This is a genomic window from Aminobacter sp. P9b, assembly GCF_045345995.1.
Classification (GTDB): Bacteria; Pseudomonadota; Alphaproteobacteria; order Rhizobiales; family Rhizobiaceae; genus Aminobacter; species Aminobacter niigataensis.
On sequence record NZ_CP150082.1, the window covers coordinates 3401049 to 3856661 of the forward strand.

Consider the following 455613-nt stretch of genomic DNA (forward strand, 5'->3'; position numbering starts at 1 on the left):
CCGGGATGGATGCCGATGGCGGCGTAGACGACGTCGGCGACGGCCAGCGACGCCTTGAGCACGTCGAGGTGGCCGTTAGTGAGCGGGTCGAACGACCCGGCATAGATGGCGATGCGATCAGTCATGCGCTGCTTCTAGAACATCGGCGCCAAAGGTGGAAGCGCACTTTGGCGGCACCCGGTACCTTCGGCCAATGGTTTACGAGATGAATGCACGATGAACGGCAATCTCAGGACCGGTTCAAGCGGATGTGAATAAACCCTGTGTATATCAGATGAAACCAAATGCCGGTTCGTCCGTTGTTTCAAGCAGGAGAACAGCGCCATGATGATCTACATGCTCGCCGCGGCCATGACTCTGGCCATGCTTGTTGCCACTGCCTTCAGCCTCCATCACGAGGCGCATCGCGTCCGCACCAAGGTGCAGACGGCCCGCGTCCAGCTTCCCGGCTGGCGTAATCCGCGCGTCCCGCGCTGAACAGTTTCTGCCCCTCCAGGCAAAAGCGGCGCTTCGGCGCCGCTTTCTTCTCTTTAATTTTTCCCTCTACCCCTTTGATTTGACACGCCCTTCAGCGCATCTGAAGGTAGGTCAGCCTTCCTCGCTCACAGCAGCATCGCCGTTTGGCGCCTCGTCACCATCTTCGTCGCCCGACGGCTCGGAAATGCGCTCCACCGAAACCACCTTCTCGCCTTCGGCTGTATTGAAGATGGTCACGCCCTTGGTGGCGCGGCTGGCGAAGCGGATGCCATCGACCGGCACGCGGATCACCTGCCCGCCATCGGAGACCAGCATGATCTGGTCGTCGTTGCCGACCGGGAACGTCGCCACCAGCTTGCCGATCTCGGCCGTCTTCGACACGTCGGTGGCGCGTATGCCCTTGCCGCCGCGATTGGTCAGGCGGAAGTCGTAGGACGACGAGCGCTTGCCGTAGCCGTAGTCGGTCACTGTCAGCACGAACTGCTCGTGCTGGCCTAGGAACTGGTAGCGGTCTTCGGAGATGTCGGCTTCCTCGCCGATCTCCTCGTTGGTCAGCGCGATGTCCTCGTCTTCGCCCGCTGCAATACCAGCTGCCAGCCTCCGTTCGGCGACAGAACGCTTGAGATACGCGGCACGCTCGGCCGGGCTCGCCTCGACATGTTCGATGATCGCCATCGAGATGACGCGGTCGCCATCGGCCATGCTGATGCCGCGCACGCCTACCGAATTGCGGCTCTGGAACACGCGCACGTCGTCGACGCGGAAGCGGATGCACTGGCCGGAATCGGCGGTCAGAAGCACGTCGTCATTGTCGGTGCAGGTCTCGACGCCGAGGATCTCGTCGCCTTCTTCCTCCAGCTTCATGGCGATCTTGCCGTTGCGGTTGACCTGGACGAAATCGCTGAGCTTGTTGCGGCGCACAGTGCCGCGTGTCGTCGCGAACATCACGTCGAGTTCGCCCCAGCTCGTCTCGTCCTCGGGCAGCGGCATGATGGTGGTGATGCGTTCGCCCTGTTCGAGCGGCAGCATGTTGATAAGTGCCTTGCCGCGCGACTGTGGATTGCCGATAGGCAGGCGCCAGACCTTTTCCTTGTAGACGATGCCACGCGACGAGAAGAACAGCACCGGCGTGTGCGTGTTGGCCACGAACAGGCGGGTGACGAAATCCTCGTTCTTGGTCGACATGCCCGAGCGGCCCTTGCCGCCACGGCGCTGCGCCCGGTAGAGCGAAAGCGGCACGCGCTTGATGTAGCCGGAATGGCTGACGGTAACGACCATGTCCTCGCGCGGGATCAGGTCCTCGTCTTCCATGTCGGCGCCGGCGTCGGTGATCTCGGTCCGGCGCGGCACCCCAAATTCGTCGCGCACCGCCAGCAGCTCGTCCTTGACGATCTGCTGGATACGCGCCCGCGACGACAGGATGTCGAGGTAATCGGTGATCTCGGCGCCGATCTTGTTGAGTTCGTCGGCGATTTCGTCGCGGCCAAGTGCCGTCAGGCGCTGCAGGCGCAGTTCGAGGATGGCGCGCGCCTGTTCTTCCGACAGGTTGTAGGTGCCGTCGTCGTTGATGCGGTGGCGCGGATCGTCGATCAGCTGGATCAGCGACTCGACGTCGGCTGCCGGCCAGCGGCGCGTCATCAACTGCTCGCGCGCGGTCTGCGGGTCGGGCGCGGTGCGGATGAGCTTGATGACTTCGTCGATATTGGCAACGGCGATCGCCAGGCCGACCAAGACGTGCGCACGGTCGCGCACCTTCCTGAGCAGGAACTTGGTGCGCCGGCTGATCACATCTTCGCGGAAGGCGACGAACGCCTTCAGCATGTCGAGCAGCGTCAGCACTTCCGGCTTGCCGCCGTTGAGCGCCACCATGTTGGCGCCGAACGACGTCTGCAGCGGGGTGAAGCGATAGAGCTGGTTGAGGATCACCTCGGCATTGGCGTCGCGCTTGAGCTCGATGACGACGCGATAGCCCTGGCGGTCGGACTCGTCGCGGATATCGGAGATGCCCTCGATGCGTTTGTCGCGCACCAGTTCGGCCATCTTCTCGATCATCGTCGCCTTGTTCACCTGGAAGGGAACTTCGGTGATGATGATCGACTCGCGATCGCCCGCCCGCTGCTCGATATTGACTTTGCCGCGCATGATGACCGAGCCGCGCCCGGTCGAATAGGCATTGTAGATGCCCGAGCGGCCGAGGATCAGGCCGCCGGTCGGGAAATCGGGACCCGGGATGATCTCCATCAGGTCAGGCAGGTCGATGCCAGGGTTTTCCATGACGGCAATGGTGCCGTTGCAGATTTCGACCAGGTTGTGCGGCGGAATGTTGGTCGCCATGCCGACGGCGATGCCGCCGGCGCCATTGACCAGAAGTGCCGGAAAGCGCGCCGGCAGCACGCGCGGCTCGCGGCCCGACGCGTCGTAGGTGTCCTGGAAATCGACGGTATCCTTGTCGATGTCCTCGAGCAGTTCGTGTGCGACCTTGGTCAGGCGCGCTTCGGTGTAGCGCATCGCTGCGGGCGGGTCGCCGTCGATCGAGCCGAAATTGCCCTGACCGTCGATAAGCGGAACGCTCATCGACCAGTCCTGCGCCATGCGCACCAGGGCGTCATAGATCGAGGCGTCGCCGTGCGGGTGATATTTACCCATCACGTCGGCGACGGGGCGCGCCGACTTCACATATTTGCGGTTCCAGTGATAGCCGCTCTCATGCGAGGCGTAGAGAATGCGGCGATGCACCGGCTTCATGCCGTCGCGCACGTCGGGCAGCGCGCGGCTCACGATCACGCTCATCGCGTAGTCGAGATAGGAGCGCTGCATCTCCTCGATGATGGAAATCGGCTCGATGCCGGAGGGACCGTCAGGTCCGCGCGGTGATTTCTGGTCGGTCAACTCTGATCACGCATGTTGGGAATCATTTGCTCCTTATATAGGAACGGCCTGCAATTGACCAATTTTGGCCGCGCTTTTCCAACGCTGATTTTACACTAGAAATCAAAAGGATAGGCACTGCGACCTGATCCGCGACAGTCTGTCCGGCAGCTCTGTTGGGCTTTGCCCGCGCACAGCGCTGCAATCATGCGCAAGGGCTCTGGCATTGCCGGCCGCCTCGGGTTAGCCTGAGTCCGCCGGGGGAGACATCGGATGCCGTTTTTCGACAGTGTTTTCAATGCCTTCGTCACCATTCTCGTGACCATCGACCCGCCCGGCCTGGCACCCCTGTTCCTGGCAGTCACCCGCGGCATGAACCGCGAGCAGCGCCTCCAGGTTTCGATGCGTGCCAGCATCATCGCCTTCATCGTGCTGGCCGTCTTTGCCATCGCGGGCGCTGCCATCCTGACGGTCTTCGGCATCACGCTGCCGGCCTTCCGCGTCGCCGGCGGCTTCCTGCTGTTCTTCATCGCCTTCGAGATGGTTTTCGAGAAACGGCAGGACCGCAAGGAGAAGATCTCCGATGTCGCCATCACCCGCGACCACATCCACAACATCGCCGCCTTCCCGCTCGCCATCCCACTGATCGCCGGCCCCGGCGCCATCTCGGCCACGGTTCTGTTGTCGGGTTCGTTCCAGGGTTGGGCCGGCCAGCTCGCGCTGGTGCTGATCATCCTGGCCTGCCTGGCGCTGACCTATCTGGTGTTCATCCTCGCCGAACGCATCGACCAGTTTCTCGGCCAGACCGGCCGCTCGATCCTCACCCGCCTGCTCGGCGTAATCCTCGCCGCACTCGCCGTCCAGTTCGTCGCTGACGGCATCAAGGCATTGATCGCGATGTGAATTGCGCTCCCGCGCGGTGACGAGACCAGCCTACTGCTTGAAGCAGTGATTGCGATGCCAATGCAAGAAATGTCGGTGCGGCTGCTCGGAGCAGCGCTGTGGAACGATCGCACGCCCAGTGCGATTGACAATTCCCCTTATGCCATCGGGATCATTTGCATGCCGAGAAATCAGGATATCGAGATCATCCGACAAGCCGATTAGGCCCCTGTCGAACATCCAGTGAGCCGTACCTGAAAGGGCGATGCCATTGCTCACAACGTCAGGTCCGCTTGCCTCTACAGGCCGGATGTGAGCGGCTTCCACCTCCGCACGTCCGCCGCCGTTGATGAGCTTCAGTCCAGTCACCGCGCAGCGCTCGTCATAGGCGCGCAGGACGATCTTTCGGAAGACGCGGTCGCGCACGATCCTTGACGTCAGGTGCTGGACCCGCTCTCGGCTCTCCTCGAAAACGAACGGCGTCTGCTCTTCGGACAAGCCTGTACCAGGAAATGCCGGATCGACCCTCGGAAGTAGAGGCTCCGCTTGATCCAACCCGAGCGCGACGATCCGGCTGAAATCGCTGGGCGAAAGCGGTCGCACTGCCGCCTGGGCGCGGCCGGAGATGCGCCCGTCATTGTTGAGAACACCCCTTTCGACCAATCCCGCGGTGCCGCTGAACGGAACGGGCGTCGCGAAATCGAGGTAACTTCCCGGCTCGATCAGAGCGAGAAACATGCCCTGCGCACCGGGGTCTGGAATAACCTGCTGCACCTTGGCGACCGCGAAGTATCCTCGCGTGCCCGGAACCTTGCGAGGTTCATAGTAGATGATCCAATCGCCGATGCACGCTTGGACCCTGCGCAGGTATTGCGGCGGAAACTGATACCGCTCAGCTGGACTGTCGTCGTAGATCGAATCCGACCTGTGAATAAAGACCCCGAATCCCATTTGCGTTTACTAACGCGAACCTGAAAGATTCGCGAGGCTGCAAGATCCCGTGCGAAAGTTCTTTGCGCGCGCGATTGATGCTACAACTGCTGGTAACGAAAGTCGGATTGCCGCAGAGTCGTCCGTTCACGTCAGGTCAATCAATCCAGCCCCTTCGCCTTCTTCCACCTGCGCAGGCGGCCTCGCGCATTGGCGTAGGGCGAAGACGTGTTGAACTGGATCATCCGGCCCAGCGTGTATTTCTCGTACCATGGCGCACAATAGAGCTCGCCATCGTCCAGACTTTCCACCAGCGCGACAATCCGTGCCTTGGCTTCGCCAAGACGCTGCAGCAGTTCGGGAAAGGCAAGCGATCGATAGTCGCCATAGAACTTCTGCGCCAGGCGGCCGAGTTCGCTCCACTTGAAGCCGGTTTCCGGAAAGTCGACAGCCGCCCCGGCAGTACGGCCCGCATGCCATTTAAGCACCAGTTCGTTCCAGCCTACGAGGTAGGAGACCAAGTCGCGGACACTCATCAGAGTTCCCTTGGCATGCCCATCGAGGCTGGCTTCATCGGCCAGATGTTCCGGTATGGTCGCCAAATCACGCGCCAGCCTGTCATAGCTGGCATTGATGGCCTCGAGCAGTTCAGCCTTGTTCTGCGGGATTGCCATGGTCCGAGGCAGCGTGCGGGCTTAGGACTTTGAAATCCATCACCCACCCGCGCCTACCTGGATCAGAACGGGATTTCGTCGTCGAGGTCGCGCGAGCCGCCACCGCCCATTCCGCCGCCACCCTGGCCGCCGCTACGGCCACCACCGCCGCCGCCTGAACCGCCACGTCCGCCGCCATAGCTGTCGGTCGGGCTCGACTGGCCGAAATCGGATCCGCGTCCACCGCCGCCGCCGCCATAGCCGCCACCCTGCCCGCCGCCATAGCCGACCTGGCCGCCGCCATAACCTGCGTCACCGCCCTGGCCGCGCGCGTCGAGCATCTGCAGCTCGCCGCGGAATTTCTGCAGCACGATTTCGGTGGTGTAGCGCTCGATGCCGTCCTTCTCCCACTTGCGGGTCTGGAGCTGGCCTTCGATGTAAACCTTCATGCCCTTCTTCAGGTACTGCTCGGCGACCTTGGCGAGGTTGTCATTGAAGATGACGACCTGGTGCCACTCGGTCTTTTCCTTGCGCTCGCCCGAGTTCTTGTCGCGCCAGCTTTCCGAGGTCGCGATGCGCAGGTTGACGACCGGCTCGCCCGAATTGAGTCGGCGGATTTCAGGGTCCGCCCCCAGATTGCCGACCAGAATGACCTTGTTGACGCTACCTGCCATGACACCGCTCCGCGCTCGTCCGAAACCGAATTCCAAGAAAATATGAGGGCTCACACTAGCCCATTGCACCATCTGCCCGCGCCCCCTGCAGGCTGAAATCCTTGTGCAGTCCACAAGTCATTTTTGTTCTTATTTTGTTCTAAGGCTTTTGGCGGGTGTTGGCAAGGCCTTTGGGAAAGCGGACTCGCCGCCTTCGATGTCGCGATCGCCTGCCCGACGCACACGCCTGGCCAGCCGGCAAGCTTGCGAGTTGCTGGAGCTATCTCGGAGCCAACACCCGGCTGCCGCGTGCCAGATATTCTGAGGCCCAGGCCAGAAGGCAGAAGACAACCAGTGTGGAAAGGGAGCCAAGAACAACGTCGGAAAGGAAATGGCGCCCAAATGCGACGCGCAGCATGCCGGCCGTGACGATGATGAGCCCCATCGGCAGGATCAGCACGCGCCTCACCTGCCTTGAGCACAGGGGCAAGAGACAGGCGAGCCAGGCAATGGCCGCCGCCTCCCCCGAAACGAAAGAACAGTTGTGCTGGCAGGCATCCGACCATTCCGCTGCCGCCACAAAAGGTTGCTCGCCGCCAAACAACGATGTGCTCTGCGGCCGTGCCCGCCCGATGTATTCCTTCAGGAAGGCGTTCACCAGCAGGCCCGGCCCCACCGCGAGCGCAGCAAGCGCCACCGCGGATGCGCGAACCCGCTCGTGATGCCATCTGCGGCCGGCAACAAGATCACGCGAGAGAATGGCCGCAACCACCAGGGCAGCGACGATTGGCAAAGCCATGAAAACGCTCCGCAGCGACTTGTAGCCATTCATGTCCGCCGCGGGAAATTGTCCGCAGATACGGGTGGCATCCCCCGTCGCGCAATTGGTCGCGGCAAAGAACAGCGATGACACGGCCTTGTCGATTTGTGGCAAACGGTTGAAGAAAAATGCCAGGGCGACCCACAGGACCACCAGGCCGACGGCGAATGCCGGGTCGCTCCAGACTCCAAAACGACCCAACCTCCGACTGCTAAATGCAGGTGTTGACTGAAAAGCAGTCATTTCGCAGCTGGCGAAAAGCGAATTCTATTCATCGAAATTCCCCCCAAGTCGGAATCGACCCCGACAAAATCGTCGGTGACAGCGAATTGGGAGGGCGACAACAACGAGATGACCAATCACCACGCCGGTCGGATGAACGGTCGAGTTTTATGTTTCAACAACTTTGGCGAAGTGTTATTGAAAGCTATTTTATATATTTGAATTTTCCATGGACACATTACCGATGCTTGAATGCGGACATTGCGCCCTGTTGCCCAAAGCAACGCTAGACCGACCGAGGCTCCTGCTGCGCGTCTTGCCCTAGGACGCGGTTGGACATGCCGGGACGGAGACCGTTCGAAGCAATCGATTGCTGCTCATCGGAACCTGCATTGGATTGGGCCTATCAGGCGTCGAAACGGCTTCTGGCCAACCCGGTCGACGAGGCCATTTCGATGCTGTTTGCGGACATCGGCAAGGCAGCCGATGTCGACCGCGTGTTCATGCTGGAATACGACCTGCACCACCTGCGTTTTCGCAATGCGTATGAATGGTGCCGCTGCGGCATCCAATCCTTCCTCAAGGAATTGCAGGATACGCCGGTCACCCTGATCGCCTGGTTGCATCAATCCCTGGTCAAGGGTGAGGCTCTGATGATCCATGATGTGGACAACCTGCCGCGCGTCGCCCGTTCGCTTCAGATCGAAATGCTCCGGCAAAACGACAAGAGCGTCTTGTGCGTTCCGGTCTTGCATGACGGCAGCCTGCGCGCCTGCCTCGGATTCGACATGACCAGGCACAAGCGTCGCTGGCGCCTCGAGGAGGCCAACGAACTCTCCAGGTGTGCAGCGCTGATCGCTACGGCCCGCTATGGCTGTGCAGTACCCGGACAGCCCCTCGCCGACGCTGCCGCCACGCCCACGCCTCTGATCTTTCTGTTGCGGAAAAGCGGTGCGCGCGGCATTGGCCTGGACGAAATTCTGGGGCTGCGCTCCGCCCAGAACTACACCGAGGTCTGGCTTGTCGATGGATCGGTGGTGCTCGACCAGCGTCCGCTCAAGATCTGGGCCGGCCTGGTGCCGAAGGCAGGATTCATGCGCATCCACCGCACCGCCATCGTCAATCTGCAACACGTCGTCGAACTCGACCGACCACCCAGCGGCGTCAGATGGGATGTTCGATTGCGGACACTGTCCAAGCCATGGTCGGTTTCCCGCGCCTATCAGCAGGAATTGCGCCAAAGACTCGGCATCTGACGATTGCGAGCGGCTTCGGTACGGGCGGGTACTTCCCACGGCAGCGCCGCCTCGCTCAACCGCCTGCCCACGTCATGGTCGCTGGCCGGCTTTCCGCTGGTGATATGTCAGCGCCGCGCGCAGGCAGAATGCGAGAGCCGCTTCCGGAACGGCCGCCTCGGCCGGCACGATGACGGCCCTGTTGCCTTCGAATTCCAGCTCGCCGCCGAGATGCGAACAGAAGGTCTCCAGAAGTGTGGTATTGCAGTTGAAGAACACCGCGCATTTGTCGGGAAAAGACCTTGGCGCGCCCAGCCTCACGGTCGAGCCGCTGCCGCTGGCCTCGGTCAGATAGGCCGGCTCGCCCCATTTGAGCGTTTCGGTCAGCGGCCCGACGCCTTCGCTTTCCGCCGCGACCTCGAAGATCAGGCTGCGGATATCGAGCAGCCGCGCCCGCACCGCCTCCGGATGGCGCGACAGCGCCTCCATGATTGTCCTCGGCACGGGCGGTGGCGCCATGTTGCTGCTTCAGCTCCGTTCGTCTTGCGATGGCGCGCCGGCAAGCGCCAGCTCCACTGCCGCGTCGGCGTGGAGCCTGACCACGTCATAGCCGGGCATCGGATAATCCTCCATGGCCACCAGCAACGGCAGTTCCGTGCAGGCGACCACGATTGCGTCGGCTCCGCGCGCCTCCAGCCCATTGGCCAGTTGCAACAACACCGCCCTGGACTCCGGCTTCACGATGCCGAGCGTCAGCTCATCGATGATGATGCGATGCAAGGCTGTTCGCTCCTCTTCCGGCGGAACCAGCACTTCGATGCCGAATTGCCGTTGCAGCCGCTCGGCCAGGAAGCCCAGCTCCATCGTGTAGCGCGTGCCCAGCAGCCCGACCCGCTGGTGTCCGGCAGCCTGCAGCGACTTGCCGGTCGGATCGGCGATGTGCAGCAGTGGGACCTTGATCGCCTCGGCAACCTTGTCGGCGACGTAGTGCGCCGTCACCGCGGTCATCATGGCGAAAGCCGCACCGCCGGCCTCGAGATGCCGCGCAGCCTTGGTGATCACTTCGGCGACATGCTCCCACTCGCCCTTGGCGGCAAGATCGTTCAGTTCATCGAAATCGAGCGTGAACATCAGCGAGCGCGCATTGTGATGCCCGCCCAGCCGGCGATGCGCCGCCTCGTTGATGAGCCGATAATAGAGCGCGCTGGATTCCCAGCTCATGCCCCCGAGCAAGCCGATGAGTTGCGTCTGGCGAACGGTCATAGCCCTCCCCGATGGCGCGAGCGATGCACTCTAGTTCAGCACTGAGGAAACTAGCAACGCACCAACAAGCGTCAATCACCGTGAGAATTGCACCACCAACACCTGCCATGCTTCGACTACTTCCGGAATTTTGTAGTGGAAGAGCCACAGCGGACGTTCATGCGCTCTCATCTGCGCTTAGACTATCCGCCAGCTTCGTCAGCAATTCGAAGCGAGGAGGCAGCGATGGTAGACAATAAGACGCGGCTCGAACAGTCCGACCTGGGAATGGACCCGCCGTCGGAGCGCGCTGAGGGCTTTATGTCAGCGGGGTTGCCACCTCACCCAACCGATCTCAGCGAAATGGCATTCGCCTATTTCAGAGAAGCTACACTCGACAAAAGGAAGCCAAACGACACTTTTAGATACTTTGAGGCAGTGCTCGATGCCTACACCCGCGCCAAACTGACCGACGCCTATTCGAAGTTTCGGATAGATATGACCGCTGCGGAAAGAAGGAAAAGTAGCCTGCTCTCGGGTTTTCGTTCTATCCAGACGAACCTGGAATACTGGCACGGCAAGGCGGCAGATCTGGTAACCACGATCGAAGATCCGGTCGCCGCGCTAGAGGGTTTGAAGGCGTCCTTCGACGAAAACCAGAAGCTCCAAAATGCCCGTCAACTGTGGGGCGATAGTGCGCGAAGGGCGCGTAAGGCATACGCGATATCCTGGATTGCGCTTGCTTTGCTGCTGGTCATTGTCCCAGCCGTTGTCGTCTGGAAGGCAGACGCGGTGTTTACCTTCTTCCGGTCGGTCGGAGACACGGTCTTGGCCGATCTGTCACCGGGCGCTTCCGAAACGGCCACGTTGATCTCAGCTATCAGCCGGCTTGTGCTCGTGACGCTTCCGGTGGCGCTCTACATCTGGCTTATCCGCATCGTGGTTCGCTTCAACATGCGCTCGCTGCTGTTGATGGATGACGCCATGCAACGCAACACCATGCTCGAAACCTATCTTCATCTGGTCGAGCAAGACGCCGCCGTCAAGGCAGATCGACCTCTCATCCTGGAGGCCCTGTTCAGGCGTACACCAGGTCATGGGCCCGAGGCTATCGAGCCGCCCAATCTGACAGACATCATCAAGTTGAATGTGCCAACGACCAGAAGCTGACGTTTTGAACGCCAAAAATATGGCCCCGCCGCTCCCAGGAGCGCACGGGGCCTTTTGTCGGGTTATACCCTTGACTGCCGGGAGTGGTTTACCGGCTTTGCTCTCTCGGATTCATAGTGGCTCTCGGCCACAGATCCGACCATGGTCTCAAATTGTAGGGGATCAGTAGGTCACGGTTTGCAGGGCTTTCCTAACAGAAATGCCGGCACCTCTGCCTGCTGCGGTTCCGTCTCGCTAGCGGAACCTTAAGGGACTGTCCGGTGGAGTCATGCCTAGCTCCTACGTCAGTTGCGCCAATTGTACGCCTGCTGCTCAACTCGCGTGTCTGCGGCGTCTCGCAGACCGACCGTAGCATGGTGAGGAGCCCTCAAGAGAGGCTCGGCTTCAGGCGACGTCAGGAGTTTGCATCCCTGATTCCGCTACGTCAACCACAACGTTGTTAGAGGCGAAAAATGTGATCGAAGCCCGGCTCTCGCCCTGCCGGGCTCCTGCCATAACGTTGTCAGGAGCCCGTTCGGCCTTTGTTCTTTTCTCTTGCCCCTTCCCGCCAAAGGCGCTTAAACGCAGTGCGGGGTGTATTGCGCTGCCTCTCGACCGGGCGGCGAAAATACCTACATGAGGGAATGGTCGGGCAAACCCGCCACTCCGAGCAATTCCAGATTTGAGGCGGCGGCGCGGCAATGGCCGATCACAAGTACATTTCCATTCGCGGTGCGCGCGAGCACAATCTCAAGAACGTCGATCTCGACCTGCCGCGCGACCGGCTGATCGTGATGACCGGTCTGTCTGGCTCGGGCAAGTCGTCGCTCGCCTTCGACACCATCTATGCCGAAGGCCAGCGCCGTTATGTCGAGAGCCTGTCGGCCTATGCCCGCCAGTTCCTCGAGATGATGCAGAAGCCCGACGTCGACCAGATCGACGGCCTGTCGCCGGCGATCTCGATCGAGCAGAAGACGACCTCGCGCAATCCGCGCTCGACGGTCGGCACCGTCACCGAAATCTACGACTACATGCGCCTGCTGTTCGCGCGCGTCGGCGTGCCCTATTCGCCGGCGACCGGCCTGCCGATCGAGAGCCAGACGGTTTCGCAGATGGTCGACCGCGTGCTTGCGGTCGACGAAGGCACGCGCCTGTTCATCCTTGCGCCCATCGTCCGGGGCCGCAAGGGCGAGTACAAGAAGGAACTCGCCGAGCTTCAGAAGAAGGGCTTCCAGCGCGTCAAGATCGATGGCGCCTTCTACGAGATCGGCGAAGCACCGGTGCTCGACAAGAAGTACAAGCACGACATCGACGTCGTCGTCGACCGCATCGTCGTCCGCCCGGATCTTGCCACGCGGCTGGCCGACTCGATGGAAACCGCGCTCAAGCTGGCCGAAGGCCTGGCCGTCGCCGAATTCGCCGACAAGCCGCTCGACGCCAGCCAGACAGGCGCGGACTCGGTCAACAAGTCTGCCAACGAAACCCACGAGCGCATTCTTTTCTCCGAGAAATTCGCCTGTCCGGTGTCGGGTTTCACCATTCCCGAGATCGAGCCCCGGCTGTTCTCCTTCAACAACCCGTTCGGTGCCTGCCCGGCCTGCGACGGCCTCGGCAACCAGCGCGCCATCGATCCCCTGCTGATCGTGCCGGAAGACCATGTCTCGCTGCGCGAGGGTGCAGTTGCGCCCTGGGCCAAGTCGACCTCGCCCTATTACACCCAGACTCTGGAAGCGCTCGGCAAGGTCTACGGCTTCAAGATCGGCGACCGCTGGCGCGACCTTTCGCCCGAGGCGCAGGAAGCCATCCTGCACGGTACCGGCACGAAGGAAATCACCTTCAACTATGACGACGGCCTGCGCTCCTACAAGACGACCAAGACCTTCGAAGGCGTCATCCCCAATCTCCAGCGCCGCTGGAAAGAGACGGAATCCGCCTGGATGCGCGAAGAGATCGAGCGCTTCATGTCGGCGACGCCCTGCCCGACCTGCGCCGGCTATCGCCTCAAGCCGGAATCGCTCGCCGTCAAGATCGCCGGCAAGCACATAGGCGAGGTCACCGAGCAGTCGATCCGCAAGGCCAATGCCTGGTTCGAGGCCCTGCCCGGCGCGCTCAATGACAAGCAGAACGAGATCGCCGTCCGCATCCTCAAGGAAATCCGCGAGCGCCTGCGCTTCCTCAACGACGTTGGCCTCGAATATCTGACCCTGTCGCGCAATTCCGGCACGCTGTCGGGCGGCGAAAGCCAGCGTATCCGGCTGGCGTCCCAGATCGGCTCGGGCCTGACCGGCGTGCTCTACGTGCTCGACGAGCCGTCGATCGGTCTGCACCAGCGCGACAATGCCCGCCTGCTCGACACGCTGCGCCACCTCAGGGACATCGGCAACACCGTCATCGTCGTCGAGCATGACGAGGACGCCATCCTGACCGCCGACTATGTCGTCGACATCGGCCCGGCCGCCGGCATCCATGGCGGCAACATCATCGCCGAGGGCACGCCGCAGCAGGTCATGGCCAACCCCAACTCGATCACCGGCAAATACCTGTCGGGCGAGCTCGAGATCGCCACGCCGGCCCAGCGTCGCGAGCTGAAGAAGAACCGCCGCATCAAGGTCGTGGGCGCGCGCGGCAACAATCTGAAGGACGTCACCGCCGAAATCCCATTGGGCACCTTCACCGCCGTCACCGGCGTGTCGGGCGGCGGCAAGTCGACCTTCCTGATCGAGACTTTGTTCAAGGCGGCCTCGCGCCGCATCATGGGCTCGCGCGAGCACCCGGCCGAGCACGACCGCATCGAGGGCCTCGAATTCCTCGACAAGGTCATCGACATCGACCAGTCGCCCATCGGCCGCACGCCGCGGTCGAACCCGGCCACCTACACCGGTGCGTTCACCCCGATCCGCGACTGGTTCGCCGGCCTGCCCGAGGCCAAGGCACGCGGCTACCAGCCCGGGCGCTTCTCCTTCAACGTCAAGGGCGGCCGCTGCGAGGCCTGCCAGGGCGACGGCGTCATCAAGATCGAGATGCACTTCCTGCCCGACGTCTACGTCACCTGCGACGTCTGCCACGGCAAGCGCTACAACCGCGAAACTCTCGACGTGCTGTTCAAGGGCAAGTCGATCGCCGACGTGCTCGACATGACGGTCGAGGAAGGCGTCGAGTTCTTCGCCGCCGTTCCCGTGGTGCGCGACAAGCTGATGACGCTCAACCAGGTCGGCCTCGGCTACATCCATATCGGCCAGCAGGCCAACACGCTGTCCGGCGGCGAGGCCCAGCGCATCAAGCTCGCCAAGGAACTGTCGCGCAAGGCCACCGGCAAGACGCTCTACATCCTCGACGAGCCGACCACCGGCCTGCATTTCCACGACGTCGCCAAGCTGCTCGAGGTGCTGCACGAACTGGTCGACCAGGGCAACACCGTCGTCGTCATCGAGCACAATCTCGAGGTCATCAAGACCGCCGACTGGGTGCTCGACCTCGGCCCCGAAGGCGGCGACGGCGGCGGCGAACTGGTCGCTTCCGGCCGCCCCGAGGACATCGTCGCGGTGCCGCGCAGCTACACCGGCCAGTTCCTCAAGGAGCTGCTCGAGCGCCGGCCGGGCGGCAAGCGAGAGGCAGCCGAATAGGCTGCCTCATTTCTCCGCATCTTGCGGCATATGCCTGCGGATACGATGCCTGGTCGCATGCTCAGCCGGCTTCACGATCTGCAACGCCCAATGTCAGCATGCTTCCCGCGGGTTTCGTTCGCGTCTTTGCCGCTCCTGCCCGTTCGGCTAGAAATGACCCGCACTGACGCATCGCATTTGAAGGGGTCTGTCGATGAGTGGAAAAATCCGTGCCGGCATGGGCGGCTGGACGTTCGAGCCCTGGGAAGGCACCTTCTACCCCGACAAGCTGTCCAAGGCGAAACAGCTTCAGTTCGCCACCGCCCAGGTGCCGACCATCGAGGTCAACGGCACCTATTATTCCAGCTTCAAGGAGCCGACATTCCTCAAATGGGCGAACGAAGCACCCGACGGTTTCGTCTATGCGCTCAAGGGCAACCGCTTCGTCACCAACCGCCGCGTGCTCGGCGAGGCCGGCGAGTCGATGATGCGCTTCCTCGGCTCGGGTGTGGCTGCGCTTGACGACAAGCTCGGGCCGATCCTGTGGCAGTTCGCGCCGACCAAGAAGTTCGATGCCGACGACTTCGAGGCCTTCCTCAAGCTTTTGCCGGAAAAGCAGGATGGCGTGAAACTGCGCCACGCGGTCGAGGTGCGGCACGATTCCTTTGTCGTCCCCGAGTTCGCCGCCCTGGCCAGGAAGCATGATGTCGCCATCGTCTATGCCGACCATGCCAAATATCCGGCGATTGCCGACGTCACCGGCGATTTCGTCTATGCGAGGCTGCAGACCGGCAGTGACGACAACCATGACTGCTACACGCCCAAGGCCCTGGATGAATGGGCCGCGCGCGCCAAGATCTGGGCCGATGGTGGCATGCCGGCCGATCTGCCGCGCGCCGACCCCTCCACCGACGCACCAGCCAAGCCACGCGACGTGTTCGTCTACTTCATCACCGAAGGCAAGGTCCGCGCTCCCTTCGGCGCCATGGCGCTGATGAAGCGGCTGGGTGGCGGCTGATGGCGGGCGAACGGATCCCTTGCGCCCTCAGGGCGTGAAAAGGTTTTGCACGCTTCGCGTTCTTCTGAACGGCAATCGCCACGCAAAGGTCTCCTCAGTCGCGATCCTTCCACCCCCTCTGGCCTGCCGGCCATCTCCCCACAAGGAGGGAGATTGGTCGCGTCGCCGGCGGCGCTCGTCCTGCAACATCGCAAGGATAAGCCTTGCGATGTTGGCGATTCAGCTACGGCGCGGATGACGGCGTGATCTCCCCCCGGGCGGGGGAGATGGCCGGCAGGCCAGAGGGGGGCGCGAAGGATCGCTACGCGGTAGATTTGCTTAGTAGGGCCACAACCGAGCTCACTTGTCAGGAACTCTGTCACCATCCCGCGTGGATAGCCGCGCCTGTTTTTCCACGCCCTCCCAAACCTCCCGTATCCTCATCCTCGCGATCTTCCACGGGACTCCGGTGCGCACCGGGCAACGGGGGGAAGCGCCGGTGCCGGGCTGGCAGGAGGTCGGATCTCTTGCTGGGTGATGAGCCCCCAAGTCCGGGCCTTGCGGCGGCTGGCGGTGAAAGCCGAGGCGACTGAGCGGGGCAAGAACACCGGGCGGGGCGCGAATGTCGCGCCACATAATTACAATCGGAAGGCTCGGCCTCGCGCCCCGCTTCCCGAACTACCTCCCGGCAACGGGAGCGCTCTTTGACAATGGCCAGGCGCGAAAGCGAGCGTGGCGGTGAACAAGCTTGCCACCCGTGCGCCGACGTCGTCATACCGGCCGAGCGCAGCGAGAGCCGGGACGACGCGCGCGACCTGCCTTCTCCCCTTGCGGGAGAAGGTGTCGCCGAAGGCGACGGATGAGTGTGGTGTTGGAAGAAACGAGAGGTTACAGAAGAAGGCTCTGGTTGCTAAGCAATCTGAAACGTCCCGATCCGTCCTGCACCCCTCATCCGCCCTCCCGAGCCTATCGAGGGGCGGGGCACTTTTCCCGCAAGGGAGAAGGCAAGGCGCCGCTCACACACTCAACCCAGCCACCACCTCGCGCAGCGCCAGCGGCAGGTCCTCGGCAATCAGCCCCGGCCCGAACCGCCGCGCCGCCTCGGCATGCATCCAGACGGCAGCGCAGGCCGCCTCGAACGCCGGCATGGCTTGCGCCACCAGTGCTGCGACGATGCCGGACAGCACGTCACCCGAACCGGCCGTCGCCAGAAGCGGCGTGCCGTTGCTGTTGATCGCCGCCCGTCCGTCGGGCGAGGCGATCACCGTGTCGGGACCCTTGTAGACGATGACGGCATTTGCCTTGGCGGCAGCAGCCCGCGCGCGCTCGAGCTTGGACAATGACGGGTCGCCGGCGATGTCGGGAAACAGCCGGCCGAACTCGCCATGATGCGGCGTCAGCACCAGAGCCGGCGCCATCGGTCGGTTGGCGGCCTCGAAGAAGGCGGCCCGCTGGTGCGAAAGCGATGTGATGCCATCGGCATCAAGCACCAGCGCACCAAAGCGGCCGGAAGCGTGCGACATCAGCCCCAGCGCGAAGCGCCCCACCTCGGGCTCCGGGCTCAGGCCCGGACCGTAGACCAGGACAGCCGGCTTGCGGGCGTCGAGGAAGGCGATCGCGTCTTCGAGGCTATCCGAACGCCTGAGGATGATCGAGGTGAGATGCGCCGCATTGGCCGCCAGCGCAGCCCCCGGCGACAGGACCGTCACAGCGCCCGCCCCTGCCCGCGCCGCCGCCATCGCCGACAGGCGTGCCGCGCCGGTGGCCGCCACCCCGCCCGAAAAGACGCCGACATGGCCGCGGCTGTATTTGTGGGCGTCGTTGGCCAGCGAGGGAAAGAGCGGGCGCCACCATGCCGGATCGTTTTCGAGGCATCGCGTGCCTGTGGCAACGACAGTCGCATCGGAAATGCCGATGTCGGCGACGACGACTTCGCCGCAATGCGCCCGGCCGGGAAACAGCAGGTGCCCTGGCTTCTTGCGGGCGAAAGTCACTGTCATCGCCGCCTTGAAGGCGCCGCCCAACACCTCGCCCGTTGCGCCCGACACGCCCGACGGCAGGTCGACTGCCACGACGGGAACACCGGCCTCGCAAGTCCGCTCGACCGCCGCCAGCACATCGTCGCCAAGCGGCTTGGAAAGCCCGGCGCCATAAAGCGCATCGACCACCAGGGATCCCGGTTCCGGTGCGAATGCCGACAACGGCTCCACCGCCACCGGGCACTCCGCCGCCGCGAGCGCGGCATCGCTGCCGGCGCGCGGGGCTCCTGTCGCAAAAAGCCTGACAGCGACGCCGCTTTCCACCAGCAGGCGCGCCACGACATAACCGTCGCCGCCATTGTTGCCCGGTCCGCACAGCACATGGACGGGATGTGCCGACGCAAACCGCAACAGGACCAGATCGGCGACAGCGCCGCCTGCCCGCCGCATCAACCCGATGCCGTCGACCGGCCCCGCGCCGATTGTCAGCCTGTCGGCCTCGGTCATTTCGTCGGGTGTCAGCAGTTCAAACGCCATGGCGGTATCCGCAAAGTTCCAGCACCGTCCTTGAGAGTTAGCACGCCGCCACCCTTGACCGAAACAAAGATGCACCTGGCCACATCAGGTGCAAATTATGAGCACCATGCCGATTTTTTGTGCATAGATTTGCGGTGGAGGACGCTGAAATTTTGGGCGATCTTCGTGCGGCAGGTCCAAACCGGCACCGGAACCAGCGTTCTGCGGCTGCCATCCAGGCAAAGTGGTCAAACTTGTCGCAGCCACTAGACTTGGCACGCTTCGTGCTTGAGATAGGCGCGAGTGGGTGCATCACCCTGACTTACGGCAGTGGAGGCCAGTATTCGCATGAAAAAGATCGAAGCGATCATCAAGCCGTTCAAGCTCGACGAAGTGAAGGAGGCGCTCCAGGAGGCCGGCCTGCAAGGCATCACGGTCACCGAGGCCAAGGGTTTCGGCCGCCAGAAGGGCCACACCGAGCTCTACCGCGGCGCGGAATATGTCGTCGACTTCCTGCCCAAGGTGAAGATCGAGGTCGTGCTCGGCGACGAATCCGTCGAGGCCGCCATCGAGGCGATCCGCAAGGCGGCCCAGACCGGACGCATCGGCGACGGCAAGATCTTTGTCTCCAATATCGAGGAAGTCGTCCGCATCCGCACCGGCGAGACCGGCGTCGACGCCATCTGACCCTTCGAAATTTCTTCTCGTCCTAACGTCATCAGACAGGGAACCATCACATGACGACAGCCAAAGACATCATGAAGCAGATCAAGGACAACGACGTTAAGTTCGTTGACCTGCGCTTCACCGACCCCAAGGGCAAGCTCCACCACGTCACCATGGACATCGCCGAGGTCGAGGAAGACATGTTCGCCGACGGCGTCATGTTCGACGGCTCCTCCATCGCCGGCTGGAAGGCCATCAACGAATCCGACATGGTGCTGATGCCCGACATGGACACGGTCCACATGGACCCGTTCTTCGCCCAGTCGACCATGGTCATCCTCTGCGACATTCTCGACCCGGTTTCGGGCGAGGCCTACAACCGCGACCCGCGCGGCATTGCCAAGAAGGCCGAGGCTTACCTCAAGGCCGAAGGCATCGGCGACACCGTCTATGTCGGCCCGGAAGCCGAATTCTTCGTCTTCGACGACGTCAAGTACAAGGCCGATCCCTACAACACCGGATTCAAGCTCGATTCGACCGAACTGCCGTCCAACGATGACACCGACTATGAGACCGGCAACCTCGGCCACCGTCCGCGCGTCAAGGGCGGCTATTTCCCGGTCCCGCCGATCGACAGCTGCCAGGACATGCGCTCCGAGATGCTGACCGTGCTGTCCGAGATGGGCGTGCGAGTTGAAAAGCACCACCACGAGGTGGCTGCCGCCCAGCACGAGCTCGGCATCAAGTTCGACACGCTGGTCCGCAACGCCGACAAGATGCTGATCTACAAGTATGTCGTGCACCAGGTCGCCAACGCCTACGGCAAGACGGCCACCTTCATGCCGAAGCCGATCTTCGGCGACAACGGCTCGGGCATGCACGTCCACCTGTCGATCTGGAAGGGTGGCAAGCCGACCTTCGCGGGCAACGAATATGCAGGCCTGTCGGAAAACTGCCTCTATTTCATCGGCGGCGTCATCAAGCACGCCAAGGCGATCAATGCCTTCACCAATCCGCTGACCAACTCCTACAAGCGCCTGGTCCCGGGCTATGAGGCCCCGGTCCTGCTCGCCTACTCCGCGCGCAACCGCTCGGCTTCCTGCCGCATCCCGTTCGGCAACTCGCCGAAGTCCAAGCGCGTCGAGGTCCGCTTCCCCGATCCGGGCGCGAACCCCTACCTCTGCTTCGCGGCGCTGCTGATGGCCGGCCTCGACGGCATCAAGAACAAGATCCACCCCGGCCAGCCGATGGACAAGGATCTCTATGACCTGCCGGCGAAGGAACTCAAGAAGATCCCGACCGTCTGCGGCAGCCTGCGCGAAGCGCTCCAGAGCCTCGACAAGGACCGCGGCTTCCTCAAGGCCGGCGGCGTCTTCGACGACGACCAGATCGACAGCTTCATCGAGCTGAAGATGGCCGAGGTCATGCGCTTCGAAATGACCCCGCACCCGGTCGAGTACGACATGTACTACTCGGTCTAAGACCCGAAAAACAAAGAAAAAAGCCCCGGAGCGATCCGGGGCTTTTTTTGTTTGGCGGCGTAGCAATCTGGCGATTGCCCGACCGCTGTGGAGGATGCGCGGCCAAACGATGCGTCAGATGCTTTTGGCGCCCATCTGTTCGGCGATGTAGTCGGCCTGGCGGATGGCCAGCGACACGATGGTGAGCGTCGGGTTCTCCGCCGCACCGGTGGTAAACTGGCTGCCGTCGGACACGAACAGGTTCTTGATGTCGTGGGTCTGGCCCCATTTGTTGACCACGCCGTCGGATGCCTTTTCGCTCATGCGGTTGGTGCCGAGATTGTGCGTCGACGGATAGGGCGGCGTCGGGAACGAGCGGGTGGCCCCGACGGCATCGTACATCGCCATGCCCTGCTTGTACGCGTGGTTGCGCATGGCGACATCGTTGGGATGGTCGGTGAACCAGACATCGGGTATCGGCATGCCGTACTTGTCCTTCAGCTCGCCGTGCAGCTTTACCGCGTTCTGCTCCTGCGGCATGTCCTCACCGACGATCCACATGCCCGCCATCTTGTCGTAGTGGTCGAGCGCGGTGGTGAACGAACGGCCCCAGCCGCCGGGATCGAGGAATGCCGCCATGAACGGCAGTCCAAGCGCCAGCGTCTCAAGCTCGTAGCCGCCGACGAAACCGCGTGACGGATCGTGCTTGGCTTCGTCCCGGACGATGCCGGCCATGGTGGTGCCGCGCCAGAAGTGCACCGGCTTGTCGAAGATCGCGTAGACCGACCCGGTGGTATGGCGCATGTAGTTCTTGCCCACCTGCCCCGACGAATTGGCCAGCCCATCCGGGAACTTCGACGAGGCGGAGTTCAACAGCAACCGCGGGCTTTCGATGGAATTGCCGGCGACGCAGACGATCCGCGCCTTCTGGCTCTGCATCTTTCCGTCCTTGTCGGCGTAGACGACGCTGGTCACCTTGCCGCTGTCGTCATGCTCGATCTTGAGCACGTGGCTGCTGGGCCTGACCTCCAGCTTGCCGGTCGCCTCGCCCTTGGGGATTTCAGTGTAGAGGGTCGACCATTTGGCACCCCATTTGCAGCCCTGGAAGCAGAAGCCGGTCTGCTGGCAGCCCATGCGGCCGTCGCGATCCGCCGAATTGATCGCCATGTTGCCGGTGTGGCATTCCTTGTAGCCGAGCTTGTCGGCACCGGCCTTGAACACCTTGAAATTGTTGTTGCCGGGCAGGCCCTCAATGTCGTTGGTGCGGGTCACACCCATCTTGTCCTCGGCCTTGGCGTAATACGGCTCGAGGTCTGCGAGCGTGATCGGCCAGTCGAGCAGGTTCGCCCCTTCGACCTTGCCGTAGTTGGTCAACGTCTTGAACTCATGCTCCTGGATGCGCAGAGATGCGCCGGCCCAGTGCGTGGTCGTTCCGCCGACCGCCTTGACGATCCAGGCAGGCAGATTGGGAAAGTCCTTGTGGACCCGCCAGCCGCCGCCGGTCGTGCGGTTGTCGAGCCAGGCAAGCTGGCCAAACGAGTCCCACTCGTCGTTGACGAAGTCCTCATATTCGATGCGCGGGCCGGCTTCGAGAATGACGACGTCGATGCCCTTCTGGGCGAGTTCGTTGCCGAGCGTGCCGCCACCGGCTCCGGAGCCGATGATGACGACGACGCTATCGTCGTTGAGACCGTAAGGTGCAGGCATGTTTTCCTCCCGGGGAATGCTGAAAAGGCTGGATTCGCGACAGGGGCCCGATCAGAGCCACTCGATGTCGTCGAAGCCGCGCGCGATGTATCCGCCCTTGGAGTAGGACTCGCCCTCGTAACCGAAGATCGGCCACACCTCCTTCTGGTTGTAGAGGCCGACGACAAGCCCGCCGCGGATCGCCTGGAAAAATGGCGTGTCCTCGATCTGCCGGAGGATGGCCACTCGCTCGTCCTCCCAGCCAAGGCCGGTATATCCGCCCGCACCCGATTTCTGGTCGAGATCGGCAATGCCCTTCTCGATGAGGTCCTTGTGCGCCGCATCCTTGCCCGCCTGCTCGTCGTGGCTCTTGATTGCGATGGCGTAGAACTTGTCCGGCACCTGATCGTGCGGATAGACGTCGCGAGCCATCTGGATCAGCGTTGCCAGCGTTTCCGGCTTCAATGCCGTGCTCTCGAGCCCCCATGCTTCGCCCGCGCTGAGCACGGCTGAGCCGCTGATGATAAGCAGCGCGCCAGCAGCACTACCGCGCTTGAGCAGTTCGCGCCGCGACAGGCCGGACTTGCCTTGATAGATCGTCACCATGATTTTCCTCCCTTGCTTGCTATGCGCCGACGGCGCTTGGCTGGTGCGGCGCTCTCCCTCGCCGCGTATGCTTCACTTGAACCGGCCTCCCCGCTGCAAAACCTCGATCTTGTAGCCGTCGGGGTCTTCGATGAAGAAGAAGCGGGCGAGCGGCTTGCCGCCCGGCGCGAAGTCGACGATGTCCTTGGGGGTCAGACCGGCCGCAACGAACCGCCGGTGCGTGGCTTCCAGGTCGTCCACCGACACGGCCAAATGACCGTAACCGTCGCCCAAGACGTAGGGCTCGGTCCGGCCCCTGTTGACGGTCAGCTCGACCTCGAATTCGGTTTCCGGGTTGCTGAGATAGATCAGGGTGAACGTCTCGAAATCGAGCCGGTCGGCAATTTCGAGGCCGAAGGCCGTGCGATAGAACGATACCGAACGCGTCTCATCGAGCACGCGCACCATGGAATGTATTGCCTTCGCCATTCGTCCTCCTGGCAGTTAGAAGCAGGAGGATTATGAAATCCGCGCAGCCCCAAGTGGTGGCAGCCCGTTACCACGCGTGCTGGAGCATAGTTTGCTACGCAGGGGCGAAAGCATGGTTGCGATGACGTGCCGTTGGGCCGATGATGGCATCCGACAGCCAGCGCCGGTGCCGCACGCCGGGGCAAGCCATCGGGAGGATTGATATGTGCAGGGTATTTGCCGGACAGGATCCGAAGGGCTATCACCAGATCAACCGGTCGATCCGGATCGCCGGCCATTCGACCAGCATCCAGCTTGAAGCCACTTTCTGGGACCTTCTCGACGAAATCGCGTCCTCGCAGGGACTGACGACGCCGAAATTCATCTCGAAGCTCTATGACGAGGCGATCGAGATCAACGGAGCGATCCCGAACTTCGCATCCATGCTGCGCACCACATGCGCGCTCTATCTGCGCGGCCACAAGCCCGGCGCCGACGAGATCGAGGCCCTGAAGCGCTACGCTGCATAGACCGACACCCAGCCGCTTGGCTGACCTGATCACGAAAAGAAAAACCCCGGGCTGAAACCCGGGGTTTTTCTTTTCGACGCTGCCTAATGTTTAAGCAGCAGCCTTGGTCTCTACGCTGGTCGGCACCGAGCTGATGGTCTTCAGGATCTGCGAGGCGATCTGGTAGGGGTCGCCCTGCGAGTTCGGACGGCGGTCTTCGAGATAGCCGCGATAGCCGTCACGGACAAAGCTGTGCGGCACGCGCACCGAAGCGCCGCGGTCGGCAACACCCCAGGTGAACACGTCGATCGACGCCGTCTCGTGCTTGCCGGTCAGGCGCAGGTGGTTGTCCGGGCCATAGACAGCGATGTGATCTTCGCGGGCTTCGCCGAACGCATCCATCAGCGCCTCGAAATAGGCCTTGCCGCCGACTTCGCGCAGGTGGGCGGTCGAGAAGTTTGCGTGCATGCCCGAGCCGTTCCAGTCGGTATCGCCCAGCGGCTTGCAGTGATACTCGATGTCGATGCCGTATTTTTCGGTCAGGCGCTGCAGCAGGTAGCGAGCGAGCCACATCTCGTCGGCCGCCTTCTTCGAGCCCTTGCCGAAGATCTGGAATTCCCACTGGCCCTTGGCCACCTCGGCGTTGATGCCTTCGTGGTTGATGCCGGCGTCAAGGCAAAGGTCGAGATGCTCTTCGACGATCTGGCGGGCGATATCGCCGACGGCCTGGTAGCCGACGCCGGTGTAGTACGGGCCCTGCGGTGCTGGGAAGCCTGTTTCGGGGAAACCGAGTGGACGACCGTTCTTGTAGAAGAAATATTCCTGCTCGAAGCCGAACCAGGCACCATCGTCGTCGAGGACCGTCGCACGGGTGTTCGACGGATGCGGCGTGACGCCATCCGGCATCATGACTTCGCACATGACGAGCGCGCCGTTCTTGCGGGCCGGATCGGGATAGACGGCGACCGGCTTGAGCACGCAGTCGGAGCTCTTGCCTTCGGCCTGCTTGGTCGAGCTGCCGTCGAAACCCCAGAGCGGAAGCTGCTCGAGCTTCGGGAACTCCGCGAATTCCTTGACCTGGGTCTTGCCACGGAGATTGGCCGCCGGCGTGTAACCATCCAGCCAGATGTACTCAAGCTTGTACTTCGTCATGCTATCCTCTCGGTGTCGTGCCTGCCAGCCATTGGCGGCCAGCGTGTCGCAAGAGAAGAAGCAAGCCTCGTGCCAACTCGAAAAAAGCAGGATCCGCGCTGGTGCCGAAGGTCGAGGAAAAAGCCGATGCTCAAAAAACAGGCAAACTAGGGCAGCAACGCTGACATTCTGCCCAAGACTCGGGCGCAACCCGCCCGGTTGTGCAAGACGGGGTCAGCCGGCCTTCAGAGCCTCAAGCAGCGCCACCGCCGAAACCATGTCGCGCTTGCGATTGGCGCGGCGGGCAATGGCCTCGGAATCCTGGCCCCAATGCTCGACCTGCCAGTCTTCGTCGACATGGGCGGCGGCCCATGCCGCCTCGACGTCCAGTTCGCCGGTTTCGACAGCCAGCGCCAGGAGCGCCGAACCGGTCAGCGTGGTCATCAGATGGAGTGCCGCCAGCCGCATCGGCTCGGCGCGCTGCGACAGGTGGACGCCAAGGGCGGCAATGGCCGCGCGCGGCTGCTCGACATGCATGACGCCCTCGGCCAGAACGAAATGCGCACTGAGCGACGCACGCGCCCAGTCCAGCACCGGATCCCACGCCTCGGACTGGCGCTCGACCAGTTTTTCCGGGCTGTCGGCGCGGTAGCAAAGCAGATCCGACGACGAAAAGCGCAGGATGTCCTCGAGCACGGCCTGCGGGTCGGTAACAACACCGTCGATCGCCGTGTTGACCAGGCGCAGCACCGGCATGGTGAATGGGTTTATGCTCTCGACCTGGGCAGCAAATTCGTCGGCGACCAGTTGCGCGGCTGCCTCCGTCGGCAATGCAAGCAGCGCCCTGCCCGGCGTGCGCACCGGCTTGCCGTCGAGCTGGACGGCATAACCACCGTCGACGGCGGCAACCGAAGTCGTTTCGTAGAACCGCTTGGGCAGTTGCCGGCGCATCGTGCTTTGCGCGCGGCGGATCGGATCGGGATCGGACAGCAAGTCGCCGGTTTCAAGGTCGCTCAGGATGTCACGCATGAGTTCTTCCTATCAGTCGCAAAGGGCAATCAGTCGATGAGGGCGAGCAAATCGCCGGGCTTGGCCAGCACAGTCTCGGCACCGGTCGCCAGCAAGCCTTCGCGGTCATGGTAGCCCCAGGACACACCTATCGCGCGTGCACCGGCACTTCTGGCCATCTGCATGTCATAAATGGCGTCGCCAACCACGAAAGTCGAGGCCGGATCGATGCCGGTTTCGGCGCAGCACTCCAGCACCATGGCGGGATGCGGCTTGGAGGGGCAGTCGTCGGCGGTGCGGATGGTAACGAAATGGCGCCCTAAACCATAGGTTTCCAGCACACGCTGCACGCCGCGGCGCGACTTGCCGGTGACCATGCCGATCAGCACGTCGTCGCGCCTGGCGAGCACGTCGATCAGTTCGGCGATGCCGTCATAGAGCGGCTCATGGAAAGTCGAGGGCGCGCGCGAGGCGGTGAAATGCGCCTTGTAGCGCTCGGCCAGACGGCCGCACTCGGCATCGAGCGGACGGTCTAGCAACCTCGCAATGGCAAGATCGAGCGTCAGGCCGATGATGCCCTTGGTAGCTTCCAGCGGCGGCGCCGCAAGGCCGGCCTCGCGAAACGTCGCAACCATCGTGGCTTGGATGAGGTCGGCGCTGTCGACCAGCGTGCCGTCGCAATCGAACAGCACCAGCTTCAACGCGCCCGCAGCGCTGTCGCGCGACGAGGCTGCCGTCACGCCGGCTCCCCGCTTTCATCATCGAAACCGATGAGGTTCCAGCTCTGGCGCATATGCGGCGGCATCGGCGCGGTGACGTCGATCACGCCATGGTCTGGGTGCGGAATGACGATGCGGCGCGCATGCAGATGCAGCTTGTTCTGCAGGCCGCCGGGAAATTCCCAGTTGGTGTCGTGTTCGAAATATTTCGGATCGCCGATGATCGGGCAGCCGATAAAGGCAGCGTGCACGCGCAGCTGGTGCGTGCGGCCGGTATAGGGCTCCATCTCCAGCCAGGTCATGGTCTGGGCGGCCTGCTCCAGCACGCGGTAGTAGGAAACCGCATGATCGGCACCCTTTTCGCCATGCTTGGCGACGCGCATGCGGTCGCCGTCGGGCGTCTGTTCCTTGATCAGCCAGGTCGAGATCTTGTCTTCGCGCTTGGGCGGTGCGCCCTTGACCAGGGCCCAGTAGGTCTTCTTGGTTTCGCGGGCACGGAAAGCCTCGGCGAGCTTCATCGCCGCCAGGCGCGTGCGCGCCACGACCAGCACGCCCGAGGTGTCGCGGTCGAGCCGGTGCACCAGGCGCGGCTTTTCGCCCTTCTTGTTGCGCCAGGCCTCGAGCATGTCGTCGAGATGGCGCACGATGCCCGAACCGCCCTGAACGGCGAGACCGGCCGGCTTGTTGAAGACGAAGACCTTGGAGTCTTCGTAGATCAGCATCTTGGCCAGCACGTCGCCATCGTCCTGATCGCGCATGGTGCGGGCGGTCAGTGGGCCGTCGTTCTTCTTGTCGACCTCGAGCGGCGGGATGCGGATCACCTGGCCCGGCTCGACGCGCGTGTCGGCCTTGACGCGGCCGCCATCGACCCGGATCTGGCCCGAGCGCAGCAGTTTCTGCAGGTGGCCGAAGCCGAGCCCCGGATAGTGGGACTTGAACCAGCGGTCGAGCCTCATGCCCGTTTCGCCGGCTTCCACCGTGATCTGTTCAACGCCTGCCATTGTTCAATTGTCCTTTTCGAAGCGGCCCAATAGCATCAGCCGATGCTTCTTGCGAGCCACATTCCCAGGAACAGGGCCAGGATGGCGCATATGACGCTGGCAAAGGCATAGCCGAAGGCCGGCAAAGTCGATCCGCGCTCCCACAAGGTGGCAAAATCCAGCGAGAACGCCGAAAAGGTGGTGAAGCCGCCCAAAATACCCGTGGCAACGAACAAGCGCAGTTCGTTCGATGTCCCGGTGCGGCGGGCGAGCCAGCCGATGAACAGGCCCATGGCAAACGAACCCACAATGTTGATCGCCAACGTGCCCCAGGGAAAATTCGACCCCGCCAGCCTGAGTGCTACGAGATTGGCCAGATGGCGAAGCGATGCGCCGATGGCGCCGCCGACTGCAACGAGCGATAGATGAAGCATGGGCATGTCCTGCCTGCGTCCGGATTTCTGGTCATTAGCACAGCTCCCGAGCGCCACAGGCACGATGGCCGCCGGCGCAAAGGATTAGGCTGTGGACAAGGCCGGCGTGCTGCACGCCATTGTTGGGATAAGGAAAGGCGGGCTATAGCATCGCGCCATGCAACCTTCCAAAGATATCTCCCGCCTGATCGAGATCATGGCTGCCCTGCGCGAGCCCGAAACCGGCTGTCCCTGGGACATCGAGCAGAACTTCGCGACCATTGCGCCCTACACGATCGAGGAAGCCTACGAGGTCGCCGACGCGATCTCGCGCAATGACATCGACCATCTGCGCGAGGAACTCGGCGATCTGCTCCTGCAGGTCGTCTATCACGCCCAGATGGCCGAGGAAGCGGGCGAGTTTGCCTTCGGCGACGTGGTCGAAGCCATTACCACCAAGATGATCCGCAGGCATCCGCATGTCTTCGGCGACGCCAAGGCGCGCGAGGCGCGTTCGGCGAAGGGCATGTGGGAGAAGATCAAGGCCGAAGAGAAGGCCGAGCGGCGCGCGGCGCGCATCGCCCGCGGGCTTGACCCTGAAGATCACGGCCACGGCTTTCTCGACGGAGTGCCGGTGGCGCTGCCAGCACTTACCCGTGCGCTCAAACTGCAGGAGAAGGCGGCGCGCGTCGGCTTCGACTGGGGCGAGGCAGCACCCATCCTCGACAAGATGGAAGAAGAGATCGGCGAGTTGCGCGAGGCCATGGCCAACGGCGATCAGGCGGCGGTCAAGGACGAGTTCGGCGACATGCTGTTTGCGCTGGTCAATCTCGGCCGCCACCTGCAGCTCGATTCCGAGGCTGCGTTGTCAGGAACCAACGACAAGTTCCGCAAGCGGTTCCACTACGTCGAAAAGTCGCTCAACGATGCTGGCCACAGCCTGGAGGCGGCAACGCTCGACGAGATGGAAGCCTTGTGGCAACAGGCAAAGAGCGCGAAATAACGCGCCCTAGCCTTTGTTTTTGCGTAGTATTCTCGCCGCGATCTCGTCGCGCGCCGAAGCGGTTGCCTTGAGCGTCATCGACACGCTGCCATCGTCATTGTCGGTGCGCGAAACCACGTCGCCATTGCGATAGAGCCAATCGATCTGGCCAAGCTGGCTGGGTTCCAGCGTGACGTCGATCGATTCGAGCTCGCCCGAGACGCGCTGCTCGATCAAGCCGGCAAGTGCAAGGATGCCCTCGCCGGTGATTGCCGAGATCGCGATCGGCGGCAGCTTGCGGCCATCGGAGCCGTCGGAAAGCAGGCGCTCGCGATTGCCCTCGTCGAGCTGGTCGATCTTGTTCCAGACTTCGACCACCCGGTCGGTATCCGCCGCATCGACGCCAAGATCGGCAAGGATGCGTTCGACATCCTCGGCCTGGGCCGCGGTATCCGGATCGGAAATATCCCTGAGATGAATGACGAGGTCGGCTTCGACCACTTCTTCCAGCGTCGCCCGGAAGGCGGCGATCAGGTGCGTCGGCAGGTCGGAGATGAAACCGACGGTGTCGGACAGGATGATCGGCGTGCCGTGCGGCAGCCGCACCCGGCGCAACGTCGGATCAAGCGTGGCAAACAGCATGTCCTCGGCCAGCACGCTGGCGCCAGTCAGCCGGTTGAACAGCGTCGACTTGCCGGCGTTGGTGTAGCCGACGATGGCGACGACCGGAAACGGCACCTTGCGGCGCTTGGCGCGGTGCAGGTCACGTGTGCGGACCACCGTCTCCAGCTCGCGCTTGAGCTTGATGATCTTTTCCTGGAGCGCGCGCCTGTCGGATTCGATCTGCGTTTCACCCGGACCGCCGAGGAAGCCCGCACCGCCGCGCTGGCGCTCGAGGTGGGTCCAGCTGCGAACCAGCCTGCCCTTCTGGTAGTTGAGATGGGCAAGCTCGACCTGCAGCGTGCCTTCCTTGGTGCGCGCCCGGCGCCCGAAGATTTCGAGGATCAGCCCGGTGCGGTCGAGCACCTTGGCGTTCATCTCTTTTTCGAGGTTGCGCTGTTGCACCGGCGTCAGCGGATGGTCGACGATGACCAGTTCCGCGCCGCGCTCCTTCACGATCTCAGCGAACTCCTCGACCTTACCGGTGCCCAGCAGAGTTGCCGGGCGCGGGTCGTTGAGCGTGACGATCGCGGTATGAACGGGTTCGAGATCGATGGCCCGGGCGAGCCCCACGGCTTCGTCGTGGCGGGCGTCGGCCGAACGCTGCAGCCGCGGACGTGCGCTGTCGTCGTCACTCTTGGGCTGGCGCGTCAGCACCGGCACGATGACGACCGCGCGCGTGGGGGCTTTGTCGCCCCCTATCGATTCGGGTCCATTGCTGGCACCGGCCTTGGCGCCGGCGTTCCTTTCGCGTGCCAATCAGCCGCCCTGGCTTTCCTCGCCATCGAACATCTGAACCGGCTGGCTCGGCATGATCGTGGAGATGGCATGCTTGTAGACGAGCTGGGAATGCCCGTCACGGCGCAACAAAACACAGAAATTGTCGAAGGAAGTAACGACTCCGGTCAATTTCACGCCGTTAATAAGGAAAATGGTGAGTGGGTTTTTGCTCTTGCGAACTGAATTCAGGAAAAGGTCCTGAAGATTCTGCGATCGTTCCGCCATTGTTTTTTTCTTTCGCCGATCCCTGTCTGCTGCCAATGCGCCAAATTACCGGGCTCATGTCAAGCGAGCAAACACCCCTTGCCACATCGCGCGGCAAGCTGAACGAGATGAATTTAACCATTTACGCCCAAGCGGTTATCAGGCTTGGATTTTTTCCGCAACGTCAAAAAAGGCTTCGCGCAGGGAAAGCGCCACCGATCCGGGGTGTCCATTGGCGACGGGCTGGCCGTCGATGGCGACAATCGGCATGACGAGTGTGGTCGCAGCCGTGATGAACGCTTCGCGCGCTGCCTTGGCTTCCTCGACGGTAAAACCGCGTTCCTCGACCGTCAGCCCGAGCTTCTCGGCGACCTTGAACAGCGTGGCCCGGGTGATGCCGCGCAGGATGCCGTGGTCGGCCGGGCGCGTGACCAGCACACCGTCCCTGGTGACGATCCAGGCGTTGGTGGCTGCTCCTTCCTTGACCGTGCCGTCCGGATCGACGAACCATGCCTCCTGGGCGCCGGCTTCCTTGGCCTGCTGGCGCGCCAGGACATTGGGCAGAAGACCGACAGTCTTGATGTCGACGCGCTCCCAGCGGTTTTCCGGCACGGTGATGACCTTGAGCCCTGCCCCGGCCTTCTTGGCCGCCGCCACGGGGTCGGTGCGCTTGGCGGTCACCACCAGTGCGGGACGCGTGCCGTTTGCCGGAAAGACGTGATCACGCGGCGCCACGCCGCGCGTCACCTGGAGGTAGACCATGCCATTGTGGACGCGGTTGCGGCGGATGACCTCACGCATGACATGCACGAGCACGGCGCGGTTGAGCGGCCAGTCGATCCTGAGTTCAGACAGCGAGCGGCCGAGCCGGTCGAGGTGGCCTACGCTGTCGACGATGAAGCCGCGCGCCACCTCGCAAACCTCGTAGACGCCGTCGGCGAACTGGTAGCCGCGGTCCTCGATATGCACGGAGGCATCTGAATGGGCGACGTAGCGGCCGTTGACGTAAGCGATGCGCGGCATGGTTTTCGTGACCCTCGGAATTTTACGGAGTTCTAGTCGATCTGCGACGGGCGGCAACGGTCAATTGGCTGGACCAGGTCAGAAGAATTCGAGACTGACCCGGAACATCTGCTCGACCTGCTTGACCGCCTTGTCGAGCGCGAAAATGACGACGCGGTCCTTGGGCTTTATCTGCACCGAACCGCTCGGCTTGACGATCTTGCCGTCGCGATAGATCGCGCCGATGCGCATGCCATCGGGCAATTCGAGGTCGCGCAGCAACGTACCGACCAGCGGCGACGTTTCCAGCGCCTCGGCTTCGATGATTTCGGCGGCTCCCCGCTGGATCGAGTGGACCTGGCGGATGCGCCCGCGCCGGACGTGCTGGAGCACGCGCGAGATGGTCACCGCACTCGGATTGACATGCGCGTCGATGCCGAGCGGCTTGGTGAGATCGTGATAGGCCGGGTTGTTGATGAGGGCGAGATTGCCCTTGCAGCCGAGCCGCTTGGCCATGACGGAGGACAGGATGTTGACCTGGTCGTTGTTGGTCAGCGCCACCATCAGGTCGGCATCCTGGATGTCGGCTTCCATCAGCAGCTTCTGGTCGAGAGCGCTGCCATTGAGCACCACGGTCCGGCGCAATTCGTCCGCGACCTTGACCGCCCTGTCCCGGTTCGCTTCGATGATCTTGATCTTGGTGCGGCTCTGGCGCTTCTCGATGGTGCGGGCGACATAGAGGCCGATATTGCCGCCGCCGGCGATGACGATGCGCGTTGCCTCCTGCTCGTCATGTCCGAACAGGCCGAGCGTTCGGCGCACCTGTTCCTTGGTCGTCACGACATAGGCGAGATCGCCGGCCACCAGCTGATCGGCCGAATGCGGGATGAACAGGCGGTCGTTGCGGCTGACGCCAACCACCGTCGAGGGCAGGTCGGGGAACAGTTCGCTGAGCTGGGCCAGCGGCGTGTTGATGACCGGGCAGTCCTCCAGGCACTCGATCGCCACCATGATGATGTGGTTGTCGGCAAAGCGGACGACGTCGGTCGCGCCCGGCAGCGTAATGCGCCGCAGCACCATCTCGCCGACTTCGAGCTCGGGCGAGATGATCACGTCGATCGGCAGATGCTCGCGCGAAAACAGGTCCTGATAGTGCGGCTGGAGATAGGCTTGCGACCGAATGCGCGCGACCTTCATGGGCACGTTGAACAGCGCGTGCGCCACTTCGCAGGCAACGATGTTGACCTCGTCGAAGAGGGTCACGGCGATGATCATGTCGGCGTTCTGCGCGCCGGCAGCCTCCAGCACTTCCGGATGCGATCCGTGGCCGACGAAGCCACGCACGTCGAGCTGGTCGCGGACCGAATGGATCAGCTCAGGCGCCGTATCGATGATCGAGACGTCGTTCTTTTCCGCCGCTAGCCGTTCGGCGATGCCGTAACCGACCTGCCCGGCCCCGCAGATGATTACGCGCATGCGGGATCTCTATCCTGACTGCCAGCCACAGCTTACACGCCCAGCGACTTGAGTTTGCGGTGCAGCGCGGAGCGCTCCATGCCTATGAACTCGGCCGTCTTGGAGATGTTGCCGCCGAAGCGATTGATCTGTGCAATGAGATATTCCTTTTCGAACATCTCGCGCGCTTCGCGCAGCGGCAGCGCCATGATGTGCTGATCGGACTGGTTCGGCGCGCGCGGCATGACGTCGCCGATCTCCGATGGCAGAAGGTCGGCCGTGATCGGCGCTTCGGGATTGTCGCTGCGGGCAAGGATCAGCAGGCGTTCGACGTTGTTGCGCAACTGGCGCACGTTGCCGGGCCAATTGTGGGCCTGGAGCACGGCAAGCGCGTCGTCACCGATGCGTCGCGGCTTGATGCCGGCCTGCTTGGCCATCTGCTTCATGAAATTGTCGACGAGATAGGGAATGTCCTCCCGACGCTCGGCAAGCCCCGGCACCATGACCGGCACGACCGCCAGGCGGTGGTAGAGATCCTCGCGGAACCGGCCTTCGGCGATCATCGCCTCCAGGTTCTGCGCGGTCGACGAAATGATGCGTACGTCGACCTTGACGCGCTTGGTGCCGCCCACGCGCTCGAACTGCTGGTCGACCAGCACGCGCAGGATCTTGTTCTGGGTCTCGCGCGGCATGTCGGCGATTTCGTCGAGATAGAGGATACCCTGATGGGCCTCCTCGAGGGCGCCGACCTTGCGTTCGCCGCCGTTCGATTCGGTGCCGAACAGCTCGATCTCCATGCGTTCGGGCGTGATCGTGGCGGCATTCAGCGTGACGAACGGGCCGGTCTTGCGCGCGGAGAGCGCATGGATGGCCCGCGCGGCCATCTCCTTGCCCGAGCCGGACGGACCGATGATCATGACGCGGCTGTTGGTCGGCGCAACCCGGTCGATGGTCTGGCGCAACTGGCTCATCGCCGAGGACATGCCAATCAGGTCATGGGTCTCGCCGCTGCGCATCTTGAGGTCGGAGACCTCGCGCTTGAGCTTCGAGGTTTCGAGCGCGCGCTCGGCGATCAGGATCAGCCGGTCGGCCTTGAACGGCTTTTCGATGAAATCATAGGCGCCACGACGGATCGCCGAAACAGCAGTTTCGATGTTGCCGTGGCCCGAGATCATCACCACGGGCAGGTTGGGATGCAGGGTCTTGATCGCGTCGAGCAGGGCCAGCCCGTCGAGCCGCGAACCCTGGAGCCAGATGTCGAGGAAAACCAGGCGCGGCGCACGATCCGCTATGGCGGCAAGCGCGCTGTCGGCGTCGAACGCCGTGCGGGTTTCGTGACCTTCGTCGCTCAGGATGCCCGCGACCAGTTCACGGATGTCTTCCTCATCGTCAACGATAAGAATATCAGACGCCATTTCCGACCTTCTCGATTTCTTGGGCCTGCGCTGCCTCGTCGGCACTCTTGGGTGCCGCGGCCTCTTCGGCCGCCGCAGGCAGGACCATGCTGATCATCGCGCCGCGCCCGCCATGGAAATCGGCTGGAGCGTCGTGGAGTTCCAATCTTCCGCCGTGGTCCTCGACAATCTTCTTGACGATAGCGAGGCCAAGGCCCGTGCCCTTCTCGCGCGTCGTCATATAGGGCTCGAGCAGTCGCTGGCGATGCTCGCGCGGCAGGCCCTTGCCATTGTCGATGACATCGATCCGGATCGAATTGCCGTCTCGCCGTGCCCGGATCTTGATGACACCGGGCTCGCCGGTCTGGCGTTCCGCCGCCTCGATGGCCTCCGCGGCGTTCTTGATGACATTGCCAAACGCCTGGGCCATCAGGCGGCTGTCAAAGGTGCCCTTGAGCGGGCCCGGGGTGATTTCACGCTCGAAGGCGATGTCGGCACGGCTGACCTCGACCAGGAACGACGCCTCGCGCAGCGGTTCGCGAATGTCGATCACCTTCATTTCCGGCTTGGGCATGCGTGCGAATGCCGAGAACTCGTCGACCATGCGGCCGATATCGCCAACCTGGCGGATGATCGTTTCCGTGCACTGGTCGAAGACCTCGCGGTCCTCGGTGATGACCTTGCCGTAGCGGCGGCGGATGCGTTCGGCCGAAAGCTGGATCGGTGTCAGCGGATTCTTGATCTCGTGGGCGATGCGCCGGGCCACATCAGCCCAGGCCGACGTGCGCTGGGCGGTAACGAGGTCGGTGATGTCGTCGATGGTCACCACATACGACGTGTCATCGGCGTCCATCGCCTCCTTGTCGCCCTCCTCCACCGTCACCTGAACGTTGAAGGTGCGCTCGGCGCCGGCACGGTAGAACGTCACCTGCTCGCGATAGACCGCCCGTCCCGACTTGCGCCCGATCTCGAAGACGCGGCCGACATGCGGCAACAGGATCGACAGGTTCTGGCCGAGCGAATCCGCAGCGGAGATCGCCAGCATCGACTCCGCCGACGGATTGACGATGGTGATGCTGCCATAGGGATCGACGCCGATGACGCCGGCAGTGACGCCGGCAAGCACCGCCTCCGAAAAGCGGCGGCGTTCGTCGATGACGTCCTTGGCGGTCAGGATCTCGTTGCGCTGCGACTTGAGTTCGAGCAGCATGTTGTTGAACGTGCCGCTCAATGCGCCGACATCGCCGTCGGACAGCCGCACCGGCACCGACACATCGAGATTGCCGGTGGCAACCTCGTCGGCAGCGCCGATGAGCTGCCGGATCGGCCGCACCAGCCGGTCGGCGACGGCAATGCCGGTCCAGATCGCCGACAGCACGACAATGAGCGTCAAGCCGAGATAGAGCAGCGCGAAGGCGATCTGCGTCGTGCGCCGGCTCGCGCCGAGATCGCGGTACTCTTCGGTGTTTGCGGTGACGATCTGGCGCGCCTTGATCACCTCGGGATCGACCAGGCGGATGGTGTAGAGATAGAGCCCTTCGATCTCGCGCAACTTGATGATGGCGCCGACGATGTTGCGCGTCTTCGGCTCGATCAGCACCGGCTTGCCGTCGGCCGCAGCCTGCACTGCCGTGGCCGGAGGTTCGGGCATGGCAAAGTCGGCGCCGGTCTTTGCGCTCATCACGAAAGAACCGTCGGGTCTGATCAGCGCGGCATGTGCGAGCGCACGCAATTGCGCCTGCCGGCCCATGAAATCGAGGAAGCCGCTGCGGTCGAGGCCATAGAGCGAGCGCGCATTGTCGAGGTCGTTGGCCATCGACAGGGTGGTGCCCTGCAGGTTGCGTGCGTTCTCCTGGACATAGGCTTCGGCGATCGACAGCGACGAATTGACGATGGTCTTCGTCCTGATCTCGAACCAGCGATCGAGCCCGATATCCAGCGTGATCGACGCGACGATCGCAACCAGCAATGCCGGCAGTGCCGCCACCAGTGCAAACATGGTGACGATGCGCACATGCAACCGCGAGGCCGCCTTGCCGCGTCGGCGCGCCATGATGATGCGCTGCACCTCGATCAAGATCAGGCCGACGAGGATCAGGATGAAAACGGCGTTGATGCCGATAAGGGTCAGCGTCGTCGTCGAATCCGGCGTGATCGGCGTGACGCCGACCAGAATGGCGAAGGAGACGGCGGCCGTGACCAGCGCCGCAGCGATCGCCACCACGCCCGGGAGCGCAAGAAGGCGTCTGCCGTCCTGCGTCCCCTTTGCGGGTCGGCTTGCTTCTGTTGCTGGTGTTGCCCGGTTCGCCATGCTGCCGTGTAGAGCCATTGAATGCGTCGCATCTATGCAACGCATTGTGGCGATTATGCAACATTTTGTCCGCAAGCGAAAATGTTTCGGCAGGCTTTCGACAGCTAAGCGTTTTGCCTTCGCCTGGTCAGCCTGGACGCGCCGACTTGTAGACGTTGACGCCGAGCTCGCGGATCTTCTTGCGCAACGTATTGCGGTTCAGGCCCAGCAATTCGGCGGCCTTGATCTGATTTCCGCGCGTTGCCGTCATCGACGCCAGGACCAGCGGATATTCGACCTCCGCCAAAATGCGCTGGTAGAGACCGGGCGGCGGCAGGTCGTCGGCGAACATGGCAAAATAGCGCTGCAGGAAATGCTCGACCGCCTGCCCGACCGACAGGTCGTCGGGGATGAGATTGCCGCCGGGAACCACCGGCTGCTCGCCGGTCTTCAGTTCCGATTCGATGATCTCGGCCGAAATCTCGTCTTGTGGATAGAGCGCGGCCAGCCGGCGCACCAGGTTTTCGAGTTCGCGCACATTGCCCGGCCAGGAGTATCGCTTCATCAGCTCGACGCCGCCGGCGGAGATGCGCTTGGCCTGCAGCCCCTCGCTCACGCCCTGCTTGAAGAAATGCCGGACAAGATCTGGAATATCCTCGGATCTTTCGCGTAGCGCCGGCAGTCGAAGCGGCACCACATTGAGGCGGTAGAACAGGTCTTCGCGGAACAGGCCCTGGTTGATCAGTGACCTGAGATCCTTGTTGGTGGCGGCGACGATGCGCACGTCGGTCTTGATCGGCGTGCGCCCGCCGACAGTGGTGTATTCGCCCTGCTGGAGCACGCGCAGCAGCCTTGTCTGCGCCTCCATCGGCATGTCGCCGATCTCATCGAGGAACAGCGTGCCGCCCTCGGCCTGCTCGAAGCGGCCGGTCGAGCGGTTCTGCGCGCCGGTGAAGGCACCCTTTTCGTGCCCGAATAGTTCGGACTCGATCAGGTCGCGGGGAATCGCGGCCATATTGATGGCGACGAAGGGTCCGTTGCGACGGCGGCCATATTCATGGAGCGCACGCGCCACCAGCTCCTTGCCGGTACCCGATTCGCCCGAGATCATGACGGTAAGGTCCGTCTGCATCATGCGCGCCAGCATGCGGTAGATGTCCTGCATCGCCGCTGAGCGGCCGACCAGCGGCATCGAATCGGGCTGGTCGTCATGGCGCTGCTCGATCTTTGGTCGCCGAGGCTCGGCCAGCGCCCGGTTGACGATGCTGAGCAGTTCGGTGAGGTCGAAGGGCTTGGGCAGGTATTCGTAGGCGCCGGTCTCGGAGGCGCGGATTGCCGTCATGAAGGTGTTCTGGGCGCTCATGACGATGACCGGCAGCTCCGGCCGCGCCTTCTTGATGCGCGGCAGCATGTCGAAGGCGTTCTCGTCGGGCATGACGACGTCGGTGATGACCAGGTCGCCCTCGCCGGCCGCCACCCAGCGCCACAGCGTCGCGGCATTGGAGGTGACGCGCACCTCATGCCCCATGCGCGACAGCGCCTGGTTGAGCACGGTGCGGATGGCCGCATCGTCGTCGGCGACGAGAATGTTTCCGCGCACGCTCATCGATGGTCTCCTTCGCTGACGTCGGTCGAATGCCCCGGCAGTTCCTTCCAGGCAGGCATCAGGATGCGGAAGGTGGTGCCACGCGGCGTCGAATCGCATTCGATCACCCCGCCATGGTCGCCGACGATCTTGGCGACCAATGCCAGGCCGAGCCCCGAACCGTTCGGCTTGGTGGTGATGAACGGGTCGAACAGGATCGGCAGGATGTCTTCGGACACGCCCATTCCGTTGTCGTGGACGCAGAATTCCAGTGGCAGCGAGACCCGGTCCTGGGTGCCGGGGATCGACATGCGGATGCCGGGCCGGAAGGCGGTCGACAGCGTGATTTCGCCGCGCGGGTGATGGCCGATCGCCTCGGCGGCGTTCTTGACCAGGTTGAGGAAGATCTGGACCAGTTGGTCGCGATTGGCATAGACCGGAGGCAATGATGGATCATAATCCTCCAGTATCTTGATACCATTGGCAAAACCGTTCTTGGCGATCGCCTTCACATGATCGAGTACGACATGGATATTGACCGGATAGCGGTCGATGGGTCGCTCGTCTGAGAACACCTCCATGCGGTCGACAAGCTTGACGATCCGGTCGGTTTCGTCGGTGATCAGCCGCGTCAGCGAGCGGTCCTCGTCGGAGGCAGACAGTTCCAGAAGCTGGGCTGCGCCCCTGATGCCGGAAAGCGGGTTCTTGATCTCGTGGGCGAGCATGGCGGCAAGCCCAGTGACCGAGCGCGCCGCGCCACGATGCGTCATCTGGCGGTCGATCTTGTCGGCCATCGAGCGTTCCTGGAACATCACCACGACCGATCCCGGCAGTTCCGACACCGGGGCAACGTAGAGGTCGACCATCTTCTCGACGCCAAGACGCGGCGAGGACACATCGACGCGGTATTCGTTGACCGGCGTGAGACGCTCGCGCACCTGCTCGACCAGGGTCAGGATCGGGCTGCCGAAAGGAACGAAGCGCGAAAGATCGCTGCGCGCCAGCACGGTGGCGCTGGAGCGGAAAAAATCCTCGGCGTCGGCATTGGCGAAGGTGATGAAGTTGTCGGGCCCGATCATGATGACCGGGCGCCGGATCGTATTGAGGACGATCTGCGCGGCATCCGCCGGATCTGCTGCCGGTGCCGGGTTGAACTTCATGCCGCATTCCTTTCGGGTTCGCCAAACGACGTGAGCGCTTCGCGCAGCGACGAAATCACCTGGGCAGGATCAAATGAGGTGAGCACGCCACGGCGCAATTCGTCAGGCACCTCAGCGGCGTGACGGTCGAGATACCAGCCAAGATGCTTGCGCGCCTGGCGCAGGCCGCTCTCGGTGCCGTAAAGCGCCAGCATGTCCTCGTAATGGGCAACCGCGTAGTCGGCCAACGCCGCCGCCGAACTCGGCACGCCGGCAGCACTTGCGCCGCTCGCCGCGGCTGCGATCATGCCCGCCGTCCAGGGCGCGCCGTAGTGCGAGCGCCCGGCCATGACGGCATCGGCACCGGATTGTTCCAGAATCTCGGCTGCGTCCTCTGGCGTAGCCACGTCGCCATTGGCGACGACAGGGATGCTCACCGCCTGCTTGACGCGGGCAATCGCCTGCCAGTCGGCCTTGCCCTTGTAGAACTGGCAGCGCGTGCGGCCGTGAACGGTGACCATGCTGACGCCGGCCTGCTCAGCCCGGCGCGCCAGTTCCGGCGCGTTGAGTACGTCGTCGTCCCAACCCAGCCGCATCTTCAGCGTCACCGGCACATCAACTGCCTCGACGACCGCGTCGATCAGGGTCAGCGCGAAGTCGAGGTCGCGCATCAGCGCCGAACCGGCGTAACCGCCGGTCACCTTCTTGGCCGGGCAACCCATATTGATATCGATTACATCGGCGCCTTCGCCGACGGCGATGCGGGCGGCTTCGGCCATGTGAGCGGCTTCGCGGCCGGCCAGTTGCACCATGTGCACCGGCAGGCCCGAATGGCGGATGCGAAAGCCGCTGGAACCGCGCCCCTTGGCGAGTTCGCCGCTGGCGACCATCTCGGAAACCACCAGGCCAGCGCCATGGGCATAGGCGCGCGTGCGGAATGCCTCGTCGGTGACGCCAGACATCGGCGCGAGAAACACCCGATTGCGGATCGTGACGCCACCGACCGAAAGCGGCTCGCCGAGTTTTGAAAGCTTATTCATGCACAAAAACAAAGCACCATTCGCCTCTGCACAATGAGTAGCCATGATCGCTTCATTGTGCAACTGCGAAATGACAGGGGAATGCGGCGCTTTCTGGATTCTTCTGGCCTTCGGCAGACCTCGCGGCTAAGCCTCTGCGCATGAGTGCAGAAGCCCCCTCCAACCATCCCAATTCGAAGGTCGCGGTCGTCATCGTGGCGGCCGGGCGCGGCGAACGCGCCGGCCAGGCCGAAGGCCCCAAGCAGTATCGCAGGATCGGCGGCAAGGCCGTCATCTGGCACACGCTGAAGGCGTTCCTCGACCACCCAAGCATCGGCCCGGTGACGGTAGCGATCCATGCCGACGACGCCGAGCTTTTCGCGGCCGCAGCGGACGAGTTCGCCGACCGTGTCACGGCAGTCATCGGCGGCGCCACGCGGCAGGATTCGACGCGGCTTGCCCTGCTCGCCTTGCAGGATGCGAAGCCGGCCGCTGTGCTCATCCATGACGGCGTTCGACCCTTCATCGGCGCCGATGTGATCGACCGCACGATTGGAGGCATCGACGACGAGCACGGCTCGCTGCCGTCGCTGCCGGTCTCCGATACGCTTAAGAGAGAGGCATCCGACAGCACGGTGGCTGAGACCGTGCCGCGCGGGGGCCTGCATGCGGCGCAGACGCCGCAGGGTTTCCCGTTCGAGCCGATCTTCGCCGCGCACCAGCGCGCCTTCGAAGCCGGGCGCAGCGACTTCACCGACGATTCGGCGATCGCAGAATGGGCCGGCATCCCGGTCCGGCTTGTGCTCGGCTCGCCCGACAACATCAAACTGACCTGGGCAAAGGACATAGTCATGGCCGACCAGCGCCTTTCCGGCCACTCGCCAAGCTTTCCCGACGTGCGCACCGGCAACGGCTACGACGTGCATTCCTTCGAGGCCGGCGACCATGTCTGGCTGTGCGGTGTGAAAATCCCGCATTCGAAGAAGCTGAACGGCCATTCCGACGCCGATGTCGGCCTGCACGCGCTGACCGACGCGCTGTTGGCCACTTGCGGCGCCGGCGACATCGGCACGCATTTCCCACCATCGGACCCGCAATGGAAGGGCGCCGCATCGCGCCAGTTTGTCGAGCATGCCGCAAAAATCGTGCGCGCGCGCGGCGGGCGCATCGCCAATGCCGACATCACCCTGATCTGCGAGGCCCCGCGCGTCGGCCCGCATCGCGAGGCGATGACGGCGGAACTGGCCGACATGCTACGCATCTCGCCGGAGCGTGTCTCGATCAAGGCCACCACCAACGAGAAGCTGGGTTTCGTCGGCCGCGAGGAAGGCATCGCCGCCATCGCAACCGCAAGCGTGGTCTATCCCGGGGAACTGCCGGAATGAGCGACATCGGCGCCCTCGCCTCGGCCTTGCTCGAAGCCTGCGAGGCACATGGCACGATGATAGCCACCGCCGAAAGCTGCACCGGCGGCATGATCATCGCGGCTCTCACCGACATCGCCGGCTCGTCGGCGGTCGTCGACCGCGGCTTCATCACCTATTCCAACGAAGCCAAGATGGAGATGCTCGGCGTCTCCGAAGCGACACTCAAGGCGCATGGCGCAGTCTCCCACGAAACGGCGCTTGAAATGGCCGCTGGCGCCCTTGCCCATTCGCGTGCCGGCCTTGCACTAGCGGTGACCGGTGTTGCCGGCCCCGGCGGCGGCTCGGCTGAAAAACCCGTCGGGCTGGTCTGGTTCGGCGTCGCCAGGAATGGCATGCCAGTAGAGGCAGAGTTCCGCCTGTTCGAGGACAAGGGCCGCGACTTCATCCGCCGTGAGACGGTGAGGACGGCGCTGGGACTTGGGCTCCGCGCCGTCGATCAGGCCGGGTTCGCCGGCCCGTAGATCGCGTCCGCCCGCTTTTCGAACGCTTCGGCGAACATGCGAAAGGCGCGGTCGAACATCGTGCCCATCAGCGCACCCAGGATGCGGCTCTTGAACTCATAGTCGATGAAGAACTCGACATCCGAACCGCCGCCAACTGCTGCCACGAATTTCCACTCGTTGGTCAGGTAGCGGAACGGCCCGTCGAGGTATTTGACGTCGATGGTGTTCTCCGCGGGCGTGAGCAGGACCTGCGTGGTGAATGTCTCGCGGATCGCCTTGTAGCCCACGGTCATGTCGGCCACGAGGATTTCGCGACCGTCGCGCTCGCGCCGCGAGCGCACGTTCAGCGCTTCGCACAGCGGCAGGAATTCCGGGTATTTTTCCACGTCGGCCACGAGCGCGTACATCTCTTCCGGCGAGTGGCTGACCCGGCGCGTGGTTTCGAACTTCGGCATGTTGGCCTAGGGCGCGCGTCAGGCCGACTTGGCGAGACGCGCTTCGCGGGCCGCGCGCAGCTTGGCGAAATCGTCGCCGGCGTGGTGCGACGAGCGCGTCAGCGGGCTTGACGCGACGAGCAGGAAGCCCTTCGACTTGCCGACGGTGGCGTAGGACTCGAACTCGTCCGGCGTCACGAACTTCTTGACCGGGTGATGCTTCTTCGTCGGCTGCAGGTACTGGCCGATGGTCATGAAGTCGACATTGGCCGTCCGCAAGTCGTCCATCAACTGAAGCACCTCGTGGCGCTCCTCGCCGAGGCCGACCATTATGCCCGACTTGGTGAAGATGCTGGGATCAAGCTCCTTGACCCGCTGCAACAACCGGATCGAGTGGAAGTAACGCGCACCGGGACGCACGGTCAGGTAGTTCGACGGCACAGTTTCGAGATTGTGGTTGAAGACGTCGGGACGGGCAGCGACGACGATCTCGAGTGCGCCTTCCTTGCGCAGGAAGTCGGGCGTCAGGATTTCGATGGTCGTCAACGGCGTCAGCCGGCGGATGGCATGGATGACGTCGGCAAAATGCTGGGCGCCGCCGTCGGCAAGATCGTCACGGTCGACCGAGGTGATGACGACGTGGGTCAGGCCCATCTGGGCGACAGCCTTGGCAACGCTTTCCGGCTCGTTCGGATCGACGGCGGTCGGGATGCCCGTCGCGACATTACAGAAGGCGCAGGCGCGCGTGCAGATCTCGCCCAGGATCATGAAGGTGGCGTGCTTCTTTTCCCAGCACTCGCCAATATTGGGGCAGCCGGCCTCTTCGCAGACGGTGACCAGCTTGTGCGACTTCACGATGTCGCGCGTTTCCTGGTAGCCACGCGAAACCGGCGCCTTGACGCGGATCCAGTCCGGCTTGCGCAGAACCTCCTGGTCGGGCCGATGGGCCTTTTCGGGGTGCCGTGCGCGCGGACGGTCGTTGAGATCGAGAACAGTGACCATCAGTTCATCCTATCAAGGCTGCCGCGCCTGCGAGCGGCCGAAAATCCAGAGCAAGATCAGGGCGCCTGCGATGGCGACGATGAGGTTGCCCAGGAACCCGTAATAATTGATGCCGAGCAACCCCGCCAGAGTGCCGCCGACAAAGGAACCGGCGATGCCGACGAGGATATTCGTCAGGAAGCCGTGGTCGCGGTTCATCGTCCGCTCGGCTACGTAGCCGGCAAGGAAACCGACGAGCAGCATGCCGAAGAAGCCGACACCGGGCATGCCGAGAATTCCGTAGCTCTGCTCCATCGCTCCTCTCCGGCCAACCATTGGCTTTCAGCTGATATAGTGGCATCTGGCGCGCCGCAACAGGCGCGCCGACGCACACACGTCATGCGTTGAGCGCACGCCCATAGGCATCAAGCACACTTTCCTTCATGGTCTCCGAGATCGTCGGATGCGGGAAGATGGTGTGCATCAGCTCTTCCTCGGTGGTTTCGAGGTTCATGGCGACGACAAAACCCTGGATCAGCTCGGTGACCTCGGCGCCGACAAGATGCGCGCCAAGCAACTGGCCGGTCTTCTTGTCGAAGATGGTCTTGACCATGCCCTGGTCTTCGCCCAGCGCAATGGCCTTGCCGTTGGCGACGAAGGGGAAGCGGCCGACGCGGATGTCCTTGCCTTCGGCCTTGGCCTTGGCTTCGGTCAGGCCGACGGAGGCGACCTGCGGGTTGCAGTAGGTGCAGCCCGGGATCTTCAGCTTGTCCATCGGGTGGACGTTGGGCAGGCCGGCTATCTTTTCGACGCAGATGACCGCCTCGTGCTCGGCCTTGTGCGCCAGCATGGGCGGACCGGCGACATCGCCGATGGCGTAGATGCCCGGCACGTTGGTCTTGCCGTAGCCGTCGATGACGATGCAGCCACGATCGGTCTTCACGCCAAGCGCTTCCAGGCCGATGTTTTCGATGTTGCCCTGGACGCCGACGGCCGAGATCATGCGATCTGCGGTGATCTTTTCGACCTTGCCGTCCTTCATCTCGACATGGGCGGTGATCGAGTTGGCGCTCTTCTCGACCTTGGTCACCTTGGCCTCGAGATGGATCTTCATGCCCTGCTTGTCGAACTGCTTCTTGGCGAAGGCCGAGATTTCGGCATCCTCGACCGGCATGACGGCCGGCATCACCTCGACGACGGTCACCTCGACGCCCATCGTGCGGTAGAACGAGGCGAACTCGATGCCGATCGCGCCCGAGCCCATGACCAGCAGCGACTTCGGCATTTCCGGCGGCACCATCGCCTCGAAATAGGTCCAGATCAGCTTGCCGTCCGGCTCGATGCCGGGCAGCGCGCGCGGCCTGGCACCGGTGGCGACGATGATGTGCTTGGCGTTGTAGGTGCCCTCGCCAAGCGTGTTCTTGGGCAGCGGTGCCTGCGGCTCCATCGGCTTCTTCGACGACTTGGAAACGACGATCTGGCCGGGCTTGGTGAGCTTTGCCTCGCCCCAGATGACGTCGACCTTGTTCTTCTTCATCAGGAAGCCGACGCCGCCATTCATGCGCTGGGCAATGCCGCGCGAACGATCGACAATGGCCTTCAGGTCCGGCGAGATCGAGCCTTCGAGCTTGAGCCCGTAGTTCTTGGCATGTTCGGCGAGGTGCAGCACCTCGGCCGAGCGCAGCAGCGCCTTGGTCGGGATACAGCCCCAGTTGGAGCAGATGCCGGCCAGGTGCTCGCGCTCGACGACGGCCGTCTTGAGACCGAGCTGGGCCGCACGGATCGCCGCGATGTAGCCGCCGGGACCGGAGCCGATGATGATGACGTCGTAATTCTCAGCCATGAGTGTGCCTCTTGTTCAGGTCGCGCTGCGCGTGAGCAGCACCCAGTCGTGTTTCTTGCCGTTGTCGTCGAGCGGTATGGACGGAAGCCGCGTCACTTCCTCAAATCCGCTGGATTTGTAGAGGCCGAGCGCCACGTCGTTGTCGCCTTCGGTGATCAGGCTGACCGCATGCCCCGCAGCACGTGCGAGCTCGTGGTCGACCAGTCTGCGGCCGATGCCGCGCCCTCGATGGTGCCGGTACACACCGACGCTGTCGATGAACCAGTTGCCGATGGCCTGCTTCTGGAGGCCGAGGATCGGCTCAAAAACCGGATGCGGCGCCACTTCGTCGGCGAATGACGGGTCAACCAAGTGGCCGATCACCAAGCCTGCAATCTCGCCTTCCACTTCGGCCAGGCTCGCATCTTTCCAGCCGGCGCGCTCGTTATCGCGGCGCATCTGGTTGCGCCCGTGTTCGAGCGCCGTCTGCGTTGCGCCCTCGAGCACCGCGCCGTACCAGAGCCACGAGGCCAAGCCATGCGACGACAAATCGACAAGGATCGCCATCTCGGCGGCATCGCGCCGTTCGGCCCTGCGGATGGTGACAGCGCCGGCCAAATCAGAGCTCCAGCATCACGCGCACGACGGGCGCGAGTGCGTGGCCGATCTTTCGCGTGTTCTCGGCATCGAGATGGACGCCGTCGAGCGGCGTGGTCAGCGCAACCGATCCGGCGTCGAAGAAGCCGCAGCCAGCCTCGTCGGCCAGTGCCGCGTAAAGGGGCGCAAGCTGTTGGGACGCCTTGTCGCCACCGGCGAACATGTCCTTGAACTCGGCATTGTCGGTGCGGCTGACGGCCGGCGGCGAAACCAGCAGGATGTTTGGTACAGGATAGTCCATGCCGTGGTCGTAGCCCCTGACGATCGACACCAGCCGCGCCATGCCCTGCTTGGCAGCCAGTGGATTGCCGTGGATCCACGGCTTCATGTCATTGGCGCCGAGCATGATGACGACGAGATCGAGCGGCGCATGCGTGCCGAGGATGGTCGGCAAGGTGCGCGCGCCGTTACGGTCGGTGCCGGCGAGATGATCGTCGAATGCGGTGGTGCGGCCGTTCAGCCCTTCGGCGATGACGTGTACGCCTTCGCCCAGTTCAGCCTGCAGCACGCTCGGCCAGCGGTCTTCGAACGCATGGCGGCCGGGACCGGCCGCGTCGTAGCCCCAGGTCAGCGAGTCGCCGTAGCAAAGCACAGTCTTCATGATCGGAGTCCTCGAATCCCCTCCCTTTTAGGGAGGGGAACTTGGGGAACTACACCAGCATGCCCATCGGGTTTTCGATGAAGCGCTTGAAGGCCGAGAGCAGCTCGGCACCGAGCGCACCATCGACGGCACGATGATCGGTCGACAGCGTCACCGACATCACGTTGGCGATCTTGATCTCGCCGTTCTTGACCACGGCCCGCTCCTCGCCCGCGCCGACAGCCAGGATGGTGGCGTGCGGCGGGTTGATGACGGCGGCAAAGTCCTTGATGCCGAACATGCCGAGATTGGACACGGCACTGGAGCCGCCCTGATATTCCTCGGGCTTGAGCTTGCGGTTGCGCGCCCGGCCAGCCATGTCCTTCATCTCGTTGGAGATGACCGACAGCGTCTTGATATCGGCCTTCCGGATGATCGGGGTAATCAGACCGCCCGGGATCGACACGGCGACGCCGACATCGGCGTGCTTGTGCTTAACCATGGCCTGGTCCGTCCACGACACATTGGCATCGGGCACGGCCGTCAGCGCCAAGGCCATCGCCTTGATGATCATGTCATTGACCGACAGCTTGTAGGCCGGCACATCCCCCTTGTCGGTCTTGCGCACCGGCGCCGCCGCGTTGAGCTGGGCCCGCAGGGCCAGCAGCGCATCGATTTCGCAGTCGAGCGTCAGGTAGAAATGCGGGATCGTGCTCTTGGCCTCGACAAGGCGGCGCGCGATGGTCTTGCGCATGTTGTCGTGAGGGATGAGCTCGTAGCTGCCTTCTTCGAACAGCTTGAGCACCTGGTCGTCCGACATGCCCTTGGCAGCGGGGGCCGCAGCCGGAGCGCCGGCAGGAGCCTTCGCTGCAGGTGCCGCCTTGGCACCGCCGCCGGCGATCGCCGCCTCGACGTCGGCCTTGACGACACGGCCATGGGGGCCGGTGCCGGTAACGGCCGAAAGGTCAATGCCGGAATCCTTGGCAATGCGGCGGGCGAGCGGCGATGCGATGGTGCGGCCGTCGCTGGAGACGGCGGCGCCGTTGGTTGCAGCCGGTGCAGCGGCGACCGGGGCCGCTGCGGGAGCGGCCGGAGCCGGCGCCGCGGCTGGAGCAGCCTCGGCTTTCGGTGCCTCGGCCTTGGAGGCCGCGGCAGGCGCGCCATTGCTGCCCTTGGCCGCAGCACCGACATCCTCGCCTTCAGCAGCGAGAATGGCGATCAGCGAATTGACCTTGACGCCTTCGGTGCCGGCAGGGACGACGAGCTTGGCAACGGTGCCTTCATCGACGGCTTCGACTTCCATCGTCGCCTTGTCGGTTTCGATCTCGGCGATCACGTCGCCCGGGGCAACCTTGTCGCCTTCCTTGACCAGCCACTTGGCCAGATTGCCCTCTTCCATCGTCGGCGAAAGGGCAGGCATGGTGATATTGATCGGCATGATGACCTCCCGCCCGTGTCAGCGATACGTGACTGCTTTGACCGCCTCGATCACTTCGCCGACATTCGGCAGAGCGAGCTTTTCGAGATTGGCGGCGTAGGGCATCGGCACATCCTTGCCGGCGATGGTGATGACGGGCGCATCGAGATGGTCGAAGGCGCGCTGCGACACCTGGTTGGCAATATGATCGCCGACCGAGGACTGCGGGAAGCCTTCCTCCACAACCACCAGGCGATTGGTCTTCTTGACCGACGCGATGATGGTGTCGAAGTCGAGCGGACGGATGGTCCGGAGATCGATGATCTCGACGTCGATGCCCATGGCAGCGAGTTCCGCCTCGGCCTTGATCGCATAGGTCATGCCGATGCCGAAGGAGACGATGGTGACGTCCTTGCCCGGCTTGTGGATCCGCGCCTTGCCGATCGGCAGGACGAAATCGTCGAGCTTCGGCACGTCGAAATGATGGCCGTAGAGGATTTCGTTCTCGAGAAAGATGACCGGATTGGGGTCGCGGATCGCAGCCTTGAGCAGGCCCTTGGCGTCGGCTGCCGAGTACGGCATCACCACCTTGAGGCCCGGAATGTGGCTGTACCACGCCGCATAGCACTGCGAGTGCTGGGCAGCGACGCGGGCGGCCGCACCGCTGGGTCCGCGGAAGACGATCGGCGCGCCCATCTGGCCACCGGACATGTAGAGCGTCTTGGCGGCCGAGTTGACGATCTGGTCGATCGCCTGCATGGCGAAGTTGAAAGTCATGAATTCGACGATCGGCTTGAGGCCGGCCATCGCCGCACCGACGCCAACGCCGGCAAAACCATGCTCGGTGATCGGGGTGTCAACGACGCGGCGCGGGCCGAATTCCTGCAGCAGGCCTTGCGTGATCTTGTAGGCGCCCTGGTACTCGGCAACCTCCTCGCCCATGACGAAGACGTCGCCGTCGCGGCGCATCTCTTCGGCCATGGCGTCGCGCAGCGCCTCGCGGACGGTCATCGAGACCATCTCGGTGCCGGCCGGAATGTCCGGATCGGCAGCAACTTCCGTCTTCGGGGCGGCGGCGACGGGTGCGGCGGCAGCCGGAGCAGCGGCGGGTGCTGCGGCGGCAGCAGGTGCCTCAACCTTGGCAGGAGCTGCCCCCTTGCCGATGTCGGCAGCGCTTTCGCCGTCCTGCAGCAGCACGGCGATCGGCGTGTTGACCTTGACGCCTTCGGTGCCGGCAGCGATCAGCTGCTTGCCCAGAACGCCTTCGTCGACGGCTTCGACTTCCATCGTCGCCTTGTCGGTTTCGATTTCGGCGATGACGTCGCCGGCGACAACCTTGTCGCCTTCGTTCTTCAACCACTTGGACAGATTGCCCTCTTCCATCGTCGGCGAGAGCGCAGGCATGAGAATTTCGATCGGCATGTTCGCGCCCTCCCTTAGATCAAGATGTCGGTCCAGAGCTCGGCAACATCCGGCTCGGGATCGGTCTGAGCAAAGTCTGCGGCGTCAGCCACAATGTCGCGAACATCCTTGTCGACCGCCTTGAGGTCGTCCTCGCTCGCCCACTTCTTGGCGATCAGGCGCGCCTTGACCTGTTCGATCGGGTCATGCTCGGAGCGCATCTTCTGCACTTCGTCCTTGGAGCGGTACTTCGCCGGATCGGACATCGAGTGACCGCGATAACGGTAGGTCTGCATCTCGAGGATGATCGGGCCGTTGCCCGAGCGGCACCATTCGGTGGCCAGGTCGCCGGCTGCCTTGACGGCGCGCACGTCCATGCCGTCGACCTGGATACCGGGGATCTTGAACGACAGGCCGCGCTGCGAAAAATCGGTTTCCGCCGAAGCGCGCGACACCGCGGTGCCCATGGCGTAGCGATTGTTTTCGATGACGTAGATCACCGGCAGCTTCCACAGCGAGGCCATGTTGAAGCTCTCGTAGACCTGGCCCTGGTTGGCAGCGCCGTCACCGAAATAGGTCACCGAGACATTCGGGTTCTCGCGGTAGCGATTGGCGAAGGCCAACCCGGTGCCAAGCGACACCTGGGCGCCGACGATGCCGTGGCCGCCGTAGAAATGCTTTTCCTTGGAGAACATGTGCATCGAGCCGCCCTTGCCTTTCGACAAGCCGCCCCGGCGCCCGGTCAATTCGGCCATGACGCCGCGTGCCGAAAGCCCCATCGCCAGCATGTGGCCGTGATCGCGGTAGGCGGTGATCATCTGGTCGCCTTCGATTAGCGACATCTGCAGGCCGGTGACGACCGCTTCCTGGCCGATATAGAGGTGGCAGAAGCCGCCGATGAAGCCCATGCCATAGAGCTGGCCGGCCTTTTCCTCGAAGCGGCGGATGAGCAGCATCTCGCGATAGGCGTTGAGATCCTGGTCCTTGGTAAACTCAACCGGTTTGGGCGTTACCGGTGCTGATGGGGATTTTGAATCGGATTTGGCTTTGGCAGGCGCTTTTTTGGCGGCGGTGGCCATGCATCACTCCCTAGTGGCGTCTCTTTGCGGACATTGAGGAGATCATGCATTGTCTCTCCTCTCCATGACTAAAACGCTAGCATGGGGAGTGACGCTGCGCCATGCGGAAAAATGCATAGCAGGCATGCGGTTAAGCGTCGAAAAACGTTGAATTTCTTCTTGATTAACCGAGACTCAGTTAATCGTCTGCGCGGATGGGCGCATGATGGTCAGCTCGTCTGCATGGGACATATTGAGCGCGTTGCGCGCCTGCTCGTCAAGCATGTCCTTCTCCAGCGAGCCGTCATGCAGCATCTGCACGCGGCGCTCGACATCCATCCGCTGCGCCCGGACCGTGTCGAGCCGAGCCTGGAGCTCGACGGCCTGGGCCTCGAGCCGGTACTTGGAATAGATGCCGAACTCGCCGTGATAGGCGTGAAAGCCGAAATAGGACAGGAACATCACCGCCAGCGCCGGAACGATCAGGCGCCCGGATTTTGTCTGCTTGTGCTGGCGTGTCCACATGGTCCGAACCTCTCTCAGGTTCTTGTCGCTCGATTGTGCTTAATGGACGGTTACAGTCGGCGGTCGGAGCTTCGTCAAAACAAAAAAGGCGGGAAACATCCCGCCTTTTCCAGTTCGTCAATGGTGTAGCGATCAGCCGCGCAGGATGGACCTGCCGGCGAAGCGCGCCTGCGTGCCGAGTTCTTCCTCGATGCGGATCAGCTGGTTGTACTTGGCGGTACGGTCCGAACGGGCCAGCGAGCCGGTCTTGATCTGGCCGCAGTTGGTGGCGACCGCGAGGTCGGCAATGGTCGAATCCTCGGTCTCGCCCGAACGGTGCGACATGACGGCGGTGTAGGCTGCCTTGTGCGCGGTCTCGACGGCGTCGAGCGTCTCGGTCAGCGATCCGATCTGGTTGACCTTGACCAGGATCGAGTTGGCGACGCCCATCTTGATGCCGTCGCGCAGGCGCGCCGAGTTGGTGACGAACAGATCGTCGCCTACCAGTTGCACCTTGTCGCCGCACAGTTCGGTCAGGTACTTCCAGCCTTCCCAGTCGTCTTCCGACATGCCGTCCTCGATCGAGATGATCGGATAGTCGGCGGCGAGCTTGGCAAGGTACTTGGCCTGCGCCTTGGGATCGCGAGTCTTCTTCTCGCCTTCATAGACGTAGTTGCCGCCCTTGAAGAACTCGGTAGCAGCGCAGTCGAGCGCCAGCGCCACGTCTTCGCCCGGCTTGAAGCCGGCCTTTTCGATCGAGGCCATGACGAAGTCGAGGGCCGCCTGGGCGCTCTTGAGATTCGGTGCGAAACCGCCCTCGTCGCCGACATTGGTGTTGTGGCCGGCGTCCTTCAGGCCCTTCTTCAGGGTGTGGAAGATTTCCGAACCCCAGCGCACGGCGTCGCGCAGCGAAGGCGCGCCGATCGGCATGATCATGAATTCCTGGAAGTCGATCGGATTGTCGGCATGCGCGCCGCCGTTGATGATGTTCATCATCGGCACCGGCAGGACGCGGGCGTTCGGGCCGCCGACGTAGCGGTAGAGCGGCAGGCCGGACGCCTCGGCAGCGGCCTTGGCGACGGCGAGCGACACACCGAGGATGGCGTTGGCGCCGAGGCGGCTCTTGTTGGGCGTACCGTCCAGCTCGATCATCGTCTGGTCGATATGGATCTGGTTCTCGGCTTCCATGCCGCCGATCGCCTCGAACAGCTCGCCATTGACGGCTTCGACGGCGCGCTCGACGCCCTTGCCGAGATAGCGCGGACCGCCGTCGCGGAGTTCCATCGCCTCGTGGGCGCCGGTCGACGCACCGGACGGAACGGCCGCACGGCCCATCGAGCCGTCTTCGAGAACCACATCCACCTCGACGGTGGGATTGCCGCGGCTGTCGAGAATCTCGCGGCCGACGATATCGATGATTGCTGTCATGTGAGGCATCCCCGGGAGCTGATCGCAAAGAAGGATCGGTTGGATTTCCGGGCCCGTCTTAGCCAAAGCTCCGGAAAACGCAATCGCGCTCGGCCAAATATCACGCTGCGTCAGGCCCCTGATTCACTTTCGGCAAAGCGCTGTCATGATAATTCATCCCATCGGGCAGGCATCGTCCAAACTTTCGGGTAAACTATCCCCGCGCGGGGCGAAACAGAGGGAGTTTCGCCATGTCCGAGTTAAGTGGTATCCTGAGTTTGTTCTTCATCGCCGCAGCATTCCTGACCTCATGCGACAGTCAACCGCCCCCTCAGGGCACGTCGCAGGTGCGGATCATTCCGACGGCAAGGTAGATTACGGCACAACGAAAAAGCCCCGCTCATGCGGGGCTTTTTTTGTGCTGCGGATCAGTGCCAATACGGCTCGACGCGATAGTGCTCGAACGAGGCATCCCGCACGGCACGGCCATCGTCCTCGGTCAGCTCGTTGACCGAGTAGGACGGAGCGCCCTTCAATTGCTCCTTCGAGAACGGAACGACATAGCCGCCACGGCTCTTGTCGTAGTCCAGCGTGGACCATGGGATGGCGTGATAGCGCTCGCCGATGCCGAGAAAGCCTCCGAAGCCGATGACGGCAAACATGATGCCGTTGGACGTCTTGTCGAGCATGACATCCTCGATCGAGCCGATGCTCTCGCCGGCGGTGTTGTAGACATTGGTGCCGATGACCCGCGACGCGGGAATGGCTTCGGTGTGACCAGTGACAGTCGTCATGATCCTGCTCCTCGTTGGTTGGTGGATGCAGGACTAACGGTCCCCCGGTGCGGAGGTTCCAAACTTTCCGCGGCTGCTGCTGATCCCATTCAGTCGGTGAGAATGAAAGTCACCTTCATGTTGACCCGGTATGCGGTAATCTTGCCGTTCTCGACGACGATCTTCTGGTCCTGGATCCAGGCGCCTTCGACATTCTTCAGTGTCATCGACGCGCGGGCGATGCCTTGTTCGATCGCATCCTGAAAGCTCTTGGTCGACGATGAAGTGATTTCCGTAACGCGGGCAACAGACATGGGATTCCTCCGGCCGATACGCTCAGTCACGGAGGAAAGCCTACGCCGGGCGGAAGCCCGGCTCAAGCAGGAGTTGTGTCAGCCCTTGGCGACCCGGTCGAAGGCCATCAGCCTTTCGAGCAGAGCCGGCATGTCCTTGAACGGCACCATGTTGGGGCCGTCCGACGAGATCGAGTTGTCGGGGTCTTCATGCGTTTCGATGAACACGCCGGCAACACCGACGGCGACGGCCGCACGCGCCAGGGTCTCGACGAAACGGCGCTCGCCGCCGGAGGTTGCGCCCTGCCCGCCCGGCTGCTGCACCGAATGGGTGGCATCGAAGATCACGGGGGCGCCGATGTCGGCCATGATCGGCAACGCACGCATGTCGGAGACGAGCGTGTTGTAGCCGAAGGAAGCACCGCGCTCGGTGACAAGCACGTTGGCGTTGCCCGAACCGGTCACCTTGGCGACGACGTTCTTCATGTCCCAGGGCGCCAGGAACTGGCCCTTCTTGACGTTGACCACCTTGCCGGTCTTGGCGGCAGCGATCAGAAGATCGGTCTGGCGGCTGAGGAAGGCCGGGATCTGCAGCACATCGACCACCTCGCCGACGATGGCGCACTGCTCTTCGGTGTGCACGTCCGTGAGAACGGAAACGTCGAGCTCCTTGCGCAGGTCGGCGAAGACCGGCAGTGCCGCGTCGAGCCCGGCACCGCGGGTGCTCGACAGCGAGCTGCGGTTGGCCTTGTCGAAGCTCGACTTGTAGACGAAGCCGATGCCGAGCTTCTGCGTCAGTTCCTTGAGCTTGCCGGCCATGTCGAAGGCGTGCTGGCGCGATTCGAACTGGCACGGGCCGGCAATCAACGACAGCGGCGCGTCGTTGGCGAACAGGGTCTTGCCGACCGTCACATTTGCATTCGGCTTGGTCATGACTTTTCCTCGAAAATGAAGGCGGCACCCTGCCCCGGCGCTGGCGGAATCACCAGCCGTTGCCCGCTTAGATCGTGCGCGATGCCGTTTCGCGCAAGAAGCGCTCTTGCCACAGCGAGATCGTCGACGGCAAACACCATCGCGTCGAGGCGAAGCCCACTGGAACCGGCCATCGCGCGGACGGCAAGTCGCGCATTGGCGAGCGGGATATCGGAGACGGCGTCGACACTGCTGCGCGCCACTGTCGCCAACAACTCAGCCGCCACAGCCTGCTCCGCGACGCTTGCCTCGACGGCAAGCACCCGGCGTGCGCCGTTTGCATGCGCCTGGAGAGCCGAGCGGTCGACATCGGGCGCATTCACGCGCTCGCAGGTGAAGAAGAATGCATCCCCTTGCGAGCCTGGTTCGGCGGCAAAGGCAAGCCGGAACGACGCCACGTCGGATTGGCCTGAAGCATCGACGAAGGGGCGCGAAAAATCGAGCCTGGGGCCGGCCGACACGCCAGCGGCAACGAACTCGGAATGGTCGGCATCGGCATCGTTTGTGCCGAATACGACTGCCGAAAAGCCTTCGTCGCCATGTGCGTTGCGGAACGCGCTGTCGCGACCGACAAAGACGTTGCCTGCGGCGACCGCCTCGCCGGCGGCTGCGCTATCGCCGATCGCCAGCGGCTCCAAGAACGTACCGTCACCGAGATAGACGCAACAATTGACCGTGCCGAAGGGATGGATGCCGACGGGCGAAACGGTGAAACCGAGGGCCGTCAGCCTCTGCCGCGCGATGGCGAGATCGGCGGTCGGCAGCACGACATGGTCGAGCGGACGCGGGCTGTCGGAAGGGCTTTTGGTCATCGCTGCGCTGTGCCTGAATTCCGCCAAAGGCGCAAGACTGCGCCTAGGCCACCTACGATGCCATGTCGCCGAGGCGCCGCACGGTGTTCCAGTTGCGCGAGGTCCCTATGCCGCCGGCCCGCTTGGGCGTCAGCGCGCCGAGCAGCCGCGACGAACCGGCGCTGCGGGAAAAATAGATCCAGATATCGCCGTCGACCGACGTGAGCTTTTCATCGGCAGCGACATAAGGGAGGAGCCTTTCGATGACGTCAGGTGTCACCGGCTCACGCATCACGCGCACGCCGACCTGATCGGGTTCGCGTTCGGACTCCTCGGGAAACGGATTGGCGGCGACCAGCTTAAGCCAGGCAGCAGCATCGCGGACGATGATGTCGACATGCTTGCCGAATTTTTGGGCGAAGGCTGCTTCGAGTTCACGCTCCAGCGTGGCAACCGGCTTGCCTTCGGCTTCGAAGACAAGATTTCCGGTCGCGACCAGCGTGCGTGGATTGGCAAGGCCGAGATCGACTGCCATGTCGCGCAGGTCGGACATGACGACGCGGCGGCCAGGGCCTAGGACGATGCTGTAGAGAAGCGCGACATAGATGGTCATGCGCACCCACTGCGCAGGGAGAAAATGCGCGCCGGCGCGTTCACGGCGGCGCGCATGGCTATCAGACGAGCCGGCTCTGTTCGACTGCGGCTTCGATGAAGCTCGCAAACAGCGGATGCGGCTCCAGCGGACGGCTCTTCAGTTCCGGATGGTACTGGACGCCGATGAACCAGGGATGGTCGGGGTATTCGACTGTCTCGGGCAGCACGCCGTCCGGTGACATGCCGGCGAAGACCAGGCCACACTCTTCGAGGCGGTCCTTGTAGTCGATGTTGACCTCGTAGCGGTGGCGATGGCGTTCGGAGATGTCGGTATCGCCGTAGATCTCGGCGATTTTCGATCCCTCGGACAGTCGCGCCTCGAACGCGCCGAGGCGCATCGTGCCGCCAAGGTCGCCTGCGGCCTTGCGCTTCTCAAGCATGTTACCCTTGAGCCACTCGGTCATCAGGCCGACGACCGGCTCCTTGGTGGCGCCGAACTCGGTCGACGAGGCATTCTCGATGCCAGCGAGCGAACGGGCCGCCTCGATGCAAGCCATCTGCATGCCGAAGCAGATGCCGAAATACGGCACCTTGCGCTCGCGGGCGAACTTGGCAGCGAGGATCTTACCTTCCGAGCCACGTTCGCCGAAGCCGCCGGGCACCAGGATGCCGTGGACCTTCTCCAGGAACGGTACCGGGTCTTCCTTCTCGAAGACCTCGCTCTCGATCCAGTCGAGCTTGACCTTGACGTTGTTGGCGAGGCCGCCATGCGACAGCGCCTCGATCAGCGACTTATAGGCATCCTTGAGGCCGGTATACTTGCCGACCACGGCGATGGTGACCTCGCCTTCCGGATTGTGGATCAGCTGCGAGACGTTCTGCCAGGCGTCGAGGCGCGGCTTGGGCGCCGGATCGATGCCGAAGGCCGCCAGAACTTCCGAATCCAGGCCTTCCTTATGGTAGGCCAGCGGCACGTCGTAGATGTGGCCGACGTCGAGCGCCTGGATGACTGCCGATTCGCGCACGTTGCAGAACAGCGACAGCTTGCGGCGCTCTTCCTTGGGGATGTCGCGGTCCGCGCGGACCAGCAGGATATCCGGCGCAATGCCGATCGAACGCAGTTCCTTGACCGAATGCTGGGTCGGCTTGGTCTTGAGTTCACCGGCCGTCGGAATGTAGGGCATCAGCGTCAGGTGAACATAGACCGCGTTGTTGCGCGGCAGGTCGTTGCCGAGTTGGCGGATCGCCTCGAGGAACGGCATCGCCTCGATGTCGCCGACCGTGCCGCCGATCTCGCAGAGCACGAAGTCGTACTCGTCATTTCCGTCGAGGATGAAGTTCTTGATCTCGTCGGTAACGTGGGGAATGACCTGCACGGTTGCGCCGAGATAGTCGCCGCGCCGCTCGCGTTCGATGATGTTCTTGTAGATGCGGCCGGTGGTGATGTTGTCGCTCTGGTTCGCCGAACGTCCGGTGAACCGTTCGTAGTGACCAAGATCGAGGTCGGTTTCCGCACCGTCGTCGGTCACGAACACCTCACCATGCTGGTAAGGCGACATCGTTCCGGGATCGACGTTGAGGTACGGATCGAGTTTGCGGATGCGCACGCGATATCCGCGTGCCTGCAGAAGAGCCCCGAGGGCCGCTGCGGCTATGCCTTTTCCAAGGGAAGAGACCACGCCGCCGGTAATGAAAACATATCGCGCCATGGGATTCATCGCTTAACGCGGCCAAATCGATTCCGCCAGAGAAAAATCCGCCGCGTCGGACTTTTCCCTATCTGGCTGTTCAGTCTTGCTGCCGGGTAGGCCACGCAAACAAAAAGGCCGGCGGTCAGGCCGGCCCGGGTATCAGCGTCTGAAGACGCCTTACATGACGATGACTTCAGAGCCCATCTTCACGCGATTGTAGAGGTCCATGACATGGTCGTTGACCATGCGGAAGCAACCGTTCGAAGAATTCGTGCCGATCGTCTGCGGCTGGTTGGTACCATGGATACGGATATGGGTATCCTTCTTGCCCTGGTAAAGGTAGATGGCGCGCGCGCCGAGCGGATTCTCCGGCCCGCCGTTCATGCCGTCCTTATACTGGCCGTACTTCTTGGGCTCGCGCTCCTGCATATCCTTGGTCGGAATCCAGCGCGGCCATTCCTGCTTGTCGCCGATGGTGGCCTTGCCCTTGAATTCCAGGCCCTCGCGGCCGACCGCAATCGCGTAGCGGCGCGCGGTCGAGGATGATTCGATCAGGTAGAGGTAGCGAGCGCCGGTATCGACCACGATCTGGCCACGCTCATAACCCGCGAACGACACTTCCTGCGGCTCGAAATCGGACTTCACCTTGAACTGCTTCTTGGCCTGCTTGGATTGCAGCACGGCGTCGAGCGCGCGCGTCTGCGGCAACATCGACTGCTGAGGGGCGCTGCCGCCGAAGATGCCGGCAAGAAGACCAGTCTGGCGCGGACGATCCTTGCTTTCGCTGCGCAACTCACCGTTGTTGCCGGTGGCGGCGATTTCCATCACGTCGGGCGCCAACGGCTCGATCGGCTTGGTGACCTCAAGCGGCTGGAGATTGCGCTTCGGCGCGGGCGCTGCTGCCGCAACCTGGGTCGTCGCCTTCTCGGCCTTCTTGAGGCGAGCGACTTCACGTGCGTTCTCGGCCTTTTCCTTGGCCGCCGCCCGCATCGCCATCTTCTTGGCTTCGAGCATCTTCAGGCGCGCGACTTCCCGGTCGGCCTTGATCTTGGCCTCGAGGTCCTTGATCCGGACCAGGTCCTCGTCGGTCGGCTTCTTCTTTTTCTTCAATAGCTTAAGCTCGGTGGCATCGCTCTTGGCGGCGACCGCGATCACGTCGCTCGTTGCCCCTGGCTGCGGCGGCGCAGCCGTGCCGGCCGAAGTGGCGGCAAAGGCGGTCGAGCTCATGAGAGAGGCGCAAATTCCAGCAAGTAGGATGCGGCGGAGCTGCATGGCGAAGGATCCCGAACGTTCACAGCAAATTTTCGCGCGGCAACGCGCAGTGCCCCAAGGCGCCCCCGCCGATATGCCGCAGCCCAAGCTATAATCGATTAGCCGGAGACGCCTCAAGTGAGGCGCCCCCGGCTAGATGTACGAATTCAGGTGATCATTGCTGCATTTGCCGCAACTGTGTTCAAACAACAACAGGTTGCGGCAAGCAGGCCAGATTTAGTTCGGAACCTGGGGTGTAGCCGGCGCCGCGGCACCGCCCGCAGCGGGCTGCTCGGTGGTGCCCGAAGCTGCCGGTGCAGCCGGCGCTGCCGGTTGCTCGGTGGCCGGTGCCGCAGGAGCGGTCGTGCCCGACGCCGGTGCAGCCGGTGCCGGGGCGGAGGAGCCGCCGAGCTGGTCGAGAATGCCCTGGCCGCTGCCGCTCGGAGCGCCATTCTGGGTGGCCGGAGCGCGGTCGAGAATATCGATCGGCTTCTCCTCGTAGCGTGCGATGATCGACAGCGTCAGCGACGTGACGAAAAACACCGTCGCCAGGATGGCCGTGGCCCGGGTCAGGGCGTTGGCAGCACCACGCGCCGTCATGAAGCCCGAACCGCCGCCGATGCCGAGGCCGCCACCTTCCGAGCGCTGCAGGAGCACAACGCCGACAAGGGCGAGCACGACCATCAGGTGAATGACGATAACGACGGTTTCCATTGCGCTTCCTGGGATTCTTCTGACGGGGACTGGCCGCGCGCCGAAGCGCCCGACATTCCGGAGGCGGCTCAATACAATGCTTTCTAGGCATTTCCAAGCCCGCCGGCCGAATATGGGGTGACACGTTGCCTTTGCAACGGCCACCCGAGGCTAATCAGAGCTTGCGGTACGCCTCGGCGATGCCGAGGAAGTCTGCCGCCTTGAGGCTGGCGCCGCCCACCAGCGCGCCATCGACATTGGCAACCGCGAGGAGTTCGCCGGCATTGGACGGCTTGACCGAGCCGCCATAAAGAATGCGCATCTTGCCGGCCGATTCACCGAGCTTGTCGGCGAGCCGAACGCGGATATGCGCATGGGCTTCGGCGACATCGGCAACGGTCGGCGTCAGGCCGGTACCGATAGCCCAGACGGGTTCATAGGCAATGACGGTATTGGCCGGCGTGGCCGTGCCCGGCACCGAACCCTCGATTTGGCGCGACAATACTGAAAGCGTGGCGCCTGCTTCACGTTCGGCATGTGTCTCGCCGATGCAGATGACGGCCACGAGCCCTGCCCGCCATGCCGCATCCGCCTTGGCGTGGACAACCGCATCGGTTTCGCCGTGATCGGTGCGCCGTTCCGAATGGCCGACGATGACGTGACTGGCGCCGGCGTCCTTCAACATCTCGGCCGAGACGTCGCCGGTATGAGCGCCGCTTTCCTTGGCGTGGCAATCCTGCCCGCCGGCTTTGACCGGCGTGCGGTGAAGGATTTCGGCAGCCCGCGACAAAAGCGTGGCCGGCACGCACAAAAGCGCTTCGGTCTCGGCATCGAGGCCACTCATGAAGCCGCCGGCGATGCTGCGCAATTCGTTGAGCGAGGCGCTGGTGCCGTTCATTTTCCAGTTGCCTGCAACGAGTGGGCGAATTCCTGGCGTCATGTGCTTTTCCTCGAAATCGATGTTCGCTCGGGCAACCTCACTACCAAAAACAAGCCACAAAGCAATCGACACTGGCGGCGAAGGGCGCTATTGCGCTTCGTTCATGCAGGCGCATGTGAAAATGCGCGTATACAGGATCTGATACATGCTCGACACGATGCGAAGTGCTGCGGGAACCTGGGTAGCTAAGCTTCTGCTTCTGCTGCTCGTCGTGAGCTTCGCCGCGTGGGGCATTTCCGGCTCGATGCTCGGTGGCGTCGGCGGCGACAAGGTCGTCACCGCTGGAGGAACCTCCGTCTCCGGGGTCGAGTACCGCCTCGCCTATGACCGCCAGGTCAACGTCATGTCGCAGCAGTTCGGTCAGCGCCTGACCCGTGAGCAGGCCACTGCCCTTGGCATCGACAACCAGGTCGCGTCTCAACTCGTGGCCGGCGCAGTGCTCGACGAACAGGCGCGCAAGCTCGGCCTCGGCCTGTCCAAGGATAGCCTTGCCCAGCTGACCTGGGACGATCCTGCCTTCCAGAATGCCAGCGGGCAGTTCGACCGCCAGTCTTTCGAATACATCCTGCGCCAGATCGGCATGCGTCCCGAAGACTATCTGAAGAACCGTGCCCAAGTGGCTGTCCGCCAGCAGATCGTCGAGGCAATTTCCGACGGCATGAAGGCGCCCGACACCTTCCTGCGTGCCGTCGCGCTCTACCGCGGCGAAGATCGCACGGTCGACTACCTGCCGCTGCCGAAATCGCTCGTCGAGCCGATCGCAGCACCTGCCGACGACGTCCTCAAGGCATGGTTCGAGGAAAACAAGAAGAACTACGCAGCACCCGAATTCCGCAAGCTGAGCTACGTCAAGCTCGAGCCAGAGGATATCATGGATCTCGGCTCGATCACTGACGAGCAGGTGCGCCAGGACTACGACAGGAACAAGTCTCATTTCACCACCGCCGAAACGCGCAAGATCGACCAGCTGGTGTTCCCCAGCGCCGACGCCGCCAAGGCTGCGTCGGACGCGATCAAGGCCGGCACCGCGTTCGACAAGATCGTCGCCGACCAGGGCAAGACGGCTGCCGACGTCGCTCTCGGCACGCTGACCAAGGACACAGTTGCCGACAAGTCCGTTGCCGAGGCCGCCTTCGCGCTCCAGGCAAACCAGGTCAGCGAAGTGGTCCAGGGCTCGTTCGGACCGGTGCTGGTCCGCGTCAGCGAGATCTCGCCTGAGGCGGTGAAGACGTTCGACGAGGTCAAGGATCAGATTCGCAAGGATCTCGCCCTTGCCGAAGCCAACCGCATCCTGCTCGACGTGCACGATTCCTATGAGGACGCCCGCGCCGGCGGCGAATCGATGCGCGCCACTGCCGACAAGCTGAAGCTGAAGGTGGTGACGGTCGATGCCATCGACCGCGCAGGCCAGTTGCCCGACGGCACAGTCGTCAACACGCTTCCGGACTCGCGCAACCTGATCCAGGCGACCTTCGAGGCAGAGGCCGGCATCGAGAACCCGCCGCTCAACATCGGCACCAATGGTTTCATTTTCTACGAAGTGGACGGCATCACGCCGGCTCGCGACCGCACCCTCGACGAAGTCCGGGAAAAGGTCGTCGCGGACTGGACCGCCGCCGAAGCGACCAAGCGCCTCAGGGACAAGGCGACGGAACTTGAAAAGCGCCTCAAGGATGGCGCGGCAATGGACGTGATCGCGGGCGAACTCAAACTCGAGAAGCAGACCAAGCGTGGTCTCAAGCGCGAAGCCGACGACGCCGATTTCGGCCGCGAGGGAGCTGCTGCCATGTTTGCCATGGGCGAAGGTGGCACTGGCATCATCTCGGCGCCTGCCGGCGATGCACAGATCCTGTTCAAGGTCGTCGAGGTGTTCGAGCCCGCCGGTGCCGACGCAAGCGCCGTGCCTGAAGACGCCCAGAAAACCTTCGCGTCGGGCATGTCCGACGATCTGCTCGACCAGTTGGTGGCGCAGCTCCAGGGCGAATACAAGGCCACCATCGACCAGGCTGCGATCGCCCGCGCGATCGCTGTGACGCCACAATGAGCGCACTCAAGCCTCACATCGCCAAGGTCGCCGCTGGCACCCCTCTCACCTTCGAGGAAGCGCGCGAGGCCTTCGACATCATCATGTCGGGCGAAGCGACGCCGGGGCAGATCGGCGGCTTCCTGATGGCGCTGCGCGTGCGCGGCGAAACGGTCAGCGAAATCTCCGGCGCCGTCGCCACCATGCGCGACAAGATGCTTCGCGTCGAAGCGCCGGCTGACGCCATCGACATCGTCGGCACTGGCGGCGATGGCTCGCACAGCGTCAACATCTCGACCGCCTCGGCCTTCGTCATCGCCGGCGCCGGCGTTCCCGTTGCCAAGCACGGCAACCGCGGCCTGTCTTCGCTGACAGGTGCCGCTGACGTTCTGACCGCACTCGGCGTCAACATCGACCTAGCGCCCGAAGCGATCGGCCGCTGCATCCATGAGGCCGGCGTCGGCTTCATGTTCGCGCCGGCGCACCATCCGGCGATGAAGCATGTCGGCGCGACACGCGTCGAACTCGGCACCCGCACCATCTTCAATCTTCTCGGGCCCCTCTCCAATCCGGCCGGCGTCAACCGCCAGCTGGTCGGCGTGTTCTCGCCCGAATGGGTCGAGCCGGTCGCCGAAACGCTGAAGGAACTCGGCGCCCAGCACGTCTGGGTCGTCCATGGCGACGGCTATGACGAGATCACCACGACCGGCGAAACCCGTGTCGCAGCACTCGCCAATGGCGCCATCAGCACTTTCACGCTGACCCCCGAACAGGTCGGCCTGGCGCGCCATACGCGCGAAGAGCTGCGCGGCGGCGATTCCACCTACAACGCAACGGCTTTGCGCGGCGTGCTCGAAGGCACTGCCGGCGCGTATCGCGACACGGTGCTGATGAATGCCGGTGCCGGACTGGTTGTCGCCGACAAGGTGGCCAGCATCGGTGAAGGCGTGAAGCTCGCGGCGGATGCAATCGACAGCGGTCGCGCCCTGGCCGTGCTGCAGCGCCTCGTCGGCGTCTCGAACGGATAAAGACATGGCCGATATCCTGCGCCGCATCGAAGCCTACAAGCGCGACGAGATCGTCGCCGCCAAGGCATTGCTGCCGCTCGCCGAGGTCAAGGCCAGGGCGCGCGACGTTGCCAAGCCGCGTGGCTTTATGGCGGCACTCGAAGCAAAACGCCGCGACAACCGCTTCGCTCTCATCGCCGAGATCAAGAAGGCCAGCCCGTCCAAGGGGCTGATCCGCGCCGATTTCGACCCGCCGTCATTGGCCCAGGCCTATGCCGAAGGCGGCGCCGCCTGCCTGTCTGTGCTAACCGACACGCCATCCTTCCAGGGCGCGCCGGAATTCCTGATGACTGCACGCGAGGCCTGTGTCCTGCCTGCCTTGCGCAAGGACTTCATGTTCGAGCCCTATCAGGTCTACGAAGCACGCGCCTGGGGTGCCGACGCCATCCTCATCATCATGGCAAGCCTGTCTGACGACGACGCCCGCCGGCTCGAAGATACGGCCTTCGAACTCGGCATGGACGCTCTGATCGAGGTTCACGACGAACCAGAGACGGAGCGAGCCCTGAAGCTTCAGTCGCGCCTGCTCGGCATCAACAATCGCAATTTGCGCACCTTCGAGCTCAACCTCGAAACATCCGAACGGCTGGCACCGATGGTACCGGCGGATCGGCTGCTTGTCGGCGAAAGCGGCATCTTCACGCATGAGGACTGCCTGCGCCTGGAGAGATCGGGCATTGGCAGCTTCCTTGTTGGCGAGAGCCTGATGCGGCAGGCCGACGTGGCGGCCGCCACGCGCGCACTGCTCGAAGGCGCGCCTCAGGCCGCGAGCGCCTGACATGGCGGCTACCCTCACCCATATCGGCGCCACCGGCGAAGCCAACATGGTCGACGTCGGCGACAAGTCCGAGACGACACGGACCGCGATCGCCGAAGGTACTGTGGCGATGCGTCCCGAAACGCTCGCGCTGATCCTCTCCGGCAATGCCAAGAAAGGCGATGTGCTGGGCACTGCGCGCATCGCCGGCATCATGGCGGCCAAGCGCACGCATGAACTCATCCCACTCTGCCACCCGCTCCTCCTGACCAAGGTTTCGGTCGAGATCGAGCCGGACGAGGCCCTGCCCGGCCTTCGCATCACGGCACTTGCCCGCGTCACTGGCAAGACCGGCGTCGAGATGGAGGCGCTGACGGCTGCTTCCGTGGCTTGCCTGACCATCTACGACATGGCCAAGGCTGCCGATCGCGGCATGGTAATTTCCGGCATACGCCTGGTCGAGAAGACCGGCGGCAAGTCGGGCGACTACAAGGCAGGCGCATAGATATGGCGCTGCTGCCGGTCTCCGAGGCGCTGGAACGCCTTCTCGACGGCGCTGAACCCGGCGGTTCGGAAACGGTGAGCCTCAGGGAGGCGTCGGGACGTGTCCTTGCCGCTCCCTTGCATGCCCTGCGCACGCAGCCGCCCTTCGCTGCCTCGGCGATGGATGGATATGCCGTTCGCGCCGATGACATCGCATCGTTGCCGGCACGATTGTCCGTCATCGGCGAAGCTCCGGCAGGCAAACAATTCACCGGAACGCTGTCGCATGGCCATGCTGTGCGCATCTTCACCGGCGCTCCCGTGCCCGAAGGCGCCGACACGGTCGTCATCCAGGAAAATGTGCGCGACCTCGGCAATGGCGAAATCGAGGTGGTGGAGCCGACCACGCCCGGCCGCAACATCCGCGCCAAAGGCCTGGACTTCCGGCAGGGCGACCTGATCCTCGACACCGGCCGCGTGCTTGATCCTGCTGCTCTGTCGCTCGTTGCTGCCGCCAATCATCCCGAGGTGGAGGTGGCCAAGGCGCCGCTGGTTGCCATCATCGCCACCGGCGACGAACTTTTGCCGCCCGGCAGCAACCCCGGTCCCGGCCAGATCATCGCCTCCAACGCCTATGGCGTCGCAGCTATCGCCGAATCAGTCGGCGCGCGCGTGCTCGACCTGGGCATCGCGCCTGACCGAACGGAAGCGATCTCGACACGTGTCCAAAAGGCGCTGGACGCCAAGGCGGACGTCATCGTCACGCTTGGCGGCGCCTCGGTCGGCGACCACGATCTGGTCCATGGCGTGCTGACCGGGCTCGGCATGGATCTCGATTTCTGGAAGATCGCCATGCGCCCGGGCAAGCCGCTGATGTTCGGTCGGCTCGGCAAGACCCGCTGCATCGGCCTGCCCGGAAATCCTGTCGCCAGCCTGATCTGCGCGCACATCTTCCTGAAACCCCTGCTGGCGAAGCTAGGAGGCCGGCCTTATTCAGCCGACATCCGAAATGGCATTCTCGACACGGCGATGGCCGCCAACGAGCTGCGCCAGGATTACGTCCGCGCCGTTGCGCGCGAAACGGCAGACGGCCTCGTGGTGACGCCATACACCGTCCAGGATTCGTCGATGCTTCGCACGCTGGCCGATGCCAACTGCGCGGTCATGCGCGAACCCTTCGCACCGGCCGCCGAAATTGGCAGTCCCTGCCGCGTGCTGATGCTGCGCTGAACAATTTCCAGCGATTTTGGACGCGACCGCGAAGGCTGCTCAAGCGTGCCGACGCGCGGAGAAAATCGCCGGGCTTGCGGCGTGCCGCAGGACCGCTTGCAAGGCTTGCTGACGTGCGCGACTGGCTGAGTCTATCCCGGCGCGTCCTGAACGCGCCGGGATAGAAAACACTCTATTTGGCCTTCTCGATCTTGGTGACGGTCAGACGGCCGTTGACCCGATCAGCCTCGAACTTCACGCTGTCCCCCACTTTGATTTCCTTGATGACAGCGGGATCGGCCAGTGCAAACACCATGGTCATCGCGTCCATGTCGAGGTTTGTGATCGGGCCGTGCTTGAGGGTGATCTTGTTCTGGGTCCCGTCGATCTTGGTGATCGTCCCGTTGACCGGCACGGTTTGTGCGAACGCTCCATTGGTTGCGAATGCAACCAGGGCCACGGCAAGCAGTCTCTTCACGACATAATCCCTTTCCAAAGCTGTTACTTCACGATGATCTTGCCGGTCATCCCGGCTTCCCGATGACCTGGGATCAGGCACGAGAAATCGAACTCTCCGGCTTCCGAGAAGCTCCAGAGGACTTCGCCGGTCTTCTTGGGCGCCAGGCGCTTTGCGTTAGGATCCTCATGTTCCATGTCCGGATTCCTGCGCATCTGCTCGCCGTGCTTGAGGTTTTCCTCAAGCGTGCCGATGACGAGCTCGTGGTCGATTTCCCCGTTGTTGCGGAGAACGAACTTGATCTGTTCGCCCTTGCGGACTTGCACCAGGTCTGGGAGGAACAGCATCTTGCCATCCGTCTCGCGCATGGTCACCTGAACGACTCGAGCCGGCTTTCTGGGATCGCCAGGCTCGCCATAGGCGCGTTTCTCGCTGGAGTGACCGGGATCGGCAAAGGACGGTGCCGACAGCATCAGCACTCCGAGCGCAGCGATGCATATTCGAAGACTCATTTATTTCTCCATTGGTGATTGACGTTGCGCGGCTTCGAGCCGGGCTTGACGACGACGAGGTTTGCGTTCTGCGATGTTTCGAGCAGATCGGCCGGAGCGCGCTCGGCCTTCTGGGCTTCGCCGGTCCACTCGAACGATACGGTTCCTTCGGGATGCTGGAACCAGCCCGGATCCTTGTAGTCTCCGGCGGCGAGGCCCTCGCGAACCTTCACCACCGAGAACATTCCGCCCATCTCGATGGAGCCGAATTGTCCCCAGCCCGTCATCATCGGCAGCGTGTTTTCGGGGAGCGGCATCTCCATCGCCCCCATGTCGGCCATCCCAGCCGTGCCCATTGGCATGTAGTCGGGGACCAACTGCCTGATTTTTTTGGCCGCCTCTTTCTTGTCCACGCCGATGAACGTCTTGATGTCATGGCCCATGGCATTCATCGTGTGGTGCGACTTGTGGCAATGGAATGCCCAGTCGCCGGGATTGTCAGCGACGAAGTCAAAGGCCCGCATCTGCCCGACCGCGCAGTCGATCGTTACCTCAGGCCAGGCTGCGTTCTCCGGTACCCATCCGCCATCCGTGCACGAAACCTTGAAGTCGTAGCCATGCATATGGATCGGATGGTTGGTCATGGTCAGGTTGCCGAAGCGGATGCGGACCTTGTCCCCTTTTGCGACCACCAGGGGGTCGATGCCGGGAAAGACGCGGCTGTTCCAGGTCCACATGTTGAAGTTGGTCATTTCCGCGACACGCGGCACATAAGCGCCCGGCTCGATATCGTAGGCCGCCATCAGGAAAACGAAGTCGCGATCGACGCGGCGGAAGGCGGGATCCTTTGGATGCACCACAAAGAAGCCCATCATGCCCATCGCCATTTGCAGCATTTCGTCCGAATGCGGGTGGTACATGAAGGTCCCGCTCTTCTGGAGCAGGAACTCGTAGACGAAGGTCTTGCCGACCGGGATGTGTGGCTGCGTTAGCCCGCCCACGCCATCCATGCCCGATGGCAGCAGCTGTCCGTGCCAGTGAATGGTAGTGTGCTCAGGTAGCTTGTTGGTGACGAAGATGCGGACTTTGTCGCCTTCGACCGCTTCAATCGTCGGACCAGGCGACTGGCCGTTGTAGCCCCACAAATGGCTCACCATGCCTGGGGCAAGCTCACGCACGACCGGTTCAGCGACGAGATGGAACTCCTTCCAATCGCCGTTCATGCGCCAAGGTAGTGTCCAACCATTGAGGGTAACGACAGGATTGTAGTCAGGTCCAGTGGCCGGGACCAGCGGCGGTTGCATCACCGCCTCTTTCATGGTTGCCGCCTCTGGGATCGACGCTGCCTGGGTACGCCCCGATACGACACTGGCGCCGATCAGGGCCATTGTGCCGGACGCTCCGAGGAAATTGCGACGTGAAAAGGTCATGCTCTTGGCTCCTCGATCAATCACCGGCACCAGCGCCCGCCGCAGCCACAGTCGTTCCGCCGCCGGAGCCTCCGCCGATGATGGCGCTTTTGAAGTCGACGCTCGCAATGAAGACATCGCGCTTGGCCGAGATCGCGTTGATGTTGCTTTCGATGCTTTCCTGGAATGTCGTCAGCAGTTCGAAGACATCGATCAGCATGCCGTTGTACTGGAGCAGCGACTCCTCGTTCACCGTCTTGCGGAGCGGCAGGATCTGGGTCCTGTACTGATTGGAAATGTCATAGGATGCGCGGTAGGCCAGCTGCGCCGTTCGCGCCTCGGAACGGATGTTCACCGCCTGCTGGGCGAAGCGATTGACCGCCTGCATGTATGTCTCTGTCGAGCGGCGGCGGGTTGTCTCGCCGAGATCGAAGATCGGTATCTCGAGCGCAAGCTCCAGGGCCTGGCCGCTGACGGTTTCCTTGGTCACGATCCCGCTGTCTTTGGTGCGGGCAAAGTCCGAAAAGCCTGCCAATTCGAAGGCAGAGACATAGCGGGTAGCCCCGTCGAGTTTGAGCGAGCGGGCGAGTGCGTCGAGCTCCAGCCGGGCCGCGATCAGATCGACCCGCTTGCGGATCGCTTCAGCTTCGACTTTTTCGGTGGCCTCGATGCGAGGCAGGGCTTTCGGCAATTGAGCCGGGATCTTGTAGCTTAGATCAGGTCCCCATACGCCCATCTCACGGGTCAGTTCCTCGCGCGCGGTCGCCGCTTGCAGTCTGGCGGCGGCCAGCCGATTGGAAACCTCGGCATAAAAAGCGCTGGCCCTCGCCTGGTCGAGCTTGGTGGCCGCGCCCGTTTCCCCAAGACTGCGTGTAAGGTCTGCGGCAGCGTCTGCAGAGCCGCGAGCTTGCTCGAGGAAGCCGACGTGCTGCTTTGCCGCCACAGCCTCGTAATAGGCTTTGCGCGTGTCGGCTGCGAGCTTGAACGTCGCCGCCATGGCGCGATATCGGGCGGCCTGGAATTCGCGCTCGGCCGCATCGCGCCGCGCGGGCAGGGTCAGCAGCGAAAGAATGCTTGCCGCAACACGCCGCTCGATCTGCAGATCGCCTTCGGCAAGTGTCTGACCAACCGACACCACCGGGTTGGGCAGCAGGCTTGCCTCTACGAACGACGCCTCGGAAATGCCCAGCGCGTTGTATTCGGCCTGCAGGCCCCGATTGTTGTAGAGCGCCAGTTGGACGGCGCTGTCGGCCGTAAGAGGCTTGGACAATATGGCCTTCACATCCTTGGCGGCCTTGGCAGCATCAGCCTTCGAAGCGATCTTGACCGTCTTCGCACCAAGCGCCGAAGAGACCTCTGTCGACACCGGCGCCATGCCTGCGTCTGGAGTGAACGTGGCGCAACCGGCAAGCGAAAGCGCGATGACGCTGACCGAAGCCAGGCGTCGGAAGGAAGAAGCGCAACCGAGGGCGCTGCCGGGCAATGACATGAACGGCATCACTGCACCTCAGGCTTTGGCGCGACACGCTCGTTGATCTCGGCCCACGGCCTGGGTTTTACCGGAACATAATTCGCCGAACCGGCAAAAACCGACATGTAACGCGCCGACCCCAGCGGTGCATCGGCATCTGCTGGCGCGTATCCCGGCTCGATGTCGGGATACGCAGAACAGGCGGAAAGGAAGGCGGCCGCAGCCGCTAAGGCCAAGAATTTCATCAGGTTCCTCGAGACTAGGTCCAGGGGCAGCAAGCGGAAGGCGATTCACCGTCGACCGCGGCAGGAGGTTCAATTTAGCCAGATATTGTTTTGAGCCTTAAAGTATATGCTGCAACCACCAACAATACTTACTTCTAGAAGCATCGATAATATATACTCTTTGTCCAAAACTCTATTGACATAGCTAAGCGTATTCGCAAAAGGCCTCAACAATTAAATTTATACATTTTTGTAATGTTTATTTACAAAGACGCGCTTTGCACACGGACATGAATTCTAATGTCCATTTGACTTTCGCCAGCGTAATGCGTCGCCGAATGAGGATCGCGCATGACGGGCGGCGGCGCATCCGGCCACCGCACCAAAAGGGCAACGCTTGTAGCCATGCTTGCAGGCAGCAGGCCTGCCTGGGCTACGGCGAACGCCAGATCAGGCGCACCCAAAGCTGCGACGCAGGCTGAATGCCTTTGGCGTCGGAAGAATCACAAAAATGTAAGTCCTCAGAAAACAGGCTGCCAAGATGGGCAGATATCCCTGTTCCATCGAGTGGTTCCACTGAGTCTGGCTCCATTCGTTGGAATAGAAAGGAAAACAAATGAAAACAACACTTGGCTACGCTCTGGTTATCCTTGCAGCAATGTCCTCCTCCAGCTTTGCCAACAGTGGATTTACGCAGGAAAGGTCCACGTTGGACCGGCTTCTCCAGGGTCACGGGACGCCGGGAGAAGCTGCAACGTCTGTGTCGAACCCGGATATTTCCTATCGGGTTCGCGAGGACGGCAAGCTGGTAAAGACCAACAGCCGCTACGGAACCGCCGAAGTTGTCCGGCCGAACTGGTGGTTCGGGATGACGACCCGCGAGCGCGAGAGCCGTGGTCTATACTAAGCGGGCCCTGCTGCCAGAATTGCATCTGATGCTCCCTCACCGCCCTGCGGTGAGGGAGCACACGTTTCCCCTCACCCTCACGAAGCCATCACCAAGTCGTTATGGCCAAGCTCCGAATCGACAAATGAAAGTCACGAAACCAACACAGTAGGGCGTGAAGCACGACGTCGCTACGACATCCGATTTGCACCAAAATCACTATAAAAACAAAAATAATTATAGAAGTATATTTCATCAAAGACACTGGATTATCATTATTGTTTCAACACAGTTAGAAAACAATTTTCCACTTTCTGTCGATTGGAATGAGCCGTTAGTGAGAAAACCACAATGGCTACATGGAAGAAGAAAAATGAGGATACTTCTTGTTGAAGATGATGACCGTACAAGCAAATATATATCAAATGGACTGATATCATCTGGACATACCGCAGATGTTCTCAATGATGGGCGCGATGCGTTGTCACTCGGTGTACGCGAAGTTTATGACGTGGCGATCGTCGATCGTATGCTACCTGGCCTAGACGGCCTGTCCCTCGTCCGTGGACTGCGCGCAGCCGGCACAAAGACGCCGATCATCTTTCTGACGTCCATGAGCGGTGTCGACGACCGGGTTGAAGGTCTGGACGCGGGGGCAGACGACTATCTGGCAAAGCCTTTTGCCTTTTCGGAACTCCTCGCCCGGGTCAATGCACTGGGACGACGGCCGCCGATCACCCAGGAGAAGTCCAAGCTCAAGGTAGCCGATCTCGATCTCGATCTCTTTCGCAGGCTGGCAAAGCGAGGCGAGACGACGATCGAACTCCTGCCGAGGGAGTTCGCGCTGCTTGAACTGCTGATGCGCAATGAGGGACGTGTGCTCACCAAGACAATGTTGCTCGAGCGCATATGGAACTTCAATTTCGATCCGCTGAGCACGGTCGTGGAAACTCACATCAGCCGCCTGCGGGCGAAAATCGACAAACCATTCGAAGTACAGCTCCTGCACACGATCCGAAACACCGGATACAGCATGCATGGCCCGCGCTAGTATAACGCGGAGCACTTCAATCCGCATAGCAGCACTGTACATAACAATATTTTTGCTCTCACTGATCGGAGCAAACATTACTTCATACAATATGATCTCGGCCTATCTCTACGAACGGCTCGACTCGAGCGTCCGGGAGCGTTTCCAAGAAATATCGATGGCCTATGAAGCCAGAGGCCTTTCCGGCGCCACGGCGATGATCGCCAGCCATGGCTTGACGCTTACTGCAGAACACAGTGTCTACACGCTCCTGTCGAAAGACGGCGATGTGCTCGCTGGAAACGCGGGCTTTGCCGACGTCCCGTTGGGCTTGTCTACGCGGACGCCGACCTATCACAACGAGTCACTCGCAAACTACCGGCTGTTTCGCGAAGAACTGGGCGACGGCTACAATCTTGTCGCCGGCTTGAGCTACGACGACACCTACCGGCTGAGAAAGATCGCTCTCTTCAGCTTTGGCTGCGCAACAGCGATAGTCCTTGCCCTGGGCCTGGGAAGCGGCGCAGTGCTTGCATTTCGAACGCGTCGTCGCATTGCTGCTTTGTCAGACACGATGAAGGCCTTCGGAGCGGGAGAACTCACAACGCGTCTGCCGGTCTCCCCGCAAAATGACGACATCGACACACTGGCACGCGAGATCAACTCCACGCTGGTGCAATTGGAGTCGAGCATTGCTGCGATGAAGCAGGTTACGACCGACATCGCGCACGATCTAAAGACCCCGATTGGTCGGCTGCTGCTTTTGCTTGAAGCCGCTTTGGATAGCCCCGATCAGGCGTCGGCCGAGACGCATATTGCAACGGCAATGGACGAAGTCACGCAGATTGCCAATACCTTCGAGGCTCTCCTTCGAATTTCGCATATTTCATCCGGTGCGCGGACATCGAGGTTCGTCAGCCTGGATCCATACGAGATCATAAAGGACATATACGAAATCTATCAGCCAATAGCCGAGGATGCCGGGCGCTCCATGAATCTGGAGCCTGAAGATCGAGCCAGCAGGTTTGCAATCAGCGCCGATCGCGATCTACTGAGGCAGATGTGCGTCAACCTGGTGGTAAATGCCATTAGGCACACCCATGAAGGAGCCTCGATACGGCTCGGCGTCAGCTATGGCCACCGCTCCTGCTCCATCCTGATTGCGGACACCGGTCCGGGAATTCCAGCGGAAGAGCGACACAAGGTGTTCAAGCGCTTCTATCGGCTCGAGAAAAGCAGAACGACCGAGGGAACCGGCTTGGGTCTCAGCCTCGTGAAGGCGATATCCGATTTCCACGACGCCTCGATTTCGCTGGCCGACAACGCGCCTGGCCTCGTGGTCGAGATAAAATTCTCGCAAGCATAATACAGAAGAAAAATCTCCGCCCGTGGAGGTCAGTCACACGGGCGGATAATTATTCACGCTGTTTGAACGAGCAGCAGGTATCTGCCTGAACAAAGAGATATTGCAATACTAATTTTGAGCAGACCTGTTCCTAACTTTACAAAATTGTATTGTCGCAGGATAACCGTCCAAACAACTGAGCTTGGCATCGCAACGGCATTGCATTCGAATCGAACCTTTCAGATTCGCCACGGGCCTTGACGGTCCGACACCGGTTTCAGTCTGCTCTTTTGACAGTCGCATCGAAACAAGAACCAGGTTCCTTGGGCTTTCCCACCGGAGAATTGCGACAAAACTGCAACACATGAATGACGTCAAAACAACGGGATGTATTTCTTACAGATATTTAAAGTTGGCATCGGCTCGACGTAAAGCAGGTGCCTTCCTGATCATTTCGGTCGCTTGCATGCGACTTGCCAACAGAATTGAGAGGACGAAATGATTAGATCTTTGCTGCTTGCCACCGTCGCGGTCCCGACTCTATTGCAAGGCCAGGCATATGCTGCCGACGCTGTCGCTGTGGCAGACCCGGAACAGGCCGAATATGTGCGCGTTTGCGATGTCTATGGTCCGGGCTTCTTCTACTTGCCCGGCACCGAGACCTGCCTGCGTGTCTCGGGCTATGTCCGTTATGACATCGGTGTCGGCGAGCTTCTCGGTTCCGATGTCGATGGCGATGGAAACGGCGACACCTACTACAAGCGCGCGCGTGCTGCTCTGCAGACCGACGCCCGTTCGCAGACCGAGTTCGGCACTCTGCGGGCCTATATGCAGGTCAACTTCGACTACGACAGGGGCGGCGCAATCTGGAATTACGAAGATATTTCCGGAACTGGCAGTGCCATGTACATCAACCATGCCTATCTCGAGCTTGGCGGCTTCAGGGCAGGCATGACGGATTCGGTTTTCTCGACGTTCACCGACTACGCTGGAGACGTCATCAACGATTGGTTGCTGGGCTTCGGTCCTTTCCGCACCCAGCAGATTTCCTACACCTATACCGGCCCACTCGGGTTCGCCGCCACGATCGCTCTCGAAACGGGGTCCGGAACGAACGCTGTCGAAGATTACGTCCCGAACGTCGTCGCCGGCGGCTCGTTCACCCAGGGCTGGGGCAAGGTCGCCACGGTTGCCGCCTATGACAGCCGCAACGATGTGTGGGCAGGCAAGGCGCGGGTCGACGTCGATGTGACGGACACCATTTCGCTGTTTGGCATGGTCGGCTACAAGTCGGAGGCAGACACCCGCAACTACTACGGCAACTGGGGCGGTTCCTGGGCCGTCTGGGGCGGCGGTTCGGCCAAATTTGGCGAAAAGACACGCTTCAACGCACAACTCGCCTACGACGACGACAGCAATCTCGTGGCGGTCGCCAATGTGGCCTACACTCTGGTTGAGAACTTCGTCGTCACTCCCGAACTCGTCTATGCGGACAATCTGGACGATGCCGGCGACGGCTCTGTGAGCGGGTTCCTGCGCCTCCAGGCCTCATTCTAAACAGAAGACGGGGAGCAACTGCTCCCCGTCTTCGACAAGCAATTCTGGCGGGCGTCGTCGCGGCGCCCTGACCGCCCTCCGAGCCCAAAGGCCGTTCCAGCAATACGGAAAATTCAGCCTGCACGCTACGCAGGGCTTCGCCGCCGGCGTCGGCCCCTTCAGGAAATATAAACAGTTGCAGAACACAACTGGAACAGATAGCGTTTGTTCCGGGTTTGTTTTTCTTTTGATTCCTCAGGGGTGGCCATGCTGACGCGCAAACAACACGAGCTTCTGCTGTTCATTCACGAGCGGCTGAAGGAAGCAGGCATCCCGCCATCCTTCGACGAAATGAAGGAGGCGTTGGACCTCGCCTCCAAATCCGGCATCCATCGGCTGATCACGGCGCTCGAGGAGCGTGGTTTCATCCGCCGCCTGCCCAACCGGGCACGTGCGCTTGAAGTGCTGCGCCTGCCCGATTCGATCGCGCCCGGCCTCAACGCGGCACGAAAGTTCTCGCCGAGCGTCATCGAGGGCAGCCTTGGCCGTAAACCGGAGCCATCGCGATCGTTCTCGCACGGCAATGACGACGACGTCGGCGCGGCGGTCACCATACCGGTCATGGGGCGCATCGCCGCCGGTGTGCCGATCGACGCGATCCAGCACAAGACTCATTCGATTTCGGTGCCGCCGGATATGATCATGGGCGGCGAGCATTATGCGCTCGAGGTCAAGGGCGATTCGATGATCGAGGCCGGCATCTTCGACGGCGACACGGTCGTCATCCGCAGTTCCAATACCGCCAATCCCGGCGAGATCATCGTCGCATTGGTCGATGACGAGGAAGCAACCCTCAAGCGCTTCCGCCGCAAGGGCGCCTCGATCGCCCTGGAAGCCGCCAATCCGGCCTATGAAACCCGTATCTTCGGGCCTGACCGGGTCAAGGTGCAGGGTAAGCTCGTCGGGCTGATCCGCCGCTACTGATCCTTGCATGCATGTCGGGAGCGCATTGCGCGCGACCTACTGAGCTGGCGTTGCCGGCTCCGGTGCGCCCTGACGTTTACTTTCCCGCCGATAGGGCGGCAGTCCCCTCGCCTCGCGGGAGAATTCTCGTTGCGCATGCCAGGGCCGGTATGGCGTGGCCACAGCGTGGCGGATGTCGACCTGCTGAGGAACGCCTCCCCCGCCAGGCGTCAGGAATATCGCCGCACTTCCCAAGCGTGCCAATTCACGGCTGGTGAGAACGATCGCAGCTGAGTGCGTACACACGTTGACTGCAGTGGCGTCGTTGACGACAAGAAGGTCAGCGGTGGCACAGGCGCGCCTGGCGGCTACCGCGCTTTCTGCATGAGCAACCTGCACGCCCGAGGGGTGCTCGACGAGACACAAGCCGTCGGCGCAGGAAAAGGCAGTGCCACTGCCGGAAGGGCTTGCGACGCCTGGGCTGGTCGCATTGTTCCGCTTGCTCTGGTTCGCCGGCCCCAGGCGCGTGGGGCCGACCACGTCCTCGGTCACCAAGGCACGTTTCCAATTGTCGATTGTGAACTGGTTTGGCCGAGCACGATTGACTGCAAGCCTGCCTGCACCAACCGGTACGCCCATCAGGCGCGCGTCCTCCGAGACCAGCACGTCCGGCGCTTCCGCATTCATCAATGCCAGCAGGGCGAGAGCCGCAAGCGGCAGAGCGGCAACGCGCAGCCAGGTCGTGGCCATCGATGCGATGATCAGCGCCACCGTGACAAGGACGACCGAATGCGTCGACACCAGCCCGACCGCGTCGACAGGCGAGTGCTCGGAAAACCATTTGGCCAGCGCGATCATGGCCGTCAGGCCGGCACCCATCGTATCGAGGAAGATGCCATCGAGGCGGAACGGCATGAAGAGGCCGGCAAGCACGGCAAACGGCATGACCAGTACCGAGACGATCGGCATCACTGCCAGATTGGCGACAAGACTGAGCGGCGAGACGCGCTGGAAATGCCAGGCGCCGAAGACAGCAGTGGCAAGACCTGCGATCACCGAGGTCGCGGCAAGCCCGACCGCCATCGTAGCCAACCAGCGCCACAGCTTTGAGGGCATCGACCGCTGGATGGCCGGTTGAGCTTGCTGCTCACGCCGATCGGACCACCAGGCATAGGCGCCGACAAGTGCTGCAGTCGCGGCAAACGACATCTGGAAGCTCGGGCCGACCACCTCGTGCGGCGAGATGACGATGACCACGATGGCCGAGATCGCCAGATTGCGCATGGTCAAGGAGGCCCTGTCGAACAGCACCGCCGTCAGCATCACAGCCAGCATGATGAAGCTGCGTTGCGCTGCGACCTCCGCCCCGGAAACGAACAGATAGCCCGCTGTCGCGGCCAAGGCGGCGCTTGCCGCGTATTTCTTCACCGGACGATGCGAGGAGAAGGCTGGAAAGGCGGCGAAGCCCAGCCGCATCAGCAACATCACCGTGCCGGCGACCATCGCCATGTGCAGGCCCGAGATCGAAATGATGTGGTAGAGGCCGGTGCGCCGCAGCGCCTCGTTGACGTCTTCCGGGATGCCGCCACGCACGCCGACGACCAGCGCCGCAGCAATTTCCCCTTCAGCACCACCGATGCGATCGCGAATGCGCTGGGCGATGCGGTCGCGCGCGTTTTCCACCCAGGCTGATGCCTGGCCCACGGCCGATGGCGGCTTAGCAGCAGCGGCAAGCTCCGGACCCTTCATGAAAAAGCCGCTGGCGCCGATGCCATCGAAATAGCTTTCGAAGGAGAAGTCGTAGCTTCCCGGGCGCACCGGGCCTGACGGCGGCATCAGCCTGGCGTAGCCTGTCACTTGCGAACCGGCCCTCACGCCTTCGGGGACCTTGCGGGCGATGAGCCGCACGCGATCCGGCGCATAGCGCAACACCGGCCGTTCGGTCGCCAGGATATCGAGGGTCAGGCGCAGACGGCCGTTGTCGAGGGTATCTATCTCGACTACCCGCCCTGTGATGCCGGCCGATATCGCCGCGCCGAGCATCTTGGTTGCCATCCGTTCCGTTTCAATCTTGGCAATGGCCATGCCGAGCAGGCAGATGGCCGCAGCAGCAAGCGCGTAATAAGCCAGCCTGTTCGTACGCGTCAGAAATGCGAGCACAGCCAATAGCGCGAAGGCTGCGGCCAGCGGTACAAGGGGCGGTTCGGCACGAAAGCTGAAATAGGCAAGCGCCCCGATCGCCAGAAAGACCGGCACGAGCAGGAATGCGGCGCCACGATCGAGTTCGGTTTCGATAGCCACGCGAGTGGCTCGCATGGACGAGCGGAGAGCGGCACCTTGGTCCGACCATGGCGACGACCGGGGAAAATAGTGCCGTGGCGCCCGCGGCGAGGCGTCGCCCGGGGCATCAACCTCAAGCGCGCTCGGCCGTGCCCATGCCACGGCGGGCGCAACGGGGCCGCCCAGCAACGCGCGCTCGCTGGTCTCGACCACCGGAATGTTACCGGATTCCCCCTCCCGCACGCGGTCGCCCATCGGGCCTGCCTCTTGCGCCCCAGACCTTCTATGCTACATCAACGCCACCGAAACGCCATGCGCCGCCGGTCTTCGGCCAAGCGCGCTATGCCTCCCTTGGAAATCGCCATGTCCGTCGTCACCCGCTTCGCCCCCTCGCCCACCGGCTACCTGCACATCGGTGGTGCGCGCACGGCTCTCTTCAACTGGCTCTATGCCCGCCACACCGGCGGCACCATGCTGCTGCGCATCGAGGACACCGACCGCGAGCGCTCGACCGATGCTGCCACCGCGGCAATTCTCGAGGGCCTCACCTGGCTCGGCCTGACCTGGGAGGGCGAGCCGACCTCGCAATTCGAGCGCGCGCCGCGCCACCGCGAGGTCGCCGAGGAGCTCGTCCGCATGGGCAAGGCTTATTACTGCTACGCTTCGCAGGACGAGCTGACCGAAATGCGCGAGAAGGCCCGCGCCGAAGGCCGTCCGCCGCGCTACGATGGGCGCTGGCGCGACCGCGATCCGGCGGAAGCCCCGGCAGGCGTGAAGCCGGTGATCCGCATCAAGGCGCCGACAGAGGGCGAGACGCTGGTGCGTGACCGCGTGCAGGGCGACGTGCGCTTTCCCAACAAGGATCTCGACGATTTCATCATCCTGCGCTCGGATGGCGTGCCGACCTACATGCATGCCGTCGTCGTCGACGACCATGACATGGGCGTCACCCACATCATCCGCGGCGACGACCACCTGACCAACGCCGCGCGCCAGACGATCATCTATGTCGCCATGGGCTGGGATGTGCCTGTCATGGCCCACATCCCGCTGATCCATGGTGCCGACGGCGCAAAGCTGTCCAAGCGCCATGGCGCGCTTGGTGTCGATGCCTATCGCGCCATGGGCTACCTGCCCGAGGCATTGCTCAACTATCTCGCCCGCCTCGGCTGGAGCCATGGCGACGACGAGGTGATGAGCATCGAGGACATGATCCGCTGGTTCGAGATCGAGGACGTCAACAAGGGTGCGGCGCGCTTCGACTTCGCCAAGCTCGAGGCGCTGAACGGCGTCCACATGCGCCAGATGGACGACAGGAAGCTGTTCGACATCTTTGTGGCGACCTTGCCCTACCTGCCCGGCGGCGATGCGATCCTCGCCAGGCTCGACGACAAGCGCAAGGCGCAGCTGCTGGCCGCCATGCCCGGTCTCAAGGAGCGCGCCAAGACGCTGATCGAGCTTGCGGATGGCGCAGGCTTCCTGGTTGCCGAGCGTCCCTTGCCTCTCGACGACAAGGCGGCAGCGCTTCTGGCCGGTCCGGCCAAGGATGTGCTCAAGGGCGCGCACGCGGCGCTGGCCGGCGTCAACGAGGACTGGAACGCCGCTTCGGCGGAGGCAGCGATCCGCGAATTTGCCGGGCGCGAGAACGTCAAGTTGGGAGCCGTCGCACAGCCCTTGCGTGCAGCCCTGACGGGCAAAAGCACGTCTCCCGGCGTGTTCGATGTGTTGGCCGTCCTGGGGCGCGACGAAAGTCTAGCCCGCATTTCCGATCAAATCGATTAGGTCAGCAGTGCTTTCCTAGTTTTGCATTGAAATGAGGCTATTGCGGTGCAACATTGCGGCAACAGGTCAATTTGAAAGCAGCGGGGAAGCTGGGGGCTCGGACATTCCGGGCCTAACGGGTTGCCTTGTTATGAAGATTGCGCCGCCCAGGGCGGCAACTCAGCACTAAGGAGTATGCGATGACTGATTCGACCGCCAAACTGGAGTTCCGCGGCCAGACCCACGAGTTCAAGGTGCGCGCCGGAACGGTCGGACCAGATGTGATCGACATCGCATCGCTCTACGCCACCACCGGCGCTTTCACCTACGACCCCGGCTTCACCTCGACGGCGAGCTGCGAGTCGGAGATCACCTTCATCGATGGCGATGCCGGCATCCTGCTGCACCGCGGCTATCCGATCGACCAGTTGGCCGAGCACGGCGACTTCCTCGAGGTCTGCTACCTCCTGCTCTATGGCGAACTGCCGACCAAGTCCCAGAAGGACGACTTCGACCATCGCGTCACGCGCCACACCATGGTGCATGAGCAGATGTCGCGCTTCTTCACCGGTTTCCGCCGCGACGCGCACCCGATGGCTGTCATGTGCGGCGTGGTCGGCGCCCTGTCGGCCTTCTATCACGACTCGACCGATATCTCGGATCCGCACCAGCGCATGGTCGCTTCGATCCGCCTGATCGCCAAGATGCCGACGATCGCGGCGATGGCCTACAAGTATCATATCGGCCAGCCCTTCGTTTACCCCAAGAACGAGCTGAACTTCGCGGCCAACTTCCTGCACATGTGCTTTGCCGTGCCGTGCGAGGAGTACAAGGTCAATCCGGTGCTCGCCCGCGCCATGGAGCGCATCTTCATCCTCCATGCCGACCACGAGCAGAACGCCTCGACCTCGACCGTGCGCCTCGCCGGTTCCTCGGGCGCCAACCCGTTCGCCTGCATCGCCGCCGGCATTGCCTGCCTGTGGGGTCCGGCCCATGGCGGCGCCAATGAAGCGGCGCTCAACATGCTGAGCGAAATCGGCCATGTCGACCGCATTCCGGAGTTCGTCGCCCGCGCCAAGGACAAGAACGATCCGTTCCGCCTGATGGGCTTCGGCCACCGCGTCTACAAGAACTACGATCCCCGCGCCAAGATCATGCAGAAGACCACGCATGAAGTGCTCGGCGAGCTCGGCATCAAGGACGATCCGATGCTGGACGTCGCAATGGAGCTCGAGCGCATCGCGCTAACCGACGAATACTTCATCGAAAAGAAGCTCTACCCGAACATCGACTTCTACTCGGGCATCACGCTGAAGGCGCTGGGCTTCCCCACGACCATGTTCACAGTGCTGTTCGCGCTCGCCCGCACCGTCGGCTGGATCGCACAGTGGAAGGAAATGATCGAGGATCCGCGCCAGAAGATCGGCCGTCCGCGCCAGCTCTACACCGGTGCTGCCGAGCGCGACTATCTGCCGATCGCCAAGCGCTAAGCGCCAAGCGAAACGAATTGAACAACGCCCGCCAAGCTCTTGCCTGACGGGCGTTTTTTTCATTTATAGATGTGCTTGAGGACGGCTTCGGCGGCAAGTTCGCCGGAGGGGCGATCGGTCGTCATGCGCCGGAGGATCTCGGCAAAGCCTTCCTTCTGCCAGCGCCTGATGCCGCTGTCGGCGAACAGGCCCTCGATGTGACGCGCCATCCATTGCGGGCGCACATACTGGTTGTAGGCTTCGAACACCACCGGCCTGTCGGCGATCAGGTTGGGCAGCGACGCGCTCCAGACGGTGATCAGCCTCTGCACCACGCGCATGAAGGTGTCGAGCTTGTAGTTCGACATCATCGGTACGCCGGCGAGCGCAAGCTCCAGCGACACCGTTCCCGACGCTATCAGCGCCGCATCGGCCTCGCCGAAGGCCTGCCATTTGCGCTGTGGGTCGAGGATGATCTCGGGTTTTTCCGGCCAGTCGGAGACGGCGTCTTCGACCAGGCTGGCTACATGTGGAACTGTCGGCAGCAGCAGGCGCATGCGGTGACCGCGTGCGCGCAGGATCGAAACGGTCTCGCCAAACGGGCCGATCAGGCCGCGCACCTCGCTGCGGCGCGAGCCCGGCAGCAGCAGAAGCGTCTTTTCGCGGTCGGGCGAAAGAGCGCCCTTGCCTTCCTGCATGGCGGCTGCGACCGCAATACCGGGATCGCTGACCAGTCGGTGGCCGACGAAAGTGCCGTGCGGGCCGCCCAGCCTCGCAAGCTCGGCGGGTTCGAAGGGCAGGATGCAAAGCACTTCATCGACATGCGGTTTCATCGCCTTGGCCCGACCCGGCCGCCACGCCCACACGCTCGGGCAGATGTAATGGACGATCGGAATCCCAGGCGCGAGCGCGCGAACCTTCCTGGCCACGCGCAGCGAAAAATCCGGGCTGTCGATAGTGATGAGGCAATCCGGCTTTTCGGCAGCTACGAGGCGCGCCGTCTGGCCGATCCGCCGCATCAGGCGCGGCAGGTCGCGGACGATCGCCGTCAGTCCCATCAGCGCGATCTCGCTGGCATCGAACAGCGGCGAAAGCCCCAGTTGCTGCAAATGCCGGCCGCCGGTGCCGACCAGCCTGACCTCGCGGCCGGTCAGTCGCTGCAGGGCTCGCACCAGGTCGGCGCCCAGGAGGTCGCCCGACTCTTCGCCGGCGACGATGGCGATCTTGAGCAGCGGCTGAGTCATTTGTTGCCCCTCTCACTCGTCAGGCCAACAACGAAGAGGCCGAGCCGATCGGCACGTTCCACGACCTCACCGACATCAAGCACGAAGGAGCGTCCAGCTTCGACACCAATTCCGGCCAGGCCCGCAGCGTGTGCCGCATCCACCGTTGCGGGACCGATGGTCGGCAGGTCGGCGCGCATTTCCTGGCCGGGCTTGGCACATTTGACCAGGACGCCGCGCTTGCGGCCGGAGATACGACCGTTGTTGCGCAGGTCACGGACACGTTCGAGCAGAAGATCGGTTCCCTCGATGCCTTCAAGGGCGATGGCCCGTCCGCCTATGGCGACGGCGGCCTGGCCGATGTCGAGCGCCCCGATGGCGCCTGCGGCCTCCAAGCCTGCGCGGAGGTCGGCCCAATCGCCGTCCTTGGGCGCAAGCCCGCCGATCCTGCCTTCTATGGCAAGCAAGTCCGGCACGACCTGATGCGCACCCACGACCTTGATGCCGTTGTCCTCGATCAGGTCGACCAATATGCGAAGCAAGCCGTCGTCGCCGCGTGCAAAACCGGCCAGCGCCCGCGGCAGGATGCGAAGAAGCGAAACGCTCGGGCGGATGGCGCGCCAGGCCGGACGGCGGCTGATGCCACCGGCGAGCACGAGATGGGTGATGCGCTCGCGCTTGAGCAGCGGCACAAGTGCTGCGAACTGCTCGATCGCCAGCACCTTGCCGTCATAGCTCCACAGGCTGGTGCCGGGATCGGTCTCGCCTTCGATCAGTACGATGAATGGCGCGTGTCCCGTCTCGGCCAGGCTGTCGGCCACATTGACGGGAAGGCGGCCGCTGCCGGCAACGACAGCGACCCGGTCGGCCGCGGAAAGGACTATCTTCTTTCCGCCCTCAGCTTTCGTCATCGGCGGCGTCGTCGGAGACGGCGGTTCGGAGCGGCGGCACCGTGAAATGGCGCTTGCCCCGTGCCTGGATGAAATCGAGCATGTCGCGCACGATGGCCGAGCCCTGGAATTCGCGTTCGACAGCCGGAATGTTCTCGGCCACTGCGCGTGCGGGGTCGAAGATCATCTTGTAGGCCTTGCGCAGCGCAAAGATTTCGGCGCGCGGCAGGCCTGAGCGCTTCATGCCGATGACGTTGAGCCCGCGCAGCCGGGCGCGATTGCCCATCACCATGCCATAGGGAATGATGTCGCCGTCGATGATGGCAGCACCGCCAGCGAAGGCATGATGGCCGATACGCGTCATCTGGTGGACCGCGCACAACCCGCCAAGCGTCACGTTGTTGCCGACCTCGACATGGCCGCCAAGCGTCGCGACATTGGCCATGGTGACATTGTCACCGACGATGCAGTCATGAGCGATGTGCGCATAGGCGAGAAACAGCCCGTTATCGCCGACAGTGGTGGCGCCACGGCTGGTGTCGGTGCCAAGATGCATGGTCACGCCTTCGCGGATCGTGCAGTTCTTGCCGACGACCAGCGTCGTGCGGCCACCCTTGTGCTTGTTGTTCTGCGGTGCTGCGCCGAGCGTCGCCTGCGGGAAGACCTTGCAGCCTTCACCAAGGGTGGTTGCGCCCATAATGGCAACGTGGCTGATCAGTTCAACGCGATCGCCGATGACGGCGTCGGCGCTGACATGGCAGAACGGCCCGATGCGGACGCCCGCGCCCAGCTTTGCGCCAGTTTCGACGACGGCGGCGGGATGGATGAAAGTTTCGGTCTGCATGAAAGGTCTTGCTATTCCTTCGGCACCATCATCGCAGCCACCTCGGCCTCGGCCACGGTGACGCCATCGACCTGCGCATCGCAGGCGAACTTGAGGATATTGCCGCGCTTCTTGATCTTCTTGACGTGAATTCTGAGCTGGTCGCCAGGCACGACCGGCTTGCGGAACTTGGCCGCATCGACAGTCATCAGGTAGACCAGCGACGGGCTTTCGTCGACCACCAGGCGCAGGCAGATCGCGCCGGCGGTCTGCGCCATCGCTTCGATGATCAGCACGCCCGGCATCACCGGCTGGCCGGGGAAATGGCCCTGGAAATGCGGCTCGTTGAAAGTGACGTTCTTGATGCCAACAGCTGAATCGTCGCCGTCGATGTCGACGATACGGTCGATCAGCAGGAACGGATAGCGATGTGGCAAAAGCTTGAACAGGCCGAGAATGTCGACGGATTCGAGCGTCTTGGTCGTCTGGTCAGTCATTGCCCCCACCGTCCTTCTTTGTCTTGGCCATCTTCTTGAGCCATGCGAACTCGCGCATCGCATCCTTCATCGGCTTGGCCGGAAAACCGGCCCAGATCTCGCCTGCAGGCACGTCATGCATGAAGCCGCTGCGCGCCGCCAGCCTGGCCCCTGCGCCGACCGTCAGATGGTCTGCAAGCCCGACGCCGCCGCCCATCATGACATTGTCGCCAACGGTGACCGAGCCCGAAATACCCGTTAGACCGGCGATGACGCAATTGCGGCCAATGCGCACGTTGTGGGCGATCTGGACGAGATTGTCGATCTTGGTGTTTTCGCCGATGATCGTATCGGCCATGGCGCCGCGGTCGACCGTCGAGTTGGCGCCGATCTCGACATTGTCCTGGATGATGACCCGGCCGATTTGCGGAATGCGTTCCGGTCCGCGCGCGCCACCCGCGAAACCAAAACCGTCCTGGCCGATACGGGCGCCGGCATGGATGATGACTCCGTTGCCGATCAGCGCATACTGGATTGAACTATGCGGGCCGATGTAGCAATCGCGCCCCACCTGTGAGGAACGGCCGATCACGGCATTGGCCGCGACGACCGTGCCGGCGCCGACACCTGCCTTGGGTCCGATGACCGCACCGGCCTCGATGATCGCGCCCGTCTCGACATGGGCGGTGGGATCGATATGCGCAAAGGGCGAAATGCCTGCTTCACCGGTCGCACCGACCGGGCGCTCGGCGTCAGGATAAAGCAGTCGGCCGATGCGTGCGAAAGCCTGCTGCGGACGTGGCGTCACCAGGACGGCAATACCATCGGGCACAAGGCCGACAACATCAGGCGTGCAAAGCACGGCTGCCGCATGAAGCGTCGGCAACGACGCGCCGTTGCGCTTGCCATCGACGAACACCAAGGCACCTTCGCCGCCAGCAGAAGCAGACGCGATGGTTGAAATCTCAATGTGGGAATGGCCGGGATCGGCGAGCACGGCCCCGGTAAGCCCGGCCACCTCGCCAACCGAATAGCGGCGCGACGGCACAAAAAATACCGGATCCGTCATGAAATGCTGTTCCAGCTAGGCCGGGGCCTTCCGGGCCATGATGGCCCGGAAGCGTCGTTCCGCCAAATTAGAAGCGGGTCGAGATGCCGAAGTTGAATTCCTGCGTGTCGTCCGTGTCTTCCTTCTGGACCGGCACCGCATAGTCGATGCGAAGCGGACCGAAGGGCGACGCCCAGAGCAGGCCGATGCCCACCGAAGCGCGCCACTGCATGTCGGTCGAGACCAGGTTCGCCACGTTGTCGACCTTGCTGCCGTAAAGCGTAGCCGCATCGGCAAACACCGCGCCACGCAGACCAAAGCTCTCCGGCACGACCGGGATCGGGAACTGGGCTTCTGCCGACGCATTGAAATACGTCGTACCGCCGAGGTGATCGTCAGTGGCGTCGTCAAACGGACCAATGCCGTTGTACTTGAAGCCGCGGATCATGCGGTCGTTGTTCTTGAAGTGGTCGAACACACGCAGGCCATCGTCGCCGAAGCCCTGGATGTGACCGCCACCCGCCGAAACGAGACCGACGATGTCGAGTTCTTCGGACAGCGTCTGGTAGTAGCTGCCGCGACCGGTGAACTTGACGAACTTGGCGTCGCCACCGAGGCCTGCCACCTCGGTCGTGAAGTTGGCGTAGATACCACCATGCGGGTTCTTCATGTCGTCGATGGTGTTGTACACCAGCGTACCGCTGACCGACGACTTGATCCACGGGCTGTCTGCGACACCGTCGACAATAGCCTGCGAGACATTGCAGGTGCCGTCCGGGAGGCCATCACCATTGGTATCGCATTCGTCCGACAGCTCGTACTTCTCCTGCGAGAGGTTGTACGCCAACTGCGTCGAGATGTTGTCCGTGATCGGCAGGCCGAAGCGGATGGTGCCGCCCGTGACGTCGCTGTTGTATTCGTCGTAGTCGCGCGTCTGGCGGAACACGTCGAAACCGGCAGCGATACGGCGACCGAGGAAGTACGGCTCGGTGAACGAGAAGCTGTAGTCACGCGAATTCTTGCCGCCACCAGCGGAGAACTTGATGAACTGGCCACGACCGAGGAAGTTGCGCTCGGTGATCGAGCCTTCCACCGACGGGCCGGCATTGTCGCCACCGGTCGAATAGCCGGCGCCGATCGAGAACTCACCGGTCGACTTCTCGACCAGGTCGACAACCAGCACGACCTGGTCGGGCTGCGAACCGGGAGCGGTGGAGACTTCGACGCGCTCGAAGAAGTTCAGCGCCTCGAGGCGCTTCTTCGCGCGCTGGATAAGCACCTGGTTGAAGGCATCGCCTTCGCTGACGTCGAATTCGCGACGGATCACGAAGTCGCGGGTGCGCTCGTTGCCGCGGATCTCGATGCGCTCGACATAAGCCTTGGCGCCCTGATCGACCGTGTAGACGACCGAGATCGTGCGGTTTTCGAAGTTGCGGTCACCGCGCGGCGTCACCTTGGCGAAGGCATAGCCCTTGCCGGCAACGTTTTCGGTGATCCCGATGATCGAATCTTCGACGTCCTTGGCGTTGTAGGTGTCGCCCTTGCGCGTCTCGACCAGCGACTGCAGCGTCGCGCCGTCGATCTCGGGGATCGTGCTCTCGACCGTGACGTCGCCGAACGTATAGCGCTGGCCTTCGTCGACGGTGATCGTGATGGTGTACTGGTTGGTCGCTTCGTCAAGCTCGCCAAAGGCGGAAACGACCTGGAAGTCGGCGTAGCCGTGATTGAAGTAGAAGCGGCGCAGCGCCTCTTCGTCGGCGCGGAGACGATCCTCGTCATAGATATCGTCACGCAGCATGAACGACAGGAACGACGAGCGCTTGGTCGAGATCACATCCGCAAGGCGGCGGTCGCCATAGGCGTCGTTGCCAACGAAATTGACCGCGGCGATCTTGGTGCGGCCGCCTTCGTTGATCTCGAACACCACGTTCACGCGGTTTTCGCCAAGGTCCATGACATTGGTGCCAACGGTGACATCGTCACGGCCGACGCGCTTGTAGGCTTCCTTGATCGCCTGGGCGTCAGCTTCGAGCGCTGCCTGCGAGAACGCACCACGCGGCTTGAGCTGAACGGCACCGCCGAGTGCCGCGTCCTTGAGCTTCTTGTTGCCCTGGAACAGCACGTTGTTGACGACCTGGTATTCGGAAACCTGAACCACCAGGGTCGAACCGACCTGGTTGATACGGACATCGGAGAACAGGCCACTGCCGAACAGCGCCTTCACGGCCTCGTCGATATCGGCATTCGAAAACGACTTGCCCGGCTTAATGGAAATGTAGTTGCGAACGGTGTCCGCATCGACGCGCTGGTTGCCGCGCACCTCGACCCGGCTGACCACCGCCGCCTCTGCGGCGGACACGGCAACAAACTGGACCGCCACTGCGCCAGGAATGGCCAGTGCGGCGGACAGAGCCACCGCGGACGCGGCGCTCGCAAACTTCAATGCTGCCTTCATCGGGCTATATAACCTTTTTCTCGAAGTCCCCACGGCGAGAAAACCGGACGTCGCGGTAAATTTCCCATACCGTAATAACCGGATTTTCCCTACACGCAAGGCTTCTAGTTAATTTGTATTTACTTACCCTGCGAGCGTGACTTTCGCGTCACTCATATCGCCCCGGATGGTAAACGCTCCCTCAACGGGCCCCCTGCCCGTTCCGAATTTCTTAATGATTTCAGCAGCCAAACAGGTCGTTCCAGAAAACGAAACCCATGAAGGCAAGAACCAGAATCATCCCCACACGATAGACCGCCTCCATTGCCCGTTCCGAAACGGGACGGCGGATCACTGCCTCGACGGCATAGAACGCGAGATGGCCGCCGTCCAGCGGAGGAATCGGCAATAAGTTAAGAAAGCCGATGCCGACCGACAACAACGCCACCAGTTGAACCAGCCACATGAAGCCCAACTGGGCTGCCTTGCCTGCCATGTCGGCAATCTTGACCGGTCCGCCAAGCTGACACTTGTCTTCGCGGCCGACCACGAATCGCTTCAGGAACTGGCCGGTTCGCTGGATGATGTGGCCCGTCTCGGAAACCGCCTGAACGAAGGCTCCGCCCGGGCTGTAACTGATCAGCCGCGGCTGGCCCAGTTCCTCGTTGTTGACCACCCCGATGACGGCCACCTTGACCGAATTGCCGAGCGCATCCTTCTGCTCCATCATCTCCGGCGTGGCCGTAAGCGCGATCTCCTTGCCGTCGCGCATCATAACGAAGGCAATCGCATCGCCGCCCCGGCCTGAGACCAGCCGCTGGACGTCGGAGAAGGTTTCCACCGGCTTGCCATCGACGCTGACGAATCGGTCGCCCGGCAGGATGCCGGCGTTGGCGGCCGGGCTTGCCGCCCTCACTTCCGCCACGGTCGGCTCCATGACGTAGCGGCCATAGGCCGAAAACAGCACGGTAAAGACCGCGATCGTGAGAAGGAAATTGAACAGAGGACCTGCAACGACAGTTGCAGCGCGCTTCCAGACCGGCTGGGTGTGGAAGGCTATCTTATGCTCCGCCGGGCTGAGATTGTCGTCCTCGGCGCCTGCCGGCTTGCTGGTGACGCTCATGTCGCCGACAAACTTGACATAGCCGCCCAGCGGTATCGCACAGAGCTTCCAGCGCGTGCCGCGACGGTCGTTGAAGCCGAGCAGCTCCGGCCCAAAACCGATCGAGAAGGCCTTCACGCCGATGCCGCACCAGCGGCCGACGAGGTAGTGGCCCATCTCGTGTACGAATACGACGATGGTCAGCACGAACAGGAACGGCACGATGGTGCCGATCAAAAGGCCGTCCGTGCTCAGGAAGGCGGGAAGATACTCGTTCAAATCAAGTCCTCAACCAGTACCATCGAGCCCCATCTGGGCCAACTTGCCTTGCCCGACGCTTGCGCCGCGCTGCAGTGGCTCAGGCTGGAAACAGCCCCTGCGCCGGATGATCGGCCGAACCGGACATCCAGCCGATGACGTATAGGGCAAATGCCGCCGCGACAAGCCCGTCCACCCGGTCCATCACGCCGCCATGACCGGGAATCAGCGAGCCCGAGTCCTTGTAGCCATGCCGGCGCTTGACCCAGGATTCGAACAGGTCGCCGGCCTGGGAAATCACCGACAGCAGCAGCGCGACAACAGCCAGCAGCGCAAGATTGCCGCTACCAGCGGTACTTGCGAGCAATAGCCCGGCCACGACGCCGCCAACGGCTCCACCAAGTGCGCCGCTGCGGGTCTTGCCGGGTGAGATTGCAGGCGCGAGCTTTGGCCCGCCGACCTTTCGGCCGACGAAATAGGCGAAGATGTCGGTCGCCCAGACGACCGCGAACAGAAACAGGATGGCGACCAGCCCGGATGCGTCATTGCCGCGCAGGAGGGCCAAAGACAGGCCGGAGAGCGCTGCGTAGCCGAATCCGGCGGCTTCCCATGCCGCCACCCCGCGCAACCGCCCCACGATCCAGAGAATCAACGTGAATGCGGCGACCAAGCCGATCAGGGCAAGCGCGGGCACGCCGGCGACCAGCGCCCCGGCAAACAGCAGGATCGCCACTTCAGGCAGGATGCCAAGATCGCCAGCGGCCCAGACAGCACCGGTCTTGGCGCGCGACATGGTCGACCATTCGTAGAAAATGGCCAGGACGATCGCCGCCGACAGCAAGCGAAACGGCAGGCCGCCGCCCCAGGTCAGGGCGAGCACCGCCGTCGCGAGCACGATCGCCGAGATTGTCCGAAGCTGGAGATTGCTCATGCGCTCCGCCGTCACAAAGCGACGTCGCGAGTGGCAAGCCCGCCGAAGCGCCGCTCGCGACCGGTATATTCGCGCAAGGCGTCGGCAAGATGCTCGCGATTGAAATCCGGCCAGTAGCAGGGCTGGAACACCAGTTCGCTATAGGCCGACTGCCAGGGCAGGAAATTGGAAAGCCTGATCTCGCCGCTGGTGCGGATCACCAGGTCGGGATCGGGTATCCCCGCGGTATCGAGGTTTTCGGCAAACAGCTCCGGCGTGATTTCTTCGCTCGAGATCTCGCCACGTTTGACCGCTTCCGCCAGCCGGCTCGCGGCGCGCGCGATCTCATCGCGCCCGCCATAATTGAAGGCAATCACCAGCGTCAGCGAATCGTTTCCGGCGGTCAGCGTTTCGGCTTCCTCCAGCAGGCAGCGAATGTCCGGCTGCAGCGTCGCCCGGTCGCCGATGATGCGCACCCGCACGCCGCTGTTGTGCAGTTCGGCCAGGTCGCGGCGAATGAAGATCTTGAGCAGGCCCATGAGATCGGTGACCTCGGACTTGGGCCGCGACCAGTTCTCCGAAGAAAACGCGTAGACCGTCAGCCAGGAGATGCCGAGGTCGGCAGCGGCACGAACGGTACGGCGCAGCGCCTCGACGCCAGCCCTGTGCCCGGCAACGCGCGGCAGGCCCCGGGCCTTCGCCCAACGGCCATTGCCATCCATGATGATCGCGACATGCGCGGGCGTAGTCATCCGTTCGCTTTCGGCCAGCCTCTGGTTGGCTTAGACTTGCATGATCTCGGCTTCTTTGCCCGCAAGCAGGCTATCGACCTGGTTGATCGTGTCGTCGGTCAGCTTCTGCACCTTCTCGGACTGGACGCGCTGGTCGTCCTGGCTGATGTCGCCGTCCTTCTCGGCCTTTTTCAAAGCTTCCATGCCGTCACGGCGCACATGGCGCGTCGCTACCTTGGCGTTTTCGGCATAGGTATGGGCGATCTTGACCAGTTCCTTGCGGCGCTGCTCGTTGAGCTCCGGCAGTGGAATGCGCAGATTGGTGCCGTCGACGATCGGATTGAAGCCAAGGTTCGATTCGCGGATGGCGCGATCGACCGCACCGACCATGGACTTGTCCCACACCGAGACCGAGATCATGCGCGGCTCGGGCACCGACACCGTCGCCACCTGGTTGAGCGGCATGGCCGATCCATAGGCCTGGACCTGGATCGGATCGAGCAGATTGCTCGAGGCGCGGCCAGTGCGCAGAGAAGCAAGATCATGCTTGAACGCGTTAATGGCGCCTTCCATGCGGCGCTGAAGATCGTTGTAGTCGGTGCTCATCGCAGTCTCCTTGGTCCCGGTTCCGGGGCCATCGTTCAATCGTCAGGCGTCCGCTACAACCGTGCAGCGACCGCCACCCTTCAATATTTCGCCGAAACCGCCTTTTTCATGGATCGAATAGACGATTATCGGGATGTTGTTTTCACGCGCAAGGGCAATTGCCGCCGTATCCATGATCGACAGCCCCTGGGCGATGACTTCCTTATGCGTGATGCGCTCGAAACGCGTCGCGGCCGGGTCCTTCTTGGGATCGGCCGAGTAGACGCCATCGACCTGGGTGCCCTTGAACAGCGCATCGGCGCCGATCTCGGCCGCGCGCAACGCTGCCGCCGAATCGGTGGTGAAGAACGGATTGCCGGTGCCGCCGGCGAAGATCACGACCTTGCCGGCATCCATGTAGGCGGTTGCCTGACGCTGAGAAAAGCTTTCGCAGAGCTCGGGCATGGCGATCGCCGACAGCACGACGGCATCGACCCCGAGCTTGTGGAGTGATGTACGCAGCGCCAGCGAATTGATGACGGTGGCGAGCATGCCCATGTGGTCGCCGGTGACCCGGTCGCCGCCCTTGGAGGCCACGGCCACGCCGCGGAAGATGTTGCCGCCGCCGATGACCACGCCAACCTCGACGCCGAGCGCCCTCGCCTCGGCGATGTCGGAAGCGATGCGGTCGACCACCGACACGTCGATGCCGAAATGCTGCTCGCCCATCAGGGCCTCGCCCGACGCCTTAAGCAGTACGCGCCGGTAGAGCGGCTTGTCGGTCATGAGTTCCTCGCGGCGATTGAAAGATCGGGAGTTCCGATACACGAAGGGCGCCGCGATGTCACGCGGCGCCCTTCGGCTATCCTCAGGAAGCGCTTGATGCAGCGCTACTTTTTAGCCCTTAACGGCCGCGGCAACTTCGGCTGCGAAGTCGCTCTCTTCCTTCTCGATGCCTTCACCGAGTGCGAAGCGGACATAGCCCGTGATCTTGGCCGGCGCGCCGATCTGCTTCTCGGCGTCCTTGAGCGCTGCCTCGACCGTCAGGTCAGGGTTGAGCACGAAGGCCTGCTTGAGCAGCACGACTTCCTCGTAGAACTTGCGCATGCGGCCTTCGACCATCTTCTCGATGATGTTCTCGGGCTTGCCCGACTGGCGGGCTTGGTCGGCGAAGATCGCCTTTTCGCGCTCGACATGCGTCGCGTCGACTTCGTCGGGGGTCAGGGCGAGCGGGTTGGTCGCCGCGACGTGCATGGCGACCTGGCGTGCGAACGCACGGGCCGCATCGTGGTTGCCGGTCGTCTCGATGGCAACCAGAACACCGAGCTTGCCGAGGTTGTCGGCGACAGCATTGTGCACGTAGGTCGCGACGACGCCTTCTGCAACCGAAAGCTTGGCCGAGCGGCGGAAGCTCATGTTCTCGCCGATGGTGCCGACCGCATCCTTGATGGTGTCGGCAACCGACTTGTCGGAACCCGGATACTTCGCAGCAGCAACCGCCTCGGTGGCGCCATAGGCAAGAGCAACCTTGGCGACGTCGGCGACGATTTCCTGGAAGGCTGCGTTGCGTGCAACGAAGTCGGTCTCGGAGTTGACTTCGACGACGACGGCTTCGCGGACGCCGGCGTCGACGCCGATCAGGCCTTCGGCGGCCGTGCGGCCGGCCTTCTTGTCAGCCTTCGAGATACCCTTCTTGCGCAGCCAGTCGACCGCAGCTTCCATGTCGCCGCCGGTCTCGTTGAGAGCCGCCTTGCAATCCATCATGCCCGCGCCCGTCAGTTCGCGGAGTTCTTTAACCTGTGCTGCCGAAATGCTCATTGTGGTGGCCTCTTTGCTTCAAAATGCGCGAGCGCACCACCGAGGGTTCGATGATGCGCCGAACGCCGGCGCGAGCTGCGCCCAATCCTGAAAAGGAAGGCCGGTTTCCCGGCCTTCGCGATTACGCCTGGGGCGTTTCGGTCGTCGGAGCCGCATCGAGCGCAGGCTCAACCGGAACTTCAGCCGATGCGCCGATGTCGACGCCGAGCGAGCCCTGCTGGCGGGCGATGCCGTCGATCGCAGCCTTGGCGACCAGGTCGCAGTAGAGCTGGATCGCGCGGGCAGCGTCGTCATTGCCCGGGATCGGGAAGTCGATCTTGTCCGGATCGCAGTTGGAATCGATGATCGCGACGACCGGAATGCCAAGACGCTTGGCTTCCTGGATGGCGATGGCTTCCTTGTTGGTGTCGATGACGAACATCAGGTCCGGCGTCGAGCCCATGTCCTTGATGCCGCCGAGGGCCTTGTCCAGCTTCTCGCGCTCGCGCTCGAGGTTCAGGCGCTCCTTCTTGGTGAAGCCCTGGGCTTCGCCGGCCAGGAGTTCGTCGAGCTTGCGCAGGCGCTGGATCGAATTCGAGATCGTCTTCCAGTTGGTCAGCATGCCGCCGAGCCAGCGCGAGTTGACGTAGTACTGGGCAGAACGCTGTGCGGCGTCAGCGACGATGTCCGAAGCCTGACGCTTGGTGCCGACGAACAGCACGCGACCGCCGCGCGAAACGGTGTCCGAGATCTGCTTCAGCGCCTGGTGCAGCAGCGGCACGGTCTGGCTGAGGTCGATGATGTGGATGTTGTTGCGGGCGCCATAGATGTAGGGCGCCATCTTCGGGTTCCAGCGGTGGGTCTGGTGGCCGAAGTGAGAACCAGCTTCAAGAAGCTGGCGCATGCTGAAATCAGGCAGTGCCATTCGTCATTTCCTTTTCCGGTTAGCCTCCACGGACCATGACGCTTTTCGCTTGATTGCTCGAAACGCCACCGGGGGGTCTCAGCCGGATTTCTCCCGGGCAGAAACCAGAGTCCGTGTGTGGAATGCGGCGGCATATAGACGTATTGGCTGGCGAGCGCAACCCCGAGAGCTGCTCGAAAGCTGCGCAAATCGAGGCTTGGCGTGCTGCTGGAGCCTGCATCAGCCCCCTGGGAACTGCACGCCAAGCATCACGCTTGAAAAGTGAGGCCGATTCTCGCGGCGTCTTGGTCAACCCATTCAGCTGCCGGCTGCCCAGCGGGAGACGCCCGGCTCGTCCTGCCTCGCCTCTTGTTTCACCGGCTGCGGTTGCCGCCGCTTGAAGTTGCGCACCCGAACACGGCGGAACACGGCCACGATCTCCTCGCGGCTGCATTCGACAGCCCCCAGGCGCACGGCGCGATCACGCTCAAAGCCGGTGATGTCGTAGTGCGGGGCCGACGTCTTGGGCGGCCCCTGATAGGAGGAGCGTTTCAGCGCAAGCTGGGCGGCAAAGCGATGCAGTTCGTCGGTGTCGTCGGCAAGCAGGTGGCACCAGCGATGGCCCACCCACTTCCAGATTGCTGCATCGACATAGACCGCCACGAATACCCGCTTACGGCTTGCATTCGGCTTGCGGCACAGGAAACAGCGAGAGATTGACCAGCTTGCCGGTCATCGAGAAGTCGCCGTAATCCATCACCAGATCGCGCGTCAGGCCGTTCTCATGCAGCTTGAAGCTGATGCGGTACTCGGGCACCTCCTCACCGCCGCCCTTGCTTTCATCGAAATAGGCAATGTCGACGGGCCAATATTTGTCCTTGGCGAGGCTGGCGAGCGCGGGACGCTCCGGATCGGCTTCCGGCGCCGCGCTCTTCTTGCCGACGATCACGGTTGTCGTCATGACCTTGTCGGCATCCTCGGAGCCGTCGAACAGGCTGGTCTCGTAGAAGGTCTCGCCCTTCTCGGCCTTTTCGATCAGTTCGACCAGATGCTGGGTCGGGAACTGGGTCTTGGCAAGATCGACGGAACCGGCCTCCGGCTTTTCCAGCGCGACCTTGAGGCCGGTCGCGTCGAGCGTCGCCGTACCCTTGACCTCCTTGTCGAGGTTCTGGTCGACGAAGGATTTGGTCACGAAGGAGAAATTCTTGCCCTCGCCATCCTCGAAGGTGGTCGTCTGCTGGTCTGTCAGCCGCGTGTTGTCGTTGGTCGCGATCTGGGTGACGAAACGGAACTTGACCGTATAGCCCTCGCAAGCGGAGCCGTTGAACTCGTAGACCATGCGGCCGGAAAGGCCGGTGATTCCCGACCGGTCCGAGGCCTGGTCGAGCACCAGATCATAGACCGCGCGATGGGGTGCGAGCACCGGCGCGGCAAAGGCCGGCGCCAACGAAAGCGCAGAGGTGGACAGGCTGGCGAGAAAAACAAGGCGCGTTGCGCGCATACACTGGCTCCGATCGGCGCGGCCATGTCAGGCCGCCTTGAATGATGGTCCACCTTAAAAAAAGTCGTGGCGGAAGCGAGGCAAACATAGCACTTTCAGCGCGGCCTCACCTGCCACCAGAGACACAGAGATAAGGAAAGACGATGGGCGAAACAATCGAAAAGCGGCTGGGCGATCTCGGGGTCACCTTGCCCGCGGCAGCCGCGCCAGCCGCCAACTACGTACCGTTCATGACATCAGGCAATTTCGTCTTCACCGCCGGCCAGTTGCCGCTCAAGGATGGCAAGCTGCTGGCCTCCGGCCTCGTCGGCCGCGACGTCGACACCGAGGCGGCCAAGCAAGCGGCCAAGCAATGCGCCGTCAACATCCTGGCCCAGGCCAAGGCGGCACTCGGCGACCTCGAAAAGATCCGCCGGCTGGTCAAGATCACCGTCTTCGTCGCCTCGTCGTCCGATTTCACGGACCAGCATCTCGTCGCCAACGGCGCCTCGGATTTCCTGGTCGCGGCACTTGGCGAGCGCGGCAAGCATGCGCGTTCGGCGGTCGGCGTCGCCTCCCTGCCGCTCAATGCCGCAGTCGAGATCGAAGCCATCATCGAGACCGAGTGAACAGATCCATGAGCGAACTTTCCTGGCTGACCGCCCGCCCGATTGCCCATCGCGGCCTGCACGACCTCAACAAGACCTGCTGGGAGAACACGCTTTCGGCGTTCGAACGCGCAGCCGCCCGCGGCTACGCCATCGAATGCGACGTGCATCTGAGCGCCGACGGCGATGTCGTCGTGTTCCACGACAACTCTCTGGACCGCCTGACCGGCACCAACGGCTACATCTGGCAGCGAACCGCGGGCGAACTGGCCGCACTGCGTATCGGCGGCACTGCCGATCACGTGCCGACGCTTGGCGAATTGCTCCGCCTCGTCGACGGCCGCGTGCCGCTGGTCATCGAGCTCAAGGGCATTCCCGGCCACGACGACGGCCTTGTCGCCAAGGTCGGCGAAGCCCTGCGCCACTACAACGGCAAGGTGGCGATCATGTCCTTCGACCACTGGCTGATCCGTGACTTCACAAGGCATGCGCCCGGCATCCCCGGCGGCCTGACCGCCTGGGGCGACGTGGATCATGAACTGGAGGCGCATTTCTCGATGCTGGCGCATGGCATCTCGTTTGTCTCCTACAGCGTGACGCACCTGCCCAACCGCTTTGTCAGCTTCGTCCGCGAAAAGCTCGCAATGCCGGTCATCACCTGGACGGTGCGCGACGAAGAAGCTGTGAGGACAACCTTCTCGCGGGCCGACCAGATGACATTCGAGGGATTCGAGCCGGATGCAGCTTCGGTTGCGTGAACGCCCTTGCATCGGCGGCTTTCGAACGTAAGTAAAAGCGCATGAGCACTGCGAACGATGCCGGGGCGAAGATAGCGGATGGCGGCTACGCCGTCCGCGTCGTTTCCAGCATCGGCGAGTTCAGCCGCGACGAGTGGAACAGCCTTGCCGGCGCTTCCAGGGTCACAGGTCTCGGCTACAATCCGTTCGTTTCATACGATTTTCTGACGATAGTCGAAGAGTCCGGCTGCGCCGTCACGAGAACCGGCTGGCAGGGCCATCACCTCCGTCTGGAGTCCGCAGACGGCAAGTTCCTTGGCGCACTGCCCTGCTACGCCAAGTCGCACAGCCAGGGCGAATACGTCTTCGACCACGGCTGGGCCGATGCCTTCGAACGCGCCGGCGGCCGCTACTATCCCAAGCTCCAGGCCTCGGTGCCTTTTACCCCCGCGACGGGCCCTCGCCTGCTGACCGTCGGCGGCGCCGATGCGACCCAGGCCAAATCGGCCTTGGCCACGGCGCTGAGAAGCGTTGCCGAAGGTGTGGGCGTGTCATCGGCGCATGTCACCTTCGCCGAGGCGGACGAGGTCGACATCCTCGAAGCCACCGGCTTTCTCCGTCGCACCGACCAACAGTTCCACTTCATCAATGAAGGCTTCGCGGGTTACGACGATTTCCTGGCCACCCTGGCCTCGCGCAAGCGCAAGGCGCTGAAGAAGGAGCGGCGCGAGGCGCTGGCTGAGGACATTACCATCGAGCGCCTGACCGGCAGGGACATCACCGAGGCGCATTGGGACGATTTCTTCGCCTTCTACATGGACACGGGCGGCCGCAAGTGGGGTCGTCCCTATCTTAACCGCAAGTTCTTCTCGCTGGTCGGAGAGCGCATGGCCGACGACGTGCTGCTGGTCATGGCCAGGCGCGGCGGCCGCTACATCGCCGGCGCCATCAATTTCATCGGCTCGGATACGCTTTATGGGCGCAACTGGGGCTGCATCGAGGACCACCCCTTCCTGCATTTCGAGGTTTGCTACCACCAGGCCATCGACTTCGCCATCGAACGCAAGCTGACGGTCGTCGAGGCTGGCGCCCAGGGCGAGCACAAGCTGGCACGCGGCTATCGTCCTGTCACGACGCAGTCGGCCCACTACATCGTCCACCCAGGTCTCCGGCGGGCGATTGCCGACTATCTCGGCCGTGAACGGCGGGAAGTGGCAGAGATCGGCGAATTCCTCGACGAGCACGGCCCGTTCCGTCGCGGCTAGCCGCGGGTCAATGCACCACTGACTTCGAAAACAGGTTGATGACGACCACCCCGGCCATGATCAGGCCGATGCCCAGCAGCGCCGGCAGGTCGAGCGCCTGGCGAAACCAGACCCAGGCGATCGCGGTGATGAAGACGATGCCGGCGCCGCACCACAGCGCATAGACGACACCGACAGGCACCGTGCGCAGCACCAGGGACAGGAAATAGAACGCGGCGGCATAGCCTGCGACCGTGACGAGCGATGGCAGCAGCCTGGTAAACCCGTTTGTTTCCTTGAGTGCGGTGGTGGCGACGACCTCGAAGGCCACCGCAACAATCAGATAGATGTAGGTCAACTCAACTCCTCTCGGTCGCTCGCGGCTTGACGTTCGCGACACCAGCGCCGAAACATCCACCACGAAACCGCATCAAACGGGATAGGCCATGTCGAGCGTCGAATACGATCCAAACAACATCTTTGCCAAGATCCTGCGCGGAGAAATCCCTTCGCACCGTGTCTACGAAGACGACGACGTCATCGCCTTCATGGACGTGATGCCGCAAGGCACCGGCCATACGCTGGTGGTGCCGAAATCGCCGTCGCGCAACCTGCTTGACGCTGACCCGGCGACGCTCGGCAAGCTCATGGCCGCCGTCCAGAAGGTTGCGCGGGCAGTCATGTCGGCGTTTGCCGCCGACGGCGTGATCGTGACCCAGTTCAACGAGGAGGTAGCCGGGCAGACCGTCTTCCACCTGCACGTCCACATCGTCCCGCGCTTCGAGGGCGTGGCGCTCAAGCCGCACAGCGGCGTAATGGAGAAGCCGGAAGTGCTGGCGGCGAATGCGGAGAAGGTCAGGGCTGCGCTGACTGGATGAGACTCGCTACGACAAGGTGCTCGCAGGCGCAGGCCCTTTGGTGCGCCGCATGGCCTTGCTTCCGGTCAGATAGCCTGCAAGGTTCCAGAGCAAGACAACGCCGATCGCCGAGACATAGGCGTCGATGGCGTAGTGCCAGCCCAGATGGATCGATCCGACAAAAATGGTCAATCCAAACACCGCGGCCGCCGCGGCCAGCCAGCGGTTGACGTGGCGTGCTGCCAGAAACAGCAGCACGCACATGGCATTGTGGATGGATGGCATCGCCGAAATGCCGGAAACGATCGTCGCGGCATCGTTGACATAGGCGCCCCAGAGCCCCTCCCGTACCTGCATCGTGGTCAGGCCCCAGGCGCTGTCGGCCTGCTCCAGATTTTGCACCAGATCGGTGAAGGGCGACGGGCCGCCATAGACCCTGTCATAGTAGATCGGCCCGACAGAAGACAGGGCAGTCGCGCAGACGATGCCGAGGATGCCCCAGACAAAAACGTAGCTCAGCAGGAACTGATGACGAATGCCGAAGCGGTCGGGCATGCCGATGAGAACCGCTGTCGGCACGAAAACAGCGAAAAACCAGAGATAGTAAATCTTGTCGAGGATCGCCGTGGCGCTGCCATAGCCGATAACTCTCTCGATCAAGACCCACGGCTGCACGCCGAAATGCAACAGGCGATCGACTTCCTGAAAAACGACATCCAGTTGATATGGATGAAACACAGCGATGTTCGATTTGAAATCGCTGTATGAGTTCATCACCATGCTCATGGCAACGGCGGCGGGAACCGCGACAGCAGCATTTTTCCAGGTGAATATTTCGGACCAGAGATAGCTGAAGCTCGTGGAGAGCGATCTGGTCCGAACGGTTTCGAAAACAAGATAGCAGCTCAGCGCTATGGCCCATGATGCGACGAACGTGGCCAGGCTCTGGAACCAAGTCATGGCGATCACCGTCGCCGGATCCGGCAGCAGTTCGAAGCGAGCTACAACAACCAGTGCCGCGGACAGAAGGAACACCCCTTGAGCGCGCCAGTTCGCCTTCAGGAAATCGGCCAGCCGGTCGATGCCTGCCCCGGTGCGGATCGCAGGAGCAGCCAAGGCGCCGCCTTCGGGCAACACATCCAGAGTGCGGGGTTTCTCGCTCATGAGAGGGGCTCGGCAACAACACGCCGCGCACCGGCGAGGTCCAGCAATTTGTCGGCAGCCCACCAGGCAACGAAGGCCACGACAACCCCGCCGATGATGTCGGCGAGGTGGTGGCCGCCGTCGACCGGGGTTGACAGGATGACCGCAATGTTGAGGGCAAGTACGGGCCAGAACCAGAACCGGGCTCGGGCAAAAGCCAGGATGATCAGCACCGAAAGCGTGCCATGGTAGGACGGGAAGGCGATCAGACCACGCGGCTCGTCAAGAGAGATAAAGCGCGCCAGGCCATTTCGGAGATCGAAAAACGCCTGCTTGTATTCTAGGTCCACGATCGGATTGTTCATCATCGTGAATTCGACCGGTGGACGAATGGTGCCAAGCGCACCGGCCGCCGGCAGGATCGCAGAAATCACAATGCAGGTCAGCGCGCCCAGCATCACGGCGAGGACGAACCGCTGAACACGCACAACCTCGCCCATCAGGCCAAGGGCAACCACCGTCAGCGCGACCTGGGTCAACGTCGTGATGTAGACGATCGACGACAGTGTACCGAGCCACGGCCGCTCATTGACAAAGCCGACATAGGACAGCCAGTCAAAACCGACGGCGGTATCGAAGGCGATCAATCGATCGTCGATCATCGGCAGGTTTGTCGACGTCATCAACGTGCTGAGTACAGCAGCCGAGGTCGAAAACACCAATAAGACAGCGGTTTCAGAACAGAGCACCTCGAACCGCTTCATCGGGCGCTTGACCCGGTAAAACCATCCGACCGCAACAAGCACGACGGTGACGATGGCAGCCTTGGCGGCGCTGGCCACGTCAAACTCGAAATCGGTCCCGGCAATCCACGCGAAATCGATGACCAAGATCGCAACGATGATTGCGGCCTTCATTGCGAGCTGCCTATCAAGCCCCGCAGCCAGCGATGGCATATGTGTCGATGTCGCGTGAACTTCAGCCATGCCCTCACCCCTGAAACGGCAAGCCGGCAGGTTAGGAAACAGCAGTTAAGTTGACGTGAATCCACAATCCGTCGCAGTCGACGACCGCGCATCGCGCTGCAGTCGCGGACGGAGACCTTCAGCTTGCAAGCCACAACCCGAGCAACAGGATCACCTCCGCCGCAACGATCCCCACCAGCACCTTTCGACCAAGGCAGAGGTAGGCAAGGAAGCCGCCGGCGGCAGCGCCGAGGCGCAGTGCAAGCGACGTGTCGGCCAGCGCCCCGCTCGGGAAGACGATCAGGTTGCCGATGACGGCGGCGACCAACGCCGTGGCCAGGGCACGGACCAGCACCAGCAGGTCGGAATCGTCGGAAATGCGATCGCCGAGATAGACGCCGAGGAAGCGCCAGGCGTCGGTGGCAAGCCAGCCACCGACCAGGATGAACAGGAACGGCCACCACCAGGTGTCGAGCGCATCGAAGGTCATGACTTCACTCTCCGGCGCGACAGCAGGTGGAAAGCAAACGCGATGCCACCGCCGATCAGGCCGGCACCGAGCAGGTCGAAACCGGGAACGACGAGATGCAGCAGCGGTCCAAGGACGAGGCCGATGGCCATTGCTATGTGCCCTGCCCGCTCGCGTGCCGATCCCCACAATGAAGTGAGGAAATACATCGGCGTGAGCAGGAAAAGGGCTGCCGAAACCACCGGCGGCAGGCTGTCGGCCAGGACATAGACAACGCCCACGACGACCATATTGACGAGCACCAGCGTCGAGCCGAGCCCGGCATAATAGCTGGTGCGCAGGTCGCGCGGGATACCGCGCAGCCGCTCCATGGCGAGCACCCAGGAGGTGACCGCCACAAAATGCGACAGGAAATAGAGCACCCAGCGCGGTGTTCTAGTCCCGCGCATTTCCGGCACCAGCGCCACCACCATCGGCGCCAGCCGGATGGACGACAGTGCCACGGCAAAGGCGGCAGCCGGAAGCGATGTCCCCGACAGGATGGCGCCGACGAGCACCACCTTGGCCGGCAATGCCCAGACCATGCCGACCATGAATACTGTCTGCACCAGCGTCAGCCCCGCCTCCTTGGCAAGGCCGGCAAAGCCGATGAAGGCGCTGGCGAGAATAAGGCCGGGAACGGAGAATGCGGCCCGGACACCACGCAGGTACCAGAGGCGGCGTATCGAAAAATCCGGATCGGGGGATGCATCGTCAGTGGGCATTGACGATGCGGATAGCATGGCAATCCGGCCAAGTCAGTCCCCGCGGCGACCAGATGCATCTCTGGGGTCGCCGGACCGGGATAGCGATCCGGCGGACGCGCGCATGCTCCTTAACCATTTAGCCACCGGCGAATGTGTAGCTAACCTCCATACAGGCGTGGGGAATTGCCGGACCATGACGGGTGCACTTCTGCTCATACTGCAGGCGGTCATTTACTTCGTCACCATGGCCGCGGTGTTCCGTTCCCGGCACCAATTCGGCATCGGCATCTTTGTCTGCGTTCTGGGGGTGATGCACTTCCTCGAGACCTATCTCGCTGCAGTCTTTTTCGTCCAACTGCCGTTCGGGCTGATTTCGCCGGGCTCCACGGTGATGTTTTCCGGCAAGCTGATGATTTTCCTGCTGCTCTACATCAAGGAGGACGCAGAAACCGTACGGCAACCCATCTATGGGCTGCTCGTCGGCAACTGCCTGATGGTGGTCCTGGCGCTGATCCTGCGGCTCTACAGCAGCGTCGCCGAGCTTCCGGGGTACCGGCCCAACCTCACCTTCCTCGACGACATGGGGATCCTGATGATCTGGGGCACGGCGCTGCTGTTCTTCGACAGCATCGCCCTCATCCTGATCTACGAAAAGCTCGGCCAGCGCATCGCCAACACGCTGCTCAAACGTATCTTCCTCAGCGCAGCGATCGTGCTCACCTTCGACCAGCTGATGTTCTTCATTGGGCTGCACCTGGTCTCCGGCGTGCCGATCAGCGCGCTGTATGGCGGCTGGATCGCCAAGATGGCAGCTGCAGCACTCTACAGCGCGCTGCTCGTCGGCTACCTCCGCTTTATCGAGACCAGCAAGCCCACATTGGCCGGGCCCGAACCCCTGCTCCAGGTCTTCGACCGGCTTACATTCCGCCACCGCTACGAGGACCTGCTGCAGAAGACCGGCAAGGACATGCTGACCGGCACCAGCGACCGTGGGCAGTTCGAAGCCGTCGCCCAGTCGCTGATCGATCAGGCCCTGGCCGACCGCAAGCCTGTCAGCCTTTTGATGATCGACATCGATCATTTCAAGAACATCAACGACCAGCACGGGCATGTGACGGGCGACAACGTGCTGAAGGATGTCGCCCGCTCGCTGGGAAGCTCGCTGCGCAGCGGCGACAGGCTGTTCCGCTACGGCGGCGAGGAATTCGTCGCCATCTGCCACGATCTGGACAGAGCTGATGCGGCAACCCTCGCCGAGCGCCTGCGCGCTAATGTCGAGGCCACCACCTTTGTCGAGCCTGGCGTGCGCGCCACCGTCAGCATCGGCGTAACCACAGCAGATGCCGGACCGGTTTCGACGGAGCAGATGATCAGGGATGCCGACGCGCGCCTCTACAGCGCCAAGAGACTGGGACGAAACCGCGTCGAAAGCGCGCCTGTCGCCTGATAAGAAAGAAGCCCCGTTTCCGGGGCTTCTTCGTTTGCAATCAACCCTTTCGGGGCAGTTGTGGAACCAGGCTGCGCTTGCCGCCATCCTTGCCCTTGGGGTCGGACTTCGTCTTTGCCGCCACGGCTTTCTTGGCCACCGGCTTCTTGGCCACCGCCTTCTTGAGCTTCGGACGATCGGCCGGCTCTTCCTTCTTGGGTTTGACCGGCAGTTCATCGGCCAGCGTCTCGAGCTTCAGGCCGGTCTCGCCGGTATCCTTCTTCTCGACGGTGACGCGCACCGTGCCACCCTTGCGAAGCTTGCCGAACAGAACCTCGTCGGCCAGCGGCTTCTTGATGTGCTCCTGGATGACACGGCCGAGCGGACGCGCGCCCATGCGCTCGTCGTAACCCTTCTCGGCAAGCCAGGCGACCGCTTCTTCCGACAGGTCGAAGGTGACGCCACGCTCGGAGAGCTGGGTTTCCAGCTGCATGACGAACTTCTGCACGACCTGATGCACCACCGGCACCGGCAGCGAGCCGAACGGGATGATGGCATCGAGACGGTTGCGGAACTCCGGCGAGAACAGCCGGTTGATCGCTTCCATGTCGTCGCCTTCGCGCTTGGACGAGCCGAAGCCGATGGCCGCCCTTGCCATGTCGGAGGCACCCGCATTCGTGGTCATGATCAGGATCACGTTGCGGAAGTCGATCTGCTTGCCGTTGTGGTCGGTCAGCTTGCCGTGGTCCATGACCTGCAACAGGATGTTGAACAGGTCCGGATGGGCCTTCTCGACCTCGTCGAGCAGCAGCACGCAGTGCGGATGCTGATCGACACCGTCGGTCAGGAGGCCGCCCTGGTCGAAGCCGACATACCCGGGAGGCGCGCCGATCAGGCGGCTGACAGTGTGGCGCTCCATGTATTCCGACATGTCGAAGCGGATCAGCTCGACGCCGAGCGACAACGCGAGCTGCTTTGCCACCTCGGTCTTGCCGACGCCGGTCGGGCCCGAAAACAGGTAGGAGCCGATCGGCTTCTCCGGTTCGCGCAGGCCGGCACGCGCCAGCTTGATCGCCGAGGCGAGTGCCGTGATCGCCGTATCCTGGCCATAAACGACACGCTTGAGCTCGACCTCGAGGCCGGCCAGCACCTTCTCGTCGTCGGCCGACACCGTCTTCGGCGGGATGCGCGCCATAGTGGCGATCGTCGCCTCGATCTCCCTGATGCCGATGGTCTTCTTGCGCTTGTTCTCGGGCAGCAGCATCTGCGAAGCGCCGGTCTCGTCGATCACGTCGATCGCCTTGTCCGGCAACTTGCGGTCGTTGATGTAGCGCGCCGACAGCTCCACCGCGGCCTTGATCGCCTCGTTGGTGAACTTCACCTTGTGGAAGTCCTCATAATAGGGCTTGAGGCCCTTCATGATCTCGATGGCGTCGTCGACCGTCGGCTCGTTGACGTCGATCTTCTGGAAGCGACGGACGAGCGCCCTGTCCTTCTCGAAGAACTGACGGAACTCCTTGTAGGTGGTCGAGCCGATGCAGCGGATCGCACCCGACGACAGTGCCGGCTTGAGCAGGTTGGACGCGTCCATCGCACCACCTGAGGTCGCCCCAGCGCCGATCACCGTGTGGATCTCGTCGATGAACAGCACCGCACCAGGATATTCCTCGAGCTCCTTGACGACCTGCTTCAGCCGTTCCTCGAAGTCGCCGCGATAGCGCGTTCCGGCCAAAAGCGTGCCCATGTCGAGCGCGAAGATGGTGGCGTCTTCGAGGACCTCGGGCACATCGCCTTCGACGATGCGCTTGGCCAGGCCCTCTGCGATCGCCGTCTTGCCCACGCCGGGGTCGCCGACATAGAGCGGATTGTTCTTCGAACGGCGGCACAGCACCTGGATGGTGCGGTTGATTTCCGACTCGCGGCCGATCAGCGGATCGATCTTGCCGGCGCGTGCCTTGGTGTTGAGGTTGACGCAATAGGCCGTCAAGGCGTCCTGCTGCTTCTTGCCCTTGCCGGTCTCCTCGCCTGCCTCGCCGTTCGAGCCATGCTGCTCCTCGTCCGCTCCGCGCGGCGCGCGGGTTTCGGTGGCGCCGGGGCGCTTGGCGATACCGTGCGAGATGTAGTTGACCGCGTCGTAACGGGTCATCTGCTGTTCCTGCAGGAAATAGGCGGCATGGCTCTCGCGCTCGGCGAAGATCGCGACGAGCACGTTGGCGCCGGACACCTCTTCGCGGCCGGACGACTGCACGTGGATCACCGCGCGCTGGATGACGCGCTGGAAGCCGGCGGTCGGCTTGGAATCCTCGTCGTAGCCGGTGACGAGATTGTCCAGCTCGGTATCGATATAGGTAAGTACGGTCTGCTTGAGCTCGTCGAGGTCGACGTTGCAGGCGCGCATGACGGCGGCTGCTTCGGTGTCGTCGATAAGGGCGAGCAGCAGATGCTCGAGCGTTGCATATTCGTGGTGCCGCTCATTGGCGAGCGTTAGCGCCTGGTGCAGCGCCTTTTCGAGGCCTTGGGAGAAAGCCGGCATTCAATACCTCACTTCTTCTCCATCACGCATTGCAGCGGATGCTGATTCTGTCTGGCGAAATCCATGACCTGGGACACTTTGGTCTCGGCCACTTCGAACGTGTAGATCCCGCATTCGCCGACGCCATGGTTATGGACATGCAACATGATACGGGTAGCGGCCTCCCTGTCCTTCTGGAAAAAGCGTTCGAGCACATGCACGACGAATTCCATCGGGGTGTAGTCGTCGTTGAGGATAAGCACGCGATAGAGGCTCGGCCGTTTGGTCTTGGTCTTCGTACGGGTGATGACAGCCGTGCCTCGGCCTGGACCGTTGCCTCCCTCGTCACCGTTCTGCATCCGCGCCACGTCGAGCTTCGTGGCATCCAAGCCAATCGTCAATCTGATCCTGCCCTTCATCAATTCCGACACACTTCGTCATGTAGGTGTCACGGCGAGGATTTTAAGCCCTTCTGACGTGCTGACAATATGGCGACAGCGGCTAGCGGGCCCGAATTGCCAGAAACGTGAATTGCCGGCACAAAAGACAAACAAAAAACCCGGCTGCGCGGACGCAACCGGGTCTAGTCGGGCGGATCTTTCGACCTGCCTACCTGAAATCAGGTGTCAGCCTGTCACTTCGCCTTGGCGACGAGCGACTCAAACGGCTTGTAGGCGTCCTTGGCCAGCTCGGCATAGAGCTCGCCGAGCTTGGTCGCTTCTGCCACGAAGCCTTCATAGGCCTGCTTGGCATAGTCGGTCTGGATCTCGACAGCCTTCTCGATCGACTTCACGCCGAGCAGCTTTTCGAAGGTAGCCGCACCAGCCTCGAAGCTCTTCTTGGTGTAGTCGGTCGACTCGGTGGCGATCGCCTGCGCGCCCTTGGAGAGCGAAGCAAAGCTCTTCAGGCCGGTATCGACGAATTCCTTGCCGTATTTGCTGAAATCTTCATAGGTCTGGGTCATCGCTACATCCTTTCGGGTTGGGAGCGCTGCGCTATGCGATTGTGCGATGCAGCCTAGATATTGTGCAGCGCACAATATGTCAACTGACCCGACGTCATTTCTACGGCGCGCTGCACTGACCTGATTTCCTAAAACTAGACTAAAGCCCAATCAAAAGTGTGAACGAGCCGGTTACCATAAACGGATTGGTAACGCTGTAGCCCTACGTTGCGTCGATACGGGGAGGAACCTTTGCCGCCCTAATGCAACAATAATTCAAGGGTGTAACAGTGCGTCAAGCGTTGCCAGGCAAAGTCAAAAAGACGGCCATCTCCTTAAAATCATTCGTGGTTTTCACCATCGCGGCGGCCATCGGCCTGAGTTCGGTGGCGCCAGCCTCCGCTGCAAAAGACAGTCGCTACGCGGCGATCGTCATCGACGCGAACACCGGCGAGACGCTCCACTCGTCGAGCGCGGATTCGCGCCGTTATCCTGCGTCGCTGACCAAGATGATGACGCTGTACCTGACCTTCGAGGCCCTTTCGAAAGGCCGTATCAAGAAAGACAGCAAGGTCGTGTTCTCGAAGAACGCCGCAGCCGAGCCGCCGACCAAGATCGGCGTCAAGGCAGGCGGTTCCATCACAGTCGAAGCGGCCATCCTGTCGCTGATCACGCGCTCGGCCAATGACGCCTCGACCGCGCTTGGCGAGATGATCGGCGGCTCCGAGGAGAATTTCGCGCGGATGATGACCGCCAAGGCACGCAGCCTCGGCATGAAGGGCACCGTTTTCCGCAACGCCAACGGCCTGCCAAACACCGCGCAGTTCACCACCGCGCGCGACATGGCCAAGCTCGGCATCGCGCTGCGTGAGCATTATCCGCAGTACTACGGCTACTTCTCCACCCGCAGCTTCGCCTTCGGTCGCCAGCGCATTGCCAACCACAATCGGCTTCTCGGCCGCGTGAAGGGCGTCGATGGCATCAAGACAGGCTACACCCGCGCGTCCGGCTTCAACCTCGTTTCGTCGGTCCAGGACGGCAATCGCAGCCTGGTGGCCGTGGTTCTCGGCGGCACCAGCGGTGCCAGCCGCGACAACAAGATGGCGGAACTGATCAAGACCTACATGCCGCAGGCCTCCAGGCGCGGCGGTGGCGACCTGATCGCCAAGACCGACACTCCGATGCCGGAAGTGAAGACGGCCAGTGTCGCATTGCCCAAGCGCAACGTACCGACGCCCGATACCCGTCCCATGGCCGAACAGGTCGAAGTCGCGGAAGCCATCTCCGACGATGAAATGGCAGTCGAGGAAGAAGTCGTGGCAGCCGCGGTGCCTGCCCCCAAGCCGACCATCGGGCTCGCCAGCAAGCCCAAGATCGCCATGGCCTCGGCCGAGCGCTTCGGCGCCAACATTCCCTTCCAGATCCGCAAGCCGAAGGACCGCGCCCCGGCTGCGGAAGCTGTCGAGCAGGCCTATGCCGAGCCGGCCCCTGCCGTGGCGGCACTGGACCAGATGAAGACCGCGTCGATTCCATCCGGCTGGGCCATCCAGGTTGCCTCCTCGCCGAGCGACGGCGAAGCGCGCGCAATCCTCGACAAGACCGCCAAGCGGGTGCCGCAGGTTCTCGCCGACGCATCCGCCTATACCGTGCCCTTCGAAAAGGGCGGTGTGACCTACTTCCGCGCCCGCTTTGCCGGCTTCGAATCCAAGGATTCCGCCTGGAACGCCTGCAACGCGCTGAAGAAGAAGAAGATCGCCTGCTACGCCGTCGCGCAGTAGGCGCCCTGCCAACCTCCTGGAAAAGTTGTGTGTCGAAGGAGAGTTAGTGATGATCGGAGAGAAGGACGTCCTTGGCTTCGTTGATCCTCGCCGCGAGGAACGACGAGCCACCCAGGTCGGGATGCAAGCGCTGAATCAGTCGTCGATGCGCCTTGCGGACATCCGCCGCGGCGGCCCCCGCTTCAAGACCAAGGACCTTGTAGGCCTCCTCCTTAGTCATGGCGCCAGAACCTGGCGGAACACGCAGCCCGTCGTCACCGTCAGGCTTCGCGTCTTCGCGCCAGGCGGGAAACCTGCCGTCAAGGTAGGTCTCAAGTAGCTGGAGGCTTTCCGGATCCCCGGAAAGCTCCCTGCAAAGCGCCTTGAGTTCGACGAGGCCTAGCGAAGACAGCGATTTGCCCTCTTCGCGGCCGGCCAACACGACGCCCTGCAAGCCGCCGGTGTCGTGGTCCAGCTCCATTTCGAGAGCTGCCGTACGCACGGTCGAGCGCCGCCCCGGCGTCTTGCCAGCTGAACGCCCCCGGCCCCCCGCTGCATACCAGGCCAGGGCCGCCGAAATCAGCCCGCCACCAATAGCCGCTCGCCCGAGCAGTAGCAGCACCACGCCGACGAGCCCCAGTACGAGCGGCCCGGCCAGCTTCAGCGCCCGCGCGAGTTGGCTGGCGTCGGCACGCAGGAAAGCAGTGGTCACAAGGCCGGCAAAAATCAGGATGGCTGCGATTACGGCAAAGACTGTCATGGGGCCTTGCCGCTCCTCAAATGCTCGATCATCAGTATGTCCTCGGGGCGCCCCCTCGCCTCGAGCGCCTTGATTCCACCGGTAGCAAAGACAGCCACGGCCGACAGCAGTTTCGACAAGGTCGCAGCCGCCTTGCTGTCGAATCGGAACCACGCCCCCTTGGAAAGCCGGGCAATCTCCTTGAAGGCGCGCTCAGCCTCGGCGTCGTGCCCTTCCTGGAAGACAAAGGCCGGCACACCGTGCAGGCCCAGCCGTCCGGCCTTCTCGGCCAGTTCGTCGATGTTTTCTTCCATCGCATCGCCGATATAGACCAGCGCATCGACCTTGACGGTGGAGGTTTCCTTGAGCGCATGGGCAAGCACCTTGCCCACCTGTGTCTGGCCGCTCCGGCACTGGATCGAGGTCATGAGGTTCTTGAGGGAGCCCGTCTCCGCCACGAACTTCGACGCCCGGCATTCACCCAACCCGCGAAAGTAGACCAGCTGCACGTTCAGCCTGCCGGTCTTGCCGACGGCATCGAACATCTGGCCCTGAAGCTCGCAGGCGAGGTCCCAGGTCGGTTGCCGGCTCATCGTCGCGTCGAGCGCCAGGATAAGCCGGCCGCCAGCCTTGCCCGGAGCAAGCGCACGCGCCTGGCGAACAAACGCGTCGATGGCTGCAGCATCCGAACGGCGCTCTGCCGGTGGACGATTGGCGGACGTAACCGGGGGCTTGTTTTCGTCGCTCATTTGCAAAGAAGATGTGGCGGCGCGCGATTGCTTGCAAGCCCGTCGTTGCGAGATGCCGTGCCTGAGCTAAAGCAGGCCGAGTTCCGCCAGCTCCAGGCGCAGCTTTGGCGGCATTTCAGCGAGTGCGGCATTGCCCTGGCCAAGATCCGCCGGCGCATCGGCTAGCTTGAGGTAGCGCCAGCCCTGGAACGCGCGGCGCGGCTGCCAGTCGGTACGCACGACGGTCGGCTCAAGGATGAGATGGCAGCGGCCAATGCCCTCGGAGTCGGTGAAGGGACGGATCTCGAGCAGGCGCTGGCGGCACTGCACGTTGCCCTTGATGACCCAGTACAGCGATCCGCCTTCGGTGAGTTCGGCGGCGCGCGTCGGCACCATGCGGGTGGTGTGGAACTGCTCGACCGGTTCGCCGGCGCGGCGGCGCTCGTCGAGGCGGAAGGCGATCCATTCCTCGAGATCCTCGACGCTATCGCAGCCGACGCAGAGCTTGATCAGGTTCAGTGACATGGCTTGAAAACTAGCGGCTCCAGCCGGCGCATTCAACGCCGGCTGCGGTTTTGCACAGGCTGGCCTGTTGGGCCAGGCCTCAGCACTCGACGACGTTGACCGCGAGACCGCCGAGGCTGGTTTCCTTGTACTTCTCGCTCATGTCCATGCCGGTCTGGCGCATCGTCTCGATCGCCGCGTCCAGCGGCACGAAGTGCTTGCCGTCGCCCTTGATGGCCAGCGACGCTGCTGTGACCGCCTTGACCGCGCCAAGCGCGTTGCGCTCGATGCACGGCACCTGGACGAGGCCGCCGACCGGGTCGCAGGTCATGCCGAGATGGTGCTCGAGCGCGATCTCGGCCGCGTTCTCCACCTGCTCCGGCGTTCCGCCCATGACGGCGCACAGCCCTGCCGCGGCCATCGCCGAAGCCGAGCCCACCTCGCCCTGGCAGCCGACCTCGGCGCCGGAAATGGACGCATTGGTCTTGATGATGCCGCCGACGGCGGCAGCGGTCAGCAGGAAGTCGCGGATGCTGTCCTTGTCGGCCTCGACATGGAAATGCAGCCAGTAGCGCAGCACGGCAGGCAGCGTACCTGCGGCGCCATTGGTCGGCGCCGTGACGACGCGGCCACCGGCGGCGTTCTCCTCGTTGACCGCCATGGCGTAGATCGACAGCCAGTCATTGGCGAGCAGCGGGTTGGGCCGGTTCTGGCTCCACTGCTCCTGCAGCTTCTCGTGCAGCTGGCGCGCGCGGCGGCGGACTTTCAGCCCGCCGGGCATGATGCCGTCCTGCGACAGACCCCGGTCGATGCAGCGGCTCATCGCGTCCCAGACCGCATCCAGGCCGGCGTCGAGGTCGGCGCGCGCCATATGGGTCTCTTCGTTGGCCCGCTTCATCTCGGCGATGGAAAGCCCGCTGCGCGACGCCATGGCCAGCATGTCGACGGCATTGGCAAATGGATAAGGCACGCGCTTGCCCGCAGCGGGAGCCGCGGTCTTGGCCTTCATGCGCTGCAGTTCTTCCTCGGAGACGACGAAGCCGCCGCCGATCGAGTAGTAGATGCGCTTGAGTAGCAGCCGGTCGCCGCCATCATAGGCATAGAAGGCCATTCCGTTGGCATGGCCGAGCAGCGGCGTCTTCTTGTCGAGCACGAGGTCGACGGCCGGATCGAAGCGATAGGACGGATGTCCGGGCGGCGAGACCCGCTTGTCGCCAGTGATCTGCTCGACGATGGCGTCGGTCTGGTCGGGATCCACCGTGACGGGCGTCAGGCCGAAAAGGCCCAGCATGACAGCGCGGTCGGTGCCATGGCCGACGCCGGTATAGGCCAGCGAGCCATGCAGGCTAGCACCGACGCGATCAACCTTGGCGCCTGCCGGGCGCGGCCAGTCGCCGCTCAATATCTCATCGAGGAAGCGCGCGGCGGCGGTCATCGGCCCCATCGTGTGCGAACTCGACGGACCAATGCCGATCTTGAACAGGTCGAATACCGAAAGAAACAAATCTCACTCCCTGCGACGGCGGCTTCAGTCGCATATGTATACGATCATTCCGCCCTTTTCACGTGCTGAGCTAAGCGCGATCCGACGCTGCGTGCTCAGCGCGCGACATTTGGAAAATCGATGAGCTTTACGCAAGGCCCTAACGCAAAAAGCGCGGCCAGGCCGCGCTTTTTGTATCCAATCCTGAGGGTAAGAGATCAGCCGCCTGCCACGACTGCCGCCTTTTCGGCGCCGCCGCTGACAAGCCAGGCAAGAAGGAGAAAAACCGCAAAGCCAACCACTGCCTTGGCCGTAAGGCCCCAGCAGGATTTCTGAACGCCGTCATCCATGATGTATCGCAAGACCCTTTTCGTTCGGCGAGCAGGCGGTGCTTCCCGCCATTCCAGCTCGTCCCGAGTGGGACTGCTGGATACGACTTTGCCGGCATGTTCGCAACTGCAAAAAATGGCCAAAGCGTGGCGAAATGTGCATGGCAGCCATGCACGCATCAATCCATTTTTAATTAAATCAGTTACTTATCCCAAATTGGCCGTTCACGGATTTTAAACACCTGTGACGACACCACGGCGAACGGGCGCACTCGAATTCCGGCCAACGGCCATGCTAGTTTGAGACCAATGATCGGCGATTCCTTCTCCATGACCGGCCCTCTGAGCGGTCTCGACATTGCGGCACTGGCGTTCTTCCTCGCCGGCTGGATCTTCCATGCGCTTGGCGCCGAGGGGCATATCGTCAGGCGCCTGTCGCTGACGCGGGCGATGAACGCGCAGCGTGCCGCCTGGATGGCGACGATGGCCCGGCGCGAGGTCAGGATCGTCGACACCTCGATCATGAACGGCCTGCAGCAGGGCACCGCCTTTTTTGCCTCGAGCTCGCTGATCGCCGTCGGCGGCTGCTTTGCCCTGCTCGGCGCCTCCGATCGCGTGCTGGCCATATTGAGCGACGTGCCCCTGGCAGGCGCCACCGCGCGTCCGCTGTTCGAGATCAAGGTCATCGGCCTGATCATCATCCTGGCCTATTCGTTCTTCAAGTTCGGCTGGGCTTACAGGCTGTTCAACTACTGTTCGATTCTGATCGGAGCGGTACCCCAACTCGGCTCCCGCAGCGAGCCTGATGCCGCCATCGAAACCGCGGTGTTGCGGGCGACCCGCATGAACCAGCTGGCCGGCAAGCATTTCAACGCCGGCCTGCGCGGCGTGTTCTTCTCGATCGGCTATCTCGGCTGGTTCATCGACCCGCGCGTCTTTTTCCTCACCACGGTCATCCTGCTGGGCGTGCTGATACGGCGCCAGTTCTTCTCAGAGGCGCGCAAGGCGGTGCTGGTTCAAGACTCCGGGCCGGGCAACGGGCTGTCGATCCGGCCGGACAGCCAATAGGCCACAAGCCCGACCCACTCGCGCACGGCCATCGTCGTGTTCTGCAACGAATCGGCGGGATTGTCGGTAAACAGGCCGATGCCCTCCTCGCCCGACGTGCGATAGTCGACCGGCCATGCAACGACTGCAAATCCCGCCTTGGCAAACAGCGCCATCGACCGCGGCATGTGGAATGCCGATGTAACCAGCAGCCAGGTTTCGCCAGGTTTGGGCGTGACCAGTTCTTTCGAGAACAGCGCATTCTCGTAAGTGTTGCGCGAACGGTTCTCCAGGATCAGCCGATCGCGCGATACACCGAGCGCCTCGAGCAGGCGCGGTGCCGTGTCAGCGTCGCCCTCGCCCTCCAGCATCAGCGCGCCGCTGCCGCCGGATACAACAACCCTGGCGTTGGGGTAGCGACGGGCCAGTATGGCGGTCTCGACGAAACGGTCGCCGCCGCTGTTGAGTTCGTAGCCGCCGCGCGCCAGGTTGATCGCCCCCTCGAAACCACCACCGAGCACGACGATACCGTCAACCTTTTCGGGTGCCGGTGGGCGCGGAAATCTCTCTTCGAGCGGGTTGAGCATCAGTGCGCCAAACGACGTCCAGGCAGCGGTCGCAAGGACCAGCGCGGCCAGCAGCGCCGCAGCGCGGAACAGGCGCCGCCGCCCGAAGAAGCTGGCGACCAGCCCGGCCAACAGCAGAAGAATCGCAAGATTGAGCGGTTGGGCGAAGAACCAGAAGACCTTGGAAAGATAGAAAAACAAACCGGATTGCCGCCTGTGTTGTGAGTCTCGACGGCAAATTTATTACATCGCGAGTTCGTAAAGCACGACCCCGGTCCTGGACGACTTCAACTGCGTCACGTGTCCTGCCTGCGCCAGGGCCGCAAGCAGTTCCCTTACCCTCTCCTTGCTCATGCCGGTCTCCTTGGAGATTCCGGTGATCGTGCGGCGCCGGTAGGCCATGTTGTTGAGGGACACCACGACCTGCTTTTCGTCCGCGGACATCGGCGGCAGGTCCCCCGGCGGCTTGACGGCCTGGATCTTCGCACCCGGCACGCCCTGGTCGCCGGCCTCGATCTGCTCGGAGATCAGGTCCAAATTGCTATCGGCCTTTTCGTTGACCTTCTCGATCTTCGATTCATTCTTCTTGGCGAGGTTCAGCGCTTTTTGCGCCAGGCTCTCGATGAAATTGGGAGCAGTTGCTCCGGCCAGGACGCAAAAGCCGGCGACGATGAGGATCTTGTCGGCGACCGACGCAGGCGACGGCGCCGTCAGGATGTCCGAGATGATGCTGTTGTTGGCGATCGACAGGAACAGCGGAACCACGAGTGACGCCGCCGCTCCGAGCACCAGCACCGACCAGAAGGCGTTCAAATCCCAAGGCCGCGCAGGGACTTCGGTTTCCTTCGCCGTCTCGAAATTGACGGCGTACCGGGCACAGCATCCCAGCCAGCCGGACGCGAGCATCGCAATGATCAAACCGGAGAGCATCGCTTTCCCTCTCGATACGCCCAAGCATATCGAGAGTTGCAGAAAATGCAATAATCTACCTTTGGTTGAAATTACCCAATTCTAAGCGCCTACCACCACTTTTCCGGCTGGAAGCGGCCCGCCGCCTGCTCGATGACATGCGCGGTCTGGAACAGCGTTTCCTCGTCGAACGGCCGGCCGATGAGTTGCAGTCCGAGCGGCAGGCCGTGACCGTCGAGCCCGGCAGGCACGGCGATGCCCGGCAGGCCGGCCATGTTGACCGTCACCGTGAAGATGTCGTTGAGGTACATCTTGACCGGATCTGCGGCCATGTCCTGGTCCGCGATACCGAAGGCGGCCGAAGGCGTTGCAGGTGTTAGGATGACGTCGACGCCGGCGGCGAAGGCCAGCTCGAAGTCACGCTTGATCAGCGTACGCACCTTCTGCGCCTGCAGGTAATAAGCGTCGTAGTAGCCGGCCGACAGCACGTAGGTACCGATCATGATGCGGCGCTTGACCTCGCGACCGAAACCGGCGGCGCGGGTGTTTTCGTACATCTCGATGATGTCCTTGCCCGGCACGCGCAGGCCGTAGCGGACGCCGTCGTAGCGGGCGAGGTTCGAAGACGCCTCGGCGGGTGCCACGATGTAATAGGCAGGCAGTGCGTATTTGGTGTGCGGCAGCGAGATGTCGACGATCTCGGCACCCGCGTCCTTGAGCCAGGCAATGCCCTTCTGCCACAGCGCCTCGATGTCGTCGGGCATGCCGTCGACGCGGTATTCCCTGGGAATGCCGATCTTCATGCCCTTGACCGACTTTCCGATCGCCGCCTCGTAGTCCGGCACCGGCAGATCGACGGAGGTGGTGTCCTTGGCATCGACCGACGCCATCGACTTGAGCAGGATCGCGGCGTCGCGCACGTCACGGGCGATCGGGCCGGCCTGGTCGAGCGACGAAGCGAAGGCAACCGTGCCCCAGCGCGAAACGCGGCCATAGGTCGGCTTGATGCCAACTGTGCCGGTGAAGGCGGCAGGCTGGCGGATCGAACCGCCGGTGTCGGTGGCAGTTGCGCCGGCACAGAGGAAGGCCGAGACCGCCGCTGCAGAGCCACCGGACGAACCGCCGGGCACCAGCTGCATGTTGTCGTAGCTGCGGCTCTCCTCGACGCCGCCGGGCAGCACGAAACCGCTGCCGCCGTCATGGAAGGTCGGCTTGACCGTGGTCTGCACGCGCGAGCGCCGCCACGGGTTGACCACCGGGCCGTAATAGGACGTCTCGTTCGACGAGCCCATGGCGAATTCGTCCATGTTGAGCTTGCCGAGCATCACCGCGCCATCGGCCCAGAGATTGGCCGTCACGGTCGATTCGTAGCGTGGCTCGAAACCGTCGAGCACATGGCTGCAGGCCTGGGTGTGCACGCCTTCGGTAGCGAACAGGTCCTTGATGCCGAGTGGAATGCCTTCGAGCGCCCCGCCCTCGCCCTTGGCGAGCTTTGCGTCGGAAGCCTTGGCCATCTCGCGCGCCTTGTCGGGCGTGGTGGCGACATAAGCGTTGAAGGTCGGATTGGCCTGCTCGATGGCCGAGACATAGGCGTTGGTCAGCTCGGAGGCGGTGATCTCCTTGCCGCGCAGCTTTTCGCGCGCTTCGGCAATCGTCAGTCGGGTCAGATCGGTCATGGCGAAATCACTTCGGGTCAGGCAGCCGAAAGCTGCTTTTGATGGAATGCGGAACGGGCGGCCAGGGCCTATTCCACCACTTTCGGCACGAGGAAGAAATTCTCGTCGGTGGCCGGCGCATTGGCGACGATGTCGGCTGCCTTGCCGCCGTCGGTTACGGCATCGACGCGCTTCTTCATCTCCATCGGCGTGACCGACGTCATCGGCTCCACGCCCGATACGTCGACCTCGTTGAGTTGCTCGACAAAGCCGAGGATTGCGTTCAATTCGCCGGTCATGCGCTGGGCGTCGTCTTCGCTCACCGCGATGCGAGCGAGATGCGCGACGCGCTTGACTGTCTTGAGATCAACGGACATCGAAAAAACTCCGGAAAGCCGGGAAAATGGTCAGGTCGGGCTATAACGACGCCGCGCGCGCGGCGCAACATCGATGATCGGGCTCACGGCATGGTGACGCCGTCGCACAGATAGTAGGTGCCGGCATTGTTGGTCTGGCCGCCCTCGGCATCGACTGTGCGGACAGAGACGAGATCGAGTTGCGTCGGGCTCAATTCGAGGATGGAAAGCGTGTCGGGGAACAGGTGGCCGGGCTCCTGGCAGAGAGCCGTCACGGCCCATGCCGGCGCACGCGTAGCTCGCGTAACGTTGAGGAATTCGCAATTGTACTCGACGCTTTCGATTCCGCTCGCGGACAGGACCAGGCCTCCGGCGTCGACCACCGTCTGAAGCGTATCCTTCTTGGCCTGGGCGCAGAGTTCTTCGGACTGGAGATAGACGCCCTTGATGAAGTCCTCAGCCGATGCCTCGGAAACGCCGAGCCAGAGCAGGGAAACCGTCGCCAAATTTCTCCAGTTCATCATCGCTCACCCCAATCGCACAGATCGCAACCGATCAAATGTCTATGGCTACGCCCACTTTCGGCAGCATCACTTCGACGCCCGAGCCTTCGAGGCCATCGACGAAGCTTTGCGCCGTCTGGTCGATGATCGGGAAGGTAGCGAAGTGGCATGGCACCACCGTCTCGAACTTGAAGAAGCGCCGGCAGGCGAGAGCCGCCACCGCACCGCCCATGGTGAAGCGGTCGCCGACAGGCACCAAGCCGATAGCCGGCTCGTGCAGCTCGTTGATCAAGGCCATGTCGGAGAAGATGTCGGTATCGCCCATGTGGTAGAGCGTGCGCTCGTCGGCGAAATGCAGCACCAGCCCGCCGGGATTGCCGAGATAGGTATTGGTGCCGCCAGGCCCGCCCGCGGAAGACGAATGCAGCGCAGTAACGAAGGTGGTGGTAAAGCCGCCGCAATCGACGGTACCGCCGATGTTGCCGGGATTGATCTGCTTGTCGCTAACGCCCTGGCCCACCAGAAACATGCAGATCTCGAAATTGGCGACGAGCATGGCGCCCGTCTTTTTCAGTATGGCGGCGGCATCGCCGATATGATCGTCATGGCCGTGCGTCAAAAGCACATGGGTGACACCCTCGGCTGCCTCCTCCCAGGACTTGCCCCACGACGGATTGCCGCTCAGGAACGGGTCGATCAGGATCGTGGCGCCTGCCACTTCGATGCGGAATGCCGAATGTCCATACCAGGTCAGTTTCATCGTTTCGGCATTCCTCGCAATTTCGTTGGCCAAAGGATAGAACGCACCAAGCTCCTTTCAAAGGGGCCGATACGCAAATTCAAGGTGTTAGTACTTCCACCGGATGCGCACCTAAAGTCATAAGGAACGCCGCTTGGCCATCGCTACGATTGAACAACTGCCTGAGCTGCTGGCCGGTGGCAAGACGCTGGCCGGCCTAGACCTCGGCGACAAGACGATCGGCGTTGCCGTGTCCGATCGCGGCCTGTCGTTCTCGCATCCGCGCCCGGTGATCATCCGCAAGAAGTTCACGCTCGATGTCGCTGCCCTGCTTGCCATGCTGGCCAAGGAAAATACCGGCGCGATCGTGATCGGCCTACCCATCAACATGGACGGTTCCGAGGGCCCGCGCGCCCAGAAATCACGCGCCTTCGTGCGCAATGCGGCCAATCTGACCGAATTGCCCTTCATTTTCTGGGACGAGCGGCTGTCGACGGTGGCAGCGGAACGCGCACTGATCGAGATGGACGTATCGCGCAAGAAGCGCGAGGGACGCATCGATTCGGCCGCCGCTGCCTTTATCCTGCAAGGCGTCTTGGACAGGCTTCAGACGCTGGGCGCCGATTCCGCGGAAGAATAGCGCGCCCGCACTCTTTCAGCGATCTGCTTGCGGCGACGGAACGCCCAGATCGCCAAAATGACCAGCGTATCGAAGAAGAAGGCCTTGGCCATCAACCACGGGATCGTCGCGGGATCGATACCGAGTATTTCGCCATAGAGCTCGAAGATGGCAAGGTTGAACCGGCGCGACAGCATCCAGTAGCCGAAATGCATGTCGTAGATCGACAGGAAGTACCAGCCCCAGAAAAGCACCAGCGGCGCGGCCCATATGGCGAAGATGTAGCGCATCAGCCGAGCCCCCGCGCACATGGCCCGGCGGCGTCAATGTCTGGCAACTGGTTCAAAAAGGCCCGCATCGGGAATCCCGCTTCTTTGCAGAATACAGTGGGCCCGGCGGATGCGCCATGCAACGTAAACCATTCATTAAGGTTAACGACCGACGGGCTGACGTGGCCCCCGGTGCCACCGCAAAACCGGCAGCGCCGCGGTTCAGCCGGCCTGCGGATAGAGCGTGTCGATAATCAGCCGCGAATCGTGTCGTGCGTCGAGCATGCCGTAGGTACCGCGCCACTGTCCGGCGAGCCGGGTCTCGATGAAGGCATCGGCGATGCGCCCTGCCCCCATCCGGCGCAGCTCCGCAGCCGCAGCCGAAATCGCCAATTGCTCCGTCAGGATCTGCGCCGAGCCCTCGTCGGAGCTTGCGACCTGCATCGCCGCCCTGAGTACCCCCAGGATGCTGCGTCCGCCCGGTCCCAGATCGCGCTCGATGCTCGCAAGCACGTCATCAAACAGTCCCGGTGCCCGGCCCAGCACGCGCAGCACGTCCAGCGCCATGACGTTGCCGGAGCCTTCCCAGATCGCGTTGACCGGCGCCTCGCGATAGTAGCGCGCGAGCGGCGCTTCCTCGACATAGCCATTGCCGCCGAGGCATTCCATTGCCTCGTAGAGGAGCGGCGGTGCGATCTTGCAGACCCAGTATTTGACGACCGGGGTCATGGCACGCGCAAAGGCCGCCTCGCCGCGGTCCGATGCCGCTTCGTCGAAGGAGCGCGCCAGGCGGAAGGCGAGTGCGGTAGCACCGGCGACATCGAGCGCCATGTCGGCCAGCACGCGCTGCATCAGCGGCTGGTCGACGAGATTGGCGCCGAAAACCTGGCGGTGGCGGGTGTGGTGCACGGCTTCAGCCAACCCCGCCCGCATGATTGCCGAGGACGCCACGGCACAATCGAGGCGCGTCAGCGTCACCATGTCCATGATCGTCTTGACGCCGCCGCCGGGCTCGCCGACCAGGTCGCCGATGGCGCCCTGGATCTCGACCTCGGACGAGGCATTGGAACGGTTGCCGAGCTTGTCCTTGAGGCGCTGGAACTGCAGCCCATTGGCCGAACCGTCGCTCAGGATGCGCGGAACCAGGAAACAGGACAGCCCCTCCGGCGCCTGCGCCAGCATCAGGAAGGCGTCCGACATCGGCGCCGACATGAACCACTTGTGGCCGTTGAGCCGATAGAAGCTGCCACCGGCACGTTCGGCCCTGGTGGTGTTGGCGCGCACATCGGTGCCGCCCTGCCTCTCGGTCATCCCCATGCCGAGCGTCAGGCCGGCCTTCTCGACCGGCGGCTTCTGAGCCTGATCGTATTTGCGGGTGGTGACGCGCGGTGCCCATTCGCGGAACAGCTTCGGGCTCGCCATCAGGGCTGCCAGCGAAGCGTTGGTCATGGTGATCGGGCACAGATGCCCGCATTCGAGTTGCGCAGTCAGATAAAAGCGTGCGGCTCGCACCTGGTGCCGCCGGCCGGTTTCCGTGCCGCCGTTCTCCCAGACGGAAGAATGCAGCCCGCCGGCGACCGAACGGCGCATCAGCGCATGATAGGCCGGATGAAACTCGACCTGGTCGATGCGTCGGCCCTGTCGGTCGTGTGTCCTGAGCTTCGGCACCTCGCTATTGGCGAGCCGCGCCAGGTCCTGCGCTTCCTGGTTCAGCACGAAGCGGCCGAGGCCGTCGAGGTCGCGACGGACCGGCTCGGAAAAGCTCTCTGCAATCTGGATCAGCAGCGGATCTCCGCGCCAGGCATTGCTGCCCGTCAGCGGAGGGGGCTGGTTCGGCACGTCCTGCGTCACGCCTTGTCCTTCATCGGTGTGGGCGACGGGCACGAATCCGCTGCCATGGCCGGCTTTATAGCCGAAATGCTTAGCGATAGCTTATGGCGCAGCTTGCCCGCGACGAAAATCCCGTGGGAGAACTTTCATCATCGAAATGCCGGCTTGCGGGTCACTTAAGCACAGCCTATAGCAGCGCCTTGAGATGACAGACCTTTCGTCCCTGCCGCCCTACCCGCACCGCCATCTTCTTGGCATCCGCGACCTTTCTCCATTCGACATCGAATTGCTGCTCGACCGGGCCGATGCCGCGGTGTCGATTTCGCGTCAGTCGGAGAAAAAGACCTCGACGCTGCGCGGGCGTACCCAGATCAACCTGTTCTACGAAGCCTCGACGCGCACGCAGTCGTCGTTCGAGCTCGCGGGAAAGCGCCTCGGCGCCGACGTCATGAACATGTCGGTCGCAAGCTCTTCGGTGAAGAAGGGCGAAACGCTGATCGATACGGCGATGACGCTGAATGCGATGCGACCTGACATCCTCATCATCCGCCACCAGTCGGCGGGTGCCGCCGCCCTGCTTGCACAGAAGGTCGGCTGCTCGGTGGTCAATGCCGGCGACGGCGCCCATGAGCACCCGACGCAGGCGCTGCTCGACGCCCTGACGATCCGCCGCGCCAAGGGCAGCATCGCCCGGCTGACGGTGGCGATCTGCGGCGATATCCTGCATTCGCGCGTTGCCCGCTCCAATATCCTGTTGCTCAACGCGCTCGGCGCGCGCGTCCGTGTCGTGGCGCCTTCGACGCTGCTTCCATCGGGCATCGCCCAGATGGGCGTGGAGGTAACGCAGTCGATGGCCGACGGCCTCAAGGACGCCGACGTCGTCATGATGCTGCGCCTGCAGCGCGAGCGCATGGCCGGCGCCTTCGTGCCTTCGGTGCGCGAATATTTCCGCTACTACGGCCTCGACGCCGAAAAACTGAAGGCGGCAAAGCCCGACGCGCTGGTGATGCATCCCGGTCCGATGAACCGTGGGGTCGAAATTGCCTCCGAGATCGCCGACGGGCCGCAGAGCGTCATCCAGGAGCAGGTGGAGATGGGCGTCGCCGTGCGCATGGCGGTGATGGAAGCGCTGCTCGACCCGCGCCGCAATCGCGATGGACAGAACGCATGAGCATCACGGTTTTCCAGCGCGCCCGCATCGTTGACCCGTCGCGCGGCATCGATGAGACCGGTTCGGTCATCGTCGACGGCAAGAAGATCGTCGCCGCAGGTGCCGACGCGCTCAACCAGGGCATTCCCGGCGGCGCCGAAGTCGTTGATTGCGCCGGCAAGACGATCATTCCAGGCCTGATCGACGGCCGGGTCTTCATCGGCGAGCCCGGCGGCGAGCATCGCGAAACGATCGCCTCGGCAAGTGTTGCCGCTGCCGCCGGCGGCGTCACCTCGATCGTCATGATGCCCGACACCGATCCGGTGATCGACAACGTCGCCCTCGTCGAATTCGTGCTGCGGACCGCCAAGGAGACTGCGTCGGTCAATGTCTTCCCTGCGGCAGCCATCACCAAGGGCCTCGAAGGCCACGAGATGACCGAGTTCGGCCTGCTGCGCGAAGCAGGTGCTGTCGCCTTCACCGATGGACGCCACACCATTGCCAATTCGCTGATGATGCGCCGGGCGCTCACCTACGCCCGCGATTTCGATGCCGTGATCGCGCATGAGACACAGGATGCCGACCTCGCCTCGTCGGGGGTGATGAACGAAGGGCTCTATGCCAGCTGGCTGGGGCTTTCGGGCATTCCGCGCGAAGCCGAGACCATCCCGCTCGAACGCGACCTCGCGCTCGCGCGCCTGACACGCGGCCGCTATCACGCTGCCAAGATCTCGACGGCCATGGCAGCCAGCGCCGTTTCGCGCGCCAAGGCGGACGGCGCCAAGGTGACGGCGGGTGTTTCGATCAACAGCCTGTCGCTCAACGAAAACGACGTCGGCGAGTACCGCACCTTCTTCCGGCTGGCGCCGCCGCTGCGCGCCGAGGAAGACCGCCTCGCCATGGTCGAGGCCCTGAAGGACGGCACCATCGACGTGATCGTGTCGTCGCATGACCCGCAGGACGTCGATACCAAGCGCCTGCCCTTCGCAGATGCCGCCGCGGGCGCGATCGGGCTGGAGACGCTGCTCGCAGTCGCCTTGCGCCTGCATCACAATGACGATGTCCCGCTGCTGCGTATCATCGACACGCTTTCGACCGCTCCGGCACGGCTGTTCGGCCTGCCGGGCGGCACATTGAAGCCGGGTGCGGTTGCGGATCTGGCGCTCGTCGACCTCGGCGAGCCGTGGGTGGTGCGCGAGGCCGACATCCGCTCGCGCTCCAAGAACACCTGCTTCGAAGGCGCGCGCCTTCAGGGCAAGGTCTTGAAAACCTTGGTCGCCGGACGCACAGTGTTCTCGGCCTGACGGCCACGGGGGAGAAGAAATACCTTGATGCCGGATGACATTTTTCCGACGGCTCTACACGTGCTCGTTGCAGCCGCCGTATTCGGCTATCTCCTGGGCTCGATTCCATTCGGGCTGCTGCTCACGCGTGCGGCCGGCCTGGGCGACGTGCGCAAGATCGGCTCGGGCAACATCGGCGCCACCAATGTGCTGCGCACGGGCAACAAGAAACTGGCGGCAGCAACGCTGCTGCTCGATGCGCTCAAGGGCACCGTGGCCGTGGTCATCGCAGCGCGCTGGAGCCATGACGCAGCGCTTGCCGCCGGCCTCGGCGCCTTCATCGGCCACCTCTATCCGATCTGGCTCGGCTTCAAGGGCGGCAAGGGCGTCGCGACCTATCTTGGCGTCCTGTTCGGCCTGTCGGGGCTCGGCGCCCTGGCCTTTGCCGTCACCTGGCTGCTCGTCGCCTTCGCCAGCCGCTATTCGTCGCTTGCAGCCCTGACGGCAGCGGTGGTGGTGCCGATCGCACTTTATATGACTGACATGCCCAAGGCAGCCGGCCTGCTGGCGCTGATGAGCGTCATCGTCTTCATCCGCCACCGCGCCAACATCTCGCGCCTGCTCGCCGGCACCGAATCGCGGATCGGATCCAAGGGATGAACCAACCCGCCGCCGGGCCGCATCTCAGCGACCGGCAGCGGCTCCACTGGCTGCGCCTAATCCGCACCCCGAATGTCGGCCCGGCCAGTTTTCGCGACCTGATCAACCGCTTCGGCTCGGCCGAAACCGCGATCGAGATGCTGCCCGAGATCATGATGGCGGGCGGTGCCAACCGGCTGGTCAAGGTTCCTTCCGTCGCTGAGGCTGAAGCGGAAATGCAGGCAGCGCGCCAATGCGGGGCGCGTTTCGTGGCGCTTGGCGAGCCGGACTACCCCCAGATCCTCAAGCGCATGGACCATCCCCCGCCGCTGCTCGCCGTCAGGGGCACAGGCGCTATTTTCAGCCTGCCGCCGGTGGCGATCGTCGGTGCGCGCAACGCCTCTCTCGCCGGCATCAAGATGGCGCGCACGCTGGCTGCGGAACTCGGCCGGAACGGCTATGCGGTGATTTCAGGCTTGGCGCGCGGCATCGACACCGCCGCCCACCAGGGCAGCCTGGATACCGGAACGGTAGGGGTGCTGGCCGGCGGACTCGACCGCCCCTACCCGTCTGAGAATATCGGCCTTTGCGACGAGATCGCCGAGCGCGGCGCGGTCGTATCGGAAATGCCGTTCGGCTGGGAGCCCCGCGCGCAGGACTTTCCGCGTCGCAACCGCATCGTCGCAGGCCTTGTCCTCGGACTGGTGGTCGTCGAAGCGGCAAAACGATCGGGTTCGCTGATCAGCGCGCGGCTGGCCGGCGATATGGGACGGCTGGTTTTCGCCGTGCCCGGCTCGCCGCTCGACCCGCGCGCCGCCGGCACCAATGGCCTGCTGAAGGACGGTGCGACGCTGGTGACCGAGGTCGGCGACATACTCGAGGCCTTGGCGCCATTGGTCGGGGGCCAGTCCTACATCGCAGCCAGCATGGAAGAGCCGCCGGATTTCAGCGCCACGCCACCGCCCGCCGACAACGACCGCGCCCGGGTGATCGAAGCTTTGGGGCCGGTACCGGTCGAAGTCGATGAACTGATCCGTCATACCGGACTTCACCCGGCGCAAATCTTCATGATCCTGCTGGAACTGGATCTTGCCGGACGGCTCGAGCGCCACTCAGGCGGACGTGTTTCGCTTGTTGATCCCGATGTTTGACGGCCGATCACCGCGTATCACATCTCCAGCCTCGACATAGGCCATCTCGATCAGATAGGCGAGCATGCCGCAGCGCTCGGCTTCCGCCATGATGCGGAGTTGCCCCAGCATCGACTGGATATAGTCCAGCGTTTCGGCTCGCCTACGTGTTGGCGGCGGCTTGTGCATAGAATTGGCTTTCCTTTTGTCTTGCCGCCCGGTGTTGAGCACAGGATTCGGTGCCTATCTCCACGCGGGAAACAGGCCCAACCGGCAATGGCAGAAGCGTAGCAAATCTACTAACAATTGCAATAGCGCCAATTAATATACCTTAGGTTGTATTGCCGATGTCAGCCGGCGTTTTTGGCCCCGTCCCCTTGACCAGACTGAAAAGGGCGGCCATGTGACGTGCGAATTGAAAATTCTTCGCCACGCGCCGTTGCCGTTGTTTTGGCGCTTCACTGGAAAATCAGCCACATATGGACGTCGTTGTCGTCGAGTCACCGAACAAGGTGAAAAGCATCAACAAGTATCTGGGCAAGAACTACAAGGTTCTGGCCTCGTTCGGCCATGTCCGCGATCTGCCGGCCAAGGATGGCTCGGTCAAGCCGGATGACGATTTCGCCATGTCCTGGGCTGTCGACACCGCTTCGGCGAAGCGGCTCACCGAAATCGCCAAGGCGGTCAAGGAAGCCGATGGCCTGATCCTCGCAACCGATCCGGATCGCGAGGGAGAAGCCATCGCCTGGCACGTGCTCGAAGTGCTGAAGCAGAAGCGCGTCCTCAAGGACAAGACCATCAAGCGCGTCGCCTTCAACTCGATCACCAAGCAGGCGGTTCTCGAGGCAATCGCCAATCCGCGCGAGATCGACCCGCCGCTGGTGGACGCCTATCTGGCACGCCGGGCGCTCGACTATCTCGTCGGCTTCACTCTTTCTCCCGTGCTCTGGCGCAAGCTGCCGGGCGCCCGCTCGGCCGGTCGCGTCCAGTCGGTGGCGCTGCGCTTCGTCTGCGACCGCGAGGCCGAGATCGAGCGTTTCGTGCGCGAAGAGTACTGGCAGATCGCAGCTATTCTCGGCACGCCGCGCGCGGAAAATTTCGAGGCAAGGCTCACCGTCTATGACGGCAAGAAGCTGCAGAAGCTCGACATCTCTTCGCAGGCGATGGCCGATGACATCAAGGCGATGCTGGAAGGGGCAACCTTCAAGGCACTGTCGGTCGAAGCCAAGCCGACCAGGCGCAATCCGAGCGCCCCTTTCACCACCTCGACCTTGCAGCAGGCGGCATCCTCGAGCCTCGGCTTTTCCGCAAGCCGCACCATGCAGGTCGCCCAGCGCCTCTATGAGGGCATGGAGATCGGTGGCGAGACGGCCGGCCTGATCACCTATATGCGTACCGACGGCGTGCAGATGGCACCCGAGGCGATCGAGGCCGCGCGCGAGGCCATCGGCAAGGAGTTCGGCGCAAGGTACCTGCCCGAGAAGCCGCGCCAGTATACGACCAAGGCCAAGAACGCCCAGGAAGCGCACGAAGCCATCCGGCCGACCGATTTCTCGCGCACGCCCACTGAGATGCGCAAGTTCCTCGATGCCGATCAGGCCCGTCTCTATGAGATCATCTGGAAGCGGGCGATTGCCAGCCAGATGCAGCCGGCCGAGATCGAGCGCACCACCGTCGAGATCGAGGCGCGCAATGGCGCCAGGACCGCCGGCCTGCGCGCCGTGGGCTCCGTCACCCGCTTCGACGGCTTCATCGCCGCCTACACCGAGCAGAAGGACGAGGATTCGGAAGACGAGGAAAGCCGTCGCCTGCCAGAGATCCGTGCCGACGAGACGCTCAAGCGCGAATCCGTCAACGCCAGCCACCACACCACCGAGCCTCCGCCCCGCTATTCCGAGGCGAGCTTCATCAAGAAGATGGAAGAGCTCGGCATTGGCCGTCCCTCGACTTATGTCGCGACGCTGAAGACGCTCGAAGAGCGCGACTATGTAAAGATCGAGAACAGAAAGCTCATTCCGGAGCCCAAAGGGCGGCTCGTGACCGCCTTCATGGAGAGCTTCTTCCAGCATTATGTGGAGTACGACTTCACCGCCTCGCTGGAAGAGAAGCTCGACGAGGTTTCCGACGGCAAGCTCGCCTGGCGCGACGTCCTACGCGATTTCTGGAAGGACTTTTCCGGCGCTGTCGATGACATCAAGGAACTGCGCGTCACCGAAGTGCTCGATGCACTGAACGAGGAACTCGCCCCGCTCGTCTTCCCCGAGCGCGAGGACGGCTCGAACCCGCGCATCTGCCCGAAATGCGGCACCGGCAACCTGTCGCTCAAGCTCGGCAAATACGGTGCCTTCGTTGGCTGTTCGAACTATCCCGAATGCGGCTTTACCCGCCAGCTCGACGGCCCCGGCGGCAATGGCGAGAATGGCGGCCTCGAAGATGGCACCAAGGTGCTGGGCACCGATCCCTACACCAATGAGGAGATCACCCTGCGCAGCGGCCGCTTCGGCCCCTACATCCAGCGCGGCGACGGCAAGGAAGCCAAGCGCTCCAGCCTGCCCAAGGGCTGGTCGGCGGCATCCATCGACCACGAAAAGGCGCTTGCCCTGCTGGCACTGCCACGCGATGTCGGCCAGCACCCGGAATCGGGCAAGATGATCTCGGCAGGTCTTGGCCGCTACGGCCCGTTCGTGCTGCACGAAGGTACCTACGCCAATCTCGAAAGCATCGAGGACGTGTTCTCGATCGGCCTCAACCGCGCTGTCACCGTGCTTGCCGAGAAGCAGGCCAAGGGCAAGGGTGGACGCGGCAGCACGCCGGCCGCACTCAAGGATCTTGGCGAGCACCCCGCCGGCGGCGGCAACATCACCGTGCGCGACGGCAAGTACGGTCCCTATGTCAATTTCGGCAAGGTCAATGCTACCCTGCCGAAGGGCAAGGACCCCGCCACCGTGACCGTCGAGGACGCGCTTGCGCTGATCGCCGAAAAGGAAGCGAAAGGCGGAGGCGGCAAGAAGCCGGCCCGCGGCGGGGCCAAGAAGGCAGCCGGCAGCGCGACCAAGAAGCCAGCCGCCAGCAAGGCCAAAAAGAAGGACTGACCGACCTTGGCGCGAAAGATTTCCGGACGAAACGCCGGCACCAGACGCGCCGCAAGCGACGAGGTCCGCGGCAAGGACGTCTATCGCCCCTCGCGTGACGAGATTCTGCGCTACATCGCGGAGAATCCCGATCGCAGCGGCAAGCGGGACATTGCCAAGGCCTTTGCGCTCAAGAACGAAGACCGCATCTGGCTGAAAGAGCTGTTGCGCGAACTCCAGGACGAGGGCCTGCTGGAGAAGAGCCGCAAGCGCCTGAGCCGGGTCGGCGCCCTGCCCCATGTCGCCGTGCTAGACATCTTCGGTCGCGACACTGAGGGCACGCTCCTGGCGCGTGCTTCCGAACAACCGGACGGTCCCATCGTTGCCGTCAAGACATCCCGTACAAGCAACGGACCGACGCCCGGCGTCGGCGACCGCGTGCTGGCGAAGACCTTCCCGGTCGAGGGGTATCTCGGCGACGAAAACGTGCCGGCTTATACCGCCCGTATCATGAAGGTGTTCGAAAAGCGCAGCGATACCGCGCTCGGCATCTTCCGAATCCTCAAGGACGGCACGTTCCGCATCGAGCCGGTCGAGCGCCGCCAGCCCGAACTGGTGGTCGACAAGGACTCCCAGAACGGCGCCAAGGACGGCGACCTTGTAGAAGTGGTGCCAGAACGCGCCAGCCGATATGGGCTGCCGCGCGCCAAGGTGGTCTCGGTGCTTGGCTCGTTGACCAATGAGAAGGCGGTCTCGATGATCGCCATCCATGCCCACGAGATTCCGCACATCTTCCCTGCCGAGGTGATCGCCGAGGCTGAGGCGGTCAAACCGGCGACGCTCGACGGCAAGCGCGAGGACTGGCGGGAGCTGCCGCTGGTCACCATAGATCCGGCGGACGCCAAGGACCATGACGACGCCGTCTATGCCGAGCCGGATGCGGATGAAAAGAACCCCGGCGGCTTTATCGCCACCGTCGCCATCGCCGACGTCGCGGCCTATGTCCGCCCCGGCACAGCTCTCGACCAAGAGGCACTGAAGCGCGGCAACTCGGTCTATTTCCCCGACCGCGTCGTGCCGATGCTGCCCGAACGCATCTCCAACGATTTGTGCTCGCTGCGCGAAGGCGTCGACCGGCCGGCACTTGCCGTGCGCATGACGTTTTCGGCCGAAGGCCGCAAGGTCAGGCACTCCTTCCACCGCATCATGATGCGCTCGTCGGCCCGCCTCGCCTATCCGCAGGCGCAGGCCGCCATCGACGGCGTGCCCGACGACAAGACCGGGCCGATCCTGGAGACCATCCTCAAGCCACTGTGGGCGGCCTACGACGTGCTCAAGCGCGGCCGCGACAGCCGCCAGCCGCTCGAACTCGACCTCCCCGAAAGAAAGATCCTGCTCAAGCCCGACGGCACGGTTGACCGGGTCATCGTTCCCGATCGCCTCGACGCCCACAAGCTGATCGAGGAGTTCATGATCCAGGCCAACGTCGCGGCGGCCGAAACCCTGGAAAACAAAAAGCAGAAACTCGTCTACCGCATCCATGACGGCCCCTCGCTTGCCAAGCAGGAATCGCTGCGCGAGTTCCTGCAGACGATCGGCCTGTCATTGGCGCGTGGCGCCGAGATGCGGCCAGCCCAGTTCAACGGAATCCTCGAGCGTGTGCGCGGCGAGGACAACGAGCAACTTGTCAACGAGGTGGTGCTGCGCTCGCAGAGCCAGGCCGAGTACAATCCCGACAATATCGGGCACTTCGGCCTCAATCTGCGCCGCTACGCCCATTTCACCTCGCCGATCCGCCGCTATGCCGACCTCATCGTCCATCGTGCCCTGATCGCCTCGCTGGGCTTGGGCGCCGGTGGCCTGACGCCGTCGGAAGAAGCACGCCTGGAAGAAATCGCCGGCCTCATTTCGCAGACCGAGCGCCGCGCCATGGCAGCCGAAAGGGAGACCGTCGATCGGCTGGTCGCCGGCTTCCTGTCCGAACGGCTCGACGAGACTTTCGAGGCCCGCATCTCGGGCGTGGTCAAGGCGGGACTATTTGTCCAATTGCCGCAATATGGCGCGGATGGTTTCATCCCCGTGTCATCCTTGGGTGACGATTATTACCACTTCGACGAAGCCGCCCGCGCCCTCTTCGGGGAGCGCAGCGGCAAGGGCTACCAACTCGCTGACCGCGTTGAAGTGCGGCTTGTCGAGATCGCCCCGCTGGCTGGCGCCATGCGCTTCGAAATGCTGACCGAACCGAAGCCCCTGCCCGGTTCGAAACGGTCGTTCCACAAGACCAAGGGGCAAAGAACGCGTGCCCGTGCCTCCCAACCGCGGCGAGGTCCGCGCGGCAGGAGATGACGATGGAAGAACAGGTATTCGGTGGCGGCCACCAGCAGGTCGCCCGCGAGGCACGGCCCGTCTGGCCGGCGATCAAGCGCGGCCTGTTCTGCAAATGCCCGAAATGCGGCGAAGGCAAGCTCTTTGCGTCCTTCGTCAAGACTGTCGACCGCTGCAGCGTCTGCCACGAAGAGATATTCCATCACCGCGCTGACGACCTGCCCGCCTATCTCGTCGTCGTCCTCGTCGGCCATATCGTCGTCGGCGCCTTCATGGCCGTCGAAGCCAACGTCACGCTTGCACTGTGGCAGCACCTGCTGATCTGGGTGCCGCTGACGATCGTTTCCGCCCTTGCGCTGCTGCGCCCCATCAAGGGTGGCGTGGTCGGCATGCAATGGGCGCTCTACATGCATGGCTTCGGCGGCGAAGAAGACGCTATCGACGCGCACCCGGAGGCCTGACCGGACGCTGGCGCAATGCCAAGTCGCATCCAAGCGCTTCCTTCCACCCCGACATTCCGTTAGGACAGCCGCGATGGATGGCATCAGCAAGACAGAACTCGACAGGCTCGAAGCCAGGGAACTGGTGAAAAACGCCGCCCCCTTGCGTCCGCGCGACGCGGCGACGCTGATCCTGCTCGACCGAAGCGGCGACGATGTGCTGGTGCTGATGGGCCGGCGGCACATGAAGCATGCCTTCATGCCCGGCAAATTCGTCTTCCCGGGAGGCCGCACCGACCCGGCCGACAGCCGCATCAAGGTTGCCGACGAACTTCATCCGGACGAAGAGACCAAGCTGCGTGCCGGCACGGGCAGCGTCAGCATCGCTCGCGCCCGCGCGATCGCGCTGTCGGCGGTTCGCGAGACCTACGAAGAAGCAGGCCTGTTGATCGGTCGACGCGGGGCGTTCTCGACCACCAAGGCCGATTGGCAGGGATTCGCCGAACATGGCGTGGAGCCCAGCCTTGCCTCGCTGCGCTTCATTGCGCGCGCCATAACACCTCCGGGACGCGTTCGCCGCTTCGACACCCGATTCTTGTCGGCCTGGCGCAGCGACGTGGCCGTCGAGCTGCCCGACGGCGGACCGACAAACGAGCTCGAGGAACTTGTCTGGCTGCCGCTGGCCGACGCCGTGGAGGCCGACATTCCGGCCATCACGAAATCAGTTCTCGGCGACCTCCGGCAACGGCTGGCAATCGATCCCGGGCTCAGGCCCGGCGGCGAAGTGCCGTTCTACCGCATGTTCAACCAACGCTTTCGGCGCGACATCCTTTAGGCCTCACATATGCACGAGACCATCCAGGAAGCCGAAACCGTCGAACGCGTGCACTGGCGCTCGATTTCCGCCGCGATCGCCTCGATCAGCGTTGTCGGCATCGCCATCGGTCTGGGCATACCGCTGCTCAGCGTGATCCTTGAATCGCGCGGCTACTCACCCTCGATGATCGGGCTCAATACGGCAGTGGCGGGCATTGCATCGATCTGCGCGGCACCGCTGGCAACCCCGATCGCGATGCGTTTCGGCGTCGTCTGGACGATGTTCGCAATGATCATCGCCGGTGCGGTGGCTTTCGTCGGGTTCTATTTCGCGCCGTCGTTCTGGATGTGGTTTCCGCTGCGGGCGGTACTGCATTTCGCCCTGACAGTGCTGTTCATCCTGTCGGAATTCTGGATCAGCACCTGCGCGCCGCCTCATCGGCGCGGCTTGGTGCTTGGCATCTACGCCACGGTACTGTCGCTCGGCTTCGCTGCCGGCCCGTGGCTGTTCTCCCAGATCGGCAGCACCGGCCTGCTGCCGTTCGGCCTCACCTTCTGTCTCGTCATGATCGCCGCGATTCCCGTCGTTCTGGCGCGCAGCGAGAGCCCCAAGATCGTCTCCGAAGGCGGCAAGGGTGGCTTCTTCCGCTACATCTGGATGGTTCCGACCGCGACGGCAGCCGTGCTTGTCTTCGGTGCCGTCGAGACGGGCGGCTTCGCCCTGTTCCCGATCTATGGCCAGCGGATCGGCTATACCGAGGCCGACGCGGCGCTGCTGCTCACCATGATCGGCCTCGGCAACGTCATGCTTCAGATCCCGTTCGGCATGATCAGCGACCGCATCGCCGACCGGCGCTGGCTGCTGCTGATTTGCGCTGCTACCGGCTTGATAGGCACCCTCGCCATGCCTGTCCTCGCCGGCAACTGGCACGTCATGGCCGGCCTGCTGTTCGTCTGGGGCGGCGTGGTGGCGGCCCTCTACACCATCGGCCTCGCCCATCTTGGCGCGCAGCTTTCCGGCCGCGACCTCGCCTCGGCCAATGCGGCCTTCATCTTCTGCTACGGCATCGGCATGATTCTCGGCCCGCAGGTGATCGGCATCTTCATGGATATCTTCGGGCCAAATGGATTCGGCTGGGCGCTGGCGCTGTTCTTCGGCGGATATATGGTCATCGGCCTGGGCCGAATTGCCGCGAAATCCGGGCTTTCGCGCTCCGAGGCTTGACTTTCCAGGCACGATCTTTATGTGTCCCGCCAGGTTTTCCGCGTCCGGGTTGTTTTCCCGTCCTGAGGCGGGTGCAACTCCAGACAATTAACGGACGAGAATCATGGCCAAGGCTGCAAACATCAAGATCAAGCTTCTGTCGACCGCCGACACCGGTTTCTTCTACGTGACGAGCAAGAACAGCCGCACGAAGACTGAGAAGCTGTCGTTCCGCAAGTACGACCCGGTTGCCAAGAAGCACGTTGAATTCAAGGAAACCAAGATCAAGTAATCTGGTTTTCGCCCGGAATTCCGAAACGCCGCCCAGTGGGCGGCGTTTTTGTTTTGGGGGTTAGATCAGTTCCCGAAAGCACGCCGCATCAGTTCACGGAACGTCAGTTCGTGATCGAAGTGCCCGTCGCGCAGAAAATTCAGCGTCTGCGCGATGACAAGCGGATTGTTCATCATGAAGGTATGCGTCGCAGGCAGGACGATGTGGTCCTTCATGCCTTCAAGCTTGGTGCTTTCCACCGAGACCTTGCCGTCGTTCGGGCCCTTGAACATGCCGGACAAGAACGGGTTGAGCGACCGGTCGCCGGCGATGATGCCGAGCTCGAACCGAGCAGGCCCGAGTTCATTGGGAACGCTGTCCGGCCCCGTGCCCAGCTGACCGCCGGCTGGGCCATTGACGATTTCGAACAGCTTGAGACCACCCAAGGTGTCGACCAGTTCGGAACCATGATTGGGTGGCGCGAGCATGACGACGCGACCGAGATTTTCGGGGCGGTTCTGCGTGAGCCAAGCCCGCACCAGGATGCCGCCCATGGAGTGAGTCACGAAGTGAACCGGGCCGGCCTCGCCGCACTTGGCCACCGACGCATCGACATACGCGATCAGCTGGTCGATGGGAACATCGGTCGACGGATAGGCGTCGTTGACGACAGTGTAGTCGAACGAGCCGAGCGTCTCTTCCATCAGCATCAGGGATGCGTCCGTGCGCGCCAGGCCATGGAGCATCACGACGCATTCCCGCGCAGATGCCGCGACCGAAAATGTCATGAACAAAAGAGCAGCAAGAATACGCATCGAAAACACTAGTCCGAATGGCCGGCCCGGCTCAAGCCGATGCAACGGACAGACAAACCGAAGTGCTTTCGAAAAGGAAAACAGGGGGCCGGTCGGCTGCTGGCAGCGGTACGAGGAGGCCACTATGTGCCAGTGCCGGCCGGCCGACCCCACGGACCCAGGAGATGCGGCGGACCTGAGCATCATGGGGTATCAATTGGGCTTCCGGCCTGTGCTCCTCGTGCCGACGCCCGTCCTTCTTCTCCACTCCACAGTCGCGCAAGATTACTTGAAAATCAACACTTTCTTAACCACGGCTCGCGAATCGCTTGGGTTAAGGTAAACGATTGAGCTTAACGCGCTTGACTATCCGACCCTTGTCGGCGTCAGGCCGCACGCGCGACCACGCGGTTGCGGCCACGGGTCTTGGCATCGTAGAGCGCGAGGTCTGCACGCTTCATCAGGCCGGCAACCGTGTCGCCTTTGGCAGTCAGCGACGACACGCCGACGCTGACCGTAACCGATACGCCCTTGCCCGCTCCGCTGATTGCAAATGGCGTCTGGGCGACCTCCGCGCGAATGCGCTCGGCGACCATCTCGGCCAGCGCCGCGTCGGTATCGGGCATCACCACGACGAACTCCTCGCCACCGAATCGGCAAGCGAGGTCAATGCCGCGAACGCTCTTCTTCACGCGCCGCGCAAACTCGCGCAGCACCTCGTCGCCGCCATCATGACCAAACGTGTCGTTGATCCGCTTGAAGCGGTCGAGATCGGTGATCATCAGCGAGAGCGGCCTGTGCCGGGAGACGGCGCGGTCGAACAGGCGCGGCAGGTGGCTGTCGAGGTAGCGGCGGTTGTGCAGGCCCGTCAGGCCGTCCGTCACGGCCATCTCGATGGTCTGGCTGACGCTCTGCCTCAGTTCGTCATTGTAGCGCTTGCGGCGCACCTGCGTGCGCAGCCGTGCAATCAGCTCTTCACGGTCGAGCGGCCGCACCAGATAATCGTTGATGCCGAGTTCGAGCCCGCGAATGATGCGGTCGTCCTCTTCCTTGCGGACCAGAAGCACGATCGGCAGCGACCGCGTGCGGTCGAGCGATCGCAGTTGCGAGCACAACCGCAACGGATCGAACTCGGAAAATCCGGTCGACACGATGACGCATTCATAGCTGCCTTCGGCGGCATTGAAGAGCCCCGACTGCGGGTCGGCGGCGATCTGCACGTCTGCAGCGCCGTCCAGCAGCGCACAGATATGGGCCGCCGACGATGTCTGCTCGTCGATCAGCAGCACCTTAGGCATCGTTTCCTGCAGCAACTCGGATCGCGACAATAGCTCGTCCAGGCCAATGCTGTGCGTGGTCGAGGCGCGCAGCCTGAGCTCGTCGGTCAGGACCTTGAGCCGAACCAGGCTCTTCACGCGCGTGATCAGTTGCAGGTCGTTGACCGGCTTGGTGAGGAAGTCGTCGGCTCCCACCTCGAGCCCGCGCACGCGATCGGTGACGTGGTCGAGGGCCGTGACCATGACGACGGGGATGTGGGCGGTCGCGGGATCGGCTTTCAGCCGGCGGCAGACCTCGAATCCGTCCATGCCAGGCATCATGATGTCGAGCAGCACGACGTCGACCTTGCCGTCCTCGCAGGCGGCGATGGCGTCCGGCCCGTTGTAGGCGGTCTGTACTTCGAAATATTCGGCGAGCAGCCTGACTTCGAGCAGCTTCACATTGGCCGGGATGTCGTCGACGACAAGGATGCGCGCGGTCATGCCAGTACCTCGTGCGGACCCGGCGAGCGCATCAGGCATCACCGAGGTAGGATTTGATCGTCTCGATGAACCGTGGCACCGAGATCGGCTTGGAGATGTAGGCTTCGCAGCCGCCCTGCCTGATCCGCTCCTCGTCGCCCTTCATGGCAAAGGCGGTAACGGCAATGACCGGGATCGTGTGGAGGTCATCGTCCTCCTTCAGCCATTTGGTGACTTCGAGGCCCGAGACCTCAGGCAGTTGGATGTCCATCAGGATGAGGTCCGGCCGGTGCTTGCGGGCAAGATCAAGCGCTTCGAGGCCGTTGCGCGTGCGCACGGTCTCGTATCCGCTCGCCTCGATGAGGTCGCGAAAGAGCTTCATGTTGAGCTCGTTGTCCTCGACGATCATCACCTTCTTAGCCATCGAATTTTCCGCCCCGATTGCACACCAGATGTCGGCGGCAATCATCATGCGCGCCGGATGCGCACACCAACCCCGAATCCAACCTTAACTCAAGAACATTACGAAACGTAAAACACCCCTGCCAAGTCACGGATCGGCCGCCACCGCTTTAGCGGTTGCCGCAAGGCGCGCTTGCAGCTACTCCCTTGGCAAGCCGGAACGAACGGAAATGTCGATGCAAAAGAGCCAGAAAAATCAGGAAAGCGCCGAGGCGCTGGCGGTCCAGGCGCTGGCTTTCGTCGCATCCGATCCGGAGCTTCTGCCGCGCTTTCTCGCAATTACCGGCATCGAAGCGCAACAAATTCGCCGCGCGGCCCAGGAGCCGGGATTCCTGGCAGGCGTGCTGCACTTCATCCTCGCCCACGAGCCGACACTGCTGCGGTTTTCGCAAGAAGCAGGCATAGCGCCGGGAGAAGTCGGCATCGCCGCCCGCGCCCTGCCATTGGGCAATGACGACCACGAACGTTCGTCATGAGCGAAGACCCGGAGACCGCGCGCCAGATCGCGGAGCTTGCCCGCGACACCCGCCCGCTGCTGGTGCTCGACGTCGACGAGGTGCTGCTGGAATTCATGGTGCCCTTCATGCGCTTCCTCGACGCGCAGGGGCTGGTGTTCCTGGCCAAGTCGTTCAGGCTGACTGGCAACATCGTCGACCGGAAGACGCAAACCCCGCTGGACCAGACTGCGGTATCAGGGCTGCTCGACGGTTTCTTCTTTGCGCAGCGCGAATGGCAGACCGCGGCACAAGGGGCGGCGGACGCCGTGGCAAACCTCGCCGGCGGAGCCGAAGTGGTCATGCTGACGGCCATGCCGCACCGGCATCGCGACGTCAGGCGGCTGCATCTCGACGCGCTCGGCTTTCCCTACCCACTGCTGACCACGGAAGCGGCAAAGGGACCGGCCCTCAGGCAACTGAGAGGCGAAAGCGCCCGCCCGGTCGCCTTCGTCGACGACATTCCCTACAATCTGGTTTCGGTACGCGACTCCGTCTCCGACGCGTATCTGTTCAACCTGATGTCCTACCGCGAAATGCGCTTGCTGATGCCGCCCATGCCGGACGGCATCGTGGTGGCGGATGACTGGGCCGAGGCCGCGCCGAAGATCGCCGCGGCCCTGGGCCTCTAGCCTTTCAGGCTAATCCTCCAGATTGCGCCACCAGTCGCGCCCTGAATCGAGCCTTTCGATGCCGGCGCTGTCGAGTGCTGTCGCCCATTCGGCCGACGACTTGCCCGCCAGAACGAGTTCCGGCGCGATTTCCGCCAGCGGCACCATGACGAAAGCCCGGTCGAGCATGCGCGGATGCGGAATTTCCAACCCGACGTCGCTGACATTGCTTTCTCCGTGCAAAAGCACGTCGATGTCGATCAGCCGTGGGCCCCAGCGCTCGACGCGCACCCGCTTGAGCCTGCGCTCCACCTCCAGGCAAAGCTCCAGGAGGTCGAGCGGCGACAGCGAAGTCGCAACCTCGGCGGTGACGTTGAGAAAATCGGGTTGGTCGACCTTGCCCCAGGGCGGCGTGCGGTGCAGCGACGAAACCGTCACCACGCGCGTCTGGCCGCTGGCATCCAGCATGTGCAGCGCCGCGGCCATAGATTTCGCCGGATCGCCAAGGTTGCCGCCGAGACTGAGAAACGCCCGCTCCTCAGCCTGGCCAGACAACGGTCACCTCTACATAATCCAGGACACCAGGCACCGGCGCATTCGGCTTGCGAACGGTGATCTCCGCCTTCTTGATCTGCGGGAAACGCTCAGCCAAGGCCCTGCCGCATTCCTGCGCCAGCGCTTCGATGAGGAAACGCCGTTCGCCGGTGATGATCGCTTCGATGACCTGGAAGGCAACGCCGTAGTCGACGGTGCTCTCCATCGAATCGTCCTCCAACGGAAGCGAGGGATCGACCGTCAGCTCGGCATCGACATAGAAGCGCTGGCCAAGGGTCTCTTCTTCGTCGAACAGGCCGTGCCGGGCAAAGAAGGCGCAGTTTTTCATTCGGATGAGGTACATCGAGGTCAGTGTCCCGGCAGGTTGGTCTGGCGCGCCAGCATAGCATCCGCGAATGCCAGTGCGTCCACGTTGATTGCGACATTGTGGACGCGGAAGATCTGCGCGCCCTTCATGCGGAGAATGACGCTTGTCGCCGCCGTTCCCGCATCGCGGTCGGCAGCTTCGCGTCCGGTTACATGGCCGACGAAACGCTTGCGCGACGTGCCGGCAAGCAGCGGATATCCAAGCTCGCAAAGCTCCGAAAAGCGCGCCATCAGCTCGAGATTCTCGTTTTCGTCCTTTGCAAAGCCGAAGCCCGGATCGAGCATGATCTGCTCGTCGCGCACGCCGGCCTCGCGCGCGATCTCCAGCGAGCGGCGCAAGAAGGCAAACTGATCGTCGATCACGTCGGCCAGCTTGGCGCGGTCGCGGCCTGTATGCATGATGACGAGCCCTGCCCCGGTCTCGGCGGCGACCCTTGCGATGCCGGGCTCGCGCTGCACGCCCCATACGTCGTTGACGACATGAGCGCCGGCGGCCACGGCAAGGCGCGCCGTCTCCTCGCGATAGGTATCGACCGAAATCAACACGTCGCCTGAACTGGCAAGCTGGGAAATGACGGGAAGGACACGGTCCTGTTCCTCGGCGGCCGAAACCGGCGCAGCCCCTGGCCGCGTCGATTCACCGCCGACATCGACGATGACGGCGCCTTCCGCCACCATGCGCCTGGCCTGTTCGATCGCCCGCGCGGGTGCATCGAAGGCGCCGCCATCGGAAAAACTGTCAGGCGTGACGTTGAGGATGCCCATGACAAGCGCCCTGTCGCCAAGATCGACATAGCGTCCATGCGCCAGTTGCCATCGTTTACCGGTCATGCCGTCGCCACAAAAGAACTCCAGAGCACAGACCGCGTCACGAAATATCAACGCTTGCAGCATCAACTCGCCGTGCGGCCACTTCTTGCGGCACCGATTTCCATTGCGCCGCCAACGCCCCTAACGCAAGGTAGGCCAAGAGGCAACTAATGAAGCAACTCTTCCTCGCCGCCCTGCTCGCTGGAGGCATTTGCCTACCCGTTCAGGCGGCAACCGTGTCGAAATCCTACAGCTATTTTACCATCACCGGCAAAACGCTCGACGAAATCGAACAGCAGCTGATGACGCGCGGCCCCGAGGTCAAGAGCACCGGCGGCAGGCACCCCGGTGCAACGCAAATGGAGTTCACCAGCCGCATCGGTTACGCCGAGGTCAAGGGCGGCTGCGCCATCGTCTCGGCCCAGGTCAGCGTCAAGGCCAAGGTGATCCTGCCGCGCTGGCGACAGAACGGCAAGACGGCCCAGGACGTCAAGCTGATCTGGAATACGCTTTCCTCCGACATCAAGCGGCACGAAGAAAGCCATGTCGTGATCGCCAAGAACCACGCCCGTGAGCTGGAACAGGCGCTGAAGGCGGTCGGCAAGCAGAAGACGTGCGAGCTCGCCGCTGCCAAGGCCAAGGCCACCAGCGATCGCATCCTCGGCGCCCATGACCGTGCGCAGGAAGAGTTCGATCGCATCGAGGGTATCAATTTCGAGAGCCGGATCATCAGGCTGCTGCGCTATCGCCTGGAGCGCATCGACGCCGGCAAGATCAAGGGCTGAGCGGCGGGCCTCGGGTTAGTCCGGCACGCCAAGTTTCTTGTGCAGGCTCGTCGACGAGGTCGTGTACTGGAACACGATCCGCTCCTTGGGGCTGATGACGTGCTTGGCCGCCTGGGCCATCAGCGCCGCCTCATGGAAGCCCGACAGGATCAGCTTCAGCTTGCCGGGGTACCAGTTGATATCGCCGATGGCGAAGATACCCGGCTCCGAGGTCTCGAATTTTTCGGTATCGACCGGGATCTGGTTTTCGTGGAGATGAAGGCCCCATTCGGCCACCGGCCCGAGCTTCATCGTAAGGCCGAAGAACGGCAACAGACGCGTGCAGGGAACGACGACTTCGCTTTCCGGCCCCTTGACGGTGATCGAACTGAGCTTACCGCCTTCGCCCGAAAGCGCCGAGACCTGGCCGATCACCAGATCGAGCGCGCCTGCTTCCTGGAGCGCATGCATCTTATTGACATTGTCCGGCGCCGCACGGAATTCCGGCCGGCGGTGGACCAGGGTGACCCGTTTTGCGATGGGCTGGAGATTGAGGCTCCAGTCGAGTGCCGAATCCCGCCGCCGACCACGACGACGTCGTGGCCGCGGAACTCTTCCATGCGCCGGACCGAATAGCTGACGCTTGATCCTTCATAGGCTTCGATGCCGGGGATCGGCGGCCGCTTGGGCTGGAACGAACCGCCACCCGCAGCAATCACCACCACCTTGGCCTCGAAAACCTCATCCTCGTCGGTGGTGACGCGAAAGCCACCGCCCTCCAGGCGCTGCAGTGCCGTCACCATGCGGTTGAAGGTGAAGCCCGGCTTGAACGGCGCAATCTGCTGCAGCAGCTTGTCGACCAGCTCCTGCGCTCCGACGACGGGATAGCCCGGAATATCGTAGATCGGCTTTTCCGGATAAAGCTCGGCGCATTGTCCGCCCGGCCTGTCAAGGATGTCGATCAGGTGGCAGCGCATGTCGAACAGGCCGAGCTCGAACACGGCGAACAGCCCGATGGGACCGGCACCGATGATCAGGACGTCGGTATGGGTAATGTCGCTCAAAGCCGCCCTCGCCGCTCACACATGCACATATAAGGAATGTGCATGAGATGGAGTGCCATGCCAAGCGAGGCACGGATCGGGAGGCTTAGCCCTGGCGCTCGGGAACGGTGACGACCAGGCCGTCGAGTTCGTCCCTGACCTTGATCTGGCACGACAGGCGCGAATTCGGCTGCACTTCGTAGGCGAAGTCGAGCATGTCTTCTTCCATTGCCTCGGGCTCGCCGACGATCGCCGTCCAAGCATCATCGACATAGACATGGCAGGTCGCGCAGGCGCAGGCGCCGCCACATTCGGCCTCGATGCCGGGAACCGCATTGCGGATGGCATTTTCCATCACCGTCGAGCCGTTTTCGGCTTCGACTTCGAAACGCGTGCCGTCATGGGCGATGTAGGTAAGCTTGGTCATGCTCGTTCCTAAGAAAGATCACCCGGCAGATAATCACTCCACCGAGCAAGTCAACTGCGGCGCGAACGCGCCGCATCGTGTCGGGATCGAGATGGGAGCCCTAGCGGCTGATCGCGGCGATGAAGTCGCGCACTTCGTCGATCAGTCCGGCAAGGCGCTTGACCAGCCTGGCATCGTCCGGACGCGCCTCCAGCTCGGCGACGCAATCGGCGATTGGAAACGCACCGACGCCACGCGCCGCCCCCTTGAGGGCATGGGACAGCCTAAGGCGCTCGGCCAGGTCAGCCGAGGACATAGAATCGCGAACGGAAAGCGCCTGATGGACGAACATGTCGAGCACTTCGCGCTCGACGTCGCGGTCGCCGATGGTCTGGCGCGACAGGTGTTCGAGGTCGATGGGACGGCCATGTGAGGCGCCAGAAGATTCGCCCCCCGGCATGCCGAAGGCCACCGAACCGGTTTCGCGCATTACCATTCAACCCCTGCCTCGCCACTCGCCCATGGGTTGGTAACCTAGGGCGACCATGTGGATAACCCGTTAACCCGGCAACCCCAGCAAACCCATGGCGCAGCGGCCAATAATCACTCCAGTGTTAACCTTATATTTAAACTTTTACGTATCGGGGCGAATGCATGTTTTCTTTACCCGATTGTGTCACTACGATACGGGCGGTCCATATTGAGCCTCGGATGCGGTCAAAAATAGGACAAAAAGTCCAGAGATTCCGCGTCTTTAGTACAGGGTAGCGAAGGCATGGCGAAGAAATCCACTCCGACCAAAAACCTCGATCTCGACGTAGCCAAGGAGCTCGAGCAGGCGCTCGATCTGGACTTGAGCAGCGCCGATGACGGCGGCCTCGACATGGCCGCATCGATGGACGATCTTGAAGCACAGATTTCCAAAGCGGCCGAGGAACTGGCGCGTGAAAGCGGCAACAAGAAGCCGGCAGCGCCAAAGCCGGAACCTGCGCCGGCGGCACGTGCCGCGGCCGAGCCGCCGACCCAGTTGCGCCCTGTCGAAACCCGCCCGCTGCAGCCCGAAGGCTTCAAGCCGGCCAATGACGATCGCCAGAAAGACTACAAGTCGCTACTTCACAGCCTCAACCGCCGTGCATCCAGCACCATCTACTGGATGGTCGGCCTTGTCTCGGTCGCCTGGGTCGCCGGCGCCGTAGCCCTCGCCGATCGGGTCGTCAGCCCCAGCATCTGGACCATCCGCTCGATCGACGACGCCTTCGCGCGTCCAGGCCTGCTGATGCTGCTGGTCGCCACCATTGTGCCTATCGCCCTGTTCTGGGCCTTTGCCGCGATGATCCGCCGCGCCCAGGAAATGCGCATTGCAGCCCAATCGATGACCGAAGTGGCCTTCCGCCTCGCCGAACCCGAAAACATGGCACAGGATCGCGTCATGATGGTCGGCCAGGCCGTGCGCCGCGAAGTGGCCGCCATGGGCGAAGGCATCGAGCGCACTCTGGCCCGTGCCGTCGAGCTCGAAACGCTCGTTCACACCGAAGTCAACCAGATCGAGCGCTCCTATTCGGAAAACTCCGCCCGCATCCGTTCGCTGGTCGATGGTCTCGGCAGCGAGCGCGAAGCCGTGGTGTCGCACGCCGAACGCGTCCGTGCCTCCATTGCCGGAGCGCATGAGACGCTGCGCGACGAGCTCGGCTCGGCAAGCGACATCATCCGCGACAGCATCCTCAACGCATCGACCAAGCTGTCGATGACGATCACCAATTCCGGCGACACGCTGATCGACCGCATCAACGAAGGCGGCATGGGCCTGTTCGAAGCGATCGACAACCGCATGGATTCGATCAGCGACCGCCTGTCCACCTCGGGCGAGGCATTCGCCAGCCTGCTCGACACGCGCATCGCCAAGCTGACCCAGAGCACCGACGAGGTTACCCGGTCGCTGACCGACATGCTCGACGACCGCACCTCGGGCATGGTCTCGCTGCTTGGCGGCGCCGCCAAGACGATCAATTCCGAGTTCGAAGCGAGCCTGCATGGCATCGAACGCACTCTGGCCGAACGCGGCCAGGCGCTCATCGGTGAGTTCCAGACGCGCGCCGAAGCACTCGACACCGGCACGGCAAAGCTCAACGCCGCGCTCGAAGCCCGCGCCCGCCAGATTAACGAGACGCTGGTCGAACGTGCCCGCGAGATCGCCACGACCTTCGTCGAGGGCCGCGATTCGCTGTCGGCGATGATCGACCAGGGCAAGACCCAGATCGGCACCGACCTCGCCGATATCATCACCTCGACCTCGACCATGCTCGAAGCCCGCGCGACCGATTTCGCCGGCCGCATGGAGGCTGCCCGTCACCAGGTGTCTCGTGCCTTCGACGGCGACATCCAGCGCCTTTCGGACGCCCGCGTCGGCATCGAGCAGGCGGTCGAAGACCATACCCGCAAGCTCTCCGACGCCCGCGACCGCATGGCAGCCGCCCTCAAGGACGACCTCAGCAAATTCGCCGAAGGCCGCGCCAGCATCGAGGCCGCCGTCGGCTTCCAGGTGCAGAAGCTCGCCGAAGGCCGCAGCCTGATCACCCGGGCCCTCGACGACGACATGCGCAAGCTGGACCAGTCGCGCCAGGCAATCGACGAAACCCTCACCGGCCAGTTCCGCCAGCTCGCCCAGGGCCGCGAACAGCTCGCCCAGGCGCTGGTGGAAGACTCTGAGAGACTTGTCCAAGCCCGTACGAACATTGACGAAATGGTTGCCGGTCATGTCGGCAAGCTGGCCGAAGGCCGCGGTATCCTGACGCGCGCACTTGAAGCCGACCTTAACAAGCTCTCCGACAGCCGCAGCAGCATCGACGGACTGGTCGCCGGTCAGGTCGAGAAGATCGCCGAAGGCCGCGCCATCCTGGCCAAGGCACTCGAAACCGATCTCGACGGCATCAAGGCGCTTGTCGACGGACATGCGTCGAAGATCGCGATCGACCGCGCCGAACTGTCGCGCAGCCTCGAGTCCGACATCTCGAACATCCACGGCCTGATTGAAGGCCATGCCGGCAAGCTGGCCGAAGAACGCGCCGTGCTCTCGAAGACGCTGGAATCCGACCTCGCCAAGCTGGCCGACAGCCGCGCCGGCATCGACGGTCTGGTCGCCGGCCAGGTGGAGAAGCTCGCCGAAGGCCGCGACATCCTCAAGCGTGCGCTCGAAACCGACCTCAACGCGATCCGCAGCACCATCGCTGCGCAGTCGGACAAGCTTGCCGAAGACCGCTCCTTGCTGTCTCGCTCGCTCGAGGCCGATCTCGACAGCGTCAAGGGCCTGGTCTCCAGCCATGCCGAACGTCTCGTCGCCGAACGCGGCGCACTGTCCAAGGCACTGGAAGACGATCTTGCCAAGCTGGCTGAAAGCCGCTCGGGCATCGACGGGCTGGTCGCAGGCCAGGTCGAGAAGCTCGCTGAAGGCCGCGACATCCTCAAGCGCGCGCTCGAATCGGACCTGAACACCATCCGCAGCACCGTCGCCTCCCAGTCGGAGAAGCTTGCAGAAGACCGCGCGATGCTCGCCCGTTCGCTCGAAGCCGACCTCGACGGCGTCAAGGGCCTGGTGTCGAGCCATGCCGAGCGCCTGGTCGCAGAACGTGGCACCCTGTCCAGGGCGCTCGAGGACGACCTCGCCAAGCTGGCGGAAAGCCGCTCGGGCATCGACGGGCTCGTTGCCGGCCAGGTCGAGAAGCTGGCCGAAGGCCGCGACATCCTCCGCCGCGCACTGGAAGCTGACCTCTCCAAGATCGACGGCATGATGCTCGGCCAGGTCGACAAGCTGGCCGCCGGCCGCGATGCGCTGACCAAGGCGCTGGAGGCCGACCTCGCCATGCTCAACGAAAGCCGCGCCAACATCGACGGCATCGTTGCCGGCCAGGTCGACAAGCTGGCCGCCGGGCGCGACGCCCTGACCAGGGCGCTCGAAGCTGACCTCGCCCTGCTGAACGACAGCCGTACCAACATCGACGGCATGGTGGTCGGTCACGTCGGCAAGCTCGCCGAAGGCCGCGACACCTTTGCCCGCGCGCTGGATGCGGATCTCGGCAAGCTGGGCGACGCCCGCCGCGAGATCGACCTCGCCATTTCCGGCCACATCGACCAGATCGCCGCCCGCCGTGTCGACATCTCCGACGCGATCGCCGGCGATATCGAAAAGATCGAAGACGCCTTCCGCCGCCAGACCGGCGTCATCGAAGAGCGTACCGGCACCATGGAGCGCGCGCTGTCGCTCGGCGTCGACAATGTCCGCGGCGTGCTCGAAAAGAGTGCCGTCTTTGTCGCCGGCGCCCTGCGCGACAAGGTCATGGAAGTCACAGCCGCTCTGCACGAGCAGGCCGGCCAGGCCTTCAGCGATGCCGACCGTGTCATCGCCGAGCGTGCCGAACAGACGTCGAGTGCCCTGCTCGCCCGGGCCGAAGACATTGCCCGTGCGTTCGAGGACGCCGACGGCCGTCTCGCCGCCAGGGCCCACGAGACTTCGAGTTCGTTGCTGGCCCGCGCCGAAGAAACAGCCGACACACTGTCGGCCAAGGCTGGCGAGATCGCCCAGACCTTCGACGCAGCCGATCGCTCGCTCATTGCCCGTGCCATCGAGACCGCGGAATCGCTGTCGGCCCGTGCCGGCGACATCCTGCGCAACTTCGACACAGCCGACGAACGGCTCGGCCTGCGCATCGGCGAATCGGCCGACGCGCTGGCAGCCCGTGCTGCCGAACTTGGCCGCATCTTCGACACTGCCGACGAGAAGCTCGCAACGCGCATTGCCGAAGGCGCGGACTCGCTCGGCGACCGTGCCGGCGAACTCAGCCGCATCTTCGACGCCGCCGACGAGCGCATTGCCGCCCGCGTCGCCGACAGTTCGGCCACGCTCGGCAGCCGTGCTGGCGAAATCGTCCGCAACTTCGAGGAAGCTGACGAACGTCTTGCGGCGCGCGCCGCGCAGACGGCTGACACCCTATCTGGCCGTGCCGCTGAAATCGGCCGCGCCTTCGAGGACGCCGACAGCCGGATCGCGGCACGCGTCGACCAGACGGCGGAATCGCTGCTTGGCCGTGCTGCCGAAATCAGCCGCGCCTTCGAGGAAGCCGACGGCAGGATCGCCGCCCGCGTCGACCTCACGTCGCAGTCGCTGCTCGGCCGCGCCTCGGAAATCGGCCAGGCCTTCGACGAAGCCGGCCAGCAGCTTGCCGCCCGGGTCACAGAGAGCACCTCAGGCATTGGCGAGCATGCAGCATTGATCGCCAGCGCCTTCACCGAAACCGAGCAGCGCGTCGTTGCCCGTGCCCAGCGCACGGCGGCCGACCTCGATGCCCGCGCCCGCGCTATCGAAGAAACGCTGGCCAATGTCGACGAGCGCCTGGCTGCTGGCGCCGAAGGTGTGGCGACCCGCATCGGCGAGCACCTATCGAGCGCCGAGAACCGCCTCGCCTATGGCGCGGAATCGATGGGCCAGAAGCTCAACGAGCAGGTTGCCCAGGCTGAAGCGCAACTCGTCGCCCGCGCCAATGTGATCGCCGAGACCTTCACCGCCGTTGGCCAGCATATCGGCCAGAGCACCAACGAGGCCGCCCGCACCATCGGCACCAACACGCGCGAACTCAACGCCATGCTGGCTGAACGCTCGAACGAGATCGCCAAGATCCTCGACGAGACAGCGCGCCCGCTGGTCGATCGCTTCGCCGAAAGCGGCAACGACCTGCACCGCTCCATGGAGGAGGCAACCGCCCGCGCGACCGAAAAGCTGCGCACCGAAAACGCGACCCTGGTCGACGCGCTCGCCAGCCGCACCGCCGAGACGCTGTCCGCGGTCGAGGGCGCACGCTCGACGCTTGCCGACAGCGTGGCCGATCTCATCGGCCGGATGACGACTTCGAGCTCGCAGCTCGGCGAATTGATCGAACGCGCGGCGCAGAACCTCGCCACCGTCGACGATCGCCTCACCGGCAGCACGACGAACTTCTCGGCCACCACCGAGAAGGCGGCGCAGACCTTTGCCAGCGCTGCGCGCCTGGTGGACTCGAACACCAACCGCCTCACCGACCTGTCGTCCAGCACGCTGCGCGAGGTGGCCTCCATCGCCACCAAGTTCGATGAGCACAGCCGCCTGCTGTCGAGCGCTTCCAACCTGCTTTCCTCGGCGCAGAGCAACCTCGAGCACACGCTTGAGCGCCAGTCGTCGCTGGAAGACCTTGCCGTTGGGCTGGTCAAGAAGTCGGAAGACCTCGAGCGCGTTATGCAGTCGTTCGAGCGCCTCGTCGGCCAGACGCTGGAAAGTGCCGAAGGCAAGACCATGGAATCGGCAGAAAAGATCCGCGCCGCCATCTCCGATGTCGTCGAAACCGCCACCAAGCGCTTCGCCGACGCCACCGAGGACATGCGCCGTACCGCCGGCTCCATCAAGACCGAGCTCGAAAGCACCCGCGCCGAGCTCAAAAAGGGCGTGCTCGACATGCCGGAAGAGGCCAGGGAATCGACCACGGCCATCCGTCGTGCCGTGTCCGAGCAGATCAACGCGCTCAAGGAACTGTCGGCGATCGTCGCCAAGTCCGGCCGCGGCGTGGACGTTTCCGACGCCACCCTACGCAACACGCAGCCGGCGCAGCAGCCTCGCCGCCCGGCCCCTCAGCCCGAACGTCGCGAGCCGCCGGCACCGCTGGCCGGTAACACCGGCCTGCGCGGCACGCTCGACATCGAGCGTCCGGCTGCCCAGCCGCAGCCACCGGTTCGCGAGCCTGCCGGCCGTGGCCAGCAGGGTGGATGGGTGCGCGACCTGTTGACCGGTGCCTCGCGTGAGGAGCAGCCTGCCCGCACGGCAGCCCAGCCCGAACCGCGCGCCGTGCCTGCACAGCGTTCGCCGATGCATGTGGTGGAATCGCTCAACTCGCTGTCGGTCGACATCGCCCGCGCCATCGACCACGAGGCCTCGATCGAGCTCTGGGATCGCTATCGCCGCGGCGAACGCGACGTCTTCACCCGCCGGCTCTACACGCTGAAGGGCCAGCAGACCTTCGACGAAATCCGCCGCAAGTATCAGTCAGACGGTGAGTTCCGCACGGCCGTCGACCGCTACTGCGACGACTTCGAGAAGCTGCTCAAGGATGTCTCGCGCAGCGACCGCGACAGCATCATGACCAAGACCTACCTGACCTCGGATACCGGCAAGGTCTACACGATGCTGGCCCACGCCGCGGGCCGCCTGAAGTAAGGCAGAAGCGCTAAGACGCAAAAGGGCAGCAGGTACGCACCTGCTGCCCTTTTTGCTGTCTGGGCCTGAAGACTTGCAGAGATTGATGCGGGCAATGCGCCGCGCTTCCACCGATCGCACGGCGGTTGAAGCGCAAGCGAGCGACTGGACAAGCCGTCTGACGTTGCGAAAGTCGGCGAACGGAATCGCGTCAGCCAGGCCCTTACGGCCCTGCCGACCTACTCCCTTGCTCCCCTTTTCAGATCAGGCCTTCGGTCCACTTGACGATGTCGGCAGCCGCTTGGCCGAAGGCAGCGTCGAGGGCGGCAACATAGGCGTCATTGCCGGCGCCGGAAACCGGCGCTGTAGCGTTGAAGACGCGCGAGGCGCGAACCTGGCCGTTGCGGTCGTTCAGCAACCTGACGAACAGCTCGACCTCGGCCTGGGCAGCGCCACCGACCTTGATCTCGAAGCTGCGGACCTCGACGATGACCTGATAGTCGATCGCCAGCCCCTCGCCCGGTTTGCCTATGCCGACATAGCCGCCGGCACGCTGGAAGGTCTCGGCAAGCCTCGCCTGCAAGATGCGCGGCAGCCGGTCGGACCACTGCGCGCCCTTGAGGAACTGGATCGAGCCGGGCGACGGCTTGATGACGATGCTCTGTCCGTCGAGCGACTTGAGCGCCGAGGGTTCGGCAATCAGGATCTGGCGGCGGCTCGAACCGCTGCGGCCCGTCACCGAAGGCGCCGTCAGTTCGTAGGTGTCCAGCGGCGGCGGTGTGCTGACGAACAGCGAGGCGCAGCCGGACAGCGTCAGCGCCGCTGCAGCAAGCAGCAATGTAGATCTAGCAGACTTCACATGCTGTCCCCGGATACGACTCACTCGCACCTTGCGCGAACCACCCTCAAGCAACTTCATGGTGCGGCAGGCAAACGATGTCAACGACGCACCCGTCCGTCGAATTCACGCACGGTGCCCTCGCCTCCGGTGATGATGCGCTGCGGATTGCGCTCCAGGTCGGAGATCGCCTGCTCGATGCGGGTGATCGAGCGACGGCTGTCCTGGACAAGCGATTCGACGTCGCGCAGGCCCTGGCCCGAAAAGCGGGCGAGCCCGTCCGTGATCGTGCCGAGACGCGCATTGAGCGTATCGGCAACCTGCTTGAACGCCTTCAGCGTCGCGCTCGCATCGGACATCACGCCTTCGGCCTCGCCCGAGCCCAGCAGCTTGTCGACCTTGGCGAGCACGCCGTCGACGCGGACGGAAGCCTGGTTGAGGCGGGACGCCAGTTGCTTGGCGTCCGAGACGATCTGATCGATGTCGTCGGCGCGATCGCCGAATTTGTCAGTGACCTTGGCGACATCGGCCGCTGCCTTGTTGGCGTTCTCGCTGGCCTTGCGAATGTTGTCGAGGGACTCCTTGACGCTCGCGGCATCCACCCCTTCGAGCACGCCGTCGACCTTGCTCAGGGTCTGCTGTGTCTTTTGGGCGAAGTCGTTGATCGAGGCGACGGTGGTGTTGACGCCCTTGACGATGTCGTCGATCTGGTCGCTCTGGGCGCTGAGGTTCTTGGTGAAAGTGTCGACACTGGCGACAATGTTCTTCACCTTGTCGCGGTCGACCGACTTGAGCAGCCCTTCCGCCGCCTCGATGGTGCCGTCAAGCTTGCCAGAAACGGTGGAAAGCTGTTCCGAGAGCGCGCTCACGCTGGCCAGGAACTTGTCGACGCCGTCGGCATTCCGAGCCAGAGACTCCGAAAACTTCTGGGCATTGCCGACGGTTGCGGTAAGCGGGCCGCGGACGTCGTTGGTGAAGCCTTCGAGATTGTTCAGCACGGTGTCGGCGCGCTTGAAAATGTCCTGCGCCGTTTGCAGCAGGTTGGTGACAGCGGACGGATTGGCGACGATCTCGGCAACAGTGCCATCAGCTTCGGCCTTGTCGAGCAGATTGGGTTCCTTGATGTTGGCGCCCTTGAGCTCGATGTTGGCTTGCCCGGTCAGGCCTGCAAGGCCGATATCCGCCTGCGTCGACTGCGTGATCGGCGTCAGCCTGTCGATCTCCGCGTCGGCAATCGCCACCTGGGGATTGCTGACGTCGAGATAGACGCGGCGGACGTCGCCGACCTTGACGCCGTTGAACAGCACGAAGCTGCCCCTGGCGAGACCCGAGGCCGAGCCGGGTATGCGCACGCGCAGCGTTGCGGTCTCGCCACGCTCGCCGATCGCAGCCGTCCAATAGACGAAAGCAAAAGCGGCCAAGATCGCAAACAGCGTGAAGATACCGACGATGACGTAGTTGGCCCTGGTCTCCATCACATCATTCCATTCTATGCCCTTGCGGCAAGATCAAGTTGCCGCGCGCGTTTTCCGCGGAAATACGACCGTACCCATGGTTCTTCGCTCTTCAGCATGTCCGCGATCGTGCCTTCGACCAGCACCTTCTTGTTGCCGAGCACGGCGACCCGGTCGCATACCGAAAACAGGCTGTCGAGATCGTGCGTCACCATGTAGACGGTCAGGCCCATCGTATCGCGCATCTTGGCGACCAGCTCGTCGAACTCGGCGGCACCGATGGGATCGAGACCGGATGTCGGCTCGTCGAGAAAGACGATATCGGGGTCCAGTGCCAGAGCCCGCGCCAGTGCGGCGCGTTTGATCATGCCGCCGGAAAGCTCGGACGGATATTTGCTCGCGGCATCCGGCGGCAGGCCGACCAGCTCGACCTTCAGCATGGCAAGCTCATTCATCAGCTTTCTCGGCAGGTCGAGATATTCGCGCATCGGCACCTGGACGTTCTCAAGCACGGTCAGCGCCGAAAACAGCGCGCCGTGCTGGAACAACACGCCGAGCCGCATGTCGATCCTGAGCCGTTCTTCCTCGCTCGCGGTCTCGAGATCGACGCCGAACAGATTGATCGTGCCGGAGCGCTTGCGGATCAGGCCGAGTATGGTCCGCAACAGCACCGATTTGCCCGAACCGGACGCACCGACGAAGCCGAGGATTTCGCCGCGTTTGATGTCCAGGTCGAGCTTGTCGAGGATCACCTTCTCTTCGAAGGCAACCGTCAGGTCCCGCACCGACAGCAAGACCTCGCCCCGGCCATTCAGGCTCTGGCCTTCCGATTGAATGGTCTTTGTCCGGCTGGCCATGTCAGAAATTGATCGCTGCGTAGAACATGGCGAACAGGCCATCGAGGATGATGACGACGAAGATGGCCTTGACCACCGACGCGGTGACGTGGCGCCCGAGCGATTCCGCACTGCCGCCGACTTTCATGCCTTCGACGGAAGCGATGGTGCCGATGATGATGGCCATGAACGGCGCCTTGATCAAACCGGCAAATATAGTGCTGAGGTCGATCGCCACCCGCAGGCGGTCGATGAAGGCTGCCGGCGGAATGTCCGAGTAGAACCATGCGGTGGCCATGCCGCCGCCAAGGGCCGCGAAATTGGCAAGGATCGAAAGGCACGGCAGCGCAATCACCAGCGCCACCAATCGTGGAAACACCAGCACGCCGATTGGGTTGAGGCCGATGACGGTCAGCGCATCGACCTCCTCGCGCATCTTCATCGAGCCGATTTCCGCAGTGATCGCGCTGCCCGAGCGGCCGGCGATCATGATCGCCGTCATCAGCACGCCGAGTTCGCGCAGCACCAGCACGCCGATCAGGTCGACGACGAAGATATCGGCGCCGAAATAGCTGAGCTGGAACGCGCCCTGCTGGGCGACGATGGCGCCGACGATGCCCGACATCAGCAGCACGACCGGGATCGCGCCGACGCCCATGCGGTCGATCTGGCTGAAGATGGCCGCAGGGTTGACGGCATGACCGCGCCCGAGCTTCATCTGGGCGCCGCGGATGGTCGCGCCCAGGATGTTCATCGAGGACAGGAAATCGTCGCGCATCTCGTAGACACGCCGGCCCATCGCCTCGAGCATGCGGATAAGAATGTTGGGCTGGACCTCAGCAGCCGAATCGCCGTCGCGCCGCACGGCCTCGCCAACGGCATCGAGCAGGACGTTGGCCGCTTCGCTGCGGCCTTCCATCTTGACCTCGACACCTCTTTTCTCGTTGGCGAAAACCAGCCTGTCGATGACCCAGGCGCCGGCGGTGTCCATCTTTTCGATGCCGGACAGATCAAGCGCCAATGCTACAAATCCCTTGCGGGCTTCGAGCGTGCGCATTTCGGCGTCGACAAGGGCTACGGTGCGGGTGGTCCAGATGCCGGTGAAGACGCAAGCGAGCACGCCTTCGCGCTCCGCCACAGCAACCTGCGGTCGGTGATCTCGGCCGTCGGCTGCCCCGCCGCTTGCTTCCCGTTTGCCGATGGTCAACATGGCACCCTACTTAACGTGTCGGCTGCTGCCTGTCGATTTTCGTAACCCTGACAAGCAGTTGAACGGAGCAGATTTTCATGGTGCGTGTCCTTTCGGTCGAAGATGAGCGCTTCCCCATCGCCGGAACGTTCACGATCTCGCGTGGTTCCAAGACCGAAGCCGAGGTCTTCACCTGCACAATCGCCGAATCAGGCTTCATCGGCCGGGGCGAATGCGTGCCCTACAAGCGCTATGGCGAGACCATGGCAAGCGTCCGCGAGGCAATCGAGCAGGCACGGCGGGCGGTCGAGGAAGGCGCCTCTCGCACCGATCTGCTCGGCCTGATGCAGGCAGGTGCCGCCCGCAACACCATCGACTGTGCCCTATGGGACCTCGAGGCAAAGACGAGCGGCATCGCTGTTGCCTCAAGGCTCGGCCTGGCGTCGCCCCGCGCACTTGAGACCGCGTACACGCTTTCCCTCGGCGAGCCCGACGCGATGGCAGCACAGGCACGAGCCAACGCCATGCGCCCGTTGCTCAAGGTCAAGATCGGCGGCGACGGCGACATTGCCCGCATCCGCGCGGTGACCGAAGCCGCACCTCAAAGCCGCATCATCCTCGACGCCAACGAAGGCTGGACGGACGCCAACATCGCCGAAAACCTGGCTGCAGCCGCGGAATTGGGCATCGCGCTGATCGAACAGCCGCTGCCCGCCGGTGCTGACCAGATCCTGGCCCGAATTGCGCATCCTGTACCGATCTGCGCCGACGAAAGCGTCCATAGTGCTGGAGATCTCGACAGGCTCGAGGGCCTCTATGACGCCGTCAACATCAAGCTCGACAAGTCGGGCGGCCTGACGGCGGCGCTCGAACTGCGCGACCGGGCCCGTACACTCGGTTTCCAGGTGATGGTCGGCTGCATGGTTGGCACCTCGCTCGCCATGGCGCCGGCCGTGCTGCTTGCCCAGGATGCCGATTTCGTCGATCTCGATGGCGCGCTGCTGCTGGCGCGCGACCGCTCGCCGGGGCTTATCTACGAGGGCTCAATGGTGTCTCCGCCCCGGTCCGCGCTCTGGGGCTGAGCGCGAAGCCAGCACCACTAGGACGATGGCGCAAGCCGCTACGCCGGCCATGAAAAAGAAGCCATTGACGCCAAAGCGCTCGTAGAGCGGACCGGAAAGCAGCGTCACGATCGCCATCGACATGCCGTTGGTGAAGTAGGCGACGCCTTGTGCCGCACCGGTGCGCTCTTCGGGAACCGTTTCGGCGATCAGCTTCTGCACACCGATCAGCACCAGGGCGGTCGATACGGCGTGCAAGGTCTGGACTGCAAAGAAGCCCGGCACGCCAAGTCCGAGCGGCCAGATCAGGGGATATGCAACCCAGCGGACGATCGCGCCGGCGCCGGCAAGTACGAGCACCAGCGCCGTCGATCTGGAACCGAACAGCCGGGTGAAGAACATGAACATGACGATCTCTGCCGCCACCCCCCAGCTCCACAGCAATCCGACGATGGTTTCGTTGATGCCGAGGGATTTCCAGTAGATCGACACGAAACCGTAGAGAAAGCCGTGACTGCCGATGATGACGCCGGTGCCGCCGGCCATCAGCAGAAAATAGCGGTTTAAGAGCTTCGGCGCCTGCTGCATGTCGGTTGCCGACAGCGGGGAAGCCCGCCTCGGCCTGCCCAGGCGAGGCGTGATGAACGACATCAGGAAGCAGCCGAGCAGTCCGATCGAAATGATTGCCGGAACCGCATCGGCGCCTGTCCATGACAGGATGAACCCTGCGCCCAGGCTGCCGGCGAGAAAGGCGATCGAGCCCCAGATACGCATCGCCGCATAATCGGAGCCGTAGCGGCGAACGCCAGACAGCGCCAGCGAATCGGCGATCGGCGAATGTGGCGTCCAGACCACCGCAAGCGCCAGCGAGACGGCCAGGACGATGAGATAGGCCGGCTCGAGGAAATAGCCGAGCGAAAGCAACAGCGCTGAAGCGGCAAGGAAGATGAAGACGTTGGCGCGGTCCTTGGCCCGGTCGGCCATCGCCGCGATCAACGGGGTGGTGATGACGCGCAGGAACATCGGCGCCGAAAGGATGATGGCGATCTGTTCGGGATCGAACCCCTTGGCTTCGAGCCAGAGCGGGAAATACGGCAGGTGCACGCCCATCGGCACGAACAGGGCCGCGAAAAGCAGCGATATGCGCAGCTCGAAGCGCTGCGGCTTGACCTGCTGTTCTGGCGTGAGAGGCGGAAGTGTCATGGCAGGTATGCGGTCCGGGTGCAGACCCGAACCTAGCAAGCCTCACCGATTTGCCTGATCCAATACCATGGCTATCCGGGAGGCGAAAGCGGCCCGGTTCGCCATGCCGCCCTGGGGTTGGGCCACGCCGATTGGTCCTTGCCGGCCAAGCCGCGTTGTCGTTCGGGCATCCGCAGGGCGATCATGGACGCCGAGACGCCACGCCCGCTCGGGGACCGATTGCGTTGGCTCGATCATGGGCGCATGGCCTGGCCCTTCCCGCCGGTTGCGGGAAGCATGTCTTGAATGACACATGTGTGTTGTTCCGTTCAGGCAGCCTTGTCGACGCGCTGGTCGACGACCATCGGCACGAAGGGCTCGTTCACCAACTGCCCTGCCAGCACATGCGGCCAGCGCAGGATGACGAAGGTGCCGTCGAAATTCTCGGCAACGGCCGTGCAGTTTTCCACCCAGTCGCCAGTGTTGATGTACTGGATGCCGTCGAAATTCTCGATCGCCGGGTGGTGAATGTGGCCGCAGATGACGCCATCGACCTCGGAACGCCTGGCCTCTTCGGTCAGCACGTCCTGGAAGGCGCCGATGAAGTTCACCGCCTTCTTGACCTTGACCTTGGCCCAGGACGAGAACGACCAGTAGGGCATGCCGAAAGTGCGGCGGAAGCGCGCCACGAGCCGGTTCGTCGCCATGGCCGCGTCGTAGGCGAAGTCGCCGAGATAGGCGAGCCAGCGCGCATTCTGCACCACGGCATCGAACTGGTCGCCATGGATCACCAGGAAGCGCTTGCCATCGGCGGCTTCATGGATGGCGCGGTCGGCGACGACGATGCCGCCGAAATGCACGCCCTGGAACATGCGGGCGAACTCGTCATGGTTGCCGGCGATGTAGGTGATAGCAGTGCCCTTGCGTGCCTGGCGCAGCAGTTTCTGCACCACATCGTTGTGGGTCTGCGGCCAATGCCAGGAGCGGCGCAGGCGCCAGCCATCGACGATGTCGCCGACCAGGAAGATGGACTCCGCTTCGTGATGTCGCAGGAAGTCGATCAGATAGTCGGCCTTCGCACCCTTCGAGCCCAGATGGACATCGGAGATGAAGAGCGTTCGGAAACTGCGTGTGCTGGTGCCTGACATGGCATTTCACCCGTTGCTGTCGCGCTGGCTATGCCCAGATTCATGCAACAGACGTATGACGGTTGCAGTCGCCTGCCGGCAGTCCTAGGGTGGCGCATCACCTACAGGAGACGGACTCATGGATCTCGGCATACGGGGCAAGAAGGCTATCGTCTGCGCGTCAAGCCGCGGACTCGGCAAGGGATGCGCCATCACATTGGCCGAAGCGGGATGCGAACTCTTCCTCAACGGCCGCGATGCAGGCGCGCTCAGCCGCACCGCGACGGAAATCCGCCAGCGCTTCGGCGTGACCGTCACCGAAATCGCCGGCGACGTGTCCGACCCCGAGGTGCAGAAGGCGCTGCTCGCCGCCTGCCCGTCTCCCGACATCCTGGTCAACAACAATGGCGGCCCGCCCTATCGCGATTTTCGCGAACTCGACCGCGCAAAGATCCTCGAAGGCGTGACCAACAACATGGTCACGCCGATCGAACTGATCAAAGCGGTGATCGACGGCATGGCCGAACGCGGTTTCGGCCGTATCGTCAACATCACCTCGCTTTCGGTCTACACGCCGATTCCCGGCCTCGACCTTTCCTCGGGCGCACGCGCCGGCCTCACGGCATTCCTGGCAGGCGTGGCGCGCACCGTGGCGAACCGCAACGTCACCATCAACAACATGTTGCCGGGCAAGCTCGACACCGACCGCCTGCGCGGCCCGCACGAACCGGGCAGCGTCGAGGATCCTGTTCAGGGGGCCGCACGCCGCGCCCGGCTGAGCGCCGAAGTGCCGGCCGGCAGGCTTGGCACGCCGGAAGAATTCGGCCAGATTTGCGCCTTCCTGTGCTCGGTTCACGCCGGATACATGACCGGCCAGAACATTCCCGTCGACGGCGGACTGTATGTCAGCTCGTTCTGACCCCCGGAGAAGCTGACTCAGCATCTCAACACCTGGCGCCAAGCCGCTGGAATGATTTCCGTTCCGGCGCTTGAAAGTACTTCAACGCCGTTTTGGCATTGACACCTCGAAATATGCGGCCGTCGTGCTAAGAACGGCCTTTGATGCGGATTCTAAAGGAGTTAGAGATGGCCGGGGACAACAAGAAGAAGGAAGCGCTCTCCGATCTCGATCAGGCCGCGCTCTTTTTCCACAAGCACCCCGTCCCGGGAAAGCTCGAAATCCAGGCGACCAAGCCGCTCGGCAACCAGCGCGATCTGGCGCTTGCCTACTCCCCCGGCGTCGCAGCACCGTGCCTTGCCATCAGGGACGACCCCGAGACCGCCGCCGACTACACCGGCCGCGCCAATCTGGTGGCCGTCATCTCCAACGGCACGGCGGTCCTCGGCCTTGGCAATATCGGCCCGCTGGCGTCGAAGCCGGTGATGGAGGGCAAGGCCGTCCTGTTCAAGAAATTTGCCGGCATCGACGTCTTCGACATCGAGATCGACGCGCCCGAGATCGACCAGATGGTCAACACCATCTCGGCGCTCGAGCCGACCTTCGGCGGCATCAACCTCGAGGACATCAAGGCACCCGAATGCTTCGACGTCGAGGAACGCCTGAAAGCGAAGATGCGCATTCCGGTCTTCCACGACGACCAACACGGCACGGCAATCATCGTTGCAGCGGCGGTGCTCAACGGCCTGGAACTCGCCGGCAAGAAGATCGAGGACGTCAAGATCGTGACGTCAGGCGCAGGTGCAGCCGCCCTCGCCTGTCTCAACCTGCTGGTGTCGCTCGGCGCCCTGGTCGAGAACATCTGGGTCACCGACCGCTTCGGCGTCGCCCACAAGGGCCGCACCGAGGAAATGGACCGCTGGAAGGACCCTTACGTCAAGGACACCAATGCCCGCGTGCTGGCCGACGTCATCGGCGGCGCCGACGTGTTCCTGGGCCTGTCCGCCGCCGGCGTGCTGAAGCCGGAATTGCTCAGCCAGATGGCCGAAAAGCCGCTGATCCTTGCGCTTGCCAACCCCAAACCCGAGATCATGCCTGAGGAGGCACGTGCCGCACGGCCGGACGCCATGATCTGCACCGGCCGTTCGGACTTCCCGAACCAGGTCAACAACGTGCTGTGCTTCCCCTACATCTTCCGCGGCGCGCTCGACTGCGGCGCAAGCGCGATCAACGAAGAGATGAAGATGGCCGCCGTGCGCGCGATCGCCGCCCTTGCACGCGAGGAGCCGTCGGATGTCGCCGCGCGCGCCTATTCCGGCGAGACGCCGACCTTCGGCCCCGACTTCCTGATCCCCTCGCCCTTCGATCCACGGCTGATCCTGCGCATTGCGCCTGCCGTCGCCAAGGCCGCCTGCGACACCGGCGTGGCCACTCGCCCGATCACCGATTTCACCGCCTATGTCGAAAAACTCAGCCGCTTCGTCTTCCGCTCCGGGCTGGTGATGAAGCCGATCTTCTCCAACGCCAAGCAGGCAACGGCCAATCGGGTGATCTATGCCGACGGCGAGGACGAGCGCGTGCTGCGCGCCGCCCAGGTGGTGCTGGAGGAAAGCCTTGCCAAGCCGATCCTGATCGGTCGTCCGCATGTCATCGAGGTCCGCCTCAAGCGCTATGGCCTTCGCATTCGTCCCGGCATCGACTTCGAGGTCATCAATCCCGAGGATGATCCGCGCTATCGCCACTATGTCGACCACCTGATCGATCTCGGCGGCCGCCAGGGCATCACGCCGGAGGCAGCACGCACCATGGTGCGAACCAACAATACGGTCATTGCATCCATTGCGCTGAAGCGTGGCGATGCCGACGCCATGATCTGCGGGCTGGAAGGCCGTTTCGAACGTCACCTGCGCAACGTCACGCTGATCGTCGGCGCCCGGGACGGCGTCAAGGACCGCGACCTGTCGGCGCTTTCCATGCTGATCTCGCAGCGCGGCGTCCTGTTCTTCACCGACACCTATGTGACGGTCGACCCGAGCGCCGAAGAGATCGCCGAGATGACGATGCTTGCAGCCGACGAGATCCGCCGCTTCGGCATCGAGCCAAAGGCGGCACTGCTTTCGCATTCGAATTTCGGCTCACGCGATTCGCAAAGTGCGCAGAAGATGCGGCAGGCAGCCGCGATCCTGAAGCGCATTGCACCGGAACTCGCCAGCGACGGCGAAATGCACGGCGATTCCGCGCTGTCGGAAGTGCTGCGCCAGCGCGTCTACCCGCACTCGACGCTCAAGGGCGAAGCCAACCTTCTGGTCTTCCCCAATCTCGACGCCGCCAACATCGCGCTGACCACGGTCAAGACGATGCTGGACGCACTGCATGTCGGCCCGATCCTGCTCGGCACCGCCCAGCCGGCCCACATTTTGACGCCGTCCGTCACCTCGCGCGGCATCGTCAACATGACGGCTCTTGCGGTGGTCGAGGCCTCGCAGCGGGCGCATGCCGCCAGCTGAAGGTTCGCCGTTTCCAAACAAACGGTTAACCTCGCTGGCGCTAGGTTGAGTCGATCCTTCCAGGGAGCGGCATGTTCGGGCGCGGCACGACGACAAGGGCAATGAGGTGGCCGGCGAATGCGCTGGCTGCCGCCTTGTCGATGATCGTTACCTCAGCCGCCTTGGCCGCTTCGCCGCAATGTCTTCAGCTCGAGGCGGAACTGGCCGGCCTGCGCGCCCAGACGAGCGGCAGCTTCGTCCAGTCGGACGAATTCGCCGTCGCCGCAAACACTCAGCGCGACCAGATCGATCTGGCCCGTATCAGAGCAGCCGACCTCGGCTGCGGACGGGCCATTGCAGCCGACATGGTTGCCGCTTGCGCCGACCTCAATGCCCGAATCGCCAGGATGGAAGACAATCTCGGCAAGCTGGAAAGCAGGCCGGCGATACTTCCCAACCGGAATGCCCGCGCAGAGCGGATCCGCATCCTCGACGCACTCGAACGGGCTGGTTGCTACGACCAGCCCGGCGAAGAGGAAGACGCGACGCTCAGCGCCGAGCCAGGCGAGGACGAGGGCGGGGTCACGATCATTCGCGGCGGCAGTTCCCAAAGCCTCGATGCCGACGAGCGCTACCCGCAGCGCATCGTGATCGGCCGCAACCAGCAACAAGGAACGGGTGAATACCGTACGCTCTGCGTGCGGACCTGCGACGGCTACTTCTTTCCGATGTCGAATGCTGCCGAATTGTCGGATTTCCAGCGCGACGAAAAGAACTGCGAAGCGAGCTGCCCGGGCACCGACATCGAGCTGTTCTATCACCGCAATACCGGCCAGCCTGGGGAAAGCATGGTTTCCGCACGCTCCGGCCAGCCTTACGACAATCTGGAGACCGCCTATCGCTACAAGCGGGTGGATTTGCCACGCGTGCCGGCGTGCGGCTGCAATGTCAGCCTGAACAGCAACTTTTCCGTCGTCGCCGGCGAAGGACGCGCCGTGCCCAAGGCCGCCAAACCCGCCCAAGAATACGAGGCGCCGCTCCCGATCACGCCCAGAGCGCCGCCTGACCCGGACCGAAAGGTCAGGGCCGTCGGGCCAGCGTTCCTTCCCGCCCCACCAGCGGCAACAGATCTGCGAGTTCCGGGCCCGACTCCAACCCGGTAAGGGCAAGCCGCAGTGGCATGAAGAGCGCCTTGCCCTTGCGGCCGGTCGCCTTCTTCACCTTGGCCGTCCAGTCCTTCCAGACATTGCCGTCCCATGGCTCTTCCGGCAGCAGGTCGAATGCCTGTCCGACGAACTCGCGATCCTCGTCGGCGATCTCAGCCGCCGGCTGCGGCCCCTCGCGCAGGATCTTCCACCAGGAGACAGCATCAGACAGCCGGTCGAGATTGCCGCGCACGGCCATCCAGAACGCTTCGGCATGTTGGCCGCTGACGCCGAGCACCATCAGGCGGTCGCGCACCTCGTCGAACGACATGTGGTGCAGGAGCGACCGGTTGAGCACGACCAGCTCATCGGGATCGAACTTGGAAGCCGACTTGGAGGTCGCGGCCGGATCGAATTTCTCGGCGAGTTCGGCAAGACTCGGCACCGCCGTGACATTCTCCGACGTGCCGACAAGCACGGCGAGCGAGGCAACCGACATCGGCTCGATGCCGCTGTCGCGCAAGCTTTCGATCGACAGCGCACCGGTGCGCTTGGACAGCCCCTCGCCCGACGCCGTGGTCAGCAGGTTGTGGTGGCCGAATGCCGGCGGCTCGGCGCCCAGCGCGCGGAAGATCGCAATCTGAACGCCGGTGTTGGTGACGTGATCGTCACCACGAATGACGTGGGTGATCTCCATTTCGATGTCGTCGACCACCGACGGCAGCGTGTAGAGATAAGTGCCGTCCTCGCGCACCAAGACCGGATCGGAGAGGGACGCCAGGTCGACGGTCTCCTCTCCGCGCACGATATCGTTCCAGTGGATTTCGGTGCGCTCGGTCTCGAACGGGTCGGAGGCAAAGTTGGGCAGCAGGAAGCGCCAGTGCGGCTTGCGCCCGTCATGCTCATAGGATGCGCGTTCGGCATCGGTAAGTTTCAGCGCCTCGCGCCCGTAGACTGGCGGCAAACCGCGCGTGCGCCGTACCTTGCGGCGCAGATCGAGCTCTTCCGTCGTTTCGTAGCAGGGATAGAGCACGCCGGCCGCCTTGAGCCTGTCGACAGCCGCATCATAGCTGGCGAAACGGCGCGACTGGTATTCGGTCTGGTCGGGAAAGATGCCGAGCCAGTGCAAATCGTAGAGGATCGAATCTGCGAATTCCTGGCGCGAGCGCTCGACATCGGTATCGTCGAAGCGCTGGACGAAACGCCCCTTGTGCTTGAGCGCGAACAGCCAATTGAACAGGGCCGTGCGCGCATTGCCGATGTGGATGCGTCCGGTGGGCGAAGGTGCGAAGCGAACTGTAACTGTCATGATCGGGGCGTAGCGGAAGGCTTTTGCGTTGACAAGACGGCGCCCCCGCACCTCTGTTTCAGAGATAATGCAAGATTGCCCCGAATGGAAGCTGACCAATGGGGCTACATCTGTTTGCCAACGAAGTAAGGGCCGCGATCATCTCGCGGCCCTTACAAGATCAGACTAGGCCTTTCGTCAGCTCCAGCGCCTGGCGTTCGAACAGCCGGCGGTAGATGCCGCCGTCGAGGCGAACCAGTGCCTCGTGCCTGCCCTCCTCGACGATCTCGCCCCGATCGAAGACGAGCAGCCGGTCAAGCGCCCGCACCGTCGACAGCCGATGCGCGATGACCAGCGTCGTGCGTCCGACCATCAACCGCTCCATCGCCTCCTGGATCAGCACCTCCGACTCCGAATCGAGGCTGGACGTCGCCTCATCGAGAATCAGGACCGGTGCATCCGCCAGGAATGCCCGTGCGATTGCCACACGCTGGCGTTCGCCGCCCGACAGCTTGACGCCGCGTTCGCCGACCAGCGTGCCATAGCCCTTGGGCAGGCGCTGGATGAAATCATGCGCGCTGGCGAGTTTCGCCGCGTGTTCGATCTCAGCCTGCGTCGCGCCGGGCCGGGCATAGGCAATGTTCTCGGCCAGCGACCGGTGGAACAGGATCGGCTCCTGCTGGACAATCGCCAGTTGCGACCGCAGCGAGGACTGCGTCGTATTGGCGATATCCTGCCCATCGATCACGATCCGGCCGCTGCCAACGTCGTACAGACGTTGGATCAGCTTGACGAACGTCGTCTTGCCCGAACCCGAGTGACCGACAAGGCCGACACGTTCGCCCGGCTTGATCGACACCGAGAAGTCCCGGTACAGCGGCAGCGCGTGGGTGCCGTAGTGGAACGTCACGTTCTCGAACTCGATGCCGCCGTCGCGGATCTGGATCGGCCTGGCGCCGGGCCGGTCGGCGACGCCGAGCGGCTGGCCCTGGATGTCGACCAGTTCCTCCATGTCGTTGACCGAGCGCTGCAGGTTGCGGATGTGCATGCCAACGTCGCGCAGATAACCCTGCAGCAGGAAGAACGAGGTCAGCACGAAGGCGATGTCGCCAGCACTGGCCTGCCCGCCGGCCCACAGCATCAACGCAAAGCCGATGATCGCGGCGCGCAGCAGAACCAGGGTGACGTTCTGCGACGTGCCGTTGATCGTGCCGCGCATCCAGGTCCTCGCCGTGCGGTGGCGCCACTTGGCGATCACCTTGGCGAGCCGGCCTTCCTCGCGCTCTTCGGCGCCGAACGCCTTGACCACCGAGTTGCAGCTGACGGCATCGGCGAGCGAGCCGCCAAGCCGTGTGTCCCAGCTGTTGGCAAGGCTTGCGGCAGGAGCGACGAAGCCGAGCGACATCACCACCGTCTGCGCGATGAAGATCAGCGAGCCTGCGGCGATGATCAGGCCCATCATCGGCCAGTGCCAACCCAGCAGGATGGTCGATCCCAGCAGCATCACGATGGACGGCAGCAGTGCCACCAGCAGCGTGTCGTTGAGCAGGTCGAGCGCCCACATGCCGCGCGTCACCTTGCGCACCGTTGAGCCGGCGAAGCTGTTGGCATGCCAGTCAGTCGAAAAGCGCTGGACGCGGTGGAATGCGTCGTGAGCGATGTCCGACATCATCTTGAGCGTCAGCTCGATGATGCCGGCAAACGCGATGTGGCGGAATACCAGCGAACCCGAGGCCAGCGCCAGCAGCGTGAAGAACGCCGCCAAGGCCGCATCCCACGCCACCGCGTCGGTCGCGGCACCGCTGGCAACGGCGTCGATCAGCCGACCCGAATAGAGCGGCGTCAGCACGTCGGCCATCGTCGAAACGAGCACGGCAGCCGAGATGAGGACAAGCCGCACCGGTTGGTGCTTCCAGTGCCTGAAAGTGAATCCCAGAACGCTGCGGAAGGCGCCGCCGCGCAGGTCGATACGAAAACGAGCCATGATGTCATCGAGGCGCCGAAAACCGACGCCATCCCAATAGAATGAAGTGCAAAAGGCGCGACGAATAATTCTTATGGAATCAGGAAGTCGCGGTACGGCGGCGTCGGGAACAAAAGACGCCGAGGGCGGTTCGCGAGGTCAACGACCTCGGTTCGAACCTCGGGAGGACATGTCATGTTCTGGCATTCAGACCTCCCTGTTAGTGGCCGCGAAGGAGTTGCTTATAGCCGAGCATCGTTGCTTCGCCAAGTCCCGGTCTGGACCGAAGCCTGTTGTGCCAGAACAAGGGCTGAAATCGGTCCCCACTTGCGCAACAGATAAGTACATGCTTATCTCAAATCCATGAACGAATCTGACGTATTCCGCGCCCTGTCCGATCCCACCCGCCGTGCCGTTCTCGATCGGCTGACCGCGGGAGAGAAAAACGCGACGGAGTTGCGCGAAGGGCTGGAGATTTCGCAGCCGGCGATTTCGCAGCACATCGCCGTGCTGCGCCGCGCCGGGCTGATCAAGGAAGCGCGTGCCGGCAGGCACGTGAACTACAGCGTCAACCCCGACGGTCTGCGGCCGCTCTTCGACTGGCTCACCCGCTATCGCGGCTTCTGGCCGGATCGCGTCGAGCGACTGAAGACGCTGCTCAAGGAGATGGACCAATGACGGACACCCAGCGGCAGGAATCGAACGAGGACACCATCGTCGTCGAATGCGAGTTGGAAGCCACGCCGGAAAAGGTCTGGCGCGCGCTGACGGTGCCGGAATTCGTCGCAACCTGGCTCGACGTGCCGGCGGCGGACAAGGTCACCGCGGACACGACCGGCCCCGCCTATCGCATCATCGAGGCCCTACCCTTCTCGCGCGTACGTTACGCCTGGAACGATGCCACGGTGAGCGAGCCCGAGACCTACGTCACCTTCGATCTCGAAGCACAACCGGACGGCGGCACACGGTTCCGACTCACTCATAGCGTCGACCCCGTGAGAACCATCGCTGCGCCGGCGAATTCAAACAGCCCGCCCCTGATGCGCGCAGCCGCCTAAGTTCAAAAAACTCCATCGATGAAAGGAATCTCGCGCATGCGCGACACGATGCAACTCGTCCCCATGGTCGTCGAACAGTCGCCCCGCGGCGAGCGCTCCTTCGACATCTTTTCCCGACTGCTGCGCGAACGGATCGTTTTCCTCAACGGCGAGGTCGACGACAATTCGGCGTCGCTCATCTGCGCGCAGCTGCTGTTTCTCGAGTCGGAAAACCCGAACCGCGAAATCTCGTTCTACATCAACTCGCCCGGCGGCGTGGTGACCAGCGGTTTTGCCATCTACGACACGATGCAGTTCATCCGCTGCCCTGTTTCAACTTTGTGCATGGGCACGGCCGGCTCGATGGGCTCGTTCCTGCTGATGGCCGGCGCACCCGGCCGGCGCATCGCGCTTCCCAATGCCAGCGTGATCCTGCACCAGCCCTCCGGTGGCTTCCGCGGCCAGGCCTCCGACATCGAGCGCCATGCCGAGGACATTCTCAAGCTCAAGCGGCGCATGACCAGGCTCTACGCAGAACATTGCGGACGCACGGAGGAGGAAGTGACACGCGTGCTCGACCGCGACTTTTTCTTCACGGCGGAGGAAGCCAGGGATTGGGGCATCGTCGACCACGTCTATGACCGCCGCGAAATCGTGGAAGGCATTTCCGGGAAGTAGCTGGTTACACTGAGGCCGCAGCAGGCGCAGCCTGGACATGGCTCCGCGCGCGAACTCGGCGCGAAGCCAGCAACAGGACGAATGAAACGGCGAAGCAGTAAAAACCCATCGCCAAGATCTGGCCGGGATAGCTCACGCCGCCGTCGATCAGGAATCCGGTCAAACCCGGTCCGATTGCAGAGGCGAGCACCCCGGCGGCCACGATCAGTGCCCTGATCGAACCGAGGTGCTTCAGGCCGTAGACCTCGGGCCACACGGCGCCGAACAGCGTCGTCGACAAGCCGTTCGAAACGCCGAGCAGCGCCATGAAGCCGAAGGCACTCCACTGCGCTTCGACGACGCCCAGAAACAGGCAGGCGAACCCCAGCGGCAGCAACACGAAAGGCAGCAGCGACACGCCGGAAAAGCGGTCGATGAGTTGGCCGACCACCAGCGTGAATGCGGTATTGACCACCGCCGTCACCAGATAGGACGAAGCGAAGACCTCGAGCGACCAGCCCCGCAGCTCCACCAGATAGACCTGGTGGAAGAACAAGGTCGTCACGATCAGGCCCGGCGCCATGACGCCAAGCAGCAACACGTAGAAGATCGGATCGCGGACGACCTCGGCGCGCGTCCAGTCGCGCGCATCGACCCGGCGCGCCACGGGGTCCGATGAGCGCGGCTTGCGGTCCGTGGCAACCAGAAAGGCAACTGCCGGCACGGCGACAAGCGCCAGCACCGCTGCCGAAAGCAGCCAGCCGTTGCGCCAACCAACCGCAGCGGAGATCAGCACAAAACCCATCGGCAGGAAGGCGTCGCCGGCGTTGTGGCCGAGAATGACGGTCGAAAGCGCTCGTCCCCTTTGCGCCGAAAACCAGCGCGCGGTCGCCGTGTAGGCGGCATGCACCATCATGCCTTGGCCAAACAGGCGCAGCAGATAGATGGCCACGAACAACATCACGAGGTGCTGCGACAGCGCCATCGACGCGCTCGCGAGCGCCAGCATCGGAACGATGAACAGCGCCACGTTCCGCACGCTGTGGCGGTCGACGATCTGGCCGAGATACGGCAGGCTCAAGGCGCTGGCCAGTGTGGCGAACATGTAGAGCGTGCCGAATTCGCCATGCGACAGCCCGTAGTCGCGGCGGATGTCGCCGGCCGACAGCGCGACGAACGATGTCATGCCGAAGGTCGAAAAGAAGGTGAGCAAAAAACCGCCGGCCAGCCAGCGCGGGTTGTCTCGGACGAAGGCTATGTAAGTCACGTGCTCAGTCTATTCGTGAGTGGCCGGCTGCCGCGCCAGGCGCATATACATGCCGTCGTTCGAAACCTCGAAGCCGAATTTTTCGTAGAGGCTGTGCGCGTCTGAAGTTCGCAGCGAAAACCCGGTCACGCTGGCAAGTTCGGGATGATCGAGAAGAGCCTGGATCAGCTTCTTGCCGATGCCAAGCCCCCGCCGGTCGGGCCAGACGATGACGTCGGCGACATAGGCGAAGCAGGCATAGTCAGTAACGACGCGCGCGAACCCCACCTGCTCGCCATCGACATAGGCGCCCAGGCAGAGCGAGTTGGCAAAGGCCCGGCGATGAATCTCGTCGGTTCGGCCCTCGCCCCAGTAGCTCGCCTTGATGACCTCGGAGGTCTTGTCGAAGTCGATGCGCAACGCATCGAAACTGATCTCGACCTCAGCCATGAACCCCTCCGGTCTTCTGGTGGTTTTCAATTCACGTTCAGTGGCTTACCCGCGATCCCTGAATCGATTTGTGATCGGGTAGCGCCGGTCGCGGCCAAAGTTCTTCTTGGTGATCTTCACGCCTGGTGCCGCCTGCCGCCGCTTGTATTCGGCGATGTAGAGCAGGTGTTCGATGCGGTGGACAGTGTCGCGGTCGTGGCCGCGCGCCACGATCTCGTCGACCCCCATCTCGTTCTCGACCAGGCACTCCAGGATGTCGTCGAGCACGGGATAGGGCGGCAGCGAATCCTGGTCGGTCTGGTTGGGACGCAGTTCGGCGGAAGGCGCCTTGTCGATGATATTTTCAGGGATGACGATGCCCGAAGGCCCGAACGCGCCCGGCGGCACCTGGCTGTTGCGCCAGCGCGACAGCGCATAGACCTGCATCTTGTAGAGGTCCTTGATCGGGTTGAAACCGCCATTCATGTCGCCATACAGCGTGGCATAGCCGACCGACATCTCGCTCTTGTTGCCCGTCGTCACCACCATCGAGCCGAACTTGTTGGACACGGCCATCAGGATGGTACCGCGGGCGCGGCTCTGCAGGTTTTCCTCGGTGATACCTTCCTTGGTGCCTTCGAAAAGCTGCGTCAGCGCGTGCGAAAACCCGTCGACAGGCTCGTGGATCGGCACGATGTCATAACGGCAGCCGAGCGCCCGCGCGCAGTCCTCGGCGTCCTTCAGCGAATCGCTCGAGGTGTAGCGGTAAGGCATCATGATCGCCCGCAGACGCTCCTCGCCGAGCGCATCGACGGCGAGCGCTGCACAGATCGCCGAATCGATGCCGCCCGACAGGCCAAGCACGACGTTCTTGAACCCGTTCTTGTTGACGTAGTCGCGCAGACCCAGCATGCAGGCGCGATAATCGGCCTCTTCCCGTTCGGGGATCTTCGACATCGGGCCTTCGACGCAGGCCCAGCCTTCGTCGCCACGCCGCCACAGCGTCATAGCCACCGTCTCTTCGAACTGGCTCATCTGGAACGCCAGCGAATGGTCGGCATTGATGGCAAAGGAAGCGCCGTCGAACACCAGCTCGTCCTGGCCCCCGAGTTGATTGGCGTAGAGCAGCGGCAGGCCGCTCTCGATCACCTGGCGGATCGCCACCTGGTGGCGCACATCCATCTTGGCGCGGTAGTAGGGCGAGCCGTTCGGCACGAGCAGGATCTCGGCACCGCTTTCGGCCAGCGTCTCGCAGACACCGAGTTCGCCCCAGATGTCCTCGCAGATCGGGATGCCCAGGCGCACGCCGCGGAAATTGACCGGCCCGGGCATGTCGGGACCGGCCTGGAAAACGCGCTTCTCGTCGAATTCGCCGTAGTTGGGCAGATCCACCTTGAAACGCTCGGCAATGACCTTGCCGCCATCTGCGACGATGATCGCATTATGCACGCCGCTCTTGCGCTTGAGCGGCACCCCGATGATGACTCCGGGGCCGTTGTCGGCGGTGTCCTTGGCGAAATCCTCGGCCGCACGCTCGCAAGCCGCGAGGAAGGCCGGCTTGAGCACCAGGTCTTCCGGCGGATAACCAGCCAGGAACAGTTCGGTGAACAGCACGAGATCGGCACCCTGGCGCGCCGCATCGGCGCGTGCCTCGCGCGCCTTGGCGAGATTGCCTGCGATGTCGCCTACCGTCGGGTTGAGCTGGGCAACAGCGATGCGGAGGACGTCGGGGATCGATTTTTTCGTCATGTCAGCGATTTAGCCTGCGTATCGGTGGGGGGCAATGGCGATCGATTGGACCATCATTCGCCCATATAGGAGCGGAGTTCGTCGGCCGAGTGGTTGACCCCGATCGACATCGACAGGATGCGCGAGATATGCGCTCGCGGCAGCTTGGTCGCCGCCGCCCATTCGTTGATCTGGGCCTGCACCTTGGCCAAATCTTTCTTCGACGTCGCCGCTTCGCCGATATCGAGACCCGCATCCCGCAGCGCCAGGATCATATCCTGCGACAGGATGAACGTGTCCCACCCCAGCCAGCGCAACAGGTAGCGCCCGGTATTGCCGCCGAGACGGCTGCCGTGCTTGCCAAGATAGGCGGTGAGCCCAACCTGGTCGTCGACAGGCCAGGCAGCCAGGAAGTTGCCGAAGCCGCCATGCTCCTTCGATACGTGCTCGACGAAGGCCGCATTGTCGCGCACCGAGCGGATTTTCTGTGGATTGCGCACGATGCGCTTGTCCGAAGCCAGCTCGTGCCAGAAATCGTCGGGCTGGAACAACAGCCGCTTCGGCTCGAAGCCCAGGAAGGCTTCCTCGAATCCGGGCCATTTCTGTTCGATGACCCGCCACACGAAACCGGCGGCGAAGACCCGCTCGGCCATGGTGGCGAGGATGCGGTCGTCAGTGATTTTGGCGAGTGCTGCATTGTCGGCGGCCGGGCCAAGCAATGATTTGAGCACCGCCTCGCCGCCCTTGCGTTCGGCAGCCCGCGCCATGATCTTGGCAAAGTTCATCGTTGTTTCCTCCTCGCCCGGATTCTGGCGCCGCCTGCGAATATCTTCTTATATGGATTTGCGGCTGCCAAGCAGGCGCCTTCACCGTGCCGTCACCCACAAGGCCGAAATAGAAATCATGGCTCCGCACGAAAAGCTCGACGAGATCCGTTTCCGGGAGATCATCCTGCTGCGCGACGGGAGCCGCGCAGTCGCCAAACCTGTCCGGCGCATTGTTGCTCCCGTCACCGGAGAGCCGCCTGCTCCATGATCGACACGATTCATAACCTCGTCGAACGCTTCGGGCTGTTGGCGGTGTTCATCGGCTGCATGGCCGAGGGCGAAAGCGTTGCCGTCCTCGGCGGCTTTTTTGCCCATCAGGAGATATTCGCACCTTGGCAGGCCTTTGCCACGGCGTCGGCCGGCGCCTTTCTCGGCGACACGCTGTTTTTCGTGCTGGGACGCCGTTTCTCGAACCACAAGTGGGTACGATTGCTGCGGCGACGGCCGGGCTTCAGCCACGCCTACCGGATGGTGCAGTCCCATCCGAATCTCTTTGTTCTGGCCAACCGCTATATCTACGGCATGCGGCTGGCCGGCGGCATCGCCGCCGGACTGTCGCGCATTCCCGTTGTCGTCTTCCTTGCGTTGAACGCGCTGTCCGCGCTTGTCTGGGCAGCGCTGTTCGTCAGTCTGGGATATGTCTTCGGCCTCGGTGCCGAACACATCATCGGCGATGCACTCAAAGGACACCAGCGCCTGCTGATCGGGCTTGCCATCGGCGTGGCAGTGGCCGTCGCCGCCTGGCTGCTCGCCCGTCATGTCGCGAAAAAGGAACCGCGCGAATAGGCTTCAGCCGATACCGAGTTCGCGGTCGCCGCGATCCAGGATCAGTGGAATGATCAGGTCTTCCTCATCGTCGAGATGCCGGGTCAGCATGGCCACCAGCCGCGCATTCTCGTCGGCATAGGCATCCGCCGCAAAGCGCTGCCTGTCTTCGCTTTCCTTGAGCGCACGAAGAAAGGCGCTTGCCGTCTCCGCATTGCGTTCCAATGCCTCGTGGATCAGGTGATGGTCGGCGTCGAGGATCTCGAAGCCGCGCTTCAGGCGTTTCTCGGCATTGGCGAAAACAGGGAAATAGTGGTGATCCTCGACATTGTGGTGCCCGTCGAGATTGCCGAGAAAGTAGTTGAGGCGTGGTGCGAACCAGCGCGCAAAGCCCTGCGCATCCAGCCTGCCCTCGCGATAGTCGCCGATGCCGCCGGTCAGCGTACCGCCCAGTTCGCGGAACATGTCGTGGCGCTGTAGCCACATCGACGCCATGCCGTGCACGTTGTCGTGGGCCTGCCAATCCTCCCGCGGGTACTTTTCGACCAGCCAGCGCAGATCATCCGGCAAGCCTGCGCGCGTTTCGAGATGATGTATATCGGCTTGGTCGGCCATGTCGGTCTCCTTTGGTAACCGACATATGGGTATGCTTTCCTCAGATCGGAAGGCCGAGCAGACGCTCGACAATCGCGAAGCTCCAGACGCCGAGCACGATCACGATCGAGATCAGCACGGCGAGCGAACCGCAGTCCTTGGCAAGCTGGATGTCGATATTGAACTCGCGGCTGACCGCATCGCAAGTCGCCTCGATGCCGGTGTTGAGCACCTCGACGGTGATCAGGAAAAGGATCGAGCCGATCAGTAGCGCATAGCCGCTCCAGGTCGCGGCCACGAACCAGCCGAGCGGCAGTGCTGCAACCAGCAGCATGATCTCCTGCTGGAATGCCGCTTCGGTGCGGATCAACCGCGAGAACGCCCGCACCGAATTCTGGAAAGCCTTGACCAGCCGATCCATGAAATGCCCTTTCAGCTCAATCGAAGGGGCATCATTTAGCCGCTCGGCGATCAGTCGAACAGATAGGAATCGTTGGCAAAGAAGCCATGATCGACCGAATCGTGCACGCGACGCCCTTTTGCGCCCTCGCCTGCCGCCCCATAGGCAAAGAAGATCGGCATCAGATGCTCGTCGGTGGGATGGTTCTCCGACGGATACGGTGCCTTTTGCTTCCAATGGAGGATCGCATCGGTGTCGCCCGACACAAGCTTTTCGGCGAACCAATCGGTGAAGGCCTTCACCTTGCCGGCCAGCACGGGGTCGGCCTCAGCACCGTGCCTCAGCGTCGAGAAATAGGCGCGCAGATTGTGGGTGACGTGACCCGAGCCAATCAGCAGCACACCTTCTTCACGCAACGGCGCCAGCGCCTTGCCGATGGCATAGTGCCAGGCTGCGTCACGGTTCGGATCGATCGACACCTGCACGATCGGAATGTCGGCATCGGGGAAGGCAAGTTTCATCGGCGTCCAGGTGCCGTGGTCATAGCCGCGCTTCTCATAGGTGTGCGGTTTCAGACCGGCAGCCTCGAGCATGCCGAAAACCTTCGTCGCCAGTGCCGGTTCGCCCGCGGCGGGATAGACCATCTTGTAGAGTTCCGGGGCAAAGCCGCCGAAGTCATAGATCATGCCGGGCTTGGGATCGGTCACCACCGCGACACCGTCGGTCTCGAAATGCGCCGAAACGACGACGATCGCCTTCGGCTTCGGCATCAGGTCCGAGACGGTTTCGAGATAATGGCGCGCCGGCGTGTCGGCCAAAACGATGTCCGGGCCGCCATGCGAGATGAAGAGTGTGGGCAACGAGTTCATTTTCTTTCTCCTTGCTCCAGATATACGCCTCGCAGGCCGCTTCGAGCAGACCTCCGCCGAGCGACGAAGCGTTCACCTATTGTGAACGGCAGGGGCGCGACTGTTCAATCAGCTGCGATCGCAACCTCCGGAGACGATCGCTCATATCGGGGCAAGCCATCATTGATCTCGTAATAGGCGGCCTTCTGGCCGACGAAGATGTGGCAGGAACCGACAAGCCCGTCGGCGGCGTCGAACAAGCCCGCCATGATCGAGATGTCCGGCTCGCTATGCGCCTTCCAGAACAGCAGCGACCCGCAACGGCTACAGAAGCCGCGCCGGGCGAAATCCGAGGCCGCATACCAGGTGATGTGCTCGCTGCCCTGTACCTCCAGTTCACCATCGGCAACGCTGGTCGCCGCATAAAAATGCCCGCTCTGCTTCCGGCATTGGCTGCAATGGCAATAGACCACACCGCGCAGCAGGCCCGTCGTAGTAAACCGCACGGCCCCGCACAGGCATGACCCTTTGTTCGACTTGTCCATTTCCTGCTCCTCCATGGCCACATCCAGATTGGTCCTGAACAAGAGGCGATGCGTGAGAGTTTGCGACATCGAACATGCTGCCGAGGTCTTGGCGGCATCCGCCGGCAGGAAAATACACCCTGTGGTAGAAAAATGAACGCAACATCGCTGCAAATTAAGGAAACCTTAGCCAGCCTAAATTAGAGGTCGATAGAAGTGATGAGCGCAGAGGGGACCTGCGTCGTTGCAAGCACTCTCATCTCGCCGCTCGCCCCCCGACCGGTCGCCCGCCAGCGCTTTGCCGGCATGGAAGCGACCGTTTGGCCAACTGAAACGGGACATACATGCATTCTGCAGCCGCCCCGACAGACCGAGGCAATGATATTGCGAGCAGTGTCGTGGCGACGATGGCCCAGATGGGAGTCATCGGCCTGCCGCGCAACTACGAGATCTTCTATGAAGCGCTGACCGGCACCAACCCGGCGCTCAGCCTCGAAGTCATCGCACTCGGCAATCGTCCGACCCAGGACCAGTTGGACCTCATCGGCCGGAAGTTCTTCGCCCAGAATCATGGCCAGGGCATCGTCGAACACGCACGCGATATTCTGGCGCGTGAGCTTGAAGGCGTCGCCAGCCTGCTCCGGAACGAGCGAAGCCATCTGGAACGCTACGGCAAGGTGCTCGACGAAACGTCCAGCGGGTTGAACAGCCGCACGGCGATGTCGCAGGAACTGCTGCAGAAGATCGTCGGCGTCATGTCCGTCGCCACCGCCTCGACCATAGATCACGGCAAGCAGGTGGCGAGCACGCTCGGCGACAAGTCGAGCGAACTCGAGAGCGTCAAGTCGAAGCTCGAAGAGTACAAGAAGCTCGCCGACACCGACCCTCTTACCCATATCTGGAATCGCCGCGCCTTCGACCGAAGGATCGCCAGGATCTACAACGACAACAAGGGCATCCTGTTCAGTGCCCTGATCCTCGCCGACATCGATCGTTTCAAGGACATCAATGACCGGCACGGCCATCCCGTCGGCGACAAGATCCTGCGGATCATCGCCGACATCTTCCAGTCGAGCGTCCATCGCGACATGTTCGTTGCCCGCACCGGCGGCGAGGAGTTCGCGCTGATCGTCGAGGGCACCACCGAGGAAGCCACCTTCGAGATCGCCGATCGGGTTCGCCTGCTGGTTGCGCAGACGCAACTCAAGGAAATCCAGCCCGGCGTCAACTGCGGCCAGGTGACGGTTTCAATGGGCGTTTGCATGGCCTCTGATGCCGAAAGCGCGGAAGACCTCTACGCCAAGGCAGACCGCGCGCTCTACCGTTCCAAGCTGATCGGCCGCAATCGCGTCACCCGTTATTCGACGATCGCCGAGCGCCAGGGCAAGAACTGGATGCTGTACAAGAAGGACTGATCGCTTCGTCAAAGGCCTTTCCATATGAATTTTGATGGACTATATTTTCCAGAGAAATGGAAAGACCAATGCGAAGCCATCAAAATCCAGCGCCATCGGCCACACAAAGCACCGTCATCACCAAGGCGACGTTGCGCGCCGCCGACATGCTGGGCATCACCGCCAAGGCCCTCTCCGCCGTCATCGGCGTCTCAGAGGCCACGGTTTCAAGGATGCGCAAGCAGGAATTCGCCCTGGAAGCCGGTAGCAAGCCGTTCGAACTCGCCGTCCTGTTCGTCCGCCTGTTCCGCTCGCTCGACGCCATAGTCGGTGGCGACGAGTCGGTCGCTCGGGCCTGGCTACGCAACGACAACACGGCGCTCGGCGCCACGCCAAGCGAGAAGATCGCAACCATATCCGGGCTCGTCGATGTCATTGCCTACCTGGACGCCCGCCGCGCTCTCGTCTGAGGCGCGTGCGCTCGAAGGCCGCTGCTGGCGGCTGGTCGAGGCCCAGCATCGCGTATCCACCTTGAAGCTCGTCGACGACCTCGACGAGCAGGCACTGCTCGAGGAACTCGTCGAGGCGACCAAGCCGATCGTGCCGGTCGAATGCCGCAAGCTGCACTATCTGCTGGCAACGCCGTTTCGCTACGGCTCGAACTATCCCACCGGATCGCGCTTCCGCCGCGCCGGCAAGTCGCTCGGTGTCTACTACGCCGCCGAGAAGGTGCAGACTGCCGTCGCCGAAATGGCTTTCTATCGCCTGCTGTTCTTTTCGGAATCGCCCGACACGCCCTGGCCCAGCGACGCGGCCGAGTACACCGCCTTCTCGGCGAGCATCAAAGCCGCCGGCGTGACCGACCTCACCTTGCCGCCACTGCTAAGTGATGCGCCTGCCTGGACGCATCCGACCGACTATGCCGCTTGCCAGCAACTGGCCGACGCCGCGCGCGAGGCCGGCATCGAGGCCATCCGCTATCGCTCGGTGCGTGATCCCCAAGGTGGCGCCAACCTCGCCTTGCTCACCTGTCGCACATTTTCTAAACCGGCCCCCGTCGAGCGGCAGACATGGCGCATCCGCTTGGGGCCGTCGGGCGTCCAGGCAATCTGCGAATTCCCGGAGCGGCGCATCGGTTTCGATCGCGAAAGCTTCGCTGGCGATCCGCGTCTCAAGGACATGCGCTGGGTCCGCAAATGAAAAAGGCGCCGGTCGAAACCGGCGCCTTCTTGATCGATTGAACGCGTCTACGGATCAGGCGTTGACGGCCTTTTTCTCCGGGGTCGGCGCGCTTTTCCTGAGCTGTTCCGAAACCAGGAAGGCGAGTTCGATCGCCTGGTCGGCGTTGAGGCGCGGATCGCAATGAGTGTGGTAGCGATCCTGCAGTTCGTCCGCCGTGATGGCGCGCGCGCCACCCGTGCATTCGGTGACGTTCTTGCCGGTCATCTCGACATGGATACCGCCTGGGTGCGTGCCCTCGGAGCGGTGGATGTCGAAGAAGCTCTGCACTTCGCTGAGGATGCGGTCGAACGGGCGCGTCTTGTAGCCGGCAGCCGTGATCGTGTTGCCATGCATCGGATCGCACGACCAGACGACCTTGCGGCCTTCTTTCTCGACGGCGCGGATCAGCTTCGGCAGGTGATCGCCGACCTTGTCGTTGCCGAAGCGAGCGATCAGCGTCAGGCGGCCGGCCTCGTTGTCCGGGTTCAATTGGTCGATCAGCTTGAGCAGGTTGTCCGGGGTGATCGACGGGCCGCACTTGAGGCCGAGCGGGTTCTTCACCCCACGGCAGTACTCGACATGGGCGTGGTCGACCTGGCGGGTGCGGTCTCCGATCCACAGCATGTGGCCCGACGTTGCGTACCAGTCGCCCGAGGTCGAGTCGACGCGCGTCAGCGCCTGCTCGAAGCCAAGCAGAAGGGCTTCATGGCTGGTGTAGAAGTCGGTCTCGCGCAGCGCGTAGTTGGTCTCCGAGGTGATGCCGACGGCCTTCATGAAGTCCATCGTCTCGGTGATGCGGTTGGCCAGCGCCTCGTAACGCTCGCCCTGCGGGCTGTTGGAGACGAAGCCGAGCATCCACTGGTGCACGTTCTCAAGGCTGGCGTAGCCGCCCTGAGCGAAGGCGCGCAGAAGGTTAAGCGTCGCCGCCGACTGGCGGTAAGCCATCTCCTGGCGTGCCGGATCGGGCACGCGTGACTTCTCGTCGAAGCCCGGGCCGTTGATGATGTCGCCGCGATAGCTCGGCAGCGTCACGTCGCCCTTGGTCTCGTTGTCGGACGAACGCGGCTTGGCGAACTGGCCGGCAATACGGCCGACCTTCACCACCGGCTGCGCGCCGGCGAAGGTCAGTACGACCGACATCTGCAGGAAGACGCGGAAGAAGTCGCGGATGTTGTCCGCGCCATGTTCGACGAAGCTTTCGGCGCAATCGCCGCCCTGAAGCAGGAAGGCTTGGCCATTGGCGACGGCGGCGAGCTGCTTTTTCAGCTTTCGCGCTTCACCTGCAAAAACCAAGGGGGGAAAGGTTGCGAGACGAGCTTCCGTTTCCGCGAGCGCCGCAGCATCCGGATAAGCCGGGACCTGCTGGATCGGCATGCTTCTCCAGGAATTCGGTGACCATTTCGTCATGTTCGCACCTAAAAAGTTCGCTAACGGGCACCTCACCCGCGCCATAGCCCGCCATTGCGGGAACGCGGCTCTTTACACGATGAGGAGCCGCTATACTACCCCGTATCCGGCGTGAGATCGAACCCAAGGTTGCGTGCCGTCTGGCACGCGCGCTCAACCGTCGATCCGAACACCGTCCTTCACGAGATAGGTAGGCTTGTACATGGTCACAAGTTCTTCCGCCGCAGTCGGATGAACCGCCATCGTGCGGTCGAAATCGTCCTTGGTGAGTCCCGCCTTGAGCGTGATGCCGAGCAGCTGCGCCATCTCGCCGGCATCGGGGCCCAGCACGTGAGCCCCCAGCACCAGACGAGTGTCGCCGTCGACAACCAGCTTCATCAGCATCTTTTCCTGCCTTCCCGACAGCGTATGGCGCATCGGGCGGAAGCTGGTGCGGTAGATCTCGAGGTGCTTGAACCTTTTGGCCGCCTCGTCCTCGGAGAGGCCGACGGTACCGATCTCGGGCTGCGAGAACACTGCCGTGGCCACGCAATCGTGATCGGGCTCGGTCGGGTTGTTCTTGAACGCCGTCTCGACGAAGCACATCGCCTCGTGAATCGCGACCGGGGTAAGCTGAACGCGGTTGGTAACGTCGCCGACGGCCCAGATGTTCTGCACATTGGTCCGCGAAAAACGGTCGACGACGATGGCGCCCTGCTTGTCCATCTCAACGCCGGCAGCTTCGAGGCCAAGATTTTCGGTGTTGGGCGTGCGGCCGATGGCCAGCATGACCTGATCGACGGTCAGCACCTCGCCGGTGTTGAGACGCGCATCGAGGCGCCCGTCGGCCCGCTTGACGACCTCCTCCGAGACTGCCGGGCACAGGATGCGGATGCCCTTTGAGACCATCGTGTCGTGCAGTGTGCGCCGGAGATCCATGTCGAAGCGGCTGAGGATTTCCTTGCCGCGATAGACCAGAGTCGTCTCGACGCCGAGGCCATGGAAAATGTTGGCGAATTCGACGGCGATGTAGCCGCCGCCCTCGATCATGATCGCCTTGGGCAATTCGGGAAGGTCGAAAACCTCGTTCGAATAGATGCAGTGCTCATGGCCGGGAAGCGCCGGATGCGCGGCAGCCCGCCCGCCCGTGCCAATCAGGATCTGGTCGGCGGTAACGGTCCGGTCTTCCGCCTCGATCCAGATGGTATGGCTATCTACAAGCACGGCCCGAGAATGAAACGTCTCGCCGCCCGAACCTTCGACATTGCGTTTGTAGATCGCCTCGAGCCGCGAAATCTCGCGCTCCTTGTTGGCAACCAGTTTCGACCAGTCGAACTTGGCTTCGCCGACAGTCCAGCCATAGCCGGCCGCATCCTCGAAATGTTCGGGAAACTGCGAGGCGTAGACATAGAGCTTCTTGGGCACACAACCGCGGATGACGCAGGTGCCGCCGAAGCGGAACTCCTCGGCCAGCGCGACACGTTTGCCAAGTGCCGCCGCAACTCGCGCCGCGCGCACCCCACCGGAGCCACCACCTATGACGAAGAGGTCGTAGTCATACTGAGCCATGATGGTCCTTCCAGCGGTCGGAGCGCGGGTGTCTCCGATGTCGTTTGAACAGCGTATTCCGTGCGCCGAAACCGTTTTTTCGATTGCCGGCTGAAGCGCTGCGATTTGGTGCGTCACAGGTAGTGGCAGAGGCACCAAAAGAAAAGCCCGACAACTGCCGGGCTTTTGGATCGTGACCGTTGGTCGCGGAGGATTACTTCTTGGGCGCTTCCGGGGCTGCGCCCTCGGCTGCCGGAGCCTTCGTGCCGGCAACGGCCTTGAGCTTCTCGCCGACCTGCTGGGCCAGATCGCGAGCGATGCCGTTCTGCCAGATATCGGCGGCCTTGACCAATTCGCGCGAAGCGATCGGGCCGCTCTCGATCAGCTTTTTGCCGGCTTCGGAATTGTAGAAGGCAGCGATGTCGTTGAGGTTCTGCTCGGAGAAGGCCTTGGCATAGGCAAGCGCCGATTCTTTTTCGAGATCAGCGCGGCGCGAAGCGAGCGCCAGCGTGTTCTCGTCCACCGTCTGGGTGATCAGTTCCTGCATGTCCGGGTTCTGCTGGATCAGCTGCTGCTTCAGAGCTGCAGCCGCCTGCGGCAGGATCCCGTCGAAGGAATCCGTGGCGTGGATCGCCGCGATGGCGGCATGGGCCGCCTTGAGATGGGATTCGCCGATCTCCTGGGCCTGGGCCGAGAACGCGATCGCCGCGAATGCCGAAGCCGCCACCATGACGGAGAAGCCGCGAAGCCGGTTTGTCAAAATCATGATGAATAGAACTCCTGTTTAGCGGGTCGGATGGACGGTCTTGACACCGTCTGTGCCGGCGATGACGGCAACGGTGGCCAAGCCGAGAAAGAGGCCATGCTCCACGACGCCGGGGATGGCGTGCAGGGCATCAGAAAGCGCTCTTGTATCGGGAATGCGGCCAAAAGATGCATCGATAATGAAATGTCCACCGTCGGTTACGAAGGTCTCGCCGCCTGTCTTTCGCACTACCAGCGGCCCGGAGAGACCGAGTTTTGCCGCGGCCTTGGCGATGGCGATTTCGGTGGCCTTGAGGCCGAACGGATTGACTTCGATCGGCAGAGGGAAGCGCCCAAGGGCGTCGACCAGCTTGGTCTGGTCGGCGATGACCACCATGCGCGCCGAAGCGGCGGCCACGATCTTCTCGCGCAGCAACGCGCCGCCACCGCCCTTGACCAGCGAAAGCGCCGGGTCGATCTCGTCGGCACCGTCGATGGTGAGGTCGAGTTCAGGCGTTTCGTCGAGCGTCGACAGCGGCACCGACAATTCGCGGCACAGGGCGGCAGTGCGCTCGGAGGTCGGCACGCCGATCACCTTCATGCCGGCTGCAACCTTTTCGGCAAGTAGCCTGACGAACTCTTCGGCCGTCGAACCCGTACCGATGCCGAGGCGCATTCCGCTCTCGACATAGCCCAAGGCGGCGCGTGCCGCCTCGATCTTCAAAGCCTTGGCATCCATGATTTGTTCGCAAAATCCTCGAATTCAGGCTTGGCTCCTAGCATTTTTGCCCGTTGGGTCAAAGGCTTTATGACCCGTGGCTTGCGTCATGCCGAGCCCGGGGCTATCGGCTCTGGCAACGCATAAACCTACGAAAGCGGCGCCATGTCCAAACCGATCATTGTTTTCGACCTCGACGGCACCCTCGTCGACACGGCGCCCGACCTTCTCGACAGCCTGAACCATACGCTTGTTGCCGGCGGCTTGTCCCAGGTCGACGACACCGCCTTCCGGCGCTTTGTCGGCCAGGGCGGACGCGTGATGATCGAGCGCGCCTACACCGCCCAGCGCAAGCAGCAGTTGGCCGCCCTCGAGCACGACCGCCTGCACGACATCTTCCTCGATCACTACACGGTCAACATTCCCGGCCGTTCGCAGCCCTATCCCGGTGTCGTTGCCGCCATGGACCGCTTTGCCGCGGCGGGCTACCTGCTCGCCGTCTGCACCAACAAATATGAGAGCCTCGCCACCAACCTCATCCGGGCGCTGGGCCTGTCGGACCGCTTCGCGGCGATCACCGGACCCGAGACCTTCGGCATCCGCAAGCCGGACCCACGGCACCTGACTGAAACCATCGCCAGGGCCGGCGGCGACGTAGCGCGGGCGGTCATGGTCGGCGATTCGGTCACCGACATCGACACTGCCAAGGCAGCCGGCATCCCGGTCGTTGCCGTCGATTTCGGCTATACTGATCGTCACGTCAGCGAATACGAGCCCTCGGTGGTCATCTCGCACTATGACGAACTGACGCTTGGCATGGCTCAGAGGCTGATAGACGCGGCAAGTCGCTAAAGCCGCCTTGACACCACTCCCGCCCCTCCCCTATATCGCCCGGACGTTCGGCCCTCGGGCCTCGGACGGGCGATTAGCTCAGCGGGAGAGCACACCCTTCACACGGGTGGGGTCATAGGTTCAATCCCTATATCGCCCACCATTCCGCTTTCACCGATGTAGATGTCTGCTCTACTTCACAGCCTTGCTGTGCGGTCGGCTTGCCCATTTTCAGCCCAGCCCAGCCCTGCCGGCGAGATGCAGACAGGGAATCAAATACCCAAGACCTGAAAATCAGATGCTCGGCGCTCGTGCCGCTTCGGTACGGCTCATCGCGTCCTTGAGCTTGGCATCGCGGTCGTAGACGTCGCCGAAATACTCGACCTTGCCGCCGAGATCCGGCCACGCCGTGAAATAGGCGACATAGACCGGGATCTTGCGCGTCACCTTCTCGAAGGAATGGCCCTGCTTCAGCTTGGCCGCGATATGGTCGACATCGGTGCCGAGCACGGCCGCCGCCATGCCGCGCGGATCCGAAAGCCGGATGCAGCCATGGCTGAAGGCGCGGCTGTCACGGTCGAACAGCGCCTTCTGCGGTGTGTCGTGCATGTAGATCGCATGCTTGTTGGGGAACAGGATCTTGAGTTCGCCAAGCGCATTCGCCTCACTCGGCGCCTGGCGCACGCTGAACGGCACCTTGGCGCCATACTGGCCCCAGTCGATCGCCGACGACGGAATGCGCTTGCCGCGCGAATCGGTGACCTCGTAGCCGGCACGGTCGAGATAGCTCGGATCGTTGCGCAGGCGCGGCAGCATCTCGTTGACGATGATCGACTGCGGCACACCCCAATAGGGGTTGTAGTCGACCTGTTCGATCTCATCCTGGAAGAAGCTGGTCTGGTTGGTGGTCTTGCCGATCACCGTCTTCATCTTGAGCTTTTCGACACCGCCGTCGATGTAGCTGGCGGTATAGGCGGGCTGGTTGATGAACACTCGCGGACTGCCGAGGTCTGAAGGCAGCCAGCGCAACTGTTCGAGCGCCACCAGCACCTTGTCCAGCCTGTCGGCCTTGGACGTGCCGGCAAGGGTCGCCACCGTGCGTGGGCCGACCACGCCATCGGGTTTCAGCCCTGCCCGCTTCTGCACGGCTTCGATCACCGGCACCAGCTCAGGCACATAGATCTCGCTTGCGCCCAGCCTTGCCAGCGTCTCGCCATACTCACCGCCCATCTCGTCGTCGAGGTCGCGTGCGATCAGATGCAGCAGCTTGGGCAATTCCGGGCTCGTCTCGCCCGGCTTCAGCAGCAGCTTGGCGTCGACGACGATGTCGTTTTCCTCGCTCGCGCGAAGTGCTTCCAGTTCGACGCGTAGCGCCTGATATTCCGGGTTCTTCGGGTGATAGCCCTCCAGCAGGGCGCGCGCGTCCTGCGACTGGCTCAGGCTCTTCAGCACGCCGACCATGTCGAGCGGCTTGGCCGCGAAATCGTAGTAGCCGGAGATGCGGTTCGGGTCGATGCGGCCGCCCTGCGCGTCGTGAACGTAGCGCAGCGCGCGCGCCGACATCGCCATCTCGAATCGGATCAGCGTCTTCAGCCGACCGGCGGTGTCATCAGCTGCGAAGGCAGCTTGCGGCACAGCGACGGAATAATCCGCCGGCATCAGCCCGTGGCCTGCCGCATCGCTCAAGCTGCGGATGGCGTCTTCGGCACGGCTGTTGGCTACCTGGCCGGTGACCCAGATGAAATCGGGATTGGCCGAATAGTAGTCGAGCAGCGCCTTGGCGATCTCTTTTTCGGCAACGAGGTTGAAATCACTCAGGCCGGCAAGCGCCTCGCGAAACGCGGTGCCGGCGAGCGAGGGCTCCAGCGACACCGACTGCGTGGTCGGCACCAGCTTGGAGAAATCGACGGGCACCATCTGGTCGATCTTGTAGGTGTAATAGGATGGCGCGCTGATCTTTGCCGGCGCAGCCCGTTTCGGCGGCGCCTTGCGCGGCGGTGGCGGGAACTCGCCCTGCGGCTGCCTGTAGTTACGGTTGTTGCCGCCGCCAAACAGGATGTCGAAGAAATTCTGCGCACCGGCCTGCGGCGCACCCATGGCGAGCGTCGCTGCCAAGGCCGCAAGAGGAAGAGAGATCGGCTTTTTCAGGAAAGAAAGCGTCATTAATTACCCATCCCCTGCCGGAATCGCCCTACGCACCGATGGAAGATTTCTTGTCACCCCATGTCGGATGTAAGGCGCTCCTGCATCGATTCATACCGATAACGTTAAGCTTTCATAAATTTCCCGACAGCTGTTGCCGAACAGTTTCACATCATCGTGAGGCAGTCGGGCGGCTGGCACAATCCGATGCCAATGACATGCGGCCCGTCTTCATGCGAGAACTTCGCACTCCAAGACAAGTTGACGTGAGGTCAAGGTGAAGAAGGGTTATCGCGAACTGCTCGACGAAGCCAACGCGGTGGTCGAGGTGGTCTCGCCCGAAGAGGCGGCGACCTTGCTCGACGACCCGGACACCGTCTTCGTCGACCTTCGCGACCCCCGCGAGGTGCAGCGCGAAGGCCGGATACCGGGTGCCCAGCACTGCCCGCGCGGCATGCTCGAATTCTGGATCGACCCTGAGAGCCCGTACCACAAGGCGTTCTTCTCAAGCGGCAAGAGCTTCGTGTTCTTCTGCGCCGGCGGCTGGCGTTCGGCGCTCGCGGCCAAGACGGCGCAGGAGATGGGACTGGAGCCAGTGCGGCATATCCTCGGCGGCTTCACCGCCTGGCGCGATGCCGGCCTGCCAACCGAACCGGGCGAGAAGAAGGGCTGATCGCGATCAACTACGCAGCGCTCTCGTGGCGTTCCAGTACCGTTTCGAGCACCAGCGAGTTCCTGACAAAGCCGACGCCCTCGTCCACGACGCGGGCGTCGGAAAGGATGCGCCGATGGCCGAGGCCTTCGGCCCAGAACAGCCTGACATGGCGTCCGGCACCTGCCATCGCGCGTGCGTCCTTGGCCGAGACCTCCCTGTCGTCGGGCGCATGGATGATCAGCGTCGGAATGCTCAGGCGCATCAGCAACCTCGAACTGACGAACTGATGGATCGGGGTTCCGGTCACGCGTTCGACCTGGCCTGCGATGGCGTGCTGCGTGCGGGCACCGAGATTGACGTAGCGCCCGAAGTCCTCGAACAGCCGGGGCATCGAATCGGGCGCGGCAATGAGCACCAGCCGCTTGGCCGAAAGCGGCGCAAATCCCTTGACCGTTCCCGCAGCGGCATTGACCGCAACAGCACCACCGAAGGAATGGCCGACAATCGCTTCGAACGGCCCGAACCACTGGCCGGCCAACGTGGCCGCCTCGACCGCCTTTGCCATGTCGAGCGCGCGACCAAGCGAGCCGCCATGGCCTGGCAGGTCGAGCGAGACCACCCGATAGCCGGCACCGAGGTAGCCTTCGATCAGCGCCCGCATGTATTCGGTACGCGAACGCCAGCCATGGATGACCAGCACCGTTCCGGCCTGTGCTCGTCCCTGGGCCGGGCGGAATTCATGGATGGCGACACATCCCTTCCGCGTCTTGATTCGGTGATGGCGCGCCTCGGCCATGAAGTCGGCGGCCCGGGCGATGGCCCGCTTTTCGGCCTCCGACAGCGACTTTTCGCCTGGCGTGCGCCGGAAAAGCTCGAATGCGGCGCGGCCGGCAAGCCGCGGCGAAACGAACTCGGCAGCCCCAAACAGGCGCCGGATGACCTTCAGCCCGATTGATGCCATAGTGCGCGCCCATCCATAAGTTCAATCATGAACATAATAGTTCAATCATGAACAATAAGCAAGATTTGCCGTGGGACAACCCGCGGTTCCGCAACTGGGTCGCGGTGGCGAAGGCGTGCCATTCGATGGAGCGCGCCCTGGCGACCGCTTTGCAGCCCCACGACCTCAAGCCGGCGCAGCTGGATGTGCTGATGAACCTCTACCGGCATCCGGGCATGTCGCAGCACGATCTCGCGCGCAAACTGCTGGTCGGCCGTTCCAACATCACCATGCTGCTGCCGCAGCTTGAGAAGCGCTCACTGGTCAGTCGCGAGGCCGACGCCAAGGACAGGCGCATCATGCGGCTGACGCTGACCGCGGATGGCGAAGCCTTGCTGATGCGGGCGCTGAAGGCCTATGGCGCGCTGATCGAAAAAGCGATGAGCGCCTCGACGCCCGAGCAATGCGACCTGATCGGCGCGCACATGCTGCGTGTCGCCGATGCCCTGAAGGACTAGAGGGTTCAGGCGCTGGCCCGGGCTACCCGCCTGCCTCGCGGCGCATCGGCCTTTCCCATGGACCTGACATAGCCGAGCACGGCAACGCCGAGTCCGGTCGCCAGGATCCACCACGCCGGCCGGATCGAATAGGAAAACTGCAGGTTGGCCGCAAGCACGCGGCCGGGCGGCACGCCGGTCGCCAGCCCATACCATGCGGCCTCGACGACGACGGTCGCCAGCGCCGCCGCAATCGCAATTGCAATCAGCACCCATGGCGATGTCAGGCTGAGGCCGCGCCACTGCGCCAGCCGGTAGACCATCAGCAGCATGAAGAAGCCGGCCATCAGGGTCGGCTCGTAGACGTCGGCCTTCGACTGCATGAAGAAATGCAGCGCCGCCAGAATGCCGATGCCGTAGACGATCTTGTGCAGGCGGTTCCAGTTGCTCCCCAGTTTCTTGATCGCAGCATCGGTCGAGGTCGCACCGAGTGCAACAAGGCCAAGCAGCGCTACAAAGCCGATCGTCAGGTAGATGCGCAGCGCGATTTCGCTGACAACGCGCGCAACGTTCCAGTTCTGGTCGAAGAAATACAGAACGAGGTGGCCGAGCGCGTAGCACAGCGCCGCAATGCCGAGCATGCGGCGAATGAGGATGAGCTTCGGCCATTGGCCGATGCGCCGCAGCGGCGTGACCGCCAGCGACAGGAGCAGGAAGCGGATCGCCCAGTCGCCGGTGTGGTGGATGGCGGCCGTGAAGGGTCGCGGGCCAAGCAGGCCTCCCGTTGGAGCAGCCGACGGAAACCCTGTCGCGGCGTAATAGGCCAGAAGCAGCGCCGGCACGAGCGTGCCGACGAAGGCCGCAGCCTTCAGTGGCGACAATTTTCCGGCGCGGTCGGTCCAAGGCTTCATGCGAAAATGGCTCCAGCAGCTTTGCCGGGTATACGTCGCGAAAGCCGCAAAAGTTACCTTAGCACGATCACGTTGTGTTGAGCCGCCGGGCTGTCGCCCTCGAGCCGACAGGCCCTACCACATCGACGTCTTCGCACGCTCCGGCCATTCGCGATCATATGTTTCACCGTCGATGCTGGCCCGGCTGGTCACGGCGAGGATCTGTCCAGGCGTCGGCAGCGACTTCGCGTCGACATGCCGTTCCGGGTTCCACAAATCGGACCGGACGATCGCTCGCGCGCACTGGAAATAGACGGCATCGACCTCGATCACCGTCACCGAACGCGCCGGCTTGCCTTCGACGGTGAAGGACGCACACAGCTCGGCATCGATGCTGATGCGGGCACGGCCGTTGACGCGCAGCGTCGTACCCGAGCCCGGCACCAGAAACAGCAGCGCCACGCGCGGGTCGCGGATGATGTTCTTCAGCGAATCCGCACGGTTGTTGCCGCGCCGGTCAGGCATCATCAGCGTGCGTGGGTCGTGGATGCGCACGAAGCCGGCAAGATCGCCGCGCGGCGAGCAATCGAGCCCCTCCGGTCCGCTGGTCGCCAGGGAGACGAACGGCGAGGCCTCGATGAAGGCGGCATATTCGGGGATGATGTGGTCGAGTTCCTTGACCAGCGACGTTTCGCCGGGAAGCCCGTACAGCGCTTCAAGTTGCTCAATCGTCGAGATCACCGACATCGCCCTGCCTTTCGTTTCCGCTCCTCTTAGCCGGCCAATGTGAACGGCCGGCGACAGGTTCTATCGCTCGCGGCTCATGCCCTTCTGGGCCAGTTCATCGAGATACTCCTGCCAGCGCTTGTCCTTCTCATGGCTAAGCGTGTGCAGGTAGTTCCAGGTGAAGATGCCGGTGTCGTGGAAATCGTCGAAGGTGATGCGCACCGCGTAGTTGCCCACCGGTTCGATCTTGAGGATGGTGATATCCTTCTTGCCGGGCACCGTTACGCGCTGCTCCGGCGAGTGCCCCTGCACCTCGGCCGATGGCGAAAGCACCCGCAGCAACTCGGCGGACAGTTCGGACGGACGATGATCCGGAAAGGTCACCGTCAACAGCTTGCGGTCCTTGGAGACCCTCAATTCTTTCGGTGCCGTCATGATCCATCCTGCCAATTTGAACTGCCCTTCACTACTGCGCTTCGAACGCCGGGAAAAGCACTAACACCACGCAAGCTCGACGAGGAACGCGACGCTACCCCAGGGAAAGAAACTTTCATCTTGATTGACAGCCGCATGCGTACAACATAGCCGTAATATGCAGGCGCCACAGAAGACGCCACAGAACTGGGAACGGAAGCGCAGCGCATGGACATGATCGATCCTTTCGGTCGCTCGATCAGCTACCTCCGCGTGTCGGTTACGGACCGCTGCGATTTCCGTTGCACCTATTGCATGGCCGAAGACATGGCCTTCCTGCCCAAGAAGGACCTGCTGTCGCTCGAAGAGATCGACAGGCTCTGCACCGTGTTCATCGAAAAGGGCGTCAAGAAGCTGCGCCTGACCGGCGGCGAACCGCTGGTGCGCAAGAACATCATGTACCTTGTCCGCCAGCTGTCGCGTCACCTCGACAGCGGTGCCCTCGAAGAGTTGACGCTGACCACCAACGGCTCGCAACTGTCACGCTTCGCCTGGGAACTCGCCGATTGCGGCGTCAAGCGCATCAATGTTTCGCTGGACACGCTCGACGCCGACAAGTTCCACGCCATCACGCGCTGGGGCAACCTCGCCAAGGTGATGGAAGGCATAGATGCTGCCCAGGCCGCCGGCCTGCACATCAAGCTCAATGCCGTGGCGCTCAAGGGCTTCAACGATCTCGAAATCCCCGAGATGCTGCGCTGGGCCAACGGCCGCGGCATGGACCTGACCGTCATCGAGACCATGCCGATGGGCGAGATCGATGGCGACCGCACCGACCAGTACCTGCCGCTGTCGTTGCTCCGGGCCAATCTCGAGCGCCAGTTCACGCTGACCGACATCCCGTTCAAGACCGGCGGCCCGGCACGCTATGTCCAGGTCGCCGAGACCGGCGGCCGGCTCGGCTTCATCACGCCGATGACGCATAATTTCTGCGAGAGCTGCAACCGGGTCAGGCTGACCTGCACCGGGACGCTCTATATGTGCCTCGGCCAGAACGACGACGCCGATCTCAGGGCACCGCTGCGCGCATCCGAGGGCAACGAGCTTTTGTCGGACGCCATCGACGAGGCGATCGGACGCAAGCCCAAGGGCCACGACTTCGTCATCGATCGCCGCACCAACCGGCCGGCCGTCTCGCGCCATATGAGCGTGACCGGCGGCTGAGCGGAGCGGCATCCACCGCATAGGCAAGGCAGCTCGAAGGGGTACTGGTGGCATGGCTTACCGGCTCGCAGCGGCGCTGTCCGCGATCTTGCTCGCAATTTCGTCCGCACCACCCGCAATGGCCAAGCCTTTCATCTACACCAACGCCCGCTTCGGCACGTCGGTGACGTTCCCGCTCGATGTCTTCACCGATCGCGCCGGGGAGCCTGCCAACGGCGACGGCATGACCTTCGTGGCCCCGGATGGCGCGAGCCTTGCCGTCTATGGCTCAAACAATGCCCTCGACCAGACGCCGGAGCAGTTGGCCGATTTCAGCTCCGAAGGGATGGAGGTCACCTACCGCAAGGTCGGCAAGGACTGGGTCGCGCTCTCCGGGCACGACGGAACGGATATCTTCTACCATCGCCTGGAGTTCGGCCGCGACGGCGTCATCCATGCGTTCATGCTCAAGTACCCCGCCGCCGCCAAGTCGAAATACGACCCGCTCGTTCGCGCGATCGCCGACAGTCTCGTCGGGCCGTGATAACGTAGCGGCCACTGGTCCATGCGTTTGCCATTGCTGTTTTGCGCGCCAATGCTAAAGCCGTAGGCAACAGCAGCAACGGAAAGCCCAAGTGCCACTTTCCTCGAATATCCGCGGCTCCATGTTCATGGTGGTCGCAATGGCCGCCTTCACCTTCAACGACACGCTGAGCAAGCTCGCCGCCGAGACGATCAATCCGGGCCAGCTCATGCTCGTGCGCGGGCTGTTCGCCACGACGCTGATCAGCCTGCTGGCCTGGCAGCAGGGCGCTTTGAAGGGGGTGGGCCAGTTTTGGCATCCGATGGTGTTCTTGCGCCTGGTCGGCGAGGTCGGCGGCACCATCTGCTTCCTTGCGGCCCTGCCGCATCTGCCGCTGTCCAACATCTCGGCCGTGCTCCAGGCGCTGCCGCTGGCGGTCACCATGGGAGCGGCACTGTTTCTCGGCGAAGGCGTGGGCTGGCGCCGCTGGCTGGCCATCGTCGCCGGTTTCGGCGGCGTGCTGATCATCGTGCGACCGGGCTTCGACGGCTTCAACGCCTTTTCGCTGCTAGCGCTGCTTTCGGTCGCCTTCTGCGCGGTGCGCGACCTGGCGACGCGCAAGATTCCCGATCACGTCCCCTCCCTGTTCGTCTCGACGGTCACCACCATTGTCATCACCGTCACCGGGGCGCTGACGATCGTGCCCTTCGGCGGCTGGGTGCCGATGACGTTCGAGCTCGTCCTCTTTCTCGCCGGCGCCGCAGTCCTGGTCCTGTTCGGCTACCAGTTCGTAATCATGGCCATGCGCGAAGGCGAGATCTCCTTCATCGCGCCGTTCCGCTACACCGCGCTGATCTGGGCGATCACGCTCAGCGTCGTGGTCTTCGGCGACATCCCCGATCTCGCGATGATGGCCGGTGCGGCCGTCATTGTCGCCTCGGGCCTCTATTCGCTCTATCGCGAGCGCGTCGTCGGCCACAGCCGGCCGGCCGCCGAGAGCACCAGCGCCTCCATGGCGCCCGACGGGATCTAACAGCATGGCAGGGCAGATCGCAGGCCTCATCCTCGCCGGCGGCCGTTCGAGCCGGATGGGCGGCACCGACAAGACACTGCTGCCGCTCGGCGGACGTCCGATGATCCGCCATGTGCTCGATCGTCTTCGGCCCCAGGCTGCTCCGATCGCCATCAACACCAACGCCGACCCCGCACTCTTCACCAGCTTCGGCGCCGAAATCATCGCCGACACGATCGCCGGCTATCAGGGCCCCTTGGCGGGAATTCTCGCAGGGATGGAATGGGCAGCGCAGAAACCCGGCATTGGCCATCTCCTCAGCGTTGCCGGCGATACACCATTTTTTCCAGCCGATCTTGCCAAGCAATTGGCATCCGGCGGAAGCCGAGGCGCTGTGGCCGCCTCGAACGGGCGTGTACACCCCACTTTCGCGCTGTGGCCACTGTCGCTGCGCGATGCGCTTGCGGCGTTTCTGGAAAGTGGCGATACCCGCAGGGTGATGACGTTCATCGAACAGGCAGGCCTGCAAGTGGTGGATTTTCCAAACGAGCAGTTCGGCGCAAGGACCGTCGATCCGTTCTTCAACATCAATACGCCTGAGGACCTCACCGAGGCCGAACGGATTCTGGACGGAGCCAACTGATGGCGCATCGCGTATTCGGCATCACCGGATGGAAGAATTCCGGTAAGACGACCTTGACCGAGCGGCTGGTGAGCGAACTGGCCGGGCGCGGCTGGAAGGTTTCGACCATCAAGCACGCGCACCATGATTTCGACATCGACAAGCCCGGGGCCGACAGCTTCCGCCATCGCGAGGCCGGCGCGACGGAGGTCGCCATCGTATCAGGCCGACGCTGGGCCTTGATGCACGAGTTGCGCGGCGAGGACGAGCCCACGCTCGACGAGGTTCTGGCGAGGCTAGGGCCTTGCGACCTGGTGTTGATCGAGGGCTACAAGCGCGAAAACCATCTCAAGATCGAGGCGCGGCGACTAGAGGCGAAGGACCGCTCGCCGCTGACCGCCAAGGACCCCGCGATCGTTGCCATAGCCTCGGATCATCCGGTCGAGGGCGAACAGGTGCCGGTGTTCGGCATCGACGACATCAAGTCGATCGCCGACTTCGTCGAAGCAAGATCGGGCCTTACCAAACACTGACGCAGCGTCATCCGAGATGTTCACAACCGGTGCTGCAACAACCCTTTTTGCCATTGATTTTCAACTGAAAAGAGTGGGAGTATCCGCCCCATCGGCGGAAATTTTCCGCTCAACGGCCGAATGGACAGGAACCGGCCGAAAGCGAAAAAGAGAGGAACACTATGGGTATTTCCATGCGTATCGCCCTGGCAGCATCGGCTGCACTTGCACTGACCATCGGCATGGCTCAGGCGCAGGAAAAGACGATCAAGATTGCCACCGAAGGCGCATACCCTCCCTACAACAACCTCACCTCGGACGGTAAGCTCGTCGGCTTCGATGTCGACATAGCCAACGCGCTCTGCGACGAGATGAAGGCCAAGTGCGAGATCGTCGCCCAAGAGTGGGACGGCATGATCCCTGCCCTCCAGGCCGGCAAGTTCGACGCCATCATCGCCCAGATGTCGATCACGCCTGAGCGCAAGGAGAAGATCGATTTCTCCAAGAAATACATCAACACGCCTGCCGTGATCGCCGCCGCCAAGGACAGCGACATCAAGGGCGTGACCAAGGAAGACCTCGCCGGCAAGACGATCGGCGTCCAGGGCTCGACCATCCACTACAACTACGCCGAGAAGGTCTTCACCGACAGCGAGATCAAGTCGTACCCGACCGCCGAGGAGTACAAGCTCGACATGGCCAATGGCCGTCTCGATGCGGTCAGCGACGACGCTGTGACCATGGGGAACTGGCTGGAAACGGCTGATGGCGCCTGCTGCAAGATCGTCGGTACGATCCCGAACATGCCTGAAATTCACGGCGATGGCGCCGGCGTCGGCGTCCGCAAGGGCGATACCGCGCTGGCCGACCAGTTCACTGCAGCGATCGCGGCCATTCGCGCCAACGGAAAGTACAAGGAAATCAACGACAAGTACTTCAAGTTCGACGTTTATGGCGATTGAGCCGTCGATGGCCTGAAAACTGAACAGGCGGCGGGACAAGTTCCCGCCGTTTGGCTAACATAACAACAAGCCGCCATCAAAGGCGGCGGCACTCCGGCCACCGGAGGCCAAAGGGGACAGCCGACCGATGCAAAGCGTCTGGGCGCTTCTGAGTTTCGGACCCGACGGGTGGGGTGACGATCTTGCCTATGGCGTGCTCGTCACTGTTTCGCTCGCTTTGGTCACACTGCCGCTCGGGCTTCTGATCGGCTTCCTGGTGGCGCTCGCCAAGCAATCGAGCGAAGCGTCCATGAGGCTCGCCGGCAACATCTACACCACGATCTTCCGCGGCCTGCCGGAACTGCTGACGCTGTTCCTGGTCTTCTATGGCGCCCAGATCGGCATCCAGCAGGTGGTGCGGCTGGTGCGGCCCGAGGCCGTCGTCGAGATCAACAGCTTCGTTGCCGGAATGCTTGCGCTCGGCGTGGTCTTCTCGTCCTACGCCAGCGAGGTTTTCCTCTCCGCCTTTCGCGCCATTCCCCGCGGCCAATATGAGGGCGGCTATTCCGTCGGCCTGTCGTCGCGCCAGACCATGCGGCTGGTGATCCTGCCGCAACTCGTCCGTATCGCCCTGCCCGGCCTGTCCAATCTCTGGCTCATCCTGCTCAAGGACACGGCGCTCGTCTCGGCGATAGGACTGACCGACATCGTGCGCCAGAGCAGCATCGCCGCCCGCGTCACCAAGCACGCCTTCATGTTCTTCGGCGTCGCCTGCCTCATCTACCTGGCGCTCGCCATCATCTCATCCTTCGGCATCGGCGCCATCGAACGCTGGGTCGGCAAGCGGGAGGCGCAGCGATGAGCGCCTCCAGCGAGACGGCGGTCAAGGTCCAACGCCCGCCGGCGCCGCCGCGCGGCTGGTCGCGCGAACGCATCATGGGCTGGGCCTTTGTCGGCCTTTGGGCCGCGCTAGGCATAGGCCTTGTCACCTATCTGTTCAGCGCATGGAATCCCGACCTCTTCGCCAAATACGCGCCCTCCTATCTTTCCGGCCTGCGCGTCACGCTGACGCTCGTCGCGGTTTCCATCGTGCTGGGCGCCATCCTGTCCCTGCCGATCTGCTACGCCCGCATGTCGAAGAACCGCGTGCTGAACGCAGTTTCCTACGGCTATGTCTATTTCTTCCGCGGCACGCCGCTGCTCGCGCAGACCTTCCTGATCTATTACGGCTTCGGCTCGTTCCGGCCGCAACTCGAGGCGGTCGGCCTGTGGAGCTTCTTCCGCGAGGCCTGGTATTGCGCCGTCTTCGCCTTCGCGCTCAATACCGCGGCCTACCAGGCCGAGATCCTGCGCGGCGCCATCGAAAGCGTCGGAAAAGGCCAGTGGGAGGCAGCTTCGGCCCTCGGCCTGTCGAAGCTGCAGACGCTCTATAAGATCGTGCTGCCGCAGGCGCTGATTGTTGCTCTGCGGCCTTACGGCAACGAAATCATCCTGATGATCAAGGGCTCTGCCATCGTCGCCATCATCACCGTCTACGATCTGATGGGCGAGACCCGCCGCGCATTTTCGCGCACCTTCGACTTCCAGACCTATCTCTGGGCCGCCCTGCTCTATCTGTCGCTGGTCGAGGCCTTGCGCCATCTGGTGGACTGGATCGAACGGCGCATTACCCGTCACCTGCATCGCTGAGCTGGCGGCCGAAGCTGCTGGCCCAACCACGATCGTCTTGACGAATTCGTCCCATGGCATAGACCACGGGCACCAGAACATTTGCACTTCGAAAGGGTGAGCCATGGCATCGGTCGCGTTCCTTGGTCTTGGAGTTATGGGCTATCCCATGGCGGGCCATCTCAAGAACAAGGGCGGGCATGACGTCACCGTCTACAACCGCACGCTGGCGAAGGCCGAGAAGTGGGCCACCCAGCATGGCGGTGCTTTTGCGCCGACGCCGGCCGAAGCAGCCATCGGCAAAGATTTCGTCTTCGCCTGCGTCGGCAATGACGATGACCTGCGCGAGGTCACCATCGGCGCCCAGGGTGCGTTCCAGTCGATGAAGAAGGGCGCCGTGTTCATCGACAACACCACCGCCTCGGCCGAAGTCGCCCGCGAGCTCGATGCCGCGGCCAAGGCCGGCGGCTTCCATTTCCTCGACGCGCCGGTATCAGGTGGCCAGGCCGGAGCCGAAAACGGCATTCTTACCGTCATGGTCGGCGGCGAACAGGACGCATTCGACCGCGCCAGGCCGGTCATCGATTCCTTCGCCCGCATGGTCGGCCTGATGGGGACGGCGGGAGCCGGCCAGTTGACCAAGATGATCAATCAGATCTGTATCGCGGGCCTCGTCCAGGGTCTCGCCGAAGGCATCCATTTCGGCAAGAAGGCCGGCCTCGACATCGAGAAGGTGGTCGATGTCATCTCCAAGGGTGCCGCCGGCTCCTGGCAGATGGAGAACCGCCACAAGACCATGAATGCCGGCAACTACGATTTTGGCTTCGCCGTCGACTGGATGCGCAAGGACCTCGGCATCTGCCTCGAGGAGGCCGACCGCAACGGCGCCAAGCTGCCGGTGACCGCCCTCGTCGACCAGTTCTACAAGGACGTGCAGGGAATGGGTGGCAAGCGCTGGGACACCTCGTCGCTGCTCGCCCGCCTCGAGAAATAGTGCCGCAAGATGGCCCTGTCGCCGGCATCGACCGCCGATGAGGTCGTGGCGCATCTGCGCACGCTCTCTTCCGAGGAGAACCGGGCCGGCATGGCGCGCTTCGGCATTGCCACCGACCGGGCGCTCGGCATCCCGAATGCCGTGCTCAACCCGATCGCAAGGCAGGTGAAGCGCGATCATGTCCGCGCGGCGGCTCTATGGGCCACTGATATCCGCGAGGCGCGCCTGCTGGCGATCCTGACCGACGAGCCTTCACAGGTGAAGCGGACCCAGATCGACGCCATGGCGGCGGAGTTCGACAGCTGGGAGATCGTCGACCATGCCGCCCACCTCGTTTGTGGGGCTAGGCTGGCCCATGAAATCATCCCGGCCTATGCCGCCGATGAGCGCGAATTCGTCCGCCGCACCGCCTTCTCGACCATTGCAACGGCCGCCGTGCACCTGAAGAAGGAGCCCGACGACACATTCGTCGCCTGGCTCGGGCTGGTCGAGGCGCACGCCGGCGACAGCAGGAATTTCGTCAAGAAGGCGGTCAATTGGGCGCTCAGGCAGGTGGGCAAGCGCTCGCCCACTCTCCACGCCCCGGCACTGGCAGTGGCGGAAAAACTGGCGGCGTCATCCGCCAAGTCGGCGCAATGGATCGGCAAGGACGCAGTACGCGAACTCACCGATCCCAAGACGCTCGAACGATTGAAGGCGAAGGCGCGCTGATCACGCGGCCGACGCGCCGCTTTCCTTGTCGAGCATCATGTAGTCGAGTGGCATTTCGGTCGTATACTTGATCTGCTCCATCGCAAAGGAAGACGACACATCGCGGATCTCGATCTTGGCGATCAGCCTCTTGTAGAACGCGTCATAGGCGGCGATGTCGGGCACGACGACCCGCAGAAGATAATCGACGTCGCCGCTCATGCGATAGAACTCGATCACTTCAGGGAATTCCTGGATCACCTCGGAGAAGCGGCGCAGCCATTCGTGGCTGTGCGAATTGGTCCGGATCGCCACGAAAACAGTGACGCGCGCATTGATCTTCTCGGGGTCGAGCAGCGCCACGCGGCGCTTGATGACGCCCTCTTCCTCCAGCTTCTGGATGCGGCGCCAGCACGGCGTGGTGGACAGGCCGACTTTCTTGGCGACGTCGGCGACGGCCAGTGTCGCGTCCTCCTGAAGGAGGCGAAGAATTTTCCTGTCGAGGCGGTCCATATGCGGGCTCCGTTAGAAAAGGTTCGCCATAATCCCGTCATTTCCCCCATCATACAAGAAAGGAATTCTCCGCGCACCCTGCATCTTCGGTATTGATTTCTATTTCGACCGACCAAGACGATTTCGGATTTCTGCCTTGAGAAAAGGCAGCAATTCCATTTCGAACCAGGGATTCCGCTTGGCCCAGGCGAAGGTGCGCCAGGATGGATGCGGCAAGGGCAGCAAGTGCGGCGTTGACGAACGCTCCCAGATGCCTCGCCAACCGGCCACGGTTTCGGTCAGCGTGCCGGCACGCATGGTCCCCAGGTGCCATCGCTGCGCATACTGACCGACAGCCAGAACGAGGTCGACCTGCGGCATCAGCGCCATCAGCGGGGTCCGCCACGCCGGCGCACACTCCCGCCGCGGCGGCAGGTCGCCGCCCTTGGCATCCTGGCCGGGAAAGCAAAAGCCCATCGGCACGATGGCAAAGGCATTCGGATCGTAGAAGGTCTCGGATGTTACGCCCAGCCATTCCCGCAGCCTGTCGCCGGAAGCGTCGGTGAAGGGGGCGCCGCTCAGGTGCACCTTGGTGCCGGGCGCCTGGCCGGCGATGAGTATCCGTGCTGTGGAAGACGGCATCACCACCGGCCTCGGCTCGTGCGGCATCGGCTTGCCCAAGGGACGCTCGACGCAGATGCGGCAGGCCTTGATCTCGGTGACGAGACGGTCGAGTTCCAGCGACATGATCAGGCGCCGGCGCTCGGCCGCGCTGCCAGTGCCCGATACCAGCGCCAGACGTTGGCAAGCTCATCCGGGATAACGATCCGTGCAGGCTTCATGAAATCGATGGCGATCAGTCCGGTGATGTCGGCGATGGAATAGGCGTCGCCGGCAGCGAATTCGCTCCCGGCGAGTTCCTTGTCGAGCAGGGCCAGGAACGCAAGCACCTTGGGCTTGTTGGCCTCGCCCCATTCAGGAACCTGCGGCACCTCCCATTCCTTCATCGCCGGATGGATGTGCCGGAACGCAAACCCCACCGCAAGGAACAGGTTGAACTCGATGCGCCGTTGCCACATCTCGACCAGCGCCTTGCCCACCGCGCCGCGGCCGAACAGGGCAGGCTCTGGATTCAGTTCTTCGAAGTAGCGGCAGATCGCGACCGATTCAGTGAGGATGGTGCCGTCGTCGAGTTCGAGCACAGGTAGGCGCTGCAGCGGATTGCGCGAGGAAACATCCTCCTTCTTGTGCCCCATCGCGCCCATGTCGACGCTGACCATGGGCACCTCAATGCCCTTCTCCGCGAGAAACACGCGAACGCGCCTCGGATTCGGCGCGCGCCCTCCATCAAACAGCTTCACCAGCTCTGCCTCCAAGTTGCTGCGCCCCCGCAACTATAGGCCTCAAGTCACGAGAAACGAAAGATTTCACGCAGCCAGTTGAGGATGCGTCCGTAGCTGTCGTGTTCGATCTCGACCATGTCGCCATGCATGCTGCGCCAGTCGCGCGGTCGGTCGAACTCGCCTGCCCAAAGCCCCTTGCGGTCGCGGCGCGCCGCCGCTTCTTCGGCCTCGTAGCCGCCATAGGCGATTGCCCATCCGGCTTCCACCTGGGCGCGATTGAGTTCGGTGTTGCCGACGCTGCACGCCCCCAGCAGCCGTCCGTACTTATCCCGCTCCCAACCGGCGCAGGTCACCTGGCGCCCTGCGACGAGTTTCGACAACGCTTCGCGCGAGCGCCGGCCGCACGGATATTCGCCGCCATCCTTGCTGCATATCTGCGAGAATTCCGGCGCATCGATGCCGCGCAGGCGGATGCGTTCGCTACCAAGCGTGATCGAATCGCCATCGTTGATGACCGCAGCGCCCTGGGTCGTGCGCGTTTCGAACCGATCGAGCCGCGCCGAGACAAGAAGCAGAAGTCCCATCACCAAGGCTGCGAGCGCATAGTCGGCGAGCTTGCGCCAGCGGCTGCGCGGACGCCTGAAATACCGCTGCCGCGGCCTGCCCGACCACGAACGGCTCATATGGCAAACAATCCCTTAATCATTCGGACGTAGCGTGCGGGTGTAATCTAGGCGCGCGCGAAAATCGAAATATCACATGCCGTTGCAACGCTCTAACACGGCGGACAAGATCATTGTGGACCGCAGGAAACGCCATCGCAACAGCGATGTCGCGCGTGCTGTGCGCAAGACACGCGATCGCCTGTCACAGCAGCCCGGCGGACTGGTCTTCGACCGCGAACTACTGAAGCTCCACGCCAATTCGATCGTCGCCAATTCTGCCACGCTACCGCTGCTGGTTGTCGTTATTGCCGGCTGCGGAATGATGATTGGCGCCGATTCCGGCATCCTGACATGGGCTCTGGTTGCCGTCCTCGGCTACATCGGCCTGGCCATTCTTGCCCGCCGTGCCGATGAGGCGACAGCAGCCGCGATGACCCCGTCGGCAATCCGCCGTAATTTCCTCGTCGGCCATTTCGTCACCGGCCTGGCCTGGGCCTATCTGGCGGCGATATCGTGCGCTGCCTGCGACCCCAACCTGCTCGCGATCGTCAAGGGCGTCTTCCTGCTTGTCGCCATGGCCGTGACCGCAATCGTTGCGTCGTCGCTGCGCGGCGCACTGGCAGTGACGTTCGTCGTACCTGTAGCGGCCTATGCCGCCTTCGGTGTCAAGCTGACCGAGCCGCTCGGCGCGATCATGGCGGTACTGCTGGTCGCTGCCCTGCCCTTCTTTTCCTATGTCGCCAAGATCATGAACCGGTCGGCGCTGATGCTGATGTCGTTCCGCTCGGAAATGGACGCGCTCATCGCCGAACTGGAGACGGCAAAGGCGATGTCCGACGAGGCGCGTCGCCGTGCCGAAGACGCCAACCTTGCCAAGTCGCGCTTTCTCGCCACGATGAGCCACGAACTGCGCACGCCGCTCAACGCCATCCTCGGCTTTTCCGAGGTCATGGCCGGCGAGGTCCTGGGCCCGATCAACAGCCCGACCTATCGCGAATACTCCCGCGACATCCACGATTCCGGCCAGCACCTGCTCGATCTCATCAACGAGATCCTCGACCTGTCGCGCATCGAGGCCGGCCGCTACCAGCTCAACGAAGAACCCCAGCAGTTGCTCTCGATCGTCGAGGACTGCTGCCACATGATGGAACTCAAGGCGCGCAACAAGGATTTGCGGATCATCGAGCAATTCGAGCCCGCGCTGCCGCGCCTGCTCGGTGACGAGCGCGCCATCCGCCAGATCACGCTCAACCTTCTGTCCAATGCCATCAAGTTCTCGCCAACCGGCAGCGACATTCGCGTCAGGGTGGGCTGGACCGCCGGCGGTGGCCAATACATCTCCGTCAAGGACAACGGCCCAGGCATTCCTGCCGAGGAGATCCCGGTCGTGCTGTCGGCGTTCGGCCAGGGCTCGATCGCCATCAAGAGCGCGGAACAGGGCACCGGCCTTGGCCTGCCGATCGTGCAGGGACTGCTCGCGCTCCATGGCGGCGAGTTCGATCTGCGTTCGAAGCTGCGCGAGGGCACGGAGGCGATCGCCATCTTCCCGGCAGCGCGGGTGATCGACGGCCTGCCCACCACGTTGCAGCCGCGCAGTGCTGCCGGTAGCCGCTAGCTATTTGACGGCCGCAGCCATACCGGAGCTGATCTGTGCTGCCGTCTTGACCAGACCGGCGGCAAGGCCCGCCCCTACAGCCTCGCCATGGTCGATGCCCAGGCCCAGCAAGGGCCTCGCGCCGAGCTTCGCCAGCAGGCGGGCATGGCCCGGCTCGGTCGAGACATGCGAGAACATGCAATGGTCGAGTGCCGAGGGATTGACGGCGTAAAGCACGGCAGCAGCAGCAGACGTTGCGAACCCATCGAGCAGCACCGGGATTTTCTCCATGCGTGCGGCAAGGATTGCGCCAGCGATCGCGGCAAACTCGCGCCCGCCGAGACGGCGCAGCACCTCAAGCGGGTCCTTGAGATGATCGCCATGCAGCGCCAGCGCACGGTCGACCACTGCGGCCTTGCGTGCCTGCATCGCGGCATCGGCACCGGAGCCAGATCCAACCCAGTCGGCGCCCTTGCCACCAAACAGCGCCGCCGAAAGTGCGGCTGCCACCGTCGTGTTGGCAACGCCGAGATCGCCGATGCAGAACAGGTCGGTGCCACCCGCGATCGCTTCCATGCCGAACGCCATGGTGGCGGCACATCCACGCTCGTCGAGCGCCGGTTCGACTGAAATGTCTGCCGTCGGCAGGTGCAGCGCCAAGTCGAACACCTTGAGCCCGAGATCATGGGCGACGCAGATCTGGTTGATCGCCGCCCCACCGGCAGCGCAGAGCTCGACGCGCTGGGCCGTCGCTTCCATGGGCCGTGGCGAAACACCCTGGGCAACCACGCCATGGTTGCCGGCAAAGATGGCAACAAGGGGCTTGAGCACCGTGGGCGGCGCGCGGCCGGTCCAGCGCGCCAGCCAGGCAGCAATATCCTCGATGCGCCCGAGCGAGCCTTTCGGCTTGTCGGCCTTGGCAAACAGTGCCCACACCTTGCCGGCTTGAGCCACGTCGCCTTCAGGCAGATGGGCAAACAAGTTGCGGAAATCGTCAAATGGGGAAGCGGTGGTCATGATAGCGGGCCTGCCGTTCGAAATGGTCGCCTGCGCAATAGCCCCCTCGCGCAACGAAAACAATCGCGGCATGGCGTCCGGCAGGCCTGCACCATGGACAGGATGCCACCCTGCGCTGGCCGTCGGACTTGCATTCCCTTGGCGGTTGCACCATCTGGTGGCGGCAGCTTGCATGTTGCGGTGGCCTACGGCACCCGGCATAGTCTGCGCTACTGCCACCGGATTCCATGATGGCCATCGAATCGCCCTGCATCCTCGTCTGCTCCATCGACATGGTCACCGGCTACTGCTTCGGTTGCGGACGCACGCGCGAAGAGATCGGCGCCTGGCTCGACATGACGCCGGAAACGCGCCGCGCCGTGATGGCCGCGCTTCCCGCCCGGCTTGAGACCGTCGAGCGCAAGCCGCGCCGGGAAACCCGTCGCACGCGCATGGCCCGCGAACGCGGCGCCGTCTGAGGATCGCACAAGACATGAGCCGGCTTTACTGGATTGCCATTGCGGTGCTCGGCGGCGGATTGCTGCTTTTGCTGTTCAACGACTCGTCCGGCCAGACCCTTGGCCTCGACAATGACAGCTTTGGCCAGCTGATCTATCTCGGCGCGCTCGTCATGGTCATCGGGGCCGGCGTCCTGGCTCGGGGAACACGGCTGGGCGATACGCTGAGAAGCCTGGCGCTGTGGGTGGTGATCGTGCTCGTGCTGGTCGCCGGCTATCAGTATCGCTACGAGCTGCAGGATATTGCCAGTCGCGTGACGGCAGGCCTGGTGCCGGGCAGCCCGATGTCGGCGCTGGACGGCGACGGTCGCGCGACGGTGACGCTCGACAAGCTGCCGAACGGGCATTTCGGCGCACGCCTGCAGATCAACGGCGCGACCATTCAGGCGATGGTCGACACCGGCGCCACCAGCACCGTGCTCACCGTGGCCGACGCTCGGCGCGCGGGTTTCGATCCCGAGAGCCTGAACTTTTCAGTTCCCGTGTCGACCGCCAACGGCGTCGCCCATGCCGCCCGCATTACCGCCGGCAGCATCCAACTCGGCACGATCGAGCGCAAGAACATGCCCATGCTCGTCGCCGATCAGGGCCTTGAGCAGAGCTTGCTGGGCATGAATTTCATCGGCTCGCTGTCGGGTTTCGACGTGCGCGGCGACCGGATGGTCCTCCGCGACTGAGGCCTCACGCGCTACGCCGCCTCGCTTGCGCGATTGAGCTCGACCGCCGCAAACGCTTGTCGCAACACCTCGGGACCGGCACCGGGCCTGGTTGCGTCCGTCGACAGGATCTGGCGGAAGCGCCGTGCGCCGGCAAGGCCGTGGAACAGCCCGACCATATGGCGCGTGACATGGCCGAGCCGGCCGCCGGCGGCAATATGGCGGGCGGCATAGTCGGCCATGGTGTCGACAAGGGCTGCGAAATCGAAGTCTTCGGCAGCCTCGCCGCGTAGCATTGCGTCGACACCAGCCAGAACGCTCGGCGTGTGGTAGGCAGCGCGGCCGAGCATGACGCCATCGACATGATCGAGGTGCGTTCGGGTTTCATCGAGCGTCTGAATGCCGCCGTTTATGCCTATGAATCGGTGAGGCATTCTGGCCTTGAGCCGATAGACGCGACCGTAGTCGAGCGGTGGGATGTCGCGGTTTTCCTTGGGGCTGAGCCCTTCAAGCCAGGCCTTGCGCGCGTGCACCCACAACGCATCCGCACCGGCGGCAAACACATCGTCGGCGAGCGTGTCCAGGGCCGGCTCGGGATCCTGGTCGTCGACGCCGATGCGGCATTTTACCGTGACCGGAATCTTGACCGCACCCTTCATCGCCGCGACGCCTTTGGCAACGAGCCCCGGCGTCTTCATCAGGCAGGCGCCAAAGGTGCCTGACTGCACCCGGTCGGAGGGGCAACCGACATTGAGGTTGATCTCGTCATAGCCGAACGCTTCGCCGATACGCGCCGCCTCGGCGAGTTTCGCCGGGTCGGAACCGCCAAGTTGCAGGGCTACGGGATGCTCACATTCATCGAAACCCAAAAGCCGCTCGCGCGCGCCGTGGATCACGGCATCGGCCACCACCATCTCGGTGTACAGCAGGGCGTCCCGGGTGATTTGCCGGTGAAAGTATCGGCAGCACCTGTCAGTCCAGTCCATCATGGGCGCAATGGCCAGTCTATGTTCTTGATATTCCATCATTTTTTTAGTAGTCTCAATTGGTTAGGACGCACCGAGTGCACACGAATTTACGCCACATTGCGACGCTTTTCGCCACCGTTCGACGGCTGAGTGCACACGGAGCGCACACGAAAATGGCCACTTTCACAAAACTCCATTCCGGCTCCTGGCGCGTTCAGGTTCGTCGCAAGGGCCGTTACGTCAGCGAGACCTTCTTGCGGCGAGACGATGCCCGACGCTGGGCCCTTGAGGCGGAGCGCCAGATTGATCGTGGCGAAACGCCAAATCAGTCGCGCATCGCGCGCCTCAAAACCTTCGGCGATCTCATCGACCTTCATATCGACGACATGGGTGACGTCGGCAAGCCCCCTCGACGCTCGAAAGCTGCGACTCTGGATATGCTGAAGCGTCAGCTTGGAAAGTGCAACATGGCGGCGCTCGATCGCGAGCGGCTCATTCGGTTCGGCCGCGATCGAGCGGCAAAAGGTGCAGGCCCTGCTACCCTCGGCATCGACATTGGCACTATCAAGCTCATTCTGTCTCACGCGGCCGCAGTTCACGGCCTACCCGTTACAATCGAGGCCGTAGACCTCGCCCGCATTGCTTTGAAACAGCTAGGTCTGGTTGGCAAAGGGCAGGAGCGCGACCGTCGTCCGACCCAAGATGAACTCGACCGGTTGATCTCGCATTTCGACGCAAACCCGCGTCAGATCGCGCCAATTGGCCGGATCATCCGCTTCGCTGTTGCTACCGCAATGCGCCAAGAGGAAATCTGCACGGTGCGTTGGTCGGATCTGGAATGTCGCACCCGGATGCTTCTCATCCGTGACCGGAAGGATCCCCGAAACAAGCAGGGAAATAACCAGCGCATTCCGCTTTTCGCTGCATGCGGATACGACGCATGGGCCATCGTGGAGGAGCAGCGCGCCTGCCGAAGTAACAACGATGATCGGATTTTCCCATTCAATGGCAGATCAGTCGGCACAGCTTTTCGTCGCGGATGCGCCGACCTGAGTATCCACGACCTTCACTTCCACGACTTGCGACACGAAGGCACAAGCCGACTTTTCGAGGCCGGATTCACAATCGAGCAAGTTGCACTCGTTACCGGGCACAAGGACTGGAAGATGCTGAAGCGGTATACGCACCTAAAGCCAGAAGCCCTCCACGCTCTACTTGCAGCCCGCGCCGCATGAGTTTGGGATCCGTTCAGGCGTGGGAGTGCGGTAGTTTCGCCCATCCGAGGGTTGATGACACAGCAGCAAGTCCAGGCAATTCGCGTGCGGGGCTTGGAGAAGTCGTACGAACTGCATGTCTTGCGCGGCGTGGACTTCGACGTGGCACGCGGCAGTATCTTTGCACTGCTCGGTTCGAACGGGGCGGGCAAGACAACGGCGGCGAAAATCCTGTCCACTCGGCTCAGGGCGGACGATGGCGCGGCCAGTATCAACGGCTTCGATGTCGCCCCGCAACCGGCGAACGTGCGAGAGGCCATCAGTACGGTGCTGCTTTCGACAATCCCGATCTCGTCGTCGCCTGCGTCATCGGCGACGGCGAGGCAGAAGCCGGCAAGCTCGCTGCCTCCTGGCATTCGAACAAGTTCCTGCACCCGGCACATGACGGCGTCGTGCTGGCAACCGCAGAAACGGGGCAGCCGGCCGTGATCGCCTGCTCGGTCCTGAAGCGGAGTTACAGGGATTTCCTGATGCAGCGACTGGGGAACGTCCAGTTTTTGTTCCTGCACGGGGCAAAAGACCTGATCAATTCAAGGCTGCTTGCCCGCAGAGATCACGTTGCGCCGGCCTCCCTTCTTGAAAGCCAATTCCAAGTCTTGGAACCTATTGCCGCCGATGGGCAATCGATCCGGTTGGATATTGCCAAGGAACCAGCAGCGATCGTAGCCGAGGCAGTCGCTGCGCTCGGCCCGTAGCTTGTAGCACGCTCCGAAGCCTTACGATCTTAGGGCGTCGCTGGTATTCCCCTAGGCCGTCCACCCGAAGCGTCTTCGATTTCGTGCAGGGCATCACCGTCGTCGCGCGTGACAAAACCCACTCAATTGATTTTAACCCAGCTAGGTCATTGATCTAGCTGGGTTTTTTCTTATGTTCAGCATCGAATTCCGACGCATAGGCCGTCAAAATCTTACGCTATTGATTTTAAAGGGAAAATCGCCAAAAAAAATTTTGCGGGTTCGGTATCTATCGAGGTCGATCGGCTGTCAGGACCCATTTGCGGCGGCTTGGATAGGTCTCACAGTGAACTACGAAAGTACCGTCATGAACTCTCAGCGATGCGACCCCGCCGCAGGGGCATCATCCAGGCGCTCCATACCTCCATCTGGCGACCAGACAACCACAACGCACGGTCACCTTCGGGAAGGCCCTCCGAGAAGGACCAATCCGTCGCGGAACAGCGCATACTGGCAAGCTTCGTCTGCGTCGGCTTGGCACGTGGCGGTGCCTTTTATGGCCGGATCGACGCACTGATCTCGGTCACGAGTTTTCGGCGGAGCGCTGCCGCGTAGTCGCTTGTCGTGGATGGCGCGATGACGAACGCTCTCGGACCACCAATGACATTGTCGTCGAAGTATTCGGTGAGATCGTACACAACGCTACGTATCATCTCGGGAATGGCAATTGCGTTGATTGTGTAACCCTTGGCAAGCGCCCGCCGTCGGCTCACTTTAACGGGCAAGCCGTCGTTGTTGGTGCCATTGGCCGAGATGTCGATGATCTTGCTAGCGGCTGATCCAACGTAACTGTCGAGCAGCATACTGCCCAGATCGATGGCGAAGGAAATCGAGGTCGCACACGTCTGTTCACATTCGAGGCCTCTATCGCCTTCCTTCCGGATGATCGACGCCACGGCTTGCGCATCCTTAAGCCCGCAGACGCTTGTCCACGGCACCACCGAACGCGCATGCCCGGAACTTGCCCATTCGACGTAGGTTACAGAAATACAACCGTTGCTGTTGCGGGTAATGGCTGCGACGACCTCGGGCGAGGAGATTGCTGCCGCATGGCCTTCGCGCTGGAGGTCGGCGGTCGCGGGATTGATGGATGCCGAGACGTCGACCGCGAATACAATCGCAACATCAACCTCAGCAGCGCTTGCATGTGGTGTACAAAGCGCCGACGCGGCAAGCATCGCCCCCAGCAGGGCAGTGAGGCTCGCGCCCATTGTCAGGCACCGTCTGGAGGTGCGAAGAAGCAGTTTACGTCTTCCTCGGTGGGATGAAGGCAGATGTGATAATCACGGTCTCCCGACGCGATTTCGTTTCCATATGGGATCAGAAACGTCTGCCTTCGTGTGATCCGGCGATGGTCGCCAGGGTAGAGAGTTACAACGAAGCCGTTCGGCCTTGTCTTGACCGCAGCGTTGGGTATCCGCTGGCAGTCTCCCCCCGCAGGATCGCCCTTGCAGCATGCCGGAGGATAGGTCCAACCCGTGTCGGCTCCGTGGGCTTGCGTCTGGTCGTGATGGATCGCCAGAATGAGGGCTGTCGCAACCACAACCGAGCCTACGAGGCTCCCCGTTGCGTCTCCGGTACGAAACCGCGCCACGCCCATGTGGCCCCCCAAATCCCTGAGGAACAGGACTAATGCTACGCCTCGCTTCGAGCTTCTGACAGGTAGCCGAAGGAGCTAGGCGATCCGAGGAGTTCACACTCTACCAAAGGATGTGCTGTGAGGCGCGATCGTGTTTGGTCTGCTTCCGTTCAAGCGCGATATTGGCGTCGTTTCGCGTGTACGCCCAACTTCAAGGCTTCAGGTCACTTGTGGAAGCTGTCTGCCAAGCTTCTTCAATCTGGACGGGCAGGCCCGCCGCATTCCATTCGGGCATCCCATCCTCCAGCCGTCTTGCATTGTAACCTCGAGCACGAAGTGCAGCGACTGCTTCAAACGACAAGACACACCATGGGCCGCGGCAATAGGCTACGATTTCATCGCATGTGCCGCCGTCGGACATCCAAGCCCCCAGTTGTCCGAGGGGGACGTTGACTGCTCCAGGCACATGGCCAAGAGCAAATTCATCTGGCGGCCGAACATCAATGACGGTCACGACCCCGTCCCGCATGCGTTGGGAAAGCTCCTCGCGCGTTATGGGTTCCATCTGGTCTCGTGTCTCGAAGTAGACGCGCACAATACGGTCGACCTCGGAATTCTGACGCTCAGCGACTGTGCGAAGCGACGCAAACAACGGCAGTACGTTCTCGTCGGAAAGGCGGTAGGTGACGAACTTGCCCTTACGCTCGGCAGTCACCAGTCCTGCCCGCCGCATAATCTGAAGGTGCTGCGAGACATTCGAGATGGGCAAGCCGAGCTTCGCCGCCAGAGCCTCAACGTTTCGGGCTCCCTGAGCCAGATGCTCGATCAATTCCAGCCTTTGCGAATTCCCGAGCGCTTTGGCAACAGCCGCGAACTGCTCGTAAAGGGCCTGTTTCGGATTCCTGATTGACATCGGATTTGAAGCCACGTTACGTTATTCAACGGATTTATTGAATGACATCTGACCTCCACCTGTCAAGCGCTCGCTGGAGCCATGCATGACCGCGTTTCTCTAAGGAGTAAGAAGATGATCCTCCGCCAATTCCTGAATTCAGATCCTGTCGCTGCGTCATACCTTTTCGGATGTGGCGGCAAGGCTTCCGCCGCCGTCGTGGATCCTGTCGGCGACATCGGTCCCTACGTCGAAGCTGCCAAGGCTACGGGTATGCGGATCCTGTACGTCATCGATACGCACATTCACGCCGATCACATCTCTGCAGGGCGTGAGCTCGCGGAAGCGTCCGGCGCTGAATACGTTCTCTTCGAGGGTGCTCAGGCGGTCTTTCCTTTTCACCCCGTCAAGGACGGCGAAGTACTCGAACTCGGTAATGTGACCGTGAGCGTCATGCACACGCCGGGCCACACTCCCGAACACATCTCGCTTTTGGTCACGGACAGGACCAGAGCCTCAGAACCTTGGTTTGTGCTGACTGGTCACACACTGATGGTCGGCGATCTTGGCCGGACTGAACTCGCTTCCAACGCCGAGCAAGGCGCGCGGGCCCTGTTCTCCAGCGCCCGGCGACTTAAAGAACTGCCAGACCACATAGAGGTGCTTCCCGGCGCTTATTCCGGCTCAGTCTGTGGACGCTCGCTAAGCGGCAAGCCGACCTCCACGATCGGCTTCGAGAAGCGCTTCAATAAGGCCTTCAGGATTGAGGACGAGGATGCATTCATAGCGGCAATGACGGCCGACATCCCCCCTCCTCCGCCCAACGCCACTCAGACGCGGGCTGCGAACGCCGGGATTGCGCGGTGATCCAACCTTCTCCGCGGATCGCCCTCGGCCTCAAAGAAAACTGGCGGCAGTTTGCCCTGCTTGTGGTTATCAATGCCTTTGTCGGGGGCATGGTGGGCATTGAGCGCACTGTGGTGCCACTCATAGGCTCCGAAGAATTCGGTATCGCTTCGACGACATTGGTCGTGACCTTCATTGTCAGCTTCGGCGTGGTAAAAGCTTTCGCCAATCTGCTGTCCGGCCAACTGGCTGACAGATGGGGGCGCAAGCGGGTGCTCATCCTCGGTTGGCTCTTTGGTCTTCCTGTGCCCTTCTTGATCCTTTGGGCACCCAGTTGGAGCTGGATCATCGCCGCCAATGCGTTGCTGGGAGTCAGCCAGGGACTAGCTTGGTCGATGACCGTGATTATGAAGGTCGACCTCGTCGGTCCCAAGGGTCGCGGCCTCGCCGTCGGCCTCAATGAGTTCGCAGGCTACTTCGCGGTTGGCGTGACTGCGTTCCTTACCGGGTACCTCGCGGGGCAATACGGTCTACGACCAATTCCGATCTATGTTGGCGTGGTGTACGCGGTGCTCGGATTTGCTTTGTCCGTCCTGCTGGTGTGCGACACCCGCGCCCATGTCCAACTGGAAATGGCGAACCATCCAAAGGAAGAATCCTCTCTCAGCTTTCGGGAAGTGTTCGCCCTGACGACCTTCCGCGACCGCAATCTCTTTGCGGCCTCGCAGGCGGGACTCGTCAACAACCTCAATGACGGTATGAGTTGGGGCATCTTTCCGCTCTTTTTCGCCGCCAACGGACTCGGCGTGGAGAAGATAGGCATCCTGAAGGCCGTGTACCCAGGGGTGTGGGGACTGTGTCAGGTGCTGACTGGACCGCTTAGCGACCGTTGGGGGCGGAAGGGTCTGATCGTTGCTGGAATGTGGGTGCAGGCGCTGGCACTCATGATGACAGCTCTCACCAGGGATTTCGGCTGGTGGCTGGTGGCAAGCCTGTTGCTCGGCTTGGGAACGGCAATGGTCTACCCCAGCCTGATTGCGGCCGTTTCGGATGCCTCACACCCTTCGTGGCGCGCTAGGTCACTGAGCGTGTACCGCTTCTGGCGTGATCTGGGCTACGCCATCGGAGCGCTGTCGGCCGGACTTATCGCCGATACTTTCGGACTTCCTTGGGCCATAGGCTCTATTGCAGCACTCACTTTTCTTTCAGGGGCGATTACGGCGCTGGTAATGCGGGAAAGGCTGACGGCAGTGGCCGATCATGTATCGGCCAACCGTTCCACGGGATAGTTCAGGTCGCTTTTCGTTGCACCTCCGCTGCATAGCTTCCAAGAATGCCGTTCCAGCCGTGCTCTGACTCGAAGGTCTGACGGGCAGCCTCGGCAGTCTCTCCCATGTTCTCAAGCAGCCGATGCACAAGTTCCACTCTCGTAGATTGCTCGCCCTCTTTGAGGAAGCACACTTCAACCTCGGTCAGCAGTGTCGCATTGAATCGCCAGTCCCCGCCAATACGCCATGCCAGCAGCACTCGCGAAGGAGGCTCCCAGGCCAGCACTTCCCCCCAATCGCATTCAGTCCCATCCTCGCCGATCTCGTACCATCGGCCTCCTGCCTTCGGTTCCATGACCGCGTTTTTCAGGACCGAATTGCCGATTGAATAGGAGGCTGGCCACCAGCTTCCGAAGCCTTCTGTGAATACTGCGAACGCCGTCTCGATTGGCGCGGCGACGATGACTGATTTCCGAACTGGAGACGGCCGAATGGTGGTGGTCATTCCTTATTCTCCCTGCTTTCTGTTTCCCGTTTGAACGCTTCGAGACCGCCGACCCACATCTGGTCTAGCCATGCCCGCATCTCGCCAAGTCCATGCGGGTCGAGGTGGTAAATGTTGCTGGCCCCTTTGGGTTCTGCGCGTACCAGGCGAGCCTCCTTCAGAACTCTGAGGTGCTGTGACACCGCAGGCTGTGAGACCGGAAGGATCCGCGTCAGGTCGGCGACCGTCCGGGGTTGCTCTACCACCAGTTCGAACACCTTTCTGCGTGTTGGATCGGCCAGCGCCGTCATGCCTGCATAATCATAGCCCATCACTTATGATAAGTTTTTACTTATGATAAGTCAAGTGTCTGATTGTTACCAAAGTGAGTAACTCGCTTCGTATCGACGGCTAGCTAGTTACTAACGAGCCCGTGAAGGAAGACGGCACGACCTCAGCCTGATTGATCGAATGGCTCGGCCAAGCGAGACCGTGGTATTGCACGCGGTCAAAGGTGTTGATGAGTCAGCGCAGCATCAGAAATCCGGAGCTGTTCTCCTCGCGACCGCGATCGGCACCACCATCGATGCGATGTCGGCGGGCGGTGGCAGGGCGTTTCATCGGCAAACAGTTGGCCAGTGGGCGGAATTCGGAGGTGGCGGCGCGCAGTTCGCCCTCGGTCTGTCGATCCTGCTTCGCCATCTTTACACTTGATCCCCTAAGCTGCAGCGGGCATCAGGTCACGCCCTCCAAGGATTGCCCGTGTGCGGCGTGTTTGTCATCGGAAGGAGCCGCTGTCATGCGCGGCTCTCGCATTGCGATGACGGCAACAAAAAAACCTTGGGCCAAAACCAGGAGGTAGGCCGCCAGGATCACCGCACAGGGGACAACGAAGTTCAATTGAGGTGCGGCCCCGAGCACCACCGGCGTCGTCCACGACACCACGGAAATGACCCCACAGCCGATCAGCGCAACCCTTTTGCTCGGCCTCACACCGGTCATGAGTTGTCTTCCAATCCGTTCCCGCAAGAACGGAAGGACGAGGCGATGAATGGCGATGCCGTTCGCTGTCAGAATCGCGACAATGATAATCTTGGCCCAGATCTTGGGATTGAGGACTTTCTCCGGCTCTGTCGCCTGGTAGAGCAGAAGGAATCCAATGCCGGAGATCCAAAGCATCAGCAGGCCGCGCGCAACAAAGCGGCTGATCCAGTCGACATTGGCCACAAGCTCGGCAGACACAGCAGCGCGGCGATATCGCGACAATGTCAAATCAAGGAACACGGCTCCGCCAAAGCCCAGGACCAGCCCGCCAAAATGGAGCAGTCTGAGAGACATCCTGATATAGGACACCAGTGCCGGGGACGCGAGGAAGAGGTCGAGAGCGCTCATGTTCCAACATCAAGATTGAGCATAGCGAAGCCACGCGCCGCGAAATGAACGTCGCGCCCGCTATGTTTCGAGCCAAGTGGATTGTGACTTTCAGTTCGGCTACCCGCCATGACAGGCGGGTAGCCGATTGTGCCAACTGATAGGTGGGATGATTGTCAGAACTGCCGCATCAAATCTTTACCAGCATCGCAGTGCCGTACATAAACGCGATTCCGGCACCCAGTCCTGCCAGCACCGCAGGCGAGAACAACACTGACGTGCCGCGATTCCCCATTCGCATGAGAAGCGCGCTGACCTCCACGATTACCTGAAGGATCGCCCCTGCCCCGACAGCAAGTGCCAGTGCCGACCAGTGAGGTGCATAGGCGAGGCTACCTATCCACATTCCGATGACTGCAGGTCCGCCAGCCAGTAGCGCTAACGCCGGAAACGTCCATAGCGGGGGCCTGACCTTCAGTATCGGAGCAGCTATGCCGATGCCTTCAGTGATGTTGTGGAGCGTAAAACCCATCACCAAAAACGTCCCAAGTCCAGCAGCCCCGGCGGCAAAGGAAGCCCCTATGGCAAGGCCTTCACCGAGATTGTGAAGCCCGATGCCAAGCGCAATGTAGGTTGCAAGTGCAAGTCCGGTGGGATGCCCATTTTTCCGCGATGCGGCCATCAGGAGAAAGAAACTGGCCGCGGCCGCTAGAACGACCATCGATTGTCCCTGGAAGATTGCGGCCGAGGCGCTCGAAAACTCGAATGCGTCTTCGAGCGTGTCGATCAACAGGAAGCCGAGCAATCCGATTGTCATGGCGAGAAGAAAGTTCATCGTCGCCGGACCCGCGCCACGCAGTGCCGGGTAGAATAGCAGGCCGACTGCGACCGGGAGTATCCCGACAAATGCGCCGAGCACGGCTTGAGAAATGAGGTTACTCGAGCTTGCGACAGGCGTTGCGACCGCCACGGGAATTTCATGCTCGAACGCCGCGCCCGTGTTGGTGACAAATGTCACTCGATGAGCCTCACCAGGGACCCAGGAAAAGGGCACGCTAATCCACGCGGTATCTCCTCGTGCTATCGGACCGGACGGCTCTTGGACGAACTGCCAATACGCAGCGTCCACCTGTACCTGGGCGATATGCATGGGTTCTGAGCCGCCAGCCCTAACCAGGAGCTTTATGCCCGACTGATCAAGAATCGTTCTTTCAACGGTGATGTTTTCGATCGGGGGCGCCCCGTTGGAAAAACTTGCCAAAGGGTTGGTCGACAAAAGCCACCAGATTGCCAGGGCCATTGTCACAACAGGAAACAACAACCAAAGCAGTGCCAGCCGCTTGCGCGCTGCGATCCGGGTGGCGCTTGTTTCAAGATTTCGCGTATCGATTCGCTCGTTCATGACACTGCCTCGACTACTTCGAACGCCCCCATCCACCCTAGCTCGGTGAATTCGGACTGGTGCGCGTGAAACATGTAGGATCCCGTCTCGTGATCCTTGAACGAGAACTCGAGAATGCCGCGCTGAGCCTGGCACTGGGTGATCAGGTCGACCGTCTTGAGAGTCGGGGTTAGCGTGGTGCCCTGATCGAAATAATCGAAGAAGTTTCCGTGCAGATGGAATGAGTTGATCGGGTCAAACTCGGTGACATTGACCAGGTAGATACGAACGGGCCGATCTCGGATCAGTTTGATAGGTTTCTTGGCATAGCAGTGAGCCACGTGTTGATTGCCACTGAGAACTGACCCGGCATTTCCACCGAGAATTGACCCGCCTATTAGGTATGTTTCGGGTCTGTGGCTTGGGTCAAGTTCCTGCCTTTCTCCTTTTTGCTTTTGGTCTCATGCGCCGAGCTGTTCTTGAAGCGGAAGCTGTCATTTCCGGTTTCGAGGATGTGGCAATGATGGGTGAGCCGGTCGAGCAGCGCGGTGGTCATCTTCGCGTCGCCGAAGACGCTGGCCCACTCGCTGAAGCTTAGGTTGGTGGTGATGATGACGCTGGTGCGCTCGTAGAGTTTGCTCAGCAGATGGAAGAGCAGCGCACCGCCGGACGCACTGAACGGCAGGTATCCCAGCTCGTCGAGAATGACGACATCGGAATGGACAAGGCGATTGGCGATCTGGCCAGAACGTCCCTGTGCTTTCTCCTGCTCCAACGCGTTGACCAGTTCCACGGTCGAGAAGAAGCGGACCCGTTTGTGATGATGTTCGATGGCCTGGACGCCGATCGCCGTGGCGATATGCGTCTTGCCCGTGCCGGGGCCGCCGACCAGAACGATGTTGTTGGCCTCGTCGAGGAACTCGCAGCGATGGAGCTGGCGCACGAGCGCCTCGTTGATCTCACTGCTGGCGAAGTCGAAGCCGTTCAGATCGCGGTAGGCTGGAAAGCGTGCGGTCTTGAGCTGATAGGCCGTCGATCGCACCTCTCGTTCCGCCGTCTCCGCCTTGAGAAGCTGTGACAGGATCGGAATGGCGCCCTCGAACGCCGGCGATCCCTGTTCGGTCAACTCGCCGACTGCCTGCGCCATGCCGTGCATCTTCAGTTGCCGCAGCATGATGACGATAGCGCCGCTTGCCGGATTATGACGCATGGCGGGCCTCCGTCTTTCTCAGGGCATCGTATCGTTCGACATTGGCCTTGGGCTCGTTGATGAGCGTTAGGGCCTGAGGCGCCTCGATGGTCGGTGGTGTGAAGGATTTGCCGTCGACAAGGCGATGTAGCAAGTTCAGCACATGCGTCTTGGTTGGAACGCCGGACTTCAGTGCCATATCGACCGCCGACAGAACGGCCTGTTCATCGTGCTGAAGCACGAGCGCCAGGATATCGACCATCTCGCGGTCGCCGCCCGGCTTCTTGAGCAAATACTGCTGCAGAGTCCGGAACGCGTCGGGAAGCTCGGCGAACGGTGCGCCGTTGCGAAGAGCGCCCGGCTTGCGCTGCACGACCGCCAGATAATGTCGCCAGTCGTAGATAGTCTGCCCCGGCCGATCATGGGAACGATCGATGACGCGCCGATGCTCGCAGACGATCTGACCTTCCGCGGCGACAACGACACGATCCGGGTAGACCCGCAGGCTCACCGGCCGGTTGGCAAAGGAAGCCGGGACGCTGTAGCGGTTGCGTTCCAGATGCACGAGGCAGGTGGGCGAGACCCGCTTGGTGTATTCTACAAAACCGTCGAAGAGCCGGGAAACTGGCATCAGAGCCTGAGCCTCCTCAGCCCAGATGTCGGCAATGGTGCCACGCATCTGACCATGCGGCGTCTGTGCCCATAGTTCCTTGCAGCGCTGCTCCAGCCATTCATTGAGTGCTGCCAGCGACGGAAAGCGCGGCGTGGGCTGCCAGAGGCGGTGACGCGCGTCCTGCACGTTCTTCTCGACCTGTCCCTTCTCCCAGCCAGAAGCCGGATTGCAGAACTCCGGCTCGAACAGATAGTGGCTGGCCATCGCCTGGAAACGGACATTGATGTCACGTTCCTTGCCACGTCCGACCTTGTCGATCGCCGTGCGCATATTGTCGTAGATGCCGCGACCCGGAATGCCACCAAAGACGCGGAATGCATGATTGTGGGCGTCAAACAGCATCTCATGCGTCTGCAGGAGGTAGGCCCGGACGATGAAGGCCCGGCTGTAGCTCAGCTTCGTATGCGCTACCTGGAGCTTGGTGCGCTCATTGCCGATGATCGCCCAGTCCTCCGACCAATCGAACTGGAAGGCTTCGCCCGGCTCGAACGCCAGGGGCACAAACGTCCCGCGGCCAGTAGTTTGCAACTCCCTCTGCCGATCCTCCCGCCATTCCCGAGCAAAAGCCGCCACGCGGTTATAGGAACCCTCATAGCCGAGGCTTATAAGGTCGGCATGCAACTGCTTCATCGTCCGCTTCTGCTTGCGGCCCTTCTTGGATTCCGTCTTCAGCCAGGCCGATAACCGATCCGCAAACGGGTCAAGTTTGCTCGGACGCTCCGGGACCTTGAACTTCGGCTCTACGCCGTCGGCACGGAGATACTTGCGGATGGTATTCCGGGATAGGCCAGTCCTGCGGCAAATCTCCCGGATCGATAGATGCTCTCGAAAATGCCAGCGTCGGATCACGCTCAATAACGCCATGTCGATCACTCCATAGCCCCCGCTGAAAACATGCGAGGGAGGGTTCAAACATGGGTCAATTCTCAATGGAAATATTGGGCTGCGCCGGGTCAGTTCTCAGTGGCAATCAACAGTCAGTGACTGGACCGAACGCTACGCTCGACTCGAAAATGATACAAGTGTTGCTTTTATAATCATTGATGATACAGTATGAACATGGACGTTGACGTTACACGGCCAGATCAGCGCTGGCTGCTTCTCATTCACCAGCTGCCCAGCAAGCCGGCCTACTTCCGCGTGAAGATCTGGCGTCGGCTGCAGGGGATCGGCGCCGTCGCCGTGAAGAGCACGGTCTATGCGCTCCCGGCGAACTCGGAGACCCAGGAGGATTTCGAGTGGCTCCTGAAGGAGATCGTCGAAGGTGGCGGCGAGGCCATGGTGTGCGAGGCACGCCTTATCGACGGCCTCTCCGACGCCCAGGCTCGCGCGCTCTTCGATGCTGCACGCGATCAAGATTATGAGGCGATAGCGAAGGAAACACGCGCTCTGACCGATCGGTTCGACGCGATTGCGACGTCCGAGGAAAAAGCGGAAGCGCGCTCATTAACCAGCCGCCTGCGCAAACGGCTCGCCGATATCGCAGCGATCGACTTCTTCGGGGCAACCGGTCGCCTGTCGGCCGAAAGCCTGGTTACGGAAATCGAACGCAAGCTCGCGGAGGATACGGAAATGGCAAAACAATCGCCGGAGGCCATGGCGAACGCGCCGACAGCTCTGAAGGGACGGGTCTGGGTGACGCGCGAAGGCGTGCATGTCGACCGTATCGCCTGCAGCTGGCTGATCCGGCGTTTCATCGACCAGGACGCTGTCATCCGCTTCGTACCGGGCAAGGGATACGAACCCAAGGCTGGAGAGTTGCGGTTCGACATGTTCGAAGGCGAAATCACCCATGAAGGTGATCGTTGCAGCTTTGAGGTTCTGCTGGCCCGAGCCGGAATCGCCGACCCCGCTCTCCAGGCGATTGCCGAGATTGTCCACGACATTGACCTCAAGGACGGCAAGTTCGGCCGCGAGGAGACGACGGGCATAGCCAGCCTGATAACAGGCGTTTGCGCGGCAAATCCGGAGGACGAGCAGCGTATCGCCCAAGGCTCGTCCGTCTTCGACAATCTCTACCAGTATTTCCGCTCGAAGCGCGCCTGATCGACAGGAAACGACATGAGCCAGATCGAAATGACCGACAAATCTCCAGCCCAGAACACGGACACACCGGCTCACGGCATCTCCTTTGGCGAAGCGGTCCGCGTATGGGCGCGTGTGGCAGCCCTCAGTTTCGGCGGTCCTGCAGGGCAGATCGCCGTGATGCACCGGATCATCGTCGAAGAGAAGCGCTGGATCGGTGATACGCGTTTTCTGCACGCGTTGAACTACTGCACGCTCCTGCCCGGGCCAGAGGCCCAACAGCTCGCAATCTACATCGGCTGGCTCCTGCACAAGACAAAGGGCGGGCTCGTTGCCGGAATCCTGTTCGTACTGCCTGGTGCTGTCTCCATCATGGCCCTGAGCTGGATCTATGCCATTTTCGGCAATGTCGGCGCCGTCCAGGCCCTCTTTTTCGGGCTGAAGGCCGCAGTGCTGGCGATCGTGCTCGAAGCCGTCATCCGCATTGGCCGACGCTCCCTCAAGAACAACGTGCTGATCGGCCTGGCTGCGGTGGCGTTCGTTGCCTTGACGGTTTTCCAGGCGCCATTTCCCCTGGTTGTTTTTGGAGCTGGTTTGATCGGATATGTCGGCGGGCGAGCCGGATGGAAGCCGTTCCTCGCCGGCGGCAACCATGGCAAGTTCAGTGGCAAGGAGGTCGCGGACATCGACAGCGTCCTTGGCGAGGGGGTTCCCGAGCATGCTCGCCCTCCCCTTTCCTGGTCGCTCAAGGTAGCAGGGGTCGGCCTCCTGATCTGGGGTGGGCCGGTCCTGGCGCTGCTGGTGTTTTTGGGGCAGGGAAATGTCTTCACCGATATCTCCATCTTCTTTTCCAAATTGGCCATGGTCACATTCGGTGGTGCGTATGCGGTCCTTTCCTATGTCGCGCAGCAAGGGGTCGAGCACTACGGGTGGCTGAAGCCCGGCGAGATGCTGGACGGCCTCGGTCTGGCTGAGACGACCCCTGGTCCGCTGATCATGGTGACGCAGTTTGTCGGCTTCCTGGGAGCTTATCGCGCACCTGGCTCGCTCAACCCGTTGCTCGCCGGCACTCTGGGCGGACTGCTGACAACCTGGGTGACCTTCGTTCCGTGCTTTCTGTGGATCTTCATAGGCGCGCCCTTCATGGAGAACATGCGCGCCAACAAGGCGCTCTCAGCGGCACTCTCCGCGATTACCGCAGCCGTCGTCGGCGTCATCCTCAACCTGTCTATGTGGTTTGCCCTGCACGTTCTGTTTGCGCAGCTCTACGAATTCCGCGGCTTTGGGATGGCAGTCGATTTGCCTGTCTTGAGTTCCGTGAACGTCCCGTCTCTGATCCTGACACTGGGCGCAGTCATCGCGGTGTTTCGTTTCAAGGTCGGCATGCTCACCGTGTTGGCCAGCTGTTCGATTGCCGGCATTGCCTATGGCCTCCTCACGGGCACGGTTTGATCAGAAGTGAACCTTGCGGGAGTGCTGCCGGCCGACGCGGGACCGTCAAAGTCCCATTGCCCAAAGGAGCGCAGCCCGCATCATCGAGCGCTTCCGCCCATATCGGCCAACTGTTCAGATCGGCGGTGTTCAGCCTTTCATTGCCATGATGGCAGCGCGTATCTCGGGAAGCGGTGCTGGTTGTTCGCCGCAGAAGACCAGCACGATCGGTTCCCGAGCCTGCGCATCGGCTATGGGTACACGAGCAAGCGGCTTGCCATCGTAGCTCAATGTGCCGACAGGGTTCGTGTAACTGATGCCCACGCCCTCACCGTTGGCGGCAAGGCTGCGCAACACCTCCGTGGAGGCCGCGCGATGGACGATGTTGGGCGTCACGCCAATCGAGCGGAAAAGCCCCAGCATGTGCCGGATCGACAACCCCTGATCGGACAGGATCAACGGTCGATCGGCAAGATCGGCAAGCGTCACCTCGCTTGCCTTGGCCAAGGGATCGTCAGGCTGAAACCACGCCTGTGGCGACACTTGCGCATAGAGTTCGCGATGAAAACTGGCGTCGAGGCCGAGGTCATAGGTCAGGGCCAGATCGATGTCGCCGCCAAGAAGGGATTCTGCCAGCCCCTCGAAGGTCGCCACCCTTGTTCTGATCTCGACCTCTGGAAACCGGGCTCGCAGAAGCCTGAGCAGTGGAGCGAGGTGGGCAGGAGCCAGATCGTCGAAAACTCCAAGCATGATGCGCTGCAAGCGCCGCTGCCCGAGACCACCTGGACTCTCGAGGCGAGCCGCATCGGCCAGGAGCGCTTCTGCATCCGCAAGGAACAGCCTGCCGAAGCCCGTGAGCGTCACGGGCGCGCCCTTGCGACGTATGAACAGCTTCTGCCTCAAATGGTCCTCGACCTGGCTCAAGGCGACTGACAGCGCCGGCTGGGAAACATTCACCTGCTGGGCCGCCACCGTCAGGCTGCCTGCACGCGCCACCGCCACCACATATTCCAGCTGCCGCAATGTAATGTATAACATGAGACTATATTAGTGTTTTCAACATATTATTGGAACTTAAAAAACAGCACCGGCATCCTGTGAACGTCAACAGGGAGACCGAGATGCCTCACCCGCTTATCACCCAAGAACATATCGACAGCTACCAGCGCGACGGGGTCGTGCTCGTAAAAGGCCTGTTCCTAGACCATGTCGAGGCGCTGCGACAAGGCGTCGAGACCAACATGGCCGAGCCGGGGAAATACGCCGCAGAGAACCTCAAAGCCGGCGAAGGCGGACGGTTCTTCGACGACTACTGCAACTGGCAGCGCATTCCCGAATTTGAGGACGTGATCCGCTCGTCCGAGGCGGCTGAAGTGGCCGCCGACCTGATGCGATCGAGGACGGTGCAGCTTTTCCACGATCATGTCCTGGTCAAGGAGCCGGGGACGTCGAAGCCAACGCCCTGGCACCAGGATTCGCCCTACTATTTCGTCGAGGGGGAACAGACGATCAGCTTCTGGTCGCCGCTCGATCCCGTTCGGGAAGCATCGTTGCGATGCGTGGCGGGATCGCATCAGTGGGCGAAGCCGGTGCTGCCAACACGGTGGCTGTCGGAGGAGAATTTCTATCCCGACGCCGATGCCTACATGCCGGTGCCGGACCCCGATGCCGAGGGCATGACGATCATGGAATGGGCGATGGAGCCGGGCGACGCTGTGGCCTTCAACTACAAGACCCTTCACGGTGCCCGCGGCAACCAGACCCAGTCACGCCGCCGCGCCTTTTCGCTCCGCCTGTTGGGCGATGATGCCCGCTATGTGGAGCGGCCGGGCCGCACCTCCCCGCCCTTCCCGGGACATGAAATGAAGCCGGGTGAAAAGCTGCGCGAAGACTGGTTCCCGGTCATCTTCCGGCGTTAAGCCGCATATGCCTTGCCAATCAACGCGATGCCGTCAAATGCCTTCGACCAGTGCACGAGGAGCCGAGACGTTCGTGCTACAGCCGATCGAGAACGAGTTGTCGGCCAGCGCCATTATGGAAGTCAGCGCGGCCTCGACGGAATGATCTGACGCAGGGAACCGATGGTCGCATCCCAGCTACGTGGAGTGCGACCATGCCTCTAAAGATACTTGGTGATCGCCTTGAATTCGTCGATGGACTGCCGTTGCTCGCGAGGCAGCGTTCCGACGGCTTCCTCAAGGCAGTGGTCGAGATGATCCTGGATCAGCGTGCGTTTGGCATTGACGATAGCCTTTTCGACCGCTGCCAGCTGCTGAGCTATATCAAGGCATGACCTGCCGCCCTCCAGCATCGAGATGACGCTTTTCAGGTGGCCTTCCGCGCGCTTCAGCCGCTTGACGATCTCGGGGTGGGCGGCGTGCGTGTGCAAGTCGTTCATCGTGTCCTTTGCCAGATTGCGATCGATGGTGGCGAGGGACGATACGTCGATCGACCCGTCGCCAGCAAGGTCAGTGATGATGGCCTTCCGGTTCTTCCATCCGGAAGTGCAGGTTCGACTTTCCCTTTGCGGAGCTCAAATGGAGAACTGCGTCGAACTCATGCGGTTCGGCCGGGGCCTCGGTGCTTTGGAGCGTGTGATGATCTCCGGCAACGGGCAAGAGCGGCAGCTTTTCCACCTGCCCGCCAGGACGCTGGATTTCTACAACCGCGTTGAGCCCGTCGGCGTGGCTGGAAACCGTCAGGCGCATCCGCTCCCCCTGGCTTGTATCGACGATTTCCAGAACACCTTCGGCAATCGAGGATGTGACGACGAAGGGGTCGGGCGCGTGGTGGTGCCCGCCCGCGTCGGCGACGGCCGGCTGCGAAGGTTCGTCACCCGCGTCGAATACAATCGTTGCATTTTCCAGCGACGGCAGATGTGCCCGCAGTTCGCGTTGAACCAGCGACGATACGGTGTTGGCTTCCTCGACGGATTTGGTGTTGTCGACGGCGATCTTGAGGTCAGCATGAAGCTTGTGGCCAAGCCAGCGCGCCTTGACATCGACGACCCGCTGGACGCCTGCGACGTGCTCGGCAGCATGCCGAATTTCATCGTTGAGGCCCGGTTCGATGCCATCGAGGCTGCGCGTGAGCACCGCCCGGGCCGACTGCCAGACAATGCCGAAGATCGCGATGGTGATGAGCATGCCGACGATCGGATCGGCAAGCGGGAAACCAAGCCAGACACCGATCGCCCCAACCACGACCGCCAGGCTTGTGAGGCCGTCCGTTCTCGCGTGGTAGCCGTCGGCAATGAGCGCCGCGCTGTTCATTTCGCGTCCGACCCTGATGCGGAAGACGGCAACCGCCTCGTTTCCGAGAAAGCCGATGACGCCGGCGGCTGCCACCGCTAGCAGTTGCTGAACGGGTTGAGGGTTCATCAGGCGGTCTATGGCCTGATAGCCGGCGACAAGGGCGCTGAAGAGAATGATCAAGACGATCAGCATGCCTGCCAGGTCTTCAAAGCGGCCAAGGCCATAATTGAATGTGGCGCTTGGCTTACGACGTACAAGCGTGAAAGCGATCCAGAGCGGGATGGCAGTGGCCGCATCGCCAACATTGTGGATCGTATCGGCAAGCAGCGCCACGCTTCCCGAGAAGAAGACAACGACGAGCTGGAAAGCTGCCGTTATGGCGAGGATCACGAAGGACCACTTGATGGCCCAAATGCCCCGCTCCGACGAAGCGATGCTGGGATCGATGACGCCGTGTGTGTGGCCGTGCCCGCCAGCCTCTCCGTGAGAATGGCCATGAGCACCGGTGCCACGAGCATTGTTCTGCTGGCCGAAGCCGAACCAGTCCTTGATTTCGGCAAGCATGAGAGAACTCCGAGTTTGAGCCTTCAATTACCTATCCCCCCGGATAGGATATGTCAATGTAAGGCGCGGAACGGAAATGCGCGCTTAACGTCCGTCTCATCCGGCACGGGCCTACGTCTGCGAAAAGCATTCAAGAAGAAGATAGAGCGGTCTCCACGACAGCCTTGATGCAGGGTCGCAACGCGGCTTCGCAATCACTTCTCAGATGTCTTTCATGTTCCAACTACGTCCGAGCGGCGGAGTATGGGGCGCGCGTACGCGTTGCCACTAGGCCCTTGCTCGCCTCGATGACCTTGATGCTCATCGCCTTAATGCCCGAACTCGCGTAAACTCACGTGTCGCCGAAGGCGACACGTGAGTTCACAGGCGTTCATGTGATTTCGTTCATTATCTCGGCGCCAAGCATACGGTACCGGGATATGAACATCTGCCAAAGCATATCGGCATCTATGTGAGACTGTTTGCGTTGGGGCCCACGACGATGCTGCTTGGCGTCTGTTTTGGTTGGAACGTCAGCTCCTACCTGATCGACGCAATCATCGGCTTGCCGGTCGTGTACAAGGCCATGAACAACCTTGGTGCGTTTCTGCGCTGGCTCGGTCTCCAGCTGAACACCAACGACGCGACCTTGCGGGCAGGATCGCTCATCGACCGTTGCGCGCGCCTAACAAATGTTCCCTCGCCCTCGCGGTACCCTCAACCATCAATCCGGTCGGGATCAGCAACGAAAAACGCGATCTGTTCGCCATGGTGCCGATTCCCCTTAAAACCAGCACCACTCCAGTGTAAATCATCAAATATTAGCCGATTCCATGAGGCATTCAAAACGTCGCCTCGCACCCAGCGTTGGATTTCAATGCGGACGCCGACCCGGAACAGCATTGGCCGAGTCGGCGTCCGACGCCGCGCTTGGGAGGCGCGTCCTCAAGTCTTCGCTTGCGGCGCAACGGCCACCGTCTACACGAGCCTTTTCAAACTATTCGGTGCGGGCAACGGCCGCGGTCACGATGATTTCCACCAGGACATCCGCTGCGCCCATCTCGCATTGCGCTGTGGCACGGGTGGGCGAAGCACCTGGCGCGGTCCAGTCGTTCCAGACCGCGTTCATTGCCTCGAAATCGCGACCAATGTCCTTTAGCCAAATCTGGGCGCTGAGCAGGCGGCTCTTGTCGGTGCCGGCATCGGAAAGGTACTTCTCGACACGAGCAAGCGCCTGTTTCGTCTGACCCGTAATGTCCTGGCTCCGATCATCCGCAGCCATGCCGCCGACAAAGACGATGCCGTTGTAGACGACAGCCCGGCTGCGGCGTCTGTCTGTCTCAATCCGGAATATGTTGCTCACTAGTCAATCCTTTCTACAGTTAGGTTGTGAAAATGCCGATGGGCGGATTGGGCTATTCGACGAAATCACCAAGCATGACTGGCTTGATGGGCGGTCGAATGCGGTAGTACCCAACCTCGGTGGGTTCTACGCCGCGCTCCCGGGCTATGAGTTCGGTCACCGTCAGTCCGCACAACCGGCCCTGACAAGGGCCCATTCCACAACGACCGAACGCCTTGGTTTGGTTCGGGCCAAGACAACCTAGGCTGACGTAATGCCTAATGTTCCCGGCTGAGACTTCTTCGCACCGGCAAACCAACACTTCATCGTCCGACGGAATCCGGTTTTCGTCCTGCGGACGGTAGAGCGCATCCAGGAACGGACGAATGTGAGTGTAGCCCGCCAGTCTGCGCCGCAGCCTGGCCGCACGCTGCGCTCGGTCGCCGATCTTTCCGAGATGCTGCGCAATCGCCAGGGCAGTCAACTGGCCTTGCACGGCAGATGCCTGGGCACCGACGATCGAACGACTGTCTCCCGCGACATAGATCGCTGTCTGTCCGAGGCGCCCCCATGTGTCTGTAACCGGCTGCCAGCACAACTGCTCGGGGCTCCAGCGATGCTGTGCGCCGAGCGACCAACTGAGCTGCGTGTTAGGAACCACGCCTTGATGCAGGAGCAACAGTGAGGTCGGGACATGTCGCCGTTTACCTCCGCTGACGAATGTCAGTCCGGTAGCCTGCGTCTCTCCTTCGACCACAAGCTTGGCGGCGCCGGAAAAGACGGGCACGCCATGGCGCCGCAGAGCAGCGAGGAGTTTGAGTCCTTTTAATAGATCTCTCCATCCTAGGAGCAAAGCGGGCAAGTGACGCAGCGCACGCAACTTATCCGAGAACGAGGTTGTATCGACGAGGGCGCCGATCTTCGCCCCGGCGCGCAAATATTGCCAAGCCAGCAAGTAGAGGAGCGGCCCAGCACCAGCGAGGACGACAGGCTCGTTTGGCAGCGCACCGGAACTCTTGAGGAGGATTTGTCCGGCTCCTGCTCCCATGACGCCGGGCAATGTCCATCCCTTGATAGGGAAGGGTCGCTCCATTGCGCCGCTCGCAATGAGAACGGTCTTACCAACGATCTGGCGTGCCTTGCGATCAGCAATATAGTCTATCACACCCTCTGGCGTAAGGTTCCAAACGGCGGCGCCGCCGATGTACTCTGATCCGCTCACACGGAACTGAGCTGCGAGCGTGAGCCCGTCGGCATAGTCCTTGCCTAAAATCTCGAGACGTTCCGCAGGCGCAGTTTCGATATTGCGGTAAATCTGGCCGCCGATTGTCACCTGTTCGTCCAATACGGTGACCGTGAGCCCCAGATCCCGCGCCTGACAGGCCGCAGCCATGCCAGCAGGGCCCGACCCGATGACGATTAGGTCCGATACCACGCCCGTCATGACGTTTCTCCGAAGCTGAGGTCAGCGAGTTCAACGGCACCATCTTGCCGACTGATCCTCATTCCTTCCCTTACGGAAACTGCGCAGCCCTGCTGAGCTGGAACGCCGTCGATCTCAACAAGGCACTCGAAGCACACTCCCATCATGCAATAAGGCGCTCGCGGAGCTTGCCCCACAACGCTGGACCGAAAGTGGCGAGCGCCGCTCGCGAGCAGGGCGGCCGCGACACTGATTCCCGCGGGTACTTTCAGGGGATTGCCTTCGAATGCGATCATTACAGTCTCAGGCTTCGCCGATGATGAAATTGCAAAAAGTGACTTAGTGGTCATGGGAAAAACTCGCATTGGGGTCCCGGAAGCGGTCACCCAAAAAGCACTCGATGTCAGGAGGCGCACAGGCCAGACCTGCCATCCAGGGGGCGAGGACGAAAGCGTGAATCGCAGCAAGCGTCACGCCGCTGTGGCAGGTGGCGACAAAAGCGCCAGGGCATGACGTAGAACCCTGATAGACAGGATAGCCGTCTGCCGTGAGCGGTCGGAGTGCCCCCCACGCGCGCACGAGGCGAGCATTTGCCAATGCCGGAAAGGTCGCGACCGCGCGTCGTGCGAGCCACTCGATCTTGTCGGTGGTCGTTCCGTCGTTGAAGCCGACGTCTTCAGAGGTTGAGCCAATCTGGACACTGCCTTCGCGCGTTTGCCTTACCTTGTTCGTTGGAAAGTCGAGGAATGGCTTGAGCCGCTCTGTAATCAGGATCTGACCCCGCGTGGTGGTGATCGGTACTTCTAGCCCCACCTGTGGTGCCAAATTGGCGTTGCCGAGCCCTGCAGCTAGCACCAGTCGGTCACTTTTCCAGCGTTGACCGTCGCGTCCAATTATTTGGAACTGAGTCGTGTCAGGATCGCGTCGAATCTCGGTGACATCGACACCCGAGATTGTTTCTGCTCCCTTCTCCTTCAGACCCGCGTGCAGCGCTCGAAGCAACATGAGAGGATTTGCGTGTCCGTCCAGCGCGCAGAAGCTGCCGCCAACGACAGCCGAGCCTAGCCCGGGCAGAAACTGCTTGAGTTCGGAAGGCTCCATCATCTTGAAGGGGATTTCCCCGCCAACCTCGCAATTGATGCGCTTCAGCAAATCCGCGCGCGCTTCGACGTCCTGCTCGCTGAAGCCCAACCAGAATCCGCCGGGTTGATGAAGTCCGGTGTCAACGCCAGTCAGTTCCAGCAGTTCTTTGTGCAACTCGGGCCAGATTGTCACCGCTTCGCGGCTCCAGCGGGCATAACGCGGCATCTTGTTCCCTTTGCTTGAGACCCAGACAAGCCCAAAGTTGCCCCTGGACGCTCGAAATGCCGCGTCACCTTGATCCAGCACCCTGACCGAAATGCCAGATCGCGCTGCGCCGTATGCGATTGCCGCACCGACGAGACCTCCCCCGACCACCGTCAACTGCGCAATGCTCATCAGGCAACCTCACGATGGCGCTGAATCATCTTAAGGATTGTTTGGGCGCTGGGCCCGCGCCGCCGTAACGACCGCCAGGTCTGCTCGCTTCTCGAGGCCTCAAATGAGACTTGCGGCGATGATGTAGCCGGACGTTCCAGACGAGCTAAAGGAAGATGCGCCACCTCGACCAAGATGCGTCCGGAGCGCCGATTGCTGAGGACTTCGTGAGGGTTTCCTTGCTGGTCGAGAACGGGTTCGTCTTCACGCCGATTCATCCCAATGCTGTCAATGCATGCCGGCCCCACCACCTCACCGTGGCCGCCAAGTGCGACCTTGGCGACGCCGACATCTTTGCCGTCATCCTGCGCCCAGACGGCCACCGACTGGCGCCGCTCAGGCCAAAAATCAAGGTCCTGCGGGCGCTGGTGCGCACTCAGCTCACCGCCGAACTGGGCGATGCGCGCGCCCGCTTCCAAATCGAGGATCACCTCGTCGCCGAGGCCGGCATCGCGCCGGTCAGCTAGCAAAGCTGGCGATCTTGTAGCGTCGGTTGGCAATGGGCGCGCAACAATCGGCTGCGCGCCGCCGTCATGTGCTTCGCTAACAACTCCCGGCAAGCCAGCCCATGGGCCGCCAACGCTCGCGCTTGGCTGCGTATCCGCTGGAATGCACTGCACTACGCCGTGCCCAACGATCCTCGCAAACGTCCCGCCGCTCGAGCCATTCTCAAAACTGGTTGCCACAGGAAGTCTCATTTCTTGCTCCCGATCACGGAAGTATTTCCTTTCAAAGAACCTAAGTCGCATCCACAGCAGTCACGACCACTCGTCGCTTCACGCTAAGTAGCGGCACTCCAAGGAGCAAATAGAAAAACGCATAGGCGTCATACGTATGAGATATGGGATCATTTCCGCAGGGTAGCTTATCGGAGCCCTTGGGGCGGATATTGATCATCAATGAATTCAACAGGTCGTCACACGTGGCCATTTTGAAGCGCCTTAAACGGCGCTCATGGCTACCTGAAGGTTTTCATAGAGATGATAGAAGCGGGGAAGGTCTTGCCCTTTGATGTGGCATCAGAAGCTTCGCGGTTAAGAAAGCGTCAAACACGGGCAGTAGATCCTGTGATCGATGAATCGATTGTGGCGTGGTTAGCCTTCACTGTTGATTCAATATCCACGTTGATGGAAGTGGTTGCTGGGAAGGCCACCCGCCGGAGCGTTCGGCCGCTCGCACACCGCACCTAGGACTGACGTGAGCGCGCTACCAGTCCGGTAAGGCTCACCAGGGCAAGGTCAGCCGCGCTGGGGCTACAAACTGGCCCTCACCGCTCCCTGCATTCCCTGCTCGTGCTTTCGAAAAAATGGTCAAGCCGCAGGGCGTTGGCCCGCAAGTTGGTCGTTGTCCTGTCGATGGGCGAGGCGATCTCGTTCCCGAACCTGCCGAAACAATGTTCGCAAGGTCGTGAAACAGATCGAGCCGTCTGGCTCTCCTGCCCCCAATAGGTAGCGGTCCAAGCGCCAATCGTGCAGAGGAGAAAATAGCCCGCGGAGCGGTCCGAGAATCGTGCAGGAGCACTACGAACCAATCAGAGAAGCCTCTTAGAGTCATGCTTTACGAGCCGCATTTCCTCCCGACTAATGCAGTCACGTATGACTTGCGCATGCTGGGCGTTGGTCGCGTATAAACACAAGATTCAGATTCTATTCGGCAAATAAACTTATGTATGTGGCTTATACGCTGATGATATGGTAAAAACCCATATGAGCGCTTGGCTTGGTGGAGAGTCTTGAGTGCAAGTTAGGGAGACCTCCCGATGATAAAATTGAGCTACTTCGAAACTTTCAACGCCGTGATGCTTTCAGGCTCGATGACGGGGGCAGCCAGCCTGCTACACACCTCACAGCCCAACGTCAGCAGATCGATATCGCGACTTGAAAAGGAAACGGGCCTTAAACTTTTTGAACGCGTGCCCGGCAAGCTGCTTCCCACCGCTGACGCTATTGCGCTCTTCGAAGAGGTGCAGCGCAGCTTTGTCGGCCTGCAAAGATTGACCGAAACCGCAGGTCGCATACAGCGATCGGGTAGTGGAATGTTGCGGGTAGGAGCAGTACAGGCTTTGTCGCTTTCTCTTATTCCCCGAGCGGTGAAGCGGTTTGGAGATGCCTTCCCCGAGGTCAGGCTGTCAATTCAAACCAGCCATTCTGACGTTCTTTCAGGTTGGGTGCGAGAGCATACGTGCGACATCGCGGTGATCTCGCACCCGGATGGAGACGACATGCTTCAACGGGAAATCCTCTACACGGCCGATGGCGTGTGCATCATGCACGCCACCCATCGGCTGGCCAACAAGACTGTCGTTACGCCTGAGGACTTGGTGGGGGAAAGACTCATTACGTTTCCCCAGGGCGATCCTCCACGCGCGGCGATGGATCGAATATTGCTCGATGCTGGCGTCAGTGTGTCGGCAGTTATCGAAACCTCGTACAGCGCAATAACCTGTTCGCTCGTCATGCAAGGCGCAGGCGTTGCTGTCGTCAACCCACACGTCGCGCGGGAGTATCTTCACGGAAGTCTAATTGTGAGGCCATTCGTTCCAGCACCAAGACACAAGGCCGTTATGATATTCTCAAAGGGAAAACCGCTCGGTCGCCCTGTTGCGAACTTTGTGGAGATACTGAAAGCACTAGTCGTCGAAGACCGGCAGCAAATCGCGACGCTGCTTCCAGCGAGGCCCGAACTAATCCAGTAGTGCTTTTCTCAGATCAGTCCAGCGGGCACCGCTTTTGTGCCGTGCCCGCTGGCCTCCAACTACAAGAGCCACTCGTGGGCTGATGGCTTACGCAACCTGAAATCGGCCATACCTGACTTGCTCCGATTGCCGTTGCCGCTTGTCTTTGAGGTTCGCCTATAGCCGAGCGAACAGGGTCTGCGGAATCTCTCCACTGCACCAGAGCGGCTTGACAGGTCCCCGGAGGTTTTGCCGGTACAGCTTGCGATCAGCGAGCTGTAACAACGCCAGCCGACCGAATGCTGCGACTTACCCTTCCAAGGCTGGGATCAATCGCGTCGCGCAGGCTGTCACCGACGATGTTGAACCCCAAAGTAACGAAGAGAAGACAGAGACCAGGTATCAGGACCAACTGCGGATTAGAAAAGAGATGCACCCGCGCCTGTGCTATCATTAGACCCCATTCCGCCGCAGGAGGCTGAGGACCCAGGCCGAGGAAACTGAGACCGCTTGCCATAAGAATCGCTTGACCGGCATCCAAGGTGAATTGCACGATGAGCGGGGATAAGATGTTCGGGAGGATATGTTTGATGAGGGTGACCCTATCATAGTTTCCAATGGCTCTCGATGCCTCGACGAACACGGCACTGCGCAGGGACAAGGTCGAGGCTCGCGTTATGCGCGCGAAACTCGGGATGGTCGACACACCAATAGCCAATGAAATGCTGAACTCGCCGGGACCGAGGATTGTAACCACGATGATGCCGAGCAGTATTCTCGGCATGGCCAGGAGGACATCCATCAATCGCATGATGGCTGTCGAAATCGGGCTCTCGGAATAGTAACCCGCAAATAGACCAATTATTACGCCGGGAAGCGCGCCGAGAACCGCGCTCGTCAATCCAATGACAAGTGAATTCTGGCCGCCCCAGATAATGCGCGCGAGCATGTCTCGCCCGAGTTCGTCGGTTCCCAGCAAAGTACCCCTCTCACCCGGGAGTAACATTGCCATCGAAAGATTAGGCATTGTCGCGGCGGAATATGGGACTATCAGTGCTCCGCCTAGACAAAGCACGATAAAGAATAAAACCGCAAGACTGCCGGCGAGGGCCGCCTTGTCTCCTCTGATGGCAGCTATAATTCTGGCGACGTCACCGTTACCCATTTTCAGTTTCCTTTAATTCTTGGGTCAACGAATGGATACGACCAATCGACAAACCGATTCACGAGGATAATGACGATCGCAAAAGCGAGTATCGATCCCTGTGCGAGGGGGTAATCCCGCCACTTTACCGCGTCGACCAGCACTGACCCGAGCCCTCCTCTACCGAAGACGGCTTCTATGATTACAGAGCTTCCGATGAGATAGCCGATGTTCAATCCTACGATCGTATATACTGGAAGGATCGCGTTTCTTAGCGCGTGTTTGTAGATGACCACTCTTTCGCTCAAGCCTTTCGCTCTCGCCGTCCTGATGTAATCCGTGTTTAGCGCGTCGAGCATTGTCGAACGGGTTAGACGGGTAATCAGCGCTGTATTGTAAAGACCCAAAGTGAGTGCGGGCAGAACAAGCTTTGAGAGCGATCCTCTTCCCGATGCCGGAAACCATCCGAGCCTCATCGAGAAGATATACATAAGGCATAAGCCCGCTACGAAGATCGGGGTAGAGATGCCCAAAATGGAGGAGAAGGTCGCGACTTTGTCGATCAACTTTCTCCGGTGCAGGGCGGATGCAATACCGAGCGGAACGCCGATCAGGACGGAGATAGCCGTTGCGGCGACTGCGAGTTCGATACTTGAGGGAAGCCTGATCAAGATCTCCTGCATTACCGGCTGCTTGAAATGGATGGAGAATCCCAAATCGCCTTGCAGGGCTTTCGTCAAGAAGGTCCAGTATTGCACGACGAGAGGCTGGTCAAAGCCCCACTCCGTCCGTATGGCCGCGACAACTTCTGCCGGAGCGTCCAATCCGGCGAATAGCCTGGCCGGGTCGCCAGGAATCAAGCGCGGCACCATAAATGCAATAAATGACACGCACAGCAGCAGGAGTATTAGTTCGGTCATTTTCTTGGTGAATTGTAACACTGGAATCCTCATTCCTTAGGTTCGGTACGGGTGCAGCACCAAACACGTGGCTAACGCGATGCCTTTGGGTAGCCGATGCCCTACTTTTCTCGCCAACCCCCGTCTGAATCGAAGCGGGGTGGAAGGCGGCACTTCTACTGAAGACTCTAACCGCGTGTCCCGATACCTAATTCGGCATCAGTTCGTCGTACGAAACCATCACCGAGTGGCCGGGTGACACCTGACGGAACTGACGCACGGGCGGGACATAGTCTGGTGACCTGACTGGGCTTTTGATCTCCCCGTTCAAGGCGGCCCTTCTCTCGGGCCGCCGCGTCGGATCGGCTACCGGCACCGCCGCCAACAGTCGTTTCGTGTATGGGTGCTGCGGGTTCTGGAAGATCGCCTCACGCGACCCGATCTCTACAATCTCGCCTAGGTACATCACGGCCACGCGGTGGCTGACCCGCTCTACAACGCCCATGTCGTGAGAGATGAACAAGTAACCCAAGCCCATGCGGGCCTGCAGGTCTAGCATCAGGTTCACGACTTGGGCCTTGACGGATACGTCGAGTGCCGAAACGGCCTCGTCCGCCACTATCAGCCCCGGCTCAAGCGAAAGCGCTCGCGCGATGCATATGCGCTGGCGCTGTCCGCCTGAGAACTCGTGCGGAAAACGTTCCGCCATCTCCGGCTGCAAGCCGACCTGACGGAGAAGATCGGCCACCTTCTCCCGCGCTTGGGAGCGAGTAGCAAGCTTGTTGACTAACAGAGGTTCCGCGACTGCGGCGCCGATGCTCAATCGCGGGTTCAGACTGGCGAACGGATCCTGAAAGATCATTTGCATTTGTCTGCGGGCGTTCCGCAATTCAGCCTTGTTGAGCTTCATCAGATCAACACCGTTGAGCGCCAAGGTTCCTGAATCCGGATCGGACAGCCGCAACACTGCGCGTCCAGTCGTCGATTTACCGCAACCCGACTCGCCGACTAATGCGAGCGTCTCGCCAACATTGACGTTAAACGAGACGTTCTCCACCGCATGGACTCTGCCTTTCACAGGCGAGAGTATGCCCGAGCGCATGTCGAAGCGCTTTGTTAGGCCCTTGACCTCTAGTAGCGGCCTCTGCGTGATCTTGACGGTATCGGGCACTTCGACCGGAACGTCGCACTCACCTGTCACCCGATTGACGACAGGAAATCGCATAGGCCGCTTGCGACCTTCCATGGATCCAAGCCTGGGCACAGCAGCAAGCAGCGCACGCGTATAGGGATGCTTCGGATGCGCGAATATGTCAGCGGTAGCGCCCGTCTCAACGGCCTCGCCATTGTACATCACGACGGTCCGGTCTGCGATCTCCGCCACCACGCCCATATCGTGCGTGATAAAGAGAACAGACATACCCTCTTCCTTTTGAAGAGACTTTATCAGATCGAGGATCTGCGCTTGAATCGTCACGTCGAGCGCGGTCGTAGGCTCGTCGGCAATCAGAATCTTGGGGTTGCAGGCTAGGGCCATAGCAATCATGACGCGCTGGCGCATGCCGCCAGAGAAATTGTGCGGATAGTCCCGGATTCTCGACTTCGCAGTCGGTATGCGGACCTTTTCAAGCAGGCGGATGGTTTCCGCCTTGGCTTCCGAATGCGAGAGCCCGCGATGCGTGATCAAGGCCTCACCAATCTGGGATCCAATGGAATAGACCGGATTGAGAGAGGTCATCGGCTCCTGGAATATCATGGCGATCTTGTTGCCGCGGATTTGGCGGATCTCGTCGTCCGGCAAAGTGAGCAGGTTCTTGCCCTCAAACCAGATGGCGCCCTCAATCTTGCTCGAGTTGGGCGGTGTCAGCCGCATTATCGAGAGGGCCGTGACGCTCTTTCCGCTACCCGATTCTCCAACGACTGCGAGGGTTTCACCTTCCTCGATATAGAGCGATACGCCATCGACGGCATTAAAACCTCCTTCGGCGGTATCAAAGGTTGTAACCAGATTTTCGATTTGCAGAATTTTTGCGGCCAACTTAACCGACCTCCATGATTACGTTGACGCGAACTTGCCGCACCAATGTGAGCCTATTATTCGTCGGGAGCAGGAGTGCAGGCCTTCAAACAGCCAGCACTCCTGCTTTATTTTCTTACTGCTTCACGACCCGGTCTAACCGCCAATCCTGATTGCCGTAGAACTTGTAGCCGGAGAAGCCTTTTCGCACTCCGACCAACTGGCTTTGGCCGAACAGCCAGAGTTCTGGCGCGTCTTCCCACACGATCTTTTCCGCCTGCGCGTACAGCTTGTTTCGCTCCTCAAGGGAAAAATTCTGGCTCGCTTCGGATAGAAGCCTGTCTACCTCGGGGTTGCTGTATTGCGAGGTGTTAGGTGGAAGATGATCTTTGTCCGGCATTTTCTGGGTGCCCCAGATTCTCTGGATCCTCCAGTGAGCCGTCGGAATCGAGGAACCCAACATATGCATGCCACGGTCAATTAATGTGCTTTGGAACTCTGTCACGTAAGTGGCCCACTCGCTCATCTTGAGCTCGACATTTATGCCCACCTGCGCGAGATACCCCTGCACAGCTTCACTTACTTCCCGTGCCTTCATGTATCGACCCTCGGGCACAAGCGCGATTGTCGAAAAGCCGTTAGGATACCCGGCCTCCGCAAGGAGCTCTTTTGCTTTCTCGGGGTTGTATTCGTAACCGCCGAAATCAGCGAAGGCCTGCACGCCGGGCGAGAACGGGCCCTTCGGAACGACGCCATATCCGCCCAATATCGTCTTGACGATGGCTTCGCGATCGACGGCATACATCATCGCCTGACGGACAAGCTTGTTGTCGTATGGCGCGCCCTTCCACATCTGGTGCGTAAACGACACCATCATGGTGGACGGTTTGCTGATCACTTCGATATTCGGATCCGCTTCGAGTGGAGGTAGACTTTCCGGGCTCAGGCCCGTCGCGATATCGACTTCGCCGGTCTGAAGCATGATGACGCGGGCCGAAACCTCTGGAACCGGTGTGTAGGATATTCGATCGGGAGTTCCGGGCGTTCCGTAATAATTCGGATTTCGGACCAGCACTGTCTCGCCGGAAATGTCGTAGGATTCGAGCATGTAGGGGCCGGTGCCAACCGGCTTCATGCCATATTCCAACACAGAGTACTTGCTGGTTGCACTCCGGCTTAGCATAGCCAGATGGTACGTCGCCAAGTTTTCGAGCAGCGGAGCATAAGGCTTTCGCGTGGTGATCTTTACAATGTAGTCATCGACGACGTCGACCTTGGAGATTTCAGCGACCTTGGCCCGATTCGGCGAAGCCGTCTTAGGGTCGAGGATGCGCTCGAGGGTGAATTTGACCGAATCTGCGTTGAAGGGCGAGCCGTCAGAAAACTTGACGCCCTTTTTCAGGTAGAAAGTCCACGTCAGACCATCCTCGCTGTTATCCCAACGCTCTGCCAGGCTCGGAACAATGCTTCCATAATTCTCGTCGCCAAAATCCACGAGCGTGTCGTAGATGTGCATCGCCACCGAGAGACTTGTCACCTCGAGCTGCGGGTCAAAGGCATCGAGGTGGCTGCCTCCTGCGATCCTTACCTCCTCAGCTTCACTTTTGGCGGCGCCGGCGGACCCCATCAGAGCCGCGGCAATCAAAAGTACGAAAGCTTTTTTCATGTTCAACCTCCACTATTTTTTTGTTACTCGGGCCGCCGTTTCAAGCCAGAAACCGCGGAGGTCTCCGCAACTTGGATCCATGTCGTAAGGCCGGACATCCGATCGATCCAAGCTAAACAGCTTTGTAACACCCGGAGCAAATCGAAATACTTATACAGTCCATCCGCTTTTGATATGCCGCTGAAAGCACGGTCGACCAGCTTGTTCCCTTTAGGCTCGACCTGCGGCTAACCGCGCGTGGCGACGAAGCCATGCCTGCGACTTGAGTACCTACTCGATCATGGAGAGCCACCGCTCGAGCCTACCAAGCTCCCGTAGCCCGAAGAGGAAACATGTCGCGGATTTGGGTGTTAAAGTCCTGCAACGGACGGAACCTCGCCCACGCTCACCGAACGATCAATGTTGCAGCTTCAAGGGCGAACCCCTTCGGGCTTCCCACTAGTTCCCGATAGGCAAGCCGTTTTAGGGGTTTAAATCCAACATTTGCCGGGCTTCGGCGAGCCAGGCCGCGCCACTCCCTTGGGCACAAAGACCGAGGCGGTCGTGAATGTTGAGCGCGGCATCAGATGCTCGTCGATCGGTCGGAACCATCGGCTACATTGAGCCAGATGTCAGCGGAGCGAAGCCTGGCTCGCGATGCGGCAAGCGTCGAAACATCATATGGCGACGATCAGCTATTCTGCTGCCGGAAGGCTAAGCTTCGATCTGCTGACAGTGACTTGGACGCGATCGGGAAGTGCAAAAGGCTATCTCCAAGCTCCACAAACCTTTTGATAGCTAGGCCCGCGGCCAAGCCGTATGGCGATCATCAATGACATAGCCATGGGAATGCTCGTACCCGCCCTCCGTCCATACGGCATCGGCAAGATGCTCATGGTCGTGAGGCAGATCGTCGTGTGTATGCGCCACAACGTCTGGATCATGACGGGGCCAGAGCCATAGTGCGGCAACATAGGCAGCAGCACTTACGATACCTAGCAGGACGAAGGTTGCCGGCAAGCCGACAAGAGCGCCAACCCGACCAGCAATCGGATAGGTGATCAGCCAGCAGGCATGCGAAAGCGCGAACTGCGCGGCAAACAATGCTGGCCGGTCGACTGGGGCGGCCGAACGGCGGAGCAGACGACCCGACGGCGTCAGGGTCAAGGAGAAGCCCAAGCCGAGCACGAACCACAGGATTAGGAGTTTCGGATAGCTCATGGCCAATGGCCCGACGAGCACGCCGACCACCATGAGGCCCGCTCCGGTCAGCATGGCAACGCGATCGGCCATGTTCTCGAGCAAGCGGGGCAGCGACAGTGCGGCGAGCATCGAACCTGCACCAAAAGCTGCTAAGGCCAGCGCCGTCTGACGTTCGCCAAGCCCGAACTGCCCCTGCACGAGCACGACGGTATTGACGATCACCATCGCGCTCGCTCCCGCGACCGCCATATTAAGCGCCAGAAGTCCCCGCAACCTTGGCGTTGCAAGGTAGATGCGGATACCCCGTGTCGTGCGTTCGTAGATCCCGCGCGGTTGCGAAGGATGGGGGCTTGGCAGCACGACCGAAAGAACCAGGGCGGCCGACGCCAGGAAGCCGACAACAGTTCCGGCAAACAGGCTGTGGAAGCTGATGACCGACAAGAGAGCGGCCGCGAGCATCGGGCTGGCGACGCTTTCAAGGTCATAGGCCAAGCGCGAAAGAGACAACGCGCGCGTGTAGTCTTTCTCCTCCGGCAACACGTCCGGGATCGTCGCCTGAAACGTCGGGGTAAAGCCCGCAGAAGCAGCCTGGAGGAGCAAGATCAGCACATAGATTTGCCAGATCTCCGTCACGAAAGGCAGGGCAACCGCAACAGCTGCGCGGATAAGATCCAGTGCAACCAGCATCGACCTGCGCGGCAATCTTTCGGCGAAGGCCGCGGCAATCGGCGCAACGCCGACATAAGCGATCATCTTGATTGCAAGGGCAGTCCCAAGGACCGCACCTGCATTTGCTCCTGCCAGTTCAAACGCAAGCAATCCGAGAGCGACTGTCGCCAACCCGGTACCGATAAGGGCTATCACCTGCGCCAGGAACAGGTGGCGATAGACACGGTTTGACAGAACGCTAAGCATGGGGTCCTCGGAGAGATTATCAGTGGGGCTGGTCAGTGGCGGGTTCGAGACGCGATCGAACTCGCCATGACCATGTGCCGGGCGGATGGCGATGCAGGTGCTGAAACCTTGACCAATTGCCGGCGCCCCCCGGCTATCAGCACGTAGACCCTGGAAACCTGCAGGCCATCGCTTTCCTCGCCGAACTTCTCGGCGTCGGTTCGGACAAGGAAGCGTTCTTCGAATGAGGCAAATTGCCCGTCGAAAAATGCGATTGTGCAGCTGTCTATTGCCTGGCCACCCAAAGTTGCCCTGGCGGCGCCGATCAGTACTTTCGCCCCAAGCCCGGTCACATCAGCCGTCCATGACTTCGAGACCTCCCAACTCGGAACGGGGACAAGCGCAGCAATGGTCGCGGTCGCCTCCCAGGATTCTCGGCTTGCGGTCTCGGACACGCGCACGAAGTCGGATTCGGCTGCAAGACAGGTTTCGTGGAAGAAGTCCAAGGCAATGTCCGCGTCATCAGCCCAGCAAGGTGGCGACATCAGACAGGCCGCAGTCATTCCTGAAATGACGATCTGTCCAGTCACGCTTCAGTCCTCAGGCCATTTTCCAGATAGCTATCGCCTTATAAATTCTCCAAATGCTATCCCCCTGGATGGGATATTTGTCAACAGCACCCGTGGGACCAATCTCAAATTGCCGCCAGAAACATCTCCGGCATCCATGCAAGGCGTGGATCGAGCAAAGTTCCCAAAAATGCGATCGCGACAGGCGGCCTGCCGGCATCCTTGCGTGCTTTCGACACCTCTTCGTAATTCCGGCTGGCGCTATCAAACTCGGGGTTGATGCTCAGCGCCTTCTTGAACTGCGCCTCGGCTTCCCCAAGACGGCCCAGGCTCTGCAACGCCATGCCAAGGTTGTTGTAGGCCTCGGCAAATTGTGGGCTCAAGCCGATAGCCATGTCGTAGCAACGCGCAGCATCTTCAAGCCGGCCTGTCGCGCGCATTGCATTGCCGAGATTGTTGTGGGCGGCCGGATGCACAGGATCGGCCTCGATCGCACGTCCGAGATAGATTTCGGCCGCGGCGAACTTCTGCTTTTGCAGGCAAGCGACGCCCATCATGTAGTTCGCCCTGAAATGTCGTGGCGCCTGCGCCAGTACGGATGCATAGATCTGCGCCGCCTGCCCCACACGGCCGGACCGGTGCAGCTCGATCGCCTTGGCGAGGATCGGCGCCGTCTCGGCCTCGATCAGTCGCAGAAGCTCGCGAGCTTCCTCAAAGGCATCATCCACCTCCTGTATCTGTCTGCAGCCAATCGCCGCCAGCCTGGATTCTCCTTCGCGGTGCAGCCGCTTCGCCCAGGAAAAGACTGACCTGAGTGTTCGGCGGTCAAGCCGTTCGCCGAGATTGCGAGCGCTCACCGTCGAGATGCTCGTGCCTTCGATAAGCCTCGTCTGGGATCCGAATGCCGCCTTGTACCCGTAGTTTCCTGTTCCAAGATCGTAGCTGACAAAGCCGTTGGCGATGGCCCATCGCATCGTGAACATGTGCAGGGCAAAGCCTGGCGGAAGTTTGGTGACGGCCGGGTCGCGGCCAGCAAGGAAACAGTGGATGGTGCCCTTTTCCCGATCGACGAAATTGAGATGGACACCGATCGGCACGCCGTCTTTGCGAAGCACCAAAACGAGCAGCCGCCCGTCCCGGAACAGACCAGGCAACATTGCGCGGCAGTTCCCAATGAGACCGCGTGCATAAGACGGGTTTCTATCCTCCCAGCGGCCCAGCCAGAACCGGAAAAGTGTCTCGACGTCCTGCCCGATTGTATGCGGGTCGGAAATCGTCACCCCGTACTCGCTGCTCTCATCGATCAAGCGCAGATAATGCCTGGCATTGCGCCGAGCCAGCCTGCCGAGGCGCACCGTGAGATAATGCTCCCAGTCGGCCGGCAACTCGACATGGACGAACACGTCGTGGTCGATGTCCTCGCCGCTCTCGGTAACATGCGGCCTGCGAACGATCTTCTGCTCGACAAATTGCGTCCCGTGGAAGTGCCTGAGAAACAGGTCGCGCCGTTCGGGCGAAACGTGAAAATCCTCCAATTGCAGGCTTCGCCAGTTCATCTGCCGGACCTGCCCGGCAAGAGCCGCAACCGCATCATCTTCATGTTCAGGCCTGCACAGCAGACCCGTGTAAACCGCGAAATAGGACCCAGCCATCCGAAGGCTATTGTAGAAACCTGTTTTCTGGTCGAGTTCAGCCCGTATCTGCAGCGGCAGGAATGCGACATGGCTGCCTGGGCCTGACCTGACTGCGAGGACGACCCAAGGGTAACTCAGCCTGCGCAGCCAATTGGAAATCCATGGCCAGCTGAGAAAGAAGTGAGCCCCAGGGTCGGCTGAATAGGCAGCTTCCCAGTCCGTCCTGAGCCCCTCAAGGTCCTCGAAGCGATCGATGACATCGACTTGCATGCTAACCTCCAGCAGAGGATATCAATTGCAATTGAGACAATGGCAGACAAATCTCGACCAGTTCAGCGAGGAAGGCAATTCAAATGACGCATACCGCGCGCGGAAAGCCAAGCTCGTTGGCCGAGTAGGACGCAATCGGGGCAATTGGGGCGGTTGAACGGGCGCTGCAAGCAGACGCCGACTGGGCCGAAATCCTGCAACCGACGGCCTCGATCCGAGGTTCGGTGAGCGGCCTTGCCGTCGAGCTCATTGAGGACCACATCCGAAACCATGTGGTTGATCCCGCAGACCAAAAACTCGCCAGGCAGGCCGAGGGGGCGAGGCAACTGATCGATGTTGTTCGGACCTATTTGAAGTGAACCGGGACGAAGGTCTTGTGTTCGCCCTATTCGTCGTAGATACGCGGCACCAGTGCAATTCGCGCCTTTCCAGCAGACGATAACCTGCAGTTAACGCGCCTGAACTAAATTCGTTAACCATGACGAGATGGACGCCCACCAGAGCACTGAGGACCGCCATACTGGCGGTGCTGCAGTTTGCCATCCTCATGTTTCCCCTCGCCACGCCTGCTTTCTCGGCATCCTCGCCCGAAGCCGTCCAGACGGTTGCCTATGCTGCCACGAACCACACGCATGGCCACAGCCATGACGACGATGTCTCGACGCATAACGGGGCCAAGGGCCAGCATTACTCCGACCATTCCCACGACGTACCGAGCATGGCCGCAGTGATCATCCCTGCTTCGCCTTTCCGACCACGGGCATGGGAGCGGGCATACGGCTGTGAAAGCATCCAAGTTCTCCGACTGAAGATTGAGCGGCCACCGCGACTGCCTGCCGTGGCTTGATTCACGGCCGCTAGGCGGCTTCGCAACCACTTCTCGGATTTCTTTCATGCTACAACTACGTCTTAGCGACGGAGTATGGGGCGCGTGCATGCGTCGCCACTACGCCTTGCTCGCCTCGATGATCTTGATGCTCATCGCCCTACTGCCCGAACTCGCCTATGCCCACGGGGTCGCCGAAGGCGACAAGGGCTATATCCAGGAGATCACAGGCGTTCATGTGATCTCGTTCATTTATCTCGGCGCCAAACATATGGTGACGGGATACGATCACCTGCTGTTCCTGTTTGGTGTCATCTTCTTCCTCTATCGGCCAAAGCATATCGGCATTTATGTCAGCCTGTTTGCGTTCGGCCATTCCACGACGATGCTGCTTGGTGTCTATTTCGGCTGGAACGTCAGTTCCTACCTGATCGACGCGATCATCGGCCTGTCTGTCGTCTATAAGGCCCTCGACAACATCGGCACGTTTCAGCGCTGGCTGGGTTTCCAGCCGAACACCAAGGCCGCAACACTGATATTCGGGTTCTTCCACGGGCTCGGCCTTGCAACCAAAATTCTAGATTACAACATCTCGTCCGACGGACTGATTCCGAACCTGTTGGCGTTCAATGTTGGCGTCGAGATCGGGCAGTTGCTGGCGCTCGCAGCCATCCTCATCCTGATGGGATACTGGCGTCGGACCAAGAGCTTCTGGCGCTACGCCTACACCGCAAACGTCATCATGATGGCGGCCGGGTTCCTGCTGGTCGGGTACCAGCTCACCGGCTTCTTCGTCTCGGCATAAGGAACCACACCATGTACAACACTGATCTGCCGAACAGAGCGGACCTCCCCTCCTCCGCTCAACTCAAGCGCTCGACAATCATCGCCGCCGCAACGGCATTCGTCCTTTTGATCACCGTGGTGATGCCATCTGAATATGCGATCGACCCGACCAGAGTAGGACGCCTGCTCGGCCTGACGACCATGGGCGAAATCAAGACGCAGCTTGCCGGCGAAGCCGCAGCCGATGCCGCAGGGCAAGCGTCCACGCCAACATCGGCGCGCCCCACCGCGGTCCCCCCGGATCTGTCGGCGCGCCTAGATCGTATCGAAGGATTGCTCCTTTCGCTGGCGGCTCAGCAACCCGCTTTGCCGACCAAAGTTTCCCAGACACCAAATGAGGTGGTGGCGGCAGCTCCGGTGCAGGAAGAAGTGGTCGAGGAGCCCGTGGCGGCGGCACCCGAGCCAGTGTCCCCGCCTGTCGGGCGCGCCGATGAAATGAGCTTTACCCTGACGCCTGGCCAAGGCGTCGAAGTCAAATTGGTCATGCGACAAGGTGCAAAGGCAATCTTTGCCTGGGCAGTCGAGGGTGGTGTCGTGAACTTTGACACCCATGGCGACGGCGGTGGTCAGTCTGTTAGCTACGAAAAGGGCCGCAGCACGCTGTCAGACGAAGGCGAACTCGAAGCAGCATTCGACGGAAACCACGGCTGGTTCTGGCGCAATCGCGGCACATCGGACGTCACCGTCACGCTACGCACCCAGGGCGACTATATCGACATCAAACGGGTCATCTAGTCGCAATCAAGGTCGCGCCTTCTACGGGAGGCGCGATCTTGCCAATGCCGCATTCCCTCCAATACTGGCGCGGGAAGCGCACACAATCCCAGGCTCACATGTTTCAATCGCACGTCCAGTTCCAGCGTGAAATCTACCTGGCGCTTGCCGGGCAGATAAAGCTGCTGTCCACGAACGGTGACTGGGCCGCCTTCCTGGGTTTTCTGCCGATGGGCGTAGTGTTCGGTGCCGCGCACGCACTCACTCCCGGTCACAGCAAGGCGATCCTCGCAACCTATCTGACGGGTTCCACGGAACGGCATCAGCAGAGGTATTGTGGTTTCGCTTATCCTCTCGTTCACTCATGTGACGATGGCCGTTGTCATAGCAGTCCTCGCATTGCCCTTGGTCTCGTTCGCCTCGGGCACGGTGGGACGGGCTGCCATCGTCCGCTCAATCGAGGCAGTCGCCGTTGCGATAAACTTTCATGAGATCCTGCTCCCCTGACCATTGCGGAAAAAAGACCATGTCTTCAAAATCGGAAACGCGTACCGCCCAATTGGCAATTCGTGTCCTGCCATCATTGAAGGAAGCGCTTGATCAAGCAGCGCAAGCCGAGATGAGGTCCCCCAGTTCCATGGCTCAGCTCATCCTCGCGCGATGGCTGACAGAGAACGGCTTCTTGAAAGCGGACGATCAGGACCACCGGGATTGAACTGTCGGAGCCAAAAGCACATCGAGGATAGCGACCGCTGCGGGAGCGGCCTGATCAACGGCAGCTGAGTTCCAGGCGAGTCGCAAAAATCTTGCTGAGATCGGTTCCTGTGGGGTCGCTAAAAAACGATTCCGTCAGCGTTCCCTGGTTTTGAGCAATCGCCTGATCCGGATCGGGCCGCACTACATCACGGGTACGATTGCCAGGTAAACCCGCCACCTCGATGCTTTCATCACCAACGAAATCGATGGCCGTGTAAAACGTGGCATCATAGACACCCAAGCTGAGCTTTTTGGCCAATGGTTGAGGCACCATGGGCCTCGTTTCGAACTGTATTTTCAGTTTGTCGGCGTCGAACGATGCAATCAACTTCGTCGGCGGAGCCATCTTGACGTCCTTCCCCCCCCGACATGACGAGCTGGAAATAGTTATGATCTGCCAACGACCCGCGAATTGTGTCAGCGACGTTGGCGAGTTCCTTCGTCAAGAACCAGATCGGAGTTCTGGTCAAACTCCAACAAAACCGTGCTCGAAAAGAGGTCGTCGAAGCGCCATTGATGTCGCAGGGACTGCAAAAAGTTGCCGCTGCCAATGGCAACGTTCAGTCGGGCCTCGGCGAAAACATGAGGATGCGCGCTCGCTTAAAATGCAGCGACGGAACCAACAGCGAAAGCGAGCAGAATAGACTTCACCCTAGACTCCTTGTCGGTCAGATTGCCGGCCCATGGCGCGATAATCAGTTTCGCCTGTTTTGTGGCGGAACAACATAGCCTTCGGACCGTTTCGAACCAACATCCCGGCGGGCATTTGCATAGAATGTGATGCCGCTTATAAGGCGCTCTCCACTGGGACGCAGGCATGACGCTTGGAGACATATGTGAAGATTCGTCGCTGAGCCCGCAGCGAAAGCTGGAGCGGCTGCGCGCGATCGAAAGCACCATGCGGGAGCTGCAGCGCTGCGGCGTTGTCAAAGCCGAAGATCAATCGTCGGTGTGGCAGGACGATCTTTCTCGACTATGCGTGATCATGCGGGAGCTGGAGCGACAGATCACAAGCGAGCGTCCCTAGCGCAGCGTCTGTCCAGCGAACCGGGCGTTGCCAACGGTTCGAAATCTTGGTCATGGATAAGAGGGCCATCCGGTGCTCGCCAAGGGGCTCAGCACAAGGCGCTGCTCTGCCCGAACAGCGCGGTGCTTTGGGTCATCGCACCGGATGGCCTAATGGGCGCTGGTCAGGAGGGAACCAACGCGCCAACTCGTTCGGCATTCGCCTCTGCCTCGCGCAGGGCCGACCGTTTTCCACGGTGCAGGTCCTTGGCGAACACGCATGCTGCGTCATGTCCAGGTGACAGTTTGAAGGCTGGCGGCACCTGCTGCTTGCAGTCATCGACCGCCATCGGACAGCGGGTGCGGAACCGGCAGCCGGACGGAGGATTGGTCGGGCTAGGTACCTCCCCCACCATCAATGGGACCTTGCGCTGCCTCTCGGCGATGGGATCGGCCTCAGGCACCGAGGCCAGCAACATCTGCGAGTAAGGATGGCTCGGATGGTCGTAGAGCTCTTGCGACGGCCCATGCTCCACGATCTTGCCGAGATACATGACATAGACGCGCGAGGCTGCCTGCCTGACGAGTTCGAGGTCGTGGGCGATGAACAGGCAGGCCACGCCCAAATCCTTCTGCAAGCGCAGGAACAGGTTCATCACCTGGGCGCGGATGGACAGATCCAGCGCGCTGACCGGTTCGTCGCAGATCAACACCCGTGGATTGACCGCAAGGGAGCGGGCAATGGCAACGCGCTGGCGTTGGCCGCCGGACAGCTCGCGCGTATGGCGATCCTTCACGGCATCCGCCAGGCCAACCTGGTCGAGAAGCTCCTTGGTGCGGCGGTCGCGGTCGGTCCTCGACTTGATGCCGTCGATCTGCAGCGCTTCATCGATTGCCTCGCCGACCGTCTGGCGGTCGTTGAGGGACGAATACGGGTCCTGGAACACATATTGCAGCGCCCTGCGGCTATCGCGGAGAGCGGCACCCGAAAGCGTGCTCAGGTCGACGCCGTCGAGTAGCACGCGCCCGGCCGTAGCCTTCTCGAGGCCGACGATCGTGCGCCCGAGTGTCGACTTCCCGCAACCTGACTCGCCGACAAGGCCAACGATCTCGCCCGGATAGAGTTCGATGGATACGTCGTCGACCGCGTGCACAAACTTGCCGCGCTGGACGCTCTTGAACCTGGTTTGCAGGTTTTCGACTTTAAGAACAGGTCTGTGTGTCATGCTGCTGCCCTTCCTTCATTGACGACGGGACAAGCGACAAAGACCGAACCGTCCGCCGAAGGCACAAGGGGAGGCCGGCTGGCGGTGCATGCGGGAACCGAGAAGTCGCATCTCGGCGCGAATGCGCAACCCTTGATGGGCGCGCCCAACGTCGGCGGAATGCCGGGAAGTCCCCGGAACTCCGAGCCAATCGGATCTTCCCGCTTCGGGATCGCGTTGATCAGCCCCCTCGTGTATGGATGGCGCGGCGTGACCAGGACCTTGTCGACAGGCCCCCGCTCCGCCGCCCGCGCCGCATACATGACGACGATGTTGTCGGCCGCACCCGCGACCACACCCATGTCATGTGTGATCAGCACCATGGCCATGTTGAGCCGCTTCTGCAGGTCCTTGAGCAGGCGCAGGATCTGGGCCTGAACGGTCACGTCGAGAGCGGTCGTCGGCTCGTCGGCGATAAGGAGCTTGGGTTCGCCGGCAAGTGCTGTGGCAATGACGATGCGTTGCCTGAGGCCGCCCGACAGCTCGTGAGGGTACTGGCGGAGCCGGGCAGCAGGATCGGAGATGCCGACAAGCTTGACGAGTTCCAGCGCGCGCGCTTCTGCCGCGCGTGGCGTCATGTCGAGGTGGAGTTCCGCCATCTCGGCAATCTGGCGGCCGATGCGCCGCACCGGATTGAGCGCGCTCATCGGGTCCTGGAAGATGAAACCGACTGACTTGCCGCGTATCTTGCGGATTTCCGGCTCCGGCAGCCCGATCAGTTCGCGCCCGTCAAAGCGCACCGATCCGGACAGCTGCGTCGTCACGCCCGTCGGCATGAGGCCAAGGGGGGCGAAATTCATCACTGTCTTGCCGCTGCCGCTTTCGCCGACGATGGCAAGACATTCGCCCTGGCGAACGGTGTAGCTTACCCCGTCGACGGGACGCAGGGCGGATTTGGCCGTCAGCAGGTCGACGGTCAGGTTGCTGACGCTCAAAAGCGGTTCGTCATGCATTGGAGTTCTCCTTGCTCCAGCCAGCGACTTCGATCCGCCGCATGGCGAGCATGCGCCGGGTCAGCGGTTTCGGGATGCGATTGAGCGCGATGGCTTCACCGAGGATATTGAAGCCGATCACGGCGGCCGTCAGGGCGAGGCCCGGCAGGATGACCTGGCGCGGGTCGGACTCGAGATAGGGCAATGCGTCGACAAGCATCTGCCCCCATTCCGGTGTCGGCGGCTGGATGCCCAGGCCGAGGAAGCTGAGGGTTGCGACGGCCAGCGCGGCGGTGCCGGCATCCGCCGTCGCATAGACCATGACCGCGCCGATGGTGCCGGGCAGCAGGTGGCCGAAATAGATGCGCCAGGGGCTGGCGCCAAGCACCCGAAGCGCCTCGATATGCGGTTTGCTCATGATGCTGACCGCAACCGCACGGCTGATGCGGCCGCTCATCGGCCACCATGCAAGGGCGAGCGCCAGCACCATGGTCCAGTAACCCGGGCCGACGATGCCGATGACCGCCAGCGCAGTGATCAGGCTGGGGATGGACAGGCCGACGTCGACGATACGCATCAAAAGGTCATCGACCCAGCCGCGGTGATAGCCGGCGATCGTGCCCATCAGGATGCCGATCGTCATCGCGATGATCAGGACCGAGCCGACGCTGACCAGAGAGGTGTTGGCGGCAAGGATCAGGCGACTGAGGGTGTCGCGCCCGAGGTGGTCGGTGCCGAGCCAGTGGGCAGCACTTGGTGCCTGGCTTGCAGCCAGCAGGTTCTGAGCGCTGGGATCCTGTGGTGCGAGCCAGGGGGCAAAAGTGCCCAGGGCAATGAACAGGCCGATGACGATCAGGGCCACGCGGGGGAACTTGTTCAGCCGGGCTAGGATAGGCGTGAGTTTGTTCATGATCAGCTCCATTGGCGCCGGATGCGGGGATCGGTCATCAGGACCGCAAGATCGACGATCAGGTTCACCACGATGAAGAAGGAGAGGAAGATCAGCAGGCATGCCTGCACGACCATGAAGTCGCGGAAACGCACGCCAGCGAGGAAGTAGTCGCCAACGCCCTGCCAGGCGAAGAGCGGCTCGACGATGATCCCGGTGGCCGTCATCAATCCCACCTGGGTGCCAAGCGCATTGATGAAGACGGGCGTGATGTTGGGCAGCGCTTCGCGAAACAGGATGGCTGTGCGCCCCAGTCCCTTGCTCTTGGCCGTCAGCACGTAGGGGCTGGTCATCGCCTCCTCCAGTCCGACACGCACGACACGGCTGAGCACTGCTGCCGGCAGGACCGCAACGGTGAGCCATGGCAGTACCCAGCTCACCGGGCCGTTGAACCCGAAGGACGGGAACCATTGGAAGGTGACGGAGAAGCCGTAGATCATCAGCGCGCCGACGAAGAAAGTCGGTGTCGATGCGCCGATGAGTGCCAGACCGCGTGAAACGCGGTCTGGCAGTTTGTAGGGCCAGAAGGCACCCAGGAAGCCAAGAAGCAGGCTGAGCAGGGTCGCAATCACGGCGCTGCCCGCGATAAGCGTCCCGGTGACCATCATGCGATGTGGCAGGTCCGCACTGACCGCCTGGCCCGTCCTGTAGGAGATGCCGAAATCTCCCGTGACGGCATCTCCGAGCCAATCCACGTAGCGCATCAGCAGTGGCTTGTTCAGTCCTATCTCTTCCTCGACCTGGGCAACGTAACCTGGGACGGCCACCGCGCCGCGCAGTTCGGCAATCAGGACGGCAACATTACCCGGGGCCGAGACGACGAGCGTGAAGCAGACCACGGAAGCCAGAAACAACAGGACCAGGGAATGCTTCAGCCGCTTGCTGATGAAGTGGATCAAGGCAGCCTCCCTCAGTCGGCCAGCACGATTTTTTCGTACGGCATGTCGTATTCGGTGACCGGGCTGGTGAAGCCCTGGACACGCTTGGAGTGCGCCCAGATGCTGGGAACGTAGACCAGCGGCGCGATCGCGTCGTTGTCATACAGCCAGTCGTAGACCTTCTGGATCGCCGGCTCGATCTGGTCCCCGGTCGCCGCCGTCGCCGCATTGATCAGCGGGTCCAGATTGGCGGCGTCAGTGACCAGCTTGCCTTCGACGTCGTTCTTGAAGGTCGACAGGCAGAGCTGCACAACGGATCCGAAAGGATCATAAGGAGCGCCATAGGTGAGGAAGAAGCCGAGATCGTACTTCTTCTCCAGCATGTCGGTGTGCTTGGACGCGTGGTCGACCGTGCGGATCACCAGATCGATGCCGATCTCCTTCATCTCGGACTGGATCACCTCGGCGATAATACGCGACCCTGGAATGGCCTCTGGGCTGACGACCATCTCGAGCGTCAGCGGTTTGCCATCCTTGGAACGGATGGGACTGCCGGTCCAGCCCGCCTTCTCCAGCAGCGCCGAGGCAGCCGCCACGTCGCGGACAGGAGCATCGTGCTGCTTGCCGGCATAGGGCAGCGCCGACGAAAACAGGTTGCCGGCCGGCTTGGCATAGCCAAGGTAAAGCGCCTGGGAGATTGCCGCTCGGTCGATGCCGATGCTGATCGCCTTGCGAACTTGCTGGTCCTTCAGCGCTTCGGCACGGTCAGGGTTGAAGGCCATGACCAGTGAGACGTTGCCGGGGTCGATGGCGACGTTGAATCCCGCCGTCTCAAGCTGCTTGGCTTCTTCCGGGGTCAGCGCGGCAACCCAGAAACCGCCGATCAGGTCGATCTCGCCGGCGCGCAGTGCTGCGACCCGCGACCGTGGATCCGAGATAACCTTGGCTTCAAGCCGTTCATAAGACGGCTTGTCGCCCCAATAGCCGTTGTACCGCTCGAAGACGCTCTGGGTGTCGTCCGCGCTAACCTGTTGCCACGGTCCCGTACCCACGGGCTCGCCGAACTTGCCGTCGGCGCCGACAGACTTCGGGCTCAGGAAGCGAACGGGACGGGTGTAGGAGAGCTCCTGCATCAGCGCTAGCGGCGCTTCCTTGAAACGCAAGGTGACGTGATAGTCGTCGACCACTTCGAGGGACTCGAAATATTTGGAGCAGTTCATCCAGCTGTACTGGTCCTTGCCCATCCAGCGGGCGAGATTCCACTTGCACGAAGTCGCGTCGAAGATGGTGCCGTCCTGGAAGGTGACACCCTGGCGCAACGTTAGCTGAAGCGTCTTGCCGCCGTCTTCGATCTTCCAGTCGGTGGCGAGACAAGGCTCGATCTGGCCACCCTTGCCGTACTTCACCAGCGGTTCGAACATCAGGTCCTGGATGGCCCAGATGGCATAGTGGCTCTGCGGATCGAGATTGCCGGCAGGCTTGGCAATGGCGACGCGGAGCGTGCCGGCCGCACCTTCGGCATATGCGATCCTGGCAAATGCGGCTTCCGCCATGACCAGCCCTACGGCGGCCGACGATACCTGCAGGAATGAACGTCTGTTCAATGTCATTGGGTAGCTCCTCTCTTTGATGGTCGTTCCCTGGCGCCTTGAAACTTCCGCTACGGAAATTTAGCACTCTCTTGTATAGACATATCATTCTAGGCATGTATACAATCTTTCGTCAACATCGTATTTTTTGAAAGGAAGTTTCGCGGACGGACAGGTCGCCTTACACGCTTGATGGGAGAGGACGCGCTCGTCACTGAGGCGGGTCGAACGGAGCCTGGAGGCCTGAGGCCCTCCAGACTGGCGGCAAAACTCCGCTGAAAAGCTCCATTTTGCCATGCCTAAGGCACTACGGATCGATCTAATGCGAAGCAACGCAAGCATTTCGAAGACGAACCACCGCGTCTGGAAAATCCAAACCTGACAAATTATTGTATACAGAAATGGAGACAACGAGTGCGAATTAAGCTGATAAATCCCAATACCACTGCTTCGATGACCGAGCTCATGGGCGAAGCCGCGCGTGCGGTCGCAGCACCCGGCACCGAAGTTCTTCTTGCGACATCTCGGTCCGGCGCAGCATCGATCGAAGGGCACTACGACGAAGCCTTGAGCGTCCTCGGGACGATTGACGAGATACTCCAGGGGGATGCAGCCGACGCATATGTGATCGGCTGCTTCGGCGATCCGGGGTTGCTCGCGGCCAGGGAGATCACGGCAGCTCCGGTCATCGGCATTGCGGAGGCGGCGATGCATGCGGCGACATTTGTCGCCACCAGCTTCTCCATCGTCACCACACTCGAACGCACCCGCATCATCTCCGAACAGCTGGTGCGCAACTACGGCATGCAGGACCATTGTCGACGTGTCCGGGCCACCGACGTCCCCGTGCTGGAGCTGGAAAGGCCTGAATCCAGCGCCCGCGCCATCATCCTGAGTGAGTGCGAGGAAGCGCTGCGCAATGATCGCTCGGAAGCAATCGTTCTCGGCTGCGCCGGCATGGCGGACCTGGCAAAGTACCTGGAAAGACGGCTCGGCGTGCCGGTGATCGACGGTGTGGCCGCCGCCGTGAAGTTCGCCGAAGCCATCGTCGGAATGGGCCTGCGCACGTCCAAGGCAGGCGACCTGGCGTACCCGTTGCCGAAACCCTATGTCGGCAAGCTCTCCAGCTATGCCCCCGCCAAGCTGTTTCCGACGACTACGCTTCAATCAGCCAAACGTTTCGCAATTTCAGGGTAAAATCATGGATTTCGATTTCGCCGAGCTGCCTGAGATGGACCGCTACCGGTTGCTCACCAACTTCGTCGGGCCGCGTCCCATAGCACTCGTCACCACCATTGACGAGCACGGCTGCAACAATGCCGCGCCGATGAGCTTCTTCAACGTGTTCTCGCATGAGCCGCCGCTGCTCATCCTCGGCATGCAGACCCGTTTCGACGGCACCGCCAAGGACACCGTCGCCAACATCAGGCGTTCAGGCGAGTTCGTCGTTCACATGGTCGACATGGCGATCGCGAGCGAAATGATCGTCACCGGCATCAGCTTCCCCGCCGAGGTCGACGAGATCGAGTTCGCTGGCCTGACCAGCACCCCCTCGATCAAGGTCGCGGCACCGCGCATCGAGGAATCGCCCTGCGCCATGGAGTGCCGGGTGTCGCAGATCCTCGACTACGGCCGCCGCACCATCGTCATCGGCGAGGTGGTGCAGATGTACGTCCGCGACGAATGCCTAGACGAGCGCGGGCGTTATGTCCGGCCCGAGGTCTACCAGCCGATCGCGCGTCTCCACGCCGATAACTATATCGTCGCCGCCAACCAGTTTACCCTGAAGAAGCCTCATGAACTTCTCCATCATGAGAGGTCAGCGGGCCGCGAAACAAAAGGCTAGCTGTTGCCGTTGGCTGCCTACGTCCTTTGAGCTACTGATCGTGGATGGGCGCCCGTTGACGGGCCGCCCATCGACGACCATTACCCATGTGAGGGCGGGGTTTTGCATTTTTTCGCGCATGTGCCAGCCCTCTCCTCGCCGCGGACGTGCCCAATGCGAACTGCGCCTCAACCATAAATATGGGACTGGGCCTTGCACATCGCGTTTCTGGCGATCAAGCGGCCGATTTGGCCGCCGCCGAGGAACCATGTTTGCAAACGCCCCCCTCTTCGCAGAACCATAAAGTTCAAAGCTCTCAACGCCACAAGCGAGGGGCCCCCGACTGATAGCATTGCAACTGGTACTGCCGACATCACCTGTGCCCCGTGGACCGAGACAGGAGGACAACAGTAACGGGGGCCCACGTGGATGGTGGATGGCAGCGAAGGGGCGTGCCTAGTCCCTGACCTAGCAATTACTCGAGTGGGTGGAAAGTCACCTGCCAGGCCGTCCCTTCCAGGCGGACAAAAGCCACTAGCTCGAGTTAGGCCCTTTGAATGTTACTTGGCGGCCTAGCTCGTTTGGTAATCTGTTGGATGATAGGAAAGTGGCATAGCATTCGTTACAGTGGCCCATCGGATTTTTTTTGGGGGGGGGCATCATGGGTGCGGCGCGATTACGTACCATAGTGAGGGGCCTGGTCCGCTCAGCAGTGGTTGTGACATCCATGATCCATGCTGGATTTGCGAGTGCACACCAGGCTGCCTTAAGCGCGACTTATCCAACCGCCTCCTACTGCGGTGGGAATCCCGCAGTAGGAGAGTGCCAGCGGATACCGAATGCGGCGGTCAAGACAACACCGAATGGCTTCGTTGTAACTCTCCACCCGGGCGCTCATTACCGGATCACTGGTAGGCAGAGGTTTCTTATCCCGTACGGGGACGAAATCATTTCGCAGGACCGCAACTATTACATTTGCGTTCATCCCACCCAAGAACAGTTAAACTGCTTCTTCGCTCCTCCGAATGGGGTTTCATCCTGGGCGCAAACTCGCTTGTGAGGCCCTTGCTCGCTAGCCTGCATTGCGTTCCATCGGCGTATGCCGCGATATTGACAGGGCCGTCGTATTCGCGCGGCGTCCGTCAATCCCAGCACCTGACCATGCAACGCGAGGTCCTGCGGCATCTCCTCAAGATTATCCCAGCCATAGCCCGTACCCGCACGGCTGCATTGCGGCCACCTATGTCGAATGGTCGAACCTAGGGGAGATGCATTCGGTCGTGCCGTCGACAAACGCCTACGAGCCCGGGATGCGCAAACCTGCGTAAAGGTCTCTTCGACCGTGAGTAGCGGCGGGGTCTCAAACCGCGACAACGCACCCACCGCCAGTCGCATCGCGACAGCTGCCATTGAGACGTGCCGGCCGCGTCCTAGAGGTGGAGTCGTCAAACGAACACCGAAGGCGTACCAGAAGCCGTGCGCCTTCCACTCGACGGTCTCAATGTGCTTGCGCGCAGCTTCGCCCCGGCCTTTCCCGTATGGCCTAGCGAAAGCGATCCCGCGCTCCAACCGGCCGCGCTCAATAAGAAACCGGGCGGCAAAAGCCGCCCGGCATATCTCGCGTGTTGCCAGATCAGGTTCGGCTAAGCTCAGTCGTCACTACCCCCGCCACCGCCGCCGCCGCCGCCACCGCCGCCGCCGCCACCGCCGCCGCCGCCACCGCCGCCGCCGCCACCGCCGCCACCGCCGCCGCCGCCGCCGCTACCGCCACCGCCGCCACCGCCGCCACCGCCGCTGGAATCACTGTCGTCGCCGTCGTCGCCATCATCGCTGCCGCCGCCACCGCCGCCACCGCCACCGCCGCCGCCACCGCCACCGCCACCGCCGCCGCCACCGCCGCCGCCGTCGCCATCACCGTCGTCGCCATCATCGCCATCGTCGCCGTCGTCGCCATCATCACCGTCATCACCATCATCACCATCATCACCGTCGTCGCCGTCGTCGCCGTCATCACCGTCGTCGCCGCTATCGCCGTCGTTTCCGGTGCCTTCGTCCTCGCCATCATTCTCACTGCCGGCCAATACGGCCGCGATCAGCGCCGTTGTCAGCGGTGGGCACTGGGCCAGCTGATCAGCCGACATAATGCTGCTGCGATTGAGCGCGATGCAGCACATTTCATAGTTGCTTTGGGAAAGTGGCTGGCATTGCGCCGCCGCCATGCGCGGCCGGACGTTGCTCTGGGCAGATGCGGGGAAAACAAAGCTGACTGCCGCAAGAGCAGAGGAAACCAGCAGAATCGTGTGAATCCTGCGCACGCAGGTTGGGTACGTCGTCATTTCTTCCTCCTGAGGGAAAAAACGCGCCCGTCCCCAAACTGGCGCTATGATCACGTGCTCCGATCATCGGAAACACTTTGTTAATCATACAACCTTTTGAAATCGGTGCAAAGATCGCTCTCATGGGTTGATTTATCTAGCTCTAATATGCTGTCTGCTAGTACCCATTGAGAGGGGGAACAGCACATGCATAAGTTCGCGGCGCTCGTTGCGATCGCCTTGCTTTCTGCTGGTTGCAGCCAGTCTGCCACCTCAGGATCAAGCATGAGCACGGTCGGCTATGCCTTTGCCCCGCCGGCGGCAAACACCTTTTGCACTAGACAACCGGGACTATGCAGCACCGCCGGCAAGGCCAAGGTGATGGCGCTGACCGAAGCGCGCATGCGCGACCTCAAGCGGGTCAATGCCTCGGTCAACCAGCGCATCCAGCAACGTGAGGATATCGCCACCACCGGGCGCGACGACGACTGGCGGCTGCCGACATCAGTGGGCGATTGCGAAGACATCGCCATCCTCAAGAAGAATGAGTTGCGCAAGCTCGGCTGGCCGGCCTCCACGCTGCTGTTGACCGTCGCCACCTATGGCGGCACCGGGCACACTGTGCTGACGGTCCGCACCGACAGCGGCGATCTCATCCTGGACAACCGCACCGGCGCCATCAGGAACTGGAAGAGCACGCCCTACCGCTACTTTGCACGGCAGTCGCAGTCGGAGAGCGGAAGGTGGACGCGTATCGGCGCTTGAGAAGCCCCGTTTCCGCTCAGTGCGGAAACGAGTTCTCCTCGACGATCTTCCAGATCTGCCGGTTGATGTCCCTGATCGCCTCGATCGAGGCCGAGATGCGATGCATCTCGTTGTCGTCGAGTTCCTCGTTCTTGCCGTAGCGGACGCTGTCCTTGCTATCGAAGATGCGCATCAGCTGGGTGCTTGCACGCGTGCCGGTCTCGTCGAACGAATAGATGCAGTGGCTGTACTTGTTGCGCAGCTTGCCTTGGTGCGTCAGCTGATCGGCGACTGAAAGCACGGCGTCCCTGCAGGCCTGCGGTGTCTTCGCCATCTTGGCGAGCCGCTCGACGAGGTCGAGGCGCGCACGTGTCGTGTTCAATGTCAGGAAGATGATGATCGCCGTTTCCTTGTCGATCTTGGCAAGACCGGCGATCAAATAGATGAGCAGGCTTTCGGTGTTGGTCCAGGTGTAATTGAGCTGGCCAACGGTAAGCAGCACGTCCTGGAAACGCGGCATCTTGCTCTCATGACAACGTTTGCTGCGCATGAAGCACAGCGACATCGCCGATACGCCGCTCGCCGCCGCTGTCCCGCCGCTTGTGAAAGACCGCGGCAGCTTCGGTGCGGTTGTGTACGCCGAGCTTGGTGATGATGTTGTGCAGGTGGGTATTGACCCTGCGCTCGGAAAGCCCGCGCGCCGCAGCGATCAGCTTGTTCTGCAGGCCACGCGCAACCATGGCCAGAGTCAGCAATTCCTCTTCCGTCAGCTCGTCGAAATCGTCGGTGGCCTCGTCGTGGGTGACCTGCTGCTTCGGCGCAGGAGCTTCTAGTTTGACGATAGGCTCGGCATTTCCGGCACGTCGCCGCTCGATGATCGGCTCGAACAGTGACAACGGGAAGTATTCGCCGCCGCGCAACACCAGGCGCAACACTGACAGCCACACGTCAAGCTTGAGATTCATCGGCAGGACGCCACGCACATTGCGCGCCGTGACCACGTCGCGGATCGAAACTTCCTGCCGCCCGTCTTCCTGGATCAGCACGATTTGCGCCAACGGATGCAGGAGCGAGAGCAGCTCGGACTGGAATGCGATCTCCGGCAGCTGCTTGGCCTCCACCAGGATCAGCGATAGGGGGGCATCAAAACCTACGCAGGCCTCAGCGAGCGTCGGCACCTGATCGACGGTGATCCAGTAAAACTCGCGTTCGATTGCGAAAACCAAGGTCTCCGAGATGAAATCCACCGGCGCAACGATCAATAACGTCTTGCAGGCTTCTTGCCCGGAGCCGTCCGGTCCGTTAGCGCAGCCTGCGCTGGGAGTAACCACTCGGTACATGAGGTCCCCACCCAATGCAGCTGCTTGATGAAGAACATTGTTTAGTGATCGTACACTACGTGTTTATGGCACGGTATAAGCAAAATGAGCTATCGGATGCTGTGATCTCGCCGCTCCGGTAGCATGCGAAGTCTGGGAGTGCCCCCCGTTTCGCCGCGGCCGGCGGCGGGGATTATGCGCTGAGGCAATGAATTCTCGGGGGCGTTTGAACTTCAGCGCTGAGTGCGGGTGGGGTTCGCACTAGTCTTCGAACCAGCCCAGCAGCAAGGCCTGGATCGTGTCGGTGTCGGACAGGTTGTGGGTCGAGGCATGGTCGCGTTTGAGGGTTTTGAAGTTAGGACTCAGGCGTGCCGTGCTCTGGTCCAGGGGCTACTAATTATGGTGAAGAACAGAGTCAGGCCAACGGCAGCAGCAAATCGATGTCAAACAAACCCGTGGTGATCAGGCGACATAGCTCTCTCTATCGAGCGTTTGGGGACATTTAAGCCCAAGTGGTGCGCTCTTCAGCCAGAGTGTCGATTCATTTGACGGCATTAGCTAGATCAACTTGCGAGCTCTAGCTTGCTAAATTGCTCAAACAGCCTAGCGCAAACTGTTGGCTTACAATTTCCCGGTCTCGGCCACAGACTTTGTTGGTTCCGCCAGCATGGGCGTGGCGTATGCGGGGCTTCAAAATTGAACATCCAATGCCGTTTGCACACGGCGCGACGTTCACCTCATTGTGGAGACTCCGAGCACCGCCCCACACTCAACAAGGGAGGTATCGGCCAGCCAACAACGATGCGGGATCAATGGCCATCAGTCCCCTCGGCCTGACGATCCGGTCAATTCCATCTGAATACATCTGAATACAGTGGAAAATAGACAACAGCCCGCGTGACCCCAAGACCGTGTGAAAGATGAGAACGGTCCAGCGATCGCGGTCCTAACCTAAGGACAAGACGATGTCTGATCGTAACAGCAACAATCTCAATGCGTTTGGCCTGCAGTTCGTCGGCAACGAAATCGAGCTGGGCGGCGACAGCGAGAACGAAAACAAGAACGAAAACGAGAACAAGAACGAAAACGAAAACAAGTCCGAGAACGAGAACGAAAATAAGTCCGAGAACGAGAACGAAAATAAGAACGAGTCGGAAAACAAGAACGAGAACGAATCCAAGAACGAGAACGAGAACAAGTCCGAGAACGAAAACGAGAATAAGAACGAATCCAAGAACGAGAACACCAACGAGAACAAGAACGAGACCAAGGTTGACGTCGACGTCGACGTCGATGTCGAGCTCCAAGGCCGCCTCGGCGACTACAAGGAAGACAACGACTTCGCCGACATCGACACCGATGGCGGCGACATCAAGGGCGACGTGCTGTTCAGCAAGGACGGCGACGTCACCTACGATCCAGGCGATGACATCAACTTCAAGGACATCTTGAACGGCTCGATGGGCGCCAACAGCAACGCCTTCCTCATCAATCAAACCGCCGACATGGTCGACAACGACAAGCTTGAAGAAGCAACCGTCAAGAACGATGGCGACTTCAAGCAAGAGTTCGACAACAAGGGCGGCAAGGCTGACGCCGGCGACGGCATCAATGCCGGCGGCGGCGGCGGCGACGGCGGCGAAGCCAAGGGCGGCGAAGCCGACGGCGGCGACGGTGGCAATGCCAAGGGTGGCGAAGCCGACGGTGGCAAGGGCGAAGGTGGCCTGGCGCTGAGCGCTGCATTGGGCGGCGACGCCAAGGGCGACACCAAGGCCGAAGGTGGCGACAGCAAGGGCGGCAGCGCCGATACCGACGCTGACGGCGGCAAGGGCGACGGTGGCAGGGGTGGCGACGGTGGCACCGGTCTCGGTCTCGGCCTCGGTCTCGGCCTCGGTGCCGGACTTGGTCTGGGCGCGGGCGAAGGTGACTCGGGCGATGCCAAGGGCGATGGCGGCAATGCCAAGGCCGACAGCGGCGACGCCGATGCCGATTCCGGCAAGGCCGACGCCGGTAGCGGTGGCGACAGCGGCGACACCGAAGGCGGTGACGCCAAGGGCGATGGCGGCGACGGCATCGACGCATTCGTACCGGTCATCCCGGTGCTGAACTTCGGTGAAGGCGGCGATGCCAAGGGCGACGGCGGCGACGCTGATTCCGACACCGGCCGCGGCGGCGACGCCGATTCCGGCGATGCAGACGCCGACAGCGGCGACGCCAAGGCGAACGCCGGCGATGCCAATGGCGATACCGGTGATGCTCTCGGCTTCGGCCTCGGCGCAGGCGTCGGCTATGGCGAAGGCAATGGCGACGGCGAAGGCAATGGCGGCGGCGGCGGCGGCGGCGGCGCAGGCACCGGTGGATCCGCAACGGCAGGTGCCGCGACTGGCGGCGCAAGCACTAGCGGTAGCGCCTGGGCCTATGGCGACGGCGACGGCGGCAACGCACTGAGCGGCGCCTGGGCTGACGGCACGGGTGGCAACGCCACTGGCGGCGGGGCCTGGGCTGGCGGCGGCGGCGGCGGCGGCACGGTCGGCGAAGCCTGGGCTGGCGCCGGTGGTGCAGGCGGCGACGGCGGCATGTGGGGCTCGCAGAACGGCGACGACGGCTATGTCACCGGCACAAGCGAAGCTAGCGCCGATGCCATCATCGACACCAGCGCCTTCAACCAGCAGATCGTGATGGGTGCCAACCTGCAAGGCAATACGGTCGACATGACCGTAGTGGGCGGCAACTTCACCGAGACGCTGACGGGCGAAGACTCCAGCGACCACAGCACGCTCTAAGCCATCGGCATGAAGGTTCCGCCTTGCGGAGCCAATGAGCCGGACTGCGCGGGGTTACCCCGCGCAGTCCATCTTGGCCGGTGGAGCATGTGCAGCCTCACCGCGCCTGAACTCCGGGCGGAGGCACTGTGATGTATGCCGTGTATTTTGATAGGATCACCGAGACGATCGCGCACTTCATCGGCCTGTTCGACACGGCCAGCGAGGAGGCGCGCCTCAAGCAGGCCTATGACGAATTCCGGGCAAAGCAGGAAGCCGAAGAGCAACTGCCCGAGCACCAGACGGCCGCCATCAAGGTCGACACCTCCCATTCCCTCGAGGATTTCGATCCGAGCCTGAAGTATATCGGCGTAAGGCCCGAAATCGAACAGCTCACAGTCTGGTCGAAGGTCGCGTTCACCCCTCCCGATGTACCGGTCCCCGACGGACCATTCCTGCGCGATTTCACCCGCCTCCCCGATGGCACTACGGTCGGATCGGGCGGTGTCGTCCTACCTCAGATCGAGCCGCCGGGCGATTTGGCCGCCATCATCAATCAGGAAATCCGGCTTTCCGACAACGACTATGTCGGCTTTGGCGGCAGCGGGCTGAAGTTCACCCCGCCACCAGTCGATGATACCCCGATGACCGATCTGCAGCAGGCCGCTGCCGACCTGTCGCCGATCGACGACCTCACGCTTCCGGGCACCACTGAAGAGATGGCGAGCTTCGTCACGACCGCCATCGCGCGGTTCGACAGCTTCGATGCCGACGACCATGGCAACGCGGACGTCTTCACCACCAAGGGCGAGACGATCGAAGGCACCTATTTGAACGGCCAGTTGGTCGACGAGGCCGACGTTCCGAAGATGGAAGACCACGTCAACTTCCTGAAGGAAGAGGACGAGGACGCCAAGGGACCGGACGCACCGCTCGACACGAGCGTATCCCCTGAATCGAGCGACTTCATGGATGGCTGGGGTGACGGCACGGCCAATCCGAGCGTCGAGATCAGCACGGGCGGCAACACCGTCATCAACAACGCCGTGGTCGTCAACGACTGGGTCTCGGCCGAAGTCATGGCTGTCATGGGTGACCATTTCTCGATCAACGCGATCGTCCAGATCAACGCCTCCTGCGACGTCGACAGCGTCGGCGCGGCAGTCGGTGGCTGGCCCTTCGACCCGGGTGGCCAGGACCAGAGCTTCAACATCGCGATGTTCAAGCACATCGATCCCTCGGCAGGAGAAGTAGACGCACCCTCCGAGGCGCCGCCCAGCTTCCCCGCCTACTACGTGGTCACCGAGATTTCGGGCGACCTGATCATGATGAACTGGATCAACCAGTACGCATTCATCACCGACAACGATGTCTGCATCGCCTCCTCGTCCGGCGTGCAGTCGGTCGTCTCGACCGGCGACAATGTCGCCTTCAACGGCGTCAGCCTGAACGAACTGGGCAACTACTACGATCTGATCATCATCGGCGGCAACATCTATGACGCCAGCATCATCCACCAGCTCAACCTTTTGATCGACAACGACACGATCGGCGCGGTCGATGGCTTCTCGACAACAGGTGAAGGCTCGGTCTCGACCGACGGCAACCTGCTTTGGAACCAGGCCAGCATCATCAATGTCGGCAATGGCACCACCGAGCCGCTGCCCGACGGCTACAACACCGCCGCAGGCAACCTCGCCGCAGGCAATCACGAACTGCCAAATTCCATTCTGCAGGATGCCGCATTCCAAGGCATCGGCGTGCTGCGCGTGCTCTACATCTCGGGCGACATCTACAATCTGCAGTACATCAAGCAGACGACCGTGGTGGGCGACAGCGACCAGGTCGCGCTCGCCATGAACCAGATGGTCGCCAACCCCGACACGGAATGGACGATCACCACCGGCGGCAACCAGTTGGTCAATGATGCGACCATCGTCGACGTCGACGGCTACTCCAAGATCTACGTCGGCGGCGACAGCTATTCCGACGAAATACTGATCCAGGCAAACCTGGTCTCCAGCGATCCGGATCTGGGTGAGCAGAACCCCGACATACTCGTCACCGAAGCCGTCGCTTTTCTCGACGACGGCGGCGACGACACGGGTGACGCCGCCCTTTCAACTCCGATCGCACCGCAACCCGCAGATTCCGCGTCGGCTGACGTCATGCAGCACATGCTGGGCTAGTCGACCAAGAGGGGCATAAGATGACCGACGACCGTGAAGGCTGGAGTGGTTTTCATAACGTGCCGGACGACGGCGACAGTCAGGACAGCCCACAAGCGCGTCCACGGTCATCGGAGCCCAAGCCATTGCCGCAGGCGCGGCTGTCGAATGCCGTAGCTCCCCAGGAGCAGGCACTCGACCGGCTGGAGCGGTATATCGAAAACGTTGTGGGCGAGTTGCACGACGCCGCCGGCGATAAGCCGGAAGCCAAGGCGGCCCCGGCTGAACCTGTGATCCCTGCAGAACGTCCGGCGCCGCAGGCCCAGGCGCCAGCGCCACAGTCTCCGGCACCGCAGCCTCCGCAGGCAAGCGCCAAGCCGGCGCACGCTCCCCACCCCCAGCACGCGGCCGCCAAGCCGGCGCATGCGCATCAGCCATCCCAGAGGCCATCTGAGCCCTCGATCATACCTCCGGAGCGGAGCGCTACGGCTCAACGCCCCCAAGCGTCTGCCCCCGCCGAAGCAGCACCGGGCACGCGGCCTCAACCGGCCACACGTGCAACTCCGGAGGAACCCATTGCTGCGCCCCAACGCCAGGCTGCGGCCCCTGAAGTGAGTCCAGAGTCTAGAGAGGCGTCTCAACCGGCCGCCACGACGGCATCGGCTCCCCCTCGCCCCGCGATGCGGGTAAGCGAACCGCAGGGACCGGCAAAGACCGAGATGAAAGACACCTCGATGCCAGTCGGCAAGGTGATCGACGCTGACAGCGGCCCGATCAAGGCGAAAGAAAAGCTGCCTGAAGCCAAGGGTCCGAACGGCGGCGACGTCGATGGCGGTGGCGGCGGGGGTGGCGGCGGAGGCGGTGGCGGTGGCGTCTTCCACAAGCGCCTCGGCCCGATCGACTTCTCGGCCTCGCTCAAGACCGGCCTGAAGGTTGTCAAACGCAACCTTCTCATCGTCATGCTGTTCACACTGGCCAGCAACGTGCTGGTGCTGGCGATCCCGCTCTACCTGTTCCAGATTTCCGATCGCGTTCTGACCAGCCGGTCCGTCGACACGCTGGTCATGTTGACGGTCGTGATCGTCGGCGCGGTGGTCCTGCAGACCATCTTCGACGCCATTCGCCGCCTCATCCTGATGCGGACGGCCGTCGAAGTCGCAGCCCAATTGGGCGCTCCGATCCTGAGTGCCGCAGCACGCGCCGCACTCCACAGCAATGGCCGCGAATATCAGACCCTGAGCGATCTGCAGCAACTGCGCTCGTTCCTGGTATCGGGCACGCTGCTGACGCTGCTCGACGCACCCTTGGCGCCGCTGTTCGTGCTCGCCGTGTTCCTCGTCCATCCGCATCTTGGCTTCATCGTCGTCACCACCTCGCTGATCCTGCTGGTCATTACCATCATCAACCAGCGCTCGACCGCGGCCCCATTTGGCGAGGCCAACACCTTCCAGAGCAAAGCCAATCTGCATCTCGACTCGATGTCGCGGAACTCGCAGATCATCAACGCGCTCGCCATGATCCCGGAAGCCGTGCGCATCTGGGGCAAGGACACCGCGAGCTCGCTGCGCGCCCAGGTCATTGCCCAGGATCGCAACATCGCCTTTGCGGCGACTTCGAAGGCGACCCGCTTGCTCACCCAGGTCGCGATGCTCGGCTGGGGTGCGCATCTCGCACTCGACGGCCACCTCAGTGGCGGCATGGTAATTGCCGCGTCGATCATCGCCAGCCGCGCGCTGGGCCCGATCGAAGGCGCCATTGAAGGCTGGAACCAGGTCATCCAGTCACGCGCCGCCTATGGCCGCATCGCCAGCCTGCTGCAGACGTCGCCGCTCAATTTCGAACGGCTCAACCTGCCGCGCCCGGAAGGCCGGCTCGACGTCGAGCGCCTGTTGTTCGTGCCCCAGGGCACCAAGCGCGTCGTGCTCAACGGCATCACCTTCGCGCTCGCTCCCGGCGACTCGCTTGCCGTCATCGGCAATTCGGGCGCCGGCAAGACGACGCTCGGCAAGATGCTTGTCGGATCGATCCTGCCGACATCGGGCAATGTGCGCCTCGACCTGATGGACCTGCGCAATTGGGACCAGCGCCAGTTCGGCGAAAACATCGGCTACCTGCCGCAAGATGTGCAGCTGTTCCCTGCCACGATTAAGGCCAACATCGCCCGCATGCGGGAAGATGTCAGCGACGCCGAGATCTACCAGGCGGCGATGCTTGCCGACGTGCATGAGATGATCGCCACCTTGCCACACGGCTACGAAACCTTTGTCGCCGCCGATGGCGCCCCCCTCTCCGGCGGCCAGAAGCAGCGCATCGCGCTTGCCCGCGCCTTCTTCGGCAACCCCCGAATGGTCGTGCTCGACGAGCCGAATTCTAACCTTGACGCCGCCGGCGACGTGGCACTTGCCCGCGCGCTCCAGCACGCCAAGGAAAACAAGATCACCGTCATCACCATCACGCAGCGACCGGCGCTGTTGCAGAGCGTCGACAAGATCCTGCTGCTGGTCAACGGCACGGTGGCCTTGTTCGGCCAGCGTCAGGACGTGCTCCAGGCGCTTGCGCAGCGTGGGCTGAGCATCGAGGGCGGCTCGTTCGGCCATCAGATTCCGTAAGTAGGGGGCAATGTCATGAGCGACACGGCAATCGTAAAGGTCCACGACCTCGAATGGTACGCCGACGTGCCGCGTTCGATCGGCAAGCAGACCAAGGTCGGCCTGCTCCTCATAGCGCTCACCTTCGGCGGCTTCGGCACATGGGCCTTCACCGCCCCACTTGCCGCCGCGATCATCGCCCAGGGCTCGTTTGTCGCCGCAGGTCAGAACAAGATCGTCCAGCATCTCGAAGGCGGCATCATCAAGGAGCTTTTGGTCAGCGAGGGCGACCGTGTTCGCTACGACCAGCCGCTGGTACGTCTCGACGAGACGGCAGCACAGGCAGCCGAGCGGCAGCTCTTCCTGCGCCAGGTACGCCTTGACGCCATCGCCGCCCGGCTGAATGCCGAGATCAGCGGCGCCCCCAGCATCACCTTCCCCGGCAACGTCAGCGACAACATCAACGATCCGGAGATCAAGCCGATCGTCGAAGGCCAGCAGCTGAACTTCACCGCCGCGCGCGGCAAGCTGCAGAGCGAGATCGGCCTGCTCAAGCAGAACATCGCCGCCTACCGCTACCGCGCCGACGGCTATCAGCAACAGCATGACGCCGTGCAACGGCAGCTGGCGTTGATGAAGGAAGAGTATGCCGGCAAGAAGTCGCTGCTCGACAAAGGCCTGCTGCGGGCAACCGAAATCAAGGCGATCCAGCGCGCAATGGCCGATGCCGAAGGGCAGATCGGCCGCCTCGCCGCCGAGGTCTCCGAGATCGGCTCGGAAACGATCAAGCTCGAACAGCAGATCAAGCAGGCCGAGGAAGCCTACAGGCAGGCAGCACTCGAGCAGTTGCAGAACCTCGAAGGCGATCTCGACACGATCCGCGAACAGCTGCGCCAGGCGCAGAGTGTGCTCAACCGCGTGACGATCAACGCGCCGGTCGCCGGCACCATCGTGCGCATGTACTACCACACATCGGGTGGCGTCATCGAAAGCGGCAAGCCGATCGTCGAGATCCTGCCGTCCGACGTTCCACTGGTCATCGAGACACTGATCTCGCGCACCGACATCGACAACGTCCGTGTCGGCCAGTTGGCCACAGTGCGGCTCACGGCGCTCAACCGGCGCACCACGCCGGTGCTCGACGGCCAGGTGATCTACGTCTCCGCCGACGCCTTGCCTGACACTTCGGGTCCGGTGGCGCGCGAAGTCTATGTCGCCCGCGTCAGCCTGTCGGCGGACCAGATCTCGCGCGTTCACGGCTTCTCGCCGACGCCCGGCATGCCTGCCGAGGTGCTGGTCCAGACCGAGGAGCGGACATTCTTCAGGTATCTGACCAAGCCGATCGCCGACAGCATGTCGCGCGCATTCATGGAGCGTTGAGCGAGGGGGGAGAAGCCATGTCGTTGAGGGGGACACAAATGCAGGTCGACGTCATTACCGATCTTGAAGCGCTGGCTAAGCTGCAACAGGACTGGGAGCGCCTGTACAAGGCCGACCCGGAGGCGCAGTTCTTCGTCTCGTGGGCATGGCTGGTGCCTTACATGCGCTTCTACAAGGGCGCCTGGTTCGTGCTTGCCGCGCGGCTTGGCGATCCGGGATCGCCTTATGTCGCGCTGATGCCGCTGCGCATGCGCACCCGCATGAGCGGCGCCACCGGGCTGTTCTTCAACGAGATCAGCATGGCCGGCAACAATGCCGCCGACTACACCGGCGCCATCTGTGATCCCGGCCATGCCGAAATGGCGTTGAAGGCCTTCGGCCGCCACGTCGCCCAGATGGGCTGGGCGCGGCTCAATCTCGAAAACCTGCGCATGTCGCGGGAGCGTGTCTTCGCCTTCATCGGCCAGTTCTCGCGCGATATCTTTGCCATGCGCGAGTTCAGCCGCGTCAATGCAGCCGACAATGTCGACAACTGCCGCTGCTTCGCGGCCGCCCTGCCCGACACATTCGACGGCTATCTCGAAAACGTGCTGAGCACCAACACCAGGCAGAAGCTGCGGCGCTTCCTGCGCAAGGTCGATGCTGGCGAGCTGCGCATCACCCGCGCAGATGCCGACACCTACGAGCGCGACATCGATACGCTGCTCGAACTCTGGCGGATAAAATGGGGCGCCCGCAAGGGCGACCGGCTGGCCGCCATCCTGCACAACAATCGCCGCGTGCTGCGCGACAGTTTCCGCAATGGCACGCTGTTCCTGCCGGTCCTGTGGCAGGGCGACCGGCCGCTGGGCGCGCTCGCCATCTTCGTCGACCCGGTCAAGAAGGCATTGCTCTTCTTCATGGCCGGCCGCGACGAGACCGTGACCTCCATTCCCGCCGGCCTGATCCTGCATGGCCACTGCATCAAGCTGGCCATCGAGAACGGCCTCACCACCTATGACTTCCTGCGCGGCGACGAGCCCTACAAATTCGCCTTCGGCGTGACCGAGAGCAAGATCAACTGCGCCCAGATCTACACCAAGAGCGGGCGCAATGTCGGCGACCGCCTCGATCCCCGTTCGCTCAACGGCATCTTCGCCGAGGTCACGCGCTTCCACCAGCAAGGGCAACTGGCAAGAGCGGAGAACGGCTACCGCCAGATCCTCGCCAGTGACGCCACCCATTCCCGCGCGCTGTATGGCATCGGCCAGTTGCTGTCGGCCAAGGGCGAGCACCGCGAGGCGCTGGCGCACTACCAGACGCTCGCCAATTCAGTGCCGACATCAACCAAGGCATGGCTCAGGTTGGGCATCGAATTGCAGGCGCTGTCGCGGCACATCGAGGCAGCAGAGGCGTTCCGCAAGGTGCTCTCGCTCGCACCCGATTTCGCCGGCGCAGAGTTCTCGCTGGCCAAGAGCCTGGCAGCACTCGACCGCATCGAGGACGCGATCGAAACGCTGGAGGCATTGGAGCACAAACTCAAGGCCGCATCGCGCGACGACACGCTGCTGGCCAAGACCAGGATCATGCTCAAGCGGCTGAAACTGGAAAGCCGGCCGAGCTACATCATGCTCAATCCGGATCGGAAGTCGGCTACACAGTTCGTCAGCGCGGCGCTCTAGACCGGCGGCATCGAGGCCGCTGGCCGCCGGCAAACAGACTATGCCTGTCCCTACGAGCCTGAGTAGCCCGCGCCGTTTCGACCGCCATTTAACGACCAATGTCGCGCGTTCGAACTACTGGCACGCTCGACAAGTTCGACCGCCTATCTGTATTGGCAAGTCAATTCAGTCATTGTCAGAGACTGCGAACGCGCAATTGCTTAGTTTGGTGCAACCGTTGGGTAGTCGGCGGGTAGGTTCCACTTTGTTCGATGCCCATTCGGCGTCAGATTGTGGTGGGTACCAATGCGCGTGCAAATGAGCAGTCGGCAAAGCTCCTTTGAACCTCTACCATGGCGCGGGCTCGCAGCGGCCCGGTAAGGAAATAGTGTTGCGATGCATCGGCAAACGCGGGCCATCTTCGGCTCTTGCACCCATACGCAGAACTGCATGTCGAACGATAGGTTGGCCGACCAGGTGGCTGCGTGAGGCGCACGGATCTTGGGCGAAATGCTCGCTGGCAAGGTAATGTTCGAGCCACTCCACTGGCCAGCCATCATAGACGCATCACGTGCGCCTCTGAGGGGCCCAACTCCGAGATGCTGGGGAATGCGAGGTCCACTCCCATTTTTGGTCAATATTACAATGCAGCTCGTCGGGGTGAAGATGGCCGATAGCGTTTCGAACAAGCCTCCGACCCCCGCAAGACGCTGTGATCGAGAGGCACAACCTCCCCCGACTTTGGTCCGGGTGGAGCTTTGCAATGCGGCTTCCAAGCCACGAGGGTCAGAACGGAAATGGAGACAGATATGAACCAACAAGCCAGTGCGGTGGGGTACCGCAACGACGGCACGTCTGCAGCAGGCAGGATCCGAGGCGCGAAGATGTGGGCACTCGCCTTCGCCACCGCCATGCTCGTGGCCGGCCCGGCGGCGGCACACGAATTTACCGCTGCGATCGTGAGCTTCGGCGAGGGGCGCGAGGCGCGGCTGGCCGAAGCGGTGCGGGGTTTCCTCCTGGCGGCGGACGAACGCGACGGGCATGCGGGCGAGACTTCGGATGGCCATCGGGCGGGGTGGACGTGAACATACTCCCGCTGCCAGCCGAGGCCGCCTCGAAAGTCGACGGCCTTTACGGCCGGCCCGCCGCGACGCCCGACGTGGTGGTGGTGCTCGGGCCGGAAAAGGAGGCCGCGGCAGCGCAGGCCGGGGATTTGGCGGACAGCGTCGCGCTGCGCCCGGGCACCTTGCCGGCCCGCTCGGTCTGGGCCGAGGCCACGGCTGCCGACAGCTTCGCCGCGCGCTATCGCAGCGCCTTTGGCACCGCCCCCACCGAGGCAGCGGCCGAGGGCTACAATGCCGCACGCCGTCTCGACCTTGCCATACGGCCGCTGGACGGCACCGAACCGCGTGCCAACCTGGCGTCGGCGCTGGCGAAGACCGAAGCCGGCATCGGCTGGTAGGCGCCACAGACGTGCGGATGTGGGAGAGTGCCTACACCGCATGTTCCTTCGAATGCGCGAAGCTCGCGGCATTAAGGGGAAATGGACGGTCCGGGCAGCCTTCCGATCACGCGCGAAGCTGATCGAAGTGTCATTCCAAGTGATGCTCCATGAAGGTTGAGATGGATGCGTAAGAATAGTCGTAACCCTCCCGCATTTTATCCGGCCGGGATGACTTTATAGAATGCTCCGCAGATGCGGCGCGTCCGTCGAATGGGTCCGCATCGACGTGTCCTCGCACTGCGTAGGTTAAGGTCCGAAAGGGAACTTGTGTTTTACGACGCGGATCGAACGGCGGGACGCATTGACGGCAGCGAAAAGCTCGAATCCTAAAACGCTTGAAACTCGGGCAGGTATCCAAATCCGGTTCGGGATCCGAAAACCAATGGGCATGCGCCTTGCAACGGACCCGGCTGCAATCGCAGTGAAACAAATCCCGAGACGATTGGCTCGTCGATCCTCGCTTTGAGACGCTTGGCGCAGTTGCAAGGGCGGCGGATCACGCCACTCAACCATAGAGCGCATTTCTAAGTCGCTGATGGGGCCTTTAACGGCCCTTCCAATTTGGAGCTTTTCGACTCCAACGATAGAGGTTCGGCGACCCACGTCCCGCATCATGCACTCACCGACCGAAATCCGGCAACGAGACCAACATATAGCGCTGTCGTCCAGGCCCAAGCGGTCGCCGGAAAGCGCGCCACTAGGTAGCTCCATCTACATAGGCTGTCGCAGCGCTATCCCCGTCTATCTGATCGACACCGGTAGCTCCCTCGCTGGCGGTACGCCTTTACTCAGTGCGTTCAAGAATGTTCTTTCCCTCTTTCCAGCCGGAGACTCGTAGTCGAAGCCGGACGTTTGGCGAACCACGCCCGCCGGCGCCGCGCGGGAGTGAGAGATAGGCCAGCCGTCCATGACGGCTTGAGGTCGGAGGAGAGGCTTCCGGCGCCGTCATGGAGGTTTCTGCCATGAACACGCAAGTTCTTGATGCCACTCGCCAGCTCAATGGTGGCTTCAAAGTGGATGTGACGCGCGGCGAGCGCGTCGGCCGTGTCTCGTCTGAATGGTTCTCGCGGCCCGACGACGAGCGCTTTCTGTCTCTGAACGACCTGGCCCATACAGTTCGCACACGATCCGAAAGCGGCCGTATCCGGACCGTCGAAAGTGAGCGCATCCAGGTCGAGGCGAGCCGAAGTGATCCGGAACGGCTGAGGCTTATCCTCCCCGGTGCAGAGACACCCGTCACCCCAACGCATTGGAGTTTCGGACAGCTCGCAAGTCTCGTCGGAGCGCCCGCGGCTTATCTGCGCCAACTCCCCGCCTCGCTGGCCGGCATCAATCTGCAGTACGGTCTCGCAACGCATCGCGCAGAGCAGGTTAAGACCCTTGAAACGGGCGACGGTCGGATGGAATTGCGGGCCGTCACCGGCCCGGACTACGGCCGCATCTACGACCACGAGCTCGTCGACGCTGTCCAGCGCATCGCCGGCAACGGCACCGGCGACACCCGATGGAAGGTCCCAGGCGTGCTCGACTGGTCAACTGGCATCTACAATCCCGGTGTCGACATCACCAAAGACACCACGACGCTTTACGCTTCAGACCGAGATGTTTTCATCTTCCTCGTAGACGATCTCAATCCGATCGAGGCAGGTAAGCTTCCGGATGGCTCGCCCGATCTCTATTTCCGCGGCTTCTATTGCTGGAACTCCGAAGTCGGGGCCAAGACGCTGGGAATTGCGAGCTTCTATCTCCGCGCTGTATGCCAGAACCGAAACCTCTGGGGCGTCGAGGATTTCGAGCAGATAACCATCCGTCACTCGAAATACGCCGCCTCCCGTTTTGCGAGCGAGGCAGCGCCCGCGCTTCGCAATTTCGCCAACTCTTCGCCGGCGCCTTTCGTCACTGGCATCAAGGCATCGCGCGAACGGATCGTCGCGCGCAACGACGAGGACCGCTCTGAATTCCTGCGCCGACGCGGCTTCTCCAGGGCCGAGACTGCTAAAATCATAGACACCGTGCTGATCGAGGAAGGCCGCCCGCCCGAGAGCATTTTCGATTTCGTGCAGGGCATCACGGCCGTCGCGCGAGACAAACCCCATCAGGATGCCCGCCTCGATATGGAGGCGAAGGCCAAGAAGCTACTCGATCGAGCCGCCTGATCGTTACTGCATTCCGGGAGCCCATCCGGACTTCCCCTTTGTGTCTTACCGGGTCTCAGGCTGTGTGGTGCTGCCCTCCAGAGGAAGAGGGCGGCGCTTCGCTTCGTGACGGATTTCAGATCCGAGAGAGAGCTCTCGGGGTCCGTCGTGGAGAACGACCATGGCCAAAGCTGCCAAGAAGAAGCCCGCCGTCGCGTTGATCGTCTTTTCGCAGTCGCGCGACATTCCGTTCAACCGGATATTCCTGTCGGAGAGCAATGTGCGTGAGCTCAACGTCGAAGAAGGTCTCGACGAACTCACCCATGACATCGACCGACGCGAGGACATCGTGCAGGGTCTCAATGTCCGCGCTATCATGGACGCCGATGGCAACGAGACCGGCGATTTCGAGACGCCGGCGGGTGGGCGCCGCTACAGGGCAATTGCGCGACTGGTGGAAGCCGGCCGCTTTCCATCCGACGGTCCCGTCCCGTGCCTCGTCAAGAAGGCCAACGCGAAAACATCCGCCGTCGATGACTCGCTTGCGGAAAACACTGTGCGTCTCGCCCTGCATCCCCTCGACCAGTTCAAGGGGTTCAAGCGCATGCTGGACGATGGCTTATCGAAAGAGGAAATCGCTGACGCCTATCGCACTACGCCGCGCTACATCACCCAGCGTCTGCGTCTCGCAACGGTGGCGCCGACCCTACTTGACGCGTATGTGCGCCAAGAAATGACGCTCGCAATGCTCGAGGCATTCACCGTCAATCCCGATCATGGGCGACAGGAGCAGGTCTGGGAGCGCATCTGCGTTTCCTGGCAGAAAGAGCCGTGGCAGATCCGTCGCATGCTGACCGAGACGACGGTCTCAACTACCGATAAGCGTGCTCGCTTCATCGGCGTCGACGCCTACAAAGCCGCCGGCGGCATTGTCCTGCGTGATCTCTTCTGTGACGACACCAGCGGTTGGCTGGAGAATGTCCCCCTCCTTGACCGCCTCGTCGATGAGAAGCTGCAAGGCATCGCAGACCAACTGGCCAAACAGGGCTGGAAGTGGATCGCAGCACATGTCGAACTTCCCTATGGCCACGCCAACGGTCTACGGAAGTTGATCGGTGTGACCGAGGAACTCACCGAAGAGGAGTGCGCAACCCGCGAAGCCTTGCGCAACGAACAAGAAGGTTTCGAGGCCGAATACAGCGATGCCGACGAACTGCCAGACGCCATCGACCAGCGGCTTGCCGAAATCGAAACGGCACTCTCGACCTTCGAAGACAGGCCCACGACATTCGACCCAGCCGACATCGCTCGCGCCGGCGTTTTCCTCAGCATCAGTCGGCAAGGGGAGCTTGTTGTCGACCCAGGTTATGTCCGACTCGAGGACGAGGCCCCGAGCGTGGCCAACAGCGAAAGCGGTGAAGACCCCAACGAGGACCCCTCGTTTCGAGACGGTGACCGTGACGGCGTTCAGCGCACCGTCGTCTCTATCGGCGGCCAACCACCCCACAAAGAGGAAGAGGACGACGAGGTCATCAAACCCCTTCCCGAGAGCCTGATCGGCGAACTCACCGCCCACCGCACGCTCGCGCTGCAGAACGCACTCGCCGGCAATCCCCATGTCGCAATGACGGCGCTGCTACATCGCATGGTGATGGAGCGCTATCATTATGCCGCTCCGACCGGATGCCTGGAAATCTCGGTGCGCCAGACCGCCTTCTTGGCGCAGGGGACAGATCTCAAGGAAACCCCATCGGCGAAGGCGATCATCGAGCGCTATGACGCTTGGCAGGCTGACCTGCCCTCGGACGAAAGGGCGCTCTGGGACTGGGTCGCCGCGCTCGATGATACGAGCCGGATGGCTCTTCTCGCCCACTGCGTCAGCTACGGTGTCAACGCGGTCCATGAGCGCCCAAACCCGTATGGCGGCTCCGGCCCAACCCAGCACAGCCTCAATTGCCGTCTCGCTGGCGCCGATCGGCTCGCGCGCGCGACCGGGTTCGACATGGTGACGGACGCCCATTGGAGGCCGACCGTCGATAACTATCTCGGCCGGGTCACCAAGGCGCGCATCCTTGCAGCTGTGCGCGAAGGTGCAGGTGAGCGCGCCGCCTCGCTTATCCAGCATTTGAAGAAGGGTGACATGGCGCAAGAAGCTGAACGTCTTCTCAGCGATGCCGGGTGGCTGCCCGAACCGCTGCAACTCCTCGCCGCGACAGACGTCGAAGAAGTGGCGGCAGACGGTGGCGCAACGGCAATTGGCGAAACTGGCGCCATGCATGACACTGATACCGACGAGGTTCCTCCCATCGCGGCCGAATGAAGCCACCCTGCCCCAATACCTGGCCCGCCGGCGACGGCGGGCCAAATCTTTGAGGTCCATCATGGCTGAGACACCACGCGATCTTGCTACTCGCCTAGCCAATCGGGCTGAGGCGGTGTGTCGGCACTATCTGTCAAATGGGCGGCGTCAAGGTCGCTACTGGCTTATTGGTGATGTCCGAAATGCGCCTGGCCGCTCCATGTTCGTCCGTCTGAAGGGACCGGGATCAGGAAAAGGAGCTGCGGGAAAGTGGACAGATGCCGCGACCGGCGAGCACGGTGACCTGCTCGACGTCATCCGCCAAAGTCTTCACCTCGTCGACTTCAGGGACGTTGCCGAGGAGGCAAGATCATTCCTCTCCATGCCATCTCCTGACCCGGGCAAATGGATCGGCGGTCATGTACCAGCACCGCGGGGATCGACAGAGTCCGCACGCCGCCTCCTTGCCATGACGCAGCCTGTCGGGCGAACCCTCGTCGAGGAATATTTGCGTAATCGCGGCATTACGGCCCTCAGCGAAACCGGTGCCCTACGCTACCACCCACGCTGCTACTACCGCGCAGACGAATACGCTCCGACCGAAACCTGGCCGGCGATGATCGCTGCCGTCACCGACCTTTCCGGCAAGCTGACGGGTGCGCAGCGCACGTGGCTCGATCCCAGAGGCTTCAGCGAAGCCAATCTCGGCCGTGCGCCTCTCTCCACGCCCCGGCGCGCCATGGGCAACCTGCTCGGGCACGCAGTCCGTTTTGGCACAGGCAGCGATGTTATGGTGGCCGGCGAAGGCATCGAAACGACATTGTCGGTCAAATCCGCGTTGCCTCATGCAGCTTCGATGGCGGCGCTTTCAGCCGGACACCTATCTGCAATCGTCTTTCCGCAAACGCTGCGCCGACTCTATGTCGCTCGCGACAACGATCCGGCAGGCGACACAGCAATGGCAACGCTCCTCGAGCGCACCCGTGCGGTAGGGATCGAGGCGATCATGCTCACACCTCGGCTTAGCGATTTCAACGAAGACCTCAGACTGCTCGGTCACGAGGCATTGACTTCGAGGTTGAAGTTGCAGGTCGCTCCTCAGGACATCGCACGCTTCATGTCCTCAGTCGCCTGACGGTAGGGGATCGAGGGCGGCGCCGCAGCGTCGTGCGCTGTCGCGTGACGGAGGCCAGCCTTCAACGCTGCGCGGCCACATCCACGGCCTTCAAGAGGGCGATCGGGCGTCAGCCAGGCCGGACAGGCAATGGCGTCGTCCGACGATTTTCCGGTGCGCCTCGACGAGGCGCTTTCCATCGCGAAACAAAATCGTCGGTCGTCACCATCCTTCACTGCGTTGCGGCCTTGCGCTGCGCTCCAGGTGCAGGTCCGTCCCGGCCGACGCCTTCGTCGCCAAGAAGGCCGCGCTGGGTGCGGCCACGAGCGAAGGAAGACCTCCGTGACCGAAGAGCACTACATGGCAAACGAACCGCACGACGCCTCCCCGACCGAACACCTCCTCCAGGAACTCCAGCTTTACGGCTACCGCCCCTTCGAGGATGAACCTGACCCACGCCCACTACCCGAGGGTCATGTCGTCGCTGGCAGCATCGCCGACATTTTCGACGCCCTCGTGGTGGCACTTTCCGATACCCGCCTCGAACCCGACCTGGAAGAACTGCTCTGGGGCACTGTCAATCTCTTTCACCGCGCAGTCGGACGAATTGAACGCGAGCTCGACGACAACGAAGTCGCCCAGCACCGCCTCCAGCGCGAACAGGACGGGTCCGAGGTGAAATCGGTCGAACTCGAACGCCTGACGGCACAGGGGCAAACCATTCTCGAGCGGCGCAACGCTTTCGAACTGATGCGCGACCAGGCAGCAGAACAGTTCGAACGCTCCACCCACTCGATCTGGCGGCCGCGCACCGGCTCGATGGTCAATCATCGCAACCTTACCGCAGCACTGATCGACAGCCGGGACTTCCTTGCCGCCAAGCGACGCGCCGAGAACGAGACACACCTGCCGCCCGGACCCAAAATTGCCTTCACTGGCGGGGTCGACTTCAACGACCATCGCCTGATCTGGGCCAAGCTCGACCAGGTCCATGCCAAACACCCTGACATGGTGCTGTTGCACGGCGGAAGCCCGAAAGGCGCCGAACTCATTGCCGCCAAATGGGCAAGCCATCGCAAGGTTCCGCAGATCGCCTTCAAGCCTGACTGGACCAAGCATGCCAAGGCCGCGCCGTTCAGACGCAACGACGCAATGCTCGAGGCGATCCCGATCGGCGTGATCTGGTTCCCCGGCACGGGAATTCAGGACAATCTCGCAGACAAGGCTCGCAAGCTCGGCATCCCAGTCATGAGATCCGGCAGCACATGAGCTGCCGCTCTTAGCCTTTTACAAGACAAGTCCCATATTACCAGCGGCTTTAGTGGCGAGCTTCTTGGCTCCGCTATCATTAGGATGAATCTCGTCATGCCAAAGTCGGCCGATGGTGTTTCGGAAATCCACGACCATCGCACGCCCTCCACTGCCTTTGGCAACGCTTAGTATCGCATCGTAGAAACGGTCAACCAGGACTCTGACTATGTCGCGCGGCAAGCGCGTGGTCGTGTCAAACCCCAACTCTTCAAACCTTCGCCCCAAGTAGTGCCCACCTGGTTTTGGTATGGAATAGTCGTAACCATGCATGACAAGCTTGGTGCGCTTCGGTGCACTCCACGTTACGGTCTCGCGAAGAATGGTGCGATAGTCGCGGGCGATCCCACGCAGAAAGTAGTCGAACTCATCCTTGACGTAGGTTTGTGCGTCTTTAGAGCCACCCCCTTCATCATACGGGCGGACAAAATTCTTCATGGCGTCGCCGCCAAAGAAGTCGACCCCGCCACCCGAAAAGACAAAGAAATCGAACGTCCCCGCGCCCAGCGGCTGCTTGTACTGCTTCGCCCCAAACGTCTTCCGAAACGTATCGCCGGGCCAGCCAATGTTGTTCACATAGTACTTTCTGGCGATCACATCGACGAATGTGTCAGGCTGCCCTGGGATATCCGTAAGTATATTTACCCATGAATCTCCCTCAGCCAGGATCCTCTTCTTGGTCGAATACGCTCGATCAGGCTTGTCACTGAATGCCCTCTCGAAAATGGCTTGTTCAGAAGCGTCTTGATGCTCTTTGCTGACATCCTTCTTGCGTCGGATGGTCAACATGAATGCGCGATCTGGATCTGGAACTACCTCGATCCCTGAGGCGATTATCTTCGCACGCTCTTCATTATAAGCAGCCATTGTGCATCCCCCAAATTGTGAAATTCGCAGCAAGTATATTGTCTCCAATTATTTGAGATGTGAAGCACCCGACAGGACACAGGCTGTACGTTGCTGAGCAGAACCGCCGGTTCATCGGCACGAAGTACAAAACATTGTCGGTGAGAAGTCACATCCTTTGCCGTCACCGGTTTGCGCAAGGAGCAGCACGGAACTTCCTGCCATCAGCAACAGCTCCAGGCGGGGTCGCACCCCCCCACTGGGCACTCTCGGCCATACCTGGCGACGAAGCAGCGGCGGCCACGATCCCCACAGACTCAAGTGATGTTGTCACGTGGCGCGAATGCGTTTGACGAGACTTTGATGCGGCCAGACTTGCAGAGTTTCGGACGATGCGCACGGCGCGCAGTGTTGGCGGCGAGAGATCAGGATGGCACGAGGTTCCCAGAGGTACCTGCTTGATCCATCACACTGGCTCGCACCAAAGCGGTCTCATCGATGGGTGCTTTTTGCCTGGGGCCGGCTTCGCCTGATCGCCATAGGCGCAATGGCTTATCGCGACTTTCTTCCCCTGCCGCTGCGCGCCATTCCTCGCGGGCAACAAAGTCGCGCCAGCGCCATCCTCCGCTTACGCTTCAGCCCATAGGTGCGCCGTCGATCACCTCCAGCCTGTCGATCACCATCGAGACCGCAATGGTGCGGGCCCGAAACAGACTGGATCAAGGAGAGCTACCATGGCTACCATCGGCACCTTCAAGAAGTCCGCCAACAACGAGTTCACCGGCGAAATCGTCACCCTCAGCGTTCAGGCCCGCAGCGTCCGCATCGTCCCCGAAACCCGCGCCACCGGCGACAACGCTCCCAGCCACCGGGTCTTCGTCGGCCGGGCCGACATCGGCGCCGCTTGGACCAAGCGCTCCAATGAGGGTCGCGACTACCTGAGCCTCAAGCTCGATGACCCGAGCTTCAATGCTCCCATCTTCGCCAACCTCTTCGACGATGAGGAAGGTGACGGATACAGCCTCATCTGGTCTCGCCCGGGTCGCCGCAAAGGCGAGTAAGGCCCCCATCAAGTCCCGCCCGGATAATCCGGGCGGGTACTTTTCGCTCAAAACAGCTAATGGCCACATAGTCGCCCGGCGTCGAAGAAGACGAGTGCCGGCAATTTCCCGCTATCGATCAGCAACAAACTTTTTCAGAAGTTCGGACACGTCACACGACATGACGATTTCCGTCCCCAACCGTCCGGCGAAAGAGCAACCGGAGCTCGCAAAACCACAGCGGCGATAAAGCCGGAGCGCACTGGAATTGTCCTCGTTTACGCTCAACGTTAAAGCGGAGCTCCCTGGACGGTGCACAGAGATCCAAACCGCGGCAAGTGCGATAGCCGCGGTGCCAAAGCCCCTCCCCTGTGCCTTGCGGCTGATGCGGAAGTTGTGCAGGCTGATGGCATCCGGGTTTGCCCAGGACGGCAACGCTGGTCCCTCGCGCAGCATCAGGAACCCCACTGTCACGCAGTCCACCGTCACAAGGAATGGATGGCACGAACTTTGTTCGGGCCGCCTCCTCAGCCTTTCGTAGATCGTCACCGTTCCGCCGCCAGCGAGATCTTCGTCGTGTTCATCCAGTTCGATGCCTGTCACCGAAGCAATCTCATCGATCTGAAGTAGTTTGAGAGCGATCTTCATGCGCCCGCACCAGCCAGCGCGCTCGTATTTCGAAGCCCGTAGGCAACTCGTGTGGCCTGCAGGGCGTCTGCGTCGACATGGATGAGAAGAGCGACGATCCTGCCATCAGGATGGTCAAGGACCTCGCCAAGGCGAGTAACCGACCAGCCAAGCTGTTCCAGCCGTGCAGGCCAGAAGTCCTCACACACGACGCTCAACTTGCTTATCCCCAACCTCAGGCATGCTTCGAGAAGCCCGCATAATACGATGCCTGCCGCTTGCGACGATCGACCCGTCATTCGCAAAGATGGCGCGATGAAAAATCGCGTCCACTCATAGAGATCGGCGTCTCTCGGCGGTGCACCTCTGGCAAGCATTGGGAAAACATCCGAAAGCAAATGCGGTTTCGTCGTCGGCACCAGACGAGACCCACCGGCTATGTTTCCGCTGCCGTCTATTCCAAGCAGGTAGATCGCGTCCCTGGTATCAAACGCGTCGATCTCAAATGGGATTGGCCTGTCGATTTGCTGCCATTTTCGGCCAGTGACGTAGATTTCATGTCGAATGCGAAAATAGCGTTCGAGATGATCCTGATATATCAGGCGGTTCGACCAGTCGACGATATGAAGCTTGAACATGGTACGCACCAGAGGACGCGTACCCTAGCTGCCGAGGGTCGACTATTCTGGTTTTCTGGTATTGTCAGGGATAGATTTCCCCTCTCCGCACGGCTTCCATGGCCGCCTGGATCGTATTCACCGCGTCGCACTTATCTCTGACGTTGCTCAGATGTCGCTCGACCGTGAATCGCGAAATCCCTAGAATGCAAGCTACGTCCTCAGCTGCCTTGCCGGCTGCGATCCATGTCAGAACTTCTCGCTCTCGATCAGTCAGGTTGACCTCGCGTGATTGCTCACCTCGGTCACGCAGCCGGCGAAGCGCTCGGTAGGCATGCACGCACACCGTTTCAAGGATTGGAATGTCTTCGGGCAAAACCTCGATGCGTTCGCCCGCAGCGGTCACGACCGAAGGGGCTCTCCGAGGCTCATGGACAGGAACACACAAGCCATTCCTCAGTCCGAATTCTGCGGCCTCGCCCATGACCCGCAGTTGTCCAGTGGTCATCTCTTTGGGCAACAAGTCATGCCAGACAAAGGGCTGACCGACCAAGCGGCTGCGTGAGGCGCAGGGATCTTGAGAGAAATGCTCGCTGGCAAGGTAATGCTTGAGCCATTCCACTGGCCAGCCGTCATAGAGGATTTCGCGCTGCCACGGCCCACGCTGCGGCGGAGGCAGGCCCGTTATGAGCAGATGACGAAAGCCGAAAGGCCGCAAGATGCTGAGCAGTTCTTTCAAAACGTCCGCTGGCGTAACTGCGGCATCAATTTTCGCGAGCGCGCCTGTAAGCATTGCGAACATACTGGGGTTCATCACCCGCGCTCCAAAACCGCCGACTATGCGACCAGCCCGCATCGATGATGGCAGGGCCGTTCAGCCTAGTCAGGTAGATTCAGCGTTTCGCATGCAGATTGCTAACTCTAGTTTTCATTTGTCAGTGCTTTGAAAGCATTTCGCCTAAACGCCCGCCTGAGGACCGCGCTATGTCGGTTCCGGCCTGGTTTCCGGATCCTTCAGAAGGTCCGCAGGCTCCACTTCCAGCACCGTGGCCAGCGCCTCCAACATGTCGAGCGTCGCATTGCGGCGCCCGGCTTCAGCACCGCTGAGGTAGGCACGGGCGCAACCGGCGAGATGAGCCAATTGCTCTTGCGACAAGCGCCGTTCCCGGCGCAGCCGTTGCAGATTCAGACCGAATATTTTGCGAACCTTCATCGCGTGAATTTGCCAAATGTGCACCATAATGCAACGCACTATAGTGCACATTTTCGTTGACACGCGCAGTTTATGCTGTTTGATCGGCTGCGGGATTCAGACCCGAGGTAAGGACCGGGAGGCGTCCGGTTAGTCGCTAACAGCCTGATGCTACGAGCGGCGTGCGGAACGCCTTCCCCTCAATCATGCCATCCGACAGACCACTTATTGTCTTAGACGGAGCTTTCGACCACATGGCGACTATTTCCGGATACAGCTGCATCCGATGTGGCTTCGAACATGGAAGCGACATCAGGATAGATTCCAAAGGCTGTCCCAGGTGCGTTGAACAAGCCCCGGCAAACCTCCAACCGATCTATTCGCGCGGTGCCGATGCGGTTGACGACCATGCCGTAGGGAGCGTTCTCCGCATTTCCCTTTGGCGTTACGGATCATTTTTGCCGCGCCCGAGCGGTCCGGTGGTGTCCTTGGGAGAAGGTTTGACCCCACTGCTGCCAGCAGAGCGACTTGGGGAAGCTTTGGGCGTCCCTCAGCTTTTCATCAAGGATGAGGGTCGCAATCCGACCGGGTCCCACAAGGATCGATTTTCTACAGTCGCGGTGTCAATGGCGCGCGGTCAAGGGGCAAGGGTGCTGGCGACGGCGTCATCAGGCAACGCCGGCGCATCGCTGGCGGCCTACGCGGCCAAGTCTGGGCTCGGCTGCGTTGTCGCGACATTTGCCGGAGCCGCTGGCCCAATGTTGTCGCAGATTCATGCCTATGGGGCTTCCGTGATCCCGATGGCCGACAAGAGCGACAGGTGGAAACTTCTTGAGAAGGCTGCCGATCGTCTCGGCTGGTTTGTCACCTCCCCCTATCAGCACCCCGTCGTCGGCAGTCACCCGCTTGGCATCGAAGGTTACAAAACGATCGCCTATGAAATTGCGGAGCAGGCGGACGGGCATCTGCCTGACTGGTGTGTGCTTCCGGTGTGCTATGGGGACGCCCTCTCAGGAGTAGCGGCCGGCTTCCATGACCTGCGTAACAGGGGCAAGATCGCAAGAGTACCAAGGCTGGTTGCTGCCGAAGTGCATGGCTCGCTTTCGAAAGCCCTCGAGAATGGCTTTGACCGCATCGAGGAGCAGGAACCTTCCTTCGAAACAATTGCTCTCTCGATCGGCACGACGCGCAGCGCTTACCAGGCGGTGAAGGCGCTACGTGACACCGGGGGTCATGCTGTCTGCGTATCCAACGAGAAGCTCATCCGCATGCAAAAGACGCTGGCTGCCAGAGAAGGTCTCTTCGTAGAACTGGCTTCGGTCGCACCTCTGGTCGCAATCCAGGATTTGCGTGATCGGCAGATCATAACGCCGACGGATCGGGTGGTGGCAATTGTGACTGCCACCGGTCTCAAGGACCTCGACATTTCAGCCAATCCGGCCGCCACTCAAGCTCCCTTTGAGAGTGTCGAGGCTGCGTGGCAGTGGGCAACCGGGAGACATGCCGCAGAACCGGCTGCTGCCTGAGACTTGATAGACTTCCGACTACAGATGTTCTGCCGTACCCGAGCGACGGTGGCAACGCGTCGTCCAGCAATCTCCTCGACTAGTCGAACCGCGTCCCTTCCTTTCCGCACCATGTTCGATCGTGACAGCCGCTCAACAACTATCTCGTTTCCCGTCCCGCTGCCGGATCCTTCAGCAAGTCCGCAGGTTTTACCTCGAGTACCGTCGCCAACGCCTCCACCATGTCGAGAGTTGCGTTGCGGCGCCCAGCTTCAGCCCCGCTGAGATAGGCCCGAGCGCAACCGGCAAGATGAGCCAGTTGCTCTTGCGACAACCGACGCTCACGACGCAGCCTCTGCAGATTCAGACCAAATACATTACGAAGGTTCATCGCGCGAATTTGTCGAATGTACATTGAGCGGAGATGGCAACAGATAGTTCGTCGGCAACAATCCCCAGCAGCCACGACATATGGCTTCCGGGCAGCTTCAACTGCCCCCTCGGCGAATTTTCCATCCGACAGCCACCAAGCTCCAGCTGGATGGCAGTGGGTAAGTGGAACAGCTCCTGCCAGCAGAATATTGTCTGAGACTTGCCCGCTTTCGGTTGCGCTGATTTAGGTTTTCCCTACTGGCCGCGGAACGTCGTCCAGCAATCTCCTCGACCACTCGAACCTCGTCCATTCCCATTCGTCACGCGGCACGATTGTAACAAGGGTTTCGGGTTCGCAAACGGGGACACACGGCCAACCTGGGAGCGCTGCCAACCATTTGTCGTCATAGACCGTGTTGGCATGACGATGTCCTTCGTCGGGCATGATGACCGCGACGACTGAACCCGGGTTGGTTCGGCCGATCCATTCGCCGACGAGAGCCGCAGCTCCGCTCGTCGGCCCCATGAAAATCCCCTGGTTGCGAAAGAGCGAATGGGCGGAATGGTAGGCGGCATAGGCACCAACCCAATGTACTTCGTCGACCAGATGATGCCGGACATTTGCCGGAAGGACGCTATTGCCTAGCCCGCGCAGCATTCGCTTGCCCAAGGGCTGCCCGAACAGCACGCTGCGATGCGTGTCGACAGCGGCAATCTTCAGATGCGGATAAACTTGACGCAGGAAAGTACCGGTCCCGCACAGCGAGCCGCCAGTGCCAATGCAACCGACAAGCCAATCAACCTGGCCCATCGAACGAACGAACAGTTCGGCAAGGCGGGCATAGGATTGCCAGTTGCCCGGACTGTCGTACTGGCGCGTCCAGAAAGTGTCCGGCTCATTCTCCATGACCGCCCTGAGATGTGCCAATCTGCCAGTCTGGTTCCCATCCCCCTGCTCGTCCGCAAGTGCGACCACCTTCGCGCCCAATCGTTCCAGCCTTTCCTGATACGCCTGATCGATTAGGGTCGCCGCGGTCACCAATGTGAGCCGGAACCCACGCGCTGCGGCTAGAAGGGCTACGGCCATGCCGAACGTGCCCGAGGTTGTCTCGACGATGTGGGCGCCCGCTTTCAGCTCTCCCGACTTCTCGGCCTGATCGAGGATGAAGCGAGCTGGCATTAGCTTCATCAAAGGGAATGCCGCCGCAGCGACGTTTGGGCCAAGCTGAGCAATACGCGGTGTTTCCAGCGCCCTGAAATAGTCGACGTCAAAGGACATGTGCGCTCTCCTCCGCATTGATTGGGAAGATGCCGATGTCCTGGAATCCGCGGTCCCCCAATGCAGCGATGATTGTATGAATACTCTCGCGACTGGCTGATTGGGCATCGAGCATAAGCCCGAAAAGGGATCCGCTATGCGCCACCTGGATCCCGTAAGCTTGATAGTGAGCGGCGATATCGACGACGACATCGAAATATGGCTTGGGGAGGTGCCGCTGGCTGATACGGGCGCTCATTGTCGCCGCCTGGCCAAGTAGTTGCGCATCCTGATAGCGCACGGAGCGTGCAACCATTCCTCGAAGAACGCGGAAGAGCTGGATTTCCTCGCGGCTGTACCGTGCCGGAACTAGTTCGAGCGTATCGATCCCTGCAGTAGTGTCTCCCTTGAAACCTACGAGGACAAACGGCGGCAACGAACCGCCGAAGTGCTCGAGGACCACCCCTTCCCGTTGCGCGAATAGCAATGCCTCAGATTCAAACGCGATAGCATCTGAAGCGACTTCAGCAGCCACCGCCAACCTGCTGCTCGTCGAAGGCAGCAACCTCGCGCCCAAGGCGGCGGCCACCGCTCGCACTGAAGCGACGACATCGGCCGTGGACGAGCCATAGCCATGCCCCACCGGAATATCGCTCTCGATCTTGAGACGCCCCCCAAGGGACGGATACCCGAGATGCGCCAGCGCCAGTTGCGCAGCACGTAATGCTTTTTCCCGGCTTGGCGGCTCGACGCCGAGATCGCCGCTCTCATCGAGCACAATCCACGCAGTGGACCGAAGGCTATCAATTGGAAGGGTTACCAGGCCACGGTGCAAGCGCCCACGATCGTCCTCAAATACGCCCTGAAGGAGCTCGCCGTGATGGCCAAATGCACAACCTTTTGCCGGCTTGGCCAGCCTGGTACGTTCTGGATCGTTGGCGACAAGGGGCATGGACCCACCTCCGAACGACTTGGTGCGGTTCGAATGATGGGGCTAAGGTTTCGGCGCGTCACTTCCTGGAAACTGGTATTGACCTCACTCGCGGCCGTTTTCCTGCTCGAGATCTCGGTGTCGATGCGGGAAATGCCTTTGAGCTAGCCGAAGCGACCGGCGTAGACCAGAAACGGCTCCGCCGTTCAGGTCGGGCCACGAACTGCTGTGCGCCTAAAAGTCGCCGTTCGAGGCATTGGGTCAACCTCCCAAGAGCGGCCGTTCGCGAGCGCACGGTCGCAGTACAGATTAGGTGGTGCACACGCCGAGCTGGTCTCGCCGATCGATCGTTCGATCTGCAGGTGTAATGAAATAGCAAGGCACTGGTGGGATGCTACGCTCTATGAGCCCGTGGCCGTCAGTTCTGATCGTCCCCGAGCAACCGGACGGCGACACGATCCGGATGCCCGTGCTCGGCGTCTTTGATGGCGATGGCTTCGTCAGTCGCATCAAAGCACACGAGGTTACGGGAAACCCGTCCCATCAGGGCGAGCTGGAAATTACCGTCAGGTTCGGGTTCATTGACGCCCCAGAGTTGGGCCAGCCCGGTGGGCACGAGGCGAAGGTCTTTCTTGAAAGCCTGATCGGCGGAAGGTCGGTCGATCTCGCAATCCTAACGAAAATGGATACTGGTGGCAGCCTTGACCGACACGGGCGCATCGTCTGCATACCCTATCTTGCCGCGCAATATCCTGTGGCGGCCTTTGGAACGTCCCCCACCCGGCTGCACGATGCGGTGACGTTCGGCCGCCCGCTCACCGTATATCGCAACATTGAACTCGAAATGGTGGCCAACGGCTGGGCCTGGGTTCTGGCAAGATACGGGCCGGACCAACGGTATTTCGATGCTTTGGCCGACGCGCAACGCCATCGTCGCGGGATTTGGAGGTTCGAGAACAACATCGCACCTTGGGAGTTCAAGCGACGCAAATACCGTGCGAGCCAAATTAGCCGCGCTGACGACGCGAAAACCCATTGTCCGAGAGAATCTTGCGGCGGTCACCTGATCCGCCGAGACGGTAAGTTCGGCACCTTTCTCGGCTGTTCAAACTTTCCAAGCTGCCGATATTCGCGTGCTGACCCGCTCCTGTAATGCCAAGAGCGAGTGGCCGCTGATAACCGCCAGGTGCGCCGACATGTGTCATACGCTCGGTCGGCCCGCCACGGCGAGTATGCGCCTCATCGCGGACGTTCGAGAAAAGTTTGCCTTCACCCAGAAGCGGTCGTTCGGCTCGTTTCGACGAAGAGTAGCAACGCACGCCCACTTCGGAAGTTTGGTAGACATCAGCCGGATCCGTTCGCGCGGAAATGCCTGACGCTGTGGCAGTTGCTGCGCCAGCAACTCGCTTAGTGATAGTGAACATAACAAGAACACATTGACGACGCTTATAGGGCGTGCGATCCTTTCGCACAAAGGAGCCGATAATCGAGTCGCGCGTCTCGTGCGGGATCCGCGTTTGGTTTGCGGGGGCGACCATGCGGAACGAGGTGCCATGAAACATGATATATCCGGTCCGGCATGGGGGACACGCTGATGCGGCTCGCACTGAGCGATGCCGGTCCCGCCCTATCGCCCATTTCGCCGCGCCGGGAGCTCGGCGCCTATGAGGCCATGTGGCTCGAAAAGGGCGCTACCTTCAAATCACTGGCCGAAAAATTCGCCGCCGATCCTGCCGCGCTGCCCTCTGATTTCGTCGCCACGCAGCTGGCAGATCAGTGTGCCGCCGACGTGCTGAAGCGGCTAAAGGCGGCCGGCGTACACCAGTTCGGCGTGCGTATTCACCATGCCGGCGACTATCCGACCAAGCTGCGCGTCGCCAAGCATCCGGTCGAGATGCTCTACTATCGCGGCGCGTGGGAGATCAGCGAGACGCGCTGCATCGCCGTTGTCGGCAGCCGCGAAGCGTCCGAAGATGGCATTCGCCGCACGGTTCGCCTGGCGCGCGAGCTGGTGGACCGCGGCTTCACCGTGGTGTCGGGCCTCGCAAAAGGCGTCGATGCCGCCGCGCATCAAGCGGCGATTGCGCGCGGGGGGCGCACAATCGCCGTGGTCGGCACGCCACTCGGCACCTGCTACCCCAAGGAGCATGCCGAGCTGCAAGAGACGATCGCCAAGAGCCATCTGGTGATCTCGCAGGTGCCAGTGCTGCGCTATGCGCGGCAGGCGCCGCCGCAGAACCGGCTCTTCTTTCCCGAGCGCAACGCGACTATGAGCGCCCTCACCGAGGGGACGGTCATCGTCGAAGCAGGAGATACCTCCGGCACGCTGACCCAGGCGCGCGCGGCGATGCATCAGGGCCGCAAGTTGTTCATCCTCGACTCCTGCTTTCAACGGACCGATATCACTTGGCCGGCCCGATATGAGGCGGAAGGAGCGATCCGGGTTAGGACGCCAGAGGATATTTGGAGCGCGCTTGGTTGACGAGATCCGCTTATCGCTAATCGACGAGAGCAATCGGGACGACCACTGGCGCCTGACGGCTGACGACAACTGCTATTACCTGTTCGAGTATACCTCGCATCGCGGCTATTCGTTCAGCAGCACCAACCAGCTTATCGCCAACCTGAAGAAAAAGCCGAGCACCGCCGGTCACCAAGGCTATCATTACAAGGGCCGCGCGATTGCTGCTTGTGGCCAGCATGTTGGCGGGGCGCTCAACCCCAACTGGCTCAACGAGGCCACTCTTGTGCCGGTGCCGGGCTCCAAGGCTCAGGGGCACCCGGATCATGACGACCGGATTGAGCGGATTTGCCGGGCCATGCGCCAGCCGCCGCCTGACGTTCGGGCGCTGGTGGTGCAGACCCAGTCGACCACCGCGTCGCACGAGGCCGCGGATGGCGAGCGCGTCACCGTCGAAGAGTTGCTTGCTGTCTACCAGATCAACGAGGCGCTCGCAGCGCCTGTGCCGCACTCGATCGCGATCGTCGACGACGTGCTGACTGCCGGCACCCATTATCGGGCAATGCACATCGTCTTGTCGGCGCGATTCCCGAACGTGCCAATCATCGGCCTATTCATCGCCCGTCGCGTGTTTCCTGACGACGATTTCGGGTTCGAAAACCTGTGACCGAGCCGATGATCTTTCCCCCCAAGAGCCTGCGGGACGCGTCCGATGTAAGCGGCGGGTCAAATGGCTCGGCGTCTTCCCGGCTTGATCGGCCATTCGATCGCGCAAGGGAACCGCTTGCCTTCCTTACCCTTGCTGCGATCCGCGGGGTGGGCCACAAGACCTTGGCCGATCTGGCCGAAGCCGGCCATCGGTTCGCCGAAGTGCTCGAAAACACGCCGGCAGAGCTGCTGCCGCGCCGGGCTGTCGGTGGCCGGGACACCGCACCCACGGAGTGGGGCACGGTGCTGGGCAAAGCGCAGGCCGACGCGAGGAAGATGGGAGATCGGCTGACCGAGATGGGCGTCAGGCTGCTGTTCCGCGACGATCCCCGCTTTCCGCGCGCGCTCCTCGACCTCGAACGGCCACCCCATTGGCTCTTCGTCCAGGGCGCGATGGCGCCGCTTGCCATGCCAGCCGTGGCAATCGTGGGAACGCGCAAGCCATCCGAGGACGGACTGTTTCTGGCACGCTACGTCGGCGCCTGCCTCAGCGACTGGCCGGCAGCCACAGTCAGCGGGCTCGCCGCCGGCATCGACCAGCTCGCGCATGAAAGTTCGTTGCGCGCCAACGTCCCAACAATCGCGGTGCTCGGCACCGGCATCTTCGACAATTATCCTAAAGGCTCGGACGTTGCGCGCAGACAAATTCTCGAGGCCGGTGGCACGATCGTCTCCGAATATTTGCCGTGCTCGTCGTATAGCGCCGAGAATTTCGTCCAGCGCAACCGGCTCCAGGCTGCCCTTGGCCGGGTGGTGATCCCGGTCGAATGGGCGCGCCGCAGCGGCACCGCCCATACCGTACGCTTCGCGACGGCACTCAAGCGGCCGATCGCCTGCCTCCGGCTGTCGGACTGGCCGGTCGATCGCCTCGTGCTCGAACCCGGGCTGGGCCAGGAGATGGGGGAGATCTTCACCGTGCCGCGCGAGCAGCAGGCGTTCGATCATTTTGTCCGGGTCGCGCTCGGCGGCTCGGCGGCGTCCCCTGTGGGTCAACTCTCCTTGTTTGACGAGGAATAGTGATGCTAAAGGGCGCGATCTTCTCGCTGCACGACGTGCTGGCCAAGCAGGGTGGTGTCGACGCTGCCCTGCTCGCCGAGACATTCCGATTGCTGCGCTATCTCAAGAAGCGCGGCGTCGAGCCGGTGTTCGTCAGCAACAAGCAATGGACCGTGACCTACAGCAACACCGGCGTCACGAAATCGTTCAAGGACGTGCTTGAGGCTGAGCTTGGGCCGGTCGGCTATTACATCGGCGGTACCGATGGCATGCCATACAAACCCAAAGCAGCCGCGACCGACTTCATCCTAGAGAAGCAGGGCTGGAACCGGCGCGAGGTCGTGTTCATCGGAAACAGCGACATCGATATGAGGACCGCGAGCACCGGCCAGCTTATGTTCCTCAACGCGATTTGGCACGGCACCGCCAATCCCTATGGCTTCCAGTTCTTCTCCCCGCTCGACATAGCGCGGTTCCTCGACTGCCTTTGTCTAGGCCTCCACGACTGGTTCTGGGCGATCAACGATGGGCCGCTGCGCGTCTATGCGATGGCGCCCTTCTCCACTCTCTCCTCCCAATATCTCCAGGCTCATGCCTATTCTGCAAGCGCCCGCGCGACCTCGAAATACGGGATGGGCGACTCGACCTTCTGGGGCCGCCTGCTGGCGGCGCGCGTATATTTCTCCGGCCTGGTCGACGAGATCGACTACATTACCGCCTATCCTGGCCATGCGCCGGATTCGAAGCCGACGGTGATCGCTGACGCCCTGAACATACTCGGCGGATCGCTGCGCAAATCCTATCTGCCGGACCTGTTGATCCGGCACGACAAGGCGCAAAAATCGCAGGCAGCGCGTATCGCGGGTAAGAGCGTCGACGTTGTCAACCAGTTGACCACGATCCTGCTGAATGCCAGCCCACAGCGCGGCATGACCGGGAACGCGTACAGGTCGATGCCGGTCCGGTCGGGAAAGACCGTCTTGCTCGTCGACGATTTCTGCACCGAAGGACACTCATTCGAAGCCGGACGCGCTTTCATCAATGCAATGGGTGCCGCGACGATCTGCCTGAGCTGGTTGAAAACCATTAAGACCGACTATCGCGCCATCTCGCCACCCATCACGATCGCGAATCCGTACCAACCGACCGGCCCAGGCCCCACGCCGTCGACCAAGACCTACAGCTATCATGCCGCGATCGTCTCGCAGGCCGCGCAGATCGACCTTGCCGAGGTCCATGACCGCTATTTCAAATGGGCCTGGCCCGCCGATTGCTAGGATTCCTCGATGAACCCAGAACACGAAGCTTCCCCACCTGCACGACACTATAGCGCCAAGGAGCTTTACGCGCTCTACGGCGCGAGCCTGATCGCGGTGATCAGCGTCAACGCCGATGGCGATCAAGGCGTTGGCTCAGCCTTTCACGTCGGCGATGGCGTGTTCGTCACCGCGCGTCATGTCGTTGAAGGGATGGTGTCCTGCCATATCGAGCTCGACAGCTACCGACTGATGCGGCTCGCGGAAGACGCAACACGGGCCTTGGGATATGGGGAGCTTGCCCCTATGCCGATCAAGCCGCTGCCACATCCTAATCCCGACAAGGATGTGGCGGTGTTCTCCATGCCCAGCCTCGCAAGCCTGCCGGCCGTCCCATTGGGCGATCATCTCGACGATTGGATCACCGACCACGATTTCGTGCTGAACGAGGTGCTCGTTCTGGGTTTTCCGCCGATCCCGCTGTCGAAAAAGAATGTCCTATTCGCCACGCGGGCCCAGATCAACGCGGTGGTCGATCTGATAAATGTCGACCATGTGCATTTCATCGTCTCGGCGACGGCGCGTGGCGGCTTTAGCGGCGGAGTCGTGCTGTCCGAGTGGGGGGTCGCGCTGGGCATCGTGACCTCGAGCCTGCTCAAGAACGGCTTGCCCGAGGAACTGGGCTATCTCACCGTGCTGACCGTCGAACCCATTCTCGAATGCCTCGCTGCGCACGGCCTCTTGCCTGTCGCTCTCGCCTTGCAATGGGATGGCCTGTTCACAGCCAGCACTGAGCATTTCGGCGTGCCCGCGAAGAGCTGGGCGCATTCTTGGATTGAGACGGATCGCGACGGCCACCGCGCCAGGATATCATTTGCCACGCCGGACGAGGGCGCGCGGCAGCAGATGGCCGAGGCGCTGATCGCGCTCCCCGGCTTCGAGGGGGAAACCGAGCTGGTCGGCACAGCGAAGCATGTCTGGAACTATCACGGCGACTATGGGAAGTCGGAGGCGCCGCTCGAATATGCCCGAACCACGCTCACGGCGATCCTGCTTGCGCAGGGCTATCTGCCGGTCGATCGCCCCATCATTTCGACAGGCAGTCTCGACGAACCCGCCTTCGTCGACCTCCTTGGGAATATCGATTCCATTGAACAGTAGGTGGCACCGGCCTGGCGATCTCGACGGTGGCCCTATTCCAAGGCATCGATGTCCATCGACGCGTTCGCACCCTACTTTGCACGCTACCCTTCAGCTCTGATCAACGAAGGCAGATTTCCTTGGTCGCGCTGCTGACAGCCGTCAGGCGGCTAACGGCCCCGATCCAGACGGCCGGCAAGGCGCCCCATCTCGGTCGTTCGGGCAAATTTTGTCTTCACCCAGAAGCGGACGTTTGGGCTATTCGCGACCCGCTTAGGCCTGATCGCCGCCTAACAGGGTGCGCAGCGACCTTAGCTTTGCCAGCAGCTCATCAAACGCAATGACAGCAACCCCGGTCAATGCGTTGCGATAGAGCTCGAATGAACGTTTGAGCGGGGCTTCGGGGATCCTACCGATGACGAGCACGCCGCGGATGCCGAACGATTCGATCCGGTGCTCGGGGTTCAGGACTTTGAGTGTTGATTGCCACTGAGAACTGACCCGGCATTTCCACCGAGAATTGACCCGCCTATTAGGTATGTTTCGGGTCTGTGGCTTGGGTCAAGTTCCTGCCTTTCTCCTTTTTGCTTTTGGTCTCATGCGCCGAGCTGTTCTTGAAGCGGAAGCTGTCATTTCCGGTTTCGAGGATGTGGCAATGATGGGTGAGCCGGTCGAGCAGCGCGGTGGTCATCTTCGCGTCGCCGAAGACGCTGGCCCACTCGCTGAAGCTTAGGTTGGTGGTGATGATGACGCTGGTGCGCTCGTAGAGTTTGCTCAGCAGATGGAAGAGCAGCGCACCGCCGGACGCACTGAACGGCAGGTATCCCAGCTCGTCGAGAATGACGACATCGGAATGGACAAGGCGATTGGCGATCTGGCCAGAACGTCCCTGTGCTTTCTCCTGCTCCAACGCGTTGACCAGTTCCACGGTCGAGAAGAAGCGGACCCGTTTGTGATGATGTTCGATGGCCTGGACGCCGATCGCCGTGGCGATATGCGTCTTGCCCGTGCCGGGGCCGCCGACCAGAACGATGTTGTTGGCCTCGTCGAGGAACTCGCAGCGATGGAGCTGGCGCACGAGCGCCTCGTTGATCTCACTGCTGGCGAAGTCGAAGCCGTTCAGATCGCGGTAGGCTGGAAAGCGTGCGGTCTTGAGCTGATAGGCCGTCGATCGCACCTCTCGTTCCGCCGTCTCCGCCTTGAGAAGCTGTGACAGGATCGGAATGGCGCCCTCGAACGCCGGCGATCCCTGTTCGGTCAACTCGCCGACTGCCTGCGCCATGCCGTGCATCTTCAGTTGCCGCAGCATGATGACGATAGCGCCGCTTGCCGGATTATGACGCATGGCGGGCCTCCGTCTTTCTCAGGGCATCGTATCGTTCGACATTGGCCTTGGGCTCGTTGATGAGCGTTAGGGCCTGAGGCGCCTCGATGGTCGGTGGTGTGAAGGATTTGCCGTCGACAAGGCGATGTAGCAAGTTCAGCACATGCGTCTTGGTTGGAACGCCGGACTTCAGTGCCATATCGACCGCCGACAGAACGGCCTGTTCATCGTGCTGAAGCACGAGCGCCAGGATATCGACCATCTCGCGGTCGCCGCCCGGCTTCTTGAGCAAATACTGCTGCAGAGTCCGGAACGCGTCGGGAAGCTCGGCGAACGGTGCGCCGTTGCGAAGAGCGCCCGGCTTGCGCTGCACGACCGCCAGATAATGTCGCCAGTCGTAGATAGTCTGCCCCGGCCGATCATGGGAACGATCGATGACGCGCCGATGCTCGCAGACGATCTGACCTTCCGCGGCGACAACGACACGATCCGGGTAGACCCGCAGGCTCACCGGCCGGTTGGCAAAGGAAGCCGGGACGCTGTAGCGGTTGCGTTCCAGATGCACGAGGCAGGTGGGCGAGACCCGCTTGGTGTATTCTACAAAACCGTCGAAGAGCCGGGAAACTGGCATCAGAGCCTGAGCCTCCTCAGCCCAGATGTCGGCAATGGTGCCACGCATCTGACCATGCGGCGTCTGTGCCCATAGTTCCTTGCAGCGCTGCTCCAGCCATTCATTGAGTGCTGCCAGCGACGGAAAGCGCGGCGTGGGCTGCCAGAGGCGGTGACGCGCGTCCTGCACGTTCTTCTCGACCTGTCCCTTCTCCCAGCCAGAAGCCGGATTGCAGAACTCCGGCTCGAACAGATAGTGGCTGGCCATCGCCTGGAAACGGACATTGATGTCACGTTCCTTGCCACGTCCGACCTTGTCGATCGCCGTGCGCATATTGTCGTAGATGCCGCGACCCGGAATGCCACCAAAGACGCGGAATGCATGATTGTGGGCGTCAAACAGCATCTCATGCGTCTGCAGGAGGTAGGCCCGGACGATGAAGGCCCGGCTGTAGCTCAGCTTCGTATGCGCTACCTGGAGCTTGGTGCGCTCATTGCCGATGATCGCCCAGTCCTCCGACCAATCGAACTGGAAGGCTTCGCCCGGCTCGAACGCCAGGGGCACAAACGTCCCGCGGCCAGTAGTTTGCAACTCCCTCTGCCGATCCTCCCGCCATTCCCGAGCAAAAGCCGCCACGCGGTTATAGGAACCCTCATAGCCGAGGCTTATAAGGTCGGCATGCAACTGCTTCATCGTCCGCTTCTGCTTGCGGCCCTTCTTGGATTCCGTCTTCAGCCAGGCCGATAACCGATCCGCAAACGGGTCAAGTTTGCTCGGACGCTCCGGGACCTTGAACTTCGGCTCTACGCCGTCGGCACGGAGATACTTGCGGATGGTATTCCGGGATAGGCCAGTCCTGCGGCAAATCTCCCGGATCGATAGATGCTCTCGAAAATGCCAGCGTCGGATCACGCTCAATAACGCCATGTCGATCACTCCATAGCCCCCGCTGAAAACATGCGAGGGAGGGTTCAAACATGGGTCAATTCTCAATGGAAATATTGGGCTGCGCCGGGTCAGTTCTCAGTGGCAATCAACAACGCGTTGGCAAAACGGGAGCCGACACCGCAAGACTCATGGAACTCATGCAGGTCTTCGGCGCTCCCATCGGATCCATCAGCGACGGCAGCGGTGGCGGAGGGGCAACCACTCTTTCTGCAGTTGCCCAGGCTCTTGGCATTCCAACCCTCACAACCGAGTTGGGAGGAGGCGGCACCTTCTCAACCACTGGCGAGGCCATCGCCAGCCAAGGTACCTACCGCGTCCTCAAGCACATCGGCGTCTTGCCCAATGCCGAAACCAAATTGCCGCCGCCTGTCCGGCTGATGCAGGTCGCCGGGAGAGGCGCGTACACATATGCCCCCATTCACGGTATCTTCGAACCTGCTGTCGAACTCGGCGACCCTGTCGAAGCCGGCCAATCCGGAGGCTTCCTCTTTCCAGTCGAAGGTCTCCCCAGACAGCCTGAAGAAATCCGTTTCGCGCAGTCCGGCCTCGTCGCCTGCCGCCGTGCACCGGCCCTCGCCGCTCCCGGTGACTGCCTGTTCAAGCTTGTGACCGACGTCGGGGCCAATTGAGTGGCCAGCACATGACAAAGTCTCAACAGAAGACTTGGTGGTCGGGCGCCGACCTCATTCGACGGCCTGGGTAAGCGCACAGCCCATCAATCAGTTCCGGTCAATCCCGGTTTTCCGGGATTCTCTCTGCTTTTCCACTGCATTACGGGGATGGTCCGCAAATTTGCAGGAGGATGCATGAAGCCGGATTCGTCTGAGTGGCGCAGCTCGCAGGCCTACGATTTCATAAGCAACGTCACTCCGGATGCCCTCGCCTGGGAATTCCTCCGCCGCAATCCAGCCTACCAGCGCGAGTTTGCAGACATGCAGCAAATCAACGCCATGCTGAATCCCCTCCCCCGAATGAACTGCGGTCGCATTGGGGGCTTCGATTTTCCAGCAAATCCTGATCGTCCGGCAACCAAGCAGCCGGTTTACTGGACACCCGAGGTCGATCCGGGTGTTATCCTGCTCATCAACACGCCGCCGCTGCTGGCAGACGACGCGGACATCTTCGCTACTTTGCCGCCGGCGGCTTCAAAGCGTGACGAACTCGGTGAACACCTGCGTACCCTCTCGACAGCAAACAGCTGCCAGATCGCGCTGCTTTACGGCACCGACCCTGCGCAACCGCTGGCTGCGATAGTCCCCCTCGACGCAAAGGCCTCCGAACGACTGTCATCCCTGGACAGGTTCATCAGATCGTCCAAGGGTGGCAGAGTGCCTGATAAACGCCTGACGTCATCGCAACGCACTCGCCTCGGCCATATGCTTCGCGCTCTCGACGGCCGAATCGAGGGGGCTTCTCATTTCGACATAGCGCACGCCCTGTTCGGTCCCCGCTTCATCGTCGCTGAGGAATGGCAGGATTCGCCATTTCGTTACACAACGCTGCGCCTCATACGCGATGGCTACAAAATGATTGAAGGCGGATACCGCAAGCTACTGCGGTTCCGACGGCGCGACGCCTGAATGCCGGTGCCAAGTCCGGCAGCCGTATACCTGTCGGTGCGAAATAGGCTCCATCCATTTCGCACCTGAACAACGCCGGAGCCCTTCTCCATCATCGCCCTTGTCCGCCGCTGTATCCCTGCGGCTCTCACAAACGCGATGGAGATATCCCGATGAACGGTCGAAACGCCGGCTTGCCACCGCGCTTTCTGCGCACCAAGGAAGCGGCCACGTTTCTGAGCCTGTCGGCCAGGACGCTCGAAAAGCACCGCACCTACGGAACGGGCCCAGGCTATCGCAAACTCGGCGGGCGGGTCGTCTACTCCATCGACGATCTCCAGGCCTGGGCCAATCGCGGAGCCATGACCTCCACCTCCGACCCGAGGGGCACCGTCCTGCCCGCCAAGCGCCATTCCCTCATCCCGGCGGCACATGCCGGCCGATTGGCCCGCTGATCGCTCGGCCCTTCCCCTTGACGGCGCGTACTTGCCCACCTTCGGAGCGCGGACAGCTTGATCTGTTCCATGCGCTCCCCGGCGACTTTGCTCCCCGCGATGCACAGGATCTCATGGCCTATCCATTCTTTTCCCTCGCAAAGTCCAAACGGACAGCACCCATCGATTTCAAGGCCGGCGGCGTAACCATCCGGGTCGAAGCCGTGCCGGATCACGGCATGGCAACGATCTGGGACGCAGACATCCTGATCTGGGCGGCCAGCCAGATCGTCAACGCCCGCGATGCCGGACTCCGAACATCACGACTGATGGCTACGACGCCCTACGAGATCCTGACCTTTACCGGACGCGGCGTCAGCTCACGTGACTATCGGCGCCTGAAAGCTGCCCTCGATCGTCTCCAGTCCACCACGATCGCGACCTCCATCCGTCAGCCGGCCGAGGGCCGGCGCCATCGCTTCTCCTGGCTGAATGAATGGCAAGAGCGGACCGACCGGGATGGACGGCCGGTCGGCGTCGAACTGATCTTGCCGGATTGGTTCTATCGCGCCGTCCTCGACGACGCGCTCGTGCTCACCATCGATCGGGCCTATTTCGATCTGACCGGGGGCCTCGAGCGTTGGCTATACCGCATTGTCCGCAAGCATGGCGGACACCAGCAATTCGGCTGGAGGTTCGACTTCGCCCATCTGCACCACAAGTCCGGCAGCCTCTCGCCGCTCAAGCACTTCGCATACGACCTGCGCGACATTGCCCGACGACAACCGCTGCCTGGCTACCGCCTCGGCATCGAACTCCAGGTTGACGGACCCGATGTCCTCACCTTCGTCGCCACTAATCCTGCGGCCTCACCGCGCCCGGCCCGGAAACGACCAACGCGCTTCGGGGATAAGCTGTGAATACGCTCGTGCTATTGGGGACTGCCCCTATCGTGCCATCGGGGACCCGATCCTCGTGCTATCAGGGACCGGAGCTGACGATTCATCGCCGTCTTTCAGTGCCTTGTGGTCGGCGTAACGTCACTAACCCAGATTCTTTCAGAATCTTTCTAACGCACCCCTGCTGTCGCAAGGATGAGGACGACCACTCCACGCTGGTGGAGGGCGCGTCATGAACGTCGCGCTCCTCACTCATGTCGAGCTGACCTTTGTCGAGAAGAAGATCGAGTACTGGATCCGCTTCGGTCAGGCAGCGCACGAACAACGTATCGATCGCCGCCGTCGCCTCCTCTTCTTCCAGCCCGGCACGATCTTCGCCTTTGTCCGTTGGGCTTCCAATGACTTCGGCACAGTGATCTCAAGGATCGATATTGTTCAGGCGGTAGCACGCGGCAAAGCCTATCAGACGCTGCCTTTCGTCCGTCCAGGCGGCGATATCCTGCTCAAGATCGACAGCTGGCCTAAGGTCGAGCGCGTGCTTCAGGCCATAGATGCAATTGAACGTCTCGGCATCGATCCCGAAGCCGTATCGCCCGATCACTGGCGACACATCCATAACCGAATGACAGCCGGCCAAGAGCCACGGGCATACACGCTCGACCAGCATCGTGGCTTCCTTCAACGCTTGAGGGTGAAGCCATGAGCCGGCTCGGCATTGTCCTCACGACTGCACTCGCTACGATAAGCCTCGGCCATCCGGCGCTCGCGCCGATGCCGATCAGGCTGATCTGGAACGTTTCAGCCAGCGCACCGATCGGCCTCTACTCGGTCGATTTCAACAGCCCCCTCGAAGTCACGGATCTTGTCGCCGTCGATGCGCCGGAGCCGCTCGCGATTTTCCTCGCCGCGCGTCGCTATCTGCCGAAAGGCGTGCCGCTGCTCAAGCGTGTTCGCGCGGTCTCCGGGCAAACCGTCTGCCGTTCGAACGTCCTCATCACAGTCGACGGCATCGAGGCTGGCACAGCACTCGAGCACGATCGCGCGGGCCGTCCACTGCCGGCCTGGCGGGGATGCCTGCGCATCGCTACCGGCGAAATCTTCCTCATGAACTGGGAGGTCCGCGACAGCCTCGACGGCCGCTACTTCGGCCCCATGTCCATCGACCGCATCATCGGCCGCGCCATTCCTCTTTGGACCGACGAGGAAGGTGACGGCCGCTTCGAATGGCGCGCGTCAACGCGGTGAGCGCGCCAGCGGCGGCGTACCTCTCGCCGCCATCCCATCACCGCCGAACCAGCAAGGGAGTTAGCCATGCCACGGATAGGACTGTTCACGCGCGACGGAGACAGCTTCTCAGGACGTGTCCACACACTCACGCTCGACCTCGAACTCACCATCGTACCCGCCGAACCAGGCGATAGCGACAACACACCCGACTACCGCGTGCTGCGCGGTACCGATGACGGGCCGGAGGTCGGCGCGGGCTGGACACGCACCAGCGAGAAGGCCGGGGAGTATGTTTCGTTGCAGCTCGACGACCCGACCTTCCACGAACCGATCCGCGCACGCCTGTTCCGGGATAGTGACGACGCGACCTCATGGTCATTGCATTGGAGCCGTCCACGCGACCGCGGCGAGACGGCTTGAGCCATGCCCTGTGTCAACGTTCCCATCGCTTCTCGGCTGCGCCCAACGCTCAGCCGATCGGTCTCCGGACGGAGACGCCCGGTTCGCCGGTTCGCGCTCCATCTTCTTTCCGGCCTCCTTTTGACTGCCTGCCCGGTCGGCCCGTCCATCGCGCAAGCCAACGCGGTACAGCAATCGGCGCGCGCTGATCCTTATGCGGCCCACATCGCCGAAGCCTCACGACGCTTCGCAATTCCGGCTGCCTGGATACGCGCCGTCATAGGCAAGGAAAGTGCAGGCGATGCGCGCGCCGTGTCCAGCGCCGGCGCGCTTGGTCTGATGCAGATCATGCCTGGTACCTGGGAGGAGCTACGCGGTCGATGGCCGCTCGGACAGGACCCGTTCGATCCGCGCGACAACATCCTGGCGGGGACCGCGTATCTGCGTGAGATGCACGATCGCTTCGGATCGCCGGGTTTCCTCGCGGCGTATAATGCGGGCCCGGCACGCTACGAAGGCTATCTCGCCGGCCACCCTTTACCGGCCGAAACCCTTGCCTATGTCGCTACACTTTCCCCTCTGATCAACGGCGGTTCACTCACGGAGCGGGCGTCGACGCCGGTGGCACCTGGTGGCGCGGAAACGCTGCCGTGGCGCCGCTCGCCGCTCTTCGTTCGAGCCCCCGCCGGCACTGAGCCGACGTCGTCCGAGCGCGCCAATAGTGCAGCCGCGGAGCGCTCCGTTATGCCCGATGCCGTTGCCATTGCGCCGCGCTCGGACGGCCTCTTCGCCGCGCGCACCGGCATGGAAGACCCGTTTTGACTGTCGTCGCAGAATGGCGGTGTGTGGCGGGCATCCGGCAGCGCTGGGCAAGGTACGGCGTTAGTACTGGAGAAACGACGTATGCGTCCGGGGGCTGCACGTGATGTCAGCTCTTGACGGGATTTTGCGCTTTCCACGCCCATGGCAGGAGTTCGTCGAGGCCGCTGACGGGATGCCCATCGAGCATGCGCTGCAGTACGTCGGCGAGATAGGCGTAGGGCTCGACATCGTTGAGCTTGGCAGTTTCGGTGAGAGAGCAAATGATCGCCCAGCGGCCGCCGCCACCATCGCTGCCGGCGAACAGGTGGTTCTTGCGGCCGAGCGCAACGGGACGGATGGCCCGCTCGACCGGGTTGGTGTCGAGCTCGACGCGGCCATCGGTGAGGAATCGGGTCAGTCCGGGCCAACGCGACAGCGCATAGCGGATCGCTTCTGCAAGCGTGCTGCGTCCGGAGATGTGCTGGAGCTGCGCTTCCAGCCAGGCGTGGAAGGCGGCGACAACGGGTGTCGATCGCTGCAGCCGCGCCGCAAGCCTAAGGGCCGGCGACTGTCCGCGCACATCCGCCTCGATCGCATAGATTTCACCGATCCGGCGCAGCGCCTCAGTTGCCACGGGCGATCCGGTCGCTGCGATCACGTCATAGAACTTGCGCCTCGTATGCGCCCAGCAGGCGGCGAGAGCGATGTCGCCATTGGCAGCGAGTTGTTCGAAGCCGGCATAACCATCGACATGCAGCACACCCTTGAAGTGCTGAAGATGCGATACCGGGCGCTCGGCCTTTCGGTCCGGCGCAAACAGGTAGACTGCTGCCGGCGGCTCGGGTCCGGCCCAGGGGCGTTGTTCGCGGGCATAGACCCACAACCGTCCCGTCTTGGTCCGCCCACGGCCCGGATCGAGTACCGGCACCGGTGTGTCGTCGGCGAACAGATGGTTGGAGGCGAACACGTTCTTCACCAGCCGCTCGTGCAGAGCTTCCAACCACCAGCATGCGCCGCCGACCCATCCAGCCAGCGTCGAGCGCGCCAGATCGACACCGTGTCGGGCGAAGATCTGCGACTGCCGGTAGAGCGGCGTGTGATCGCAGTATTTGGAGACCAGCACCTGCGCCAGAAGTGCCGGCGTTGCCAATCCGCCGGCGATCAACCGCTCCGGCGCAGCCACTTGCACTACCGTCTCGCAGGCACGGCAGGCGTATTTCGGGCGCACGGTGCGTATGACGCGCAGCTGGGCCGGGATCCAGTCGAGCATCTCGCTCACGCTCTCGCCGATCGCATGAAGTGCGCCGCCACAGCACACACAATACGCTTCTTCGATGTCGAGCCGCACGTCCTCGCGTCGCAGATGATCGGGCAGTGGCTTGCGATGGGATGGCCGCTCCAACGGTGGATGGATGCTCGGTGTGCTCTCCCGGATGCGGGCGATGTCGGCATCGAGGTCTTCCAGTGCGAGCGCCAGCTGGTCGGGATCGAGGCGCTCGGAACGCCGGCCGAACTGCGCCCGCTGGAGCTTCTTGATAATCGATTGGAGGCGTTCGATCTCGCCATCGCGGCTCTCGACGGCCGCCGCCATATCGCGCAGCAGACGCTGCAAAAGTGCTGGATCGGACGGCAGATTGTCGAGGTCAATCAACATGATCGAATCTACCATGAACCGCTCAAAAACCCAAGGATTCCAGCGGTTTCCGTGTCGATCGGAGGACCGTTTTCAGCCGGCCAGCGCCGGTCTCCAGACACGCTCCGGCGCGCGCCAGTCGATGCCCTCGATCAGCATGGCAAGCTGTGCCGGCGTCAATGTGATCGAGCCGTCATAACCTGCCATACGTGGCCACACGAAGCTGCCCTGGTCGAGCCGCTTGGTGAACAGACACAGCCCGTTGCCGTCCCAGAACAGGATCTTGAGCAGCGACGCCTTCTTTCCCCGGAAGGCAAACAGATGACCCGAGAACGGGTCCTGCTTCAGCGTTGCCTGGACCAGCATGGCGAGCCCGTCGAGGCCCTTCCGCATGTCGGTGTGACCCAGCGCCAGATGCACCTTCACCCCCGCCGGAACGATCATCATGGGCTCACCCCTCCGCTGTCGATCCGTGCGCGCACCACATCGGGATCACACCCTTCCGGCGCGAACATGCGCCGCCCGTCAGGCAGATCGACGGCCATCATTCCGTCAGGCGGTTGCACGAACCTCTGCAGGGCCAGCGTCGCCGGCATGTCGTCAGGTAGCGTCACGGATGCGAGTTTTGCGCGCTTCCTCTGCGCCACGTCGAACTGCACGCGCCAGCGGAACAGCATCCCCGTGACGATCCCGTGCTTGCGCGCGACGGCCGAGACGCTCACGCCTGGCTGGTTGCTCTCCAGCGCGATGGCACGCTTTTCCTCGTCGCTGAAGAAGCGCCGGGCAACTTGCCGGGGCGGCGTCGGCCCATCCTTGGCGGCACCTGTCAACTCGCTTTCGGGCGCCGTTCCGTTAGCACTAGTGCTAACGGCCGGGCGGGCGGAGGGATGAAGATGCGCGCGCCAGTCGATCTCAACCTCGCCATCCTCCAAGCGGTCACGCCAACGGCGCAGCGCGTAGGGCGAAAGATGCAGTGCCGCGGCGTATTCGCGAACGCCCATGCCGCTCCAGTTCATCGCCTCGACATGCATTGCCCAGAACGCCCGGAGCGCACGATTGCGCACATCCGTGCTCACGCCAAAACGTTGGCGTTGACGGCGGCGCGGCCCTTTCTGGCGTTGTTGCGGACACGCTTCTCGGAGCAATTGTGCTTGCGATTCCGCATGTTTGCGCGCTGCTTCCTTGCCCATCAGGTGGTCAAGCCAGCGCTCGAACGTACGCCGGTTGAGACGGTGATGGCGGCAATAGGTTGTGCGCGCCAACCCGCTCTGACGCCACGCTTCGACGTGAACCACCCAGAAGGACTTGCGCGCCGTGTTCTCGAAATGTCTCAAATCCACCGGAGATCCTCCATGCTACGAAGGAACTCCACATGCTGCGATTTTGCACTACGCCAACGAGGTGTCAGGACCGGACGCTTACGAAACGACGTATGCGTCCGGGGGCTGCACGTGATGTCAGCTCTTGACGGGATTTTGCGCTTTCCACGCCCATGGCAGGAGTTCATCGAGGCTGCTGACGGGATGCCCATCGAGCATGCGCTGCAGTACGTCGGCGAGATAGGAGTAGGGCTCGACATCGTTGAGCTTGGCAGTTTCGGTGAGAGAGCAAACGATCGCCCAGCGGCCGCCGCCGCCATCGCTGCCGGCGAACAGGTGGTTCTTGCGGCCGAGCGCAACGGGACGGATGGCCCGCTCGACCGGGTTGGTATCGAGCTCGACACGACCATCGGTGAGGAAGCGGGTCAGTCCGGTCCAACGCGACAGCGCATAGCGGATCGCTTCTGCAAGCGTGCTGCGTCCGGAGATGTGCTGGAGCTGCACTTCCAGCCAGGTGTGGAAGGCGGCAACAACGGGTTTCGATCGCTGCAGCCGCGCCGCAAGCCTAAGGGCCGGCGACTGTCCGCGCACATCCGCCTCGACGGCATAGATTTCACCGATCCGGCGCAGGGCTTCCGCCGCCACGGGCGATCCGGTCGCTTCGACCACGTCATAGAACTTGCGCCTCGTATGCGCCCAGCAGGCGGCGAGAGCGATATCGCCACGGGCAGCGAGCTGTTCGAAGCCGGCATAACCATCGACATGCAGCACACCTTTGAAGTGCTGAAGATGCGATATCGGGCGCTCGGCCTTTCGGTCCGGCGCAAACAGGTAGACTGCCGCCGGCGGCTCGGGTCCGGCCCAAGTGCGTTGCTCACGGGCATAGACCCACAACCGCCCCGTCTTGGTCCGCCCGCGGCCCGGATCGAGCACCGGCACCGGTGTGTCGTCGGCGAACAGATGGTTGGAGGCGAATATGTTCTTCACCAGCCGCTCGTGCAGGGCTTCCAGCCACCAGCAGGCGCCGCCGACCCATCCAGCCAGCGTCGAGCGTGCCAGATCGACACCATGCCGGGCGAATATCTGCGACTGCCGGTAGAGCGGCGTGTGATCGCAATATTTGGAGACCAGCACCTGCGCCAGAAGCGCCGGCGTTGCCAATCCGCCGGCGATCAACCGCTCCGGCGCAGGCGCTTGCGCTACCGTCTCGCAAGTCCGGCAGGCGTATTTCGGGCGCGTGATGCGGACAACGCGAAGCTGTGCCGGAACCCAGTCGAGCATCTCGCTGACGCTCTCGCCGATCGCATGAAGTGCGCCGCCACAGCACACACAATACGCTTCTTCGATGTCGAGCCGCATGTCCTCGCGCGGCAGATGATCGGGCAGCGGCTTGCGGTGGGATGGCCGCTCCAACGGTGGATGGACGCTCGGTGTGCTCTCCCGGATGCGGGCGATGTCGGCATCGAGGTCTTCCAGCGCGAGCGCCAGTTGGTCGGGATCGAGGCGCTCGGAACGCCGGCCGAACTGCGCCCGCTGAAGCTTCCTGATGATCGATTGGAGGCGTTCGATCTCGCCATCGCGGCTCTCGACGGCAGCTGCCATATCGCGCAGCAGACGCTGCAAAAGTGCTGGATCGGACGGCAGATTGTCGAGGTCGATCAACATGATCGAATCTACCATGAACCGCTCAAAAACCCAAGGATTCCGGTAGTTTCTGCGTCGATCGGAGGACCGTTTTCAGCCGGCCAGCGCCGGTCTCCAGATACGCTCGGGTGCGCGCCAGTCGATGCCCTCGATCAGCATGGCAAGCTGTGCCGGCGTCAATGTGATCGAGCCGTCATAACCTGCCATACGTGGCCACACGAAGCTGCCCTGGTCGAGCCGCTTGGTGAACAGACACAGCCCGTTGCCATCCCAGAACAGGATCTTGAGCAGCGACGCCTTCTTTCCCCGGAAGGCAAACAGATGACCCGAGAACGGGTCCTGCTTCAGCGTTGCCTGGACCAGCATGGCGAGCCCGTCCAGCCCCTTCCGCATGTCGGTGTGCCCCAGCGCCAGATGCACCTTCACGCCCGCCGGAACGATCATCATGATGCAGTCCCTCCGCTGTCGACGAACGCTCGTACGGCAACAGGATCACTGCCCGCAGGTGCAAAGACACGCCGCCCATCCGGCAGTTCGATTGCCATCATCCCGTCAGGGGGCCGCACAAGATTCTGCAGCGCGAGTGCCGCTGCCGCGTCCGTAGCCAGCGTCACAGATGCCAGTTTCGCTTGCTTCTTCTGCGTCACGCCGAATTCCGCGCGCCAACGAAACAGGATGCCGGTCGCGATCCCGTGCCGGCGCGCGACAGCCGAGACCGTTGCACCTGCAGCTTCACTCTCCTGGACGATGGCGAGCTTCTGCGCGTCCGTGAAGAACCGGCGGAAGCGCGTGGCGGGAGTGTCATCTGGACGCGCTGTCAAGCCGTTTTCGGACGTCGCGCCGTTAGTGATATCACTAACGGCCGGGCGGGCGGCGGGATGAAGATGCGCGCGCCAGTCGATCTCAACCTCGCCATCCTCCAAGCGGTCACGCCAACGGCGCAGCGCGTAGGGCGAAAGCTGCAGTGCCGCGGCGTATTCGCGAACGCCCATGCCGCTCCAGTTCATCGCCTCGACATGCATTGCCCAGAACGCCCGGAGCGCACGATTGCGCACATCCGTGCTCACGCCAAAACGTTGGCGTTGACGCCGGCGCGGTCCTTTCTGGCATTGTTTCGGACACGCTTCCTGGCGCAATTGTGCCTGCGATTCCGCATGTTTGCGCGCTGCTTCCTTGCCCATCAGGTGGTCAAGCCAGCGCTCGAACGTACGCCGGTTGAGATGGTGATGGCGGCAATAGGTTGTGCGCGCCAGCCCGCTCTGACGCCACGCTTCGACATGAATCACCCAGAAGGACTTACGCGCCGTGTTCTCGAAATGTCTCAAATTCACCGGAGACCCTCCACGCTACGAAGGAACTCCACATGCTGCGATTTTGCACTACGCCAACGAGGTGTCAGGACCGGACGCTTACGAAACGACAGAGGACGGCGAGATAAAAGCGCCTGCCCGAAACGCGTTAAGCCATTGGTATGGCTTGCGTTTTCCGGTGCATGCCGGTCGGTCGAGGGCATACAGCCCGAATTTTTCCAATGCTTTCAATGTTTGGACATGCACGACCAGCCTCCGGACACAACCTCGGGCACAGTCATGAGCGAGATTGACCGCGACTTCCTCATCAAGCCAGGCCGCATCCGTTCGACGAAGACGCCGAAGGCCAAGAGCTTCGTCAATCAGGTCCTCGCCGCGGCCAAGCGCGCCGGTCACACCTCTGGCGGCGTTCCATCGGGCAAGCCGGCCCCCCGGCTCGGCCACTCCACCTTCGGACGCGGGCGCAACGTCTTCGGACGCTCCCGAATCTTCTCCTCGCATCGCCGCGTCGTCATCAAGGCGCGCGTCGCCCGCCATCAGGGGCGGGCATTCCGTTCAGCACCGCTCACTGCGCATGTCTCCTATCTCAAGCGCGAGGGCGTCAGCCGAGATGGCGAGAAAGGCGTGATGTTTGACGCCAACACCGACCGAGCCGACGATCTCGCCTTCGCTGATCGCTGCAAGGACGACCGGCATCATTTCCGCTTCATCGTCTCGCCGGAGGACGCAGCCGAGATGACCGACCTCAAGGCCTTCACCCGAGATCTAGCGCGCCAGATGGAAGCCGATCTTGGTACGCGCCTCGACTGGATCGCCGTCGACCACTGGAACACCGACAACCCGCATGTGCATCTGCTCATACGCGGCGTCGACGACGTCGGCGCCGACCTCGTCGTCTCTCGCGACTATATCAGCCGCGGTCTGCGCTCCCGCGCCGACGATCTCGTCGACATCGAGCTCGGCCCGAAGCCGGAGCACGAAATCCGCAGCGCACTTGAAAAGGAAATTACTGCCGAGCGTTGGACGCGGATCGACCGGGAGATCCAGCGCGCAGCCGATGAGACCGGCTATGTCGATCTCAGGCCAGACCGATCCGCCCCAGCTGATCCGGAACTACGTCGCCTCATGATCGGCCGGCTCCAGCATATCGAGAAGTTGGGGCTCGCCATCCAGGGCGATCCAGGAAATTGGGTGGTTGGTCTCGAAGCCGAACTCACGCTGCGCGATCTCGGCATGCGTGGCGATATCATCAAGACGATGCACCGCGCCTTCACGGTGCGCGGCCAGGATCGCGGCGTTGGCGATTGTGTGGTCGACGGCGGAACCTCTGGCTCACCGATCGTTGGGCGCCTCGTTGATCGCGGCCTCTACAACGAACTGACCGGCGAAGCCTACGCCGTCATCGACGGGGTCGACGGGCGCGCCCACCATGTCCGCTTCCGCGGGGTCGAGGCATTCGAACAGGCGCCCGCAAATGGTGGCATCGTCGAAGTCCGTCGCTTTGGAGGTACGGACGACCAACGCCCGACATTGGTGCTTGCGATGCGATCTGATCACGATCTTCAAGCGCAGGTCACAGCGCCGGGTGCTACCTGGATCGATCATCGCCTTGTCGAGCGAGATGCCATGCCGCTGTCGCAGGCCGGTTTTGGCCGCGAGGTACGCGAGGCCATGCAGGCGCGTGCCGAACATCTCGCCGATCAGAGCCTCGCCCGGCGCGACGGCCAGCGCATCATCATACAACGCGATCTCCTCGCCACGCTTCGCTGCCGCGAACTCGAGGCCGTCGGCGAGAAGCTTTCGGCCGAGACCGGCCTGCCGCATGTGAAGACGCAAGCCGGGCAGCGCGTCGCGGGCGTTGTGCGCCAGCGCCTCGCCCTCTCCTCCGGCCGCTTCGCAATGATTGAAGACGGTCTCGGCTTCCAACTCGTGCCCTGGTCGCGCGACCTCGATCGCAAACTCGGCCAGCATGTCGCAGGCATAACCAAAGTCAGCGGCGGCATCGAACTGTCGGTCGGACGCAAGCGCGACCTCGGCCTCTGACAACGACGGAAAAGGATCACGCATGTTAGCGACCAAAATCCTCTGGGGCCAGATCACGGTGGTCTTCCTGATCGTGATCGCCACCACCTGGGCCGCAACCCAATATGTTGCCTGGCAGCTTGGGTACCAGGCACAACTCGGCACGCCCTGGTTCAGTGTTGGCGATGTGCCGATCTACTATCCGCCGGCCTTCTTCTGGTGGTGGTATTTCTTCGACGCCTACGCGCCCGAGATCTTCAACAAGGCTGCTTTCATTGCCGCTTCGGGCGGCTTGATCGCAATCGCCGTCGCCATCGGCATGTCGGTCTGGCGAGCTCGCGAGGCCAAAAACGTCCAGACCTACGGCTCCGCCCGATGGGCCCAAAAGAAGGAGGTGGAGGCAGCGGGGCTTCTCGGCTCAGACGGAGTCGTGCTTGGCCGGTTCGATCACGACTATCTGCGGCATGACGGGCCCGAGCATGTGCTGTGCTTTGCGCCGACACGTTCCGGCAAGGGCGTCGGCCTTGTGGTGCCTACGCTCCTGACCTGGCCGGGCTCTGCAATCGTTCACGACATCAAGGGCGAAAACTGGCAACTCACAGCTGGCTTCCGTGGCAGGCACGGTCACGTGCTGCTCTTCGATCCGACCAATCCGAAATCAGCCGCCTACAATCCCCTGCTTGAAGTTCGTCGCGGTGATTGGGAGGTGCGCGACGTACAGAACGTTGCCGATATTCTGGTCGACCCGGAGGGTTCGCTCGACAAGCGCAACCACTGGGAAAAGACCAGCCACTCCCTTCTCGTTGGCGCGATCTTGCATGTCCTCTATGCCGAGGAGGAAAAAACGCTCGCCGGCGTCGCAGCCTTTCTCTCCGATCCACGCCGCCCGATCGAAGCGACGCTCGCAGCAATGATGACAACGAAGCATCTCGGCGAGGCCGGCCCGCATCCGGTTGTCGCATCGACGGCGCGCGAGCTCCTCAACAAATCCGACAACGAACGATCCGGCGTGCTCTCTACTGCCATGTCCTTCCTCGGCCTCTATCGCGATCCGGTCATCGCGGAAGTGACTGGGCGATGCGACTGGCGCATCGCCGATCTCACCTCGGACGCAAAGCCAACGACGCTCTATCTGGTCGTACCACCCTCGGACATTTCCCGAACAAAGCCGCTGATCCGTCTCGTCCTCAACCAGATAGGCCGACGGCTGACCGAGGACCTGCACGCAATGGAACGCAAGCACCGCGTCCTCATGATGCTCGACGAGTTCCCGGCTCTCGGCCGTCTCGATTTCTTCGAGTCCGCGCTTGCCTTCATGGCCGGCTACGGCATCAAGAGCTTTCTCATCGCCCAGTCGCTCAACCAGATCGAAAAGGCATACGGGGCCAACAACTCTATCCTCGACAATTGCCACGTGCGTGTGAGCTTCGCGACCAATGACGAGCGGACAGCCAAACGCGTATCAGATGCTCTCGGAACAGCCACCGAAATGAAGGCGATGAAGAACTATGCCGGCCACAGGCTCTCGCCATGGCTTGGGCACCTGATGGTCTCGCGTTCAGAAACGGCGCGTCCCCTCCTCACACCCGGCGAGGTTATGCAACTTCCACCGACCGACGAGATTGTGATGATCGCAGGCACTCCGCCGATCCGGGCAAAGAAGGCACGCTACTACGAGGATGCGCGCTTCCGCGAGCGTGTCATGCAGCCGCCGGATCCGGCCAGATTGGGCAGGACCCCTCGCAGCGACAGTTGGTCGACAGTCCTGCCGCAGAAGGCCGATCCCGTACCTTCAGCCGCTGAAGTACCTGACAGCGCCAATGCCGGCCTGCGCCGCGAACCGGAGCGTCCCGAACATGTTGCTATCGCAAAGGAAACCGCGGACCAAAAGCCGGCCGAGGAGTTCGCGCATATCCTCGACGACGAGCCGGAGGACACCGCTCGCCAGCGTCAGGCATTGCGGCGCCAGATGACTGGTCTTGCGCGTCAGGTCGCACTCGACCCGGCCGATGGGATGGAGCTCTAAGGCCATGCGCGACCGTCTGAATCTTACCCTGCCAGTGGAGCTTATCGGTCGCATCAACGAGCTTGCTGACCGCAAGAAATTGCCCAGGTCGGCCATCGTTGAGGCGGCTGTCAGTTCGTTCCTGTCGCCCGATCACGCCGATGCGCGCGAAGCAGCCTTCGCACGCCGGCTCGACCGACTGTCCAGGCAAATCCAGCGGATGGAGCGCGATCTTGGCGTCACCGCGGAAACCCTCGCCCTTTTCGTGCGCTTCTGGCTTTCGGTCACCCCGCCGCTGCCGCCGGAGGCGCAAGCTTCAGCGCAGGCCAAGGGGCGCGAACGTTTCGATGGCTTTGTCGAAACGCTCGGCAAGCGGCTTCAGAAGGGCCAGAGCTTTTTGCGGGAGATTCCCGAAGATGTTGAGAGCGATGAACCCGTGGATGTGACAATGGGCGGCTCTTAGGGCGAACGGGCATCGCGTACTGTTGTTGAAGTGTGCTTTTGGCCTGAGGTTTGTCTGAGCGGAGGACAACCCCGACTCGGTGGTGATCTTCATCCCCTGGGTTTGCCACGGCACGAAGGGCGACCGTGGGACCGCAGCTGCCACTCAGCGGCCTCAAGACGACTACCGAGTGAGTCCTTAAGAAAGAACGCGAGAATCGAAGGGCCGCTACTCCTCGTACTCACCATCTTCTTGATCATAGAGGCTATCACTGTCCTGAGCGTCGGCGTCATCATCAGTGCCGTAGTCATCTACGACATAGGGATCAGTATTCTCCTCGACATATGCCCTGCATCCCTCGATGAACGAGTTGCTGTTTCCGCCGCAGCCGGACTCGTCGTCGATACCCTTGCGCTCAGCCCATTCGTAACCGGCTTCGTGTCCTGAACAGTCCACGGTGCAGGGGTAGCCCATAAAGGTCTGGGCGAATGTCGGGGCGGTTGCGGCAAGTGCCATGGAGGCCGCCAGCAGCGCTACTTTCACGGTGTCCCTCCACGTTGTGGTGGGCTCAGGACGCCTAGACGTCCTGAGCGTTCACAAGACCAGATGTTCGGCCCTCAATGGCAGTGATAGCCACCGTTCTTGCGGTCGTTATGGCAACCGTTTGCGTCAGTGCCTCCGCCATGAGCGACGGCGGCGGTGATTCCAGCTGCCGAAGAGATTAGGTAAAAAGCAAGTAGTACGTACTTCATTAGAGCCCCCCTTAGCCACTATGTGACAACCATCGAACACAACCATAGACACCCGCTCTCTTCAAGAGTGACATTAGAGTTTCCTTGTATACTGGTTTACGATTTCGCTGGCGGTACCTGCGCTGCGCTCGCACACGACTTGCGCTCTTATGGCCCAGGTCTAGCCTGTGCCTTGCACCGGTCGAGCAGATAGCCCACCGCACTTTCCTATCGGCGAGTACGGGCCTTCACGTCCAACTGGTGAACCGCCAGTGACTCGCGAGCCACCAGCGGCGGCTTTCTCGGCGAACATATCGACCGACAAGATCTGAAGTGCGAAGCGCCGCTTGCGTGGAGCGTGCGCACACGGATGCTGCAACGAGGTCAACCCCTTGCCCGCCCTACTCCTGCAATTGCACGCTAGGCTACTACGCCTGCGGAAACCTGTTGAACCTGCCTGATTTCTGGCTCTCTTAATCATCCCCGATCAGGGTCGCGCGGCGCGCCACCCGCACCAGAACGGGGATGATGTGGCGACTTCTCAACGACATTCCGAAGCATCCATGCGCGGTGCGCGCATGCTGCGCACCGCGCTCGGCCCAGCGATCGCTGGATTCCTGGAGGATCCGTTGATCGTCGAGGTGATGCTCAATCCCGACGGGCGGCTCTGGATCGACCGCCTCTCCGGCGGGCTTGAAGATACAGGTTGCACGCTCCTGGCCGCGGACGGCGACCGCATCATTCGCCTCGTCGCCCACCATGTCGGCGCCGAAGTACATCCTGGCAATCCACGTGTTTCGGCCGAGCTTCCCGAAACGGGAGAGAGGTTCGAGGGGTTGCTGCCACCCGTCGTCGCAGCACCAGCCTTTGCGATCCGAAAGCCGGCGGTCGCCGTCTTCACCCTCGACGACTACGTCGCAGCCGGCGTCATGACTGCTCAGCAGGCAACTGCGCTGCGTCAGGCTGTTGCGGCGCGCGCCAACATTCTCGTCGCTGGTGGCACGTCGACCGGCAAGACCACGCTCACTAATGCGCTTCTTGCAGAAGTCGCCAAGACCTCCGATCGCGTCGTCCTGATCGAGGACACGCGCGAACTGCAATGTGCCGCGCCCAATTTCGTGGCCCTTCGCACCAAGGAAGGCGTCATCTCCCTTTCCGATCTCGTTCGATCATCGCTTCGGCTCCGCCCCGACCGCATTCCCGTAGGCGAGGTGCGCGGCTCCGAAGCGCTCGATCTCCTCAAGGCTTGGGGCACCGGCCATCCCGGCGGCATCGGCACCATCCACGCCGGTACTGGCATCGGCGCCCTGCGGCGCCTCGAACAACTCATTCAAGAAGCCGTCGTCACCGTCCCGCGCGCACTGATCGCGGAAACCATCGATCTCGTCGCTGTGCTGTCCGGACGCGGCTCCGCCCGACGACTGGCCGAACTCGCTCGCGTCGAAGGGCTCGGTCCCGGCGGCGACTACCGCATCGCCCCCATCACCTCCAACAACGAAGGAACCTCCTGATGAACCCGCCCTTTTCCCAAGCCGGACGCCGCATCGCGGCATTCTGCTCGGCCACCTTCCTTGCACTTGCGACTGCCCCTGTCGCACACGCCGCAGGCTCGTCCATGCCCTGGGAACAGCCACTGCAGCAGATCCTGCAGTCGATCGAAGGACCGGTCGCCAAGATCATCGCCGTGATCATCATCATCGTGACCGGTCTGACGCTCGCTTTCGGCGACACCTCGGGGGGTTCCGGCGACTGATCCAGATCGTCTTCGGCCTCTCTATCGCCTTCGCCGCATCAAGCTTCTTCCTCAGCTTCTTTAGCTTCGGCGGCGGAGCGCTCGTCTGATGGAGGAACCAGTCCCAGGGTTCAGCGCACCTGTTCATCGGGCGCTTACAGAGCACATCCTGCTCGGCGGCGCCCCACGCTCGATCGCCATCTTGAACGGCACACTGGCTGCGGCGCTCGGGCTCGGTCTGCGGCTCTGGATCGTCGGGATCGGGCTGGGGCTGATCGGGCACCTCGCCGCCGTCTGGGCCGCCAGGCGCGATCCGATGTTCGCCGACGTTGTGCGCAGACATCTGCGCATCCCTGGCCACCTCGGCACGTGAGGTGACGCCATGATGAACCTTGCCGAATACCGAAACCGAAATGCCCGCCTCTCGGACTTCCTGCCTTGGGCAGCGCTCGTGCGCGAGGGCGTTGTCCTCAACAAGGACGGCAGTTTCCAGCGCAGCGCCCGATTCCGCGGCCCCGATCTCGACAGCTCGGTTGCAGCCGAATTGGTCGCCATCGCCAGCCGTCTCAACAACGCGTTCCGACGTCTCGGCTCAGGCTGGGCGATCTTCGTCGAAGCCCAGCGTCATGCAGCCGGCGCGTATCCTGAGAGCACATTCGCAGACGCCGCCTCCGCGCTGGTTGATGCCGAACGCAAGGCCGGCTTCGAAGAGACCGGGGCCCACTACGAGTCCAGCTATTTCCTGACCTTCACTTATCTGCCCCCGGCCGAGGACGCCGCGCGCGCGGAAAGCTGGCTCTATGAAGGCAAAGCCGAAAGCGGCGTCGATCCGCACGAGATCGTCATCGGCTTCGTCGACCGTACCAACCGGGTGTTGCAACTTGTCGAAGGCTTCATGCCCGATTGCGCATGGCTCGACGATGTCGAAACCCTGTCTTATCTCCATGCCTGCGTTTCTACCGAACGTCATCGAGTGCGTGTTCCCGAGACGCCGATGTATCTTGACGCGTTGCTCGCGGACCGGCCCCTTACCGGAGGGCTCGAGCCACGTCTTGGCGATCAACATCTGCGCATTCTCACCATTGTCGGATTTCCAACTGCGACCACGCCCGGAATCCTCGACGAGCTTAATCGCCTCGCATTCCCCTATCGTTGGTCGACCCGCGCCATCCTCCTCGACAAGATCGACGCGGCGAAGCTGTTGACCAAGATCAGGCGGCAATGGTTCGCCAAGCGCAAATCGATCGCGGCAATCCTGAAGGAGGTGATGACCAACGAGGCTGCGGCCTTGGTCGACACAGATGCGGCCAACAAGGCTGCCGACGCCGATCTCGCCCTGCAGGAACTGGGCGCCGACTATGCCGGGCAGGCTTATGTCACAGCGACGCTCACAGTCTGGGACGCCGATCCGCGTATTGCCGACGAAAAGCTGAGGCTAACCGAAAAGGTCATCCAGGGACGCGACTTCACATGCACGCCCGAGACCATAAATGCCGTTGACGCCTGGCTGGGTTCGCTGCCCGGTCACGTCTACGCCAATGTGCGGCAACCGCCGCTCTCCACCGTCAATCTAGCCCACATGATCCCGCTCTCGGCCGTATGGGCAGGACCGCAAGAAGATGAGCATTTCGCAGCGCCCCCTCTGCTATTCGGCAAGGCCGAAGGCTCAACCCCGTTCCGTTTTTGCCTTCATGTCGGCGACGTCGGTCACACGCTTGTCGTGGGCCCAACAGGTGCTGGCAAATCAGTGCTGCTCGCCCTGATGGCACTGCAGTTCCGCCGCTATCGCCATTCGCAGGTCTTTGCCTTCGATTTCGGCGGCTCGATCCGCGCCGCCACACTCGCCATGGGCGGCGACTGGCACGATCTTGGTGGCGGCCTGAGTGGCGACATTGGCGAGCCGGTCCAACTCCAGCCACTCGCGCGCATCCATCACGTCCCGGAGCGCGCTTGGGCAGCCGACTGGATTGTCTCGATCCTGATCCGTGAGAGCGTCCCGATCACTCCGGAGATCAAGGAGCATCTGTGGTCGGCACTGACCTCGCTCGCCAGTGCTCCGCCACACGAGCGCACAATCACCGGTCTCAATGTCCTGCTCCAGTCGAATGACCTGAAACAGGCGCTACGGCCCTACTGCGTCGGAGGTCCTTATGGCCGGCTACTCGACGCCGAGTTCGAGCGGATCGGCGAGACATCGGTCCAGGCCTTCGAAACAGAAGGGCTGGTCGGCACGGCTGCCGCGCCTGCGGTGCTTTCTTATCTCTTTCACCGCATCGAGGATCGGCTCGACGGCTCGCCTACGCTCATCATCATCGACGAAGGCTGGCTCGCACTCGACGACGATGGCTTCTCCGGCCAGATCCGGGAGTGGCTGAAGACGTTGCGCAAAAAGAACGCCAGCGTCGTCTTCGCCACGCAATCGCTGTCCGACATCGACCGCTCCACGATCGCGCCCGCGATCATCGAGAGCTGTCAGACCCGGCTCTTGCTGCCGAACGAACGCGCAATCGAACCGCAAATCACGGCTATCTACCGTCGTTTCGGCCTCAACGATCGCCAGATCGAGATCCTGGCGCGAGCTACGCCAAAGCGCGACTACTATTGCCAGTCTCGGCGCGGCAACCGGCTGTTTGAACTCGGCCTTTCCGAGGTCGCTCTCGCGCTTTGCGCCGCATCCTCAAAAACCGACCAGACGTTGATTGCGCAGATCCTCGGTGAACATGGCCGCGACGGCTTCCTCGCCGCCTGGCTGCGCACCCGCGGCGTCGATTGGGCGATCGACCTCATCCCCACCCTCACCAATCTCGTCCCCCAGCCTGAGAAGGAGCCCACGCCATGACCACCCAACCCTCAACCGTTCGCGCTGCCTTGATTGCGGCAACGGTTCTTTCTGTGACCGGTGCGCTTTCGCCCGTGCTGACGAGCCCGGCGCATGCCTTCTTCGGTCGGATTGTCTACGATCCGACCAACTACGCACAGAACGTGCTCACCGCTGCCCGTACGCTTGAGCAGATCAACAACCAGATCAAAAGTCTCCAGAATGAAGCGCAGATGCTCATCAACCAGGCGAGGAACCTGGCGAGCCTGCCATACTCGTCTCTCCAGCAGCTTCAGCAGTCGGTCCAGAAGACGCAGCAGCTTCTCAGCCAGGCGCAGAACATCGCCTTCGACGTGCAGCAGATCGACCAGATGTTCGAACAGAAATATGGCAGCGTGTCCTTGTCGGCCTCCGATCAAGAGCTCGTCGCCAACGCGCGTGCACGCTGGAAAAACACCGTGGGCGGCTTGCAGGACGCCATGCGTGTACAGGCAGGCGCCGTCGAAAACATCGAGACCAATCGCGCCCAGATGTCGGCGCTGATCGGCCAGAGCCAGAATGCGGCCGGTGCACTTCAAGCAACACAAGCCGGTAACCAGCTTTTAGCGCTCCAGGCTCAGCAACTCGCCGATCTCACTGCAGTCATCGCTGCCAATGGCCGGGCGCAGGCACTCACCGACGCCGAACGTGCAGCCGCTGCCGAACAGGGCCGCGAGCAGCGCCGCCGCTTCCTGACCCCGGGTTCCGGCTATCAGCCCGGCAATGCCCGCATGTTCAACAATGGCAACTGACAGCCAGAGGAGAACATCATGGACGGCAAGATGCTGGCGCGCCTCGGCGCAGTCGTGTTCGTCGCTGTCGCCATCACAGCGACAGCCATCGAATTGACCCGGAAAGAAGCAGTGCCCGCGACGACACAGGTGCTGCGGGCCGAGAGCGATCCACTGCACGAGAGACAGCGCCGGTGCCAGCAGCTTGGACTGAAGGCGGCTGAAGACGCCGATTGCCTGCGCGTCTGGGCAGAAACCCGCGACCGATTCCTTGGTCGCACGCCCGTGCCTCCTGCTCCGCGAATTCAGGAAGGGCGGTGAAGCATGGGAGGCGCCGGCGTTATCGACAACTTCCTCGGAGTCTTCGCCCGTTACATCGACAGTGGGTTTGGCCTTTTGGGGGGAGAAGTCGCCTTCATCGCCACCACGCTGATCGTCATTGACGTGACGCTGGCAGCTCTGTTCTGGAGCTGGGGCGCTGACGACGACATCATCGCGCGGCTGGTCAAGAAGACACTGTTTGTCGGCGTCTTCGCCTATCTCATCTCAAACTGGAACAATCTCGCAAACATCGTCTTCGACAGTTTCGCGGGCCTGGGCCTCAGGGGCTCCGGTACGGGATTTTCGACAGCGGACCTGATGCGCCCCGGCAAGGTGGCACAAACCGGCCTGGATGCCGCCCGGCCACTGCTCGAGTCCATCTCTGACCTGATGGGATGGGTGGCCTTCTTCGAGAACTTCATCCAGATCGCCTGCCTTCTCTTCGCCTGGGCCCTGGTCATCCTTGCCTTCTTCATTCTGTCGATCCAGCTCTTCGTCACACTGATAGAATTCAAGCTGACCACACTGGCCGGCTTCGTGCTGATCCCCTTCGGCCTGTTCGGCAAGACCGCCTTCATGGCGGAACGTGTGCTTGGAAACGTTGTCTCCTCCGGCATCAAGGTGCTGGTGCTCGCAGTGATCATCGGCATCGGCTCGACATTGTTCAGCCAGTTCACGCAAGGTTTCGGCGGCCAGACCCCGAGCATCGACGATGCGATGGCTGTCGTGCTCGCTGCCCTCTCGCTGCTGGGTCTCGGGATCTTCGGTCCCGGCATTGCGTCGGGGCTTGTCAGCGGTGGGCCCCAGCTTGGTGCCGGAGCGGCGGTGGGCACGGGTTTTGCCGCAGGTGGTATGACGCTGGCCGCTGCTGGTGCTGCTGGTCTTGCGGTGAAGGGCGGCGCTGCCGCCCTCTCGGCTGGCGCGGCAGCCGTCCGTGGCGGTGCGCTCGCTTCTGGCGCGGCGTCATCTGCCTATTCGCTCGCCTCCCTCGGTCAGTCCGGCGCGGGCGGCGCCGCCTCCGGATTAGGGGGCGTTGCACATGCCGCCGGCAATGCAGCGACATCGCCGCTTCGCAGCGCTGCCGCTAGCGTCAAGTCAAGCTTCGCCGACGGCGTCAAGGCCGGCTTCAGCTCGACCGGCGGCTCCTCGACCATGGGCTCGGTCGGAGGCGTCGCTGAAACTGCACCCGCTTCCACCATCCAGCCTTCCAGCGCGCCGCCCAGCTGGGCGCAGCGCATGCGCCGATCCGGCCACATGGGCCATGCCGTCCAGACAACCGCCCACGCCGTTCGCTCCGGCGACAGCCATGCCTCCGCCTCTTCCGTCAACCTTCAGACAAGTGATCGTTCATGAACCTCTTCAGGCGACCCGCCGCGCATTACGGCAAAACACCTCAACCAGAGACCCCCTATCAAAAGGCCGCGCAGATCTGGGACGAGCGCATCGGCTCGGCCCGCGTTCAGGCCAAGAACTGGCGCTATATGGCGTTTGGATCGCTGATCCTGTCTGGCGCATTCGCCACGGCACTCGTCTGGCAGTCGACGCGCGGGGCCGTCGTGCCCTGGATCGTGCAAGTCGACAATCTCGGTCAGGCGCAAGCTGTCGTACCAGCAAGCGCCGACTATCGGCCTACCGATCCGCAGATCGCATGGCATCTTGCCCGCTTCATCGAACAGGTCCGCTCGATCCCGGCTGACCCCATCATCGTTCGCCAGAACTGGCTGCGTGCCTATGACTGGACCACGGATCGCGGTGCTGCGGCGCTCAACGACTACGCTCGCACCAATGACCCATTCATCAAGGTCGGCAAGCAACAGATCGCGGTCGAGGTGTCCTCGGTGATCCGCGCCTCGACGAACTCGTTTCGTGTCGCCTGGACCGAGCGCCACTACGAGAGCGGGAAACTCTCCACCACCCAGCGATGGACTGCAATCCTCACCAACGTGATCCAGCCGCCACGCGATGCCGAAAGGCTCCGCGCCAATCCGCTCGGCATCTACATCAATGCCATCAACTGGTCACAGGAGATGAGCCAATGAACCGGCCGATGATCCGCAGAAGTGGCAACCTGTCCCTTCGCAAATCCGTAGCTCCAGTTCTTTTGCTTTCCGCCATTCTTGCGGGCTGCGCCACCAGCAAACCGCCTGTGATCAGCTACGACGCCAACGTGCCGCCTCTCCCGGCGATCCCCATGGCTACGGCGGATGACCGACCGAAGCCTCTTCATATCCCGCCTTCCTGGTCCCCGGCACGTGGGGGTAGCGCCGCCTCGACACCAACGGCGCGCGTCGAAAATGCCAATGCCGCCGCGCGCGTCCAGCCGCGCCGCGAAGGCTATTACAATGCCATCCAGATCTACCCCTGGAGTGAAGGCGCTCTCTATCAGGTCTATGCCGCGCCCGGGCAGATCACCAACATCGCGCTCGAGCTCGGCGAGACCCTGACCGGTGCAGGCCCAATCGCCGCCGGCGACACCGCTCGCTGGATCATCGGAGACACCGAGAGCGGTAGCGGGATCACCCGGCGTGTCCATGTATTGGTGAAGCCCACGCGCGCCGACATCTCGACCAATCTCGTCATCACCACGGACCGGCGTACCTACATGATCGAGCTGCGTTCCGGAGAAAAGCCATATATGCCGGCGGTCGCCTGGGCATATCCAAGGCAACCAGCCGGACAGCGCCAGGCCATTTCGACAACACCCCTCATTCCGGCTGTCGCGGCGCGCAACTATCGCTACGGTCTCATAGGCGACAGTCCGCCATGGAAGCCGGTCTCTGTCTATGACGACGGCAGGCGCGTCTTTGTCGAGTTTCCACGCGGCATCGTGCAGGGCGAGATGCCACCACTCTTGGTCATCGGCACAGACGGTGAAGCCCAGATCGCAAATAGCCGCATCTACCAACACATCCTGATCGTCGATCGTCTGTTCGGCGCGGCCGAGTTGCGTCTTGGCAGCGGAGATCGACAGCAGACCGTCAGGATCGTGCGCACGGATGGAAGGCCGTCGTCATGAGCGAAAAGGACAATGTCGCTCCGATGCGCCTTCGTGCCGAACCGCCGCGCATCACCCGCCTGTCGTCAAAAGTCATCGTCGGCGTCGGCGTCGTCGCCTCACTCGGCATCGGCGGTGCACTGGTCTATGCGCTTCAAACGCGCGTACCCGGCACCGACGACCAAGAGCTCTACTCGACCGCCAATCGGCAACCCGCGGACGGTCTCGCCGGCCTGCCGCGCGACTATACCGGCCCGATCCTCGGGCCGGCGCTGCCGGGCGATCTCGGCCGGCCGATACTCAACGCCCAAAACAGGGGGCAATCCGTCGTGCCGCCCGCAATCATGGCACCGGCTGTCGACGAGGCGGAACAGCGCCGGCGCGCTGAGGAAGAGGCCGCACGGACGAGCACCGTCTTTTTCCAGTCACGTGGAGGATCAGCCGCAACGGTCGGGACGGGAGAACCGGCGTCGGGCTTTCCGGGCGCTGACCTGGGAAGCCAGCTTGGCGAGCAGGCCGCACAGGACAAGCAACTGGCTTTCCTCAACGCCGCTGCTGACAGACGTACAGTGGCGCGCGACCGCGTCATGCCGCCAGCATCGCCCTTCGTTCTCCAGGCCGGTGCCGTCATCCCGGCAGCCCTCATCACCGGCATCAGGTCCGATCTACCCGGACAGGTTACCGCGCAGGTGACGGAGAACATTTACGACAGCCCAACCGGTCGAGCCCTGCTCGTGCCCCAGGGCACGCGGATCATCGGGCAGTATGACAACAACGTCCAATTCGGCCAGCGCCGCGCACTCCTTGTCTGGAACCGGCTCGTTCTTCCAACTGGCCGCTCCATTGTTCTCGAACGTCAGCCCGGCGCCGATGCGCAAGGCTATGCCGGACTGGAGGACGGGGTCGATTATCACTGGTGGGACCTGGCCAAAGCCGCCGGACTCTCCACGTTGCTTGCCGCCGGCGCAGAGTTGGCGATCGACGACGAGAACCGGCTATTGCGCGCAATCCGCGATGGAGCGCAGGACACGATCAACGACGCCGGCCAGCAGATCATTCGAAGACAGCTCAACGTCGCGCCAACGCTGACCATCCGTCCGGGTTTCCCGGTACGCGTCATCGTCACGCGTGATCTCGTGCTCGAACCCTATGGAGCAACGCAATGACCAAGCTGAAACTACGCCCCATCGCCGACCACAGGCCCGTCAAGGTAACGTTGGAGCTTCCAGCGTCGCTGCATCGCGATCTCACGACCTATGCTGAAATCCTCGGTCGCGAGAGTGACCAGCCGCCTACCGAGGCCATCCGGCTGATCGTACCGATGCTCCAGCGCTTTATCGAGACGGATCGAGGTTTTGCAAAGGCTCGGCGGAACGCCCATCCAGATTCGTAGCGCGGGCGCAGTGCTGACAGCTGTCGAAGAGGTTTCGGGCAATTGCGGCCATCAAGCCCTATGCAAGCAGCAACGTGCAGACTGGGTACTGGCCGCCTTCGCGGATCGCAAGCTCACGAGATTGAGAACCTCGGGGACGTGACCGCCAAGATGACGGCCGCGCTCAACGCAATCACCGAGCCATTGCCGAAGCCGCCAGGCGCTGTCACAGGCTTGGAAAGATCAGTTGAACCGGATGAGGCGTCCTGCGCCAGAGCGGCAAGACCAGCGGAGTCGAATATATAAGACGTTGCTGAAATATCTGCGCCAAAGACACTGGCAGCAAGAGCTGCCGCGCCAACTAGACCACGCTTCATGATCCCCCCGGAAATCTATGCGCTTACGATTACGCACTCATCGCGCATAACTTGTCTGATCGCGATCGCACAACCATGACATCCACAGCTATGTTTTGGCTACACTTGCCAGAAGCCGCTAAGTAACCGCCGTTCTCAGGGCACGGCCTTGAGCTAGGATTTGTCGATGTAGGCCCAGGTCCGGAGATTGTCGATATGGCTGTTGGGGGCCGTTGACGATCCTGGTGAGGACATCGGCGAGATAGCCGAGTGGCTCAACGCCGTTGACCTTGCAGGTTTCGATCAGCGGGCGATGTCGGCCCAGTGCTCGCCGCCGCCGTCAGACCGTACGAAAAGCGCACTCTTGCGGTTGAGGGGGCTCGGACGGATGGAGCGCTCGACCACGTCGCTGTCGATCTCGATGCGACCATCTTCGAGAAAGCGCGAGAGCCCTTCCCGGCACGAAAGCGCTGTAGAGTTCGGCAATTCGGCACGGGACCGGCTGCTGCCAGTTCATAGAAATGCCTGCGAACATGCGCCCAGCAAAAGGCGAGTGTGACGCCGCTTTTGTCGGCCAGCACACGATAGGCACCATTGGCCGTCGACCTGCAAGCAGTCAGCCAACAATTCCACAACAAAAAGCATGATATGGTGGGGGGATTGGTCCTTGATTTTTTGAATCTCTAAGCTTCCGAGAGGTCCTGCACGAGGCCGCGTCATGCCCACCGATAGCCAGTACATTCTCGAAAGCATCAAGCAGGGATGCGCGACGCTTAGCGATGACGAGTTCGTCATCGACAGGCTGGTAAAGTATTTCGGCAACGGCAGGATTCGGTGGCACGTCGAATTCGGTGGGCATCGCATCGAGCTGACGACGGGCCAGATCAAGAAGCAGCCTACCTTCCGAAGGAAGATACTCGAACAGGCTGGTGTGCTGCCGCCCCAGCGTGCCGGGGCCGACTACCGGCGATGGGCAATGGACCTGAGGAAGAATGCCATCGAGCTTCCCTGGCGGGACAGGCCGGTCGATGCCGGTTTCGCCATTGATAGGCTCGCCAGCCATGGGGATGGGCGCTGGACGGTTGAATACCAAGGCAAGGCCATCAAGTTCACGACGACCAAACTTCGCAGGCAAGTCAGTTTCCGCAAACGCATGCTGGCCAAGGCCAAGGTGCTGCCGCCGCAACTGGACCCGGCTGCCTATCGGAAGTGGATGGACTGGCTCATTCAAAACGCCATAGAGGCTGCACCGCAGACCGGTGATGCCTCGATGGCAGAGAAAAGCTGGCTTGATGACCTACCAGAGCTAGCCGGCTGGTAAAATGAAGCACCGCCCCGAGCGACCAGCCAGGGCGGCAGTTTCCAAAGCAGAAGCAATCGAGCCAAAGGGGCAGCGGACGGTATCTGCTCGATGCAAGTACGATCCGCTCAGATCGACATGTCCTGGGATTCGCCGTTGCTTGGTTTCATTGTTCCTTCGAAACTTCGCCGGGAGATGCGCCGCAGCACAACAGTGCCAGTCAGTTCATTTGAGCATTTGAGCGGAAATTCTATCTCCGTTGATCCTGGCCTGGCTCGAATCCAGGTTCCCTAGGCAAAACTGGACGCCGCGGCAGGAACGGATATCACGGCGAACATCCGCGTTGGAGCGGTCACAGCCTTCGGCAGCAGTGCGCCCGAAAAGGGCTGTCGGCGGGTCCCTCGTGGGAACGAATAAAGAAGAGAAGCAGAACTTTCACGTGCAATTTTTGCACACGAACACTCATAACTAACTGATATTATTTATCTATCTTCCCAATCCATCATGGGGGCAACGGCGACAATCTGCGCACCGTCGGCATAGAGTTTCGTCATGGCTTCTTCGAAATATGGAGCAGCGAACGCCTGGAGATATGACGGCTCCCTAGCACATCAAGGCCACAAGGCCAAATCGCCCGCCTGACGTGCTCTCCGTCGATTGCGACGGGACATCGCGTGTTGAACCGGCAGTCTTTTTGGTGGTGCGCTTGGGCTAGGCGGGTCGCCTGCGAGAATGATGCGTCGTCGGCTGGCCTTCGATACGGGATCGGGTGAAGGACCCGCGGAAAGCGGCGCCTGGCTATATGGGCGGGGCGGATTCGCCGGTTGCATTCGCGTGTGGAGATGGCCGACCGTAGATCGAAATAGCTAGCGGCATTGTAGCTCTTATATGCGATTGACCTGCATAGAATCAAGGTTAATTTTTAGTCATTCTTGTCGGAATTTAGCCGACTTCGACATATGTTTTGCTCTTCCATTTGCAGCGGAGTCGCTTCGTGTTGAGTCGAAACTTCTCCTCAATCGAAAAGCTCGAATTTTCCGAGCATCATTTTCATCTGCCGAACTACACTTCAGCCGAATATTGCAAGTCCATCTGGGAGCAATTCGACATACCCGCTCCGCGTGTAGCCTTGCTCCCTCAGGCGAGCAGACAATTCGGTAATCTTCGCAAGATTTTCGAAGTCGTCGACAGCGGGGATGCCGATGCCATCGTACTGACGGACGAGCGACACGTTATGGCACTCGATGATTTCCGAAGCGCCAGGGGCCTCTGCTTTGTGCCAGTCGTCAATGCGACGGGCCGATCCAGCCATGTCACTGACGTCGATTTTGATGTCGCGGACCCTCAATCGATCATCAAGACGGCAGGCGTCATCAGCAAGTTCGCCGAAAGAAGATCCCGACTGTCACCCAAGTTCATGCTGGCGGACTCGCCGGCCTCAAGACTGCTGGCGCACCTGTTTCTATCAGGCGAAACCCTCACGCCAGTTCGCGTCCCGGAGTCCAAGTATTTTTTCGCCATGAAAGGATTCCTTGACACCAACTCGACGGTGCTGGTCGCGGAAGCTCTTGCAAACCGGGGCTGGTTGGAGAGGCATTTCGTCGACCGGCATCATCAATGTGACAAATGCGGCTCGCACCGGCTTGTGGTGAGGGAAGAATGTCCAACCTGCCGGTCGGCCAACCTCGATGAAGCAAAGCTGATCCATCACTACAGTTGCGCCCAGCTTGGCCCGGAGGTCGACTTTCGACGCGACAACGCTCTTATCTGCCCGAAATGTAGCAAGCAGCTGCGAAACTACGGGAAGGACTACGACAAGCCGGGAAGCGTGCAAATATGTGGCGAGTGCCGCCACACGACTTCTGAGCCGGCAATCGGGTTTGTGTGCCAGGACTGCGGAGCGGGAATCGATGGTCAAAGGGTAGCGACAGTCGATCTGCACTCCTATGCCTTGACCGATTACGCCACCTACCAATTGACCGACGCCGCGCGGCAGGCACTGCATTCGCCACCACAACTAAGGGACTGCCCGGACGGGCTGCAGAAAGAGCTACGCTCGTTCACGAATGACCTGCCGGTCCTGCACGATTGCGTCGTTGCCGAGTTGATCTATGAAGCCCGCGACGAGATCGTACGTCGGCGCGGGGAAGCGACCTTTGCTGCCCTCCGCAGATTGTTCGCCGAAAACCTCCAAGGCCATCTGGCGGGCATGGCCACTGTACATCCGTCCACCGAGCGCGATTTCGTGCTTTTTTTCCATCTGACGCAATCCGACAGGGACACTGATGCACAGGTCATACTCAACATGTGCGAAGCCGTTCTATCGGACCACCTGCAGCCGAGGCTGCGCATCTTGTGGGGCGGTTCGGACGGGGCAATTGCGTGACCGATATCGAATTCGGCCTCTCGTTCCTGTATTCGCAGACCCTGTCGAGCGTAGTTGTGATCTTCTGGTACACGCTGGTGTTCGATCTGCCGCGCTACGCCCTGCCCTTTGCTGCGGTGGCGCTAAGCCAAAGAAGACAAGCAGCCCAGTCCGACCCAATCACGCAGCCCCATCGCAAGCCCTTCAAAGTGAGTGTTGTCCTGATTGGCCATAATGAGGCCGATTCTATTCGGGCTTGCGTCCGCTCGCTTAGGGAACAGTCTTTTTCCGACTTCGAGATCGTGATTGTCAGTGACGGCTCAACCGACCGGATGAGCAAAGTGGCGTGTGAGATTGTGGGTTCCGGCGACGCGACCTGTGTCCTCTCGACCGATGTCAGGGGCGGCAAGTCAAGCGGCGTAAACCTCGCCTGCGAGATCGCCAAAGGCGACATCATCATTAACGTCGATTGCGACTGCTCGTTCGATCGCTTTGCCATCGAAGCGCTGATGCGCGCTTTTGACGACCCTCGGGTCGGAGCGGCCTGTGGTGACATCGCCCCACGAAATGCCGACGCAACGCTGATGACGCAGATCCAAGAAATCGAATATTTGCAATCCATCTCCGTGGGCAAACGTTTCAGCGGATCGATGGACCAAGTAACCTGTTGCTCGGGAGCATTCGGAGCCTTTCGCCGTGAAGCGTTGGCTCAGGTTGGCGGTCTCGACGTCGGCGGCGGCGAAGATCTCGATGTCACCATTCGCATGCGCCAGGCCGGCTGGCGGATTGCGTTTGTGCCGGATGCGCTGTGCTACACTGACGTGCCGGAGTCGGCTTACGCCTACATTCGACAGCGTTTGCGGTGGGAACGGGACGCTTTCTGGCTCAGATTCAGAAAGCATCGTCGGCTGCTCAATCCCTTTGGGACCAAATTCCGCCCCGCCGAGGCGTTTCACCAATGGGACTTTGCTCTTTTCAGCGTCGCAAGCACGGTCGCATTCCCCATCTACCTTCTCTGGCTTGCCACCCATTTCGGGCCCGAAGCCATCCCGATCCTGATATCCCTCCAATTGGCTTTGCTACTGCTCGACGCCGGAATGCTCGCCCTGGCAAACCGGATAACCCGCCGGGCTGCCTTTGGACGAAACTTGCCTTTCCTGCCGGCCTATTCGCTGTTCATGTCGTATGTGATGCGCTTTGTGCGGCTGACCGCTTATGTCGACGAATGGTTTGCTTCAGGCTCGCATCGCGACAACTATGTGCCGGCGAAAGTGCGTCTGCTTAGACCATGGTGAGCACGCATTGATGCAACACATCCGCAAAAGGACGCTGCTGGATAATATCGACAAGCAGCAAAGATCGCACTCGGGGCGCCTGGGCAGGACGATCTACCTCCTGTTGCTGGCGGGCTTTTTCCTGCTGGTTGCGTACTACCTCGCCGGCTCGCTAGTCATACTGTCCGCTGACGGGATCGTGCTCAACGAGAAGCGCGTTGTGGCGGCGAGCTATCCCGCCACCATCGTCAAGGTTCTCGTCAGCGAAGGCGACGTCGTCGACAAGGGAGCCCTGCTCGTCGAGCTCGAGTCCTTCGAAATGGTCAAGGAAATCGCCGACCTCTCGGTGCGCTCCAGCGAAATGGTGGTGAAAGAGACCGAGTTGCAAGGGCAGTCGACGACGATATCCACCCTCCTTCCACTGGCGGAGCGGGCATCGCGCGAAAGCGGCGAGACGGTATCCAGACTCGACCAGATAGCCAGGCAGGGGCTGATCCCGATGCGGACGCGCGATGACGCCGTGAGTACAAGCTTCCAGGCGACACAAAGGCTGGCTGAACTGACAGCAAAAAGCCTGGACAATCACGCACAGGTTCGGATGGTTCAGGCGTCACGACAAGTCGCTGAGAACGCTGTCACCAGGCTGAAGGAAATATATGATGATGGAAAAATCCAGGCCCTGACTGCTGGAGTGGTTGGTTCCCGCGTGCCGGTTCCCGGCCAGTTCGTACGGCCTGGCGACGAACTTCTTCAGATCAATGGCGGGCGGTCCTACATCTTGGCCTACCTCCCGGATGAGTACTTGTTCCCTGTCACCGAAGGATTGAAAGTCGACGTCAGTGCTGGGAGCGATCGCAGCGAAGGCACCGTCGAAAAAGTGCTCCAGATTGCTGATGCCCTACCGGCAGAGTTTCAAAATATGCTGCGACCAAGGGATCGTTCCCGGCTGATCCGCATTGCGTTGCCCCATGCGAATCCATTCGCTGTTTCCCAGAAAGTCGTCGTGCGTGGCTGCGTTTTCGGATGGTGCTGGGTAAAATGAAAGCAGCACCGGCCTCTCTCGTGGCGGAAAGAGCCCGGCGTAGGCTACCGCTCACGTTGGCCAGAACGAACGCGATGAGATCGGAGTGACCCTGTCCCGGACGACATGACGTCGGTGGGAAGAGCCGGTTTCTACGGCTGGCCTGCAAGTACCTGCCACTGTCGACGCCAAATCGCTCTGGTCATGCCAGGTTTTCTCTCGTCGCCGAACTTCCCGACATCAGTCATCGTCCCTGCGAAGGGTCGCGAATTCCGGCTTCGGCTTTGGATCCGGCCGTGTCGCCACATAGAAGGCACCGCAGGCGACGAAAATCGCGACTGCCGTGGCGACCAGCACATCAGGTCTTCCAAGCAGGAACAGTCCGTAACCAAGCGCCATGCCGAGCCAGGCCATGATCTTGGCCCTGCGCGGGATGGCACCCTCCTCGCGCCAGGCCCGCAAAGCTGGACCGAATCGCGGATGATCGAGCATCCATGCCTCGATCCGCGGTGACGAACGGCCGAAACACCATGCCGCCAGGATCAGGAAGATCGTCGTCGGCATGACCGGCAAGAACGCGCCGATGATGCCGAGGGCAAGCATCAGGATGCCCAGCGCAATCAAGCCCGCCCGTCGCGCATTGAAGGCCGCGCCGTTGGCCACGCGGCGAAACAACGACGTCATCCTGCCAGACATGCCCTCACGATAGCCTTCATCCGAAAGTCTCCCTTACCGGCCCATGCACGCGGCGAAATGCGGACTCTGCCCCGGCGACGACGCGGTCTTCCTCTTCGTCGCTCAGTTGCAGCGCATCGAGTGCGGCCTTGAACGTACGCCCGTGCAAACCGCGCCTCCAGGCGCCGGCGCAAGATGCCTTGCACCGAAGGTTTGGGAAAGCCCAAGCTTGGCCGCCTCCTTCAAAAGAAAGCCGCGCCGAGATTCGATCCTTTGGACTCTTCGCCGCGCGCGCGGTCGTGCTTCCAGACTCAGCGACGCGCGATGATGCGGCTGTCGACGTCCTGGATGTCGCGCAGGCCGCAGAAGGCCATGGTGATGTCGAGCTCCTTGCGGATGATGTCGAGGCAGGCCGTCACGCCCGCCTCCCCGCCGGCGCCAAGGCCATAGAGGAACGAGCGGCCGATGAACACGCCCTTGGCGCCCAGGGCCACAGCCTTGAGGACGTCCTGCCCGGAGCGGATGCCGCCATCCATCAGCACTTCGATGCGGTCGCCGACGGCGTCGACAATCGCCGGCAGCGCCGAGATCGATGATATCGCCCCGTCAAGCTGGCGGCCGCCGTGGTTGGAGACGATGAGTGCGTCCGCTCCGCTTGCCGCAGCCTTTTCGGCATCCTCGGGATCGAGGATGCCCTTGAGGATGAGCTTGCCGCCCCACTGGTCCTTGATCCACTTCACATCGTCCCAGCTCAGCGCCGGGTCGAACTGTTCGGCTGTCCACGACGACAGCGAGCGCAGGTCGGTGACGCCTTTGGCGTGGCCGGCGATGTTGCGGAACGTGCGGCGGTTGGTGCGCAGCATGTTCAGGCACCAGCGCGGCTTGGTCGCCAGGTTGATGATGTTCGGGATCGTCATGCGCGGCGGCGTCGACAGGCCGTTGACGATGTCCTTGTGGCGCTGGCCGAGGATCTGCAGGTCGAGCGTGAGCACCAGCGCCGAACACTTGGCCGCCTTGGCGCGCTGGATCAGCCGCGAGACGAAATCGCGGTCCCTCATGACATAGAGCTGGAACCAGAACGGCTTGGAGGTGTTTTCGGCGACGTCCTCGATCGAGCAGATGCTCATGGTCGAAAGCGTGAAAGGGATGCCCGCTTTCTCGGCCGCACGCGCGGCGTGGATCTCGCCATCGGCATGCTGCATGCCGGTCAGGCCGGTCGGCGCGATCGCCACCGGCATCGAGATTTTCTCGCCGATCATCGTGGTTTCGAGCGTGCGGTTGCGCAGGTCGACGGCGACGCGCTGGCGCAGCTTGATCGGCACGAAGTCGCTCTCGTTCTCGCGATAGGTGCTTTCGGTCCAGGCACCGGAATCGCAGTAGTCGTAGAACATGCGGGGCACGCGGCGCTTGGCAATTGCGCGAAGATCGGCAATCGAAGTTATCGGACGCGCCATTCGTGTAAGCTCCAAATTCTGTTGATATCCCAAGCCTGCGCGCGGCATGTAAGCCGCCTTCGCTGCGGATGCCAAGAGGCTGCAGCTCGGCGCGCAGACTTCTAACCTCTATCTGCCTCCAGCGCCCACAGACTTTCGCCGAAGGCTCAGTGGGAAAGGATATTGATCACATTGCCGAATGGGTCACGCATGTAAAAGCGCCGCACGCCCCAGGGCTCGTTGACGAGCTCATAGACGATCTCGCAGCCCGCCGCCTTGGCCCGCCGATAGACCGCATCCACATCGTCGACCTCGATCGACAGGGCCGGCACCGGCGTTCCCGAACCGCCCTCGCTGGCAACGCTGAGCTGTGGCGACATCGCACCGCCCGTTGCGAATGTCAGCATCCAGCCGTGATCCATGACAACATCAAGGCCCAGCAGATCGCCATAAAATGCCCGAGCCGCATTGGGGTCGGATGCGTACAGATTTGCGACAATACGTCGAACGGTCACGTCGGCTCCTCTCTGGCAGCATATGGAAAAGGGGCCCGAAGGCCCCTTCCCATAATCATGCAGCTCGTTCAGGCATTGGCCGCCATGACCGCACGCTTGGCCATCACCACCACCAGATTGGCGCGGTATTCCGGAGAAGCATGCAAGTCGGCCATCAGGTTCTTCGACGGCACCGAAACGCCCTCGAGCGCGGAAGCCTCGAACTTCTTGGTCAGCGCCGCCTCGACCTCCTTGGAGCGGAACACGCCGTCATCGCCTGCCCCGGTTACCGCAGCCCGCACGCCCTCCTTGCCCTTGGTCACGAACACACCGGTCATGGCGTAACGTGACGCAGGGTTCGGGAACTTGGCGTAGCCGGCCTTGGCCGGTGCGGAGAAGGTGACGGCGGTGACAATTTCGTCATCCTTGAGCGCGGTTTCGAACAAGCCCTTGAAGAACTTGTCGGCCGCAAGCTGGCGCTTGTTGGTGACGATGGTCGCCCCAAGCGCCAGGAGAGCCGAGGGATAGTCGGCCGCCGGATCGTTGTTGGCGACAGAACCGCCGATCGTGCCGCGGTGCCTCACCGCCGGATCGCCGATGTGGCTGGCAAGCGCGCACAGCGCCGGACAGACCTTCATCAGCTTCTCGTCATTGGCGACGTCGAAATGCGTCGTTGCAGCACCTATGGTGACGGTCTTGCCCGAGACCTTGATACCCTTGAGGTCGGCAATGTGGTTCAGGTCGACCAGGTCGGACGGGGCCGCGAGGCGGGTCTTCATCGCCGGGATCAGCGTCATGCCGCCCGACAGGTACTTGGCGTCACCGGTCTTGATCTTCTTGACAGCGTCCGCGACCGAGGTGGCGCGATGATAGTTGACGGAATACATTTATCTTTCTCCCTTCGGGGAAAGAGCGAACAGGGAGTAGCGAATAGCGAGCAGGTTTCTTTCCCGGCGCTGTCGCTCTCTCTTCCCTATTCGCTACTCCCTATTCCCTATTCGCTTGTCTCAGTGCTTCGAACCACTGCGCAACGCCGCCCAGACTTTCTGGGGCGTCGCCGGCATGGTCAGGTTTTCGTGGCCGAGCGCGTCGGTGATGGCGTTGATGACCGCCGGCGGCGACCCGATGGCGCCGGCCTCGCCACAGCCCTTGATGCCGAGCGGATTGCCTGGGCACGGCGTGTTCGACGTCGATATCTGGAACGACGGCAGGTCGTCGGCGCGCGGCATGGTGTAATCCATGTAGCTTGCCGTCAAAAGCTGCCCGCTGCCGTCATAGATGGCCCCTTCGAGCAGCGCCTGGCCGACGCCCTGCGCGATGCCGCCATGCACCTGCCCCTCGACGATCATCGGGTTGATGATGTTGCCGAAGTCGTCGGCTGCCACGAACTGCACGATGTCGGTCTTTCCGGTCTCCGGATCGATCTCGACCTCGCAGATGTAGCAGCCGGCGGGGAAGGTGAAGTTCGACGGATCGTAGAACGCCGTTTCCTTCAGTCCCGGCTCCATGCCTTGCGGCAGGTTGTGCGCGGTATACGCAGCGAGCGCCATCTGGAACCACGGCACGTTCTTGTCGGTGCCGGCAACCTTGAGCTGACCGTTTTCGATGACGATGTCGCCCTCGTCGGCCTCGAGCAGATGTGCGGCGATCTTCTTGGCCTTGGCCTCGACCTTGTCGAGCGCCTTGACGATCGCCGACATGCCGACAGCACCCGAGCGCGAGCCATAGGTGCCCATGCCCATCTGCACCTTGTCGGTGTCGCCGTGCACGATCGACACGCTGTCGAGCGGCACGCCAAAGCGCGAGTTGACCAGTTGGGCGAAGGTCGTCTCGTGGCCCTGGCCATGGCTGTGCGAGCCGGTCAGCACCTCGATGGTCCCGACAGCGTTGACCCGCACCTCGGCGGATTCCCACAGGCCGACACCGGCGCCGAGCGACCCCACCGCCGCCGACGGCGCGATGCCGCAAGCCTCGATGTAGCAGCTCATGCCGATGCCGCGCAGCTTGCCCTTCTTGGCTGCCGCCGCCTTGCGCTTGGCGAAGCCGGCATAGTCGGCCTGCTTCATCGCCGCATCGAGCGAGGTGCCGTAGTCGCCCGCGTCATAGCACATGATGACAGGCGTCTGGTGCGGGAAGGCGGTGACAAAGTTCGAGCGCCGGAGTTCAGCCGGTGAGACACCCAACTCACGCGCGGCGATCTCCATCGTGCGTTCGAGCACGTAGGTAGCTTCGGGCCGCCCTGCTCCGCGATAGGCATCCACCGGTGCGGTGTTGGTGTAGACCGTGCGCACATTGCCGTAGATCGCCGGGATGTTGTACTGGCCTGACAAAAGCGTCGCGTACAGGTAGGTCGGTGTCGCCGAAGAGAACAGCGACATGTAGGCGCCGAGATTGGCGATCGTGTCGACCTTGAGCCCGACGATCTTGTTGTTCTTGTCGAAGCCCATCTCGACGGTGGTGTGATGGTCGCGGCCATGGGCGTCGGTGAGGAAGCTTTCGGTGCGGTCGGCCACCCACTTGACCGGCACGCCGGTCTTCTTGGACGCCCACAGGCAGACGATCTCCTCGGGATAAATATAAATCTTGGAACCGAAACCGCCGCCGACATCAGGTGCGATGACGCGCAGCTTGTTCTCCGGCGCGACATTGTAGAACGCGCTCATCACCAGGCGAGCGACATGCGGGTTCTGCGACGTGGTCCAGCAGGTATAGTGATCCTCGGCCTTGTCGTAGTGGCCAAGGGCTGCACGCGGCTCCATCGCATTGGGAACCAGGCGATTGTTGACGATATTGACGCGTGTGATATGCGCCGCCGTCTTGAGCGCGGCGTCAGTTGCCGCGGCGTCGCCGATGCCCCAGTCGAAGATCAGGTTGCCGTCCGCCTCGGGATGGAGCTGTGGTGCACCCTTGCCCAGCGCCTCGACGGCGTCAGACACCGCCTTGCGCTCCTTGTAGGTGATCTCGACAGCTTCCGCCGCATCGCGCGCCTGGCCCTTGGTCTCGGCAACGACGATGACGACCGCGTCGCCGACATAGCGCACACGATCGACCGCCAGCGGTGACCATGCGCCCATTTTCATTGGCGAGCCGTCCTTTGAGTGGATCATCCAGCCGCAGATCAGGTTGCCGATGCCGTCAGCCTTGAGCTGCTTGCCGGTCAGCACGCCGATGACGCCCGGCATGGCTTCGGCCGCCTTGACGTCGATCTTCTTGATGTCGGCGTGGGCGTGCGGGCTGCGCACGAATGCCGCGTGCTTCATGCCGGGCACGACCATGTCGTCGACGTAGCGCCCCGCGCCGGTGATGAACCTTTTGTCTTCCTTGCGCGCGACACGCGCGCCAATGCCTTCGATTCCCATCTGAATTCCTCCCGAATTTCAAAAAGCGAATAGCGAATAGTGAGTAGTGGTTGGCGATTTGAGCAGTGCGCTTAAGCGGCGGGATATCCCTATTCGCTATTCGCTACTCCCTATTCGCCCCCCTTCCTCACGCAGCCTTCTTCGCCTTGCTCTTCGATGCCTTCGACATCGTCTTCGAAGCGGCGAGGATCGCCTTGACGATGTTGTGGTAGCCGGTGCAGCGGCAGATGTTGCCTTCGAGTTCCGCGCGCACGGTGGCTTCGTCGAGCCCTTCGGGATGCCGGCGGATCATGTCGGTCGCGGTCATGATCATGCCCGGCGTGCAGAAGCCGCATTGCAGGCCATGATATTCCTTGAAAGCGGCCTGGACAGGATGCAGGTCAGCGCCGTTGGCGAGCCCTTCGATGGTTGTGACGGTCGACCCGGAGGCCTGCGCTGCAAGCATGGTGCAGGATTTCATTGCCTTGCCGTCGATATGGACGACGCAGGCGCCGCATTGCGACGTGTCGCACCCCACATGGGTGCCGGTCAGACCCAGATGCTCGCGCAGGAAATGGACAAGAAGCGTGCGGTCCTCCACCGCGCCGCTGACCTTTCGGCCATTGACGACCAAAGATACCTCCGACATGAAACCTCCCACTGTTGCCGCGACCGGCCAGGCAGACCCCGCCCTGTCAGGTGAGCAAATCCTATCCCCGCAAATCAAGGCTGCAAGCGACTTTTTGGGTCCAGACACGCAATGCGTGCAGGCCAGCGAAGAAAATGAAGATTGTTTGGCACCGGCATGACTTGCGGCGTCTTGCGCAAACCAGCAACGGCAGGCGTCGCGGATGTCGATTGGAAGTGGAATGCACGGTTGGATCATGCCAAAAGCCTGCATCACATTGACAGGAGGCTGCCCGTGGCCACTTTCGCATTCGCTCCGTCCGCGCCAGCTTCGGTTGCGATCTCCGGATCGTCCGAGCGCTTTCCGGTCCGGCGCATCTTCTGCGTCGGTCGCAACTACGCAGCGCATGCACGCGAAATGGGCAACGACCCGGAGCGCGAGCCGCCCTTCTTCTTCGGCAAGCCCGCCGACGCCGTGGTTGATTCCGGCGTCACGATCCCCTATCCGCCGCTCACCAACGACCTGCACCATGAGATCGAACTGGTGGTCGCCGTCGGTCGCGGCGCCTCCAACATCAATGCAGCTGAGGCGTTGGATCACGTCTGGGGCTACGGCACTGGCATCGATTTCACCCGCCGCGACCTGCAGGACACGGCCAAGAAGCTCAGCCGCCCCTGGGACTGGGCCAAGGGTTTCGACCGCTCGGCGCCTTGCGGACCGCTTGTCCGTGCATCCGAGATCGGGCACCCCGCGAAGGGGCGCATCTGGCTCGCCGTCAATGGCGAGACCAGACAGCAGGGCGACCTCGCCGACATGATCTGGTCGGTTCCCGAGATCGTTGCCATCTGCAGCCAGGCGATGGAACTGAAGGCAGGCGACCTGATCTTCACTGGTACGCCGGCAGGCGTCGGCGCGGTCAGGCCCGGCGACCGCATCACCGGTGGCGTCGATGATGTCGGCGAAATCGCAATTTCACTTGGCGCGGCGCAGTAGCAGGCGAAGGCTCAGGCCGTGGCCTTCTTGCGCCGCTCGTAGAGCATGATCAGCGTCTCGGCGACAAGCGCCGGCTTGGCCTCGCCCTCGATCTCGATGGTGTTCTCGCCCTTGAGCAGATATTGTCCGGGGCCCTTGTCTTCCATCGATATCAGCACCGAGCGCATGCGCACCCGCGAGCCGACCTTCACCGGTGTCACGAAGCGGACCCTGTCGAGACCGTAGTTGAAGGCAGCCTGGGTGTTTACCGGAATGACGCCCATGTCCTGGATGAACGCCCCGATCATGGACAGCGTCAGGAAACCATGGGCGATTGTCGAGCGAAACGGGCTCTGGCGCCGGGCGCGCTCGGGGTCGACATGGATCCATTGGCGATCGCCTGTGGATTCAGCAAAGCCGTCGATACGGCCCTGATCGACGACCATCCAGTCGGAAACGCCGAGTTCCTGCCCGATCTTCTCGCGCAGCTCCTCGTAGGTTTCGATTGGTTTCGACACGCTTCCTCTCCCCAGCATTAGGCAACATTTTGCCTGTGGGGACCATGTACGGGGCGCCTTTGTCAACCTCTGGCAGGTGCACCGAGGCTACTCGGCCGCCTCGCGCTCGGCAACGTCGTCTATCCGCTCGGGATCGCCCAGGGCCGTTTCGCAGCCAAGCTCAGGGAAAGCCACTGAGCGCTTGCCGTGGAAGTCGGTGCGCACGACAACCAGCCCCTGCTCCTCGAAATAGGTAAGCAGGCGCCGCGCCCGACGCGCCGAATGGCTGCCATAAGCGTGCGCGATGGCCGCATCCGAGGGGCAAGGCGCGCCCTTCACCGCCGCCTGCGCGACGATCAGGAACACCGCCTGCAGGTCCTCAGGCAGTGCGGCGGACATGCCGAGCGCCTGCTGCCAGGTATCGCTCGATGCGGTCTCGTCGTCGATGCCCGACCGCGCCACCGCATAGCGGCGACGGAAGATCGACAATGCGGGTGCCTCCCCCTGCATGCGCTTGATGCGGCAGCGAACCAGGAAGTCCTGGTAGAGCACGGCGTCGGTGCGGAAAGCCGCATCCGGGTCCTCCACCATCTCGCGCACGATGGTGTCGATCAGCGCCTCACGCTCGGCTTCGTCGAACAGCGGGAATATCGGCTCGGCCACCGGCGCCGATGCCTCGGCGCGCACCTGGGAAAGCTGGGCGATGATGTCGGCCGTCGGTGTCGGCGTTGGCGGCACCGGACGCCGCACCGGGTGACGCGCCTCCAGCGGAGCGGGTGCGAAAATGAGCTCGCGGGTATCATCGCTGGCATCCGGCAGCGGCATCAACTTGGGGCTGACCGAACGCGCCGACGTTTCGACGGGACCGATGGCTACCGGCAGCGGCCGGCGCGACATCGCCGGTCCGAGCGCAACGAAATTGCCCCGCGCCAGGTCGCGGAACATCTCTGCTTGCCGGCGCTCCATGCCGAGAAGATCGGCGGCGCGCGCCATGTCAATGTCGAGGAAGGTGCGGCCCATCAGGAAGTTGGACGCCTCGGCGGCAACGTTCTTGGCGAGCTTGGCAAGGCGCTGCGTCGCGATGACACCGGCCAGCCCGCGCTTGCGGCCGCGGCACATCAGGTTGGTCATCGCGCCGAGCGAGATCTTGCGCGCCTCGTCCGACACCTCGCCGGCCACCGCCGGCGCGAACAGTTGGGCTTCGTCGACGACAACGAGCACGGGGTACCAGAAGTCGCGCTCGGCATCGAACATGCCGTTCAGGAACGCGGCCGCGCCGCGCATCTGCTGCTCGACGTCGAGGCCCTCGAGATTGAGCACAACGGAAACGCGATGCTGGCGGATACGGCCGGCGATGCGGGTAAGCTCAGCTTCGGTGCGCTGGGCGTCGACGACGACATGGCCGAAGCGATCGGCAAGGGTGACGAAATCGCCTTCGGGATCGATGACGCATTGCTGCACCCAGGGCGCGCTCTGTTCGAGCAGGCGGCGCAGGAGATGCGACTTCCCCGAGCCCGAATTGCCTTGAACCAGCAATCGGGTCGCCAGCAGCTCTTCGAGATCAAGTTGAGCCTTCGCCCCGCCGGACGCCGCCCCCATCTCGATGCCTACCTTCATCCTTTTCCCCGGTCGAATCCTGACGCACCAGCCCGGGCATCAAATCTGATTCCCGGCAGGCACAATACGCAGATTCAATGCGTTAAGACGCAATTGTGCATCCAGACGGACGCACCGCGTTCCAATGGTGATCTGCCTTCCTTAGCATCCGAGGCCTGGCAATGCGCGGCCCGTCTTGCGAAACCCACAACAGAGGTGGGCTGCCGATGCGTCAGCCTGGAAAAGCTACTTCTTCTTGTCGTAGCTGTCGCGGATTTCCTGCATCGATTCGCGGATGCGCTCGCGCAGGACCTCGACCGATTCCGACCCCGACTTGCGCACGATATCGGCAACCTCGCCGGCATTCTTGAGCGCTGCCTCGAACGATCGCCTGGCGAAATCGGCCTGCTTGCTGAGCATCTCCTGCGGATTGCCCGGCATACGCAATCCCTGCGCGGCCTCGGTCACCTCCTGCAACGCGCTCTGGATCATTTCGCGCTGCTTGGCTACCAGCGACGAAGCCCCCGAGGCACTCGCCTTCACCGATTTTTCCAGCGCCTCGAGATTCTTGCGGTGATGGCTGACGATGTCGTCGACATCGACCGCGGGCATCTTCAGATCGCGGCCGAACTTCGAAAACATGTCCATGAAGGATTCCGGTTCCGGTTTCTTGGCCATGGCTCGCTCCCATTTGGCTCCGGGCCTTCCCGGAGGTCGCAAGTGTCAGAATAGAGAAGCCACGGGCATGGTCAATTCGCCACCAGGAGCAGTTCAGCACAATAGAGCACAAGGCCCGCAAGGCCGCCGATCAGCATGCCGTTGAAACGGATATACTGCAGGTCCCGGCCGATGTTGATCTCCATCAGCCGGGTCAGCTGGCCAAGGTCCCAGCGCTTGACCTGTTCGGCAATGAAGCTGGAGACGCCGCTCTTCTGGCTCTCGACGAAGGAGGCAAGCGCGACCACGAAACCGGCATTCATGTCGGCACGGATCTGCGGATCGCGCGCCAGATTCTGCCCAACCTCGACGAACAGGTTGGTCAGGTGCTTTCGCGTCATCGAATCCGGCGATGCGACATCCTGCTCGATGAAGCCGCGCATGCTCTTCCAGACGTCGTGGGCCAGCCCGCGCAGTTCGGGACGGGCAAGGAAATTGCGCTTCACCTGTTCGGCGCGCTTGGCATAGTCGGGCGAATGGCGAAGTTGATCGATGAAGCCGTGGATGAAGCGGTCGAACTCGCCGCGCAGCGGATGGTCGGGATCGGCCCTGACCTCTTCCAGCAGTGTGGCTGCGGACGAGACGATGCGCTTGAGCAGATAGGCATCGGCGCGGAACAGGTTGAAGACGGACGGCAGTTCCTCCCTGATCTTTTCGCGCAGCACGGCCAGCGCCTGCTCGTCGCTCAAGAAATTGCCGATGATTTTGGTGAACTCGTCCAAAAGGCGTTGATGCCGGCGATCGTCGGTGAATGCCGACAGCAACTCGGCTGCCAACGGCGCCACCTCGATCTTGCCGAGGCGATCGAGCATGCGGCGCGTGGCGAACTCGCGCAGGCCGGATCCTTCGATCGCCTGCAGCATCTGCGGCACCAGCCGGCCGACGAAGCGCGACAACGCTTCCGCTCGGCTGCGGTCCGACAGCCAGTCGGCGACGAGCGCAGCAAAATCCACTTCCTTCAGCTTCTGCCGCACGGGCTCGGGCGCCAGAAAGTTGGTCTCGATGAAGCGGCCGAGATTTTCGGCGATCCGGTTCTGGTTGGAGGGAATAATGGCCGTGTGCGGTATCGGCAGTCCTAGCGGCCGTTTGAACAGGGCGACGACGGCGTACCAGTCCGCCAGGCCGCCTATGGTGGCGGCCTCGGCGAAGGCGGCGACAAAGCCAAGCCAGGGCCAGCGTCCTTGCAGCGACTTTGCGATCGCGAACACGCAAACGCACACGACCAGGGCGGCAGTCGCTAGAAACTTGGTCCTGCGCAGCGCTGCCAGCTTTTCGGCATCGACGGCACTGGCGGAAGGTGTCATGCCGGCCGGAAGGGCCTGGCTTTGCGGTGAGGACATCGGTCGCCTTCCCTGTTCATCACAGGAACTATATCGGCGACGGCTTTCGCCGCTTCAATTCGAAAAGCTGAATTAGGCGGCGATGGCCTTGCCGACGTTGCGCCGTCCGAAATCGGCCGGGGCGAAAAATCCCAAATCAGGATCGGCCGCTCCGTTCGCGTCGAGTTCTATGATGCCGTTGGTCTCGCCCTGTGCGAAGCTCAGCTTGGCGTTGAAGCGCCGGGCCAGGGCCTTCATCGCCGAATTGTTGGCGTGCGTGGTCACCTGCAGCCGCGTATAGGCGAGCCCCTTCGCCTGGGCGATGATCCGCCGGAACAGGCGGCCGCCGATTCCTCTGTGCTGCAACTGGCGCTCGACACTGAAGGCGATCTCCGCCGTCGGCTCGCGCTCCTCGGGGCGTTCATGCAGTTCGGCAGCGCCCAGAACCTTGTCGCCCTCGACATAGGCAATGACAGTCACGCCGTCGTGGAAACTGCGCTCGGCATATGACCGGAGAAAACCGTCGTCGGTCAGGCCATTGAAGCGGTCGCGCCGGCTCTGGGCGTCCAGTCTCAGGAGATGTTCGGCAAATCGGGGCAGATCGGATGGCCTGAGCTGGCGGATGATCCCCGTCAGCGGCCGTTGGGCATGTTTGATCTGTTCCATGTCGTAGTCCTCTTGGGTTCCTCCCCAGAGTCTTCGACTCCCGACGCCACCAATATTGTGCAACGCAGCAACAACTTCAACCCGTGAGCCCGATCAGGAATGCAGGGCTGGCTTGCGCCAGATGCGGGACCGCAGCGCGGTTTCTTGATATATCTTGTCCAGATTCTTGAGATCGCTTGTCTGGAATTGTTCTAAGGTGTAGGCCATATAAGAAGCCCGTCCGCGCCACAGCGAGGAATCACCAATGCGCCTTACCCGCCAAACCAACTACGCCATGCGCATCCTGATGTATTGCGCGGCCAATGAGGGCCGACTGAGCCGGGTTCCCGAGATCGCCGCTGCCTACACGGTGTCGGAGCTGTTCCTGTTCAAGATCCTGCAGCCGCTGGTCGAGGCCAAGCTGGTGCAAACCGTCCGTGGCCGCAATGGCGGCGTGCGACTGGCCAAGCCTGCCGATCAGATTTCGCTGTTCGACGTGGTACGTGTCACCGAAGAGAGCTTTGCCATGGCGGAATGCTTCGAGACCGACGCGGCCGAATGCCCGCTGGTCGACAGCTGCGGGCTCAATTCTGCGCTTCGTGAGGCGCTGAATGCGTTTTTCGAGGTCCTGGCCCGCTACACGATCGCCGATCTGGTCGCCGCACGTCCCAACATGCGCGATCTGCTCGGCATCCATTTTCCCGAGCCGCACGCGCTGGCCGGCTAGCGCGAGACCGGTATCGCAATCTTCCGGCCGCGAAGGTGGTTCGGAGTGGTTGCACCGGCGCAGCCGGATCGCTACATGCGCGGCATGAAAGTCAAGGACGCCGAAATCATCATCGTCCCCGGATACACCAATTCCGGGCCCACCCACTGGCAGAGCCGTTGGGAGGAAAAACTGTCGACCGCGCGCCGCGTCGAGCAGGACGAGTGGTCGAAGCCGCTACGTGAGGACTGGACGGCAAAGGTCATCGAGGCCGTGAACGCGGCCGAGCGGCCGGTGGTGCTGATTGCCCACTCGCTCGGCATACCGACTGCGATCCACGCCATTCCGGGGTTCACGAAACGTGTTGCCGGTGGGTTCTTTGTTGCCCCGCCCGATGTTTCCAACCCAGCCATCAAGCCGAAACACATGATGACCTTCGGCCCCTACCCGCGCGATCCGCTGCCGTTTCCCTCGGTGGTGATCGCCAGCCGCAACGATCCCTACTGCGCACTCGATGTCGCGGAAGACATCGCGGCCGCCTGGGGGTCGATGTTCGTCGATGCCGGCGAATCCGGTCACATCAATTCGGATTCCGGCCACGGGCCGTGGCCGGAGGGATCGATGGTATTCGCCCAGTTCCTGTCGCGCCTGGAAGGCTGACGACCAGTCGTCAGCCAAGCGATTTCCTGAGATCGGCCAGCAGGCCGGCGGCGCCGGTCGAGATCAGCTGGTGCTCCGAGCCGGTGGCGAGCAGCTGGAAGCCCATATCGACGAAGCGCCCGGCGATCTTCGGATCGGTGACATAGATGCCGGCATGCTTGCCGGCGGCCCGCGTGCGCTTGGCGACTTCAGCCACCGTTTCCATCATGCCTTCGAGCGTCCCGTTGATCGTCTCGCCGTTGGTCCAGGCGATGGAAAAGTCGCCGGGCCCGACAAAAATGCCGTCGATACCGGGAGTCGACAGGATGTCATCGAGAGCTGCGACCGCGGCATGCGTCTCGACCATCGCAAAAGAGACGGTGCGGGCGTTGCTCTCCCTGAGCCACTTGGCAGGGTCCTTGCTGCCCTGGCGGGGCGCAGCGAAGGTCGGCCCCCAGGAACGCTCGCCCAACGGCGGATATTTCATCGCGGCAGCGAAGCGTTGCGCGTCCTCCACCGAATTGACCATCGGCGCGATGACGGCCTCTGCGCCGAAGTCGAGCGCACGGCTAGCCATATCGAAGCGACCGACCGGAACCCGGACGATTGCATGCTTGTTTGCGCGAAGAACCGGAGCCAACGAGCGCAACACGCTGTCTTCGTTGTGGCCGCCATGTTGCATGTCGAGGGTGACGGCATCAAACCCTTGCCCGGCAAGTATTTCGACGGTCAACGCATCGGGCACGCCCGACCAGGCGGTGATGATGGTCTCGTTGGCGTTCAGTCTCTCGGCAAGCGACATTTTTTCTCTCCTGATCGGGCGTCATTTCACCCGGAAGCGACCGAAGTCGCAAACAAAAACCGCCCGGAATCCGGGCGGTTCGTTGGCCCAGCGACACTGGGAAAATCAGGTATTCTTGATCTGCTCGATCGCCTGGGCCATCAGTTCGTCCATGGTGCGGCGGATCTGATGGTCGGACTGGTCAACGCCAGCAGCATCGAAGTCGGCACGGACCTTGCGGAACACGTCATGATCGCCGGCTTCCTCGATGTCGGAAACGACGACTTCCTTCGCATAGGCCTCTGCATCGGCGCCCGATTTGCCAAGCTTTTCAGCCGCCCAGAGACCGAGCGCCTTGTTGCGCCGCGCATTCGCCTTGAAACGCAGCTCTTCGTCAAAGACGAATTTGCGCTCAAAACCTTCTTCGCGGTCCTTCATGTTGCTCATGGCAATCCTCCAGGGAGTGGGAAATCGATTCGACTTCCGGTGCATATGATATCGACTTCCTCAAACCAAAAGCCCGCCGCCCGGTCAATATCTCTCTTTTGCTCTGTTTGCGTGTGCGGTGCGGCATTTCCGTACCAAAAGGAGTTGATTGGCGGGAAATGATGATTGAGCAATGTGTCCGATTAAGATAGAGACCGGCCTTGAAACCCACAGCCGCCGCGGCTTTGCGGCGTGAGAAAGGGACCGGTAGCTTGCCGTCCACCCTTCCAACCAGAGAATCATTCAAATGAAGAATCGCCGCCGCATTTACGAAGGCAAGGCCAAGATCCTTTATGAAGGCCCCGAGCCGGGCACCCTGATCCAGTTTTTCAAGGACGACGCCACCGCCTTCAACAAGAAGAAGCATGAGGTCGTCGACGGCAAGGGTGTGCTCAACAACCGCATTTCCGAGCACATCTTCAACCATCTGAACCGGATGGGCATTCCGACCCACTTCATCCGCCGGCTCAACATGCGCGAGCAGCTGATCAAGGAAGTCGAGATCATCCCGCTCGAGGTCGTGGTGCGCAACGTCGCCGCCGGCTCGCTGGCCAAGCGCCTCGGCATCGAAGAAGGCACCGTGCTGCCGCGCTCGATCATCGAGTTCTACTACAAGGCCGACGCGCTCGACGACCCGATGGTCTCGGAAGAGCATATCACCGCGTTCGGATGGGCAAGCCCGCAGGAAATCGATGACATCATGGCACTCGCCATCCGCGTCAACGACTTCCTCTCCGGCCTGTTCATGGGTGTCGGCATCCAGCTCGTCGATTTCAAGATCGAATGCGGCCGCCTGTTCGAGGGCGACATGATGCGCATCGTGGTTGCCGACGAGATTTCGCCGGACAGCTGCCGCCTGTGGGACGTCGCCACCCAGGACAAGCTCGACAAGGACCGTTTCCGCCGCGATATGGGCGGACTGGTCGAGGCTTACCAGGAAGTGGCACGCCGCCTCGGCATCATGAACGAAAACGAGACCCCGCGCCCGACCGGCCCGGTCCTCGTCAAGCACTGAAGCATCAACCACGGGCGCGAGTAACTTCGCGCCCGAAAGTTTTCCAATTTCGACCCCGGAGTGAAATGCCCGTGATCAAGGCCCGCGTCACCGTCACCCTCAAGAACGGCGTGCTCGACCCGCAAGGCAAGGCGATCGAACATGCGCTCGACGGCCTCGGCTTCGGCGGTGTCGGCTCGGTGCGCCAGGGCAAGGTCTTCGACGTCGAGATAGAAGGCGCAGACAAGGCCAAAGCGGAAGCTGACCTCAATGCCATGTGCGAGAAGCTTCTGGCGAACACGGTGATTGAGAATTATAGTGTGACGCTTATCTGAGGTTGCATCGGAGGGTGTAGTGGCAGAAGTCACCAACGACCTGGTGTACGAACTGCTGAAGCGGATGAATCACGACCTGTCCGAACTTCGCCAGGATGTGTCCGAGGTCAAAAGGGAACTGAATGTCATTCGCGGCCACATGGTCGGGATTCAGAGTGACATCCACAATATCTACGGTGTTCTCGCGCGCCACGACGAGCGGCTCGAGCGCATCGAGCGTCGCCTAGAATTGCGTGAACTTGCCGAACCCCAGAGGCCTTACGAACCGAAATGAAATCAGCTGTCGTCCTCCTCCCTGGCCTGAACCGCGATCGCGACATGATCGCGGCGCTGACCAAGATTTCGGGCAAGGCGCCCGTCACCGTCTGGCAGACGGACACCGAGATTCCCGAAGTCGACCTGATCGCCATTCCCGGTGGCTTCTCCTTCGGCGACTACCTGCGCTGCGGGGCGATTGCTGCTCGCATGCCGGTGCTGCGCGCGGTGGCCGAGAAGGCCGCCAAGGGCGTGCAGGTCGTGGGCGTCTGCAACGGCTTCCAGATCCTGGTCGAGGCCGGCCTGCTGCCCGGCGCCTTGATGCGCAACACGTCGCTCAAGTTCGTCTGCCGCGAGGTCAAGCTCGAGATCGCCAACGCCAACACGGCCTTCACCCGCAACTATTCGGCCGGCCAGGTCATCCGCTGCCCGGTGGCGCACCACGACGGCAACTATTTCGCCGATCCGGATACGCTGAAGCGCATCGAAGGCGAAGGCCAGGTGGTTTTCCGCTACGCCGAGGGCACCAACCCGAACGGTTCGGTCAACGACATCGCCGGCATCATCAATGACAAGGGCAACGTGCTCGGCTTGATGCCACATCCGGAAAACCTGATCGAGGCAGCACATGGCGGCGAAGACGGCCGCGCCTTGTTCGAAAGTGCGCTCGGCCTTTCCAAGGCGGCCTGAGCGGCAAACGTCCGGCATTCTCTCCAGTCATCCATCGCAAAAGGCGGGCATCGGCGAATGAAGTCACTCCGGATTCTGGCGGCAACAGCCGCTGTCATCGGCCTCGCCGCCTGCAACTCCGGCCCGAAGACACCAGCCCCCTCGGGCTCGGGCAAGAGCGCGTCGCTGCGCTCGATGGAACAGGTGGCCATCGCCGCGCACAGATGCTGGTTTGCCAGCAAGGACCCGGCCTTCAAGAAGTACCAGATGGCCAATGAACTCAACAACTTTGGCGGCACGCCGCGCTTCTTGCTGGTACCAGCCAAGCAATATGGCGCCCGCCCGCTGCTGGTGGTGCAGGCCCGTGGCGCCTCCAGCCAGGTCGAGGTGTTCGGCCCGCTGATGGACGAGGCGCTCGGCGCGCGTATCGGCTCCGACATCAACCGCTGGCGCACCGGCGACGCGTCCTGCGGCGGAACCGCCTGAGGCATGGCACGGTTCCTGCAATTTGCGGGTCTGGCGATCGGTCTGGTCGGCCTGATGCTGCAGTTTGCGATCACCATGCCGGCGTCGATTGCCGCTGGCCGCACCGTGCTCGGCTCGGCCGTGTTCTATTTCAGCTTCTTCACCATCCTGACCAATATCGGCGCTGTTCTGGTGTATCTGGCGGCGCTGCGCGACGCGAAATCCGGGCTGCTCGGCCTGTTTGCCGGCGCGCGCGCGCGTGGCGGCGTGGCCGTCGCCATTGCGCTGGTGATGATCGTCTACGTCACGATCCTGGCGCCGCTCTGGCAGCCTGAGGGCCTGTTCCTGCTCTGCGACGTGCTGCTGCACTACGTCACCCCGATCCTCTATCTCGCCTGGTGGTTGGCCGCCGGTGCGGACGGCTCGACCAGATGGAGCGACATCCCCTATTGGGTTGTCTATCCGGTGCTCTATCTTATCTATGCCCTGGCACGGGCGCCGATTGCGGGCGAGGTCCCCTACCCGTTCCTCGACATCGCCACCAAGGGTGCAACGAGCGTCGCGCTGACGTCGCTGATGATGACCCTGCTGTTTCTTGTGCTGTGCGTCATCGCGGTTGTTGCGGACCACGGCATTTCAAGCTTTAGGAAGGCCGTAAGGCCGAACTGACGGGAAAACCGATGACCATTCAGAACGACGTGAAGATCACCGGCGAACTCATCGCCTCGCACGGGCTCAAGCCGGACGAGTATCAGCGCATACTCGACCTTGTCGGGCGCGAGCCGAGCTTCACCGAGCTCGGCATCTTTTCGGCGATGTGGAACGAGCATTGCTCGTACAAATCCTCGAAGAAGTGGCTGCGCACGCTGCCCACCAAGGGCGACGTCGTCATCCAGGGCCCGGGCGAAAACGCCGGCGTGGTCGACATCGGCGACGGCGACTGCGTGGTCTTCAAGATGGAAAGCCACAACCACCCCTCATACATCGAGCCCTACCAGGGTGCTGCGACCGGCGTGGGCGGGATCCTGCGCGACGTCTTCACCATGGGCGCGCGGCCGGTGGCCTCCATGAACGCGCTGCGCTTCGGCGCGCCCGACCACCCCAAGACCCGCCACCTGGTGTCGGGCGTGGTTGCCGGCGTCGGCGGCTACGGCAATGCCTTCGGTGTGCCGACCGTCGGCGGCGAAGTCAATTTCGATGCCCGCTACAACGGCAACATCCTGGTCAATGCCTTTGCCGCGGGGCTCGCCAGGACCGATGGCATCTTCCTGTCGCAGGCCAAGGGCGTCGGCTTACCCGTGGTCTATCTCGGCGCCAAGACCGGACGTGACGGCGTCGGCGGCGCGACCATGGCTTCGGCCGAGTTCGACGACAAGATCGACGAGAAGCGCCCGACCGTTCAGGTCGGCGACCCGTTCACCGAAAAGTGCCTGCTCGAAGCCTGCCTCGAGCTGATGGCCTCGGGCGCCGTCATCGCCATCCAGGACATGGGCGCAGCTGGTCTCACCTGCTCTGCCGTCGAGATGGGCGCCAAGGGCGATCTCGGAATCGAGCTCGACCTCGACAAGGTGCCGGTGCGCGAAGAGCGCATGAGCGCCTACGAGATGATGCTGTCGGAAAGCCAGGAGCGCATGCTCATGGTGCTGCGGCCCGAAAAGGAAGAAGAAGCCGAGGCGATCTTCGTCAAGTGGGGCCTCGACTTCGCCATCGTCGGCAAGACCACCGACGACCTGCGCTTCCGCGTCCTCCACCAGGGCAAGGAAGTCGCCAACCTGCCGATCAAGGAACTTGGCGACGAAGCGCCCGAATACGACCGCCCGTGGGTCGAGCCGACAGCGCGCGCGCCGCTGGCCGCAGAAGATGTGCCGCAGGCCGATGTCGCCGATGCGCTGCTGAAGATGCTGGACGGGCCCGACCTGTCGTCGCGCCGCTGGGTCTATGAGCAGTATGACACGATGATCCAGGGCAACTCGCTACAGCGCCCGGGCGGTGACGCCGGCGTGGTGCGCGTCGAGGGCCATGCCACCAAGGCGCTGGCGTTCTCGTCGGACGTGACGCCGCGCTATTGCGAGGCCGATCCTTACGAGGGCGGCAAGCAGGCGGTGGCCGAATGCTGGCGCAACCTGACGGCGACCGGTGCCCTGCCGCTGGCTGCAACAGACAATCTCAACTTCGGCAATCCCGAACGCCCCGAAATCATGGGCCAGTTCGTCAAGGCAGTGTCTGGTATCGGCGATGCCTGCCGCGCGCTCGGCTTCCCGATCGTTTCGGGCAACGTGTCGCTGTACAACGAGACCAATGGCCAGGGCATCCTGCCTACGCCGACCATCGGCGGTGTCGGCCTCATCGACGACTGGTCGAAGATGGCCAAGGCCTGTTTTGCCCGTGAAGGCGAAGTGATCCTGCTGGTCGGCGGCCCGGCCCAGTGGGGCAGCCACCTCGCGCAGTCGATCTACATGCGCGACGTGCACGGCCGCACCGACGGCCCACCGCCGGCAGTCGACCTCGAGCACGAGAAGAAGGCCGGCGATTTCGTCCGCAAGCTGATCCGCAACGGCACGGCGACGGCGGTCCACGACCTGTCCGACGGCGGCCTGGCGGTGGCTCTGGCCGAAATGGCGATGGCTTCGGGCATCGGCGCCACTATTCCCGGCCTCAGCGGCACCAATCCGATCCCGGTGTTCTTCGGCGAAGACCAGGGCCGTTACCTGGTCACCGTCAAGCTTGACCCGAAGTCGGCCGAGATGCAGGAGTTGTGGAATGAAGCCAAGGCGCTCGGCATCCACGCTCCGTGGATCGGGACGACCGGCGGCAAGGAACTGAAGTTGGGCGAGGCACGGGCCGTGAGCGTGGACGAGTTGACCTCGGCTCACGAATCCTGGTTCCCTCGGTTCATGAATAACTGAGTAGGAATACCGACATGGCAATGGATGCCCACGACATCGAAAAACTGATCAAGGAAGGCATTCCGGACGCCAAGGTGACCATTCGCGACCTCGCCGGCGATGGCGACCACTATGCCGCCGAGGTCGTGTCTGAAAGCTTCCGCGGCAAGACCCGCGTGCAGCAGCACCAGATGGTCTACGATGCGCTGAAGGGCAATATGGGCGGCGTGCTGCATGCGCTCGCCCTGCAGACAAGCATTCCGGAGTAAGGCCGCCGGGCCTTGCCAACAATGTCGCGCCGCCCCGCCTCTCCCGAAAGCGAGCAGATTGCGCGGCGCGCCTATGGCTCCTTCGCCGAGCGGTATGACGCTGCCGCGCCGACCAAGCCGCACAATGCGCTCTACGAGCGACCGGCCTCGCTTTCGCTGTTGGGCGATGTTGCCGGACTCGACGTGGTCGACGCCGGCTGTGGCTCCGGTATCTGCACGGAGAAGCTGGCCCGCAGCGGTGCTCGAGTCCGCGCCTTCGACGTCACGCCCGAAATGCTCGATTTGGCACGGAAGCGTTGCGCCGGTCTCGACGTCGATATCCGCGAAGGCGACCTGGGCAAGCCGCTCGACTGGCTTTCCAGCGACGGCGCGGACGCGATCCTGTGCTCGCTGGCGCTGGACTATGTCGAGGACCTCAAGCCGGTATTCGCCGAGTTCCACCGGACTGCACGACCGGGAGGCCACCTTGTCTTTTCGATGGGCCATCCGATGCGCGATTGGGCCGATCTCCGCGCACGTGGTGACGCCAACTACTTCGCCACCAATCTCTGGGGCCTGCATTGGGGCGGCTTCGGCCTTCCCAACCCGTATGTCGAGTCCTACCGACGCCCTTTGCAGGACATATTGAATGGCTTGGCCGATGCCGGCTGGCGGCTCGATCGCTTTGTCGAACCACTGCCCGTCGCGGAAATGGAAGCGGCAGACCCCGAGCATTTCGAAGAATTGAACTTCTCGCCCGCCTTCATCTGCGTGCGGGCAATCAAGTAGCCGTCTCGACATCGGCCGGGCGGTCTTTTATTCATCGGCCAGTCCAATCCGAGAACCTGCGAGCCAGCCCATGTCCTTCATTTCCGATCTTGTCGAAGGCGTCGTCGACGGTGCGCTGAAGGACATCCTGAAAAAGACCACAGGCACGTCGAAGCGGACCCGCAGGCGCAAGCGCACGACGTCGACCAGCTCGGCGACGCTGCGCCAGATCGAGAAGCTTTTGAGGCCAGCCAAGAAGCAAACGAGCCGCAAGCGCACGGTACGGTCGAGATCGAAGGTTCGGCGCCGCGCCTAGCTTGCAGAACAGCGGCGCAATTGCCCGAGTGCCCGCATCCTGGTTTTCGGGTCGACAAGCCGCTTGGAAAGCTCGACTCTTGAACCACATAGTAGCAAGTGCTAGCAGTCTAACGAACATTGCCGGAACGTCACTCCGGCCAGATTTGAGGTTTAGGTCGCCATGAGCGGAATCAACGAATACATCGATAGCGAAGTGAAGAGCCAGGATGTCGTGGTTTTCATGAAGGGCACGCCCGGTTTTCCGCAATGCGGCTTTTCCGGCCAGGTCGCGCAGATTCTCGACTATCTCGGTGTCGACTATAAGGGCGTCAACGTCCTGACCTCGAACGAACTTCGCCAGGGCATCAAGGACTATTCCAACTGGCCGACGATCCCGCAGCTTTACGTCAAGGGCGAGTTCGTGGGCGGCTGCGACATCATCCGCGAGATGTTCCAGGCCGGCGAATTGCAGTCGTTCCTTCAGGAGAAGGGCGTCAGCGTCAAGGGCGCCGCCTGACCTAAAAAGTACCGGCTCCGGCCTGTTCCGGGGTCCCATTTGTGGCAAATGCGCCGGCTTGCCGGCGCATTTCCGTTTGAATTGGATTCCTCAATGGAACAGAAAGTCTCCCCGAGCGCCCAGCAGGGCGTATTCCCGATTCCGCGTTGGGAATTCATCGCACTCGCCGCAGCCCTGATGGCCGTGAATGCGCTGGCAATAGACATCATGCTACCCGGCCTTCAGGAGATCGGCGCCAGCCTCGGTGTCGAGAACGAAAACCACCGGCAGTATGTGGTCACCGCCTATTTCGCCGGCCTCGCGCTCGCGCTGCTCGGCTACGGCCCGATCTCCGACCGCTTCGGCCGGCGTGCGCCGCTGATGTTCGGCCTGGGCGTCTATGTGCTCGCGGCCTTCGCTGCGGCCTTCGCCCCAACCTTCGAGACCTTGCTGGCCCTGCGCTTCGTCCAGGGTGTCGGCGCTGCTTCGACCCGGGTAATCGCCGCCTCGATCATCCGCGACCGCTTCGGCGGGCGGCAGATGGCCGAGATCATGTCACTTGTCTTCATGGTGTTCATGATCGTTCCGGTCGTGGCGCCGGGCATTGGCCAGATCATCATGCTGTTTGCGGAATGGCACATGATCTTCATCGTCATGGCGCTTTCGGCAATGGCCATCATGCTGTGGGCGGCAATCCGCCTGCCGGAAACGATGCACCCTGAAGACCGGCGGCCGCTGTCCTTGCTGTCGGTGGCACAAGCCTTCCGTACCGTGCTGACCACGCGCATGTCGCTATGGTACACGCTCGCCTCGATGGTCGTCTTCGGCTCGCTGTTCGGCTTCATCAATTCGGCACAGCAGGTCTATGTCGGCATCTACGGCCTTGGCGTCTGGTTCCCGGTCGTCTTCGCGGCAATTGCCGGCATGATGTCGCTGTCGTCGTTCCTCAACTCACGACTGGTGGTGCGTCTCGGCATGCGGCGACTGTCGCATGGCGCGCTGATCGGCTTCCTGCTGGTGAGCGCCGTCTGGTTCGCCTGGTCGCTGACGGGACCGGTGCCGTTTGCAGTCTTCATCGTGCTGTTTGCGCTGGCAATGTTCCAGTTCGGCTGGATCGGCTCGAACTTCAACTCCATCGCCATGGAACCGCTCGGCCACATCGCCGGTACGGCCTCGTCGGTCCAGGGCTTCATGCAAACGATGGGCGGCGGGCTGATCGGCGCCGCGATCGGCCAGTCGTTCGACGGCACGACCATGCCCCTGGCGGCCGGGTTTTGCGGTGTGGCTGCATTTGGCCTCGTGATGGTGCTTATCGCCGAACGCGGTAAGCTGTTCCGCGGCCAGCATGACGTCAAGCCGGTCGTGACCGACGTTCACTGAGCCGGCGACAGGCTCGCAAAGTCGAACAGCTTGCGGTCGAGCAGGTGCGACGGGCGCGTGTTGGCAAGCGCCCGCAGCATCGTGTCCTTGCGGCCCGGCATGCGCTTTTCGATGTCGTCGAGCATCGCCTTCATGGCGTTGCGCTGAAGCCCTTCCTGGCTGCCGCACAGGTCGCACGGGATGATCGGGAACTTCATGCCGTCGGCGAACTTGGCCATGTCGGCCTCGGCGCAGAAGGCGAGCGGTCGCAGCACCATGACGTCGCCCTCGTCGTTCATCAGCTTCGGCGGCATGGCGGCGAGCCGGCCGCCATGGAACATGTTCATGAAGAAGGTCTCGAGGATATCCTCGCGGTGGTGGCCGAGCACCAGCGACGAACAGCCCTCCTCCCGCGCGATGCGGTAAAGATGGCCACGCCTGAGCCGCGAGCACAGCGAACAATAGGTGTTGCCCTCGGCGATCTTGTCGGTGACCACCGAGTAGGTGTCGCGGTACTCGATGCGGTGGGCGATGCCGTTGGCGTTGAGATAGTCCGGCAGCACGTTCTTGGGGAAGTTCGGCTGGCCCTGGTCGAGGTTGCAGGCGAGCAGGTCGACCGGCAGCAGGCCCCGCCATTTGAGATCGAGCAGGACCGCCAGCAGCCCGTAGGAATCCTTGCCGCCCGACAGCGCCACCAGCCAGCGCTCGCCGGGCTTTGCCATGGCATAGTCCTCGATCGCCTGGCGGGTCAGTCTGAGCAGCCGCTTGCGCAGCTTGTTGAACTCCACCGAAGACGGCGCATCACGGTAGAGCGGAAAGGAAATCCCTTCCGGCTCGGACAGCGCGTCCTGTTCGTGAATGCCCATCGGGGTTCGTCCTTCAATTCTAGTGCGGTGCCGTCATTGTGGCACACGCCATTGAAGGGGGATATTTCGTAAAAACAGCTGGGGCGCAAGACGCACTGCCAGCAGCGTCTATACGAAAAGAGCGGCCGTTGCCGGCCGCTCTCGCTGTTCGCGCTATTTCTCGACTTGGATCGTCGATCAGCCCGGCAGTCCGGGAACGGTACGAATGACGGTGCCCCAGGCGTCCTCGCGGCTGGTTTCCGTCGTGGCGTCGGCCGAGCGCATTTCAACCCAGGCAAGCCCGGTGCGCGACAAGTCGCGCTTGCCTGCGCGCGGGCTCTGCCAGGAATTGGCGCCGATATGGTGATGGTAGCCGCCCGACGACAGGAACACGGCGCTGCTGCCGTATTTAGCCACCGTGTCGAAGCCGAACTCCTTGTTCCACCATTCCGCTGCAAGCGCCGGATCGCCCACCCGCAGATGGACGTGGCCGACGATGCTGTTGTCGGGCGCCCCCTGCCAGCCGGCGTCGCCGGCATCTGCCACGATCGAACCAATGTCCAGTTGCTCGGTTGCCATGTCGACCTGCGAGCCGGTCCATTTCCAGCGCTCATGCGGCCTGTCGGAATAGATTTCGATGCCGTTGCCCTCGGGATCGGTGAGATAAAGCGCCTCGCTGACAAGGTGGTCGGATGCGCCGTCAACCGGGATGCGCTTGTCGATGGCATGCTTGATCCAGCGCCCGAGGTCCGCACGTGTCGGCAGCAGGAACGCAGTGTGGAACAGGCCCGCGCTGCGCGGGTCGTCCGGCTGCGCCGCCTTGTCGGCCTCGATGTCGAGCAGCGCCCTGCTTCCGGCACCAAGCGTGATTGTCTCGCCGTCGCGGCCAAGCTCCTGCAGGCCGACGACGTCGCGATAGAAATTCGCCAGCGCCACGGCGTCGCGCGCCTTCAGGCCGACGCGGGAAACGCTGATCGGCGTCGTCGCGGCAAAGGGAATGTTGCTCATCTTGGGCTCCGTGCGGCCAACGCCTGCGGTTGCTCCCAGTGCAAGGAGTGCAGCGCTGCCCACCAGTTTGCGACGTGTCAGTTCCAAAATCCATTCTCCGGCCAACACGGCTGTTGCGATTTTGGATAGATCGGCCGGAACCAGCGTTCACACAAGACGGCAAAGACCGAACACGGCGTTCACCGTTTCGATATCAAGCGCTGGGTATAGTCCGGTCGTTGCCGTGACCGGCGGCCATCAAGCCGGCATCGGCTGAGCTGACGAGGTATGTGAAGTTCAGGCGGCAGCCGACTGCGGCAGCACGAAAGGTACATTGGCTGCAGGCACGGCACCGACACGCAGGCGGCAGCCGAAAACCTTCTCGATCAGATCGTCGCTCAGCACCTCTTGCGGCGAACCTGCTGCGGCCAACCTGCCCCGATGCATGACGCAAATCTGATCGGCATACATAGCCGTCAGATTGAGGTCGTGCAGGATGGCGACCACCCCGCCGCCACGCCGCGCGAAATCGCGGGCGATGTTCATGATGATCAGCTGGTGCTTGATGTCGAGGCTGGATACCGGCTCGTCGAGGAACAGGTAGCGTGCCTGACCGTCCAGCACGGGTGCCCACACCTGGCACAAAACGCGGGCGAGTTGCACGCGCTGCTGCTCGCCGCCGGAGAGCTCCTGGTAATACCGGCCGGCAAAACCCTCGAGATCGACACGCGCCAGCGCCCGCTCGGGAAGCCGGCCGTCCTCGCCGCGCAACACGCCCGACCTGCCGCCGGTCACGCCGAGCTTAACGATCTCGCGGACGGTGAAGGGGAAGGAAAGCGCAGTCGACTGCGGCAGCACGGCGCGTATGCCAGCTGCCTCCCATGGCTTGAGCGAGACGGCGTTACGGCCGTTGAGCGAAACGTCGCCGGTATAGGCGAGCTCGCCCGTCAGCGCCTTCAGGAAGGTCGTCTTGCCGGAGCCGTTGGGTCCGACGATCGCCGCCAGTTCGCCTGGGCGGACGGTGAAATCGACATCACTGACGATGCGCTTGCTGCCGATGGACACTGAAACCTGGCGCGCTTCGATCATCTTATTACCCTTACAATGCCTCTGCGGCGACGCCGTCAAAGATCGACGATGCCGCGCTTGCGCAGCAGTATCCACAGGAAGAACGGGCCGCCGACGGCAGCCGTGACGATGCCGATCGGCAGTTCAGCGGGTGCCACGATGGTGCGGCTGACGGCATCCGCGAGCAGCAGCAGGCAGGCGCCCAGAAGCGCGGAAGCCGGCAGTAGGTAGCGGTTGTCCGGGCCGATCGCCAGGCGCAGCAGATGCGGCACGACGATGCCGATGAAGCCGATGCCGCCGCTGACCGCCACCGAGGCGCCGATGGCCGCCGAGACGGCTACGATCGCCACATATTTCAGCCGTTGTACCGGAACACCGAGATGGCTAGCCGTCGCCTCGCCCAGCGCCAGGGCGTTGAGGCCCTTGGCCATGAACGGCGTTGCAGCAAGCGCAAGCGCGATGATCGGCCCTGCGGCGGCGATCTTCAGCCACGTCGCTCCGGCGAGCGAGCCAAGCTGCCAGAAGGTCAGGTCGCGCAGCTGCCGGTCGTCGGCCATGTAGACGAGGATGCCGGTCAGCGCGATCGCCATCGCACCAAGTGCAATGCCGGCCAGCAGCATGGTGGCGATCGACGTGCGGCCCTGCCGCGTCGCGACGTTATAGAGGATAATCGTCGTAACAAGGCCACCGGCAAAGGCGGCGAGCGGCAGCGCGTAGCTGCCCAGCAGCGCCGTGAACGGCGCAAGAAATGTTCCGCCCAGCACGATCACCGACACCGCGCCGAGGCCCGCACCTGCGGACACGCCGACCAGGCCGGGATCGGCGAGCGGGTTGCGGAACAGGCCTTGCATCACCGCTCCGGAAACGGCGAGCGCCGCGCCCACCAGCATGCCCAGAATGACCCGCGGCAGGCGAATGTCATAGACGATGATGCTGTCGCGCGCCGACAAGGCCTCCTGGCCGGGCACAGCACCGAACAGCCAGTTGCCGACGAGACCCAGTGCCGAAGCGTCGGACGCGCCCCAGGTCAGGCTGACCAGCGCCGTCACCACCAGGGCCACCGTCAAAGCGCCAATGACGAACAACGCCCTGCCCGAGCGGTCGCCACTGACGTAGCGGTCGCCCTGGTTCACGCCGGCCACGCCGGCGATCGTTTCATCCACCACAGCGTCGACCTTATTTCTTGACCGCGTCGCCATAGAGCGCAACGGCCAGATCCTTCACGGCGCCGGCAGTGCGCGGGCCGAAGCCGAGCAGGTAGGCGCCGTCCATGCGGATGACTTGCTTGTTCTGGCCGGCCGGCGTCGATGCGATCGCCGGATGAGCATAGAGGTCGGCATTGTCGATGGCGAGCTCACCTTCGCGGTCCATCATCAGGATGATGTCGGGCTTGGCGGTGATCGCTGCTTCGTCGGTCAGTTGCTTGTAGCCGGAGAAGCCTTCGACAGCATTGACCCCGCCGGCCAAGGCGATGATGCCGTCGGCCGCGGTGCTGTTGCCCGACGCAAGGATCTTGCCGCCCTGCAGGCTCAGGATGAACAGCACGCGCTTGCGCTCGCCCTGTGGAATGGCCTTGGTCAGCGCTTCGGCGTCGCTGAGCTGCTTGTCGACATCGGTCGCAAGCGCTTCAGCCTTGGCATCGGCGCCGAGCGCCTTGCCGACGATACGGATCTTGTCGACAATGCCCTGGTGGGTGAAGCCTTCTGGAACGGAAATGAAGGGAACGCTCGCCTTTTTCAGGACATCGAGCGCCTCCTTCGGCCCGCTGCCCTCAAGCGCCAGGATGCCCGACGGATTGACCGACAGGACGCCTTCAGGCGACAGCTGGCGCATGTAGCCGACGTCGGGAAGCTTCAATGCCGCTTCGGGATAGACGCTCGTTGAGTCGCGCGCGACCAATGCGCCCTGCTCGCCGAGCGCATAGACGATCTCGGTGATCGAGCCGCCGACCGCGGCGACCCGCGAGCGATCTGGCAGCACGTCTGCTCCTTCGGCAGACATGCCTGCGACAGTCGTCGCAAGCAGGACCGAAAAGCCTAACGCTACCGCACGCGCCAGCGAGTGGGTAATCGACATCGCCATCCTCCTTACGCCGCGCTCTGCTGCGGGGCGCTGGGCAATTGCTGGACAAGGTTGCGCCAATCCTCGCGCTCGCCCTGGCCTTCCTTCCGCTTGCCGAAGAACTGGATGATCATCTCGCCGTTGGCGTCATAGGCCTCGATCGAGGTGACGTGCCCATCCGTGTTCGGCTTGCGCACCGCCCAGAGCTCCTGGACGTGATCGAGCCTGAGGTGCAGGTGGAAGGTCTCGTCGAGCACGTTGATCCACGGCCCCATCGGCTTGATGTTCTTCACCGGCCCCGAGTGGATCTGGATGCAGCCATGATTGCCGACGAAGCACATGATCGGCTGCTCGCTCGCCGCGGCCTGATTGAACATGGTCGGCAGCGCTTCCCTGTCGAGCGTCCAGGCATAGTCGCGACCAACCATGCGCATGGCCTGCTGGCGTCCGAGCTTGAGCGAGCGCAGGATGCCGAAGAACTGATGCACGTCGGTCATCGTGCTCCAGCGCTGCCGCAATTCGTCGACACTCGCCGAGCCGTCATTGGCCGGCTTCTCGGCGACCGAAGGAACGATGGCGATCGCCGGATCCTGGTTGTCGGTGCCCAGCGTCTCCACCAGCTTCCGAAAGGCGCTGAGATTGGACGTGGGGCGCAGATGCACCTTGTGCACAGCCGTGCCCGCTGCATCGAAGAACTGCAGGCTGCGGCGGATTTCATCGCCGTCGCGTTTCTCGACGGCAAAGCCATGGGCCCACGCGTTCGGGAAAATGCGCAGGTCGATGTTTTCGCTCAGCACCATTGATGCCTGCTTGCCCGGCACGACCTTGTCGTAGATGCCGATCTTCTCGTGCACGGCGCTTTCGTTGCGGGTCAGCGCCATGACTTCGCCGACCGCCTCGAGGCCTGCAAGAAAATCCGCGACGCGCGGTTCGATGCGAACGACACCCTCGCCGCAATGCGCGGCGACCAGTTCAGCTTCGGAAACGCCGAGCTGGCTGGCGAGGTCGCGCTCGCGCATCTTCGGGTTGTCGGTTCGCGCCCGCCTGATTTCGGTTGGGTTGGGCCTTACGCGCTGGTCCATTTGAAACACCTACTTGTTGAGAATGAGTTTGCCCTGTCGGGTAATCTTCAGGCGGTAGAGCGAACCGCCATGGTCGATGCCGATCTCGAAATCGCCGAGAAACAGCGAATCGCTGGTCAGCGTCCTGACCGCCAGCGAACCGGTGATGGGGCGTGCCGCAACCTGGCCTTCCGGCCGGCGGTATCCGTGGCGAAATTGCCCGGAACGGAAATGGTTCGGATTGTGCGAATTCATCTCATTGCACTCCTTTGTCCGTTCGCCGCGCCGGACCAGCCCGTCGAGGCCATGATGTGCAAATCTATTAGTTGACTCACACATTCATGTTTACTAGTCAGTGCAATACCGGAGTGACTTAGTCAAGATTTAAGACGCACCGGGCAGGCGAAAAATGCAAGCGAGCGCGACGCGAGCCAGCACGGGACATTTTTGGAGTTGGGACATGGGGCTGGTTGCTCGGAACAAGGCTGCTCTTTTGGGCGGAGCGGCGATGGCGTTGCTGGTGGGACTGCACGCCGCCAATGCGCAGGAAGCGCAAACGAATGAACAGGATAAGAAAGGCCGCGTAACGATATTGCAGCGGCTGATCTTTGGTGCGGGCGCTGAAAAGGTGGCAATCGACACGCCCCAGTCGGTTTCCGTCATCAACCAGGAAGACATCGACCAGAAGCAGGCCGAAACCATCGGCGAACTGGTCAAGACCATACCCGGCGTTAACGTGTCCGGCTCGGACCGTACGCTTGGCCAGACCTTCAACATCCGCGGCATCGGTGGCCCCGAAAGCGGTGGCGAAGAAGGCCGCATCATCGTCAATGTCGATGGCGCGACCAAGTTCTACGAGCAGTACCGCATGGGCGGCCTGTTCACCGACACGGAACTCTACAAGCGCGTCGAAGTGCTGCGCGGGCCGGCGTCATCGACGCTCTATGGCTCCGGCGCGCTGGGTGGCGTGATCAACTTCACCACCAAGGATGCATCCGACTTCCTGGCCGACGGCCAGAAGGGCGCACTGCGGCTGAAGACCGCATTCGATTCGAATTCAGAAGGCGCCTTGGGCTCGGCCATCCTGGCGACCCGGCTGAACGACAATTTCGAGGTCCTGGCTGCGGGCAACTACCGCTACGCCAATGCGTATACCTCAGGCGATGGCACCGAAATCCCCGGTTCGGAGATCGGCGCGCCGTCAGGCCTGCTCAAGGGAACCTACCGCTTCGGCGATAACAACGAGCAGGCGCTGCGCGCCTCCTACATGCATTGGCAGACCGACGAGGACGACCAATACTACAACCAGACCGGCATCGACGTTCCGCCCGGCTTCGGCACTGTCGATCGCAAGGTCACCGACAAGACGGCGATCATCTCCTATGAGAACCCGGCCTCGGACAATCCCTGGCTCGACCTCAAGGTACAGGCCTCCTTCTCAGACACGGTCAACGACCAGTCGGATGCGACCCTGGCCTCGCTCAATCGCACGTTCGGCTACAAGACCTATCAGTTCAACATCCAGAACACCTTCGACTATGAAGGCGACAATTTCATCAACCATCTGACGGTCGGCTCGCAGAGCAACTACCAGGAGCGCACCACGCTGAAGTCGCTGTCCGGCACGCACCCACAGGGCGAGCGCACCGGCACAGGCGCCTTTGTGCAGAACGAGTTCATCTGGGACGAGCGCCTGACGCTCATCGCTGGTGCACGCCTTGATTGGCAAAGGCTAGAGCCGACCGACATCGCAGCTGCCACGGCCAAGGATCACACGGCCTTCTCGCCCAAAATCGCAGCGCACTACAAGCTCAACGACACGTTCGCGGTGTTCGGTTCGATCGCCCACACGGAACGCGTGCCGACCATCGACGAAGTTTTCGATACGGCGCAGATCGGAAGACCCGACCTCAAGAAGGAGCTGTCGAACAACTATGAAGCGGGCGTCGCTGTCTCGCTCTACGATCTGGCCCAGCAGGGCGATGCCCTGCAGTTGAAGACCACGGGCTTCTACAATGACATCACCGACCTGATCACCGACAACGGCCGTCTTGCCAATCCGCGCTTCACCAACATCGGCCATGCCCGCATCTACGGCGCCGAGGTCGAGCTGGGCTACGATTCGGACTATGTGTTCGGCAATGTCGCCTACTCCTATGTGATCGGCGAAGACCTGCTCAACGACACCGCGCTGAACACCGTGGCGCCGCACGAATTTGCCTTCACGGTCGGCGATCGCATGCCCGATCGCGATCTGTCCTTCGGCTGGACGAGCCGCTTCGTGGCCGGGCAGGATCGGGTCAGCGAACTGCCCAACATGCGCCTGCCTACGCCATCCTTTTCCACACACGACATCTTCCTGACCTGGAAGCCGCAGGATGGAGTGCTGAAGGGGTTCGAGACCAACTTCCGCGTCGACAACATCTTCAACGAACAGTACCGCGAGTTCCTCTCGGGCACGGCCGGCAAGGGCCGCACCTTCAAGCTCACCCTCGCCAAGCAGCTGGATTGGTGAGGCGATGACCAGACGAGCAAGGAACGGCCGTCCTCTGACCGCGGCTATGGTTGTTCTGCTCGCGGCAGCGGGCTCGGCGGGCGCGCAAAGCGCTCCGCCGGCCCCTGCCCTGGTGCTCGAACTCAACGCGGCGCAGCCCTCCGACAAGGGCTGCCGCTTCACCTTCGTGGTGACCAACAATCTCGGCGCCGAACTGTCCAAGGCGGCGTTCGAGATCGCGCTGTTCAACGACGCGGGCGTGGTCGACCGTTTGACCGTGCTCGACTTCAAGGAACTGCCGGCCGGCAAGACCAAGGTCACGCGCTTCGACCTGTCGGGCACCGACTGCACCAAGGTTAGCCGCGTACTGATCAACCAGGCTACCGATTGCACCGGTCCCGGCATTGCCGGTGCCGCCTGCCTCAAGTCACTGCGCACCGAATCCAAATCCGGCATCGCCTTCGGGATCTGAGAACAGCCTTGCCGAAACTCCCGTCATCTGGCGCAAGACGCATCGAAAGGCACAGGCGCATGCTCGGACTGAACAAATTCGATCAGATGGTGAAACGCCCGGGCGACGGCCTGCTGCCGGAAATGCGCGAGCTTTTCGAACGGCTGGCGAGCATCAGGGCAAGCGCCAACGTCACCGAACTGGCAGACTATCGCGATCAGTCGAGAAGTCAGTCCGGGCCAAACCCGGCTGTGGCCGCGGAAAGGTCCGCTCCCAATGTCGTGTCGCTACGCAGCGTTCAATACAAGTTACAAGCGCAACGAAAGACCCGTTGAAAGGAAATACCATGTACATCGCAATGAACCGCTTCAAGGTACAGAACGGCTCCGAGACGGCCTTCGAGGACGTCTGGAAGAACCGCGATTCTTCGCTCAACGAGATGAAGGGCTTCCGCGAGTTCCATCTCCTGCGCGGGCCGGTCAACGAGGCCGAGGGCTACACACTCTACGCTTCGCATACGGTATGGGCCAGCCAGGATGACTTCGTCGCCTGGACCAAGTCGGAGAACTTCCGCGCCGCCCACAAGAACGCCGGTTCCTCCAGGGCGTCCTATGTCGGCCACCCGCAGTTCGAAGGTTTTTCGGTCGTCGACGGCGCCTGAACATGACCGACCTCGCCCGCAGCATCCCGGTACTGCCCTCGCCCGACATACGGGAGAGCCGCGATTTCTATCGCGACAGGCTCGGTTTCGAGGTCATCGGGCCTGAAATGAACGACTACCTGATCGTCCGTCGCGGCGAGATCGAGATCCATTTCTGGAGATCGGACGACCGCAAGCTGCCTGAGGTGTCGTCCTGCTACATCAGGGGCGGCGAAGTGCCGGCGCTCCACGCAGAGTTTCTGGCCCGCGGGATCCAGAAGCTCAGCGATTTTGCCGTTCGGCCGTGGAACATGAAGGAATTCTACATCCACGATCCGCACGGCAATCTTTTGCGTTTCGGCTGCGCGCCGGAAGAGATCGAGGGGCAGGCCTAGGCCTGCCCCTTTTCGTTTCAGGCGGACGCCAGCAGGCTGGCATTGCCGCCTGCCGCGGTGGTGTCGACGCAAACGGCGCGTTCATGGGCATAGGCGGCGGGATAGATCACCTCGCTCACCAGCGGCACGATCGGCCCCTTGCGCTCCGCGATCACCTTGCGGACGATGCGCATGCTCTCTTCCGTACCCGAATAGGCGACGACATCGACAGCCAGCGCACGGGTCTCGACCGGATCGGGCCGGCCATCGATCGCCGCGATCGGCAAGCCCTTGCCGAGCAGCGGCTGGAGCGCCGCCGGCGCGCCGGGAGCAACCGCCAGAACCGCATTGCCGGCAGCAAGCGCCTGGGTCGCCTGGGCCAGAAGCGTATCGGCGTCAGGCCCGAGGCAGAGAACGCGGCCGCGCGGGTTGAGCGACAAGGTATTCGCCTCGCCCGTCGGTCCGGGCAGGTCGACCTGGCCGAAGTCGATGCTCGCCGCGGCGGCAATCGCAGCCGCGCCCTTGCCGCGCAGGTGCTTGCGCAGGATGGCGATGCGATCGGGGCGCGTTGCCCATTCGCCGGCATCGACGAGGTTGTCGACCAGTTCCGTCGCCGTGACCTTGTGGCCCTCCGGCAAAACGGTGCCTGCTTCCGGCGCCTTGCGGAAGCGCCTGAGATAGTGCGGGCCGCCCGCCTTGGGGCCGGTGCCCGACAGCCCCTCGCCGCCAAAGGGCTGCGAGCCGACGACGGCGCCGATCTGGTTGCGGTTGACGTAGATGTTGCCGGCATGGATGCGGTCGACCATGTGCTGGACGCGGCCCTCGATACGCGTGTGCAGGCCGAAGGTCAGGCCGTAGCCCTTGCGGTTGATCGCCGAGATGACGCTGTCGAGTTCATCGGCCTCAAAGGTCGCGACATGCAGCACCGGGCCGAACACCTCGCGCTCCATTTCCTCGATGCCCTTCACGCGGAAGACATGCGGCGCGACGAAACGGCCGTCGGCAGGCGCATCCAGCTTGGCGATGAGCTTGCCCTTGGCTTCCATCTTCGCGCAGTAATCGCGGATCGATGTCTGCGCTTCCTCGTCGATGACGGGACCGACATCGGTCGACAGCTGCCATGGATCGCCGACGGTCAGCGCATCCATCGCGCCCTTCAGCATCTCGACCATCTTCTTTTCGACGTCGGTCTGGACATAAAGCACGCGCAGCGCTGAGCAGCGCTGGCCGGCACTCTGGAACGACGAGGCCAGCACGTCGCGGATCGCCTGCTCGGGCAATGCGGTGGAATCGACGATCATCGCGTTGAGGCCGCCGGTCTCGGCGATCAGCATCGCATCGGGGGCCGCGGTCTCGGCCAACTGCTTCTCGATCAGCTTGGCAACCTCGGTCGAGCCAGTGAAGCAGACACCCGCAATGCGCGGATCGGCGGTCAGCGGCGCGCCGACATTGGGGCCGTCGCCGGGCAAAAGCTGGATCACGTCTTCCGGCACGCCGGCTTCGCGCATCAAGGCGACCGCGCGGGCGGCGATCAGCGGCGTCTGTTCGGCGGGCTTGGCGATGACCGAATTGCCGGTGACGAGTGCCGCCGCGATCTGGCCGGTGAAGATGGCGAGCGGGAAATTCCACGGTGAAATGCAGACGATGGCGCCGCGCGCCTCGGTGCCGGCCTCGGCTTTCTCACCTTCGGCGGCGTAGTAGCGCAGGAAGTCGACAGCCTCGCGCACCTCGGCCACGCCGTCAGCCAGCGACTTGCCGGCCTCGCGAGTAGCAAGTGCAAAGAACTCGGCAGCATTCGCCTCGTAGAGATCAGCGGCACGGCGCAGGATCGCGGCGCGTTCGGCCACCGGCTTCTTGGCCCAGGCTGGCTGCGCCTCGATGGCGAAGCGCACGGCCGTAGGCACCTGCTTGGCCGCGGCCTCGGTCACGGTGCCGACGATGTCGCCCGGCTTGGCCGGGTTGATGACCTTGCGCGACGCGCCATAGCCGGCGGCACGGGTAACCGGTTTCGCCGTCCACCTGTCGGGGCCCTTGAAGCTGTCCTTGGCCTTGTCGAGCGCGGCCAGGGTCACCGTGTCGGTGATGTCCCAGCCCTTGGCGTTCTTGCGGCCGGCGCCGAAGATCGCCGCAGGAACCGGGATCGACGGATTGGAGGCGGGCCCTTGCATCTCCACGGTGTCGAGGGGATCGCGGGCGATATCCTCCGGCGCCACGTCCTCGTCGGTCAACTGATGCACGAAGGACGAATTGGCGCCGTTTTCGAGCAGGCGGCGGACGAGATAGGCGAGCAGGTCGGAATGCGCGCCGACCGGCGCGTAGATGCGGCAGCGCGTGCCCTCGGCTTTGCGAACGGTCTCGTGCAGCGCCTCGCCCATGCCGTGCAGGCGCTGGAATTCGAAAGACGTGCGATCGTTTGCCATCGACAGGATGGCGGCCACCGTATGCGCATTGTGTGTGGCGAACTGCGGATAGATGCGGTCCGTCATCGACAGCAGCTTGCGGGCGCAGGCCATGTAGGAGACGTCGGTGTTGGCCTTGCGCGTGAACACCGGATAGCCCGGCAGGCCGAGCGCCTGGGCCCGCTTGATCTCGGTGTCCCAATAGGCGCCCTTGACCAGGCGCACCATGATGTTGCGGTCGAGCTTGTTGGCAAGCGCGTAGAGCCAGTCGATGGCGAAGGCCGTGCGCGGCCCGTAGGCCTGCACGACGACGCCGAACCCGTTCCAGCCTTCGAGTTGCGGATCGGCCAGAACGCGCTCGATCACGTCGAGCGACAGATCCAGGCGATCGGCCTCCTCGGCGTCGATGTTGAGGCCCATGCGGGCGTGCTTGGCGGCAAGGCACAGCGACAAAAGCCGCTCGGCCATCACCGGCAGCATCTCGTCCCGGTGCGAGACCTCGTAGCGCGGGTGCAGCGCCGAAAGCTTGACCGAGATGCCGTGGTTGTAGCGGATGTCGGGGCCGTTGGTGCCGTTGTCGAGCGACGAGATCGCTTCGGCATAGGCGCGATGATAGCGCAGCGCGTCGGCTTCGGTACGGGCGGCCTCGCCCAGCATGTCGAAGGAATAGAGATAGCCCTTCTGGATCATCGAGCGGCCACGCTTGACCGCCTCGGCGATGGTGCGGCCCAGCACGAACTGCTCGCCCATTTCGCGCATTGCCGCCGCGACCGCCGTGCGGATGACCGGCTCGCCGAGGCGGCGGACCATCGAACGCAGCGTACGTTCGATCGACCCCTCGCCCTCGTCGAGCACGCGGCCGGTGAGCATCAGCGCCCAGGTCGACGCGTTGACGAAAATCGAGCTCGAGCCACCCGAATGCGACGACCAGTCGTGCGGCGCGATCTTGTCCTTGATCAGGTCGTCCATGGTTTCGGTATCGGGCACGCGCAACAGCGCTTCGGCCAGGCACATTAGCGCCACGCCTTCCTTGGTCGAAAGGCCGTAGGCGGAGAGGAAAACCTCCATCAGCCGCGGGTCGGTCGAGCCGCGTACTGCGCGCACGAGGTCGGCGGCGCGGGCGGAAATCGCCTTGCGGTCTTCAACCGAAAGATTGGCGGTTGCCGAAAGCCTTTTCAGCGCCTCGGCTTCGTCGGGGAGGTAGTTGGCGCGGATTTCCTGGCGGATGGCGTCGAGCGCGAGCATGATGTTCCTGTCGAGCGGTTGAGGCTGTGCCCGGCGGGAAACTCGCTGCCGAGCCTTTTGTCGAAAACTAGCACAACACCCAAGATATAGCCGGTCCAAACAATTCGACTTTGCAGCTCAAATCGTCTACGAATTTGCCAGCCCACCATTCATCAAAGCTGCCATTTCGATGACTGAAGACCATTTGGACCGCATCGACCGCAACATCATGTTCGCACTGTCGCGCGACGGCCGCCTGTCGATGGCAGAGCTTGCCACAAAAGTCGGACTTTCCAAGACCCCGGTGCAGGCAAGGGTCAAGCGGCTGGAAAAAGATGGCTACATCAAGGGCTATCAGGCGGTGATCGACAGCGAGCGCATGGGCGAAGGCCACGTTGCCTTCGTCCAGGTCAAGCTGTCGGATACCCGCTCGGCCGCGCTCGACGATTTCAACCGGGCGGTGCACGCCGTGCGCGAGATCGAGCAGTGCCACATGATGGCGGCGAGCTTCGACTACCTGCTCAAGGTGCGCACCAAAGACATCGCCGCCTACCGACGCGTGCTAGGCGAACGCATCTCCGCCCTGCCCCATGTTGCCCAGACGTCGACGTTTGTGGCGATGGAAACGGTCAAGGACCGCTGATCAGTCCGACAGCGTCTTGAGAAACGCCAAAAGGGCGGCGCGCTCACGGTCGGAGAGCTGGAGCGGGTGGATTTCCGTCTCGCCTTCCACGCTCGCTTGAGCCCTAACGTAGTGGTCGACCACCTGCTCGAGCGTAGCGAACTGGCCGGCATGCATGTAGGGCGGCCGATCCGCCACGCCGCGCAGCGAAGGCGTCTTGTAGGCTCGGACCAGTTCCGGCGAGCTCTTCTGCATGAAGCGCAGTTCGCCGCACGCCTCCTCGCCGCCGTCGCGCAATCTTCCGAGACAGTTGAAGGGATCGGCCCGCACCTCGTCGACGACCGCGATGCGGCCCCGGTCGACGGGCAGGCCGGCGACGGGAGGAACGCCCGTATTGTGGAAGTGGTTGTCGGTGAAACGCGGCCCGGTGTGGCATGTCGAGCAATTGGCCTTGCCGATGAACAGTCGCAGGCCGGCCTCCTCTTCCTCGGAGAGCACTGCATCGCCTGCCGGTGCGGTGCCCTTGGCAAGAGCATCGGCGAACCGGTCGAAGCGCGTCGGCGCATGGACCAGCGAGCGTTCGAATGCCGCCATCGCCTTGCCGATGTCGGCGAAGACAAGATCGACGCCATCGCGCTGCTGAACCGTCATCGCCCTCCACGCCGCCTGCTCCGCCGGCGTGCCGAACGGCCCGGCGCTTGCGGGCAGCCCGTCGAGGTCAGGCAAAGGCCGAAAGATCCGCTCGTAACGCTCGCCAAAGCGACGCTTGATGTAATGCGCATAAGAGGTGCGTGTACCGGCGTGCTCCAACGGATTCTCGAGCGGCACCAACGCCTGCGACCACAGGCTGTCGCGGCGGCCGTCCCAGAAGAAGAATGGATCGCGCGCCACGCCCGCCAGCGGCATCGTGCGCCGATTGGTCTGCGCCACTCCGATGCCGCGCGGCAGATCGTCCTGGAACTGGCGGTCGATCTTGTGGCAGGTGCCGCAGGCCACATTGCCGTCGCGGCTCATCCCGGTGTCGAAGAACAGCGTGGCGCCAAGGGCCGCGGCTCCGGGATCGTCGGCAAAACGGTTGGTGGGGTCCGCGGGCAGAGGCGCCAAAGCCGAAAGCGCCATCGACGCTATCGTGCGCTTTTCCGCGTCGGTGAAATCGGCATCGGTGCAGCCCGCCATCGCAGCAGCAAGCGCTGCTGCCGCAATGATGTTGGTGAGCAGCCGGCCCTTCATCGCCTCACAGCACAAGGTTGAACGTGGCTTCGTCGGGCCCAACTGGCGCCGTGATGCCGAACTTCAGCTGCCACCAGCCGGTCATAGAAAACTTCATGCCCTCGATGCGGTAGCGGCCATCGCCGAGATAGGCTGTCGCCTCGGGGCTGGTCGGCAGGCCATGGGCATGTTCGGGCATGCCGCCGCCGATGGTGAAGCTGGCATTGTCGACCGGAGTGCCCTGCCGCGTCGTCACCGTTACGATCCATGAATGCAGGTCGCCCTGCCTCGGTTCACTGGTTTCCGGGGCGATCGCGACCGAATAGAGCCCCTTAACGGAGGTCTTCGCCCGTGCAAGGTCCGGCCCCGGTGCCGCCGGCGCGGTCAGGAAGACGACCGCCAGAAACCCAACGGCCAGCGCCACAAGGCCGAATGCCCCGACTACCATGCGCCCTGTCGAACCCATCTGCCCTCCGCGTCTTTGTTGTCAACGAATGCAGTCGGCCGATCCGTCCCAGGCCGCCGATTCACAGGCCGCAACATGGCGCAGTCGCGGGCGAAATACTATTCAGGAAGCGACGGAGAGACAGCTGCGGCCAACACCCAACAAAACGCAACTGAAACAATGGCTTGCTTGTCTTTCCCGACTCAATTCCTCAGAAATCTTGGCAAAGAAAACGCGCGGGCATGCCGCGCGTTTTCGATGAAGCTGGATCGAGCCTTAAAGCCCGAGGCCGCCGATGCAGACATATTTGGTGTCGAGATAATCCTCGATGCCCTGGTGTCCACCTTCGCGGCCCAGGCCCGATTCCTTGACGCCGCCGAACGGCGCCTCGGGCGTGGTGATCAGGCCCTCGTTGACGCCGACCATGCCGTATTTCAGCCCTTCCATCACCCTGAAGGCGCGGCCGAGATTGCCGGTATAGAAGTAGCTTGCCAGGCCGAACTCTGTGTTGTTGGCGAGTTCGATGGCCTCCTCCTCGGTCTCGAAGCGGAAGACAGGCGCCACGGGGCCGAAAATCTCCTCCTTCATGAACTTCATCTCGGGCGTCGCATTGGCAATGACCGTCGGCTCGAAGAACGAGCCGCCGAGCGCATGGCGCTTGCCGCCGGCAACGACCTTGCCGCCCTTGGCGGTGGCGTCGGAGATGAATTCCTCGACCTTTTCGACCGCCTTTACGTCGATCAGCGGGCCCTGCTGCACGCCTTCGTCGAGGCCCGAGCCGACCTTCAGCTTGCTGGAAGCCGCTGCGAACTTCTCGACGAACTTGTCATAGATGCCGGCCTGCACGAAGAAGCGGTTGGTGCAGACGCAGGTCTGGCCCGAATTACGGTATTTTGCCGTGATCGAGCCCTCGACCGCACGGTCGAGGTCGGCGTCGTCGAAGACGAGGAACGGCGCATTGCCGCCGAGTTCCATCGACACCTTCTTGACCGTCGCGGCCGACTTTTCGATCAAAAGTTTGCCGACCTCGGTCGAACCGGTGAAAGTGATCTTCTTGACCAGCGGATTGGCGCAGATCTCATCGCCTATCTCGCCAGCCGAGCCGGTCAGCACGTTGACCACGCCCTTGGGAAAGCCGACCTCCTCGCACAGCGCGCCCCAGGCAAGACCCGAATAGGGCGTCTGCGACGCCGGCTTGACGACTGCCGTGCAACCGGCGGCGAGCGCCGGTCCGAGCTTGCGCGACAGCATCGACGACGGGAAGTTCCACGGCGTGATCGCCGCGATGACGCCCACCGGCTCCTTGGTGACGAGGATGCGCCGGTCGGCCCAGGGCGACGGCACCACGTCGCCATAGGTGCGGCGCGCCTCCTCTGCGAACCACAGTACATAGGCCGCCGACGAGCCAACCTCGCCGCGAGATTCGGTCAGCGACTTGCCCTGCTCGATGGTCAGCAGTTCGGCGAGCGAATCCTGATTGTCCATGATGGCATCGTGAAGCTTGCGCAGCAGCTTCGAGCGCTCGAGCGCCGAGGTCTTGCGATAGGTTTTGAAGGCTTCGTTGGCCGCCTCGATGGCACGACAGGTTTCCGCAGCCCCGGATCTCGGTACGGTGCCGATCTTCAGCCCCGTTGCCGGGTTGATGACATCGATGGTCTTGCCGGAATCGGCCTGCACCCACTCGCCATTAATGAGATTGGCCTGCCGCATGAACTGACTGGCTTTCTGGAGCATGGCTCACCTCCTGATATGGCGCCGGCGGGACGCGGGAAGCGTCCGCCTTCGGATCGGCCAATGCCCGGCGCGCTTGTGCGAAAATTAGTAGCGCGCCGAAAGCCAGGCGATCAACCACATTATGGCATGGACATGCTGGTCCAGCCTCAATCGAATGTCCCGCCCTCAGCCGAACACCATCGTTGCGACCGTCAGCCAGAAAGCGGTCGTCACCACGGCGCATGCGGTGGCGATGGTCATCTGGTTGGATGCGAGTGCCTGGCCGGTGCCGAATTGCGTGGCGATGAGATAGGAATTGACGCCCGAAGGCAGGCTCGCCGCCGCGACCGCCACCTTGGCCGACAATGGCGGCAGCCCGAACAGCCAGGCGAAGGCAAGCGCAACCGCAGGCATCAGCATCAACTTGAGCACCGACAATGCGAGTGCCGGCTTGATGTTGCCGGAAATGCCGAACTTCCTGAGCCCGAGCCCCATCGCAAACAGCGCGACCGGGCCTGCGATATTGGCCAGTGCATCGACGAAGCGGATCGCGAGCGAGGGTAGCGGGAAACCGGTCGCACGCCAGGCAAGGCCGGCCAGAATGCCGATGATCAAGGGATTGGTGAACATCTTGCGCAGGAAATCGCGGACGATGGCGAGCGGATGCACCGGCTCGTTGCGCCTGGGACCGAACATCTCGAAAAGGATGATCGAGGCCATCATCATGGTCGGCAAATGCACCGAGACGATCAGCGAAAGGATCTCGAACCCCTGCTGGCCGAAGACGCCAAGCATGAACGGAATGCCGAGCAACACCAGGTTGGAAAAGGCCGATGAGACGCCGCCGACCACGCCCGCCTGTCCGTCGCGGCCGAACAAACGGGTTGTCGCCAGATGGCCGGCGGTCCAGGCCACCGCAACGGCAATGAAATAGGTCGCCCACAGCGCCCACGGCGCCGAGCCATGGAAGTTCGCACCGATCATGGTGCGGAACAGCAAGAGCGGCAGAGCCACGCCGATGGCGAACTCTGAAAGCGCATCGCCGGTTTCAGTTCGCAGGTAGCCGGTAACGCCTGAGATATATCCCAAGGCCACGAGGCCGAAGACGAAGAGTACTGTTTCAACAAGCGGTGACATCGGCACTCTGGCGAATTCGGGAATCGGCTTGTCAAAGCATTGCCCCCTGACCGGCTCCGATCAAGCTCCCATGCGGCGAGATGAAGCTCTCACCAGCATTTGGCATCGCCTTGCCTTTCATTCGGCTTTGGCATCCCTATATCCGCGTCGCCTGTTCGGGATCATTCATGCTTAGAATTGCCATTGCGGTCATGTTTTTGTTCGGCGCGCTGCCTGCCCACGCCACCGAAGCCGGCTGGGCATTGCTGCGCAACGGCGGCCATGTCGTGCTGCTGCGCAATGCGATGACCACCGGCACTGTCGAACCGCCAAACTTCGACATCGAAAAATGTGCGACCCAGCTCAATCTGTCCGACCGCGGTCGCCAGCAGGCGCGCAAGATCGGCGCATTGTTCGCCGCCCGCGCAGCCCCCGTCGAAAAGGTGTTGGCCAGCCGGTTCTGCCGGACGCTGGAAACCGCCCGCCTCGCCTTTAATGACCAGGTGGTTGAACCGCTGGCCGCGCTCGACAAACCCACCGAGGCAACCGCGGAGGTCGATGTCGCCGCAATCCTGGAGATAATCCGCAACTATTCCGGCTCGGACAATCTCGTGCTTGTGACCCACCTGGAGAACATCCAGGCGCTGACCGGAGCGGCGGCGCGCGAGGGCGAAGCGCTGATCGTCGGCCTGCAAGGAGAAAGGCTGCATGTGCTCGGCCGCATCGTCTTTTAGTGGCGCGCTGCCCTTGCTTGCCCCGACCTACCCAGCCGGTTGCGTCAACCAAGCCGCAGAATTGGGCCTTTTCCTGCCCGGAAAAACCGATTAGACAGCCCCTCAAAACTATGCGCGCAGAATCTGTCCCGGATTCATGACCGCCCTCATCAAAGGAAAAAACGTGTCCACGACATTCGAGAAAGTCGCCAAGATCATTGCCGAAACCAGCGAGATCGATATCGACACCATCACGCCCGAGAGCCACACCATTGACGATCTGGGCATCGACAGCCTCGACTTCCTCGACATCGTCTTTGCCATCGACAAGGAATTCGGCATCAAGGTGCCGCTCGAGAAGTGGACGCAGGAAGTCAACGACGGCAAGGCTTCGACCGACGAGTACTTCGTCATGAAGAACCTCTGCGCCAAGATCGACGCACTCGTCGCCGCCAAGAACGCCTGAGCACGCTGAAGCCACCCATGGTCAACCGCGACGTCGTCATATCAGGCATCGGCCTTGTCTCCTCGCTCGGAGAAGGCGGCGACGCCCATTGGGACAAGATGACCGCGCCCGGCGTGGCACCGGTCACCGACGCCGAGCGCTTTCATCCCTATGTCGTGCATCCCCTGCCCGAGATCGATTGGGGCCTGCAGATCGCCAAGCGCGGCGACCAGCGGCAGATGGAAACCTGGCAGCGGCTTGGCACCTATACGGCGGGCATGGCGCTCGACGATGCCGGCATCAAGGGCAATGAAGACCTCACCGCGACCATGGACATGGTTGTGGCCGCCGGCGGCGGCGAACGCGACGAAGCGGTCGACGCCGGCGTGCTGGCGGCATCCGAAAACCGCACCGACCGCGACGTGCTGCTCAATGAGAAGCTGACCACGGAACTCAGGCCTACGCTTTTCCTGGCCCAGCTTTCCAATCTGCTCGCCGGCAACATCTCGATCGTCCACAAGGTCACGGGCTCGTCCCGCACTTTCATGGGCGAAGAAGGCGCAGGCGTTGCCGCCATCGAGACCGCAGCGGCCCGCATCCGGTCGGGACAGTCGACGCATGTGCTGGTCGGCGGCTCGTTCCAGACCGAGCACCCCGACATGCTGCTCGGCTACGAACTCGGGCGCTATCTGCACCGCGGGCCCTGGAAGCCCGTCTGGCAAAGGCAGGGCTCGGAAGGTGGGGGCGTGGTCACCGGCTCCGGCGGCGCTTTCCTCGTGCTGGAAGCGCGCGAACATGCCGAAGCCCGCGGCCAGAAGATCTACGCCCAGCTCGGCCCAGTCGTTTCGGGTCGTACCAGGCGTCGCAATGGCGGGCTCGAAGCAGGCATTGCTGAGCTGATTTCCAGGACTGAACTGCCCGGCGGCGAGCTGCTGGCAATTTCTGGCGCCTCGGGCGCGCATGCCGCCACAGCCGCCGAAAAGGCGGCATTGGAAGCCAACCCTGCGATTGCAGCCCGCGCCCTTTCATCGCTCACCGGGCACATGAAGGAAGCGCAATTCCCGTTCGCAGTGGCGCTTGCCGCGCTCGCCGTCAGCCGCGGCGCCGGCTATCCGGCCTTCGAGGCCGGCGAGAAGGCATTCGCCGGAAAACCCGCATCAGTGCTGGCAACTGCGGTCGGCTATCACCAATTCGAAGGCATGGCGCTCGTTTCCGCGCCGCGCTGAAGGGTGTCAGGACAAAACATGGCCAATCTGAAGGATCATCTCGGCAGACCCGTCGTCGCCGTCACCGGCATCGGTGTCGTCACCTCGCTTGGCGTCGGCAAGGCCGAAAACTGGGCGGCGCTGACATCGGGCAAGTCGGGCATTCACCCGATCACCCGCTTCCCGGTCGCTCTCCTCAACACCCAAATTTCGGGCATGATCGACTTCCTGCCGTCGAGCACCAAGGGTTCCAGCGCCCTCACATACGAACTGGCGGAGACGGCCGCCAAGGAAGCCGTGGCCGAGGCTGGGCTGGACACCGGGGATTTCGATGGCCCGCTGTTCCTTGCCTCGCCGCCGGTCGAGCTCGACTGGGCCGACCGCCTCGCGCTCTATGCCGGCGACAAGGAAGGCTCCGGCTACGAGCGCCTGCTCAAGGTGGCGCGTAGCCAGAACTCGCTCGACATGTTCGAAACGGCGCAGTTCGGCTCCATCGCCGACCGTCTTGCCGACCTGTTCGGCACGCGTGGCCTGCCGATCACGCTCTCGACCGCCTGCGCGTCGGGTGCCACCGCCATCCAGCTCGGCGTCGAGGCCATCCGCCGCGGCGAATGCGACCGCGCGCTGTCAATCGGCGCCGACGGCTCAGCTACCGCCGAGGCGCTGATCCGCTTTTCGCTGCTTTCGGCGCTTTCAACCAACAACGAGGTGCCGGCAAAGGCCTCCAAGCCATTCTCCAAGGACCGCGACGGCTTCGTGCTGGCGGAAGGCTCCGCAGCGCTCGTGCTGGAATCGCTCGAAAGCGCACTCGCCCGCGGGGCGGAAGTGCTCGGCATCCTGCGCGGCTGCGGCGAAAAGTCAGACGACTTCCACCGTACCCGCTCCAAGCCGGACGGTTCGCCCGCCATCGGCGCGGTCAAGGCCGCCCTCGCCGACGCAGGCCTCCGCGAAGACGAGATCGACTACGTCAACGCCCATGGCACGTCGACGCCTGAAAACGACAAGATGGAACATTTGTCGCTGTCGACCGTGTTCGGCGAACGCATCCGCAAGATTCCCGTCTCTTCCAACAAGTCGATGATCGGTCACACGCTGTCAGCAGCAGGGGCCATCGAAGCGGCATTCTCGCTGATGACCATGCGCGAGGGCGTCATCCCGCCGACCATCAACTACGACAATCCCGATCCTTCGATCGAGCTCGACGTGGTGCCCAATGTGAAGCGGAAGGCCGAAGTTCGCACCGTGCTTTCCAACTCCTTCGGCTTCGGCGGCCAGAACACCTGCCTTGTCATGGCGCGGGAACCGGTCTAAGCGACCGTCTCAACGTTCCAGAGACAAGGATTTAGCGACATCATGCGCGCATTGCAGCTCGTCGAGGACCGCCGGCTCGAGCAGGTGGACATCGCTCCGCCGCCGCCACCCGGCCTCGGCGAAGTCACGCTCCGCATCAAGGCCGTGGCCCTCAACCACATCGACGTATGGGGCTGGCGCGGCATGGCCTTTGCCAAGCGCAAGATGCCGCTGGTCATCGGCGCCGAAGCCTCGGGCGAGGTCGATGAGGTCGGCCCCGGCGTCACCGGTCTCGCACCCGGCCAGTTGGTCTCGATCTACGGTGCCCGCACCTGCGGCCTGTGCCGCCCGTGCCGCGAGGGTCGTGACAATCTCTGCGAGCATGTCTCGGGCGTGCACGGCTTCCACCTCGACGGCTTTGCCCAGGAAAAGATCAACCTGCCGGCACGACTGCTCGTCCCCGCCCCTCCCGGCGTCGACGCCATTGGTGCTGCAGTCGCCCCAGTCACCTTTGGTACCGTCGAGCACATGCTGTTCGACAACGCCAAGCTCGAACCGGGCGAGACGATCCTGATCCACGCCGGCGGCTCGGGCATCGGCTCGGCAGCGATCCAGCTAGCCAAGAAGGTGGGCTGCACCGTCATCACCACTGTCGGCTCGAACGAAAAGATCGAGAAGGCCAAGGCCCTCGGTGCCGATCATGTCATCAACTACCGCGAAGACCGTTTCGAAGGCGTGGTGCGCAAGCTGACCAGGAAGAAGGGCGTCGACGTTGTCTTCGAGCACGTCGGCAAGGACACCTGGGCTGGCTCGATGTTCAGCCTGAAGCGTGGCGGCCGCCTCGTTACCTGCGGCTCGACATCAGGCGTTTCCACCGACATGAACCTGATGATGCTGTTCCAGCAACAGCTGAAGATCCTCGGCTCCTTCGGCTGCCGCATGGAAAACATGGCCGACGCCATGCAGAAGATGGCCGCCGGTCTCGTCAAGCCGATCATCGACACCGAGGTCGACTTCACTTCCATCGACACCGCACTGAAGCGGATGGAAGGTCGCGACGTGTTCGGCAAGATCATCCTCCGTATCGACTGAGGATTTGCCGGAGTTGCCCCGCAAGAAGGCCAGCAAGATACCCAACCCCACGGTCGTTCGGATTATGGGGCGGTTGCGCATGCTCAACTATTGGCTGGTCGCGCAGGTCGCTCTCGTGGTGCTCAAGCTGCTCCGGCTCTTTCCAGTCGACAAGGCGCTGAACTTCGCCGACCGCGCGGCACGTACCGTCGGCCCGTGGTTCGGCCGCCATCGGGTTGCCCTTGCCAACCTGCGCAATGCCTATCCGGAAAAGAGCGAAGCCGAGATCGAAGCCATCGCCCTCGACATGTGGGGCAATATGGGCCGGCTCGGCGCGGAGTACATCTTCCTCGAGCAGATTTTCGACTTCGATCCCAAGGCAAGCACGCCCGGCCGCATCGAGGTGGCGGGCGACGAGCATTTCGCCGAGATCGCCGGCGAGCAGAAGCCGCATATCCTCTTCACCGCACATCTCGGCAATTTCGAGCTCTTGCCGATTGCCGCCGCAACTTTCGGCATGAAGATCACGGCGCTGTTCAGGCCTCCGAACAATCCCTATCTCGCCGAGTACATCCTCTCGACGCGCACGTCGAACATGGGCGACCTGCTGGCCTCGCAGCGCGGCGCATCATTTGCGCTGGCAGGCATCCTCGACCGCGGCGGCAACGTTGGGGTTCTTGTCGACCAGAAATTCAACCGCGGCTTGCGGACGACCTTCTATGGTCGCGAATGCGAAACCAACCCGGTACTCGCTATGCTGGCGCGCCACTACGAGTGCGACGTCTATCCCGCCCATTGCGTCCGGCTTCCAGGCAACCGCTACCGCCTGTCCGTCGAGGAAAAGCTGACGCTGCCGCGCCGCGCCGACGGCGCGGTCGACGTCCAGGCGACCACCCAGATGCTCAACGACACCGTCGAACGCTGGATTCGCGAGGATCCAGGGCAGTGGATGTGGTTCCACAAGCGCTGGGCGCTTTCCAAGGGAAAGCGCCGGAAGGCCAACAAGACCGACACGCTGGCTGCCGATTCCTGAGCCTCGCCGACGCGCTACCCGCCGTAATAGTTCATGACCGCATGACGAGCCTCGGCGAAGAACAGCCAGCGTTCAACGACCAGGCCAAGCGCATAGAACCCAACGGCAAGTACCGATGCGACGATGGTCACGGCGCCCACGCCTGAGAGCATCGCGACCACCAGCAGCAGCACTGTCACGGCGCCGCCGGCAATCATCGCCATCTTCGACAGCTTGAGCGCGTGCTTGCGGGCGACCTTGAAGCCCATCTCACGGGTCAGGTAGTTGTCGTTGATGTGCGGCCGCTCGAACAGCCGGACGTGGCCGATATTGCCGAGCCCGGTGGCACTCTCGGGCGTCGACAGGGGCACGAGCGTCCGCAGGCGTGTCCACCATTTGTGCTTGGCAATCCACGCCGCCACGACAATTAGAGCGGCGATTGCAGCGCAAACCGTGCCGCCCGTGCCGGATGAGTACCCTGCGACGGACGCAAGCAGGAAGCCCCCTGCGGCGGCGAACAGCAGGTAGCAAAGCGGTGTAAGCCCGGTGTTCCAGGCCTGGATCGAGCGCAGCGAGGCATAGATCATTGCCGTGCAGTAGACGGTGATGCCACACATGGCCGTGCCGATCAGACCGGCAACCGGAAGGTACCGCCCCTCGACAACCGAGAACCAGGCGGAAATCGTCAGGGGCACGAAGGTCAGTATTGCCATCACGCCTTCGCGCGACAGCCAGCTCGACTGCCATTGCGACAGCGCCCGCCAGGCGCGCTGCGGATTGCCGAGATGCAGGGTCGACGACAGCAGCCCGCCGGCAATCATCGCCAACGCAGCCAGATGCGCGATCTTCACCGACAGGGTTGAAGCGTCGAGCAGGCCGAGACCCAGCACCGCCGCCAGGCCGTAGCCGAGCCCGGAAAGCGTGGTGAACAGGATGATGGAAGGTGCGGGATGCATGTTTCAGATTCGGTCCAGCATGCCGTCGAGCCAGGCAAAAAAACCCTTGGCGCCGTCGGTGTTTTCAGCGAGCACCGCCGAACCGGCACTTGCGGCGAGTGGCTTGCGCGCACGCGGCGGCAGATATTTGTTGGTCGGGCGTGTGCCCTGTTCCGGCATCAGGTCGTAGCCGCCGCGTTCGGCCACCATGCGGGAGACATCCGAGCCCGGATCGCCGAGATCGCCGTAGTGCCGGGCATTGGCCGGGCATGTACGCACGCAGGACGGAATGCGGTCGACCTCCTTCAGCGTCTCGTTGTAGACGCGGTCGACGCACAGCGTGCACTTCTTCATCACCCCTGCGGCAAGGTCCATCTCGCGTGCGCCATAGGCGCAGGACCAGGCACACAGCCCACAGCCGATGCATTTGCTCTCGTCGACCAGAACGATGCCGTCTTCGGCGCGCTTGTAGGAGGCGCCCGTCGGGCACACGGTGACGCAAGGCGCGTCCTCGCAATGCAGGCAGGATTTTGGGAAATGCACGATGCGCGCTTCGCCCGCCTCGCCGATCACCTGCCCGCCCTCCGGCAGGACCTCGAAGGTGTGGATGCGGTTGAGGAAGGTACCGGAGACATCAGCACCATAGGGGTCCTGATCCGACAATGCGGCGCCATAGCCGCCGGTATTCCATTCCTTGCAGCTGATGACGCAGGCATGGCAGCCGACACAGACATCGAGGTCGATAACGAGCCCGAGTTTTCTGGGCGTTGGCGACGAGGGCAGCAGGGTCATTTTGCCCACTCCTGGCCGTAGCGGAGTTCTTCCGCTTGCGCGCGCTCCGGTGCTACCGCACCAAAATGCGGTTCGCTGACCTCGGCTCGCTCGGCCTTCTCGATCCGAACCCTGAGGTCGTACCAGGCCGCCTGGCCGGTGATCGGATCGGAGTTCGACCAGCGCATTCCGTCGCTCTTCGGCGGTAGAAGTTCATGGATCAAGTGGTTCATCAGGAAGCCTTTTTTGGCTTCGGGTGCATCCTTGTCGAGCGCCCAGGCGCCTTCGCGCTTGCCGATCGCATTCCAGGTCCAGATCGTACTTGAGTTGACCGCCTCCATCCGCGCGATCTCGACCTTGATGCGGCCGTGGTGGGAGATCACCCAGACCCAGTCGCCGTCGACCAGCCCGATCTCGTCGCAGATTGAACCCGGCACGTAGAGCGGGTTTTTCGTATGAATCTGGCGCAGCCAGGCGTTCATCGAGCCCCAGGAATGATACATCGCCGCCGGGCGCTGGGTAATGGCATGGTAGGGATACTCCTCGCGGCTGACGGCGGCCTCCTCGAACGGCCGGTACCACGCCGGCAGCGGATCGAAGGTGGCGAGGATGCGTTCGCGATGCGTCTCGGGTGCCACCGGCTCGCGAAGGCCCTGCGCAGAAAGCCGGAATTTCTGCAGTGTTTCCTGGTAGAGCTGGAAGGTCACGGGCTTCGGTTCGTCGAAGAAGCCCATGCGAACGGCGAAATCCTGGTAGGCCTTGTTGGCATGCTTGAAGAACTGCGCTTCGAGCGGGATGTGCACTGAGAAGAACGAGCCGTTCTCGATATAGCGATTGAGTTGCTCCGGATTGATCGCGCCTCGCCCGGTGCGGTCGCCATTGCTGCCGCGGAAGCCCGCCAGCGGACCGATGCCCGGACGCCGTTCGTGGCGCACAATGTAGCCGGCATAGTCCTTGTAGAGCGCCTTGCCACGGCTATCGACGAAGCCGGGCAGCCTGAGCCGCGCGCCGAGGTCGATCAGCACCGATTGGAAACCGCGCACGTCACGGTCCGGCTCGACCACCGGCCAGCGAATGGCGTCCTGCACGGCATCCGGTTCGGATATCGGCCGGTCGAGCAGCGAAATACAGTCATGTCGTTCGAGATAAGTCGTATCGGGCAGCACGAGGTCGGCGTAAGCCACCATCTCGGAGGAATAGGCATCCGAATAGATGATCTTCGGGATGCGGTATTCGCCTGTCTCAGGGTCCTTGTCCTCGAGCATCTTGATGACGCCCGCCGTGTTCATCGACGAGTTCCAGGCCATGTTGGCCATGTAGAGGAACATCAGGTCGATCGGGTACGGATCGCCGGCATGCGCATTGGCGATCACCATGTGCATCAGCCCGTGAGCCGAGATCGGCGCGTCCCACGAGAACGCCTTGTCGATCCGCATCGGCCGGCCTTCGGCGTCGAGCAACAGATCTTCCGGCCCCCGGGGAAAGCCGAGATGCGGGCCCGAAAGCGGCTTGTTGGAGCCGAAATGCTCGGCCTTGCCGTGCGGCGTCGGATGCGCTTCGATCGGCTTGGGATAAGGCGGCTCGAAACGGAATGCGCCCGGGCAGTCGACGGCGCCGATCAGCACCTGCAGCATGTGCAGCGCGCGCGCCGTCTGGAAGCCGTTGGAGTGGGCCGAAAGCCCGCGCATGGCATGGAACGACACCGGCCGGCCGACAAACGCCTCGTGGCGCTCGCCATTCATGTCGGTCCAGGGCTGGTCGATGCTGATCGCCTCATCGAAGGCGACGCGCGCGATCTCGGCCGCCAGTCCGCGGATGACATCGGCAGCAATGCCGGTCTCCTTGGCGACCGCTTCCGGCGCATATTGTGGATCGAGGTATTTTTCGGCGAGGAGCTGGAATGACGGCACGGCGAAGCGGCCATCCGGTAGCTCGACCCGGCCCGACAAGGCCGCCCGCGCGCCCCTGGTGCCCAGTGGCACGACGTGCTCGGTCACCGTTTCGAAGACCTGCGGCTTGCCGTTGTCGTCGCGGACGAAAAGCCCGTGTTCGGCGGTTCCCGGCGCATCGACCACCAGCCAGGTCGCGTTGGAATAACGCACGATGTAGTCGACATCGATCTTCCGCGCCTTGAGCAGTTCGTGCACGACCGCAAGGATCAGCAGGCCATCGGTGCCGGGCCGGATACCGATCCAGTTGTCGGCGACGGCGGAATAGCCGGTTCGCACCGGATTGACCGAGACGAAACGCGCGCCGCGCTTCTTGAGCTTCGAGATGCCGATCTTGATCGGATTGGAATCGTGGTCCTCGGCGACACCGAACATGACGAAGAGCTTGGTCCGGTCCCAGTCGGGCGCACCGAATTCCCAAAACGCCCCGCCAATGGTCATGATGCCGGCCGCCGCCATGTTGACCGAGCAGAATCCGCCATGGGCGGCATAATTCGGCGTGCCGAACTGCTGCGCCCAGAACCCGGTCAGCGACTGCGACTGGTCGCGCCCGGTGAAGAAGGCGAGCTTCTTCGGATCGTCCTGCCGGACGCCGTCCAGCCAGTCGGTGGCCAGAGCCAGGGCCTCGTCCCAGGAGATTTCCTTGAACTGACCCGAGCCGCGCGGCCCGGTCCTGAGCAGCGGCGCGCGCAGCCGCGCCGGTGCATAGTGTTGCATGATCCCGGCCGAGCCCTTGGCACAGAGCACGCCGCGATTGACCGGATGGTCGCGGTTGCCTTCGATGTAGCGGACCTTGCCGTCCTTGAGATGGACATCGATGCCGCAGCGGCAGGCGCACATGTAGCATGTGGTCTTGCGGACCTCATCGGAGACAGGCTCCGAAAGCGCTACATGCGGTTCTGATTTCATTCGGCGGGCTCCCTAGGCAAGAGTCCTAGCGAGGCCAACACCGAAAGGAAATGCTTGAAAACGGCTCTCTACGGCAAAATTTGTCTATTTACTGATAGCAACTTAGTTCGAGCGCCTCATGTCGTGCTGCAAATGAAAAGGCCGGGGAGCCCCCACTCCCCGGCCGTCGCAGGCCCGTCTCTGCGAAATGGGGTCTAGAAGAACAGATAGCTCGACCGCTGCGTATCCATCGTCGCGCCATTGCGGTCCTCGTCCAGCAGCGTATCGGCACCGAATGTGGCGCGGATGCCAAGAACCAGCTTGTGAATATTGACATCACTGGACGTGCTGAGGTGATCGAACTGGTAACGGCCAAACACTGTCCAGGGGGTGTTGTCAAAGCGGTAGTTGCCCTGCAGGGCAAGTGTTACCGTGTCACCTTCCGCACCCGGAAGATCGACCGACCGATAGCCGATTTCGCCATCAAACCGCAGATTTGGCTGCGCAAAGTAGCGCGCCACACCGCGAACGCCCCAGATGTCGGCGTGCTCGGAGAAGCCGGATTGGCGCAACTGGCCATAATAAGCCTGTCCATACAGGGTCACGTTGTCGAAATAGACCTGAGCTTCCGGGCCGACCGTGAAACTATAGAGATCTGCTGGTCCGGTATCGCCACCATAGCCATTGATAGTGGCAAAGGCGCCTACCGCGAAGCGGCTGGGATCGCGCCAGTAGGCATGCAACGCGCCGCCATAGCTGTTCGCGTCGCCTTCATCGATCCACAGCCCGTCGGCAAAGAGGTCGCCCTGGATGTTCCAGCGCGCATCGATCGGATAATTCAATCTTGCGGCACCGCCGGCAACCCAACCATCCAGGTTGCCGCCGTCAGCGTCGAGCCAAATCCCGCCGAGATAGGCTTCGATATGTCCGGAGACGCGTGGGCCAGCAACAACTGGCTCCTCTACGATCGGCTGGACGACGTCTGCTGCGAATGCTGCGGAAGAAGTGAGCGCCAGGAAAGCTGCCGCCAGAACCCGTTTCATGAAATCCCCTCGACAGAAATTCCAGCCTGAGTTGCAGTCACATTAGCAGGCAGTCGAGGAAATGAGTATGATCTTGCCGACTTGCAAAGCACATTTGGGCCTCCTGTGCGGCAAATCCGCAACATAAGCTACAGGCTGCTTGAAACGACAGCATCCTAATTGGTGACGACGATTCTCGTATTGCGCGCGCCAACTTCCTTGACCAAGGCATAGAACCTGGCGGCGTTGGCTGTCTGCAATCGGACGCAGCCATGCGATGCCGGCCGGCCGAGCTGCCTGACCGCACCGGTGCCATGGATGGCATAGCCGCCATTGTAGAAGACCGAATAGGGCATCGGCGAGTTGTCATATTTCTGTGAGTACCAGATCCGGTGCAGGCGCTTGGGCCGCCAACTGCCGCGCGGCGTGACATACCCCCTGCGCGCCGTCGACACCGGCCATTGGTGGATCACCCGCCCGCCCATGCTGACCGTCATGGTCTGGCTCGAGACGTTGACCCTGGCGACAAGAACATCGGCCAGTGCCTCGGCCGGAAGTCCAGCAAGAGCCAAAGCGGCGGCAACGAAGAGCGCCTTGTACATCTGTCGTACACTCCCCTGTCCGGCAGTTTTTCTGCCCTGACGAAGATGGGAGCATGAAAAGTTGTACGGTTGGTAAATATACAACATGAGAGCGAGTGGCGCCCGAAACGGGCATTGCCAGGGGCGACGAAAACGCTCTTCGCCGACTTCCCATGGCATGCCGCCAGCCCCTATCGCCACCCCGGTCTGGCCCAGTTGACACGCCCATGCATGGGCATAGGCTCGCCCCTGCAGCTGGAGCGAGGTTCCATCGTGCTCCAGCCGGATAACGTGCGGCCGACATCGGACCGTCGCCCGGAGGATCTCGAAAATGCAATCATCCCAATATTTTAGCGGTATGAGCAGGCGCAACCTGCTGTCGTTGATCGGCCTGACAGCAGGCTCGGCCGCCATGTATCAGGCCATGACCAGCCTCGGGCTGGCCGTTGAATCCGGCTACAAGGGACCGGTCAAGCTGGAAGGCGATCCGAAGGGCGCCACCGTGCTCATCCTGGGCGCCGGCCTTGCCGGCATGACGGCCGCGCTCGAGCTTCGCCAGGCCGGATACAAGGTCAAGATCCTCGAATACAACAACAGGTCGGGCGGCCGTAACTGGACGCTGCGTGGCGGCGACAGCTACACCGAACTCGGCGGTGCGACGCAGAAATGCGAATTCGACGAAGGGCTCTACATCAATCCCGGACCGTGGCGTATCCCCTACCATCACAACGGGCTTCTGGCCTATTGCCGCCGCCTCGGCGTCACGCTGGAGCCGTTCCAGCAGCTCAATCACAACGCCTTCCTGCATTCGTCCAAGGCGTTCGGCGGCAAGCCGCAGCGCGTGCGCGACATCAAGATCGACTTCCAGGGCCACGTTTCGGAATTGCTGGCCAAGGTCGCCCATACCGGCAAGCTCGAGGGCGGCGTCACCAAGGAAGACCAGGAGATGCTGGTCGAGGCGCTGCGCTCCTGGGGCGCACTCGACAAGAACTATGCCTATACAAAGAGCATTGCGACTTCCGAATTCCGCGGCTTCGCCAAGGATCCCGGCGGCGGCCTCGGCGCGGCACCTGTGCCGAGCGATCCCATTGCGCTGACCGACATCCTGAGTTCGGGCCTGTGGGGCAGCTTGGCCAACTTCGCGCTCTACGAATTCCAGACGACCATGTTCCAGCCGGTCGGCGGCATCGACATGATCGGCAAGGCCTTCACCAAGGAGGTCGGCGATCTCATCACCTACAACGCCAAGGTCTCCAAGATCCATCAGGACGAAAAGGGCGTGACCGTCACCTACGAGGACGTCCAGAAACCCGGCACGACGGCCGAGGAAAAGGCCGACTGGTGCATCTGCACCATTCCGCTGACCATCCTCAGCCAGATCGAGATCAATGTCGGCGCACCGATGCAGGCAGCCATCGAGGCGGTACCCTATGCCTCGTCGGTCAAGGTCGGCCTGCAGTTCAAGCGCCGCTTCTGGGAACAGGACGAACTGATCTTCGGCGGCGTCAGCTATACCGACCTGCCGATCACCCAGATCTCCTATCCGAGCACCAGCTTCAACACCAATGGCAAGGGCGTGCTGCTCGGCGCCTACACCTGGAATGGGCCGCACTCCTACGAGTTCACCTCGATGGCGCCCGAGGAGCGCGTCAAGCGTGCCGTCGAATACGGCACGATGATCCACCCGCAATACAAGGACGAGTTCGAGAACGGCATCTCGATGGCCTGGCACCGTTCGCCCTTCACCCTCGGCTGCGCCGGCGACTGGACCGAAGAAGCGCGCAAGGAGCACTACGACAACCTGTGTCAGATCGACGGGCGCATCGTGTTGGCCGGCGAGCATGCCTCCTACATCCCGGCGTGGATGGAGGGCGCAATCCTGTCGTCGCTCGATGCCATCACCAGGCTGCATCAACGTGTCGTCGCGGGATGACGGCCATGCCATTTGTCCCTCACCCCTCGTTTTCGCAAGGCATGCCAATATGACCCAGCAACCCAAGCACTCACTCGGCCTGGTGGCCGCAACGGCCCTCTTCACGGCTTTCTCTGCCACGGTGGCACTGGCCGATTCGGCCGGCGCCACATTCAGCGACGGCGACAACTTCTCCGAAAAGACCGGCCAGGAACTGTACGCCAATGTCTGCCAGGCCTGTCACATGGACCAGGGCCAGGGCGCGGTCGGCGCCGGCAAGTACCCGGCCCTCGCCAAGAACGTGAACCTGGAGGCCGGCGGCTACCCGGTCTTCGTCATCCTGCATGGCCTCAAAGGCATGCCTCCGGTCGGCAAGATGATGAGCGACGATCAGGTCGCCGCGGTGGTCAACTATGTCCGGACCAATTTCGGCAACGACTACAAGGATGCGGTGACGGCCGAGGACGTTGCCGGCTCGCGCTGACACATCATCGCCAGAATCGACCCTTGATGATGCCTGTTCAACAGGTTGGAGCGATTCTCTGACCCGTCCAAGGCAGCCGGTGATCCTGCCGACTGCTCCATTTCCATGCGGCAAAAGGAGAAAGAGATGACAAAGATGCGGATCGGCGCCGCTGCGCTTGCGGCTGGCCTTTTCCTCGGCGGAAGCGCGATGGCCCAGGATGTCTTGCGCCACAAAAACCCGAATTCGGACTTCCCGATCGCCCAGGCAGTCGAGGTGCCGGCGGGCAAGACGACCGTCTATGTCAGCGGCGCGGTGCCGTCCGTCGTCGACGAAAAGGCCGAAAAAGGCAGCCTCGCCGCCTATGGCAACACCAAGACCCAGACCGAATCGGTCCTGAAGTCGATCGAAAAGACGCTAGACGGCCTCGGCCTGAAAATGGGCGACGTGGTCAAGATGCAGGTTTTCCTGGTCGGCGACCCCGACAAGGGCGGCAAGATGGATTTCGGCGGCTTCATGGAAGGCTACGTCCAGTTCTTCGGCACCAAGGAACAGCCCAACCTGCCGGCTCGCTCGGTGATGCAGGTCGCCGGCCTCGTCGCTCCCGGCTGGCTGGTCGAAATCGAAGTCACGGCCGTTCGTCCCTAGCGCCCCTCCCAAGTCGGGCTGCCCGGTTTCCGGGCAGTCGGCGCGCTCGACACGTTTGCGCGGATGCGCAAGACTGTAATCGACAGGCAAATCGGGTTCGTGTCGAACGCATGTATGACAAGCTTTTCAAGATCATAGACGACCGCCGCGACGAACTGGCCGCGCTCACGGCCGAATTGATCCGCTTTCCCACCATCAACCCGCCCGGCGACGCCTATCGTCCTTGCGCCGAGTTCCTCGGCGCGCGTCTCGCCAAGCGCGGTTTTGGTATCGAATACATCCGTGCCGAGGGCACACCCGGCGATACCGAGCGCTATCCCCGCATTAACGTCGTCGCCCGCTTCGACGGCCGCTCGCGTGGCCAGACGGTTCATTTCAACTCGCATATCGACGTCGTCGAAGCCGGCGAAGGCTGGACCGTCGATCCCTTCGCAGGGGTCATCCGCGACGGTCGCGTCTATGGCCGTGGCGCCTGCGACATGAAGGGCGGGCTCGCCGCCTCGATCATCGCGGCGGAAGCGTTCATGGACGTGAACCCGGATTTCCCCGGCGCCATCGAGATATCAGGCACGGTCGACGAGGAATCGGGCGGTTTCGGCGGCGTCGCCTATCTCGCCGGCAAGGGCTATTTCTCGCAGCCCAAGGTCGACCACGTCATCATCCCCGAACCGCTCAACAAGGATCGGATCTGCCTCGGCCATCGCGGCGTCTGGTGGGCCGAGATCGAGACCAAGGGCGCGATCGCGCACGGCTCGATGCCGTTCCTGGGTGATTGTGCCGTTCGCCACATGGGCGCCGTGCTCGAAGCCTTCGAGCAGGAGCTATTCCCTGCGCTTGATCGCAAGACCACGCGCATGCCGGTGGTGCCGGAGGGTGCGCGGCGCTCGACCATGAACATCAACTCCATCCATGGCGGCCAAACCGACGATTTCCGCCCCGGCCTGCCTTCGCCCAACGTGCCCGATTCCTGCCGGCTGACCATCGACCGGCGTTTCCTGCTCGAGGAGAACATCCTCGACGTGAAGGGCGAAGTCACAAGCATTCTCGATCGCCTGAAGCGCGAGCGGAAAAAATTCGACTACGAGATCCGCGACATCATGGAGGTGCAGCCGCTGATGACCGAGCGCGATGCGCCGGTTGCCTCGGCCATCGCCAAGGGCATCCGCGAGATCTTCGACAAGGAGCCGGAATACGTCATCTCGCCCGGCACCTACGATCAGAAGCACGTCGCGCGTATCGGCCATCTGTACGATTGCATCGCCTATGGCCCCGGTATTCTCGATCTCGCGCACCGGCCCGACGAGTGGGTCGGCATAGATGACATGGTGCAATCGGCCAAGGTGATGGCAATCGGGCTCGACATCTTGTTGCGCGGCCAGTTCAACGGCTGATCGGGCAAGCAACGCTCGGGCACGCCGCCGGGAAAAATTCAATTCGGCAGCGCCGCTGCAATTGCAACAAACTTGATTTACTCGGCCGGAAAATCGCGCTTCTATCCGGCGGGTCGAAATGAAGCGGGGAGATCTGAGCATGAAGCAGTGGAAAACCATCCTGGCAGCTGCAGCGCTGGCGCTGGCGTCCAGCACCGCCGCAATGGCCGCGCGCACGGATCTTGTGCTTGGCATGCCGCTGGAGCCGCCTCACCTCGACCCGACCGCCGGTGCCGCCGCAGCCATCGACGAAGTGCTTTACGCCAACGTCTTCGAAGGCCTGACCCGCATCGGTTCGCGTGGCGAAGTGCTGCCCGACCTTGCCGAAAGCTGGACGATTTCCGACGACGGCAAGACCTACACGTTCAAGCTGCGCTCGGGGGTGAAGTTCCACGACGGCAGCGACTTTGACGCCTCCGACGTGAAATTCTCACTCGACCGCGCCCGTGGCGAGACCTCGGTCAACGCCCAGAAGGGCCTGTTCGCGCCAATCGACAGTGTCGAAGTGGTCGACCCCGCGACCGTCAAGGTGACGCTGAAGAACCCGCTCGGCTCGTTCCTCTACAATCTCGGCTGGGGCGACGCGGTTATCGTGGCGCCGGAGACGGCCGAGACCAACAAGGAAAAGCCTATCGGCACCGGGCCATTCAAGTTCCAGAACTGGGCCAAGGGCTCGTCGATCACGCTGGTCAAGGCCGACGGCTACTGGGGCGATCCGGTCGCGCTGGACAAGGCCGAGTTCCGCATCATCCCCGATGCCGCTGCGGCGATCCCTGCCCTGCTTTCCGGCGACGTGCAGGCGCTGCCCAATTTCGCGCTCGGCGACGCGCTCGCCCAGGTCAAGGCCGACCCGCGCTTCAAGGTCGTCATCGGCACCACCGAGGGCGAAACGGTGCTGTCGACCAACAACAAGCGGCCGCCCTTCGACAATCTCAAGGTGCGCCAGGCGATTGCCCATGCGCTCGACCGCAAGGCGCTGATCGACGGCGCTACGGGCGGCCTCGGCACGCCGATCGGTTCGCACTTTGCGCCGCACAACCCGGCCTATGTCGACTTCACCGGCACCTATCCGCACGATGTCGCCAAGGCCAAGGAACTGCTCAAGGAGGCCGGACTTCCCGACGGCTTCAAGGCAACGCTCAAGCTGCCGCCGGTCGGCTATGCCCGCCAGGGCGGCGAGATCGTCGCCTCGCAACTGCGCGAGATCGGCATCGACCTTCAGATCATCCCGGTCGAATGGGCCGACTGGCTCAAGCAGGTGTTCACCGACAAGGATTACGACTTGTCGATCGTCTCGCATACCGAGCCCAACGACATCGATATCTACGCCCGCAAGGACTACTACTTCAATTACGACAACCCTGCGTTCAACAAGGTCATCGACGAGCTCAACCTGACTTCTGACGAGGCCAAGCGCGCCGAGCTTTACAAGCAGGCGCAGAAGATCCTCGCCGACGATGCGGTCAACGGCTTCCTATTCGAATTGCCGAAGGTCGGCATCTGGGACGCCAAGGTCGAAGGCCTTTGGGAGAACTCCCCCATCCAGGCCAACGACCTGACCAAGGGCAAGTGGGCCGACTGACAAGAACCCTGTGAACTCAGCCGCTCCGCAACCTTTGCGAGCTTTCGGAGCGGCGTTTTCTCGGGCAGTTTGAGCCCATGACCGCCTATCTGCTCAAACGCCTGCTGATCGGTGCTGCGACCCTCGTGGTCGCCTCGGTCGTGGTGTTCCTGATGCTGGAGGTGGTTCCGGGCGACCCGGCTCGCGTGATGCTTGGCATGAATGCCAGCGAAGCGCAGGTCGAGTTGCTGCGCGACCAGATGGGGCTCAACCAGCCGCTGATCGTACGCTATCTCGATTGGGCCCGGGGCCTGCTGTCGCTGGATTTCGGCAAATCCTACACCTATTCGGTTCCCGTCATCGACCTGGTCAAGGAGCGCGTCGTCGTCTCCTTTCCGCTGGCGATCATCGCACTCGCGCTGTCGACGCTCATTGCCATTCCCGTTGGGCTGTTTGCCGCCGCGCGTCGTGGTCGAGCCGGCGACACCGCAGCCATGGCGGTGGCGCAAATCGGCGTCGCGATGCCGAATTTCTGGTTCGCGCTTCTGCTGGTCTATGTCTTCGCCGTCTGGTTGCGGCTGGTTCCGGCAGGCGGCTTTCCCGGCTGGAGCGCAGGTATTTGGCCGGCACTCAAGGCGCTGATCCTACCCGCGGTGGCGCTCGCATTGCCGCAGGCAGCGATCCTTGCCCGTGTCACCCGTGCAGCCCTGGTCGAGGTGCTCGGCGAGGACTACATCCGCACCGCCCGCGCCAAGGGCATGCCGATGCGCGCGGTGATGTGGCGGCATGCCTTGCGAAACGCGCTGATTCCCGTGCTGACCATAATGGGCCTGCAATTCGCCTTCCTGCTTGCCGGCACCATCATCATCGAGAACGTCTTCTACCTGCCCGGCCTTGGGCGACTGGTGTTCCAGGCGATCACCCAACGCGACCTGATCGTGGTCGAAAGCGTGGTCATGTTGCTCGTCGCCGCCGTCGTCGTCGTGAACCTGCTCGTCGACCTTTCCTACGCGCTGGTCGATCCCCGCCTGAGGACACGGCAATGAGCGGCACGGTTCCAGGCAACCCATCGACCCTTGGCGCCCTCGCCGGCAGGGCCCTTGCCAACCGCTCCTTCGTCATCGGCCTGTTCATCACCTTGGTCGTCGCGGCCATGGCGCTCGTCTCGTTCTTCTGGACGCCCTTCGACGTCACCAGGCTGATCGTTGCCGACCGCATGCAGCCGCCTTCCTCCGCCCACTGGTTCGGCACCGACCACTTCGGCCGCGACGTGCTGTCGATGATCATGATCGGCGCGCGCAATTCGATCGCCGTCGCCCTCGTCGCCGTCGGCATCGGCATGGGCGTCGGCGTTCCGCTCGGCTGCTGGGCGGCGGCCCGCGGCGGCTGGATCGACGAGGCGCTGATGCGCTTCAACGACCTCATTTTTGCCTTCCCTGCCCTTTTGTCGGCGATCATGATCACGGCTGTCTTCGGCCCCAGCGCCATCAACGCCATCATCGCCATCGGCATCTTCAACATTCCGGTTTTTGCCCGCGTCGCCCGCGCCGGTGCGCTCTCGATCTGGCCTCGCGAGTACATTCTTGCCGCCCGTGCTGCCGGCAAGGGCAAGGCGCGCATCACCGTCGAGCACATCATTCCCAACATCGCCAATCTGCTGCTGGTCCAGGGCACCATCCAGTTCGCGCTCGGCATCCTCGCCGAAGCCGCCCTGTCCTATGTCGGGCTCGGCACGCAACCGCCGATGCCGAGTTGGGGCCGCATGCTGTTCGACGCCCAGACGCTGATGATCGTGGCGCCCTGGCTCGCCCTGTTCCCCGGCTGCGCCATCCTGCTTACCGTTCTCGGGCTCAACCTGCTCGGCGACGGCATTTCCGACATCTTCGATCCGCGCGCGAGGCGCCGGCCATGAGCCTGCTCGATATCGAAAAACTGTCGCTGAAGATCGGCAGCCAGCCGGTGCTGAAGGACATCGACCTGTCCATTGCCCCCGGCGAGGTGCTGGGTCTCGTCGGGGAATCCGGTTCGGGCAAGTCGATGACGGCACTTGCCGTCATGCGGCTCACGCCCGACTATGCCCAGATGAAGGGGCGCATCACCTTCAACGGCATCGACATCCTCGGCGCGACCGAACCGCAGATGTGCGCCCTACGCGGCGATGACATCGGCATGGTGTTCCAGGAGCCGATGACCGCGCTCAACCCGGTCAAGACCATCGGCGAACAGGTCGCCGAAGGCATCCGCTGGCACACCAGGGCCAGCCGCGCCGAGGCTGAAGAGCGCGCCAGGAAGATCCTCGACCGCGTCGGCCTGCCCGAGCAGAAATTTGCGTTGTCGCGCTATCCGCACGAACTGTCCGGCGGCCAGCGTCAGCGCGTGGCGATCGCGATTGCCTGCGCGCTGAAGCCGAAGCTGCTGATCGCCGACGAGCCGACGACCGCGCTCGACGTGGTTCTGCAAGCCCAGATCCTCGACCTGCTCAAGGAATTGGTCAGCGAAAACAAGATGAGCCTGCTGTTCATCTCGCACGACCTTGCGGTTGTTACCGAGATGGCCGACCGGATCACCATCCTGCGCCAGGGCGCGGTAATGGAAAGTGGCGACACCGCCCGAACGCTTTCGGAGGCCACTCATCCCTACACGCGCCAACTCGCTCTTGCTTCCACCCATGTTCCGGCTCGGGTCAGGCCGCACGGGGACGAGACCGGCACTGAAAACCTGCTCGACGTCGCCAATGTCACGCGCGACTATCCCGGCACGCGCCGATCGCTGTTTTCAAGGCCGGAACGGGTACGCGCGGTGGACAATGTCTCGCTGACGATGAAGCCCGGCGCGTCGGTGGCGCTTGTCGGGCGCTCGGGCTGTGGCAAGTCCACCCTTGCCCGCATGATCCTGGCGCTCGACACGCCGACCTCGGGCGCCATCAAGTTTCGCGGCATGGACATCGCCGGGCGCAGCGAGGCGGAACTGCGACGGCCGCGGCGCAACATGCAGGTGGTGTTCCAGGATCCCTACGGTTCCTTCGATCCGCGCCATACCGTCGAACGGCTGGTCGCCGAGCCCCTGCACCTTCTGGAACGTCGTCCCGACCGCAAGGAGCGCCGCGACATGGTGGCCCGCGCGCTGCACGAGGTCGGCCTCAACCGGTCCGACATGGAGAAATACCCGCACGAATTTTCCGGCGGCCAGCGCCAACGCCTGTCCATCGCGCGCGCCATCATCACGCGGCCGAAGCTGGTCGTCGCCGACGAGCCGGTATCGGCGCTCGACGTATCGATCCGCGCCCAGATCCTCGACCTGTTTGCAGAACTCAACCAGAAGCTCGGCGTCGCCTATCTGTTCATCACCCACGACCTGACGGTGGCCCGCGCCATTACCGACGACGTGTTGGTCATGCATGAGGGCCGGATCGTCGAGCGCGGCAAGACTTCGGATGTGCTCAGCCACCCCGCATCGGAAGCGGCGCAAGCGCTAGTTTCCGCAGCGCCCGATCTGCACAGGGCGATTGCACGGCGCCTGCAAGAACAGGGGTGAGCCGCCGGTTGGCAGGCATTATGTCGCCGGCTTCACCACGTCGACCGGGCTGATGCCAAGCAGATCGAGCGTACGGCGCAAGAGCTTGACCTCGTTTTCCGCCAGGTGGGCGTCAGCCTTGGCGATATCGGCCATGTGCCGTGCCAGTTGCCTGCGCCGCTCGACATCGAGATCGCGGAACATCGCAATCGCCTGCGAGCCGTTGGTCTCGTAGCCGAATTCGTTGAGATACTCGATGACAGCGTCGATGCTCTGTTCGGCGATGCCGAAAGCCTGGGTACAAATCCGGCGAAATGCGACCATCTCGCTGTCGCTGGCTACGCCGTCCGCCAGGATCATGCGGAAAAGCAAAAGCAGTTCGGCCGAAAGCACCGGATCATCGGCGACCTTGCGCACCCCCGGGTCGCCTTCGAACAGCGTACGAATCTGGGTCAGCAATCCCGTCGCCATGCGAATCCCTTCCGTCGAGGCAGTTGCTGTGTCCGATATAGAACAAATGGCGGCGAAAAACACGTGGCCCAACAGCCAAGCTGCGGCTGATTCTGGGCCGCTATTGCGCAAGCGGGTTCGCTGTGGTCGAAGGCGGCTCCCTCCAGGCAGAGCCCGCGCCGATGTTCGAAATAGCCACCGAAACGATCCTGCTCCTGACGGTCGCGGCGTTCATTGCCGGCTTCATCGATTCCATTGCCGGCGGCGGCGGCCTGATCACCATTCCGGCGCTGCTGCTGGCCGGCCTCCCGCCCGTCACGGCGCTCGGCACCAACAAGCTGCAATCGCTGTTCGGATCGGGCTCTGCGACCATCTCCTACGCCGCCAAGGGCCATGTCGACATCCGCAAGCAATTGCCCGCCGCTGCCATGTCCTGCATCGGTTCGATATTCGGCGCATTGCTGGCAACGATACTTCCCGGCGACATCCTGCGCGCTTTCATGCCGGTCCTGCTGGTGGCTATCGCGCTCTACTTCGCCTTCAAGCCGAACATGGGCGACGTCGACCGCACCGAGCGCATGACGCCGTTCCTGTTCGGCGTGACGGTGGTGCCGGCAATCGGTTTCTATGACGGCGTTTTCGGCCCCGGCACCGGCTCGTTCTTCATGCTCGCTTTCGTGTCGCTTGCCGGCTACGGCATACTCAAGGCCACTGCCCACACCAAACTGTTGAATTTCGCCTCCAACATCGGCGGCCTGTTCGCCTTTGCCATTGTCGGTGCCGTGTACTGGAAGATCGGGCTGATGATGGGCGCAGCGCAGTTTCTCGGCGCACGGCTCGGCGCCCACATGGCGATGCGCAGCGGCGCCAAGCTGATCAAGCCTCTCCTGGTCTGCACCTGCGTGGCACTTGCCATCCGCCTGCTCATCGACCCGACCAACCCGCTGCGGGTGATGGCCGGATTCTGACCCCGTTTTGACCGTCACCTGCCACTGAGGTACGTTGCATTGCATCTGCGGAGCCAGGAGCAATGGCAAACGACCAAGCGCCGACGAATGCATCGGCGGATCAGTCCACCGGGCAGTTCGAGATGGTACGGCGCACTCCGTCACGATTGCTTGCGGGCGTCATCACCGATCTCGTCGGCTTTCGCGAACTCGTTCCTGCCTATGTCAGGCAGAGCGAGGCAGCCTCGCTGACGGTGCCGCTTGTCATCAGCTTCGGCGAGCCGTTCGCTATCGGCCTGAGCCGGGCGCCTGGAGACAATGACCGCTATGCCAGCTTTGCCTCGGGTCTTCACGCCGGTCCGGTGGTCATCGATTCCTTTGGCCGGTCGTGCTGCGTCCAGGTCAATTTCACCCCGCTCGGCGCCCGTCGCTTCTTCGGCATCCCGATGCACGAACTCGCCGACCGCATGGTGACGCTCGATGAGGTGCTCGGCCCGGACGGCAATGCACTACGCGAAAGGCTCGGCCAGGAAACGGGCTGGCATCGGCGTCTGGACCTTGTCGAGAGCTACATAGTCGAGCGTTTGGCGATCACGGCTTCGCCAGCGGCCGAGATTGCCTGGGCCATGGCGAAAATCACGTCGAGCGGCGGACGTATCCGCATTGCAGCCATCGCCAGCGAGATCGGATGCAGCCGCAAACATCTTGCGGCGCGATTTGCCGACCAAGTCGGCATCGGTCCGAAGGCGGTCGCACGCATCGTCAGATTTGATCGCACGGCACGCCTGGCGCGCAATGCGGACGAAATAGACTGGGCCGACCTGGCTGCCGAATGCGGCTATGCCGACCAGGCGCATCTGGTGCGCGAATTCCGCGAGCTGTCAGGAACAACACCAACAGCGCTGCTCCAAAAGCTCAACTGAGCCCGGTAACATTTGTTCAATACGGTGGAACTGGTCTTCGCCAGAGTGGGTTGTCGTTCAATCCGCCACGCAGGAGGCGCAAAATGCCCACTCCCGAAGCTCAAAGGATCTTCCCCACTCTCCGCTACAAGGACGCCGCCGGGATGATCGGCTGGCTAAGCGAGGCCTTCGGTTTCGCCGTCCATGCCAGATACATGAGCGGCGAAGACGTCGGCCATGCCGAACTCGCCCTCGGTTCGTCGATGGTCATGATCGGCTCGTCGCGCCCGGACGACTACGGCACCATCGTTGGCGAACCTGGTCAGAACGGCGGCAAGTCCGTCTATGTCGCGACCGAAGACGCCGACGCGGTCTACATCAGGGCAAAGACCGCAGGTGCGGTCATCGTCCAGGAGATGACCAACCGCGACTACGGCAGCCGCGAATTCATCTGCCGCGACCCCGAAGGCAATGTGTGGTGCTTCGGCACCTATTGGCCGAAGGTTGACGTCCGGGTCGAATAGCGCCAGTCAGCGCGCGGCGGCGAAGATCGCATCGCAGTCGAGATGCCGTTCGAGATGTTCGGCAATCTCGTCCAAAGCGCGTTCGACCTCGGCGCGATAGTCGATACCACCGCCCCTGATGCCAAGGCTTTGAAGGAAACGCCCGCGAAAGCCGTCGGCGCCGAACAGGCCATGCAGATAGGTGCCGAACACCTTGCCGTCGGCCGAGGTCGCGCCGTCGTCGACGCCGCTGATGACGGCGGTGGGCCTGACGCAATCGGGACCCGTCGTTCGCCCGAGATGGATTTCGTAACCCGAAAGCGGCTCACCGTAGCGCACCGAATACGCTTCGACATTGCGTACTGTCTTCTCCGGCTCCATCACCGTCTCGACGTCGAGCAGGCCCAGGCCCTGCGCTTCCGTGACACTGCCCTCGATTCCCGAGGGGTCGTACACGACACGGCCCAGCATCTGGTAACCGCCGCAAATGCCGACGACATGGCCGCCACGCCTGTGATGCGCCTCGAGATCGCGATCCCAGCCGTTTTCGCGGAACAGCAGCAGATCGCCGATGGTCGACTTCGAACCGGGTATGACAACCAGTCCGGCATCTTCGGGCAAGCGCTGGCCGGGCGGCACGAACACCACCTCTACCTGCGGCTCGGCGCGCAGCGGGTCGAGGTCGTCGAAATTGGCGATGCGCCCGAGCATCGGCACGGCAACCTTGAGCGCCCGCTTTTCGCCGCCGGCCAACCGTTCGAAGATGACCGAATCCTCCGACGGCAGCAGAGCCGCCGCCTTGAGCCACGGCACGACGCCGAAACAGCGCCAGCCGGTGAAACCTTCGATCGCCGTGATGCCGTCGTCGAACAGGCTGGCGTCGCCACGGAACTTGTTGATCAGGTAGCCGACGATCATGCGTCGGTCTTCTTCCGGCAGGATGACATGCGTGCCGGCGACCGATGCGATCACGCCGCCGCGGTCGATGTCGCCGACGAGGATCACCGGCACGTTGGCGCGCGTGGCGAATCCCATATTGGCAATGTCGCGCGGGCGCAGGTTGATCTCGGCAGGCGAGCCGGCACCCTCGACGATGACCAGATCCGCCCCCTCGCCCAGTTTGGCCCACGAATCGAGGACGGCGCCCATCAGCTTCGGCTTCAGTTCCTGATAGTCGCGCGCCTTGGCGTGGCCAAAAACCTTGCCCTGAACCACCACCTGGCTGCCGATGTCGCTTTGCGGCTTGAGCAGCACCGGGTTCATGTGGATCGACGGCTTGACCCCGCAGGCGATCGCCTGCAGCCATTGGGCGCGGCCGATCTCGCCGCCGCCCGCCTCGCCCGGAATGTCGGCGACGGCAGCATTGTTCGACATGTTCTGCGGCTTGAACGGCCGGACGCTGAACCCGCGATTGCGTGCCGCGCGGCACAGGCCGGCAACCAGAACGGTCTTGCCGACATCGGAGCCGGTGCCCTGGAGCATGATCGCCTTGGCCATGGTCAGGCTCGCCCGCGCAGGATGCTGAAAGTGACGGATCCATCCTTCAAAAAAGTCGCCACAAGTGCCCTCGCTGTCGAAATTCCGCACAGCCGCTTCGCGGTATTCGTCGGGTTGCGCGGCGGCATCATTGGTCTAGATTGAACGTCGCGCATAGCCAAAAAACGACAGGGAGGCCGACATGGACGCCGCAATCGATGCGACTGCCGGTCAATTCGAACTCAACGAAGATCAGCTGGCCATCCGCGAAATGGCGGGCAGTTTTGCCGCCGAAAAAGTCGCGCCCTTTGCCCTCGAATGGGACAAGGCCAAGCACTTCCCCGAAGATGTCATCCGCGAGACCGGCCAGCTCGGCTTCGGCGGCCTGTATGTCAAGGAAGATGTCGGCGGCTCCGCCCTCACCCGCCTCGACGCCGTGCTCGTTTTCGAGCAGTTGGCGCATGCCTGCCCGGGCTTTTCATCCTTCATCTCGATCCACAACATGGCGGCGGCGATGATCGACCGGTTCGGCAACGAGGAGCAGCGCCAGCGCTTGCTGCCGAAGCTGACCTCGATGGAATGGCTGGCCAGCTACTGCCTGACCGAGCCGGGCTCCGGTTCGGATGCCGCCGCCCTGAAGACAAAGGCCGTGCGCAGCGGCGGCAATGGCAGCGACTACGTGCTGAACGGCACCAAGCAGTTCATCTCAGGCGCCGGCGACAGCGACGTCTACGTCGCCATGGTGCGCACCGGCGCCGACGGCCCGAAGGGCATCTCGACGCTTGTCGTGCCCAAGGATGCGCCCGGTCTCTCCTTCGGCGCCAACGAGCACAAGATGGGCTGGCATATGCAGTCGACCCGCCAGGTGATCTTCGACGACTGCAAGGTGCCGGCTGAAAACCTGCTCTCCGGCGAAGGCGCCGGATTCGGCATCGCCATGGCCGGTCTCGACGGCGGACGGCTCAACATTGCCGCCTGCTCCGTCGGCGGCGCGCAGTCGGCGCTCGACAAGGCGCTCGCCTACACCGCCGAACGCAAGGCGTTCGGCCAGACCCTCGACCGCTTCCAGGCACTTCAGTTTCGCCTCGCCGACATGGAGACCGAGCTGCAGGCGGCCCGGCTGTTCCTCTACGCTGCCGCGTCGAAGCTAGACCGCAAGGCGCATGACGCGTCGAAATGGTCGGCCATGGCCAAGCGGCTCGTCACCGACACAGGCTTCAACATTGCCAACGATGCCCTTCAGCTGCTTGGCGGCTACGGCTACCTGCACGACTACGGCATCGAAAAGCTGGTGCGCGACCTGCGCGTCCACCAGATCCTCGAAGGCACCAACGAGATCATGCGCGTCATCATCGCGCGGCATTTGATTGGGAGATAGGGAATGTGAGTAGCGAATAGATCGCTAACCCGCGCCGCCTTCCCTATTCGCTACTCACTACTCGCCATTCGCTGCTTGGAAGGAACCACTCTATGACCACAGTCGCTTTCATCGGCTTGGGCAACATGGGCAATCCCATGGCCGCCAACCTCGTCAAGGCCGGACACGCCGTCCATGGCTTCGACCTGATGCCGGAGCACCTTGAAACCGCGCGCGGCAACGGCGTCACCGTCATGGCCAATGCGGTCGCGGCCGCCAAGGACGCCGATGTGGTGATCACCATGCTGCCGGCCGGCAAGCATGTGCTGTCGGTCTACGAAGACATCGCGCCCAAACTGAAGAAGGGCGCGCTGCTCATCGATTCCTCGACCATCGATGTCGATTCCGCGCGCAAGGCCCATGCGATTGCAGCCAGGCACGACCTGCTCTCGGTCGATGCGCCCGTATCCGGCGGCACCGGCGGTGCGGCTGCCGGCACGCTGACTTTCATGGCCGGCGGCGCGCAAGCCGCCTTCGATAAGGCCGAACCGGTGCTCAAGCCGATGGCCGGGCGTATCGTCCATTGCGGCGACGCCGGTGCGGGACAAGCGGCCAAGATCTGCAACAACATGATCCTCGGCATCTCGATGATCGGTGTCGCCGAGGCGTTCGTGCTCGCCGAAAAGCTCGGTCTGTCCCACCAGGCACTGTTCGACGTCGCATCGACGTCGTCCGGCCAGTGCTGGTCGCTGACATCCTATTGCCCGGTACCGGGTCCGGTGCCCAACTCGCCGGCCAATCGCGACTACCAGCCGGGCTTTGCCGCAGCCCTGATGCTCAAGGATCTCAAATTGTCGCAGGAAGCCGCCCAGCAGGCTGGCGCCGTGACACCGCTTGGTGCCGAAGCAACTCAGCTCTACGCGCTCTTTGCCGCCCTCGGCCATGGCGGCACAGATTTCTCGGGGATCATCAAGTTCCTGCGCGGCGATTCCGCATGATCTGGTCAACCCAGGACAAAAAAGTTCAAAATTTAGGTTTGCTTAAGCTCTCGCTAACCACGCGGTAACGATGTCCGGGTAAAACGGTTTGCAAGGGCGGTCATCGCAGCCGCCCCGGGCTCCGGATCAGGTCTTGCGTACCGGAGCAGTAACCTTCGCTGGTCAAGCGTCGCGAAGGGCCATGCGTTCAAGTGGCAAAGCCGCGTTCCCGTTTCGGGGCGCGGTTTTTGCGTTCAGCTTCAGCCTACGATTTGGTCGCCAGCCGGCGGAAGTTGGCCCTGACGCGCTTGCTCGCCGGCCCCAGAGCCGCGGCAACCGAACGCTGGGCGGCCACGCCGTTCAACACCGACGGCGTTCGTCCTGACAGCACTTCGGGCCAGAACTGCATCGCCGAGTGGAAAAAAGACATCTGCGCAGCGACCATGCCCTCGGCCATGGCGTTCGTTTTCTCGGTGACGGCAGCAAGGCTCTCGCCACGCAGTATCCCACCGCTTTGCGCTTCACTCGCCATCATCGGCAGCCGCATGGCCATGACCATTGGCGCCAGCATCAGATTGCCGGCAATGGCAGTGGATTGGCGCGAGGCCCTCGTCAACCGTCTGCTCTTCATGTGCTGCGCTCCGGTTTTCAAGAACCACGCTGGCCCGTCCGACAATCGGCAGGCACAGGCTATTGTGCAGTGCACAACATAAGCACTCACCCTGTCATGAACAAGCCGAAACGGCTCAGCCTCTCTGCGCGAGCGGATCGCTCAGTGCAGCCGAGCACCGGCGCGGAAGCGCGAGAAAGCCATTATCCGCATTTTAACTAATATAGATCAATATCCTACCTTGGTGTTCTGCGGTCTCCCAGGAGGAGTGGAATGACTGATCAAATTGATGAGGACGAGCTTCCGAAGTCCACCCTGTTTCAACGCTGCCGATCAATTGCGCGGGCAACTATGTTATTCGCGCCCCCGATCGTCTCGGTGGGATGTGCGATCGTCGTCGGCTACATCACCTACGTAACCAGCAACAAAGAGCCACCGGCGGATATCTCGACGCTGGCCATATCGATACTCAAGTCCGGCGATGCTTCACCAGAGATGCGCGCCTGGGCGACTGGCGCCCTCGGAATACGGACCGACATGCCAATATCTGTCGGGTCTATCCGGCAATGAAGGCGAAATAGCCTGCGCCCTCCCCAAGCGGGAACGAGAAAGGGCGGCGAACCGCCCTTTCCGAATTGGGACTGGGTTGCTCGCGTCAGCGCGAGGCCACCACCGCGGCGATGATGCCCGATGCCACGCTGATCAACAGGAAATCATTGTCGACCTTCACCCAGCGTTGGCCGTGTCCTGGACGCTTGAGGCCATAGCGGTGATAGTCGCGAAGGGCCTGCTTGCGCTGCCAGTCGGGCACGCGCTTGCCCCTTGACCAGTAGTGCCGCTTTGACGGCTTCTTGCGATAATCCTGCCATTTCTGCTGCTGGCTGTAGTGGCTGCCGTGGCGCGGTGCCTCGTAGCGCTGTTGGGCTTGAGCCATCGGGGCTGCGAACATCGACAAGGCGACGGCGGCAAGAACGATGCGTTTCATTTGGGAGGCTCCTTCTCGTTGATAGGTCGAGAAGTAGCGGCCGCCAGCTGAACCCAATATGAATGCCATCATTACATATATGTAATGTTTTCAGAAGCTTATTTTCATATTCTAAGAAAACACCTCGGCACAAACGACATGCGAACGAGCATATCGGCCAGCGAGGCGTCGCCGACGTCGCCATGCATTCACTGAGTTTGGCCGGGCAGGCGCATGTCCTGCCCGGTCTTGTGATCAGGCGTTCCTCAGGTCGCGCTCGGCGAGATCGAGCGCCTTGAGAATACGGTCACCGGCCATGTCGATGGTGGCGCGGGTCCAGATCAGCGGCGGCGACAGGATCATCGAGTCACCCGTCGCGCGCATCATCATGCCGTTGGCGATGGCATGATCGCGGATGGCGACCGCGGCACTGCCGACCGGCGAAAAGCGCTCCTTGGTCGCCTTGTCCTTGACGATCTCGATGGCACCCATCAGGCCGACCGAACGCACCTCGCCGACGAGGCCGTGACCGGAAATACGCTTGAGCATCTGGGCGAAATACGGACCCGTGTCGGTCTTGACGCGCTCGACCAGTCCTTCGCGTTCGATGATCTCGAGGTTCTTGAGCGCCACGGCACAGGCCACCGGGTGACCGGAATAGGTGTAACCGTGGTAGAACTCGCCGCCCTTGTCGACCAGCGTCGCGGCGATCCGGTCGCCGACCAGCAGCGCCGAAAGCGGCTGGTAGCCCGAAGTCAGCGCCTTGGCAGTGGTGATGGTGTCCGCTTCGATGCCGAAAGTCTGGGCAGCGAACCACTCGCCGGTGCGGCCATAGCCGGTGATGACCTCGTCGAGCATCAACAGCACGTCGTACTTACGGCAGATGCGCTGGACCTCCGGCCAATAGCTGGCCGGCGGGATCTTGACGCCGCCGGCGCCCATGATCGGCTCGCCGATGAAGGCCGCGACGTTTTCGGCGCCAGCCTCCAGGATTGCATCCTCTACCGACTTGGCGGCACGCAGGCCGAAATCGTGGTCGCTTTCGCCCGGCAGGGCCAACTCGTAGGCATAGGGCATCATGACATGGACGATGTTCGGCACAGCGCCGCCGAGCTGCTGGTGCATGCCGTCCATGCCGCCGAGCGAGGTGCCGGCAACCGTCGAGCCGTGATAGGCCATCTTGCGCGAGATGATGCGGTTCTTCTCGGGCTTGCCCTCGATCGCCCAGTAGTGGCGCACGAGCCGCAGCGCGGTGTCGTTGGATTCGGAGCCCGACGAGCCATAGAACACCTGGTTGATGTTCTTTGGCGCCAATTCCGCAAGCTTCTTGGAAAGCAGCACCGGCGTCGGCGTCGAGCACTTGAAGAAGGAGTTGTAGTAGGGCAGCTCCTTCATCTGCTCATAGGCTGCCTCGGCCAGTTCGGTGCGGCCGTAGCCGACATTGACGCACCACAGGCCGGCCATGCCGTCGAGCAGTTCCGTCCCTTCCGAATCGTAGATGAACGGCCCCTCGGCGCGGGTGATCATGCGCGAGCCGATGTCGCGCAGTTCCTTGTGGTCGGTGAACGGATGCAGATAGTGCGCGGCATCGATCTGCTGAAGCTGCTTCAGCGAATAGTTCTGATAGGTCATGGGCTTGTGCCTTCCTCTTGAATCAATCCGGCAACTGCCGGGGCGGATTCAGAGGCCAAGCGGCGGCGAATAGCCGATGCGCGCGCAAAGGCGCAGGAGCTCCGTATGCCGGGTCCGCGGCGACGGCTTCGATGCTGCCTCCCGCAGCGGAATATGGGCGTTGAGAGCGCACATGGTGACACTCTAACCCGGCGCTCGGCAAATCGACAAGCGCCGGAAAATCCGCAACCGGTGAAAAGGTTCGGGAATACAGCGCCCTGGAAAGGCGTTGTCTGCGTGTGTAGCCGGCATGTCGGCTGAACTCCTGGGAGCGATCATCATGAAGACAATTTCCACAGCACTCGCCGTTCTGTTCCTGACCGGCGTGGCCGCCTTCGCCGCCGAGCCCGCCAAGGTCGCGGAAGGCGCCGGCGGCAAGATGTACACCGACGCAAACGGCATGACGCTCTACACCTATGACAAGGACAGCGCCGGCAAATCGGCCTGCAATGGCGACTGCGCCGTCAACTGGCCGCCGCTGATGGCTGCGGCCGACGCCAAGGACGAAGGCGAGTGGACGGTTGTCGCCCGCGACGACGGCTCGAAGATGTGGGCCTATGAGGGCAAGCCACTCTATACGTTCGTCCAGGACAAGAAGGCAGGCGACGTAACCGGTGAAGGCAAGGGCGGCGTCTGGCACGTCGCCAAGGCCGACTGACCATCTCCGGCGCGACGGTGCCTATCACCGCCGTCGCGCATCTTGCCCGCAGCCCTCGCTAGCCCGCAGTCCGCTTGCGCAGCACCATGCGATAGAAGGCGAAGGCAAGCAGGATGACGTTCAAGCTGGCCAGCACGACCGGCAGCCCGATCGGCCCGGCCGCCTGCATCACCAGCCCCGAACTTGGCGGCCCGACGATGCCGCCCAGTCCCCACATGAGCGCAAAGGCGGCATTGCCGGCGATCAGCGCGCTGCCGTTGAAGCGACTGCCGAGCTCGACCAGCGCCATGGTGTAGACGCCGTAGCCGACCGCCCCCATCACCACCAGCACCAGCCAGATGACCCGCGTCTCGATCAGCATCGGCAACAGCACCGCGCAGGCAGCCGTGGCCCCGGCACAGAACAAAATCATGGTGCGGCCGCCCACACGCTCCGCCAAGAGGCCGAGCGGGATCTGCAACAGGATATTTCCCATCGACAATGCCGTCAGCATTGCCGCGAGCACCGCTTCAGGCAGGCCGTGGCTCGCGCCGAAGATCGGCAGCAGCGAATAGGTGCTCTGCTGGTTGGCCGCCGACACCAGCACGGCAAACAGCAGTGCCGGAGCTAGCGCGGCAAACCCCATCACCCCGCCGACCGATTGGCCATCCTCCTCGAAGCCCGAAAGATTTGACATCATGCGCAGGATGATCGCGCAGGCGATGAAACCCACGATCGCCACGGCAAAGGGCATCCAGCCCGAGGTGCCGACGATGGTCAGCACCAGCGGCCCGGTGGCATAGCCCATCCCCATCAGGGTGTTGAACACCCCCATCACCCGCCCGCGACGCGATGGCGGCGCCATCGACAGCGCCCAGACCTCGCCGAGAATGTAGAGCGGGTTGATGACGACGCCGATCATGAAGCGGACGACGAACCAGGCGACCCAGTCCTGCAGGTAGCCGATAAGCAGGAAACAAAGCGCACCGGCGAGTGAGCATGCGATGGCGAGGTTTCGTGCCCCGACCAGGCGCACGGCCGCCGGCACGAAGGCTGCTGACGTGATCAGGCCGAGCGGCATCATCGCAGCCGACAGCCCGATCATCGCCGGTGACATGCCCTGCTTTTGCATCAGCAGCGAAAACAGCGGGTAGCTCAGCCCTTGCGCCGCGCCGAACATCGCCAATGCCGCGGTAACGCCGCCGAGGGCCGCCCAATTCAATGGCGCTTCGGCTGCGGTGGAGGTCGGAGTTGTCAAAGCGGATCACCAGGAGAATCGAATGGCCGCGATCCTATCGACGGACCGCCACATGCGTGTTGCATCACCACATCGGAGAACGTCGGTCCAGTCCCATCGGCGATGTCGTTTCCCTCGCGCTATTGGTCGCCGCCTCCGCAATAAGGCTTTCCGGCCCAGTCCATTATGCCCCGCGATACTGAAGCTTGCCCGTGAGGACTCCATGACCGTCGCCCTGCAAACAGCCGAACCGGCTCCTGCCTCCGATCGCGCTCGTCGTGGTGGCCGTGCCGGCAAGCGCGCCGGCGGATCCCAGGCCTTCGAGCAGCCGCCGTTCCGCCAGCTCAAGATACCCTTCACACCGACCAAGCTGATCTCAGACGACGAGCTGGAATCGATCCATCTCGCTTCGCTGCGGGTGCTGAAGGAAATCGGCGTCGATGTTCTGCACGACGAGGCGCGCCGCATCATGAAGGCGCATGGCGCCGACGTGCGTGACGGCTCCGAGCGCGTCCGCTTCGATTCCGACATGATCCTCGAGCTGATCTCGCATGCGCCGGCCGAGTTCACGCTGCACGCCCGCAACCCGGCCCACAATGTGCGCTTTGGCGGCAACAATCTTGTGCTGTCGCAGATGGCGTCGGCGCCCAACTGTTCCGATCTCGACCGTGGTCGCCGCCCCGGCAACCAGGCCGACTTCCGCAACTTCCTCAAGCTCGCCCAGATGCACAACATCCTGCAGACAACCGGGGGCTATCCGGTCGAGCCGGTGGATATCCACCCCTCGGTGCGCCATCTCGAGTGCATCCGCGATCTGGCGACGCTGACCGACAAGGTGTTCCACATCTATTCTCTCGGAAAGGAGCGCAATGTCGACGGCATCGAGATCACCCGGATCGCCCGCGGCATCTCACGCGAACAGATGATGGAGGAGCCCTCGGTCTACACCATCATCAACACCAACTCGCCGCTGAAGCTCGATGTGCCGATGATGGAAGGCATCATCCAGATGTCGTCGATGGGCCAGGTGGTGATCGTCACCCCCTTCACCTTGTCGGGCGCCATGGCGCCCGTCACCATAGCCGGAGCGCTGGTGCAGCAGAACGCCGAGGCGCTGTCGGGTCTCGCCTTCACCCAGATGGTCCGCAAAGGCGCGCCCGTCGGCTATGGCGGCTTCACCTCCAACGTTGACATGAAATCCGGCGCGCCCGCCTTCGGCACGCCCGAATACATGAAGGCACAGCTTGTCGGCGGCCAGCTGGCCCGCCGTTACAACATCCCCTACCGCACTTCCAACGTATGCGCCGCCAACGCGGTCGATGCGCAGGCTGCCTATGAAAGCGTCTTTTCGCTGTGGGGCGCGATCCAGAGCGGCGCCAATTTCATGCTGCATGGGGCCGGATGGCTGGAGGGCGGGCTGCGCTGCTCCTACGAAAAGATGATCCTCGACATCGACCTGTTGCAGATGGTGGCCGAATTCCTGACACCGCTCGACCTGTCGGAGGATGCGCTCGCCATCGACGCCATTCGTGATGTCGGCCCCGGCGGCCACTTCTTCGGCACCCAGCACACCCAGGACCGCTACAAGACCGCTTTCTACTCGCCGATCATTTCCGACTGGCGCAATTTCGAAACCTGGGCCGAGGCAGGCAGCCCAACGGCTGTGGAGCGGGCAAACCGCGTCTGGAAGGAGCGCCTGGCCTCCTACGAGGAGCCCTGGATGGACCCAGCCATCCGCGAAGAACTCAACGCTTTTGTCGACAAACGCAGGGCCGAAGGCGGCGCACCGACCGATTTCTGAGGAAAGTCTCGATGCACAAGCGCGAAATCAACTCGACCGATGCACCGGCCGTCGTCACCGGATACGCGCAAGCGATCGAGGTGACCAATCACTCCCGGACGCTGTTCATCAGCGGCCAGATTCCGGTGGCCAAGGACGGAACTGTCCCCACCGATTTCGAAAGCCAGTGCCGGCTGGCGTGGAGCAATGTCGAGGCCCAGCTGCATGCTGCCGGCATGAACCTCGACAATCTGGTCAAGGTGACGATCTTCCTGTCTGACCGCGCCTACAGCTTCGACAACCGGCGCATTCGCAACGAGGTGATCGGCGAGCGCAAGATCGCGCTGACCGTCATCATCACGGGCATCTTCGACGAATCCTGGCTGTTGGAGATCGAGGCCGTCGCGGCCGCCTGATCCATCGCCACTTCCTGATTCATCTTACGCACAATCGGACATAACCATATGAAATCCCATGTGAAAGCAGTTGTCATCGGCGGCGGCGTGGTGGGCTGCTCGGTGCTTTACCATCTCGCCCGCGCCGGCTGGACCGACGTCATGCTGATCGAGCGTTCGGAGCTTACGTCGGGTTCGTCCTGGCATGCCGCCGGCGGCTTCCACACGCTCAACGGCGATCCCAACGTCGCCAAGCTGCAGGCCTATACGGTGCAGCTCTACAAGGAACTGGAGGAGATTTCCGGACAGTCCTGCTCGTTGCACCTGACCGGCGGCGTCATGCTGGCCGACAGCCCCGAGCGCATGGACTTCCTGCGCCTCGCCCATGCCAAGGGCCGCTATATCGGCATGGACACCGAGCTGATCACCCCGTCCGAAGCCAAGAAGATGTTCCCGCTGATGGACGAAAAGCACTTCGTCGGCGCCATGTGGGATCCTGTCGAGGGCCATCTCGACCCATCGGGCACGACCCATGCCTACGCCAAGGCGGCGAAGAAACTCGGCGCCGAGATCGTGCTGCGCAACCCGGTCAAGGAGCTGACGCAAGAGCCCGACGGCACCTGGAACGTCGTTACCGAGCAGGGCACGGTGAAAGCCGAGCACGTCGTCAACTGCGGCGGCTTGTGGGCGCGCGAGGTCGGCCGCATGGTCGGCGTCGAGCTGCCGGTGCTCGCCATGGAGCACATGTACCTGCTGACCGAGCCGATGCCCGAGGTCGAGGCCTTCAACAAGGAAACCGGCCGCGAGATGATCGGCGTGCTCGATTTCAAGGGCGAGATCTACACCCGCCAGGAGCGCAACGGCATCCTGCTCGGCACCTACGAGAAGGCCTGCAAGCCGTGGTCGCCGGTCAACACGCCATGGGATTTCGGCCACGAACTGCTTGCGCCCGACCTGGACCGTATCGCGCCCTCGCTCGAGATAGGCTTCCAGCATTTCCCCGGCATCGCCAACGCCGGCATCAAGCAGGTCATCAACGGCCCCTTCACCTTCGCCCCCGACGGAAACCCGCTCGTCGGCCCGGTTCAGGGGCTGACCAATTTCTGGGTCGCCTGCGGCGTCATGGCCGGCTTCAGCCAGGGCGGCGGCGTCGGTCTCGCGCTGTCGAACTGGATGGTCGACGGCGATCCGGGCTTCGACGTCTGGGGCATGGATGTCGCGCGCTGGGGCGAATGGGCAAGCCTGCGCTACACCAACGCCAAGGTACGCGAGAACTATTCGCGCCGCTTCTCGATCCGCTTCCCCAATGAAGAGCTCCCGGCCGCCAGGCCGGCACAAACGACTCCGCTCTACGACACCATGGTGGCCAACAACGCCGTCATGGGCGACAGTTGGGGCCTGGAGACGCCGCTGTGGTTCGCGCCGAAGGGCAAAGAACCCAAGGACATCGTCTCGTTCCACCGCTCCAACGACTTCGAGCATATCGGCAACGAAGTGCGGGCGACGCGCGACCGCGTCGGCGTGACCGAAATCGCCAACTTCGCGAAGTACGAGGTGTCAGGCCCGGCGGCCGAGGATTTCCTCAACCGGCTGATGACCAACCGCATGCCGAAGAAGGGCCGCATCGTGCTAACGCCGATGCTGAACGAGTTCGGCAGGCTGATCGGCGACTTCACCATCGCCAAGACGGGCGACGACAAGTTCATGATCTGGGGCTCGTCGGCCGCACAGAAGTACCACTTGCGCTGGTTCGAAAAGCACTTGCCCAAGGACGGTTCGGTGCGCATCCACCGTTTCGACCAGACGCTCGTCGGCCTTTCCATAGCCGGTCCCAGGTCGCAGGAGCTGCTGGCCAAGCTGGTCGACGTCGACGTCTCCAGCAAGGCCTTCCGCTTCATGGACTTCCGCGAGATGGCCGTCGGCGCCGCGCCCTGCATGGTCAACCGCATCACCTACACCGGCGATCTCGGCTATGAGATCTGGATGGCACCCGCCTACCAGCGCCTGGTCTACAAGGCGATCAAGGACGCCGGCGAGGAGTTCGGCATCGTCGATTTCGGCATGCGCGCGCTTCTGTCGATGCGCCTTGAGAAGAACTTTCCGACCTGGTTCCGCGAGCTTCGCCCGATCTACGGCCCGTTCGAAGGTTCGATGGAGCGCTTCATCAAGCTCGAGAAGAACGACTTCATCGGTCGCGAGGCAGCCGCCAAGGAGCACGCCGAAGGGCCGAAACTTCGCCGCGTTTCCTTTTATGTCGACGCCCACGATGCCGATGTAATGGGCGACGAGCCAATCTGGGCCAAGGTCGGCGCCAAGGATTTCGGCACCGTCGAGAAGCCGCATGGCTACGGCGCGCCGCGCTTCGACGAAACCGGCAAGGAAGTACGCGGCTCGGACGCCGCCACCGGCGCCTCCGCCGTGCGCGGCATCGTCGACGGCGAATGGCGCGTCGTCGGCTGGGTCACGTCGGGTGGCTATGCCCACTATGTCCAAATGTCGATGGCTCAGGGCTATGTACCGGCAGCACTTGCCGAAAACGAGGCGGAAGGCCTGTTCGAGATCGAAATCCTCGGCCACCGCCGCCCTGCCCGCATCAATGTCGAACCGCCCTTTGATCCCTCGGGCGACAAGATGCGGGGTTAGGTTTCGCTCCAAGCAAGAGACTGGGACCGCAAATGCTCTACGTTGCCCCCCTTTGTCCTGCCGGACATCTCCCCCTCAAGGGTAGAGATTGGCTGTCACAACCGCCTCGCCCAATCTCTACCCTTCCCACACAAGCGCCAAGGTCTCCGCGGCTGATCTCCCCCCTTGAGGGGGAGATGTCCTGCAGGACAGAGGGGGGCGCGAAGAAACGTCAACCTCGGCCATCTGCAGGTCGCCGCTGATGGACACCCCGGCAAAAGGCAGCTTCGGCCGCCACCGCAAGATCATGCCGTTCGAGCCCGGCTCGTGCTCGACGGAAGAGTTGCGCGACCAGGCCCGCACCAAGGCAGCGGGCCTGAACAGCCATGTGCTTGGCTACGGCGCTGTCGCGGAAGCCGAATGGGCGGCAGCCGGCATCGCGGCACCCGACCTGCCGGCCATGCGCAAGTACCGGCTCGAGCGCATCCGCGCCGAACTCAAGCGGCGCGGCTACACTGGCGCCCTGCTCTACGATCCGGTCAACATCCGCTATGCCACCGACAGCACCAACATGCAGCTGTGGGTCGCGCACAATCCGACCCGCCACTGTTTCGTGGCGGCCGAAGGACCAGTGGTCCTGTTCGACTATTTTTCCTGCGAGCACCTGTCCGATCATTCCGGCGTGGTCGACGAAGTTCGCCCGGCCGTGTCGTGGATGTACCTCTACGCCGGCGAACTGACCGAGATGAAGGTCGAGCGCTGGGCGCAGGGTATCGCCGATATCATTCGCGAACATGGCGGCGGCAACAGCCGCATCGCAGTCGACCATCTCGACCATGAGGGCGTCGACGCACTTGCCCGGTTTGGCATATCAGTCGGCAATGGCGAGGCGGTGATGGAAAGCGCGCGCCTGATCAAGTCTCCCGACGAAATCCTGTGCATGCGCCGCTCGATCGTCGCCTGCGAGGCAGCGATGGCCGAGATGGAAGCCGCGCTCCGTCCCGGCATTTCAGAGAATGAGCTCTGGGCCGAACTGCACCGCGGCAACATCGCCCGCGGCGGCGAATGGATCGAGACCCGGCTCTTGTCGTCGGGCCCGCGCACCAATCCCTGGTTCCAGGAGTGTTCTTCGCGCATTGTCGAGGCAGGCGATCTCATCGCTTTCGACACAGACCTGATCGGTCCCTATGGCTTCTGCGCCGACCTGTCGCGCACCTGGCTGTGTGGCGATGGGCAGCCCACCAACGAGCAGCGCGACCTCTACAGGATCGCCGCCGACCAGATCGCCTACAACACCGCGCTCCTGAAGCCCGGCATCGGCTTCCGCGAACTGGTTGAACGTGCAGCCGTACCGCCGGCAGACTGTTTCCCGGCGCGCTACGGCGTGCTGTTCCACGGCGTCGGACTGGCCGACGAGTATCCAACCCTGCCCCATGCCACGGACTGGACGGCGGATACGCCCGATGGCGTGCTGGAGCCGGGAATGGTGGTCTGCGTCGAAAGCTACATCGGCCGCCTTGGCGGACACGAGGGCGTCAAGATCGAAGAGCAGATCCTGATCACCGAGAGCGGATACGAGCAGCTTTCGAGCTATCCGCTCGATCAGCGGCTGCTCGCAGGCTGAGCTAACCGCGTGCTGCCGCAATCTGTCCGATCAGCATGGCCACGCCCTCCGGCGTCGATCTCGAGGTGATGAACGGCAAGCCCTTGCGCTTGGCGGTCCAACCAACCACCATCACGTCCCCTGCTGCCGGCTCGAAGCGCTGCGCCAGGGCCCAGCTCTGGCAGTCGATGGCCGCGACATCTGCCCGGCCTTCGGCGACCGCGACGATCGAGTTGCGATGCCCGCCGCTTTCGATCCGATCGGAGAATATCCGCAAGCCTTCGCCCAAACCGGCAAGGTCGCGTGAAATGCCGATGAAACCCGACATGGAGTCGTGGCTGTTGAAGGCAAAGCGCTTGTCGCGGATCAGGTCGAGAGGGATGAGCGGCACATCGCCATCGGGCGCATGCGCATGGTCGGCTGTCACCGATCCGCGCCGCACGACGATGGCGCTGGAATAGAGTTCGCCGCGACCGCCCTCGATGCCGTCATAATTCGGCTGGCCGGTCACCCGCACCGCTGCATCGAGGCCTGTGGTTTCCATCGGTCCCCAGCAGGTCTGGCCAAACAGCAGCTTGGGATGCCGCCACAGCGTCGGCAGGTCGAGTTCTTCAGGCGAAAGCGTGGCCGGATCGGGCGCGATGGTCTCGCCTCCAGCATTGCGAATGCCGCCGGGAACCGGCGGCAGGTCGGCGTTGCGCCGGGCCAGCGTTTCCGGTGCATCGATGCCAAGCTGGCGGATCGCCGTCCGTAACCTGGCCCATTGCGCATCGACCTCGTCGCGCATCTCGGGCCAGTCATACATGGGCAGTGCGGCGATGAAGTCGCTCATTGCATCATTTCAGGCTCGAATGCGGGAATTGGCAAGCTGCAGGAGTGTTATTCCTTCGGCGGCTCGGCAGGCACGGGTGCCGTACCCAATCCATGGACGCTGCGCGCCCTGACGCGCGGCGCGAATGCCCGGCCCGGCTCCGGCGCCTTGCGCAAAGCCGGATGCACGACCGGCTCCTTCGCACGGAAGGCATAGGCCCGGACCAGGGAAAGGTAATTCGGATAGGCATAACCCTTGTTCATCCTGAGCCATTCCTCGCGACGGGTGCGGAACAGCTCCGGCAGCTTGTACCAGGCAACCGTCGGGCTCTTGTGATGGACGAAGTGCAGGTTGTTGTTGAGGAACAACAGCGACAGCGGCGAACGCTCAACGATGATGGTGCGCCCCTCCGGATGCTCCGACCACTGGTGCTCGGCAAAGGTGCGGATCGAGATGATCGACTGGCCGAGCCATACGGGGACCAGCACATAGAGCCACAACGGCACGCCGAAGCCGAATTGCACCACCGGCAGGACAATCGCCAGGCCCGCCGCATGCAGCAGCCATGCCTTGCGGATCGCCTTGTCGCCGGCAACGATCTGCTTGGCGTCGTCGATGAAGAAACCGATGCAGGCAAGCAGCGGCCCAAGCACGAAACGTCCCGCCATGGTGTTGTTGATCCTGAGCAGAAGCTTCATCGCCTCCGGCAGGTCGTCATGTTGCCACAGCGCGCGGTAGTAGCTTTCGGGATCGTCGAACGGATCGGTCAGGCGCTCGTCGGCATGGTGGCGCAGATGGATGGTCTTGAACCGGCGGTACGGCCAGACAACGCCGATCGGCAGGGAAACCAGCGCCTCGTTGAGGCGCGCGTTGCGTGTCGGGTGGCCGTGCAGGACTTCGTGCACCAGTGACGACTGCAGTGCCACCGCCAGCGCCATCACCGCAAGGGCCGCAACCGGATAGCTCGGCCAGATCCCTAAGCCGGCGACCAGCCAGGCGCCGTAGCAGGCAGCGATCAGAAACACCGTCGGCCATTCGACCGTGGTGGTCGTGCCGCGCTTGTGTTTCCGCTTTGCCATGCTGATGCCTGCTGCCTTGTGAAGTCTGGAACTCGTTGATTCCTGACATAATGTTGTCAGTAATCATGCATCGCTTCAACGCGACAATGCGCACAGAATGTTTACATTGCGCTGCTTAAGCCGCAAATGTTACACTTAGTAAACAAACTGAAAGATGAATCTATTTCCAGCGGTCGAGATGGCAGCTGGCGCAATTTGAATCCGGAGATGGCTAGGCCATGGACAAACGCGATCTATCCGGCGTCTTCCGCGACCGCCTCAAGTCGCTCGTCCAGCGCTCGGGCCTCAACCAGTCGGCCTTTGCCGCGTCGGTGGGCATAGACCGTTCCGCACTGTCGCAACTGCTTTCAGGAGCGACCATCCGCCTGCCCCGCGCCGAGACGCTGCTGACGATCGCCTCGGCGCACAGGGTGTCGCTGGACTGGCTGCTCGGCCTCAGCCAGGACGAAGGCGTCACCGGCGAGATCCGTGAAAGCCTGGAGATCGAGGAAGCCTCCGGCGGCTTTGAACGCACCTTGATCGCCAAGTGGCACGCCGAAGCGGCCGGCACCAAGATCCGATATGTGCCCGCCGGCATCCCCGACCTGCTGAGAACGGAAGCGTTGGTCGACTACGAGGCCGACATTTCCAACAAGAACCGTGAGGTCCAGGCCGGGGAAACCCAGTACCGGATCGACTACAACCGCCGGCCAGAGACCGACATGGAGGTCTGCATGCCGCGCCACACGCTCGAGATCTTTGCCCGCGGGCTGGGCGTATGGTCAGGCTTCCCCGAGACCGACCGCAAGCAGCAGCTTCGCCACATGGCCGACCTGCTCGACGACCTCTACCCCACCTTCCGCCTGTTTCTCTATGACGGACGCATGCGCTATTCCGTGCCCTATACGATCTTCGGCCATTCCCGGGCGGCGATCTATGTCGGCGACATGTACCTGGTGCTGTATGCGACAGATCCGATCCGCACGCTCACCCGCCATTTTGACAACCTGATCCGCGCGGCCGACATCAACGCGCACGAGACGGCGGCATTCGCCAGGCGGCTGGCGGTCGCGTCTTTCCCCGCCGGCTGGGCCTGACCGGCCCCCCGGTTGAAATTCGCGCTTCGTTGCGGCAGCGTGCTCCCTCATTTCGAGGAATCCCATGCTAGGTCAGAATCGTATCGTCGTGCCCGCCCAGTCGGGACGTTCCATCCGCGTGTCGCGCGGCGACCTTGTCCGCATCATCGACCCCAAGGGCCAGCAGGTGGCCGACCTCTGGGCGTTCACATCAGACATGAAGGACTGGCTGAGCACGTCGAATACCCGCGACATCGGCGAGCGGCTGTTTCCCAAAGTTGGCGAACACTTCTACGGCACGACGGGTGAGCCGTTGCTGACGCTGGTCGAGGACGCATCGCCCGGCCCGCACGACATGCTTTATCCCGCCTGCAACCACCCGCTTTACGTACGTGCCGGGTTTGCCGATCACCCCAATTGCCAGGACAACCTGCACAAAGCACTGGCCTCTGAAGGTATCGCCCTGCCCTTCACGCCGGACCCGGTCGACCTGTTCCAGAATTCGCTGCCGCAGCCCGACGGCCGGATCGATGTCTTCGCCTCGATCAATCCGCCCGGCGGCAATGTCACCTTGCGCGCCGAGCGCGACCTGCTGCTCGTGGTCACCGCCTGTTCGGTCGATCATTATCCCACCAACGGCGGCATTTGCACGGAGATCGAGGTCGAAGTCACGGCCGCGCGGTAGTGCGGTTTGTCGAACGCAAACGTTGACTGGACATAAAGACTTCTTTATATCGTTATCCACTCTCCCAATATGAAAGTCGCTACTATGACGATCAATCCGATCGATGCCCTGCTGGCCGAAAAGGGCGTGCTGCTCGCCGATGGCGCGACCGGCACAAACCTGTTCGCCATGGGCCTCGAGGCCGGCGAAGCACCCGAGCTGTGGAACGAGAGCGCGCCCGAGAAGATCGAGACGCTGCATCAAAAGTTCGTCGATGCCGGCGCCGACATCATCCTCACCAACTCCTTCGGTGGCACCCGCCATCGCCTGAAGCTGCACCACGCCCAGGACCGCGTCTTCGAACTCAACAAGCGCGCGGCCGAGATCGCACGTGCCGTCGCCGACACGGCTGGCCGCAAGGTCATCGTCGCCGGCTCGGTCGGCCCGACCGGCGAGTTGCTGGTACCGCTTGGCGCCCTCACCTATGACCAGACCGTCGACGCCTTCGCCGAACAGATAGAGGGCCTCAAGGCCGGCGGCGCCGACGTCGCCTGGATCGAGACGATGTCGGCCCCGGACGAGATCCGTGCTGCCGCCGAGGCGGCCATCCGCGTCGGCCTGCCCTACACCTACACCGGCTCGTTCGACACCGCCGGCCGTACCATGATGGGCCTGCTGCCCAAGGACATCCATGGCGTCGTCGACGGTCTGGCAGAGGCGCCGCTTGGCGTTGGCGCCAATTGCGGCGTTGGCGCATCCGACATCCTTGCCTCGCTGCTCGACATGAGCGAGGCCAAGCCGGATGCCACCATCATCGTCAAGGGCAATTGCGGCATCCCGGAATTCCGCGGTACCGAGATTCATTATTCGGGCACGCCGGAACTGATGTCCGACTATGTCCGCCTTGCGATCGATGGCGGCGCCAGGATCATCGGCGGCTGCTGCGGCACCTCGTTCGAGCACCTAGCAGCGATGCGCAAGGCGCTCGACGCCCACAAGAAGGACGTCCGTCCGACCGTAGAGGCCATCGTCGAGCGCATCGGCCCGATGCGCAACAAGCTGGCCGCGCCGAACACAGCCGAGACGAGCGAAGGCCGCCGCGAGCGTCGCCGCCGCGGCTGAGCCTTACCCGATCGTCAGCTGTTTTCTTCGTAGCGCGCGAGTGCCGACTTGACGTCGGTGCCCGCGCCTTCGACCGGACGCATCAACATCACCGCATCAGACGTGCGCACGTCGCCCAGCTTTTCCATGGCGAGCCGAAAGCGCTCATTGTTGAGCGCCGACCATGCCGTGCGGTGGGCGTCGTCGACTTCGCTCATGCGGGCACGCGACGGCTCTTGCATAGCGACTGGCGCCGCCTGCTGAACAGGCTTGGCGGGCACATAGATATGGCTGTTGGTGGCAGGCAATGCGGCCTGTGCCATGACGTCCGACGCGACGTCGCTATTGCGGTTGGCAGCTTCGGGGCGGGCCGGTGTCGCCAATGGATCGGCGGTGCGAACATTCGAAACCGCACCCGACATCGCACGACCAACAAGCATTCTCAATCCACCCCTTGCTCACCCGCACCTGTATTAGCCGGCGACCGTTGCGATCGGGTTCCGGCGCAAATTGGCTTTTGACTAAAATTGTTCGAAACGGCCCGCAAATCTGGCCTGTCGACGGGTTTTGCATAAAGAAACTCCCGCCTTTACGGCGGGAGCCATGACATATCGGGGATTCGCGGGACTCAGAGGTCTTCGAGATCGAGGCGCGCCTTCTTGAGAATCTCGCGCGCCTTCTCGGCCTGTGCCGCCGTCAGCGAGCCGCTGCGCAGCCGGCTGAATACGGCGAAGTTCAGCGCCTTGACCTCGTCACCCAGCGCAACGCCGCTGACCTGCGTCGACGTTTCGTCGATCTGGGCATTGATCTTGGCCAACTCGACGGCGTTCTCCTCGAGATATGCCTTGCCCTGCTCGGTGATCGAATAGAGCTTCTTGTTGCCGTTGGCGACGGAGACGACGAGGTCAGCCTCCTCCAGCATCTGCAGCATCGGATAGATCGCACCGGGGCTCGGGCTGTAGGCGCCCTGGAACTTGGCCTCCAGCGCCTTGATGATGTCGTAGCCGTGGCGCGGCTCCTCGGCGATCAGGCCCAGCACGACCAGGCGCAAGGCACCGGGATCGAACATGCGCGGGCCGCGGCCGCCGAACGGGCCGCCGCGATGACGACCGAAGGGACCGCCGCGGCCATGGCGACCGCCGCCCCTGCCGCCTTCATTCTGGCCCGACATGGACCATTCTCCGCGGCAACGATGATTGAAATTCGGGTGATTGAACATGTGAGTACCTCTCCAGGATGTTTGCTTCATGTCGCCATATCTATTCAAAGATATATCTTTTGCAAGATAGAACGTAATGATTTTTCAGAAACCGACATGGGCGAACGCACGAAGACGGCCGGCGAGGTGCTCGCTCACCGGGTCATCATGACGTCGATTTTTAAATTATTTTCAGTCGCTTACGGCTCGCGCCTGCTGTTCCGGCGACGACGCCTGCTGCCGAACAGAATTCGGCGCCGATTGGCACCTAAGCGCCAACAACCATGTCGCTAAGGACGCTGACGTAGTGCTCTTCCTGCCCTTCCAGCCACGCATAGGCCAGTTGCCAGTTGGCCGGATCGATCATCGCGACCGGATGGTTGGTCAGGTAACAGAGAGCGTATTCGCCGCGCAGACTGACGCCGAGCGCTTGACCCAACCTAGGCTCGAATGCCGAAAGCCGGCTCGCCGTGGTGGCGTAACCCTCGCCGCGCTGGCCCCTGACGAACAGCCCGACGCTGCGGTTGGTCAGGTAGAGCGAAACAACCAGGTCGTCGGAGACGTGCCGCCAGCGCGAATAAAGGCTGCCATGGCGTATCCTGGGATCGTTGCGGTGGGCGAGATAGCCATCCCAGAAAACCTTGATCTCGCGCGACGACAGCGACCGCAGGCCGCCATGCGCGATATCCCATTCGTCCAGTTGCCGGTCGGCCATCCGTCGTCTCCGATCCACCACCTCAGCGTTTCGGGTGGACGCCTAGAGATCACAAAAGAACGGCCGGCGGAAAGCCCCCTTTCCGCCGGCCGGCCCACCTGCCCTTGCCTGATGCCTTAAGGCTTGCTGCCCTGGAGCGACGATGCCAGCCGCACCAGCGACAGGAACTCGGCGCGATAGCCATAGGGGTCGGCACCGCGCGCGGCCGAGGCGATCTCGGCGATCCTGTCGAAGCCGAACTTGTCCGTTGCGTCTTCGTCGCGCAGCTTCTGCCCGAAGGCCGCAACTGCCACCGAGAAGCGCTGGTCTGCACCTGCAGCATCGAAGCTCGAAACCTCGTTCGCCCTGGTCACCGGCGTGGTGATCAGCTTGCTCACGTCGCCGTCGGGCGCCTTGTAGCGTATCTTGACGAAGGCATATTCGTCGGCGTTGACAACGCCGCCACTACCCGTCGCGGCCTGACCGTAGCGCAGCGGGTCCATCGCCAACGCCGGGCTGTCCTTGGGCGTGATCTCGTAGATCGCCGTGACCGAATGGCCGGAGCCGATTTCGCCGGCATCGACGCGGTCGTTGTTGAAGTCTTCGCGGTTCAGAGCCCGGGTCTCGTAGCCGATCAGCCGGTATTCCGCGACCGCGGACGGGTTGAACTCGACCTGGATCTTCACGTCCTTGGCGATCGGGAACAACGTCGACGATGCATCCTGCACCAGCACCTTCTCGGCCTCGGCCAGCGTGTCGATATAGGCCGCCGTGCCGTTGCCGTTCTGGGCGATGGTCTGCATCATTTGGTCGTTGAGATTGCCGCGGCCGAAGCCGAACACCGACAGGAACACGCCCGACTGGCGCTTCTCCTCGATCAGGCGCTTGAGGTCATCGTCATCGCTCTGGCCGACATTGAAGTCGCCGTCGGTGGCCAGCATCACGCGGTTCACCCCATCCTTGACGAAGGAGCTCTGAGCGAGCCGATAGGCCTCTCGGATACCCGCCTCGCCGGCCGTCGAGCCACCTGGCGTCAAAGTGTCAATCGCCTGCAGGATTTTGGCACGTTCCGACGCCTTGGTCGGTTCGAGAACAGTACCTGCATTGCCCGCATAGGTGACGATCGAAACGGTGTCGTCGGGGTTGAGCTTGCCCACCAACAGCCGGAACGCCGAACGCAGCAGCGGCAGCTTGTCCGGCTCGTCCATTGAACCGGACACGTCGATCAGGAACACCAGGTTTGCCTTGGGCTGCTCGGCGGGCTTGACGTCATAGCCCTTGATCGCGACGTGCATCAGCTTGGTGTGCTCGTTCCACGGCGTCGGCATGACGCTGACGGTGGTGTTGAACGGCACTGACGCCTGCTCCGGGCCCTTCCAGTCGTAGGGGAAATAATTGATCATCTCCTCGACACGCACCGTATCGGCCTGCGGCAGAAGGCCTTCCTTCAGCGAGCGGCGAACGAACGAATAGGAAGCGGTGTCGACATCGATCGAGAAGGTCGAAACCGGATCTTCGAGGGCGGAGCGAACCGGATTGGTCTTGAACTCCTGCACGCGGTCGCGGTTTTCCGCCTGCGGCGGCATCGGCATATCGGACGGCGCGATCTGGGGCTGTGCCATCAATGTAGGCATGGACGCAACAGCGTCGGCCATCGGTGCGGGCGCGCTGCCGCCGACTGGTGCCGCCTCGTTCATGACGGCCTCTTCGCTCGCCGCTTTCGCCTCAGGCTTCGCCGGCGCCGCTGCAAGGAGTTCGGTCGTGGCCTCACGCCGTTCAGCATCAGCCTTCTTGAGCGTTGATGCGGGTGCCTCTTTCGAGCGCACGACGGGCGCCTGCGCGATCTCCTGGTCGGCACCGAAATTGAACGGCGATCCCTCCATCAGATAGAACGTGGCGTAGCCGGCGATCGGCAGGGCAACGAGACCGGCCAGGGCCGGCGCTGCAATCAGCTTCTTTTGCATGACGTCTCTCCAGAGCTTTCGTGCTCGTTCGGTGAGACGATCAGTCTTGGCCGATCCTTGGGTGGCAGTTGGATTTTTTTCCAGGTCGTATGCAGCCATGGCCGCGGCAAGCGCGCGCGCCTTGGCATCGGTGCTCGGCACCGGCGTCGGAATATTGCGGAGCATGTCGAGTTCGTTGTCGTCGACCATGGTCACTCTTCCCCGGCCGAGCGCATGAGCTGCTTCAGCCGTTTCTTCGCTTCATGGATGTGCCAGGACACCGTGGTTTCGGCGATTGCCATCGCTTCGGCGGCGGCACCATGTGACAGCCCTTCGCCATAGACCAACAGGACGGCATCTCGTTGCTTGTCGGGCAATTGGCGCACGGCAGCCCACAACCTGTCGGCAGGGTCCTCGGCGGCCGGCTCGATGTTCACCGCCACCAGCGCATGGGCTCCGTAGGCGGCGGTCTTCGCCGTCTCCCGCGCGGACTTGCGTTGCATGTCGCGGGCGGCATTCAGCGTCATGGCGTAAAGCCACGTCGTGAAGGCACTGCCGCCGCGATAGTCGCGAATGGCGCGGCCAAGCCGTGCGCAAACTTCCTGTGCGATGTCCTCGGCGTCGGTCCTGCTGCCGCACCAGCGCCAGGCAACGCGATGGACAAAACCGTAATGCCTCTCGACGAGTTCGCCGAAAGCCAACCTGTCGCCGCTGCGCGCTCGTCCGATCAGGTCGTTGTCGGAGGCTTCGCTTTCATCCAGCATCATCGCCATCATTTGCCTGTTGGACGAAAGCTTTGGGGCAATCCTTGGGGTGGCGCGAAAATAATTCTAGGCGGCCTGCCCGGCGGCCCAGCCGGACGACCAGGCCCACTGGAAATTGTAGCCGCCGAGCCAGCCGGTGACGTCGACCACCTCGCCGATGAAGAACAGCCCCGGCACGGATTTCACCTGCATCGTCTTCTGGTCGAGCGCGTTGGTGTCGACGCCACCCAGCGTCACCTCCGCCGTGCGATAGCCCTCCGAGCCGGCCGGCTTGATGCGCCAGGCGTTGACGGCAGCGTCGACGGTCTTGAGCTGCGCATCGTTGAAATCGGCGAGATTGCCGTCAAGACCGGTGCGTTCGGCAATCGCCTGCGCCAGTTTCTTGGGCAGATGGGCCGCAAGCACGGTCTGGACCGCCTGCCGGCCGTTGCTGCGCTTGGCTTCGCGCAGCAGGCCGGCGACATCGGTTCCCGGCAGCATCGAGATCGCAATCTCGTCGCCCTCGCGCCAATAGGACGAAATCTGCAGGATCGACGGCCCGCTGATGCCGCGATGGGTGAAGAGCATGGCTTCGGAAAAGCTGGTCTTGCCGCATCCGACATCCGCATCGACCGCTATGCCGGCCAGCGGCGCCAGCTTTTCCAGAGTGTTGGCGTCGAAGGTCAGCGGCACCAACGCCGGCCGCGTCTCGACCACAGGCAAGCCAAATTGCGCCGCAAGCTCATAGCCGAAGCCAGTCGCCCCCATCTTGGGGATCGACTTGCCGCCGCAGGCCACGACAAGCGAACTGCAACCGACGCGGCCGTTGGAAAGAGCCAGTTCGAAGCCGCCAGCAGTCTTGCAGACCTCCTCGACAACGGTCGACAGGCGCAGTTCGACGCCGCTTTCCCGCATTTCCTCGACCAGCATGTTGATGATCTGGCGCGCCGAGCCGTCGCAGAACAGCTGTCCCAATGTCTTCTCGTGGTAGGCAATGCCATGGCGCGCGACCAGCGAGATGAAATTGCGCTGGGTGTAGCGGCTGAGCGCAGAGATGCAGAAATACGGGTTCTGCGACAGGAAATTCTTCGGGCTGGCATGGATGTTGGTGAAGTTGCAGCGCCCGCCACCCGAGATGCGGATCTTTTCGCCTGGTGCTCGAGCATGGTCGAGGATCAACACCGAACGGCCACGCTTGCCCGCCTCAAGCGCGCACATCATGCCCGCGGCGCCGGCGCCGATCACCACGACATCAAAGAATTGCATTTCGGACTTTCCAGATCGATCGGCGCGCGACCAAACTGACCGCGAAAGCTGTATCCCGTGCCTGATAGCCGAACCCGCCGGGATGGCAAAGTTGGAAGTTCATGCGGGCGTTGCCTTTGCAGCCAATCGCTAAGGGGTTGGCTGCAAAGGCAACGTTCCAGCGCGGGCTGGATCAGCCCTGCCCCTCGATGCGGACCGTCCTTGCGCGAACATGCAGCGTGCGGCCGGCACCGAGCCCCATCGCGGCAGCGCCGACGCCCAGCGCCACGAACAGAAACGCCGACGCCGAAAAGCTACCGGTCCACCCGCGGATCAGGCCGACCAGCAGCGGCCCGACTGCTGCCAGCACATAGCCGACGCCCTGCGCCATGCCGGAAAGATGCGCCGCGACATGCGAATCCGGCGAGCGCAGCACGATCAGCGTCATCGCCGCCGCGATCAGGCCGCCTTGGCCGATGCCCTGCAGGATCGCCCAGAACAGCACGGTCGACGTCGGTGCGAACAGGATGCCCAGCAGCGCGACTACGGCAGCAATAACGAGCACCACGTTGACGCCGCGCTGGTCCTTGCGCCGCACGGCAAAGGACGGAACGGCAAGGCAGGTGACAACCTGCGCCATCACCGAGACCGAGACGATCGCTCCGGCGGTCGTGGCGTCGAAGCCGCGCTCGCGCAGGATCGGCGCCAGCCAGCCGAAGACGCAGTAGGCGAGAGCCGACTGCAGCCCCATGAACAGCGTGACCTGCCAGGCCAGGCGATCGCGCCACAATCCGACGACGCGGTAACCGCTGTGGCTGGACTGCTTGCCGGCGCTGAGCGCCTGCGGTGCCCAGATCGCCAGCACGATCAGCGTGGGCACGGCCCAGGCGGCAAGCGCACCCGACCATGAACCGGTGATCAGGCGCTCGATCGGCAGCGTGAGGCCGGCAGCTGCGGCCGAACCGGCACACAAGGCCATGGTATAGAGCCCGGTCATCATTGCGGCCTTGTTGGCGAAGTCGCGTTTCACCAGCCCCGGCAGCAACACATTGCCGATGGCAATGGCACCACCGGCGAGGAAGGTGGCAAGGAAAAGCAGCGGAACGGAGCCGAACCATCGCAACCCGGTACCGAACGCCAACACCGCGAGCGCGCCGAGCAGCGTGCGTTCGGCCCCGTAGCGCTGGGCCAATTTGGGCGCAAAGGGCGCAAACAGTCCGAGGCACAACACGGGCAGAGTCGTCAGCAGGCTTGCACCGGTCGTCGAAAGTCCGGTTTCCTGCATCACTTCGGGCAACAGGACCGACAGGCTCGAAAACAGCGGCCTGAGGTTGAAGGCGATCAGCACGAGGCTGGCACCAAGCACGATCTGGCCTGTGCGGCTGCGCAGCACAGGCGGTTGCGGCTTGGGCAGGCTGTCGACCTCGGCGTCGACAAGCTGGTCATCGAGGCCGTTGACGGTTTCGATCCGTTTGTCTTGCAGATCGCCGGGGCGAAAATTCTGGTTCATTGCGCAAGCAGCCTGTCGAGTTCGAGAAGCACCGGTGCGACGAAGGCGCGGATGGCAGCGGCCGCGCGTTCCGGATCGCCTGACGCAACCGCGTCGACGATGGCCTCGTGCGCGGGACCGTCGGGCTCCGGCAAATCGCCGCCAAGAGTCGCCTGGATGGTCTCGGCGATGGCACCGGTGAAGAAGTCGTAGAGTTCGATCATCGCCTTGTTGCCGGAAGCCTCGACCACGGATTTGTGGAACGCGATGTCTCGGCGGATGAAAGCCTCGTGCCCGCCATCGGCCGCCGTGCCCCTCGCTTGCAGCAGGCGCCGCATTTTCACGACGTCCGCCGGCGTATGGCGTAGCGCGGCAAGCCGGGCGGCCTCGACGTCTAGCGCCGCCCGTGCCTCCCATTGATCTCGCAGCCCAGCGCGCTTCATGCGACGGAGTGCGGCTGACGGGTCGACGGTCGAGCGAACATAGGTACCGGAGCCCTGTCGCGTCTCCAGGAGCCCTTGCGAGACCAGCGCCCTCACCGCCTCGCGCACCGTGCCACGGCTGACCGTCAGCAGTTCGGCAAGCGCCGCCTCGTTGGGAATGCGTTCACCGACGTTCCACCGTCCGCCGACGATTTCGCTGCGCAGGCTTTCGCCCGCACTGTCGGTCAGGTTGGTCCGGCTGGCTGGCCGCATGGTTGGCGCCTATTCATCAAGTCATCGGATGACTTGATGAATAGGCCGGAAGCCCTTTTGGGTCAATTAGACAACGCTCGGCGGCGCTTGTACCAGGCCGAACTGCTTCAGAATCCGCCGAAGCTCTTCATATGAAAGGCCTGGACCTGACTGGGATATCTAAAGGCCAAGCCCTGCGGGCAGGCATTGCGGTCGAGGCAGCCGCCGGTTCGGCACGGTGCGCCCATCGGGCCGCGCACATGCGCGAGGCAAGCTTGATGCGCGAAACCGGCCTCGGAATAGGCACCGACCGGACAGGATTTAAGGCAGGGTTTTCCGATGCATAGATCGCAAAGATGAATCTGTTCGGGAGGTCCCTGCATCTCGATCTCGACATCGAACAGCAAGGCGCCGCGATAGGCATGCCACAGCCCGTATTCGGGATGCATCAGTATCCCAAGCGGCGATGACTTCAGTCCCTCGGCACGCATCGCCCATTGCTGGAAAGGCAGATAAGGCTTGTCCGACGGCGACGCCGCCCGCGCCCCGAACTCTGCTGCTACCCCGCCGACGATCTCGCGCGACCAGGTATCGAGCGGTTCCTCAAGATCTGTTGGCTGCCGTTTGAGCCACCTCTGGAAATGCGGCCACGGCGCAGCGCCCGCTTGTCCCACCAGCAACACCGACCGCGCGGGCCTGCCTGCCGGTCCGGCCGGTGTGGCATCGCCCGCGCCGAGAACAAAACCGCCGCGCGGCATGAGACCATGCTCAGCCAGCGCGGCGGCAATGTCGTCAACCAGACGGGGAGACAAGCGTCATCCTTTCTTGCCCGGATCGGAGAATGCGCTCCGCCAGACTTCCTTGTGAATGATGCTGGCGACTTTAGCCCCGCCTGAAACGGGCTCCTTTCACGTGAAGGCGTCGGGCATCGACGCCTTCTTGGCACCGATGAAGTCCTTCAGGCCGTCATCGATGCTTGGGTCGAGATACGGCGCCTCGTAGCTTTCCAGCCAGCGGCGGGCGAGGTCGTTGGCGCGCTGTGGCGCGGTCTTCTGCCCCTCTGCAAGCCACTGCTCGTAGGAATTGTTGTCGGCGATGCTGGAGCGGTAGAACGCCGTCTGGAAGTTTGCCTGGGTGTGGTCGCAGCCCAGATAGTGGCTGCCGGGGCCGACCTGGCGGATGGCATCCATCGCCTGGCCGTTTTCCGAGAGGTCGACGCCTTCGGACAATCTCTGCGTCATGCCGAGCTGGTCGATGTCCATCATGAACTTCTCGTAGCAGGAGGCGAGGCCGCCTTCGAGCCAGCCGGCCGAGTGCAGCACGAAATTGGTGCCGGCCAGGATGGTCGAATTCAGCGTGTTCGCGCTTTCATACGCCGCCTGTGCATCCGGCACCTTGGAGGCGCAAAGCGAGCCGCCGGTACGGAACGGCAGACCGAGACGGCGGGCGAGCTGTGCGGCCCCGTAAGACACCAGCGACGGCTCAGGCGTGCCGAAGGTCGGCGCGCCCGACTGCATCGAGATCGACGAGGCGAAGGTGCCGAACAGCACCGGTGCGCCCGGACGGATCAGCTGGGTGAAGGATGCGCCGGCCAGCACCTCGGCCAGGACCTGGGTCAGCGTACCGGCAACTGTCACCGGGCTCATCGCGCCGGCCAGGATGAACGGCGTGACGATGCAGGCCTGGTTGTGGCGCGCGTAGACCTTCAGCGCACCCAGCATGGTTTCGTCGAAGACCATCGGCGAATTGGCGTTAATCAGGCTGGTCAGCACCGTGTTGTTTTCGACGAAGTCGTCGCCAAACACGATCTTGGCCATGGCGATTGTGTCTTCCGCACGTTCCGGTGCCGTGACCGAGCCCATGAACGGCTTGTCGGAATATTTGATGTGGCTGTAGATCATGTCGAGGTGGCGCTTGTTCACCGGCACGTCGACCGGCTCGCACACCGTGCCGCCCGAGTGGTGGATCGACGGCGCCATATAGGCGAGCTTCACGAAATTGCGGAAATCCTCGATCGTCGCATAGCGGCGGTTGCCGTCGAGATCGCGGACGAAGGGTGGGCCGTAGACGGGTGCGAAGACGGTGGCGTTGCCGCCGATCTGCACCGAACGCTCCGAATTGCGCGCGTGCTGGGTGTAGACGGACGGAGCGGTCTTCAGCAGCGAGCGGCACAGGCCCTTGGGAAAATGGACGCGCTCGCCCTTGACGTCGCAGCCGGCCTCTTTCCACAGCTGGAGCGCTTCGGCGTCGTCGCGGAACTCGATGCCGATCTCCTCGAGCACCGTGTCGGCGTTCTTCTCGATAAGCGCCAGCCCCTCCTCGTTGAGGACCTCATAAACGTTGATCTTGCGCTTGATATAGGTGAGCTGGGTGCCGGGGCCGCCGCCGGAGCGGGCCGCACGCCGGGCCGCTGCCCCACCGCTTGCGCCGCGCCCGCGCCGCGCATTCGACGCTTCCTGATCGGTCACGAGGTTTTCTGTCATCGCCGTCATCCTTGAAACACGTTTGGCCGCCTGTCGCAGCACCTCGCCGGATCGTAGCCATGCACCCTAGGCGAAACGGCTTGCCAGCGCCAACGCCTGTCGCAAAATCGACAAGCAAGCCGGCGAGTTATCAGTCGCTTTCGTTTTGCAGGAGGTCGCAAATCAGCTATGGATTTGCGGCACTGGCAAGCTACGTATTAGCGCAGTAGCCGCCCGCCGCAATTTGGCGCCGCCCCGAGGGAGCCTCCTGACATGTCCGACGACGAAATCATCCTGTCCGAGCTTTCCGACGACGAGCTCGTGCAACAGATGCACGACGATCTCTATGACGGGCTCAAGGAAGAGATCGAGGAAGGCACCAACATCCTGCTCGAACGCGGTTGGGTGCCCTATAAGGTGCTCACCGAGGCGCTCGTTGAAGGCATGCGCATCGTCGGCGAGGATTTCCGCGACGGCATCCTGTTCGTTCCCGAGGTGCTGCTTTCGGCAAACGCCATGAAGGCCGGCATGTTCATCCTGCGCCCGCTGCTCGCCGCCACTGGCGCCCCCAAGCAAGGCAAGATGGTCATCGGCACGGTCAAGGGTGACATCCACGACATCGGCAAGAACCTTGTCGGCATGATGATGGAAGGCGCCGGCTTCGACGTCATCGACCTCGGCATCAACAACCCGGTCGAGAACTATCTCAACGCCATCGAGGAACATCAGCCCGACATCATCGGCATGTCGGCGCTTTTGACCACGACCATGCCCTACATGAAGGTCGTCATCGACACGATGAAGGAAAAGGGCATCCGCGACGACTTCGTCGTGCTCGTCGGCGGCGCCCCGCTCAACGAGGAATTCGGCAAGGCCGTCGGTGCCGATGCCTACTGCCGCGACGCGGCGGTGGCCGTCGAGACAGCCAAGGACTACATGAAGCGCAAGCACAATTTGCTCGCTTCCGCTTGATGCAGCAAGGCCGCACCTTGCGGTGCGGCCTCTTCGTGCCGATGTGAATGAGATTGACGGGATTCAGTCCCTTATTGGACTGTGTCCTCGATGGCGTTTGCCGTCCCCTTGACGTCCTTGCCGACGCCGCGAATGGTGTTGGCGCAAGAGGCCAGCGCGAGCGCGCAGGCGATGATGGCGACCGGTGCCAGACGTGACAGTTTCATGGACTGGATTCCCTCTCTCTATAAATTCGCCCTAACGCAACGAAGGCCGCTTCGACTGGTTCCATGGCCACAAAGCAAAAAACGAAACCCGAAATCGAGGACAGGCTGCTGGTCATAGGCTGCGGCATGATTGCGCGCGAGGTGTTGGCGGTCAAGGAGCGGCTGGGGCTCGATCATCTCGAACTGACCTGCCTGCCGGCCGACTTCCATTTTCGCCCCGACCGCATCGCACCGGCCATGGACAAGGCGATCACCGAAGCCAAGGCGGAAGGCTACCGGCACATCTATGTCGGCTACGCCGATTGCGGCACGGGCGGGCTGCTCGACCGGGTCTGCGAAAAGCATGGCGTCGAGCGCATCGCTGGCCCGCACTGCTTTGCCTTCTACCAGGGCGCTGAAGCCTACGCCAAAGTCGGCGACGCCGACATGATGTCGTTCTACATGACCGACTTCCTGTGCCGGCAGTTCGACGCCTTCTTCATCAAGCCGCTCGGGCTCGACCGGCACCCGGAACTGGTAACCGACTACTTCGGCAACTACGAGAAGCTGATCTACCTCGCCCAGACCGATGACCCGGCGCTCGACAAGGTGGCTGAAGACGCAGCCAAGATGCTGGGACTCGTCTACGAGCGGCGCGCCACCGGTTATGGCGATCTGCCCCAGGCTCTTGCCAACGCTGTGTCAGCCGCGGCAGATCATTAAAGCGCCTGATTCCTCCCTTGAGGTTCAGCCACAAGGGGAAGGGTTTTCATGGCTTATCGCAAACTGATGCTCGCTGCCGTTCTCACGGCGTCCGCCGGCTTTGCCCATGCTGACGGCGTAGTGCAGAAGCTGATGACGCCCGCCGACAAGGCGCGGCTCGAAAAATACGACGACACCCGGAAAGAGGCATTGCAGGGCGCCAAGACCGGCGCGCCGGCAGATGTGGCCGTGCTCGACCAGATGCTCGCCAAACCGCTGCTGTCCGTTCCCGATTTCGACATGGCCGGCAACTGGCAGTGCCGCACCATCAAGGCCGGTGGCGACGTGCCACTCGTGATCTACGGCTGGTTCAAGTGCAGGGTCAGCGACGATGGCTCGGGCTGGCAGCTGGAAAAGCTGAGCGGCTCGCAGCGCACCAAGGGCCGCTTCTACGATGACGGCGAGAAGCGTTCGATCTATCTCGGCTCGGGCTTTATCGCCGGCGATAGTCCGAAAGCCTATGCCAGCGGCCCGGAAACGGACCAGGTCGGCTATGCTTTCCGCTCGGGCCCGACGGAATGGCGCATCGAGTTTCCGGCGCCGAGATACGAATCCAAGCTGGACATCATCGAATTCCGGCGCTGACATTGCATTCGGGGCGGCGCGGCATCACATGCAGCCTTCCGGTGTCATCAAGGATTAACCTAGCCGTCGCACACTGCGATGGGGATCGGCGCATGAAGATGCTGCCGCAAGTGGGCTGAAGACTGCATGAATAGGCAAAACGACGAATCTGACGCGGGCGAAATCGCTGGTGCGCCGCAGCGGCGTCGCGGACGCAGGCTCTCCGCGATCTTTGCCCAACTCGCCCGCGACGCCAACGGCAACATCTCGATCGGCGACATCAGGGACACATTGGGCAAGCGCAGCTTCGCGCCGCTCCTGGTTCTGTTCGCCGCGTTCAATCTCCTGCCCCTGCCGCCAGGCGCCTCGGCTGTGCTCGGCCTGCCATTGCTCATCGTGGCGGCACAGATGGCCTTTGGCAGCAACCGCGCCTGGCTGCCGAACTTCATCACGCGGCGCTCGCTTTCGGCCGACCAGTTCCGCACCGTCACCGACTGGGTCATTCCCAGGTTGATCCGCCTCGAAGAGGTCGTGCGACCGCGCTACTGGCCGTTCTGGCGCAAGCAGGGCGACCGGGTGATCGGCATCATTGCACTCATTCTGTCGGTGTCGATCACGCTACCGATCCCGCTCGGCAATTGGCTGCCGGCATTTGCCACGGCCCTCCTCGGACTGGCGCTGTCGGAGCGCGACGGCATTCTCTTTGCCGTAGGCAGTGCCGTTGGCGTAGCCTCGCTGGCGGTTGTCGGTGTCGTGGTGGGCGGCGCCGGCTTTGCCACGCATGCCTTCATTGCCTGGCTGGGGTAGCTTTGAATGGGTCGCGGGCCTATCGTCTTCGTCACCGAAGGCGGCGAACATATCTGGGCTATCATCAACAGTTTGACCGACCGCCTCGGGCCATTCACCGTCGTTCTCGAAACGCCCTACTCGAAGCGTGAACTGCTGATCCGCCGGGCCAGGAAGCTCGGCTGGTTCTCCGTCATCGGCCAATTGGGCACCATGGTCCTGATCCGCATCGGAAAAAGGCTCCTCAACGGCAGCATCGAACGCATCATTGCCGAAGAGAAACTCGAAACCAGGCCGCGCGCCGGCCAGGAAATCGTATCGGTTTCATCTGCCGACGGCGCCGAACTGGTCGAGACGGCACGCCGGCTCGAGCCGGCGGTGGTGTTCCTCGCCGGCTGCAGGCTGCTTTCGGCAAGCACCCTCGCAGGCATCCCCTGCCCGGTGGTCAATTACCATTCCGGCATAAACCCGAAATATCGCGGCATGAATGGCGGATACTGGGCGCTTGCCACGGGCGATCGCGAGAATTTCGGCTCGACCGTGCATCTGGTCGATGCCGGGGTCGACACCGGTGCAGTGCTCTACCAGTCCCGGGGGACACCTGGAAAAGGCGACACCATCGCCAGCTACGCCATGCGCCAGGCCGCGTTCTCCCGCAACATTTGCGCCAAGGCCATCGAAGATGCCTTGAGCGGAACTCTTGCGCCGATCGACACCGGCCTGCCCTCCAGGCAATGGTACCACCCGACCGTCTGGGGCTACCTTTGGACCGGCATCCGCCGCGGCGTCTGGTAGCGCCAAAGCAACTATCCCACCTGTATCTATTACGGCACGACGCCGCGTCGCTTTTGAATGCGCGCGCGTCGTCCCATAACAAGCAGCACCCCCGTGGTTGCGGCAAAGCTCAACGTCACTGAAAGCGAGATCGAAATGGCCGACCTGATCATCGTCTACTGGCGCGACATCCCTGCCCAGGTCATCGTCAAGAAGGGCCGGCAGAACGCCAAGCGCGAATTGCCGCTGCGGTTCACCGAAGCGATCGACATGTGCGCCATGCGCACGGGTGCCGGCGACACCGACGCTTATCTGGCAGAGTGGCGCAAGGCCGATCCGGTTCCGGTCAGCGACGACCTCGAAGCGGAAGCCGACAAGGCGATGGCCGAGATCGATGCGAATTTCACACGCGAGCGGCTGGTCGCTCTCGTCAAGGCAGGCGGCAAGGACGATGGTTGATACCCAGCCGACAGTAACCCAGGCGACTTTGGTCAAGAAGGCCGCGCCCAAGAGCGATTACAAGCCGGCCGATGTGTCGCCGCAGCGCCGCGTCCAGCGCAGCTACACGATAAGGCTTTGGTCGATCCGCCATTCGCGCCTGCTCGAATGGTTCTACAGCCGCTTCGCCGACATGTTCCTGTTGCTCCACCCGTTGTGGAAGAAGATCGGCTATGGCCGCGTCGAGGCTCCGATCAAGTTTGTCGAGAAGCGGGTCAAAGGCCTGATGTTCGACTGCCGCATGTGCGGCCAGTGCGTGCTGTCGTCGACCGGCATGTCGTGCCCGATGAACTGCCCCAAGCAACTGCGCAACGGCCCTTGTGGCGGTGTGCGCGCCAACGGCAATTGCGAGGTCGAGCCCGACATGCCCTGCGTCTGGGTCAAGGCCTGGGAAGGTTCGCGCAACATGGTCAAGGGCGACGCCATCCTCAACGTCCAGAAACCGGTCGACCAGTCGCTGCGCGAAACCTCGGCCTGGCTCCGGGTTACGGCGCAAGCGGCAGCCACGCGTGAAACCGCCAGCAAGGAAGTCGCATGAACCCGCCGCGCCCGCGCCAGCCCGACGAGCACCCCGACGGCATCGACCTGCCGCTTGATCGCCTGCCCGGCCATTCGTCGCGCGGCCGCCTGGAGCGCGTGCTGCGCCGGGGCGAGTTCGCCGTCACCACCGAGTTGAACCCGCCCGACAGCGCCGACCCCGAAGACGTCTACAACCGTGCCAGGATTTTTGACGGCTGGGTCGACGGCATCAATGCGGTAGACGCGTCGGGTGCCAACTGCCACATGTCGTCCGTCGGCATCTGCGCCCTGCTGACCCGCATGGGTTACGCACCGATCATGCAGATCGCCTGCCGCGACAAGAACCGCATTGCCATCCAGGGCGACGTGCTGGGCGCGGCCGCCATGGGCGTCGCCAACATCCTCTGCCTCACCGGCGACGGCGTGCAGGCCGGCGACCAGCCCGGCGCAAAGCCCGTATTCGACCTCGACTCGATGTCGTTGCTCGAAACCGTCCGCATCATGCGCGACAACGGCAAGTTCCTGTCGGGCCGCAAGCTGACGACCCCGCCGCAGCTGTTCCTCGGCGCGGCAGTGAACCCCTTCGCCCCGCCCTATGACTTCAGGCCCGTTCACCTCGGCAAGAAGATCGCCGCGGGCGCGCAATTCGTGCAGAGCCAATATTGCTTCGACGTGCCGATGTTCCGCACCTTCATGCAGCAGGTGCGCGATCGCGGCTACGACGAAAAATGCTTCATCCTGGTCGGCGTGGGCCCGCTTGCTTCGGCCAAGACCGCCAAGTGGATTCGATCAAACGTGCCGGGCATCCATATCCCGGACTCGATCATCGCTCGCCTGGAAGGTGCCCAGGACCAGAAGAAGGAAGGCAAGCAGATCTGCATCGACATCATCAACGAGGTGAAGGAGATCGCCGGCGTGTCGGGCATCCATGTGATGGCCTACAGGCAGGAAGAGTACGTTGCCGAGATCGTGGATGAATCGGGTGTGCTGAAGGGCCGCCGGCCGTGGAAACGCGAAGCCCGCGCCGATGACCAACTGGTCGCTGACCGACTTGAGCACCTCCTGCATGACGACGTTACCGAATCGCAGGTCGACATGGTGAAGACCGCACACTGACTGCCAGGCGCGACCGACGCGCTTGAACGAAAACAGACAACGATATAAAGAAATCTTTATATCCCACGGAGAGGATTCATGACCCGCACCATCGTCGCCTCGGCGACCCGCGAAATCGTCATCGGTTTCGACCAGCCCTTCTGCGTGATCGGCGAACGCATCAACCCGACCGGCCGCAAGAAGCTGGCCGCCGAGATGATCGCCGGCAATTTCGAGACCGTCATCAGGGACGCGCTGGAGCAGGCTGCCTGCGGCGCGACCATGCTCGACATCAACGCCGGTGTCACGTCGGTCAACCCGAACGAGACCGAACCGGGCCTGCTGGTGCAGACGTTGGAGATCGTTCAGAACCTCGTCGACCTGCCGCTGGCGATCGACAGCTCGGTTTCGGCAGCCATCGAAGCGGCGCTCAAGGTCGCCAAGGGCCGCCCGCTGGTCAACTCCGTCACCGGCGAGGAAGAAAAGCTTGAGGCGATCCTGCCGCTGGTCAAGAAATACAACGTGCCCGTCGTTGCCATCTCCAACGACGAGACCGGCATTTCGATGGATCCGGATGTCCGCTTCGCGGTCGCCAAGAAGATCGTCGAGCGTTGCGCCGACTTTGGCATCCCCGCCCATGATGTCGTCGTCGACCCGCTGGTCATGCCGATCGGCGCGCTCGGCGATGCCGGCCGCCAGGTCTTTGCGCTGCTCCGCCGCCTGCGTGAGGAGCTCAAGGTCAACACCACCTGCGGCCTGTCCAACATCTCGTTCGGCCTGCCGCACCGCCATGGCATCAACGCCGCGTTCATTCCGATGGTCATCGGCGCCGGCATGACTTCGGCGATCATGAACCCGGTGCGCCCGCAGGAAATGGAAGCGGTCCGCGGCGCCAATGTGCTCAACGGCACCGACGAGCACTGCACCAACTGGATCAAGACCTACAAGGACTACAAGCCGGCCGAAGGCGGACACGCGGTGGCCGCACCGGTTGCGGTCAATGCGCCAGGCGACGCCGCCGGTGGCCGCCGCCGCGGCGGCCGTGAAGCCCGGATGGCCAGGGGGTAACCAGCCGATCGTGAACAGGAACGCCGCACTTGATCCTGGTCGCGCTCCCGCTGCAGGGGAGCCACAGGCCGCGGCGTCTCGGAATTTGTCTTCTCCCCGGCTGCGGGGAGAAGATGCCGGCTTGCGGATCGCGGACAGCTCGATCGCCTGGCCGGTGCAGATTGGAGCATTGCCATGAACTCGCCCGCCAACATCACCGATCCGCTGGTGCTCTTCATGCCATCGGGCAAGCGCGGACGGTTTCCGGTGGGAACGCCCATCCTGGATGCCGCACGCCAGCTCGGCGTCTATGTCGAGAGCGTGTGCGGCGGACGCGCCACCTGCGGACGCTGCCAGATCGAGGTCCAGGAAGGCAACTTCGCCAAGCACAAGATCGTCTCGTCCAACGACCACATCTCGCCAAAGGGTCCGAAGGAAGAGCGCTACGAGCGCGTGCGCGGCCTGCCCGAGGGGCGCCGGCTGTCCTGCTCGGCCATGATCGTCGGCGACCTCGTCATCGACGTGCCGCAGGATACGGTCATCAACGCCCAGGTGGTGCGCAAGGCGGCCACCGACCGCGTCATCGAGCGCAATGCCGCCGTCCAGCTCTGCTATGTCGAGTTGGAAGAGCCCGACATGCACAAGCCGCTAGGCGACCTCGACCGCCTCAAGCTGGCGCTCGAAAAGGATTGGGGCTGGAAAGACCTGCTGGTTGCGCCCCACCTCATCCCCCAGGTCCAGAAGATCCTGCGCACCAAGCTGCCCGACCAGCCGGAAGTCACTCAAGGCAAATGGGGCGTGACTGCCGTGGTTCACCGCGACATGGATTCGTCGCGGCCTTTCATCATCGGCCTTTTCCCCGGCCTCAAGAACGAGGCCTACGGCATCGCCTGCGATATCGGCTCGACCACCATCGCCATGCACCTGGTGTCGCTGCTGTCAGGCCGCATTGCCGCTTCGTCGGGCACATCGAACCCGCAGATCCGCTTCGGCGAGGATCTGATGAGCCGCGTCTCCTACGTGATGATGAACCCGGATGGCCGCGAGGCCATGACCAAGGCCGTGCGCGAGGCGGTCAATTCGCTGATCGGCAAGGTCTGCGAAGAGGGCCAGGCCAACCGCGAGGACATCTTCGACTGCGTCTTCGTAGCCAACCCGATCATGCACCACCTGTTCCTCGGCATCGACCCGACCGAACTCGGCCAGGCGCCGTTCGCGCTCGCCGTCTCGGGCGCGCTGCAGTTCTGGGCGCATGAGATCGACATCGAGGTCAATCGCGGCGCACGCCTTTACACCTTGCCCTGCATCGCCGGCCATGTCGGCGCCGACGCCGCCGGCGCGACACTCGCCGAAGGACCCTACCGCCAGGACAAGATGATGCTGCTGGTCGATGTCGGCACCAATGCCGAGATCATCCTTGGCAACAGGAACCGGGTCGTTGCCGCATCCTCGCCTACCGGCCCGGCATTCGAAGGCGCCGAAATCTCGTCCGGCCAGCGCGCGGCACCCGGCGCCATCGAGCGCGTGCGCATCGATCCCGAGACGCTGGAACCGAAATACCGCGTCATCGGCACCGACAAGTGGTCCGACGAAGAGGGCTTCGAGGAAGAGTCGTGGACCACCGGCGTCACCGGCATCTGCGGCTCGGCCATCATCGAGGTCGTGGCCGAGATGTACCTGTCCGGTATCATCTCCGAGGACGGCGTCGTCGACGGTACGCTCGCAGCCAAAAGCCCGCGCATCATCCCGAACGGCCGAACCTTCTCCTACCTGCTGCGCGAAGGCCGCCAGGGCGAACCGCGCATCACCGTGACGCAGAACGATATCCGCGCCATTCAATTGGCCAAGGCAGCACTTTATGCCGGCGTGAAGCTGCTGATGGAAAAGCAGGGCATCAAGACCGTAGACACGATCCGTTTCGCCGGCGCCTTCGGCTCCTTCATCGATCCGAAATATGCCATGGTGCTTGGACTGATCCCCGACTGCGTCCTCGACGAGGTCAAGGCAGTCGGCAACGCCGCTGGCACCGGCGCCTTGATGGCGCTGCTCAACCGCGACCATCGCCGCGAGATCGAAAAGGAGGTCGGCCAGATCGAGAAGATCGAGACCGCCCTCGAACCGCATTTCCAGCAGTTGTTCATCAACGCCATGGCCCTGCCCAACAAGGTCGATCCGTTCCCGCGGCTCGCCGAGCAGGTCAAGCTGCCGCCGCGCAAAGCTGCCGGTGCGGAAGGCGAGGCCGCGGACGCCTCTCCGCGGCGCCGTTCTCGCGAGGAACGCGCGGCTCGCCGGGCCCGCGACTAAGCGAACTGTCATTGCAGTTGCCAGCGGCTTCGGCGGGGATTTGATGCCTCGCCGAAGCGCTTTTATGTTAGCATGCCTGTATCGGGCATGTTTCCATTGCGCAACCATTCCGGCACAATCTTGCGTTGAAACGAAATCGACTCGAAACAAATACGAACTAGTTTCCGCTCGTCAATTGCCGCCTGCGGACGTCCCTGCATCGGCACTCACGATGAAAAGGAGACACCTATGTCGATAATTGGTTCGATAAGCCGCTACGGAGCCGACATCCGAAGGGCGCGGCGGGAAGCAAGGTCGCTGCGCCGGCTGAACAGCCTGCCGCCTGAGATCCAGAAGGACATCGGCTGGCCGGCAGGGAGCGATGAGCAGATCAGGGCGCTCCATTCGGCCTTCTTGGCGCGACGTTGAGCCTGTCCGGCATTCTGTTTCAAAATCCTCCCATCCTGAAACAGAAATGCGTCTACGCGATATCAAAGTGAAACAGAAGCGAACATAGACTTCTGCCCGGTCGGAGGCGTATCAAGTCTCGCGTAGCGCCGCCGACCCGTAGTTTCCAGGAGACGCTCCATGTCCATCATCGGTGAGTTCCATCAATTTGGCGCCGTGCTCAGGCATGCCCGTCGCGACGGGCGCGTTGAAAAGATGATGAACGGCCTGCCGCGCGAATTGCAGGTCGAACTCGGCTGGATCGAGGGGCCCTCTCGCCATGGCACGGGCACCGCAGGCCAGCTCCACAAATATGGTCGCGTGGCACTGCTGATGAACAAGCTGCCGCTCGACATCCAGATCGAGCTTGGCTGGCCGGTCGGCCCGCTGGCTTCGATGTCGAACGTGATCGCCTTCGACGGGCGGAAAGCACGTTGCGCGTGACCTTCGCCGAAAAGGTCCACCTGCTGGCCTTCCGCAGTCGCAGCGCCGGCCGGCCTGCCGCGGCCGACCGGCGCTTGCAATGGGCGCTCATGGCGACGCGTCGCACTGGCTGATCCTCAGAACACCAGGCAAATCGACGGACAGGCACATGCCTCTTTTCGACGACCTCGGCCGCCTCGGTGCCCGCTACAAGCAGGCGCGCAGCGAGCGCAGGACCGCACGCATCATGAATGCGCTGCCACCCGAGATCCAGCGCGACCTCGACTGGAACCCACCGCCGTCAACGATGGCGAAGGTTTATCGCTGGGCCGTGGTATCGGTCAGGCGCTGAACTTCAAAACTTGCCGGTAAGATTGAAGGTTTCGAATGCCGCGCGGATGTGGTCGGCGGCAGCCTTCACCGGCGCGCTGGCTTCCGGCGCCACGATCATCGCCAGGCTGTAGTTGCCGATCTCCGGCATGCCGTCCTTGGGGCCGAGTTCGACGAGTTCTTCACCAAGGAAGGATTTCGGCAGCGGCGCAACCGCAAGGTCTGAAAGGATCGCCGCGCGCTGGCCTGCAGTATGCGCGCTCATGTAGGCGACACGATAGTTGCGTCCCTCGCGACCCAGCGCCTCCAGCGCCCCTGCCCGCCAGGCACAGCCCTCTTCCCACAGCGACACCGGCAACGGCTCGCGCATATGCGCGCAACCGCCCTTGGTGCCGGCCCACACGATCGGCTCGGTCAGCAACACTTCGGCGCCGGAAGCATTGGCCTTGCAGGCGTTGGTGAGCAGCGTGATGTCGAGTGCGCGGTCGTCCATGCGCCGGCGCAGATTGCTGCTCTGGTCGATGATGACGTCGACGGCGATCGCAGGATGCGTCTGCGCGAAGCGCTTGAGCACGAATGGCAGCACGCGCTCGCCGAAATCGTCTGGCGAACCCAGCCGCACCACGCCGACGATGTCGGGGATGATGAACTTCGACACCGCCTCGCGATTGATCGCCAGCATGCGACGGGCATAGCCGAGCAGCATCTCGCCATCGGTCGTCAGCGCCACCGAACGGGCATCGCGGAGGAACACCGAGCGGCCGAGAATGTCCTCAAGCTTCTTGATCTGCATCGAAACGGCCGACGGCGTGCGGAACACCGCATTGGCGGCCGTCGTGAAGCTGCCGGTTTCGGCGATCGCCACGAAGGTGCGCAGCACATCAAGGTCGAGCAGTGGCAGAGGATGATTGAGTGGTGCGTTCATGACCGACGTCCTTCAATATTTCTGATCGAAAACATCATTTCATTTCGTTTGATTGAACCTCATGTTCGAGCGATAGTCAACTCCATCGAGGCATGGGACATGAGCCCAGCTTCGAGATTGCCCGGAAGAAGAAGCGCAAGTGTGCGCGAGACGGTCAAAAGCAGCGGTGCCCACCGGGCGAGCACCTAAAGCCGGCCTTGAACCGGCCCAAGAGGAAAGGTTACCGCAATGTCCATTCTTTCATCGATCGGTCGTATCGCCAGCGAATTCAACGCAGCCCGCGCCCGCTACCACACCGCACGGTCGGTCCGCTCTCTTCCGCTCGAATTGCAGAAGGACATCGGCTGGCCCGAGGCCTTCGATTCCGAAACCGGCTATCGTCGGGGCAACAGCGGCCAGGTGCACTGAGCGCGACTGAAGTGGGCCTGCCGCACCAGGATCGGCAGGTCCGATAGCGCAGCCGCTTTCCGACCAGCCATGCAATCGCTGCACACCAAATGCGACCTGTATGCATGGCCACCAACCAATGACCCAAGTCACGGTAAAGATTGAGTATTTTCCGACGGTTGACGCCTGAGTTCGAACCCTTCGGAAACGATGTCGCTTTTGTCGCTCGCCGCTTCGCTTTTGCAGCATACCGGGCCCAGTCCAAGCCCTATATGCGCATCATCAAACGAGCTGCCCCACTCCAGAGCGCGAAGGCACCCCGTGTAACCTCGATGCATGGAGACGTGTCATGAAGATTTTCGCCCGCCTGTTCGGCATCAGCCGCAACGCAACGCTTTCGACCGCGATCGAGCGCCAGCGCCTTGCAAAGACCATGCCCGGCCAGACCGGAGCCTTGGCCGCCAATCGCCTTGGCATGCTCGTCGGCTGAATTCGAACCGATCCGCTCCCTCCCGCGGATCGAGACCTGACCGCCCTCCGGCCAAAGTCCGGAGCGGCGGTTTTTTCGTAGCTTGTCGCCTCACAAGCGCCACACTGCCGAAAATCAGTCGACGCGGGGTATGCATGTCGCAGATTTAATTTTAGCGACAGCCCCAACCCCATTGACAGCAAAGGAATTTGCTGTTGTCGCTATGCTATTCGCGACATCAGGTTCGCGCCGTTTCCGGTCAGCGTGAGGGTTCCTTTGAACGCCATCAGACATCCGATCAAACGATCGCTTGTGTTCTTTCTCGTACCCGATTTCACCATGGTTGCCTTTGCAACCGCCCTCGACCCGCTACGCATCGCCAATCGCATGCTCGGCTACGAAGCCTACAAATGGCGGCTTGCCAGCATCGACGGCAAGGCGGTGCGCGCTTCCAACAGCGTCGAATGCGCCGTCGACACCTCGCTCGAAGAGGAACGCAAGAAGATGGCCGGGCCCGAGCGCCCCTCGATGGTCATCGTCTGCACCGGCATCAATGTCGAGACCTACACCAACAAGTCGGTCTTCGCCTGGCTGCGCGAGGAATACAATCGCGGCGTCGCCGTCGGCGGCCTGTGCACCGGGGCCTATGTCCTGGCCAATGCCGGCCTGCTCTCCAACAAGCGCTGCGCCATCCATTGGGAAAACCTGCCCGGTTTCTCCGAGGCATTCCCCAAGGCCAATGTCTATGCCGACCTCTTCGAGGTCGACCAGAACATCTACACCTGCGCCGGCGGCACCGCCGCGCTCGACATGATGCTGAAGCTGATCGGCGACGACTTCGACGACAATCTCGTCAACCGCATCTGCGAACAGGTGCTGACCGACCGCGTGCGCAGCCCCACCGACCGCCAGCGCCTGCCGCTGCGTGCGCGCCTCGGCGTGCAGAACTCCAAGGTGCTGACCATCATCGAACTGATGGAGGCGAACCTGTCGGAGCCGCTGTCGCTGATCGAGATCGCCGACCATGTCGGCCTGTCGCGCCGGCAGATCGAACGCCTGTTCCGGACAGAGATGGGCAGATCCCCTGCCCGCTACTATCTCGAGATCAGGCTCGACCGTGCCCGGCACCTGTTGATCCAGTCATCGATGCCGGTGGTCGAGGTCGCAGTCGCCTGCGGCTTCGTCTCGGCCTCGCATTTCTCCAAATGCTACCGCGAGCTCTATGCCCGCTCGCCGCAGCAGGAGCGCCTCGACCGCAAGCAACTGATCGCGGCGTGAGCGGAGCCTACTGGTCGTCGTAACCGCCGTCCTGGTAGTCGTCGTAGCCTTGGTCGTCGCAGATGCACTCGGCCGACGATATCTGGTCGTTCCAGCCGCCGACCGAACGCACATTGCGGAAAAACTCCTGCGATGCGCCGCGCATCCGGGTGTGCTGGTAGACGACGAGCGAACAGCCCGGGGCAACACGCACCGAGGACACCCTGTCGTTCCAGAATTGGCCGTTGCGGAAACTGACGGACTGCCCTGACGCCATTGGCAGGACGCGCCCGCGAAACGAGACGTGCTCGTACATCTCGCAGGCCGTTTCGTCCTCATAGTCTTGAGCGCTGGCGGTGCCCACCATCAACACCGAGGCGATGGCTGCAATTGCTGCTTGGCGTTTCACCATTCGAGTATCCTCCCAAACGTCCGTGGTTCAGGGGACGTTCCGCCCCTCAACCTTGACGCTTGTGTGGCGACACTCGAGATTCTAGCGGCTGTCCCACAGCCAGGAGCGGTCGCGCCAGAGCTTCTCGCCGACCAGGCAATCGTATCTCGGCCGCGCCTGGGCAAGCACGACGGGCGGGTATGCAGCCTCTTCGGCGGCCCATTGCGGCGAAGCCGGCCCGGCCAGTTCCATCACCAGCTTGCGCCGTATCGCTTCGGGGAACTGCGACCATTCGTTGACCGGGATCATGAAAGCGCCCGGCCCGCCAATGACGCAATCGGCGTAGTAGCGATCGAGATCCTCGACGTCATAGGCATTGCCGAAGCCGCCATTGGTCATCAGCGGCAGCCCGTTGATGGTGATCCCCTGGGCCACCACCCCGTCACGAATGAGGTCGACCGGCGGCCCCTGGTTGTTCGGCCCGTCGCCCGAGATGTCGATCACCCGCTTCATGCCGCGAAAGGCGCTTTCGGCGAAAAGATCGCTGCCGAATTCGAGCGCGCTGGATATCGAGGTCCGGCGTGCGCTGTTGGGTGGCTTGGCCGTGAGCTGGCGTATGACGCGCTCGGCATCGGCGCGATTGGCAATGACCGTCCACGGCACGATGACGATCTGGGAGGTCGATCCTGCCCATTCGACATAGGTGACGGCGATCTTGCCATGGGCACCCTCGGCGATGGCCTGAAGTACGCGTTCATGCGTCAGGGCGGCGGCATAGCCGTGGCGCTGGATCTCGAGTTCGTCGGGCGACATCGACAGCGAAACGTCGACGGCAAGCACCAGTTCGACATCGACCTGTTCGACTGCAAGGGATTGGGATGCAAGGCCAAGCATCAGCGCCACTGCGGCACCGCCTGCGAGAAGAGCTTTGGCCACAGCAGACATTCTTTGAGGGTAAGCGATAATCCTCCACTTCAAAAGAAAAGCCCGGCAAGAATGCCGGGCTTTTCATTCACATTGTTGCGAAGTGCTGTTCAAACGAGGCCTGCCACCGGCCCAACAAGCCAGTGTTCAGCTCCGCGGCTTGAGGTTCTCCGGGTCATAGAGCGGCTTGTAGCCGACGCCCGCGACCTCGACGGGATAGGTCTCGCCGAAATATTCGACATTCAGCCTGCGGCCTTCCTGGGCATAAGCGTGCGGCAGGTAGGCCAGCGCGATGTTCCTACCGATGGTCGGGCCAAAGGCGATGGAGGTCGTGTAGGAACGGCGGCCGAGTTCATCGACCAGCACCTCGCCAGTTGCCGGGTCCATGACCGGCAGCGTGCCGACCGGATAGCGCTTCACGCCGTTCCTGTCGGTGTTTTCGGTCATCACGAGCGTACAGAGTATGGCCGGCTGGTGGTCGCGCGCCTTGTATTCCAGATGCTTGGCCTTGCCGCGGAAGTCGGCGTCCTTGACCTTCGGACGGGCAAGATCGGCCTCGATGAGATTGTACTGGGTCAGCAGATCCGCATTCTGCAGGCGCAGGCTCTTTTCCATGCGGCGCGAATTGGCATAGGTCTCGACGCCGAAGGCCATCACGCCGGTCGCACGCAGCGCATCCCAGACGGCAAGACCGTCCTCGTACTTCATGTGCAGTTCCCAGCCCTGCTCGCCGACATACGAGATGCGGAAGGCGGTGACCGGCTTGCCGGCGATCTCGATCTGCCTGATCGCCGCAAAGGCGAAGTTTTCCTGGTCGAGCCCAGCGGGATCAGCCACCACCTTCTTCAGCGTCTCGCGGGCATTCGGACCCCAGATGCCGATGGTGATGAACTTCTCCGAAACGTCGGTGATGCTAACGTCGAGACCGCGGTCCTCGGCGACGCGCTTCATGTAGTGGAAGTCGCGCGGACCGGCATCGGCGCCGTTCACGAGGCGGCAGCGGTCGGCCATGCGGAAGACGGTGAAGTCGGCGCGCACCATGCCCTCGTCGTCGAGGAAGTGGGTGTAGACGCCCTTGCCGATATTGCCGTCACCACCGATCTTGGCCGCGCAGAGCCATTCCAGCAGTTCGACATGATCAGGACCCTCGATATCCACCATATGGAAATGCGAGAGGTTGACGATGCCGCAATCCTCGCTCATCGCCAGGTGCTCGGCGTTGGAGACACGCCAGAAGTGGCGGCTGTCCCATTCGTTCTCGCGCACCGGCACGCGGTTGCCGTATTTCTCCAGAAGGTGCTCGTTGGCCTTGTAGCCGTGCGCACGCTCCCAACCGCCCAGCTCCATGAAGTGGCCGCCGAGCTCGACCTCGCGCTCGTAGAAAGGCGAACGCTTGACGTTGCGGCCGGTGCCGTAGGGCTCGCGGGTGTGCACGGCCGGGAAGTAGATCTTCTGGGCGGCTTCGAAGGTGCGTCCTTCGATGAACTTCTCTTCCATCTGGTGCGGGTAGAAGCGCGCATAGTCGATCGAATTGTGGTCGATCTCGGTGCGGCCGTCGGTCATCCAGTCGGCGATCAGCTTGCCGTAGCCGGGACCGTCCTTCACCCAGATGGCGACACAGTACCAGAGGCCGCGTACCTTTTGGCTCTCGCCGCAGGAGGCGCCGCCGGCTGCCGACACCTGAAGCAGGCCGTTGAAGGAATGGCTTTCATTGTAGCCGATCTCGCCGAGGATCGGCGTCAGCTCCATGGCGCGCTCCAGCGGCGCCATGATCTGCTCCATGTCGAGGTCGCGCTGCGACGGCGAAAGGCGCGCCTCGTGCTTTTCGAGGATTTCGCGCGGATGGCAGAGGCGAGGATTGGTGGTCTCGTAATAGCCCCACTCGATCTGGCCGCCTTCGGTGGTCTTTGGGTCGCCGGTGTCGCGCATGTAGGCGGAGTTGCCCTGGTCGCGCAGCAGCGGGAAACCGATTTCCTTGCCCGTCCCCTCGAACTCGTTGTACGGGCCGAAGAAGGTGAGCGGATGGTCGACCGGCATGACCGGCAGGTCTTCGCCGACCATTTCGGCGATCAGTCGGCCCCAGATGCCGGCGCAGACGACGACATGGTCGGCCATGATCGTGCCACGATGGGTGACGACGCCCTTGATGCGACCCTTCTCGACGATCAGCGAGGTGGCTGGCGTGTTGCCGAAGACCTGGAGCTTGCCGGATTTTTCGGCAGCATCGACAAGCTTGCCGGCGACGGTCTGCGAGCGCGGAATGACGAGGCCGGCGTCGGGATCGAACATGCCGCCCATCACCTGATCTTCCTCGATCAGCGGGAACATCGCCTTGATCTCGGAGGGCGAGACATGGTGCGCGCGCGTGCCGAACGCCTTGGCGGAGGAAAGCTTGCGCTTGATCTCTTCCATCCAGGTGTCGTCGCCGGTGCGGGCGACTTCGAGCCCGCCGATGCGGGCGTAGTGGCCCATCTTCTCGTAGAAATCGATCGAGTATTGCGTCGTCCAGACCGAGAGAAAATCGTGGCTGGTGGTGTAGCAGAAGTCCGAGGCATGCGCCGTCGAGCCGATGTCGGTGGGCACGCCGGACTTGTCGATGCCGACGATGTCGTCCCAGCCACGCTCGATCAGGTGATGGGCAATGGATGCGCCCACGATACCGCCAAGCCCGATGATGACGACCTTCGCATGTTTCGGAAACTCTGCCATTGCCCTCGACTCCGAGATGATATTTTTGCCGGCAGACTATAGGGCGGTTCCGGCCGATTGCAGCCTGTTTGCGACATTGCCAAAGAGCCGCGCGACTTCGCGAAAATTGACTAGGACTTCGCCACTCGATGGCAAGTCGCGCGGCTACGTTAACTGCGCTTTGTCGTTTGTTTGCTAACAACCGCCTGAAGTCAGGGGGAGAGGCTTGCCATCGTGCAGGGCTTCAATGTCGCGCATTCTCAGAAGTCGCTACCGGCGCCGGCCATTTCGCTGGAACCGCATTTCGACTTTTTGTCTGACGACTATGCCCGGCTTTACGCCGCCTCCGACGCCACGGCCTTCCAGCACCCGCTCTGGCTCGACAGTTTCTACCGTCGCCTGGCCGAGCATCGTGGCGCCGAGAAGATTGTCATCACTGGCCGCGACACCGCAACCCACCGGCTCGTATTCGTCCTGCCGATGATCCGGCGGCGGCATACCGGTGTCACGTTGCTCGAAAGCTGCGATCTCGGCGTCAGCGACTATGCCGCCCCGGTGGTCACGCCAGCCCTGCTTAGCGACTCCAAGCTTGCATTGGCCATCCGCGCCACGCTGCCCGCCTACGACATCCTGCGCATCCGCCCCGTACGGGCCGAACACGTCGCGGTCTGGCAAGCGCTCTTGGGCGGAGAAGCGCGCAAGCTGGATTTTTCGGCACATGCCGCCGTGTTGCAGGGAGACTTTGCGGCCTGGCGCGAAACCGCGCTCGACGGCAGCTTCCGCCGCATGCTCGACCGCAAGAAAAAGCGCTTCCTCAAGCAGCAAGGCGCGGGCGTCAGACTGCTGTCCGAGTCGGCCGAAATCCGCACCGGCATCGCTCACCTTGCCAGACTAAGGGCGGGCCGCTTCGACGGCGACCTGATCCAGGCCACCGAAGTCGAGCGTTTCTACACCGAGGTCGCCGTCAACGGTGCCGCGACGGGATTTGCCCGCACCTACGAAATCGCCATCGGTGACGAAAAGATCGGCTACGCCTTCGGCATCGCGGCCGCCGGCCGCTTCAATTACCTGCTGATCGGCTGCGACTACGGCGTCCACGGTCGCCACTCCCCGGGACTGATCCTGTATGACCGGATGATCGAAGACTGGATCGCAAACGACGGGAAGATATACGACTTCACCATAGGAGACGAACCGTTCAAGAAGCAGTTCGGCACGGTCGAGACACCCCTCTGGATGGTAAGCGAGAACGCGACCTGGCGCGGCAGGCTTGGTGCAGCCGCCTTCGCGGCGCGCGAACAGTTGCGCAGGCTGCGCAACAAGGCCGACGAGCCTGGGAACTCGTCCGGCAAATTGGGGGCGAATGATGCGGACTAGACCGGAATTTCTCGAGAACTCGGTCATCGTCGGGGCGCACCCGGATGATGAACTGTTGTGGTTCAACTCGATCCTGCGCGACGCCGACGAGGTCATCATCGTCTATCGCGAATTCTGGGCGCAGCCGGGGCTTGGACAGGCCCGGACAGCGGCGCTCGCCGAATATCCGCGTGACAAGGTCTCCTGCCTGGATGTCAGCGAATCCGGCGCCTATGGCTGCGCCAACTGGGCCGATCCGGTGCTGACCGATTTCGGCATTGGCTTCAGTATCGAGGCGAACCGGCGGGCGATGACGCGGCTGGCGCGCAAATCGATGGCCGCCTTGCCGACGGTGAAGCTCCAGCGCGTCGCCGCGGCAAGTGTCGCCGCGACCTACGAGGCGAATTTCCAGATCATCTGCGACCGCCTCGAACAGCGCCTGCGGCCCGACATGAATGTGTTTACCCACAATCCGTGGGGCGAATACGGCCATGAGGAGCATATCCAGGTCTTCCGCGCGCTGAGCTTGTTGCGCGACAAGATCGGCTTCCGGCTGTGGATGTCCAACTACTGCACCGAGCGCGCTCTGCCGCTGGCGATGCGCCATTTCTCGACCGCGCCGGGCAGCTACATCAGGCTGCCTACGGACAAGGCATTTGCCGACGAGGTCGCCAACCTCTACCGCAAGCACGATTGCTGGACCTGGGCCGACGATTGGGCCTGGTTCGAAGAGGAATGCTTCATGGAAGCACCGCGTGAGGCTGGCGGAGCAGGCGCCCACCGGCACCTCTTCCCGCTCAACTTTTTCACCATCGATGCCACGCGGTCGAAGAACTGGCTGCCCATCGCCCTGACGATGTCGGCGGCATCGGCGGCACTCGCCGCAACGCTTGCGGACGCCATCTGATCCTTTCGGGAAATCTGCGCTCAGGACGTGCCGGGCCTAGCCGCGGCGGGCGCCAGCCACGTCGAAACGCGGCTTCCACATCGTCACCAGCACCATGCTCATCGCACCGATGAAGACGAAATAGAAACGGTCGTCGGGCAGCGGAAAGCTGGCAAACTTGCCCAGCGTGCCGATTGCCAACGCAAAGACGAGTGCGTTTTCACGGTCGCCGCCCGTCCGTCCAGCGCGACCGAGCAGCGCCCATCCGGCCAGCAGCAAGGCAAAGATCGCCGGCCATTCATTGTCCATCACGGCGACGACCGCACCCCTGATATAACCCCGGGCAAAACCGACCAGCGAAAAGTCCGGATGGAAGTTCGCCATCGAATTCTGGATCTGGACGCATGAGAAATAGAAATGCGCCCACCAGCCAGGATGGCCGCCGAACTTGGCGGCGATCATGCCACCGGCCAGCGCGGCCACGAAGGTGACGAGAAGTGGAAAAACGCGCCAACCAAATGCAATGGCCGTCAGCAGCAGCGCAAAGACCAGGATGATGTTGTCAGGCCGCAGGAACACCGACGCGAACAGCAGCAAGCAGGCTGTGAGATCGCGTCTCCTGAGCAGCAGATAGACCGCAACGAACGAGACCAGCGACACCAGCATGTCAGGGACGACCGCCGTGGTCATGTGGGCATAGTCGGCGAGCACCAGCAGCGGTGCGAGCACGAATGCCCCTTGCAGCGCGCCTTCCCTCGCCAGCCAGTAGAGGCAGAACGCGCCAAGCGCCAGCGACGGCAGGATGCTCAGCAACATGGCGGCATTGACAAGCCCGACGACGGGCTCGAGCGTACGCAAGATCGCGATGTAACCCACCTTCACCCGGTACATCGAAAGCTGCGACTGGAAGTCGGCAGGGTTCTGCCATTGGTTGAGGTTGTACGGGTTGCCCTGTTGCAGCGCATAGAGCTGGGATTCGCTCGCGCGCTCGGAGATCAGCTTCCATGTTTCGGCATGAAGCTCGACCGGATCACTGTGGCGATCCTCGAGCGCAGTCGCGACATAGGCAACCATGTCCCAATTGTAGTCGGGCCGAACCAGCGCATAGACCGAGATGCCGAGGCAGACGACGGCAAAGAACGCGGCCGCCAAGCGGTCGAGCAAGCGCCTGCTGCCCGCAGCCTGCGCGAGCGCGCGGGCGACGCCCGAGTGCAGCGCCCACCCCATCACGGTACCTTCGCTGGTCATCATCTCGATATTCCTGCAAGCCGCACTTCAGCTCATCTGGCTCTTCACGAAATCCTTGACGATGGCGACGATGCCGCGACCGAGAAGGCTGTCGAGCGACTGGATCAGCACGTCGACATCGCCACGGCTGCAGGTCAGTGGCGGCAGCAGGCGGACGACGTTGCGGTTGTATTCGGTGAAGGCCACGAGCACGTCGTAGTCGCGCAGCAGTAGTGCGCCTACGAACCCGGAGAGAGATCCCTTCAACTTGTCGTCAAGCACGCTGACGACCGGGCGCAACACCATCGGCAGCGTCTGCGAAAAGTCGTGGAACTCAAGGCCGACCATCAGGCCCTTGCCACGCACGTCCTTGATGATCTTCGGATATTTAGCCTTGAGCTCTTCCAGCCGCTCCAGCAGGTAGGCGCCGGTCGCAGCCGAATTCTCGATCAGCCCTTCGTCGTAGAGCACGTTGAGCGTCTCGATCGCGGTGATGCAGCCTTCGCCGATGCCGCCGAAGGTCGCCATCGCGTGGATCATCGCCGTCTTGGGCGTGCCATAGGCCTTCATGTAGACGTCGCGGCGCGCGATCATCGCAGCCATTGCCGCCTTGCCGCCACCGAGCGATTTGGCGACGGCGGTGATGTCGGGCACGACATCGTAGTGCTCGAATGCGTAGAACCGGCCCGAGCGGCCGACGCCGCACTGCACTTCGTCGGCAACCCAGATCACGCCATACTTGTCGCAGAGCGCGCGCAGCTTCTGCCAGTATTCCGCCGGCGCCTGGTTGATGCCGCCGCCACCCTGGATGGTTTCGAGCACGATGGCGCCGATTGCCGGATCGGAGCGGAAGGCATTCTCGACCGCGTCGATGTCGCCGAAGGGGACGCGTGCGGTGTTGTCGGTGAGCCGGAACTCGCCGCGATAGAGTGCGCCGTCAGTGATCGAGAGCACGCCCTTGGTCTTGCCGTGGAACGAGTTCTCGGCATAGACGATCTTGGGACGCGCAGGGCCCGCCGCGCGCTCGGCAAGCTTGACCGCCGCTTCCATCGCTTCCGAGCCGGATGAGCCGAAGAACACCATGTCGAGATCGCCTGGCGAAATCTGCGCCAGGTTGTAGGCCAGCGCCGAGGCGTATTGCGACATGAAGGCGATGCCGATCTCGTGGCGCTTCTCGTCCTGGAATTTCTTGCGTGCCTCGACCACGCGCGGGTGGTTGTGGCCAAGCGCCAGCGAGCCGAAGCCGCCGAAGAAATCGAGGATCTTGCGGCCGTTCTGGTCGATGTAGTGCATGCCTTCGGCACGCTCGATCTTGATCTTGTGGAAGCCCAGCAGCTTCATGAAGTGCAGCTGGCCCGGGTTGAGATGCGCCTTGAACAGGTCGGTCATCCCGGCGACGTCGAGCGCCTTGGCCTGCTCGACGGTCATCAGCTTCGGCTTGGCGACCGCCGTGGCCGCCATCGCGGGAGCACCGGCAATGGCGCGGGAATTGGCTGCATCCGGCTTGGTAACGAGCGTCATGGTCATATCCTTCATTCGGCCGGGGCGTGGTGCGCGCCGGCCGCGACGCCGGCCTTCTTGGCGCGATATTCCTTGTAGGCGGCGATCAGCATGTCCTCGTCGCGATACTTCGGCACCCAGCCGAGCTGGCGCCCGCCCTTGGTGACGTCGAGCACGCATTCCTCGTCGGCGATAAGGTACTGCTCGGGGTCCATGATCGGCATGTTCAGGAGGTCGAGCAGGTCGAGCGTGCGCTTGACCGCCCAGGCCGGTGTCGGCAGCAGGATCGACTTCGAGCCGGCGTGCTTGACCAGATCGCCGAGAAGCTTGCGCACCGGCGGTGGGTTGAGCGAGCCAAGATTGTAGGCCTCGTTGGGAACGCCGGCCTTCCAGGCGAGGCGTGCCGCCTCCGCGCAATCGAACACCGAGATGAATTGATACGGGTTCCGGCCTGAGCCGATCATCGGCACGGGGAGGTTCCAGTCGATCAGCTTGAACAGCTTTTCCAGGATGCCGAGGCGGCCGGGGCCGATGATCAGCCGCGGCCTGAGCAGTGAAATGTTCATGCCGCGATCGCGCCAGACCACGGCCAGTTCCTCGGTCTTCTGCTTCGACCAGCCGTATTCGCCAAGCGGCGCCACCGGATGCTCCTCGGTCATCGGGTAGGTAACCGTGTGGCCGTAGATCATGTCGGTCGTGTAGTGCACCAGCTTCGACGCACCCGCATGGTCCATCGCCTTGATGATGTTCTCGGTGCCGAAATAGTTGACCGGGAAGAAGAACTCGTGCCGCTTTGCCCTCACCTGGATCGGCGACAGCATCTTGGCCGACAGGTTGTAGACCATGTCGTCGACCTTGAGGCCGAGCGCTGCGATCGACGCCGGTTCAGTCACGTCGCACTGCACGAAGCGTGCATTGCGATAATGCGCGAGCTCGCTCTTGACGATGTCGGCGACGATGACTTCGTCGCCGTCGGCGATCAGCCTGGGCGCAAGATGGCGACCGACGAAGCCGTCGCCTCCGAAAATGACGTGTCTCATCGCACGAGCTCGCTTGTCTTGGTGGGTTCTGTAGAAGCGGTGACGACCGTTTCGTCGTGGTCACGGCCGCTCTGGGCGATGAGCACGGTGCCGACGCAGATGAAGGCGATGCCGGCGATCCGCCAGGCATTCAGGTCTTCGCGGAAGACGAAGTATGCGAACACCGCGACGGCGACATAGGCCAGGCTGAGGAACGGATAGGCAAAGCTCAGCTCGACCTTCGACAGGACATAGAGGTGCGATGCCATCGAGATGACGAAGGTCAGAAGCCCGGCAAAGACCCACGGGCTGAAAACGATCTGGAGCAGCTTTACCAAGGGATTTGCACCCTCGAACGATACCGCCCCAAGCGACATCATGCCCTGCTTGAGCATCAGCTGCGCAGCTGCGTTGGTCATCACCGTAAAAAGAATGAAGGGCAGGTATTTCATTGCTTTATCCGTTCTCTTCGCAAGCTAGCGGAAAGCCGCGAATATTCCGTGAAACTTTCTGTACAATTTGAGACACCTGCGCGTTTCCTTGGCGATCGCCTGAGACCTACTCGGCTGCTTGCGCCGCCTCACCTTTGAGCGCGCCCGGTCGCCCCGCGGTGCGGGCCCAGAAATCCGACATGAAGGCGGGATCGCGCATCGTCTCCAGCCGCTGCCAATCCGGAAAGGAGGCGGCGAACGTCGCGGCCGACATGCGCGCGTCCTTGTACGGATTGACCGCACCGCCGGCGCCGACCGTTATCCGGTCGAGTTCGGCCAGAAGCTTGAGCGTGCGCTGGCCATGGTTGGGAAAATCCAGCGTCAGCGTATAGCCGGGCCGGGCAAACGACATCAGCGCCGGCGAGCGCTGTGCCCCGAAACGCTTGAGCACGGTCAGGAACGAGCCCTGCCCGGCCTGCCGCGTCGCCGCCAGCAATGCCGATATGGTCTCGCGCGCGACCTCGACAGGCACCACGCTCTGATGCTGGAAAAGCCCATTGGGACCGTAGAGCCGGTTCCAGCCGGCCACGCTGTCGAGTGGAAAGAAGAATTTCCTGTAACCTGCCTGGCTTGCAGAGACCCGACCGCGCCGCCAGCCATAGGCGGCGTTGAACAGCTTCAGGAACGGCCGGTTGAGCAGGGTCAGCGGCGGCTGGAATGGCACCGACAATCTTGCCGCTCCCAGCTCGGCCGCGCGCGCGCCATAGGGCGCGTGGTTGCCGGCGAGCAAAAGGCCACGCCCGGCGCTTTTGCCGCCCGCCAGCTGGTCGATCCAGGCGACAGCATATTCGTTGTCGCGGTCGGCAGCTTCCGCCGAATCGAAATATTCATCCAGGCTGCCGAACGGCTTGACCGTCTCGGCGATGTCGAGCGACGGCACGCGCATCAGACGGATGGCGGCGGAAAGAATGATGCCGGTCAGCCCCATCCCGCCGATCGTCGCCCAAAACAGCCCTGCATTCTCCGTAGGTGAACAGGCATAGGTGCGGCCATCGGAGCGCAGCAGCGTCAGACGCTCGACATGACAGCCGAAGCTGCCGCGGCGGTGATGGTTCTTGCCGTGGACGTCGTTGGCGATGGCGCCGCCGAGGGTGACGAACTGGGTGCCGGGCACCACGGCGGGGAAAAAGCCGTGCGGTGCCCCGGCCGCGATAATGTCGGCGAGCAGCGCCCCTGCCTCGACCTCGAGCACGCCGGTCTCGGCGTTGAAGGAAAGGATCCGATGGTGCTGCCGCATGTCGACGACGGCACCGCCGCTGTTCTGGCAACTGTCGCCATAGCTGCGGCCGTTGCCATAGGCGAGCAGCGACGCGGCGCGCACCGATCCGCTGGTCAGTATCTGCATCGCCTCGGCCACGTCGATTGCACTGCGTGCGCCTGGGTTGGCGCGGCCGAAACTTTGGTAGTCGCAAGCCGCCATGCTCACCACCCCGCGACCAGAAGCAAGGCAGCGCCGATAAGAACCACGATCTGGCTGCGCCAGTCGCGAATGATGAAGACGACAGGATCGTCGTGCAGTTCGTCGCGGCGGGCGAGGATCCAGACGCGCATGGTGAGGTAAAGCACGATGGGCGCCAGCGGCCACATCAGCCAGGGCTGGCGGTAAAGCTCGCGCACGGCGCTGCTGTCGATGTAGAGCGCCAGAACCAGCACCGACGAAAACGCCGACGCCATCCCCGCCTGCGCAACGATCTCCTGATCCTCGATGCGGTAGCCGCGCCCGGCAATGCGTTCGCCGACGTTCAGCGTCGACGAGCGCAGTTCGACGTAGCGCTTCACCAGTGCCAGCGACAGGAAGAAGAAGATCGAAAAGGCAAGCAGCCAGAACGACACGTCGACGCCGGTCGCTGCCGCACCCGCCAGGATGCGCAGGGTATAGAGCCCCGCCAGCGTCAACACGTCGAGCAGCAGCATGCGCTTGACCGACAGGGAATAGGCGGTCGTGGCGATCAGGTAGATGAGCAATACGGCGACGAATTCGATCGACGTGAAGGCAGCCGTCACCAGGCTTACGACGAGCAGGATAGTCGCCGAGGCGAGCCCGAATGGTATCGACAGCTTTCCGCTGGCGAATGGCCTATCGCGCTTGGTCGGGTGCGACCGGTCGAGTGTCAGGTCGAAAAAGTCGTTGATGATGTAGATGGCCGATGCAGCCGCACAGAACGACATGAACGCCAGCAAGGCCGGAACCAGCATGTCGACGTTGAAATATTTGTGCGCCAGCACCAGCGGCACCGCAATCAGTGAATTCTTGAGCCACTGGTGGACACGCAGCATCTTGAGGATCGTGCGCACGTCCGGCTTCGGCACGGCGACAAGTTCGGAACCGTGGCTTGCCTGCCAGCGCGCGGCGGCGCGGTCGGGTGCGACGACGATCGCCTCGCGCGCGGCTTCGAATACCTTGAGATCGTGGCGGCTGTTGCCGGCATAGTCGAAACCGCCGTCGCCATACGCCGCCACCAGCGCGTTGCGCTTGCGCTCGGAGGTCAGGTTCTCGTCGCCGTCGCTGGCAAGCACCGCATCGAACAAACCGAGATGCCGGGCAATCGCGTCGGCAAATTTGCGCGGAGTGCCGGTGGCGAGCACGATCTTGCGGCCGTTGGCCTGCTCGTCACGGAGCCGTTTCAGGACTTCGGGTCTGTAAGGCAGCGTTGCCGGATCGATGTTGACGGCCGATGCAATCGCCTGCTTCAGCCGGGCTGGCCCCGAAAGCAGCCAGAACGGCACCAGAAAGATGCTGAGGGGGTTCTTCTTGAGAAGGGCAAACAAGCCTTCCCAAAGTAAATCGGTCGCAATCAGCGTACCGTCGAGATCGACCGCGAGCGGTATTGCGCTGTTTTCTGATCGCGCGTCCATCGATATGCCTGCCCTGCCCTTGCCGGACGGCATCAACCCTCCGGACCCCCACCAGTACGCTATAGCGGGCAGCCGGATTCGGGATGGTTAAGGTGGCAGCCGAATGCTGGAGGCGCGCCAGTCATTTCCTCGGTCATGCTTAAACAGACATTAGCGAAATACGGAAAAGGCCGAGCATCCGCCCGGCCTTCGATCAGTTCACCAGCGATGGCACGCGATCTTACTTGATGCGGGCGACGCCGCCCGAGATCTCCACCGTTTCCGCACCGGTCAGCGCTTCGCGGTCGCCATTGGGCATCGTCACGAAGCAGCCATTCGAGCAGAATTCGACCGTCTCGCCTGCGGCAAGAGCGAGTTCCGTCTTGGAACCGCCCTCCGTCACGATCAGCGTGCGCGGCTCGGCATCCAGGTTTACCGCGCTCGCGGCATGCGCCGCGCCCGACATGGCCAGGAAGAGCGCGCCTGCGGCGACAAGAAACCTATTCATTCTCATCATCGGTGTTTCCACCGCCTCTGTTCATTTTCGCAAGGCATTCTCGCCGTTTGCAAGGGAGCTTATATGAGTTCGAAGCTGAACGGCAACTGAATGCCTTGTTCATGCCACAATTGGCTATCGCAGCCCCACCGTTTCATTCCGGATCGGTTTTTTTCCTTCCCGGCTTGCGCCTGGCGGCAGCTTCGTCAGCCCGTTTGTTGCGCGCTTCTTCCACCTCTGCGACCAGCGCTTCGGCCTGTTCGTCATCGGCCGGCCATTTCTCGGCCGGCTTGATGTCGTGTGCGCGCGGCGTCGACGGGATATCGATATGCTCGCGTTCGAATGCCTCCAGAATGGCGAAGCGAATGTCGTTCTGGACAGCATTGCTGCCTGTGACATCCGCGAGGAAGAAGCGTATCTCGAACTCCAGCGCCGCCGTGCCGAAATTGGCAAACAGCACGAAGGGTTCCGGATTCTTCAGGATCATCGGATGCGCCCGCACGATGTCGAGCAGGACATCATGGGCGCGCTTGACGTCCGAGTCGTAGGCGACGCCAACCTTGATATCGACGCGGCCGAGCTTGTTGCGATGGGTCCAGTTACCGACGGCGCTGTTGATCAGGTCGGAATTCGGCAGGATTACCGACTGGCGCTGGAACGTCTCGATCTCGGTGGCGCGCACGCTGATCTTCTTGACCGTGCCCGACACCTGGCCGGCAACGATCCAGTCGCCGACCTTGAACGGCCGCTCGGCAAGCAGGATCAGGCCCGAGACGAAGTTCGACACCACGTTCTGCAGGCCAAAGCCGATACCGAGGGAAAGCGCACCGGCAACCAGCGCGAGATTGGAAAGGTCGATACCTGCCGCCGACACGGCGATCAGCCCGGCAATCGCCACGCCGGCATAGCCGACGGCAAGCCGGATCGAGTTGCGCACGCCGGCATCGACCTTGCCGCGCGCCATCACCGAGCCATCCAGCCAGCCCTGGAACCAGCGCGTGACGAAATAGCCGATGGCAAAGACCAGGACGCCCGAAAGAAGGCCGGCGGGCGAGAACGTGAAGCTACCGATCTGGAAACCCGAGCCGATGCGATAGAGCCAGGTGACCATGTCGCCGGGCTGAAATCCCCATGTAAACAGGATCAGCGGCACGCCGACGATCAGAACCAGCAGATTGATGACCATGCTGGTGACGAGGCCGAGCTGATCGAGCGTCGCATCGTCGAGCGTGAACATCCGCTTGATGCGGCGTCCGACCGTCGTCTTGATGAACGCGTCTTCCTCGTTGATCGCCTGGGACGACAGGAAGCCGATATACATCGTCGCAAGGATGGTGCCGGTCACGACGATCTGCTGCGAAACGAAGCGCGCCAGGCCGATATAGCCCAGCAAGGCCGCGGCAATGGTGACGCCGCCCAGGGCAAGCACGATATAGCGGAAGAGGCGCGGCCATGGCTTCGGACGGCCGTCCTCATCGACGAACGGTCTGACCAGCCCGATGAGGATGACCAGTACGCCGATCACCACGGTCGACGTCAGCGCCTCGCCCACCGTCAAAGCCACCGGTGAACCGAGCACCTGGTAGACCGAGCTCAGGAAATAATCGAGGCCCGTGAAGAAGGCGGTGGCGGTGATCAGCAGCATCAGCCAGCGTGCCGCGCCGCTTTCGACCGGGATCAGCCGCCATTTGGGCAGCCTGGGCGAAAGCACGGCCATGCCCAGGCGCGAGACGAAGAAGACGATGGCGATGACATAGAACAGCGACCACAGCATCGCGCCGATGTCGCCGCGCAGCACTTCAAAATAATCGAACAGGTAGTAGGTAACGCCAAGGAACGCGACGAGGGCCGCCGACTGCATCAAGGTAGACCAGAAGGCGACCGACAGCCTGCTGAGATAGGACGGCTCCTCGACCCTGCCGTCGGGCTCGAACATCCGGCCGAACATGCGACGGCCACCGACGATGATGACAGCCGCGGCGGCCAGTGCAAAGAAGGTCGCAGCAAGCATCGATTTGAGCTTGAAGCTGGCGACAAAACGAACCCAGGACGAGACCGTGCGGTAGAGGTCGCTCATCTCGGTCTTGAATGCGTCGATGACCTCGAAGGCCAGCGCGAAATTGATCTGGTAGCGCTTGGTCAAAAGGTTCTGGAACAGGTCGCGCCGTACCTCGGTGATCTGGCTGATCAGCTTGTCGATACGGATCGAGAGATTTTCGGCGACGCCGAGCACAGCGTTGATCTCGGTCTTCTCCGCGGTCAGGCTTTCCCGCTCGCTTGTCACCACCGCAGGTTCAGGCGGCTGGCCTTCCACCGGTGGCTTGCCAAGCTGCTCCAGCCGCGTGTTGATTTCGGTCAGGCGCGGACGGAATGCGACGCCGCTTTGCAGCAGCTCGCGCGACAGCTGCTCGAGTTGAAGGCGGATATCGACAAGGCCGGCATCGTCCTCGGCGCTGGCATCCATTTTCTTCTGCAGCGCATCGACCTTGGCCGACAGGCTGGTGATGACTTCCTGCTGGTCGGCAATGACACCGGCCGGCGCTTTGCCGAGATCCTGCGCGACGGCCTGCGACAGCAGCACCGCTGCGAGAACGAACAGGGTGGCGCCGATGCGCCGGACTGCGGAGAAAAGCATGGTTTGTCAGCGACTCACGGTCTGTTTGCCAAGTTCACGGCGTGCCATTGATAAAGATGGCCAACCTGCCGGGCAAGCCGGCCGGATGGGCTGGTGGGAAAGTCGGCCTAGCGAAAAGCAATGGCGGAATATTGGCTTTGAATTCTGGAAGCTGCCTGTAGTGTCCGCACACAGCCCATAGGATGATTTGCAGGATGGCGGAATATTCGGCCTTTTCGCTTCTCAGGAACGCGCTCAGCGGAAACCGCGACTGGAAGCCGGCATGGCGCAAGCCAAGCCCCAAGGCATCCTATGATGTGGTGATCATCGGCGGCGGCGGGCACGGACTGTCGACAGCCTACTATCTCGCCAAGGAACACGGCATCACCAATGTGGCGGTGCTGGAGAAGGGCTATCTTGGTTCCGGCAATGTCGGCCGCAACACAACAGCTGTCCGCTCCAACTACCTGCTGCCGCAGAACACCCGCTTCTACGAACATTCGATGAAGATGTGGGAGAACCTCTCCCACGAACTGAACTACAACGTCATGTTCTCGCAGCGCGGCGTCCTCAATCTCGCGCACACGCCGGGACAGCTCGACGACCTGGCACGCAAGGGCAACGCCATGCGCCATCTCGGCGTCGATGCGGAGTTGATGACGCCCGCCCAGATCGGCCGCCGCGTGCCCGGACTAGACATGTCGCAGTCGGCGCGTTTCCCCGTCTATGGCGGACTGATCCAGGAGAGCGCCGGCACTGCACGGCACGACGCGGTTGCCTGGGGCTATGCCCGCGGTGCCGACCGACGCGGCGTCGACATTATCGAGAACTGCGAAGTCACCGGCTTCCTGCGCGACGGTGACCGGGTCACCGGCGTCACCACCAGCCGCGGCGAGATCCGTGCCAGGAAGGTGGCCGTCGCGGTTGCCGGCAGCACCGGACGCGTCATGCAGCTTGCCGGCATCGAGCGCATGCCGATCGAGAGCCACGTACTCCAGGCCTTCGTGTCGGAATCGCTGAAGCCATTCCTGGATACGGTGGTGACCTTCGGCATGGGCCATTTCTACGTCGGCCAGTCCGACAAGGGCGGCCTGATCTATGGCGGCGACCTCGACGGCTACAATTCCTACGCCCAGCGCGGCAGCCTGCCGATCGTCGAGGAAGTGATGAGCGAAATGCTGGCGCTGTTTCCGTCGCTCGCGACCGTCCGCGTACTGCGTTCATGGGGTGGGGTCTGCGACATGTCGATGGACGGCTCGCCGATCATCACGACGGGGCCCCTGCCCGGCATGTATCTCAATTGCGGCTGGTGCTATGGCGGCTTCAAGGCGACGCCGGCCTCCGGCTTCTGCTTTGCCCACACCATCGCCAGGGACGCGCCGCACGACCTGAACGCGCCCTTCACGCTCGACCGTTTCAGCCGTGGCACCGTCATCGACGACAAGGGCCAGGGCCCGACACCGCGGATGCATTAGAGCATGATCCCGAAAAGTGGAAACTGGTTTTCGGAAAGATCATGCTCCAACAAATAGTTAGAACCCCATTCCGATGCAATCGGAATGGAACGGGCTCTAAGGTTTCGAACGCATGCTGATCACCTGCCCCTATTGCGGCCCCCGGGACGTCTCCGAATTCGCCTACCAGGGCGACGGCAACCGCAACCGACCGGACCCGGCCTCGACCGACCTCGTCGCCTGGAACGCCTATGTCTATGACCGGCTCAACCCAGCCGGCGCGCATAACGAGATCTGGCAGCATGCCGGCGGCTGCCGCGCTCATCTCGCCGTGGTGCGCGATACGCTGACCCACGAGATCTTAAGCGTGCGCTTTGCCCGCGAAAAGGGCGCGCCCGCCCATGGCCGCCGCAAGTCGGGAGCCAAGGCATGAGCCCGCGCCGCACACCCTCGGGCGGCCGGATCGACCGGCTCCGCACCATCCGCTTCACCTTCGACGGCACGGCCTATACCGGCCATCAAGGCGACACGCTGGCGTCCGCGCTGCTCGCCAATGGCGTTTCGCTGTTTGGGCGTTCGTTCAAGTATCATCGCCCGCGCGGCGTGCTGACCGCAGGCGTCGACGAACCCAACGCGCTGGTGACGGTTTTGCGCGGCGATGTCCGCGAGCCCAACATTCCAGCGACGATGGTCGAGATCCACGACGGCCTCGTTGCCGTCAGCCAGAACCGCTTTCCCTCGCTCGCCTACGACGTCAGCGCCGTCAACCAGCTCGGCGGCAAGGTCCTCTCGGCCGGCTTCTACTACAAGACCTTCATGGGTCCGGTGATCGGCCCGCTGAAGGGCACGCGCTTCTGGATGCTGTGCGAGAAGATCATTCGCCGCGCCGCCGGCCTCGGACGCGCCGGCCACGCGCCCGATCTATCCCGCTACGAGCGCATGAATTCCTTCTGCGACGTGCTCGTCGTCGGCTCGGGCCCGGCCGGCCTCTCGGCTGCGCGCGAGGCCGCAGCATCCGGCGCACGCGTCATCCTTGCCGAGCTCGATCCGCAGTTCGGCGGCTCGGCCAACTGGTCCGGTGAAACCATCGACGGCGAACCGGCAGCCGCATGGGCGTCCGACATCGTCGGCGAACTCAGAGACCAGAAAAACGTGCGCCTGCTCAAGCGCACCACGGTCTGGGGCTATTACGACGGCAATACGCTTGCCGCCGTCGAGCGCGTCAGCGATCACAAGGCTTCCCCTGCCAAGGGTGCGCCACGTCACCGCCATTGGACCATCCGCGCTGGCAGGGTGGTGCTCGCCACCGGCGCCTTCGAGCGGCCGCTGGTGTTTCCCGGCAACGACCGCCCTGGCGTCACGATGGCGAGTGCGGCGCAGCGCTACGCCAACGAGTTTGGTGTGCTGCCGGGCGACAGGATCGCGGTTTTCACCAACAACGACAGCGCGTATCGGTCCGCCGCCGCCCTCAATGACACCGGCGCGACCGTCGCAGCCATCATCGACGTGCGCCCCGAAATATCAGAGGAGTGCCGGGCGCTCGCCCGCCGATGCGGCGCCGAACTGTTGGTCGGCCATGCCGTCATTGGCACCGAAGGTGGCAAGAAACTGACCGGCATCAAGCTCGCGCCATTCACCGTGGCGACCGGCCCTCTGCCGTCAGCCGCCCGCAGCATCGAGGCCGACTGCCTGCTGATGTCGGGCGGCTGGTCGCCGACAATTCATCTCGCCAGCCAAGCCGGCGCGCGGCCGGTCTGGGGTGACGACTTGCAGGCCTTCCTGCCGCCCGAAGCCGGCAAGGGTTGGGTCGGTGCCGGCGCATTCAACGGCACCTTCTCGACAGCGGAAGCCATCGCCGAGGGTTTTGCAGCCGGCCGTATTGCGGCGGGCCTGCCCCCCATTGAGACGGGCACGCTTCCCGACGTCGAGCCCGCCGCGCTCGACCCGCATCCCGCGCCGGTTTTCGAAATCAGGGCTAAGGGCAAG

The 455613-nt window shown here is 62.5% G+C and carries 441 protein-coding genes, 1 tRNA gene and 11 pseudogenes (2 of these 453 running past the window's edge); 208 read left to right on the forward strand and 245 right to left on the reverse strand.

Annotation, left to right across the window (positions count from 1 at the left end):
- Nucleotides 1-125: the start of a pantetheine-phosphate adenylyltransferase gene (coaD, locus tag WHT83_RS16745; RefSeq protein ID WP_108608063.1), read on the reverse strand. Its footprint begins 376 nt before the window's first position; only the first 125 of its 501 coding nucleotides appear in the window; the start codon lies at nt 123-125; the stop codon falls past the left edge of the window.
- 199 nt (nt 126-324) lie between these two features.
- On the opposite strand from coaD, the gene WHT83_RS16750 reads away from it, so the two are divergent.
- Entirely contained in the window at nt 325-477 is a 153-nt protein-coding gene (locus WHT83_RS16750; RefSeq protein WP_183260992.1) for a hypothetical protein, read from the forward strand.
- A gap of 111 nt (nt 478-588) precedes the next feature.
- On the opposite strand, the gene gyrA is transcribed toward WHT83_RS16750, so the two are convergent.
- Nucleotides 589-3366: a DNA gyrase subunit A gene (gene gyrA, locus WHT83_RS16755; protein ID WP_406871806.1), complete on the reverse strand. Its 2778-nt coding sequence runs from the start codon at nt 3364-3366 to the stop codon at nt 589-591.
- A gap of 252 nt (nt 3367-3618) precedes the next feature.
- Between gyrA and WHT83_RS16760 the strand changes: the two genes are divergently transcribed.
- Nucleotides 3619-4248 carry a MarC family protein gene (locus WHT83_RS16760; RefSeq protein WP_055976792.1) on the forward strand — a complete coding sequence of 210 codons (630 nt, stop codon included), beginning with the start codon at nt 3619-3621 and terminating at the stop codon, nt 4246-4248.
- A 30-nt stretch (nt 4249-4278) separates the two neighbouring features.
- Here the strand turns inward: WHT83_RS16760 and WHT83_RS16765 are convergent, their stop codons facing one another.
- The 4 genes from WHT83_RS16765 to WHT83_RS16780 all read right to left on the reverse strand — a co-directional run bounded on the left by WHT83_RS16765 (nt 4279) and on the right by WHT83_RS16780 (nt 7484).
- Nucleotides 4279-5178 carry an HNH endonuclease gene (locus WHT83_RS16765; protein WP_406871807.1) on the reverse strand — a complete coding sequence of 300 codons (900 nt, stop codon included), beginning with the start codon at nt 5176-5178 and terminating at the stop codon, nt 4279-4281.
- Between the two features lie 140 nt (nt 5179-5318).
- The gene (locus WHT83_RS16770; RefSeq protein WP_406871808.1) at nt 5319-5831 is read right to left on the reverse strand and encodes a ClbS/DfsB family four-helix bundle protein; all 513 of its coding nucleotides are present in this window, start codon (nt 5829-5831) and stop codon (nt 5319-5321) included.
- A 62-nt stretch (nt 5832-5893) separates the two neighbouring features.
- Nucleotides 5894-6484 (reverse strand): single-stranded DNA-binding protein, encoded by a 591-nt coding sequence (gene ssb, locus WHT83_RS16775; RefSeq protein ID WP_108608060.1) that lies wholly within the window; start codon nt 6482-6484, stop codon nt 5894-5896.
- 259 nt (nt 6485-6743) lie between these two features.
- Nucleotides 6744-7484: a phosphatase PAP2 family protein gene (locus tag WHT83_RS16780; protein ID WP_406871809.1), complete on the reverse strand. Its 741-nt coding sequence runs from the start codon at nt 7482-7484 to the stop codon at nt 6744-6746.
- 413 nt (nt 7485-7897) lie between these two features.
- Here WHT83_RS16780 and WHT83_RS16785 point away from each other — a divergent pair, with 413 nt between their 5' ends.
- Complete coding sequence (locus WHT83_RS16785; protein WP_406871810.1) at nt 7898-8761, forward strand: LytTR family transcriptional regulator DNA-binding domain-containing protein; 864 nt, start codon at nt 7898-7900, stop codon at nt 8759-8761.
- A gap of 72 nt (nt 8762-8833) precedes the next feature.
- On the opposite strand, the gene WHT83_RS16790 is transcribed toward WHT83_RS16785, so the two are convergent.
- Together WHT83_RS16790 and WHT83_RS16795 are read right to left on the reverse strand one after the other, a co-directional pair.
- The gene (locus WHT83_RS16790) at nt 8834-9259 is read right to left on the reverse strand and encodes a DUF1801 domain-containing protein (protein ID WP_406871811.1); all 426 of its coding nucleotides are present in this window, start codon (nt 9257-9259) and stop codon (nt 8834-8836) included.
- Nucleotides 9260-9268: 9 nt separating this feature from the next.
- Nucleotides 9269-10003 (reverse strand): aspartate/glutamate racemase family protein, encoded by a 735-nt coding sequence (locus tag WHT83_RS16795; protein WP_406871812.1) that lies wholly within the window; start codon nt 10001-10003, stop codon nt 9269-9271.
- A 225-nt stretch (nt 10004-10228) separates the two neighbouring features.
- Between WHT83_RS16795 and WHT83_RS16800 the strand changes: the two genes are divergently transcribed.
- The 3 genes from WHT83_RS16800 to WHT83_RS16810 all read left to right on the forward strand — a co-directional run bounded on the left by WHT83_RS16800 (nt 10229) and on the right by WHT83_RS16810 (nt 15751).
- The gene (locus WHT83_RS16800; protein ID WP_406871813.1) at nt 10229-11152 is read left to right on the forward strand and encodes a DUF6161 domain-containing protein; all 924 of its coding nucleotides are present in this window, start codon (nt 10229-10231) and stop codon (nt 11150-11152) included.
- A 680-nt stretch (nt 11153-11832) separates the two neighbouring features.
- Entirely contained in the window at nt 11833-14754 is a 2922-nt protein-coding gene (gene uvrA, locus WHT83_RS16805; RefSeq protein WP_108608056.1) for an excinuclease ABC subunit UvrA, read from the forward strand.
- Nucleotides 14755-14941: 187 nt separating this feature from the next.
- Nucleotides 14942-15751 carry a DUF72 domain-containing protein gene (locus WHT83_RS16810; protein WP_406873998.1) on the forward strand — a complete coding sequence of 270 codons (810 nt, stop codon included), beginning with the start codon at nt 14942-14944 and terminating at the stop codon, nt 15749-15751.
- A gap of 995 nt (nt 15752-16746) precedes the next feature.
- Here the strand turns inward: WHT83_RS16810 and WHT83_RS16815 are convergent.
- Entirely contained in the window at nt 16747-18246 is a 1500-nt protein-coding gene (locus tag WHT83_RS16815; RefSeq protein WP_406871814.1) for an NAD(P)H-hydrate dehydratase, read from the reverse strand.
- Nucleotides 18247-18573: 327 nt separating this feature from the next.
- Here WHT83_RS16815 and WHT83_RS16820 point away from each other — a divergent pair, with 327 nt between their 5' ends.
- The gene (locus WHT83_RS16820) at nt 18574-18912 is read left to right on the forward strand and encodes a P-II family nitrogen regulator (protein ID WP_055976860.1); all 339 of its coding nucleotides are present in this window, start codon (nt 18574-18576) and stop codon (nt 18910-18912) included.
- A 50-nt stretch (nt 18913-18962) separates the two neighbouring features.
- On the forward strand, nt 18963-20372 hold the full coding sequence (gene glnA, locus WHT83_RS16825; protein WP_108608052.1) for a type I glutamate--ammonia ligase: 1410 nt from the start codon (nt 18963-18965) through the stop codon (nt 20370-20372).
- 114 nt (nt 20373-20486) lie between these two features.
- On the opposite strand, the gene WHT83_RS16830 is transcribed toward glnA, so the two are convergent.
- From WHT83_RS16830 to WHT83_RS16840, 3 genes are all read right to left on the reverse strand, one after another.
- Entirely contained in the window at nt 20487-22058 is a 1572-nt protein-coding gene (locus WHT83_RS16830; protein ID WP_406871815.1) for a GMC family oxidoreductase, read from the reverse strand.
- Nucleotides 22059-22109: 51 nt separating this feature from the next.
- Nucleotides 22110-22643, reverse strand: coding sequence for a Twin-arginine translocation pathway signal (locus tag WHT83_RS16835; protein ID WP_108608050.1), 534 nt, complete (start codon nt 22641-22643; stop codon nt 22110-22112).
- Nucleotides 22644-22715: 72 nt separating this feature from the next.
- On the reverse strand, nt 22716-23111 hold the full coding sequence (locus WHT83_RS16840) for a VOC family protein (protein ID WP_406871816.1): 396 nt from the start codon (nt 23109-23111) through the stop codon (nt 22716-22718).
- Nucleotides 23112-23314: 203 nt separating this feature from the next.
- On the opposite strand from WHT83_RS16840, the gene WHT83_RS16845 reads away from it, so the two are divergent.
- Nucleotides 23315-23620: a ribbon-helix-helix domain-containing protein gene (locus tag WHT83_RS16845; protein WP_108608048.1), complete on the forward strand. Its 306-nt coding sequence runs from the start codon at nt 23315-23317 to the stop codon at nt 23618-23620.
- Between the two features lie 90 nt (nt 23621-23710).
- On the opposite strand, the gene WHT83_RS16850 is transcribed toward WHT83_RS16845, so the two are convergent.
- From WHT83_RS16850 to crcB, 5 genes are all read right to left on the reverse strand, one after another.
- The gene (locus WHT83_RS16850; RefSeq protein ID WP_183260971.1) at nt 23711-24751 is read right to left on the reverse strand and encodes a glutamine synthetase beta-grasp domain-containing protein; all 1041 of its coding nucleotides are present in this window, start codon (nt 24749-24751) and stop codon (nt 23711-23713) included.
- 213 nt (nt 24752-24964) lie between these two features.
- Nucleotides 24965-25759, reverse strand: a complete 795-nt coding sequence (locus WHT83_RS16855) for an ATP12 family chaperone protein (RefSeq protein WP_406871817.1) — start codon at nt 25757-25759, stop codon at nt 24965-24967.
- A gap of 29 nt (nt 25760-25788) precedes the next feature.
- Entirely contained in the window at nt 25789-26439 is a 651-nt protein-coding gene (locus WHT83_RS16860) for an HAD-IA family hydrolase (RefSeq protein ID WP_406873999.1), read from the reverse strand.
- 35 nt (nt 26440-26474) lie between these two features.
- Nucleotides 26475-27458: an RluA family pseudouridine synthase gene (locus tag WHT83_RS16865; RefSeq protein ID WP_108608046.1), complete on the reverse strand. Its 984-nt coding sequence runs from the start codon at nt 27456-27458 to the stop codon at nt 26475-26477.
- Between the two features lie 35 nt (nt 27459-27493).
- Entirely contained in the window at nt 27494-27871 is a 378-nt protein-coding gene (gene crcB / locus WHT83_RS16870; RefSeq protein WP_108609885.1) for a fluoride efflux transporter CrcB, read from the reverse strand.
- A gap of 157 nt (nt 27872-28028) precedes the next feature.
- Between crcB and mazG the strand changes: the two genes are divergently transcribed.
- Nucleotides 28029-28853, forward strand: a complete 825-nt coding sequence (mazG, locus tag WHT83_RS16875) for a nucleoside triphosphate pyrophosphohydrolase (protein ID WP_406871818.1) — start codon at nt 28029-28031, stop codon at nt 28851-28853.
- Between the two features lie 6 nt (nt 28854-28859).
- Here the strand turns inward: mazG and hflX are convergent, their stop codons facing one another.
- The 9 genes from hflX to dusB all read right to left on the reverse strand — a co-directional run bounded on the left by hflX (nt 28860) and on the right by dusB (nt 40381).
- Nucleotides 28860-30194 (reverse strand): GTPase HflX, encoded by a 1335-nt coding sequence (gene hflX / locus WHT83_RS16880; RefSeq protein WP_406874000.1) that lies wholly within the window; start codon nt 30192-30194, stop codon nt 28860-28862.
- A 57-nt stretch (nt 30195-30251) separates the two neighbouring features.
- On the reverse strand, nt 30252-30497 hold the full coding sequence (hfq, locus tag WHT83_RS16885) for an RNA chaperone Hfq (RefSeq protein ID WP_018428055.1): 246 nt from the start codon (nt 30495-30497) through the stop codon (nt 30252-30254).
- A 138-nt stretch (nt 30498-30635) separates the two neighbouring features.
- Entirely contained in the window at nt 30636-31499 is an 864-nt protein-coding gene (locus WHT83_RS16890) for a D-amino-acid transaminase (protein ID WP_108608043.1), read from the reverse strand.
- A gap of 78 nt (nt 31500-31577) precedes the next feature.
- Nucleotides 31578-32954 carry a Trk system potassium transporter TrkA gene (gene trkA, locus WHT83_RS16895; protein WP_108608042.1) on the reverse strand — a complete coding sequence of 459 codons (1377 nt, stop codon included), beginning with the start codon at nt 32952-32954 and terminating at the stop codon, nt 31578-31580.
- Between the two features lie 32 nt (nt 32955-32986).
- Nucleotides 32987-34348, reverse strand: coding sequence for a sigma-54 dependent transcriptional regulator (locus WHT83_RS16900; protein ID WP_108608041.1), 1362 nt, complete (start codon nt 34346-34348; stop codon nt 32987-32989).
- Complete coding sequence (locus WHT83_RS16905) at nt 34338-36683, reverse strand: ATP-binding protein (RefSeq protein ID WP_406871819.1); 2346 nt, start codon at nt 36681-36683, stop codon at nt 34338-34340. Before WHT83_RS16905 ends, WHT83_RS16900 begins: the two co-directional genes overlap by 11 nt.
- Nucleotides 36684-36765: 82 nt before the next feature.
- Nucleotides 36766-38223: a nitrogen regulation protein NR(I) gene (ntrC, locus tag WHT83_RS16910; protein WP_406871820.1), complete on the reverse strand. Its 1458-nt coding sequence runs from the start codon at nt 38221-38223 to the stop codon at nt 36766-36768.
- Nucleotides 38220-39362, reverse strand: a complete 1143-nt coding sequence (locus WHT83_RS16915; protein WP_318761596.1) for a nitrogen regulation protein NR(II) — start codon at nt 39360-39362, stop codon at nt 38220-38222. Before WHT83_RS16915 ends, ntrC begins: the two co-directional genes overlap by 4 nt.
- Complete coding sequence (dusB, locus tag WHT83_RS16920) at nt 39359-40381, reverse strand: tRNA dihydrouridine synthase DusB (protein WP_406871821.1); 1023 nt, start codon at nt 40379-40381, stop codon at nt 39359-39361. Before dusB ends, WHT83_RS16915 begins: the two co-directional genes overlap by 4 nt.
- A gap of 140 nt (nt 40382-40521) precedes the next feature.
- On the opposite strand from dusB, the gene WHT83_RS16925 reads away from it, so the two are divergent.
- Entirely contained in the window at nt 40522-41745 is a 1224-nt protein-coding gene (locus tag WHT83_RS16925; protein ID WP_406871822.1) for a bifunctional 2-C-methyl-D-erythritol 4-phosphate cytidylyltransferase/2-C-methyl-D-erythritol 2,4-cyclodiphosphate synthase, read from the forward strand.
- A complete protein-coding gene (locus WHT83_RS16930) occupies nt 41742-42248 on the forward strand; it encodes a CinA family protein (RefSeq protein ID WP_406871823.1) in 507 nt (168 codons plus the stop codon). The genes WHT83_RS16925 and WHT83_RS16930 overlap by 4 nt, the downstream gene beginning before the upstream one ends.
- Here WHT83_RS16930 and WHT83_RS16935 read toward each other — a convergent pair.
- The 20 genes from WHT83_RS16935 to tpiA all read right to left on the reverse strand — a co-directional run bounded on the left by WHT83_RS16935 (nt 42224) and on the right by tpiA (nt 60489).
- Nucleotides 42224-42685: a type II toxin-antitoxin system RatA family toxin gene (locus WHT83_RS16935; RefSeq protein WP_318761592.1), complete on the reverse strand. Its 462-nt coding sequence runs from the start codon at nt 42683-42685 to the stop codon at nt 42224-42226. The two genes, WHT83_RS16930 and WHT83_RS16935, sit on opposite strands and share 25 nt — an antisense overlap.
- Before the next feature lie 18 nt (nt 42686-42703).
- Nucleotides 42704-43666, reverse strand: coding sequence for a lipoyl synthase (gene lipA / locus WHT83_RS16940; RefSeq protein WP_108608033.1), 963 nt, complete (start codon nt 43664-43666; stop codon nt 42704-42706).
- Nucleotides 43667-43678: 12 nt separating this feature from the next.
- Nucleotides 43679-43960 (reverse strand): GlsB/YeaQ/YmgE family stress response membrane protein, encoded by a 282-nt coding sequence (locus tag WHT83_RS16945; protein ID WP_108608032.1) that lies wholly within the window; start codon nt 43958-43960, stop codon nt 43679-43681.
- Nucleotides 43961-44042: 82 nt separating this feature from the next.
- Nucleotides 44043-45488 carry a dihydrolipoyl dehydrogenase gene (gene lpdA / locus WHT83_RS16950; protein WP_183260945.1) on the reverse strand — a complete coding sequence of 482 codons (1446 nt, stop codon included), beginning with the start codon at nt 45486-45488 and terminating at the stop codon, nt 44043-44045.
- A gap of 15 nt (nt 45489-45503) precedes the next feature.
- On the reverse strand, nt 45504-46085 hold the full coding sequence (locus WHT83_RS16955; protein WP_406871824.1) for an N-acetyltransferase family protein: 582 nt from the start codon (nt 46083-46085) through the stop codon (nt 45504-45506).
- Between the two features lies 1 nt (nt 46086).
- Nucleotides 46087-46725, reverse strand: coding sequence for an SGNH/GDSL hydrolase family protein (locus WHT83_RS16960; RefSeq protein ID WP_406871825.1), 639 nt, complete (start codon nt 46723-46725; stop codon nt 46087-46089).
- 49 nt (nt 46726-46774) lie between these two features.
- Nucleotides 46775-48142, reverse strand: a complete 1368-nt coding sequence (locus WHT83_RS16965; RefSeq protein ID WP_406871826.1) for a pyruvate dehydrogenase complex dihydrolipoamide acetyltransferase — start codon at nt 48140-48142, stop codon at nt 46775-46777.
- Nucleotides 48143-48160: 18 nt separating this feature from the next.
- Nucleotides 48161-49543 carry a pyruvate dehydrogenase complex E1 component subunit beta gene (locus tag WHT83_RS16970; RefSeq protein WP_108608027.1) on the reverse strand — a complete coding sequence of 461 codons (1383 nt, stop codon included), beginning with the start codon at nt 49541-49543 and terminating at the stop codon, nt 48161-48163.
- Between the two features lie 14 nt (nt 49544-49557).
- Nucleotides 49558-50601 (reverse strand): pyruvate dehydrogenase (acetyl-transferring) E1 component subunit alpha, encoded by a 1044-nt coding sequence (gene pdhA / locus WHT83_RS16975; RefSeq protein ID WP_108608026.1) that lies wholly within the window; start codon nt 50599-50601, stop codon nt 49558-49560.
- A gap of 174 nt (nt 50602-50775) precedes the next feature.
- A complete protein-coding gene (locus WHT83_RS16980; protein ID WP_183260937.1) occupies nt 50776-51105 on the reverse strand; it encodes a septum formation initiator family protein in 330 nt (109 codons plus the stop codon).
- Nucleotides 51106-51237: 132 nt separating this feature from the next.
- Nucleotides 51238-52512: a phosphopyruvate hydratase gene (eno, locus tag WHT83_RS16985; RefSeq protein ID WP_406871827.1), complete on the reverse strand. Its 1275-nt coding sequence runs from the start codon at nt 52510-52512 to the stop codon at nt 51238-51240.
- Between the two features lie 407 nt (nt 52513-52919).
- Complete coding sequence (locus WHT83_RS16990; protein ID WP_108608024.1) at nt 52920-53285, reverse strand: PRC-barrel domain-containing protein; 366 nt, start codon at nt 53283-53285, stop codon at nt 52920-52922.
- Between the two features lie 89 nt (nt 53286-53374).
- The gene (locus tag WHT83_RS16995; protein ID WP_108608023.1) at nt 53375-53578 is read right to left on the reverse strand and encodes a dodecin family protein; all 204 of its coding nucleotides are present in this window, start codon (nt 53576-53578) and stop codon (nt 53375-53377) included.
- 78 nt (nt 53579-53656) lie between these two features.
- On the reverse strand, nt 53657-54490 hold the full coding sequence (kdsA, locus tag WHT83_RS17000; RefSeq protein ID WP_406871828.1) for a 3-deoxy-8-phosphooctulonate synthase: 834 nt from the start codon (nt 54488-54490) through the stop codon (nt 53657-53659).
- The gene (locus WHT83_RS17005) at nt 54487-55341 is read right to left on the reverse strand and encodes a VOC family protein (protein ID WP_406871829.1); all 855 of its coding nucleotides are present in this window, start codon (nt 55339-55341) and stop codon (nt 54487-54489) included. The genes kdsA and WHT83_RS17005 overlap by 4 nt, the downstream gene beginning before the upstream one ends.
- Nucleotides 55342-55393: 52 nt before the next feature.
- Entirely contained in the window at nt 55394-55933 is a 540-nt protein-coding gene (locus tag WHT83_RS17010; protein ID WP_406871830.1) for a DUF1697 domain-containing protein, read from the reverse strand.
- Between the two features lie 61 nt (nt 55934-55994).
- On the reverse strand, nt 55995-57632 hold the full coding sequence (locus tag WHT83_RS17015; RefSeq protein WP_108608019.1) for a CTP synthase: 1638 nt from the start codon (nt 57630-57632) through the stop codon (nt 55995-55997).
- A 150-nt stretch (nt 57633-57782) separates the two neighbouring features.
- Nucleotides 57783-58877, reverse strand: a complete 1095-nt coding sequence (locus WHT83_RS17020; protein ID WP_406871831.1) for a L,D-transpeptidase — start codon at nt 58875-58877, stop codon at nt 57783-57785.
- A gap of 216 nt (nt 58878-59093) precedes the next feature.
- The gene (secG, locus tag WHT83_RS17025) at nt 59094-59570 is read right to left on the reverse strand and encodes a preprotein translocase subunit SecG (protein ID WP_108608017.1); all 477 of its coding nucleotides are present in this window, start codon (nt 59568-59570) and stop codon (nt 59094-59096) included.
- Between the two features lie 154 nt (nt 59571-59724).
- Nucleotides 59725-60489: a triose-phosphate isomerase gene (tpiA, locus tag WHT83_RS17030; protein ID WP_406871832.1), complete on the reverse strand. Its 765-nt coding sequence runs from the start codon at nt 60487-60489 to the stop codon at nt 59725-59727.
- A 145-nt stretch (nt 60490-60634) separates the two neighbouring features.
- Here tpiA and WHT83_RS17035 point away from each other — a divergent pair, with 145 nt between their 5' ends.
- From WHT83_RS17035 to glp, 5 genes are read left to right on the forward strand one after another with little or no spacing between them, the layout of a single operon-like run.
- A complete protein-coding gene (locus WHT83_RS17035; RefSeq protein WP_406871833.1) occupies nt 60635-62533 on the forward strand; it encodes a SurA N-terminal domain-containing protein in 1899 nt (632 codons plus the stop codon).
- A complete protein-coding gene (gene trpD / locus WHT83_RS17040; protein ID WP_406871834.1) occupies nt 62530-63540 on the forward strand; it encodes an anthranilate phosphoribosyltransferase in 1011 nt (336 codons plus the stop codon). The genes WHT83_RS17035 and trpD overlap by 4 nt, the downstream gene beginning before the upstream one ends.
- 4 nt (nt 63541-63544) lie before the next feature.
- A complete protein-coding gene (trpC, locus tag WHT83_RS17045; RefSeq protein WP_406871835.1) occupies nt 63545-64357 on the forward strand; it encodes an indole-3-glycerol phosphate synthase TrpC in 813 nt (270 codons plus the stop codon).
- A 1-nt stretch (nt 64358) separates the two neighbouring features.
- Nucleotides 64359-64841 (forward strand): cyclic pyranopterin monophosphate synthase MoaC, encoded by a 483-nt coding sequence (gene moaC, locus WHT83_RS17050; RefSeq protein WP_406871836.1) that lies wholly within the window; start codon nt 64359-64361, stop codon nt 64839-64841.
- Nucleotides 64842-64843: 2 nt separating this feature from the next.
- Nucleotides 64844-66049, forward strand: a complete 1206-nt coding sequence (gene glp, locus WHT83_RS17055; RefSeq protein WP_406871837.1) for a gephyrin-like molybdotransferase Glp — start codon at nt 64844-64846, stop codon at nt 66047-66049.
- 172 nt (nt 66050-66221) lie between these two features.
- Here glp and WHT83_RS17060 read toward each other — a convergent pair whose 3' ends face one another.
- The 5 genes from WHT83_RS17060 to WHT83_RS17080 are packed head-to-tail and all read right to left on the reverse strand — an operon-like array spanning nt 66222 to nt 70101.
- Nucleotides 66222-66506: a copper-binding protein gene (locus tag WHT83_RS17060; protein WP_406871838.1), complete on the reverse strand. Its 285-nt coding sequence runs from the start codon at nt 66504-66506 to the stop codon at nt 66222-66224.
- A gap of 23 nt (nt 66507-66529) precedes the next feature.
- Nucleotides 66530-66997 (reverse strand): plastocyanin/azurin family copper-binding protein, encoded by a 468-nt coding sequence (locus tag WHT83_RS17065; RefSeq protein WP_183260911.1) that lies wholly within the window; start codon nt 66995-66997, stop codon nt 66530-66532.
- Nucleotides 66994-68406 (reverse strand): multicopper oxidase family protein, encoded by a 1413-nt coding sequence (locus WHT83_RS17070; protein WP_406871839.1) that lies wholly within the window; start codon nt 68404-68406, stop codon nt 66994-66996. The genes WHT83_RS17065 and WHT83_RS17070 overlap by 4 nt, the downstream gene beginning before the upstream one ends.
- A 16-nt stretch (nt 68407-68422) precedes the next feature.
- Nucleotides 68423-69883: a TolC family protein gene (locus WHT83_RS17075; RefSeq protein WP_406871840.1), complete on the reverse strand. Its 1461-nt coding sequence runs from the start codon at nt 69881-69883 to the stop codon at nt 68423-68425.
- The gene (locus WHT83_RS17080) at nt 69883-70101 is read right to left on the reverse strand and encodes a hypothetical protein (protein WP_406871841.1); all 219 of its coding nucleotides are present in this window, start codon (nt 70099-70101) and stop codon (nt 69883-69885) included. Before WHT83_RS17080 ends, WHT83_RS17075 begins: the two co-directional genes overlap by 1 nt.
- A gap of 595 nt (nt 70102-70696) precedes the next feature.
- Between WHT83_RS17080 and WHT83_RS17085 the strand changes: the two genes are divergently transcribed.
- The 5 genes from WHT83_RS17085 (at nt 70697) to lexA (ending at nt 75861) form a co-directional block, all read left to right on the forward strand.
- Entirely contained in the window at nt 70697-70987 is a 291-nt protein-coding gene (locus tag WHT83_RS17085) for a hypothetical protein (RefSeq protein WP_183260905.1), read from the forward strand.
- Nucleotides 70988-71339: 352 nt separating this feature from the next.
- Complete coding sequence (locus tag WHT83_RS17090; RefSeq protein ID WP_183260903.1) at nt 71340-72017, forward strand: response regulator; 678 nt, start codon at nt 71340-71342, stop codon at nt 72015-72017.
- A 157-nt stretch (nt 72018-72174) separates the two neighbouring features.
- Entirely contained in the window at nt 72175-73362 is a 1188-nt protein-coding gene (locus tag WHT83_RS17095; RefSeq protein ID WP_183260902.1) for a HAMP domain-containing sensor histidine kinase, read from the forward strand.
- Nucleotides 73363-73839: 477 nt separating this feature from the next.
- A complete protein-coding gene (locus WHT83_RS17100; protein ID WP_406871842.1) occupies nt 73840-74898 on the forward strand; it encodes a porin in 1059 nt (352 codons plus the stop codon).
- Between the two features lie 246 nt (nt 74899-75144).
- Nucleotides 75145-75861: a transcriptional repressor LexA gene (lexA, locus tag WHT83_RS17105; protein ID WP_108608010.1), complete on the forward strand. Its 717-nt coding sequence runs from the start codon at nt 75145-75147 to the stop codon at nt 75859-75861.
- Nucleotides 75862-75897: 36 nt separating this feature from the next.
- Here the strand turns inward: lexA and WHT83_RS17110 are convergent, their stop codons facing one another.
- Nucleotides 75898-78141, reverse strand: a complete 2244-nt coding sequence (locus WHT83_RS17110) for a ComEC/Rec2 family competence protein (protein WP_406871843.1) — start codon at nt 78139-78141, stop codon at nt 75898-75900.
- 336 nt (nt 78142-78477) lie between these two features.
- Between WHT83_RS17110 and gltX (WHT83_RS17115) the strand changes: the two genes are divergently transcribed.
- Entirely contained in the window at nt 78478-79902 is a 1425-nt protein-coding gene (gene gltX / locus WHT83_RS17115; protein WP_406874001.1) for a glutamate--tRNA ligase, read from the forward strand.
- Nucleotides 79903-80081: 179 nt separating this feature from the next.
- Entirely contained in the window at nt 80082-81371 is a 1290-nt protein-coding gene (gene gltA / locus WHT83_RS17120; RefSeq protein ID WP_108608008.1) for a citrate synthase, read from the forward strand.
- 59 nt (nt 81372-81430) lie between these two features.
- On the opposite strand, the gene lpxB is transcribed toward gltA, so the two are convergent.
- From lpxB to WHT83_RS17195, 15 genes and pseudogenes are all read right to left on the reverse strand, one after another.
- Complete coding sequence (gene lpxB, locus WHT83_RS17125; RefSeq protein WP_406871844.1) at nt 81431-82594, reverse strand: lipid-A-disaccharide synthase; 1164 nt, start codon at nt 82592-82594, stop codon at nt 81431-81433.
- Nucleotides 82591-83484 (reverse strand): LpxI family protein, encoded by an 894-nt coding sequence (locus tag WHT83_RS17130; RefSeq protein ID WP_406871845.1) that lies wholly within the window; start codon nt 83482-83484, stop codon nt 82591-82593. Before WHT83_RS17130 ends, lpxB begins: the two co-directional genes overlap by 4 nt.
- Entirely contained in the window at nt 83471-84307 is an 837-nt protein-coding gene (gene lpxA / locus WHT83_RS17135; RefSeq protein ID WP_108608005.1) for an acyl-ACP--UDP-N-acetylglucosamine O-acyltransferase, read from the reverse strand. Before lpxA ends, WHT83_RS17130 begins: the two co-directional genes overlap by 14 nt.
- 11 nt (nt 84308-84318) lie before the next feature.
- Nucleotides 84319-84783 (reverse strand): 3-hydroxyacyl-ACP dehydratase FabZ, encoded by a 465-nt coding sequence (gene fabZ / locus WHT83_RS17140; protein ID WP_108608004.1) that lies wholly within the window; start codon nt 84781-84783, stop codon nt 84319-84321.
- Nucleotides 84776-85831, reverse strand: coding sequence for a UDP-3-O-(3-hydroxymyristoyl)glucosamine N-acyltransferase (lpxD, locus tag WHT83_RS17145; protein WP_183260890.1), 1056 nt, complete (start codon nt 85829-85831; stop codon nt 84776-84778). The genes fabZ and lpxD overlap by 8 nt, the downstream gene beginning before the upstream one ends.
- Nucleotides 85832-85898: 67 nt before the next feature.
- On the reverse strand, nt 85899-88265 hold the full coding sequence (gene bamA / locus WHT83_RS17150; RefSeq protein WP_406871846.1) for an outer membrane protein assembly factor BamA: 2367 nt from the start codon (nt 88263-88265) through the stop codon (nt 85899-85901).
- Between the two features lie 220 nt (nt 88266-88485).
- Nucleotides 88486-89625, reverse strand: coding sequence for an RIP metalloprotease RseP (gene rseP, locus WHT83_RS17155; protein WP_108608001.1), 1140 nt, complete (start codon nt 89623-89625; stop codon nt 88486-88488).
- Between the two features lie 79 nt (nt 89626-89704).
- Nucleotides 89705-90535 carry a phosphatidate cytidylyltransferase gene (locus WHT83_RS17160; protein WP_183260887.1) on the reverse strand — a complete coding sequence of 277 codons (831 nt, stop codon included), beginning with the start codon at nt 90533-90535 and terminating at the stop codon, nt 89705-89707.
- An 11-nt stretch (nt 90536-90546) separates the two neighbouring features.
- Complete coding sequence (locus WHT83_RS17165; protein WP_256371671.1) at nt 90547-91284, reverse strand: isoprenyl transferase; 738 nt, start codon at nt 91282-91284, stop codon at nt 90547-90549.
- Between the two features lie 12 nt (nt 91285-91296).
- Complete coding sequence (gene frr, locus WHT83_RS17170) at nt 91297-91851, reverse strand: ribosome recycling factor (protein WP_183260885.1); 555 nt, start codon at nt 91849-91851, stop codon at nt 91297-91299.
- Nucleotides 91852-91893: 42 nt separating this feature from the next.
- Nucleotides 91894-92616, reverse strand: coding sequence for a UMP kinase (gene pyrH, locus WHT83_RS17175; protein ID WP_108607997.1), 723 nt, complete (start codon nt 92614-92616; stop codon nt 91894-91896).
- 111 nt (nt 92617-92727) lie between these two features.
- Entirely contained in the window at nt 92728-93648 is a 921-nt protein-coding gene (tsf, locus tag WHT83_RS17180; protein ID WP_183260883.1) for a translation elongation factor Ts, read from the reverse strand.
- A gap of 121 nt (nt 93649-93769) precedes the next feature.
- Nucleotides 93770-94552 (reverse strand): 30S ribosomal protein S2, encoded by a 783-nt coding sequence (gene rpsB, locus WHT83_RS17185; protein ID WP_055977053.1) that lies wholly within the window; start codon nt 94550-94552, stop codon nt 93770-93772.
- A 369-nt stretch (nt 94553-94921) separates the two neighbouring features.
- Nucleotides 94922-95194 (reverse strand): annotated as a pseudogene (locus WHT83_RS17190) (DUF4031 domain-containing protein); the annotation flags it as partial.
- Between the two features lie 10 nt (nt 95195-95204).
- Nucleotides 95205-96032, reverse strand: coding sequence for a cell envelope integrity EipB family protein (locus WHT83_RS17195; RefSeq protein ID WP_183260879.1), 828 nt, complete (start codon nt 96030-96032; stop codon nt 95205-95207).
- 143 nt (nt 96033-96175) lie between these two features.
- On the opposite strand from WHT83_RS17195, the gene WHT83_RS17200 reads away from it, so the two are divergent.
- The 3 genes from WHT83_RS17200 to WHT83_RS17210 are packed head-to-tail and all read left to right on the forward strand — an operon-like array spanning nt 96176 to nt 98621.
- A complete protein-coding gene (locus WHT83_RS17200; RefSeq protein ID WP_183260876.1) occupies nt 96176-96640 on the forward strand; it encodes a RidA family protein in 465 nt (154 codons plus the stop codon).
- Nucleotides 96641-96648: 8 nt separating this feature from the next.
- On the forward strand, nt 96649-97377 hold the full coding sequence (locus tag WHT83_RS17205) for a glycerophosphodiester phosphodiesterase (protein ID WP_183260873.1): 729 nt from the start codon (nt 96649-96651) through the stop codon (nt 97375-97377).
- Nucleotides 97378-97418: 41 nt separating this feature from the next.
- Nucleotides 97419-98621: a GNAT family N-acetyltransferase gene (locus WHT83_RS17210; protein ID WP_183260871.1), complete on the forward strand. Its 1203-nt coding sequence runs from the start codon at nt 97419-97421 to the stop codon at nt 98619-98621.
- Between the two features lie 7 nt (nt 98622-98628).
- On the opposite strand, the gene WHT83_RS17215 is transcribed toward WHT83_RS17210, so the two are convergent.
- Nucleotides 98629-98958 (reverse strand): multidrug efflux SMR transporter, encoded by a 330-nt coding sequence (locus tag WHT83_RS17215; RefSeq protein WP_183260869.1) that lies wholly within the window; start codon nt 98956-98958, stop codon nt 98629-98631.
- 88 nt (nt 98959-99046) lie between these two features.
- On the opposite strand from WHT83_RS17215, the gene WHT83_RS17220 reads away from it, so the two are divergent.
- On the forward strand, nt 99047-99478 hold the full coding sequence (locus tag WHT83_RS17220) for an HIT family protein (protein ID WP_318761566.1): 432 nt from the start codon (nt 99047-99049) through the stop codon (nt 99476-99478).
- Nucleotides 99479-99484: 6 nt separating this feature from the next.
- Here WHT83_RS17220 and WHT83_RS17225 read toward each other — a convergent pair whose 3' ends face one another.
- The 4 genes from WHT83_RS17225 to WHT83_RS17240 form a co-directional block, all read right to left on the reverse strand.
- Nucleotides 99485-100621: a phosphatase PAP2 family protein gene (locus WHT83_RS17225; RefSeq protein ID WP_406871847.1), complete on the reverse strand. Its 1137-nt coding sequence runs from the start codon at nt 100619-100621 to the stop codon at nt 99485-99487.
- A complete protein-coding gene (locus WHT83_RS17230; RefSeq protein WP_406871848.1) occupies nt 100618-101586 on the reverse strand; it encodes a phosphatase PAP2 family protein in 969 nt (322 codons plus the stop codon). Before WHT83_RS17230 ends, WHT83_RS17225 begins: the two co-directional genes overlap by 4 nt.
- 118 nt (nt 101587-101704) lie before the next feature.
- Nucleotides 101705-102055: an AzlD domain-containing protein gene (locus WHT83_RS17235; RefSeq protein WP_108607986.1), complete on the reverse strand. Its 351-nt coding sequence runs from the start codon at nt 102053-102055 to the stop codon at nt 101705-101707.
- Nucleotides 102052-102798 (reverse strand): AzlC family ABC transporter permease, encoded by a 747-nt coding sequence (locus WHT83_RS17240; protein WP_406871849.1) that lies wholly within the window; start codon nt 102796-102798, stop codon nt 102052-102054. The genes WHT83_RS17235 and WHT83_RS17240 overlap by 4 nt, the downstream gene beginning before the upstream one ends.
- Before the next feature lie 175 nt (nt 102799-102973).
- On the opposite strand from WHT83_RS17240, the gene WHT83_RS17245 reads away from it, so the two are divergent.
- Complete coding sequence (locus WHT83_RS17245; protein ID WP_406871850.1) at nt 102974-104227, forward strand: diguanylate cyclase; 1254 nt, start codon at nt 102974-102976, stop codon at nt 104225-104227.
- Nucleotides 104228-104267: 40 nt separating this feature from the next.
- Here WHT83_RS17245 and clpA read toward each other — a convergent pair whose 3' ends face one another.
- From clpA to WHT83_RS17260, 3 genes are all read right to left on the reverse strand, one after another.
- Nucleotides 104268-106739 (reverse strand): ATP-dependent Clp protease ATP-binding subunit ClpA, encoded by a 2472-nt coding sequence (gene clpA / locus WHT83_RS17250; protein ID WP_406871851.1) that lies wholly within the window; start codon nt 106737-106739, stop codon nt 104268-104270.
- An 8-nt stretch (nt 106740-106747) separates the two neighbouring features.
- Complete coding sequence (gene clpS, locus WHT83_RS17255) at nt 106748-107077, reverse strand: ATP-dependent Clp protease adapter ClpS (RefSeq protein ID WP_055977693.1); 330 nt, start codon at nt 107075-107077, stop codon at nt 106748-106750.
- A gap of 275 nt (nt 107078-107352) precedes the next feature.
- Nucleotides 107353-107682, reverse strand: coding sequence for a phasin family protein (locus WHT83_RS17260; protein WP_108607982.1), 330 nt, complete (start codon nt 107680-107682; stop codon nt 107353-107355).
- Nucleotides 107683-108008: 326 nt separating this feature from the next.
- Here WHT83_RS17260 and WHT83_RS17265 point away from each other — a divergent pair, with 326 nt between their 5' ends.
- Nucleotides 108009-109439: a serine hydrolase gene (locus WHT83_RS17265; protein ID WP_318761560.1), complete on the forward strand. Its 1431-nt coding sequence runs from the start codon at nt 108009-108011 to the stop codon at nt 109437-109439.
- A 43-nt stretch (nt 109440-109482) separates the two neighbouring features.
- Here WHT83_RS17265 and WHT83_RS17270 read toward each other — a convergent pair whose 3' ends face one another.
- The 5 genes from WHT83_RS17270 to WHT83_RS17290 form a co-directional block, all read right to left on the reverse strand.
- Entirely contained in the window at nt 109483-110178 is a 696-nt protein-coding gene (locus WHT83_RS17270) for a DnaJ domain-containing protein (RefSeq protein ID WP_318761559.1), read from the reverse strand.
- Nucleotides 110175-110906 (reverse strand): VWA domain-containing protein, encoded by a 732-nt coding sequence (locus WHT83_RS17275; RefSeq protein ID WP_406871852.1) that lies wholly within the window; start codon nt 110904-110906, stop codon nt 110175-110177. Before WHT83_RS17275 ends, WHT83_RS17270 begins: the two co-directional genes overlap by 4 nt.
- A gap of 66 nt (nt 110907-110972) precedes the next feature.
- Complete coding sequence (locus WHT83_RS17280) at nt 110973-111410, reverse strand: DUF1489 family protein (RefSeq protein WP_406871853.1); 438 nt, start codon at nt 111408-111410, stop codon at nt 110973-110975.
- A 79-nt stretch (nt 111411-111489) separates the two neighbouring features.
- Nucleotides 111490-112893 carry an L-serine ammonia-lyase gene (locus tag WHT83_RS17285; RefSeq protein WP_108607977.1) on the reverse strand — a complete coding sequence of 468 codons (1404 nt, stop codon included), beginning with the start codon at nt 112891-112893 and terminating at the stop codon, nt 111490-111492.
- A 197-nt stretch (nt 112894-113090) separates the two neighbouring features.
- Nucleotides 113091-113222: a hypothetical protein gene (locus WHT83_RS17290; RefSeq protein ID WP_256371676.1), complete on the reverse strand. Its 132-nt coding sequence runs from the start codon at nt 113220-113222 to the stop codon at nt 113091-113093.
- A 291-nt stretch (nt 113223-113513) separates the two neighbouring features.
- Between WHT83_RS17290 and WHT83_RS17295 the strand changes: the two genes are divergently transcribed.
- A complete protein-coding gene (locus WHT83_RS17295; protein ID WP_183262347.1) occupies nt 113514-114269 on the forward strand; it encodes a DUF599 family protein in 756 nt (251 codons plus the stop codon).
- On the opposite strand, the gene WHT83_RS17300 is transcribed toward WHT83_RS17295, so the two are convergent.
- The 6 genes from WHT83_RS17300 to WHT83_RS17325 all read right to left on the reverse strand — a co-directional run bounded on the left by WHT83_RS17300 (nt 114218) and on the right by WHT83_RS17325 (nt 118997).
- The gene (locus WHT83_RS17300; protein ID WP_406871854.1) at nt 114218-115015 is read right to left on the reverse strand and encodes a YdcF family protein; all 798 of its coding nucleotides are present in this window, start codon (nt 115013-115015) and stop codon (nt 114218-114220) included. The genes WHT83_RS17295 and WHT83_RS17300 overlap by 52 nt on opposite strands.
- Nucleotides 115016-115057: 42 nt before the next feature.
- Nucleotides 115058-115744, reverse strand: coding sequence for a YEATS-associated helix-containing protein (locus WHT83_RS17305; RefSeq protein WP_406871855.1), 687 nt, complete (start codon nt 115742-115744; stop codon nt 115058-115060).
- A gap of 89 nt (nt 115745-115833) precedes the next feature.
- Nucleotides 115834-117399 (reverse strand): amidase, encoded by a 1566-nt coding sequence (locus WHT83_RS17310; RefSeq protein ID WP_406871856.1) that lies wholly within the window; start codon nt 117397-117399, stop codon nt 115834-115836.
- A 68-nt stretch (nt 117400-117467) separates the two neighbouring features.
- Nucleotides 117468-117755 (reverse strand): Asp-tRNA(Asn)/Glu-tRNA(Gln) amidotransferase subunit GatC, encoded by a 288-nt coding sequence (gene gatC / locus WHT83_RS17315; RefSeq protein ID WP_108607972.1) that lies wholly within the window; start codon nt 117753-117755, stop codon nt 117468-117470.
- Nucleotides 117756-117838: 83 nt separating this feature from the next.
- On the reverse strand, nt 117839-118255 hold the full coding sequence (locus WHT83_RS17320) for a hypothetical protein (RefSeq protein WP_404801284.1): 417 nt from the start codon (nt 118253-118255) through the stop codon (nt 117839-117841).
- Nucleotides 118256-118289: 34 nt separating this feature from the next.
- Nucleotides 118290-118997: a metal-dependent hydrolase gene (locus tag WHT83_RS17325; protein WP_406871857.1), complete on the reverse strand. Its 708-nt coding sequence runs from the start codon at nt 118995-118997 to the stop codon at nt 118290-118292.
- A gap of 133 nt (nt 118998-119130) precedes the next feature.
- On the opposite strand from WHT83_RS17325, the gene ruvX reads away from it, so the two are divergent.
- Entirely contained in the window at nt 119131-119616 is a 486-nt protein-coding gene (gene ruvX / locus WHT83_RS17330; RefSeq protein ID WP_108607970.1) for a Holliday junction resolvase RuvX, read from the forward strand.
- On the opposite strand, the gene WHT83_RS17335 is transcribed toward ruvX, so the two are convergent.
- Nucleotides 119583-119885, reverse strand: coding sequence for a DUF6105 family protein (locus WHT83_RS17335; RefSeq protein WP_406871858.1), 303 nt, complete (start codon nt 119883-119885; stop codon nt 119583-119585). The genes ruvX and WHT83_RS17335 overlap by 34 nt on opposite strands.
- 201 nt (nt 119886-120086) lie before the next feature.
- Nucleotides 120087-121715: an acyl-CoA dehydrogenase family protein gene (locus WHT83_RS17340; RefSeq protein WP_406874002.1), complete on the reverse strand. Its 1629-nt coding sequence runs from the start codon at nt 121713-121715 to the stop codon at nt 120087-120089.
- Nucleotides 121716-121899: 184 nt separating this feature from the next.
- Between WHT83_RS17340 and WHT83_RS17345 the strand changes: the two genes are divergently transcribed.
- Genes WHT83_RS17345 through dprA form a run of 4 tightly spaced genes read left to right on the forward strand, consistent with a single transcriptional unit; the run spans nt 121900 to nt 125917 of the window.
- Nucleotides 121900-122865, forward strand: a complete 966-nt coding sequence (locus WHT83_RS17345) for an aspartate carbamoyltransferase catalytic subunit (protein WP_108607968.1) — start codon at nt 121900-121902, stop codon at nt 122863-122865.
- Nucleotides 122862-124148: a dihydroorotase gene (locus WHT83_RS17350; protein WP_406871859.1), complete on the forward strand. Its 1287-nt coding sequence runs from the start codon at nt 122862-122864 to the stop codon at nt 124146-124148. Before WHT83_RS17345 ends, WHT83_RS17350 begins: the two co-directional genes overlap by 4 nt.
- Nucleotides 124149-124175: 27 nt before the next feature.
- On the forward strand, nt 124176-124787 hold the full coding sequence (gene plsY, locus WHT83_RS17355) for a glycerol-3-phosphate 1-O-acyltransferase PlsY (protein ID WP_406871860.1): 612 nt from the start codon (nt 124176-124178) through the stop codon (nt 124785-124787).
- Complete coding sequence (dprA, locus tag WHT83_RS17360; protein WP_406871861.1) at nt 124784-125917, forward strand: DNA-processing protein DprA; 1134 nt, start codon at nt 124784-124786, stop codon at nt 125915-125917. The genes plsY and dprA overlap by 4 nt, the downstream gene beginning before the upstream one ends.
- On the opposite strand, the gene WHT83_RS17365 is transcribed toward dprA, so the two are convergent.
- Nucleotides 125879-126085, reverse strand: a complete 207-nt coding sequence (locus WHT83_RS17365; protein ID WP_108607964.1) for a hypothetical protein — start codon at nt 126083-126085, stop codon at nt 125879-125881. The two genes, dprA and WHT83_RS17365, sit on opposite strands and share 39 nt — an antisense overlap.
- Before the next feature lie 290 nt (nt 126086-126375).
- Here WHT83_RS17365 and topA point away from each other — a divergent pair, with 290 nt between their 5' ends.
- The 6 genes from topA (at nt 126376) to rpmG (ending at nt 134044) form a co-directional block, all read left to right on the forward strand.
- Complete coding sequence (gene topA / locus WHT83_RS17370; protein WP_318761549.1) at nt 126376-128988, forward strand: type I DNA topoisomerase; 2613 nt, start codon at nt 126376-126378, stop codon at nt 128986-128988.
- 6 nt (nt 128989-128994) lie between these two features.
- Nucleotides 128995-131313: a ribonuclease R gene (rnr, locus tag WHT83_RS17375; protein WP_406871862.1), complete on the forward strand. Its 2319-nt coding sequence runs from the start codon at nt 128995-128997 to the stop codon at nt 131311-131313.
- Between the two features lie 2 nt (nt 131314-131315).
- Nucleotides 131316-131753, forward strand: coding sequence for a DUF983 domain-containing protein (locus tag WHT83_RS17380; RefSeq protein ID WP_108607961.1), 438 nt, complete (start codon nt 131316-131318; stop codon nt 131751-131753).
- 73 nt (nt 131754-131826) lie between these two features.
- On the forward strand, nt 131827-132567 hold the full coding sequence (locus tag WHT83_RS17385) for an NUDIX domain-containing protein (protein ID WP_318761546.1): 741 nt from the start codon (nt 131827-131829) through the stop codon (nt 132565-132567).
- Nucleotides 132568-132576: 9 nt separating this feature from the next.
- On the forward strand, nt 132577-133773 hold the full coding sequence (locus WHT83_RS17390) for an MFS transporter (RefSeq protein ID WP_318761545.1): 1197 nt from the start codon (nt 132577-132579) through the stop codon (nt 133771-133773).
- Nucleotides 133774-133876: 103 nt separating this feature from the next.
- Nucleotides 133877-134044, forward strand: a complete 168-nt coding sequence (gene rpmG / locus WHT83_RS17395) for a 50S ribosomal protein L33 (protein ID WP_019173400.1) — start codon at nt 133877-133879, stop codon at nt 134042-134044.
- Between the two features lie 65 nt (nt 134045-134109).
- On the opposite strand, the gene WHT83_RS17400 is transcribed toward rpmG, so the two are convergent.
- From WHT83_RS17400 to WHT83_RS17410, 3 genes are all read right to left on the reverse strand, one after another.
- The gene (locus tag WHT83_RS17400; RefSeq protein ID WP_406871863.1) at nt 134110-135021 is read right to left on the reverse strand and encodes an esterase/lipase family protein; all 912 of its coding nucleotides are present in this window, start codon (nt 135019-135021) and stop codon (nt 134110-134112) included.
- 182 nt (nt 135022-135203) lie between these two features.
- Nucleotides 135204-136577: a PleD family two-component system response regulator gene (locus WHT83_RS17405; RefSeq protein ID WP_406871864.1), complete on the reverse strand. Its 1374-nt coding sequence runs from the start codon at nt 136575-136577 to the stop codon at nt 135204-135206.
- Between the two features lie 31 nt (nt 136578-136608).
- Entirely contained in the window at nt 136609-136980 is a 372-nt protein-coding gene (locus WHT83_RS17410) for a response regulator (protein ID WP_108607955.1), read from the reverse strand.
- Nucleotides 136981-137194: 214 nt separating this feature from the next.
- On the opposite strand from WHT83_RS17410, the gene WHT83_RS17415 reads away from it, so the two are divergent.
- Together WHT83_RS17415 and WHT83_RS17420 are read left to right on the forward strand one after the other, a co-directional pair.
- Nucleotides 137195-137494 carry a DUF3572 domain-containing protein gene (locus WHT83_RS17415; protein WP_406871865.1) on the forward strand — a complete coding sequence of 100 codons (300 nt, stop codon included), beginning with the start codon at nt 137195-137197 and terminating at the stop codon, nt 137492-137494.
- The gene (locus WHT83_RS17420; RefSeq protein ID WP_108607953.1) at nt 137491-138144 is read left to right on the forward strand and encodes a hypothetical protein; all 654 of its coding nucleotides are present in this window, start codon (nt 137491-137493) and stop codon (nt 138142-138144) included. The genes WHT83_RS17415 and WHT83_RS17420 overlap by 4 nt, the downstream gene beginning before the upstream one ends.
- Before the next feature lie 9 nt (nt 138145-138153).
- Here WHT83_RS17420 and folK read toward each other — a convergent pair whose 3' ends face one another.
- Genes folK through folP form a run of 3 tightly spaced genes read right to left on the reverse strand, consistent with a single transcriptional unit; the run spans nt 138154 to nt 139875 of the window.
- A complete protein-coding gene (folK, locus tag WHT83_RS17425) occupies nt 138154-138678 on the reverse strand; it encodes a 2-amino-4-hydroxy-6-hydroxymethyldihydropteridine diphosphokinase (protein ID WP_108607952.1) in 525 nt (174 codons plus the stop codon).
- Complete coding sequence (gene folB, locus WHT83_RS17430) at nt 138662-139021, reverse strand: dihydroneopterin aldolase (protein WP_108607951.1); 360 nt, start codon at nt 139019-139021, stop codon at nt 138662-138664. Before folB ends, folK begins: the two co-directional genes overlap by 17 nt.
- 5 nt (nt 139022-139026) lie before the next feature.
- Nucleotides 139027-139875, reverse strand: coding sequence for a dihydropteroate synthase (gene folP / locus WHT83_RS17435; protein WP_406871866.1), 849 nt, complete (start codon nt 139873-139875; stop codon nt 139027-139029).
- A gap of 149 nt (nt 139876-140024) precedes the next feature.
- Between folP and WHT83_RS17440 the strand changes: the two genes are divergently transcribed.
- Nucleotides 140025-140639, forward strand: a complete 615-nt coding sequence (locus WHT83_RS17440) for a DUF922 domain-containing Zn-dependent protease (protein WP_108607950.1) — start codon at nt 140025-140027, stop codon at nt 140637-140639.
- A 15-nt stretch (nt 140640-140654) separates the two neighbouring features.
- Here WHT83_RS17440 and WHT83_RS17445 read toward each other — a convergent pair.
- The 3 genes and pseudogenes from WHT83_RS17445 to WHT83_RS17455 all read right to left on the reverse strand — a co-directional run bounded on the left by WHT83_RS17445 (nt 140655) and on the right by WHT83_RS17455 (nt 142557).
- Nucleotides 140655-141682 (reverse strand): annotated as a pseudogene (locus WHT83_RS17445) (NAD(P)/FAD-dependent oxidoreductase).
- A gap of 85 nt (nt 141683-141767) precedes the next feature.
- Nucleotides 141768-142088, reverse strand: coding sequence for a 2Fe-2S iron-sulfur cluster-binding protein (locus WHT83_RS17450; protein WP_108607948.1), 321 nt, complete (start codon nt 142086-142088; stop codon nt 141768-141770).
- Between the two features lie 100 nt (nt 142089-142188).
- Nucleotides 142189-142557, reverse strand: coding sequence for an Hpt domain-containing protein (locus WHT83_RS17455; protein WP_406874003.1), 369 nt, complete (start codon nt 142555-142557; stop codon nt 142189-142191).
- 285 nt (nt 142558-142842) lie between these two features.
- Between WHT83_RS17455 and WHT83_RS17460 the strand changes: the two genes are divergently transcribed.
- Nucleotides 142843-149298, forward strand: coding sequence for a kinesin (locus tag WHT83_RS17460; protein ID WP_406871867.1), 6456 nt, complete (start codon nt 142843-142845; stop codon nt 149296-149298).
- Nucleotides 149299-149536: 238 nt separating this feature from the next.
- Here the strand turns inward: WHT83_RS17460 and WHT83_RS17465 are convergent, their stop codons facing one another.
- The 4 genes from WHT83_RS17465 to WHT83_RS17480 form a co-directional block, all read right to left on the reverse strand.
- The gene (locus WHT83_RS17465; protein WP_406871868.1) at nt 149537-150136 is read right to left on the reverse strand and encodes an ABC-type transport auxiliary lipoprotein family protein; all 600 of its coding nucleotides are present in this window, start codon (nt 150134-150136) and stop codon (nt 149537-149539) included.
- A gap of 80 nt (nt 150137-150216) precedes the next feature.
- A complete protein-coding gene (locus tag WHT83_RS17470; protein WP_108607945.1) occupies nt 150217-151590 on the reverse strand; it encodes an MlaD family protein in 1374 nt (457 codons plus the stop codon).
- Nucleotides 151591-151604: 14 nt separating this feature from the next.
- Entirely contained in the window at nt 151605-152426 is an 822-nt protein-coding gene (locus tag WHT83_RS17475; RefSeq protein WP_108607944.1) for an ABC transporter ATP-binding protein, read from the reverse strand.
- A gap of 1 nt (nt 152427) precedes the next feature.
- Entirely contained in the window at nt 152428-153615 is a 1188-nt protein-coding gene (locus WHT83_RS17480; RefSeq protein WP_108607943.1) for an ABC transporter permease, read from the reverse strand.
- 77 nt (nt 153616-153692) lie between these two features.
- On the opposite strand from WHT83_RS17480, the gene dgcA reads away from it, so the two are divergent.
- Nucleotides 153693-154676 carry an N-acetyl-D-Glu racemase DgcA gene (gene dgcA / locus WHT83_RS17485; RefSeq protein ID WP_406871869.1) on the forward strand — a complete coding sequence of 328 codons (984 nt, stop codon included), beginning with the start codon at nt 153693-153695 and terminating at the stop codon, nt 154674-154676.
- Here the strand turns inward: dgcA and WHT83_RS17490 are convergent.
- The gene (locus WHT83_RS17490) at nt 154638-155858 is read right to left on the reverse strand and encodes an MFS transporter (RefSeq protein ID WP_183260803.1); all 1221 of its coding nucleotides are present in this window, start codon (nt 155856-155858) and stop codon (nt 154638-154640) included. The genes dgcA and WHT83_RS17490 overlap by 39 nt on opposite strands.
- Nucleotides 155859-156166: 308 nt before the next feature.
- Nucleotides 156167-156985: a UDP-2,3-diacylglucosamine diphosphatase gene (locus tag WHT83_RS17495; protein WP_108607940.1), complete on the reverse strand. Its 819-nt coding sequence runs from the start codon at nt 156983-156985 to the stop codon at nt 156167-156169.
- 118 nt (nt 156986-157103) lie between these two features.
- Between WHT83_RS17495 and WHT83_RS17500 the strand changes: the two genes are divergently transcribed.
- From WHT83_RS17500 to WHT83_RS17510, 3 genes are all read left to right on the forward strand, one after another.
- Nucleotides 157104-157883, forward strand: coding sequence for an SDR family oxidoreductase (locus WHT83_RS17500; RefSeq protein ID WP_406871870.1), 780 nt, complete (start codon nt 157104-157106; stop codon nt 157881-157883).
- Between the two features lie 167 nt (nt 157884-158050).
- Complete coding sequence (locus tag WHT83_RS17505) at nt 158051-160369, forward strand: NADP-dependent malic enzyme (protein WP_183260799.1); 2319 nt, start codon at nt 158051-158053, stop codon at nt 160367-160369.
- A 101-nt stretch (nt 160370-160470) separates the two neighbouring features.
- Nucleotides 160471-161511 (forward strand): DUF2865 domain-containing protein, encoded by a 1041-nt coding sequence (locus WHT83_RS17510; RefSeq protein ID WP_406871871.1) that lies wholly within the window; start codon nt 160471-160473, stop codon nt 161509-161511.
- Here WHT83_RS17510 and gltX (WHT83_RS17515) read toward each other — a convergent pair.
- Nucleotides 161429-162802: a glutamate--tRNA ligase gene (gltX, locus tag WHT83_RS17515; RefSeq protein ID WP_406871872.1), complete on the reverse strand. Its 1374-nt coding sequence runs from the start codon at nt 162800-162802 to the stop codon at nt 161429-161431. The two genes, WHT83_RS17510 and gltX (WHT83_RS17515), sit on opposite strands and share 83 nt — an antisense overlap.
- A 160-nt stretch (nt 162803-162962) precedes the next feature.
- Nucleotides 162963-164765: an ABC transporter ATP-binding protein gene (locus WHT83_RS17520; protein ID WP_108607936.1), complete on the reverse strand. Its 1803-nt coding sequence runs from the start codon at nt 164763-164765 to the stop codon at nt 162963-162965.
- A gap of 342 nt (nt 164766-165107) precedes the next feature.
- Between WHT83_RS17520 and WHT83_RS17525 the strand changes: the two genes are divergently transcribed.
- Genes WHT83_RS17525 through WHT83_RS17535 form a run of 3 tightly spaced genes read left to right on the forward strand, consistent with a single transcriptional unit; the run spans nt 165108 to nt 166459 of the window.
- Nucleotides 165108-165422 (forward strand): ArsR/SmtB family transcription factor, encoded by a 315-nt coding sequence (locus tag WHT83_RS17525; protein ID WP_406871873.1) that lies wholly within the window; start codon nt 165108-165110, stop codon nt 165420-165422.
- Complete coding sequence (locus WHT83_RS17530) at nt 165419-165802, forward strand: SRPBCC domain-containing protein (protein WP_108607934.1); 384 nt, start codon at nt 165419-165421, stop codon at nt 165800-165802. The genes WHT83_RS17525 and WHT83_RS17530 overlap by 4 nt, the downstream gene beginning before the upstream one ends.
- A 36-nt stretch (nt 165803-165838) precedes the next feature.
- Complete coding sequence (locus WHT83_RS17535) at nt 165839-166459, forward strand: ATP-dependent Clp protease proteolytic subunit (RefSeq protein ID WP_108607933.1); 621 nt, start codon at nt 165839-165841, stop codon at nt 166457-166459.
- A gap of 4 nt (nt 166460-166463) precedes the next feature.
- Here the strand turns inward: WHT83_RS17535 and WHT83_RS17540 are convergent, their stop codons facing one another.
- The 4 genes from WHT83_RS17540 to WHT83_RS17555 are packed head-to-tail and all read right to left on the reverse strand — an operon-like array spanning nt 166464 to nt 170626.
- Nucleotides 166464-167705 (reverse strand): MFS transporter, encoded by a 1242-nt coding sequence (locus WHT83_RS17540; protein WP_406871874.1) that lies wholly within the window; start codon nt 167703-167705, stop codon nt 166464-166466.
- A 9-nt stretch (nt 167706-167714) separates the two neighbouring features.
- Nucleotides 167715-168134: a GNAT family N-acetyltransferase gene (locus WHT83_RS17545; RefSeq protein WP_406871875.1), complete on the reverse strand. Its 420-nt coding sequence runs from the start codon at nt 168132-168134 to the stop codon at nt 167715-167717.
- A gap of 45 nt (nt 168135-168179) precedes the next feature.
- The gene (locus tag WHT83_RS17550; RefSeq protein ID WP_406871876.1) at nt 168180-169862 is read right to left on the reverse strand and encodes an NAD+ synthase; all 1683 of its coding nucleotides are present in this window, start codon (nt 169860-169862) and stop codon (nt 168180-168182) included.
- A 53-nt stretch (nt 169863-169915) separates the two neighbouring features.
- Nucleotides 169916-170626, reverse strand: coding sequence for a DNA-3-methyladenine glycosylase I (locus tag WHT83_RS17555; protein ID WP_406871877.1), 711 nt, complete (start codon nt 170624-170626; stop codon nt 169916-169918).
- Here WHT83_RS17555 and WHT83_RS17560 point away from each other — a divergent pair.
- Nucleotides 170607-170876 (forward strand): hypothetical protein, encoded by a 270-nt coding sequence (locus tag WHT83_RS17560; protein WP_406871878.1) that lies wholly within the window; start codon nt 170607-170609, stop codon nt 170874-170876. The genes WHT83_RS17555 and WHT83_RS17560 overlap by 20 nt on opposite strands.
- Complete coding sequence (locus WHT83_RS17565; RefSeq protein WP_406871879.1) at nt 170873-171454, forward strand: DedA family protein; 582 nt, start codon at nt 170873-170875, stop codon at nt 171452-171454. The genes WHT83_RS17560 and WHT83_RS17565 overlap by 4 nt, the downstream gene beginning before the upstream one ends.
- A gap of 3 nt (nt 171455-171457) precedes the next feature.
- Here the strand turns inward: WHT83_RS17565 and WHT83_RS17570 are convergent, their stop codons facing one another.
- The 4 genes from WHT83_RS17570 to WHT83_RS17585 all read right to left on the reverse strand — a co-directional run bounded on the left by WHT83_RS17570 (nt 171458) and on the right by WHT83_RS17585 (nt 173820).
- Nucleotides 171458-172048 (reverse strand): hemerythrin domain-containing protein, encoded by a 591-nt coding sequence (locus WHT83_RS17570; protein WP_318761525.1) that lies wholly within the window; start codon nt 172046-172048, stop codon nt 171458-171460.
- Nucleotides 172049-172088: 40 nt separating this feature from the next.
- Nucleotides 172089-172448, reverse strand: coding sequence for a diacylglycerol kinase (locus WHT83_RS17575; RefSeq protein WP_318761524.1), 360 nt, complete (start codon nt 172446-172448; stop codon nt 172089-172091).
- A 50-nt stretch (nt 172449-172498) separates the two neighbouring features.
- Nucleotides 172499-173296 carry a class III extradiol ring-cleavage dioxygenase gene (locus WHT83_RS17580; protein WP_183260777.1) on the reverse strand — a complete coding sequence of 266 codons (798 nt, stop codon included), beginning with the start codon at nt 173294-173296 and terminating at the stop codon, nt 172499-172501.
- Between the two features lie 104 nt (nt 173297-173400).
- Nucleotides 173401-173820 (reverse strand): GFA family protein, encoded by a 420-nt coding sequence (locus tag WHT83_RS17585; protein WP_406871880.1) that lies wholly within the window; start codon nt 173818-173820, stop codon nt 173401-173403.
- A gap of 323 nt (nt 173821-174143) precedes the next feature.
- Here WHT83_RS17585 and WHT83_RS17590 point away from each other — a divergent pair, with 323 nt between their 5' ends.
- The 3 genes from WHT83_RS17590 (at nt 174144) to WHT83_RS17600 (ending at nt 176393) form a co-directional block, all read left to right on the forward strand.
- A complete protein-coding gene (locus tag WHT83_RS17590; protein ID WP_183260772.1) occupies nt 174144-175214 on the forward strand; it encodes a GGDEF domain-containing protein in 1071 nt (356 codons plus the stop codon).
- A 68-nt stretch (nt 175215-175282) separates the two neighbouring features.
- Nucleotides 175283-175663, forward strand: a complete 381-nt coding sequence (locus WHT83_RS17595; protein ID WP_406871881.1) for an antitoxin Xre/MbcA/ParS toxin-binding domain-containing protein — start codon at nt 175283-175285, stop codon at nt 175661-175663.
- Nucleotides 175623-176393 carry an RES family NAD+ phosphorylase gene (locus WHT83_RS17600; RefSeq protein WP_108607921.1) on the forward strand — a complete coding sequence of 257 codons (771 nt, stop codon included), beginning with the start codon at nt 175623-175625 and terminating at the stop codon, nt 176391-176393. Before WHT83_RS17595 ends, WHT83_RS17600 begins: the two co-directional genes overlap by 41 nt.
- A gap of 54 nt (nt 176394-176447) precedes the next feature.
- On the opposite strand, the gene WHT83_RS17605 is transcribed toward WHT83_RS17600, so the two are convergent.
- The 4 genes from WHT83_RS17605 to rpiA all read right to left on the reverse strand — a co-directional run bounded on the left by WHT83_RS17605 (nt 176448) and on the right by rpiA (nt 180831).
- The gene (locus WHT83_RS17605) at nt 176448-177821 is read right to left on the reverse strand and encodes a class II 3-deoxy-7-phosphoheptulonate synthase (protein WP_108607920.1); all 1374 of its coding nucleotides are present in this window, start codon (nt 177819-177821) and stop codon (nt 176448-176450) included.
- A 153-nt stretch (nt 177822-177974) separates the two neighbouring features.
- Nucleotides 177975-179369 carry a glutathione-disulfide reductase gene (gene gor, locus WHT83_RS17610; RefSeq protein WP_406871882.1) on the reverse strand — a complete coding sequence of 465 codons (1395 nt, stop codon included), beginning with the start codon at nt 179367-179369 and terminating at the stop codon, nt 177975-177977.
- Nucleotides 179370-179562: 193 nt separating this feature from the next.
- Nucleotides 179563-180114: a DUF2059 domain-containing protein gene (locus WHT83_RS17615; RefSeq protein WP_108607918.1), complete on the reverse strand. Its 552-nt coding sequence runs from the start codon at nt 180112-180114 to the stop codon at nt 179563-179565.
- An 18-nt stretch (nt 180115-180132) separates the two neighbouring features.
- Nucleotides 180133-180831: a ribose-5-phosphate isomerase RpiA gene (gene rpiA, locus WHT83_RS17620; protein ID WP_406871883.1), complete on the reverse strand. Its 699-nt coding sequence runs from the start codon at nt 180829-180831 to the stop codon at nt 180133-180135.
- A gap of 144 nt (nt 180832-180975) precedes the next feature.
- Here rpiA and WHT83_RS17625 point away from each other — a divergent pair, with 144 nt between their 5' ends.
- Both WHT83_RS17625 and WHT83_RS17630 read left to right on the forward strand, forming a co-directional pair.
- The gene (locus WHT83_RS17625; protein WP_406871884.1) at nt 180976-181662 is read left to right on the forward strand and encodes a phosphoglycolate phosphatase; all 687 of its coding nucleotides are present in this window, start codon (nt 180976-180978) and stop codon (nt 181660-181662) included.
- Between the two features lie 67 nt (nt 181663-181729).
- Nucleotides 181730-181804: transfer RNA gene (locus tag WHT83_RS17630), tRNA-Val, on the forward strand.
- A gap of 131 nt (nt 181805-181935) precedes the next feature.
- Here WHT83_RS17630 and WHT83_RS17635 read toward each other — a convergent pair.
- The gene (locus WHT83_RS17635; protein WP_406871885.1) at nt 181936-183804 is read right to left on the reverse strand and encodes a murein L,D-transpeptidase; all 1869 of its coding nucleotides are present in this window, start codon (nt 183802-183804) and stop codon (nt 181936-181938) included.
- Between the two features lie 256 nt (nt 183805-184060).
- On the opposite strand from WHT83_RS17635, the gene WHT83_RS17640 reads away from it, so the two are divergent.
- On the forward strand, nt 184061-184456 hold the full coding sequence (locus WHT83_RS17640; protein ID WP_108607913.1) for a rhodanese-like domain-containing protein: 396 nt from the start codon (nt 184061-184063) through the stop codon (nt 184454-184456).
- A gap of 10 nt (nt 184457-184466) precedes the next feature.
- On the opposite strand, the gene WHT83_RS17645 is transcribed toward WHT83_RS17640, so the two are convergent.
- Nucleotides 184467-185399: an alpha/beta fold hydrolase gene (locus WHT83_RS17645; RefSeq protein WP_406871886.1), complete on the reverse strand. Its 933-nt coding sequence runs from the start codon at nt 185397-185399 to the stop codon at nt 184467-184469.
- A gap of 47 nt (nt 185400-185446) precedes the next feature.
- Here WHT83_RS17645 and WHT83_RS17650 point away from each other — a divergent pair, with 47 nt between their 5' ends.
- The gene (locus WHT83_RS17650; RefSeq protein ID WP_108607911.1) at nt 185447-185896 is read left to right on the forward strand and encodes a MarR family winged helix-turn-helix transcriptional regulator; all 450 of its coding nucleotides are present in this window, start codon (nt 185447-185449) and stop codon (nt 185894-185896) included.
- Nucleotides 185897-185901: 5 nt separating this feature from the next.
- Here WHT83_RS17650 and WHT83_RS17655 read toward each other — a convergent pair whose 3' ends face one another.
- From WHT83_RS17655 to WHT83_RS17665, 3 genes are all read right to left on the reverse strand, one after another.
- The gene (locus tag WHT83_RS17655) at nt 185902-186786 is read right to left on the reverse strand and encodes a sulfite oxidase heme-binding subunit YedZ (RefSeq protein WP_406871887.1); all 885 of its coding nucleotides are present in this window, start codon (nt 186784-186786) and stop codon (nt 185902-185904) included.
- 114 nt (nt 186787-186900) lie between these two features.
- A complete protein-coding gene (locus WHT83_RS17660; protein ID WP_183260754.1) occupies nt 186901-187512 on the reverse strand; it encodes a pyridoxamine 5'-phosphate oxidase family protein in 612 nt (203 codons plus the stop codon).
- 60 nt (nt 187513-187572) lie between these two features.
- On the reverse strand, nt 187573-187926 hold the full coding sequence (locus WHT83_RS17665) for a gamma-butyrobetaine hydroxylase-like domain-containing protein (protein ID WP_108607908.1): 354 nt from the start codon (nt 187924-187926) through the stop codon (nt 187573-187575).
- Between the two features lie 207 nt (nt 187927-188133).
- Between WHT83_RS17665 and moaA the strand changes: the two genes are divergently transcribed.
- The 10 genes from moaA to WHT83_RS17715 all read left to right on the forward strand — a co-directional run bounded on the left by moaA (nt 188134) and on the right by WHT83_RS17715 (nt 196091).
- On the forward strand, nt 188134-189129 hold the full coding sequence (gene moaA / locus WHT83_RS17670; protein ID WP_406871888.1) for a GTP 3',8-cyclase MoaA: 996 nt from the start codon (nt 188134-188136) through the stop codon (nt 189127-189129).
- 118 nt (nt 189130-189247) lie between these two features.
- A complete protein-coding gene (locus WHT83_RS17675) occupies nt 189248-189652 on the forward strand; it encodes a hypothetical protein (protein WP_406871889.1) in 405 nt (134 codons plus the stop codon).
- 91 nt (nt 189653-189743) lie between these two features.
- Complete coding sequence (locus tag WHT83_RS17680) at nt 189744-190664, forward strand: DMT family transporter (RefSeq protein WP_406871890.1); 921 nt, start codon at nt 189744-189746, stop codon at nt 190662-190664.
- Nucleotides 190665-190668: 4 nt separating this feature from the next.
- A complete protein-coding gene (gene mobA / locus WHT83_RS17685) occupies nt 190669-191286 on the forward strand; it encodes a molybdenum cofactor guanylyltransferase MobA (RefSeq protein ID WP_406871891.1) in 618 nt (205 codons plus the stop codon).
- Nucleotides 191286-191798 (forward strand): molybdopterin-guanine dinucleotide biosynthesis protein B, encoded by a 513-nt coding sequence (gene mobB, locus WHT83_RS17690; RefSeq protein ID WP_318761512.1) that lies wholly within the window; start codon nt 191286-191288, stop codon nt 191796-191798. Before mobA ends, mobB begins: the two co-directional genes overlap by 1 nt.
- A 161-nt stretch (nt 191799-191959) precedes the next feature.
- The gene (locus WHT83_RS17695; RefSeq protein WP_318761511.1) at nt 191960-192739 is read left to right on the forward strand and encodes an ABC transporter substrate-binding protein; all 780 of its coding nucleotides are present in this window, start codon (nt 191960-191962) and stop codon (nt 192737-192739) included.
- Nucleotides 192740-192866: 127 nt separating this feature from the next.
- Nucleotides 192867-193580 carry an ABC transporter permease gene (locus WHT83_RS17700; protein WP_108607902.1) on the forward strand — a complete coding sequence of 238 codons (714 nt, stop codon included), beginning with the start codon at nt 192867-192869 and terminating at the stop codon, nt 193578-193580.
- Entirely contained in the window at nt 193577-194407 is an 831-nt protein-coding gene (locus WHT83_RS17705; RefSeq protein WP_406871892.1) for an ABC transporter permease, read from the forward strand. The genes WHT83_RS17700 and WHT83_RS17705 overlap by 4 nt, the downstream gene beginning before the upstream one ends.
- Before the next feature lie 103 nt (nt 194408-194510).
- Nucleotides 194511-195380: an NAD(P)-dependent oxidoreductase gene (locus tag WHT83_RS17710; protein WP_406871893.1), complete on the forward strand. Its 870-nt coding sequence runs from the start codon at nt 194511-194513 to the stop codon at nt 195378-195380.
- 9 nt (nt 195381-195389) lie between these two features.
- Complete coding sequence (locus WHT83_RS17715; RefSeq protein WP_406871894.1) at nt 195390-196091, forward strand: DNA alkylation repair protein; 702 nt, start codon at nt 195390-195392, stop codon at nt 196089-196091.
- Here WHT83_RS17715 and WHT83_RS17720 read toward each other — a convergent pair whose 3' ends face one another.
- The 4 genes from WHT83_RS17720 to WHT83_RS17735 form a co-directional block, all read right to left on the reverse strand.
- Nucleotides 196092-196583 (reverse strand): Lrp/AsnC family transcriptional regulator, encoded by a 492-nt coding sequence (locus WHT83_RS17720; RefSeq protein ID WP_108607898.1) that lies wholly within the window; start codon nt 196581-196583, stop codon nt 196092-196094.
- A 99-nt stretch (nt 196584-196682) separates the two neighbouring features.
- A complete protein-coding gene (locus WHT83_RS17725) occupies nt 196683-197309 on the reverse strand; it encodes a uracil-DNA glycosylase family protein (RefSeq protein ID WP_406871895.1) in 627 nt (208 codons plus the stop codon).
- 2 nt (nt 197310-197311) lie between these two features.
- A complete protein-coding gene (locus WHT83_RS17730) occupies nt 197312-197923 on the reverse strand; it encodes a glutathione S-transferase (protein WP_406874004.1) in 612 nt (203 codons plus the stop codon).
- 47 nt (nt 197924-197970) lie between these two features.
- Nucleotides 197971-198588, reverse strand: a complete 618-nt coding sequence (locus WHT83_RS17735; RefSeq protein WP_406871896.1) for a thermonuclease family protein — start codon at nt 198586-198588, stop codon at nt 197971-197973.
- A 76-nt stretch (nt 198589-198664) separates the two neighbouring features.
- On the opposite strand from WHT83_RS17735, the gene WHT83_RS17740 reads away from it, so the two are divergent.
- The gene (locus WHT83_RS17740) at nt 198665-200185 is read left to right on the forward strand and encodes a sensor histidine kinase (RefSeq protein WP_406871897.1); all 1521 of its coding nucleotides are present in this window, start codon (nt 198665-198667) and stop codon (nt 200183-200185) included.
- Here WHT83_RS17740 and WHT83_RS17745 read toward each other — a convergent pair whose 3' ends face one another.
- On the reverse strand, nt 200186-201181 hold the full coding sequence (locus WHT83_RS17745) for a nicotinate-nucleotide--dimethylbenzimidazole phosphoribosyltransferase (protein WP_406871898.1): 996 nt from the start codon (nt 201179-201181) through the stop codon (nt 200186-200188).
- 227 nt (nt 201182-201408) lie between these two features.
- On the opposite strand from WHT83_RS17745, the gene WHT83_RS17750 reads away from it, so the two are divergent.
- Nucleotides 201409-201639 carry a DUF1289 domain-containing protein gene (locus WHT83_RS17750; protein ID WP_108607894.1) on the forward strand — a complete coding sequence of 77 codons (231 nt, stop codon included), beginning with the start codon at nt 201409-201411 and terminating at the stop codon, nt 201637-201639.
- A 14-nt stretch (nt 201640-201653) separates the two neighbouring features.
- On the forward strand, nt 201654-202355 hold the full coding sequence (locus WHT83_RS17755; protein WP_406871899.1) for a TIGR02281 family clan AA aspartic protease: 702 nt from the start codon (nt 201654-201656) through the stop codon (nt 202353-202355).
- Nucleotides 202356-202366: 11 nt separating this feature from the next.
- Here WHT83_RS17755 and dusA read toward each other — a convergent pair whose 3' ends face one another.
- A complete protein-coding gene (dusA, locus tag WHT83_RS17760) occupies nt 202367-203362 on the reverse strand; it encodes a tRNA dihydrouridine(20/20a) synthase DusA (RefSeq protein WP_406871900.1) in 996 nt (331 codons plus the stop codon).
- 113 nt (nt 203363-203475) lie between these two features.
- Between dusA and WHT83_RS17765 the strand changes: the two genes are divergently transcribed.
- From WHT83_RS17765 to WHT83_RS17775, 3 genes and pseudogenes are all read left to right on the forward strand, one after another.
- The gene (locus tag WHT83_RS17765; protein WP_406871901.1) at nt 203476-204537 is read left to right on the forward strand and encodes a tyrosine-type recombinase/integrase; all 1062 of its coding nucleotides are present in this window, start codon (nt 203476-203478) and stop codon (nt 204535-204537) included.
- A 54-nt stretch (nt 204538-204591) separates the two neighbouring features.
- Nucleotides 204592-204786 (forward strand): annotated as a pseudogene (locus tag WHT83_RS17770) (ATP-binding cassette domain-containing protein); the annotation flags it as partial.
- 47 nt (nt 204787-204833) lie between these two features.
- Nucleotides 204834-204975, forward strand: a pseudogene (locus WHT83_RS17775) (hypothetical protein); the annotation flags it as partial.
- Between the two features lie 829 nt (nt 204976-205804).
- Here WHT83_RS17775 and WHT83_RS17780 read toward each other — a convergent pair.
- The gene (locus WHT83_RS17780) at nt 205805-206521 is read right to left on the reverse strand and encodes a DUF1194 domain-containing protein (RefSeq protein ID WP_406871902.1); all 717 of its coding nucleotides are present in this window, start codon (nt 206519-206521) and stop codon (nt 205805-205807) included.
- A gap of 579 nt (nt 206522-207100) precedes the next feature.
- Nucleotides 207101-207802 carry an ArsR/SmtB family transcription factor gene (locus tag WHT83_RS17785; RefSeq protein WP_406871903.1) on the reverse strand — a complete coding sequence of 234 codons (702 nt, stop codon included), beginning with the start codon at nt 207800-207802 and terminating at the stop codon, nt 207101-207103.
- Nucleotides 207803-207916: 114 nt separating this feature from the next.
- On the opposite strand from WHT83_RS17785, the gene WHT83_RS17790 reads away from it, so the two are divergent.
- Together WHT83_RS17790 and WHT83_RS17795 are read left to right on the forward strand one after the other, a co-directional pair.
- Nucleotides 207917-208648, forward strand: a complete 732-nt coding sequence (locus WHT83_RS17790; protein WP_406871904.1) for an MBL fold metallo-hydrolase — start codon at nt 207917-207919, stop codon at nt 208646-208648.
- Nucleotides 208645-209916: an MFS transporter gene (locus WHT83_RS17795; RefSeq protein ID WP_406871905.1), complete on the forward strand. Its 1272-nt coding sequence runs from the start codon at nt 208645-208647 to the stop codon at nt 209914-209916. The genes WHT83_RS17790 and WHT83_RS17795 overlap by 4 nt, the downstream gene beginning before the upstream one ends.
- Before the next feature lies 1 nt (nt 209917).
- Here the strand turns inward: WHT83_RS17795 and WHT83_RS17800 are convergent, their stop codons facing one another.
- From WHT83_RS17800 to istA (WHT83_RS17835), 8 genes and pseudogenes are all read right to left on the reverse strand, one after another.
- Nucleotides 209918-210400, reverse strand: a complete 483-nt coding sequence (locus tag WHT83_RS17800; protein ID WP_406871906.1) for an SRPBCC family protein — start codon at nt 210398-210400, stop codon at nt 209918-209920.
- Complete coding sequence (locus tag WHT83_RS17805; RefSeq protein WP_406871907.1) at nt 210397-210711, reverse strand: ArsR/SmtB family transcription factor; 315 nt, start codon at nt 210709-210711, stop codon at nt 210397-210399. The genes WHT83_RS17800 and WHT83_RS17805 overlap by 4 nt, the downstream gene beginning before the upstream one ends.
- Before the next feature lie 193 nt (nt 210712-210904).
- Nucleotides 210905-211081: a hypothetical protein gene (locus WHT83_RS17810; RefSeq protein WP_406871908.1), complete on the reverse strand. Its 177-nt coding sequence runs from the start codon at nt 211079-211081 to the stop codon at nt 210905-210907.
- Nucleotides 211082-211114: 33 nt separating this feature from the next.
- Nucleotides 211115-211771 carry a hypothetical protein gene (locus WHT83_RS17815; RefSeq protein WP_406871909.1) on the reverse strand — a complete coding sequence of 219 codons (657 nt, stop codon included), beginning with the start codon at nt 211769-211771 and terminating at the stop codon, nt 211115-211117.
- 169 nt (nt 211772-211940) lie between these two features.
- Nucleotides 211941-213152 (reverse strand): ZIP family metal transporter, encoded by a 1212-nt coding sequence (locus WHT83_RS17820; protein WP_406871910.1) that lies wholly within the window; start codon nt 213150-213152, stop codon nt 211941-211943.
- Nucleotides 213149-213472, reverse strand: a pseudogene (locus tag WHT83_RS17825) (multicopper oxidase domain-containing protein); the annotation flags it as partial. The pseudogene WHT83_RS17825 and the gene WHT83_RS17820, both read right to left, overlap by 4 nt.
- Before the next feature lie 56 nt (nt 213473-213528).
- Nucleotides 213529-214341 (reverse strand): IS21-like element helper ATPase IstB, encoded by an 813-nt coding sequence (gene istB, locus WHT83_RS17830; protein WP_315929025.1) that lies wholly within the window; start codon nt 214339-214341, stop codon nt 213529-213531.
- Nucleotides 214331-215857 carry an IS21 family transposase gene (gene istA / locus WHT83_RS17835; RefSeq protein ID WP_315929027.1) on the reverse strand — a complete coding sequence of 509 codons (1527 nt, stop codon included), beginning with the start codon at nt 215855-215857 and terminating at the stop codon, nt 214331-214333. Before istA (WHT83_RS17835) ends, istB (WHT83_RS17830) begins: the two co-directional genes overlap by 11 nt.
- Before the next feature lie 195 nt (nt 215858-216052).
- Here istA (WHT83_RS17835) and WHT83_RS17840 point away from each other — a divergent pair, with 195 nt between their 5' ends.
- Nucleotides 216053-217039 carry a chromate resistance protein ChrB domain-containing protein gene (locus tag WHT83_RS17840; RefSeq protein ID WP_406874005.1) on the forward strand — a complete coding sequence of 329 codons (987 nt, stop codon included), beginning with the start codon at nt 216053-216055 and terminating at the stop codon, nt 217037-217039.
- A 15-nt stretch (nt 217040-217054) separates the two neighbouring features.
- Entirely contained in the window at nt 217055-218470 is a 1416-nt protein-coding gene (gene chrA, locus WHT83_RS17845) for a chromate efflux transporter (protein ID WP_406871911.1), read from the forward strand.
- A gap of 129 nt (nt 218471-218599) precedes the next feature.
- Here chrA and WHT83_RS17850 read toward each other — a convergent pair whose 3' ends face one another.
- A complete protein-coding gene (locus WHT83_RS17850) occupies nt 218600-219487 on the reverse strand; it encodes a LysR family transcriptional regulator (RefSeq protein ID WP_406871912.1) in 888 nt (295 codons plus the stop codon).
- A gap of 83 nt (nt 219488-219570) precedes the next feature.
- Here WHT83_RS17850 and WHT83_RS17855 point away from each other — a divergent pair, with 83 nt between their 5' ends.
- Nucleotides 219571-220368 carry a phytanoyl-CoA dioxygenase family protein gene (locus tag WHT83_RS17855; RefSeq protein ID WP_406871913.1) on the forward strand — a complete coding sequence of 266 codons (798 nt, stop codon included), beginning with the start codon at nt 219571-219573 and terminating at the stop codon, nt 220366-220368.
- A gap of 200 nt (nt 220369-220568) precedes the next feature.
- On the opposite strand, the gene WHT83_RS17860 is transcribed toward WHT83_RS17855, so the two are convergent.
- Both WHT83_RS17860 and WHT83_RS17865 read right to left on the reverse strand, forming a co-directional pair.
- Nucleotides 220569-220847, reverse strand: a complete 279-nt coding sequence (locus WHT83_RS17860) for a metal-sensing transcriptional repressor (RefSeq protein ID WP_182573925.1) — start codon at nt 220845-220847, stop codon at nt 220569-220571.
- Nucleotides 220848-220917: 70 nt separating this feature from the next.
- The gene (locus WHT83_RS17865; RefSeq protein WP_406871914.1) at nt 220918-222267 is read right to left on the reverse strand and encodes a cation diffusion facilitator family transporter; all 1350 of its coding nucleotides are present in this window, start codon (nt 222265-222267) and stop codon (nt 220918-220920) included.
- Nucleotides 222268-222748: 481 nt separating this feature from the next.
- On the opposite strand from WHT83_RS17865, the pseudogene WHT83_RS17870 reads away from it, so the two are divergent.
- Nucleotides 222749-222823, forward strand: a pseudogene (locus WHT83_RS17870) (HupE/UreJ family protein); the annotation flags it as partial.
- A 420-nt stretch (nt 222824-223243) separates the two neighbouring features.
- On the opposite strand, the gene WHT83_RS17875 reads toward WHT83_RS17870, so the two are convergent.
- Genes WHT83_RS17875 through WHT83_RS17890 form a run of 4 tightly spaced genes read right to left on the reverse strand, consistent with a single transcriptional unit; the run spans nt 223244 to nt 226490 of the window.
- A complete protein-coding gene (locus WHT83_RS17875) occupies nt 223244-223609 on the reverse strand; it encodes a RidA family protein (RefSeq protein WP_182573923.1) in 366 nt (121 codons plus the stop codon).
- A gap of 52 nt (nt 223610-223661) precedes the next feature.
- Nucleotides 223662-225032, reverse strand: a complete 1371-nt coding sequence (locus tag WHT83_RS17880) for an FAD-dependent oxidoreductase (RefSeq protein ID WP_406871915.1) — start codon at nt 225030-225032, stop codon at nt 223662-223664.
- Entirely contained in the window at nt 225029-225376 is a 348-nt protein-coding gene (locus WHT83_RS17885; protein WP_377907447.1) for a (2Fe-2S)-binding protein, read from the reverse strand. The genes WHT83_RS17880 and WHT83_RS17885 overlap by 4 nt, the downstream gene beginning before the upstream one ends.
- Entirely contained in the window at nt 225351-226490 is a 1140-nt protein-coding gene (locus tag WHT83_RS17890) for an NAD(P)/FAD-dependent oxidoreductase (RefSeq protein ID WP_406871916.1), read from the reverse strand. The genes WHT83_RS17885 and WHT83_RS17890 overlap by 26 nt, the downstream gene beginning before the upstream one ends.
- 155 nt (nt 226491-226645) lie before the next feature.
- Here WHT83_RS17890 and WHT83_RS17895 point away from each other — a divergent pair, with 155 nt between their 5' ends.
- The gene (locus WHT83_RS17895; RefSeq protein WP_182573919.1) at nt 226646-226996 is read left to right on the forward strand and encodes a hypothetical protein; all 351 of its coding nucleotides are present in this window, start codon (nt 226646-226648) and stop codon (nt 226994-226996) included.
- A 1292-nt stretch (nt 226997-228288) separates the two neighbouring features.
- Complete coding sequence (locus WHT83_RS17900) at nt 228289-229224, forward strand: LysR substrate-binding domain-containing protein (RefSeq protein ID WP_406871917.1); 936 nt, start codon at nt 228289-228291, stop codon at nt 229222-229224.
- 247 nt (nt 229225-229471) lie between these two features.
- On the opposite strand, the gene WHT83_RS17905 is transcribed toward WHT83_RS17900, so the two are convergent.
- From WHT83_RS17905 to WHT83_RS17940, 8 genes and pseudogenes are all read right to left on the reverse strand, one after another.
- Nucleotides 229472-230368: an ABC transporter permease gene (locus WHT83_RS17905; protein ID WP_406871918.1), complete on the reverse strand. Its 897-nt coding sequence runs from the start codon at nt 230366-230368 to the stop codon at nt 229472-229474.
- 2 nt (nt 230369-230370) lie between these two features.
- Nucleotides 230371-231288, reverse strand: a complete 918-nt coding sequence (locus WHT83_RS17910) for an ABC transporter permease (RefSeq protein ID WP_182573916.1) — start codon at nt 231286-231288, stop codon at nt 230371-230373.
- A 166-nt stretch (nt 231289-231454) separates the two neighbouring features.
- Nucleotides 231455-233272 carry an ABC transporter ATP-binding protein gene (locus WHT83_RS17915; RefSeq protein WP_406874006.1) on the reverse strand — a complete coding sequence of 606 codons (1818 nt, stop codon included), beginning with the start codon at nt 233270-233272 and terminating at the stop codon, nt 231455-231457.
- Between the two features lie 127 nt (nt 233273-233399).
- On the reverse strand, nt 233400-234929 hold the full coding sequence (locus tag WHT83_RS17920) for an ABC transporter substrate-binding protein (protein ID WP_406871919.1): 1530 nt from the start codon (nt 234927-234929) through the stop codon (nt 233400-233402).
- A 322-nt stretch (nt 234930-235251) separates the two neighbouring features.
- Nucleotides 235252-235590: pseudogene (locus WHT83_RS17925) on the reverse strand (Tn3 family transposase); the annotation flags it as partial.
- A 116-nt stretch (nt 235591-235706) separates the two neighbouring features.
- A complete protein-coding gene (locus WHT83_RS17930) occupies nt 235707-237026 on the reverse strand; it encodes an MFS transporter (protein WP_406871920.1) in 1320 nt (439 codons plus the stop codon).
- A 32-nt stretch (nt 237027-237058) separates the two neighbouring features.
- On the reverse strand, nt 237059-237595 hold the full coding sequence (locus WHT83_RS17935) for a hypothetical protein (protein ID WP_406871921.1): 537 nt from the start codon (nt 237593-237595) through the stop codon (nt 237059-237061).
- A 104-nt stretch (nt 237596-237699) separates the two neighbouring features.
- Nucleotides 237700-239478 carry a GNAT family N-acetyltransferase gene (locus tag WHT83_RS17940; protein ID WP_406871922.1) on the reverse strand — a complete coding sequence of 593 codons (1779 nt, stop codon included), beginning with the start codon at nt 239476-239478 and terminating at the stop codon, nt 237700-237702.
- 194 nt (nt 239479-239672) lie between these two features.
- On the opposite strand from WHT83_RS17940, the gene WHT83_RS17945 reads away from it, so the two are divergent.
- From WHT83_RS17945 to WHT83_RS17955, 3 genes are all read left to right on the forward strand, one after another.
- The gene (locus tag WHT83_RS17945) at nt 239673-239837 is read left to right on the forward strand and encodes a metal-sensing transcriptional repressor (protein WP_406874007.1); all 165 of its coding nucleotides are present in this window, start codon (nt 239673-239675) and stop codon (nt 239835-239837) included.
- A gap of 606 nt (nt 239838-240443) precedes the next feature.
- Entirely contained in the window at nt 240444-241109 is a 666-nt protein-coding gene (locus tag WHT83_RS17950) for a HupE/UreJ family protein (protein ID WP_406874008.1), read from the forward strand.
- Nucleotides 241110-241120: 11 nt separating this feature from the next.
- A complete protein-coding gene (locus WHT83_RS17955; protein ID WP_406871923.1) occupies nt 241121-241885 on the forward strand; it encodes a hypothetical protein in 765 nt (254 codons plus the stop codon).
- Here WHT83_RS17955 and WHT83_RS17960 read toward each other — a convergent pair.
- Nucleotides 241882-242121 carry a hypothetical protein gene (locus tag WHT83_RS17960; RefSeq protein WP_406871924.1) on the reverse strand — a complete coding sequence of 80 codons (240 nt, stop codon included), beginning with the start codon at nt 242119-242121 and terminating at the stop codon, nt 241882-241884. The two genes, WHT83_RS17955 and WHT83_RS17960, sit on opposite strands and share 4 nt — an antisense overlap.
- A gap of 512 nt (nt 242122-242633) precedes the next feature.
- A pseudogene (locus WHT83_RS17965) lies at nt 242634-243220 on the reverse strand (DUF1007 family protein); the annotation flags it as partial.
- A 217-nt stretch (nt 243221-243437) separates the two neighbouring features.
- Between WHT83_RS17965 and WHT83_RS17970 the strand changes: the two are divergent.
- Nucleotides 243438-243647 carry a hypothetical protein gene (locus WHT83_RS17970; protein WP_406871925.1) on the forward strand — a complete coding sequence of 70 codons (210 nt, stop codon included), beginning with the start codon at nt 243438-243440 and terminating at the stop codon, nt 243645-243647.
- Between the two features lie 163 nt (nt 243648-243810).
- On the opposite strand, the gene WHT83_RS17975 is transcribed toward WHT83_RS17970, so the two are convergent.
- From WHT83_RS17975 to WHT83_RS17995, 5 genes are read right to left on the reverse strand one after another with little or no spacing between them, the layout of a single operon-like run.
- A complete protein-coding gene (locus WHT83_RS17975) occupies nt 243811-244851 on the reverse strand; it encodes an ABC transporter ATP-binding protein (RefSeq protein ID WP_406871926.1) in 1041 nt (346 codons plus the stop codon).
- Nucleotides 244848-245843 carry an ABC transporter ATP-binding protein gene (locus WHT83_RS17980; protein WP_406871927.1) on the reverse strand — a complete coding sequence of 332 codons (996 nt, stop codon included), beginning with the start codon at nt 245841-245843 and terminating at the stop codon, nt 244848-244850. The genes WHT83_RS17975 and WHT83_RS17980 overlap by 4 nt, the downstream gene beginning before the upstream one ends.
- Nucleotides 245836-246744, reverse strand: a complete 909-nt coding sequence (locus WHT83_RS17985) for an ABC transporter permease (RefSeq protein WP_406871928.1) — start codon at nt 246742-246744, stop codon at nt 245836-245838. The genes WHT83_RS17980 and WHT83_RS17985 overlap by 8 nt, the downstream gene beginning before the upstream one ends.
- Complete coding sequence (locus tag WHT83_RS17990; RefSeq protein WP_310320343.1) at nt 246735-247670, reverse strand: ABC transporter permease; 936 nt, start codon at nt 247668-247670, stop codon at nt 246735-246737. The genes WHT83_RS17985 and WHT83_RS17990 overlap by 10 nt, the downstream gene beginning before the upstream one ends.
- An 11-nt stretch (nt 247671-247681) precedes the next feature.
- Entirely contained in the window at nt 247682-249259 is a 1578-nt protein-coding gene (locus tag WHT83_RS17995) for a nickel ABC transporter substrate-binding protein (protein ID WP_406871929.1), read from the reverse strand.
- 393 nt (nt 249260-249652) lie between these two features.
- Here WHT83_RS17995 and WHT83_RS18000 point away from each other — a divergent pair, with 393 nt between their 5' ends.
- The 4 genes from WHT83_RS18000 to WHT83_RS18015 all read left to right on the forward strand — a co-directional run bounded on the left by WHT83_RS18000 (nt 249653) and on the right by WHT83_RS18015 (nt 254143).
- Entirely contained in the window at nt 249653-250435 is a 783-nt protein-coding gene (locus WHT83_RS18000; RefSeq protein ID WP_406871930.1) for an aspartate/glutamate racemase family protein, read from the forward strand.
- 4 nt (nt 250436-250439) lie between these two features.
- A complete protein-coding gene (locus WHT83_RS18005) occupies nt 250440-251084 on the forward strand; it encodes a flavin reductase family protein (RefSeq protein WP_406871931.1) in 645 nt (214 codons plus the stop codon).
- Between the two features lie 1601 nt (nt 251085-252685).
- A complete protein-coding gene (locus WHT83_RS18010) occupies nt 252686-253483 on the forward strand; it encodes a hypothetical protein (RefSeq protein WP_406871932.1) in 798 nt (265 codons plus the stop codon).
- Nucleotides 253484-253585: 102 nt separating this feature from the next.
- Nucleotides 253586-254143 carry a transglutaminase-like cysteine peptidase gene (locus WHT83_RS18015; RefSeq protein ID WP_310322075.1) on the forward strand — a complete coding sequence of 186 codons (558 nt, stop codon included), beginning with the start codon at nt 253586-253588 and terminating at the stop codon, nt 254141-254143.
- 16 nt (nt 254144-254159) lie between these two features.
- Here WHT83_RS18015 and WHT83_RS18020 read toward each other — a convergent pair whose 3' ends face one another.
- Nucleotides 254160-254642 (reverse strand): hypothetical protein, encoded by a 483-nt coding sequence (locus WHT83_RS18020; protein WP_406871933.1) that lies wholly within the window; start codon nt 254640-254642, stop codon nt 254160-254162.
- Between the two features lie 7 nt (nt 254643-254649).
- Complete coding sequence (locus WHT83_RS18025) at nt 254650-255384, reverse strand: LuxR C-terminal-related transcriptional regulator (protein WP_406871934.1); 735 nt, start codon at nt 255382-255384, stop codon at nt 254650-254652.
- A gap of 1022 nt (nt 255385-256406) precedes the next feature.
- Between WHT83_RS18025 and WHT83_RS18030 the strand changes: the two genes are divergently transcribed.
- The 11 genes from WHT83_RS18030 (at nt 256407) to WHT83_RS18080 (ending at nt 274300) form a co-directional block, all read left to right on the forward strand.
- The gene (locus WHT83_RS18030; protein WP_406871935.1) at nt 256407-258224 is read left to right on the forward strand and encodes a hypothetical protein; all 1818 of its coding nucleotides are present in this window, start codon (nt 256407-256409) and stop codon (nt 258222-258224) included.
- A 140-nt stretch (nt 258225-258364) separates the two neighbouring features.
- Nucleotides 258365-260392 carry a type I secretion protein gene (locus WHT83_RS18035; protein WP_406871936.1) on the forward strand — a complete coding sequence of 676 codons (2028 nt, stop codon included), beginning with the start codon at nt 258365-258367 and terminating at the stop codon, nt 260390-260392.
- Between the two features lie 698 nt (nt 260393-261090).
- Nucleotides 261091-262980, forward strand: coding sequence for a type I secretion system permease/ATPase (locus tag WHT83_RS18040; RefSeq protein ID WP_310322080.1), 1890 nt, complete (start codon nt 261091-261093; stop codon nt 262978-262980).
- A gap of 15 nt (nt 262981-262995) precedes the next feature.
- The gene (locus tag WHT83_RS18045; RefSeq protein ID WP_310322081.1) at nt 262996-264339 is read left to right on the forward strand and encodes an HlyD family type I secretion periplasmic adaptor subunit; all 1344 of its coding nucleotides are present in this window, start codon (nt 262996-262998) and stop codon (nt 264337-264339) included.
- A gap of 38 nt (nt 264340-264377) precedes the next feature.
- A complete protein-coding gene (locus tag WHT83_RS18050; RefSeq protein ID WP_406871937.1) occupies nt 264378-266000 on the forward strand; it encodes a GNAT family N-acetyltransferase in 1623 nt (540 codons plus the stop codon).
- 788 nt (nt 266001-266788) lie between these two features.
- Complete coding sequence (locus WHT83_RS18055) at nt 266789-267064, forward strand: hypothetical protein (RefSeq protein ID WP_406871938.1); 276 nt, start codon at nt 266789-266791, stop codon at nt 267062-267064.
- A complete protein-coding gene (locus WHT83_RS18060) occupies nt 267061-267441 on the forward strand; it encodes a hypothetical protein (RefSeq protein WP_406871939.1) in 381 nt (126 codons plus the stop codon). The genes WHT83_RS18055 and WHT83_RS18060 overlap by 4 nt, the downstream gene beginning before the upstream one ends.
- A gap of 1004 nt (nt 267442-268445) precedes the next feature.
- Complete coding sequence (locus WHT83_RS18065; RefSeq protein ID WP_406871940.1) at nt 268446-269639, forward strand: DUF932 domain-containing protein; 1194 nt, start codon at nt 268446-268448, stop codon at nt 269637-269639.
- Nucleotides 269640-269799: 160 nt separating this feature from the next.
- Entirely contained in the window at nt 269800-271938 is a 2139-nt protein-coding gene (locus WHT83_RS18070) for a ParB/RepB/Spo0J family partition protein (RefSeq protein ID WP_406871941.1), read from the forward strand.
- Nucleotides 271939-271999: 61 nt separating this feature from the next.
- On the forward strand, nt 272000-273052 hold the full coding sequence (locus tag WHT83_RS18075; RefSeq protein WP_406871942.1) for a toprim domain-containing protein: 1053 nt from the start codon (nt 272000-272002) through the stop codon (nt 273050-273052).
- 339 nt (nt 273053-273391) lie between these two features.
- The gene (locus WHT83_RS18080; protein WP_406874009.1) at nt 273392-274300 is read left to right on the forward strand and encodes a DUF2493 domain-containing protein; all 909 of its coding nucleotides are present in this window, start codon (nt 273392-273394) and stop codon (nt 274298-274300) included.
- An 18-nt stretch (nt 274301-274318) separates the two neighbouring features.
- Here the strand turns inward: WHT83_RS18080 and WHT83_RS18085 are convergent, their stop codons facing one another.
- A complete protein-coding gene (locus WHT83_RS18085; RefSeq protein WP_406871943.1) occupies nt 274319-275206 on the reverse strand; it encodes a hypothetical protein in 888 nt (295 codons plus the stop codon).
- Between the two features lie 713 nt (nt 275207-275919).
- On the opposite strand from WHT83_RS18085, the gene WHT83_RS18090 reads away from it, so the two are divergent.
- Nucleotides 275920-276246, forward strand: a complete 327-nt coding sequence (locus WHT83_RS18090) for a DUF736 domain-containing protein (RefSeq protein ID WP_406871944.1) — start codon at nt 275920-275922, stop codon at nt 276244-276246.
- A gap of 111 nt (nt 276247-276357) precedes the next feature.
- On the opposite strand, the gene WHT83_RS18095 is transcribed toward WHT83_RS18090, so the two are convergent.
- The 4 genes from WHT83_RS18095 to WHT83_RS18110 all read right to left on the reverse strand — a co-directional run bounded on the left by WHT83_RS18095 (nt 276358) and on the right by WHT83_RS18110 (nt 278682).
- Nucleotides 276358-276873 carry a GNAT family N-acetyltransferase gene (locus WHT83_RS18095; RefSeq protein WP_406871945.1) on the reverse strand — a complete coding sequence of 172 codons (516 nt, stop codon included), beginning with the start codon at nt 276871-276873 and terminating at the stop codon, nt 276358-276360.
- The gene (locus WHT83_RS18100) at nt 276870-277490 is read right to left on the reverse strand and encodes an acyl-homoserine-lactone synthase (protein WP_406871946.1); all 621 of its coding nucleotides are present in this window, start codon (nt 277488-277490) and stop codon (nt 276870-276872) included. Before WHT83_RS18100 ends, WHT83_RS18095 begins: the two co-directional genes overlap by 4 nt.
- 64 nt (nt 277491-277554) lie before the next feature.
- On the reverse strand, nt 277555-278283 hold the full coding sequence (locus WHT83_RS18105; protein ID WP_406871947.1) for a LuxR family transcriptional regulator: 729 nt from the start codon (nt 278281-278283) through the stop codon (nt 277555-277557).
- Nucleotides 278284-278451: 168 nt separating this feature from the next.
- Nucleotides 278452-278682, reverse strand: a complete 231-nt coding sequence (locus WHT83_RS18110) for a helix-turn-helix domain-containing protein (RefSeq protein WP_406871948.1) — start codon at nt 278680-278682, stop codon at nt 278452-278454.
- A 233-nt stretch (nt 278683-278915) separates the two neighbouring features.
- Between WHT83_RS18110 and WHT83_RS18115 the strand changes: the two genes are divergently transcribed.
- Nucleotides 278916-280187 carry a threonine synthase gene (locus WHT83_RS18115; RefSeq protein ID WP_406871949.1) on the forward strand — a complete coding sequence of 424 codons (1272 nt, stop codon included), beginning with the start codon at nt 278916-278918 and terminating at the stop codon, nt 280185-280187.
- Between the two features lie 139 nt (nt 280188-280326).
- Here WHT83_RS18115 and WHT83_RS18120 read toward each other — a convergent pair whose 3' ends face one another.
- From WHT83_RS18120 to WHT83_RS18130, 3 genes are all read right to left on the reverse strand, one after another.
- Nucleotides 280327-280581, reverse strand: coding sequence for a helix-turn-helix domain-containing protein (locus tag WHT83_RS18120; protein ID WP_406871950.1), 255 nt, complete (start codon nt 280579-280581; stop codon nt 280327-280329).
- A 201-nt stretch (nt 280582-280782) separates the two neighbouring features.
- On the reverse strand, nt 280783-281817 hold the full coding sequence (locus tag WHT83_RS18125) for a PLP-dependent cysteine synthase family protein (RefSeq protein WP_406871951.1): 1035 nt from the start codon (nt 281815-281817) through the stop codon (nt 280783-280785).
- Nucleotides 281807-282748, reverse strand: coding sequence for a kinase (locus tag WHT83_RS18130; protein WP_406871952.1), 942 nt, complete (start codon nt 282746-282748; stop codon nt 281807-281809). Before WHT83_RS18130 ends, WHT83_RS18125 begins: the two co-directional genes overlap by 11 nt.
- A 382-nt stretch (nt 282749-283130) precedes the next feature.
- Here WHT83_RS18130 and WHT83_RS18135 point away from each other — a divergent pair, with 382 nt between their 5' ends.
- From WHT83_RS18135 to WHT83_RS18160, 6 genes are all read left to right on the forward strand, one after another.
- Nucleotides 283131-283880 (forward strand): topoisomerase DNA-binding C4 zinc finger domain-containing protein, encoded by a 750-nt coding sequence (locus WHT83_RS18135; protein ID WP_406871953.1) that lies wholly within the window; start codon nt 283131-283133, stop codon nt 283878-283880.
- Nucleotides 283881-284321: 441 nt separating this feature from the next.
- Nucleotides 284322-285209, forward strand: a complete 888-nt coding sequence (locus tag WHT83_RS18140) for a DNA-processing protein DprA (RefSeq protein WP_406871954.1) — start codon at nt 284322-284324, stop codon at nt 285207-285209.
- A complete protein-coding gene (locus tag WHT83_RS18145) occupies nt 285202-285855 on the forward strand; it encodes a hypothetical protein (RefSeq protein ID WP_406871955.1) in 654 nt (217 codons plus the stop codon). The genes WHT83_RS18140 and WHT83_RS18145 overlap by 8 nt, the downstream gene beginning before the upstream one ends.
- Nucleotides 285856-286004: 149 nt before the next feature.
- The gene (locus tag WHT83_RS18150; protein WP_406871956.1) at nt 286005-286913 is read left to right on the forward strand and encodes a DNA-processing protein DprA; all 909 of its coding nucleotides are present in this window, start codon (nt 286005-286007) and stop codon (nt 286911-286913) included.
- A gap of 35 nt (nt 286914-286948) precedes the next feature.
- The gene (locus tag WHT83_RS18155) at nt 286949-288169 is read left to right on the forward strand and encodes an HAD family hydrolase (RefSeq protein ID WP_406871957.1); all 1221 of its coding nucleotides are present in this window, start codon (nt 286949-286951) and stop codon (nt 288167-288169) included.
- Nucleotides 288170-288265: 96 nt separating this feature from the next.
- A complete protein-coding gene (locus WHT83_RS18160; RefSeq protein WP_406871958.1) occupies nt 288266-289309 on the forward strand; it encodes a serine protease in 1044 nt (347 codons plus the stop codon).
- Between the two features lie 511 nt (nt 289310-289820).
- Here WHT83_RS18160 and istB (WHT83_RS18165) read toward each other — a convergent pair.
- A complete protein-coding gene (gene istB, locus WHT83_RS18165) occupies nt 289821-290633 on the reverse strand; it encodes an IS21-like element helper ATPase IstB (RefSeq protein ID WP_315929025.1) in 813 nt (270 codons plus the stop codon).
- Complete coding sequence (gene istA, locus WHT83_RS18170) at nt 290623-292149, reverse strand: IS21 family transposase (RefSeq protein ID WP_315929027.1); 1527 nt, start codon at nt 292147-292149, stop codon at nt 290623-290625. The genes istB (WHT83_RS18165) and istA (WHT83_RS18170) overlap by 11 nt, the downstream gene beginning before the upstream one ends.
- Before the next feature lie 50 nt (nt 292150-292199).
- Here istA (WHT83_RS18170) and WHT83_RS18175 point away from each other — a divergent pair, with 50 nt between their 5' ends.
- The 8 genes from WHT83_RS18175 (at nt 292200) to WHT83_RS18210 (ending at nt 297510) form a co-directional block, all read left to right on the forward strand.
- Nucleotides 292200-292799, forward strand: a complete 600-nt coding sequence (locus WHT83_RS18175; RefSeq protein WP_406871959.1) for a succinylglutamate desuccinylase/aspartoacylase family protein — start codon at nt 292200-292202, stop codon at nt 292797-292799.
- A gap of 177 nt (nt 292800-292976) precedes the next feature.
- Complete coding sequence (locus tag WHT83_RS18180; RefSeq protein WP_406871960.1) at nt 292977-293750, forward strand: DNA -binding domain-containing protein; 774 nt, start codon at nt 292977-292979, stop codon at nt 293748-293750.
- Nucleotides 293751-293902: 152 nt separating this feature from the next.
- Complete coding sequence (locus tag WHT83_RS18185; protein WP_067965069.1) at nt 293903-294184, forward strand: AlpA family transcriptional regulator; 282 nt, start codon at nt 293903-293905, stop codon at nt 294182-294184.
- A gap of 113 nt (nt 294185-294297) precedes the next feature.
- Complete coding sequence (locus WHT83_RS18190) at nt 294298-295083, forward strand: replication initiator protein A (protein ID WP_406871961.1); 786 nt, start codon at nt 294298-294300, stop codon at nt 295081-295083.
- Between the two features lie 211 nt (nt 295084-295294).
- On the forward strand, nt 295295-295765 hold the full coding sequence (locus WHT83_RS18195; RefSeq protein ID WP_406871962.1) for a DUF2840 domain-containing protein: 471 nt from the start codon (nt 295295-295297) through the stop codon (nt 295763-295765).
- On the forward strand, nt 295762-296307 hold the full coding sequence (locus tag WHT83_RS18200) for a S26 family signal peptidase (protein WP_406871963.1): 546 nt from the start codon (nt 295762-295764) through the stop codon (nt 296305-296307). Before WHT83_RS18195 ends, WHT83_RS18200 begins: the two co-directional genes overlap by 4 nt.
- A gap of 66 nt (nt 296308-296373) precedes the next feature.
- A complete protein-coding gene (locus tag WHT83_RS18205) occupies nt 296374-296709 on the forward strand; it encodes a DUF736 domain-containing protein (RefSeq protein WP_406871964.1) in 336 nt (111 codons plus the stop codon).
- Nucleotides 296710-296712: 3 nt separating this feature from the next.
- Complete coding sequence (locus tag WHT83_RS18210) at nt 296713-297510, forward strand: lytic transglycosylase domain-containing protein (RefSeq protein WP_406871965.1); 798 nt, start codon at nt 296713-296715, stop codon at nt 297508-297510.
- A gap of 106 nt (nt 297511-297616) precedes the next feature.
- Here WHT83_RS18210 and tnpC (WHT83_RS18215) read toward each other — a convergent pair whose 3' ends face one another.
- The 6 genes from tnpC (WHT83_RS18215) to tnpA (WHT83_RS18240) all read right to left on the reverse strand — a co-directional run bounded on the left by tnpC (WHT83_RS18215) (nt 297617) and on the right by tnpA (WHT83_RS18240) (nt 303416).
- Entirely contained in the window at nt 297617-299143 is a 1527-nt protein-coding gene (gene tnpC / locus WHT83_RS18215; RefSeq protein ID WP_406874010.1) for an IS66 family transposase, read from the reverse strand.
- A gap of 72 nt (nt 299144-299215) precedes the next feature.
- Entirely contained in the window at nt 299216-299569 is a 354-nt protein-coding gene (gene tnpB, locus WHT83_RS18220; RefSeq protein WP_214393463.1) for an IS66 family insertion sequence element accessory protein TnpB, read from the reverse strand.
- Nucleotides 299566-300462, reverse strand: a complete 897-nt coding sequence (gene tnpA, locus WHT83_RS18225) for an IS66-like element accessory protein TnpA (protein ID WP_406871966.1) — start codon at nt 300460-300462, stop codon at nt 299566-299568. Before tnpA (WHT83_RS18225) ends, tnpB (WHT83_RS18220) begins: the two co-directional genes overlap by 4 nt.
- A 117-nt stretch (nt 300463-300579) precedes the next feature.
- Nucleotides 300580-302106: an IS66 family transposase gene (gene tnpC / locus WHT83_RS18230; RefSeq protein WP_067967026.1), complete on the reverse strand. Its 1527-nt coding sequence runs from the start codon at nt 302104-302106 to the stop codon at nt 300580-300582.
- Between the two features lie 72 nt (nt 302107-302178).
- Nucleotides 302179-302532: an IS66 family insertion sequence element accessory protein TnpB gene (gene tnpB, locus WHT83_RS18235; RefSeq protein ID WP_067965081.1), complete on the reverse strand. Its 354-nt coding sequence runs from the start codon at nt 302530-302532 to the stop codon at nt 302179-302181.
- Complete coding sequence (tnpA, locus tag WHT83_RS18240) at nt 302529-303416, reverse strand: IS66-like element accessory protein TnpA (RefSeq protein ID WP_067965083.1); 888 nt, start codon at nt 303414-303416, stop codon at nt 302529-302531. Before tnpA (WHT83_RS18240) ends, tnpB (WHT83_RS18235) begins: the two co-directional genes overlap by 4 nt.
- A 258-nt stretch (nt 303417-303674) precedes the next feature.
- Between tnpA (WHT83_RS18240) and WHT83_RS18245 the strand changes: the two genes are divergently transcribed.
- The 3 genes from WHT83_RS18245 to WHT83_RS18255 are packed head-to-tail and all read left to right on the forward strand — an operon-like array spanning nt 303675 to nt 307885.
- The gene (locus WHT83_RS18245; RefSeq protein WP_406871967.1) at nt 303675-305438 is read left to right on the forward strand and encodes a relaxase/mobilization nuclease domain-containing protein; all 1764 of its coding nucleotides are present in this window, start codon (nt 303675-303677) and stop codon (nt 305436-305438) included.
- 22 nt (nt 305439-305460) lie between these two features.
- Entirely contained in the window at nt 305461-307443 is a 1983-nt protein-coding gene (locus WHT83_RS18250) for a conjugal transfer protein TraG (protein ID WP_406871968.1), read from the forward strand.
- Between the two features lie 4 nt (nt 307444-307447).
- Complete coding sequence (locus tag WHT83_RS18255; protein ID WP_406871969.1) at nt 307448-307885, forward strand: ribbon-helix-helix protein, CopG family; 438 nt, start codon at nt 307448-307450, stop codon at nt 307883-307885.
- Nucleotides 307886-308092: 207 nt separating this feature from the next.
- On the opposite strand, the gene WHT83_RS18260 is transcribed toward WHT83_RS18255, so the two are convergent.
- Both WHT83_RS18260 and WHT83_RS18265 read right to left on the reverse strand, forming a co-directional pair.
- Nucleotides 308093-308407 (reverse strand): hypothetical protein, encoded by a 315-nt coding sequence (locus WHT83_RS18260; RefSeq protein ID WP_406871970.1) that lies wholly within the window; start codon nt 308405-308407, stop codon nt 308093-308095.
- Between the two features lie 74 nt (nt 308408-308481).
- The gene (locus WHT83_RS18265) at nt 308482-308616 is read right to left on the reverse strand and encodes a YHYH domain-containing protein (protein ID WP_406871971.1); all 135 of its coding nucleotides are present in this window, start codon (nt 308614-308616) and stop codon (nt 308482-308484) included.
- Nucleotides 308617-309158: 542 nt separating this feature from the next.
- Here WHT83_RS18265 and trbB point away from each other — a divergent pair.
- The 11 genes and pseudogenes from trbB to WHT83_RS18320 all read left to right on the forward strand — a co-directional run bounded on the left by trbB (nt 309159) and on the right by WHT83_RS18320 (nt 318624).
- Nucleotides 309159-310106: a P-type conjugative transfer ATPase TrbB gene (trbB, locus tag WHT83_RS18270; RefSeq protein ID WP_406871972.1), complete on the forward strand. Its 948-nt coding sequence runs from the start codon at nt 309159-309161 to the stop codon at nt 310104-310106.
- Nucleotides 310106-310437, forward strand: a pseudogene (locus tag WHT83_RS18275) (TrbC/VirB2 family protein). Before trbB ends, WHT83_RS18275 begins: the two are co-directional and overlap by 1 nt.
- Nucleotides 310437-310700: a VirB3 family type IV secretion system protein gene (locus WHT83_RS18280; protein ID WP_406871973.1), complete on the forward strand. Its 264-nt coding sequence runs from the start codon at nt 310437-310439 to the stop codon at nt 310698-310700. Before WHT83_RS18275 ends, WHT83_RS18280 begins: the two are co-directional and overlap by 1 nt.
- 9 nt (nt 310701-310709) lie before the next feature.
- On the forward strand, nt 310710-313166 hold the full coding sequence (gene trbE / locus WHT83_RS18285) for a conjugal transfer protein TrbE (protein WP_406871974.1): 2457 nt from the start codon (nt 310710-310712) through the stop codon (nt 313164-313166).
- Entirely contained in the window at nt 313163-313936 is a 774-nt protein-coding gene (gene trbJ, locus WHT83_RS18290) for a P-type conjugative transfer protein TrbJ (RefSeq protein WP_406871975.1), read from the forward strand. Before trbE ends, trbJ begins: the two co-directional genes overlap by 4 nt.
- A gap of 18 nt (nt 313937-313954) precedes the next feature.
- On the forward strand, nt 313955-314236 hold the full coding sequence (gene trbK-alt, locus WHT83_RS18295) for a putative entry exclusion protein TrbK-alt (RefSeq protein ID WP_406871976.1): 282 nt from the start codon (nt 313955-313957) through the stop codon (nt 314234-314236).
- Between the two features lie 3 nt (nt 314237-314239).
- Complete coding sequence (gene trbL / locus WHT83_RS18300; protein WP_406871977.1) at nt 314240-315589, forward strand: P-type conjugative transfer protein TrbL; 1350 nt, start codon at nt 314240-314242, stop codon at nt 315587-315589.
- Nucleotides 315586-316275 carry a conjugal transfer protein TrbF gene (gene trbF / locus WHT83_RS18305; RefSeq protein WP_406871978.1) on the forward strand — a complete coding sequence of 230 codons (690 nt, stop codon included), beginning with the start codon at nt 315586-315588 and terminating at the stop codon, nt 316273-316275. The genes trbL and trbF overlap by 4 nt, the downstream gene beginning before the upstream one ends.
- A complete protein-coding gene (gene trbG / locus WHT83_RS18310; RefSeq protein ID WP_406871979.1) occupies nt 316272-317252 on the forward strand; it encodes a P-type conjugative transfer protein TrbG in 981 nt (326 codons plus the stop codon). Before trbF ends, trbG begins: the two co-directional genes overlap by 4 nt.
- On the forward strand, nt 317249-318397 hold the full coding sequence (locus WHT83_RS18315; RefSeq protein ID WP_406871980.1) for a TrbI/VirB10 family protein: 1149 nt from the start codon (nt 317249-317251) through the stop codon (nt 318395-318397). Before trbG ends, WHT83_RS18315 begins: the two co-directional genes overlap by 4 nt.
- Nucleotides 318394-318624 (forward strand): DUF2274 domain-containing protein, encoded by a 231-nt coding sequence (locus WHT83_RS18320; protein ID WP_406871981.1) that lies wholly within the window; start codon nt 318394-318396, stop codon nt 318622-318624. Before WHT83_RS18315 ends, WHT83_RS18320 begins: the two co-directional genes overlap by 4 nt.
- Nucleotides 318625-318737: 113 nt before the next feature.
- Here WHT83_RS18320 and WHT83_RS18325 read toward each other — a convergent pair whose 3' ends face one another.
- Both WHT83_RS18325 and WHT83_RS18330 read right to left on the reverse strand, forming a co-directional pair.
- Nucleotides 318738-318980 (reverse strand): hypothetical protein, encoded by a 243-nt coding sequence (locus WHT83_RS18325; RefSeq protein WP_406871982.1) that lies wholly within the window; start codon nt 318978-318980, stop codon nt 318738-318740.
- A gap of 153 nt (nt 318981-319133) precedes the next feature.
- Nucleotides 319134-319571: pseudogene (locus tag WHT83_RS18330) on the reverse strand (transposase); the annotation flags it as partial.
- A gap of 106 nt (nt 319572-319677) precedes the next feature.
- Here WHT83_RS18330 and WHT83_RS18335 point away from each other — a divergent pair.
- The 4 genes from WHT83_RS18335 (at nt 319678) to WHT83_RS18350 (ending at nt 324940) form a co-directional block, all read left to right on the forward strand.
- Complete coding sequence (locus WHT83_RS18335; protein ID WP_406871983.1) at nt 319678-320280, forward strand: hypothetical protein; 603 nt, start codon at nt 319678-319680, stop codon at nt 320278-320280.
- Between the two features lie 973 nt (nt 320281-321253).
- Entirely contained in the window at nt 321254-322645 is a 1392-nt protein-coding gene (locus tag WHT83_RS18340; protein WP_406871984.1) for a hypothetical protein, read from the forward strand.
- Nucleotides 322642-323919, forward strand: coding sequence for a glycosyltransferase (locus tag WHT83_RS18345; RefSeq protein ID WP_406871985.1), 1278 nt, complete (start codon nt 322642-322644; stop codon nt 323917-323919). Before WHT83_RS18340 ends, WHT83_RS18345 begins: the two co-directional genes overlap by 4 nt.
- A gap of 10 nt (nt 323920-323929) precedes the next feature.
- Nucleotides 323930-324940, forward strand: a complete 1011-nt coding sequence (locus tag WHT83_RS18350; protein ID WP_406871986.1) for an HlyD family secretion protein — start codon at nt 323930-323932, stop codon at nt 324938-324940.
- A 219-nt stretch (nt 324941-325159) separates the two neighbouring features.
- On the opposite strand, the gene WHT83_RS18355 is transcribed toward WHT83_RS18350, so the two are convergent.
- From WHT83_RS18355 to WHT83_RS18385, 7 genes and pseudogenes are all read right to left on the reverse strand, one after another.
- Nucleotides 325160-325615, reverse strand: coding sequence for a YbaN family protein (locus tag WHT83_RS18355; RefSeq protein WP_199914477.1), 456 nt, complete (start codon nt 325613-325615; stop codon nt 325160-325162).
- 16 nt (nt 325616-325631) lie between these two features.
- Nucleotides 325632-325869 (reverse strand): annotated as a pseudogene (locus WHT83_RS18360) (biliverdin-producing heme oxygenase); the annotation flags it as partial.
- A 36-nt stretch (nt 325870-325905) separates the two neighbouring features.
- Nucleotides 325906-327048: an L-lactate dehydrogenase gene (locus tag WHT83_RS18365; protein ID WP_406871987.1), complete on the reverse strand. Its 1143-nt coding sequence runs from the start codon at nt 327046-327048 to the stop codon at nt 325906-325908.
- A 146-nt stretch (nt 327049-327194) separates the two neighbouring features.
- A complete protein-coding gene (locus WHT83_RS18370) occupies nt 327195-327542 on the reverse strand; it encodes a VOC family protein (RefSeq protein WP_406871988.1) in 348 nt (115 codons plus the stop codon).
- 68 nt (nt 327543-327610) lie between these two features.
- Nucleotides 327611-328408, reverse strand: coding sequence for a xanthine dehydrogenase family protein subunit M (locus WHT83_RS18375; RefSeq protein ID WP_318761417.1), 798 nt, complete (start codon nt 328406-328408; stop codon nt 327611-327613).
- 120 nt (nt 328409-328528) lie between these two features.
- On the reverse strand, nt 328529-330880 hold the full coding sequence (locus WHT83_RS18380) for a xanthine dehydrogenase family protein molybdopterin-binding subunit (RefSeq protein WP_406871989.1): 2352 nt from the start codon (nt 330878-330880) through the stop codon (nt 328529-328531).
- 127 nt (nt 330881-331007) lie between these two features.
- Entirely contained in the window at nt 331008-331508 is a 501-nt protein-coding gene (locus WHT83_RS18385) for a (2Fe-2S)-binding protein (protein ID WP_406871990.1), read from the reverse strand.
- 273 nt (nt 331509-331781) lie between these two features.
- On the opposite strand from WHT83_RS18385, the gene WHT83_RS18390 reads away from it, so the two are divergent.
- Nucleotides 331782-332480: a fumarylacetoacetate hydrolase family protein gene (locus WHT83_RS18390; protein ID WP_406871991.1), complete on the forward strand. Its 699-nt coding sequence runs from the start codon at nt 331782-331784 to the stop codon at nt 332478-332480.
- 11 nt (nt 332481-332491) lie between these two features.
- Here WHT83_RS18390 and WHT83_RS18395 read toward each other — a convergent pair whose 3' ends face one another.
- The 5 genes from WHT83_RS18395 to WHT83_RS18415 form a co-directional block, all read right to left on the reverse strand.
- Nucleotides 332492-332995 (reverse strand): MaoC family dehydratase, encoded by a 504-nt coding sequence (locus tag WHT83_RS18395; protein ID WP_406871992.1) that lies wholly within the window; start codon nt 332993-332995, stop codon nt 332492-332494.
- Between the two features lie 69 nt (nt 332996-333064).
- Nucleotides 333065-334573, reverse strand: a complete 1509-nt coding sequence (locus WHT83_RS18400; RefSeq protein ID WP_406871993.1) for a helicase HerA domain-containing protein — start codon at nt 334571-334573, stop codon at nt 333065-333067.
- 225 nt (nt 334574-334798) lie between these two features.
- Nucleotides 334799-335230, reverse strand: coding sequence for a phasin family protein (locus tag WHT83_RS18405; protein ID WP_108607869.1), 432 nt, complete (start codon nt 335228-335230; stop codon nt 334799-334801).
- 71 nt (nt 335231-335301) lie between these two features.
- Nucleotides 335302-336609 carry a DUF445 domain-containing protein gene (locus WHT83_RS18410; RefSeq protein WP_406871994.1) on the reverse strand — a complete coding sequence of 436 codons (1308 nt, stop codon included), beginning with the start codon at nt 336607-336609 and terminating at the stop codon, nt 335302-335304.
- Between the two features lie 72 nt (nt 336610-336681).
- On the reverse strand, nt 336682-337254 hold the full coding sequence (locus tag WHT83_RS18415) for a GNAT family N-acetyltransferase (RefSeq protein WP_108607868.1): 573 nt from the start codon (nt 337252-337254) through the stop codon (nt 336682-336684).
- A 244-nt stretch (nt 337255-337498) separates the two neighbouring features.
- On the opposite strand from WHT83_RS18415, the gene rirA reads away from it, so the two are divergent.
- Nucleotides 337499-337960, forward strand: coding sequence for an iron-responsive transcriptional regulator RirA (rirA, locus tag WHT83_RS18420; protein ID WP_108607867.1), 462 nt, complete (start codon nt 337499-337501; stop codon nt 337958-337960).
- 84 nt (nt 337961-338044) lie between these two features.
- A complete protein-coding gene (locus WHT83_RS18425; protein ID WP_183262345.1) occupies nt 338045-338599 on the forward strand; it encodes an alpha/beta hydrolase in 555 nt (184 codons plus the stop codon).
- A 10-nt stretch (nt 338600-338609) separates the two neighbouring features.
- Here the strand turns inward: WHT83_RS18425 and WHT83_RS18430 are convergent, their stop codons facing one another.
- Both WHT83_RS18430 and WHT83_RS18435 read right to left on the reverse strand, forming a co-directional pair.
- Nucleotides 338610-339380 (reverse strand): HpcH/HpaI aldolase/citrate lyase family protein, encoded by a 771-nt coding sequence (locus WHT83_RS18430; RefSeq protein WP_108607866.1) that lies wholly within the window; start codon nt 339378-339380, stop codon nt 338610-338612.
- Nucleotides 339381-339485: 105 nt separating this feature from the next.
- Nucleotides 339486-339806: a DUF1476 domain-containing protein gene (locus WHT83_RS18435; protein ID WP_108607865.1), complete on the reverse strand. Its 321-nt coding sequence runs from the start codon at nt 339804-339806 to the stop codon at nt 339486-339488.
- A 286-nt stretch (nt 339807-340092) separates the two neighbouring features.
- Between WHT83_RS18435 and purC the strand changes: the two genes are divergently transcribed.
- The 12 genes from purC to WHT83_RS18495 all read left to right on the forward strand — a co-directional run bounded on the left by purC (nt 340093) and on the right by WHT83_RS18495 (nt 348637).
- The gene (purC, locus tag WHT83_RS18440; RefSeq protein ID WP_108607864.1) at nt 340093-340860 is read left to right on the forward strand and encodes a phosphoribosylaminoimidazolesuccinocarboxamide synthase; all 768 of its coding nucleotides are present in this window, start codon (nt 340093-340095) and stop codon (nt 340858-340860) included.
- Between the two features lie 71 nt (nt 340861-340931).
- The gene (gene purS / locus WHT83_RS18445; protein WP_108609867.1) at nt 340932-341174 is read left to right on the forward strand and encodes a phosphoribosylformylglycinamidine synthase subunit PurS; all 243 of its coding nucleotides are present in this window, start codon (nt 340932-340934) and stop codon (nt 341172-341174) included.
- Between the two features lie 19 nt (nt 341175-341193).
- Nucleotides 341194-341448 carry a hypothetical protein gene (locus WHT83_RS18450; protein ID WP_108607863.1) on the forward strand — a complete coding sequence of 85 codons (255 nt, stop codon included), beginning with the start codon at nt 341194-341196 and terminating at the stop codon, nt 341446-341448.
- Nucleotides 341445-342119 (forward strand): phosphoribosylformylglycinamidine synthase subunit PurQ, encoded by a 675-nt coding sequence (purQ, locus tag WHT83_RS18455; RefSeq protein WP_108607862.1) that lies wholly within the window; start codon nt 341445-341447, stop codon nt 342117-342119. The genes WHT83_RS18450 and purQ overlap by 4 nt, the downstream gene beginning before the upstream one ends.
- Nucleotides 342120-342176: 57 nt before the next feature.
- Entirely contained in the window at nt 342177-342584 is a 408-nt protein-coding gene (locus tag WHT83_RS18460; RefSeq protein WP_406871995.1) for a hypothetical protein, read from the forward strand.
- Between the two features lie 3 nt (nt 342585-342587).
- On the forward strand, nt 342588-343232 hold the full coding sequence (locus WHT83_RS18465; protein WP_406871996.1) for a Pr6Pr family membrane protein: 645 nt from the start codon (nt 342588-342590) through the stop codon (nt 343230-343232).
- 11 nt (nt 343233-343243) lie between these two features.
- Nucleotides 343244-345469: a phosphoribosylformylglycinamidine synthase subunit PurL gene (purL, locus tag WHT83_RS18470; protein ID WP_406871997.1), complete on the forward strand. Its 2226-nt coding sequence runs from the start codon at nt 343244-343246 to the stop codon at nt 345467-345469.
- A gap of 14 nt (nt 345470-345483) precedes the next feature.
- Nucleotides 345484-345717: a BolA/IbaG family iron-sulfur metabolism protein gene (locus tag WHT83_RS18475; protein WP_108607858.1), complete on the forward strand. Its 234-nt coding sequence runs from the start codon at nt 345484-345486 to the stop codon at nt 345715-345717.
- A 21-nt stretch (nt 345718-345738) separates the two neighbouring features.
- The gene (locus tag WHT83_RS18480; RefSeq protein ID WP_406871998.1) at nt 345739-346485 is read left to right on the forward strand and encodes a class I SAM-dependent DNA methyltransferase; all 747 of its coding nucleotides are present in this window, start codon (nt 345739-345741) and stop codon (nt 346483-346485) included.
- Between the two features lie 70 nt (nt 346486-346555).
- On the forward strand, nt 346556-346780 hold the full coding sequence (locus WHT83_RS18485; protein ID WP_183260686.1) for a hypothetical protein: 225 nt from the start codon (nt 346556-346558) through the stop codon (nt 346778-346780).
- Nucleotides 346781-346942: 162 nt separating this feature from the next.
- Entirely contained in the window at nt 346943-347278 is a 336-nt protein-coding gene (gene grxD, locus WHT83_RS18490; protein WP_108607855.1) for a Grx4 family monothiol glutaredoxin, read from the forward strand.
- Between the two features lie 93 nt (nt 347279-347371).
- Nucleotides 347372-348637: a multidrug effflux MFS transporter gene (locus tag WHT83_RS18495; protein WP_406871999.1), complete on the forward strand. Its 1266-nt coding sequence runs from the start codon at nt 347372-347374 to the stop codon at nt 348635-348637.
- On the opposite strand, the gene ttcA is transcribed toward WHT83_RS18495, so the two are convergent.
- The 7 genes from ttcA to hemP all read right to left on the reverse strand — a co-directional run bounded on the left by ttcA (nt 348631) and on the right by hemP (nt 354893).
- Complete coding sequence (gene ttcA, locus WHT83_RS18500) at nt 348631-349482, reverse strand: tRNA 2-thiocytidine(32) synthetase TtcA (RefSeq protein ID WP_406872000.1); 852 nt, start codon at nt 349480-349482, stop codon at nt 348631-348633. The two genes, WHT83_RS18495 and ttcA, sit on opposite strands and share 7 nt — an antisense overlap.
- A gap of 177 nt (nt 349483-349659) precedes the next feature.
- Nucleotides 349660-350556: a VOC family protein gene (locus WHT83_RS18505; protein WP_406872001.1), complete on the reverse strand. Its 897-nt coding sequence runs from the start codon at nt 350554-350556 to the stop codon at nt 349660-349662.
- A 189-nt stretch (nt 350557-350745) separates the two neighbouring features.
- The gene (locus tag WHT83_RS18510) at nt 350746-351537 is read right to left on the reverse strand and encodes a heme ABC transporter ATP-binding protein (RefSeq protein ID WP_108607853.1); all 792 of its coding nucleotides are present in this window, start codon (nt 351535-351537) and stop codon (nt 350746-350748) included.
- A gap of 35 nt (nt 351538-351572) precedes the next feature.
- On the reverse strand, nt 351573-352682 hold the full coding sequence (locus WHT83_RS18515) for an iron ABC transporter permease (protein WP_343061677.1): 1110 nt from the start codon (nt 352680-352682) through the stop codon (nt 351573-351575).
- 10 nt (nt 352683-352692) lie between these two features.
- Nucleotides 352693-353598, reverse strand: a complete 906-nt coding sequence (locus WHT83_RS18520) for a hemin ABC transporter substrate-binding protein (RefSeq protein WP_406872002.1) — start codon at nt 353596-353598, stop codon at nt 352693-352695.
- A 5-nt stretch (nt 353599-353603) separates the two neighbouring features.
- The gene (locus WHT83_RS18525) at nt 353604-354659 is read right to left on the reverse strand and encodes a hemin-degrading factor (RefSeq protein WP_406872003.1); all 1056 of its coding nucleotides are present in this window, start codon (nt 354657-354659) and stop codon (nt 353604-353606) included.
- A gap of 9 nt (nt 354660-354668) precedes the next feature.
- A complete protein-coding gene (gene hemP, locus WHT83_RS18530; RefSeq protein WP_406872004.1) occupies nt 354669-354893 on the reverse strand; it encodes a hemin uptake protein HemP in 225 nt (74 codons plus the stop codon).
- Between the two features lie 205 nt (nt 354894-355098).
- On the opposite strand from hemP, the gene WHT83_RS18535 reads away from it, so the two are divergent.
- From WHT83_RS18535 to WHT83_RS18555, 5 genes are read left to right on the forward strand one after another with little or no spacing between them, the layout of a single operon-like run.
- Nucleotides 355099-357153 (forward strand): TonB-dependent receptor domain-containing protein, encoded by a 2055-nt coding sequence (locus WHT83_RS18535; RefSeq protein WP_406872005.1) that lies wholly within the window; start codon nt 355099-355101, stop codon nt 357151-357153.
- A gap of 46 nt (nt 357154-357199) precedes the next feature.
- Complete coding sequence (locus WHT83_RS18540; RefSeq protein ID WP_406872006.1) at nt 357200-357604, forward strand: hypothetical protein; 405 nt, start codon at nt 357200-357202, stop codon at nt 357602-357604.
- Nucleotides 357605-357663: 59 nt separating this feature from the next.
- A complete protein-coding gene (locus tag WHT83_RS18545; RefSeq protein WP_406872007.1) occupies nt 357664-357918 on the forward strand; it encodes a hypothetical protein in 255 nt (84 codons plus the stop codon).
- 11 nt (nt 357919-357929) lie between these two features.
- The gene (locus WHT83_RS18550) at nt 357930-358244 is read left to right on the forward strand and encodes an antibiotic biosynthesis monooxygenase family protein (RefSeq protein WP_406872008.1); all 315 of its coding nucleotides are present in this window, start codon (nt 357930-357932) and stop codon (nt 358242-358244) included.
- A 2-nt stretch (nt 358245-358246) separates the two neighbouring features.
- A complete protein-coding gene (locus tag WHT83_RS18555; RefSeq protein ID WP_406872009.1) occupies nt 358247-358618 on the forward strand; it encodes a bleomycin resistance protein in 372 nt (123 codons plus the stop codon).
- A gap of 17 nt (nt 358619-358635) precedes the next feature.
- Here WHT83_RS18555 and putA read toward each other — a convergent pair whose 3' ends face one another.
- Entirely contained in the window at nt 358636-362241 is a 3606-nt protein-coding gene (gene putA, locus WHT83_RS18560) for a bifunctional proline dehydrogenase/L-glutamate gamma-semialdehyde dehydrogenase PutA (protein WP_406872010.1), read from the reverse strand.
- Nucleotides 362242-362410: 169 nt separating this feature from the next.
- Here putA and WHT83_RS18565 point away from each other — a divergent pair, with 169 nt between their 5' ends.
- On the forward strand, nt 362411-362863 hold the full coding sequence (locus WHT83_RS18565) for an Lrp/AsnC ligand binding domain-containing protein (RefSeq protein ID WP_108607844.1): 453 nt from the start codon (nt 362411-362413) through the stop codon (nt 362861-362863).
- Here the strand turns inward: WHT83_RS18565 and WHT83_RS18570 are convergent, their stop codons facing one another.
- The 4 genes from WHT83_RS18570 to WHT83_RS18585 form a co-directional block, all read right to left on the reverse strand.
- Nucleotides 362864-364072 carry a cytochrome-c peroxidase gene (locus tag WHT83_RS18570; RefSeq protein ID WP_406872011.1) on the reverse strand — a complete coding sequence of 403 codons (1209 nt, stop codon included), beginning with the start codon at nt 364070-364072 and terminating at the stop codon, nt 362864-362866. It abuts the gene before it with no gap.
- 4 nt (nt 364073-364076) lie between these two features.
- A complete protein-coding gene (locus WHT83_RS18575; RefSeq protein WP_406872012.1) occupies nt 364077-364517 on the reverse strand; it encodes a FixH family protein in 441 nt (146 codons plus the stop codon).
- 255 nt (nt 364518-364772) lie between these two features.
- Nucleotides 364773-366230, reverse strand: coding sequence for an NAD-dependent succinate-semialdehyde dehydrogenase (locus WHT83_RS18580; RefSeq protein ID WP_406872013.1), 1458 nt, complete (start codon nt 366228-366230; stop codon nt 364773-364775).
- Between the two features lie 165 nt (nt 366231-366395).
- Nucleotides 366396-367346 (reverse strand): AEC family transporter, encoded by a 951-nt coding sequence (locus tag WHT83_RS18585; RefSeq protein WP_406872014.1) that lies wholly within the window; start codon nt 367344-367346, stop codon nt 366396-366398.
- 167 nt (nt 367347-367513) lie between these two features.
- On the opposite strand from WHT83_RS18585, the gene WHT83_RS18590 reads away from it, so the two are divergent.
- The 6 genes from WHT83_RS18590 (at nt 367514) to WHT83_RS18615 (ending at nt 373082) form a co-directional block, all read left to right on the forward strand.
- Entirely contained in the window at nt 367514-368059 is a 546-nt protein-coding gene (locus tag WHT83_RS18590; RefSeq protein ID WP_108609862.1) for a histidine phosphatase family protein, read from the forward strand.
- Nucleotides 368060-368195: 136 nt separating this feature from the next.
- Complete coding sequence (locus WHT83_RS18595) at nt 368196-368504, forward strand: acyl carrier protein (RefSeq protein WP_183260656.1); 309 nt, start codon at nt 368196-368198, stop codon at nt 368502-368504.
- A 17-nt stretch (nt 368505-368521) separates the two neighbouring features.
- Nucleotides 368522-369709, forward strand: coding sequence for a beta-ketoacyl-ACP synthase (locus WHT83_RS18600; protein ID WP_406872015.1), 1188 nt, complete (start codon nt 368522-368524; stop codon nt 369707-369709).
- 18 nt (nt 369710-369727) lie between these two features.
- Nucleotides 369728-370999: a beta-ketoacyl-ACP synthase gene (locus tag WHT83_RS18605; protein WP_108607839.1), complete on the forward strand. Its 1272-nt coding sequence runs from the start codon at nt 369728-369730 to the stop codon at nt 370997-370999.
- A gap of 42 nt (nt 371000-371041) precedes the next feature.
- Nucleotides 371042-372070: a zinc-binding dehydrogenase gene (locus WHT83_RS18610; protein WP_108607838.1), complete on the forward strand. Its 1029-nt coding sequence runs from the start codon at nt 371042-371044 to the stop codon at nt 372068-372070.
- Between the two features lie 64 nt (nt 372071-372134).
- Complete coding sequence (locus WHT83_RS18615; RefSeq protein WP_406874011.1) at nt 372135-373082, forward strand: lipid A biosynthesis lauroyl acyltransferase; 948 nt, start codon at nt 372135-372137, stop codon at nt 373080-373082.
- A gap of 14 nt (nt 373083-373096) precedes the next feature.
- Here WHT83_RS18615 and WHT83_RS18620 read toward each other — a convergent pair whose 3' ends face one another.
- The 5 genes from WHT83_RS18620 to WHT83_RS18640 form a co-directional block, all read right to left on the reverse strand.
- Nucleotides 373097-374017 carry a dimethyl sulfoxide reductase anchor subunit family protein gene (locus WHT83_RS18620; protein ID WP_406872016.1) on the reverse strand — a complete coding sequence of 307 codons (921 nt, stop codon included), beginning with the start codon at nt 374015-374017 and terminating at the stop codon, nt 373097-373099.
- A gap of 3 nt (nt 374018-374020) precedes the next feature.
- Nucleotides 374021-374788, reverse strand: a complete 768-nt coding sequence (locus WHT83_RS18625) for a 4Fe-4S dicluster domain-containing protein (RefSeq protein WP_183260647.1) — start codon at nt 374786-374788, stop codon at nt 374021-374023.
- On the reverse strand, nt 374785-377625 hold the full coding sequence (locus WHT83_RS18630; protein WP_406872017.1) for a molybdopterin oxidoreductase family protein: 2841 nt from the start codon (nt 377623-377625) through the stop codon (nt 374785-374787). Before WHT83_RS18630 ends, WHT83_RS18625 begins: the two co-directional genes overlap by 4 nt.
- Before the next feature lie 194 nt (nt 377626-377819).
- Nucleotides 377820-378647, reverse strand: a complete 828-nt coding sequence (locus WHT83_RS18635; RefSeq protein WP_406872018.1) for a hypothetical protein — start codon at nt 378645-378647, stop codon at nt 377820-377822.
- A 155-nt stretch (nt 378648-378802) separates the two neighbouring features.
- Nucleotides 378803-379228, reverse strand: coding sequence for a L,D-transpeptidase (locus WHT83_RS18640; protein WP_406872019.1), 426 nt, complete (start codon nt 379226-379228; stop codon nt 378803-378805).
- Nucleotides 379229-379538: 310 nt separating this feature from the next.
- On the opposite strand from WHT83_RS18640, the gene WHT83_RS18645 reads away from it, so the two are divergent.
- From WHT83_RS18645 to WHT83_RS18680, 8 genes are all read left to right on the forward strand, one after another.
- Nucleotides 379539-381140, forward strand: a complete 1602-nt coding sequence (locus WHT83_RS18645; RefSeq protein ID WP_406872020.1) for a flavin monoamine oxidase family protein — start codon at nt 379539-379541, stop codon at nt 381138-381140.
- Nucleotides 381141-381189: 49 nt separating this feature from the next.
- Entirely contained in the window at nt 381190-381603 is a 414-nt protein-coding gene (locus WHT83_RS18650) for a c-type cytochrome (RefSeq protein ID WP_406872021.1), read from the forward strand.
- 126 nt (nt 381604-381729) lie between these two features.
- Nucleotides 381730-382230, forward strand: coding sequence for a RidA family protein (locus WHT83_RS18655; RefSeq protein WP_318761394.1), 501 nt, complete (start codon nt 381730-381732; stop codon nt 382228-382230).
- A gap of 110 nt (nt 382231-382340) precedes the next feature.
- On the forward strand, nt 382341-383621 hold the full coding sequence (locus WHT83_RS18660) for an acetylornithine deacetylase/succinyl-diaminopimelate desuccinylase family protein (protein WP_406872022.1): 1281 nt from the start codon (nt 382341-382343) through the stop codon (nt 383619-383621).
- A gap of 139 nt (nt 383622-383760) precedes the next feature.
- On the forward strand, nt 383761-385242 hold the full coding sequence (locus WHT83_RS18665; protein WP_406872023.1) for an ABC transporter substrate-binding protein: 1482 nt from the start codon (nt 383761-383763) through the stop codon (nt 385240-385242).
- 77 nt (nt 385243-385319) lie between these two features.
- Nucleotides 385320-386267: an ABC transporter permease gene (locus tag WHT83_RS18670; RefSeq protein WP_406872024.1), complete on the forward strand. Its 948-nt coding sequence runs from the start codon at nt 385320-385322 to the stop codon at nt 386265-386267.
- On the forward strand, nt 386264-387133 hold the full coding sequence (locus WHT83_RS18675; protein ID WP_406872025.1) for an ABC transporter permease: 870 nt from the start codon (nt 386264-386266) through the stop codon (nt 387131-387133). Before WHT83_RS18670 ends, WHT83_RS18675 begins: the two co-directional genes overlap by 4 nt.
- Nucleotides 387130-388755 (forward strand): ABC transporter ATP-binding protein, encoded by a 1626-nt coding sequence (locus tag WHT83_RS18680; RefSeq protein WP_406872026.1) that lies wholly within the window; start codon nt 387130-387132, stop codon nt 388753-388755. Before WHT83_RS18675 ends, WHT83_RS18680 begins: the two co-directional genes overlap by 4 nt.
- An 18-nt stretch (nt 388756-388773) precedes the next feature.
- Here the strand turns inward: WHT83_RS18680 and WHT83_RS18685 are convergent, their stop codons facing one another.
- Entirely contained in the window at nt 388774-389205 is a 432-nt protein-coding gene (locus tag WHT83_RS18685) for a TerB family tellurite resistance protein (protein WP_183260630.1), read from the reverse strand.
- A 161-nt stretch (nt 389206-389366) separates the two neighbouring features.
- On the opposite strand from WHT83_RS18685, the gene WHT83_RS18690 reads away from it, so the two are divergent.
- The 3 genes from WHT83_RS18690 to WHT83_RS18700 all read left to right on the forward strand — a co-directional run bounded on the left by WHT83_RS18690 (nt 389367) and on the right by WHT83_RS18700 (nt 391557).
- Entirely contained in the window at nt 389367-390152 is a 786-nt protein-coding gene (locus tag WHT83_RS18690) for a TSUP family transporter (protein ID WP_406872027.1), read from the forward strand.
- A 62-nt stretch (nt 390153-390214) separates the two neighbouring features.
- Nucleotides 390215-391054 carry a helix-turn-helix domain-containing protein gene (locus WHT83_RS18695; protein ID WP_406872028.1) on the forward strand — a complete coding sequence of 280 codons (840 nt, stop codon included), beginning with the start codon at nt 390215-390217 and terminating at the stop codon, nt 391052-391054.
- 83 nt (nt 391055-391137) lie between these two features.
- Nucleotides 391138-391557: a VOC family protein gene (locus WHT83_RS18700; protein WP_183260624.1), complete on the forward strand. Its 420-nt coding sequence runs from the start codon at nt 391138-391140 to the stop codon at nt 391555-391557.
- Between the two features lie 6 nt (nt 391558-391563).
- Here the strand turns inward: WHT83_RS18700 and WHT83_RS18705 are convergent, their stop codons facing one another.
- Nucleotides 391564-393033, reverse strand: a complete 1470-nt coding sequence (locus WHT83_RS18705; protein ID WP_406872029.1) for a cobyric acid synthase — start codon at nt 393031-393033, stop codon at nt 391564-391566.
- 181 nt (nt 393034-393214) lie between these two features.
- Between WHT83_RS18705 and WHT83_RS18710 the strand changes: the two genes are divergently transcribed.
- Together WHT83_RS18710 and mmsB are read left to right on the forward strand one after the other, a co-directional pair.
- Entirely contained in the window at nt 393215-394390 is a 1176-nt protein-coding gene (locus WHT83_RS18710) for an isobutyryl-CoA dehydrogenase (protein ID WP_108607821.1), read from the forward strand.
- A gap of 71 nt (nt 394391-394461) precedes the next feature.
- Nucleotides 394462-395367, forward strand: a complete 906-nt coding sequence (mmsB, locus tag WHT83_RS18715; RefSeq protein ID WP_343061701.1) for a 3-hydroxyisobutyrate dehydrogenase — start codon at nt 394462-394464, stop codon at nt 395365-395367.
- Nucleotides 395368-395611: 244 nt separating this feature from the next.
- Here mmsB and WHT83_RS18720 read toward each other — a convergent pair whose 3' ends face one another.
- Nucleotides 395612-395977 carry a hypothetical protein gene (locus WHT83_RS18720; RefSeq protein WP_406872030.1) on the reverse strand — a complete coding sequence of 122 codons (366 nt, stop codon included), beginning with the start codon at nt 395975-395977 and terminating at the stop codon, nt 395612-395614.
- Between the two features lie 252 nt (nt 395978-396229).
- Here WHT83_RS18720 and WHT83_RS18725 point away from each other — a divergent pair, with 252 nt between their 5' ends.
- Nucleotides 396230-396526: a hypothetical protein gene (locus WHT83_RS18725; RefSeq protein WP_406872031.1), complete on the forward strand. Its 297-nt coding sequence runs from the start codon at nt 396230-396232 to the stop codon at nt 396524-396526.
- A gap of 85 nt (nt 396527-396611) precedes the next feature.
- Here WHT83_RS18725 and WHT83_RS18730 read toward each other — a convergent pair whose 3' ends face one another.
- Nucleotides 396612-396941, reverse strand: coding sequence for an RcnB family protein (locus WHT83_RS18730; protein ID WP_318761382.1), 330 nt, complete (start codon nt 396939-396941; stop codon nt 396612-396614).
- Between the two features lie 234 nt (nt 396942-397175).
- Nucleotides 397176-398552: an aspartate aminotransferase family protein gene (locus WHT83_RS18735; protein WP_406872032.1), complete on the reverse strand. Its 1377-nt coding sequence runs from the start codon at nt 398550-398552 to the stop codon at nt 397176-397178.
- Between the two features lie 319 nt (nt 398553-398871).
- Between WHT83_RS18735 and WHT83_RS18740 the strand changes: the two genes are divergently transcribed.
- Entirely contained in the window at nt 398872-399249 is a 378-nt protein-coding gene (locus WHT83_RS18740) for a hypothetical protein (RefSeq protein ID WP_318761381.1), read from the forward strand.
- 58 nt (nt 399250-399307) lie between these two features.
- Here the strand turns inward: WHT83_RS18740 and WHT83_RS18745 are convergent, their stop codons facing one another.
- Nucleotides 399308-400450: an MFS transporter gene (locus WHT83_RS18745; protein ID WP_406872033.1), complete on the reverse strand. Its 1143-nt coding sequence runs from the start codon at nt 400448-400450 to the stop codon at nt 399308-399310.
- 238 nt (nt 400451-400688) lie between these two features.
- On the opposite strand from WHT83_RS18745, the gene WHT83_RS18750 reads away from it, so the two are divergent.
- From WHT83_RS18750 to WHT83_RS18765, 4 genes are all read left to right on the forward strand, one after another.
- Entirely contained in the window at nt 400689-402266 is a 1578-nt protein-coding gene (locus WHT83_RS18750) for a trimethylamine methyltransferase family protein (protein ID WP_108607814.1), read from the forward strand.
- A gap of 11 nt (nt 402267-402277) precedes the next feature.
- Entirely contained in the window at nt 402278-402661 is a 384-nt protein-coding gene (locus WHT83_RS18755) for a RidA family protein (protein ID WP_108607813.1), read from the forward strand.
- 48 nt (nt 402662-402709) lie between these two features.
- Nucleotides 402710-405283, forward strand: a complete 2574-nt coding sequence (locus tag WHT83_RS18760; protein WP_406872034.1) for an FAD-dependent oxidoreductase — start codon at nt 402710-402712, stop codon at nt 405281-405283.
- A gap of 241 nt (nt 405284-405524) precedes the next feature.
- On the forward strand, nt 405525-406886 hold the full coding sequence (locus tag WHT83_RS18765; protein WP_406872035.1) for a M24 family metallopeptidase: 1362 nt from the start codon (nt 405525-405527) through the stop codon (nt 406884-406886).
- 1 nt (nt 406887) lies between these two features.
- Here WHT83_RS18765 and WHT83_RS18770 read toward each other — a convergent pair whose 3' ends face one another.
- Nucleotides 406888-407697 carry a phosphate/phosphite/phosphonate ABC transporter substrate-binding protein gene (locus tag WHT83_RS18770; protein ID WP_406872036.1) on the reverse strand — a complete coding sequence of 270 codons (810 nt, stop codon included), beginning with the start codon at nt 407695-407697 and terminating at the stop codon, nt 406888-406890.
- A gap of 47 nt (nt 407698-407744) precedes the next feature.
- Entirely contained in the window at nt 407745-408755 is a 1011-nt protein-coding gene (locus tag WHT83_RS18775; protein WP_406872037.1) for a fatty acid desaturase, read from the reverse strand.
- A gap of 218 nt (nt 408756-408973) precedes the next feature.
- Between WHT83_RS18775 and WHT83_RS18780 the strand changes: the two genes are divergently transcribed.
- The 3 genes from WHT83_RS18780 (at nt 408974) to bmt (ending at nt 411596) form a co-directional block, all read left to right on the forward strand.
- Nucleotides 408974-409831 (forward strand): helix-turn-helix domain-containing protein, encoded by an 858-nt coding sequence (locus WHT83_RS18780; RefSeq protein ID WP_108607808.1) that lies wholly within the window; start codon nt 408974-408976, stop codon nt 409829-409831.
- Between the two features lie 64 nt (nt 409832-409895).
- Nucleotides 409896-410495 (forward strand): DUF1989 domain-containing protein, encoded by a 600-nt coding sequence (locus WHT83_RS18785; protein WP_406872038.1) that lies wholly within the window; start codon nt 409896-409898, stop codon nt 410493-410495.
- Nucleotides 410496-410579: 84 nt separating this feature from the next.
- Nucleotides 410580-411596 (forward strand): betaine--homocysteine S-methyltransferase, encoded by a 1017-nt coding sequence (gene bmt / locus WHT83_RS18790; RefSeq protein WP_406872039.1) that lies wholly within the window; start codon nt 410580-410582, stop codon nt 411594-411596.
- Between the two features lie 14 nt (nt 411597-411610).
- Here bmt and WHT83_RS18795 read toward each other — a convergent pair whose 3' ends face one another.
- The 10 genes from WHT83_RS18795 to WHT83_RS18840 all read right to left on the reverse strand — a co-directional run bounded on the left by WHT83_RS18795 (nt 411611) and on the right by WHT83_RS18840 (nt 422044).
- Nucleotides 411611-412015, reverse strand: a complete 405-nt coding sequence (locus WHT83_RS18795) for a hypothetical protein (RefSeq protein WP_406872040.1) — start codon at nt 412013-412015, stop codon at nt 411611-411613.
- A 188-nt stretch (nt 412016-412203) separates the two neighbouring features.
- Nucleotides 412204-412746 (reverse strand): PadR family transcriptional regulator, encoded by a 543-nt coding sequence (locus WHT83_RS18800; protein WP_406872041.1) that lies wholly within the window; start codon nt 412744-412746, stop codon nt 412204-412206.
- 295 nt (nt 412747-413041) lie between these two features.
- Entirely contained in the window at nt 413042-413488 is a 447-nt protein-coding gene (locus WHT83_RS18805; protein WP_406872042.1) for a hypothetical protein, read from the reverse strand.
- Between the two features lie 116 nt (nt 413489-413604).
- Nucleotides 413605-415620 carry a vWA domain-containing protein gene (locus WHT83_RS18810; protein WP_406872043.1) on the reverse strand — a complete coding sequence of 672 codons (2016 nt, stop codon included), beginning with the start codon at nt 415618-415620 and terminating at the stop codon, nt 413605-413607.
- 2 nt (nt 415621-415622) lie between these two features.
- Nucleotides 415623-416183: an RNA polymerase sigma factor gene (locus WHT83_RS18815; RefSeq protein ID WP_406872044.1), complete on the reverse strand. Its 561-nt coding sequence runs from the start codon at nt 416181-416183 to the stop codon at nt 415623-415625.
- Nucleotides 416184-416240: 57 nt separating this feature from the next.
- Entirely contained in the window at nt 416241-417419 is a 1179-nt protein-coding gene (locus WHT83_RS18820; RefSeq protein WP_406872045.1) for an NAD(P)/FAD-dependent oxidoreductase, read from the reverse strand.
- Between the two features lie 172 nt (nt 417420-417591).
- Entirely contained in the window at nt 417592-418908 is a 1317-nt protein-coding gene (locus WHT83_RS18825) for a CynX/NimT family MFS transporter (protein ID WP_406872046.1), read from the reverse strand.
- A complete protein-coding gene (locus WHT83_RS18830; RefSeq protein ID WP_406872047.1) occupies nt 418905-419582 on the reverse strand; it encodes a FadR/GntR family transcriptional regulator in 678 nt (225 codons plus the stop codon). Before WHT83_RS18830 ends, WHT83_RS18825 begins: the two co-directional genes overlap by 4 nt.
- Nucleotides 419583-419689: 107 nt before the next feature.
- Complete coding sequence (locus WHT83_RS18835; RefSeq protein WP_406874012.1) at nt 419690-420319, reverse strand: hypothetical protein; 630 nt, start codon at nt 420317-420319, stop codon at nt 419690-419692.
- A 150-nt stretch (nt 420320-420469) separates the two neighbouring features.
- Complete coding sequence (locus WHT83_RS18840) at nt 420470-422044, reverse strand: trimethylamine methyltransferase family protein (protein ID WP_318761363.1); 1575 nt, start codon at nt 422042-422044, stop codon at nt 420470-420472.
- Between the two features lie 252 nt (nt 422045-422296).
- On the opposite strand from WHT83_RS18840, the gene WHT83_RS18845 reads away from it, so the two are divergent.
- A complete protein-coding gene (locus WHT83_RS18845; protein WP_108607798.1) occupies nt 422297-422995 on the forward strand; it encodes a B12-binding domain-containing protein in 699 nt (232 codons plus the stop codon).
- A 71-nt stretch (nt 422996-423066) separates the two neighbouring features.
- On the opposite strand, the gene WHT83_RS18850 is transcribed toward WHT83_RS18845, so the two are convergent.
- A complete protein-coding gene (locus WHT83_RS18850; protein ID WP_082496334.1) occupies nt 423067-423201 on the reverse strand; it encodes an entericidin A/B family lipoprotein in 135 nt (44 codons plus the stop codon).
- Between the two features lie 63 nt (nt 423202-423264).
- On the opposite strand from WHT83_RS18850, the gene WHT83_RS18855 reads away from it, so the two are divergent.
- The 11 genes from WHT83_RS18855 to WHT83_RS18905 all read left to right on the forward strand — a co-directional run bounded on the left by WHT83_RS18855 (nt 423265) and on the right by WHT83_RS18905 (nt 432730).
- A complete protein-coding gene (locus WHT83_RS18855) occupies nt 423265-423903 on the forward strand; it encodes a DUF1638 domain-containing protein (protein WP_108607797.1) in 639 nt (212 codons plus the stop codon).
- 48 nt (nt 423904-423951) lie between these two features.
- Nucleotides 423952-424527, forward strand: coding sequence for a DUF4893 domain-containing protein (locus WHT83_RS18860; RefSeq protein ID WP_108607796.1), 576 nt, complete (start codon nt 423952-423954; stop codon nt 424525-424527).
- A 126-nt stretch (nt 424528-424653) separates the two neighbouring features.
- Nucleotides 424654-425313, forward strand: a complete 660-nt coding sequence (locus tag WHT83_RS18865; RefSeq protein ID WP_406872048.1) for an exopolysaccharide biosynthesis protein — start codon at nt 424654-424656, stop codon at nt 425311-425313.
- Between the two features lie 6 nt (nt 425314-425319).
- Nucleotides 425320-426087, forward strand: a complete 768-nt coding sequence (locus WHT83_RS18870; RefSeq protein ID WP_406872049.1) for a formyl transferase — start codon at nt 425320-425322, stop codon at nt 426085-426087.
- A gap of 135 nt (nt 426088-426222) precedes the next feature.
- Nucleotides 426223-426525: a virulence factor gene (locus tag WHT83_RS18875; RefSeq protein ID WP_108609854.1), complete on the forward strand. Its 303-nt coding sequence runs from the start codon at nt 426223-426225 to the stop codon at nt 426523-426525.
- Nucleotides 426518-427102, forward strand: coding sequence for a methylenetetrahydrofolate reductase C-terminal domain-containing protein (locus WHT83_RS18880; RefSeq protein ID WP_108607793.1), 585 nt, complete (start codon nt 426518-426520; stop codon nt 427100-427102). The genes WHT83_RS18875 and WHT83_RS18880 overlap by 8 nt, the downstream gene beginning before the upstream one ends.
- Nucleotides 427099-428199, forward strand: a complete 1101-nt coding sequence (locus WHT83_RS18885) for a methylenetetrahydrofolate reductase (RefSeq protein WP_108607792.1) — start codon at nt 427099-427101, stop codon at nt 428197-428199. The genes WHT83_RS18880 and WHT83_RS18885 overlap by 4 nt, the downstream gene beginning before the upstream one ends.
- A gap of 78 nt (nt 428200-428277) precedes the next feature.
- Nucleotides 428278-429246, forward strand: coding sequence for a methyltetrahydrofolate cobalamin methyltransferase (locus WHT83_RS18890; protein ID WP_108607791.1), 969 nt, complete (start codon nt 428278-428280; stop codon nt 429244-429246).
- Nucleotides 429247-429420: 174 nt separating this feature from the next.
- Nucleotides 429421-431529 carry an ASKHA domain-containing protein gene (locus WHT83_RS18895; RefSeq protein ID WP_406872050.1) on the forward strand — a complete coding sequence of 703 codons (2109 nt, stop codon included), beginning with the start codon at nt 429421-429423 and terminating at the stop codon, nt 431527-431529.
- 567 nt (nt 431530-432096) lie between these two features.
- A complete protein-coding gene (locus tag WHT83_RS18900; RefSeq protein WP_055969212.1) occupies nt 432097-432399 on the forward strand; it encodes a hypothetical protein in 303 nt (100 codons plus the stop codon).
- Nucleotides 432400-432547: 148 nt separating this feature from the next.
- A complete protein-coding gene (locus tag WHT83_RS18905) occupies nt 432548-432730 on the forward strand; it encodes a hypothetical protein (RefSeq protein WP_183260585.1) in 183 nt (60 codons plus the stop codon).
- 3 nt (nt 432731-432733) lie between these two features.
- On the opposite strand, the gene WHT83_RS18910 is transcribed toward WHT83_RS18905, so the two are convergent.
- On the reverse strand, nt 432734-433633 hold the full coding sequence (locus WHT83_RS18910) for a LysR substrate-binding domain-containing protein (protein ID WP_318761357.1): 900 nt from the start codon (nt 433631-433633) through the stop codon (nt 432734-432736).
- 228 nt (nt 433634-433861) lie between these two features.
- On the opposite strand from WHT83_RS18910, the gene WHT83_RS18915 reads away from it, so the two are divergent.
- The 3 genes from WHT83_RS18915 (at nt 433862) to WHT83_RS18925 (ending at nt 435767) form a co-directional block, all read left to right on the forward strand.
- Nucleotides 433862-434041 carry a hypothetical protein gene (locus tag WHT83_RS18915; RefSeq protein WP_108607785.1) on the forward strand — a complete coding sequence of 60 codons (180 nt, stop codon included), beginning with the start codon at nt 433862-433864 and terminating at the stop codon, nt 434039-434041.
- Nucleotides 434042-434369: 328 nt separating this feature from the next.
- Nucleotides 434370-434510: a hypothetical protein gene (locus tag WHT83_RS18920; RefSeq protein ID WP_183260583.1), complete on the forward strand. Its 141-nt coding sequence runs from the start codon at nt 434370-434372 to the stop codon at nt 434508-434510.
- A 318-nt stretch (nt 434511-434828) separates the two neighbouring features.
- Entirely contained in the window at nt 434829-435767 is a 939-nt protein-coding gene (locus WHT83_RS18925) for a GlxA family transcriptional regulator (protein WP_377864515.1), read from the forward strand.
- Nucleotides 435768-435774: 7 nt separating this feature from the next.
- On the opposite strand, the gene WHT83_RS18930 is transcribed toward WHT83_RS18925, so the two are convergent.
- The 3 genes from WHT83_RS18930 to WHT83_RS18940 all read right to left on the reverse strand — a co-directional run bounded on the left by WHT83_RS18930 (nt 435775) and on the right by WHT83_RS18940 (nt 439770).
- The gene (locus tag WHT83_RS18930; RefSeq protein WP_406872051.1) at nt 435775-436158 is read right to left on the reverse strand and encodes a beta/gamma crystallin domain-containing protein; all 384 of its coding nucleotides are present in this window, start codon (nt 436156-436158) and stop codon (nt 435775-435777) included.
- Between the two features lie 81 nt (nt 436159-436239).
- A complete protein-coding gene (locus WHT83_RS18935; RefSeq protein ID WP_108607784.1) occupies nt 436240-437082 on the reverse strand; it encodes a DUF1194 domain-containing protein in 843 nt (280 codons plus the stop codon).
- Nucleotides 437083-437208: 126 nt separating this feature from the next.
- Nucleotides 437209-439770: an FAD-dependent oxidoreductase gene (locus WHT83_RS18940; protein WP_406872052.1), complete on the reverse strand. Its 2562-nt coding sequence runs from the start codon at nt 439768-439770 to the stop codon at nt 437209-437211.
- A gap of 213 nt (nt 439771-439983) precedes the next feature.
- On the opposite strand from WHT83_RS18940, the gene WHT83_RS18945 reads away from it, so the two are divergent.
- The gene (locus WHT83_RS18945; protein WP_406872053.1) at nt 439984-441126 is read left to right on the forward strand and encodes a GNAT family N-acetyltransferase; all 1143 of its coding nucleotides are present in this window, start codon (nt 439984-439986) and stop codon (nt 441124-441126) included.
- Entirely contained in the window at nt 441116-442012 is an 897-nt protein-coding gene (locus tag WHT83_RS18950) for a hypothetical protein (protein WP_406872054.1), read from the forward strand. Before WHT83_RS18945 ends, WHT83_RS18950 begins: the two co-directional genes overlap by 11 nt.
- Nucleotides 442013-442048: 36 nt before the next feature.
- Here WHT83_RS18950 and WHT83_RS18955 read toward each other — a convergent pair whose 3' ends face one another.
- The 8 genes from WHT83_RS18955 to WHT83_RS18990 form a co-directional block, all read right to left on the reverse strand.
- On the reverse strand, nt 442049-443242 hold the full coding sequence (locus WHT83_RS18955; protein WP_406872055.1) for a hypothetical protein: 1194 nt from the start codon (nt 443240-443242) through the stop codon (nt 442049-442051).
- A 24-nt stretch (nt 443243-443266) separates the two neighbouring features.
- Nucleotides 443267-444679 (reverse strand): aspartate aminotransferase family protein, encoded by a 1413-nt coding sequence (locus WHT83_RS18960; protein ID WP_406874013.1) that lies wholly within the window; start codon nt 444677-444679, stop codon nt 443267-443269.
- A 71-nt stretch (nt 444680-444750) separates the two neighbouring features.
- The gene (locus WHT83_RS18965) at nt 444751-445758 is read right to left on the reverse strand and encodes an NAD-dependent epimerase/dehydratase family protein (protein WP_406872056.1); all 1008 of its coding nucleotides are present in this window, start codon (nt 445756-445758) and stop codon (nt 444751-444753) included.
- Nucleotides 445755-446189, reverse strand: coding sequence for an EamA family transporter (locus WHT83_RS18970; RefSeq protein ID WP_108607780.1), 435 nt, complete (start codon nt 446187-446189; stop codon nt 445755-445757). The genes WHT83_RS18965 and WHT83_RS18970 overlap by 4 nt, the downstream gene beginning before the upstream one ends.
- Nucleotides 446190-446295: 106 nt before the next feature.
- Entirely contained in the window at nt 446296-447648 is a 1353-nt protein-coding gene (locus WHT83_RS18975) for an FAD-dependent oxidoreductase (protein ID WP_406872057.1), read from the reverse strand.
- 2 nt (nt 447649-447650) lie between these two features.
- A complete protein-coding gene (locus WHT83_RS18980) occupies nt 447651-449084 on the reverse strand; it encodes a UbiA family prenyltransferase (protein WP_406872058.1) in 1434 nt (477 codons plus the stop codon).
- A 220-nt stretch (nt 449085-449304) separates the two neighbouring features.
- Complete coding sequence (locus tag WHT83_RS18985; RefSeq protein ID WP_108607777.1) at nt 449305-449571, reverse strand: hypothetical protein; 267 nt, start codon at nt 449569-449571, stop codon at nt 449305-449307.
- Between the two features lie 142 nt (nt 449572-449713).
- The gene (locus tag WHT83_RS18990) at nt 449714-452194 is read right to left on the reverse strand and encodes a mechanosensitive ion channel domain-containing protein (protein WP_406872059.1); all 2481 of its coding nucleotides are present in this window, start codon (nt 452192-452194) and stop codon (nt 449714-449716) included.
- Between the two features lie 194 nt (nt 452195-452388).
- Here WHT83_RS18990 and WHT83_RS18995 point away from each other — a divergent pair, with 194 nt between their 5' ends.
- From WHT83_RS18995 to WHT83_RS19005, 3 genes are all read left to right on the forward strand, one after another.
- Entirely contained in the window at nt 452389-453648 is a 1260-nt protein-coding gene (locus WHT83_RS18995) for a sarcosine oxidase subunit beta family protein (RefSeq protein WP_108607775.1), read from the forward strand.
- A 112-nt stretch (nt 453649-453760) separates the two neighbouring features.
- The gene (locus tag WHT83_RS19000) at nt 453761-454060 is read left to right on the forward strand and encodes a sarcosine oxidase subunit delta family protein (protein ID WP_183260564.1); all 300 of its coding nucleotides are present in this window, start codon (nt 453761-453763) and stop codon (nt 454058-454060) included.
- Nucleotides 454057-455613, forward strand: partial view of a sarcosine oxidase subunit alpha family protein gene (locus WHT83_RS19005; RefSeq protein ID WP_406872060.1) — the 5' portion only. The gene runs 1440 nt beyond the window's last position; 1557 of the gene's 2997 nt are visible here — the first part of the coding sequence; it begins with the start codon at nt 454057-454059; its stop codon lies off the right edge, out of view. The genes WHT83_RS19000 and WHT83_RS19005 overlap by 4 nt, the downstream gene beginning before the upstream one ends.

Coding starts and splice junctions, on each gene's coding strand:
- WHT83_RS16750 (WP_183260992.1), top strand. CDS start 325: ATGATGATCTACATGCTCGCCGCGGCCATGACTCTGGCCATGCTTGTT.
- WHT83_RS16760 (WP_055976792.1), top strand. CDS start 3,619: ATGCCGTTTTTCGACAGTGTTTTCAATGCCTTCGTCACCATTCTCGTG.
- WHT83_RS16765 (WP_406871807.1), bottom strand. CDS start 5,178: ATGGGATTCGGGGTCTTTATTCACAGGTCGGATTCGATCTACGACGAC.
- WHT83_RS16770 (WP_406871808.1), bottom strand. CDS start 5,831: ATGGCAATCCCGCAGAACAAGGCTGAACTGCTCGAGGCCATCAATGCC.
- ssb (WP_108608060.1), bottom strand. CDS start 6,484: ATGGCAGGTAGCGTCAACAAGGTCATTCTGGTCGGCAATCTGGGGGCG.
- WHT83_RS16790 (WP_406871811.1), bottom strand. CDS start 9,259: ATGGCGCCACCGCCCGTGCCGAGGACAATCATGGAGGCGCTGTCGCGC.
- WHT83_RS16795 (WP_406871812.1), bottom strand. CDS start 10,003: ATGACCGTTCGCCAGACGCAACTCATCGGCTTGCTCGGGGGCATGAGC.
- WHT83_RS16800 (WP_406871813.1), top strand. CDS start 10,229: ATGGTAGACAATAAGACGCGGCTCGAACAGTCCGACCTGGGAATGGAC.
- uvrA (WP_108608056.1), top strand. CDS start 11,833: ATGGCCGATCACAAGTACATTTCCATTCGCGGTGCGCGCGAGCACAAT.
- WHT83_RS16815 (WP_406871814.1), bottom strand. CDS start 18,246: ATGGCGTTTGAACTGCTGACACCCGACGAAATGACCGAGGCCGACAGG.
- WHT83_RS16820 (WP_055976860.1), top strand. CDS start 18,574: ATGAAAAAGATCGAAGCGATCATCAAGCCGTTCAAGCTCGACGAAGTG.
- glnA (WP_108608052.1), top strand. CDS start 18,963: ATGACGACAGCCAAAGACATCATGAAGCAGATCAAGGACAACGACGTT.
- WHT83_RS16830 (WP_406871815.1), bottom strand. CDS start 22,058: ATGCCTGCACCTTACGGTCTCAACGACGATAGCGTCGTCGTCATCATC.
- WHT83_RS16835 (WP_108608050.1), bottom strand. CDS start 22,643: ATGGTGACGATCTATCAAGGCAAGTCCGGCCTGTCGCGGCGCGAACTG.
- WHT83_RS16840 (WP_406871816.1), bottom strand. CDS start 23,111: ATGGCGAAGGCAATACATTCCATGGTGCGCGTGCTCGATGAGACGCGT.
- WHT83_RS16845 (WP_108608048.1), top strand. CDS start 23,315: ATGTGCAGGGTATTTGCCGGACAGGATCCGAAGGGCTATCACCAGATC.
- WHT83_RS16850 (WP_183260971.1), bottom strand. CDS start 24,751: ATGACGAAGTACAAGCTTGAGTACATCTGGCTGGATGGTTACACGCCG.
- WHT83_RS16855 (WP_406871817.1), bottom strand. CDS start 25,759: ATGCGTGACATCCTGAGCGACCTTGAAACCGGCGACTTGCTGTCCGAT.
- WHT83_RS16865 (WP_108608046.1), bottom strand. CDS start 27,458: ATGGCAGGCGTTGAACAGATCACGGTGGAAGCCGGCGAAACGGGCATG.
- crcB (WP_108609885.1), bottom strand. CDS start 27,871: ATGCTTCATCTATCGCTCGTTGCAGTCGGCGGCGCCATCGGCGCATCG.
- mazG (WP_406871818.1), top strand. CDS start 28,029: ATGCAACCTTCCAAAGATATCTCCCGCCTGATCGAGATCATGGCTGCC.
- hfq (WP_018428055.1), bottom strand. CDS start 30,497: ATGGCGGAACGATCGCAGAATCTTCAGGACCTTTTCCTGAATTCAGTT.
- WHT83_RS16890 (WP_108608043.1), bottom strand. CDS start 31,499: ATGCCGCGCATCGCTTACGTCAACGGCCGCTACGTCGCCCATTCAGAT.
- trkA (WP_108608042.1), bottom strand. CDS start 32,954: ATGCGCGTAATCATCTGCGGGGCCGGGCAGGTCGGTTACGGCATCGCC.
- WHT83_RS16900 (WP_108608041.1), bottom strand. CDS start 34,348: ATGGCGTCTGATATTCTTATCGTTGACGATGAGGAAGACATCCGTGAA.
- WHT83_RS16905 (WP_406871819.1), bottom strand. CDS start 36,683: ATGCGTTGCATAGATGCGACGCATTCAATGGCTCTACACGGCAGCATG.
- ntrC (WP_406871820.1), bottom strand. CDS start 38,223: ATGAGCGTGCGCGGAAACATTCTCGTCGCCGACGACGATGCGGCCATC.
- WHT83_RS16915 (WP_318761596.1), bottom strand. CDS start 39,362: ATGAAGTTCAACCCGGCACCGGCAGCAGATCCGGCGGATGCCGCGCAG.
- dusB (WP_406871821.1), bottom strand. CDS start 40,381: ATGAATAAGCTTTCAAAACTCGGCGAGCCGCTTTCGGTCGGTGGCGTC.
- WHT83_RS16925 (WP_406871822.1), top strand. CDS start 40,522: ATGAGTGCAGAAGCCCCCTCCAACCATCCCAATTCGAAGGTCGCGGTC.
- WHT83_RS16930 (WP_406871823.1), top strand. CDS start 41,742: ATGAGCGACATCGGCGCCCTCGCCTCGGCCTTGCTCGAAGCCTGCGAG.
- WHT83_RS16935 (WP_318761592.1), bottom strand. CDS start 42,685: ATGCCGAAGTTCGAAACCACGCGCCGGGTCAGCCACTCGCCGGAAGAG.
- lipA (WP_108608033.1), bottom strand. CDS start 43,666: ATGGTCACTGTTCTCGATCTCAACGACCGTCCGCGCGCACGGCACCCC.
- WHT83_RS16945 (WP_108608032.1), bottom strand. CDS start 43,960: ATGGAGCAGAGCTACGGAATTCTCGGCATGCCCGGTGTCGGCTTCTTC.
- lpdA (WP_183260945.1), bottom strand. CDS start 45,488: ATGGCTGAGAATTACGACGTCATCATCATCGGCTCCGGTCCCGGCGGC.
- WHT83_RS16960 (WP_406871825.1), bottom strand. CDS start 46,725: ATGAAGACTGTGCTTTGCTACGGCGACTCGCTGACCTGGGGCTACGAC.
- WHT83_RS16965 (WP_406871826.1), bottom strand. CDS start 48,142: ATGCCGATCAATATCACCATGCCTGCCCTTTCGCCGACGATGGAAGAG.
- WHT83_RS16970 (WP_108608027.1), bottom strand. CDS start 49,543: ATGCCGATCGAAATTCTCATGCCTGCGCTCTCGCCGACGATGGAAGAG.
- pdhA (WP_108608026.1), bottom strand. CDS start 50,601: ATGGCCACCGCCGCCAAAAAAGCGCCTGCCAAAGCCAAATCCGATTCA.
- WHT83_RS16980 (WP_183260937.1), bottom strand. CDS start 51,105: ATGTGGACACGCCAGCACAAGCAGACAAAATCCGGGCGCCTGATCGTT.
- eno (WP_406871827.1), bottom strand. CDS start 52,512: ATGACAGCAATCATCGATATCGTCGGCCGCGAGATTCTCGACAGCCGC.
- WHT83_RS16990 (WP_108608024.1), bottom strand. CDS start 53,285: ATGACGACTGTCACTGGTCACACCGAAGCCATTCCCGCGTCGCGGGTC.
- WHT83_RS16995 (WP_108608023.1), bottom strand. CDS start 53,578: ATGTCTGTTGCCCGCGTTACGGAAATCACTTCATCGTCGACCAAGAGC.
- kdsA (WP_406871828.1), bottom strand. CDS start 54,490: ATGACCAAGCCGAATGCAAATGTGACGGTCGGCAAGACCCTGTTCGCC.
- WHT83_RS17005 (WP_406871829.1), bottom strand. CDS start 55,341: ATGACCAAAAGCCCTTCCGACAGCCCGCGTCCGCTCGACCATGTCGTG.
- WHT83_RS17010 (WP_406871830.1), bottom strand. CDS start 55,933: ATGACCATCTATGTCGCGCTTCTCTACAGCATCGTCCTAGGCCCTGGC.
- WHT83_RS17015 (WP_108608019.1), bottom strand. CDS start 57,632: ATGAATCCCATGGCGCGATATGTTTTCATTACCGGCGGCGTGGTCTCT.
- WHT83_RS17020 (WP_406871831.1), bottom strand. CDS start 58,877: ATGCAGCTCCGCCGCATCCTACTTGCTGGAATTTGCGCCTCTCTCATG.
- secG (WP_108608017.1), bottom strand. CDS start 59,570: ATGGAAACCGTCGTTATCGTCATTCACCTGATGGTCGTGCTCGCCCTT.
- tpiA (WP_406871832.1), bottom strand. CDS start 60,489: ATGACGCCAGGAATTCGCCCACTCGTTGCAGGCAACTGGAAAATGAAC.
- WHT83_RS17035 (WP_406871833.1), top strand. CDS start 60,635: ATGCTCGACACGATGCGAAGTGCTGCGGGAACCTGGGTAGCTAAGCTT.
- trpD (WP_406871834.1), top strand. CDS start 62,530: ATGAGCGCACTCAAGCCTCACATCGCCAAGGTCGCCGCTGGCACCCCT.
- trpC (WP_406871835.1), top strand. CDS start 63,545: ATGGCCGATATCCTGCGCCGCATCGAAGCCTACAAGCGCGACGAGATC.
- moaC (WP_406871836.1), top strand. CDS start 64,359: ATGGCGGCTACCCTCACCCATATCGGCGCCACCGGCGAAGCCAACATG.
- glp (WP_406871837.1), top strand. CDS start 64,844: ATGGCGCTGCTGCCGGTCTCCGAGGCGCTGGAACGCCTTCTCGACGGC.
- WHT83_RS17065 (WP_183260911.1), bottom strand. CDS start 66,997: ATGAGTCTTCGAATATGCATCGCTGCGCTCGGAGTGCTGATGCTGTCG.
- WHT83_RS17070 (WP_406871839.1), bottom strand. CDS start 68,406: ATGACCTTTTCACGTCGCAATTTCCTCGGAGCGTCCGGCACAATGGCC.
- WHT83_RS17075 (WP_406871840.1), bottom strand. CDS start 69,883: ATGCCGTTCATGTCATTGCCCGGCAGCGCCCTCGGTTGCGCTTCTTCC.
- WHT83_RS17080 (WP_406871841.1), bottom strand. CDS start 70,101: ATGAAATTCTTGGCCTTAGCGGCTGCGGCCGCCTTCCTTTCCGCCTGT.
- WHT83_RS17085 (WP_183260905.1), top strand. CDS start 70,697: ATGAAAACAACACTTGGCTACGCTCTGGTTATCCTTGCAGCAATGTCC.
- WHT83_RS17090 (WP_183260903.1), top strand. CDS start 71,340: ATGAGGATACTTCTTGTTGAAGATGATGACCGTACAAGCAAATATATA.
- WHT83_RS17095 (WP_183260902.1), top strand. CDS start 72,175: ATGGCCTATGAAGCCAGAGGCCTTTCCGGCGCCACGGCGATGATCGCC.
- WHT83_RS17100 (WP_406871842.1), top strand. CDS start 73,840: ATGATTAGATCTTTGCTGCTTGCCACCGTCGCGGTCCCGACTCTATTG.
- lexA (WP_108608010.1), top strand. CDS start 75,145: ATGCTGACGCGCAAACAACACGAGCTTCTGCTGTTCATTCACGAGCGG.
- gltA (WP_108608008.1), top strand. CDS start 80,082: ATGACTGATTCGACCGCCAAACTGGAGTTCCGCGGCCAGACCCACGAG.
- lpxB (WP_406871844.1), bottom strand. CDS start 82,594: ATGACTCAGCCGCTGCTCAAGATCGCCATCGTCGCCGGCGAAGAGTCG.
- WHT83_RS17130 (WP_406871845.1), bottom strand. CDS start 83,484: ATGACGAAAGCTGAGGGCGGAAAGAAGATAGTCCTTTCCGCGGCCGAC.
- lpxA (WP_108608005.1), bottom strand. CDS start 84,307: ATGCAGACCGAAACTTTCATCCATCCCGCCGCCGTCGTCGAAACTGGC.
- fabZ (WP_108608004.1), bottom strand. CDS start 84,783: ATGACTGACCAGACGACCAAGACGCTCGAATCCGTCGACATTCTCGGC.
- lpxD (WP_183260890.1), bottom strand. CDS start 85,831: ATGACGGATCCGGTATTTTTTGTGCCGTCGCGCCGCTATTCGGTTGGC.
- bamA (WP_406871846.1), bottom strand. CDS start 88,265: ATGAAGGCAGCATTGAAGTTTGCGAGCGCCGCGTCCGCGGTGGCTCTG.
- WHT83_RS17160 (WP_183260887.1), bottom strand. CDS start 90,535: ATGAGCAATCTCCAGCTTCGGACAATCTCGGCGATCGTGCTCGCGACG.
- frr (WP_183260885.1), bottom strand. CDS start 91,851: ATGAGCACCGACTACAACGATCTTCAGCGCCGCATGGAAGGCGCCATT.
- pyrH (WP_108607997.1), bottom strand. CDS start 92,616: ATGACCGACAAGCCGCTCTACCGGCGCGTACTGCTTAAGGCGTCGGGC.
- tsf (WP_183260883.1), bottom strand. CDS start 93,648: ATGAGCATTTCGGCAGCACAGGTTAAAGAACTCCGCGAACTGACGGGC.
- rpsB (WP_055977053.1), bottom strand. CDS start 94,552: ATGGCACTGCCTGATTTCAGCATGCGCCAGCTTCTTGAAGCTGGTTCT.
- WHT83_RS17195 (WP_183260879.1), bottom strand. CDS start 96,032: ATGCGCGCAACGCGCCTTGTTTTTCTCGCCAGCCTGTCCACCTCTGCG.
- WHT83_RS17200 (WP_183260876.1), top strand. CDS start 96,176: ATGGGCGAAACAATCGAAAAGCGGCTGGGCGATCTCGGGGTCACCTTG.
- WHT83_RS17205 (WP_183260873.1), top strand. CDS start 96,649: ATGAGCGAACTTTCCTGGCTGACCGCCCGCCCGATTGCCCATCGCGGC.
- WHT83_RS17210 (WP_183260871.1), top strand. CDS start 97,419: ATGAGCACTGCGAACGATGCCGGGGCGAAGATAGCGGATGGCGGCTAC.
- WHT83_RS17220 (WP_318761566.1), top strand. CDS start 99,047: ATGTCGAGCGTCGAATACGATCCAAACAACATCTTTGCCAAGATCCTG.
- WHT83_RS17225 (WP_406871847.1), bottom strand. CDS start 100,621: ATGAGCGAGAAACCCCGCACTCTGGATGTGTTGCCCGAAGGCGGCGCC.
- WHT83_RS17230 (WP_406871848.1), bottom strand. CDS start 101,586: ATGGCTGAAGTTCACGCGACATCGACACATATGCCATCGCTGGCTGCG.
- WHT83_RS17235 (WP_108607986.1), bottom strand. CDS start 102,055: ATGACCTTCGATGCGCTCGACACCTGGTGGTGGCCGTTCCTGTTCATC.
- WHT83_RS17240 (WP_406871849.1), bottom strand. CDS start 102,798: ATGCCCACTGACGATGCATCCCCCGATCCGGATTTTTCGATACGCCGC.
- WHT83_RS17245 (WP_406871850.1), top strand. CDS start 102,974: ATGACGGGTGCACTTCTGCTCATACTGCAGGCGGTCATTTACTTCGTC.
- clpA (WP_406871851.1), bottom strand. CDS start 106,739: ATGCCGGCTTTCTCCCAAGGCCTCGAAAAGGCGCTGCACCAGGCGCTA.
- clpS (WP_055977693.1), bottom strand. CDS start 107,077: ATGCAGAACGGTGACGAGGGAGGCAACGGTCCAGGCCGAGGCACGGCT.
- WHT83_RS17260 (WP_108607982.1), bottom strand. CDS start 107,682: ATGACCCAGACCTATGAAGATTTCAGCAAATACGGCAAGGAATTCGTC.
- WHT83_RS17270 (WP_318761559.1), bottom strand. CDS start 110,178: ATGACAGTCTTTGCCGTAATCGCAGCCATCCTGATTTTTGCCGGCCTT.
- WHT83_RS17275 (WP_406871852.1), bottom strand. CDS start 110,906: ATGAGCGACGAAAACAAGCCCCCGGTTACGTCCGCCAATCGTCCACCG.
- WHT83_RS17280 (WP_406871853.1), bottom strand. CDS start 111,410: ATGTCACTGAACCTGATCAAGCTCTGCGTCGGCTGCGATAGCGTCGAG.
- WHT83_RS17290 (WP_256371676.1), bottom strand. CDS start 113,222: ATGGATGACGGCGTTCAGAAATCCTGCTGGGGCCTTACGGCCAAGGCA.
- WHT83_RS17305 (WP_406871855.1), bottom strand. CDS start 115,744: ATGCTCTCCGGTTTGATCATTGCGATGCTCGCGTCCGGCTGGCTGGGA.
- WHT83_RS17310 (WP_406871856.1), bottom strand. CDS start 117,399: ATGACCGATCTGACCCGACTGACGATTGCCGAAGCGCGCGAAAAGCTG.
- gatC (WP_108607972.1), bottom strand. CDS start 117,755: ATGTCCGTTGATCTCAAGACAGTCAAGCGCGTCGCGCATCTCGCTCGC.
- WHT83_RS17320 (WP_404801284.1), bottom strand. CDS start 118,255: ATGAACTGGAGAAATTTGGCGACGGTTTCCCTGCTCTGGCTCGGCGTT.
- WHT83_RS17325 (WP_406871857.1), bottom strand. CDS start 118,997: ATGAAACTGACCTGGTATGGACATTCGGCATTCCGCATCGAAGTGGCA.
- WHT83_RS17335 (WP_406871858.1), bottom strand. CDS start 119,885: ATGCGCTACATCTTCGCCATATGGGCCGCGCCGCTGGTGCTTTTCTGG.
- WHT83_RS17345 (WP_108607968.1), top strand. CDS start 121,900: ATGACAGACCTTTCGTCCCTGCCGCCCTACCCGCACCGCCATCTTCTT.
- WHT83_RS17350 (WP_406871859.1), top strand. CDS start 122,862: ATGAGCATCACGGTTTTCCAGCGCGCCCGCATCGTTGACCCGTCGCGC.
- plsY (WP_406871860.1), top strand. CDS start 124,176: ATGCCGGATGACATTTTTCCGACGGCTCTACACGTGCTCGTTGCAGCC.
- dprA (WP_406871861.1), top strand. CDS start 124,784: ATGAACCAACCCGCCGCCGGGCCGCATCTCAGCGACCGGCAGCGGCTC.
- WHT83_RS17365 (WP_108607964.1), bottom strand. CDS start 126,085: ATGCACAAGCCGCCGCCAACACGTAGGCGAGCCGAAACGCTGGACTAT.
- topA (WP_318761549.1), top strand. CDS start 126,376: ATGGACGTCGTTGTCGTCGAGTCACCGAACAAGGTGAAAAGCATCAAC.
- WHT83_RS17380 (WP_108607961.1), top strand. CDS start 131,316: ATGGAAGAACAGGTATTCGGTGGCGGCCACCAGCAGGTCGCCCGCGAG.
- WHT83_RS17385 (WP_318761546.1), top strand. CDS start 131,827: ATGGATGGCATCAGCAAGACAGAACTCGACAGGCTCGAAGCCAGGGAA.
- WHT83_RS17390 (WP_318761545.1), top strand. CDS start 132,577: ATGCACGAGACCATCCAGGAAGCCGAAACCGTCGAACGCGTGCACTGG.
- rpmG (WP_019173400.1), top strand. CDS start 133,877: ATGGCCAAGGCTGCAAACATCAAGATCAAGCTTCTGTCGACCGCCGAC.
- WHT83_RS17400 (WP_406871863.1), bottom strand. CDS start 135,021: ATGCTCAGGTCCGCCGCATCTCCTGGGTCCGTGGGGTCGGCCGGCCGG.
- WHT83_RS17405 (WP_406871864.1), bottom strand. CDS start 136,577: ATGACCGCGCGCATCCTTGTCGTCGACGACATCCCGGCCAATGTGAAG.
- WHT83_RS17410 (WP_108607955.1), bottom strand. CDS start 136,980: ATGGCTAAGAAGGTGATGATCGTCGAGGACAACGAGCTCAACATGAAG.
- WHT83_RS17415 (WP_406871865.1), top strand. CDS start 137,195: ATGCAAAAGAGCCAGAAAAATCAGGAAAGCGCCGAGGCGCTGGCGGTC.
- WHT83_RS17420 (WP_108607953.1), top strand. CDS start 137,491: ATGAGCGAAGACCCGGAGACCGCGCGCCAGATCGCGGAGCTTGCCCGC.
- folB (WP_108607951.1), bottom strand. CDS start 139,021: ATGTACCTCATCCGAATGAAAAACTGCGCCTTCTTTGCCCGGCACGGC.
- folP (WP_406871866.1), bottom strand. CDS start 139,875: ATGACCGGTAAACGATGGCAACTGGCGCATGGACGCTATGTCGATCTT.
- WHT83_RS17440 (WP_108607950.1), top strand. CDS start 140,025: ATGAAGCAACTCTTCCTCGCCGCCCTGCTCGCTGGAGGCATTTGCCTA.
- WHT83_RS17450 (WP_108607948.1), bottom strand. CDS start 142,088: ATGACCAAGCTTACCTACATCGCCCATGACGGCACGCGTTTCGAAGTC.
- WHT83_RS17455 (WP_406874003.1), bottom strand. CDS start 142,557: ATGCGCGAAACCGGTTCGGTGGCCTTCGGCATGCCGGGGGGCGAATCT.
- WHT83_RS17460 (WP_406871867.1), top strand. CDS start 142,843: ATGGCGAAGAAATCCACTCCGACCAAAAACCTCGATCTCGACGTAGCC.
- WHT83_RS17470 (WP_108607945.1), bottom strand. CDS start 151,590: ATGGAGACCAGGGCCAACTACGTCATCGTCGGTATCTTCACGCTGTTT.
- WHT83_RS17475 (WP_108607944.1), bottom strand. CDS start 152,426: ATGGCCAGCCGGACAAAGACCATTCAATCGGAAGGCCAGAGCCTGAAT.
- WHT83_RS17480 (WP_108607943.1), bottom strand. CDS start 153,615: ATGTTGACCATCGGCAAACGGGAAGCAAGCGGCGGGGCAGCCGACGGC.
- dgcA (WP_406871869.1), top strand. CDS start 153,693: ATGGTGCGTGTCCTTTCGGTCGAAGATGAGCGCTTCCCCATCGCCGGA.
- WHT83_RS17490 (WP_183260803.1), bottom strand. CDS start 155,858: ATGACACTTCCGCCTCTCACGCCAGAACAGCAGGTCAAGCCGCAGCGC.
- WHT83_RS17495 (WP_108607940.1), bottom strand. CDS start 156,985: ATGTCAGGCACCAGCACACGCAGTTTCCGAACGCTCTTCATCTCCGAT.
- WHT83_RS17500 (WP_406871870.1), top strand. CDS start 157,104: ATGGATCTCGGCATACGGGGCAAGAAGGCTATCGTCTGCGCGTCAAGC.
- WHT83_RS17505 (WP_183260799.1), top strand. CDS start 158,051: ATGGCCGGGGACAACAAGAAGAAGGAAGCGCTCTCCGATCTCGATCAG.
- WHT83_RS17510 (WP_406871871.1), top strand. CDS start 160,471: ATGAGGTGGCCGGCGAATGCGCTGGCTGCCGCCTTGTCGATGATCGTT.
- gltX (WP_406871872.1), bottom strand. CDS start 162,802: ATGACAGTTACAGTTCGCTTCGCACCTTCGCCCACCGGACGCATCCAC.
- WHT83_RS17520 (WP_108607936.1), bottom strand. CDS start 164,765: ATGGCTCGTTTTCGTATCGACCTGCGCGGCGGCGCCTTCCGCAGCGTT.
- WHT83_RS17525 (WP_406871873.1), top strand. CDS start 165,108: ATGAACGAATCTGACGTATTCCGCGCCCTGTCCGATCCCACCCGCCGT.
- WHT83_RS17530 (WP_108607934.1), top strand. CDS start 165,419: ATGACGGACACCCAGCGGCAGGAATCGAACGAGGACACCATCGTCGTC.
- WHT83_RS17535 (WP_108607933.1), top strand. CDS start 165,839: ATGCGCGACACGATGCAACTCGTCCCCATGGTCGTCGAACAGTCGCCC.
- WHT83_RS17545 (WP_406871875.1), bottom strand. CDS start 168,134: ATGGCTGAGGTCGAGATCAGTTTCGATGCGTTGCGCATCGACTTCGAC.
- WHT83_RS17550 (WP_406871876.1), bottom strand. CDS start 169,862: ATGACGAAAAAATCGATCCCCGACGTCCTCCGCATCGCTGTTGCCCAG.
- WHT83_RS17560 (WP_406871878.1), top strand. CDS start 170,607: ATGATCTTGGCAAAGTTCATCGTTGTTTCCTCCTCGCCCGGATTCTGG.
- WHT83_RS17555 (WP_406871877.1), bottom strand. CDS start 170,626: ATGAACTTTGCCAAGATCATGGCGCGGGCTGCCGAACGCAAGGGCGGC.
- WHT83_RS17565 (WP_406871879.1), top strand. CDS start 170,873: ATGATCGACACGATTCATAACCTCGTCGAACGCTTCGGGCTGTTGGCG.
- WHT83_RS17570 (WP_318761525.1), bottom strand. CDS start 172,048: ATGGCCGACCAAGCCGATATACATCATCTCGAAACGCGCGCAGGCTTG.
- WHT83_RS17575 (WP_318761524.1), bottom strand. CDS start 172,448: ATGGATCGGCTGGTCAAGGCTTTCCAGAATTCGGTGCGGGCGTTCTCG.
- WHT83_RS17580 (WP_183260777.1), bottom strand. CDS start 173,296: ATGAACTCGTTGCCCACACTCTTCATCTCGCATGGCGGCCCGGACATC.
- WHT83_RS17585 (WP_406871880.1), bottom strand. CDS start 173,820: ATGGACAAGTCGAACAAAGGGTCATGCCTGTGCGGGGCCGTGCGGTTT.
- WHT83_RS17590 (WP_183260772.1), top strand. CDS start 174,144: ATGCATTCTGCAGCCGCCCCGACAGACCGAGGCAATGATATTGCGAGC.
- WHT83_RS17595 (WP_406871881.1), top strand. CDS start 175,283: ATGCGAAGCCATCAAAATCCAGCGCCATCGGCCACACAAAGCACCGTC.
- WHT83_RS17600 (WP_108607921.1), top strand. CDS start 175,623: ATGTCATTGCCTACCTGGACGCCCGCCGCGCTCTCGTCTGAGGCGCGT.
- WHT83_RS17605 (WP_108607920.1), bottom strand. CDS start 177,821: ATGACGAAATGGTCACCGAATTCCTGGAGAAGCATGCCGATCCAGCAG.
- gor (WP_406871882.1), bottom strand. CDS start 179,369: ATGGCTCAGTATGACTACGACCTCTTCGTCATAGGTGGTGGCTCCGGT.
- WHT83_RS17615 (WP_108607918.1), bottom strand. CDS start 180,114: ATGATTTTGACAAACCGGCTTCGCGGCTTCTCCGTCATGGTGGCGGCT.
- rpiA (WP_406871883.1), bottom strand. CDS start 180,831: ATGGATGCCAAGGCTTTGAAGATCGAGGCGGCACGCGCCGCCTTGGGC.
- WHT83_RS17625 (WP_406871884.1), top strand. CDS start 180,976: ATGTCCAAACCGATCATTGTTTTCGACCTCGACGGCACCCTCGTCGAC.
- WHT83_RS17635 (WP_406871885.1), bottom strand. CDS start 183,804: ATGACGCTTTCTTTCCTGAAAAAGCCGATCTCTCTTCCTCTTGCGGCC.
- WHT83_RS17645 (WP_406871886.1), bottom strand. CDS start 185,399: ATGGCATCAATCGGGCTGAAGGTCATCCGGCGCCTGTTTGGGGCTGCC.
- WHT83_RS17650 (WP_108607911.1), top strand. CDS start 185,447: ATGAACAATAAGCAAGATTTGCCGTGGGACAACCCGCGGTTCCGCAAC.
- WHT83_RS17655 (WP_406871887.1), bottom strand. CDS start 186,786: ATGAAGCCTTGGACCGACCGCGCCGGAAAATTGTCGCCACTGAAGGCT.
- WHT83_RS17660 (WP_183260754.1), bottom strand. CDS start 187,512: ATGTCGGTGATCTCGACGATTGAGCAACTTGAAGCGCTGTACGGGCTT.
- WHT83_RS17665 (WP_108607908.1), bottom strand. CDS start 187,926: ATGACGGCACCGAAAGAATTGAGGGTCTCCAAGGACCGCAAGCTGTTG.
- moaA (WP_406871888.1), top strand. CDS start 188,134: ATGGACATGATCGATCCTTTCGGTCGCTCGATCAGCTACCTCCGCGTG.
- WHT83_RS17675 (WP_406871889.1), top strand. CDS start 189,248: ATGGCCAAGCCTTTCATCTACACCAACGCCCGCTTCGGCACGTCGGTG.
- mobA (WP_406871891.1), top strand. CDS start 190,669: ATGGCAGGGCAGATCGCAGGCCTCATCCTCGCCGGCGGCCGTTCGAGC.
- mobB (WP_318761512.1), top strand. CDS start 191,286: ATGGCGCATCGCGTATTCGGCATCACCGGATGGAAGAATTCCGGTAAG.
- WHT83_RS17695 (WP_318761511.1), top strand. CDS start 191,960: ATGGGTATTTCCATGCGTATCGCCCTGGCAGCATCGGCTGCACTTGCA.
- WHT83_RS17700 (WP_108607902.1), top strand. CDS start 192,867: ATGCAAAGCGTCTGGGCGCTTCTGAGTTTCGGACCCGACGGGTGGGGT.
- WHT83_RS17705 (WP_406871892.1), top strand. CDS start 193,577: ATGAGCGCCTCCAGCGAGACGGCGGTCAAGGTCCAACGCCCGCCGGCG.
- WHT83_RS17710 (WP_406871893.1), top strand. CDS start 194,511: ATGGCATCGGTCGCGTTCCTTGGTCTTGGAGTTATGGGCTATCCCATG.
- WHT83_RS17715 (WP_406871894.1), top strand. CDS start 195,390: ATGGCCCTGTCGCCGGCATCGACCGCCGATGAGGTCGTGGCGCATCTG.
- WHT83_RS17720 (WP_108607898.1), bottom strand. CDS start 196,583: ATGGACCGCCTCGACAGGAAAATTCTTCGCCTCCTTCAGGAGGACGCG.
- WHT83_RS17725 (WP_406871895.1), bottom strand. CDS start 197,309: ATGTCGCTGGAACTCGACCGTCTCGTCACCGAGATCAAGGCCTGCCGC.
- WHT83_RS17735 (WP_406871896.1), bottom strand. CDS start 198,588: ATGAGCCGTTCGTGGTCGGGCAGGCCGCGGCAGCGGTATTTCAGGCGT.
- WHT83_RS17740 (WP_406871897.1), top strand. CDS start 198,665: ATGCCGTTGCAACGCTCTAACACGGCGGACAAGATCATTGTGGACCGC.
- WHT83_RS17745 (WP_406871898.1), bottom strand. CDS start 201,181: ATGACCACCGCTTCCCCATTTGACGATTTCCGCAACTTGTTTGCCCAT.
- WHT83_RS17750 (WP_108607894.1), top strand. CDS start 201,409: ATGATGGCCATCGAATCGCCCTGCATCCTCGTCTGCTCCATCGACATG.
- WHT83_RS17755 (WP_406871899.1), top strand. CDS start 201,654: ATGAGCCGGCTTTACTGGATTGCCATTGCGGTGCTCGGCGGCGGATTG.
- dusA (WP_406871900.1), bottom strand. CDS start 203,362: ATGATGGAATATCAAGAACATAGACTGGCCATTGCGCCCATGATGGAC.
- WHT83_RS17765 (WP_406871901.1), top strand. CDS start 203,476: ATGGCCACTTTCACAAAACTCCATTCCGGCTCCTGGCGCGTTCAGGTT.
- WHT83_RS17780 (WP_406871902.1), bottom strand. CDS start 206,521: ATGGGCGCGAGCCTCACTGCCCTGCTGGGGGCGATGCTTGCCGCGTCG.
- WHT83_RS17785 (WP_406871903.1), bottom strand. CDS start 207,802: ATGTCAATCAGGAATCCGAAACAGGCCCTTTACGAGCAGTTCGCGGCT.
- WHT83_RS17790 (WP_406871904.1), top strand. CDS start 207,917: ATGATCCTCCGCCAATTCCTGAATTCAGATCCTGTCGCTGCGTCATAC.
- WHT83_RS17800 (WP_406871906.1), bottom strand. CDS start 210,400: ATGACCACCACCATTCGGCCGTCTCCAGTTCGGAAATCAGTCATCGTC.
- WHT83_RS17805 (WP_406871907.1), bottom strand. CDS start 210,711: ATGGGCTATGATTATGCAGGCATGACGGCGCTGGCCGATCCAACACGC.
- WHT83_RS17810 (WP_406871908.1), bottom strand. CDS start 211,081: ATGGCGAAGCAGGATCGACAGACCGAGGGCGAACTGCGCGCCGCCACC.
- WHT83_RS17815 (WP_406871909.1), bottom strand. CDS start 211,771: ATGAGCGCTCTCGACCTCTTCCTCGCGTCCCCGGCACTGGTGTCCTAT.
- WHT83_RS17820 (WP_406871910.1), bottom strand. CDS start 213,152: ATGAACGAGCGAATCGATACGCGAAATCTTGAAACAAGCGCCACCCGG.
- istB (WP_315929025.1), bottom strand. CDS start 214,341: ATGCGTCATAATCCGGCAAGCGGCGCTATCGTCATCATGCTGCGGCAA.
- istA (WP_315929027.1), bottom strand. CDS start 215,857: ATGGCGTTATTGAGCGTGATCCGACGCTGGCATTTTCGAGAGCATCTA.
- WHT83_RS17840 (WP_406874005.1), top strand. CDS start 216,053: ATGGACGTTGACGTTACACGGCCAGATCAGCGCTGGCTGCTTCTCATT.
- chrA (WP_406871911.1), top strand. CDS start 217,055: ATGAGCCAGATCGAAATGACCGACAAATCTCCAGCCCAGAACACGGAC.
- WHT83_RS17850 (WP_406871912.1), bottom strand. CDS start 219,487: ATGTTATACATTACATTGCGGCAGCTGGAATATGTGGTGGCGGTGGCG.
- WHT83_RS17855 (WP_406871913.1), top strand. CDS start 219,571: ATGCCTCACCCGCTTATCACCCAAGAACATATCGACAGCTACCAGCGC.
- WHT83_RS17860 (WP_182573925.1), bottom strand. CDS start 220,847: ATGAACGACTTGCACACGCACGCCGCCCACCCCGAGATCGTCAAGCGG.
- WHT83_RS17865 (WP_406871914.1), bottom strand. CDS start 222,267: ATGCTTGCCGAAATCAAGGACTGGTTCGGCTTCGGCCAGCAGAACAAT.
- WHT83_RS17880 (WP_406871915.1), bottom strand. CDS start 225,032: ATGACGGGCGTGGTATCGGACCTAATCGTCATCGGGTCGGGCCCTGCT.
- WHT83_RS17885 (WP_377907447.1), bottom strand. CDS start 225,376: ATGCGAGTTTTTCCCATGACCACTAAGTCACTTTTTGCAATTTCATCA.
- WHT83_RS17890 (WP_406871916.1), bottom strand. CDS start 226,490: ATGAGCATTGCGCAGTTGACGGTGGTCGGGGGAGGTCTCGTCGGTGCG.
- WHT83_RS17895 (WP_182573919.1), top strand. CDS start 226,646: ATGCGCCACCTCGACCAAGATGCGTCCGGAGCGCCGATTGCTGAGGAC.
- WHT83_RS17900 (WP_406871917.1), top strand. CDS start 228,289: ATGATAAAATTGAGCTACTTCGAAACTTTCAACGCCGTGATGCTTTCA.
- WHT83_RS17905 (WP_406871918.1), bottom strand. CDS start 230,368: ATGGGTAACGGTGACGTCGCCAGAATTATAGCTGCCATCAGAGGAGAC.
- WHT83_RS17920 (WP_406871919.1), bottom strand. CDS start 234,929: ATGAAAAAAGCTTTCGTACTTTTGATTGCCGCGGCTCTGATGGGGTCC.
- WHT83_RS17930 (WP_406871920.1), bottom strand. CDS start 237,026: ATGCTTAGCGTTCTGTCAAACCGTGTCTATCGCCACCTGTTCCTGGCG.
- WHT83_RS17940 (WP_406871922.1), bottom strand. CDS start 239,478: ATGCAAGTCGATGTCATCGATCGCTTCGAGGACCTTGAGGGGCTCAGG.
- WHT83_RS17950 (WP_406874008.1), top strand. CDS start 240,444: ATGATCTTGATGCTCATCGCCCTACTGCCCGAACTCGCCTATGCCCAC.
- WHT83_RS17955 (WP_406871923.1), top strand. CDS start 241,121: ATGTACAACACTGATCTGCCGAACAGAGCGGACCTCCCCTCCTCCGCT.
- WHT83_RS17970 (WP_406871925.1), top strand. CDS start 243,438: ATGACGCTTGGAGACATATGTGAAGATTCGTCGCTGAGCCCGCAGCGA.
- WHT83_RS17975 (WP_406871926.1), bottom strand. CDS start 244,851: ATGACACACAGACCTGTTCTTAAAGTCGAAAACCTGCAAACCAGGTTC.
- WHT83_RS17980 (WP_406871927.1), bottom strand. CDS start 245,843: ATGCATGACGAACCGCTTTTGAGCGTCAGCAACCTGACCGTCGACCTG.
- WHT83_RS17985 (WP_406871928.1), bottom strand. CDS start 246,744: ATGGAGCTGATCATGAACAAACTCACGCCTATCCTAGCCCGGCTGAAC.
- WHT83_RS17995 (WP_406871929.1), bottom strand. CDS start 249,259: ATGACATTGAACAGACGTTCATTCCTGCAGGTATCGTCGGCCGCCGTA.
- WHT83_RS18005 (WP_406871931.1), top strand. CDS start 250,440: ATGGATTTCGATTTCGCCGAGCTGCCTGAGATGGACCGCTACCGGTTG.
- WHT83_RS18015 (WP_310322075.1), top strand. CDS start 253,586: ATGCATAAGTTCGCGGCGCTCGTTGCGATCGCCTTGCTTTCTGCTGGT.
- WHT83_RS18020 (WP_406871933.1), bottom strand. CDS start 254,642: ATGCCGCGTTTCCAGGACGTGCTGCTTACCGTTGGCCAGCTCAATTAC.
- WHT83_RS18030 (WP_406871935.1), top strand. CDS start 256,407: ATGTCTGATCGTAACAGCAACAATCTCAATGCGTTTGGCCTGCAGTTC.
- WHT83_RS18040 (WP_310322080.1), top strand. CDS start 261,091: ATGAAAGACACCTCGATGCCAGTCGGCAAGGTGATCGACGCTGACAGC.
- WHT83_RS18045 (WP_310322081.1), top strand. CDS start 262,996: ATGAGCGACACGGCAATCGTAAAGGTCCACGACCTCGAATGGTACGCC.
- WHT83_RS18050 (WP_406871937.1), top strand. CDS start 264,378: ATGCAGGTCGACGTCATTACCGATCTTGAAGCGCTGGCTAAGCTGCAA.
- WHT83_RS18055 (WP_406871938.1), top strand. CDS start 266,789: ATGAACCAACAAGCCAGTGCGGTGGGGTACCGCAACGACGGCACGTCT.
- WHT83_RS18065 (WP_406871940.1), top strand. CDS start 268,446: ATGAACACGCAAGTTCTTGATGCCACTCGCCAGCTCAATGGTGGCTTC.
- WHT83_RS18070 (WP_406871941.1), top strand. CDS start 269,800: ATGGCCAAAGCTGCCAAGAAGAAGCCCGCCGTCGCGTTGATCGTCTTT.
- WHT83_RS18075 (WP_406871942.1), top strand. CDS start 272,000: ATGGCTGAGACACCACGCGATCTTGCTACTCGCCTAGCCAATCGGGCT.
- WHT83_RS18080 (WP_406874009.1), top strand. CDS start 273,392: ATGGCAAACGAACCGCACGACGCCTCCCCGACCGAACACCTCCTCCAG.
- WHT83_RS18085 (WP_406871943.1), bottom strand. CDS start 275,206: ATGGCTGCTTATAATGAAGAGCGTGCGAAGATAATCGCCTCAGGGATC.
- WHT83_RS18090 (WP_406871944.1), top strand. CDS start 275,920: ATGGCTACCATCGGCACCTTCAAGAAGTCCGCCAACAACGAGTTCACC.
- WHT83_RS18095 (WP_406871945.1), bottom strand. CDS start 276,873: ATGAAGATCGCTCTCAAACTACTTCAGATCGATGAGATTGCTTCGGTG.
- WHT83_RS18100 (WP_406871946.1), bottom strand. CDS start 277,490: ATGTTCAAGCTTCATATCGTCGACTGGTCGAACCGCCTGATATATCAG.
- WHT83_RS18105 (WP_406871947.1), bottom strand. CDS start 278,283: ATGAACCCCAGTATGTTCGCAATGCTTACAGGCGCGCTCGCGAAAATT.
- WHT83_RS18110 (WP_406871948.1), bottom strand. CDS start 278,682: ATGAAGGTTCGCAAAATATTCGGTCTGAATCTGCAACGGCTGCGCCGG.
- WHT83_RS18115 (WP_406871949.1), top strand. CDS start 278,916: ATGGCGACTATTTCCGGATACAGCTGCATCCGATGTGGCTTCGAACAT.
- WHT83_RS18120 (WP_406871950.1), bottom strand. CDS start 280,581: ATGTACATTCGACAAATTCGCGCGATGAACCTTCGTAATGTATTTGGT.
- WHT83_RS18125 (WP_406871951.1), bottom strand. CDS start 281,817: ATGTCCTTTGACGTCGACTATTTCAGGGCGCTGGAAACACCGCGTATT.
- WHT83_RS18130 (WP_406871952.1), bottom strand. CDS start 282,748: ATGCCCCTTGTCGCCAACGATCCAGAACGTACCAGGCTGGCCAAGCCG.
- WHT83_RS18135 (WP_406871953.1), top strand. CDS start 283,131: ATGAGCCCGTGGCCGTCAGTTCTGATCGTCCCCGAGCAACCGGACGGC.
- WHT83_RS18140 (WP_406871954.1), top strand. CDS start 284,322: ATGCGGCTCGCACTGAGCGATGCCGGTCCCGCCCTATCGCCCATTTCG.
- istB (WP_315929025.1), bottom strand. CDS start 290,633: ATGCGTCATAATCCGGCAAGCGGCGCTATCGTCATCATGCTGCGGCAA.
- istA (WP_315929027.1), bottom strand. CDS start 292,149: ATGGCGTTATTGAGCGTGATCCGACGCTGGCATTTTCGAGAGCATCTA.
- WHT83_RS18175 (WP_406871959.1), top strand. CDS start 292,200: ATGGGTCAATTCTCAATGGAAATATTGGGCTGCGCCGGGTCAGTTCTC.
- WHT83_RS18180 (WP_406871960.1), top strand. CDS start 292,977: ATGAAGCCGGATTCGTCTGAGTGGCGCAGCTCGCAGGCCTACGATTTC.
- WHT83_RS18185 (WP_067965069.1), top strand. CDS start 293,903: ATGAACGGTCGAAACGCCGGCTTGCCACCGCGCTTTCTGCGCACCAAG.
- WHT83_RS18190 (WP_406871961.1), top strand. CDS start 294,298: ATGGCCTATCCATTCTTTTCCCTCGCAAAGTCCAAACGGACAGCACCC.
- WHT83_RS18195 (WP_406871962.1), top strand. CDS start 295,295: ATGAACGTCGCGCTCCTCACTCATGTCGAGCTGACCTTTGTCGAGAAG.
- WHT83_RS18200 (WP_406871963.1), top strand. CDS start 295,762: ATGAGCCGGCTCGGCATTGTCCTCACGACTGCACTCGCTACGATAAGC.
- WHT83_RS18205 (WP_406871964.1), top strand. CDS start 296,374: ATGCCACGGATAGGACTGTTCACGCGCGACGGAGACAGCTTCTCAGGA.
- WHT83_RS18210 (WP_406871965.1), top strand. CDS start 296,713: ATGCCCTGTGTCAACGTTCCCATCGCTTCTCGGCTGCGCCCAACGCTC.
- tnpC (WP_406874010.1), bottom strand. CDS start 299,143: ATGTTGATTGACCTCGACAATCTGCCGTCCGATCCAGCACTTTTGCAG.
- tnpB (WP_214393463.1), bottom strand. CDS start 299,569: ATGATGATCGTTCCGGCGGGGGTGAAGGTGCATCTGGCGCTGGGTCAC.
- tnpC (WP_067967026.1), bottom strand. CDS start 302,106: ATGTTGATCGACCTCGACAATCTGCCGTCCGATCCAGCACTTTTGCAG.
- tnpB (WP_067965081.1), bottom strand. CDS start 302,532: ATGATGATCGTTCCGGCGGGCGTGAAGGTGCATCTGGCGCTGGGGCAC.
- WHT83_RS18245 (WP_406871967.1), top strand. CDS start 303,675: ATGAGCGAGATTGACCGCGACTTCCTCATCAAGCCAGGCCGCATCCGT.
- WHT83_RS18250 (WP_406871968.1), top strand. CDS start 305,461: ATGTTAGCGACCAAAATCCTCTGGGGCCAGATCACGGTGGTCTTCCTG.
- WHT83_RS18255 (WP_406871969.1), top strand. CDS start 307,448: ATGCGCGACCGTCTGAATCTTACCCTGCCAGTGGAGCTTATCGGTCGC.
- WHT83_RS18265 (WP_406871971.1), bottom strand. CDS start 308,616: ATGAAGTACGTACTACTTGCTTTTTACCTAATCTCTTCGGCAGCTGGA.
- trbB (WP_406871972.1), top strand. CDS start 309,159: ATGCGCGGTGCGCGCATGCTGCGCACCGCGCTCGGCCCAGCGATCGCT.
- WHT83_RS18280 (WP_406871973.1), top strand. CDS start 310,437: ATGGAGGAACCAGTCCCAGGGTTCAGCGCACCTGTTCATCGGGCGCTT.
- trbE (WP_406871974.1), top strand. CDS start 310,710: ATGATGAACCTTGCCGAATACCGAAACCGAAATGCCCGCCTCTCGGAC.
- trbJ (WP_406871975.1), top strand. CDS start 313,163: ATGACCACCCAACCCTCAACCGTTCGCGCTGCCTTGATTGCGGCAACG.
- trbK-alt (WP_406871976.1), top strand. CDS start 313,955: ATGGACGGCAAGATGCTGGCGCGCCTCGGCGCAGTCGTGTTCGTCGCT.
- trbL (WP_406871977.1), top strand. CDS start 314,240: ATGGGAGGCGCCGGCGTTATCGACAACTTCCTCGGAGTCTTCGCCCGT.
- trbF (WP_406871978.1), top strand. CDS start 315,586: ATGAACCTCTTCAGGCGACCCGCCGCGCATTACGGCAAAACACCTCAA.
- trbG (WP_406871979.1), top strand. CDS start 316,272: ATGAACCGGCCGATGATCCGCAGAAGTGGCAACCTGTCCCTTCGCAAA.
- WHT83_RS18315 (WP_406871980.1), top strand. CDS start 317,249: ATGAGCGAAAAGGACAATGTCGCTCCGATGCGCCTTCGTGCCGAACCG.
- WHT83_RS18320 (WP_406871981.1), top strand. CDS start 318,394: ATGACCAAGCTGAAACTACGCCCCATCGCCGACCACAGGCCCGTCAAG.
- WHT83_RS18325 (WP_406871982.1), bottom strand. CDS start 318,980: ATGAAGCGTGGTCTAGTTGGCGCGGCAGCTCTTGCTGCCAGTGTCTTT.
- WHT83_RS18335 (WP_406871983.1), top strand. CDS start 319,678: ATGCCCACCGATAGCCAGTACATTCTCGAAAGCATCAAGCAGGGATGC.
- WHT83_RS18350 (WP_406871986.1), top strand. CDS start 323,930: ATGCAACACATCCGCAAAAGGACGCTGCTGGATAATATCGACAAGCAG.
- WHT83_RS18355 (WP_199914477.1), bottom strand. CDS start 325,615: ATGTCTGGCAGGATGACGTCGTTGTTTCGCCGCGTGGCCAACGGCGCG.
- WHT83_RS18365 (WP_406871987.1), bottom strand. CDS start 327,048: ATGGCGCGTCCGATAACTTCGATTGCCGATCTTCGCGCAATTGCCAAG.
- WHT83_RS18375 (WP_318761417.1), bottom strand. CDS start 328,408: ATGTATTCCGTCAACTATCATCGCGCCACCTCGGTCGCGGACGCTGTC.
- WHT83_RS18380 (WP_406871989.1), bottom strand. CDS start 330,880: ATGGGAATCGAAGGCATTGGCGCGCGTGTCGCGCGCAAGGAAGACAAA.
- WHT83_RS18385 (WP_406871990.1), bottom strand. CDS start 331,508: ATGTCGGAGGTATCTTTGGTCGTCAATGGCCGAAAGGTCAGCGGCGCG.
- WHT83_RS18395 (WP_406871992.1), bottom strand. CDS start 332,995: ATGCTGGGGAGAGGAAGCGTGTCGAAACCAATCGAAACCTACGAGGAG.
- WHT83_RS18400 (WP_406871993.1), bottom strand. CDS start 334,573: ATGAAGGTAGGCATCGAGATGGGGGCGGCGTCCGGCGGGGCGAAGGCT.
- WHT83_RS18405 (WP_108607869.1), bottom strand. CDS start 335,230: ATGGCCAAGAAACCGGAACCGGAATCCTTCATGGACATGTTTTCGAAG.
- WHT83_RS18410 (WP_406871994.1), bottom strand. CDS start 336,609: ATGTCCTCACCGCAAAGCCAGGCCCTTCCGGCCGGCATGACACCTTCC.
- WHT83_RS18415 (WP_108607868.1), bottom strand. CDS start 337,254: ATGGAACAGATCAAACATGCCCAACGGCCGCTGACGGGGATCATCCGC.
- rirA (WP_108607867.1), top strand. CDS start 337,499: ATGCGCCTTACCCGCCAAACCAACTACGCCATGCGCATCCTGATGTAT.
- WHT83_RS18425 (WP_183262345.1), top strand. CDS start 338,045: ATGAAAGTCAAGGACGCCGAAATCATCATCGTCCCCGGATACACCAAT.
- WHT83_RS18430 (WP_108607866.1), bottom strand. CDS start 339,380: ATGTCGCTTGCCGAGAGACTGAACGCCAACGAGACCATCATCACCGCC.
- WHT83_RS18435 (WP_108607865.1), bottom strand. CDS start 339,806: ATGAGCAACATGAAGGACCGCGAAGAAGGTTTTGAGCGCAAATTCGTC.
- purC (WP_108607864.1), top strand. CDS start 340,093: ATGAAGAATCGCCGCCGCATTTACGAAGGCAAGGCCAAGATCCTTTAT.
- purQ (WP_108607862.1), top strand. CDS start 341,445: ATGAAATCAGCTGTCGTCCTCCTCCCTGGCCTGAACCGCGATCGCGAC.
- WHT83_RS18460 (WP_406871995.1), top strand. CDS start 342,177: ATGAAGTCACTCCGGATTCTGGCGGCAACAGCCGCTGTCATCGGCCTC.
- WHT83_RS18465 (WP_406871996.1), top strand. CDS start 342,588: ATGGCACGGTTCCTGCAATTTGCGGGTCTGGCGATCGGTCTGGTCGGC.
- purL (WP_406871997.1), top strand. CDS start 343,244: ATGACCATTCAGAACGACGTGAAGATCACCGGCGAACTCATCGCCTCG.
- WHT83_RS18475 (WP_108607858.1), top strand. CDS start 345,484: ATGGCAATGGATGCCCACGACATCGAAAAACTGATCAAGGAAGGCATT.
- WHT83_RS18480 (WP_406871998.1), top strand. CDS start 345,739: ATGTCGCGCCGCCCCGCCTCTCCCGAAAGCGAGCAGATTGCGCGGCGC.
- WHT83_RS18485 (WP_183260686.1), top strand. CDS start 346,556: ATGTCCTTCATTTCCGATCTTGTCGAAGGCGTCGTCGACGGTGCGCTG.
- grxD (WP_108607855.1), top strand. CDS start 346,943: ATGAGCGGAATCAACGAATACATCGATAGCGAAGTGAAGAGCCAGGAT.
- WHT83_RS18495 (WP_406871999.1), top strand. CDS start 347,372: ATGGAACAGAAAGTCTCCCCGAGCGCCCAGCAGGGCGTATTCCCGATT.
- ttcA (WP_406872000.1), bottom strand. CDS start 349,482: ATGGGCATTCACGAACAGGACGCGCTGTCCGAGCCGGAAGGGATTTCC.
- WHT83_RS18510 (WP_108607853.1), bottom strand. CDS start 351,537: ATGATCGAAGCGCGCCAGGTTTCAGTGTCCATCGGCAGCAAGCGCATC.
- WHT83_RS18520 (WP_406872002.1), bottom strand. CDS start 353,598: ATGGCGATGTCGATTACCCACTCGCTGGCGCGTGCGGTAGCGTTAGGC.
- WHT83_RS18525 (WP_406872003.1), bottom strand. CDS start 354,659: ATGGACCAGCGCGTAAGGCCCAACCCAACCGAAATCAGGCGGGCGCGA.
- hemP (WP_406872004.1), bottom strand. CDS start 354,893: ATGAATTCGCACAATCCGAACCATTTCCGTTCCGGGCAATTTCGCCAC.
- WHT83_RS18535 (WP_406872005.1), top strand. CDS start 355,099: ATGGGGCTGGTTGCTCGGAACAAGGCTGCTCTTTTGGGCGGAGCGGCG.
- WHT83_RS18540 (WP_406872006.1), top strand. CDS start 357,200: ATGGTTGTTCTGCTCGCGGCAGCGGGCTCGGCGGGCGCGCAAAGCGCT.
- WHT83_RS18545 (WP_406872007.1), top strand. CDS start 357,664: ATGCTCGGACTGAACAAATTCGATCAGATGGTGAAACGCCCGGGCGAC.
- WHT83_RS18550 (WP_406872008.1), top strand. CDS start 357,930: ATGTACATCGCAATGAACCGCTTCAAGGTACAGAACGGCTCCGAGACG.
- WHT83_RS18555 (WP_406872009.1), top strand. CDS start 358,247: ATGACCGACCTCGCCCGCAGCATCCCGGTACTGCCCTCGCCCGACATA.
- putA (WP_406872010.1), bottom strand. CDS start 362,241: ATGCTCGCGCTCGACGCCATCCGCCAGGAAATCCGCGCCAACTACCTC.
- WHT83_RS18565 (WP_108607844.1), top strand. CDS start 362,411: ATGACTGAAGACCATTTGGACCGCATCGACCGCAACATCATGTTCGCA.
- WHT83_RS18570 (WP_406872011.1), bottom strand. CDS start 364,072: ATGAAGGGCCGGCTGCTCACCAACATCATTGCGGCAGCAGCGCTTGCT.
- WHT83_RS18575 (WP_406872012.1), bottom strand. CDS start 364,517: ATGGGTTCGACAGGGCGCATGGTAGTCGGGGCATTCGGCCTTGTGGCG.
- WHT83_RS18580 (WP_406872013.1), bottom strand. CDS start 366,230: ATGCTCCAGAAAGCCAGTCAGTTCATGCGGCAGGCCAATCTCATTAAT.
- WHT83_RS18585 (WP_406872014.1), bottom strand. CDS start 367,346: ATGTCACCGCTTGTTGAAACAGTACTCTTCGTCTTCGGCCTCGTGGCC.
- WHT83_RS18590 (WP_108609862.1), top strand. CDS start 367,514: ATGCTTAGAATTGCCATTGCGGTCATGTTTTTGTTCGGCGCGCTGCCT.
- WHT83_RS18595 (WP_183260656.1), top strand. CDS start 368,196: ATGACCGCCCTCATCAAAGGAAAAAACGTGTCCACGACATTCGAGAAA.
- WHT83_RS18600 (WP_406872015.1), top strand. CDS start 368,522: ATGGTCAACCGCGACGTCGTCATATCAGGCATCGGCCTTGTCTCCTCG.
- WHT83_RS18605 (WP_108607839.1), top strand. CDS start 369,728: ATGGCCAATCTGAAGGATCATCTCGGCAGACCCGTCGTCGCCGTCACC.
- WHT83_RS18610 (WP_108607838.1), top strand. CDS start 371,042: ATGCGCGCATTGCAGCTCGTCGAGGACCGCCGGCTCGAGCAGGTGGAC.
- WHT83_RS18615 (WP_406874011.1), top strand. CDS start 372,135: ATGGGGCGGTTGCGCATGCTCAACTATTGGCTGGTCGCGCAGGTCGCT.
- WHT83_RS18620 (WP_406872016.1), bottom strand. CDS start 374,017: ATGCATCCCGCACCTTCCATCATCCTGTTCACCACGCTTTCCGGGCTC.
- WHT83_RS18625 (WP_183260647.1), bottom strand. CDS start 374,788: ATGACCCTGCTGCCCTCGTCGCCAACGCCCAGAAAACTCGGGCTCGTT.
- WHT83_RS18630 (WP_406872017.1), bottom strand. CDS start 377,625: ATGAAATCAGAACCGCATGTAGCGCTTTCGGAGCCTGTCTCCGATGAG.
- WHT83_RS18635 (WP_406872018.1), bottom strand. CDS start 378,647: ATGAAACGGGTTCTGGCGGCAGCTTTCCTGGCGCTCACTTCTTCCGCA.
- WHT83_RS18640 (WP_406872019.1), bottom strand. CDS start 379,228: ATGTACAAGGCGCTCTTCGTTGCCGCCGCTTTGGCTCTTGCTGGACTT.
- WHT83_RS18645 (WP_406872020.1), top strand. CDS start 379,539: ATGCAATCATCCCAATATTTTAGCGGTATGAGCAGGCGCAACCTGCTG.
- WHT83_RS18650 (WP_406872021.1), top strand. CDS start 381,190: ATGACCCAGCAACCCAAGCACTCACTCGGCCTGGTGGCCGCAACGGCC.
- WHT83_RS18655 (WP_318761394.1), top strand. CDS start 381,730: ATGACAAAGATGCGGATCGGCGCCGCTGCGCTTGCGGCTGGCCTTTTC.
- WHT83_RS18660 (WP_406872022.1), top strand. CDS start 382,341: ATGTATGACAAGCTTTTCAAGATCATAGACGACCGCCGCGACGAACTG.
- WHT83_RS18665 (WP_406872023.1), top strand. CDS start 383,761: ATGAAGCAGTGGAAAACCATCCTGGCAGCTGCAGCGCTGGCGCTGGCG.
- WHT83_RS18670 (WP_406872024.1), top strand. CDS start 385,320: ATGACCGCCTATCTGCTCAAACGCCTGCTGATCGGTGCTGCGACCCTC.
- WHT83_RS18675 (WP_406872025.1), top strand. CDS start 386,264: ATGAGCGGCACGGTTCCAGGCAACCCATCGACCCTTGGCGCCCTCGCC.
- WHT83_RS18680 (WP_406872026.1), top strand. CDS start 387,130: ATGAGCCTGCTCGATATCGAAAAACTGTCGCTGAAGATCGGCAGCCAG.
- WHT83_RS18685 (WP_183260630.1), bottom strand. CDS start 389,205: ATGGCGACGGGATTGCTGACCCAGATTCGTACGCTGTTCGAAGGCGAC.
- WHT83_RS18690 (WP_406872027.1), top strand. CDS start 389,367: ATGTTCGAAATAGCCACCGAAACGATCCTGCTCCTGACGGTCGCGGCG.
- WHT83_RS18695 (WP_406872028.1), top strand. CDS start 390,215: ATGGCAAACGACCAAGCGCCGACGAATGCATCGGCGGATCAGTCCACC.
- WHT83_RS18700 (WP_183260624.1), top strand. CDS start 391,138: ATGCCCACTCCCGAAGCTCAAAGGATCTTCCCCACTCTCCGCTACAAG.
- WHT83_RS18705 (WP_406872029.1), bottom strand. CDS start 393,033: ATGGCCAAGGCGATCATGCTCCAGGGCACCGGCTCCGATGTCGGCAAG.
- WHT83_RS18710 (WP_108607821.1), top strand. CDS start 393,215: ATGGACGCCGCAATCGATGCGACTGCCGGTCAATTCGAACTCAACGAA.
- WHT83_RS18720 (WP_406872030.1), bottom strand. CDS start 395,977: ATGAAGAGCAGACGGTTGACGAGGGCCTCGCGCCAATCCACTGCCATT.
- WHT83_RS18725 (WP_406872031.1), top strand. CDS start 396,230: ATGACTGATCAAATTGATGAGGACGAGCTTCCGAAGTCCACCCTGTTT.
- WHT83_RS18730 (WP_318761382.1), bottom strand. CDS start 396,941: ATGAAACGCATCGTTCTTGCCGCCGTCGCCTTGTCGATGTTCGCAGCC.
- WHT83_RS18735 (WP_406872032.1), bottom strand. CDS start 398,552: ATGACCTATCAGAACTATTCGCTGAAGCAGCTTCAGCAGATCGATGCC.
- WHT83_RS18740 (WP_318761381.1), top strand. CDS start 398,872: ATGAAGACAATTTCCACAGCACTCGCCGTTCTGTTCCTGACCGGCGTG.
- WHT83_RS18750 (WP_108607814.1), top strand. CDS start 400,689: ATGACCGTCGCCCTGCAAACAGCCGAACCGGCTCCTGCCTCCGATCGC.
- WHT83_RS18755 (WP_108607813.1), top strand. CDS start 402,278: ATGCACAAGCGCGAAATCAACTCGACCGATGCACCGGCCGTCGTCACC.
- WHT83_RS18760 (WP_406872034.1), top strand. CDS start 402,710: ATGAAATCCCATGTGAAAGCAGTTGTCATCGGCGGCGGCGTGGTGGGC.
- WHT83_RS18765 (WP_406872035.1), top strand. CDS start 405,525: ATGGACACCCCGGCAAAAGGCAGCTTCGGCCGCCACCGCAAGATCATG.
- WHT83_RS18770 (WP_406872036.1), bottom strand. CDS start 407,697: ATGAGCGACTTCATCGCCGCACTGCCCATGTATGACTGGCCCGAGATG.
- WHT83_RS18775 (WP_406872037.1), bottom strand. CDS start 408,755: ATGGCAAAGCGGAAACACAAGCGCGGCACGACCACCACGGTCGAATGG.
- WHT83_RS18780 (WP_108607808.1), top strand. CDS start 408,974: ATGGACAAACGCGATCTATCCGGCGTCTTCCGCGACCGCCTCAAGTCG.
- WHT83_RS18785 (WP_406872038.1), top strand. CDS start 409,896: ATGCTAGGTCAGAATCGTATCGTCGTGCCCGCCCAGTCGGGACGTTCC.
- bmt (WP_406872039.1), top strand. CDS start 410,580: ATGACGATCAATCCGATCGATGCCCTGCTGGCCGAAAAGGGCGTGCTG.
- WHT83_RS18795 (WP_406872040.1), bottom strand. CDS start 412,015: ATGCTTGTTGGTCGTGCGATGTCGGGTGCGGTTTCGAATGTTCGCACC.
- WHT83_RS18800 (WP_406872041.1), bottom strand. CDS start 412,746: ATGTCGGGCCAGAATGAAGGCGGCAGGGGCGGCGGTCGCCATGGCCGC.
- WHT83_RS18805 (WP_406872042.1), bottom strand. CDS start 413,488: ATGGCCGACCGGCAACTGGACGAATGGGATATCGCGCATGGCGGCCTG.
- WHT83_RS18810 (WP_406872043.1), bottom strand. CDS start 415,620: ATGGTCGACGACAACGAACTCGACATGCTCCGCAATATTCCGACGCCG.
- WHT83_RS18815 (WP_406872044.1), bottom strand. CDS start 416,183: ATGGCGATGATGCTGGATGAAAGCGAAGCCTCCGACAACGACCTGATC.
- WHT83_RS18820 (WP_406872045.1), bottom strand. CDS start 417,419: ATGCAATTCTTTGATGTCGTGGTGATCGGCGCCGGCGCCGCGGGCATG.
- WHT83_RS18825 (WP_406872046.1), bottom strand. CDS start 418,908: ATGAACCAGAATTTTCGCCCCGGCGATCTGCAAGACAAACGGATCGAA.
- WHT83_RS18830 (WP_406872047.1), bottom strand. CDS start 419,582: ATGCGGCCAGCCAGCCGGACCAACCTGACCGACAGTGCGGGCGAAAGC.
- WHT83_RS18835 (WP_406874012.1), bottom strand. CDS start 420,319: ATGCCGCGCGGCGGTTTTGTTCTCGGCGCGGGCGATGCCACACCGGCC.
- WHT83_RS18840 (WP_318761363.1), bottom strand. CDS start 422,044: ATGACAGAAAACCTCGTGACCGATCAGGAAGCGTCGAATGCGCGGCGC.
- WHT83_RS18845 (WP_108607798.1), top strand. CDS start 422,297: ATGTCCGACGACGAAATCATCCTGTCCGAGCTTTCCGACGACGAGCTC.
- WHT83_RS18850 (WP_082496334.1), bottom strand. CDS start 423,201: ATGAAACTGTCACGTCTGGCACCGGTCGCCATCATCGCCTGCGCGCTC.
- WHT83_RS18855 (WP_108607797.1), top strand. CDS start 423,265: ATGGCCACAAAGCAAAAAACGAAACCCGAAATCGAGGACAGGCTGCTG.
- WHT83_RS18860 (WP_108607796.1), top strand. CDS start 423,952: ATGGCTTATCGCAAACTGATGCTCGCTGCCGTTCTCACGGCGTCCGCC.
- WHT83_RS18865 (WP_406872048.1), top strand. CDS start 424,654: ATGAATAGGCAAAACGACGAATCTGACGCGGGCGAAATCGCTGGTGCG.
- WHT83_RS18870 (WP_406872049.1), top strand. CDS start 425,320: ATGGGTCGCGGGCCTATCGTCTTCGTCACCGAAGGCGGCGAACATATC.
- WHT83_RS18875 (WP_108609854.1), top strand. CDS start 426,223: ATGGCCGACCTGATCATCGTCTACTGGCGCGACATCCCTGCCCAGGTC.
- WHT83_RS18880 (WP_108607793.1), top strand. CDS start 426,518: ATGGTTGATACCCAGCCGACAGTAACCCAGGCGACTTTGGTCAAGAAG.
- WHT83_RS18885 (WP_108607792.1), top strand. CDS start 427,099: ATGAACCCGCCGCGCCCGCGCCAGCCCGACGAGCACCCCGACGGCATC.
- WHT83_RS18890 (WP_108607791.1), top strand. CDS start 428,278: ATGACCCGCACCATCGTCGCCTCGGCGACCCGCGAAATCGTCATCGGT.
- WHT83_RS18895 (WP_406872050.1), top strand. CDS start 429,421: ATGAACTCGCCCGCCAACATCACCGATCCGCTGGTGCTCTTCATGCCA.
- WHT83_RS18900 (WP_055969212.1), top strand. CDS start 432,097: ATGTCCATCATCGGTGAGTTCCATCAATTTGGCGCCGTGCTCAGGCAT.
- WHT83_RS18905 (WP_183260585.1), top strand. CDS start 432,548: ATGCCTCTTTTCGACGACCTCGGCCGCCTCGGTGCCCGCTACAAGCAG.
- WHT83_RS18910 (WP_318761357.1), bottom strand. CDS start 433,633: ATGAACGCACCACTCAATCATCCTCTGCCACTGCTCGACCTTGATGTG.
- WHT83_RS18915 (WP_108607785.1), top strand. CDS start 433,862: ATGTCCATTCTTTCATCGATCGGTCGTATCGCCAGCGAATTCAACGCA.
- WHT83_RS18920 (WP_183260583.1), top strand. CDS start 434,370: ATGAAGATTTTCGCCCGCCTGTTCGGCATCAGCCGCAACGCAACGCTT.
- WHT83_RS18925 (WP_377864515.1), top strand. CDS start 434,829: ATGGTTGCCTTTGCAACCGCCCTCGACCCGCTACGCATCGCCAATCGC.
- WHT83_RS18930 (WP_406872051.1), bottom strand. CDS start 436,158: ATGGTGAAACGCCAAGCAGCAATTGCAGCCATCGCCTCGGTGTTGATG.
- WHT83_RS18935 (WP_108607784.1), bottom strand. CDS start 437,082: ATGTCTGCTGTGGCCAAAGCTCTTCTCGCAGGCGGTGCCGCAGTGGCG.
- WHT83_RS18940 (WP_406872052.1), bottom strand. CDS start 439,770: ATGGCAGAGTTTCCGAAACATGCGAAGGTCGTCATCATCGGGCTTGGC.
- WHT83_RS18950 (WP_406872054.1), top strand. CDS start 441,116: ATGCGGACTAGACCGGAATTTCTCGAGAACTCGGTCATCGTCGGGGCG.
- WHT83_RS18955 (WP_406872055.1), bottom strand. CDS start 443,242: ATGATGACCAGCGAAGGTACCGTGATGGGGTGGGCGCTGCACTCGGGC.
- WHT83_RS18960 (WP_406874013.1), bottom strand. CDS start 444,679: ATGGCGGCCACGGCGGTCGCCAAGCCGAAGCTGATGACCGTCGAGCAG.
- WHT83_RS18965 (WP_406872056.1), bottom strand. CDS start 445,758: ATGAGACACGTCATTTTCGGAGGCGACGGCTTCGTCGGTCGCCATCTT.
- WHT83_RS18970 (WP_108607780.1), bottom strand. CDS start 446,189: ATGAAATACCTGCCCTTCATTCTTTTTACGGTGATGACCAACGCAGCT.
- WHT83_RS18975 (WP_406872057.1), bottom strand. CDS start 447,648: ATGGCGGCTTGCGACTACCAAAGTTTCGGCCGCGCCAACCCAGGCGCA.
- WHT83_RS18980 (WP_406872058.1), bottom strand. CDS start 449,084: ATGGACGCGCGATCAGAAAACAGCGCAATACCGCTCGCGGTCGATCTC.
- WHT83_RS18985 (WP_108607777.1), bottom strand. CDS start 449,571: ATGAATAGGTTTCTTGTCGCCGCAGGCGCGCTCTTCCTGGCCATGTCG.
- WHT83_RS18990 (WP_406872059.1), bottom strand. CDS start 452,194: ATGCTTTTCTCCGCAGTCCGGCGCATCGGCGCCACCCTGTTCGTTCTC.
- WHT83_RS18995 (WP_108607775.1), top strand. CDS start 452,389: ATGGCGGAATATTCGGCCTTTTCGCTTCTCAGGAACGCGCTCAGCGGA.
- WHT83_RS19000 (WP_183260564.1), top strand. CDS start 453,761: ATGCTGATCACCTGCCCCTATTGCGGCCCCCGGGACGTCTCCGAATTC.